General features: G+C 29.9%; 375 protein-coding genes, 2 tRNA genes, 1 rRNA gene and 2 pseudogenes (2 of these 380 only partly in view). 189 read left to right on the forward strand and 191 right to left on the reverse strand.

What is annotated here, in order from left to right; all coding sequences use genetic code 11:
- Positions 1 to 962, reverse strand: a 16S ribosomal RNA gene (locus tag H0I28_RS10670) (it extends 556 nt beyond the left edge of the window).
- Between the two features lie 1333 nt (positions 963 to 2295).
- Here H0I28_RS10670 and thrS point away from each other — a divergent pair.
- The 10 genes from thrS (at position 2296) to H0I28_RS10720 (ending at position 15615) form a co-directional block, all read left to right on the forward strand.
- Positions 2296 to 4236 carry a threonine--tRNA ligase gene (gene thrS, locus H0I28_RS10675; RefSeq protein WP_218731447.1) on the forward strand — a complete coding sequence of 647 codons (1941 nt, stop codon included), beginning with the start codon at positions 2296 to 2298 and terminating at the stop codon, positions 4234 to 4236.
- A gap of 115 nt (positions 4237 to 4351) precedes the next feature.
- Entirely contained in the window at positions 4352 to 4870 is a 519-nt protein-coding gene (gene infC, locus H0I28_RS10680) for a translation initiation factor IF-3 (protein ID WP_165733851.1), read from the forward strand.
- Positions 4871 to 4994: 124 nt separating this feature from the next.
- Positions 4995 to 5192 carry a 50S ribosomal protein L35 gene (rpmI, locus tag H0I28_RS10685; RefSeq protein WP_165733707.1) on the forward strand — a complete coding sequence of 66 codons (198 nt, stop codon included), beginning with the start codon at positions 4995 to 4997 and terminating at the stop codon, positions 5190 to 5192.
- A 112-nt stretch (positions 5193 to 5304) separates the two neighbouring features.
- On the forward strand, positions 5305 to 5649 hold the full coding sequence (gene rplT / locus H0I28_RS10690; protein ID WP_068450935.1) for a 50S ribosomal protein L20: 345 nt from the start codon (positions 5305 to 5307) through the stop codon (positions 5647 to 5649).
- An 84-nt stretch (positions 5650 to 5733) separates the two neighbouring features.
- Complete coding sequence (locus H0I28_RS10695) at positions 5734 to 6312, forward strand: hypothetical protein (RefSeq protein ID WP_218731448.1); 579 nt, start codon at positions 5734 to 5736, stop codon at positions 6310 to 6312.
- Between the two features lie 210 nt (positions 6313 to 6522).
- Positions 6523 to 7728: a glycogen synthase gene (gene glgA, locus H0I28_RS10700; RefSeq protein WP_218759083.1), complete on the forward strand. Its 1206-nt coding sequence runs from the start codon at positions 6523 to 6525 to the stop codon at positions 7726 to 7728.
- 4 nt (positions 7729 to 7732) lie between these two features.
- Positions 7733 to 8998, forward strand: a complete 1266-nt coding sequence (locus H0I28_RS10705) for a glucose-1-phosphate adenylyltransferase (RefSeq protein ID WP_218759084.1) — start codon at positions 7733 to 7735, stop codon at positions 8996 to 8998.
- 42 nt (positions 8999 to 9040) lie between these two features.
- The gene (locus H0I28_RS10710; RefSeq protein ID WP_218759085.1) at positions 9041 to 10978 is read left to right on the forward strand and encodes an alpha-1,4-glucan--maltose-1-phosphate maltosyltransferase; all 1938 of its coding nucleotides are present in this window, start codon (positions 9041 to 9043) and stop codon (positions 10976 to 10978) included.
- Positions 10979 to 11024: 46 nt separating this feature from the next.
- Positions 11025 to 12932: a 1,4-alpha-glucan branching protein GlgB gene (gene glgB, locus H0I28_RS10715; protein WP_218759086.1), complete on the forward strand. Its 1908-nt coding sequence runs from the start codon at positions 11025 to 11027 to the stop codon at positions 12930 to 12932.
- A gap of 277 nt (positions 12933 to 13209) precedes the next feature.
- Positions 13210 to 15615, forward strand: coding sequence for a glycoside hydrolase family 31 protein (locus tag H0I28_RS10720; protein WP_218759087.1), 2406 nt, complete (start codon positions 13210 to 13212; stop codon positions 15613 to 15615).
- A gap of 996 nt (positions 15616 to 16611) precedes the next feature.
- Here the strand turns inward: H0I28_RS10720 and prfA are convergent.
- Complete coding sequence (prfA, locus tag H0I28_RS10725) at positions 16612 to 17688, reverse strand: peptide chain release factor 1 (RefSeq protein ID WP_165733714.1); 1077 nt, start codon at positions 17686 to 17688, stop codon at positions 16612 to 16614.
- Positions 17689 to 17757: 69 nt separating this feature from the next.
- On the opposite strand from prfA, the gene H0I28_RS10730 reads away from it, so the two are divergent.
- A complete protein-coding gene (locus tag H0I28_RS10730; RefSeq protein WP_218759088.1) occupies positions 17758 to 18189 on the forward strand; it encodes a hypothetical protein in 432 nt (143 codons plus the stop codon).
- 421 nt (positions 18190 to 18610) lie between these two features.
- On the forward strand, positions 18611 to 20353 hold the full coding sequence (locus tag H0I28_RS10735) for an amidohydrolase family protein (protein ID WP_218759089.1): 1743 nt from the start codon (positions 18611 to 18613) through the stop codon (positions 20351 to 20353).
- A gap of 67 nt (positions 20354 to 20420) precedes the next feature.
- Here the strand turns inward: H0I28_RS10735 and H0I28_RS10740 are convergent, their stop codons facing one another.
- A complete protein-coding gene (locus tag H0I28_RS10740; RefSeq protein ID WP_218759090.1) occupies positions 20421 to 22340 on the reverse strand; it encodes an ABC-F family ATP-binding cassette domain-containing protein in 1920 nt (639 codons plus the stop codon).
- Positions 22341 to 22568: 228 nt separating this feature from the next.
- Between H0I28_RS10740 and H0I28_RS17730 the strand changes: the two genes are divergently transcribed.
- Positions 22569 to 22799: a hypothetical protein gene (locus tag H0I28_RS17730; RefSeq protein WP_368384474.1), complete on the forward strand. Its 231-nt coding sequence runs from the start codon at positions 22569 to 22571 to the stop codon at positions 22797 to 22799.
- Between the two features lie 205 nt (positions 22800 to 23004).
- Here H0I28_RS17730 and H0I28_RS10750 read toward each other — a convergent pair whose 3' ends face one another.
- The 8 genes from H0I28_RS10750 to topA all read right to left on the reverse strand — a co-directional run bounded on the left by H0I28_RS10750 (position 23005) and on the right by topA (position 33294).
- Positions 23005 to 23682, reverse strand: coding sequence for a hypothetical protein (locus H0I28_RS10750; RefSeq protein WP_218759091.1), 678 nt, complete (start codon positions 23680 to 23682; stop codon positions 23005 to 23007).
- 27 nt (positions 23683 to 23709) lie between these two features.
- Positions 23710 to 24768: an FAD-binding oxidoreductase gene (locus tag H0I28_RS10755; RefSeq protein ID WP_218759092.1), complete on the reverse strand. Its 1059-nt coding sequence runs from the start codon at positions 24766 to 24768 to the stop codon at positions 23710 to 23712.
- 206 nt (positions 24769 to 24974) lie between these two features.
- Positions 24975 to 25835 carry a gliding motility protein GldN gene (gldN, locus tag H0I28_RS10760; protein ID WP_218754461.1) on the reverse strand — a complete coding sequence of 287 codons (861 nt, stop codon included), beginning with the start codon at positions 25833 to 25835 and terminating at the stop codon, positions 24975 to 24977.
- Between the two features lie 17 nt (positions 25836 to 25852).
- On the reverse strand, positions 25853 to 27379 hold the full coding sequence (gene gldM, locus H0I28_RS10765) for a gliding motility protein GldM (protein ID WP_218759093.1): 1527 nt from the start codon (positions 27377 to 27379) through the stop codon (positions 25853 to 25855).
- Positions 27380 to 27423: 44 nt separating this feature from the next.
- Complete coding sequence (gene gldL / locus H0I28_RS10770) at positions 27424 to 28077, reverse strand: gliding motility protein GldL (RefSeq protein WP_218731470.1); 654 nt, start codon at positions 28075 to 28077, stop codon at positions 27424 to 27426.
- 24 nt (positions 28078 to 28101) lie between these two features.
- Positions 28102 to 29478: a gliding motility lipoprotein GldK gene (gene gldK / locus H0I28_RS10775; RefSeq protein ID WP_218754463.1), complete on the reverse strand. Its 1377-nt coding sequence runs from the start codon at positions 29476 to 29478 to the stop codon at positions 28102 to 28104.
- A 105-nt stretch (positions 29479 to 29583) separates the two neighbouring features.
- Complete coding sequence (locus tag H0I28_RS10780; protein ID WP_218759094.1) at positions 29584 to 30744, reverse strand: formimidoylglutamase; 1161 nt, start codon at positions 30742 to 30744, stop codon at positions 29584 to 29586.
- Between the two features lie 36 nt (positions 30745 to 30780).
- Complete coding sequence (gene topA, locus H0I28_RS10785) at positions 30781 to 33294, reverse strand: type I DNA topoisomerase (RefSeq protein WP_218731473.1); 2514 nt, start codon at positions 33292 to 33294, stop codon at positions 30781 to 30783.
- 199 nt (positions 33295 to 33493) lie between these two features.
- Here topA and miaB point away from each other — a divergent pair, with 199 nt between their 5' ends.
- The 7 genes from miaB (at position 33494) to groL (ending at position 40365) form a co-directional block, all read left to right on the forward strand.
- A complete protein-coding gene (gene miaB / locus H0I28_RS10790; RefSeq protein ID WP_218759095.1) occupies positions 33494 to 34948 on the forward strand; it encodes a tRNA (N6-isopentenyl adenosine(37)-C2)-methylthiotransferase MiaB in 1455 nt (484 codons plus the stop codon).
- Positions 34949 to 35172: 224 nt separating this feature from the next.
- Entirely contained in the window at positions 35173 to 36396 is a 1224-nt protein-coding gene (locus tag H0I28_RS10795) for a sigma 54-interacting transcriptional regulator (RefSeq protein WP_218754464.1), read from the forward strand.
- 114 nt (positions 36397 to 36510) lie between these two features.
- Positions 36511 to 37017 (forward strand): LptE family protein, encoded by a 507-nt coding sequence (locus tag H0I28_RS10800; protein ID WP_218731478.1) that lies wholly within the window; start codon positions 36511 to 36513, stop codon positions 37015 to 37017.
- 63 nt (positions 37018 to 37080) lie between these two features.
- Positions 37081 to 37869, forward strand: a complete 789-nt coding sequence (locus H0I28_RS10805; RefSeq protein WP_218759096.1) for a hypothetical protein — start codon at positions 37081 to 37083, stop codon at positions 37867 to 37869.
- A complete protein-coding gene (gene secG, locus H0I28_RS10810) occupies positions 37866 to 38198 on the forward strand; it encodes a preprotein translocase subunit SecG (RefSeq protein WP_218759097.1) in 333 nt (110 codons plus the stop codon). The genes H0I28_RS10805 and secG overlap by 4 nt, the downstream gene beginning before the upstream one ends.
- A gap of 176 nt (positions 38199 to 38374) precedes the next feature.
- Positions 38375 to 38650 carry a co-chaperone GroES gene (gene groES, locus H0I28_RS10815; protein WP_218759098.1) on the forward strand — a complete coding sequence of 92 codons (276 nt, stop codon included), beginning with the start codon at positions 38375 to 38377 and terminating at the stop codon, positions 38648 to 38650.
- 80 nt (positions 38651 to 38730) lie between these two features.
- A complete protein-coding gene (gene groL / locus H0I28_RS10820) occupies positions 38731 to 40365 on the forward strand; it encodes a chaperonin GroEL (protein WP_218759099.1) in 1635 nt (544 codons plus the stop codon).
- A 133-nt stretch (positions 40366 to 40498) separates the two neighbouring features.
- Here the strand turns inward: groL and H0I28_RS10825 are convergent, their stop codons facing one another.
- The 5 genes from H0I28_RS10825 to xrtF form a co-directional block, all read right to left on the reverse strand.
- Complete coding sequence (locus H0I28_RS10825) at positions 40499 to 40906, reverse strand: heavy-metal-associated domain-containing protein (protein WP_218754467.1); 408 nt, start codon at positions 40904 to 40906, stop codon at positions 40499 to 40501.
- A 43-nt stretch (positions 40907 to 40949) separates the two neighbouring features.
- Entirely contained in the window at positions 40950 to 43193 is a 2244-nt protein-coding gene (locus H0I28_RS10830; protein ID WP_218759100.1) for a TonB-dependent receptor, read from the reverse strand.
- 74 nt (positions 43194 to 43267) lie between these two features.
- The gene (locus H0I28_RS10835) at positions 43268 to 43666 is read right to left on the reverse strand and encodes a hypothetical protein (protein ID WP_218731487.1); all 399 of its coding nucleotides are present in this window, start codon (positions 43664 to 43666) and stop codon (positions 43268 to 43270) included.
- A 44-nt stretch (positions 43667 to 43710) separates the two neighbouring features.
- Complete coding sequence (locus H0I28_RS10840) at positions 43711 to 44142, reverse strand: exosortase F system-associated protein (protein ID WP_218759101.1); 432 nt, start codon at positions 44140 to 44142, stop codon at positions 43711 to 43713.
- Entirely contained in the window at positions 44139 to 44675 is a 537-nt protein-coding gene (gene xrtF / locus H0I28_RS10845) for an exosortase family protein XrtF (RefSeq protein ID WP_218731491.1), read from the reverse strand. Before xrtF ends, H0I28_RS10840 begins: the two co-directional genes overlap by 4 nt.
- A 48-nt stretch (positions 44676 to 44723) precedes the next feature.
- Here xrtF and H0I28_RS10850 point away from each other — a divergent pair, with 48 nt between their 5' ends.
- The 20 genes from H0I28_RS10850 to H0I28_RS10940 all read left to right on the forward strand — a co-directional run bounded on the left by H0I28_RS10850 (position 44724) and on the right by H0I28_RS10940 (position 67508).
- Positions 44724 to 45176, forward strand: a complete 453-nt coding sequence (locus H0I28_RS10850; RefSeq protein ID WP_218759102.1) for a GAF domain-containing protein — start codon at positions 44724 to 44726, stop codon at positions 45174 to 45176.
- 77 nt (positions 45177 to 45253) lie between these two features.
- Complete coding sequence (locus H0I28_RS17650) at positions 45254 to 45379, forward strand: hypothetical protein (protein WP_262887631.1); 126 nt, start codon at positions 45254 to 45256, stop codon at positions 45377 to 45379.
- 134 nt (positions 45380 to 45513) lie between these two features.
- Positions 45514 to 47040, forward strand: coding sequence for a bifunctional phosphoribosylaminoimidazolecarboxamide formyltransferase/IMP cyclohydrolase (gene purH, locus H0I28_RS10855; RefSeq protein ID WP_218759103.1), 1527 nt, complete (start codon positions 45514 to 45516; stop codon positions 47038 to 47040).
- Between the two features lie 78 nt (positions 47041 to 47118).
- Positions 47119 to 48147: a rod shape-determining protein gene (locus H0I28_RS10860; RefSeq protein ID WP_068449442.1), complete on the forward strand. Its 1029-nt coding sequence runs from the start codon at positions 47119 to 47121 to the stop codon at positions 48145 to 48147.
- A 19-nt stretch (positions 48148 to 48166) separates the two neighbouring features.
- Positions 48167 to 48997, forward strand: a complete 831-nt coding sequence (mreC, locus tag H0I28_RS10865; protein WP_218759104.1) for a rod shape-determining protein MreC — start codon at positions 48167 to 48169, stop codon at positions 48995 to 48997.
- Entirely contained in the window at positions 48990 to 49493 is a 504-nt protein-coding gene (mreD, locus tag H0I28_RS10870; RefSeq protein ID WP_218731498.1) for a rod shape-determining protein MreD, read from the forward strand. Before mreC ends, mreD begins: the two co-directional genes overlap by 8 nt.
- Positions 49493 to 51358, forward strand: a complete 1866-nt coding sequence (gene mrdA / locus H0I28_RS10875; protein WP_218759105.1) for a penicillin-binding protein 2 — start codon at positions 49493 to 49495, stop codon at positions 51356 to 51358. Before mreD ends, mrdA begins: the two co-directional genes overlap by 1 nt.
- A 1-nt stretch (position 51359) precedes the next feature.
- The gene (rodA, locus tag H0I28_RS10880; protein WP_218759106.1) at positions 51360 to 52640 is read left to right on the forward strand and encodes a rod shape-determining protein RodA; all 1281 of its coding nucleotides are present in this window, start codon (positions 51360 to 51362) and stop codon (positions 52638 to 52640) included.
- Positions 52641 to 53401: 761 nt separating this feature from the next.
- A complete protein-coding gene (locus H0I28_RS10885) occupies positions 53402 to 54322 on the forward strand; it encodes a GyrI-like domain-containing protein (RefSeq protein WP_254712766.1) in 921 nt (306 codons plus the stop codon).
- Between the two features lie 210 nt (positions 54323 to 54532).
- Positions 54533 to 55078 carry a hypothetical protein gene (locus H0I28_RS10890; protein ID WP_218758962.1) on the forward strand — a complete coding sequence of 182 codons (546 nt, stop codon included), beginning with the start codon at positions 54533 to 54535 and terminating at the stop codon, positions 55076 to 55078.
- A 160-nt stretch (positions 55079 to 55238) separates the two neighbouring features.
- Positions 55239 to 57659, forward strand: a complete 2421-nt coding sequence (locus H0I28_RS10895; RefSeq protein WP_218759107.1) for an ATP-binding protein — start codon at positions 55239 to 55241, stop codon at positions 57657 to 57659.
- 99 nt (positions 57660 to 57758) lie between these two features.
- Positions 57759 to 58280: a helix-turn-helix domain-containing protein gene (locus H0I28_RS10900; protein WP_136583671.1), complete on the forward strand. Its 522-nt coding sequence runs from the start codon at positions 57759 to 57761 to the stop codon at positions 58278 to 58280.
- Positions 58277 to 59113, forward strand: a complete 837-nt coding sequence (locus H0I28_RS10905) for an IS3 family transposase (protein WP_254712878.1) — start codon at positions 58277 to 58279, stop codon at positions 59111 to 59113. Before H0I28_RS10900 ends, H0I28_RS10905 begins: the two co-directional genes overlap by 4 nt.
- Before the next feature lie 319 nt (positions 59114 to 59432).
- Positions 59433 to 59630, forward strand: a complete 198-nt coding sequence (locus H0I28_RS10910) for a helix-turn-helix domain-containing protein (protein ID WP_218759108.1) — start codon at positions 59433 to 59435, stop codon at positions 59628 to 59630.
- A 4-nt stretch (positions 59631 to 59634) separates the two neighbouring features.
- Positions 59635 to 61491: a site-specific DNA-methyltransferase gene (locus tag H0I28_RS10915; RefSeq protein ID WP_218759109.1), complete on the forward strand. Its 1857-nt coding sequence runs from the start codon at positions 59635 to 59637 to the stop codon at positions 61489 to 61491.
- A 2-nt stretch (positions 61492 to 61493) separates the two neighbouring features.
- Positions 61494 to 62387, forward strand: coding sequence for a hypothetical protein (locus H0I28_RS10920; RefSeq protein WP_218759110.1), 894 nt, complete (start codon positions 61494 to 61496; stop codon positions 62385 to 62387).
- Entirely contained in the window at positions 62387 to 65041 is a 2655-nt protein-coding gene (locus H0I28_RS10925) for a DEAD/DEAH box helicase family protein (RefSeq protein ID WP_218759111.1), read from the forward strand. Before H0I28_RS10920 ends, H0I28_RS10925 begins: the two co-directional genes overlap by 1 nt.
- A gap of 407 nt (positions 65042 to 65448) precedes the next feature.
- Positions 65449 to 65907, forward strand: coding sequence for a helix-turn-helix domain-containing protein (locus H0I28_RS10930; protein WP_218761396.1), 459 nt, complete (start codon positions 65449 to 65451; stop codon positions 65905 to 65907).
- The gene (locus H0I28_RS10935) at positions 65853 to 66701 is read left to right on the forward strand and encodes an IS3 family transposase (protein ID WP_254712879.1); all 849 of its coding nucleotides are present in this window, start codon (positions 65853 to 65855) and stop codon (positions 66699 to 66701) included. Before H0I28_RS10930 ends, H0I28_RS10935 begins: the two co-directional genes overlap by 55 nt.
- A 183-nt stretch (positions 66702 to 66884) precedes the next feature.
- Entirely contained in the window at positions 66885 to 67508 is a 624-nt protein-coding gene (locus H0I28_RS10940) for a DUF4377 domain-containing protein (RefSeq protein WP_218759112.1), read from the forward strand.
- Positions 67509 to 67658: 150 nt separating this feature from the next.
- Here the strand turns inward: H0I28_RS10940 and H0I28_RS10945 are convergent, their stop codons facing one another.
- Positions 67659 to 69239 (reverse strand): IS1182 family transposase, encoded by a 1581-nt coding sequence (locus tag H0I28_RS10945; protein ID WP_218759113.1) that lies wholly within the window; start codon positions 69237 to 69239, stop codon positions 67659 to 67661.
- A gap of 246 nt (positions 69240 to 69485) precedes the next feature.
- Between H0I28_RS10945 and H0I28_RS10950 the strand changes: the two genes are divergently transcribed.
- The 14 genes from H0I28_RS10950 (at position 69486) to H0I28_RS11015 (ending at position 82193) form a co-directional block, all read left to right on the forward strand.
- Positions 69486 to 69944, forward strand: coding sequence for a helix-turn-helix domain-containing protein (locus H0I28_RS10950; protein ID WP_218761396.1), 459 nt, complete (start codon positions 69486 to 69488; stop codon positions 69942 to 69944).
- Positions 69890 to 70738: an IS3 family transposase gene (locus tag H0I28_RS10955; RefSeq protein ID WP_254712879.1), complete on the forward strand. Its 849-nt coding sequence runs from the start codon at positions 69890 to 69892 to the stop codon at positions 70736 to 70738. Before H0I28_RS10950 ends, H0I28_RS10955 begins: the two co-directional genes overlap by 55 nt.
- A 117-nt stretch (positions 70739 to 70855) precedes the next feature.
- Complete coding sequence (locus H0I28_RS10960; protein ID WP_179336299.1) at positions 70856 to 71617, forward strand: YafY family protein; 762 nt, start codon at positions 70856 to 70858, stop codon at positions 71615 to 71617.
- Positions 71618 to 71622: 5 nt separating this feature from the next.
- Entirely contained in the window at positions 71623 to 72084 is a 462-nt protein-coding gene (locus H0I28_RS10965) for a GyrI-like domain-containing protein (RefSeq protein WP_179336298.1), read from the forward strand.
- A gap of 7 nt (positions 72085 to 72091) precedes the next feature.
- Entirely contained in the window at positions 72092 to 72526 is a 435-nt protein-coding gene (locus H0I28_RS10970) for a DUF1801 domain-containing protein (RefSeq protein WP_217363330.1), read from the forward strand.
- Between the two features lie 259 nt (positions 72527 to 72785).
- Complete coding sequence (locus tag H0I28_RS10975; RefSeq protein ID WP_218731604.1) at positions 72786 to 73997, forward strand: ATP/GTP-binding protein; 1212 nt, start codon at positions 72786 to 72788, stop codon at positions 73995 to 73997.
- A gap of 79 nt (positions 73998 to 74076) precedes the next feature.
- Positions 74077 to 74439, forward strand: a complete 363-nt coding sequence (locus tag H0I28_RS10980; RefSeq protein WP_218731605.1) for a hypothetical protein — start codon at positions 74077 to 74079, stop codon at positions 74437 to 74439.
- Positions 74440 to 74637: 198 nt separating this feature from the next.
- Positions 74638 to 75768, forward strand: coding sequence for an AraC family transcriptional regulator (locus H0I28_RS10985; RefSeq protein ID WP_218759114.1), 1131 nt, complete (start codon positions 74638 to 74640; stop codon positions 75766 to 75768).
- Between the two features lie 366 nt (positions 75769 to 76134).
- Entirely contained in the window at positions 76135 to 76899 is a 765-nt protein-coding gene (locus H0I28_RS10990; protein WP_218759115.1) for a hypothetical protein, read from the forward strand.
- 215 nt (positions 76900 to 77114) lie between these two features.
- Positions 77115 to 78119, forward strand: a complete 1005-nt coding sequence (locus H0I28_RS10995; protein ID WP_218759116.1) for an IS30 family transposase — start codon at positions 77115 to 77117, stop codon at positions 78117 to 78119.
- A gap of 101 nt (positions 78120 to 78220) precedes the next feature.
- The gene (locus H0I28_RS11000; RefSeq protein ID WP_254712767.1) at positions 78221 to 78679 is read left to right on the forward strand and encodes a helix-turn-helix domain-containing protein; all 459 of its coding nucleotides are present in this window, start codon (positions 78221 to 78223) and stop codon (positions 78677 to 78679) included.
- The gene (locus tag H0I28_RS11005; RefSeq protein ID WP_254712880.1) at positions 78625 to 79473 is read left to right on the forward strand and encodes an IS3 family transposase; all 849 of its coding nucleotides are present in this window, start codon (positions 78625 to 78627) and stop codon (positions 79471 to 79473) included. The genes H0I28_RS11000 and H0I28_RS11005 overlap by 55 nt, the downstream gene beginning before the upstream one ends.
- 107 nt (positions 79474 to 79580) lie before the next feature.
- Positions 79581 to 80120, forward strand: a complete 540-nt coding sequence (locus H0I28_RS11010) for a YgcG family protein (RefSeq protein ID WP_218759117.1) — start codon at positions 79581 to 79583, stop codon at positions 80118 to 80120.
- A gap of 168 nt (positions 80121 to 80288) precedes the next feature.
- Positions 80289 to 82193 (forward strand): ATP-binding protein, encoded by a 1905-nt coding sequence (locus H0I28_RS11015; protein ID WP_218759118.1) that lies wholly within the window; start codon positions 80289 to 80291, stop codon positions 82191 to 82193.
- Between the two features lie 49 nt (positions 82194 to 82242).
- Here the strand turns inward: H0I28_RS11015 and H0I28_RS11020 are convergent, their stop codons facing one another.
- The gene (locus tag H0I28_RS11020) at positions 82243 to 83214 is read right to left on the reverse strand and encodes an IS110 family transposase (RefSeq protein WP_218759119.1); all 972 of its coding nucleotides are present in this window, start codon (positions 83212 to 83214) and stop codon (positions 82243 to 82245) included.
- A gap of 346 nt (positions 83215 to 83560) precedes the next feature.
- On the opposite strand from H0I28_RS11020, the gene H0I28_RS11025 reads away from it, so the two are divergent.
- Together H0I28_RS11025 and H0I28_RS17735 are read left to right on the forward strand one after the other, a co-directional pair.
- The gene (locus tag H0I28_RS11025; protein ID WP_218731526.1) at positions 83561 to 84763 is read left to right on the forward strand and encodes a hypothetical protein; all 1203 of its coding nucleotides are present in this window, start codon (positions 83561 to 83563) and stop codon (positions 84761 to 84763) included.
- A 1358-nt stretch (positions 84764 to 86121) separates the two neighbouring features.
- A pseudogene (locus H0I28_RS17735) lies at positions 86122 to 86358 on the forward strand (integrase core domain-containing protein); the annotation flags it as partial.
- Between the two features lie 41 nt (positions 86359 to 86399).
- Here H0I28_RS17735 and H0I28_RS11035 read toward each other — a convergent pair.
- The 17 genes from H0I28_RS11035 to H0I28_RS11115 all read right to left on the reverse strand — a co-directional run bounded on the left by H0I28_RS11035 (position 86400) and on the right by H0I28_RS11115 (position 125570).
- On the reverse strand, positions 86400 to 86591 hold the full coding sequence (locus tag H0I28_RS11035) for a hypothetical protein (protein WP_218731528.1): 192 nt from the start codon (positions 86589 to 86591) through the stop codon (positions 86400 to 86402).
- 60 nt (positions 86592 to 86651) lie between these two features.
- A complete protein-coding gene (locus H0I28_RS11040; protein ID WP_218731530.1) occupies positions 86652 to 86840 on the reverse strand; it encodes a hypothetical protein in 189 nt (62 codons plus the stop codon).
- A gap of 136 nt (positions 86841 to 86976) precedes the next feature.
- Positions 86977 to 88377, reverse strand: a complete 1401-nt coding sequence (locus H0I28_RS11045; protein ID WP_218759120.1) for a tyrosine-type recombinase/integrase — start codon at positions 88375 to 88377, stop codon at positions 86977 to 86979.
- Between the two features lie 1046 nt (positions 88378 to 89423).
- Complete coding sequence (locus H0I28_RS11050) at positions 89424 to 89795, reverse strand: SMI1/KNR4 family protein (protein ID WP_218759121.1); 372 nt, start codon at positions 89793 to 89795, stop codon at positions 89424 to 89426.
- 13 nt (positions 89796 to 89808) lie between these two features.
- On the reverse strand, positions 89809 to 90390 hold the full coding sequence (locus H0I28_RS11055; protein ID WP_218759122.1) for an HNH/ENDO VII family nuclease: 582 nt from the start codon (positions 90388 to 90390) through the stop codon (positions 89809 to 89811).
- Positions 90387 to 93443, reverse strand: a complete 3057-nt coding sequence (locus H0I28_RS11060; protein WP_218759123.1) for an ATP-binding protein — start codon at positions 93441 to 93443, stop codon at positions 90387 to 90389. Before H0I28_RS11060 ends, H0I28_RS11055 begins: the two co-directional genes overlap by 4 nt.
- A complete protein-coding gene (locus H0I28_RS11065) occupies positions 93440 to 94093 on the reverse strand; it encodes a hypothetical protein (protein WP_218759124.1) in 654 nt (217 codons plus the stop codon). Before H0I28_RS11065 ends, H0I28_RS11060 begins: the two co-directional genes overlap by 4 nt.
- Positions 94086 to 96092, reverse strand: a complete 2007-nt coding sequence (locus H0I28_RS11070) for a dynamin family protein (protein WP_218759125.1) — start codon at positions 96090 to 96092, stop codon at positions 94086 to 94088. Before H0I28_RS11070 ends, H0I28_RS11065 begins: the two co-directional genes overlap by 8 nt.
- 275 nt (positions 96093 to 96367) lie before the next feature.
- Complete coding sequence (locus H0I28_RS11075) at positions 96368 to 102352, reverse strand: DEAD/DEAH box helicase (RefSeq protein WP_218759126.1); 5985 nt, start codon at positions 102350 to 102352, stop codon at positions 96368 to 96370.
- Between the two features lie 15 nt (positions 102353 to 102367).
- Positions 102368 to 104143, reverse strand: coding sequence for an AAA domain-containing protein (locus H0I28_RS11080; protein WP_218759127.1), 1776 nt, complete (start codon positions 104141 to 104143; stop codon positions 102368 to 102370).
- Between the two features lie 4 nt (positions 104144 to 104147).
- A complete protein-coding gene (locus H0I28_RS11085) occupies positions 104148 to 109928 on the reverse strand; it encodes a sacsin N-terminal ATP-binding-like domain-containing protein (RefSeq protein ID WP_218759128.1) in 5781 nt (1926 codons plus the stop codon).
- Positions 109929 to 110100: 172 nt separating this feature from the next.
- Positions 110101 to 114690, reverse strand: a complete 4590-nt coding sequence (locus H0I28_RS11090) for a DUF3883 domain-containing protein (protein WP_218759129.1) — start codon at positions 114688 to 114690, stop codon at positions 110101 to 110103.
- Between the two features lie 39 nt (positions 114691 to 114729).
- A complete protein-coding gene (locus H0I28_RS11095; protein WP_218759130.1) occupies positions 114730 to 115077 on the reverse strand; it encodes a hypothetical protein in 348 nt (115 codons plus the stop codon).
- Between the two features lie 126 nt (positions 115078 to 115203).
- Positions 115204 to 120084, reverse strand: coding sequence for a hypothetical protein (locus tag H0I28_RS11100; RefSeq protein ID WP_218759131.1), 4881 nt, complete (start codon positions 120082 to 120084; stop codon positions 115204 to 115206).
- A 2-nt stretch (positions 120085 to 120086) separates the two neighbouring features.
- On the reverse strand, positions 120087 to 122936 hold the full coding sequence (locus H0I28_RS11105; protein ID WP_218759132.1) for a helicase-related protein: 2850 nt from the start codon (positions 122934 to 122936) through the stop codon (positions 120087 to 120089).
- 459 nt (positions 122937 to 123395) lie between these two features.
- Positions 123396 to 124046: a hypothetical protein gene (locus tag H0I28_RS11110; RefSeq protein WP_218759133.1), complete on the reverse strand. Its 651-nt coding sequence runs from the start codon at positions 124044 to 124046 to the stop codon at positions 123396 to 123398.
- Positions 124047 to 125570 carry a tyrosine-type recombinase/integrase gene (locus H0I28_RS11115; protein ID WP_218759134.1) on the reverse strand — a complete coding sequence of 508 codons (1524 nt, stop codon included), beginning with the start codon at positions 125568 to 125570 and terminating at the stop codon, positions 124047 to 124049.
- A gap of 586 nt (positions 125571 to 126156) precedes the next feature.
- Here H0I28_RS11115 and H0I28_RS11120 point away from each other — a divergent pair.
- The 10 genes from H0I28_RS11120 to H0I28_RS11165 all read left to right on the forward strand — a co-directional run bounded on the left by H0I28_RS11120 (position 126157) and on the right by H0I28_RS11165 (position 134129).
- Complete coding sequence (locus H0I28_RS11120) at positions 126157 to 126567, forward strand: hypothetical protein (protein WP_218759135.1); 411 nt, start codon at positions 126157 to 126159, stop codon at positions 126565 to 126567.
- A 151-nt stretch (positions 126568 to 126718) separates the two neighbouring features.
- Positions 126719 to 127171, forward strand: a complete 453-nt coding sequence (locus H0I28_RS11125; protein WP_218759136.1) for a hypothetical protein — start codon at positions 126719 to 126721, stop codon at positions 127169 to 127171.
- 173 nt (positions 127172 to 127344) lie between these two features.
- Entirely contained in the window at positions 127345 to 128349 is a 1005-nt protein-coding gene (locus tag H0I28_RS11130) for a DUF2971 domain-containing protein (RefSeq protein WP_218759137.1), read from the forward strand.
- 162 nt (positions 128350 to 128511) lie between these two features.
- Positions 128512 to 128970: a hypothetical protein gene (locus H0I28_RS11135; RefSeq protein ID WP_218731508.1), complete on the forward strand. Its 459-nt coding sequence runs from the start codon at positions 128512 to 128514 to the stop codon at positions 128968 to 128970.
- Positions 128971 to 129123: 153 nt separating this feature from the next.
- Positions 129124 to 129684: a hypothetical protein gene (locus H0I28_RS11140; RefSeq protein WP_218731510.1), complete on the forward strand. Its 561-nt coding sequence runs from the start codon at positions 129124 to 129126 to the stop codon at positions 129682 to 129684.
- Between the two features lie 189 nt (positions 129685 to 129873).
- Positions 129874 to 131022, forward strand: a complete 1149-nt coding sequence (locus tag H0I28_RS11145) for an AraC family transcriptional regulator (protein ID WP_218759138.1) — start codon at positions 129874 to 129876, stop codon at positions 131020 to 131022.
- 348 nt (positions 131023 to 131370) lie between these two features.
- Positions 131371 to 132135 (forward strand): hypothetical protein, encoded by a 765-nt coding sequence (locus H0I28_RS11150; protein ID WP_218759139.1) that lies wholly within the window; start codon positions 131371 to 131373, stop codon positions 132133 to 132135.
- Positions 132136 to 132358: 223 nt separating this feature from the next.
- Complete coding sequence (locus H0I28_RS11155; RefSeq protein WP_218759140.1) at positions 132359 to 132679, forward strand: type II toxin-antitoxin system RelE/ParE family toxin; 321 nt, start codon at positions 132359 to 132361, stop codon at positions 132677 to 132679.
- A 25-nt stretch (positions 132680 to 132704) separates the two neighbouring features.
- Positions 132705 to 133799, forward strand: coding sequence for a HigA family addiction module antitoxin (locus tag H0I28_RS11160; RefSeq protein WP_218759141.1), 1095 nt, complete (start codon positions 132705 to 132707; stop codon positions 133797 to 133799).
- Positions 133800 to 133817: 18 nt separating this feature from the next.
- Positions 133818 to 134129 carry a hypothetical protein gene (locus H0I28_RS11165; protein ID WP_218759142.1) on the forward strand — a complete coding sequence of 104 codons (312 nt, stop codon included), beginning with the start codon at positions 133818 to 133820 and terminating at the stop codon, positions 134127 to 134129.
- 83 nt (positions 134130 to 134212) lie between these two features.
- On the opposite strand, the gene H0I28_RS11170 is transcribed toward H0I28_RS11165, so the two are convergent.
- On the reverse strand, positions 134213 to 135793 hold the full coding sequence (locus tag H0I28_RS11170; RefSeq protein ID WP_218759143.1) for an IS1182 family transposase: 1581 nt from the start codon (positions 135791 to 135793) through the stop codon (positions 134213 to 134215).
- A gap of 243 nt (positions 135794 to 136036) precedes the next feature.
- Between H0I28_RS11170 and H0I28_RS11175 the strand changes: the two genes are divergently transcribed.
- From H0I28_RS11175 to H0I28_RS11265, 19 genes are all read left to right on the forward strand, one after another.
- On the forward strand, positions 136037 to 136495 hold the full coding sequence (locus tag H0I28_RS11175) for a helix-turn-helix domain-containing protein (protein ID WP_218761396.1): 459 nt from the start codon (positions 136037 to 136039) through the stop codon (positions 136493 to 136495).
- On the forward strand, positions 136441 to 137289 hold the full coding sequence (locus tag H0I28_RS11180; RefSeq protein ID WP_254712881.1) for an IS3 family transposase: 849 nt from the start codon (positions 136441 to 136443) through the stop codon (positions 137287 to 137289). The genes H0I28_RS11175 and H0I28_RS11180 overlap by 55 nt, the downstream gene beginning before the upstream one ends.
- 108 nt (positions 137290 to 137397) lie before the next feature.
- Positions 137398 to 138066: a hypothetical protein gene (locus tag H0I28_RS11185; protein ID WP_218759144.1), complete on the forward strand. Its 669-nt coding sequence runs from the start codon at positions 137398 to 137400 to the stop codon at positions 138064 to 138066.
- A 169-nt stretch (positions 138067 to 138235) separates the two neighbouring features.
- Complete coding sequence (locus tag H0I28_RS11190; RefSeq protein WP_218759145.1) at positions 138236 to 138850, forward strand: hypothetical protein; 615 nt, start codon at positions 138236 to 138238, stop codon at positions 138848 to 138850.
- Positions 138847 to 139869: a Kiwa anti-phage protein KwaB-like domain-containing protein gene (locus tag H0I28_RS11195; RefSeq protein ID WP_218759146.1), complete on the forward strand. Its 1023-nt coding sequence runs from the start codon at positions 138847 to 138849 to the stop codon at positions 139867 to 139869. Before H0I28_RS11190 ends, H0I28_RS11195 begins: the two co-directional genes overlap by 4 nt.
- A 110-nt stretch (positions 139870 to 139979) precedes the next feature.
- Positions 139980 to 140501, forward strand: a complete 522-nt coding sequence (locus H0I28_RS11200) for a helix-turn-helix domain-containing protein (RefSeq protein ID WP_218759147.1) — start codon at positions 139980 to 139982, stop codon at positions 140499 to 140501.
- Positions 140498 to 141334, forward strand: coding sequence for an IS3 family transposase (locus H0I28_RS11205; RefSeq protein WP_254712882.1), 837 nt, complete (start codon positions 140498 to 140500; stop codon positions 141332 to 141334). The genes H0I28_RS11200 and H0I28_RS11205 overlap by 4 nt, the downstream gene beginning before the upstream one ends.
- A gap of 116 nt (positions 141335 to 141450) precedes the next feature.
- Positions 141451 to 143622: a CHAT domain-containing protein gene (locus H0I28_RS11210; protein WP_218759148.1), complete on the forward strand. Its 2172-nt coding sequence runs from the start codon at positions 141451 to 141453 to the stop codon at positions 143620 to 143622.
- Between the two features lie 748 nt (positions 143623 to 144370).
- Entirely contained in the window at positions 144371 to 144934 is a 564-nt protein-coding gene (locus H0I28_RS11215) for a hypothetical protein (protein ID WP_218759149.1), read from the forward strand.
- A 158-nt stretch (positions 144935 to 145092) separates the two neighbouring features.
- A complete protein-coding gene (locus H0I28_RS11220) occupies positions 145093 to 146409 on the forward strand; it encodes an AAA family ATPase (RefSeq protein WP_218759150.1) in 1317 nt (438 codons plus the stop codon).
- A gap of 3 nt (positions 146410 to 146412) precedes the next feature.
- Complete coding sequence (locus H0I28_RS11225; RefSeq protein WP_218759151.1) at positions 146413 to 147288, forward strand: DUF4435 domain-containing protein; 876 nt, start codon at positions 146413 to 146415, stop codon at positions 147286 to 147288.
- A 193-nt stretch (positions 147289 to 147481) separates the two neighbouring features.
- Positions 147482 to 147940: a helix-turn-helix domain-containing protein gene (locus tag H0I28_RS11230; RefSeq protein ID WP_025566198.1), complete on the forward strand. Its 459-nt coding sequence runs from the start codon at positions 147482 to 147484 to the stop codon at positions 147938 to 147940.
- 49 nt (positions 147941 to 147989) lie between these two features.
- A complete protein-coding gene (locus H0I28_RS11235; RefSeq protein ID WP_218759152.1) occupies positions 147990 to 148385 on the forward strand; it encodes a DDE-type integrase/transposase/recombinase in 396 nt (131 codons plus the stop codon).
- A gap of 78 nt (positions 148386 to 148463) precedes the next feature.
- Positions 148464 to 148733, forward strand: a complete 270-nt coding sequence (locus H0I28_RS11240; protein ID WP_302850257.1) for an integrase core domain-containing protein — start codon at positions 148464 to 148466, stop codon at positions 148731 to 148733.
- Positions 148734 to 149891: 1158 nt separating this feature from the next.
- Positions 149892 to 151550: a hypothetical protein gene (locus H0I28_RS11245; protein WP_218759154.1), complete on the forward strand. Its 1659-nt coding sequence runs from the start codon at positions 149892 to 149894 to the stop codon at positions 151548 to 151550.
- A 302-nt stretch (positions 151551 to 151852) separates the two neighbouring features.
- The gene (locus tag H0I28_RS11250; RefSeq protein WP_218759155.1) at positions 151853 to 154042 is read left to right on the forward strand and encodes a DNA/RNA helicase domain-containing protein; all 2190 of its coding nucleotides are present in this window, start codon (positions 151853 to 151855) and stop codon (positions 154040 to 154042) included.
- The gene (locus tag H0I28_RS11255; protein ID WP_218759156.1) at positions 154043 to 154903 is read left to right on the forward strand and encodes an HNH endonuclease; all 861 of its coding nucleotides are present in this window, start codon (positions 154043 to 154045) and stop codon (positions 154901 to 154903) included.
- A gap of 117 nt (positions 154904 to 155020) precedes the next feature.
- Positions 155021 to 156046 carry an HNH endonuclease domain-containing protein gene (locus tag H0I28_RS11260; protein WP_218759157.1) on the forward strand — a complete coding sequence of 342 codons (1026 nt, stop codon included), beginning with the start codon at positions 155021 to 155023 and terminating at the stop codon, positions 156044 to 156046.
- Positions 156046 to 156411 (forward strand): HIT family protein, encoded by a 366-nt coding sequence (locus tag H0I28_RS11265; RefSeq protein ID WP_218759158.1) that lies wholly within the window; start codon positions 156046 to 156048, stop codon positions 156409 to 156411. The genes H0I28_RS11260 and H0I28_RS11265 overlap by 1 nt, the downstream gene beginning before the upstream one ends.
- Positions 156412 to 156824: 413 nt before the next feature.
- Here the strand turns inward: H0I28_RS11265 and H0I28_RS11270 are convergent, their stop codons facing one another.
- The 16 genes from H0I28_RS11270 to H0I28_RS11345 form a co-directional block, all read right to left on the reverse strand.
- Positions 156825 to 157232 carry a hypothetical protein gene (locus H0I28_RS11270; RefSeq protein WP_218759159.1) on the reverse strand — a complete coding sequence of 136 codons (408 nt, stop codon included), beginning with the start codon at positions 157230 to 157232 and terminating at the stop codon, positions 156825 to 156827.
- A gap of 60 nt (positions 157233 to 157292) precedes the next feature.
- Positions 157293 to 157481 carry a hypothetical protein gene (locus tag H0I28_RS11275; protein ID WP_218731530.1) on the reverse strand — a complete coding sequence of 63 codons (189 nt, stop codon included), beginning with the start codon at positions 157479 to 157481 and terminating at the stop codon, positions 157293 to 157295.
- A gap of 136 nt (positions 157482 to 157617) precedes the next feature.
- Positions 157618 to 159018 carry a tyrosine-type recombinase/integrase gene (locus H0I28_RS11280; protein ID WP_218759160.1) on the reverse strand — a complete coding sequence of 467 codons (1401 nt, stop codon included), beginning with the start codon at positions 159016 to 159018 and terminating at the stop codon, positions 157618 to 157620.
- Positions 159019 to 159407: 389 nt separating this feature from the next.
- Positions 159408 to 163253, reverse strand: a complete 3846-nt coding sequence (locus H0I28_RS11285) for a UvrD-helicase domain-containing protein (protein ID WP_218759161.1) — start codon at positions 163251 to 163253, stop codon at positions 159408 to 159410.
- Between the two features lie 53 nt (positions 163254 to 163306).
- Positions 163307 to 167974, reverse strand: coding sequence for a DEAD/DEAH box helicase (locus tag H0I28_RS11290; protein WP_218759162.1), 4668 nt, complete (start codon positions 167972 to 167974; stop codon positions 163307 to 163309).
- 46 nt (positions 167975 to 168020) lie between these two features.
- Complete coding sequence (locus tag H0I28_RS11295) at positions 168021 to 168602, reverse strand: hypothetical protein (protein ID WP_218759163.1); 582 nt, start codon at positions 168600 to 168602, stop codon at positions 168021 to 168023.
- A 2-nt stretch (positions 168603 to 168604) separates the two neighbouring features.
- Positions 168605 to 170881 (reverse strand): UvrD-helicase domain-containing protein, encoded by a 2277-nt coding sequence (locus tag H0I28_RS11300; protein WP_218759164.1) that lies wholly within the window; start codon positions 170879 to 170881, stop codon positions 168605 to 168607.
- 139 nt (positions 170882 to 171020) lie between these two features.
- Positions 171021 to 172262 (reverse strand): McrC family protein, encoded by a 1242-nt coding sequence (locus H0I28_RS11305; protein WP_218759165.1) that lies wholly within the window; start codon positions 172260 to 172262, stop codon positions 171021 to 171023.
- On the reverse strand, positions 172263 to 175043 hold the full coding sequence (locus H0I28_RS11310; protein WP_218759167.1) for an EVE domain-containing protein: 2781 nt from the start codon (positions 175041 to 175043) through the stop codon (positions 172263 to 172265).
- Positions 175044 to 175073: 30 nt separating this feature from the next.
- Positions 175074 to 175448, reverse strand: coding sequence for a hypothetical protein (locus tag H0I28_RS11315; protein ID WP_218759170.1), 375 nt, complete (start codon positions 175446 to 175448; stop codon positions 175074 to 175076).
- Between the two features lie 32 nt (positions 175449 to 175480).
- On the reverse strand, positions 175481 to 178540 hold the full coding sequence (locus H0I28_RS11320; RefSeq protein WP_218759172.1) for a type I restriction endonuclease subunit R: 3060 nt from the start codon (positions 178538 to 178540) through the stop codon (positions 175481 to 175483).
- 1 nt (position 178541) lies between these two features.
- A complete protein-coding gene (locus tag H0I28_RS11325) occupies positions 178542 to 181712 on the reverse strand; it encodes a sacsin N-terminal ATP-binding-like domain-containing protein (protein WP_218759173.1) in 3171 nt (1056 codons plus the stop codon).
- Positions 181713 to 181778: 66 nt separating this feature from the next.
- Positions 181779 to 182363 (reverse strand): hypothetical protein, encoded by a 585-nt coding sequence (locus H0I28_RS11330; protein ID WP_218759175.1) that lies wholly within the window; start codon positions 182361 to 182363, stop codon positions 181779 to 181781.
- A 4-nt stretch (positions 182364 to 182367) separates the two neighbouring features.
- Positions 182368 to 183027, reverse strand: coding sequence for a hypothetical protein (locus H0I28_RS11335; protein WP_218759176.1), 660 nt, complete (start codon positions 183025 to 183027; stop codon positions 182368 to 182370).
- Between the two features lie 4 nt (positions 183028 to 183031).
- The gene (locus H0I28_RS11340; protein ID WP_218759177.1) at positions 183032 to 184303 is read right to left on the reverse strand and encodes a restriction endonuclease subunit S; all 1272 of its coding nucleotides are present in this window, start codon (positions 184301 to 184303) and stop codon (positions 183032 to 183034) included.
- The gene (locus H0I28_RS11345; RefSeq protein ID WP_218759179.1) at positions 184303 to 186651 is read right to left on the reverse strand and encodes a class I SAM-dependent DNA methyltransferase; all 2349 of its coding nucleotides are present in this window, start codon (positions 186649 to 186651) and stop codon (positions 184303 to 184305) included. Before H0I28_RS11345 ends, H0I28_RS11340 begins: the two co-directional genes overlap by 1 nt.
- Before the next feature lie 767 nt (positions 186652 to 187418).
- Between H0I28_RS11345 and H0I28_RS11350 the strand changes: the two genes are divergently transcribed.
- Positions 187419 to 188150 (forward strand): phospholipase D family protein, encoded by a 732-nt coding sequence (locus H0I28_RS11350; RefSeq protein WP_218759181.1) that lies wholly within the window; start codon positions 187419 to 187421, stop codon positions 188148 to 188150.
- Positions 188151 to 188564: 414 nt separating this feature from the next.
- Here H0I28_RS11350 and H0I28_RS11355 read toward each other — a convergent pair whose 3' ends face one another.
- The 4 genes from H0I28_RS11355 to H0I28_RS11370 all read right to left on the reverse strand — a co-directional run bounded on the left by H0I28_RS11355 (position 188565) and on the right by H0I28_RS11370 (position 191158).
- Positions 188565 to 189215, reverse strand: coding sequence for a hypothetical protein (locus H0I28_RS11355; RefSeq protein ID WP_218759182.1), 651 nt, complete (start codon positions 189213 to 189215; stop codon positions 188565 to 188567).
- Entirely contained in the window at positions 189216 to 190739 is a 1524-nt protein-coding gene (locus H0I28_RS11360) for a tyrosine-type recombinase/integrase (protein ID WP_218759183.1), read from the reverse strand.
- A 51-nt stretch (positions 190740 to 190790) separates the two neighbouring features.
- Positions 190791 to 190863, reverse strand: a tRNA-Met gene (locus H0I28_RS11365).
- Positions 190864 to 191085: 222 nt separating this feature from the next.
- Positions 191086 to 191158 (reverse strand) — tRNA-Met (locus H0I28_RS11370).
- Positions 191159 to 191336: 178 nt separating this feature from the next.
- Here H0I28_RS11370 and era point away from each other — a divergent pair.
- Positions 191337 to 192221 (forward strand): GTPase Era, encoded by an 885-nt coding sequence (era, locus tag H0I28_RS11375; RefSeq protein WP_165731878.1) that lies wholly within the window; start codon positions 191337 to 191339, stop codon positions 192219 to 192221.
- Positions 192222 to 192296: 75 nt separating this feature from the next.
- Here era and H0I28_RS11380 read toward each other — a convergent pair whose 3' ends face one another.
- Entirely contained in the window at positions 192297 to 192806 is a 510-nt protein-coding gene (locus tag H0I28_RS11380) for a GTP-binding protein (protein ID WP_254712768.1), read from the reverse strand.
- Between the two features lie 176 nt (positions 192807 to 192982).
- On the opposite strand from H0I28_RS11380, the gene der reads away from it, so the two are divergent.
- Entirely contained in the window at positions 192983 to 194293 is a 1311-nt protein-coding gene (gene der, locus H0I28_RS11385) for a ribosome biogenesis GTPase Der (protein WP_218733930.1), read from the forward strand.
- A gap of 78 nt (positions 194294 to 194371) precedes the next feature.
- Positions 194372 to 196759, forward strand: a complete 2388-nt coding sequence (locus H0I28_RS11390) for a GAF domain-containing protein (RefSeq protein WP_218759184.1) — start codon at positions 194372 to 194374, stop codon at positions 196757 to 196759.
- Here the strand turns inward: H0I28_RS11390 and H0I28_RS11395 are convergent.
- Complete coding sequence (locus tag H0I28_RS11395) at positions 196756 to 197958, reverse strand: Pycsar system effector family protein (protein WP_218759185.1); 1203 nt, start codon at positions 197956 to 197958, stop codon at positions 196756 to 196758. The genes H0I28_RS11390 and H0I28_RS11395 overlap by 4 nt on opposite strands.
- 191 nt (positions 197959 to 198149) lie before the next feature.
- Between H0I28_RS11395 and msrB the strand changes: the two genes are divergently transcribed.
- The 14 genes from msrB to H0I28_RS11465 all read left to right on the forward strand — a co-directional run bounded on the left by msrB (position 198150) and on the right by H0I28_RS11465 (position 218566).
- The gene (gene msrB / locus H0I28_RS11400; protein ID WP_218731614.1) at positions 198150 to 198596 is read left to right on the forward strand and encodes a peptide-methionine (R)-S-oxide reductase MsrB; all 447 of its coding nucleotides are present in this window, start codon (positions 198150 to 198152) and stop codon (positions 198594 to 198596) included.
- A 111-nt stretch (positions 198597 to 198707) separates the two neighbouring features.
- On the forward strand, positions 198708 to 199244 hold the full coding sequence (gene msrA, locus H0I28_RS11405; protein WP_218759186.1) for a peptide-methionine (S)-S-oxide reductase MsrA: 537 nt from the start codon (positions 198708 to 198710) through the stop codon (positions 199242 to 199244).
- A gap of 55 nt (positions 199245 to 199299) precedes the next feature.
- Positions 199300 to 200706 (forward strand): FAD-dependent oxidoreductase, encoded by a 1407-nt coding sequence (locus H0I28_RS11410; protein ID WP_218759187.1) that lies wholly within the window; start codon positions 199300 to 199302, stop codon positions 200704 to 200706.
- Between the two features lies 1 nt (position 200707).
- Positions 200708 to 200944, forward strand: coding sequence for a glutaredoxin domain-containing protein (locus tag H0I28_RS11415; RefSeq protein ID WP_218731617.1), 237 nt, complete (start codon positions 200708 to 200710; stop codon positions 200942 to 200944).
- Positions 200944 to 202500, forward strand: a complete 1557-nt coding sequence (locus H0I28_RS11420; protein WP_218761736.1) for a YdiU family protein — start codon at positions 200944 to 200946, stop codon at positions 202498 to 202500. Before H0I28_RS11415 ends, H0I28_RS11420 begins: the two co-directional genes overlap by 1 nt.
- Positions 202501 to 202565: 65 nt before the next feature.
- On the forward strand, positions 202566 to 203510 hold the full coding sequence (locus H0I28_RS11425) for an aldo/keto reductase (protein ID WP_218759188.1): 945 nt from the start codon (positions 202566 to 202568) through the stop codon (positions 203508 to 203510).
- On the forward strand, positions 203501 to 204019 hold the full coding sequence (locus H0I28_RS11430) for a peptide-methionine (S)-S-oxide reductase (RefSeq protein ID WP_218759189.1): 519 nt from the start codon (positions 203501 to 203503) through the stop codon (positions 204017 to 204019). The genes H0I28_RS11425 and H0I28_RS11430 overlap by 10 nt, the downstream gene beginning before the upstream one ends.
- A 12-nt stretch (positions 204020 to 204031) precedes the next feature.
- Positions 204032 to 205249, forward strand: a complete 1218-nt coding sequence (locus H0I28_RS11435; protein WP_218759190.1) for a bifunctional alpha/beta hydrolase/OsmC family protein — start codon at positions 204032 to 204034, stop codon at positions 205247 to 205249.
- Between the two features lie 174 nt (positions 205250 to 205423).
- Entirely contained in the window at positions 205424 to 210451 is a 5028-nt protein-coding gene (locus H0I28_RS11440; protein WP_254712769.1) for a translocation/assembly module TamB, read from the forward strand.
- Positions 210452 to 210458: 7 nt separating this feature from the next.
- Positions 210459 to 212753 (forward strand): BamA/TamA family outer membrane protein, encoded by a 2295-nt coding sequence (locus H0I28_RS11445; protein WP_218759191.1) that lies wholly within the window; start codon positions 210459 to 210461, stop codon positions 212751 to 212753.
- A gap of 105 nt (positions 212754 to 212858) precedes the next feature.
- Positions 212859 to 213878 (forward strand): XdhC family protein, encoded by a 1020-nt coding sequence (locus H0I28_RS11450; protein ID WP_218759192.1) that lies wholly within the window; start codon positions 212859 to 212861, stop codon positions 213876 to 213878.
- A gap of 4 nt (positions 213879 to 213882) precedes the next feature.
- Entirely contained in the window at positions 213883 to 214482 is a 600-nt protein-coding gene (locus tag H0I28_RS11455) for an NTP transferase domain-containing protein (RefSeq protein WP_218759193.1), read from the forward strand.
- A gap of 14 nt (positions 214483 to 214496) precedes the next feature.
- Entirely contained in the window at positions 214497 to 218180 is a 3684-nt protein-coding gene (locus tag H0I28_RS11460) for a metallophosphoesterase (RefSeq protein ID WP_218759194.1), read from the forward strand.
- Between the two features lie 5 nt (positions 218181 to 218185).
- Entirely contained in the window at positions 218186 to 218566 is a 381-nt protein-coding gene (locus H0I28_RS11465; protein ID WP_218759195.1) for a DUF423 domain-containing protein, read from the forward strand.
- Positions 218567 to 218640: 74 nt separating this feature from the next.
- Here H0I28_RS11465 and H0I28_RS11470 read toward each other — a convergent pair whose 3' ends face one another.
- The 6 genes from H0I28_RS11470 to H0I28_RS11495 form a co-directional block, all read right to left on the reverse strand.
- Positions 218641 to 219486 (reverse strand): hypothetical protein, encoded by an 846-nt coding sequence (locus H0I28_RS11470; protein ID WP_254712696.1) that lies wholly within the window; start codon positions 219484 to 219486, stop codon positions 218641 to 218643.
- A 113-nt stretch (positions 219487 to 219599) separates the two neighbouring features.
- A complete protein-coding gene (locus tag H0I28_RS11475; protein WP_218731626.1) occupies positions 219600 to 220451 on the reverse strand; it encodes a YgcG family protein in 852 nt (283 codons plus the stop codon).
- Positions 220448 to 220885, reverse strand: coding sequence for a TPM domain-containing protein (locus H0I28_RS11480; protein ID WP_218731627.1), 438 nt, complete (start codon positions 220883 to 220885; stop codon positions 220448 to 220450). The genes H0I28_RS11475 and H0I28_RS11480 overlap by 4 nt, the downstream gene beginning before the upstream one ends.
- Before the next feature lies 1 nt (position 220886).
- On the reverse strand, positions 220887 to 221498 hold the full coding sequence (locus H0I28_RS11485) for a LemA family protein (RefSeq protein ID WP_218731628.1): 612 nt from the start codon (positions 221496 to 221498) through the stop codon (positions 220887 to 220889).
- A gap of 124 nt (positions 221499 to 221622) precedes the next feature.
- Positions 221623 to 221952, reverse strand: a complete 330-nt coding sequence (locus H0I28_RS11490) for a MerR family transcriptional regulator (RefSeq protein WP_165732026.1) — start codon at positions 221950 to 221952, stop codon at positions 221623 to 221625.
- A 104-nt stretch (positions 221953 to 222056) separates the two neighbouring features.
- The gene (locus tag H0I28_RS11495) at positions 222057 to 223025 is read right to left on the reverse strand and encodes a M23 family metallopeptidase (RefSeq protein WP_218759196.1); all 969 of its coding nucleotides are present in this window, start codon (positions 223023 to 223025) and stop codon (positions 222057 to 222059) included.
- A gap of 147 nt (positions 223026 to 223172) precedes the next feature.
- Here H0I28_RS11495 and alaS point away from each other — a divergent pair, with 147 nt between their 5' ends.
- Positions 223173 to 225791, forward strand: coding sequence for an alanine--tRNA ligase (alaS, locus tag H0I28_RS11500; protein WP_218759197.1), 2619 nt, complete (start codon positions 223173 to 223175; stop codon positions 225789 to 225791).
- Between the two features lie 149 nt (positions 225792 to 225940).
- Positions 225941 to 227500 (forward strand): hypothetical protein, encoded by a 1560-nt coding sequence (locus tag H0I28_RS11505; RefSeq protein ID WP_218759198.1) that lies wholly within the window; start codon positions 225941 to 225943, stop codon positions 227498 to 227500.
- A 27-nt stretch (positions 227501 to 227527) separates the two neighbouring features.
- On the opposite strand, the gene H0I28_RS11510 is transcribed toward H0I28_RS11505, so the two are convergent.
- Positions 227528 to 229564: an IPT/TIG domain-containing protein gene (locus H0I28_RS11510; RefSeq protein ID WP_218759199.1), complete on the reverse strand. Its 2037-nt coding sequence runs from the start codon at positions 229562 to 229564 to the stop codon at positions 227528 to 227530.
- A 155-nt stretch (positions 229565 to 229719) separates the two neighbouring features.
- On the opposite strand from H0I28_RS11510, the pseudogene H0I28_RS11515 reads away from it, so the two are divergent.
- The 3 genes and pseudogenes from H0I28_RS11515 to H0I28_RS11525 all read left to right on the forward strand — a co-directional run.
- Positions 229720 to 229959: pseudogene (locus H0I28_RS11515) on the forward strand (DHHA1 domain-containing protein); the annotation flags it as partial.
- 236 nt (positions 229960 to 230195) lie between these two features.
- A complete protein-coding gene (locus tag H0I28_RS11520; RefSeq protein WP_218759201.1) occupies positions 230196 to 231146 on the forward strand; it encodes a GSCFA domain-containing protein in 951 nt (316 codons plus the stop codon).
- Positions 231147 to 231220: 74 nt separating this feature from the next.
- Complete coding sequence (locus H0I28_RS11525; RefSeq protein WP_218731631.1) at positions 231221 to 231607, forward strand: hypothetical protein; 387 nt, start codon at positions 231221 to 231223, stop codon at positions 231605 to 231607.
- Between the two features lie 114 nt (positions 231608 to 231721).
- Here H0I28_RS11525 and H0I28_RS11530 read toward each other — a convergent pair whose 3' ends face one another.
- Together H0I28_RS11530 and H0I28_RS11535 are read right to left on the reverse strand one after the other, a co-directional pair.
- The gene (locus H0I28_RS11530) at positions 231722 to 232000 is read right to left on the reverse strand and encodes a rhodanese-like domain-containing protein (RefSeq protein ID WP_218731632.1); all 279 of its coding nucleotides are present in this window, start codon (positions 231998 to 232000) and stop codon (positions 231722 to 231724) included.
- Positions 232001 to 232051: 51 nt separating this feature from the next.
- Positions 232052 to 233797 carry an aromatic amino acid hydroxylase gene (locus tag H0I28_RS11535; protein ID WP_218759202.1) on the reverse strand — a complete coding sequence of 582 codons (1746 nt, stop codon included), beginning with the start codon at positions 233795 to 233797 and terminating at the stop codon, positions 232052 to 232054.
- Positions 233798 to 233964: 167 nt separating this feature from the next.
- On the opposite strand from H0I28_RS11535, the gene H0I28_RS11540 reads away from it, so the two are divergent.
- Positions 233965 to 234237 carry a hypothetical protein gene (locus H0I28_RS11540; RefSeq protein ID WP_218731634.1) on the forward strand — a complete coding sequence of 91 codons (273 nt, stop codon included), beginning with the start codon at positions 233965 to 233967 and terminating at the stop codon, positions 234235 to 234237.
- A 66-nt stretch (positions 234238 to 234303) separates the two neighbouring features.
- Here H0I28_RS11540 and H0I28_RS11545 read toward each other — a convergent pair whose 3' ends face one another.
- Positions 234304 to 234690: an ankyrin repeat domain-containing protein gene (locus H0I28_RS11545; RefSeq protein WP_218759203.1), complete on the reverse strand. Its 387-nt coding sequence runs from the start codon at positions 234688 to 234690 to the stop codon at positions 234304 to 234306.
- Between the two features lie 275 nt (positions 234691 to 234965).
- Between H0I28_RS11545 and gpmI the strand changes: the two genes are divergently transcribed.
- From gpmI to H0I28_RS11575, 6 genes are all read left to right on the forward strand, one after another.
- Entirely contained in the window at positions 234966 to 236483 is a 1518-nt protein-coding gene (gene gpmI, locus H0I28_RS11550) for a 2,3-bisphosphoglycerate-independent phosphoglycerate mutase (RefSeq protein WP_218754530.1), read from the forward strand.
- A 17-nt stretch (positions 236484 to 236500) separates the two neighbouring features.
- Complete coding sequence (locus H0I28_RS11555) at positions 236501 to 237043, forward strand: thioredoxin family protein (RefSeq protein WP_218731637.1); 543 nt, start codon at positions 236501 to 236503, stop codon at positions 237041 to 237043.
- Positions 237043 to 237444, forward strand: a complete 402-nt coding sequence (locus H0I28_RS11560) for a BT0820 family HAD-type phosphatase (RefSeq protein ID WP_218759204.1) — start codon at positions 237043 to 237045, stop codon at positions 237442 to 237444. The genes H0I28_RS11555 and H0I28_RS11560 overlap by 1 nt, the downstream gene beginning before the upstream one ends.
- A gap of 58 nt (positions 237445 to 237502) precedes the next feature.
- The gene (gene map, locus H0I28_RS11565; protein ID WP_165731842.1) at positions 237503 to 238306 is read left to right on the forward strand and encodes a type I methionyl aminopeptidase; all 804 of its coding nucleotides are present in this window, start codon (positions 237503 to 237505) and stop codon (positions 238304 to 238306) included.
- A gap of 96 nt (positions 238307 to 238402) precedes the next feature.
- Positions 238403 to 238777, forward strand: coding sequence for a GxxExxY protein (locus H0I28_RS11570; RefSeq protein WP_218759205.1), 375 nt, complete (start codon positions 238403 to 238405; stop codon positions 238775 to 238777).
- A gap of 50 nt (positions 238778 to 238827) precedes the next feature.
- Positions 238828 to 239598: a class I SAM-dependent methyltransferase gene (locus H0I28_RS11575; RefSeq protein ID WP_218759206.1), complete on the forward strand. Its 771-nt coding sequence runs from the start codon at positions 238828 to 238830 to the stop codon at positions 239596 to 239598.
- Here H0I28_RS11575 and H0I28_RS11580 read toward each other — a convergent pair.
- Complete coding sequence (locus H0I28_RS11580; RefSeq protein ID WP_218759207.1) at positions 239595 to 240914, reverse strand: hypothetical protein; 1320 nt, start codon at positions 240912 to 240914, stop codon at positions 239595 to 239597. The genes H0I28_RS11575 and H0I28_RS11580 overlap by 4 nt on opposite strands.
- 69 nt (positions 240915 to 240983) lie before the next feature.
- Entirely contained in the window at positions 240984 to 241973 is a 990-nt protein-coding gene (locus H0I28_RS11585) for an FAD:protein FMN transferase (RefSeq protein ID WP_218759208.1), read from the reverse strand.
- A gap of 115 nt (positions 241974 to 242088) precedes the next feature.
- On the opposite strand from H0I28_RS11585, the gene H0I28_RS11590 reads away from it, so the two are divergent.
- The 5 genes from H0I28_RS11590 to H0I28_RS11610 all read left to right on the forward strand — a co-directional run bounded on the left by H0I28_RS11590 (position 242089) and on the right by H0I28_RS11610 (position 248175).
- Positions 242089 to 242928 carry an OmpA family protein gene (locus H0I28_RS11590; protein ID WP_218731644.1) on the forward strand — a complete coding sequence of 280 codons (840 nt, stop codon included), beginning with the start codon at positions 242089 to 242091 and terminating at the stop codon, positions 242926 to 242928.
- 83 nt (positions 242929 to 243011) lie between these two features.
- Positions 243012 to 243731 carry a 3-ketoacyl-ACP reductase gene (locus H0I28_RS11595; RefSeq protein ID WP_218759209.1) on the forward strand — a complete coding sequence of 240 codons (720 nt, stop codon included), beginning with the start codon at positions 243012 to 243014 and terminating at the stop codon, positions 243729 to 243731.
- Positions 243732 to 243920: 189 nt separating this feature from the next.
- On the forward strand, positions 243921 to 245798 hold the full coding sequence (locus H0I28_RS11600) for a mucoidy inhibitor MuiA family protein (protein ID WP_218759210.1): 1878 nt from the start codon (positions 243921 to 243923) through the stop codon (positions 245796 to 245798).
- 106 nt (positions 245799 to 245904) lie between these two features.
- On the forward strand, positions 245905 to 247305 hold the full coding sequence (locus tag H0I28_RS11605; protein WP_218759211.1) for an ATP-binding protein: 1401 nt from the start codon (positions 245905 to 245907) through the stop codon (positions 247303 to 247305).
- Positions 247306 to 248175 (forward strand): DUF4435 domain-containing protein, encoded by an 870-nt coding sequence (locus H0I28_RS11610; RefSeq protein ID WP_218759212.1) that lies wholly within the window; start codon positions 247306 to 247308, stop codon positions 248173 to 248175.
- A 98-nt stretch (positions 248176 to 248273) separates the two neighbouring features.
- Here the strand turns inward: H0I28_RS11610 and H0I28_RS11615 are convergent, their stop codons facing one another.
- Both H0I28_RS11615 and H0I28_RS11620 read right to left on the reverse strand, forming a co-directional pair.
- On the reverse strand, positions 248274 to 248639 hold the full coding sequence (locus H0I28_RS11615) for a Na(+)-translocating NADH-quinone reductase subunit F (protein ID WP_166387593.1): 366 nt from the start codon (positions 248637 to 248639) through the stop codon (positions 248274 to 248276).
- Complete coding sequence (locus H0I28_RS11620) at positions 248639 to 249997, reverse strand: DEAD/DEAH box helicase (protein ID WP_218731647.1); 1359 nt, start codon at positions 249995 to 249997, stop codon at positions 248639 to 248641. The genes H0I28_RS11615 and H0I28_RS11620 overlap by 1 nt, the downstream gene beginning before the upstream one ends.
- 100 nt (positions 249998 to 250097) lie before the next feature.
- Here H0I28_RS11620 and H0I28_RS11625 point away from each other — a divergent pair, with 100 nt between their 5' ends.
- The 6 genes from H0I28_RS11625 to H0I28_RS11650 all read left to right on the forward strand — a co-directional run bounded on the left by H0I28_RS11625 (position 250098) and on the right by H0I28_RS11650 (position 256681).
- The gene (locus H0I28_RS11625) at positions 250098 to 250862 is read left to right on the forward strand and encodes a TatD family hydrolase (protein ID WP_218759213.1); all 765 of its coding nucleotides are present in this window, start codon (positions 250098 to 250100) and stop codon (positions 250860 to 250862) included.
- Positions 250863 to 251573: a hypothetical protein gene (locus H0I28_RS11630; protein ID WP_218731649.1), complete on the forward strand. Its 711-nt coding sequence runs from the start codon at positions 250863 to 250865 to the stop codon at positions 251571 to 251573. It abuts the gene before it with no gap.
- Complete coding sequence (locus tag H0I28_RS11635; protein WP_218759214.1) at positions 251570 to 252064, forward strand: methylated-DNA--[protein]-cysteine S-methyltransferase; 495 nt, start codon at positions 251570 to 251572, stop codon at positions 252062 to 252064. Before H0I28_RS11630 ends, H0I28_RS11635 begins: the two co-directional genes overlap by 4 nt.
- Before the next feature lie 56 nt (positions 252065 to 252120).
- Positions 252121 to 255498: a hypothetical protein gene (locus tag H0I28_RS11640; RefSeq protein ID WP_218759215.1), complete on the forward strand. Its 3378-nt coding sequence runs from the start codon at positions 252121 to 252123 to the stop codon at positions 255496 to 255498.
- A gap of 52 nt (positions 255499 to 255550) precedes the next feature.
- Positions 255551 to 256114: a DUF3575 domain-containing protein gene (locus tag H0I28_RS11645; protein ID WP_218759216.1), complete on the forward strand. Its 564-nt coding sequence runs from the start codon at positions 255551 to 255553 to the stop codon at positions 256112 to 256114.
- 63 nt (positions 256115 to 256177) lie between these two features.
- Positions 256178 to 256681, forward strand: a complete 504-nt coding sequence (locus H0I28_RS11650) for a DUF3575 domain-containing protein (RefSeq protein ID WP_165731828.1) — start codon at positions 256178 to 256180, stop codon at positions 256679 to 256681.
- A gap of 294 nt (positions 256682 to 256975) precedes the next feature.
- Here H0I28_RS11650 and H0I28_RS11655 read toward each other — a convergent pair whose 3' ends face one another.
- Complete coding sequence (locus H0I28_RS11655; protein ID WP_218731653.1) at positions 256976 to 258145, reverse strand: hypothetical protein; 1170 nt, start codon at positions 258143 to 258145, stop codon at positions 256976 to 256978.
- Positions 258146 to 258265: 120 nt separating this feature from the next.
- Complete coding sequence (locus H0I28_RS11660) at positions 258266 to 260971, reverse strand: TonB-dependent receptor (RefSeq protein WP_218759217.1); 2706 nt, start codon at positions 260969 to 260971, stop codon at positions 258266 to 258268.
- 337 nt (positions 260972 to 261308) lie between these two features.
- On the opposite strand from H0I28_RS11660, the gene H0I28_RS11665 reads away from it, so the two are divergent.
- A complete protein-coding gene (locus H0I28_RS11665) occupies positions 261309 to 262517 on the forward strand; it encodes a porin (RefSeq protein ID WP_218754546.1) in 1209 nt (402 codons plus the stop codon).
- Between the two features lie 82 nt (positions 262518 to 262599).
- Complete coding sequence (locus H0I28_RS11670; RefSeq protein ID WP_218754547.1) at positions 262600 to 264855, forward strand: inorganic phosphate transporter; 2256 nt, start codon at positions 262600 to 262602, stop codon at positions 264853 to 264855.
- A 367-nt stretch (positions 264856 to 265222) separates the two neighbouring features.
- On the opposite strand, the gene H0I28_RS11675 is transcribed toward H0I28_RS11670, so the two are convergent.
- Positions 265223 to 267424, reverse strand: a complete 2202-nt coding sequence (locus H0I28_RS11675) for a patatin-like phospholipase family protein (protein WP_218759218.1) — start codon at positions 267422 to 267424, stop codon at positions 265223 to 265225.
- Positions 267421 to 269217 carry an excinuclease ABC subunit UvrC gene (gene uvrC, locus H0I28_RS11680; RefSeq protein WP_218759219.1) on the reverse strand — a complete coding sequence of 599 codons (1797 nt, stop codon included), beginning with the start codon at positions 269215 to 269217 and terminating at the stop codon, positions 267421 to 267423. The genes H0I28_RS11675 and uvrC overlap by 4 nt, the downstream gene beginning before the upstream one ends.
- Positions 269218 to 269386: 169 nt before the next feature.
- Between uvrC and H0I28_RS11685 the strand changes: the two genes are divergently transcribed.
- From H0I28_RS11685 to H0I28_RS11695, 3 genes are all read left to right on the forward strand, one after another.
- The gene (locus H0I28_RS11685; protein WP_218759220.1) at positions 269387 to 269749 is read left to right on the forward strand and encodes a hypothetical protein; all 363 of its coding nucleotides are present in this window, start codon (positions 269387 to 269389) and stop codon (positions 269747 to 269749) included.
- Between the two features lie 775 nt (positions 269750 to 270524).
- Positions 270525 to 271316: a sensor histidine kinase gene (locus H0I28_RS11690; protein ID WP_218759221.1), complete on the forward strand. Its 792-nt coding sequence runs from the start codon at positions 270525 to 270527 to the stop codon at positions 271314 to 271316.
- A 10-nt stretch (positions 271317 to 271326) separates the two neighbouring features.
- Positions 271327 to 272007: a response regulator transcription factor gene (locus H0I28_RS11695; protein WP_218733938.1), complete on the forward strand. Its 681-nt coding sequence runs from the start codon at positions 271327 to 271329 to the stop codon at positions 272005 to 272007.
- A gap of 154 nt (positions 272008 to 272161) precedes the next feature.
- Here the strand turns inward: H0I28_RS11695 and H0I28_RS11700 are convergent, their stop codons facing one another.
- The 6 genes from H0I28_RS11700 to H0I28_RS11725 all read right to left on the reverse strand — a co-directional run bounded on the left by H0I28_RS11700 (position 272162) and on the right by H0I28_RS11725 (position 278919).
- The gene (locus H0I28_RS11700) at positions 272162 to 272761 is read right to left on the reverse strand and encodes a DUF4230 domain-containing protein (protein ID WP_218759222.1); all 600 of its coding nucleotides are present in this window, start codon (positions 272759 to 272761) and stop codon (positions 272162 to 272164) included.
- A 31-nt stretch (positions 272762 to 272792) separates the two neighbouring features.
- On the reverse strand, positions 272793 to 273413 hold the full coding sequence (locus tag H0I28_RS11705; RefSeq protein ID WP_218759223.1) for a lipoprotein signal peptidase: 621 nt from the start codon (positions 273411 to 273413) through the stop codon (positions 272793 to 272795).
- Between the two features lie 43 nt (positions 273414 to 273456).
- The gene (locus H0I28_RS11710; protein ID WP_218759224.1) at positions 273457 to 274113 is read right to left on the reverse strand and encodes a hypothetical protein; all 657 of its coding nucleotides are present in this window, start codon (positions 274111 to 274113) and stop codon (positions 273457 to 273459) included.
- Between the two features lie 67 nt (positions 274114 to 274180).
- Positions 274181 to 274558, reverse strand: a complete 378-nt coding sequence (locus tag H0I28_RS11715; RefSeq protein WP_165731815.1) for a TraR/DksA C4-type zinc finger protein — start codon at positions 274556 to 274558, stop codon at positions 274181 to 274183.
- Between the two features lie 5 nt (positions 274559 to 274563).
- Complete coding sequence (gene ileS / locus H0I28_RS11720; protein ID WP_218759225.1) at positions 274564 to 277971, reverse strand: isoleucine--tRNA ligase; 3408 nt, start codon at positions 277969 to 277971, stop codon at positions 274564 to 274566.
- Positions 277972 to 278154: 183 nt separating this feature from the next.
- Positions 278155 to 278919: a TerB family tellurite resistance protein gene (locus tag H0I28_RS11725; RefSeq protein WP_218731666.1), complete on the reverse strand. Its 765-nt coding sequence runs from the start codon at positions 278917 to 278919 to the stop codon at positions 278155 to 278157.
- Positions 278920 to 279273: 354 nt separating this feature from the next.
- On the opposite strand from H0I28_RS11725, the gene H0I28_RS11730 reads away from it, so the two are divergent.
- The 6 genes from H0I28_RS11730 (at position 279274) to H0I28_RS11755 (ending at position 283820) form a co-directional block, all read left to right on the forward strand.
- A complete protein-coding gene (locus tag H0I28_RS11730) occupies positions 279274 to 279684 on the forward strand; it encodes a BrxA/BrxB family bacilliredoxin (RefSeq protein ID WP_165731812.1) in 411 nt (136 codons plus the stop codon).
- Between the two features lie 77 nt (positions 279685 to 279761).
- The gene (locus H0I28_RS11735) at positions 279762 to 280001 is read left to right on the forward strand and encodes a hypothetical protein (protein ID WP_218731667.1); all 240 of its coding nucleotides are present in this window, start codon (positions 279762 to 279764) and stop codon (positions 279999 to 280001) included.
- A 102-nt stretch (positions 280002 to 280103) separates the two neighbouring features.
- On the forward strand, positions 280104 to 281060 hold the full coding sequence (locus H0I28_RS11740) for a hypothetical protein (protein ID WP_218731668.1): 957 nt from the start codon (positions 280104 to 280106) through the stop codon (positions 281058 to 281060).
- 85 nt (positions 281061 to 281145) lie between these two features.
- The gene (locus H0I28_RS11745) at positions 281146 to 282234 is read left to right on the forward strand and encodes a hypothetical protein (protein WP_218759226.1); all 1089 of its coding nucleotides are present in this window, start codon (positions 281146 to 281148) and stop codon (positions 282232 to 282234) included.
- Between the two features lie 11 nt (positions 282235 to 282245).
- Positions 282246 to 283088, forward strand: coding sequence for a universal stress protein (locus H0I28_RS11750; RefSeq protein WP_218731670.1), 843 nt, complete (start codon positions 282246 to 282248; stop codon positions 283086 to 283088).
- Positions 283089 to 283160: 72 nt separating this feature from the next.
- Positions 283161 to 283820 carry an HD domain-containing protein gene (locus tag H0I28_RS11755; protein WP_218759227.1) on the forward strand — a complete coding sequence of 220 codons (660 nt, stop codon included), beginning with the start codon at positions 283161 to 283163 and terminating at the stop codon, positions 283818 to 283820.
- A gap of 10 nt (positions 283821 to 283830) precedes the next feature.
- On the opposite strand, the gene H0I28_RS11760 is transcribed toward H0I28_RS11755, so the two are convergent.
- On the reverse strand, positions 283831 to 284703 hold the full coding sequence (locus tag H0I28_RS11760) for an AraC family transcriptional regulator (RefSeq protein WP_165731806.1): 873 nt from the start codon (positions 284701 to 284703) through the stop codon (positions 283831 to 283833).
- A gap of 208 nt (positions 284704 to 284911) precedes the next feature.
- Here H0I28_RS11760 and H0I28_RS11765 point away from each other — a divergent pair, with 208 nt between their 5' ends.
- From H0I28_RS11765 to H0I28_RS11790, 6 genes are all read left to right on the forward strand, one after another.
- Positions 284912 to 285478 (forward strand): hypothetical protein, encoded by a 567-nt coding sequence (locus tag H0I28_RS11765; RefSeq protein ID WP_218731672.1) that lies wholly within the window; start codon positions 284912 to 284914, stop codon positions 285476 to 285478.
- Positions 285479 to 285745: 267 nt separating this feature from the next.
- A complete protein-coding gene (locus H0I28_RS11770; protein WP_218759228.1) occupies positions 285746 to 286324 on the forward strand; it encodes a hypothetical protein in 579 nt (192 codons plus the stop codon).
- A gap of 269 nt (positions 286325 to 286593) precedes the next feature.
- Positions 286594 to 287172, forward strand: coding sequence for a hypothetical protein (locus H0I28_RS11775; RefSeq protein WP_218759229.1), 579 nt, complete (start codon positions 286594 to 286596; stop codon positions 287170 to 287172).
- Between the two features lie 254 nt (positions 287173 to 287426).
- Positions 287427 to 288011: a hypothetical protein gene (locus tag H0I28_RS11780; protein ID WP_218759230.1), complete on the forward strand. Its 585-nt coding sequence runs from the start codon at positions 287427 to 287429 to the stop codon at positions 288009 to 288011.
- A gap of 255 nt (positions 288012 to 288266) precedes the next feature.
- Entirely contained in the window at positions 288267 to 288851 is a 585-nt protein-coding gene (locus H0I28_RS11785) for a hypothetical protein (protein ID WP_218759231.1), read from the forward strand.
- Positions 288852 to 289106: 255 nt separating this feature from the next.
- Complete coding sequence (locus H0I28_RS11790; RefSeq protein ID WP_218759232.1) at positions 289107 to 289691, forward strand: hypothetical protein; 585 nt, start codon at positions 289107 to 289109, stop codon at positions 289689 to 289691.
- An 87-nt stretch (positions 289692 to 289778) separates the two neighbouring features.
- On the opposite strand, the gene H0I28_RS11795 is transcribed toward H0I28_RS11790, so the two are convergent.
- The 12 genes from H0I28_RS11795 to rplU form a co-directional block, all read right to left on the reverse strand.
- Positions 289779 to 290552 carry an enoyl-CoA hydratase/isomerase family protein gene (locus tag H0I28_RS11795; protein ID WP_218759233.1) on the reverse strand — a complete coding sequence of 258 codons (774 nt, stop codon included), beginning with the start codon at positions 290550 to 290552 and terminating at the stop codon, positions 289779 to 289781.
- A gap of 49 nt (positions 290553 to 290601) precedes the next feature.
- Positions 290602 to 292011: a PAS domain-containing sensor histidine kinase gene (locus tag H0I28_RS11800; protein WP_218759234.1), complete on the reverse strand. Its 1410-nt coding sequence runs from the start codon at positions 292009 to 292011 to the stop codon at positions 290602 to 290604.
- Between the two features lie 50 nt (positions 292012 to 292061).
- A complete protein-coding gene (locus H0I28_RS11805) occupies positions 292062 to 292526 on the reverse strand; it encodes a hypothetical protein (RefSeq protein WP_218759235.1) in 465 nt (154 codons plus the stop codon).
- A 43-nt stretch (positions 292527 to 292569) separates the two neighbouring features.
- Positions 292570 to 293673, reverse strand: coding sequence for an NTP transferase domain-containing protein (locus H0I28_RS11810; RefSeq protein WP_218759236.1), 1104 nt, complete (start codon positions 293671 to 293673; stop codon positions 292570 to 292572).
- Between the two features lie 135 nt (positions 293674 to 293808).
- A complete protein-coding gene (gene moaC / locus H0I28_RS11815; protein WP_218731687.1) occupies positions 293809 to 294285 on the reverse strand; it encodes a cyclic pyranopterin monophosphate synthase MoaC in 477 nt (158 codons plus the stop codon).
- Entirely contained in the window at positions 294285 to 295529 is a 1245-nt protein-coding gene (locus H0I28_RS11820; protein ID WP_218759237.1) for a molybdopterin molybdotransferase MoeA, read from the reverse strand. Before H0I28_RS11820 ends, moaC begins: the two co-directional genes overlap by 1 nt.
- A gap of 88 nt (positions 295530 to 295617) precedes the next feature.
- Positions 295618 to 296610 carry a GTP 3',8-cyclase MoaA gene (gene moaA, locus H0I28_RS11825; protein WP_218759238.1) on the reverse strand — a complete coding sequence of 331 codons (993 nt, stop codon included), beginning with the start codon at positions 296608 to 296610 and terminating at the stop codon, positions 295618 to 295620.
- Complete coding sequence (locus tag H0I28_RS11830; protein WP_165731796.1) at positions 296611 to 297024, reverse strand: DUF6691 family protein; 414 nt, start codon at positions 297022 to 297024, stop codon at positions 296611 to 296613.
- 87 nt (positions 297025 to 297111) lie between these two features.
- The gene (locus H0I28_RS11835; protein ID WP_218731691.1) at positions 297112 to 297669 is read right to left on the reverse strand and encodes a YeeE/YedE family protein; all 558 of its coding nucleotides are present in this window, start codon (positions 297667 to 297669) and stop codon (positions 297112 to 297114) included.
- Between the two features lie 2 nt (positions 297670 to 297671).
- The gene (locus H0I28_RS11840) at positions 297672 to 298904 is read right to left on the reverse strand and encodes a 3-deoxy-D-manno-octulosonic acid transferase (RefSeq protein WP_218759239.1); all 1233 of its coding nucleotides are present in this window, start codon (positions 298902 to 298904) and stop codon (positions 297672 to 297674) included.
- Positions 298905 to 299372: 468 nt separating this feature from the next.
- The gene (gene rpmA / locus H0I28_RS11845; RefSeq protein WP_036782547.1) at positions 299373 to 299633 is read right to left on the reverse strand and encodes a 50S ribosomal protein L27; all 261 of its coding nucleotides are present in this window, start codon (positions 299631 to 299633) and stop codon (positions 299373 to 299375) included.
- Positions 299634 to 299673: 40 nt separating this feature from the next.
- A complete protein-coding gene (rplU, locus tag H0I28_RS11850) occupies positions 299674 to 300297 on the reverse strand; it encodes a 50S ribosomal protein L21 (RefSeq protein WP_218731693.1) in 624 nt (207 codons plus the stop codon).
- A gap of 266 nt (positions 300298 to 300563) precedes the next feature.
- On the opposite strand from rplU, the gene H0I28_RS11855 reads away from it, so the two are divergent.
- From H0I28_RS11855 to H0I28_RS11865, 3 genes are all read left to right on the forward strand, one after another.
- Positions 300564 to 301874: a pitrilysin family protein gene (locus H0I28_RS11855; protein ID WP_218731694.1), complete on the forward strand. Its 1311-nt coding sequence runs from the start codon at positions 300564 to 300566 to the stop codon at positions 301872 to 301874.
- 19 nt (positions 301875 to 301893) lie between these two features.
- On the forward strand, positions 301894 to 303942 hold the full coding sequence (locus H0I28_RS11860) for a pitrilysin family protein (RefSeq protein WP_218759240.1): 2049 nt from the start codon (positions 301894 to 301896) through the stop codon (positions 303940 to 303942).
- Between the two features lie 140 nt (positions 303943 to 304082).
- Complete coding sequence (locus tag H0I28_RS11865; protein ID WP_218759241.1) at positions 304083 to 304571, forward strand: cation transporter; 489 nt, start codon at positions 304083 to 304085, stop codon at positions 304569 to 304571.
- Positions 304572 to 304644: 73 nt separating this feature from the next.
- Here the strand turns inward: H0I28_RS11865 and H0I28_RS11870 are convergent, their stop codons facing one another.
- Positions 304645 to 306186 carry a glycine--tRNA ligase gene (locus H0I28_RS11870; RefSeq protein ID WP_218759242.1) on the reverse strand — a complete coding sequence of 514 codons (1542 nt, stop codon included), beginning with the start codon at positions 306184 to 306186 and terminating at the stop codon, positions 304645 to 304647.
- 70 nt (positions 306187 to 306256) lie between these two features.
- Between H0I28_RS11870 and H0I28_RS11875 the strand changes: the two genes are divergently transcribed.
- Complete coding sequence (locus tag H0I28_RS11875; protein ID WP_218759243.1) at positions 306257 to 308773, forward strand: DUF2569 family protein; 2517 nt, start codon at positions 306257 to 306259, stop codon at positions 308771 to 308773.
- 4 nt (positions 308774 to 308777) lie between these two features.
- On the opposite strand, the gene H0I28_RS11880 is transcribed toward H0I28_RS11875, so the two are convergent.
- On the reverse strand, positions 308778 to 309341 hold the full coding sequence (locus H0I28_RS11880; RefSeq protein ID WP_218754580.1) for a class I SAM-dependent methyltransferase: 564 nt from the start codon (positions 309339 to 309341) through the stop codon (positions 308778 to 308780).
- A gap of 53 nt (positions 309342 to 309394) precedes the next feature.
- Between H0I28_RS11880 and H0I28_RS11885 the strand changes: the two genes are divergently transcribed.
- Both H0I28_RS11885 and H0I28_RS11890 read left to right on the forward strand, forming a co-directional pair.
- Positions 309395 to 310081 (forward strand): ComF family protein, encoded by a 687-nt coding sequence (locus H0I28_RS11885; protein ID WP_218759244.1) that lies wholly within the window; start codon positions 309395 to 309397, stop codon positions 310079 to 310081.
- 56 nt (positions 310082 to 310137) lie between these two features.
- Positions 310138 to 311760, forward strand: coding sequence for an Ig-like domain-containing protein (locus tag H0I28_RS11890; protein WP_218731701.1), 1623 nt, complete (start codon positions 310138 to 310140; stop codon positions 311758 to 311760).
- A 46-nt stretch (positions 311761 to 311806) separates the two neighbouring features.
- On the opposite strand, the gene H0I28_RS11895 is transcribed toward H0I28_RS11890, so the two are convergent.
- Positions 311807 to 312955, reverse strand: a complete 1149-nt coding sequence (locus H0I28_RS11895; RefSeq protein WP_218754583.1) for a cystathionine gamma-synthase — start codon at positions 312953 to 312955, stop codon at positions 311807 to 311809.
- Positions 312956 to 313157: 202 nt separating this feature from the next.
- Positions 313158 to 313613, reverse strand: coding sequence for a DinB family protein (locus H0I28_RS11900; RefSeq protein ID WP_218759245.1), 456 nt, complete (start codon positions 313611 to 313613; stop codon positions 313158 to 313160).
- Between the two features lie 41 nt (positions 313614 to 313654).
- On the opposite strand from H0I28_RS11900, the gene H0I28_RS11905 reads away from it, so the two are divergent.
- Positions 313655 to 314002, forward strand: coding sequence for an arsenate reductase family protein (locus H0I28_RS11905; protein ID WP_218759246.1), 348 nt, complete (start codon positions 313655 to 313657; stop codon positions 314000 to 314002).
- Positions 314003 to 314027: 25 nt separating this feature from the next.
- Here the strand turns inward: H0I28_RS11905 and H0I28_RS11910 are convergent, their stop codons facing one another.
- The 3 genes from H0I28_RS11910 to H0I28_RS11920 form a co-directional block, all read right to left on the reverse strand.
- Positions 314028 to 314504 carry a DUF4252 domain-containing protein gene (locus tag H0I28_RS11910; RefSeq protein WP_218759247.1) on the reverse strand — a complete coding sequence of 159 codons (477 nt, stop codon included), beginning with the start codon at positions 314502 to 314504 and terminating at the stop codon, positions 314028 to 314030.
- 84 nt (positions 314505 to 314588) lie between these two features.
- Positions 314589 to 315572 (reverse strand): glycosyltransferase family 4 protein, encoded by a 984-nt coding sequence (locus tag H0I28_RS11915; RefSeq protein WP_218731706.1) that lies wholly within the window; start codon positions 315570 to 315572, stop codon positions 314589 to 314591.
- 93 nt (positions 315573 to 315665) lie between these two features.
- Positions 315666 to 316550, reverse strand: coding sequence for a hypothetical protein (locus H0I28_RS11920; protein ID WP_218759248.1), 885 nt, complete (start codon positions 316548 to 316550; stop codon positions 315666 to 315668).
- 100 nt (positions 316551 to 316650) lie between these two features.
- Between H0I28_RS11920 and H0I28_RS11925 the strand changes: the two genes are divergently transcribed.
- From H0I28_RS11925 to mscL, 3 genes are read left to right on the forward strand one after another with little or no spacing between them, the layout of a single operon-like run.
- Positions 316651 to 317271, forward strand: coding sequence for a thymidine kinase (locus H0I28_RS11925; RefSeq protein ID WP_218754589.1), 621 nt, complete (start codon positions 316651 to 316653; stop codon positions 317269 to 317271).
- Complete coding sequence (gene alr / locus H0I28_RS11930; protein ID WP_218759249.1) at positions 317272 to 318369, forward strand: alanine racemase; 1098 nt, start codon at positions 317272 to 317274, stop codon at positions 318367 to 318369.
- 51 nt (positions 318370 to 318420) lie between these two features.
- A complete protein-coding gene (mscL, locus tag H0I28_RS11935; RefSeq protein WP_240915441.1) occupies positions 318421 to 318831 on the forward strand; it encodes a large conductance mechanosensitive channel protein MscL in 411 nt (136 codons plus the stop codon).
- 71 nt (positions 318832 to 318902) lie between these two features.
- Here the strand turns inward: mscL and truB are convergent, their stop codons facing one another.
- From truB to H0I28_RS11970, 7 genes are all read right to left on the reverse strand, one after another.
- Complete coding sequence (gene truB / locus H0I28_RS11940; RefSeq protein ID WP_218759250.1) at positions 318903 to 319613, reverse strand: tRNA pseudouridine(55) synthase TruB; 711 nt, start codon at positions 319611 to 319613, stop codon at positions 318903 to 318905.
- A 58-nt stretch (positions 319614 to 319671) separates the two neighbouring features.
- The gene (locus H0I28_RS11945; RefSeq protein WP_218731711.1) at positions 319672 to 320466 is read right to left on the reverse strand and encodes an undecaprenyl-diphosphate phosphatase; all 795 of its coding nucleotides are present in this window, start codon (positions 320464 to 320466) and stop codon (positions 319672 to 319674) included.
- 2 nt (positions 320467 to 320468) lie between these two features.
- On the reverse strand, positions 320469 to 320711 hold the full coding sequence (locus tag H0I28_RS11950) for a DUF3098 domain-containing protein (protein ID WP_218731712.1): 243 nt from the start codon (positions 320709 to 320711) through the stop codon (positions 320469 to 320471).
- A gap of 4 nt (positions 320712 to 320715) precedes the next feature.
- Complete coding sequence (locus H0I28_RS11955; RefSeq protein WP_218731713.1) at positions 320716 to 321594, reverse strand: ABC transporter permease; 879 nt, start codon at positions 321592 to 321594, stop codon at positions 320716 to 320718.
- Between the two features lie 72 nt (positions 321595 to 321666).
- The gene (gene mce / locus H0I28_RS11960) at positions 321667 to 322068 is read right to left on the reverse strand and encodes a methylmalonyl-CoA epimerase (RefSeq protein WP_218759251.1); all 402 of its coding nucleotides are present in this window, start codon (positions 322066 to 322068) and stop codon (positions 321667 to 321669) included.
- Positions 322069 to 322115: 47 nt separating this feature from the next.
- Positions 322116 to 323540 carry a DUF5689 domain-containing protein gene (locus tag H0I28_RS11965; RefSeq protein WP_218759252.1) on the reverse strand — a complete coding sequence of 475 codons (1425 nt, stop codon included), beginning with the start codon at positions 323538 to 323540 and terminating at the stop codon, positions 322116 to 322118.
- 19 nt (positions 323541 to 323559) lie between these two features.
- Positions 323560 to 326316, reverse strand: a complete 2757-nt coding sequence (locus H0I28_RS11970) for a carboxypeptidase-like regulatory domain-containing protein (protein WP_218759253.1) — start codon at positions 326314 to 326316, stop codon at positions 323560 to 323562.
- Between the two features lie 142 nt (positions 326317 to 326458).
- Here H0I28_RS11970 and H0I28_RS11975 point away from each other — a divergent pair, with 142 nt between their 5' ends.
- Positions 326459 to 327514 carry an endonuclease/exonuclease/phosphatase family protein gene (locus tag H0I28_RS11975; RefSeq protein ID WP_218759254.1) on the forward strand — a complete coding sequence of 352 codons (1056 nt, stop codon included), beginning with the start codon at positions 326459 to 326461 and terminating at the stop codon, positions 327512 to 327514.
- A 432-nt stretch (positions 327515 to 327946) separates the two neighbouring features.
- Here the strand turns inward: H0I28_RS11975 and H0I28_RS11980 are convergent, their stop codons facing one another.
- A complete protein-coding gene (locus H0I28_RS11980; RefSeq protein WP_218731718.1) occupies positions 327947 to 329470 on the reverse strand; it encodes a ribonuclease E/G in 1524 nt (507 codons plus the stop codon).
- Between the two features lie 293 nt (positions 329471 to 329763).
- Entirely contained in the window at positions 329764 to 330054 is a 291-nt protein-coding gene (locus H0I28_RS11985) for an HU family DNA-binding protein (RefSeq protein ID WP_036824254.1), read from the reverse strand.
- A gap of 141 nt (positions 330055 to 330195) precedes the next feature.
- Between H0I28_RS11985 and mutY the strand changes: the two genes are divergently transcribed.
- The 8 genes from mutY (at position 330196) to H0I28_RS12020 (ending at position 338587) form a co-directional block, all read left to right on the forward strand.
- A complete protein-coding gene (gene mutY / locus H0I28_RS11990) occupies positions 330196 to 331239 on the forward strand; it encodes an A/G-specific adenine glycosylase (protein ID WP_218754595.1) in 1044 nt (347 codons plus the stop codon).
- Positions 331240 to 331279: 40 nt separating this feature from the next.
- Complete coding sequence (locus H0I28_RS11995) at positions 331280 to 331723, forward strand: single-stranded DNA-binding protein (protein WP_218754596.1); 444 nt, start codon at positions 331280 to 331282, stop codon at positions 331721 to 331723.
- A 19-nt stretch (positions 331724 to 331742) separates the two neighbouring features.
- Complete coding sequence (locus H0I28_RS12000; protein ID WP_218731721.1) at positions 331743 to 333071, forward strand: gliding motility-associated protein GldE; 1329 nt, start codon at positions 331743 to 331745, stop codon at positions 333069 to 333071.
- Positions 333064 to 333615 carry a gliding motility lipoprotein GldD gene (gldD, locus tag H0I28_RS12005; RefSeq protein WP_218754597.1) on the forward strand — a complete coding sequence of 184 codons (552 nt, stop codon included), beginning with the start codon at positions 333064 to 333066 and terminating at the stop codon, positions 333613 to 333615. Before H0I28_RS12000 ends, gldD begins: the two co-directional genes overlap by 8 nt.
- Before the next feature lie 125 nt (positions 333616 to 333740).
- A complete protein-coding gene (locus H0I28_RS17600) occupies positions 333741 to 334007 on the forward strand; it encodes an EamA family transporter (protein WP_254712744.1) in 267 nt (88 codons plus the stop codon).
- Between the two features lie 49 nt (positions 334008 to 334056).
- A complete protein-coding gene (locus tag H0I28_RS17605) occupies positions 334057 to 334503 on the forward strand; it encodes a DMT family transporter (RefSeq protein WP_254712770.1) in 447 nt (148 codons plus the stop codon).
- Positions 334504 to 334799: 296 nt separating this feature from the next.
- Entirely contained in the window at positions 334800 to 337217 is a 2418-nt protein-coding gene (locus H0I28_RS12015; RefSeq protein ID WP_218759255.1) for a TonB-dependent receptor, read from the forward strand.
- Between the two features lie 11 nt (positions 337218 to 337228).
- On the forward strand, positions 337229 to 338587 hold the full coding sequence (locus H0I28_RS12020) for a hypothetical protein (protein ID WP_218759256.1): 1359 nt from the start codon (positions 337229 to 337231) through the stop codon (positions 338585 to 338587).
- Positions 338588 to 338823: 236 nt separating this feature from the next.
- On the opposite strand, the gene H0I28_RS12025 is transcribed toward H0I28_RS12020, so the two are convergent.
- Positions 338824 to 339891 carry a hypothetical protein gene (locus tag H0I28_RS12025; RefSeq protein WP_218754600.1) on the reverse strand — a complete coding sequence of 356 codons (1068 nt, stop codon included), beginning with the start codon at positions 339889 to 339891 and terminating at the stop codon, positions 338824 to 338826.
- 20 nt (positions 339892 to 339911) lie between these two features.
- On the reverse strand, positions 339912 to 341012 hold the full coding sequence (dprA, locus tag H0I28_RS12030; RefSeq protein ID WP_218733941.1) for a DNA-processing protein DprA: 1101 nt from the start codon (positions 341010 to 341012) through the stop codon (positions 339912 to 339914).
- Positions 341013 to 341108: 96 nt separating this feature from the next.
- Between dprA and H0I28_RS12035 the strand changes: the two genes are divergently transcribed.
- The 3 genes from H0I28_RS12035 (at position 341109) to H0I28_RS12045 (ending at position 343120) form a co-directional block, all read left to right on the forward strand.
- On the forward strand, positions 341109 to 342023 hold the full coding sequence (locus tag H0I28_RS12035) for an SPOR domain-containing protein (RefSeq protein ID WP_218759257.1): 915 nt from the start codon (positions 341109 to 341111) through the stop codon (positions 342021 to 342023).
- Positions 342024 to 342098: 75 nt separating this feature from the next.
- On the forward strand, positions 342099 to 342608 hold the full coding sequence (locus H0I28_RS12040; RefSeq protein ID WP_068447114.1) for an acyl-CoA thioesterase: 510 nt from the start codon (positions 342099 to 342101) through the stop codon (positions 342606 to 342608).
- Positions 342609 to 342619: 11 nt separating this feature from the next.
- Positions 342620 to 343120, forward strand: coding sequence for a mechanosensitive ion channel domain-containing protein (locus H0I28_RS12045; protein WP_165731756.1), 501 nt, complete (start codon positions 342620 to 342622; stop codon positions 343118 to 343120).
- Between the two features lie 124 nt (positions 343121 to 343244).
- Here the strand turns inward: H0I28_RS12045 and H0I28_RS12050 are convergent, their stop codons facing one another.
- The 5 genes from H0I28_RS12050 to H0I28_RS12070 form a co-directional block, all read right to left on the reverse strand.
- Entirely contained in the window at positions 343245 to 343805 is a 561-nt protein-coding gene (locus H0I28_RS12050) for a type 1 glutamine amidotransferase domain-containing protein (RefSeq protein WP_218731727.1), read from the reverse strand.
- A 119-nt stretch (positions 343806 to 343924) separates the two neighbouring features.
- Positions 343925 to 345175, reverse strand: a complete 1251-nt coding sequence (locus H0I28_RS12055) for a murein hydrolase activator EnvC (RefSeq protein WP_218759258.1) — start codon at positions 345173 to 345175, stop codon at positions 343925 to 343927.
- Positions 345175 to 345945, reverse strand: coding sequence for a DUF4292 domain-containing protein (locus tag H0I28_RS12060; protein WP_218759259.1), 771 nt, complete (start codon positions 345943 to 345945; stop codon positions 345175 to 345177). The genes H0I28_RS12055 and H0I28_RS12060 overlap by 1 nt, the downstream gene beginning before the upstream one ends.
- 2 nt (positions 345946 to 345947) lie before the next feature.
- On the reverse strand, positions 345948 to 346928 hold the full coding sequence (locus tag H0I28_RS12065) for a lipopolysaccharide assembly protein LapB (RefSeq protein WP_218759260.1): 981 nt from the start codon (positions 346926 to 346928) through the stop codon (positions 345948 to 345950).
- The gene (locus H0I28_RS12070) at positions 346929 to 347945 is read right to left on the reverse strand and encodes a sugar phosphate nucleotidyltransferase (protein ID WP_218759261.1); all 1017 of its coding nucleotides are present in this window, start codon (positions 347943 to 347945) and stop codon (positions 346929 to 346931) included.
- A gap of 223 nt (positions 347946 to 348168) precedes the next feature.
- Between H0I28_RS12070 and H0I28_RS12075 the strand changes: the two genes are divergently transcribed.
- Positions 348169 to 350040: an ABC-F family ATP-binding cassette domain-containing protein gene (locus H0I28_RS12075; protein WP_218731732.1), complete on the forward strand. Its 1872-nt coding sequence runs from the start codon at positions 348169 to 348171 to the stop codon at positions 350038 to 350040.
- 180 nt (positions 350041 to 350220) lie between these two features.
- On the opposite strand, the gene H0I28_RS12080 is transcribed toward H0I28_RS12075, so the two are convergent.
- Together H0I28_RS12080 and H0I28_RS12085 are read right to left on the reverse strand one after the other, a co-directional pair.
- Positions 350221 to 350937 (reverse strand): 3'-5' exonuclease, encoded by a 717-nt coding sequence (locus tag H0I28_RS12080; protein ID WP_218759262.1) that lies wholly within the window; start codon positions 350935 to 350937, stop codon positions 350221 to 350223.
- A 96-nt stretch (positions 350938 to 351033) separates the two neighbouring features.
- Entirely contained in the window at positions 351034 to 351834 is an 801-nt protein-coding gene (locus H0I28_RS12085) for a T9SS type A sorting domain-containing protein (protein ID WP_218759263.1), read from the reverse strand.
- Positions 351835 to 352072: 238 nt separating this feature from the next.
- Here H0I28_RS12085 and H0I28_RS12090 point away from each other — a divergent pair, with 238 nt between their 5' ends.
- On the forward strand, positions 352073 to 352771 hold the full coding sequence (locus tag H0I28_RS12090; RefSeq protein ID WP_218731735.1) for a response regulator transcription factor: 699 nt from the start codon (positions 352073 to 352075) through the stop codon (positions 352769 to 352771).
- A 10-nt stretch (positions 352772 to 352781) separates the two neighbouring features.
- Positions 352782 to 353822, forward strand: coding sequence for a cell wall metabolism sensor histidine kinase WalK (locus H0I28_RS12095; RefSeq protein WP_218759264.1), 1041 nt, complete (start codon positions 352782 to 352784; stop codon positions 353820 to 353822).
- On the opposite strand, the gene H0I28_RS12100 is transcribed toward H0I28_RS12095, so the two are convergent.
- The 17 genes from H0I28_RS12100 to rnpA all read right to left on the reverse strand — a co-directional run bounded on the left by H0I28_RS12100 (position 353787) and on the right by rnpA (position 372060).
- Positions 353787 to 354845: a glycosyltransferase gene (locus H0I28_RS12100; RefSeq protein WP_218759265.1), complete on the reverse strand. Its 1059-nt coding sequence runs from the start codon at positions 354843 to 354845 to the stop codon at positions 353787 to 353789. The genes H0I28_RS12095 and H0I28_RS12100 overlap by 36 nt on opposite strands.
- 141 nt (positions 354846 to 354986) lie before the next feature.
- Positions 354987 to 356261 (reverse strand): phosphoribosylamine--glycine ligase, encoded by a 1275-nt coding sequence (gene purD, locus H0I28_RS12105; protein WP_218759266.1) that lies wholly within the window; start codon positions 356259 to 356261, stop codon positions 354987 to 354989.
- A gap of 104 nt (positions 356262 to 356365) precedes the next feature.
- Positions 356366 to 357121, reverse strand: a complete 756-nt coding sequence (locus H0I28_RS12110) for a glycosyltransferase (RefSeq protein ID WP_218731739.1) — start codon at positions 357119 to 357121, stop codon at positions 356366 to 356368.
- A complete protein-coding gene (locus tag H0I28_RS12115) occupies positions 357122 to 358477 on the reverse strand; it encodes an exopolysaccharide biosynthesis polyprenyl glycosylphosphotransferase (RefSeq protein WP_218759267.1) in 1356 nt (451 codons plus the stop codon).
- Complete coding sequence (locus tag H0I28_RS12120; RefSeq protein ID WP_218731741.1) at positions 358478 to 359569, reverse strand: glycosyltransferase; 1092 nt, start codon at positions 359567 to 359569, stop codon at positions 358478 to 358480.
- Positions 359566 to 360756, reverse strand: a complete 1191-nt coding sequence (locus H0I28_RS12125) for an O-antigen ligase (RefSeq protein ID WP_218731742.1) — start codon at positions 360754 to 360756, stop codon at positions 359566 to 359568. Before H0I28_RS12125 ends, H0I28_RS12120 begins: the two co-directional genes overlap by 4 nt.
- The gene (locus H0I28_RS12130; protein WP_218731743.1) at positions 360753 to 361547 is read right to left on the reverse strand and encodes a glycosyltransferase; all 795 of its coding nucleotides are present in this window, start codon (positions 361545 to 361547) and stop codon (positions 360753 to 360755) included. Before H0I28_RS12130 ends, H0I28_RS12125 begins: the two co-directional genes overlap by 4 nt.
- The gene (locus tag H0I28_RS12135) at positions 361540 to 362931 is read right to left on the reverse strand and encodes an O-antigen ligase (RefSeq protein WP_218759268.1); all 1392 of its coding nucleotides are present in this window, start codon (positions 362929 to 362931) and stop codon (positions 361540 to 361542) included. Before H0I28_RS12135 ends, H0I28_RS12130 begins: the two co-directional genes overlap by 8 nt.
- Positions 362921 to 364105 (reverse strand): hypothetical protein, encoded by a 1185-nt coding sequence (locus H0I28_RS12140; RefSeq protein WP_218759269.1) that lies wholly within the window; start codon positions 364103 to 364105, stop codon positions 362921 to 362923. The genes H0I28_RS12135 and H0I28_RS12140 overlap by 11 nt, the downstream gene beginning before the upstream one ends.
- On the reverse strand, positions 364098 to 364790 hold the full coding sequence (locus H0I28_RS12145; protein WP_218731746.1) for a glycosyltransferase family 32 protein: 693 nt from the start codon (positions 364788 to 364790) through the stop codon (positions 364098 to 364100). Before H0I28_RS12145 ends, H0I28_RS12140 begins: the two co-directional genes overlap by 8 nt.
- Positions 364791 to 364849: 59 nt before the next feature.
- A complete protein-coding gene (gene rfbC, locus H0I28_RS12150) occupies positions 364850 to 365404 on the reverse strand; it encodes a dTDP-4-dehydrorhamnose 3,5-epimerase (protein WP_218759270.1) in 555 nt (184 codons plus the stop codon).
- Positions 365404 to 366258 carry a glucose-1-phosphate thymidylyltransferase RfbA gene (gene rfbA / locus H0I28_RS12155; RefSeq protein WP_218759271.1) on the reverse strand — a complete coding sequence of 285 codons (855 nt, stop codon included), beginning with the start codon at positions 366256 to 366258 and terminating at the stop codon, positions 365404 to 365406. The genes rfbC and rfbA overlap by 1 nt, the downstream gene beginning before the upstream one ends.
- Before the next feature lie 2 nt (positions 366259 to 366260).
- A complete protein-coding gene (gene rfbB / locus H0I28_RS12160) occupies positions 366261 to 367268 on the reverse strand; it encodes a dTDP-glucose 4,6-dehydratase (protein WP_218759272.1) in 1008 nt (335 codons plus the stop codon).
- A gap of 3 nt (positions 367269 to 367271) precedes the next feature.
- Entirely contained in the window at positions 367272 to 368309 is a 1038-nt protein-coding gene (locus H0I28_RS12165) for a hypothetical protein (RefSeq protein WP_218759273.1), read from the reverse strand.
- Between the two features lie 33 nt (positions 368310 to 368342).
- On the reverse strand, positions 368343 to 370022 hold the full coding sequence (locus H0I28_RS12170) for a hypothetical protein (RefSeq protein WP_218731751.1): 1680 nt from the start codon (positions 370020 to 370022) through the stop codon (positions 368343 to 368345).
- A gap of 27 nt (positions 370023 to 370049) precedes the next feature.
- Positions 370050 to 371681: a S41 family peptidase gene (locus tag H0I28_RS12175; protein WP_218759274.1), complete on the reverse strand. Its 1632-nt coding sequence runs from the start codon at positions 371679 to 371681 to the stop codon at positions 370050 to 370052.
- Positions 371668 to 372060, reverse strand: a complete 393-nt coding sequence (rnpA, locus tag H0I28_RS12180; protein ID WP_218731753.1) for a ribonuclease P protein component — start codon at positions 372058 to 372060, stop codon at positions 371668 to 371670. Before rnpA ends, H0I28_RS12175 begins: the two co-directional genes overlap by 14 nt.
- A gap of 196 nt (positions 372061 to 372256) precedes the next feature.
- Between rnpA and H0I28_RS12185 the strand changes: the two genes are divergently transcribed.
- The 4 genes from H0I28_RS12185 (at position 372257) to H0I28_RS12200 (ending at position 381257) form a co-directional block, all read left to right on the forward strand.
- Positions 372257 to 373435, forward strand: coding sequence for an acyl-CoA dehydrogenase family protein (locus tag H0I28_RS12185; protein WP_218731754.1), 1179 nt, complete (start codon positions 372257 to 372259; stop codon positions 373433 to 373435).
- 154 nt (positions 373436 to 373589) lie between these two features.
- Positions 373590 to 377039 (forward strand): hypothetical protein, encoded by a 3450-nt coding sequence (locus H0I28_RS12190; RefSeq protein WP_218759275.1) that lies wholly within the window; start codon positions 373590 to 373592, stop codon positions 377037 to 377039.
- Positions 377040 to 377507: 468 nt separating this feature from the next.
- Positions 377508 to 380249 (forward strand): outer membrane beta-barrel protein, encoded by a 2742-nt coding sequence (locus tag H0I28_RS12195; protein ID WP_218759276.1) that lies wholly within the window; start codon positions 377508 to 377510, stop codon positions 380247 to 380249.
- Between the two features lie 105 nt (positions 380250 to 380354).
- Positions 380355 to 381257, forward strand: coding sequence for a YihY/virulence factor BrkB family protein (locus H0I28_RS12200; RefSeq protein ID WP_218731757.1), 903 nt, complete (start codon positions 380355 to 380357; stop codon positions 381255 to 381257).
- A 21-nt stretch (positions 381258 to 381278) separates the two neighbouring features.
- On the opposite strand, the gene H0I28_RS12205 is transcribed toward H0I28_RS12200, so the two are convergent.
- The 5 genes from H0I28_RS12205 to H0I28_RS12225 form a co-directional block, all read right to left on the reverse strand.
- On the reverse strand, positions 381279 to 381464 hold the full coding sequence (locus tag H0I28_RS12205) for a DUF2892 domain-containing protein (RefSeq protein ID WP_218731758.1): 186 nt from the start codon (positions 381462 to 381464) through the stop codon (positions 381279 to 381281).
- An 18-nt stretch (positions 381465 to 381482) separates the two neighbouring features.
- On the reverse strand, positions 381483 to 381788 hold the full coding sequence (locus tag H0I28_RS12210; protein WP_218754619.1) for a hypothetical protein: 306 nt from the start codon (positions 381786 to 381788) through the stop codon (positions 381483 to 381485).
- Between the two features lie 100 nt (positions 381789 to 381888).
- Positions 381889 to 385083, reverse strand: coding sequence for an efflux RND transporter permease subunit (locus H0I28_RS12215; protein WP_218759277.1), 3195 nt, complete (start codon positions 385081 to 385083; stop codon positions 381889 to 381891).
- Positions 385084 to 385235: 152 nt separating this feature from the next.
- A complete protein-coding gene (locus tag H0I28_RS12220; protein ID WP_218759278.1) occupies positions 385236 to 386315 on the reverse strand; it encodes an efflux RND transporter periplasmic adaptor subunit in 1080 nt (359 codons plus the stop codon).
- 55 nt (positions 386316 to 386370) lie between these two features.
- The gene (locus H0I28_RS12225; RefSeq protein WP_218759279.1) at positions 386371 to 387681 is read right to left on the reverse strand and encodes a TolC family protein; all 1311 of its coding nucleotides are present in this window, start codon (positions 387679 to 387681) and stop codon (positions 386371 to 386373) included.
- A gap of 301 nt (positions 387682 to 387982) precedes the next feature.
- Between H0I28_RS12225 and H0I28_RS12230 the strand changes: the two genes are divergently transcribed.
- Positions 387983 to 389380, forward strand: coding sequence for a nicotinate phosphoribosyltransferase (locus tag H0I28_RS12230; protein WP_218759280.1), 1398 nt, complete (start codon positions 387983 to 387985; stop codon positions 389378 to 389380).
- Positions 389381 to 389447: 67 nt separating this feature from the next.
- Positions 389448 to 390053: a bifunctional nicotinamidase/pyrazinamidase gene (gene pncA / locus H0I28_RS12235; protein WP_218759281.1), complete on the forward strand. Its 606-nt coding sequence runs from the start codon at positions 389448 to 389450 to the stop codon at positions 390051 to 390053.
- A gap of 70 nt (positions 390054 to 390123) precedes the next feature.
- Here the strand turns inward: pncA and H0I28_RS12240 are convergent, their stop codons facing one another.
- The 4 genes from H0I28_RS12240 to H0I28_RS12255 all read right to left on the reverse strand — a co-directional run bounded on the left by H0I28_RS12240 (position 390124) and on the right by H0I28_RS12255 (position 395476).
- Positions 390124 to 391314, reverse strand: coding sequence for a PepSY-associated TM helix domain-containing protein (locus H0I28_RS12240; RefSeq protein ID WP_368384397.1), 1191 nt, complete (start codon positions 391312 to 391314; stop codon positions 390124 to 390126).
- A gap of 29 nt (positions 391315 to 391343) precedes the next feature.
- A complete protein-coding gene (locus H0I28_RS12245; RefSeq protein WP_218759283.1) occupies positions 391344 to 391940 on the reverse strand; it encodes a hypothetical protein in 597 nt (198 codons plus the stop codon).
- A 51-nt stretch (positions 391941 to 391991) separates the two neighbouring features.
- A complete protein-coding gene (locus H0I28_RS12250; RefSeq protein ID WP_218759284.1) occupies positions 391992 to 393038 on the reverse strand; it encodes an alpha/beta hydrolase in 1047 nt (348 codons plus the stop codon).
- 71 nt (positions 393039 to 393109) lie between these two features.
- Complete coding sequence (locus tag H0I28_RS12255; RefSeq protein WP_218759285.1) at positions 393110 to 395476, reverse strand: TonB-dependent receptor; 2367 nt, start codon at positions 395474 to 395476, stop codon at positions 393110 to 393112.
- A 192-nt stretch (positions 395477 to 395668) separates the two neighbouring features.
- Here H0I28_RS12255 and H0I28_RS12260 point away from each other — a divergent pair, with 192 nt between their 5' ends.
- Positions 395669 to 396697, forward strand: coding sequence for an AraC family transcriptional regulator (locus tag H0I28_RS12260; protein WP_218759286.1), 1029 nt, complete (start codon positions 395669 to 395671; stop codon positions 396695 to 396697).
- 39 nt (positions 396698 to 396736) lie between these two features.
- Here H0I28_RS12260 and H0I28_RS12265 read toward each other — a convergent pair whose 3' ends face one another.
- From H0I28_RS12265 to H0I28_RS12280, 4 genes are all read right to left on the reverse strand, one after another.
- The gene (locus H0I28_RS12265) at positions 396737 to 398917 is read right to left on the reverse strand and encodes an amino acid permease (RefSeq protein WP_218759287.1); all 2181 of its coding nucleotides are present in this window, start codon (positions 398915 to 398917) and stop codon (positions 396737 to 396739) included.
- Between the two features lie 239 nt (positions 398918 to 399156).
- On the reverse strand, positions 399157 to 399453 hold the full coding sequence (locus H0I28_RS12270) for a hypothetical protein (protein ID WP_218759288.1): 297 nt from the start codon (positions 399451 to 399453) through the stop codon (positions 399157 to 399159).
- Between the two features lie 15 nt (positions 399454 to 399468).
- Positions 399469 to 400542: a cytochrome d ubiquinol oxidase subunit II gene (cydB, locus tag H0I28_RS12275; RefSeq protein ID WP_218759289.1), complete on the reverse strand. Its 1074-nt coding sequence runs from the start codon at positions 400540 to 400542 to the stop codon at positions 399469 to 399471.
- 3 nt (positions 400543 to 400545) lie between these two features.
- Positions 400546 to 401877, reverse strand: a complete 1332-nt coding sequence (locus H0I28_RS12280; protein ID WP_218759290.1) for a cytochrome ubiquinol oxidase subunit I — start codon at positions 401875 to 401877, stop codon at positions 400546 to 400548.
- A gap of 280 nt (positions 401878 to 402157) precedes the next feature.
- On the opposite strand from H0I28_RS12280, the gene H0I28_RS12285 reads away from it, so the two are divergent.
- A complete protein-coding gene (locus tag H0I28_RS12285) occupies positions 402158 to 402763 on the forward strand; it encodes a TlpA disulfide reductase family protein (protein ID WP_218759291.1) in 606 nt (201 codons plus the stop codon).
- A gap of 41 nt (positions 402764 to 402804) precedes the next feature.
- Here H0I28_RS12285 and H0I28_RS12290 read toward each other — a convergent pair whose 3' ends face one another.
- Entirely contained in the window at positions 402805 to 403386 is a 582-nt protein-coding gene (locus H0I28_RS12290) for a methyltransferase domain-containing protein (protein ID WP_218759292.1), read from the reverse strand.
- Positions 403387 to 403490: 104 nt separating this feature from the next.
- Between H0I28_RS12290 and nadA the strand changes: the two genes are divergently transcribed.
- Positions 403491 to 404486: a quinolinate synthase NadA gene (gene nadA, locus H0I28_RS12295; RefSeq protein WP_165731697.1), complete on the forward strand. Its 996-nt coding sequence runs from the start codon at positions 403491 to 403493 to the stop codon at positions 404484 to 404486.
- Between the two features lie 9 nt (positions 404487 to 404495).
- Positions 404496 to 406085 (forward strand): L-aspartate oxidase, encoded by a 1590-nt coding sequence (nadB, locus tag H0I28_RS12300; protein WP_254712699.1) that lies wholly within the window; start codon positions 404496 to 404498, stop codon positions 406083 to 406085.
- A 150-nt stretch (positions 406086 to 406235) separates the two neighbouring features.
- Here nadB and trxA read toward each other — a convergent pair whose 3' ends face one another.
- From trxA to H0I28_RS12330, 7 genes are all read right to left on the reverse strand, one after another.
- The gene (gene trxA / locus H0I28_RS12305) at positions 406236 to 406535 is read right to left on the reverse strand and encodes a thioredoxin (RefSeq protein WP_218759293.1); all 300 of its coding nucleotides are present in this window, start codon (positions 406533 to 406535) and stop codon (positions 406236 to 406238) included.
- Between the two features lie 19 nt (positions 406536 to 406554).
- Complete coding sequence (locus H0I28_RS12310; RefSeq protein ID WP_218759294.1) at positions 406555 to 407544, reverse strand: DUF3365 domain-containing protein; 990 nt, start codon at positions 407542 to 407544, stop codon at positions 406555 to 406557.
- Positions 407545 to 407595: 51 nt separating this feature from the next.
- Positions 407596 to 408228 (reverse strand): Crp/Fnr family transcriptional regulator, encoded by a 633-nt coding sequence (locus tag H0I28_RS12315; protein WP_218759295.1) that lies wholly within the window; start codon positions 408226 to 408228, stop codon positions 407596 to 407598.
- Between the two features lie 127 nt (positions 408229 to 408355).
- Positions 408356 to 408487, reverse strand: coding sequence for a hypothetical protein (locus H0I28_RS17655; protein ID WP_261972279.1), 132 nt, complete (start codon positions 408485 to 408487; stop codon positions 408356 to 408358).
- A gap of 66 nt (positions 408488 to 408553) precedes the next feature.
- The gene (locus H0I28_RS12320) at positions 408554 to 409882 is read right to left on the reverse strand and encodes a TolC family protein (protein ID WP_218731777.1); all 1329 of its coding nucleotides are present in this window, start codon (positions 409880 to 409882) and stop codon (positions 408554 to 408556) included.
- The gene (locus H0I28_RS12325) at positions 409869 to 413069 is read right to left on the reverse strand and encodes an efflux RND transporter permease subunit (RefSeq protein WP_218759296.1); all 3201 of its coding nucleotides are present in this window, start codon (positions 413067 to 413069) and stop codon (positions 409869 to 409871) included. Before H0I28_RS12325 ends, H0I28_RS12320 begins: the two co-directional genes overlap by 14 nt.
- A 4-nt stretch (positions 413070 to 413073) precedes the next feature.
- The gene (locus H0I28_RS12330; protein ID WP_218731779.1) at positions 413074 to 414186 is read right to left on the reverse strand and encodes an efflux RND transporter periplasmic adaptor subunit; all 1113 of its coding nucleotides are present in this window, start codon (positions 414184 to 414186) and stop codon (positions 413074 to 413076) included.
- A 418-nt stretch (positions 414187 to 414604) separates the two neighbouring features.
- On the opposite strand from H0I28_RS12330, the gene H0I28_RS12335 reads away from it, so the two are divergent.
- From H0I28_RS12335 to H0I28_RS12345, 3 genes are read left to right on the forward strand one after another with little or no spacing between them, the layout of a single operon-like run.
- Positions 414605 to 415795 (forward strand): peptidogalycan biosysnthesis protein, encoded by a 1191-nt coding sequence (locus tag H0I28_RS12335; RefSeq protein ID WP_254712771.1) that lies wholly within the window; start codon positions 414605 to 414607, stop codon positions 415793 to 415795.
- Positions 415782 to 416648: an acyl-CoA thioesterase II gene (locus H0I28_RS12340; protein ID WP_218731780.1), complete on the forward strand. Its 867-nt coding sequence runs from the start codon at positions 415782 to 415784 to the stop codon at positions 416646 to 416648. Before H0I28_RS12335 ends, H0I28_RS12340 begins: the two co-directional genes overlap by 14 nt.
- A gap of 28 nt (positions 416649 to 416676) precedes the next feature.
- Positions 416677 to 417030, forward strand: a complete 354-nt coding sequence (locus H0I28_RS12345) for an SdpI family protein (RefSeq protein WP_218731781.1) — start codon at positions 416677 to 416679, stop codon at positions 417028 to 417030.
- A 215-nt stretch (positions 417031 to 417245) separates the two neighbouring features.
- Here H0I28_RS12345 and recO read toward each other — a convergent pair whose 3' ends face one another.
- Entirely contained in the window at positions 417246 to 417968 is a 723-nt protein-coding gene (gene recO, locus H0I28_RS12350; protein WP_218731782.1) for a DNA repair protein RecO, read from the reverse strand.
- A 1-nt stretch (position 417969) separates the two neighbouring features.
- A complete protein-coding gene (locus H0I28_RS12355; protein ID WP_218759297.1) occupies positions 417970 to 420330 on the reverse strand; it encodes a hypothetical protein in 2361 nt (786 codons plus the stop codon).
- A 193-nt stretch (positions 420331 to 420523) separates the two neighbouring features.
- Here H0I28_RS12355 and H0I28_RS12360 point away from each other — a divergent pair, with 193 nt between their 5' ends.
- Together H0I28_RS12360 and H0I28_RS12365 are read left to right on the forward strand one after the other, a co-directional pair.
- Positions 420524 to 421501 carry a class I SAM-dependent methyltransferase gene (locus tag H0I28_RS12360; protein WP_218759298.1) on the forward strand — a complete coding sequence of 326 codons (978 nt, stop codon included), beginning with the start codon at positions 420524 to 420526 and terminating at the stop codon, positions 421499 to 421501.
- A gap of 46 nt (positions 421502 to 421547) precedes the next feature.
- Complete coding sequence (locus H0I28_RS12365) at positions 421548 to 422021, forward strand: CYTH domain-containing protein (protein WP_218759299.1); 474 nt, start codon at positions 421548 to 421550, stop codon at positions 422019 to 422021.
- Between the two features lie 3 nt (positions 422022 to 422024).
- Here the strand turns inward: H0I28_RS12365 and H0I28_RS12370 are convergent, their stop codons facing one another.
- On the reverse strand, positions 422025 to 422663 hold the full coding sequence (locus H0I28_RS12370; protein WP_218731786.1) for a hemolysin III family protein: 639 nt from the start codon (positions 422661 to 422663) through the stop codon (positions 422025 to 422027).
- Entirely contained in the window at positions 422660 to 423424 is a 765-nt protein-coding gene (locus H0I28_RS12375; RefSeq protein WP_218759300.1) for a 1-acyl-sn-glycerol-3-phosphate acyltransferase, read from the reverse strand. The genes H0I28_RS12370 and H0I28_RS12375 overlap by 4 nt, the downstream gene beginning before the upstream one ends.
- A 195-nt stretch (positions 423425 to 423619) precedes the next feature.
- Between H0I28_RS12375 and trpS the strand changes: the two genes are divergently transcribed.
- Positions 423620 to 424588 (forward strand): tryptophan--tRNA ligase, encoded by a 969-nt coding sequence (trpS, locus tag H0I28_RS12380; protein WP_218731788.1) that lies wholly within the window; start codon positions 423620 to 423622, stop codon positions 424586 to 424588.
- A 64-nt stretch (positions 424589 to 424652) separates the two neighbouring features.
- On the opposite strand, the gene H0I28_RS12385 is transcribed toward trpS, so the two are convergent.
- The 13 genes from H0I28_RS12385 to H0I28_RS12445 all read right to left on the reverse strand — a co-directional run bounded on the left by H0I28_RS12385 (position 424653) and on the right by H0I28_RS12445 (position 437586).
- Positions 424653 to 425147 (reverse strand): DUF1761 domain-containing protein, encoded by a 495-nt coding sequence (locus H0I28_RS12385; protein WP_218759301.1) that lies wholly within the window; start codon positions 425145 to 425147, stop codon positions 424653 to 424655.
- Between the two features lie 115 nt (positions 425148 to 425262).
- On the reverse strand, positions 425263 to 426249 hold the full coding sequence (locus H0I28_RS12390; protein WP_218731790.1) for a DUF4837 family protein: 987 nt from the start codon (positions 426247 to 426249) through the stop codon (positions 425263 to 425265).
- 185 nt (positions 426250 to 426434) lie between these two features.
- Complete coding sequence (locus H0I28_RS12395) at positions 426435 to 427724, reverse strand: lytic transglycosylase domain-containing protein (protein WP_218759302.1); 1290 nt, start codon at positions 427722 to 427724, stop codon at positions 426435 to 426437.
- 8 nt (positions 427725 to 427732) lie between these two features.
- On the reverse strand, positions 427733 to 428494 hold the full coding sequence (locus H0I28_RS12400; protein WP_165731679.1) for an exodeoxyribonuclease III: 762 nt from the start codon (positions 428492 to 428494) through the stop codon (positions 427733 to 427735).
- 47 nt (positions 428495 to 428541) lie between these two features.
- Positions 428542 to 428772, reverse strand: a complete 231-nt coding sequence (locus H0I28_RS12405; protein ID WP_218759303.1) for a hypothetical protein — start codon at positions 428770 to 428772, stop codon at positions 428542 to 428544.
- Between the two features lies 1 nt (position 428773).
- The gene (locus H0I28_RS12410; RefSeq protein WP_218759304.1) at positions 428774 to 429427 is read right to left on the reverse strand and encodes a 3-oxoacid CoA-transferase subunit B; all 654 of its coding nucleotides are present in this window, start codon (positions 429425 to 429427) and stop codon (positions 428774 to 428776) included.
- 147 nt (positions 429428 to 429574) lie between these two features.
- Positions 429575 to 430276, reverse strand: coding sequence for a CoA transferase subunit A (locus tag H0I28_RS12415; protein ID WP_218759305.1), 702 nt, complete (start codon positions 430274 to 430276; stop codon positions 429575 to 429577).
- A gap of 135 nt (positions 430277 to 430411) precedes the next feature.
- Positions 430412 to 432676, reverse strand: a complete 2265-nt coding sequence (locus tag H0I28_RS12420; protein ID WP_218754656.1) for a penicillin-binding protein 1A — start codon at positions 432674 to 432676, stop codon at positions 430412 to 430414.
- Positions 432677 to 432683: 7 nt separating this feature from the next.
- A complete protein-coding gene (locus H0I28_RS12425) occupies positions 432684 to 433178 on the reverse strand; it encodes a gliding motility lipoprotein GldH (protein WP_218759306.1) in 495 nt (164 codons plus the stop codon).
- Complete coding sequence (ricT, locus tag H0I28_RS12430; RefSeq protein WP_218759307.1) at positions 433156 to 434700, reverse strand: regulatory iron-sulfur-containing complex subunit RicT; 1545 nt, start codon at positions 434698 to 434700, stop codon at positions 433156 to 433158. The genes H0I28_RS12425 and ricT overlap by 23 nt, the downstream gene beginning before the upstream one ends.
- Before the next feature lie 372 nt (positions 434701 to 435072).
- Positions 435073 to 435303 carry a ferredoxin gene (locus tag H0I28_RS12435; RefSeq protein WP_165731672.1) on the reverse strand — a complete coding sequence of 77 codons (231 nt, stop codon included), beginning with the start codon at positions 435301 to 435303 and terminating at the stop codon, positions 435073 to 435075.
- Positions 435303 to 436550 carry a peptidase U32 family protein gene (locus H0I28_RS12440; protein ID WP_218754659.1) on the reverse strand — a complete coding sequence of 416 codons (1248 nt, stop codon included), beginning with the start codon at positions 436548 to 436550 and terminating at the stop codon, positions 435303 to 435305. Before H0I28_RS12440 ends, H0I28_RS12435 begins: the two co-directional genes overlap by 1 nt.
- A gap of 4 nt (positions 436551 to 436554) precedes the next feature.
- Positions 436555 to 437586: a rhodanese-related sulfurtransferase gene (locus H0I28_RS12445; protein ID WP_218759308.1), complete on the reverse strand. Its 1032-nt coding sequence runs from the start codon at positions 437584 to 437586 to the stop codon at positions 436555 to 436557.
- Positions 437587 to 437982: 396 nt separating this feature from the next.
- On the opposite strand from H0I28_RS12445, the gene H0I28_RS12450 reads away from it, so the two are divergent.
- From H0I28_RS12450 to H0I28_RS12460, 3 genes are all read left to right on the forward strand, one after another.
- On the forward strand, positions 437983 to 438972 hold the full coding sequence (locus H0I28_RS12450) for an aspartate-semialdehyde dehydrogenase (protein WP_218754661.1): 990 nt from the start codon (positions 437983 to 437985) through the stop codon (positions 438970 to 438972).
- Positions 438973 to 438986: 14 nt separating this feature from the next.
- Positions 438987 to 440033 (forward strand): ferredoxin--NADP reductase, encoded by a 1047-nt coding sequence (locus tag H0I28_RS12455; RefSeq protein WP_218759309.1) that lies wholly within the window; start codon positions 438987 to 438989, stop codon positions 440031 to 440033.
- 363 nt (positions 440034 to 440396) lie between these two features.
- Complete coding sequence (locus tag H0I28_RS12460) at positions 440397 to 441062, forward strand: LysE family translocator (RefSeq protein WP_208890541.1); 666 nt, start codon at positions 440397 to 440399, stop codon at positions 441060 to 441062.
- Positions 441063 to 441529: 467 nt separating this feature from the next.
- Here the strand turns inward: H0I28_RS12460 and H0I28_RS12465 are convergent, their stop codons facing one another.
- The 8 genes from H0I28_RS12465 to H0I28_RS12500 all read right to left on the reverse strand — a co-directional run bounded on the left by H0I28_RS12465 (position 441530) and on the right by H0I28_RS12500 (position 452893).
- A complete protein-coding gene (locus tag H0I28_RS12465; RefSeq protein WP_218754663.1) occupies positions 441530 to 443311 on the reverse strand; it encodes a cbb3-type cytochrome c oxidase subunit I in 1782 nt (593 codons plus the stop codon).
- A 24-nt stretch (positions 443312 to 443335) separates the two neighbouring features.
- On the reverse strand, positions 443336 to 444352 hold the full coding sequence (locus H0I28_RS12470; protein ID WP_218731803.1) for a cytochrome c oxidase subunit II: 1017 nt from the start codon (positions 444350 to 444352) through the stop codon (positions 443336 to 443338).
- Between the two features lie 38 nt (positions 444353 to 444390).
- Entirely contained in the window at positions 444391 to 445797 is a 1407-nt protein-coding gene (locus H0I28_RS12475) for a quinol:cytochrome C oxidoreductase (protein WP_218759310.1), read from the reverse strand.
- Positions 445798 to 445825: 28 nt separating this feature from the next.
- Positions 445826 to 446368: a cytochrome c gene (locus H0I28_RS12480; RefSeq protein ID WP_218731805.1), complete on the reverse strand. Its 543-nt coding sequence runs from the start codon at positions 446366 to 446368 to the stop codon at positions 445826 to 445828.
- Between the two features lie 10 nt (positions 446369 to 446378).
- Complete coding sequence (locus H0I28_RS12485; protein ID WP_165731663.1) at positions 446379 to 446906, reverse strand: DUF3341 domain-containing protein; 528 nt, start codon at positions 446904 to 446906, stop codon at positions 446379 to 446381.
- Positions 446907 to 446908: 2 nt separating this feature from the next.
- On the reverse strand, positions 446909 to 448363 hold the full coding sequence (gene nrfD, locus H0I28_RS12490) for an NrfD/PsrC family molybdoenzyme membrane anchor subunit (protein ID WP_218731806.1): 1455 nt from the start codon (positions 448361 to 448363) through the stop codon (positions 446909 to 446911).
- A 77-nt stretch (positions 448364 to 448440) separates the two neighbouring features.
- Positions 448441 to 451503, reverse strand: a complete 3063-nt coding sequence (locus tag H0I28_RS12495) for a TAT-variant-translocated molybdopterin oxidoreductase (protein ID WP_218759311.1) — start codon at positions 451501 to 451503, stop codon at positions 448441 to 448443.
- 82 nt (positions 451504 to 451585) lie between these two features.
- On the reverse strand, positions 451586 to 452893 hold the full coding sequence (locus H0I28_RS12500; RefSeq protein WP_218759312.1) for a cytochrome c3 family protein: 1308 nt from the start codon (positions 452891 to 452893) through the stop codon (positions 451586 to 451588).
- A gap of 194 nt (positions 452894 to 453087) precedes the next feature.
- Here H0I28_RS12500 and H0I28_RS12505 point away from each other — a divergent pair, with 194 nt between their 5' ends.
- Complete coding sequence (locus H0I28_RS12505; protein ID WP_218731809.1) at positions 453088 to 453456, forward strand: SPOR domain-containing protein; 369 nt, start codon at positions 453088 to 453090, stop codon at positions 453454 to 453456.
- Positions 453457 to 453632: 176 nt separating this feature from the next.
- Here H0I28_RS12505 and H0I28_RS12510 read toward each other — a convergent pair whose 3' ends face one another.
- The 5 genes from H0I28_RS12510 to H0I28_RS12530 form a co-directional block, all read right to left on the reverse strand.
- On the reverse strand, positions 453633 to 454202 hold the full coding sequence (locus H0I28_RS12510) for a DUF2911 domain-containing protein (RefSeq protein WP_218759313.1): 570 nt from the start codon (positions 454200 to 454202) through the stop codon (positions 453633 to 453635).
- 189 nt (positions 454203 to 454391) lie between these two features.
- Positions 454392 to 454505, reverse strand: a complete 114-nt coding sequence (locus tag H0I28_RS12515; protein ID WP_218759314.1) for a FeoB-associated Cys-rich membrane protein — start codon at positions 454503 to 454505, stop codon at positions 454392 to 454394.
- Positions 454505 to 456616 (reverse strand): ferrous iron transport protein B, encoded by a 2112-nt coding sequence (gene feoB / locus H0I28_RS12520; RefSeq protein WP_218731811.1) that lies wholly within the window; start codon positions 456614 to 456616, stop codon positions 454505 to 454507. Before feoB ends, H0I28_RS12515 begins: the two co-directional genes overlap by 1 nt.
- The gene (locus H0I28_RS12525; RefSeq protein WP_165731655.1) at positions 456616 to 456846 is read right to left on the reverse strand and encodes a FeoA family protein; all 231 of its coding nucleotides are present in this window, start codon (positions 456844 to 456846) and stop codon (positions 456616 to 456618) included. The genes feoB and H0I28_RS12525 overlap by 1 nt, the downstream gene beginning before the upstream one ends.
- 51 nt (positions 456847 to 456897) lie before the next feature.
- A complete protein-coding gene (locus H0I28_RS12530) occupies positions 456898 to 457569 on the reverse strand; it encodes an SCO family protein (protein WP_218731812.1) in 672 nt (223 codons plus the stop codon).
- A 171-nt stretch (positions 457570 to 457740) separates the two neighbouring features.
- Between H0I28_RS12530 and rseP the strand changes: the two genes are divergently transcribed.
- The gene (gene rseP / locus H0I28_RS12535) at positions 457741 to 459087 is read left to right on the forward strand and encodes an RIP metalloprotease RseP (RefSeq protein ID WP_218731813.1); all 1347 of its coding nucleotides are present in this window, start codon (positions 457741 to 457743) and stop codon (positions 459085 to 459087) included.
- Between the two features lie 445 nt (positions 459088 to 459532).
- Here rseP and H0I28_RS12540 read toward each other — a convergent pair whose 3' ends face one another.
- The 3 genes from H0I28_RS12540 to H0I28_RS12550 form a co-directional block, all read right to left on the reverse strand.
- Positions 459533 to 459688: a hypothetical protein gene (locus H0I28_RS12540; protein WP_157603506.1), complete on the reverse strand. Its 156-nt coding sequence runs from the start codon at positions 459686 to 459688 to the stop codon at positions 459533 to 459535.
- Positions 459689 to 459865: 177 nt separating this feature from the next.
- Complete coding sequence (locus H0I28_RS12545) at positions 459866 to 461281, reverse strand: flotillin family protein (RefSeq protein ID WP_254712772.1); 1416 nt, start codon at positions 461279 to 461281, stop codon at positions 459866 to 459868.
- 10 nt (positions 461282 to 461291) lie between these two features.
- Positions 461292 to 461373: the 3' portion of a hypothetical protein gene (locus H0I28_RS12550; RefSeq protein ID WP_368384398.1), read on the reverse strand. Its footprint extends 488 nt past the window's final position; only the last 82 of its 570 coding nucleotides appear in the window; the start codon falls outside the window, past its right edge; the stop codon is at positions 461292 to 461294.

A 461373-nucleotide genomic window follows, 5' to 3' on the forward strand; every position in this document is an offset into this window, starting at 1 on the left:
CTCGCGTATCATCGAATTAAACCACATGCTCCACCGCTTGTGCGGGCCCCCGTCAATTCCTTTGAGTTTCAGTCTTGCGACCGTACTCCCCAGGTGGGATACTTATCACTTTCGCTTAGTCACTGAGCTAATGCCCAACAACTAGTATCCATCGTTTACGGCGTGGACTACCAGGGTATCTAATCCTGTTCGCTCCCCACGCTTTCGTCCCTCAGCGTCAGTACATACGTAGTAGACTGCCTTCGCAATCGGTATTCTGTGTAATATCTATGCATTTCACCGCTACACTACACATTCTATCTACTTCCATATGACTCAAGTCAACCAGTATCAAAGGCAGTTCCATAGTTGAGCTATGGGATTTCACCTCTGACTTAATCGACCGCCTGCGGACCCTTTAAACCCAATGATTCCGGATAACGCTCGGACCCTCCGTATTACCGCGGCTGCTGGCACGGAGTTAGCCGGTCCTTATTCTTACAGTACCGTCAAGCTGGTATACATACCAGTGTTTCTTCCTGTATAAAAGAAGTTTACAACCCATAGGGCAGTCATCCTTCACGCGGCATGGCTGGGTCAGAGTTGCCTCCATTGCCCAATATTCCTCACTGCTGCCTCCCGTAGGAGTCTGGTCCGTGTCTCAGTACCAGTGTGGGGGATCTCCCTCTCAGGACCCCTACCTATCAAAGTCATGGTAAGCCGTTACCTTACCATCTAACTAATAGGACGCATAGCCATCTTTTACCAATAAATCTTTAATTAAGTCTTGATGCCAAAACTCAATACCATGGAGCATTAATCTTCATTTCTAAAGGCTATTCTCCAGTAAAAGGTAGGTTCTATACGCGTTACGCACCCGTGCGCCGGTCGTCATCTGTGCAAGCACAATGTTACCCCTCGACTTGCATGTGTTAAGCCTGCCGCTAGCGTTCATCCTGAGCCAGGATCAAACTCTTCATTGTATATTTTAAATATTTTAATGAATAAGTTTCAAAAGAATTTGTTTAAATAAATCTAAACATGGTTATTCTACTCTTTAATTACGCTGTCAATTTCAATATTTTCAATGAACTTTGTTTTAATCTTAAAAAGCAACTTAAAAGCTACTCCCTAAATAAAACTTTGTAGAAATGTTAGACTCGAACTAACTGACTCTTTTAAGAGTCATTCCAAATTTTCTCTGATCGTTTTCGCTGTATTTCTTAGCGGCTGCAAACATACAAACTATTTCTAATCTGACAATAAAAAATTAAACTTTTTTTTATTTTTTTTTGTTTACTCTAAAACTAAAAAACTCTTGAACGTTTTTGCCGAAAATTTCGGACTGCAAACATACAACTCTTTTTAATTATAAACCTAAGGAAATTGTTATTTTATTTTTAATAAAATTTTGACATTTTATCTAATTAAAATACTAATAATCACCTTACTTACAACTCCTCAATGAACGTTGCTAACTGTGTGATATTACTGTTAGCGGGTGCAAACTTACAACTCATTTTTAATCTAACAACTATTTTTTTACCTTTATTTTAATTTAATTTTACAATGCGTTTTAAGACACTTGTTTTTAACTGTTTATGAAGAAAGTTTTTTTGAGGGTATTTTGAAGATTTTAGGTTCTGGGGTGGTTTTGGAAGTGGATGCTTGTTTTTAACACAGAGGAACAGAGAAAACATAATAGTGGTAATAGACATTATTATTGTTTGAGATTTGTTGAAATATGCGTTGTTCTATGAAATAGTGTGGTTAAAAGTATTTAGTTCGTTAAGAATTACATCATTTCTGGCGCAATAATAGTTCTTGCTATGGTTCTTTTTGTAAAAAAAGTACTTGGGCTGATAACTCTGGAGATATTTGAAATGAGAATCCCTACAAAGTAATACTTAAAATCGGAATAATATGAGCTCTTATATAAGTTAACATTTTACGGAAATATGCAATTATGGAAATATAAGTTCAAGATGAAATTGTTTAACGTCCTGCAATGACATTTCTATTGTAAGAAAGGAAATTAAAAACCACGCTTAGTGAAAGTGAAAAAAGCAGTTTCTTTATTAATGACAAAAGTTAAAACAGATTAAATAGATTCTCTATAAGTACAGAAGCCCGTGTTAGGGATTGAAGCAATTGTTTGAGCTCTTTTTTGTTTTAAAAAAAAGCGAGTGCGGAAAGCCCGACCGCACTTTTTTGTGCGGGAACACCCGAAAAAAAATAGTATTTAATAAGTAGTCATATATATTGTGTGAAATATTGTTTTCTAATATCTTTGTATCCTCAAATATTATACATTAAATGATTAAAATAACTTTACCTGACGGAACTATTAAGGAGTTTGCTAAAAATAGCACTCCGATGGATGTTGCAAAAAGCATTAGTGAAGGGTTTGCTAGAAACGTAATATCTGCAAACTTTAACGACGTAACTGTTGAAACCTCTACCCCACTAACCACGGATGGTTCTTTAACTTTATATACATTTAATGATGATGGCGGAAAGAAAGCTTTTTGGCATTCTTCTGCGCACGTATTAGCAGAAGCTATTTTAAGTTTTTATCCGAATGCTAAATTGACTATTGGACCAGCTATTGAAAATGGTTTCTATTATGATATTGATTTAGGAGAAGATGTTATTTCTGATAAAGACTTCCCTTCTATTGAAAAGAAATTTTTAGAGATTGCTCGAGGAAAACATGAGTTTTCTTTACGTTCTGTTTCTAAGGCAGATGCTTTATCATTATATAAAGCAGAAAATAACGAATATAAAGTTGAGTTGATTGAAAACTTAACAGACGGAGAAATCACTTTTTGTGATCATAGTAACTTTACAGATTTATGTAGAGGAGGTCACATACCAAATACAGGAATTATAAAAGCGATTAAAATAATGAGCGTTGCTGGTGCTTATTGGCGCGGTGATGAAAAGAATAATCAGTTAACTCGTGTTTATGGAATTAGTTTTCCGAAACAAAAATTGCTAACTGAATATTTAGAGCTATTAGAAGAAGCTAAAAAACGTGACCATAGAAAATTAGGTAAAGAATTAGAGTTGTTTACTTTTTCTCAGAAAGTTGGTGCTGGTTTGCCTTTATGGTTACCAAAAGGCGCTGCTTTACGTAATCGTTTACAAGATTTCTTAAAGGTAGCACAAAAGAAAGCTGGTTATGAAGAAGTAATGACACCTCATATTGGTCAGAAAGAATTATATGTTACTTCTGGTCATTATGAAAAATATGGTGAAGACAGTTTTCAGACAATAAAAACCCCTAAAATGGATGAGGAGTTTTTGTTAAAACCGATGAACTGCCCACACCACTGTGAAGTTTATAATTTTAAGCCTTATTCTTATAAAGATTTACCAAAACGTTTTGCTGAATTTGGAACCGTTTATAGATACGAACAAAGTGGAGAGTTACATGGTTTAACGCGTGTTAGAGGTTTTACACAAGATGATGCGCATATTTTTTGTACACCAGAACAATTAGATCAAGAATTTAAAGATGTTATCGACTTAGTTTTATATGTTTTTGGTTCTTTAGGTTTTGAAAATTTTACAGCACAGGTTTCTATTAGAGATAAAAGCAACCCTGATAAATATATTGGAGATACTGAAACTTGGGAAATTGCCGAAAATGCAATTATAAGTGCTGCAACTGATAAAGGTTTAAATTTTGTGATTGAAGAAGGTGAAGCTGCCTTTTATGGTCCTAAATTAGACTTTATGGTGAAGGACGCTTTAGGCAGAAGTTGGCAACTTGGAACGATACAAGTTGACTATAATTTACCAAAACGTTTTGATTTAACCTATAAAGGAGCAGATAATCAACTACACAGACCGGTGATGATTCACAGAGCACCATTTGGTTCTATGGAGCGCTTTATTGCCGTATTGCTAGAGCACACGGGCGGTAACTTCCCTCTTTGGTTAACTCCTGATCAGGTTATCTTATTGCCAATCAGTGATAAATATCAAAAATATTCAGAAAAAGTTTTAAAATCGTTAGAAAATTCCGAAATTCGCGCCCTGGTAGATAACCGAAGTGAGAAAACTGGTCGTAAGATTAGAGATGCAGAAGTAAGCAAAGTACCGTTTATGGTAATTGTTGGTGAAAAAGAAGAACAAGATGGCACAGTTTCTGTAAGAAGACACGGAGAAGGAGATCTTGGTACATTTACAATTGAAGAATTTATTTCTTTAATTAAAGCAGAAGAAAGTAAAACATTGAAGAAATTTTAATTAATTTTGAAATTCATCTAGAAAATAAAAAGGTTGGAAAACAACCATTAGTTAAATTTAAAATTTATAAGTCATAGCAATTCGTAGAAGCAGGTCAAGAAGACCGTTAAGAGTAATCAAAGAAGATCAACATAGAATTAATGAGAAAATAAGATATGTTGACGAAGTTCGTCTTGTGGGCGATAATATAGAAGTTGGTGTATATCCTTTAGATAAAGCTAAAGAGCTAGCCAGAGAGCAGGAATTAGATTTGGTTGAAATATCACCAAAAGCTAAACCACCTGTTTGTAAAATTATTGATTACAAGAAATTCTTGTATGAGCAAAAAAAACGTGAAAAGGTTTTAAAATCGAAAGCTACAAAAGTAACGATTAAAGAAATTCGTTTTGGACCTCAAACTGATGAGCATGATTATGAGTTTAAAAAGAAACATGCTCTTAAATTCTTACAAGAAGGTGCTAAGTTAAAAGCATTTGTATTCTTTAAAGGACGTTCTATTATATTTAAAGAACAAGGTCAAATTTTATTATTAAAATTAGCCCAAGAATTAGAGGAATATGGTAAAGTAGAACAGTTACCAAAATTAGAAGGTAAACGTATGATTATGTTTATAGCTCCTAAAAAACTAAAATAAAAAGAGTTTTTAAAGTTTAAAGCTTCTTATAGATTTTAAAGTTATGTATTATTTAACTTTAAAAAATTTATGGACTAATAACTTTAATACTAAAGATAATAAGCAAGTTAAAAACGAAGGAGAGATGCCTAAAATGAAAACCAAATCTAGCGCCAAAAAACGATTTAAAGTTACTGGTACTGGGAAAATCAAAAGAAAGCACGCGTTTAAAAGTCACATCTTAACAAAGAAGTCTAAAAAACGTAAGCTAGCCTTGACACATTCTGCATTAGTTCACAAAGCTGATGAATCGAATATCAAGCAACAATTAAACTTAAAGTAAATTTAAGTTTAAACAGGAAATTTAATTATTAACCATGTAATGTAGCAATTAAAAGTCATTTTTAATTAAAAGTACGTAAGTAGCGTCGCTCTTTACAAAACACATTGAAATTATGCCAAGATCAGTAAATTCAGTAGCCTCAAGAAAAAGAAGAAAAAAAATCTTGAAGGCTGCAAAAGGTTACTTCGGACGTAGAAAAAACGTTTACACAGTAGCAAAAAATGCAGTTGAAAAAGGTATGCTTTATGCATACAGAGACCGTAAAAACAATAAGAGAAACTTCCGTTCTTTATGGATTGTGCGTATTAACGCAGCAGCTCGTTTACACGGAATGTCTTACTCTCAGTTTATGGGGAAAGTTAAAGCTAACCAAATCGAATTAAACCGTAAGGTTTTAGCTGATTTAGCTGTAAACAACCCAGACGCTTTTAAGGCAGTTGTAGAAAAAATAAAATAAATAATAATACTTGCTTATAATAAAAACCCAAACAATTACGTTTGGGTTTTTTTTATAAATTTACAGATGTTAAAAAATCAACCAATGAAATCATTATTAATTACCTTACTATTATTTACTGCTACTTTTTCTTTTTCACAAGAACCTACAGAAGAAACAAACTCAATAGAAAATCAATTTGATAAAATTTATAGAGTATCTACTACTTATCAGTCGTATAAAGTAATTAGTAAAGATAGTTACCAGAGCTTAAAGTCGAATGTTTTAGATTCTCTTAAATCTTCAAAAATGATTATATCAAAAAAAGATATATTATTAAATGCAGAAAAAGAGAATATTGAAAAAAACAAAATTCTTCTATCTAAAACACAATTAGATTTAGAAGCTGCTTTAATAAAAGAAAATTCTATTTCGGTTGCAGGTTTACAGCTAAGTAAGGTAACGTATAACCTTATACTTTGGAGTATTGTAATTATCTTACTTTTAGCACTATCTTATTTTATATTTAAATTCACTAGAAGTAACGTGCTAACAAGAGAAGCTAAAGATAATTTAGCAGAGATAGAAGAAGAGTTTGAGAAACACAGAAAAAACACCTTAGACAAAGAGCAAAAACTTAGAAGACAATTGCAAGATGAAATAAATAAACAGAGAAATAGTTAATTTCACATGCAAAAAATTCATTAATTAAACATAAACTCTAAAATCAATGATAATTTTATATTAAGGCTCACAAATTACACCTTAATATTATCACTTTCGTAATATTTATGACTGAAATAAAAATACCCTCAATTATTTAGTCCATTAAATAGTATTTTGTTAACTTAGGATTTCTAAAAAAAACTAAACCAACTTAATTACTAAAATTTTATGAAAGCCCTTTTTTATACTAGAGAATATCCTCCTTATGTATATGGTGGCGCTGGTGTTCATGTAGAATATCTTGCTGCAGAATTAGCGAAGCTTATGTCTGTAGATGTTAGATGTTTTGGAGATCAGAATGACACTAACAATAACCCAACTGTAAAGGGTTTTCCCTATGAAAACCCTATTTTCGATAACTCAGACGATAAGCTTAAAGCCATCTTTAAAACTTTAAGTACGGGTCTTCATATGAATGCAGATCCCATAGATGCAGATGTTGTACACTGCCATACTTGGTACTCGCACTTTGCAGGGATTGTAGCTAAACTTTGCTACGGTATTCCTTTAGTAATTACTACACACTCTTTAGAACCATTAAGACCTTGGAAAAGGGAACAACTAGGTCGTGGTTACGATGCTTCTTCTTGGATAGAAAAAACAGCTATTGAAATGGCTGATGCCTTAATTGCTGTTTCTGAAGAAACAAAAGAAGATGTTTTAAAGCATTTTAATGTAGATGAATCTAAAATTAAGGTTATTTACAACGGTATTAACTTACAACAATACATTACAACTACTGAAACCTCTACTCTAGATGAATATGGTGTAGATAAAAACAAACCTTATGTACTTTTTGTTGGAAGAATAACAAGACAAAAAGGAATTATTCATTTGGTAAATGCCATAAAATACATTGACTCAGATACTCAAATAGTACTTTGTGCTGGTGCACCTGATACTCCTGAAATTGGTGCGGAAATGAAGGATGCTGTTAACGAGGTTAAAAAAACTCGTGAAAATGTAATCTGGATTGATAAGATGGTCTCCAAAGAAGAAATTATACAATTATATTCTCATGCGGATGTATTCTGCTGTCCATCTATTTACGAACCTTTTGGTATTATAAATATAGAAGCAATGGCTTGTAATACAGCTGTTGTAGCTAGTGCAGTTGGTGGTATCAAAGAAGTTGTTGTGCATGGAGAAACAGGTTTCCTAATCCCTGTAGAACAACAAGACGCAGCTCCATTTGAACCCATAAACCCAGATAAATTTGCTAGAGATTTAGCAGAAGGAGTTAATAAAGTTATTAGTGACCCTGAATTAAGGGAAACGATGGCTCAAAAAGGAAGAAAAAGAGTAGAAGAACATTTTGATTGGATATCAATCGCTAAGCAAGTAGAAGAATTATATAAATCACTAAAAAAATAACGCAATGATAAATGAAAAAGTATTAGGAATTATTTTAGGAGGTGGACAAGGCTCCAGGTTATACCCACTAACAAAGGATAGATCTAAACCTGCTGTACCAATTGCAGGTAAATATAGACTCGTAGATATCCCTATTTCTAATTGTATCAATTCTGATATTAAAAGAATGTATGTATTAACTCAATTTAATTCTGCTTCTTTAAATAGACATATAAAAAATACTTATCATTTTAGTTTCTTTAGTTCTGCTTTTGTAGATGTTTTGGCGGCCGAACAAACCATTAAAAGTGATAAATGGTTTCAAGGAACAGCTGATGCTGTAAGACAAAGTATGCAACATTTTTTAGCAAACGATTTTGAATACGCTTTAATTCTTTCTGGTGATCAATTATATCAGATGGATTTTAATGATATGATTAAAAAGCACGAAGATAGTGGCGCAGAAATATCTATCGCTACGTATCCTGTAGAAGCTAAAGATGCAACCTCATTTGGTTTACTAAAAACAAATGAAGAAAATATAATTACTTCATTTATAGAAAAACCCGCAGCAGAGTTATTACCTGATTGGACTTCTGATGTAGGTAATCAAATGAAAGCACAAGGAAGAGACTACTTAGCGTCTATGGGTATCTATATATTTAATAGAGATTTATTAATAGAGTTAATGAGTAATCCTGATACAAATGATTTTGGTAAGGAAATTATTCCTCAAGCAATTGATAAGCATAAAACATTTAGTTATCAATATGAAGGTTATTGGGAAGATATTGGTACTATAGAGTCTTTCTTTGAAGCAAATTTAGGTTTAACAGATGATGTACCTCAATTTAATTTATATGATGAAAAAGGAATTTATACAAGACCAAGAATATTACCTACTTCTAAGATTGCGGGTTCAATTTTAAATAAAGTAGTTATAGGAGACGGTTGTCTGATTCATGCAGAAAAAATAGAAAGATCTGTTATTGGTATTCGTTCGAGAATTGGAAAAAACTCTTTAATATCCAATACCTATATGATGGGTAACGATTCTTATGAAACTTTAGACGAAGTGTCAGAAAATAATATTGATATTATGATGGGAATTGGAGACAGATGTTACATACACAACTGTATTGTAGATAAAAACTGTAGAATTGGTGATGATGTTAGAATTAATGGAGGAAAGCACATAAAAGATGTAGAAACAGATACCTATATGGTTAAAGACGGTATTGTAGTTATTAAAAAAGATGCTATTATTCCTAAAGGAACAAACATAGGATAGCACATTTTTTTACTTTTTTATTATTTAAACTTAACAAAATTAATGCAAAATCAAAGTAGAATTGTAATAGAAAATATTGCTCCACAAATAAACCACGGAACAGTAAATATTAAACGTGTTGTAGATGAAATTGTAAATGTAACTGCAGATGTTTTAGTTGATGGTCATGATGTACTTCAGGCTAATTTATTATTCAAACATGAAAAAGATAATGAATGGTCAGAAATTAGAATGACACCAACATCTAATGACGAGTATTTAGCAAGCTTTCAAACATCAAAACAAGGTTATTATTCATATAAAATTGAAGGTTGGGTAGATTATGCCTTAAACTGGCAACATGGTTTAGGTAGAAAAATTGATGATTCTCAACATGTAAGTTCAGAGCTTTTAGAAGGAGCAGAACTTTTAGCTCCAATGCTAGAAAAGGTTTCTTCTGAGGATAAAAATTACTTACTGCACCTTATATTCATCTTTAAAAATAATGAAACTTATTCTGAAGCTGTAAAAGAAGCTGTCTCTAAAAGATTAACATCTATTTTTAAAAAACATCCAGAGAAAATTTTAATAGAAACTTCTACTGAATACAAAGTGTATGTAGATAGACTAAAAGCAAGATTTAGTACTTGGTATGAATTTTTCCCACGTTCTGCTTCTGAGCAAGAAGGAAGACATGGAACTTTTAATGATTGTCACAGATTATTACCCAGAGTTGCTAAGATGGGTTTTGATACTTTATACTTCCCTCCTGTTCACCCAATTGGTGAAGTAAATAGAAAAGGTAAAAACAATACTACTGTAGCACAAGATGGAGATGTTGGTTCTACTTGGGGAATTGGCTCTAAACATGGTGGTCATAAAGACTTACATCCAGAATTAGGTTCTTTAGAAGATTTTAAAAACTTAATTACCAAAGCCAAAGAATTAGGTATTGAAGTTGCTATGGATTACGCTTTGCAAGCAGCACCAGATCATCCTTGGGTAAAAGAGCATCCAGATTGGTTTAAATGGAGACCAGACGGAACTGTACAGTATGCAGAAAATCCACCTAAGAAATACCAAGATATTCTTCCAATTTATTGGGAAAGCAAAGATTTTAAAAACCTTTGGAAAGAATGCTTAGACACTTTATTATATTGGATTGATTGTGGTATTAACGTTTTTAGAGTTGATAACCCACATACAAAACCATACTTTTTTTGGGGTTGGATTATTGCTGAAGTAAAAAAACAGCATCCAGATGTATTATTTTTAGCAGAGGCATTTACACGTCCAAAAATAATGCAGCAACTAGCAAAACAAGGTTATACACAATCCTATACTTATTTTACTTGGAGAGATTCTAAACACGAATTAATCGAGTATATGAATGAATTAACTAAAACCGAACAGAAAGAATATATGAGACCTAATTTCTGGCCAAATACTCCAGATATTAATCCGTTTCATTTACAAGGAGCTCCAGAGAGCAAATACTTACAACGTTATGCTTTAGCTGCAACTTTAAGTTCTAATATTGGTATTTACGGACCTGTTTTTGAACAAATGATAAGTGATCCTATTCCTGGTAAGGAAGAGTATTACATGTCAGAAAAATTTCAACTTTGCAATTATGATTGGTTTAAAGAAAATAAAGTAACTACTTTAATATCTAAAATCAATCACATTAGAAAAGAGCATGAATCTTATCAACAAACAAATAATATTCAATTTTTAGAAACTGGTAATGATCAAATTATAGCTTTTTATAAATGGGATGATGATAGATCTAATGAAACCATAACAGTTATAAGTTTAGATGCTTATAACTCACAATCTGGTTCTATTCAATTACCATTACAAGCCTTAAAAATAAATCATGGTCAGAAAATTGAGGTAGAAGATTTGGTAACTAGAAATTGTTACAATTGGTATAACGAGTGGAATTATGTAGAATTACATGCAACCCTTCCGTTTCATATCTTTAAAATCAATAAATAACAAAAAGTACCTTTTTAAAAAGGTACTTTTTTGAACTCATAAAACTATGGCACAAACAAAAGTACACAGTCTTTTTACAGAATTTGATATTAGCCTTTTTCAAGCAGGTAAGCATTATCGATTATACGAAAAATTTGGATCGCACATTGTTACTGTAGATGGTGTAGAAGGAACCTATTTTGCCGTTTGGGCTCCAAGCGCAAAATCGGTCGCAGTAATTGGAGATTTTAATTTTTGGTTAGAAGGAGAGCATCACTTAAATGTTCGTTGGGACGGAAGTGGTATCTGGGAAGGTTTTATTCCTAATATTGGTAAAGGAACAATTTATAAATATAAAATTAGAAGTACTAATAACGATATAACTACAGAAAAAGCAGACCCTTTTGCCAGAAGATGTGAGCATCCACCAAAAACAGCTTCTGAAGTTTGGGAAGACGACTACGCTTGGAATGATAAAAAATGGATGAAAAATAGAAAGAAAAATAATGCATTAGATGCTCCTTTTTCTGTTTATGAAGTTCATTTAGGTTCATGGAAAAAGCAAATTGAAGAAGGGCGCTTTTTAAGTTATAATGAATTAGCAGAAGAATTGGTTAATTATGTTGCAGAAATGAATTTTACCCATGTAGAATTTATGCCAATTATGGAATTTCCGTATGACCCAAGTTGGGGATATCAATTAACCGGTTATTTTGCACCAACTTCTCGTTTTGGTTATCCAGACGAATTTAAATATTTAGTAGATAAATTTCACGAAAAAGGAATTGGAGTCTTATTAGATTGGGTTCCTTCTCACTTTCCATCAGATGACCACGGATTAGGTTTCTTTGATGGCTCTCACTTATATGAACACCCAGATAGAAGAAAAGGATATCACCAAGACTGGAAAAGTTTAATTTTTAACTACGGAAGAAACGAAATAAAATCATTTCTAATTAGTAATGCTATTTTCTGGCTAGACCAATACCATGCAGATGGATTAAGAGTAGATGCAGTTGCCTCTATGTTATTCTTAGATTACTCTAGAGAAGAAGGAGAATGGGAACCAAATGAATTTGGTGGAAGAGAAAATTTAGATGCCATTAATTTTATTAAAGAGATGAATGCAGCTGTCTATGAATCTTTTCCAGACGTACAAACTATTGCAGAAGAATCTACATCATTCCCAAAAGTATCTAAACCCATTTATGATGGAGGTTTAGGTTTTGGAATGAAATGGATGATGGGTTGGATGCATGATACGCTAGATTATTTTGCAAAAGAACCTATATACAGAAAGCATCATCAAAACGAATTAACATTCAGTTTAAATTATGCATTTACAGAAAACTTTATGTTACCTCTTTCTCATGATGAAGTAGTATATGGTAAAAAATCTTTAGTAGATAAAATGCCTGGTGATGAATGGCAAAAGTTCGCAAACTTAAGAATGTTATATAGTTTGATGTACACACACCCAGGAACAAAATTATTGTTTCAAGGTGCAGAATTTGGACAAACAAGCGAATGGAATTTTAACGGAAGTTTAGATTGGCATTTATTAGAATACGGTATACATAAAGGTGCACAAAATTTAGTAAAAGACTTAAATAAACTATACAAAAAAGAACCCGCTTTACATGAAAAACAATTTTCTCATGAAGGTTTTGAATGGATAGACCATGGAGATCATGAAAATTCTGTTATGTCTTATATTAGAAAAGGAGAAAATGAAAAAGATAATATAATTGTTATCTTAAACTTAACTCCTGTTCCAAGAGAAAACTATAGAATAGGTTTACCAAAATCGGGTACCTTAAAACCTATTTTTAATAGTGATGACACCAAGTATAATGGTACTGGAAACTATGCAAACAAAAAGTTAGCTTCCGAAGAAAAGGAGTGGAATAACAGAGAAAATTCTATAGAATTAAATTTACCTCCGTTAGGAATGATTGCTTACAAGTACAAATAAATTTAAAATGTAAATCCTCTTTTTTTATCATTCTATTATTCTGACAAAAAAAGAGGAATATTTTTTTTAACTTCACAATAAGAAAACCTCATTTTTAAGACATTAAGAAAAATACCGTCAATTTAAAAAAGAAAATGTAATCTATTTATATTTAAATAAATAAGCAATATTTTTACATCTTAATTAAACCAATCCATTATCGTAGATAAAAAAGTATTCCATAATACTCTTTTACAAATAATTACGATTTTTATAAGTACAACAAACAACCAAAATTATGATTGTTAATACAGAGTTAGAACAAAAGGGAAACTTATTTCCTTCAGAAATAGTGAGCTACAAGAAAGATGTAGACACATTATACTTTACTACAAAGAACAATGTAATTTTACAACTTACTGTAGTAAGAGACAGTGTAATAAGATTTAGATACTCTACAACAGGTAAATTTGAAAACGATTTTTCTTACGGAGTTACCATTCACGCATCTAGAGGGTATTACTTTTTAGACGTAACAGAAGATGAAACTCACTATGTTGTTACAACTTCCAAATTAATCTGTAAAATAGAAAAAAGTAGTTTACAAGTTAAGCTTTTTGATGCTGTAGACTTAAAGTTAATAAACGAAGATGAAATTGGATTTCACTGGGAAGAAAGTTATGAATATGGTGGAGACATCGTAAAAATGAGTAAAGCTTGCCAAAGAGCCGAAAGTTTTTATGGTTTAGGAGATAAACCTGTAGACGTTAACTTAAAAGGTAAACGTTTTGAAAACTACGCTACAGATTCATATGCATTTGGTAAAGATACAGACCCTATATATAAAGCAATTCCTTTTTATACGGCTATACAAGGTGATAAGTCTTATGGAATTTTCTTTGACAATACTTTTAAATCACATTTCGATTTTGCACATGAAAGAAGAAATGTAGCAAGTTTTTGGGCACAAGGTGGTGAAATGAATTATTATTTTATCTACGGACCTAAAATGGAAGATGTAGTTAAAAATTATACAGATTTAACCGGTAAACCTCACGCTTTACCTCCATTATGGGCTTTAGGATTTCATCAATGTAAATGGAGTTATTTTCCTGAAAGCAACGTAAAAGAAGTTACAAAAACTTTTAGAGATTTAAAAATACCGTGTGATGCTATTTATTTAGACATCGATTATATGGATGGTTTCCGTTGTTTTACTTGGGATAAAAACCATTTTCCAGATCCTAAAAGAATGGTTAGAGAATTGGAAGAAGACGGTTTTAAAACCGTAGTTATTATAGATCCGGGAATTAAAATAGATTTAGAATACGATGTTTTTAAAGAGGCATTAGATAAAGATTATTTCTGTAAACGTGCCGATGGTCCTTATATGAAAGGTAAAGTTTGGCCTGGTGAATGTTATTTTCCAGATTATACAAAACCAGAAGTAAGAGAATGGTGGTCTGGTTTATTTAAAGAACTAATTGAAGATTTTGGAGTAAAAGGTGTTTGGAATGATATGAACGAGCCAGCAGTAATGGACGTTCCTAACAAGTCTTTCCCAGATGATGTTCGTCATGATTATGATGGAAATCCTTGTTCTCATAGAAAAGCACATAATATTTATGGAACTCAAATGGCACGTGCAACATACCATGGTTTAAAAAAATATGCATATCCAAAAAGACCATTTGTAATTACAAGATCTGCTTATTCTGGTGCGCAAAGATATACTTCTACTTGGATGGGAGATAATGTTGCTACTTGGGAACACTTAGCAATTGCTAATAACCAAGCACAAAGAATGGCTATGTCTGGTTTCTCATTTGCAGGTTCTGATATTGGTGGATTTGCAGAACAACCACAAGGTGAACTATTTGCTCGTTGGGTGCAATTAGGTGTTTTTCATGCTTTTTGTAGAGTACATTCTTCTGGAGATCATGGAGATCAAGAACCTTGGGTATTCGGAGATGAAGTTACAAACATTGTAAGAAAGTTTGTGGAACTTAGATATCAATTATTACCATATCTATATACTTGTTTCTGGAATTATATTAACGACGGAACACCAATTTTAAAATCTTTAGTTTTATACGATCAAGAAGATACTGCTACACATCATAGAAGTGATGAGTTTGTGTATGGTGAACAAATTTTAGTTTGCCCAATACAAGAACCAAATGCTAGAGGAAGAAGAATGTATATTCCTAGAGGTAAATGGTATAATTTCTGGACAAATGAGCTTGTAGTTGGTGGAAAAGAAATGTGGGTAGATGCAGACATAGATAGCATGCCAATATTTATTAAAGAAGGTGCAGTAATACCAAAATATCCAGTACAACAATATGTTGATGAAAAAGAATTTGATGAAATTACTCTAGATCTTTATTATAAAGAAGGAAAAGAATCTTCACAATTATATGATGATGCCCATGATGGATATGATTATAAAAAAGGTAGATTTAGTTTACGTACTTTTAAAGTAACAGGAAAAAAAGAAGAATTAATTATACAACAACATAAACGTGGTGACTTTAACGCAGGTTACAACAAGTTTAATATTGTGTTCCATAATTTACCTTTTACTATTACTTCTATTCAAATAGATAATGTTGAAACTTCTATAGATAGAGTTATTTCTGGAAACACTCAATCTATACTTCTAGATAAAGGTTTTTCTGAATTACATCTAATAGGAAAATAAGTTTTTTCTCACCGTTTTCAGTGAACAGACTCACCAAAAACAGTGAGATAAAATACCCCATAAATGGGTATTGCAGGGGTTAGATTTCTACCGTATATTTGTATCATAAGGAATCTTTTCCCCAAGCAAGATATAATTTGCTTAAGGTTCTTAAATATTTAAATTACACAAAAGCGATTAATAGTTATCTAAACTATAATCGCTTTTTTTTGTTATAATATTACACAGATTTTAATTTTCACAAATACATAACCCTTTCAAACGAATATGTTAAACAACTAAATAAATATTGTATTTTATAAGAACACAAAATATTACAGAAAAAGAACTTTTCAACTATATATCTTTACAAATAAAATTCATATCACTGTTTTCAGTGAGATGACTACCTGAAAACAGTGAGATAAAAATACCCCATAAATGGGTATTGTAGCATCTAAATTACAAGTATATATTTGTACCATAAGTAATCTTCCCCCTAAACAAAATAAAAATTGTTTAAGATTTCTTAAGTAATTGAATGAAAAAGAAGCGGTCTATAGTTTTTCTAAACTATGATCGCTTTTTTTTGTTACCATAAAAATAATGCTCAAATTTAAAATTGCACAAATAAAATAATCTAATGGGCAATAAAAATAACTAAATCAATGCTAGTCTTATAAAAGTTATTACAAGTAGTAGAGCAAAATAGTTTTAACAGCTATATATCTTTACAAATAAAATTTATCATCACCATTTCTGGTGAACTGACTCACCGAAAACAGTGAGTTGAAATAACCCCATAAATGGGTATTGTGTAGTTTCAATTACCAGTATATATTTGTAGCGTAAGTAGTCTCCCCCCTAAACAGCATAAAAACTGTTTAAGATTTCTTAATTATTTGAATACAAAAAAAGCGATCTATAGTTTATTTAAACTATAATCGCTTTTCTTTTTTGAGCAAAAAAAAACCTTAAAACAATGTTTTAAGGTTTTTCTTATAATTATTAAGAGAACTATATTCCGTCACTTAATCCTTTTAATTTTTGAGTATTTTCAGCTAACATTAATTCATCAATAATTTTCTGAATATCTCCATTTACAATATTTGGAAGGTCGTACAAAGACAAACCAATTCTATGGTCTGTAACTCTACCTTGTGCATAGTTATAAGTTCTAATCTTAGCACTTCTATCACCAGAAGAAACCATAGAACCACGTTTTAAAGCGTCTTCTGCATTCTTCTTAGCCAATTCCATATCATACAAACGAGAACGTAACACTTTAAATGCTTTTTCTTTATTTTTATGTTGCGATTTTTGATCTTGACATTGTGCAACTAAACCAGTTGGAATATGTGTTAAACGCACTGCAGAATACGTAGTATTTACAGATTGACCACCAGGACCAGAAGAACAGAAAAAATCGATACGAACTTCTTTTGGATTAATTTCAACATCAAACTCTTCGGCTTCTGGAAAAACCATACAAGTAGCAGCAGAAGTATGCACACGTCCTTGTGTTTCTGTTTGTGGAACTCTTTGTACACGATGCACACCTGCTTCGAACTTTAAAATTCCATAAACATCATTACCAGTAACTTCGAACTGAATTTCTTTAAAACCACCATTGGTACCTTCAGAATAATCTACCGTAGAAACTTTCCATCCCCTACTTTCACAATATTTTGTGTACATTCTAAATAAATCTCCTGCAAAAATACTTGCTTCATCTCCACCTGCACCTGCACGTAATTCTACAACTGCATTCTTAGAATCTTCAGGATCTTTTGGTATTAATAAAACTTTTATTTCATCTTCTAATTGAGGAATTCTAATATTGGCTTCTTCGATTTCCATCTTCGCCATTTCATTCATTTCGGCATCAGAACCATCGGCAAGTATTTCTTTTGCCTCCTCTATATTGTTTGTTAAGGTTTGATATTCATCTCCCTTTTTAACAACATCACCTAAATCTTTATATTCTTTCATCAATTGCGCATAACGCTTTTGATCCATGATGATTTCTGGCTGAATAATTAAATCAGAAACTTCATCATAACGCTGCTTAACAATTCTTAATTTATCTAACATCTTCTGTCTTTTCTTGGATTGCGAATTTACAATTTTTATAATTATATTTGAACAAAGCAAACTATTTTTATGAAATTACTCTTTATGGTCTTTTCTTTTTTATTAATCACTTCTTGTCAGAAAGAAAAACCTAGTACGCTTATCCCCAATTTTCTAGTAGGAGATTGGATTCGTGTAAACGAAGAAGAGGGCAATACTACTTATGAATCTTGGAATACAAACCTTAAAGGCTTAGGTTATACTTTAAAAGAAAACGATACTATTTTTAAAGAAAAATTGAGCTTTATTACTGTAAAAGATATATTATTTTTAAAAGTGGAAGGCGTAAATGATACTGCTACTTTATTCAAATTAACACAACAAACGGACTCTTCTTTTGTTTGCGAAAATCCTATAAACGAATTTCCTAAAACAATAAAGTACTATTTAGAAAACGAGCAATTAAAAGCGATTGTATCTGCTAATAATTTTAAAATTGAATTTATTTTTGATAAGCTCTAATGCTGATAAAACCTTAGACTCTTTCACTCAACAATAAAACTAAAAATTAGAAACTTCTTCTACTTTTTAGTTTCTGCAATCTTATACTTTCTAAATTTATTACCAAAAGTAAAAAGATGAACTAAATATTCTCTTTTAATAAATAAGTCAACTTTTTCTCTTCTAAATCAAGAAGAAAAATTTGTTGGTTTTGATAATATTTTGGAGCTAAAATTCATTTAATCTTGTATATAAAATCAGAAATATATAATTGTATAAGCTAGCAAATTTAACATTGCTATATTAATCAAAATAAAAAGAGATAGATGTTCCATAATAAGCAATACTAACTCTCCATAAATTTTATTTTAGTAAATTAAAACCATAGATTCGCTAATATTTATAAAAAATCAATAAACAAACCTCCAATACCTTGCATAAAATGAAAAATAAATTTTTATTAACATTCACATTTCTAGTTTCTTCTTTTTCACTTTTTGCACAAACCTATATCACCAACGTAACAGTAGTTGATGTAGAAAAACAAAAACTAGTATCTAATCAAACTATAGAAATTACAAACAATTTAATTTCTAACATCAGAAAAAGTACTAAAATAAAACTACCTAAAAACGCAACTATTATTGACGGAACTGGTAAGTATATTGCTCCTGGTTTGGTAGATGCACACATTCATTTTTTTCAAAACGGAGGATTATATACACGACCTGATGCTATTGATTTAAGAAAATATGTTAGTTACACAGAAGAAATTGCTTTGGCAAAATCTGATATGGAAAACAAACTGAAAAGGTATTTAAAAAACGGAATTACAACTTTAATTGATGTTGGTGCTACCTACAATTTTCTAGAACAACGTAAAGATTTTGTAGATAAAGATTTTGCTCCGGAAATTTTTATAACAGGTCCTTTATTAACAACTTACGAATCTGAAGTTTATAAGAATTTAAAACATGATGAGCCCTTTACGTTAACAGAAAGTATTGAAGATGGTATTAATGGCGTTAAAGATCAATTAAAATACAAGCCAGACTTTATTAAAATATGGTATATAGCGGGTAGAGATGGATTAAGTATAGAAGAAAGTGCTCTTAAAAACTTACCTATCGTAAAAGCTGTTATTGATGAAGCTCATAAAAACAATCTAAAAGTTGCAGTACATGCAACACAAGAAATTACGGCAAAATTAGCTGTAGAAAATGGTGCAGATTTTTTAGTACATAGTGTAAAAGATAAAATTTTATCAAAAGACTTTATACAATTATTAAAGAAAAACAAAACGATTCTTTCTCCTACATTACAAGTCAGCGGAGGATACGGTAAAACATTTGGACAAAGATTACAGTTTAGTAATAATGAATTATTAACAGCAGATCCTTATCAATTGGGTTCTTTATTAGATTTAAAACACCTTTCTGATACTTTATTAGTAAATAATTATAAAACGCGTTTAAACAAACCCAATAGAATTGCCAACTTAAAAAAAGCAGATTCTATATGTAGTGTAAATCTTAAAACACTTTCTGATGCTGGTGTATTAATTGCAACAGGTACAGATGCAGGTAATATTATTACATTACATGTTTCTTCTTATATAAAAGAGCTAGAATTAATGCAAAAAAGCGGCATGAGTAATTGGCAAATCCTTGAAGCTTCTACAATAAATGGCGCTAAAATTTTTGATAAAGAGAATGAATTTGGAAGTGTTAGCATTGGTAAAAAAGCAAATCTTATTCTTTTAAATAAAAATCCTATAAAAGATATAAATAACCTAACTGATATACATACTATTATTAATAAAGGTGTTGTTTATAATCCGAATGATTTATTAAAAGATACTCCCAGAGACTTAGCACAAAGACAATTAAACGCTTACAATCTTAGAAATATAGAAGCTTTTTTAGAACCTTATGCAGATGATGTAGAAGTATATACTTTTCCGAATACTTTAAACTATAAAGGAAAAGAAAATATGAGAAAGAGGTATGCAAAAATGTTTGAGAATGTTACCAATTTACATTGTGAATTAACAGAAAGAATTGTAAAAGGTAATGTTGTTATAGATAAAGAAGTTGTACAATTTAATGATATAACAAAAGAAGCAATAGCTATTTATCGTATTGAAAATAATAAAATTAAAAAAGTTTACTTTGTAAGAGAATAATATCTATATAAAAACTCCTTTAGATTTTAAAACCTAAAGGAGTTTTTAAAAATTAATTAAAAGATCTTTAAGAAAAATTAGAAACTTCTGCTTCTATTTTTTCCCAGTTTTCCATTACTGTATCTAATTTAGCTTTTTTAGCTTTGTATTTTTCAAAGAAATTTGGTCTAGCAGAAACTTCATCATAATTCTGTGCTAACTCTAAATCTATTTTAGCAATTTCCTTTTCTAAATCTGCTATTTCAGTTTCAATATTAGAAAGTTTATTCTTTAATTTCTTTAGTTGCTTTTCTTCATCTCTAGATAATTGATGTGCTTCTTTTTTAGAAGTGTCCTTTTCAACTTTTACAACCGTTCTTTTTTCTGCTTCTCTAAGATTTTCAATTTTGTGTTGCTCTAAGAAATAATCAATATCACCTAGATATTCTTTAATTTCTTTGTCTTTAAATCCATAAACAGTTTCTGTTAAACCTTGTAAGAAATCTCTATCGTGAGATACTACAATTAAAGTACCATTAAAGTTTTTTAAAGCTTCTTTTAATACGGTTTTAGAGGCGATATCTAAGTGGTTGGTTGGCTCATCCATTATTAAAACATTAAATGGTTGTAATAATAATTTACACAATGCCAATCTATTTCTTTCTCCTCCAGAAAGTACTTTTGCTTTTTTATCTACAGCATCTCCACCAAATAAGAATGAACCTAACATATCTCTAACACGCATTCTGTTCGTATCTGTGGCAGCATCTTCCATAATTTCCAGCACAGTTTTTTCTCCTGGCAATTCTTCCGATTGGTTTTGAGCAAAATATCCAACTTCTACATTATGCCCAAGTTTTAAATACCCTTCAAAAGGAATTTCACCTACCATCATTTTTGCCAAAGTAGATTTCCCTTGTCCATTCTGACCTACAAAAGCAATTTTACTGTTTTTTTCTATTAATAAATCTACGTCCTCTAAAACATGTTTATCGCCATAACTTTTACATAAATCTTTTGCTTCAACAATAATCTTACCGGGCTCTTTAGAAATTGCAAACTTAACATTCATTGCTTGGTTATCATCTTGGTCAACCTCAATTAATTCAACTTTATCAAGTTGTTTCATTAAAGATTGCGCCATAGAAGCCTTACTAGCTTTTGCTTTAAACTTATTAATTAAGTGTTGCTTTTGTTTTATTTCTTTCTCTTGGTTTTTCTGCGCCTGTAATTGTTTTTCTTTAATTTCTGCTCTTAAAACCAAAAATTCAGAATACGGTTTTTTATAATCGTAAATCTGACCTAAAGAAATTTCAATAGTTCTATTCGTTACATTATCTAAAAACATTTTATCATGCGATACCAAAACAATAGCACCAGAATATCCTTTTAAGAAATTCTCTAACCAAATAATAGATTCAATATCTAAGTGATTTGTAGGCTCATCTAATAACAAAATATCATTATTTTGTAAAAGTAATTTTGCCAATTCAATACGCATTCTCCAACCTCCAGAAAAAGTATCTGTTTTTTTGTCAAAATCTTCTCTCTGAAAACCTAAACCTTGTAAAATCTTTTCAGTATCACCTTGGTAATTGTACCCACCAAGTAACTCATAACGCTCTGTATTATCCGTTAAATCATGAATTAATTCTGTATACCCTTCACTTTCATAATCGGTTCTAGTAGCAAGCTGCTCATTAATTTCATCAAGTTTTACCTCAATTTCTTTAATTTCCACAAATGCCTGATACGCTTCTTCTAAAATAGTTCTTCCTTCAACAAAATCTATATCTTGTCTTAAAAACCCCATTCTAATATCTTTATCAAAAGCCATGGTACCACCACTTGTTTCTATATCTTTAGAAAGCACTTTTAAAAGCGTAGATTTCCCTGCTCCATTTTTTCCGATAAGACCAATTCTATCTCCTTTATTTAACTTGAAAGTAATTCCTGAAAATAAATCAGTTCCCATAAAAGAAACCGATAAGTTGTGTACGTTTAGCATCTAATGTAATAATTGTTACTTAAAAAAAAGTTTAAAACTCTATATTTGCAAAAGTATACAAATTTAAGGTCTATTATGTTGAAAAAGGGTACCAAGTTATATAGTATTTTTAAAGCCAAATGTCCTAGATGTCACGAAGGCGAATTCTTTGCCCATAAATTTACTTTTAATCCAAGTAAAGTAACCAAATTACATGACAATTGTCCGAACTGTAATTTAAAATACATGATGGAACCTTCCTTCTTTTACGGAGCTATGTACGTTAATTATGGTTTAACAGTGGCGCTTTCTGTTGCTGTTTTTGTAATAAGTAGTTTAATTTTTGGCCTGAGTCTTTTACAATGTTTTGCGGCAATTGTAATAGCATTATTAATTTTAGCACCTTTTAATTTACGTTTATCTCGAATAATTTGGATAAATATGTTTGTCCATTTTGATAAAAAGTTCAAGAAAAAATAAGCATAAACTTTTTTTGGGCGCTTTAACAAGCTTTCGCTACTCGCTTTTTTTTGTGCCAGTTCTCGATACAAATTTGTTGAAAAACAATTCTCTCTAACTGACACTAAAAAAAAGCTCAAACATGCCGCTCTATCCTTAGCGCATATAGCCAACCGAGAAGAAAATTCATGAAAATCCACTAAAAACATACACCTAATAATCAATCTTATAAAGAATTAGCAATATTTTTTTTTAATAAATTATTTAATTTTTCAATATATTCTTTTCGCTCTAATAATTGACCTATGTCCGCCTCAAATGTTTTAGTTTTATTTAATTGTGGAAATGATAATTTATTTTTTGCTATTGAATTTGAAATTAAAATATTAAAGTAATTATAAGTTAGGATTATTTTTTGTAAAAAATCAGTTTCAATAATTTTAAAGCCAATTTTTTCAGCAGTTCTCCTATTTATAATATAGCTAGTACCACTAATTTTCATTATTTTATCCTTCTCATACTTTTTAAGTAGGTGTAAAAGTCCTTCTAAATATTGTTGGATTATAAAATCAGTTCTTTGTTTTCCATTCATTTGATTTTCAATTACGAAATAGTAATCAAATAAAGTTCCCCCGTGAATTTTGATTCGGTCATTTTTAGGTTTTTCGATTACAAATAAAGATGAATAATAAATTATTCTACCACTTTTTTTTAAGGATGGCATATCAAAGAATGGAGCAATTATGGATAAAGTAATAGAAAGTGTTAAAATTCCAATCACATATGTTCTTAAATATATTGATATAATAATTGACAACACAATAATCATAAGAGAACAAATTGCTATCGCAATTTGTATTCTTTTTTGCTCTTTTTCATTCTTATTATAAAAACGATGGTTCAACGTATCAGTATGTCTTTTTTATTATTACTATCTTTTATCCTTCAAATGCTTAAAACGAACAATATCTATTTCTTCATCTAAACTTTCATCATTATAAATATGATTAAATAGGTTTTTAGCTACTGTTGGGGCAATCATTACACCACGTGTCCCTAAACCGTTTAAAACAATTAAATTGTCATAATCTGGATGTATCCCAACCAAAGGTCTCCTGCCTGAAACCGTAGGTCTTATTCCTGCAAATTGACTAACGATTGTATAAGGAACATTAAGTACTTTCTTTAATTTTTCTACCAATTCTTCTTTTCCTTCCTCCGAAGGGTCGGATGTTTTGTCTGTCCAATTAAAAGTAGCTCCTACTTTATACATATTGTCTCCCAAAGGCATTACAAAAAGTGTAGATTTTAATAAAAAGTCGATATTTAATTCTGGAGCATGAATGGTTAATAATTCCCCTTTTGCTTCATTAATGGGTAAATAATTAAAATAAGGATTTTCTACCACACCAAAACCTTCACAAAAAACAATTTTGGAAGCTTCAATATCTTTATAGGTTAGAGCTTCTTCTTCAATATTTAATTCTTTATGTTTAAACTGTTCAAAACGAATAAAGTTTTCAGATTTTAAATACGCTCTATAGGCATTTATTAATTTCTCTGTATCTACTCTACCCGTTTCATTTACGTTTCCAAAACTAAAATCGGCTAAAACTCCGTGATAAGAATTGGTATCTAATTTAGGATCTAAATAATCTGTTAACTTAGGTTTGTCTAAAGCACCAAACCAATTATTTTGATCTTCTACAGATTTAAAAGATTTTTTAATTACAAATTTTTGGTCTATAATTATGTTTAGTTTTTCTTCTAACCGTTTATAAAAAGGAAGTGCAACTTCTAATTGTTCTTTCGCGTTCCAAACTGGTGTAAAACGTTTTAAAATTACGGGATTATAAACCCCTCCAGCAACTAAAGAAGAGGTTTGAGAATCGTCTTCAAAAACGACAAATGTTTTTTTTGCAGCAATTAATTCTTCTGCAAAAGCCAAACCTGCTAATCCTAAACCAACTATTATATAATCTACTTTCATGTGATAAAAATACGTGAATTTGCAATAATTATGATATTATTACTGAACTTTATTAAAATGAATAGCCCCGATAGAACGGTATGTTTGAGCTCTTTTTTATTCCTCTTTAGGATAAAAAAAGCGAGTAGTGATAGCGGGAGATAGCTACAAAAAAAAACGTCCCAAAGTATTGGAACGTTTTTATATTTTTAAAGAATAATAGAATTTTAGTAATTCCACATATCCATTTCTCTATTTCTAATACCTTCTTTAATTTTATTAGCTTCTAATAACTGGAATAAAGAATTTCCTCTAACGTAATCAGATATTGCTCTATCTCCGTAAATGTTTTCTTCTCTAACAATGGTACTGCTAAATCTTCTTGCATTTAACATGTGATCAAAAGAAATTGGTTGTGATGCATTTTTTGGATTGAATACTTTTGCATCGTGTAAAACATCTCTTGCAGATGGATAAAACACCCAAAATAACTCAAACAATTCTTCTTCATTTCCTCCATCAAGTCCCAATCCTAAAGTTTGTACATCTTTAGCCATTGGAGCAATTGCTAACAATCTGTATTTTAATTCTCCTTGACGTTTATCAAAATACCACATTCCTTTCATCATATAACCTTCTACATCCTGAGATTGAAGTCTAATAGTATCGCTATATCCATTTGATTCTCTTACACTAGACATTCTAGAATCTATTTCATTCTGAGTAATCTTAGACGTAAAGAAAGAGTCTGAATATACTTCTTCTATATTACCTTGTTTAATTCCTTTAATTAAAGTATCAAATAAAGATCTTCTGTTAGAAGATACATTTGAATTATCGATAGGAAAATAATACGGTAAATTTATTTTTTGATTTAGATCTACAAATTCCCAAACTACTTTAGACCATAATACATCTCTATCATCTACATATCCGTAGGCTAAAGGAGCATCGTTATCTGCAGCAATTTGTTGCTCGTTTTTCTTTCCTATTTGATCTACTGTTTTAGCATTTAATAAACCTATTTGTGCGTTTATTGAACTACTAATCATCAAACCGAAAAATAATACTAAACAATTTTTAAACATATTTTATTTTTTAACTTCTAGTTTGTTAATTCAATACTAACAGGTAATACTTGTTTAAGTTTTACTCCATTAGCAGTTGCCTTAATATCGAAAATGTTAATTTGATCTCCTCTTTTTGCTTTGGCTAATTTTTGTTTTGCTGCTGCACTTAAAGAAGAACCATTTACAATAATAGTTAATTCTCCTGGTACTTTTATTTTAAAACTCTGAACTCTAATACTTAAATCGAATTCAAAATCTGGTAATCCTGCCGCAATTGGAGCATTAGATAAACCTGATTTAGGCATCCTTACCGTTCCAAACTGTCCTCTTACAGATCCCATGGCTGCTGGTATGTCTTTAATTCTAAAGGTAGCTTTAGAGTTTACAGATTTTCCATTGCTTAATGTTGCGCTCACATTAATAACAGCTGTGTTACCTCCACCTGGTTTTAAAATATACTTACCTCTTCCACCAGATAAAGAACCTCCGGACGCAGAAACTCTTAAGTTGTTATCGCTAACACCTGGTAATGAAACAGAAATAGGATTGCTTAATCCTCTATAAACTACATTCATTTTATCTGCAGAAACAACAGCATCACCTGGTTGTGGTATTACAGAATAAGAACTTTCGAAATCTACATCTACCGGTTTACCATCTTGTGTAAAAGTTATTTTCCCTTTAATATCATGACTACCAACATTACCTGCAGGCATGTCTATAATTACTTGTCCGGATTGAATGTTTTTATAATCTTTACCATTTAAAGTTACATTATCAGGAATCATAGTAGCATCATAACGACCTAAAACAATTTTACCTGTTACTTTTTCACCAGCAAAATAAGCGTTCTTGTCTAAAGCAACAATACCTTTATAGTTGTTTAAAGACAATGCCTCTTCCATTTTTCCTCCTAACAAATCAGATACAATATCACTTTCTGTATTTTTGATATCTGCTTGCATTTGCGTTAAATTGGTTAAAGAAGCTACTAAAGGAAACCCTTTATATCTATAATCTAACCATTTAATGGTTTTACCATCTCTATTTTTTTCATCTTCCGTAGAAAATCTTTTTGCAAGAACTGGTACAAACTTGCTTTTTTCTCCTAAAACGTTAAGTACATCTGTTCTATAACCATTTATTTTAGCTAAAAACTCTTCACCTTCTGCTGTAAATTTTTCTCCTTTAAAGAAATACTCATCTAAAAAAGAGGTTTTATCCATTGCTTCATAGTCGCTTTTATCTTCAATATCTGCAGCCATTTTAGCTTTCAGCTCTTCTATGTATGTATAGAATTCAGACGAATATCCCTTTATTTTTATTGCATCTTTATTTAATTCTGCAAATTTTGCCGCTTGTTCTGATGCTTTTGTTGCTAAATTAGCATACGCCTCATTATTTTTTGCTGTAGTTGAAATATTATTTTCAATCAGCTTTTCATTCATAAAACCAAAAGCAGATAAAACTTCTTTACTCATATTCATTGCCAACATTGCAATAAACACAAGGTACATTAAGTTTATCATTTTCTGTCTTGCGGACACTTTTCCTCCTGCCATTCTAATTAGTTTTTTAAGTTAAAATTATTGTTTGCAACTAATTATTATTTAGACATTGCAGAAAGCATACCTCCATAAACTCCGTTTAAAGAAGATAAGTTTTTTGCTAAAGATTCCATTTGATCTTTTAATTTTTCTGTATTTTCTACAACAGCTCCATTTAAAGCAGACTGTTTGCTTACATTTTCTACCTGTACTTTATACAAATTGTTTAAAGACTCCATTTGAATAGCAGCCATAGACATTTGCTCATTGTATTTGTTAGTAGATGAAATAGATTCTGATGCAGCAGATAAACCTTCTGCAGCTCCTTGAAAGTTTTTCATACTATTTCCTAAACTAGTCATTAAACCTGCATCAATTTTTGCTTCTTTTAATAAGTTATCTAACTTTTCAGATAACATTCCTTGAGATCCAGCTTCTTCTTTTTCTTCTTTCACTGCTTTTACAGTAGTAAAACCATCTTCTCCTAATTCAGGATATACTTTAGACCAATCAAAATCATCTTCTGGTGTTTCAAAAGCAGACATTAAGAAAATAAGAGCTTCCGCAATTAATCCAACAGCTAAAACATTAGAACCATTAAACCAACCAAAACTAATATGATTTAATTTAAATAATGCTCCTAAAATTACAATTGAGGCTCCAATATTGTAAGCCATGTTAAATAATACTTTTTTTGTTTTTGACTGTGCCATAATTTCTTTTCTTATTTTTTTTGATTATTTGTTAGTTGTACCAATGTAATTCTGAACGGTTCTAAAACCAATGTAACTTCTAGCAGTATCTGCATATTCATAATCTCTAGAACTCACTTCTAAAAAGTATGCTACATCTTTCCAAGAACCTCCACGAATTATTTTTCTTTTGTTTTTTCTATCCTCTACATTTGGGTTCATTGTAGAAGCCATGTAGTAAGAAGATAAGTTATAAGCAGTGTTTGTCCATTCAGAAACATTACCAGCCATATTATACAGACCGTAATCATTTGCATTAAAAGATTTCGCTTCCATAGTATATAGCGCTCCATCTACAGCATAATCTCCCCTTACCGGTTTAAAGTTTGCTAAGAAACAACCTCTATCTGTAGTGGTATTACCAGTACCCCAAGGATACGTAGCAAATTCTAAACCTCCTCTTGCAGCATATTCCCATTCTGCTTCTGTTGGTAATCTAAAGTCTGGAACACCAATTGAGTTTTTTCTACTTTTTAAATAATTATTTTTCTTCTTAGTTCTCCAATTACAAAAAGCAGTTGCTTGCCCCCAGTTTACCCCAACAACAGGATAATCTCCATAAGATTGGTGGTAAAAATAATCTTGGTGCATTGGATCATTATAAGAATAACTAAAATCTTTTACCCAAACAGTAGTATCTGGATAAATGTTTAATTTTTCGTGTTTTACAAAATCTTTTCTATTACCACCTTGTCTTGCAGCATTATCTCTATCAAACCAAGTATATTTATATTTTAAGTATTTTACGTTAAAAGTTCTAACACCATCTACAGCTTCATCTCTAGCTACAAATAAGGTATCCATAACCTCTACATAATCTGCATCCGGAAAATCTTCTTTTTCCCAAATAATATCATTTTCCCAGTTTAATGGTCTTACAGAATCTGAATCTAACTCTAAACTTGTGTAGTTTTCATACATGTATTTTTCATAAGCATTAGCTCCAGTAGTATCTTTTAAGACAGCAAATGCATAATCATTAATACCTCCAGAAGGAAGTGCACCATTTGGATCTGGTGTTCCCATCATACTTGCAAATTCTTGTTGATAACCTAATCTAGTTCTTACAACAGAATCTCTAACCCACTGAACAAATTCTTTATATTCGTTATTGGTGATTTCTGTTTCGTCCATGTAATATGGTCTTAAAGTAACTGTTTTAGTAGGTGAATTCATTGTACCGATAAGGTCCTCGTCTTGTTTACCCATTGTAAAAGCACCTCCAGGAATCAACGCCATGCCAAATGGTTTTTCTGAAAACCACTTTTTATTCGATTTAACTCCAACCAATTCTCCTCTATCATTAGAGCCACAACTGTAAAAAACTACTATTAAAAGTGCAAATATTGCTGCTTTCTTCATATTTAAAAATGTCTTTACTATAAAGTCCGTAAACCTATTATTTTTTTTGTTAAAAAACAATAAGCAAATTGCTTTTTAACGTTCTAATTTCCTAATCTATATTTATTACACTAATTTTCGCATCGCTTTATACCACTTTTCAGGAATATTTTGCTTAGTGGCTTCTGTATAATCATTATATGTACATGGTATTAACGCATGTCTTTTATATTTATTATCTGATAAGATTTTTATCTCTATCCACCATCTTCCAGATTTATTACTTTTATAAAACGTTAAAGGATCATCATCATCTAATAAAACGGTAAATTTCTGATAATTTTCCTTTCCAGAGAACGGATAATCTTTTACTCTAAAGTTAACGCCCTCAATAAAATACCAAATCATTTGAGCAATTAAATGTGCTGTCTGATGGTTGTTATCTAACTTAGAATTGTACTCATAAACACCAAATGAAGTTACTTTATCACTAAGACCTGCATATCTAGAAATGGCACAAATTTCTTCTCCATAAAACCCATTTGGAGAAGCATTATTGTTTGCTGGTGCTTCACTTTGTCTTACAGAACCCAAATCTATAGAAACAATATCTGCATTTCTAAAAACAGGTTCAATATTTTTTAATTCTTTTGCATTCCCTAATCTATAAGCATCAAAAAATAAGTTATCTAACAACTGTATTTCATCTTGCGAATTAAAATACGTCTGATAACCTACATTACTATAATTAAACAAGTTATTAGGTTCTTGCATAATTATTTTACTTAAATAAGATTGAGAAGTTAATGGATCATCTAAATGACCTAAATCGAAACGACTGTCTACAGCAGCAATATTAACGGTTTGCTCTAAAGAATCATAAGCTCTATAATTTACGTAGGTAAGATCCTGACCTCCACCAATAATTACGGGTATTATATTTTTCTTAAGTAATTCCGTAATAATTTCTGAAACAGCATAATACGTATCTGTAACCGAATTTCCTTTTAAAACATTTCCTAAATCAGCTATCTGCGTGTTCCAATTACCAGGAAACAAATTGTATAATTTTTTTCTAATAAAATGTAAATTTTCTCCACAGCCAAAATTATTCTCTGAGTTTCTGTCTTCTTGAACTCCTAAAATAGCAATTTGCACATTCTCTAAATCAGGCAAACCTTTTTCTAGGGTATGTATCCTAAAGGTTTTTCCTAAGCACAAATTAGATTGTTCTTCTAAAGATTTTACAATCGATTCTTTTACAGGGGTTAAAAAGTCTTGGTTCATTAATTTTTTAAAATCAAATGTAATTTATGAAAAATATTATTTCTTTTTGGTTACTTTCTTCTTAACTACCTTTTTCTTGACAGCTTTTTTCTTTGCCACTTTTTTCTTTGGCGTTTTAGCTTCAATCATTTTAACAGCCTCTTCCTTAGATAGTTTTTCTATTTCTGTAGTTTTAGGTAACTCTATTTTAATCTTTCCTTTTATTACATTAAAACGTCCCCATCGTGCTTTTTCTACACGAATTTCTACATCTTCCCAATTATGGATTACCTTATCGATCTCTTTCTGTTTCTTTACCTCTATTAATTCAATAATATCGTCATCAGTAAGATTATCGAAATCATATTTTTTGTTAACATTGATAAATATATTATTCCATTTTAAGAAAGGTCCAAAACGACCAACACCTTTTTGAACAGGCAAGTCTTCATAATGGTAAATAGGCGCATCTGCTTTTTGTTTTGCAACTATTAACTCTATCGCTCTTGGCAAGTCTACTTCCATAGGATTTTCCCCTTTGTCTAAAGAAACAAACATGGTTCCAAAACGAATATAAGGACCAAAACGACCGTTAGAAACAATTACTTCTTCATCTTCATAACCACCTAATGTTTTTGGAAGCAAGAATAACTCTAAAGCTTCTTCCATAGTGATAGTTCCTAAATTCTGATCTTTATTTAAGCTAGCAAACACTTTTTCTTCGTCTTCTGGCGCTCCAATTTGTGCAATTGGTCCAAATTTACCTAAACGAACTAAAACTGTTTTACCTGTTTCTGGATGTTTTCCTAAAATACGTTCTCCACTTTCTCTTTCTGCATTCTCCTTTACATCTTCTACAGTGACATGAAACTTGCTATAGAAACCTTTAATCATTTCTATCCAATCTTCATTTCCTTCAGAGATATCATCAAAAGAAGATTCAACCTTAGCAGTAAAACCGAAATCTAAAACATTAGAAAAGTTAGCAACTAAAAAGTCGTTAACAATATTACCAATATCCGTAGGAATTAATTTATTTTTATTTGAACCCGTTTTTTCAGTCAAGGTTTCACTTTTTACAGTACCTGAAACTAAAATCATTTGTTCGTAATTTCTTTCTAAACCTTCATCCTCTCCTTTTTCTACATAACCTCTTCTTTGTACAGTAGAAATTGTTGGTGCGTATGTAGATGGTCTACCAATACCTAATTCTTCTAATTGTTTTACCAAAGAAGCTTCTGTAAAACGATAAGGCGGACTTGTAAAACGTTGTGTTGCATTTATAAAAGAATACTCTAATGCTTCACCAACTTTTAAATTTGGTAGCATTCCTGCTTGTTCTTCCTCATCATCATCTTTTCCTTCTAAATACACTTTTAAGAAACCATCAAACTTTATCATTTCACCATTTGCGGTGAATATTTTAGAGTTCTCAGAGTTCTCTATCTTAAAATTTGTTCTTTCTAACTGAGCATCACTCATTTGAGAAGCCAATGTTCTTTTCCAAATTAGATCGTACAATCTAGTTTGGTCGTATTCTGTATCAATAGAATGCATTTTCATGTTGGTCGGACGAATAGCCTCATGCGCCTCTTGAGCACCTTTTGCTTTCGTTTTAAAAACACGTTGTTTGCTATATTCTTTACCGTAGTAATTTGTAATTTCTTCTTCAGCAGCGTTTCTTGCATCAACAGATAAATTTAAACTATCTGTTCTCATATAGGTAATTAAACCGGCTTCATACAAACGTTGTGCAACTTGCATTGTTTTTGCTACCGGAAAACCTAATTTCCTAGATGCTTCTTGCTGTAACGTAGACGTTGTAAATGGTGCTGCTGGAGATTTCTTTGCGGGTTTTTTAGTTAACTCTGCGATAGAAAAATCTGCATTTGCACACGATTTTAAGAAATTTTCTGCTGTTTTTTTAGTATCAAAATTCTTTGGAATCGTTGCTTTAAACGTTTTTCCTTCAACATTAGCAAATTCTGCAACTACTTTATAATGTGTTTCTGCATTAAATTCTTGAATACTTCTTTCTTTTTCTACAATTAAACGAACCGCTACAGATTGTACTCTACCTGCAGACAAACCTCCTTTAACTTTTCGCCATAAAACAGGCGATAATTCATACCCAACAAGTCTGTCTAAAACTCTACGTGCTTGTTGTGCATTTACCATATTATAGTCTATATCTCTAGGATTTTCGACTGCTTTTAAAATGGCATTTTTTGTTATTTCATGAAAAACAATACGTTTTGTATTTTCATCCTTTAAACTTAATTGCTCTTTTAAATGCCATGCAATTGCCTCACCCTCTCGATCCTCATCACTTGCTAACCATACAGTATCTGCTTTCTTTGCTAAAGCTTTCAACTTTTTAACTACTGGTTTTTTATCATCAGAAATAATATATTTTGGACTAAAATCTCCTTCTACATCAATACCCAATTCTTTGGATGGTAAGTCTGCAATATGACCATAACTAGATTCTACTTGAAAATCTTTTCCAAGAAATTTTTCGATGGTTTTTGCTTTTGCTGGTGACTCTACAATTACTAAATTCTTTGCCATTTATCTCTCTTTTGTCGCTAGAACGCTTTAAAAACGTGCTATTTTTGATTGCAAAAGTAGTTAGTTTTTTGTAAAAAAAAATTATTTCATCAATTTTCAACAAAAAACATTAGAATTAGTCCATTAAATTTCTGCCAATTTGTCACAATAAATTAAATTTGGTTGTATCTTTGCTCACCTTTAAATGATAAATTGAGAGATGGAATACGTAGAAAAAATCATAGACGAGAAAATACAAGGGAAAGCTCTTGTTACCGAAAATAAAAAAAATAACACTAAAAAATTATTCATAGAAAGCTACGGCTGTCAAATGAATATGAATGATAGTGAAATAGTAGCCGCTATTTTAGATAAAGAAGGCTACAACACAACCCAAATTCTAGAAGAAGCAGATTTAGTTTTAGTAAATACCTGCTCTATTAGAGAGAAGGCAGAAACTACTGTTCGTAAAAGATTACAGAAATACAACGCTGTAAAACAAGTGAACAAAAACATGAAAGTGGGTGTTTTAGGCTGTATGGCAGAACGCTTAAAAGAAAAGTTTTTAGAAGAAGAAAAAATAGTTGACTTAGTTGTTGGTCCCGATGCTTATAAAGATTTACCTAACTTATTAGAGGAAGTAAACGCTGGTAGAGATGCCGTAAATGTAATTTTATCTAAAGAAGAAACCTACGGAGATATTTCTCCGGTGCGTTTAAATTCTAACGGAGTTACAGCATTTGTATCTATAACCAGAGGTTGTGACAATATGTGTACTTTCTGTGTGGTTCCTTTTACTCGTGGACGAGAAAGAAGTCGTGACCCAAAGAGTATTATTGAAGAAATTCAATCTATGGTAGATAGAAACTTTAGAGAAATTACACTTTTAGGTCAGAATGTAGATAGTTTCTTATGGTATGGTGGAGGATTGAAAAAAGACTTTGGCAAAGCATCTGAAATGGCACAGGCAACCGCTGTAAATTTTGCACAATTATTAGATATGTGTGCTACAGAATTCCCAAAAACACGTTTTCGTTTTGCGACTTCTAATCCGCAGGATATCAGCTTAGACGTAATTCACGCAATAGCAAAACACAAAAACATCTGTAAATACCTTCATTTACCTGTACAGAGCGGAAGCAACAACATGCTAAAAGCCATGAACAGACAACATACTCGTGAAGAATACATCGAATTAATTGATAATATTTTTAAGATTGTACCAGAAATGTCTTTAAGTCAAGATATGATTGTTGGTTTTTGTGGAGAAACAGAACAAGATCATCAAGACACTTTAGACTTAATGAAGTATGTAAAATACGACTTTGGTTTTATGTTTACCTATTCTGAAAGACCAGGAACTTTAGCAGCAAAGAAAATGGTAGATGATGTACCTTTTGCAACAAAAAAACGTCGTTTACAAGAAATTATAGATTTACAACAAGAACACGCTTTATACAGAACACAGCAACATTTAGGAAAAGTAGAAGAATTTTTAATTGAAGGTACTTCTAAAAAAAATCCGAATGAGTGGAAAGGTAGAAACACCCAAAACACCGTAGCTGTTTTTGATAAAGGAAATTATAAATTAGGAGATTTTGTAATGGTAAAAGTAGAAGATTGTACTTCTGCAACCTTAAAAGGAACTGTTGTTGGGTATTCTGATAATAATTAGAAGCTATCTCCTGCTTTTCACTACATCTTTTGTATGAAAAATAAAAAAGGATAGAGTCTGCCCTGAGTAAAGCTGAAAGGTTTCAATCAGGGTTAAGCATTTTAGAAAAGAAAGTACAGTAAAGATATAAATTGCTTATTTATTATTAATTGACAAAAAAGAATCATGACACAAGACCATCTTGGATCTTGAATCAAAAATAATCCTATTTCAAAAAAGAAAATATGGAAAACTTACAAGCTTTAAAACAGCGTTTTGGAATTATCGGTAACGATATTCACTTAAATAGAGCTTTAGAAAAAGCACTTAGAGTTGCACCTACAGATATTTCTGTTTTAGTTACAGGAGAAAGTGGTGTTGGTAAAGAAAATATTCCAAGAATTGTACATCAATTATCACATAGAAAACATGCAAAATACATTGCTGTAAACTGTGGTGCAATTCCAGAAGGAACTATAGATAGTGAATTATTTGGTCACGAAAAAGGATCATTTACAGGAGCAACACAAGATAGAAAAGGATATTTTGAAGTTGCCGATGGAGGAACTATTTTTTTAGATGAAGTTGGTGAATTACCATTAACAACACAAGTACGCTTACTACGTGTTTTAGAAAATGGAGAATTTATAAAAGTTGGTTCTTCTAAAGTTATAAAAACCAATGTTAGAATTGTTGCAGCAACAAATGTTAATATGCAATCTGCAATTCAGAAAGAAAAATTTAGAGAAGATTTATATTACAGATTAAGTACCGTAGAAATTCATTTACCTGCTTTAAGAGAGCGTGATGAAGATATACACTTATTGTTTAGAAAATTTGCTGCAGATTTTGCTCAAAAATATAGAATGCCTTCTATTCGTTTAGATGATAACGCGGTAAAAATGTTATTAAACTATCGTTTTCCGGGGAACATTCGTCAGTTAAAAAATTTAGCAGAACAAATTTCGGTTATTGAAGAAGAAAGAGTTATTTCTGCCCTTAAAATGCAACAGTATCTACCTAATAATAATGGTAATTTACCTGCTGTTATTGGTAGCAAAAAAGAAAATGATTTCTCTACTGAGCGCGATATTATGTATAAAATTTTATTTGATATGCGTAATGACATCAACGATTTAAAAAAGTTGACGCTCGACTTAATGAAAAGTGGTAATGTAGAAGAAGTGCAAGAAGAACATCATCAATTAATTGAAAAGATGTACGAAAACAAAGATGCTCATAAATCTAATGTAGAAGTGATGAATATCCCTCAAAACTCATCCACAGAAAAAGATTATGATTTTATTGAGACTATAGAAGAAGACGAGTCTTTATCTTTACAAGACAAAGAAGTAGAAATGATAAAAAAATCTTTAGAGAAAAACAGTAATAAACGTAAATTGGCCGCTAAAGAACTAGGGATATCTGAAAGAACTTTATACAGAAAAATTAAACAATACGATTTGTAAAAGATTGAGTAATTGTTTAAAATTTAATCACTAAAAACTATCCCTCGAGCGCCGTCGAGAGGTATTAATAAGTAACTATTTTAGGTCTCGACTGCGCTCGACCAGACAAAATCGATGAAAAAAACACTATACATAACACTATTTACACTAAGCACACTCTTTTTTATTGCTTGTGGTGCATATTCTTTTACAGGAGGAAGTACAGGTGATGCAAAAACATTACAAATAGATTTCTTCCCAAATCAAGCATCTTTAGTAGAGCCAACTCTAAGTCAGCGTTTTACCCAAGACATGCTAGATTTATTTACAAGACAAACCAATTTAACCACAGTAACCTCTAATGGAGATTTATATTTTAGCGGAGAAATTACAGGCTATAGAATTACTCCTATGAGTGCTACTGCAGACCAAACTGCTGCTCAAAATAGACTTACCATCACCGTTAATGTTCGTTTTGTGAATAAACTAGTTGAAAAAGACGATTTTGAAAAACAATTCTCTTTTTATTCAGATTTTGCTGCAGATGCACAACTTACAGGTAGTGTATTAGAGGCTGCCCTAGATGAAATTATGGAGAGATTAACACAAGATATTTTTAATGCTTCCGTTGCAAAATGGTAATATTAAAAGTTAAAAATATTCAGTTGTAGTATTCAGTAAAAAGTAGATAAAAATAACTAAGATTTGAAATCAAGTACTTTTATAGATTTAATAAAAAACAAAAGACAAATTCAGGAAGTGGAAACTGCTGAATTAAAAACTGTTGTTGAAGAATATCCGTATTTTCAAGCAGCACGTGTTTTATATTTAAAAGGATTAAAAAATCAGGATAGTTTTAAATACAATAACGAATTAAAAGTAACTGCTTCTTACACCACAGACAGAACTTTATTATTCAATTACATTACTACAAATAATTTTAATAATCAGAAAGAAGATATTCATCAACAAATATTTGAAAAAATATCAGCAGAAAAAACAGTAGCAACTCCTTCTGAAAAAATTGAAAGCCTAATAGAAAAAACTGAAGCAGTTTCAGAAAATATTTCTGAAATAGAAACGGCATTAGAAATTGGAAAACCTATATCTTTTTCTTCCGCAGAGAATCATTCTTTTGGCGAATGGTTACAACTTTCCTCCAGAAAGCCTATTGTTAGAGAAGAAAAAAAGCAAATAGAAAAAACTACTATAGAAAAACCTACAGCAAAAGAGGACTTAATAAACACATTTATTGAAAACAATCCTAAAATTAAGCCTTTAGCAAAAGATAAAATAGTAGCTGTTCCGGTTGCTAAAAACAGTCAAGATTCCTCTTTAATGACAGAAACATTGGCTAAAGTTTATTTAGAACAGAAAAAGTATGAAAACGCAATGCAAGCTTATAGAATTTTAAGTTTGAAATATCCAGAAAAAAGTGGTTTCTTTGCAGACCAAATTAAAAGAATACAAATTTTACAAAAAAATAAATCATGAGTTACACAGCATTTTTAATTCTAATTTTGATTGTAGCCGTTGCATTAATCTTAATCGTGATGGTTCAAAATCCTAAAGGTGGAGGATTAACTTCTTCTTTTGGAGGTAGTGGAGCACAATCTTTGGGGGGTGTACAAAACACTAACAATTTCTTAGACAGAACAACTTGGACTTTAGCAATTGCTATGTTTGCATTAATTTTATTAGCAAACTTTGCAATTCCTAGAGATGGAGAAAACAACTTTGAGTTAAATAATACTTTAGATGGTATTGAAACCTCTACTCCTGTTGAAAACACAACTCCTATAACTAACGATAGTTTAAATTAATTATCCGTTAGAGATAAATTAAAAATGCCAACGTAAATGACACGTTGGCATTTTTTTTATGCTTAAAATTTAACAATAAAATCAATCAAAGAAAAATTGTCAGTTTTAGTGTAATGGCACAATTTCTGACAATTTACAGTTAGTAACATATAAATTAATTAACTAAAAATATAATAATGGGATTAAACATTAAACCTTTAGCAGACAGAGTTCTTGTAGAACCTGCTCCAGCAGAAACAAAAACAGCATCAGGATTAATTATTCCTGATAACGCAAAAGAAAAGCCACAACAAGGAACTGTTGTAGCAGTAGGTAATGGTAAAGTTAATGAGCCTTTAACTGTAAAAATTGGAGACACTGTTTTATATAGTAAATATGGTGGAACTGATTTAAAATTAGAAGGTAAAGATTACCTAATGATGCGTGAGTCTGATATTTTAGCGATTATCTAAAAGTATTTAGTTTTCAGTTGCTGTTTACAGTAGCAACAATTAAACGAATAAATAGTTAAACAAATAAACATTTAAAGAAAATGGCAAAACATATAAAATTTGATATTGAAGCAAGAGACGGATTAAAACGTGGAGTTGATGCTTTAGCAAATGCAGTAAAAGTAACTTTAGGACCAAAAGGAAGAAACGTAATTATTTCTAAATCTTTTGGAGCACCAACAGTTACTAAAGATGGAGTTTCTGTAGCAAAAGAAATTGAGTTAGAAAATGAGCTTGAAAATATGGGAGCTCAAATGGTAAAAGAAGTTGCCTCTAAAACCAACGATTTAGCTGGTGATGGTACAACAACTGCTACCGTTCTTGCACAAGCAATTGTAAAAGAAGGTCTAAAAAACGTTGCTGCAGGTGCAAACCCAATGGACTTAAAACGCGGAATTGACAAAGCTGTTGCTGCAATTATTGCGGACTTAGAAAAACAAGCAAAAAAAGTTGGTAATTCTTCTGAAAAAATTCAACAAGTTGCAGCAATTTCTGCAAATAACGATGCTGTTATTGGAGACTTAATAGCTACTGCTTTTGCTAAGGTTGGTAAAGAAGGTGTTATTACTGTTGAAGAAGCAAAAGGAATGGAAACTTATGTTGACGTTGTAGAAGGTATGCAATTTGACAGAGGTTATTTATCTCCTTATTTTGTTACCGATGCAGATAAAATGATTGCAGATTTAGAAAATCCTTATGTTTTATTATTCGACAAAAAGATTTCTAACTTGCAAGAAATTCTTCCAATTTTAGAGCCAGTTTCTCAATCTGGACGTCCTTTATTAATTATTGCAGAAGATGTAGACGGACAAGCGTTAGCTACTTTAGTTGTAAATAAATTAAGAGGTGGTTTAAAAATTGCTGCTGTTAAAGCTCCAGGATTTGGAGACAGAAGAAAAGCAATGTTAGAAGACATCGCAATCTTAACAGGCGGAACTGTAATTTCTGAAGAAAGAGGTTTCTCTTTAGAAAACGCAACATTAGATCTTTTAGGTACTGCAGAAGGTATTACTATTGATAAAGACAATACAACTATTGTAAATGGTTCTGGTGATGCAGATGCTATTAAAGCAAGAGTTAGTCAAATTAAAGCTCAAATAGAGACTACAACTTCTGACTATGACAAAGAAAAACTTCAAGAACGTTTAGCTAAATTAGCTGGTGGTGTTGCTGTTTTATATGTTGGTGCTGCCTCTGAAGTAGAGATGAAAGAGAAGAAAGATAGAGTTGATGATGCTTTACACGCTACAAGAGCTGCAGTAGAAGAAGGTATTGTTGCTGGTGGTGGTGTTGCTTTAGTACGCGCTAAAAAAGTTTTAGAAAAAATCACTATAGAAAACTTAGACGAAACTACAGGTGTACAAATTGTAAACAAAGCAATTGAAGCACCTTTAAGAACCATCGTAGAAAATGCTGGTGGTGAAGGTTCTGTTGTTATTAATAAAGTTTTAGAAGGTAAAAAAGACTTTGGTTACGATGCTAAAAACGACATATATGTTGATATGTTAGAAGCTGGAATTATAGATCCTAAGAAAGTAACGCGTGTTGCATTAGAAAATGCTGCATCTGTTGCCGGAATGATCTTAACTACAGAATGTGCCTTAGTAGACATTAAAGAAGATGCTCCTGCTGGCGGAATGCCTCCAATGGGTGGCGGAATGCCAGGAATGATGTAATAGCGAATCGCTATAGATAGTTTATTTTACTCTTGGGTGAAATAGAGATATTAAAAAATCCGATAGATTAATTTCTATCGGATTTTTTGTTTGGTTTCGAAAAACAAAACTTTTAGATTTTATATGTAAAAACTTATTCCTTCTTCTGCTTTTTCAATTCTCCATTATGGTCTTTAATTATTTCTTCTTCCCTATACTTACAACAACCATGTACAGAACCATACGCTTCATCTGTTGCAATTAGTTTATTTTCTTCATCTAAAATAACATCATGCCCTACTGCTAAAACACTTTTCTGAACAGCCTCTGCATCGGTTTTACGTTCATCTAAAATTACATTTAATTGATGCGTCTCTACACTCCAAATTGCAAACTTTACCCCTTTTGTTTTTAAAGCAGCAGTTTCAATACGTTTTTTACACATACCACAAATTCCATCTACTTCTATAGATACTTTAGCACTTTTCTTCTTTTTTACTTCTTGTGATTGTGTTGTAAAACCAATCAAACATAAACTGAATACGAATAGTATTTTTTTCATCTTTTTTCTATTTTATATTATATTACTTAATCCCACTCTGTGGCTATTTTATTTTAAATCTTAACCCCATATAAAATGCTCTTCCAAAAATAGGAGAATACACAATTGTACTATCAAAATTAGATCCAAATGGATCATCACTTGCTAAAATAGGATTTTTCTGCTGAACATTTGTTAAGTTTTCGGCACCTACATAAACTTCAAATTTGTCTGAAAAAACCTTTGTAATTTGAGAGTTTAACAATTGATAAGAATCTGAATGTGATGGCAATTGATATTGCACAGGATTAGATACCGTATTTGGTAAACGCTGTTTTCCTATATTATTAAAAGTAACATCAAACTTCCATAGAGCTCCACTATCTTTAGCAGGGGTTTCATAGGAAAGGTTTGCAAAAAATCTATTTTTAGGTTGAATCGGTTTCTGCAAATTACCCGAAGTATAATCCGTAGAAATATCAAAATACTTATACGCTGTTCTAAAATTAAAATACGGTGCAATATTATAATTTACTTCAACTTGAAAACTATTTGCAATACTTTTTCCGTTTAAATTATAAAATGATATTTCTTGAGGGTTTTCCCAATCTACCACAACTTGATTTGTAAAATCTGTTTGATAAAAATCGAAAGTAACATCTCCCTTTTTATTGAATAAGTTAAATCTTTGCATATAAGAAATACCGTAATTCCATGCAACTTCCGGATTTAATCCGTAGATATTACCACCAACATCATCAATATTAATACTCCTTGAACTTGCAAATAATTGTTGATTTTCTGCAAAAATATTAGCACTTCGCTTTCCTCTTCCTGCAGAAGCTCTAAAAACACTGTTTTCCCAAGGCACATATCTTGCATGAATTCTAGGAGTAACAAAAGTTCCTAATAAATTATGAGTATCTATACGCAAACCTGCAGTTAAGCTAAAATCATTCAAATTATCGAATGCATATTCGAAAAAAGCTCCTACAGAAGTTTCTTTTCTATCGTAATCGGTAATATTTACCAATTCTTCATAATTATCATGCGTAAAACTAAGTCCGGTTTTAAACTTATTTCTAGTATCCCCTATTATAGAATTAAAAATAATATTAGAAAATATACTTTCATGCTCTATATTATAAATTTTTTGTCCAAAATAAGAATCTTGCTGATGATTACTATACGCAAACTGAAGACTTACACTCTGAAAAGGCAACTCTGGAAAAACGTACCCTAATTTAGCCGAAGTCTCAAAACGTCTTGTATCTATTTCACTTCCCCAAGCATTTGTGGTTCCTTTATCTAAAGATGGATTAAAATCAATCTCACCCGTTTGTTTTTCATCATTTAAAAAACGTACATTAATAAAACTTACCCAACCTTTTTCTGCATCAACATATTGCCAACGATTCATTATATTTATTTGATCTGCTAACGGACTGTCTAAAAAATTATCATTGTTTTTATCAAATTTCTCACCCCTATAATTACCGTGAACATAAATACCTGTAGACCATTTATCTGAAACTTTTTGGTTAAAATGTGTATTTAACTCGATCCTTCCATTTAAGGAAGAATAGGCATTAACAAAGAATTTATTATCAGAAAAAGGTTTTACCAATTCTGCATTTATTTGTCCAGATATACTTTCATACCCATTAACAACAGAACCAGCACCTTTTGTAATCTGTATACTTTCTACCCAAGTACCTGGTGTAAATGTGAGTCCGAAAACCTGAGCAGCACCTCTAACAGAAGGAATATTTTCTTGTGTAATTGACAAATATGGACTTGTTAAACCCAGCATTTGTATTTGTTTCGTTCCGGTTAAAGCATCAGAAAAACTAACATCTATAGATGGGTTGGTTTCAAAACTTTCTGCCAAATTACAACACGCAGCTTTTAACAATTCTTCAGAATTTACAGTAAACATATTTGCCGTAGACAAAAATGATTTCTGAATTGCATTTCGTTTACTTTTAATTATTACTTCATCTAAATCATCTTCTGGAGTAATATAATGATGAATAGGGTCTAAGTCCTCAATAGTTAAAGTATCGGTTTTGTACCCTAAATAATTAATTACTAATTTTTTATATCCTGGTTTATAATCTATAGTAAACCAACCTTTCTTATTTGTAATTGCACTTACGTTTGTATTTAACCAATGTACAGTTACATCGGCAACCCCTAAATTATCTTTAGGATTATTTTTGTCCATAATCATCCCTTTAAATGTAGTTTGAGAAAAGAGTATGACAGGAATAAATAGCAGAAAACTACTAATTATATATTTTTTCATTATGTGTATTAATTTTAATTTATAACGCTAAATTTCATCGCCTTTAGGCAATATTTATAGTTTAAAAATTAAAATCAAATTAAAAAAGACTGGTATATAACCTGATAATCTAATAGAATTTCAGGCGGAGAAATGTTGTTGTAGTTTGTTTCTTTAAAATCTTGTTCAAGAAATAGATCATTAAAAGAAATATAAAACGATGCTAGAAATTGTTGTTTAGAAAAATCAAAATCGTCAACTTGAGTTTGTCTTAATTGATCTTGACCTTTAATTTGATGAATTTCATCTTTACAACAGTTAGTCTTAGCTGCAATTTTTTGCATTTCTAAGCCGCAATCGTTTGTACTCCCTATAAAAGAAACATCCATTAGAGAATCTCCACAATAATGCTTTTCTACCGTAAAAGAAAACGTAGAAAACAACACTAAAAGTGCCAATAAAAAAGACGCTATTTTAGAAAAAAACTGTTTCATTGCTTCTGCAAATTTACAATAAGAAAATCAAATTCTATATAAAATTATCTATTACTCAATTTTTGATAATAGAAAGCTGGAAGCAATATTAGTAAAAACAGCGGATGGATTATAAATCTACGTATATAAAACGGTAACAAATAACCACTTTCAAAATTATTTTTAATTAAAATTACAAATACAGTAATAAGAATTACGAAAGCTATCATTAAAAAATAACTAGCAAATTTTAAATACTCTTTTCGCTCAAACAAAACCCCAATTACACCTAATGAAATAACAGAATTTATGAGGTACCTAAAGAGCATATTTATCACTAGCTTCCAAACAACTATATTCTGAATACCTGTGTACAAATAATCATTTTTAAAATATACGATTAAAGGGTCATAAAACAAATTCGTTTGAAAAGCTCTTACCGCGACCAACAGCACAAAAAGCAAGGATACTAATACTATTTTTAGATATTTACTCATTTCTTAAACTTAGAAAATTGATTAACCCAAATAACCCAAAGCATAAAAATGGTACCATAAATAATTGCCGGAAATACCAAACCATGTAAAAATTCTTGATTTTCTGGATATTTATAGATCATTACTGTCAGAAATGCAATTCTTAATACATTGATTGTATAAATGAGCAAACTACCAAACAGAGAATAAAAGAAAGTAGCTTTTAAAGACCCCGAAAAAGCAATAATAAATGATATAAATAGAACAATTAAACTAATAGAATTACACCCTTCTATAACCCTAGCGGTATACTTACCTTCTATGATTAGTTTTACAGAAACTTCTTTATCATGCTGAACAGCCTCTACGCTATAATCGAAAAAAGTAAGCACTTTTACGGTTTGGTCCGCCACAAGTGTTGTTATAGATGCTGTTTTATAAACCCCTTCTTTTTCTTGAGAACGCTGTAAGTAAGTGTTATAGATTGTAACTAATAAAAAATAGGTTACAAAAAACTTAATCAGAAAAATGATGATGCTTTTATGTTTCTTCACAATAAATTTTAATTAATTTTGCCACTTATTTACACAACGAATATACAAATGAATATAGATATTTTACAACAACAGATCGACAAAATTATTTCGTCTAACACTACAAGAGACGAAAAATTACAAGCGATATGCGATTATTTAGAAAAAGAAATCTCTTACTATGATTGGGTTGGTTTTTATTTTAAAAACGGAGATAAAAACGAGTTAAAATTAGCGCAATATACAGGAGAAGAAACAGAACACACTATTATTCCGTTTGGGAAAGGTATTTGCGGACAAGTAGCGGTTAGCAACGAAAACTTTGTAGTACAAGATGTTTCTGCTCAAGACAATTATATTTCTTGCGGTTGGAAAGTAAAATCTGAAATTGTAATCCCAATTTTTGTAGCAGGCGAGAATATTGGTCAAATTGATATAGACTCTCATACAGCAAATACATTTTCCGCAAAGGACGAGGCACTTTTAGAGTATATATGTAAAGAATTGTCAAGTATTCTTTAATTTTGTTGATTTATATTTATCTTTTAACTACTTTTGATGAAAATAATATAATTCACAAATCGACATATTCCTAAATAATGAGAAAATACGAATCCACTACCATAACATCTAAAAATTCAACATCTAATTATGCTTCAAAAAAAACATCTATTGTAGATAATTTTGTTGTTTGGTTTCGAGATTTTTTAGATAACGCCGAGTAGTGGATCTGTTTTTTTCTAATTAAAAAAACTTCATTAAAAGTTTGTTGTTAATTACTTACTTGTTTTGTTACTATCTTTTATTGCCTTAGAAGATTGCTTTACCTAAATTTGCACGCTTAACAACACAACACTAAATGAGCACTTCAAAAACAATTAAATCCGCATTAATTTCGGTATTTCACAAAGATGGTCTAGAACCAGTTGTAAAAAAATTAGATGCACTTAACGTAACTATCTATTCTACAGGCGGTACAGAAAAATTTATTAAAAATTTAGGAATTAATGTAATTCCGGTAGACGAGGTTACTTCTTACCCATCTATTCTTGGAGGAAGAGTTAAAACATTGCATCCAAAAGTTTTTGGAGGTATTCTTAACAGACAAGACAATGAAAGCGATGTTGCTGAATTGGCTGAATACAATATTCCACAAATAGACTTAGTAATTGTAGATTTATATCCGTTTGAAAAAACGGTAGCTTCTGGAGCACCAGAACAAGATATCGTAGAAAAAATTGATATTGGTGGTATTTCTTTAATTAGAGCTGCTGCAAAGAATTTTAAAGACACGGTTATTGTTTCATCTATGGATCAATACGAAGGTTTCTTAAACACACTTTCTGAAGGTAATGGAGAAACTACCATTTCTGAAAGAAAAAAATTAGCTGCAAAAGCATTTAATATTTCTTCTCATTACGATACTGCTATTTTTAACTATTTTAATGAAGATGAAATAGTTTACAAAGCAAGTGAACAAAATGCAAACGTTTTACGTTATGGAGAAAATCCTCATCAGAAAGGATATTTCTTTGGAGACTTAGAAGCAATGTTTGATAAACTTCATGGTAAAGAATTAAGCTACAACAATTTATTAGATGTTGATGCTGCTGTAAATTTAATTCAAGAATTTAAAGGAGAAGCACCAACTTTTGCTATTTTAAAACACAACAATGCTTGTGGTTTTGCACAAAGAGACACAATTAGTCAAGCGTATACAGATGCTTTAGCAGGAGATCCTGTTTCTGCTTTTGGTGGTGTATTAATTGCAAATACAGAAATAGACAAAGAAACTGCAGAGAAAATTCATACTTTATTTTGTGAGGTTGTAATTGCTCCTTCTTTTTCTGATGATGCATTAGCTATTCTAAAAGGTAAGAAAAACAGAATTATCTTAATTCAGAAAGATGTTGCATTACCAACATCAACTGTAAGAACTTGTTTAAACGGTTCTTTAGTGCAAGATAAAGATAGTATTACAGATCAATTATCAGATTTAAAGTACGTAACTAACAATAAACCAACTCAAAGTGAGTTAGATGATTTGTTATTTGCTTCTAAACTGTGTAAAAACACAAAATCGAACACCATAATACTAGTTAAGAACAAACAATTATTAGCTGGAGGAACAGGACAAACTAGTAGAGTTGATGCATTAAACCAAGCTATTGAAAAAGCAACTTCTTTTAAATTTGATTTAAATGGATGTGTAATGGCAAGTGATGCATTTTTCCCTTTCCCTGATTGTGTAGAAATTGCAGATAACGCAGGAATAAAAAGTGTTATTCAACCTGGAGGATCTATTAAAGACCAATTAAGTATAGACTATTGTAATGAACACAATATATCTATGGTAATGACAGGAACAAGACATTTTAAACATTAATAATAAATATGTATTTTACACACAGAATTTTAGTAATTTTGTAAGAATACATCAAGAATAAAACAACAAATATATTTTATGGGTTTTTTCGATTTTATGACGGAAGATATTGCGATTGATTTAGGTACCGCAAATACTTTAATAATCCACAACGGAAAAGTGGTTATTGATAGTCCTTCTATTGTTGCCAGGAACAGAATTACTGGAGAAATCATTGCAATTGGTAAAGAAGCCAACCTAATGCAAGGAAAAACCCATGAAAATATTAAAACTATTCGCCCTTTAAAAGACGGAGTTATAGCAGATTTTGAGGCATCTGAACAGATGATTAAAGAATTTGTAAAGCAAATTCCATCAATTAAGAAGCGTTTATTTCCACCCGCATTAAGAATGGTTATCTGTATCCCTTCTGGAATTACAGAAGTAGAAAAACGAGCTGTTCGTGATTCTGCAAAACACATGAATGCAAAAGAAATCTATTTAATTTATGAACCTATGGCTGCTGCAATTGGTGTTGGTATAGACATTATGGAGCCTAAAGGAAACATGATTATTGATATAGGTGGTGGTACTACAGAAATAGCTGTAATAGCATTAGGAGGTATTGTTTGTGATCAATCTGTAAAAGTTGCAGGAGATCTATTTACAAATGATATTATGTACTACATGCGTACCCAACACAATTTACATGTTGGTGAATCTACTGCAGAAAAAATAAAAATTACCATTGGTGCCGCAACGGAAGATTTAGAAACTCCACCAGACGAAATGTTGGTTCAAGGTAGAGATTTACTAAGCGGAAAACCAAAACAGGTACAAGTTTCTTATAGAGAAATTGCAAAAGCATTAGACAAATCTATTTTAAGAATTGAAGATGCTGTAATGGAAACTTTATCTAAGACTCCACCAGAATTGGCTGCAGATATTTATAATACAGGTATCTATTTAGCAGGTGGTGGTTCTATGTTAAGAGGTTTAGATAAGCGTTTATCTAGAAAAACAGACTTACCTGTTTATGTAGCCGAAGACCCTTTAAGAGCAGTTGTTCGTGGAACAGGAATTGCATTAAAAGAATTAAAAAAATACAAAAATGTATTAATGAAATAGTAGTTTTTAAGTTCTTACAATGCAACAGATTATCTATTTTTTTCAGAAGTTTAAGTATTTTCTGTTTTTTATATTGTTAGAGTTAATAGCGCTAACTTTTACTTTTAACAACCTCCGTTTTCATAAAAGCAAGTTTATAAACTCTGCTAATAGTGTTACTGGTGGTTTTCTTACAACCCTTTCTAATTCTACAGAATATTTAGGATTAAAGTCTGAAAATAAATTATTGTCAGAAGAAAACACACGTCTAAAAAATCTTTTAGAAAAAAATACATCTGTAAATTTTGATGTTGATTCTACAGTGATGGATTCTACAAAATATCATCAAAAATATACGTTCACAAACGCAAAAATCATCAACAATAATTATTCTAAACCATTTAATTTTATAACTATAAATAAAGGTAAAAATCAAAATATAGATAAAGAAATGGCTGTAATTAATAGCAAAGGAATTATTGGAATTACAGAAAACTCATCAAATAATTATACGAGAGTACAATCAATTTTAAATAAAAATAGTGGTATTAATGCACGTCTTAAAGGAAATGATTTTTATTACGGAACGTTAAAATGGAATAGTATAGATTACAATATTGTTCAGTTACACGATATGCCAAGACAAGCTCCATTAAAAATTGGAGACACTATTGAAACAGGAGGAAAATCTACTATTTTTCCTGAAGGAATACCTATTGGAACAATCTCTAAAATAAACAAAGGAAACACCGCTAATAACCAAGTAGATGTAACGTTATTTAATGATATGAGTAACCTTGGTTATGTATATATTGTTAAAAATTTAGATAAGGAAGAATTACAATTTTTAGAAAACACGAGCAATGAATAAAAGTATAAATCAAATTTTATCTTTTTTTTTCTTGCTATTCTTGCAAGTATTAGTGCTAAATAATATCAATTTTTTAGGACATATAAATCCATATCTTTATATTAGCTTTGTAATTCTATATCCTTTAAATGAAAAAAGATACTCCTTTCTTTTTATAAGTTTCCTTTTAGGACTATTTGTTGATTTCTTTTCAGATTCAGGAGGTATACATGCATTTGCTACTTTATTTATCGCTTATATTAGGTTGTTTTTTGTGAATGTTTATTTTAGAAAAATACCAGCAGATTACCCTTTCTTTAGCTTAAAATCTGAATCTTTTGGTAAAGTTTTTAACTATGTAGTAACTTTAACAGTAATTCATCACCTTATTTATTTTACTTTTGCTAATTTTAGTTTTGAAAATTTATCAATGGTTTTTTTAAACACATTATACTCTAGTGTTTTTACATTGATTTTATTTTTTTTAGGAACTTATATTTTTACTAAAAGCGAATAATGCAAAGAAGTTTTTTACTCTATTTTTTAATAACACTTATCGGTATTCTTTTTATTGGGAGACTTTTTCAATTACAAGTAATTAGAGGTGCCAGCTATGACCCTATTCATAATTCTGCCGTAAAAATAGAGTATGATTATCCAGAAAGAGGATACGTATATGACAGAAACGGAGAACTTTTAGTTGCAAACCAGCTTTCTTATGACGTTATGGTGCAACCCAACCAGGTAACACCATTAGACACATTAGAATTTTGTAATCTATTAAAAATAGATAAAGCAGACTTCTTAAAAAGATTAAAAAAAGCAGATAATTATGCCCCTTACCTACCTTCTGTATTTTTAAAACAATTGGCAAAAGAAGATTTTGCTTTTCTTCAGGAAAAATTACATAAATACACTGGTTTTTTTATTCAAAAAAGAATCATTAGAAAATACCCTATAAATGCTGCCGCAAATGTACTGGGCTATATTGGAGAAGTAAATGAAACTTTAGCAAAAGAAAATGCCTATTACCAACCTGGAGAATTAATTGGAAAAGATGGAATTGAAAGACAATATGAAGATTATTTAAGAGGAACTAAAGGTAAAAAATATCTACAAAGAAATAACCTAAATAAAGTTACAGGATCTTATTTAGACGGTTCGTACGACACCATACCAGAAAACGGAAAAGACTTAACATTAACCTTAGATATAGAACTACAAGTTTATGCTCAAAAACTAATGTCTGGTAAAAGAGGCGGAATTGTAGCGATAGAACCATCAACTGGAGAAATCTTAGCATTGGTTACTGCACCTTCCTACGATCCTAACATGTTGGTTGGTAGAAAACGATCTAGAAACTCAACCATTTTATTTAACGACACTGTAAGTAAACCTTCTTATGACAGAGGTTTATTGGCTACCTATGCTCCTGGTTCTCCTTTTAAAATGATGAATGCTTTAATTGGCCTTCAAGAAGGTGTTATTACAGAAGATACCGGTTTTAGATGTAATCATGGTTTTAGATACGGTAGTAGAGCAGGTGCTTTTATGGGATGCCATTGCGGAATTACAGGAAGGCCAGTACTACTAAAAGCTGCTATTGCTAGATCTTGTAATACTTACTTTTCTCAAACTTATAAAAAAATTATAGAAAAAAACAATAATCCTTCAGAAGGTTTAGACACCTGGCATAACCATATTGCCAGTTTTGGTTTAGGTAATTATTTAGGTTATGATTTACCTGCTGGAAGTCCAGGTTTAATACCTACCGGAAAATATTATGATGATATTTATAGATATTCTTGGAACGGTTCTACTACTATATCTAACGCAATTGGTCAAGGAGAAGTTTTAACAACACCTATTCAGTTAGCTAATTTTACAGCAGTAATTGCCAACAGAGGATATTTTTATACACCACACGTATTAAAAGAAGTAAATAAAAACCCTATTAAAGACTCTGTATATACAATTGCAAAAAAAACAACGATAGATAAAAAGTATTTTTCTCCAGTAGTTGAAGCTATGCACGAAGTATTTAAGACAGGAACAGGGAGGTTTAATCAAGTAAAAGACATTGAGATTTGTGGAAAAACCGGAACTGCAGAAAACTTTGCAAGAATAGACGGTCAAAAAATTCAACTACCAGATCATTCAATTTTAGTGGCATTTGCACCTAAAGAAAACCCTAAAATAGCGATAGCAATTTTTGTTGAAAATGGTGGATATGGATCTACAATAGCTGCTCCAATTACCAGTTTACTTATAGAAAAATATATAAATGGTAGCATCTCTAAAGAAAATAAATATAGAGAACAACGAATGTTAGACTTAAACTTAAAAGATATTTACGCTAAACTAAATCAAAAAACTCAATAAATTGCGCCAAGAACGAAATAACATTTTTGCTGAGATCGATTGGCTTTTAGTTTTCTTATTTGCTATTCTTGTTGGTTTTGGATGGATGAATATATATGCAGCATCCAAAACTGAAGATAATATACAGATATTAGATTTTTCTACTAATTATGGAAAACAAATTCTTTGGATTATTTTAAGTGTTCCATTAATTGTGATCATTCTTTTTTTTAATTCAAAATTTTACGAGAAATATTCAAGTATATTCTACATAATATCTTTGATTATGTTAATTCTTTTATTTCCACTTGGTAAAGAAATAAATGGAGCAAAATCTTGGTTTAGCTTTGGCGGTATGAGTTTACAGCCATCAGAATTTGTAAAAGCATTTACAGCACTTGCTGTTGCCAAGCTTTTAAGTGATAGACAATACAATTTAGGTTTAGTAAAAAACCAAATAAAGGCTTTTATAATCATTTTTACACCTGCCTTATTAATAACCTTACAACCAGATGCAGGTTCTGCCTTAATTTACTTAGCATTTTTCTTTGTTCTAAATAGAGAGGGATTAACCCTAAATTACATAATTTTGGGTACTTTGGCTATCGTTATTTTTATTTCAACTATTTTCTTCGGATTTACATCTGTATTATCTACCCTATTATTATTAATTACAGTCGCTGTTGGTTATGCAATTTATAGAGGAGGTAAAACATTTTTTCGTTTTAATTGGTATAAAGTATTAGCTCTATATATAATTACCGCACTTTTTGTATTCGGAACAAACCTAACTTATAACAATATTTTTAAACAACACCACAGAGATCGTTTTGAAGTGTTATTAGGTTTAAAAACTGATAAAAAAAATATTGGATACAACTCACACCAATCAGAATTAACAATTAGTTCTGGTGGTTGGACAGGTAAAGGTTTTTTAAAAGGAGATATTACTAAAGGAAATTTTGTACCAGAACAACACACCGATTACATTTTCAGTACTATTGGAGAAGAATGGGGTTTCCTAGGAAGTAGTATTGTTATTATTCTTTTTATGTTGATGATGTATAGAATAATATATCTATCGGAAACACATGCTAATAAATTTGGACGAATATATGGCTACAGTGTGGCTTCTATTCTCTTTTTTCATGTTATTGTAAACATAGGAATGGTTATAGGCTTACTACCAACTGTTGGTATACCTCTACCATTTTTCAGCTACGGAGGCTCTTCTCTCTGGGGTTTTACAATCTTACTCTTCATCTTTATTAGATTAGATGCTCATAAACACTACGATTGGTAAAATAGGATTAAGATTCCTGTTAGTAGTTTGTTTAATAAGTATTAAAAACCTATAATTCTTCCTTTTTAGACAGACTAATATTTATACAAAATTTTTAAATACGACAACTTTGGGACTTGATCCAAATAATGTTTGATCTGTAATTCAGTTTTTAAAACTAACTTATTCTGTACCCATCTCATTAAAATAAAAAAGGCTTCACATTTCTGTGAAGCCTTGCTATACTTAGTAGCGGGAACTGGACTCGAACCAGTGACCTTCGGGTTATGAGTTTGACAAAAACCCCATAAACCATCCTATTTTGATCTAATTTATATAAAATCGTGTACGTTTTCGTGTACGTTGATTAATAATTAATTTAAGTAAAAATAATAAACAAATTTGAGTGACACAAGAATAAAAACTAAAGACTTTTTAAAGTTGTAAACTCTCCTCTATTATATTAAAATAATACTACTCGTTTTAAAAAATAAAAAAATAAAAAAAAGAGCAACAAAAATGAAACAGTCTGTCAACAATAAAAAAAATCTAAGCCTTTAATTCCTAACATTTTTTTCATTAAATTTAAATTTTAAAATAAAGAATGAATATCTTACTTAAGAAAGTCCTGTTTTCTATAAAACTTCAGAATCATTTTTTTTAAATATTAATTCTAAACAAGCGTGATAATAAAAAGTAAAAACTTTTATTATCCGGAATATATAAACGGATAAACAATATATTTGTTTGCATATAACCAGTTGTACAGCATTTGAACACAGATGAAAATTTTAGATAAAGAAATAGAAACCGACTACAAAAATCGAATTAACCGAGTTTTTGAATTTATTGACCAAAACTTGGAATCGGATTTATCTTTGAACACTGTTTCAGAAGTTGCTTTTTTCTCACCATTTCATTTTCATAGAATTTTCAAATTTATTACTGAAGAAACGCTAAATGAATATGTGACAAGACGGAGAATTGAAAAATCAGCTTTGGATTTACTGCATAAAAACATCACGACAACAGAAATAGCGCACAAATACGGTTTTAGTGATAATTCATCATATTCAAGAGCTTTTAAAAAATATTTTGGAATAAGTCCAACCGGATTTATAAAAGAAAACCCAAATAGACATAGCAAGATTCGTCAACTAAAAAGCAAGAACGGACAAGAATATCCTGACTATGAAAAATACATTTGCATCATTGATAATCTAAAAAAATGGACAGAAATGAATGCAAAAATTGAAATTAAAGAAACACCTGAATTGAATTTAGCTGGAGTAACTCACGTTGGAATAAACGGAATTGAAAACGCTTTTGGAAAACTCACGAAATGGGCAATTCCCAAAGGTTTGCTTAATAATTCAGAAACAAAAATGGGTAGGATTTTCTACGATAGTTTCAAAGTTACTGAACCTAATAAGGTACGTATGAGTATATTTTTAGCAACTAACGAGCCTTTTGAAACAGAAGGTGAGATTAATAAATTGACTATTAAGAAAGGGAAATGTATTGTTGGTCGTTTTGAAATTACACCTAATGAATTCGAAAAATCTTGGACAAGTCTTTTCATTTGGATGAATGAAAACGGATATAAAAAGAGCATAGAAAATCCATTTGAAATTTATCACAATGATTATAGGGAACATCCCGAGAATAAATTCATAGTTGATTTAAATATACCAATCGAATAAAAACGCTGTACAACAGTGTATAAAAAACATAGGGCGTTTGTGTTAAACCGAAAGGTCTGTGAGTATTAACAAAATCCGCTAAATATAAAATTTGGCATTTAAAAAAGAAAAGATAAAAGCAAAATATTTATATTTAGCTAAGTAATAAACCGAAACGAAAGTGCTTATCAACTGCCCTACGATTTCTTATACTTAACGTTGTACATAATTATGAAAAAACCGAAAAACCTCTTAATTGTAATATCTTCAGTTATATTAATTGGAATTTTATATTGGAACTTCAATGTACAGATAAGAGGTTATTTATTATCAAAACACGCTATTTTTTGGAAAAAAAACGTTGAATTAAAACCTTCTGATTTTAAAGCTCAAATTGACCAAAATTCGAAATCTGAAATTTGGGTTTATTTCGGTCTTTATCTTAAATCAACAAACTTGAAAGATGCAGAAGTTAAAGCATATTTTGACAAAAATAAATCTTGGGTAAAAGATACTTTGAATTTTAAAGATGAAATTGAATTCCAAAAATTAAGGTTTGACCTTTATGAAAATTATGCCCGAAAATTTAATAAGGAAATTGACAAAATTAAATTTGATGAAGATAAATACTTTTCAGATTTAGAAAAAATTGGAGACAAAATATATTCAGAATTGAATATAATGGAAGATTCTCTATATAATACAGATTTAGAAAAAAATGAATTAATAAAATTTTGGAGATTGAAAATTGACAAAATGTTGAAAACAAAAAATTAACTATGTACAACACCGTATAAACTTTATTGCTGGTTTTAGCTCACTTGGGAAATTCCTCCGGAATTTCGCCGTTCGTGTTTTATTTATTAAATTCACTGCTTAAATCACGCAACAAACCATATACAACAACGTTAGGCACAAGTACAAAGAAACTATATAAATGACAGAAAAATTAAACTTAGTAAGTACTGAAACAATTCAAAAAATTAAACTACTTGATGTTAAATCTGAATGTACAGATTTAGACTATAAAGAAATTTTTACTGTTAAAGAAAAAAAAGCTAAAATTGAAATAGCAAAAGATATATCCTCTTTTGCTAATACTAAGGGAGGCTATATAATATATGGGGTCAATAATAGTTTTGATTGGATAGGTTTAGATGAAAGAAGTGATGAAAATGTAGATGATGCAATAATAGCAAATATCATTGATGAATATATTGATGCACCAATTGAATTTGTTTCTAATATTATTGAAATTGAAGATGCTTCATTTTTTATAATATACATTATGCCATATGAAGGAATAATTCCTTTTAAAAGAGATGGACAATACAACAAGAAAGCTTGGAAAAAAAACTCTAAAGCTACTAATGTTTGTGTTTTTAAAAAAGGAGATGTCTATTGTAGACGCAACAGTCGTTCAATAAAAGCTGATAATTTATTTTTCAAATTAAAAGAAAATAAATTTAGTGTAATAGAAAATATTAGTTCTCAATCTCAACTATACAATGAATTTATTGGTAGGAATGAATATTTAGATGAATTATCTAATAAATTAAATAATGATAACAACCGAATAATACAGATAGATGGTATTGGTGGTATTGGTAAAACTACTTTTGTTCATTATTTCACTTCTTTGCTTAGTAAAAATGAAAAATATTCGTCAAATTTTGAATTTATAGTATGGACAAGTTCTAAAAGAAATAAATATACTCCTCATGGTATAAAATTAATCAATGATTTTGTGTCTAATTATGCAGATTTGATTAATGATATTTATAAATTTATTGATAATAATGGACTTATTAATGACGAAAGTATTGATGAAGAAGACTCTGTTATAGAGTTCCTAACTAATAATAGAGTTCTATTAGTAGTTGATAACCTTGAAACCTTAAAAGATTCTGATTTAATTTCTTTTCTTGAAAATTTTCCAAAAAAATCTAAAGCCATTTTAACTACCCGTGAAACACTTGCTGATTTTTTTATGGCTAGAATTAATCTTACAGGATTCAAAAAAGAAATTGAATTTCCTAATTTTTTAAACTCTCAATTTAAGTTGTTTTCAGGTAAAACAGATTCATTTACAAGTTTATATGGTGAAAGTATAGACGAACTATATAATTATACTAAAGGAATGCCTTTAGCTGGTCAATTAATCACTCATCAACTTTCACAAGGAACCCCAATAACAATAGTTCTAGAAAACCTTAAAAGCGGAGAAGCTTATAAAGATATACTTAGTTTTTGTTTTAAAGGTTCAATCGATAAATTACCTTTAATAGAACAAACATTACTTTTTATATTTTCTTTATCTGAAAAAGAAGAACTTCTTACTTTAGAAGATTTGATGTATATCAGTGGGTTTTCAGCTGATGAAATTGGAATGGATGCGATTCCTCGACTTATAAAAATTTCCTTATGCTATTTTCAAAATAATGAAAAAGATGAAATCGGGTATTCAATACCTCATTTAGCTAAAATTTATACTAAACAATATTCAACACTCGAAAATGAAAAAACTGTTTTAGAAAAATATGAAACTTTTGTTCAAGAAAAGAAAAGTTTTAATGAAAGTGAATTAAATAGTTTACATCTTTTTTATCGCTCAAAAGCAAACAACCATAAAGAAAAGGTGATTGCTAACAAAGCGATAAAAGCTCTTACAATATCTAATTATGATTATGATTCGGGAATAGAAATCATAAATGAGTTAATCAAAGAAAACATCAGATATTCATTCCTATATTTAGTGAAAGGTAAAATTGAAGAAAATGGTTTTTACGAAGACTCATATACTAGGTCTAAAAAAGAATTTTTAACCGCTATTGAACTAGATACAGAATTTTTAGAAGCTCTTATCGAATTAGGTTTTCTAGAATTCAAAAATAGGCTTGGAAATAAAAAAGACCTTGGGAATATTATTAAAACAAGCATAGAATATTTCGAAAGAGCTTATAAACTAGATCCAGTCAACCAAAGAACTAATTTAGGTTTAGCGCAAACATATACTGCACAAGCTAAAAGAATAAGTAGATTTCACAATAAAGAAGGTAAAATTGCTAAAGCTGATTTAGCCAATAATCACTTTGATAAAGCTTTTTATGTTGGAGAAAATCTTACAAAAACTCAAAAACACTCTAATGCTATTACAGCATTCATTCAGGCATCAAATTATAAGACTAATTTAAAAGATTTCCCTAATGCACTAAGTTGTTGTGAAAAGGGTTTAAATTATGAACCAAACAACACTAAATTAGCTCAGCTTAAATCTGATATAAAATTCATTTTAGAACCAAATAAATTCACAGAAGAAAAATTTAAAGATAAAGGGTGGAAAATAACCAGTGCCTAACACCGTATATAATTTATTGCTAGTTCTAGCCTACTTACGAAAATCCTCGCGGATTTTGAACTGCTCCCAAAAAGTTAGACACTATTTGAGGGTATTATTATGGGAAGAAAAGTCAAGTATGATTACGCATTTAAACTTCGATGTGTAAAGCAAGTTTTAAAAAATCACCAAACAGTTGAAGATGTGTCTAAGTTATATGGTTGTCATCATACAACCCTTCATGATTGGATTCGATTTTATGAAAAATATGGTAAAAAAGCACTATTACCAAGAAAAACCAAAGTGTATAGCATTCCTTTTAAACTTAAAGTTTTAAAAGCTATTGACAAAGATTCATTATCTTTCAGTCAAGCTTGTTTAGAATTTAATATTCCTACTAAATCTGTAATTATGAAGTGGCAACGTAATTATAAAAAAGAGGGTATTGTAGGCTTAAACATTAAACCTAGAGGTAAACCAAAATCTATGCAATTTAAGAGGGCTAAAAAAAAGTCTAATAAACCTTTAACAAGAGAAGAGGAACTTTTATTAGAAAATGAATCATTACGTGCAGAACTGGACTTGCTAAAAAAGTTACAGGCCTTAATTCAACAAGAGCAAAACAAAAAGCAAAAGCCATAACAGAATTAAGGCATAAGTATGATTTAGATATTTTATTATATCATATGAACATGGCAAGAAGTAGTTATTATTATCATCATAAAAGAAGTCTTATAGTTGATAAATATAAAGAGATAAAACTATTGATTCATCAAATATATCATCGTCACAAAGGAAGATATGGTTATAGAAGAATCTCTTTAGAAATCAACAAAACAGGAACTCTAATAAATCATAAAACAGTACTCAAGTTAATGCGTGAATTAGGTTTAAAAAGTTTAGTCAGAGCTAAAAGATACAAGTCTTATAAAGGGCAAATAGGGGAAACAGCTCCTAATATATTACAACGAAATTTTAAAGCTATTAGGCCAAATAAAAAATGGGCTACCGATATTACAGAATTTAAAGTTTTAGGAAAAAAACTATATCTATCTCCAATAATTGATCTCTTTAATAGAGAAATAATAAATTATCAATTATCTGAAAAACCTGATTTTAAACAAGTAGCTATTATGCTGAAAAAGTCTTTTAAGAAAATACCAGATCAAACAAATTTAATATTACATTCAGATCAAGGATGGCAGTATCAAATGAAACAGTATCGAAGATTATTAACAGAAAAAGGAATTACTCAGAGTATGTCTCGTAAAGGAAATTGTTTAGATAACGCTGTGATAGAAAATTTCTTCGGTATTCTAAAATCTGAATTGTTTTATATAAATAAATACAAGTCGATATCTCAATTAAAAAAAGAGATTAAAGTGTATATAAAATATTATAATAATGAGAGAATTAAACAAAATTTAAAGGGAATGAGCCCGATTGAATATCGAGCTAATTATTATCAAAATTAATTATAAATTTGTCTAAACATTTGGGTGCACTTCACTTTCTTGGTCCGTAAATATTTACTAAATTAGGTGCTTAAAACACGCAACAAACCATATACAAAACCGTTGTAAGTAATGCGGAAAATCGAGCAAAACAGTAAAATTCCGTTCTGAAAAGCCAACCGCACAGTCAAGCACATTTCATTTTGCTCGTACCTCACAAAATAAAAAGAGCTTGCCTTTCCCCTACGCTCATTACTATTGAATGATAATTTTTATACTCATTTAGTGAGTATTTGAAAATTGTTGACTACATTAGTTGACTGAATTAAAAAAATTCGAAATGAACCGAATAAAAGAGGTTTTAGAACAGAAAGGGATAAAGCAAATCTGGTTGGCTGAACAACTTGGGAAGAGTTACAATATGGTTCACTCTTACGCTCAAAACAAAAGACAACCGAGTTTAGAGGATTTATATAAGATTGCCGAAATTCTGAATGTAGAAGCCAAGGAATTACTAACTGACCGAAAAGAACTATAAATATATGGACGGAATAAGTCTAACACCTGAACAAGAAAAACTAAACGCTTTAAAAAAAGTATTACCTGAAGTATTTGCTGAGGGAAAAGTAGATTGGGAAAAGTTAAAAGCTACTCTTGGAGAAGATATAAATTTCTCAAATGAACGCTACGTGTTGAATTGGGCTGGAAAAAGTGAAGCTTTTAAAGTTTTGCAAGCACCAACAACCAAAACACTTGTACCTGCAAAAGGTGAAAGTGTAAACTTTGACGAAACGAAAAATATTTTTATAGAAGGAGAAAACTTGGAAGTATTGAAAGTGCTTCAAAAAAGTTATTTCGGTAAAGTAAAAATGATTTACATAGACCCACCTTATAATACAGGAAATGATTCTTTTATTTATCCAGACAAGTTCTCTGAAACGAAGGAAGAATACAAAAAACGTGTTGGAGACAAGGACGAAGAAGGATATATGACCAAAGATGGTATGTTCAAAAAGAACAGTAAGGAAAATGGACAATATCATAGCAACTGGTTGAATATGATGATGCCACGTTTGTATTTAGCAAAAAATTTGTTAAAGCAAGATGGAACTATCTTTATTTCCATCGATGACAATGAAATTCATAATCTTAAAGCGGTTATGAATGAAATTTTTGGAGAGGATAATTTTGAGGGACATATCCATTGGAGAAGACGTCACAATCAACCAAATGATAAAACAAAATTAATAGGACTAGTTGCAGAACATATTTTATGCTACGCAAAGGATTCATCTTATCTAAAAATGAATGGCGTAGGTAAACTTCCAATAACTGGTAAATTTTCTAACCCTGATAATGACCCAAGAGGTGATTGGGCTTCAAAACCTTGGAAAGTAGGCTCAGACCAAAGTGGTAGTTCATACACAATTGAAACACCAACAGGTCAAACATTTACAGAAGATTGGATGGGTGAAGAAAAGACCTTCAAGGAACTATTAGATGATAAAAGGATAATTTTTACAAAAAACGGAAAAGGTCTTCCTAGAAAAAAATACTACAAGTTTGAAAGAGAACAAGAAGGTCAATGCGCAACAAATTGGTGGGCACACGATATTTTCGGCCATAATCAGAAAGGAAATGATGAACTCACGGAACTATTTGAAGGTGTTAAAAATGTTTTTTCAAATCCAAAACCAACACAATTATTAAAGTCATTAATTCAACTTGGAAATTTAAATAAAGATGATATTGTTTTAGATTTTTTCGCAGGTTCAGCCTCAACAGGTGATGCGCTATTCCAAGAAATTTCAGAAGGACTAAATGCTAAATTTATCCTTATTCAAATGGCTGAAAGAATTGAAGAAAATGACAAAAATCAAAAAGGAGCTATCAAAATATTAGAGAAACTAGGTAAACCATTGTCAATTTCTGAACTTTCAAAAGAACGCTTGTTACGTGCCCGAAAAAAAATATTAGAGGATTATCCTGAAAACAAAAAGGACTTGGGCTTTAAAGTCTTAAAACTAGCTGAAAGCAACTTTAAGAAATGGCAACAAATAAAAGACAATAACACAAAGGCACTTGAAGAACAAATTAAACTTTTTATAGACCCTATAAATGAAAACTCTACAACACAGAATATGGTTTATGAACTTTTACTAAAAAGCGGTAAAGACCTTAACAGTAAAATTGAGTTGAAAGATGGTTTTTATGTTATTAATGACAATGAATTAGTCTTACTATTAGAACAGGTCAATCAAAAAATAATTGATAGTGTAATTGCCGTTAAGGCAAAAAAAGTTATTGCATTAGATAAATTGTTTAAAGGAAATGACCAATTAAAAACAAATGCATCTTTACAAATGAAAGAGGCTTCAACTGAATTTAAGACAATATAATTATGGTAATATTCAAACCTAAACGTAGAGTATGTAAAGGTAAAGAGGTGCGTTTTGAAATAACTGAACTCGACCCATTTATTTGGCTTCAAGTAAATTCGGAATCACACGTCAGTTATAGTATTGATGGCTTTATTATAGATTCTCAAAAGAAAATTAACGGCATTTTCAATAAATATGAATATGAATTAGGTACTACTTTAGATGTATTATTTGAAACACTAACTCAAACATTTTCACAAGAAATATATGCTTGTGCCTCATTTGCTTCTATACTAAATACCGAATACCGCATATTTATATGGCCTAAAGATTTTCCAGAGAATTTTAACATTCAAGATAAATTAATAATTTCAATAAAACCAGTTATAAAAGACAAGTCAATTGATTTATCCTCTTATAAACTTGTAAATATGAGTGCTTTAGAAAGTGGCATTAAAAAATTAAGAGGTTATAGTTTTAGTAATGTAAAATCTCTTCTATCAGCAAATTCAAACGTTGAGTGCTTTTTAGCGAATAACACAGGTAATCCTTGGCCTGGTGATTTGGATGCTTTAATATATTTAAAAAGCGAAAACAAAACCATTGCTCTTATTGAGTTTAAAACCCATAACAAAAACACACCTATTTCTGATGAGTATATAGGTAAATATGGTAAACAAGATTGGAGAAGGTTTGAAGTTTTATATAACCTTCAAAATCAGCTAGAATTAGCACAAAATCATAAACCTAAAATATTCTATGTTGTTTGGGGCACGAAAGATTTTGACAATCACAAAATGATTAAAATCGATATTATCTCAAATAATAAAGTTGAGTCAACTAATTATTTAGATAGACCAGCTTTCGGAGAGTCTTCAATGGAGCTATTTAATCTTTTATTAAAACTCTGCTAATGAAACTAACTTTTGATTCAAATCTACAATATCAACAAGAAGCAATTAAATCTATAACAGATTTATTTGAAGGTCAACCTATGCAAGATTCCATTATGGAATTCAACCTAAAAGAAGAAGGCGTTTTAGACTTAATAAATGGAGTAAGTAATAATTTGATTATATCTGAAGAACAAATCTTATCAAATCTTCAATCTATTCAAAATACAAATGAAATTGAACAATCTACTAAATTAGACGGAATGAACTTTTCTGTTGAGATGGAGACAGGAACAGGAAAAACTTATGTGTATTTACGTAGTATTTATGAACTAAATAAGCTTTATAACTTCAAAAAATTTGTAATTGTTGTTCCCTCTGTGGCTATACGTGAAGGAGTTTTAAAAAATTTAGAAATTACTCACGAACATTTTCAAAATTTATATGACAATATTCCAATAAATTTTCAAGTGTATGATAGCTCAAAAATTTCAACATTAAGAAGTTTTTCAACAAATAATAATATTGAAATATTAGTAATAAACATTGATTCTTTTGCTAAAGACCAAAACATAATTAACCAACCTCATTATCGTGCAAATGGACGAAAACCTATAGAATTTTTACAATCTGTAAATCCAATAGTCATTGTGGATGAACCACAAAATATGGAAACAGAAAAACGTATTTCAGCAATAGAAAATCTAAATAGTCTTTGTACACTTCGTTATTCAGCAACTCATAGAAATCAATATAATTTAACTTACAGTCTAAATCCTGTAAAAGCATACGATTTAGGTTTAGTAAAACAAATTGAAGTAGATTCTATCGTAGAAGAAAATGCTTTTAATGATGCTTTTGTACAAGTAGATTCAATTAAAGCTACAAAAACAAAAATAACAGCAAAAGTTTCAATTAATATCAACGATAAAGGAGGCGTAAAAAAGAAATCAGTATCAGTAAAAGTTGGAGACGATCTATACAAATTATCCAACGAAAGAGAGATTTATTCAGATGGCTATATCATTGAAGAAATAGACGCTACAAACAACTGCATTTCTATTTCTAATGGGAATTTATTGTACAAAGGCGATAGCCAAGGAGGATTGAATGATGAAGTAATGAAATTTCAAATCCGCAAAACAATTGAGGAACATTTGAAAAAGGAAAAACGCCTGAATAAATTAGGTATTAAAGTACTATCCTTATTCTTCATTGATAAAGTTGCAAATTATCGTCATTATGATTCCACAGGAAATCAAAACAAGGGAAAATTCGCAGAATGGTTTGAAGAAATTTATAAAGAATATATTACAAAATCTGCATTCAAAGAATTAGACAAGTTTTCAGTTGAGGAAACTCATAATGGTTATTTTTCACAAGACAAGAAAGGTAAATTTAAAGACACTTCTGGCGAAACCAAAGCAGATGATGACACCTACAGTTTGATAATGAAGGACAAGGAGAAGTTATTGAACATCGATAATTCACTTCGTTTCATATTCTCACATTCAGCACTTCGAGAAGGTTGGGATAATCCAAATGTATTTCAGATTTGTACTTTAAACGAAACCAAATCAGAAGTTAAAAAACGTCAAGAAATTGGTAGAGGTTTGCGTTTAGCTGTTGACCAAACAGGTCAACGAACGTATGACCAAAATATTAATCGTCTAACAGTAATTGCGAATGAATCTTATGATGATTTTGCAAAGACATTGCAAAAAGAAATTGAAGACGATTGCGGAGTTGAATTTAAAGGTAGAATCAAAAATAAAAGAGAACGGACAGCTATCAAATACCGAAAAGGATTTGAAGCAGACCCAAAATTCTTGGAAATTTGGGAAAACCTCAAAAAGAAAACAACTTATAGAGTTGATTATAAAACAGACGAATTAATCACCTTAGCTTCAAAAGCTGTTAAGGATTTACCTGTTATTAAAGCACCTTCAATTCGTTCAACAAAAGTTTCAATTAAAATGTCTGGCGAAGGTATTGATACTGAATATAAAGGCGAAAAGGTCGATTCATATGATGATTATTCTTGGAAAATTCCAGATGTTTTAGGTTTCATTCAAAGTAAAACAGAATTAACTCGTTTTACAATTGAAGAAATTTTAAGCAAATCAGAAAGAATTGGAGATATATTGATAAATCCACAATTGTTTTTAGACTTAACAACTCAAGCTATTAAACGAACTTTATATAGTTTAATGATAGATGGTATTAAGTATCAAAAAATCGGAGGTTCAGATTATGAAATGTCTTTATTTGAAGCACAGGAATTAGAAGTGTATTTGAATGATTTTTCTTTTAAAGTTTCCGACTCTTCGAAAACAATTTATGAAGAGTTTGTGCCATTAGATTCTGGAGTTGAGAGCAAGTTTGCACAGGATTGTGAAACAAGCGACCAAATTAAGTTCTATTTCAAACTTCCGAATTGGTTTAAAATTCCAACACCAATTGGGAATTATAATCCAGATTGGGCTTTAGTTTTTGAAGATGATAAGAAAATATATTTTGTGGCAGAAACAAAGGACACAGGAACACCAGAAGTTGATTTAGGAAAACTAAGTGGAGACGAACAATTGAAAATCAAATGCGGAAAGGCACACTTTAACGAATTTGAGGAATTAGAATATAAAGTAGTAAATAAAGTAGGACAGTTAATTGAATAAGCCAACGCTCAATGCCATACACATTCGCAATTCGCTACAGCCAACGCTAAACCAAAAATTGCAAAAGAGTATGTCTTGCCAACGCTCACATTTGAATTAAATAAAAAACATCGGAAAACCAAGCAGAACGTAAAAAGCACTACTTACAACAACGTTTATAAAACATAGCTATTATAGGCTTTCCGAGAGGTTTTTGTATATTTACAAAGTACGCCAAATTTTTTATTTGGTAATATTTAGAAAAGAAAAATAAATATAAAAATAAAAAATTCGGCTTGTGCTAAATCCGAAAAGTTAGCGTTTATTTATACGCTACGTTTCATACACAAGACCGTTATATGCCATTTGAAAAATGTACTTTCCTGAAATAGGTTGACTAAAAATTAAACACTTAATTATAGTCACTTATGAAAGCTCAAAAACAACCCTGGCGAAAAAAAACGTACGAAAAAGCAACTTTAGAACTCAAATTATTCGTCGTTGACCAAATTCAGAATGGACAGATTTCCACAAACTTTGCTTCCAAAAAATATGATGTTCCTAGAACTACAATTGGGTATTGGATCAAAAAATATAGTACTTTAGTCCAACAAAATACAGGTATGAGTAAATTAGATGAGATTAAAAAACTAAAGGAACGTATTGAAGAATTGGAGTTTGTAAAGGAATTTCAACAAGATATTATTGCTGACATGGAAATCATTACTGGAGTCGATTTGTCAAAAAAGTCGTTGCCCAAAACATTAGCGAAAGAGATAGAACTAAAAAAGAAAAACCGTTTAAAAGAAAATGGTTCTATGAGTGTTTTGGGATTAGTAAACAAGCCTTCTACAAAAGACTCAAAACCCAAGAAAACAAACGACTAAACGATGAAAAAGTCATCGTAATGATACAAGAATATCGAAAATTAGTTGGTATGAGAACTGGCGGAATTAAGTTATATGATGAACTTAAACAAGACTTTATAAAACAAGGTATTAAAATCGGTAGAGACAAGTTGTACGATGTGTTAAGGCTTCATAATTTACTTGTTCCTAGGCTTAAAAACTATGTAACAACAACAAACTCTAATCATCAATTTAGAAAATATAAAAACCTAATTAAAGACCAAGTTCCTACTCGACCAGAACAACTATGGGTAAGCGATATAACATACATTAAAACAGACAATGGACACAATTACCTAGCAATCGTTACAGATGCATATTCTAAGCAAATTATGGGCTATAAATTAGATAACAACATGAAGACATCACTTTGTTCAGAAGCGCTAGAAATGGCTATTAAAAATAGAAAATACCCTGATAAAAAATTAATACATCATTCTGACAGAGGTTTTCAATACTGTAACCCCAAATACACAGCATTTGCAGAAGAAAATGGCATAATGATGAGCATGACAGAACAATATGATCCTTATGAAAACGCAATTGCAGAGCGAATTAATAGAACTTTAAAATATGAATATGGACTTAGAAATTGCATTAAAAACACTGCCATTGCTCAAGAAGTAACAAAACAAGCAGTATATATTTACAACAATTTAAGAACCCATTTTAGCTTAGAATTAAGAAAACCAGCTGAAGTACATTTAAACCCAAACATCAAATACAAATCATATCGAAGAAATAATGTAAATTTGACTGAACTAACAATTTGAAAACAAAACTAGTTCAAAATATTTTTTGCCTTCTAAACGGCTAAAAAAATCTTTTGAACGGTATAAATTAACCTAAAAAAAGGTCAACCTATATCAGTATAATACAAAAAAATCCGTAATTCAACGCAACCTTTTTACATAATGAACATCTTATTATTAAATAAATCACTAAAAATAATCAAAATGAGAAAATTAAATTTATTATCATGTTTCTTGATAATTACACTTCTTTCAAGTTGCTTAAAAGATGATGACGGAGATGTACAAAAAATAGTTGAAATGACTGTTTATTCAGAAACTGGATATGGCGGTTATGCCTTTTCAACAGACGTTTATGGCGAATTTTTGCTGTTTTCGGAGAGCGATAATCAAGAAAATAGAATATTAACGAACGGAGATAATTCTTTTTCTGATAATTTTAATTACGAAAAAGGTTACGAATATAAACTTGAAGCAAAAAAAACATTTTTAGAAAACCCACCACAAGACGGTTCTTCAATCATATTTGAGTATGTAAAAACAATTTCAAAGGAAAAAGTTATAACTCAAAACAGTGAACAGGAGATTGAAATGGATGTTAACCCAAATAAAGTTCAATTTATTCCACGTAATTCACAAAACGGGATTCAAGAAGCCTTATTTGTTAAGGAAAATGGAGAAAACAATATGAAACCATTATTAGAAATAGAAGGATTTAATTATGAAGAAGGTTATAGATATAAGTTGAACGTATTAAAAATAATTCAAGCAGAACCATATTCTCTGAAGTATGTTTTTGTTGATATTATATCACAAGAACAAGAATAAAAAAAACCTCAAATTTCCAAATAAATGCATAAATACTTATGTAATAATTTACATCTTTAAAAAGAAAAACGGCATATAACACCGGTAACCGTTGCACAACCCATTAAAAAAATAAAAAAACATCTTTTTCAAGCCCTTTTTAAGGGCTTTTTAATTTTTAAGAACTGCTATTTTTCTAAATTTAAATTGGCTTATAACTATTAATATGGACTTTACATCGAGCTTTTTGTTCAAAAATAGCATTGCCAAGGCTTTTGCCTTACTTTTTACATTTTTAGTAACGAATTTTAAATACTTTTTCAAGTTATAGGCCATCGCAGAAAGATGCATCACTTTATTGGCTTGTTCTATGCCTAGAGTATTAATTTTTCGCATCCCCATAAATTGGGTCAAGGTGCCAAAAACAGGCTCTACTGTACTTTGACGTTTCGACTTCATTACCCTGCCTTTTGGGGTAGATAATCTTGCAATGTTACGTTCATATTCTTCTCGATAATATGTCACACTAAACTTCTTCTCTTTGGCCGTTTTTCCCAAACAACTTTTGGCTAATGGACAGGCTTTACAGATTAAACTCGATATTCGGTATTCCTTCTTTTTTGTTTGCGTCCGATAGTCTAAAAATACTTTCTTAAAGGGAACAATCTCATCATTTGGGCAGATATAATGGTCTTCTGATTTTATGTACTCAAATCTTTCTGGACCGCCTTTGTAAGTACCATGAGGTGGTATATAACTCTTAATTCCTCTTTGTTCTAAAAAGGCATAGACTTCTCCACTACTGTAGCCCGTATCTGCTAATACATTTTCCATGCGAAATCCTTGTTTCCATAATCTAGCTTGCAAACGCTCTACAATATCTTCTAAATACTGACTGTCTTTTCCATCTGCATGATAAGCTTTTATATCCGTAATTACATGGTTTGCTGTATCTACACTCAACTGACTGCTATAATTCAGCTTTCTTGCTTTGCCCGGTTTTACACTGATCCGTGAATCTGGGTCTGTGGGACTGTAGTGCGTTTTATTGCTCGTATAACGACTCCCTTTATTATTTGCTCCTGGACGTCCATCTTGTGTTTCTCGCCAGTTCTTATTGCGTGAAGAGATACTCTTTAGCTCTTGGGCATTGGCTGTGATGCTTTGTTGCTCTTTACTCGCCTTGTTTTCTTTCGCTTTGCGATAAACGACTTTATCGCGTTCACTAATCAATCGTACTGAGGCCAAATGAGCTGTTAGCTCTTGGACTGGTACTTTTAGATCTAAACTATCCATACTTGCATTCGCTTTTACAGGCGCTGAATCAATAGCTTGTGTACTTCCTTTTACCATTCCTTTTTCAATACACATCGCCAAAACATGTGTGAATACTTTTTCAAAAACAGCTTCAGGAAATAATTGGCGTGTGCGACTAATTGTGGAATGCCAAGGTAGAGGCTCATCAATATCATAGCCTATAAAATAAAGAATGTCTAATCGCATAGCACTATGTGCCATCAGTTGACGGTCACTGATGATATTTTCTAAATAACCTACTAAACATAATTTGAAAAATACAATAGGATCTATACTGGATTGACCACTTGAACCATAATAGCTTTTTGTCTCTGAATACAGAAAATCTAAATGAAGTATTTCTTTTAAAAGTCTGTAAAAATTGTTCTTGGGAACACGATCACTCAACTGGAAATTATTGAACAGTTTTTCTTGATAGTTTTTCTTGCCTTGCATTACTAAATATACGAAATTTCTGTATCTTTAACAAGTAGTTGTGCAACAGGCACACCGTGTATAATTAATTGCTAGTTTTTGCTCACTTGGGAAATTCCTTCGGAATTTCGCCGTTCGTGCTTTATTTAGTAAATTACTTGCTTAAAACACGCAACTAATCATACACAACAACGTTAGCAAACATTAGAATCATGTACTTTCCTGAAATAGGTTGACTAAAAATTAAACACTTAATTATAGTCACTTATGAAAGCTCAAAAACAACCCTGGCGAAAAAAAACGTACGAAAAAGCAACTTTAGAACTCAAATTATTCGTCGTTGACCAAATTCAGAATGGACAGATTTCCACAAACTTTGCTTCCAAAAAATATGATGTTCCTAGAACTACAATTGGGTATTGGATCAAAAAATATAGTACTTTAGTCCAACAAAATACAGGTATGAGTAAATTAGATGAGATTAAAAAACTAAAGGAACGTATTGAAGAATTGGAGTTTGTAAAGGAATTTCAACAAGATATTATTGCTGACATGGAAATCATTACTGGAGTCGATTTGTCAAAAAAGTCGTTGCCCAAAACATTAGCGAAAGAGATAGAACTAAAAAAGAAAAACCGTTTAAAAGAAAATGGTTCTATGAGTGTTTTGGGATTAGTAAACAAGCCTTCTACAAAAGACTCAAAACCCAAGAAAACAAACGACTAAACGATGAAAAAGTCATCGTAATGATACAAGAATATCGAAAATTAGTTGGTATGAGAACTGGCGGAATTAAGTTATATGATGAACTTAAACAAGACTTTATAAAACAAGGTATTAAAATCGGTAGAGACAAGTTGTACGATGTGTTAAGGCTTCATAATTTACTTGTTCCTAGGCTTAAAAACTATGTAACAACAACAAACTCTAATCATCAATTTAGAAAATATAAAAACCTAATTAAAGACCAAGTTCCTACTCGACCAGAACAACTATGGGTAAGCGATATAACATACATTAAAACAGACAATGGACACAATTACCTAGCAATCGTTACAGATGCATATTCTAAGCAAATTATGGGCTATAAATTAGATAACAACATGAAGACATCACTTTGTTCAGAAGCGCTAGAAATGGCTATTAAAAATAGAAAATACCCTGATAAAAAATTAATACATCATTCTGACAGAGGTTTTCAATACTGTAACCCCAAATACACAGCATTTGCAGAAGAAAATGGCATAATGATGAGCATGACAGAACAATATGATCCTTATGAAAACGCAATTGCAGAGCGAATTAATAGAACTTTAAAATATGAATATGGACTTAGAAATTGCATTAAAAACACTGCCATTGCTCAAGAAGTAACAAAACAAGCAGTATATATTTACAACAATTTAAGAACCCATTTTAGCTTAGAATTAAGAAAACCAGCTGAAGTACATTTAAACCCAAACATCAAATACAAATCATATCGAAGAAATAATGTAAATTTGACTGAACTAACAATTTGAAAACAAAACTAGTTCAAAATATTTTTTGCCTTCTAAACGGCTAAAAAAATCTTTTGAACGGTATAAATTAACCTAAAAAAAGGTCAACCTATATCAGTATAATACAAACCAATCTGAATGGACAAAGAAAAACCGAGACTTGCAAGATTGACAGCAATTTTGACTCAATTACAATCGAAACGAATTGTAACTGCAAAAGACATTGCCGAAAAACATAATGTAAGTATCAGAACGGTTTATCGAGACATCCGAACACTTGAAAAATCGGGAATTCCAATTGTAACGGAAGAAGGAAAAGGCTATTCAGTAATGGAAGGTTATAAAATTCCACCTGTAATGTTTACTCAAGATGAGGCGAATGCTCTTATAACGGCTGAACAATTGATTAGCAAAAACAAAGACCAATCTTTGACCGAACAATATGAAAGTGCAATAAACAAAATCAAATCTGTTTTAAAATACAACCAAAAAGAAAAAACAGAATTATTGACAAACAGAATTCAAGTTCGCAACAATCGGGAAAATGAAAAAACAAGTAATTACCTCATAAAACTTCAATCTACTATTTCAAATTATCAAGTGGTAAAAATGGATTATCTGTCATTGGCAGATAATAAAAGTCAAAGAGAAATAGAACCATTTGCACTTTACACGACACAAGAAAATTGGGTGCTTATTGCTTTTTGCAAAGAAAAAAAGGACTTCAGAGCCTTTAGACTTGACTGCATCCAAAAATTAGAAATCTTGGAGAAGAATTTTAAACCTCATAAAATGACGTTGCAAGGATATCTTGAAAATTGTAGCTCAAAATATAAAAACACCCCTGACACACCTTTGTCACAAGGTCAATCTAAATTTGCATTAAATCAAAAAATATAAATAAGATGCAAATAGTAAAAATTGAACCTTTTAAAATTATCGGAATTTCGATAAGAACAACAAATGAAAACGGACAAGCCTCTCAAGAAATTGCCGATTTATGGCAACGATTTATGTCCGAAAACGTAATTTCTAAAATTCCGAACAAAATAGACAATTCCGTTTATTCATTATACACGGAATACGAAAGCGACCACACAAAACCTTACACAGCAATTCTTGGCTGTAAAGTTGAAAATTTAGATGGTGTGCCAAATGGAATGGTTGGAAAATCATTTAATGGAGGAACTTATTCCAAAACGACATCAAAAGGAGATTTAATGCAAGGTTTGGTCGTAAACCAATGGTCGAAAATATTTGAAATGGAATTGGACAGAACCTATGATGCCGACTTTGAAATTTTTGGAGAAAAGGCTCAAAATCCAACAGATGCAGAAGTCGAGTTTTATGTAGGCATTAAAGGCTAACAAAAATATGCGAATAAAAAAGTTTGAAATAAAAACAGACGAAAGAGTAAATGAGGTTTTTGCAAATTATCCCGACTTTGTTCGGGATAAAATGCAATTCCTACGTGAATTGGTAATTGAAACAGCGGAAGAAACCGAAGGAATTACCAGATTGGAAGAAACTCTAAAATGGGGAGAACCGAGTTTTGTAACTAAAAACGGTAGTACATTGCGAATGGATTGGAAAGAAAAATCACCAGACCAATACGCTATGTATTTTCAATGTACAAGCAGATTAGTAAATACGTTTAGATTGGTTTTTGACCACAAATTTGAATATGAGGGAAAACGAGCAATTGTGTTTAAATTAAACCAAAAAGTTCCAGAAATGGAATTAAAAGAATGTATAAAAGCTTCTTTGACTTATCACAACGTGAAGGAATTAATTACGTTAGGAATTTGAGAAATTAAAGACGAATGAACAAAAGCCAGTTGCCAACACCGTATATAATTTATTGCTGGCTTCTTGCCTACTTGCGAAAGTCCTCGCGGACTTTCTTTGTCCGTAATTATTTACTAAATTAGTTGCTTGAAACACGCAACAAACCATATACAACAACGTTGGCAATAATTTAAGAGAAAATTGATTAATGTTAATTAATGCAAAAAACATGCACGTTTTGTAAATAATACATATATTTGCTTAAAATAAAAAAGACAAAATGTTAATCGAATTTAAATGCAGAAATTTTCTTTCATTCAAAGATGAAATTTGTTTAAACTTATCTACAGTTGATACTTATACAGAACATAAAGATACTCATATATTAAAAACGAATAAATTAAATTTATTAAAATCAATTGCTCTTTACGGAAGTAATGGAGGAGGAAAATCTAATTTATCAAGAGCAATTACATTAATGGATAATTTAATTCATTATTCATTTAGAGACTCATTGAATAAAGATGAAGAACGAGGTGATTGGACTGGAGATTTTAAATTATGTAATGATACAATAGGAAAACCATCAATGTTTGAAGTTTCATTTTTTGTAGGTGAAGATATCTATCGCTATGGATTTGAAATGTATAATTGGGAAGTTATTAGTGAATGGTTATATAAAACAGAGAAACGAGAAACTCTACTTTTCAGTAGAAAGGGAAATGATTTTAAAATAAATGAAACAAGGTTTGAAGAAGGAAAAAGATATAAAGAAGTAAACCAAAATGTATTATTTATAAGTTTTTTAGCACAGTATAACTCAGGAGAATCAGGGAAAGTGTTTAATTTTTTCAAAAAATTAAACATAGTAAATGCTTTAAGTGATGATCACATTAGCCATGTAACCAGGAAGTTGTTAAAAGACGATGAGAAATTTAAGAAATGGTTATCAATAGCCCTTCAATTTTTAGAAATAAGCTCAGTTCATGTTAGTCCAGATGAAAAGGAATTACTTTCAAAACACCCTGTTTATGATGAAAATAATTTATTAACTGGATTTACCGATTTTAGTGTGGAACGAAATGAAAGTGACGGAACTAAAAAATTAATTTATCTTCTTGGAGCTATCTATCATACGTTAAAACATGGAAGCGTATTCGTTATTGATGAATTCAACTCTAAGTTACATCCAAATCTTTCACTAAAAATTATCGAATTATTTCATAAGTATAATAATAATGGTGCACAATTTATAATTACAGTTCATGACCCAACATTATTAGACAAAGATGTTTATAGACGAGATCAATTTTGGTTTGTAGATAGAAATCAATTCGGTTCATCCGAACTTTACCCAATGTCAAATTTTAAAGCAACTGATGGATTAAGAAGTATGTCGGATTTTAGAAAGAAATATTTAAATAGCGATTTTGGAGCTGCTGAAAGCATTGAGTTAACTCAAGAATTTATTAACATCTCTAAAGAAATTTAAATTGGCTATAAATAGATTTAAAAGAAAACAAGGATCCCAACCAGAAAAAGGTAAAAAAGTAGAATCCAAAAAAATTATTTTGAGCTATTTACATATGGATCGTGCACAAGGTCAAACATTAGAAATTTGGGACAAAAAAGAAGGTAGACTGTTAAGGTGGGGAAATATGATACAACATCTAAACACACTAACAGTTCAACAAGCCCTTTTATCAAGGGTAATCGTTAAATACGATGATAGAGATGTTTTAGATGTACATAATATGCCAAAAAAGTCTAATTGGAAATATCCAAAACATCTTGGTCATAAAGATATCATTTGGTGTAAAATTGTGGTAATGCAACTTGTTAGAGTAATTGGATTCATGGAGGAAAATATCTTTTATGTTGTTTTTTTTGATGAAAAACATGAATTTTATCCTACTGAACCGAAAAACACTTAAGTAAAAAACTATTGCCAACACCGTATATAATTTATTGCTGGCTTCTTACCTATTTGCGAAAGTCCTCGCGCACTTTCTTGGTCAGTAATTATTTATTAAATTAGTTGCTTAAAACACGCAACAAATCATATACAACAACGTTAGCAAACATTAGAATCAACATTATTCATTCCTAGAATTCTATTCATAATTACGTAAATGGAAATTAACTATAACATTGTCAGTTTAATCGATATACTCGGATTAGTTCAAGGTGTGTTTTTAGGCTTGGTATTAATAATTGAGGGCAGACGCATAAAACCCAAGCTTTTTTTAGGCTTATTTTTAATTGCGTATTGCGCAGAACTCTTAAACTCAATACTTCACGATTTAAACATTCTTGAATCTGAACCTTGGTTGCTGTTTTTACCATTTAACTTTTTTTATTTAATACTTCCTTTATTCTATATATATGTTAAAGAAATTTCTAATATTAATTTAACTAAAAAGAAAATTGTACTCATCCTTTTGCCTGGAATACTAGAATTTATAAGTTATACAGTACTTTTTATGCTAAGTGTGGGTACAAAAGCAAAATTGCATAATTCAGAAAGTTTTTCTAATGTATTGTCTCTGATTGAAATATTATCATTTGCTTATTCAATATATTATATCTTTCTAACTATTAAATTCATTAATAAGCAAAAAACAAAAGTTGAAGAATTTTACTCAAATACAGAAGGAAAATTACTCACTTGGGCAAAGGGTGTTCTTATGTTTCTGTTTACCTTTCTGATTATTATATTGTCTTCACTTTTTTTAGAAGGAATATTTTATGATGATTACATCTATCCAGCCATTTCAATAATTAATGTCGTTTTTATTTTCTGGATAGGGATTTCCGGTATAAAGCAGTCTAAGCTTTTTGTTACTAAAATCGCTAGTATTAAAAAGATAGACCATCAACAAAGTGATGTTAATGAAACCAATAATAGATTAAAAACTAATAATAAAGATCATTATGAAAAGTTAATTGCATTAATGGATGATGAAAAATTATTTTTAGAGCCCAATTTATCTTTAGCAGATGTGTCTTTAAAACTTAAAATAACGCAACGGAATTTATCGGAACTCATACGAGACGAGTCTGACAAAAACTTTAATCAATTTGTAAATCATTATCGAGTAGAAGAAGCAAAAAAGTTATTATTAGATACTTCAAACGATCATTTAAATATGTTAGGAATAGCTTTTGACTCAGGATTTAGCTCAAAAGCAACATTTTATAGTGTTTTTAAAAAACACACTTCCCTTACACCTACATCGTTTAAAAACAACACATTATCATAAAACTACACGAGTCTATAATTATGTAATAAGTCTAGAAAACGGTTTTCTAGACTCAACAAGCCTTTTTTAAGACTTAAAAAATAGTCCTTGGCCGTATCTTTGCACCAGCAAATCAAGAATTAGAATTATGAAGACTAATAAACTGACTTTGATGGTAATAATCTTTATCTGGATTCTTTTCATTTCTTGGGAATTACTTATAACAGAATGGAGTCTTATAAAAAACAAAGATGCATTTAGGGTAGACCTACTTATTATTTTTCCACTACTTCAGTTTATTACAATTTATACATTAATTAAAGTATTTAGTAAAACCAAAATAACAAAATAAATAATTGCGCAAAAGTGCGCTAAAAATTAAAAAAAATGAAAATTAAAAATTTATTTAAAACAGTAATTTGCTTATTAACTTTAAGCTTAACATTTAGTTGTTCTAGCGATGATGATTCTATGAATCCACCAACAGATAATAGTAGCTTTACAACTAATTCCAACACAGGTTTTTTTATAAATTTTGATGGGACTGTAAATCTAATAGTTTCGGGAACTTTTCAAGAAGATAGTGGTTTTGGGACAGTAACAGACAGAGGTTTTGTTTATGGTACTTCATCTAACCCTGAAGTTGGTGCTAATAATACTTCAGGTATATCTGGTAGTAATTCTGATGCAACAGGTTATATAGAAAATTTAACAAGTGGTCAAACTTATTTTATAAGAGGTTATTTTGAATACAATGATGGCACTCATTTCTATGGAAACGAGATACAAGCAAGTACTGATGTTGATGCGAGTACTAGTAGAAATGTTACTTTAGATATAGAATCAGACGCGTTTTTAATTCAGACAGACTTTATCACAGTAACATTAAATATTAATAATGTTGTTAAAGAAATGCCTATAGAATTTGGTGTTGAATATAGTGTAAATAGCGATTTCACTAGCAGTAGTATAAATGCAATTGAGAATTTTGATGGTATACATAACGAAGGTACTATTGTAATTACTAGTTATTCTGCTGTAGCAGAACCTCTAATGTCAGGAACTCAATACTATTTTAGGCCATACGTAAAATATGCTGACAATACAGTAACAAATGGCGGAACTAGTATAGCTAATTTCGCTACAAACTAAATAGAATAAAACGTTTGCTAACAACGTATATAAAAAATAGCTAATTAAGCGCAAATCATAATGGTTTGCGCTTTTTTAATATCTTTAGGCAAAGAGAAAAGTATTGAATACCTAAACGCTACTTTTCATATACAAGACCGTTAGGCACAAGTTAAAAATTGTACTCCTCCATTCAATAACTTAACGCAACAAATCTAAAATTATAGATTTGTAAAATGGAAGTAAAAAAACATAGACGATTAACTTTGAAAGAAAGAGTGATTATTCAGACTCTTTTAAATGAAGAAAAGTCTAAATCTTATATAGCAATTAAACTCAATAGATCTCGTTCAACTATCGGTAGAGAAGTGAATAAATGGGTGCAAAAAAAAGAACATAAATATGATGCTGAACTTGCTCATTGGTGTGCTAAAGAAGATTATTTAAACAAGAGAAATTTAGATAAAATAAGCACTTATTCTTTACTCAAATTTTTTGTTTACAAAGGACTTTTATCAAACTGGACTCCTGAACAAATTTCTGGAAGATTAAAAGAGTTGTATCCTAATAATCTAATAATGTCTATTTCACACGAAGCTATTTATAGACACATTTATACTAGACCACAAGCTCGTTTAAATAAAAAGTTAATCAAACTATTAGTACGTAAAAAAACAAGACGTAGAACTCCTAAAAAAAGACGTGGTGGTGGAAGTAAAATCATTAACCAAGTCAGTATTGACAACAGACCACAACATATTGAACTTAGAAATGAAGTGGGACATTGGGAAGGAGATTTAGTGATTGGAAAAAATCATAAAAGTGCTATTGGAACTATTGTAGAGCGCAAAACTAGATTTACTTTAATAGTAAAATTAGAGTCTAAAAAAGCAGGTGAAGTAGCTAATGAGTTTTCTAGAATATTAAACAAATTAAATCCTATTTATAAAAAATCAATGACATATGATAACGGAATTGAAATGGCGAGACACGAAATGATTACTAAAAAAACAGGTATGAAAATATACTTTGCACATCCATATTCTTCCTGGGAAAGAGGAACAAATGAAAATACAAATGGACTCATTAGAAGATATCTTCCAAAAGGAACAAACTTCAATGAAATTGACGTAAATAAACTCCAAAATATTCAAGAAAAATTGAACAACAGACCAAGAAAAATTATAGGATATAAAACTCCAAAAGAAATGATGGATTTAGAACTTAAATTTGTAGCTTAGTAACATCAATAAACAAAAACGGTTTGTTGCGTTACAACATTGAATCCAAGACTTTCCTGAAATAGGTTGACTAAAAATTAAACACTTAATTATAGTCACTTATGAAAACACAAAAACAACCCTGGCGAAAAAAAACGTACGAAAAAGCAACTTTAGAACTCAAATTATTCGTAGTTGACCAAATTCAGAATGGACAGATTTCCACAAACTTTGCTTCCAAAAAATATGATGTTCCTAGAACTACAATTGGGTATTGGATCAAAAAATATAGTACTTTAGTCCAACAAAATACAGGTATGAGTAAATTAGATGAGATTAAAAAACTAAAGGAACTTATTGAAGAATTGGAGTTTGTAAAGGAATTTCAACAAGATATTATTGCTGACATGGAAATCATTACTGGAGTCGATTTGTCAAAAAAGTCGTTGCCCAAAACATTAGCGAAAGAGATAGAACTAAAAAAGGAAAACCGTTTAAAAGAAAATGGTTCTATGAGTGTTTTGGGATTAGTAAACAAGCCTTCTACAAAAGACTCAAAACCCAAGAAAACAAACGACTAAACGATGAAAAAGTCATCGTAATGATACAAGAATATCGAAAATTAGTTGGTATGAGAACTGGCGGAATTAAGTTATATGATGAACTTAAACAAGACTTTATAAAACAAGGTATTAAAATCGGTAGAGATAAGTTGTACGATGTGTTAAGGCTTCATAATTTACTTGTTCCTAAGCTTAAAAACTATGTGACAACAACAAATTCTAATCATCAATTTAGAAAATATAAAAACCTAATTAAAGACCAAGTTCCTACTCGACCAGAACAACTATGGGTAAGCGATATAACATACATTAAAACAGACAATGGACACAATTACCTAGCAATCGTTACAGATGCATATTCTAAACAAATTATGGGCTATAAATTAGATAACAACATGAAGACATCACTTTGTTCAGAAGCGCTAGAAATGGCTATTAAAAATAGAAAATACCCTGATAAAAAATTAATACATCATTCTGACAGAGGTTTTCAATACTGTAACCCCAAATACACAGCATTTGCAGAAGAAAATGGCATAATGATGAGCATGACAGAACAATATGATCCTTATGAAAACGCAATTGCAGAGCGAATTAATAGAACTTTAAAATATGAATATGGACTTAGAAATTGCATTAAAAACACTGCCATTGCTCAAGAAGTAACAAAACAAGCAGTATATATTTACAACAATTTAAGACCCCATTTTAGCTTAGAATTAAGAAAACCAGCTGAAGTACATTTAAATCCAAACATCAAATACAAATCATATCGAAGAAATAATGTAAATTTGACTGAACTAACAATTTGAAAACAAAACTAGTTCAAATTATTTTTTGCCTTCTAAACGGCTAAAAAAATCTTTTGAACGGTATAAATTAACCTAAAAAAAGGTCAACCTATATCAGTATAATACAAATGAAAATAGGAACTAAAATATTAATACTATTATTGACTTTAAATTTGATTTCTTGTAAAGGAAATGCGCAAGAAAGAGAATCTAAAGAAAAAACAACTGAAATTGAATATCTGAGAATTGAAAAAGGAGTTTTTCCTAAACCAATTGGAATTATAAATGATTATGGAAAAATATTTACGGAGTCTCAACAATCTGAATTATCGAAAATACTTTATAATTACGAAGTTGAAACGACAAGGCAAATTGTAGTTGTAACAATTGACAGCATAAAACCTTATAATAATTTACAAAAATATGCAACGGACTTGGGACAAACTTGGGGAGTTGGAAGTGCTGAAAAAAACAACGGATTAACAATAGTTCTTTGTAATCCTTGTGGACAAATCGGAATTGCAAGCGGAACTGGAACAGAACTAATTTTAACAGACGAAATTTGTAAAAAAATAATTGACGAAAAAATAATACCTGAATTTAAAAACGGAAAATTTTATAACGGAATAAAAAAAGGAATTTTAGAATTAATAGAAAATTGGAAATAAGTACTATAGGCAACAAAGTGTATAAAAAATTGCTTATTTTTAGCTTAACCAAAGTTAATTGCATTTTTGTAAACTTCTATTTTCCTGCGGAAAATAGCCGTTCACTTTAAACGCAACTTTCAATACACAATCACGTTGTGTGTAATGCAAAAAACGAAATAAAACATAATGTATTTAAAGAAATTAAAACTTCTAAATTTCCGAAGTTACAAAACTATAGAAGTTGAATTTGACGAAAATTTAAATGTAATTATTGGTAAAAACGATATTGGAAAGTCAACTATTTTAGAGGCTTTAGATATTTTTTTCGGACAAGGAAGAACTAAAATGGAAATTTCGGATAAGAATGTATTCAATGGTTCTAAAATGGAAATTAGTTGCTCATTTATTATAGAAAAAGATAAAGAATACCTAATTGACACAGATGTCAAAACAAAGTTATCAAGTGAATACTTATTGAATTCAGAAGGACAATTAGAAATTAAAAAAACTTGGGATTGTAGTAAAGACAAATTAACTGCAGCAAGTTTAAAAACCTTTATAATTTGTAATTATCCTACAGTTCACTCAAAAAAACCATTACCTACTTTAAAAATTGAGGATTTAAGAAAAATACTTGAAAAAGAAGATATTGCTTTCGCAATTTCCGAAAAACAAAACAATAATCAATTAGAAAACCTTGATGAAGGATTAACGATTGGTCCTTATGACCCAGAAACAGATAAAGTAGTACCAATAACAATAGATAAGCGAAAACGTGCAGATATAAGAAAGGCAATTTATTCTGTAATAGATGATTTAGAATTAAAAACTATCGAATTGCCAATAGATAAAGAGGATAGTAAAAATATTTGGAATAGCATAAGTAACGATTTACCACTATTTTTTCTATTTCAATCTGACAGAGCCAATAAAGACACTGACAAAGAAGTTCAAGACCCTTTAAAAGTAATTACAAAAACAGCTATTGAAAATGTAATTGATAAATTAGAAGAAGTAAAAGACTTGATTAAAAAAAATGCTGAACTTATCGGAAAAGAAACTATTAAAAAGTTAGAGGAAATGAATCCCGAACTTGCTAAAGTTTTGAAACCAGAAGTAACAAACAAAGCTTGGGATACACTATTTTCTTTTTCTTTCATTGGAGATGATAACATACCTATGAACAAAAGAGGTAGTGGCGTTAGAAGATTAATATTATTAAACTACTTCAGAGCAGAAGCCGAGAGAAAAAACACTTCTAATAAAAATGTTATTTACGCTATTGAAGAACCTGAAACTTCTCAACATCCAAATCACCAAACGTTACTTATTAATGCATTAAATGAGATTGCACAAAAGGAAAAAAATCAAGTTATTTTAACTACGCATTCCCCAGAAATAGCAAAACAAACTAAAAGTGAACATTTAATCCTAATTGATAAAATAAATGGTGAAAATAAAATTATTCAAGACGAAAATAAACTAAAAGCAATTGCTGAAACTTTAGGAATTACAGCTTATTTAGGAAAATTAGTTATATGTCTTGAGGGAGAAAATGATATCAATTTTTTATTAAACTTAAATCAAAATATATCTGATTTTAAAGAAATTATCGACTTAAAAAAAGAAGATATTAAAATGATACCAATGAGAGGTTCTTCTTTAAAGAATTGGATAGATAGAAACTACCTTGAAGGTTCTAATATTACTGAATTTCATTTATACGATAAAGACTCAAATCAACAATATAAATCTTCAATAGAAAAAGTCAACAAAAGGCAAGATAACTCAAAAGGAGTATTAACTTCAAAAAGAGAAATGGAAAATTATATACATCCTAGTTTATATGAAAAAGAGTTTGAAATTGATTGTTCAAAAATAAAGGATTGGGATAATGCAGATATAGCTAAAATTGTTACTGAAAAAACAAAAAAAATAGACGTTGAAATTAAAGAGAAAGAAAGAATCGTTAAACAAATTACGAATTGTAAATTAACAAAGGAATTAACTAAAGAAAATTTAATCGAAATGAATTCTTTCGAAGAAATTAGTAATTGGTTTAAGGAAATTAAAGATTTGAATGAAAATTAAAAGCACTACACACAACAAAGTACTGTGGTAAAAAACAAGTAAAAACTCATTAATTTTTCACTAAAACACTTCTATAATTATTATCATAAGTTAGTCCGGATTTAGCAATAGCAAAAGCCTGTTTTAGTAGCTTATTACAAACCGCTATTAAGGTTAGTTTTTTGCTCTTTCCTTTAGCCACTATTCTATCATAAATTGCTTTGCAAGCATGGTTATATTTACAGGCATTAAAACTGCACATAAATAGTAAATTCCGAAGTTTTTGATTTCCTATTTTACTAATTCGAGGACGTCCTTTTACACTACTTCCACTTTGTCGTATTAAGGAAGTTAAACCTGCATAACTACAAAGTTCACTTCCACTTGTAAAGCGATCAAAACCATCCGTTAGAACAACTAGCATTAGAGAGGTTTTAGGACCTATTCCTGGAATGCTTTTTAAATCTGTTAAAAGTTTCTGGTGTACTTCTTTTACTAAAAACAACAATTTATCTTCTATCGTTTTCATATCTTTCTGGAGTTCTTTTAAAATTCGTTTTAAAGACCTCACAACAGATTTACTAGGAATCCCTAAAACAGTTTCTCCATGTATTTTATTCTTAAGCATAGTGCTTTGTTTTGTATACGTAGAAAGGAGTCTAATCATTTGAAGGCATTCTAATTGATGTTTTGAATTACCTTTCCATAACTTTAACTCAACTTGTTTAGCATACTCACAAATTAACTTCGAATCGCTTTTATCTGTCTTTATTTTAGACAGTTTCATCTGAATAAACCGCTTTACAGATAATGGATTTTCTACTGAAACTTTAACTCCTTGTTCTTGTAAATAATACGCTAACTGGTAGTGATAATAGCCCGTAGCTTCCATCACACAATGACTATTAATATCTAACAATTTTACGAACTTTTTAAAGCCTGAAATGCTATTTTTAAATTGGTAATAATTACCTAAAGAATCGGTAACATCAAAAACTAAATGACTGATGTCAAGTCCGAAATATTTTATATCTTTATTCATAAGAAAATGTTTTTTGAAAGGACATACTACGCGAGTTTCAACGACTTAAAATCGAGGTCTAAAAGCCTCATAGAACTGTACGAAATCTGTGTAGAAAAGAGAGGGGATTTTCAATGTTGACGAGATCTAAAGTCTCTCCGTATATAATAACCTTACTCCTCTCTTTTGTGCTTTCTGATTTATATGCTTAAATTTAGTCTTTTATTATAAAATGCTAACTTAAGCCGTGTATAATTAATTGCTAGGTTCTTCCCTACTTGCGAATATTCCTGCGGAATATTCACGGGTTCGTAAAAGTTTGCTAACTTAGTTGCTTAACCACACAACAACGTTGGCAAACATTAAAATGAAAAAACAATTATTAATATTCGTCCTTGTTTTGACAAATGCTTTTGCTTTTTGTCAAGACACAAATCCTGAATTAGCAAAATATGTTTCTTTTCTAGAAACACAAAACACAAGTGCAAAAGATTATATAATTAACTTGTGGAAAAAACATGACATCGTTATTTTATGTGAAAGAAATCATGGAGAAATGACTCAATATGAATTGATATATGACATTGTAAGTTCCGATTATTTCAAAAAAAATGTCGGAAATATTTTTACAGAAATAGGTTCAATAAGTAATCAAAAAGCTGTGTTAGATTTTACTAAAACTGATTTTACAGATTCTAAAGAAAAAGAAAAACAACTTCTAAATCTTTACAGAAAAATTCAATGGAATGGTTGGAGTGCTGCTAATTTCTATTATTTTATAGACAAAATAAATACACTTAATTTTTCATTACCAGCAGATCAAAAAATAAACTTATTTGTTTCAGACGTTAAAGACCCTTCCAAAGAAAACCTTTCCAGTAAAGAAAATTTTTTAACGTATTTTAATGGAATTTACAAACATCGAGATAGCGCAATGGCAGAAAACATTATTCATGTTTATGATAGTATAAAGCTAAACTCTTCACGAAAAAAAAGTTTAGTAATTATGAATTCAAGACATGCTTTTTCAAAAACTTTTTTTGAAAACGATGACAAAAATGTTGGACATAAATTAATTGAGACTTACAAAAATGATGTTTCAAATGTATATTTAAATGGGTTAGCTCCAACGTTAAAAGTCGTTGAATCAGATAAAAATGAGACATATAAAGACTATGTACAAAGGCCTATACAGAATGGAAAATGGGATGCATCATTTAAAATTATAAACAAAGAAAGTTTAGGTTTTGATTTTAAAAATAGTCCTTTTGGAAATGAATTATTTGACCTTTTTCCTTTTATCAAACATAATTATAAGTATAAAGATATATTTACAGGATTTGTATTTTATTTACCGTTAAAAAGACATTATGAAGCGTGGGGAATTCCTAATTATGTAGATGATGATTTCATAGATGAATTTTATAAACAACAAAAATTCTTTTCAGAAGCAATAGGAAACGGAGAAGTTCTAAAAGAAAACTTGAAAGAAGATTATGATTATAATGAATCAAAATATGATGATTATATAATAATAATTGAAGAAATTAATAAATGGTTGGAAAAATAAAAAACGTTTGCCAACACCTTGTATAAAAAATTGCTATATTTGGTTTAAACTAAAACTTGTTGCTTCTTTGCAAACTTCTGAATTTCCGCTGGAAATTCCTCGTTCACAAAATCGCAACTTTCCATACAAAACAACGTTGTACAATATTTAGGAAATGTACTTTCCTGAAATAGGTTGACTAAAAATTAAACACTTAATTATAGTCACTTATGAAAACTCAAAACAACCCTGGCAAAAAAAACGTACGAAAAAGCACCTTTAGAGCTCAAATTATTCGTCGTTGACCAAATTCAGAATGGACACAACTACTTAGCAATCGTTACTCATGCATATTCTAAGCAAATTACGGGATATAAACTCGACAATCAAATGAGGAACGGTATAAATTATCCTAAAAAAAGGTCAACCTATATCAGTATAATATAAAAGGATTGCAACTGTAATACAAAAGAATTGCTACTACCCTACACTGCAATGTTTATCATAAAGTAAAAACAATTGCTACAAATTCACAAAGACAATACAAATTCTCATCAAAATAAATAATTGCATTACAAAAACAAAAAGGATTGCAAATGTAATACAAAAGGATTGCCATTACTTTAGACTGCAATTTTATCACAAAGTAAAAACAATTGCTATAAATTCACAAAAACAACACAAAGCCATATCAAAATAAATTATTGTATTACAAAAACAAAAAAAATTGCAACTGTAATACAAAAGAATTGCTACTACCTTACACTGCAATGTTTATCATAAAGTAAAAACAATTGCTACAAATTCACAAAAACAACACAAAGCCATATCAAAATAAATTATTGTATTACAAAAACAAAAAAGATTGCAACTGTAATACAAAAGAATTGCTACTACCTTACACTGCAATGTTTATCATAAAGTAAAAACAATTGCTACAAATTCACAAAAACAACACAAAGCCATATCAAAATAAATTATTGTATTACAAAAACAAAAAAGATTGCAACTGTAATACAAAAGAATTGCTACTACCTTACACTGCAATGTTTATCATAAAGTAAAAACAATTGCTACAAATTCACAAAAACAACACAAAGCCATATCAAAATAAATTATTGTATTACAAACACAAAAAAGATTGCAACTGTAATACAAAAGAATTGCTACTACCTTACACTGCAATGTTTATCATAAAGTAAAAACAATTGCTACAAATTCACAAAGACGACACAAATTCTCATCAAAATAAATAATTGCATTACAAAAACGAAAAGGATTGCAAATGTAATACAAAAGGATTGCCATTACTTTACACAGCATTTGCAGAAGAAAATGGCATAATGATGAGCATGACAGAACAATAAGATCCTTATGAAAACGCAATTGCAGAGCGAATTAATAGAACTTTAAAATATGAATATGGACTTAGAAATTGCATTAAAAATACTGCCATTGCTCAAGAAGTAACAAAACAAGCTGTATATATTTACAACAATTTAAGAACCCATTTTAGCTTAGAATTAAGAAAACCAGCAGAAGTACATTTAAATCCAAACATCAAATACAAATCATATCGAAGAAATAATGTAAATTTGACTGAACTAGTTATATAGAATATAAATAATTTAAAAGGTATAAATTAGACCAAAAAAGGTCAACCTATATCAGTATAATACATTTCTGATTTTACTGTTTGTGGTGCAGGAACCAATCCTGTTTTTGATTTCTTTTTCTCTAGGTTATGAGAACCTACTCTACAACTATTACTACAAAACTTTTGCACACCTCTTCTTTTAGGTATATATTCCTTTCTACAATAATTACAGATATAGTTTCTTGATTCCATTTTGACTTAAGCTTACATACGATTTAAGGTAAATCGCGATTTTTATATATTTTTTTTGATTCATTGCTTCCTAGAAAACACATTCTTCAATAAATATTCTAAAGCATCTTCTGTACTTAAAAGTGGCTTATGTTTGTGTTTTTTAGGCTTAGATACAATCGCAAAATCTTTCTTTAATTTATCAAACAGCAATCTTTGCTCTTCTTTCGGAAGTGCTTTTGCTACTTGATAAACGATTTCTGCATTCATATTAGAACACAAAAATGAATCTTTATAAAATTAAGTTGTTCGGCTTTGAATGCCTTTGAATAGCTTTTATTGGCTTTGAACGGCTTTTGACACCTATTTTAAAAGAAAATCTGATTGTTTTTTTTAACAGCCAACACTAAGCTAAAAATTTAGAGTAATCTTCTGGTAATTCAGCATCAATATCACGTAAATATTTTTCCAATGCAACCATTGTTGCATGTCCAGAGATTGGCATCAAATTACTTTTCGCTTCATGTTGAGACATGTTTTCTCTAAATTTTCGATATAATTTAGTAATAAAAGTATGCTTAAAACCATACATTCCGTATTCTTCACCTAAATTAAAATGGTCTTTTATTTTTTTGAATCGAGCGGTAAACTCGTTTCTCTTATTCGTTTCTTGTGCATTCCATTCTGCTCCAATTTCATACCTACCAAATAAAAATGCTTTGGGATCTTTATTAGATAAATCAGGTAAATCGTTTAATAAAATTTCTGGAATTATTTTTATCTGTACAGGCTTATTCTTCGCTTTGATGTACAACTTTTTATCTTGTACGTCTACATCTTCAATTTTTAACCTACAAATTTCAATAGGTCTTAAAATACTATAAGATATAAACTTTACAAAAAGCAATAAATGGGCATCTACTTCTTGCAAATGCTTGTAGATTTCCTTTTCTTGTTGTGGTGTATATGTTTTATTTCTTTTGGGAACAGATTTTAGCACATGAATTTTCCTAACAAAATTATGAGCGACCATTTCATTGTCTTCTAAAATTTGAAACATAGAAGCAATGTCTGTTCTTGAATTATTACGATTTCTCGCACTAGTCCTTTTTAAAACTTCATTCAAATATTGAGTCACTACTTTTTTAGTAATAAACGTAATTGGGTTCTTATAATAGTCTCTCTCTTTCAACCATTTTTCAAAAAGCCCTATTCTACTTTTATATTGAACATATGAATTTTTATTCATCATATTCACTTTCAACTCTAAAGTTAACTTTAAACACTCCTCAATAGAAGTACCAGTCTCTTCAACTTTTTCAACTGCAATTACTGATTTTATAATTTCTGTTTCTAGTGTTGTTTTTGGAATTATTTGATTTTCTACCTTAGTAGAAATCGATACATTCTCCTTTTTATCGGTTACTACTTTTGTTTCTTGTCCCAAAAAAGTACTTTCTAAATCTGAATTATCTTCATAAGGATTAAAACCATAATCTAACAATTGCAACAGCCCTTTTTGCATCGTTCTTAAAAAAGCATACCGCTCTCTTTTAGTTTTCAACTTATTTACACCTGCCTTTATATTCGGCTGCCTTTTTAATTTATTTGTTTGAGGGTTTCTAAAGGAGAAATAAACATACCAAGGTTTATCCAAAGCAGCTTTTTTTTCTTTCAAATTAAGTTTAGACCAACTAGAAATATCAACTCCACCTGTGTAGATTTTTGGCTCAGAATAATTCAGTTTCATAGGTAAAACGTGTACGTTTTCGTGTACGGTACGTAAAAGTAAGAAATTTAAAGACATAAAAAAAACGATTCATGTAACACGAACCGTTGATTTTATTGGCTTTAAACCTTGTAGCGGGAACTGGACTCGAACCAGTGACCTTCGGGTTATGAGTTCAAGTAAATTTCTGATTTACTTAACTTTAACCTTTTTGTTATTTAAATCGTGTTCTAAAACGTGTTCAGTTTAGATCGGATTATTATAATATTTTCTTATTGCAATTTAGTAATTATTAAACAATAATGAAACTTTAAAATTATTCTTTTACAAATGAAATTAAGTATTATAATTTAACAACTATTAAGTAAAAAGTATGAACCATAAAAAGTACTCAATATAAATTAATACTTAAAGAATTTTAAGTTGAAAAAGCTTCTATTAATTTTGAGTATTTTTGAATAGTTTAATTATTATATAAAGTTACCATTTATGAAGCTGGAAGTGCCTATTTTACATAATGGCGTTATAGTGCTTAGAGTTTTTACGAAAGAACAGTATAACTGCGCATTATGTAACTTAGCTTTGGGGAGTTTTGTATTTTATGAAAACAATATAGAAGATTGCTTTTTATAGTTGTGTTTAAGTTTCCGAAAATACAAGCTGTAAAATGCAAGTACCCATAGAATCTTAAAACGCTAAACTTGTATGGTGTGCCTTTCGACTATTCTCAAAACAAAACTCTACAACACAATATTCAAAAGGGTTAATTCTTTTGCATTAAACTTAGTTTTGTAGTGCAGAGATTGTTCTATTTTTTTTTAGACTTTAAGGTATATCTTATTTAATAATCTCCACATTTTCTACAAATTAATCATACCAATCTGATTCTTAAATTACCCTTTACTTTTTAACCTCATCTAAAGTGTTTGATTATATTTCTTATTTATGGTAAAATGTTCCTTAATAAAGTATTCAAAAACAATAAAGAGGCAATTAACCTTCAGCATTTTATTTTACTCGATTTTATAAAATTTTACAAAATTGTATATTTAACCTCTTGTTATTTTTACCTCAAGGAAAAGCTATTATTACTCCCTATATCATAAAAAGAAATATGATTATAATTAAAAATCGTTTTCTATGAATTCTTTAAAAGATTTATATATTTTTTTTACTTCACCTGATGGGACCCATTCATAAACACAACCGTTAGAAGTATTTAAAACCAAATACATTACGTCTGTTCCAACACTTTCTAGAGCAACAAAGTTTTTTGTTAAATTAAAATTATCTTGTAATTCTTTAGTTTCTTTTAATACATTAAAAAACTTATCATTACCTAAGCCAAATAAATCTCGTCCTTGTAAAGAAACAAATCCATATTGTTTTAAGTATTCGATATAATCTTTCGGTAACTCACCTTCTATAACCTCTTCTAACTTTGAAATTTGTTGAATTGATACTCCAGGTATAGAATTATCTATATTTTTAAACATAATGTTTTTTTAATTAATTGTTTTGATATATTATTTCTGCTGCACGTTCTTTCCAATGTTCTGATCTTTGTCCATCGAACTCTTTCCTGTCAATATCTGAAGACAATTCTTTACTTTTAGTATGTAAAATATTATAATTGCCATTAGATCTATGTTCACATCTAGTAAGCTCAGCTAAAGGACCGTCATTTTTCTGGCCCAAGTGATGTAATTCGTATTGTTTTCCATTATCATCTAAGGGAGGGCAACCATTTTCCATTCTTTGTAAATTTGTTTCAGACTCATTTCCTGGTATACCTAATGGTGTATTATAATCTATATTAGGTTGAATTAACACTTCTCTACCATTAACTATTTTTTTCTCTAAACCAGCGTCATCATAAATTTTTTGCTCCTCAACACTGATATTCATATCCTCAATGCTTTTAAATCTTGTTTCAAAAAACTCATTCTCAACCTCCAAAGCCTCCAACGAACCATTTTCAACAATATCCATAGTCTCTAAGGGAATATCTTTTACGGATAACTCAGAAACCTCTTTTAAGGTTTTTATTACTGTTTCTTTGGCTGCCTCCCCTAATATAGCTTCAATCATACTGCTTTTTTATTTAAAAAATAACTATCCTTCACTTCATCAATGTTATGAACATTCGCTTTTAACATCATATTCTTAGCCAAAGTAGACACTATTCTATTTACAAAATCATCATCTTTCATCCCCCAATAAAGGGACAAATAACTTTTTAAAGCCAAAAAATCTTCTTCCTTATTATGAGTAAATAAATTATGAAGCACTTTTTTTAACCCTTCAGGAATTCTATTATTAGTTCTATAGAAGCCTTGTGTTAGAAAACTAAATATCTGCTTTATCGCATATTGAGAATACATAACTTTATCAAACTGACTACCCGAAAGTATTATTTCTTGTTCTAATGCTTTATTAAAAAGTTCTATTTTACTTTTCAATTTTGAATACTCAATTGTACAAAGAGAATTTAATAACCTTTGAACGACTACTTTTCCTTTTTGCCCTAAAACAGTAGATAATTCATAAACCTCAAAAGGATGCAGTGTTTCTATTTTGTTTTTCTGCATTAACTTATAAACTTTATTATCACTTGCAGCTGCAGAATTTATATTATTAATCATTGCACATTCCACAGGACGCTCCATCCCTTCTTTATGAACAAGTGCACGTCCTGTAACTAATCTACTCATATACAGTGCATCATCATCAGAAATACTCAGCGAACCTGCCAATAAGGACTGATCGTCTTTTGAAACAAGACGGTGTACAATTTTTGTATTCGTATTTTTTATAACATCTGGAGAAATCTTTGAAGGAATTTGTTCTACTACCGCTACTCCCTGACCAAGAGAACGCATTTCAGCTATAACATTTGTAAACAATTCTACTGCTTTTCCTTTAGGATTACCAATTGATTCTGAAGTTTTTTCTGTAGATACATTTTTTAATAAACGATGCGCTTCTTCTATTACCATAAAATGCTGTAATCCTTTTGCCCCCATTCCAGGGTTAACAGCAGGATTATCTTTCTGACGATATTGACTAATCATAACCAACATTAAGCCTACGAAAAATGCTTTATCATCATCGTCCGCTAAACTTTCCATTTCAAGAATTGTATTCTTTTTCAACAAATCTTCCATTGGATGAAAATCGTGCGTATCAAACATCATTCCTTTAGCTCCAACAGAAAGGCTTTCGATACGTACAACAATAGCAGTTCTTATATTATCCTGTAACTCTCCTTTATATGCTAATTCATTCTTTACATAATTTTCAACTTCACTTTTTAAATCACTTAGAGTTGGAAAAAAATAAAGATGCTCTTTGGTATCATACCCACTTTCATTATAATTACCGACGGAATCTGTAAAATATGGATGAAATCCTTTAGTAATATTCCAGCCTTTCTTAGCGTAAATATTATGAATGCACTTTTCTACAATGGCTGGCATTGGACCATACAAAGAAAAACTAGCATTAAAAATAGCTTTTAAATAATCAATATGTTCAGATAAATGTATTCCTTTTTGAACATAAAAAGGATTAAATCTTATAGGGCTAACTGAAGCATCTCCAACAGTATAAATGTTTAAATTATTTTTAAAAACATCATCTGCAAGCAATTGCCTATAATCTCTTTTAGCAGATTCTATCACCAAAAAAGGAATATTTTCTTTTAAGGTTAAATCTTTCAATATAGTTTTTACTGTTGTTGTTTTACCACTACCTGTTAATCCGCAAACAAATAAATGTTTGTTTAAATCATTTGTAGTAAGATTTATATAAGAGTTTGGTAAAGGATTTCCATAATCGGCAATATTACCAATTTTTAAACCATCGTTATCATTGATATCATTCAATGCAAGCGCTGGCATTTTCTTTATTTCAAAACCGGGTAAAGACTCAAATGGAGGAGATGATATAAAGGCCAATTCTTCACTTGTTATATAAGATGATAAACTTTTAGGAAAGATTGAATTTTCATTATTATTGACTGGTAAAAATAAACTTTGATTTTCCTTTAAATCACCTATAAACATTTGTGAAGGAGGTAATAACTTATCACTTGGTTTTGATAATTCTCCCAAAAAGCTACCTCCTAAAATTTCACAAGTAATTTCATCTTTTGCTGAAAAAGCAATAGATGTTTCCCACATACCCGTGTTAAAACCTTTAACAGTACGCTCTAATAAATGTTCTGTTAATTTTTCGAGCTCTAATGCAATTCCATTTTGCTGCTCATATGAAAGGGATTCCGATATATTAATGGTTTTTGATTTGTTAGTACCATATGATTTACTATTTGTGGTTGTTTTAGACCTGTTGTACGAGTATCCTGCTACAATTATACTTAAATTAAAATTATGACCACGAGTTTTAGACTCTCCAGTTGTATTTTGATCAGTAGTACCTGTTGTATTTGTTATACCTTCATCATTCCCTTTAGTTTGTTTTGCTAATGCATGGAATTTATCTCGTAAATTTAAAAGCTCACTATAGGTATATTGATGATCTTGTGGAGGAAGTGGCGTAGAAATTATGGCTAAAATATACTCTTTACCATATAAGCTTCTTATTACAGATGCTATATTAAATTCAACTTTTTCATCATTAACTTTAAGTGCTGGTATCCCTGTTATTATACCTCCTTTTGTATAACCATTAGATAGTGTTGAAAACTTTGTACTTCCATTATATTTTATTTTTTTTCCTGGAAGAATACCATTTATCAATGAACTAAATAAATCAACATCCTGATTTGTAGTATTTTCTCGTTTTAAACCTAAATAAATTGTATTTCTACCATTCTTACCTGAAACAATAGTAGCAACTGTAATACCTGATTTGCTAGCAGCAGACAAAATTGTACTATACCTTTCCTTAATGAATGAAGGAACATCTTCTTCTTTATTTTTGATAGAAACCTCTGTTAAAGGAAAAAGGTAAAATGTATCTAGCCAATTATTTGGAGCTTCCTTTACTCCATGAGAAATTGGATTTTCATTAGTAGCTATATCCAACCAAGGCATTAATTTTTGAATACCTGAAAACAATTCTTTAGAAATATCTTTCTGTTCAAAAGAAGGGTCTTGCACTTTATCTTTTTCTTCTATCATTTAGATATTTGATTTAAAGTTGAATTTTCATTCATAAAACTTTGTAGTTCTTTGTTAAAAGCAATAGTTACTTCATTCAACCAAAGATCTACTTCCTTCTCTGTTTTTTTAAGATAGCTTTTGGCATCCTCTCTTATATTAACTCTAGTTTTAATAGTTGCTTTATCATAAATTAATTTAAACGTAAAAGCAGAAATTATTAGAACAACAAGACCTGACACGACAAGACTTAATATAGAGATAGGTGCAATAGCATTAACACCAATAGCACCTGCTATAAAAGTTGCTCCACTGGCAATATAAGCGTTCCGTTTTCTTCTATCTTTCCGAAATTCTACAACGCTATTTATTAAGTTTTTATCTTCTTTTAAACTATAAGCAAGCTCAATAATTTTTTCGTTTAGTTTTGCATCATAAAATTTGTTCTTTGTTTTAACATCCAATTTTTCTATCGCTTTTTGCGCATCTATCATTAAATAAGATAATAATGTTTCTAGTAACATTTCAGAATTATAAATCACCTCTTTAGGGATGTAGTCAGATAAGTGTTTTATTGTTATTTCGATATCAAAATTTTTATCTAATTGTTTTTCAATATCTAATCTAACATTATCAAACAGTTCTTTTATATCTTGTTTAATTTTATTCATAGCTTACTTCTTCTAAAATTTCATTAACACGTTTTACTCCATTAGGGATGTTGCTTTGTTTGTTTTTTAAAACATCTATTTCTACTATTATTTCCTCATTCTGTTGACTTTTTTCTTTTTCATATTTCAAATCTACTTGTCTCTCATTGATCATATGATTTACTTTATTTGAGACATCTTCTAAATAATTTTTTACAATATTATTAGTTTGATTTACTGTATCAATTTTTGTTTTTTGGATGTATGATGTAACCTCAGTGATTATACTTGAATTATATTTCTCATCATTAACAACTTTTTCCGTGCCTACTTTAATTTGATTCTTTCTAAATAATCTTGCGATTCCTAATGTAAAAAAATCCCAATTATCAACTTCTCTTTCTTGATAAACATCTTGATCTTCATAGGATTGATTCTTAGCAAAATTTTCAATTGCTTTTATATCAATTTTAGGCACATTTACTTTATGAATTTCTTTAAATACCACCTCTATTTCATTTAGATTACTCATAAAATAGTCTGTTATAGAATGGGACAAAAGAGTAACAGCATCATTCATTTCATTTTGAAAATCGAGTGCTAATTTCTTTATAATTTGAATATCTTCTATTGAATTGATTTTCTCTAAATATTGCGTTGTAATTTGATTAATATTTTTTACAACTTCTGAGTTTCTGCTACCACCAAATCTAATGTTAGCCTCATCATTCATTTCATTAAGCTTTAATTTAAAAGCATCTAATATTCCTGAAATTCTTTCTATTTCTCTTGCAAAACTTTGTGGACTCTCTTTCTTTCGTTTTAACCTGTTTATTTTATCTACAATTAATTTATCTTGCTCAGCATAACCCCGCTTTATAGTTGCTAAAATTTCCTTTAGTTGTAATTGAGGAGCTTGCATGGAATACTCATCAATAGTCGTATAGATTTGTTCAAAGTTTGAAGCTTCATTAATTACATCCTTAAGTTCTCTTTCATCGTCTTCGGCTTGCTCTCTATATGACGATAGTAATTTCTTTTTGCTTTTATTTTCTCTAATCTTTTTTAAAGAAACTCCTGCTTTTAGTTCATTGTTTATTAGTTCTAAAACGCTATCTACCACTATAATTCTCTCTTCAGATATGATATTACCATACAAACGTTTTGCCTCATTTAACAACCTCTCTACTTCGTCTTCTTCATACAGGCCTTTATGCGTTAAAATTAAGAACAAGTTTTCTTTACTTTTATTAGAAATTGTTTTGTTTACAAAATCCTTGAACGACTCTGATTCAATTGGTTTTATAGGATGTACAAATAAAATAGCATTTGCTTTTTCTAAAAATTTTAACGAAATATCTTGTACACCACCTGTTGCGTTCACTCCAGGGCTATCAACAATTCTTAATTCTTCGAAACTCCAATTTAAAGGATATCCAAAATTTATCTCTACAGGTATTTTACTTTTTGGAGTATTTAAAATATAACTTTCAATAAGTTCTTTTTCATCTTGTAATTCCATTCCAGAAATTGCCTCAAGATTATTAATAAACTCTTCAGTCACCTTTACTTTATAATCTTTTATAATGTATTCGTTTATAGCTGTATGAGGAATATTTCTATACTGATTTTCTATGCTACATATTGCTCCTAAACGTTCTTTTGCTTCATCTATCTCTTTAGTAGATAAATCGTCAGATACTTCTTCAGTACTTCCATCTGCATACACTACTTTTAAATAAGAAGTTTCTGATTTAAATATTTCAACGATTGCACTAGTGGCTTGTAAAACATCTGAAGGTAGAATTTCTTTTCCGAGTAAAGCATTGATAAATGTCGATTTACCTGCTTTAACTTCACCTGCCACAGACAGCAAAAACTTACCTGTTTCTAAAGCTTTAACTCTCTGTTTTAGGAAATTTAAATCAACTCCATCATTAACATTACCTTTTTGTTCTATATAATTATTAGCAATATCAATTGTGTTATCTCTGGATACTTTATAACTATTTCCTATCATTTTCTTTTTCTTTTAAATAATTTTTTCTTTTGCAATTTAACATTTCTAAATAACTATGCTAGTAATGAAAACACTTTTACTATGTAGTATTTCTTTTAGTAAAACTTAATTCAGAAACTACCTCTTTAAAGAGTAATAGAAATTTAATAAATAAACTTTCCCCTGAATTATTAGATTCTGTTAGAATTATAAAAAAATTTGAATACTTATTTTTTTTATGCTCATTGCTTTTTTTATTTAAGTTGATACTTAATATGCTTAAAATTTATAATAATTTATTTTCCTATAATTTTCAAAATATTATATATTCTTAAATATTCTTCCCAAATTGTTTTATCTATTTCTTTTAGTTCAGAAGCAACGAGGTTTGACTTTACATCAAAATCTTTAAACCTCACAAAAACTCTTGATTTATATAACTCATTTGCCTCAGTTATATCAGATTTCATATAAACATTTGGTCCTGGATTAGTAGGACTAACATTTTGAACTATAGCATTTACATCTAACAATTTTTCAACTGAATTTTCAGCAAAAATATTTTTCATGAAATCATCTTGATGTGCTGCAAAAAAGTACCCTACTTCTGAATTTAAGTTTAGGCTACTGCTATTTGCTAAATACCACAACAATCGCTCTATTGAGTTATTTGCATTAATTAAACCTTTATTTAGTTTTTGTGACATCGGAAATACATTCAATCCTTTAAGTGAATTCCTGTAGCGCAACTGATCTACATATAAATTATCCGTTCTTAATTTATCTTCCTCATTTTCGAACAATATTACATCTGTCCAACTGAGTGACCATGAAACCATATTAGGCGTTTCTGAAATAGCATTTCTAATTGTAATATCTTCATAAAAACGCATGTGCTTTTCTGAAGCATGATATGTATACCCATCTAAATAAATAGCAACTTCCTTGAATGCTAATAATTGATCTATATCTGTAATTATTTCACCTCCTTTTTCAATTTGGATACATTTTATCAAAAAATCGGTTCTAGTACTTACCGAGACGCCATCTTTTTCTCCTAAATTTATTTGAGGTCTAATTACATAAGTTATGTTACCCCCATCAATAGGTAATGATAAACGATACGTTAGAATTCCATTTTCTTTCACTTCATTAAAAACTAAATTTTTATCAGTATATTTTTCAGTATATTTTCTTAGCGCATGAATGAATTTAGATTCCAACTCACTTTCCTCTATCATTCCTGTTTTCGTTAGAGATGAAATACCTTGATTTATAGGTTCCCAATCTTTAGATTGTTCTACAATACTCCTAAAAAGATCTTCAGCTCTCTCTCTACTTAAATCTTCTCTGTTATATTGATTTGCATACGTTAAAATACATCTGTAGCAACCATCTTTTCCTTGCTCTTTACAAGAACATTCTTTTATGGCTTTATAGGCTTCCTTTAAAAGTTTCGTAAACTCATTTGGGTCAAATATCTTTTGTAAATATCCAGTACCTCCAGGAATGGTATCATATAGCACAAGATATCTATCAAATCTTTGGGTTGCTTCATTGAATTCTGAATAAAAATCAAATGCAACATGATCAGGGTTCCCTTTATAATATTTTTTTAACCCTAATTGCAAGCCCGCTTTAAACATTTCCTGTGTCGCCTCATTTAAAAACTCTTGGACTGGTAGTAAAATTTTTATAGCTTCAGTGTTGATGCTCCTAAATAAAAATACTTCTTCAAAAATATCATTTGCAATATTGTTATACTCTTCTTCTCGATGTTTACAGAATCCATAATGAAATTTTTTATCTCCATTACCATTTAAAACAAAATTAGGTTTTGATGTTGATTTCCCACAATGTTTACAGGTTACAAAACCGTGACGTGCAATGTTTTCATTTTGATTTATTGTTAAGTGACTCGCATTGATTGTACCTGAACCTAGATTGACCTTTGTTAATTGAACATCTTTTACAAATTCGATACCAAACGGAATTTTCACCATACCCCAAGTACCTTCTATGGTCTTAGGATTGAATTTTAAATGTGTAGAAATTGTATAATGTGTTTGCTCTCTTTCGTCTTTAGCATCTTTAAGAGTCGATTTCGTTCTTGAGTTTACAGATTTTACAGTTTGCAATCTTGCAAACTTATGTTTGTTTGAAGCCGAGTTCCAAGACTCATGACCACATTTAGGGCACATTCCTTTTTCTGCTTTTAATTCATCTTCAATATGGTCACAATTCCCACAAAACCTCATCGTCACTAAACTAGATTTTTCCCCACTCCAATCGTACGTATTTAAACCTGAAATTTCTAATTTATTTCCTTGACTATAAAAATAATTATCGGGAGCAAACTCTTTCAACGCTGAAGCTGCAGACCGAACAATTTCAAAGGACTTGCTTTCAGGCTCCTGCTCTGCTCCTTCTGGTTTAAAGCCATATACATGTGCATTTAAAGTAACCCCTGTTTCAGGAAACGCATAATTAGGCAATACTCCTACATTTGTTAAATGCTCAATAACCTGTCTTTTTTCAATTGCTTTTTTCAACTGCCAAAGCGCCCTTTTTTCTCGTGTTAACTCTTTATGCTCCTCATCTGCTTCTCCTAAGTCTTTCTCATCAATATAGCTATCTATATCAGCTACTTTTTGAATGATAAAGAAAAATTCGTTTTTTAATTCCTCGAAAACTCTTAGTAACTTTTGTTGAAATACGCCTTGTTGAATCGTTTTTTTGATGTCCTCAATTATTACCATATCTATCTGACCATCATACGTTTCTGTAAAAGCAGCCAATAATTGTTTTTGATTGTCTAAAACAAACCCTAACAATTGATTGATAAAAAATGCATTGCTATTGATCTTATTCGCTTCAAGCAAGTTTAATTGTTTAATTAAACCAGGTATTTGATGCCTTTCTGGATCTTCCTTGGTCCAACTATCAAAACAATACGCTGTGAAATGTCTAAATAAAATATCTTTCGCATTTAAGAAACAACCTGGAGTATTGATATCCCCTTCCATCATTTCATTAGGCTCTTCGTAATAAAACAAATCATGTGCCTTGTTTTGGGCAAAATTGGTAATTAATGCCGTCCCTGATGAACGACCTGCACGACCAATACGTTGTAAAAAGTTAGAAGGTAAAGGAGGAATACTTGTATTTATTGCAGCATTTAATGACCCCACATCAATACCCATTTCTAAAGTAGAAGTGGCAACCAAGGCATTTAAAGAATTATAATTTGGTCTTTCTTTAAAATCATATTCTGTTTTTTCTCTTACTTTTCTATCCAAAACCCCCGTATGTTCTGATGCATAAATTCTAGGAGAAAGATCTCTGTTATAAATCAGATTGTAATAATTAAATTTATTGTTCTCTGATTTCACATACTTACCAGCACATCTATAATTTACACATGCTGTTCCTTCCATTAGGTTATCCTTATTCGTAACATTTAATGTGGATGTACATTCATTACAACTATACGTTGCAACTTTGTTGCTTATAGTAATTTCTTTAGGGTTGATTGCAAAATTATCTCCATCTTTTGCAGATTTTCCTGTTAAAACCCCTACCTGTAATAAATGCTCAAAAAGATGTGTGTAAAACTCATTAATTATAGCGGTATTATCCGGAACAAATTGAAAGGACTTTTTGAAATACGCATGAAACCAATTGGTTGTTTTTGCATATGTACTATCTATAACCCCTCTATTGTCAGAATAATTTACCACCAATTTAGGAATACGTGTTCTAGGATGATAACGTCTACTTAAATAATGTCTACCATCTCGCATCCAATTTAAGTCCCATATTTTTAGATCTTTTGTCCTAAATTTCGCTAAATAATCGTGATCTACGGCACCTCGAATACGCATCCGATGTAAACAACCATTTGTAAATCTTAAAAAATCATCCCTATCAATATTTTCTAACATGTTATCATTTAACCATGATTTCATTTTGAAAAATACCTTTTCAAATTTTTCACTATTAAAACTAGGTGCAGAAGAACTCGTTTTTTCTAATGTTCTACCAATACCCGCACTATATCCAAATTCTGAAATAATTTCCCAAAATACACGTGTATCAAATTCTTTCTCAAATGTTTTGGAAAACGAATTCGTTGTTAAATTTCTAAAATCTTCAACTCTGGCCTCTCCAATTCTATCTGAAGGAAAAAACCTATAGAAGTAAGCTTCTAAATGTTTTTTTTCTGTTGGATCTGCATGTGTTTTCCAATAAGAAATAAAAGTATCTTTTAATGATATTAAATCTGTAGGTTCATTTATTTCATTGATTACTTTTTGCAATGAAGCTCTGAATGTAAATCTATAATTTCTAGATTCAATAAACCCTGCTTGATGTGCTGCATCTTGAACACCATTAGTAAAAGCCAATACCTTACGATATTTCTCACCACGTTCATCTAAATTGGACGCTAATATTTGGCTCGTAGTAATTGAATTTAAAGTAGCGATACGTGTACCAATAATACTCATATCGTTATTCGCATTACATTCTGGACACGTATGTTGCCCTTTATTCTCTTTGACCTTACGATACGCTAATAAATTGATTCGTCTATTTGAAGGTGTATCTTGAAATTTTAAATCCGCTTCATGTGCGTAGGATGTTATTACTGCAGTAGGCTCATATTCTTCAATTTTATAATGGGCTGCCGTGTTGTAGTTTACAAAATAGATGTTTTTATGATTGTTAAAATATTGCTCATATACTTCTAATGGATCTAGCTCAAATTGATTTCTATTATCTTGTTTATTTGCTAACCAACCGCTTGCCCCACATTCTCTACAGAAATAAGGGGGTAAAGCTGCAGCTTCCCCTTTTCCTCCGATTTTATCTCTCCATGTAAATTTAGGTTCTTCAGCGAACACCCTTAATACACCACTTAGTTCACGAATCCAAATTTGAATTTGAAGGAATAAAAAGGGGAATCGTTCGTTTTCATCTGCTTTTGCTTCTGCAATTAAAGCCAAAACAGAAGTGATTACTTCTTCTTTTGGGTAATAATCATATTCAGCATCATATTCTACAATATTGTTGAAATTTGAATTTATATCATTTAACCTATGAATTACCTGTTTTATGTTGACCACCCCATCACTACAAATTGTACTTATATCTTTTACAATTTTCAACTTCTTTAATTCTGAAGCTAATTTATATGCTGAAATTGTTTCAGGAATTTGCCATAGCTTTTTCTGACGTTCTATATATTGATGATATTCTTCATTTATCCCTAATCTACTTTGTTGAAGGCCTACAAGTCTTGGTAAAAACTTGTCTAATTTATCCTCTGAAATTGTAAAGAATTCTTCCGAAGACAATCGATGTTCTACTATTACAGATTCTGATGAAAAGGTTTCACCAAAAACATCAGAGGCGTATTTCGTTAGCAACTTCACAGAATCTTCACCTTTACCAATTGTTGCAGAAGTACCTATAGGACATAAATGATTCTTTGGGGTATTTAACTTTAACTTTAATCTTCTAATTAGATTTGCAACATCTGTTCCTTGCGCTCCATCGTAGGTGTGTAATTCATCTAGTACTAAAAAACGTAGCAATTCTGGATTTTCAAAATTATGCGACCAAAGTTTGTTGTAATTATGACGCATTAACCCATAATCTAACATTTTAAAGTTGGTTAACAGTATGTCTGGCGGATTGCTTATAATTTCCTCTCTGTTTTCAATTACATGAGTTTCCCCCATTGTTGTTGGAAACTTATTTTTATTTTTTCCTTCCCCGATAAATAAACCTGCTGTTATATTTCCATTTAGTTTGTCATCTTCAAAAATGGCTTCTGCTAAACGTTTTGCTTGATCTGTTGCCAAAGCATTCATTGGGTATAAAATAATCACTTTTATACCTCTTTCTTTTCTCTGTTTATAACAATAATCTAATAATGGGAACAAAAAAGATTCTGTTTTCCCTGAACCTGTACCTGTTGTTAATAATGTTGGTTCTGGTTTATGACCTTCACTTGTGTGTAAGCGTCTGAAAGCTTCGAACTGATGTTTATATGGCGGGAATTTTGGCTTTATTTCTAAAGGCAATTCCTCTTCATCTGTATACGTAACAAAAGGTAATTTTAAAGAAACATAAGGGCCTTTAAAAATTCCTTCTTTAGGATGTTCAATAAAATTATAAAACGCATCAGATACTACTTTTTCTTTAAAGCTAAATGTTGCTTTTAAATATTCTATAATGGATTGCTTTACTTCGTACGCTTGCTGTAGTGGTAGCATTTAGTTTGTTATTTGTTATTTTTTTATCATAATTCCATTATCTTCAATGAAGCAGAAATCATTTAAAAGATTCGTTAAATATTTACCAGATTGATTTAATAATTCTGCTTTTTTATAAAAATTTTTAGAAGCAAGAATAAAAGTTGCTTTTTTAGACCTACTGGTTGCTACGTTAAATCTATTTAAATTAAATGAAAAGCTATAATTTTTATCAGGAATTATAAAAAAACAATAGTCAACATCAAGACCTTGAACCCTATCTATGGTATCGATGAGATAATTATTTGATTGTGTTTTGGTTTTTAGTGTTTTTTGTAAAAAAATAGCGGTTTCGACAAAAGGTGTTAGCACAGCAATAGTTCCTTTATTATTTAAAATAATATCATTAATAGCTTTTACTAAAAAGGGAACAATACAAATAACATTTTTAGAATTTTCAAAATCATTGAGAATTAAAGTTGGACCTCCTTTTGGATGAATATAAGTGCCTAAAAAGTTTAACATATTGATATCTGAACTTAAGTCATTAATGTTTGATTTTGATACTATAGTACCTTCATAGAACAAGTTAGTATATCTAGTTGCTCTATCTGTTAACCTTCTTGATTCAATTTTTCTAAAAAAAGGAATTCCTTCAAAATTACACATAGTTTGTAATCTATTAACTAAGAGATTTATATTAATTGATATTTTTTTATAATTTTTAAACTTTACTATTGGTTCAATTTGCATAGGATCTCCTACTACTATTACCTTTCTTCCAACTTTTAGAGCAGCAGCTATAGTTGTTAAAAAAGCCTGGGAAGACTCTTCTACTATTACATAATCAAATAAATTATCAGAGACTTGAGATTTATAAGATTTCTGCCAGTACTTTGAAAATTGATAGTAAGTAGCAAGCTGAACTTCACCTTTCGCTGGAGAGATTTCACTAGCGTATTTTAAGTTAGGATATCTCAAAATTTCATTAGAAGTCAAACTTGTTTTAGAAACTTTTTGTTGATTTAGTAAGTCTTTTAAAAAGGGTTTTTCACATGTTTCAATAGTAGCTTTATTAGTTAATGCAGTAACTAATACCGATTTATTTATTTTTGCTAATCGGCTAATCACATCTGCTATTTGATATGTTTTACCTGTCCCTGGAGGGCCTTGAAATACAATTAACCCAAATCTATTTACTTCTTTTATAATATAACCAGCAATATCAATACTTTCATCAATTAATTTTGGTTCTCTATTTAGTGAATAGTGGTAATCAAAATTTAATATTTTATCCCAAGGATTTACTTTATTTAAATCATTACTAAATTGCTTTAGATTTATAAGATATTCAAATGGAGGAATTGTAGGCCCAAAACCTAGAACATCATTAAGTTTTAACGTCTTAACAAATTTATAATCTACACCATTTAAAATCATTTTTATCCACCCCTCTCTTTCAGATTTTATATAACTAACCAGTTTTATCTGAGACATATCTAAATCGGAATTTAAAGGATTCAAAAGTTCTCGGTATGAAGAATTCCCCCATTGCTTTGGAAGCATCTTACTTAATTGAAGTTTAAAACAATTCATTTGTTGATCAACACGTGGTGTGTGATCTTCTTCTAGGTTTTTTATATCAAAAAAAACATTTCCTCTTTTTTCATCGAACCCTTTAAATTGAGCAATATAAAGTTTACCAGATTTAAATAAATTTATAGCAGGAGATTCAAAATTAGCTTTAACCTCTAATACTAATTCCTCTAATTCTTCTTTATAAAACTGAATTTGCTTTTCTTTCCCTAACATTCTTTTAATATTCTAAATTTCCACCTGGATTAGCGATATCATTAACTGGAGTGTTCCTTTTTTGTTTTATAAATTGATCATACAATTTTTCTCTCATTTTTTGACTTGTAACCATCATCATGTGAGATTTCTTTTTATTTAAATTTTCAAAAATTTTATCTATATCCTCCGGCGATTTTGTATTATCTACTCTGAAAAGTAAAAATTCGTTTAATTCTTCATTTAATAACTCCTGCCTTGTATTAAAAATTCTGGGTTCCCCTCCTGGGTAAATTGTTAGTAAAAAAGAATTATTCTTTTCCAATTCTTTCCAATGAAAATGTCCTAAATACAACATGCCACCAACAGCAGAGTGAATTAAACAATCTTTTTCAATACCATCAGGAGATAATATATTTTCAATTTTATAACCTAGATCTGTAGATTCTGATAAATCATATCCTTGTTCAATCAAATAATGAACAGCGGAAACTTTTGATTCATTGTTTTTTTCTTTCTGTTCTTCTTCATTTAAGCCAAATCGATCTCTCAAGATTTTCTCTACAGTTTCGTTATAACCATAATCTATATCATTGAGTAATGATTCATCTTCAAGAGTCCTATAATACCAGTCCCTTAAATCTTCTAAAGCACTTTCTGGGAATTCATCAGGTAAACTATTTAATACTTTATCCTTTAAATGTTTTGATATAAAGTAATTACCATCATATAAATACTTTTTTTCAGATAGAAAAGTTGTTACTTCTAAGTCATTATAAGTAAGGATTTTCGGCAATTTATTATCGTTATAAATATAGATTTTGTATTGGCTGTAATTTTTCCATTTTTTATAATAAAGTTCATCATAGAGTTCAGAATTGGAAAGCAAAAGATTACCATTAACCTCTGTTTTAGGAATAATGTTTTGTAAGTTAATTAGATCATGTACCTCTACTGGGCAATTATTGTCAATAATATATTTGCCGTTTTTTTGAAGTAAATTAAAAATCTCTATGGTCCATTCACCCCAATCATTGTTCATTAAATGAAATTCATTTCCATCAACTACTCTAATCAACTTATAAGTATTTACTTCTGTCAGATTATCAATTATTGGTACAAATACCTCTTTTTCATCTTCTCCTTCATCTTTTGATAGATCTACAAACGTCAATGTTTTTTTAATTGTTTCAATATTTTGAGTAACAATTTCTGAAGAATAATTAGACAACCAGATAATTGAGTTCCATAATAATGTTTCATTTAATTTTACTGAAGTATAATACTCATTGACTTTGTCTATTTCAAAAGGTTTTGCAATCATTGCTTTTCTATAATTCACAACAGAACTATCATCAATGTTTAATCCTAATTTTGACAGAAAAATTATTCTTTTTTCAGTTTCACCAACGTTCATCCAATTTGTAACCCATTCTGGAATTGCTTCAGATTCTATAGCGGTTTCATTATATACTAAATTTTTAAATTCAAGCTCTAAAAATACAAATCCATCAATATTTGGGAAATTTAATTCAAAAAGCAAGTCCAATAACTTGAGATAACTAGGGATAATTTGATCCTTTAAATCACCACTTACATAGTAGTCATCGAATAGATCTTTTGAGAAAGGTATAATTTTCCCTGTCTTTAACTTGATTAGGTGTCTGTATAAGAACATAAATACCAATTGATGAGTATTTAAATATAACTCATTACTATTGTTCTTTATTAAAGAATAAATCTTAACGTAAGACATCAATTCTGTATTAAATATCTTCTTTCCTAATTCAACTTTTGCATTAATATCTGTGAAAGAATCAATAATTTCTGATAGAATATCTGATTCTCCCTTGTATGAACTTACAACATCAGATAGTTTAAGTTTGTCATAAGTAACACCATCAATTGTGAAAGATATTTTATCAACTATATTTTGATTACTCAGTGAGTTATTATTAATATTTATTTTATTTCTAAATATATTTATTAATTCAAGTGTCTCATTTGTTTGTTGATTAATCTTTACAAATGACAATAATTTGTTAATGATTTTGTGTTCTGGACTACTTTTGTCATAATTGTTAGAAGTAAAAAGATTAAACTCAGAAAGATTCTCAATAAACAATTTAAATTTTTCATCTGAAAAGTCGTCATTAAAGTACTGAGCTAAACTTTGTTTATAAACATGGGAATCAATAATCTCATTAAGTAAAACATCACCTTCCAATAACCCTATTTTATATCTTGTATCGCTACAAAGTTCTGAAGGAAATGGAACTAAAATTTCTTTCAATTCATCATCATTTTGAATATATGAATGTGTGTTACGAGTTGAATTATAAAGTTTATTAGATTTTTTAATTAAATTAAACTTTCCATTTGTTTTTTTTGTAAAAGTCCAGTTCTTCAAGAAACTAGATTCTTCATTATCTTCTAACCAATCTAAGAAATCATTGGATTGAAATAGCGAAAGTTCTTCTACCCCCTCAAAATCATCATTAAATGCATTATCGTTAAGATTCAGTTTTAATTCTTTAACTAATGAACTAGATTGATAAATTGGAATGTACAATGATTGCTCTAAAACACCATAAACAGAATTGTATTTTTCTTCATCTAATGAATATAATGAATTAGGACAATAGACTTTATTATTGTCTTCAAACCTATATTCATCATCTGTATACAGCCAAGAAACATTGTCCAGATGGCTATAAACTATGTCTTTTTTGTTTTCTACTAGATTATACCAGTTTTTAACTTCGCTCACATGTATCTCTATATTGGATGAATTAAATTGTTTTATCCATTCATTATAATAAATCGCATTGAGCAAAAAATTTTCAAAGACCTGATTGTCATCTATTGTTTTTACTTTAAACCTATCTGGTAATTCATGAAATTCTTCAGGTAAAATAGCATAACCTTTTAAAGTACTATTTAAAATAGAGGTTGTTGGATTTAACATCTGACTTAACGGAGCCGAATTTCCATTGATACATTTAAATAACTGAAGTTTATCTATATATTCTGCGATCCCTTTTCCCCTCATGAAATCAGAGTTTTCAAAAAACACCAAAAGATTGGATTTATTTTTAGGACTTAAATCCTTTAATAAAGAACTAATTGCTATTCTTGAATATCCAAGATCTGTGTTGTTGGTATAATTTGTATTTTTTTTAATATAATAATCAATACTATCATTTTTTTCGAGATCTAAATTGATAATATCAAACCCCAAACTAATAAGAATTCCTTGAATTTCTAACGTATTTTCATTTAGAATCCAGGCATCCTCTAAACCTAATAAATCATTTATTGAATAGATTTTATTATTGTGTTTAATAAATGGAATATCTCCAAATTTTCCATTAGCGAAATTATCTAAAGCGGCAACTTTGTCAAGCCAAGTTAATAATTCTGAATACTTTTCATTTGGCAACTCAGAAACAAATACCCCAAATTCCTGATAATTAGATTCATTCATTAAAGAAATTAACTCTACTAAATTAATTTTTTCGATGTCTAAATACTCATATTTTAGATATTTAGAATGTAACTTTTTATGTGGAAGTCTTTTTTCTGTTGATTTAATTTTATAAAATAGATCATTACTGAATATTTCAGTAAGCCCAGAAAGGTCCAAAATAGTTTTAGAAACAGTAATAATTTGTTCGTTATCAGTTACAACTATATTTGTAATCCCTAGCTTATTAAGATAAACCTCATTGTACTTATCTATAATATCCTGAGCAGTATGATTGCTTACAATTGGTTCTTTTAATAATAGAGAAAGATATTTAAGATAAAAAGTATTGTTACTTAAATACTCCTTAGCAAAAGCCTCTAACATAAAAACATGACTCTCAGCTATTTTTGCCATTATATATATATTCCAAGGATTATCTCCTTGTATTTCTTCTCTATCAGAAGAAGGCACGAAATCAGCATTTACTAAAAAAGGTAGTTGAAATCTCTTTTCTTCCATTGGTAAAAAAGTAAATAAACTAGAATATAGCTTATCATTTATGTAATCACTTTCTGCACCAATCCGATTGTTAAATATGGGTATTGCAAATGTTATTTCTGTATCGTCTATAGAGGCAAGTTTAGGTGGAATATTTTTATACCTTTTCCCTTCTTTATTTGTAAAAAAGTATGAAATTTCACCATAATCATTTATTTCACTTGATTTAATTAAATTCACTTTAAGTTCCGAGAAAGCACCATCTGAAACAGGAATATTCTTAATACTTCTTTTCAGGTAATCTAATTTCTCAACAACAACTCCTTTACTTGATTTAGAAATATTTACGATGTCTTTTTTAGATATACTTTTTTTAACTAAAATGTCATTCGCTACAGAATTAAATACAGTTGTGTTTCGAAGAAAAAGCATAAACTGGGGTGATTTTGAAAAATTATTTATAGCTTCTAAGTAACTGGCTATATTTTCTTTTCCAAACTTAATTGCAAATTTTACATTGTTCGAATTTAAATTAAAGGATTCGGAATCACTAATTTCCTTTGGAATTTCATTTAACCAAAAAGGTACTATTTGCCAAGGAATATCTTGAGCTCCTTTAAATCCTCTCCTTTGTTTCTTGAATTTTTTTTTATCTTCTTCCATCAAATCAGGATGGTCTTGATGTCTCTTTTGGTTTAGATAAAAAGCATCAAAATCATTAAAAGAGGGATTATTTTGATCAAAAGAAAATAAGTACCCTCCTGAGTTAATAATAACCTCTTCACTATCAGTAAAAACAGATTTAAATCCAATTCCTTTATATCCTGTTTTCTTTTTGTCATTTCTCTTTGTGCTTTCTGCGGCACTAGTTATGGCTTCGACATCATCCATATTAAAAGGAATACCATCATGCATTATTAATAGATAGTCATCTAAGTAATCTACATAGAACCCGAGATGATCGTTAGAAGGAGCATCATCTGCATTTTGTAAAAGTTCAAAAATCATTCTTTGTTTAGATGAATACATCCCTTTTCCTATTTCCTCCATAAGATTTGCTATAATCTTATTAGCTTCTGGGTTATCCAAACGTTCTGATCTTAATCTAATAAAATCCTTGAAAGGATTAATTTTTAGTTGTACAGGAGGTTTACTTTTAACAATATTTAAAAATACTTTTCTATTCTCTAATATTGCAGATTCTATAGAAAACTCATAATAAGCTTCAACTTCTAGCTTAAGTTTATTTTGATTAATTATTGCATCTATTCTCTTTCCTTCATAAAGAAGCACGTTTCCTTCCTCTTTTGAAATTACATTTTTAAGAAAAAATAAATCGTTAATAGTTTCTTTTAATTGTCCATAAAAGAGGTTTTTATGAATATTATTATCTTCTAAAAGTGCATTTAGAATATCATTTTTAGGCTTATGATCAAAAACGTTTCTCTTCACTTTTCTGGGTCTCGTTTTTTTATTAAGTGAATTAAGATGTTTTTTTGTTTGTTCTTGGTCTATAGGAGTAACATTTAAAATAATTATGGAATATGGATATCTTTTTTTAGAATTAACCCCAAGTTCAATATAATAAAGATTTCCATCAATTAAACCGTCAACAAAATTTTGTCTGTACGAAATTTTTGAGTCAAAATTATCAAGATCATTAAGGTTCGGGTAAAAAACCTTCCTTCCTGTATAGTAATTCGTTAAATCATTAAAGAAACCAAAATCTCCTTGATACTGTCCATTTTCTTTCTTTGGCCTACAAAATGTAGCAACAAATTTCAATTCATCAATTCTCCATTGTTTTTTTAATTTTTCTATCGTTTCTTCTTTTTTCATAAGCTATTTCTTATCACTCTTAACATTTAATATTATTTAAAAAATACTAAACCTAAACAAAATGACTTCTTTTCTTTTTTCATATTTTAAAAACCAACCTTTTTATTAAGCTAATAAACTGTATTAAAACATACTATAATAAATTTTCTTAGTTTACTTAAAGTGTCAGTTATTAATTTCTTACTTTAAAGTAAACTTTATAGTTGTTATTTTTAACTGTATATTTTTTATTGTCATCAAAAGTTTCTCCTTCATTAAACTTAAAAAAATCTTTTATAAAATGAATCTTTTTTCCAATTACCAATGCCATTACATATTTTTCCTTGTACTTTAGTCCACACTTTTTTTCATTCTCTGAGATAAAAAAACTGTTATCTGTAGCTATTGCTTTTACTTCTAAAAACTTCTCTTCATTATTTTCATTTACATATCTTATATCATACCCTAAACTATCATCTCTTATTGGTTCATCAGAATTACCTGAAACCCATGCAACATCATTATAACCCAAAGCTTTCAATTTATCTCTGACTAATTTTTCTGCTGCCTTTCCTTTTATTCTTTTACTTTTTTCGTGACCTTGACTATGAGCTCCTCCACCATTCCCTTTATTAACTCCATCTGTATTTTCAATAAAATCAACAGAAGAAATATGTGATTCTAAAATTACCACATCATCTAACTCTTTTTTCTGAGGCTTACTAGCAGGAGCTTCTTCTTGTTCTGGAAAAAGGATATTTTTAAGTTCATCTATTGTATCCCATTCGAAATATAGTAAGCTTTTTAAATCATCTTCAATATCAGCAATTTTTGTATTTGATATCTTTGAAACATTCTTATTGTAAATATTCTGAATATCTATAAGAATATCAGTATGATAATTTGTTTTTATATGGTTTGAAAATAAATTTAAGTATTCTATCTCTAATTTATTTTTTGATTCTTCTTTGATAATTTCTTTCAATTCAGATTGAATCTGTTTCTTTAATTTTATAATTTTAATATTGAATTTTTTCTTCTCTTCTATAGAACTTTTATATAAGTTACTCCAAACAAATTTTGTTATTTTTTCTTGATTAGAGTTGAAGTTTATTAACTCCGAAATTTTTCTAAAGTGAAACGCTACTAATCCTTTGACAACACTTGTATTCTCTAGTAATTCTAAATAAGTAATCTTCTCATTATTTATTAATGTACTTATTAAATTATAAGCCTCTTTACTAGAAAAGTCCTCAAAAGAAATTCTAAAATAATCTTCTGGTAATTCAAACTCTAAAGTCCTTTTGACTATTTTTTTAAGTTGATTAAAATCGGCAACATATTCAGGTAATATTCTATTGTTCTGTTTGAATATAAACGCCCAAAATTCTAATTCAACACTAGAAACACCCAATAATAATTTGGCATTATTTAACAGTTCTTCACCTTCTTTGGTCTTAATAACATATTCAGTTTCTCTGACATTATCTTTAAATATAGCTCTAAACCTATCATGATGTTCTTTTACTTTATATTGTGTATTCAGAACCTCTGCAACCGTATCACAAAAAACTAAATCATTCATTAAACCTTCTACAGAATGACTTGTATTATTTCTAATATAAAAGGTATCCCCAATTTTAATAAAGAAATTTTCTTCTAGCGTAAACTTTTCACCTGCATTGAAGTGATACCTACATTTATTTACTAATTTAATATCAATGTTCTTGGTAAGGTTTATAGCTTCTTTTTTAGTAGCATCATCTTTGATAATCTCTAAACGATAGAACAAAAAATAAGGCTTTAATTTATTAATTCTTTCATTGAATGCTTTATCTAGATTTGATATCTCAAGAGCATTCTTATCAATCTCGATATTTTTAATAACATCTTGAATTAAATTAACACCAAAATATTTTTTTACATTTTGTTCTCCTAACCTTTTTGAAAGCGCAAGAATATCATAGTTATCTAAAATATCTTGAGGTACTAAATTATTATCTGAATAATAAATTTGAGAAACAGGTAAAAGTTCAAATTCACTTTCTTTCTTACCTCCTTTACGAGCAAAACATTTGAATCCAGAAAAATCAAAATTATTTTCAGATTTACTAATTTCATTATTTTTTGTACAATATTCTAAAAATCGTTTATAAAAAGTAGCACTTCCTCTACCTTGAGGAAACATATCTTCTTGATTTTCAAATAAAGCATAAAATTGATCGATTGAAATATCGTCTAAAGATTTTATTGCCCCTAATTTTTCTAATAAACCTTTGATTTCATTTAAAGAAATATCATAATTCTTGAAAATCTCATCTTTATAGTTTACTGTTTTAAAAAGTTGCTCGACTCCTATTTCATCTTCTACAATATACTTCGAAAAATCTACAGTTTTTTTTATTTGAAATTCTATAAATGAAGGAAATCCATATAGATCTTTAGGATATCCTGACCCATATTTATATTTATAACTATCTTCATGATGATCAGATAATTTCTTTTTTAAAACTTCTTCTTTTGTTATTAATACAAGTAACTTTTCAATAGTTAATTTTTCTAAAAGAGATTCTTTAACAATTCTAATACCTTTATAGAAGTGATACGTTTTTTTTAAATCTGGTCTGCTTTTAAATACTAGCTCTTGATATTCTATTGGAGGTGTAACTTCTTTAGCTTCTTTTTGAAGTTTTATATATTTATTTACACCTAACCATGTAAAAAAGGAATGAATTTCTAACTCACTTTCAAAATCTAAACCCCAATAATCATTACCAATTATATAATTATCGTTATTGTAAATACCTTTAAATATCAATTCAGTTAATTGACCTCCATAGTATTCATCACCAAAAAATAATTCATCACTATTTACAAGTTTTTTGTTTCTATTATAAAGAGGAATGCTAAATGGTAATTTACCTCTTCTATCAGAATTTTTAGTAAAAATTAAGTGTAACGAACTAACAAAATTTTTGATAATAACCTCAGTCTCCTCAACTTCGTTATTAATCTTTTTTCGTGCTTCATTAACCATATATCTTATTACATGGATAATATCGTTAGAACCAATGTTTACGACCTTATCAATGACTCTTTTTATAGGTCTGGAAACATCTTCATTTTCTTTTTCAACTAGCTTAATTTCTTCCTTTAATTCAATCTCTAATAAATCGAATATTTCTGGAAGTATAAATGAAATCCCTTCTACATTTTTTACAATATCTAAATATGATTCATCCTCTTCTTGCCTAATCGTAAACAACTGGTCTGTAGTTGGTAAGTTTGTTTTCCTATCTATTAACAACGGTAATCTTACATTGCTTTCATGTAAGTTTTTAAAATTGTCGTTTATTAAAAACTTAATAAACTTAACTCGCTCTTTTAAATCTGTTAATTTTGGATTTAAATTCTCAACTATCTCTAAAAGCTCTTCTGGAGTATATTTGTTATAATTATATAGATTAAAATCATCAATATTATCCTCATCAGTGATGGGTCTTATTAATTTTGGAAAAAAATCACCAAAGTTATTTTCTAAAACCCAGATTAATAGTTCATTATTATATTGATAAACCTCCTTTCTAGGGTAATACTTATTATCTAAACCTGGATAAATTGCAGCATTATATTTTGCTATATCTATGATTTCATAAAAATCTTCTAAAACCTCATTATCACTTTTTTGAGTTTTATCTAAAAACTGATACGATAACCAATCTGAAGGAAATGCAGTAAGTTTTGTAACTGCTAATTCCCCTAATTTTTCTGCAATTTCATGTAATACAAATTTGTTTTCTGCTGATGGATTTATTTCTTTTCTTGAGGCATTTAGATCGAATGTAGCATGAATTAAACATGGCAAATGTGTTTTAACATTTGTTGGAAAATAGGTATAGAAAACGCCATCTTTATCTTCTAAATTATCTTGCCAAGCAATTTGGTAACTGTACATTTTCGTTTCATCATATTTACACTCACCAGAATTGTAAATGTTCCAAATTTTATGATTAACCTGTATTTTATTTTCGCTTGGTCTACTTTTATTAAAAACCTTAGGTTCCTCTTTATTTTTAAGAATTGTAATATTCTTGGTATATTTTAGAAACAATAATGTTTCTTCTTGTATCGCATCTAACTGTTTTAGTATACTTTTTTCTTCATTCGTTTTATAATGTAGTTTTACCGTTGTTATCCAACCATCTTTTTCAGTAACCTCATCAATGTCAGGAATTGCCAATACAGCAAATGGTATTTCACCTTCCTCCAAATTTTTATCCTTTTGAACAAGATTTCTTAAATCTTCACTATTATTAAAAATAGTTCTGTATTTCTTATGCGCAAATGAATCAGAAAACTTTAAATTAACTTCTTCTGTAAGCACCTCTACTTCAGTTACCCAATTCAAGATAGAACGAAACCCTAAACCTTTATTTCCTATGTATTCTTTTTTGTTTTTAGGGCTCATATTTGCTAACATAAGCGACTTTACACCATCTAAAGAAAATGGAATTCCATTGTTAGAAAGCGTCAATATTTTTGTATCTGTGTTAATTTCTATATGAATTACATCTGTTTGGGCATCATCCGCATTTTGTAATAATTCTAAAATTTGTCTTCCATCATAATCGGCTGTATATTGTTTTTCTGAACGATAATCTGCAATTATCCTTGAAGCATCTGCATCGTAAACTGCAAATGTTTTGTCTACTAATTCGTTAACATTTTTGAGTGTTAACGTATCTGAGTCTGTAGTAAATATTATTATTTCTTTTTCTAGCATTTTTTAAAACCTCTTTTTTACTTTTTATAAATCTATTTTTTAATACCTCTCATTATCTTCTTTAATAACCGTATTTATTAAATAATGTCTTAACCCTTTAAAAAAACTAACTTCATCTGGTTTAGATAATCCATTTTTACCATCGGAATATCTATACGTTTTATAGTAAGCTTTAATTTCTTTACCATCATCTGACACCTCTATATCAAGGGTTGGAAGATTTTTAGGGTCTGGATTTATTTCATCTTCAAAAACAATTTCAACTTGTTCTGCTAATTGAAATTGATCTTCAAAACTGTTTAAGAAGTTAAAAATTTCAAAACTGTATTCTGCTCGACTTAAAAAATTATTTTGCCCTGCAATATCGTATGTTATTTTTGCTATCATAAGTATACTTTTTCTTTCTATTCTTTTAATATTTCCTTTTCTAATTTTATTCTCTTTACTCTGCACAAAATCATTGGTTCTCGATACAATTTTGCAAAAAAGCAAAATCACTCGAACTGACACTTACTACTCCATTTTGCTTTCTTTAAACACCTCCTCAAAATGCGCCCAAGCTACCTTATAATCTTCTACACGGTCGCATTTATCAAAAGGGGCGTGGTAGGTTACTTTTTTGCCTTTGTATAACTCACTTTTTTCTATGGTATGCTCGTAAGTTTCTCCTGCTTTTAAATCTTTAATTGTTTTCCAAACTGATCTTTCTACTCCTACGCTTACTAGCCCTAGGCTATTAGTAAAAACTACATTCGAATTTGTATCATACCAGGTATCATCTTCATATTGTTGCAGAACAGGGAATTGCACCTCATAAATTAAAATTAGTTCAGATAATGTTATACCCATTGCCATTGCTACCAAAACATCTATTTCAACAAGTGCGTATCTTCTTTCAAATAAATTTCTCAAAGGAGTGTCAATTGACCATTTTTTTTCTAGTTTAGATAAGGACTTTAATCTTTTATCTTTTATTGACCAAGAATCTTTAATTTTGAGTTTATTAAAACTATTTTCCCACAAATCTCTATACCCAGTATTTAAACAATTTAGAAGCAAGGTTCTTAGAATAATTTGAGATTTATATTTTTCATCAACCCTAATAGGCAGTTTTTTTAGACTTTCTTCATAAAGATTTGACTTTCCATTAACTTTAATAATAAAATCAAAAACTATAGAACTTGATAATCCAGATAACTCTAATAATGTTTCTTGATCTTTAAACCGTATGGATATTAATCCATTAACGTGACTTGTTTTAGGCGGAATAAGAGCTCCTGAAAGAGTTCTTTCAGTATTTATATCAACCATTTTTCTAAACACCATTTTATATGATTGAATCCAGTCCCAAATATCATTATCTGTGGCAGAGTGTTTACTTTGATTAAAAATATAATTAGTTCTTGGAAAGAAACTTTCTGTTACTTTTTCTAAGTTTACATTATCATAATCTCCTTTTAAATGACTCTCAAGTTTAGCGCTTTTATAAACTGGGTTTGAAACAAAGATATGTGGCCCTGAATATATCATTTCGAAATTATCTAAAACAGGGTTTTTAGTTTCTCTAATTATCTTTTTACTTTGTAAGTCATTTGTTTCGTGCCACCCTTCTGAAATTTTATACTCAGTATCTTCTATTTTAAATCTGTAATTTCCAATTTTTTTGAATACATTTACTATATCTACAGAATGTAGAGAAACTAATTTAGACCCTTCCCACATAGAAATATCACCTATAGTACTTGAAATTGCCTTAAGTACATCTATATCAATATTAATTAATCGAGATTTAGACCCCTTAATATTCCATTCATATTTATTAGTAACAAGGTTTTTAACTTTTATTCCTCCACCATAAGAAGTATCATTACTTGTAAATATTACATCTATAGTAGAGGCATCGTATAAATTATTGATATTATAAAAATTAACATCTCCTTTTTTTCCACAATAAACATTTACACTAAATAATCGTGTTCGCGCTACTTCAGTGAATAATTTTTTTTGATTTTGATTTTGAAATTGAAAATGAAATCTCAACCTTTGATAAACTTCTTTCCTCAAAATATATCCATTAGGATCATCATAAATCCCTTCTGGATGAATAAGTCCCAAAAAACCTTTCTTAGAAACCCAATGAAAACCATTTTCTAAAATACATTTGTACAAGTTGGTCTGTTGACCTTTTAATAAGGGGTAATTTTGATAAGCATTCATAAAAACTGCAGAAGCCTCAGTTTCTATATACTCGTTAAAATAAGCTTCTTTTTGATTCTCGAATTCTAAAAAACTTTTTTGCAATTTTCGTACTTCAGGTGCTTTTGTTTTACGTATATCTAATTCAGGAAAGACCTCACTCATTAAGCCTTTTTCTTCAAATTGTAATTTTAACCAAGGAGGATTTCCAACAGCTACATCAAAACCACCACGTTCTTTAAACACCTCTATAAACTCTAACTGGTAATGAAAAAAGTTATTGTTAGCTGCTAATTGGTTTACAATTTTGCTGCGTTCGTTTTTAAATAAGGAATCTGGGTTGCTTTGTAAGGCTTCACCTAACTTTTTAAGGGCTGCAGCTTTATCTTTTCGGTAACTTTTAAGTGTGTATTGGGTATTTGGTTCTTCAAATAAACTGGCTTGTTTTAAGGTTGGTTTTGGTAAAAGCTCTTCTTCTACTTCTGTTTCTACCTCTTCTAATAAACTTAAATCTATGTTTATAATTTTTTCAATGTCATCATACCATTGTTGGCGTGTTGGTAGCTCTTTGGCATCGCGCATGTCCCAAAACCATAAGGCACACCAATAGTCCATTATGAGTTTTAGCTTATAATATGGTGCGTTGGTATTGTTACGTTGTGCCGCGAGTTGTTCTTTTTCGTCGTAAGAGCGTAACCCTAATTGGCCTTGTTCCGCATCTTCATAAGCGCCAAAAAAACCACCTTTGGTTTTGGTTTGTGCGTTTATACTTGCTTGAAACTTGTAATGTTCTTCTAATAAAACATCTACCGCTTTTGAGAGTTTTTGTAAACGTTGGTATTCCTCACCATTTATAGGTGCACAAAAATCGCTCTTCCAAGCACTTACACGTTTCGCTTCTTCTTCAAACTCATTTTTTAAGAGTTTAATTTTTGCAGACGGCACCATGTTTTTATCAGGTAACAAGAAATGGTAGATTTCATCTTTTCTACGTTGTATGCCTCCATTGGGTTTAAAATGTAGGTGCTTTGGTGCTTTGTCCCACCATTCTTTTTTAATCGGTTTTTCACGTTGTTTTTTGGTACCGACTTTAGAAAACTCTACACTAAACGCTCTCTTATGATACACTTTTAACCATGCACCCACTACTGCGTTTCCCACTCCTAAACGATACCCAAAAAACGGGGTTTCCATATCTTTATGAATGACGTTTAGCCATAAAGATAGTTTCCCCAGCTCTATTGCTGTTGGGTTTAAATCGACACCATAGGTATTGTTAGTTGCGATGTAGGCTTTTACCTTTTGAAGTTCTTCACGAAACTTTTCAGGCGATATTTTTTGTTTGAGTTCTTTTTGGCGATAACTTAAATAGGCTTCTGCCAATTGGTTGATGAGTTCGTTGTGGAAAGCAGCTGCACCCATGGCAGGTTCTAGCAATTTGAGTTCTAATAACTCTAGTGCTTTCATTTCGCCATTTTCTACTTTTTCTAAAATAGATTTCAGTGTGTATTTTACTGTACATTGTGTTAATACTTCTGGCGTATAGTATGATGCTGATTTTTGACGATCTCTACCACTTAAACGGTATACAAATTGTCCTTTAGGGATGACAACTTCTTTGCCTTCTTTGTTTTTTAAAACCTCATCATCATCAAAATCATCACGACGCTTTCGTGGCACTAACAACGTACCTTCTTTTGGTTTGTTTTTTGGATGTACTTCTATATAATCTTGCTCTGCGTAAAACCCTCGAAATGCGAGTAAGCTTTCGTACACAGAACCTAATTGGTTAATTCCTAAATTAGCGTAGGAAATTCGACCTCTGCTTTTACCTCTCGCTTCTCTAGAAAGTGATAATTGACAAATAACATCTTGCCATACATAGTTTCTAAATTTTACGCCTTTTAGTTGGTTTAGTTTTTCATCATCAAATAATGGTGAATCAATATGACGTATTCTAAAACTTTTATTTTTTAAATTATTTACCTTATCACCATCCTTTAATTCAATTTCCTGGTTTTCATCTTCTCTATAACCATTACTCATTAACTGAAATAATTGATGCAAAGATTCATGAAAGAAATAGCCATTTAAACTATGATCGGTAATTAATTGCGCTTGTTCTAAATCACGTAACATTTCTAAGGAATATCCTTTTTGATAAGTGCTGTCGGAAATAGGTAAAATATCTAAATCTGCTCTAGATTCTGCATAAAACACAAATAACAAACGATAAACAATACTTAAACAATCGTCTTTAACTTGGGCTTCAAAATTATCATCAGTTTCATCAAACTCTTCAGAAAGTACTTTTTTACGATAGTGTATGGCTTCATTTGCTAAAGCTTCCACCGCGTGGATGATTCCTTCTTTTAAATCTTTAGTTACTTCATAGGCACTTTTGTGACTGTCTTCTTCTAGTTGGTCCATCAACACCATGTCGCTTTCTGGTGACAACATTTCTTTAGACAATAATAAATAGAATAAGGAATAATAAGAGCGAGTAACCGTAGCTTCCGAAAAGAATTCTTCAATATTAAAATACAAATAAGAACCTCTAAACCATTTTTCTACATCAATTAAAAACATCACATTTCCTGCTAGCAATAAAATATATTGCGGACGTTCTTTTTGATCTAACAAACACAATTGCGAAATTGCCTTATTGATAATAACAGGTGATATCTTTAAATCTTCAGAAACAGTAAAAATATCTTTCCATTGAGCTCTGTGATATTTTTGTTCTTTTGTCTGAATTTCTTCCTCTTCAATATTGTAACGTTGTTCAAACAAACCATCTGGCTCTTCATCACCTTCTTTTATTAATGGCTGCATTTCCATCACCATCATGTGCAACTTATCTCCACGATACAATTTATGGCGCACTGGCAACACTTCTGTTTCACTAAAATGAAAAGGATCGTTGTATTGATGATGATCACCATCGTATCCCAAAGCATTTAACAAATGTGTGTGAAACTGATGGGTTTTATTTATTTTATCTCTAGTTCTTAACCGACCTTCAATAATCTCTCGTTTGTACTTAAAATATTTATCTTTTAAGGGACTTATGCGTTTTTGAAGTTCTTTTTGATCTTCTGCACTATACCCAGATTTGGCATGTACTTTTTTTACAAAGTCTTCATCGAAATAATTTGTAGCGAAAAAATCGCCTATGTTGTCTATAAACTTAATCATATCTATGCGTTAAAAAATACTGCCATTACTTTTATATATGCTTCCTGGTCTGCTAATCTCATTACGTTGTTTAAATATTGACTTGATTCTGCCGTAATGGAGTTTATTTCTACTAGTTCTTTTTCTTTTTTATTTTTCATAAAATTTGTCTCTGCAGTATTTTCAAATTTTACTTCTAACTGTTCCAAAGAAGCAGCTTGCCATTTCATAACTCTCTCTTCATGCTTTACCATTTCTTCAAACATACTTGACGAAAGTTTTCCTTGTAAACTTTGCATATGTTTGTGCTGTGCATAATCTATGGCAACAGGTAAACTTTCTTGCAATGCATTTAACTCTTCTGTAGTTATTTGCTCATTAAATAATTCGTCTTGCAATTTGTAGGTCTCTAAAAACTCTAGAATTGACAAATTTTTAATTATTTTATTTTCTGAAACTCCTACCACAAAGAAATCTGCAATAACTGGTTGTCCCAAATTATTAGACACCTGACCTTGTAGAATATACCAAGCTGAATTTTGTGGCAGTTTTGTACTTAATTTTGCTGCCAACGCTTCATTTTTAGGAACACTCGCTTCTAACTTGGTCATGTAATATTTAATAGCAGGATGCAAATCATACAATATTTGAAACTCTGCCCATTCATCCGTTTTTTTACGTGCATTCTCAATAGACTCTTGTACTAAATCTCTATTGGTGGTTAGTTTAAAAAACTCTTTGACCTTTGGTTTGGACTCTGGTGGTAAATCGTATAAAATTTTATTAAGTTCTTTTGTATTGTTTAACTCTAAAAACTCGTCTTGTTCAAATATTGTAAAGTCCTTTGATTTTATTAAATTATCACCATTTAACTGATTGAAAAGTGCAGTATAATATGAAAAATCTTTATTAAAGATGGTTAACTGTTTTTCAAAAGGATTGTCTGTAATTGTTACTTTTGTAGTATCATCATCATTTATAAAAGCAGCACCATAATCGAAATTTTCTAATTCCTCTAAGAAATCTTCATCTTGCTTTTCAATGGCTTCTACTACTTTATTTGCTTCTTCATTGGCATTATACAATTGCATAATAGAACCAATATCCCCTAAAGTTTTATGCTTTTCTTCCTCTTTTTTAGTTAAGTTATTGATAATGTGTAAATCCGTTCTTAAAGCTTCATCATCTGTTTTACCTACTAAATAATAGATATAAGGTATATTTTTTTGACCATAACGATCTATACGTCCGTTTCTTTGCTCTAGCGTAATTAACGACCAAGGAATATCGTAATTAAACATTCGATTACAGTAATAATGTAAGTTTACACCTTGTGAACCCGCATCTGAACACAGTAAGATTCTTACCTTACTATCTTCTTTTCCAAAATCTTCAATGATACGCTGTTGATCTACATCAGAATTTGAACCACTGAAAGATTGAATAGCCTCTTCTTTTAATCCAAAATCACGAACTAAGTTTTCTTTTAAATACTCTAGCGTTCCAATTCGTTCTGCAAAAACGACATATCTATCGTCTTTCTTTTTACCAGACCACCCCAACTCCATTAAAGTTTTCTTGAACTTTTTATATTTACTGTCTTGTTTTGATTTTAAAATATCTTCTAAATAAACTCTTAACTCATTTAAAACATCCAAACTATCTTCAAAATTGGTTGACTGACCACCTATATCTTTTATTTTTTCAATTCTATTGTTGATAGACATTAAAGCTGCATAAGGAGAAGACATAAACGATTTGAATATCATTATAGAAAATAATAAATCATCTTTAGATTTCTTATTTTTTAAAGCCTTCAGTCCTTGAATTTTTAATGTTTGTTGATAACGTAAAAAAGCTAATTCTTCTGAAGACAGGTCTGTTTCTAACCTAATGATCTCACGATCTTGAAAATTTGCTCTTACAGCATCTTCTGTAATGTCATTTTTAAAACGTCTTACATAATATGGTTTTACATCTTCACTTGTATAATTACCGCTTTTAGGAATTGCAGTAGGCTCAATCATATTAATAAGATTCGCGAAACTTTCTTTTTTACCATTGTGAGGTGTCGCAGATGTTAAAATTAATGACTCACACTGTTTTGCTAAAAACTGAGCTAGATCTCCACGTTGACTTTGGTTGTTTGCCACTGTATGGCATTCATCAATCACAATAATATCCCATTGTGACTTTTCTATGTAATGTCTAAATTTTGCATTATTTTTAAGGGTATCGATTGAAACAATCGTCTTATCGTAATAATCAAAAGGGTTTTTATTAGCTGGTAATTGTGTTTTAATTTTGGCAATCCCGTCGCTATCTAGCCTTACCAATGGTACTGCAAAACGATCCCATAATTCTTGTTGAAATTGACCTAAGATTGATTTTAAAGCCAATACCATGATTCGCTTTCCTTTTCCTCTTTTCATCATTTCAGCGATGAAAATTCCAACTTCAATTGTTTTACCTAATCCAACTCCATCAGCAATTAATAATCGAGGTCTAGGTAATTGTAAAGCTGTTAATGTTGGTGTTAATTGATATTCAGAAACATTAAAAGCTGCTTTAGTAGCAATGGTAATTTTATCAGAATAGATTGTAGAATTTCTGATATGTGTTTCTATGTATAATTTAGATTTTCTGTAACCGCTTTCTGTATCTGCAATAAATCTTGTGTCATTCGGGTCGACTGGTTTTATTTCACTATCGATTTTTGTATCAAAAGCGAAACGCATCCCCTTCACTAACTCACTTATTCCTTCTACATCTAAAAGCTGACTTCCATCAGAATTATTTATAATATTGGTAATTAAGAAATCTTCTCCCCTTGTTGTAATTCTTTGTCCAATGGCAATTGGTTTTCCCTTCATATTTGTTGGGTTATAATCTTATTTAAATTTACTTATTCGCTTTTTAAGCTATTTATTATATATCTCTCAAACCTTGTTTTTCTTTAAAAAAAGTGCTTGTCGTAAATTAAATTCAGTGTCTTTTGAGCAATTTTAACTAGCAATACATAAAAACTAAAGATATATAATCTGCTTAAATACCACAATAAGAAACAAGCAAAATAACAAGAGAAAAACGTATCCTTTTTTGAAATTTAAAAATAATTAAATGATTTCGGAAAATATTACGGTTTCCCATAATGACATTAAAATACTTATTCTAAATTCTTTTAAAACACACAACAATACCATCCTACAAATGGAAATATAAATCACCACATTGGGTTTGGTGGTAAGTTTTTAATTAGACTCAATGATGCGTTAATTATACGTACAATTAACGCATAATAGCCTCTTTTTTATTTTTCCAAGGTGATTTAACTACAAATCAACTCCAAAAACTTTTTCCAATAAATAATTACGAGACTCCTCATCTGTAATTAAATATTTCTTTTTTGTAGATTCTTTTTCAATTGTATTGATTTCTTTTTTGATCATCGAAAAATTATCAACAACAAAAGAACGGATATTAACTTCTATTTTTATCTCACCATTTTCATCAGGAAAAGTTTCTGCAAGATCTTTTTGATGCTGTTCGTATAGATCTGCCTGCAATTTAAAATAGGTAATGTATTTTTTATAAAATTCATTCGTTCCATTTTCTACATCTTTAACCATCTCATCACACCAACACTTCATTCCAAGTAAATGGTTTAGATAATTATTGTATAAAAAATTAAACTGCGCCTCCTTTAATGTTGCATAATAATCTACTAAATCAAAAAGATTCGCTCTTAACTCACCACCTTTTCTCAACATCTCCATGGTATCATCCTGCACATCGACATAACTAACAACCTCTTTAGCTTTGGCAACAATTAACCGATCAAACAACCATTCTGTGTTTTTCTTTTGCTCGTCATCAACTTCGTCCTCTACTAAACTTTTAGAAACATACAATAAAAGAGGGTAAGAAGCCCTATCCCTTAACTCGTTATAAATTTCGTGTTGCTTTGGTTGTTTTTCTGACATTTATTCAAATAATTTAGAGTAATCTTCTGGTAATTCCGCATCAATATCTCGTAAATACTTTTCTAACGAAACCATAGAAGTATGCCCTGTAATTAACATCAAACTACTTTTCGCTTCAAAAGGAGTTGCTTTTTCTCTTAATTTTCGATACAATTTAGAAATAAATGTATGTCTAAAACTATAAATCCCATGATCTTCTGTCAAACCAAATTGCTCTTTTACAACACTTGAAAAGCGTTTAGAAAAATGATCTCTTCTATTAATCTCTTTCGCATCCCAAAAAGCACCTATTGTTTTAGGGGTAAACAAATATGATTCTTTATCTAATTCTGATAAATCTGGTAATACTTCCCATAAGATATCAGGAATTATTTTTGTTTTCTTAGCACTCGTTTTTGCTTTATACTGAATCCTTCTTTCATCAATATTAATGTCTTTTATTTTTATTCTACAAACTTCAATAGGTCTTATAAAACAATAAGAAACAAACTTTATAAATAACAATAAATGAGGATCTTCTTTTTCTAAATATTTAAATATCTTTTTTTGTTCTTCTAAAGAGTATGTTTTATGTCTTTTGGGTTTTGATGCTAAAATTGGTATGGATTGAATATAGTTTTCATCCACCAATTCATTGTCTTTTAATACCTGAAACAAACTCCCTAATTCTGTTCTATAATTATTTCTACTTCTTGCACTTGTTCTTAAAAGAATGGTATTTAAATACTCTATTATATCTTTTCTATCAATACTATTTACATGCTTCTTATCAGGATAATTCACCTCCATCCACGCAATAAACTTATTACTCTTTCTTCTATAGTCACTAATCGTCCTTTCACTTACTTCCTTTTCTTTTAATTCTAAGGCAAGATCAAAAGCTTTTGTAATAGAAATTACATCATTTTTAACTTTTGCAATTGTTTTATTATCATTTGCAATTGTTTTATCGTCATTTGCAATTGTTTTATTATCATCAGCAATACTTTTATCGTCATTTGTAATGCTTTTCTCTTCCTTAACAATGCTTTTCGTTTTACCGCCGCCACTTTCTACTCCTAAAACAATTGCATGTTCGTCTATAGCTTCTTTTACTGCAGACTTTATAGCATCATTTAAATAACTTGGAACTCCCTCTTCTTTTAAAACTTCTTCTTTAGCTTTTTTCTTCGGTGCTTCTTTCAAAAAAGGATCTTTCAATTTTTGATGTAAAATAGTATTATCTTCAAACGGATTAAATCCTTTCTTCAATAAAAAAAGTAAATTTTTTCTGTATGAAGTTAAAATAGTCAACCGTGCTTCTTTGGTTTTGTAATTGTTCACTTTTCCGTAAATATTCCCCATACGTTTCATTTTCCCTGTTTCTGGATCTTTAAATGAAAAATACACATACCAACGCTTGGAGAGGTTTCCATTTGCTGTATAAATTTTTGGGGGTGAAAAAAGTGGTAAAACTTTTGAATCGTGTTCCAAATCGTGTTCAATTTTGGAAGTAAAGGTAATGAATTCGAGAATTGATTGCATAAAAAAAACAGTTTAGCGAACTAAACTGTTGTTTTATACTGATTTAAAGTAGTAGCGGGAACTGGACTCGAACCAGTGACCTTCGGGTTATGAGTTTGACAAAAACCCCATAAACCATCCTATTTTGATCTAATTTATATAAAATCGTGTACGTTTTCGTGTACGTTGATTAATAATTAATTTAAGTAAAAATAATAAACAAATTTGAGTGACACAAGAATAAAAACTAAAGACTTTTTAAAGTTGTAAACTCTCCTCTATTATATTAAAATAATACTACTCGTTTTAAAAAATAAAAAAAAGAGCAACAAAAATGAAACAGTCTGTCAACAATAAAAAAAATCTAAGCCTTTAATTCCTAACATTTTTTTCATTAAATTTAAATTTTAAAATAAAGAATGAATATCTTACTTAAGAAAGTCCTGTTTTCTATAAAACTTCAGAATCATTTTTTTTAAATATTAATTCTAAACAAGCGTGATAATAAAAAGTAAAAACTTTTATTATCCGGAATATATAAACGGATAAACAATATATTTGTTTGCATATAACCAGTTGTAGCACATTACTGAAAAAACTATGAAAAATGAGTAAATTAATAATTACGAGAACTTCCGAATGGAATAATCGAGCAAGGAAATTTGGCATATATATCGATAACAAAAAAATAGGAACAATTTCAAACGGAGAAACTAAAGAATTTAATATTGATTCTGGAAAGCATAAAATTAATGGAAAAATTGATTGGTGTAGAAGTCCAATAATGGAATTTGAAATTACTGAAAACGAATCTAAAATAATAGAAATTGGAGGATTCAAGAATAGTAAAATAATTATGCCGTTAGGAATAGTAATAATGAGTTTATTTTTCTTGATTAAGTACTTGTTGAAAATTGAATCTAATTTTTTGATTCTTTTTGCAGGAATTGGATTTTTATTTCCGTTCTATTATATGACAATTGGTAAAAACAAATATTTAACGATACGAGAAAAATAAAAAACGTGCTACAACAACTGGTATATTTTATTGTTTGGTTCAAGCACACTTACGAAAATCCTCACGGATTTTCTTGGTCGGTAATTATTTACTAAATTTATAGCTAAAACACTCAACAAAACATACCAAAAACCGTTGCCATTAATTTAAAATGAACGTCATTAATTCAATATTTTCGATTTCTATAAGTTTGATTTTCCTAATCATTAATCTGAATAGCGGAATAAAAACGACTGAAATACAAAGCGGAATTTCGACTATAAATAAAGATTGCGGAATTGAAAACGTGACTCTGAAAACGGAACGAATTGAAAAGAAACGCAAGTTTTTATTTTGGACTTTAAGACATAAAAAAGTAATTGTGATTGACCGAATTATTGACCAAAATGGAAATAAGGTTTTTGAGAAAAAATCAGTTTTTATTTGCTCAATGGACGCCTGTGATACAAGAAAATTTAGTCGGATGAAAATAGTCGATAATGAAATCTGGATTTTTAGGCACGGCAAAAATGTGGAAAAAGTTAAACCTATTAATCGTTATAATTTTTGTGGAGATTATCTTGGGGAAAAAGATTGGAAAGACGGAGATTATTACGATGACTGAAATAAAAAAACTAATGGCAACAATGTATAAAAATAATTGCTAGATTAGTGCTTAACCAAAGGTCGTTGCAGTTTTGTTACGTCTGATTTTCCTGCGGAAAATCCTCGCACACAAAACCGCAACTATTCTTATACGTAAACGTTGTGTGCAATTACCGAAAACCTAAAAACTCAATGCTTGTATATAAATATCGAAGTGGAACAGAGAATGATATAAAAGCTCTTGAGAACAATCAATATTGGTCGTCTTCTATTGAACAATTAAACGACCCTTGTGAAGCAATTACTGACACAAAAAAGGTTAAAAAATTTCTGAACTATATTGGACAGAAAGTTGGAGCTAAAACTAAAGAGGACTACGATTTAATTAATGATAATACCGATGAAGTTTTATCGATGGATAATAAAATGGGGATTTATTCACTCTCTAAAACGCCATTAGATGAATTACTTTGGGCTCATTACGCAAATTCTCATAAAGGATACTGTATAGAATATGATTTAGACATTTTGCTAAAAACCGACGGAGGTAAACACGTTCATTCTTTTCCTGTTTTGTATTCAAATAAACCACCAAAAATTGGTTTTTGGGATATTATAAAAAACGAAAAAAATAGTATGATAAAAAAGTTCGCTTTTCATAAATCGAAAAGATGGGAATACGAACAAGAACATAGAATAGTAACAAGTAAAATAGGATTAAATTCCTATAATCCAAAAGCACTAAAATCAGTTTATTTCGGTCTAAAGATTAGCCAATCTGATAAAAATCAAATCATAAATTTATTACAATCAAGAGGAATTAGTTTTTATCAAATTGAATTAGAAAAAAACAGTTATTCATTTAAAACTGTAGAACTTGAGACAGATAAAGAACTAAAATCTAATTATTTAAAACAATTACCAACGTCAATTACAAATGGGAAAATTATAGAGTTTGAAATCTTAAAAGAGAAAATTTTCAACTTTTCAGGAATTGGAGAATTTAAAGTAATGTTGAAACAAGAGTTAAATAATTCAGAAATAGAAATTTTAATCAACTATCTGAAAAAGAACTTATTTTGTGACGGAAAAACATTATTTTTTGAGTTCTTTACTGACCTTAAACAAATTGAGAATTTACCTTGGGTTTCAGCAACATTGAAAGAAGAAAAAATAGAAATACAGTTTAACTATTAAAAATAACTGCACACAACAATGGCTATAAGTAATTGCTTGTTCTCGCCTACTTTGGAAATTCCTGCGGAATTTCTAACTTGGTGTGTACTTGTAAAGTTAAGTGTTAAACCACGCAACTACTCATAGCCGAGACCGTTGTGCAACATAAAACAAAATACGAAAATGAATAAAAAATTGACTTTATTATTTTCAATTTTTATACTATTGAGCTGTAATGGAATTAAAAAGGAAAGGAATATTGATGGAAACTGGTATTCGAGTAGTTTAATAAAACTTGAAAATGGAGAAATTGACTATGCTGAAATTTTTATAAAAAACGATACTGTTCATATTTGTTCAGAATATGTCTTAATGATGTTTCCTAGAAATATGATTTTGGAAAAAGATTCGCTATTCTTCTTTTCAAAAATGGACTCTAATTTCAAAGGAAATATCTTAACGCAAACAAAAAACAGTTTTGAATTAGGTATAGATAATGAACATAAAAGAATATATTATAAATTAGAAAACGTAAAGAATCTTGAAAGTTTAATCAAAGAAGAAATAACAGAGAAAGAATTCTATTTTGAATTTAATGAACGAAGAATTAACCGATACGAAAAGTTAGGAATTGAAAATTAAATAAAATTACGTTGCACAACAACGTGTAATAAAAATTGCTTAATTTTAGCTTAACCAAAAGTTGTTGCTTTTTTACTCACTTCTATTTTCCTGCGGAAAATAGAAGTGAGTAAAAATCGCAACTTTTAATACACAAAACCGTTACCTGTAATTATGAAAAACATCCTGCTTGCCATAATATTATTTCCGATTTTGACTTATTGCCAGTCATCTAAAACTTATTTGGAATTAGTTGACGACGCAAAAACGAAGAAAAGTTCGGAACAAATTGAAAAACTGTTTATTGGAACGTGGGAATTTCAAAAATTGACTGATAAAAACGGAAAAATTATTACCGAAATAAAACATTTTGTAAACGACACAATTACTGCCAATGAAGTTGTTTGGAGACCAAGTATGCGGATTGAAAAAAATGGAACTTATAAACTAATTGGTTGTGAAAATTCGGAAAATTGTGAAAGTGGAAAATGGGAATATGACTCAAAAGAAAAGGTCGTTATAATGACCTTTGACAAACCACAATACAACGTTCCGATTGACAAACTTGCGCCTGGTCTTTTGGAACAATTAAAAAAATCTGGTTCTTTAATTGAGTTTACGAAAAACGAAATAGAAATAGCGGAAATCACTCAAACGGAATTGAAAGTGTTTGAATTTTTGGAAAGTGACGGAACTGAATTTAAATATAATTTAAAAGTGTATCGGAAAAAATAACTACAGGTAACACCGTATAAACTTTATTGCTAGTTGTAGCTCACTTGGGAAATTCCTTCGGAATTTCGCCGTTCGTGTTTTATTTAGTAAATTCATTGCTTAAACAACGCAACAATGCTTATACAACAGCGTTAGCAAACATTAGAATCAACATTATTCATTCCTAGAATTCTATTCATAATTACGTAAATGGAAATTAACTATAACATTGTCAGTTTAATCGATATACTCGGGTTAGTTCAAGGTGTGTTTTTAGGCTTGGTATTAATAATCGAGGGCAGACGCATAAAACCCAAGCTTTTTTTAGGCTTATTTTTAATTGCGTATTGCGCAGAACTCTTAAACTCAATCCTTCACGATTTAAACATTCTTGAATCTGAACCTTGGTTGCTGTTTTTACCATTTAACTTTTTTTATTTAATACTTCCTTTATTCTATATATATGTTAAAGGAATTTCTAATATTAATTTAACTAAAAAGAAAATTGTACTCATCCTTTTGCCTGGAATACTAGAATTTATAAGTTATACAGTACTTTTTATGCTAAGTGTGGGTACAAAAGTAAAATTGCATAATTCAGAAAGTTTTTCTAATGTATTGTCTCTGATTGAAATATTATCATTTGCTTATTCAATATATTATATCTTTCTAACTATTAAATTCATTAATAAGCAAAAAACAAAAGTTGAAGAATTTTACTCAAATACAGAAGGAAAATTACTCACTTGGGCAAAGGGTGTTCTTATGTTTCTGTTTACCTTTCTGATTATTATATTGTCTTCACTTTTTTTAGAAGGAATATTTTATGATGATTACATCTATCCAGCCATTTCATTAATTAATGTCGTTTTTATTTTCTGGATAGGGATTTCCGGTATAAAGCAGTCTAAGCTTTTTGTTACTAAAATCGCTAGTATTAAAAAGATAGACCATCAACAAAGTGATGTTAATGAAACCAATAATAGATTAAAAACTAATAATAAAGATCATTATGAAAAGTTAATTGCATTAATGGATGATGAAAGATTATTTTTAGAGCCCAATTTATCTTTAGCAGATGTGTCTTTAAAACTTAAAATAACGCAACGGAATTTATCGGAACTCATACGAGACGAGTCTGACAAAAACTTTAATCAATTTGTAAATCATTATCGAGTAGAAGAAGCAAAAAAGTTATTATTAGATACTTCAAACAATCATTTAAATATGTTAGGAATAGCTTTTGACTCAGGATTTAGCTCAAAAGCAACATTTTATAGTGTTTTTAAAAAACACACTTCCCTTACACCTACATTGTTTAAAAACAACATATTACCACAAAACTACACGAGTCTATAATTATGTAATAAGTCTAGAAAACGGTTTTCTAGACTCAACAAGCCTTTTTTAAGACTTAAAAAATAGTCCTTGGCCGTATCTTTGCACCAGCAAATCAAGAATTAGAATTATGAAGACTAATAAACTGACTTTGATGGTAATAATCTTTATCTGGATTCTTTTCATTTCTTGGGAATTACTTGTAACAGAATGGAGTCTTATAAAAAACAAAGATGCATTTAGGGTAGACCTACTTATTATTTTTCCACTACTTCAGTTTATTACAATTTATACATTAATTAAAGTATTTAGTAAAACCAAAATAACAAAATAAATAATTGCGCAAAAGTGCGCTAAAAATTAAAAAAAATGAAAATTAAAAATTTATTTAAAACAGTAATTTGCTTATTAACTTTAAGCTTAACATTTAGTTGTTCTAGCGATGATGATTCTATGAAGCCACCAACAGATAATAGTAACTTTACAACTAATTCCAACACAGATTTTTTTATAAATTTTGATGGGACTGTAAATCTAATAGTTTCGGGAACTTTTCAAGAAGATAGTGGTTTTGGGACAGTAACAGACAGAGGTTTTGTTTATGGTACTTCATCTAACCCTGAAGTTGGTGCTAATAATACTTCAGGTATATCTGGTAATAATTCTGATGCAACAGGTTATATAGAAAATTTAACAAGTGGTCAAACTTATTTTATAAGAGGTTATTTTGAATACAGTGATGGCACTCATTTCTATGGAAACGAGATACAAGCAAGTACTGATGTTGATGCGAGTACTAGTAGAAATGTTACTTTAGATATAGAATCAGACGCGTTTTTAATTCAGACAGACTTTATCACAGTAACATTAAATATTAATAATGTTGTTAAAGAAATGCCTATAGAATTTGGTGTTGAATATAGTGTAAATAGCGATTTCACTAACAGTAGTACAAATGCAATTGAGAATTTTGATGGTATACATAACGAAGGTACTATTGTAATTACTAGTTATTCTGCTGTAGCAGAACCTCTAATGTCAGGAACTCAATACTATTTTAGGCCATACGTAAAATATGCTGACAATACAGTAACAAATGGCGGAACTAGTATAGCTAATTTCGCTACAAACTAAATAGAATAAAACGTTTGCTAACAACGTATATAAAAAATAGCTAATTAAGCGCAAATCATAATGGTTTGCGCTTTTTTAATATCTTTAGGCAAAGAGAAAAGTATTGAATACCTAAACGCTACTTTTCATATACAAGACCGTTGGTACAATTTAAAAAAAAGTTCACTAATATAGTGAACTTTTTATTTTTTTATGTATATTTGCAATATGATATAAGAAAACTATGGAAATAAATTTCGAGAAAGATTATTTAAAAGAATTATACGAAAACGGAAAGGCTCGAAGCAAAAAACATAGGTTTCAACCAAACGTTATTAAAAAATATATACAAACAATAGACAAATTAAGAGTTGCGAAAAATACAGAAGAATTATATCCTATTAGAAGTTTAAATTACGAAAAATTAATAGGAGATAAAAAAGGAATGGAATCTGTTCGAGTGGATGGCAAATATCGGATAGAATTTATAGCTTCTTTAGAAGGAGAAGAACCTAATTGTATTACAATATGCTCAATTATTGAATTGAGTAATCACTACAAGTAATCACTTAAAGAGAACACACGAAAAGATGGCAACAAACAAAGTATTAACACCAGCACAAGCGACACATCCAGGAGTCTTAATTAAAGATGAAATAGATGCAACCCCTAATTTAAACCAAAGAACATTGGCTAAAGAATTAGATGTAAAACCTTCGTTTTTAAATGAAATAATCAAAGGGAAAAGACCTGTAACAGCAGATATAGCTATTTTATTAGAAAAAATACTAGGTATTTCAGCAGATTATTGGATGAAATTTCAATCGCAATATGAGATTGATAAAGCTAGAGTAAAACAAAAGAACATTAAAAAATTAAAAAACATTGAATTATGGAACATAATAAAAGAATATGTTCCAGTTCGATATTTTAAAAAACAAAATTATTTAAATGATGATATCGAAAATGATATTAAAAAAATAAAGTGCATTTATCAAGTAGAAACTATAGATGGATTAATATCTGCTTTTTCTAAAGATAAATTTGCATATTATCGTAAATCAGAAAAATTAAAAATAGATGATAATAATATGTTTGCTTGGAATTCACTAGCTCAATATGAAGCGAAAAATCAAAAAACGAACACTTTTAATTTTGATAACTTAAATCAACTTTGTGTAAATTTAAACAATATATTCTATGACAACTATGATACAGCCGAAAGAGTAAAAACGGTTCTTAATCAGTTTGGAATTAAAATGTTACTTATTGACAAACTAGAAAAAACACCAATCGATGGATGTTCTTTTTGGTCAGGTAAAAACCCAGCTATTGCATTAACATTAAGACATAATCGAATTGACAATTTTGCTTTTACAATAATGCACGAAATTGGACATATTGACTTGCATTTAAGAAATGATAAAAACTTAAAATTTATGGATTTAACTAAAAAACAAAATCTAAATAAATATGAGAGTGAAGCTGATAATTATGCCCAAGAAAAATTAATTTCTAAAGAAGTATGGATAAATATATTAGAAAATCATCTACCCCTCAATGATCATAAAATCAAATACTTAGGAGATGAATATAAAATAAATCCTGCCATATTATTAGGACGAGTTTGCTACGAAATGGATTACTATGCAATGAAAACTACAATAGATAAAAAAATGAATTAATATATTTAAACAAAAAAAATGAAAAATAAAATACTTTTTATAGCTATACTATTAATTATTACTAGTTGTGCAAAACAACAAGATTTAACAAATTGTTTAACAGGAGAACCTGAAGGGTTTATTTCAGGAATTATTCACGGATTAATAAGCCCATTTGCTTTTATTTCAATGTTATTTAATGACGATGTGATTATTTATTCATCAAATAATGATGGAAAATGGTATGCATTAGGATTTATCATTGGAACTGGTGGATTCACAAAAATTATAAGCTTTGTTAAAGATTTTTTTAAAACCAATAAAAATAAAGAATCTAATCAAAATACATAAAACTGTTGCCAACACCGGTAACCGTTGCACAACCCATTAAAAAAATAAAAAAACATCTTTTTCAAGCCCTTTTTAAGGGCTTTTTAATTTTTAAGAACTGCTATTTTTCTAAATTTAAATTGGCTTATAACTATTAATATGGACTTTACATCGAGCTTTTTGTTCAAAAATAGCATTGCCAAGGCTTTTGCCTTACTTTTTACATTTTTAGTAACGAATTTTAAATACTTTTTCAAGTTATAGGCCATCGCAAAAAGATGCATCACTTTATTGGCTTGTTCTATGCCTAGAGTATTAATTTTTCGCATCCCCATAAATTGGGTCAAGGTGCCAAAAACAGGCTCTACTGTACTTTGACGTTTCGACTTCATTACCCTGCCTTTTGGGCTAGATAATCTTGCAATGTTACGTTCATATTCTTCTCGATAATATGTCACACTAAACTTCTTCTCTTTGGCCGTTTTTCCCAAACAACTTTTGGCTAATGGACAGGCTTTACAGATTAAACTCGATATTCGGTATTCCTTCTTTTTTGTTTGCGTCCGATAGTCTAAAAATACTTTCTTAAAGGGAACAATCTCATCATTTGGGCAGATATAATGGTCTTCTGATTTTATGTACTCAAATCTTTCTGGACCGCCTTTGTAAGTACCATGAGGTGGTATATAACTCTTAATTCCTCTTTGTTCTAAAAAGGCATAGACTTCTCCACTACTGTAGCCCGTATCTGCTAATACATTTTCCATGCGAAATCCTTGTTTCCATAATCTAGCTTGCAAACGCTCTACTATATCTTCTAAATACTGACTGTCTTTTCCATCTGCATGATAAGCTTTTATATCCGTAATTACATGGTTTGCTGTATCTACACTCAACTGACTGCTATAATTCAGCTTTCTTGCTTTGCCCGGTTTTACACTGATCCGTGAATCTGGGTCTGTGGGACTGTAGTGCGTTTTATTGCTCGTATAACGACTCCCTTTATTATTTGCTCCTGGACGTCCATCTTGTGTTTCTCGCCAGTTCTTATTGCGTGAAGAGATACTCTTTAGCTCTTGGGCATTGGCTGTGATGCTTTGTTGCTCTTTACTCGCCTTGTTTTCTTTCGCTTTGCGATAAACGACTTTATCGCGTTCACTAATCAATCGTACTGAGGCCAAATGAGCTGTTAGCTCTTGGACTGGTACTTTTAGCTCTAACCTATCCATACTTGCATTCGCTTTTACAGGCGCTGAATCAATAGCTTGTGTACTTCCTTTTACCATTCCTTTTTCAATACACATCGCCAAAACATGTGTGAATACTTTTTCATAAACAGCTTCAGGAAATAATTGGCGTGTGCGACTAATTGTGGAATGCCAAGGTAGAGGCTCATCAATATCATAGCCTATAAAATAAAGAATGTCTAATCGCATAGCACTATGTGCCATCAGTTGACGGTCACTGATGATATTTTCTAAATAACCTACTAAACATAATTTGAAAAATACAATAGGATCTATACTGGATTGACCACTTGAACCATAATAGCTTTTTGTCTCTGAATACAGAAAATCTAAATGAAGTATTTCTTTTAAAAGTCTGTAAAAATTGTTCTTGGGAACACGATCACTCAACTGGAAATTATTGAACAGTTTTTCTTGATAGTTTTTCTTGCCTTGCATTACTAAATATACGAAATTTCTGTATCTTTAACAAGTAGTTGTGCAACAAGCACACCGTATATAATTTATTGCTTGCAAAGTTTTTCTTACGAAAAACCTCGCGCACATAAAAGTCTGTTATTATTGGTTATTTTTAGCAAAATTTACGCAACAAATCATACACAACAACGTTGGCTATAATATAAAAAATGTACTTTCCTGAAATAGGTTGACTAAAAATTAAACACTTAATTATAGTCACTTATGAAAGCTCAAAAACAACCCTGGCGAAAAAAAACGTACGAAAAAGCAACTTTAGAACTCAAATTATTCGTCGTTGACCAAATTCAGAATGGACAGATTTCCACAAACTTTGCTTCCAAAAAATATGATGTTCCTAGAACTACAATTGGGTATTGGATCAAAAAATATAGTACTTTAGTCCAACAAAATACAGGTATGAGTAAATTAGATGAGATTAAAAAACTAAAGGAACGTATTGAAGAATTGGAGTTTGTAAAGGAATTTCAACAAGATATTATTGCTGACATGGAAATCATTACTGGAGTCGATTTGTCAAAAAAGTCGTTGCCCAAAACATTAGCGAAAGAGATAGAACTAAAAAAGAAAAACCGTTTAAAAGAAAATGGTTCTATGAGTGTTTTGGGATTAGTAAACAAGCCTTCTACAAAAGACTCAAAACCCAAGAAAACAAACGACTAAACGATGAAAAAGTCATCGCAATGATACAAGAATATCGAAAATTAGTTGGTATGAGAACTGGCGGAATTAAGTTATATGATGAACTTAAACAAGACTTTATAAAACAAGGTATTAAAATCGGTAGAGATAAGTTGTACGATGTGTTAAGGCTTCATAATTTACTTGTTCCTAAGCTTAAAAACTATGTGACAACAACAAATTCTAATCATCAATTTAGAAAATATAAAAACCTAATTAAAGACCAAGTTCCTACTCGACCAGAACAACTATGGGTAAGCGATATAACATACATTAAAACAGACAATGGACACAATTACCTAGCAATCGTTACAGATGCATATTCTAAACAAATTATGGGCTATAAATTAGATAACAACATGAAGACATCACTTTGTTCAGAAGCGCTAGAAATGGCTATTAAAAATAGAAAATACCCTGATAAAAAATTAATACATCATTCTGACAGAGGTTTTCAATACTGTAACCCCAAATACACAGCATTTGCAGAAGAAAATGGCATAATGATGAGCATGACAGAACAATATGATCCTTATGAAAACGCAATTGCAGAGCGAATTAATAGAACTTTAAAATATGAATATGGACTTAGAAATTGCATTAAAAACACTGCCATTGCTCAAGAAGTAACAAAACAAGCAGTATATATTTACAACAATTTAAGAACCCATTTTAGCTTAGAATTAAGAAAACCAGCTGAAGTACATTTAAACCCAAACATCAAATACAAATCATATCGAAGAAATAATGTAAATTTGACTGAACTAACAATTTGAAAACAAAACTAGTTCAAAATATTTTTTGCCTTCTAAACGGCTAAAAAAATCTTTTGAACGGTATAAATTAACCTAAAAAAAGGTCAACCTATATCAGTATAATACAAAATGAGATACAATAATCATCTTGAATTACATAAAACTGAATTTGAATTCAATGAATTTATTATGTTGAATCTTATTAATCCAGAGGTTGAAAGCTTGAATGGACTAAATGGAGAAATGCTAATAGAAGTAGATATTGAATTTGAAATTGATTCAAATAATATTCCTCAAAACATTAAAAAAGCAGAACAATTTAATGGAATACCACGAATGGTTTCTTTTAAAAAAGAGTTACTTAAAATTCAAGATGATTTATTTTTAAATGAGTGTATAAGAGTAATTACAGATTTTAAAAATTGGAAACAGCATAAAAAAGATAACCAATACATAAATATCAAATTCTTTAAAACAATTTATTTTGCTTATCATTCAGAATATTTTAGGAACAAAAATGATTTTGAATTAAACCCAGATATAAAACCTTATTTCAGAATTAAAAACGACAAATATGAAAGAATAATCAAATGCAAATATGGTTGTGATGGAGTTGCGAATTTATTATGTATTGTCGAAAAAAATGGAGAATTATCAAATATTGAACTAATTGGAATTAGCGGAAAGATATCAAGTGAGTTCGCAATAAAAGAATTGAAAACACTAGGGAATCTTGAACCTGCCATAAAAGATAGAAAAAAAGTAAGAACACAAATTGATTTATTAATTTATATATAAAAAATACTATTGCCAACACCGTGTATAAAAAATTGCTTATTTTTAGCTTAACCAAAGTTAGTTGCATTTTTGTAAACTCCTATTTTCCTGCGGAAAATAGCCGTTCACTTTAAACGCAACTTTCCATAACACAACAACGTTAGGCACAAGCTGAAAAAAACTTTAGTTAATGAATAAAAGAATAGCAAATAATTTAGAACGAAGAGCACAATTTGCTTTATTCGTGACTTCTTATTTACCTCTTTTCATTTTAATAATATTTAAACAGATTTATACTAATCTTTCCTTTCTGAATTATGGAGATTTTGATTTAGTTTCTATTAATCTATTTATTGAAAAATTTGGATTGTCAATAATATTATCATTTGTTAGCATCTATGGCTATTATGGAGCTATGAAAACTTTAAATAATATTCACAAATCTTCAGAAAATGGTTTTCCTGTAAAAATTACTGACATTAAAAATAAAAATAGTGAATCCATAGGATATATAGCTACTTATATCATACCATTTGCATTTCAAAACTTTGACAATTGGCTTGAATTAATTTCAGTTTGTTTTATAATCTATATAATTTACAGAGTCTATATTAATTCATCATTATTACTAATCAATCCAGTGTTAAATTTAAAATATTCAATTTTCGAGTTCGAATTTGAGGAAAATAAAAAATTAAAAAATGGAATATTAATTTCAAAAAATAATGAATTACAAGAAGATGATTTAGTTAAATTATATTCTATTGGAAATAAAATGTACTACTCGAAAAAAATTAAAAAATGATAGAAAAACTTTTAGAAAAAATTGAAAATGTTAACAATGAAAATCTTCATCTATATTTTATAACTCGTGTTTTAAAACCAAATGTTAAGAAAAGAACAAAAGTACTTGACAAATATGATTTTGAAATCTATCAAGTAGATATTGACCAAGAGATAACTAAACATCTTTATGAAATTTCTATAAATCAATTAAAATATGTTGTCAAAAAAAGATTAGAGATTACTGAATATGAAGCAATAACTGACGACACGAGGCAAGTTTTCACTTATGATGCTTCAAATAAAGCTATGTCTTTTTTAGATGTAGTAAAAAATAAATTGAAAAATAAATCCAAAATACCGAAAGTAAACAATCTAACTGAAATTGTTAATTCACAAGAATTATGGGCTTATAGTGTAGGTTTTTATGAAAGTGATAGTGATAAATGGATATACTCATTTCGAAAAATTTTAAAAGGTAAAGTAGCTGTTGATGAAGAGACTAATAAAAGTAAAAAATTATTTGGAACATTCAGAACTAAATTCAATACAGAAAGTAACAAATTAGAGATTTTAAAAGGAGAAACAATAAATTTAGACGAGAGAATCGATTGTATCTATTTTGAAGAAACATTTTATATTTTTCAAAAAACACAATTTGAACAAATTACAGGTTTAACAGAAGAATTTAAAGAACACGCTGAAACTATTGCTGACGAACTGATAGAAACAAATATGTTTGAAGGAATGGATTTGCTAAAAAAACAAATAAAAGAAAATCCTGCAATTCATAAAAAGTTAGTTAGATTAAAAAAAACAAATAATTATCAAAATTTAACTGAAAAATCATTGAATAAGATGATTAAAATAGCTAAAAGATATGGTGGAAAACTAAAGAAAAATAACGGAAAAATTGTTATTGAAAATGAGACAGATATTGATTTAACAATAAAAGTTCTTGTAGATTTTTACAAAACAGGAGAATTTTCAGGAAAACCCTATGGAACTTTTAGCGGAAAAGAATTAACAGCAGAAAAATAGCCTGTGCCTAACACCGTGTAAAAAAAATTGCTGGTTTTAGCATACTTACGAAAGTCCTCGCGGACTTTGAACTGCTCCCAAAAAGTTAGACACTATTTGAGGGTATTATTATGGGAAGAAAAGTCAAGTATGATTACGCATTTAAACTTCGATGTGTAAAGCAAGTTTTAAAAAATAACCAAACAGTTGAAGATGTGTCTAAGTTATATGGTTGTCATCATACAACCCTTCATGATTGGATTCGATTTTATGAAAAATATGGTAAAAAAGCACTATTACCAAGAAAAACAAAAGTGTATAGCATTCCTTTTAAACTTAAAGTTTTAAAAGCTATTGACAAAGATTCATTATCTTTCAGTCAAGCTTGTTTAGAATTTAATATTCCTACAAAATCTGTAATTATGAAGTGGCAACGTAATTATAAAAAAGAGGGTATTATAGGCTTAAACATTAAACCTAGAGATAAACCAAAATCTATGCAATTTAAGAGGGCTAAAAAAAAGTCTAATAAACCTTTAACAAGAGAAGAGGAACTTTTATTAGAAAATGAATCATTACGTGCAGAACTGGACTTGCTAAAAAAGTTACAGGCCTTAATTCAACAAGAGCAAAACAAAAAGCAAAAGCCATAACAGAATTAAGGCATAAGTATGATTTAGATATTTTATTATATCATATGAACATGGCAAGAAGTAGTTATTATTATCATCATAAAAGAAGTCTTATAGTTGATAAATATAAAGAGATAAAACTATTGATTCATCAAATATATCATCGTCACAAAGGAAGATATGGTTATAGAAGAATCTCTTTAGAAATCAACAAAATAGGAACTCTAATAAATCATAAAACAGTACTCAAGTTAATGCGTGAATTAGGTTTAAAAAGTTTAGTCAGAGCTAAAAGATACAAGTCTTATAAAGGGCAAATAGGGGAAACAGCTCCTAATATATTACAACGAAATTTTAAAGCTATTAGGCCAAATAAAAAATGGGCTACCGATATTACAGAATTTAAAGTTTTAGGAAAAAAACTATATCTATCTCCAATAATTGATCTCTTTAATAGAGAAATAATAAATTATCAATTATCTGAAAAACCTGATTTTAAACAAGTAGCTATTATGCTGAAAAAGTCTTTTAAGAAAATACCAGATCAAACAAATTTAATATTACATTCAGATCAAGGATGGCAGTATCAAATGAAACAGTATCGAAGATTATTAACAGAAAAAGAAATTACTCAGAGTATGTCTCGTAAAGGAAATTGTTTAGATAACGCTGTGATAGAAAATTTCTTCGGTATTCTAAAATCTGAATTGTTTTATATAAATAAATACAAGTCGATATCTCAATTAAAAAAAGAGATTAAAGTGTATATAAAATATTATAATAATGAGAGAATTAAACAAAATTTAAAGGGAATGAGCCCGATTGAATATCGAGCTAATTATTATCAAAATTAATTATAAATTTGTCTAAACATTTGGGTGCACTTCACTTTCTTGGTCGGTAATTATTTACTAAATTAGTTGTTTGAAACACGCAACAAACCATATACAAACACGTTAGCAAACATTAAATGAGAATCCGTCCAAAAAGTAAAACCAGTATTCAATATACACTAATAGCAAGTGGTTCTCCTATAATTTCAACATTTACTCCTCCAGAGGCATTTAAAAATGATGTCATTAGATTTATAAAAAGATGCCCTTTAGACTTAATCCAAATTAATAATTCCTTAAATTTTTATGAATTAACAAAAAGAACTATATGGAATGATGGTTATAACTTAAATGTTGTTAATATCCAAGACTTCGAAGAATTAAGTGATTTTATCCAATCTTCTGAGCATATTCAATTATTCTTTTTAGATGGAGAAAAAAACAGTCATATAAAACTCTTTAACAAGTTAATAGCTCTTAAAAATGACTTACACTATTTTTATTTCTACAAGAAAGAATACAAATCAATTAATAATAAGGTTGTTGAAACACCTCAAGAATTTATTTCAAGTATTATATTTAATCAAGATTCAATACTAAAAAGGTTAAATATTCCAAATCTCAAGTTGAATCCGAGTGTAACCGTTGAATATAAAGACTATAATGAATTTTATTACTTTATTCCAACACGAGGAAATTACAACATAATAAATAATCTAATTGGAAATTTTGGAGGAAAGAAATCTCAAGAATATGATGATGAAATTATCAAAAAACATTCTGAAGAATCAACAAAAGCAAATAAAAATAAATATTCTTTCGAAAGACAACAAAGCTATATTTCTCAAATTGAAAAAATAGATTTTTTTAATATTTTATGTTATAAAGAAAATCTAATTAAACAAGCTAGTGGAGTTGAACCAATATTATCACCTCTAATATTGATACTTCCTTTTCATAATCCTGACTTAAGAAAATTATATCAAAATACTGCAATAATTGATTTATTTCAAGTTGAGCAAACTCAAAACTATATAAATCTAATACAAAAAAAAGATGATGTTTCAATAAAAATGCAAATGGCAGGAATGGAAATCCAAAGAGAAAGAATTGCATATTTAGATGATGTTGCATTTTTACACTCTTCATTTTCTTTTAGTCCAATAATTAGGTTTCCTATGAAAGGAAAATCAATATATAGAGAATTATCTTTTTTTAAAACAGATTTTTTTCCAAATATAAGTGTAGCCAAAAATAGAAGAAAATTAAAAAAAACAATTTACAATTTTGGAAAAGCTTTAAAAACTCAAATTTTATCAAAAGAAATAGAAAAAGTTTTAAAAAACAGAAACGGTCAAATAGTTTGTATTTCCGATTTACCTATTGAGTGGTTATTACTAGATGGAATACCTTTGTCATTTACACACGATATCTGTAGACTTCCTGAAACTTCTCTACATGGTCTAATGTCTTTTTATACTAGCAACACAACATTAACATATTCCATTCCTGAAAATGTTTTAGAAAAAACATTAGTAATTATGGGAACGGATGAAAATGGTTTTAAGTTTTGGCAAGACCAAGTTTATGAACTTTCTAAAACTAAAAAATTCATTATAAGAGAATGCAAAACTCTTGAAGAAGTAAAAAAATGTATTAAAGAAATTAAGCCTGACATTTTAATTTTTGATTGTCATGGTGGATATGATAAAAGTACAAGAACAACATATTTATGTATTGGAAATGAAATACTAGACGGTAAATTTGTTATCGAAAATGAAATATTTGCGCCTATAATATTTTTATCTGCTTGCGGAACTGCTCCAACATATGGCACTATAAATTCAATTTCAAATGCCTTTTTTGAAGCTGGAGCAATATCAGTAACATCTACTTATTTACCCATAAGCATAACTTCTGGTTCTATTTTATACTTAAGACTACTTAATAAACTTGATTATGCTTCGAAAAATGTCATACATAAAAATTGGTTAGAATTCGTTTCACATTTAATAAGAACTTCTTCTATTAATGATGCATATTTATTAGCAATGGGTAAAAAAGAAAAAATAAATGAAATTGAATGGGTATCATCAAACACTAAATCTTTGACAGACTCATTAGTCTTTTATAAAAGGAGAAAATTATTTAATGAAATGAATAAAACAATTTCACAGTTAACAGATGATAAACGAAACTATTTTACCGAAACAATTCCTGAATATTTATTATATAGTAATCTAGGAAGAGGAGATTTAATCTTATTTGATAATTGGATAGAAAAACATAAAGAAAAAAACGTTTGCTAACAACGTGTATAATTAATTGCTTTGGTCGTTGCCTACTTGGAAAATTCCTTCGGAATTTTCTCGCGTTCGTTTTTGTTTACTAAATTAGTTGCTGAAACACGCAACTAACCATACACAAGACCGTTGCCAAAAATTGCCCAAAACCAAGCAAAACGTTGAAAAAAAAAACAATAAAACTTCTGAATTTAAAAATGTTAGACACTGTCACAATATTGAAAAATTCTGAAAAATTTAGTTTGTAATAAAGATTTAAAAAGTTTGAAAATTTTTAGATTCTTAAAATAAAGTTTGTGGAATATTCTCTCAAACTCAAAATTTGAAAAGGCGGAGAAATCTCGTTTTTTAAAAATAAAAGAAAACACTCAAATGTTGAGTTTCCAATTATTGCGGAATGAAAATCTTTGTGGAATTTTAACTCAAACGAAAATTTAAAATATGGAAAAATCTCGTAAATCAAAACGTGAAAAACCACTCAAATGTTGAATTCCAAATATTGCGGAATTAAAAATATTGGCGGAATTATCACTCCAACGCTAAATCTCGAAAATAATTACCAAACTCGGAAAAACAAAAAACAACTTTAGGCAACACCGTGTAAAAAAATTACTTATTTTTAGCTTTATCAAAGTTAGTTACATTTTTGTAAACTCCTATTTTCCTACGGAAAATAGCCGTTCACTTTAAACGTAACTTTCCTTAACACAAACACGTTGTAAGTAATTGGAGAGCAACCATCCAAAGTAAAATTATGAATTCAGTTTTTAGAGAAAAAATAACACGGGAAAACTACGAAGAGGAATCAAATTCGAAACCAAAATATGAAAAAACGAACGTTAATATAGTTACTCACGACAACGGAATTCCGCGCGCTCGAACTTATTCTTTACAATCTGAATTACATTTTACTGAATTTAAAGGATACTCAATAAAACACTTTATGGAAACTGATTTTAATTACTTCACTTGGCTTCCAAGAAATATTGAGAATTTTAGATATGATAAAAAAGTATTGGAATATGCTAAAACTTGTATCGACTTTTTAGAAAAAATTGAAAGTCATCCAATTAATAAAACGCATACTGATTTAGGAAAAGCAATTAGTCAAATTAATTATATGCTAAAATATGAGCATTGTCTTGATTATGAAAATGACAAAATTATGCTAAGAGTCTGGAAAAGCTATATCAACGTTGAATATTATAAAACGATATTAAATACACCACTTGAAAGGTTAATAAGACAATCAAGAAAAATTGAACAAGTAAGTTCTGAATACAGAAGAAAGTATTATAACGAAATAATAGAAAAATAAAACAACTACTTACAACACCGTGTATAATTAATTGCTTCATTGAGCCTACTTGCGAATATTCCTTCAGAATATTCACGGGTTCCTAAATGTTTGCTAACTTAGTCGCTTAACCACGCAACTAACCATACACAATCACGTTAGGCACAAACTAAGAGATAATGATAGAAATAGGAATTAAAGAAATAAAGGTTAATAAATTATTTGGACATTATACATATAACCTTCCAAAAGAACCAGAAACTAAAGAATTAAATAAACTTTTTATACTTTACGGTGACAATGGAGCTGGGAAAACTACAGTCCTTAATCTAGTTTTCTATCTTTTATCAACAAAAGATAAAAGTGGGTTTAAAACAAAGTTAGCCCAAACAAAATTTAAACTTTTTTCTATAAAATTAAGTAATGGAATAGAAATAGGAGCATCTAGAAAAGATTCAGTCCTTGGTTCTTACACTTATTATATAAAAAAAAACAATAGATATATTCATAGAGTCGAATTAGAAGTTTTATCCAACAATATAATTAGACTTGAATCAGGTACACCTGAAAATTTAGATTTCCTAAATCTATTAGAATATATAAAAAATCTAAATATCTCAATTTATTTCCTTTCTGAAGACAGAAAAATTTTAAGTAGTAAAAACTCTACGGATAATGATGATGATGATGATATTGATTTCAGGATTAACACCTCCAATATAGATTTTTCCCGAAATTATGAAAGAATAAGAACAAAAAAAATACTTAACGAAAACAGATTGTCACTTGAATTAACCGTGGAAAGATTCATAGATTGGATAAGAAAACAAGTTATACAAAGCTCAAAAATAGGAGAAACTAATACACTATATATTTACAGTGAATTAGTTAAAAACATTGACAAACCTAAAGAAAAAATACCACCTTTAACACAATTGTTAAAAAAATTAGACTCATTAGAAAAGAAGAGTGAAGAATTTACTAAAATTGGTCTTATTGACAAATTAGATTTTAAAGAATTTAAAAAATCAATAAATTCAATTAGTATTGAAAATAAAAAAGCTTTACCTAGTATTATACAACTTTTTGTAAATAGCACAAATGCAAGATTGAATGCTTTAGAAGGTTTATATGAAGTCTTGAATGATTTCATAATTGCAATTAATAAGTTTTATACTAATAAAAGTTTATCTTTTAATTTATCAAAAGGTTTTTCAATAAAACATACTTCGGGTGAATCTTTACATCTAGAAATGTTGTCTTCAGGAGAAAAACAACTATTATTACTTTTTATTAACACAATAACTGCTACTGACCAAGCGACAATTTTTATTATAGATGAACCTGAAATTTCATTAAATATTAAATGGCAAAGAATGCTACTTAAAACGTTATTAAAATTTAGTTCAAAAAACTTTGTTCAATTTATAATAGCAACACATTCTATAGAATTATTAGCTCCAAATTCTCATAACGTAGTCAAATTAGAAGAATAATTTATGGAAGCAAATTACAAGAGAAAAGTAAGTGAACATATTGCTTTATTAGAATTAGAACCTAACAGCAAAAATTTATTTATAGAAGGTCCAGAAGATGCGAATATATTTGATTTATATTTAGACAGTATTGACTCTTATGACGTCCAAATTTACCCAATTGATGTAATAGATTTTACTGAATTAAATGAAGACCTTATTTCAAATAGAGAAAAAGTCTTGTTTTTATCAAAAAAAATACATGAAAAATTTGATGATAAACTTGATTTTGTGACTTGCATAATTGACAAGGATTTTGAATCTCTAAAAGACAAACCAGACTCCAATCCTTATTTATTTTACACAGATTTTGCTAATTTAGAAATGTATTTATATAATAATACTAGTATAAATAAAATTCTAAAAATTGGTTTAAAAAATTTCCCAATATCTAGTAGTCAAATAATTAAAATTTTAACACCTATTCTTGTTGAAAATTACTGTTTACGATATGCACGTGAATCAATTAACAATAGCTACAAATTAATTCAAGCAGAAAAAATTTTCAAATATTCTACAGGTAAAATAATATATAATTCTGATGAATTATTAAATAAATTTTTAAACAAGAATAATTGTATAAACCTTAAAACAAAATTTGAAAACGAAATTTCTTTTGTAAAAGCAAAATATAAAGAATTAGATGAGTCTAGACTTTTTATTCATGGGAAAGATTTTTTAGAATTTTTCTTCCTTTTAATAAAGAAAATAAAAAATACTTATAGTTTTACTTTGAAGACATTTACAAGAGCTGTATTTCTTTCTTTAGAAAACGAAATATTAAAGTCAAACAATCTATTTTTAAATTTAGAATTGAAATATGGTAACGTCAGTGCCTAACACCTTATAAAATTAATTGCTGGTTTTAGCCTATTTACGAAAGTCCTAGCGGACTTTCTATCTGTTATTTATTTGCTAACTTTAGTGCTTAAAACACGCAACTAATCTTATACAACAACGTTACCTGTAATTTCGACTTTGTACTTTCCTGAAATAGGTTGACTAAAAATTAAACACTTAATTATAGTCACTTATGAAAACACAAAAACAACCCTGGCGAAAAAAAACGTACGAAAAAGCAACTTTAGAACTCAAATTATTCGTCGTTGACCAAATTCAGAATGGACAGATTTCCACAAACTTTGCTTCCAAAAAATATGATGTTCCTAGAACTACAATTGGGTATTGGATCAAAAAATATAGTACTTTAGTCCAACAAAATACAGGTATGAGTAAATTAGATGAGATTAAAAAACTAAAGGAACGTATTGAAGAATTGGAGTTTGTAAAAGAATTTCAACAAGATATTATTGCTGACATGGAAATCATTACTGGAGTCGATTTGTCAAAAAAGTCGTTGCCCAAAACATTAGCGAAAGAGATAGAACTAAAAAAGAAAAACCGTTTAAAAGAAAATGGTTCTATGAGTGTTTTGGGATTAGTAAACAAGCTTTCTACAAAAGACTCAAAACCCAAGAAAACAAACGACTAAACGATGAAAAAGTCATCGCAATAATACAAGAATATCAAAATTAGTTGGTATGAGAACTGGAGGAATTAAGTTATATGATGAACTTAAACAAGACTTTATAAAACAAGGTATTAAAATAGGTAGAGACAAGTTGTACGATGTGTTAAGGCTTCATAATTTACTTGTTCCTAAGCTTAAAAACTATGTAACAACAACAAACTCTAATCATCAATTTAGAAAATATAAAAACCTAATTAAAGACCAAGTTCCTACTCGACCAGAACAACTATGGGTAAGCGATATAACATACATTAAAACAGACAATGGACATAATTACCTAGCAATCGTTACAGATGCATATTCTAAGCAAATTATGGGCTATAAATTAGATAACAACATGAAGACATCACTTTGTTCAGAAGCGCTAGAAATGGCTATTAAAAATAGAAAATACCCTGATAAATAATTAATACATCATTCTGACAGAGGTTTTCAATATTGTAACCCCAAATACACAGCATTTGCAGAAGAAAATGGCATAATGATGAGCATGACAGAACAATATGATCCTTATGAAAACGCAATTGAAGAGCGAATTAATAGAACTTTAAAATATGAATATGGACTTAGAAATTGCATTAAAAATACTGCCATTGCTCAAGAAGTAACAAAACAAGCAGTATATATTTACAACAATTTAAGAACCCATTTTAGCTTAGAATTAAGAAAACCAGCTGAAGTACATTTAAATCCAAACATCAAATACAAATCATATCGAAGAAATAATGTAAATTTGACTGAACTAACAATTTGAAAACAAAAATAGTTCAAAATATTTTTTGCCTTCTAAACGGCTAAAAAAATCTTTTGAACGGTATAAATTAACCTAAAAAAAGGTCAACCTATATCAGTATAATACACACTGCAATGTTTATCATAAAGTAAAAACAATTGCTACAAATTCACAAAGACAATACAAATTCTCATCAAAATAAATAATTGCATTACAAAAACAAAAAGGATTGCAAATGTAATACAAAAGGATTGCCATTACTTTACACTGCAATTTTATCACAAAGTAAAAACAATTGCTATAAATTCACAAAAACAACACAAAGCCATATCAAAATAAATTATTGTATTACAAAAACAAAAAAGATTGCAACTGTAATACAAAAGAATTGCTACTACCTTACACTGCAATGTTTATCATAAAGTAAAAACAATTGCTACAAATTCACAAAAACAACACAAAGCCATATCAAAATAAATTATTGTATTACAAAAACAAAAAAGATTGCAACTGTAATACAAAAGAATTGCTACTACCTTACACTGCAATGTTTATCATAAAGTAAAAACAATTGCTACAAATTCACAAAGACGACACAAATTCTCATCAAAATAAATAATTGCATTACAAAAACGAAAAGGATTGCAAATGTAATACAAAAGGATTGCCATTACTTTACACAGAGCATTTGCAGAAGAAAATGGCATAATGATGAGCATGACAGAACAATATGATCCTTATGAAAACGCAATTGCAGAGTGAATTAATAGAACTTTAAAATATGAATATGGACTTAGAAATTGCATTAAAAACACTGCCATTGCTCAAAAAGTAACAAAACAAGCAGTTTATATTTACAACAATTTAAGAACCCACTTTAGCTTAGAATTAAGAAAACCAGCTGAAGTACATTTAAATCCAAACATCAAATACAAATCATATCTAAGAAATAATATAAATTTGACTGAACTAACAATTTAAAAACAAAACTAGTTCAAAATATTTTTTGCCTTCTAAACGGCTAAAAAAATCTTTTGAGCGGTATAAATTAACCTAAAATAAGGTCAACCTATATCAGTATAATACAACTCAAAATCGAGAATAGAAAAAAAATACCTAGAATTAGGTATTGCAATAAAAACAACTATAAATTAAATTTGGAAATTAAAACTTATTGAAATGAAAAGACTTCTATACATTCTGACAATTATAACTTTATTTAACGGCTGTAGTAAAGATGATCCAATTATTGAACTAGAAGAAAGTTTTATTGAAGGAGGAACTATAAAAATATTATCATTAGTTAAAATTTCTAATGATAATATTAATCAAGAACAGTATTCTGGAAAGATTGGAGACATTGACGTGCTCTTTTACCAAACAGACGAAAAAGAATTAACTTTTACAGTACCAAGTTCTTCTGAAATCGGAGAAAATATTTTAGAAATTCCAAACTTGAATAATTTAAAAATTAAGTATAAAATTATAGATACAGAATTACAGGGAACTCCAGAAGAAAATATTTCACCTTATTTTACAAATGCTGATAATTACTTGTTAACTGCTAACAATTCAAATAATGTTAAAAACTATTTTGAAAATTTGAATAACTATTTTCAAAATGCATCAGAAGATGAAAAGATTTTAATGGCTAAATTTTACAAAGCAAATCAAAATCAGTTTGACGCAATTTTGAACAGAGATTTTTTAAATAAAAGTTCAGGTAAAAGTTCTGTTGACGGAGAAGATGTAAAAATACTTTTAAAATATGTTTCAGCTGTATTAGCTTGTGGTGTTGGAACTGCTATAGCAATTTTAAACCCTGAACCAGTAACAAAAGCCATAGCTGCTGGTATAGCAATAGTTGCTTTTGATCTAGCAGAAGATTTGAAAAGGGATTTTGCTAATAGAAATTTTTTAAAACTAAATGTTATTATAGACGGAATAAATTCTGACCTAGCTTCAAAAGGTTTAAAGAAATCTGAATTAATTTTATACAATGAAATAGAAAAACCTTTTGCTTTGCAATCAAAATCTAGAGCATTAGTCAATTCAGATACTGATAGTAATAATAGTAACATTTCTAAATTTTTCTCAAACCAAAACATTTATAATTCAACTGTAGAAAAAATAAACACAGCAATAAGCTTTGTGAATGATAAATTATTTTTCTCAAATATTAGTTTGCTAGAAATTTCGAGTTTAGAAGATTATAAACCTGAATTAACAGAAAATGCAAATAGTTTATTTTTTAGTAATGCTGCTTTTTCAATTGATAGCGATAATGTTAATATTGATAATATTAGCTTTGATAATGAAAAGCTAAATATTAAAGTAAAAATTATTGATGATAGTTCTGTAAATGAATTTATTGAAACAAAATTGAATTATAGTTATGAAGATGATTTTAATGAAATTAATGGTAGTTTTCCTGTAAAGATATATAAAAATCCTGATTTTGAATTAACTGGAGTATGGCATTTGAAACATTACGATGACAGTAATAGGACTTCAACTTCATCAACTCAAATTACTGAAATTGACTTTCAAAACATAAGAGAAAACTTAAATATTTCTGCAAGTTATTCAGATTATGTTGGTTTAATAATTAGAAGCTATAATAATAATCAATGGACAACTATTAGTGACCCATACCAAGGCGGTCAATTTTGGAAACAAAAGTACGTAGCCAATGGAAACTACATATCTCTTACAAATACATTTTTTACAAATTTAGAATATCGTTTTTATGTAGATGAGAATAATCCTGACATACTAATAGGAGAATCAATAGGATTGAGTAACAATGGATTAAATAAAGAAATTATAAAACTATAAAAAACGTTTGCTAACACTGTGTAAAAAAAAATGCTAATAAAAGCCTACATATGAAAATCCTCGCGGACTTTTGAACTACTCCCAAAAAGTTAGACACTATTTGAGGGTATTATTATGGGAAGAAAAGTCAAGTATGATTACGCATTTAAACTTCGATGTGTAAAACAAGTTTTAAAAAATAACCAAACAGTTGAAGATGTGTACTATTTATTTACTGAATTTCGTACTAAAACTAAACAACTAATATTATATTTAACCTTTGGTATTTTTTATATTTAAAAAAGTATTTTACACTTAATTTAATGATAAACGTAACTGCAGGAATAATAGAATTTGACAACACAATACTGATTGCTCGCAGAAAATCCGGTAAACACCTTGCAGGCTTCTGGGAGTTTCCCGGTGGTAAAATAGAGAAAGGAGAATCCCCAGAATCCTGTCTTAAAAGAGAACTAATTGAAGAATTAAATATTGAAGTATCAATTGACTCTTTTTTTATGGATAGTATCTATAAATATGATGAAAAAACTATTCTTTTAAAATCATACAAATGTAAAGCGTCCTCCAAGGAAATTTCTCTAAATGATCACGACAAGACATTATGGATTAAAACTTCTGAACTATCAGACTACAAATTTGCTCCAGCGGATATTCCTTTCGTAAATGCCCTTTTAAATGAGGTGAAATTTAATAGAACTGTTTATGATATTAAGTCTTTTTTAGAGGTTGAAATATCAACTTGGGGAGAAAGGCTAAAGCAACATATAAATGCTTGTATGGGTGAAGTAGCCGGTTACTCTCAGCGAAAATCTTGGTTTGATTCTTTCAATATACTTAGGGACCAGTTAAAAGATATTCCTAATACCGATAATGTTAAAATTATTTTTGAATATGAACTTCCAAGAGAAAGAGGTCGAAGACCTGATGTTTTAATTTTAAGTGGGGACAACTTACTTGTTCTAGAATTTAAAGGATATTCAAATGAAAATACAGCACAAATAGATCAAGCCAAACATTACGCAAGAGATTTAGCTAATTATCACGAAAAATCTCAGAACCTCAACATTGTTCCGTTTCTAGTCTTAGCTTCTGCTTCAAGTATAAATAAGATAGTGGATAATGTACATATTGTATCTGGAGATGTTCTACATCAGGTATTATCCGGATTTATTAATAATGGATACCCAAATGTAAGGGAATGGTTTCATAGCGCCTACGCTCCATTACCGAACCTAATCCAATCTGCGCAACTTATATTTAAAGAAGGTAGATTTCCACAAATAAAGAAAGCTTCAAGTGCAGGAATTCCTGAAACACTAAAAGAACTTAACAATATTGTATTAAGAGCAAAAAACAGTAACTCTCATCATTTAGTTTTAATATCTGGAGTACCTGGTGCTGGAAAAACATTAGTAGGTATTCAATTTGTATTTGAATCATATATTCAAGATATTGAGCAGAAAGCTGTATTACTTTCCGGAAATGGTCCTTTAGTGAGTGTACTTCAAGCAAGTTTAGGTAATAGAAATTTTGTTCAGGGTGTTCACGGTTTCCTAAAAGAATATGCACACTCAACGCAAATCCCCTCAGAAGATGTATTTATATACGATGAAGCTCAACGTGCATGGGATTCTGAAAAAGTAGCACAATCAAGGCGAATAGGATCTAATTCGGAACCATCAGATTTTATCACTATCGCTAATAGGAAAGAACACTGCATGATTGTAGGACTTATTGGAGATGGACAAGAAATATATTTGGGAGAGGAAAGCGGATTATCTTTATGGTCGGAAGCAATAAAGAACTCAAATAAAAAATGGAATGTTCACTGTCCTACAAAGTTCAAATCATTTTTTGATAATTTAATTATTGAAGAGAATGAAAAGTTCAACTTAACAACCTCACTTAGAACACATCAAGCACTTGTCTTACAAGATTGGGTTGGAGCACTTCTTGATAACAACATAGAGGTATTACAAAAAAATACGAACGCTTTAAAAAAAGAAGAATACTCTATATACATAACAAGAGACCTAGAGAAAGCCAAAAACTACTTAGTTCAGAAATACAAAGGAGAAGAAGACAAAACTTACGGTATTATTGCAAGTTCTAAAAGTAAAATATTACCTAAACATGGTGTTAAAAATGATTTTAACTCCACAAAAAACTTTACACCGGCTGAATACTATGTAAAAAAAGAAAGTGCTGCATATTGTACTAAAATGAATACAGTTGTTACCGAATTTGCATGTCAGGGCCTAGAATTAGATATGCCCATTGTTGCATGGGATACTGATTTCACCTACAATACCAAATGGAATGATAATTACCCTAACAACAAAGCTAAAAACTCTTTCGAATTAAGGAAAAATAGTTACAGAGTGCTTTTAACAAGAGGAAGAGATGGCATGATCCTTTTTATACCTAATGAAAACAAATTAAATATGACTTTTGAATTATTAATTAATAATGGATGTAAAATATTAGAATAAATGTTTGAAAAAGGTAAGTTATATATTAGGAGTAAATTGCACGATACTTATGGTGGAAATAGACAAAGTGGTATCTGTAATTGTGTAAAGCATCCATTCATTTTTGTTTTTACAGGAAAAGCAGGTAAGTCTCACGGTTACGAAGACGGATGGTCTGATGATGGCTATTTTCTTTATACAGGTGAAGGCCAAAAAGGAGATATGTCTTTTACAAAAGGTAATAAGGCTCTCCTAAACCATAAAAGAAATGAAAAAAAACTATACCTATTCGAAAATCAATCTAAAGGTCAATGGAAATTTATTGATGAATTAGAACTTGTCGATTATAATATATTTGACACTCCAGATACAAATCACAAACAAAGAAAAGGTATCAAATTTAAATTCTTATCAATCTCGGGTAATCCTGCATCCATAACATACACCACAAAACAAGTTAAAAACAATAACATTCCAGAAGTTACAGAAAGAATAGGTTTAGTAACCTCTAGAGTTGGTCAAGGTTTCTTTAGAAAACAACTAATCGACAAATGGAATAGCAGATGTGCCGTTACTAATTGCTCTATTTTAAAAATACTAATTGCCTCACATATTGTTCCTTGGAAAGAGGCTTCAGATAATGAAAGATTAGATGTAGAAAATGGTATTCTTCTTTCACCTACCATTGATGCACTATTTGACAAGCATTTAATTAGTTTCAATGATGATGGATCCATAATCATTGGAACATCAATCCACAAAGAAGTTATCGATCTACTAGGAGTCTCAAATGATATGTGCATTGAAGTATCGAAAGGAATGAAAAAATATTTAGCAAGACATAGAGCAAAAATGATAAAACCTAAGCACAATGATATATAAACTACATTAGAATCCTGTTTAAACCAAACATGTATGAAATATTCAAAAACATAATTAAATAAAAACGTATTACAGCTTTGTACTATTTCATTTTATTAATTTTGGAAAAATAAACAAATGACACAATTTCAAATAAATGACCCTAGTTTAGAATCTCAATGGAGAGCTTTAATTCTGTTTGGAAAAAATAGTGCTACTTATAAATTTGCATTTGCTAAAAGTTTATTAGAACTTGTAAATAAGGAAACAACTAAAATTTCAATAGCTGAATTATCTCAACCATTTTCTAAAAACATCGTTGAGCACTTAAAAGTAAACGACAAACAAGGAAATTCAAAATCAAGTAGTTTTTTAAATATTTGTAGAAATCATATAAAAGGAGAAGTTTCAGATACCGAATTATGGTCTAAAACAGAAAAATTAGGTTTTGTAAACGTAGTAGATGCTTTTCAAAATCTAAACGGCGCTCAAATTCCTGATATTTTTTATGAAAAAAACTATAAATCAGGTAATAAAGAAATAATTATTAAAGACAATCTTTTAAAGCTTAAAGAATCTTTTCATTATCAAAACTTTAATCAAGAAGTTGAAGCTCGTTGGAATTTAGTTGAAACTGCCTGGAACCTTAATATAAACCCTAAACTTCTTGAAGTTAAATATGATGAAGATAAATCTTTATTCTTTTTAGAAAATGATTTTATGAGAAGAACCGACATAACCTCCGTTAAAGATTCTTTAAATGGATATCAGAAAGGTAAATGTTTTTATAGTTTTCAAGATATTTCAGTTGTAAGTGGTTCTTCTAACTTATGTGAAGTTGACCATTTTTTTCCACACGTAAATAAAACAATACATAATGAATTTGGAGCAAATATAAATGGTGTATGGAATCTTGTTTTAGCTAACAAAGAAATTAATAGAAATAAATCTGCTCGAATTCCAGACAAAAAATTTTTACACAGATTATTTAATAGAAATGAGTTTTACATTCAAAGTAAACACCCTTTAGCTGAAACAATTGTTAATCAAACGGGTAAGACAAAACAAAAAAGAATAGAATTTTTAAATAAACAATATCAATTAGCATTAAATTCTGCAATTATTACTTGGAAACCAGAATTTGAATTAAATGGAAATTTTTAATGAGCGTATTTAGTAACATTGAAGGAAATAGAATAATACATCAAGGAAAACATTTTTTCTTAATAAAAGATGGATATCCGGTTTCACCAGGACATATTTTAATTATATCTAATATTGAAAAAATAGATTATTTTGAATTAGATAAAAATGAACTTAAAGAGTTAACAGAACTTATTCATAAAGCAAAAGATATTATAGAAACAGAATCTAAACCAGATGGTTATAATATAGGAATGAATTGTGGAGAAGTTGCAGGACAATCAGTAATGCATTTTCATTGTCATATTATTCCAAGATTTAAAGGAGATATGCAAAATCCTAAAGGAGGAGTGAGACATTGTGTTGAAGGAAAAGGAAATTATTAAAAAAGACTAAAACATACAGTAACGATCTATAGAATGACTTATTCTATTTTGCGTTAATTATACGTACGATTAACGTATAAAGACCTCTTTTTCTCTATTTATATTGATTTTAAGCTAGAAAACACATTTTTTTTATTTAGACCCTCTAACCTTTACCAATAAATAAACATATTTTATTTTGGTGATTTTTTGAATTCATTTGTAATGACAAAATCTAATTTTAATCGACCAAACAGTAAACTTCCTGATCTTTAAATTATTTTTTTACTTGATAAACAATAGATAAATTCATCTCTAAAAAATAAATTTAGAAATTTTAAAAAAATAGGTTTCGGAAGGATTTGATAAGATTGTATTATAAATAATTAAGTTTCTCAATGTAGAAATAATTTAGGTAGTAATACTTTTAAAACCTATATGTAAACAATAATTTTCTGCTGATTATCATAATAAGCCTTTTGTCCATTGAAATTGGGATTCATATTCTTAATAATCTGAAATCTCTCTAATTTTGAAGATATTAATTTTAGATCTCCTTTTGTTGCAGGCTTATTTTCTTCTTTTGCAAAAATAGATTTCACCAATTCTGCAGCAAAAGTTCCAAATGTAGCATTCCCAACTCCAGCTAAACTCATTTTTTCAATTTTTGTGTTTTCTGATTTTACTGTTTGTGGTGCAGGAACCAATCCTGTTTTTGATTTCTTTTTCTCTAGGTTATGAGAACCTACCCTACAACTATTACTACAAAACTTTTGCACACCTCTTCTTTTAGGTATATATACCTTTCTACAATAATTACAGATATAGTTTCTTGATTCCATTTTGACTTAAGCTTACATACGATTTAAGGTAAATCGCGATTTTTATATATTTTTTTTGATTCATTGCTTCCTAGAAAACACATTCTTCAATAAATATTCTAAAGCATCTTCTGTACTTAAAAGTGGCTTATGTTTGTGTTTTTTAGGCTTAGATACAATCGCAAAATCTTTCTTTAATTTATCAAACAGCAATCTTTGCTCTTCTTTCGGAAGTGCTTTTGCTACTTGATAAACGATTTCTGCATTCATATTAGAACACAAAAATGAATCTTTATAAAATTAAGTTGTTCGGCTTTGAATGCCTTTGGATGGCTCTTATTGGCTTTGAACGGCTTTTGACACCTATTTTAAAAGAAAATCTGATTGTTTTTTTTAACAGCCAACACTAAGCTAAAAATTTAGAGTAATCTTCTGGTAATTCAGCATCAATATCACGTAAATATTTTTCCAATGCAACCATTGTTGCATGTCCAGAGATTGGCATCAAATTACTTTTCGCTTCATGTTGAGACATGTTTTCTCTAAATTTTCGATATAATTTAGTAATAAAAGTATGCTTAAAACCATACATTCCGTATTCTTCACCTAAATTAAAATGGTCTTTTATTTTTTTGAATCGAGCGGTAAACTCGTTTCTCTTATTCGTTTCTTGTGCATTCCATTCTGCTCCAATTTCATACCTACCAAATAAAAATGCTTTGGGATCTTTTTTAGATAAATCAGGTAAATCGTTTAATAAAATTTCTGGAATTATTTTTATCTGTACAGGCTTATTCTTCGCTTTGATGTACAACTTTTTATCTTGTACGTCTACATCTTCAATTTTTAACCTACAAATTTCAATAGGTCTTAAAATACTATAAGATATAAACTTTACAAAAAGCAATAAATGGGCATCTACTTCTTGTAAATGCTTGTAGATTTCCTTTTCTTGTTGTGGTGTATATGTTTTATTTCTTTTGGGAACAGATTTTAGCACATGAATCTTTCTAACAAAATTATGAGATACCATTTCATTGTCTTCTAAAATTTGAAACATAGAAGCAATGTCTGTTCTTGAATTATTACGATTTCTCGCACTCGTCCTTTTTAAAACTTCATTCAAATATTGAGTCACTACTTTTTTAGTAATAAACGTAATTGGGTTCTTATAATAGTCTCTCTCTTTCAACCATTTTTCAAAAAGCCCTATTCTACTTTTATATTGAACATATGAATTCTTATTCATCATATTCACTTTCAACTCTAAAGTTAACTTTAAACAGTCCGCAATAGAAGTACTAGTCTCTTCAACTTTTTCAACTGCAATTACTGATTTTATAATTTCTGTTTCTAGTGGTGTTTTTGGAATTATTTGATTTTCTACCTTAGTAGAAATCGATACATTCTCCTTTTTATCGGTTACTACTTTTGTTTCTTGCCCCAAAAAAGTACTTTCTAAATCAGAATTATCTTCATAAGGATTAAAACCATAATCTAACAATTGCAACAGCCCTTCTTGCATCGTTCTTAAAAAAGCATACCGCTCTCTTTTAGTTTTCAACTTATTTACACCTGCCTTTATATTCGGCTGCCTTTTTAATTTATTTGTTTGAGGGTTTCTAAAGGAGAAATAAACATACCAAGGTTTATCCAAAGCAGCTTTTTTTTCTTTCAAATTAAGTTTAGACCAACTAGAAATATCAACTCCACCTGTGTAGATTTTTGGCTCAGAATAATTCAGTTTCATAGGTAAAGCGTGTACGTTTTCGTGTACGGTACGTAAAAGTAAGAAATTTAAAGACATAAAAAAAACGGTTCGTGTAACACGAACCGTTGATTTTATTGGCTTTAAACCTTGTAGCGGGAACTGGACTCGAACCAGTGACCTTCGGGTTATGAGTTCAGGTAAATCACTGATTTATTGAATTTTAACCTTTTTATTATTTAAATCGTGTTCTAAAACGTGTTCAGTTTAGTTCAGATTATTATTGTATTATTCTTGTTGAAATTTAATAAATTTACTAGGATTAATCTAATTATATTTCATGAAATTTATTGACCTCTTAATTTACCCCATCATGACCATAAAGAAGTAAGAGAATATCTTTTATATAACATACATACAACGATTAAACTATACACGATGACCTAATATAATTGTAATTAAAACCTTACTTCATCTGAGTTCCCCTTCTACATACCAATACCATACCCTGAAAAATCGACTAAATAAATATACCCTCTTTCTTCGGAAATTGAAGACCAACTATCAGCAAAATTTGTACCATGTTTTTCGTCATATATTTTCACTTCATTATAGGTATATACTTCTACAGAAGAAACATTAAACCCTTTTATTTTAATAAATAGAGATAATTTATTTATCACTTTTTTGTCATTCATAGCAAATTGACCTATTTGAATTCCATCATGATAAACTTTAAATTTTGTTTTTCCTTTAATAAATTCTTTATTAATTTCTATTTTATCCCCAATTTTAACATTCTTATTTATGTAATGTATTCTATTTGCATTAGCATTTGTTGCCCCCCAAGAAATGTAATATTTATCGATTCCTTCGTCTAGTTTAACCCCTAAATGACTTTTAAAATTATCTGGTAACTTATACTCCGAATTATTTCTCAAAGCTTCTTCTCGATTCCATTCAATAATACATAATCGATATTTCGCCCTTGTAAATGCAACATAATACAATCTTCTTTCTTCATCTAAAATTTCATTTAATTTTTCTTCATCTAATTCCTCGTCATCTAACTCTTCTTCATTATTTTTAAATGGTAAATCTGTCAAAGACGGTGGTATCAATACTGCATCAAATTCAATTCCTTTTACCTTGTGTAAGGTTGTAAGAACTATTTCTTGTTTTTTTGTTTCTTTATAGAAACTATTAATATGATTCTTATAGATTTTACTTAAATGCCCGTCATCTTTATTGGCAATCTCTTCTACAAAACTAATAAGTTCGTTAAAATTATTAATGTCATTTTTTTCATTGTAAAATTCTAAGACGATACAATAAAATAAGTTTAAAAGATATACATCCCAATTAGGCAATTTTTTAATTAATATTTTTTGTTCTTCAAGTAAATTTTCTTTGAAATCAAATGGTAATATTTTATTAACACACTTATTAAAATTGTTTAAGAAATAGTGAAATTCTCGACTTCTACATGGAGAAGATTTTGTACCCTGAATTCTAATTCTAAACTTAGTAAATTCATTTACCTGTAAAGTATTATAAGCCCTAAAAACCTCAGAATTAGACCTAAACATAACCGCAACCTGATTATAACACTCACCATCCTCTTCTATTTTTTCGTCTAGAATTTCAAGTAATTTGTTTGGCCACTTAATCTTTGTTTCGTTAAAATTAATTTTTGTACAATAATTTAATTTTTTCTTAGGTACCCTTACAGCTTCCAAAATTGGCATATTTTCAAAAACATGAGAATTCAGTTTCAATAATTTTTCAGCTGAATTTAATATATCTGGGTAGGAACGATAGTTAATTTTTAAAGTAAGAGTTTTGGGTTTATAAATTTCTTCAAATTTTTGATAATATGATGAAGGATCCATACTACCTCCTTCTTTTAATCTATCATAACCATAAATACTTTGATTTGGATCTCCAATAACACATATTTTACAGTCATTTGGGTCCGCTACATAATTTAATAGTTGAAGCCTTTCATTTGTAATATCTTGGAATTCATCAACAAAAACATAATTAATATTTCCTAATATTTGATCTATTTTACCAGGTTGGATATTTGCTAATTCTAAAAATTTCGTTGTCCATTGATTAAAATCTAAGTTATCAAGTTCTTCTTTTAAAATAGACTTTACAAAGCCATGAAAAGTAAATATATTAAGCCTTTTTATTAATTTACCATAACCTAAGCTTTTAAACAACTTACCTAAGCGCTCTTTCAGTTCAACAACTACAGCACGATTGTATGCAAGTACTAGAATGTCTTCAGGAGCTATTTTTTCTTTTTGAATTAGTCTTGCTACTCTTAATGTTAATGTATGTGTTTTCCCACTACCGGGCCCTGCTATAACTTGAAGGTTTTCTCGTAAAGGAGAATTGTAAACAGCCATTTGCTCCGGATTCAACTTCCCTTCTTCCCTTTCAAGTGCCTCAGCCCTAAAAGCTTGTAAATTAGGATGATTCTCACCAAATTCTTCCTCGAGCAATAGAATTAAATCACTAGTAGACCCTGATTTAAAATATTTTTTTATGAATTGATCTTGACTTTCAGGTTTTAGTTGAGATAAACATTCTAGCGAATAAAGCCTCAACTCCTTCATTTTATTACTATCATCAAAATCTTGAGATACTTTATAATCTTCAGAAGATTTATCCTTAATATCAATTTCTACTGTATTTTTAATATAACATTCAACTCCCATTGTTGTTGTGTTACCTCCAAATCCTTTAAGATACCCTAGCCATTTAGAAATTGAAATATTTTTTTGAAGTTCTTTTTCTTCATTTATTCCTAATTTAATCATTAAATCTAAGATATTATAACTCTTTACTGCTGAATTATAATAACTATAAGAAATATGTTTAATAACTTCCGTAGTATCTTTTTCAAAAGTATCTAAATAATCTTTCCAATCTTGATGCTTCTCATATCCATTGTAGATAGAATATACTTTTTCGCCTAATTTATTTTCTTCAACAATTAAATCTGTTTTACATTTAATTTTAGGAATACTATTTATTATATACAAAGCGAACTTACTTCTTTTATCTACAAAATCGGTTGTTAATTCAACAAGTATTTCATCAATTGAATCTCCTTTTTGAATCATCTCTTTAATATCTTTTTTATTAAATACATTAGAAATAACTTCTTTGATTTGACTATCTAAATATTCATTATCTACTTGAATTTGATTTCCTAATTGAGATTGCTCTAATATAGCTCTAGCTAGTTCGAATACTGCTTTTAGAGAAAGCCCTTTAAATTCACCATTTTTAGGAAATTCAATTTTCTTGTTTTTTGTAGGAATTAAAGCAATTTTTCTTTTAAGAATAATAAAGCCCATCCTTTGAGCTTTAAGAAGATATAAAACAATCTCGGATGGTTGAATTTTAAACCATTTTTGGAGAGTTTGACTTTCAATAATAATTTCGTTTCTTTCAATTATATTATTGACTATATACTGTTCAAGTTGAATTAAAAAATGTTGAATTTTTTTTTCTTCCGTACTTTCAAAAGTAGTATTCCCGAAAGCTTTACCTGTTAATTCTAAGGGGTATTGAGCGGGAGAATACATCCCTAATTCAATCCTTTTAAACCTTTCCAACCAATACAAGCATAATCTAAAAAATGTAGCTTGATTTTCATTAGATTCTGTTGATTGGTTGTATAAATCTAAAGGTAGCGAAAAAGGAACTTTTTTAAATTCATTGATATTTTTAAATTTCGAAATATATTCTACTATTATTTCAAAAACATCCTGAATATCAGAAACTGTTATTTGATTTTTATGATTTCTATCCTTTATAGACTTGAAATCATCTTTTTTCATAAAGCAGCAAGTCGATATGGGGTTTTCTTCTGAGAACCCAGCATCTTTTAACAATTCTTTATTTCTTCCAGCTCGACCAATTTCTTGCAAAAAATCTTCAAATGAAGACGAAGGCCCTAGATGATATATGTAATGAATATTTTTAATATCCATTCCCATACCAAAAGCCTTAGTAGAGATTAATATAACCGTGTTTCCTTTTTGAAAATTTTCAAATTTTTCTTCTCTTTCAATTCCTGAAAGTCCAGCATGATAAAAATCTACTTTGTTACGGTAAGGAAGTTCTAAATTATTCAATTCTTCTTTGAGGAGTTCTACACTATTTTCAGTTTTCTTCCTAGAAAAGGCAAAAATAAGTACTCTACTTTTATCTGGATTAAATTTTTGTCTTTCTAGGTCCTTAACAATCTCAGAAATTAAAGGGAGGTCATTGCTATTTGATTCAGCTTCTTTATCAATAATTTCAAACCTCATCTTTATATGATCCCTAATTGGGTTATAAACCTCTTTATTTTTTAACCTTTCTATCATATAAATATTTCATTAAAGTCATTATATATTTTTTCAGAAACAGTTGCTGAAAATAGCAATATTGGGAAACCTTCAGTAATATGTTTTCGAAAAGTGCAGATACTTTTTGCGCTATTTAGGTAATCGGGTCTAAAATCATGGCCCCATTGAGACACACAGTGAGCCTCATCAAAAATCGCATATTCTAAAGAGCCATCAATCTTTATTCGGGTTTTTAGTGCATTTATAAACCCATTACTTCTAAACCTTTCAGGGGTTATGTAAAGTAACGATAATTCGCCCCCCGCAATAGATCTATATATCATTGCAGCATCCGATTTCCTATCTGAATTAATATACTCTACATTATTTATGAAACCTTTATTCCAAAGATCGTTTACCTGATCTTCCATTAGTGCTTTTAGAGGCGTGACAACAATTGACAGTTTATTAGTAAAAGAACTTTTAAATAAAGCTGGAGCTTGAAATAGTAATGACTTTCCTGCACCTGTTGGTAAGGAAACAAGTAAATCTTCACTACTTGGTAAAATTTTATCTAAATACTCATCCTGATAATCGTACCAAGAATTCCCATTTAAAAAACTATTAGATAAGGCTTCTTTCGTTTTTTCAAGAGATATTGGCAGTTCTTTTAGTGGTTCTGGACTGTGGATATGTATTGAAGCAAGTTTGATTTCGTCATCATATCTACTTTCATCCTTCCATACACTCAATTGTTTTGAGCTAGCATTCCACCATTTATGTAAATCAGGATAATCAGTTACTCTTGGGTCTAAAACCCAAACCGTATGGTTTGAATCGTATTGGTTTAAGATATTTCTAATGTAATCAATAAAAGGTTTTTGTAATTTAAGGTGAAAAAAGGTATCCTTTGCCAATCTATCTGACGGTATTTGTAATTCAACATTTTCTGCACTCTCCTTTTCTTCAATATCATCTTTTTCACTATTGTTGGGTTTTTCTAATGATTTATTGATTAAATCATTTAAATAACCACTTCCAAGAGCATTATGAAAATTACACTGAATTGAAAAACTATCAATTACGAAACTCAACGATTCTTTATGATTTTTTTGGGCAAAATACTTAAGTTCATTTATTCTAGCAATCAAAATTCTTTGTTTAAAGTTAGTTGAGAATAATTTTTCGATTTTTCTAGAAATTGAATTCTTATTGTTCGGAATATAATAACCTATCGATGCAAAATAATGTTCTAACGAACTTATTTCATCTTCTCTAGGAACCAATAAAATAATAGGTTTTCCATTTAAACTTATACTTTGTATTAATTCCTTTTGGTAAACCCAATATTGTTTTCTGAATATCGTTTCTGGGTTTAATCTGACGATTTTAGATTTATTTTTATTTGTATTGTTAACTTTAGGAAGAAACAGTTGATCTTTTCTCAAATTTTGAGTTGATTGCTCAATTACAATTTTATTCTTAATGTTTAAATCGCTCAGTTGTTCTTCCCAATTATGATGGCCATATAATCTATAATTTCCAAATTCAAACTTCTCTAACCAAATATTTGAGTAATTCGAATTCAAAGACACCCCTAATTTATGTCCCTGTTCTCTAGTAATTTCATAAAAACTTTGACCACCTGAAAAATGCATCCAAACTTCATTTGCAAAATCATTATTAAAAAGGTCCTTAATATTTAAAGTCGTAATTAATTCAGAATTAGAAGTTGATATTAAATCAGGTGCAATAATAATTAAGTTCTTGAATAAACTATTTTTCCAATGATCTAAATTGTTAGACAGTTCACTTACATTTATAAAAACACAAGAATAATTAAAATCAGATAGTTCATTTCCATCATCTAATACTCTTTTAAAGTCAATTTCATTTTTTATTCTATTTTGTACAAATGGAGCAATCCCCCCTTTTAAAGGTTTCAAGAAATTTGTTCTTGTATAATTTAAATACGATTTTAAGACTTGTTTAACCCATAATTTATCATTGGAAATGGATCTTAATTTTTCATCACTAAGTTTCTTATAATTTAATTGATTGTTTGAGTTATGAAACTCTAATTTTGCAACGTTAAACATTTCAGGCATTATAAGTTCTGGCCCGACTATTAATGTATTTTCTTCAACGAACTCTAGGACACCATCAAGTTCTTTTGCTAAATTATTTTGTTTTGGTTGAGGTAAAAAGAATGAATTTCGCTGCTCTAAAAGAAAACTTCTATCCAGCCAAGTTATAGGATACTTACTTTTTAATATTTTGATTGAATTCGCAATTAATTCCGGTAAATAATCTAAACAGAATTCAGTTTCCTCTTCAGAAAAAACAATACACCTACTTATTTGATTATAAAATAGTTGAAGTGCATTTCTACTATCTGTAATTGCATCGTGACTTGTATTTAATGATAAAGTTTGAAGTTCTGGACTTAGTACACTTTCGACCAACAAGGTATCCCATAATTTATTTTCACAAAAGCCAACTCCTTTATTTTCTAATATAGGGCAATCAAAATCAATTATATTATGTCCAATGAGAAGGTTTTTTTCATCCTTTGTAATTTCCTTAAAAATCTCAAAATAGGTTGTTAATTCTTCTTTTTTAGTACAATTTTCAGTATTAATTCCTGTCCAAGCTAATTCTGTAATTTCATCATCACGTAATTCTAAATCAAAAACAATTGGATATAACGTTTTATTAATTTCGCCATAAAGTACTTCTAATAATTTTTGAGTTGCTTCTCTTGTAATTTTCTTTTTTGATTTTTTTAGAAGCCTTGGCAATTCCTTCTCTGGCAATAGGTTAATTAATTCTGATTGTTTCTCTGCAATTAAATTATTGAATTTCTTAATAGCAATTTTAACTGGAATATGTTCGGACTTTCCTTCGGTCCATAAATGATATTGAAGTTCAGGAGCAGTTTTAAGAGGTAAATCGAGAATTTCACTCCGTGATAAACTTGAATCGAATAAGTTTAAAAATTCAACATAATAATGATACTCATTTAATTCATTTAATTTTAAATTATTACAAAATTCGTGGATATGAATGTCAACCTCATTTAATAGTTGACTTGCCAATAATGGAAATTCTTTATGATAAACATCTGACTCTTTTAAATAAGACTCATCTTTATTTTTAATAATACTAAATACAGCATCTAATACTTGGATTATGTTCTTCTTGAAAAAATTTGAAGCGATTTTTTGTAATCGCCAAATTTCAAATAAATAAGTGTCCGAAATATAGGGAGATAATTTATTATAACTTAAAGTTTCATTTCCTATTAATTTCCATTTCTCAACAAATTCAATCGTTTTAAATAGGTTTTTATTTGATAAAATTTCTCTATTATTTTTTAAATAATCTACTTGTTCCTCTTTTGAAAGTTCAAGATTATAACTAACACTATCATCTAAAAAAAGTTTGATTTGCACTTCTCTTTTCGCTAAAAAGAAGATTTCTTCTCCTTTGTTCCTTGAGTCATCTGTATTTATCCAAGTCAATAAGCTAAGTACTTTAAATAGAAAAGATTGATTAGGTATTGACTCTACTGTTAAAGAATTAACTATTAAATCTTTTTTATTAATTGAAAGACTTTTTATCAAACCTTGCAGATGCAAATATTTATCCTCAACTTCTATTATTGCAAATAATATCTCAATTACTCTACCTTCAAAAAAATCATAATTAATTTCACCATCTGCCCAAAGTGAAATAAACTCAAAAGCATTTTCTTGTGTGTAAACATCTTCAAAAGAAAGACTAGCAGGCTGTAATAAACTCCATTTAGATAATAAGTTTTTAATAGAAATATTAGTTTTGTTATTGATATCATTACCATAACTTTCATTAATAATTTCAATATTAGCTTCTATTAATTTAGGTCTAAACTCTTTACACCAGTTAATGATGGAAAGTTGATAATATGTTAATGAGGGTGAAGCTATAGCACTTCTTAAAATTTTATCAATATATTTAATATTAACCTCATTTATACTGCTAACGGTTCCAAATTGATACTCTAACTTTCTATTATAATTTAGAATCGGTTCTAATTGAATTTTATCTTCTAAATTTAAATTTGAAATATCGTCCTCTAAAGCTATTCCTTCATTATAACTTATTTTAAAATCCGTAAAAAAATTATATGATTTAAAAGTTGTAACAAAACCTTCAAGATAAACACTATCAAATTTAACTTTATATGATTTTGGATATGAGTGTCTGCAAATAATTATATCTCCTTTACGAATATTTTTAAATCCCCTTAAAAGCTGATGATCCCCTTTCTTTACGTTCCCATAAAAATTAGTTGCATCATTAATTTTATAGACAAAACCATGAGAAAGGTCATTCGCAATAAATTTAACATAAGCTAAAAAATAATGTGAATTCTTTTTATTAGATTTTTTAAATCTAAATGAGGTTACAGGTGATTTTATTTGTAAAGAATTATTATTTGCTAATTCATCCAGAGAATTTAAAACTTTTTTTTTATCTGTATTTTTAGAAACAATTGTATTAGATTCCTTGTTTGCTGAGGTTTCTTTTATAAACTCGTGCCATTCTAAAGGAACTTTATTAATAAATCTTAAATTTTCATTAATTCTGTTCTTTTTAAGAATACTTTTTAGCTCTTGAACAGATAAATTATTTTGTTTTAAAAACTTAGCTAATATCATTTTCTTTGCTCAATATTTTTATTGGATTTTCTACTATTTTATATTTTTAAAAAAGGAGTCTTAATCGATCTAAAACCTTCATTGTATTTAAAAGTTTTATTTTTTCATTTAAATCATAAGTCTCAAAAAACCAATTATTTGAATTTTCAAAGATATATCCGGGAATTAAAACCTCTTCATTTTCCAATTCCATATCTGTCAGGTTTTGGAAGTTAATTATCTTACTATCAAAGTTGTTTGGTTCTCCAGAATAAATTCTAAATTCCAAATGAGATAGATCTTTCCACTTAACCTTTGAATAATTATAGATTATTGGAATAAAAAAACAGTTTAGAGATAAGTGTTCTAAATTAATTATTGCATATTCATTATCTTTTCCATCATTACCATTTAAATCTCCATAATTATCATCTTTTTCAATTAAAATTCCATTATCTGAGACTCCATTTGATCTATTCATATTATTTACGACCTCCTTAATATTCAAGGTTTCTTTATCCACTATTAAAATATTAAGATCTAAATCTGCCATCATATACTCGATACTTCCAAACCATCCATTGGTTTTTGCTCCTCCCCAGTTAATTCCTATAATTAATTGTTCTTTTCTATTTAAAATATTTGCCATATTTAATTTAAGATATTATCTATTTGCCAAAAAATGCCATAATTTTCAGAAAAATCAACATACAGATTTTTCAATTGCATAAAAGGTATTACTTTATTATTATGAGCGACATCATTTCTTAAATGCCTAAAACGCTTTAATTTTTCATTCGTTTCTACAGATATTTCTTCTTCCAATCTCAGCTTATCAATTAATTCCTTAAACGTCAAATTAACAAGCCTTCCTTTTGCAATCCTTTTTTTTATTTCCCAATTATTAATTTTGAAAAAAACTTTAAATTCGCTTTCTAAAATTTGTGAGAAATTTAAGATCTCACTACCCCAATTAAGTTTTCCGGCTGCCTCACCTGAAATAATTTCTTTCGTTATTGAGTATTTTAACCTTGCCAAGGTACCAATAGATTGTTCGGAAAAATTAGGGTAGATTTCACGTAAATTTTCTTCAATTAAAGTATTATTTATAGGATTTATTAACCGTTTTCTTAAAACTCTTTGTTTATCATCAATAAATTTTCTCAACCCAACAATAATTTCATTCATTTCTTTAGAGATTAAACTATCCTTTTGCATAGAATTAGAAACTCCATTTATTTCTTCCTCAATATCTTTTAGTTTAAATTTAATTGATTCTATTGTATCACAAATAGACTCCCATTCCTTAGCCGTTTTGGGATTTGTGCTTTCAAATATTTTACTCTTTTCAAATAATCTTTCAATCTTTATAAATATATTTTTTATTATGATTCTCACAGTTGGATCACCTACAGGAGTAAAAGGAAGTATAGAATCATAATTTAGTAAAGAAACTTTATCATTATCAATTTCATTTATAAAAGGTGACATACTATCAGATGAAATGATATATAAATATTTAGTTGCTCTTGTCATGGCAACATATAGAAGCTTTCTATCTCTCGACTTACTAATCTCAGATGCATTAGGTTGAGGAATAGCATCTTCATTAATATCAATAAGTATTATTGCCTTGCATTCCAATCCTTTTGTAGCCTTTAAAGTCATTAGTCTAACTTTATTCAATCCAAAACTTTTATCTCTAGGACTAATGATAATATTAGCAATGTTTTCTAATTTTAATACTTGATTTATATACTTTAAAGATTCTATACTATTACTTGCAATAATTATATCCTTAAAATCTTCATATGAAGTAAGTGTTTTAAGAATATTTATTACCATTTTTGACTGTTCAAGCTTTCCAATGGTAGGTATAACGAATGGTTTCGCATTAGATTTATTTGTCAATTCCTTCCTAATGAATTCACTTTCATCATCTTTTAATACAGATATTGCTGCATCTTGTATTTCGTAAGTTGTACGGAAGTTTTTTGTTAGTTTTCTACTTTTACCTTTAACATCAATTCCTAAATCTTTAAAGGTATTACCATTTCCAAGCCAAGAGTTTGGGTGAATACTTTGCGATGGATCGTATAAAAAGGTAGCAGAAGCTTCCTCTTTTTCGCATGGAAATTGTTTTAAAAAATCAAACTGAACACGGTCTAGATCTTGAGCTTCATCAATAACCAAATGGGTAATATTCTTAGGTGGAAATTCAATTATTTGAATTAAAGCTAACCTTCGTTTAAAAGAACGATCAATTATTCCGCTATTTAATTGAAGTTGAACAAATTTATTTCTCAATTCAAATATTATTTTTCTTACTTCCGATTTTTTTTGAAGGTTTATATTCCTTAGTTTGAATCTATTTCTTCCTTTTCTAGTATATCCTTGATAATTTTGTTCAGTATCTATTCTATTGGAAATTAAATATTGAACCTCTTCTAGTAAGAAATCAATATTTGATAAATTTAAAAAAGAAAACTTTGGATATTTTAAGGAAATAATTTTAATCGTTTTATTAAATAAATCAGATATTTCTTTTAATTTAGAAACTTCAAGTGGAAGTTTTGGATATTTAACGATATTTTTTACTCTATACTTCTCGTAGTAATCATCCATTAAATCATCTATTGAGATAACTTTTATTTTTTTAGACCAATTGGATTGGTTAAAATTAAGCTTTCCTCTAAATTCAATTAATTGTTCCGAAACTAGATGTTCTAAATAATTTACTAAGGTTTTATGAAACGTAACAACTAAAATCTTATCATCATCATTTGTACATTTTTTTAATAAAAAGGGGATACGATTTATTCCAACAGTAGTTTTTCCACTACCTGCAATCCCTTTAATAGAGTATGCTTTAGGTTGATTATATTCTACTGCCTTTACCTGTTCTTCAGATAAAATAATTTCTACCATCTTATAATTTAAATATTTTGTTTGTAACTTTTCTTACTTACTGTAGACTCTATTTACCACAAATAAAAACACTAAACACACATTTCTCATACATGCATTGTAACTTGTTTAAATATAATCTTATTTTATTAAAAAATCATCATAAAACTAATAACCTCAACACCTTCTCTCCTAAAACCTCATCCAACTCCCCATTCTCTAAAACAGAAACAAAGCCCATTTTACATTGATGCTCTATTTGTGAATGATTCTCTTTTTGATCCAAGACATAATCATCTGTTAAGTACAATTTAAAACTATTTCCGCGAGGATCTCCTGGATACAATAACAATGCTTTTTCTGCATCCCAAAAACGACAATACGCATACATTTGACGTAAATCACTTACTGAAGCGGTATTGTTTTTTGGTCTTTTCCATTTTGTGTCGATTATAAATTTTTGAGAACCTTTACGCAACACAACATCGGGTCTTAAACTATTACCTCCCCAAAAGGATTTAGATTCTTGTCCTGACACTTTTATATCAGTTCCTAAGCAAGCTTTTTGTAATTGCTTTAATACATAGGTTTCCCATAATTCATTCATATCAAACAATAGAGACAACATCTTTTCTTTTCCACTTGAAATATCGGGTGAATAATTTAAAATAATTAACCTCGCTAACTCTAATGCATTCGCATATCCTACAGATTTTCTATTTAACCTAACTTCATTCAGTTGCTTTTCGGTAATAGTTTTTTGATCTACTTCTGGAAAATTTAACTGCACTCTGTTTGCTGAATCTTGTAATCTAGTTCCACTTGTAAACTGAGTAACAATAATTAATGCTTTTTGTAATACTTGATGTAAAAAGTGATTACTATCGTACACTTGATGCGTAGTATAAAAGCGTTCTTTATGGACGATATTTTTTCGAATATGTCCTGCAAATTCTAATTTACCTTTTAATGCTTTTGTGTTTTGTGTTTGCTTTCTATAGTTTTTAATCAAACCTTTTCTAACCAAACTTTCTACTTCTAATAAGTACAATTCAAAATAAACTTCTAGTAAATTAAGGTGCTGTCTTTTAACATGTGCTGCTCCAGAAGATTCCGCTTTAAGCTTTCCGCATGCCTGTAACATTTTTAATAAAACACCTTTCCATTTAGTATCTGAATCCTCTTTATCTGCTTTTGGGTGAATCTCAATAGTTAAACCATCTACCTGAATTACCCCAACATACTGATTAAATTTGATCCCTTTTGCAATAGGTTCAAAATAATTACCATCGTGATATTCGTTCAGTTTTAATAGCGCATCTAAATGTACTTGCTTAAAACCTTCCTCACCCACATACAAACGTTGGTGTTCAAAAACCGATATTGTCTTATTACTTATCAATTATTCCGCTTCCTTTTTTCCTATCAATGATAGAACTGCTTCTATTACATTATCTTCATTTACTTGTTTTAAAAGGTATGAAGGTGCTTTAAAATCATTTGAATTTTCATACGAGAAATCAGCAAAATTGATATCATCATTTTTTTTCTTTTCTACAAATCCTTTCCCTAACACCAATCCTATTTTACCATAATCACCATAAAAATACTCTTGCAATAAAGGCACTATTTTAGTATTAAAAGCTTTAGCTAGTTTTTCTTCTGAATTTACATTAAAAAAGTACGAATGACCAATGGCATGATCTCTATCTATTAATAATTCTATACGCTCGTTTATCTTTTCTAAAACTTCAGATAACTTAATATTATCTATTTCTTCATTTTCTATAACAGCATAATCTGGCATCATTTCTTTAAACTCAAAACGACGTCTTAAAGCTGTATCCAATGCTTCTACCGAACGATCTGCTGTATTCATGGTACCGTAAATATCTAAGTTAGAAGGTACACTGAAATTTGTTTTAGAATAAGGCAACTTTATGCTCATTTCATTTTTAGCGCCACTTCGTTTATCGGTTTCGATAAGCGTTATTAACTCCCCAAAAATGGCAGATACATTTCCTCTATTTATTTCATCAATAAAAATGGCATATCTATTTAAAGGGTCATTTTTTGCTTTTGTACACAATTTTTTAAAAACACCATCTTCAATCTTATACCCTAAATCTTTAGTTTCTTCTTCTGTTTCAGGAAAAACAGGTTTGATTCCTTCTATAAAATCTTCATAAGCGAAAGATTGGTGAAATGTTACGAAATCGTAATTTTTTATAACTGTTTCATTATTGCTTTTAAAATTGTTAACCTCATCTATTATATCATATATTTCAGGAATTTGCTCTTTTGTTTCTTCCTCAAGTAACTGCCACATTTTATCATTATTCTTATCAAAAATTAACGGATTTTGACGTTGTTTATATGCTACATTTTCTGAAGAAGTTATCGTGTGCATTTGCAACGTTCCCCATATTGTAGCTCTCACATTTTTAGATTCTGATAAGGATGCTTTCGTTTTCACCCATCTATTCTCCAAAATCTCATTTACTTTTGACGTTCCATTTTCAATAAGTGCAATTGCTATTACTTGCCACCAAGTTAAATTCGTTATTTTATCTTCAAAAAACTTTTCTTTGGTAATCGCATTTTCTTTAAGAGTATATCTATCAAACAATTGATCTTTTAAATAATACGTTTTTCCTGTTCCTGGAGGGCCATAAAGGATTTGGTTTGTTGCTGGTTTCATGTTTTTTTCTTCGTTAGCTTCTACTTGAAAGACGTAATTTTGAAATTCAATATCATTGGATCTAGAATAACCAGATTTAGTTGTTTTATCCAAAACTGATTTTACAGCCTCTAAAACGGTTTGCTTTTCTTTTTCACCAAGTACAAGGCTATTTAAATAATTGTAAAATGTTTGGGGAGACTTACCTGCAAATTTTTCATTATTATTTGATAATTTATCGGTAGAAATCAATCCAAAATTCTGTTTATTTTTAGAACTGTAAACGTTTACACAGTATTTTTGGCCAACAATAAAGTTTAATTTATAGCCTCTAACACTAAAAACAATCCTTGGATCGTTAGGATCTAAGTTAAATGTTTTAATTACTGATCTTACAAAAGAAATAAACTCCTCAAAAATCAATGGATCTAGTTTTGATTTTACTTTTACGAATGAATTTTTAGAATTAAACAAACTCTTTATTTCCTCATATTGTTCTTTTCTTGCACTAAAATTGGTGCCTTGATTACCTGCCTTAAAATCATAAAAACAGGGATTCCCTTTTATGTCTTCATCGGATATTGGACTATCTGCATAGTAATCTGTAATTTTAATTTTCACACGATCTTTTGCCGAACCATCCGATTTATCGGTATAATACCATTGTTCATGTGGTTCTTCTTCAAAAACACTTACTTCAGAAGTAACTTCTGCCAAAGCATAACACCCTGCGTTTTTTCCTGTTTGCCAAATAATAACTTTATCACCAATAGCTATTTTATCTTTATGTGCTGCTACTTTCCAACTTTTTAGGTGTGCTGCTTTCAGGGCATTTGTAATATTATAAATATCTGGATTGCCTTGAAAGATCCAGTAATTAGGTTCTTTATCCGTAAACTGATATTTTTCAAATCTAGTTTTAAGTTTTTCTTGCATACTTTCAAATTCCTCTAACGAAATTCTATGCGCTTCAAATTCAGGGTTTTTCTGTTTCTCTATTTCAATATGTTCGCTAACAAGAGGAATAAACTTTGCCAAATCTTCATCGATGTCTTGCAGCATATCATTAAGATCTGTATATCCTTTTTTCTGCGGAGTTGTTCTAATCTCAAAATTTTTGATTTCTAGATTGCCTTTGCTAGAAAGACCGATACTTTTGTCTAGTGGTTCTGCTAATGATTTTATCAAATTTAAGACAGATGTACTTTGTTTATCTCTTGGAGCATTAGAACTAATTAATTTAAAATCATAATCATATTTTAAATAATTAGCCGAATACTTAAAAACAACACCAATACAATTACCTGGAGAACTATTTAAAACAGATGGTATAGACCAAAGTCTAAAAGTAAAATAACGAGACTGTTCTCCTCCCATAAAATAAGAAAGTTCTGATCCTTCTTTTTCTTTATCTCTTATAGAAAAGGTGAAATTTGGATCTTGTTTCCTTTTACCAATTAACCAGTTATAAACTTCTTTTTCGTAATCTTTATAGTTTATCATTAATTTATCCTTTTACATCTAAATTATTTCTTACTTCACAATCAGCCCTTCATTCCAAAGTGCTAAAACAACATCCATTTGAGAATTAGATCTTTTGTCTCCTAAATTTAATTCTGCCCAAAGTTCTTTTGGAGTATAGGTTTTATTATCTGCCCATTTTAATATTTCAATAGCTTGCAAGGCATATTCTTTATTTTTAATAGATTTTGTATAGGTTCCTTTTGGAATTCCTTTTACCAAACCTGCTTCACACAAACCTAAAAAAGTACCTTTCGGACAACCTTTTTCTTGTGAACTTTTTGTCTCAAAAATCTCTTTTGCAGCTCTAATGTAAACTTCTGTTATAGAATAAGATCTTTTATAATTTTTTACAGCCTTTATAGCTGTTTGTCCGTATTTGTTCATAGTATTTTTTTAAACTCAATATTTTTTATTAACTACCTATCTACACTAGCCATTCGCTTCATAGTATCAAAAAGAGCTGTTCTAAAAGTATCATCTTTAGCGTACAATCTATATAAATCTAATTCTTGTTTACGTTGCTTGGACATCACATCATCCATTATCTTTTGAAATGCTATGTTCTTGTTTTGTTCATCGAAATTGTTTAAATATTTAGACTCAAAATCTGGATGTGCTTGTATCGATTTTGTTAAACTAATAAACTTTACACGTTGGTCATCGGGTGTTGCTTCCCAACCCTGAAACCAACGTTCATTAAAACTATTGATAATTAAATCTAAAGGATCTTGTTCTTCATCACTACCATAAGCACCTCTAGGTGTTGGGTTTTGTGGATCTACTGCTGTTTCCGAAGCATCTAATTCTATGGTTTCATTTAAACGTACTCGCTCTAAACCATACGTAGATAAGTCAATAGAACTTAACAATTCATCAAGGGCATCAATAGCTGGATCTACTATTGGTAATTTCGGAATTAAAAACTTTAAAAACCAATACAGTTTTTCCCAATTCAATATTTCGAAAGGTAAAATAGAAGCCATTTGACCATAGATTTTTACAAACTGTTTTGCTTTTATTTTAAAATCGGCTTTATCCTCGTCCTCTAACTCGAGTTCATGTACAAAACGCTCTGCTGCTCTTTCAATAATAGGACTTAATACTTGTGCGTCTGCTTTATTAAAAAATAACTCGTTAAAGTTTTCTACTTCGCTCCATTCATAAACACCTACATCATCCAATACATCTTTTAATTCATGTAATACGTTTACATCTGTTGCTTCACTTAATGAAGTTGCTGTGTAAAAAGGGTCGAAGGATGCTTTAATATCTGCAGAAGGATTAAAAAAGTCTAAGACAAAAACATCTTCTGTTTTCTTCCCTAATTTTGTGGCTGCTCTGTTTAAACGAGATAATGCTTGTACTGCTAAAACACCTTGTAGTTTTTTATCTACATACATGGCACATAACTTCGGTTGATCAAATCCTGTAAGGTATTTATTAGCTACTACTAAGATTCTATACTCGTCTTCATCAAATTTAATGCGTGTGTCTTTTTCTGCAAAACCATTCATTTCTGCTTCAGAATATTCAATACCATCTACTGTCTTTGTTCCAGAAAAGGCAATTGCAATTTTAAAAGGATGTCCTTTATCCTTTAAAACACTTTGTAAGGCTTTGTAATACCGAATCGCAGATTCGATACTCTGTGTTACTACCATTGCTTTCGCTTTTCCTTTTAGTTTTTTCTGATTGACTATTTTAGGAATAAAATGATCGAGTATTATTTCTGCTTTGGTATTAATGGTCTGTTGATGTTGCTCTACATACGCACGTAATTTCTTCTGTGCTTTTGCAGCATCAAACAAGGGATTATCTTCAATAGATTTTTCTATTTCGTAATAGCTTTTTAACGTAGTATAATTTGCTAAGACATCTAAAATAAAACCTTCCTCAATGGCTTGTTTCATGGAGTATAAATGAAAAGGTATAAAACTACCATCTTCTTGTTGTACTCCAAACTTTTCTAAAGTAATCGGTTTTGGTGTTGCTGTAAATGCTAAATAACTTGCGTTCCCTCGCATTTTACGAGATTGCATGGCTTGTACAATTTTATCTTGTGCATCAGCAGCATCCTCTTCATTAAATTGTTGTCCCATAGCTCTGTTCATGTTATCATGAGCCGAACCACTTTGACTAGAATGCGCTTCGTCAATAATAACCGCAAAACGCTTTTCGCTTAAATCTGCAATACCATCTATAATAAATGGGAATTTCTGAATGGTTGTAATAATTATTTTCTTGCCTTGTTCTAAACTGTCTCTTAGTTCTTTGGATGAATATGCGGGTGCAATAATATTTTTTACTTCAGAAAAACTGGCAATATTATCACGAATTTGCTTGTCTAACAAACGTCTGTCTGTAACTACAATTACAGAATCGAATAAAGGTCTTTCTACATCTTTTATTCCTGGTACATTACCATCTACTGGATAGGTTTCTATCAGTTGATAGGCTGCCCAAGTAATAGAATTCGATTTACCTGAACCTGCGGAATGCTGAATTAAATAGGTTTGTCCAACACCTTTTTTACTAGCGTCTTCTATTATTTTTCGTACCACATCCATTTGGTGATATCTTGGAAAGAACAATGTTTTTGTTTGGATGGCGTCTTTCTTTTTACCATCTAAACGCACAAAGTGCTGAATGATATTTGCTAAACTTTCTCTAGTAAAAACCTCATTCCATAAATAATTAGTTCTATGACCTGTAGCACCATCAGGCAATGTAGGATTTCCTTTACCGTGATTATTTCCTTTATTAAATGGTAAGAAAAACGTGTTTTTACCATCTAATTTCGTAGTCATATACGCTTCGTCTGTGTCTACAGCAAAATGAACTACAGAACGTGCAAATTGTAATAAAGGTTGTTTGTTGTCTCTTTGTGTTCTGTATTGATGCTGACCGTGTACGCGTGCGTTTTGTCCTGTCCAATGGTTTTTTAATTCCATAGTAACAATTGGCAACCCATTTATAAACAATACCATGTCTATTTCTTCTCTTGGGTTATCTACACTATAGCGTAATTGTCTGGTCTCGCTAAAGCGGTTTTGCTCAAAATTATCTTTTACTTTCTGACTGCTACTTGCCAAAGGAGATTCATAAAATAAAACAAAACGTGCATCGTCTATTTCCAAACCTTTTTTTAGTAAATGCAACACCCCGTATTTTTTAATCATACGATCAAAACGATTTAGAATTTTTAATTTCCAATCGTTTTGTTTTTGTAGCTTTTCTAACTCTTCTTTCTGAGTTGTTTCTAAAAAAGACCAAAAGAACTGCTCATCTATGGCAAATTGTGCATTAAAATTAGAAGGTTGCCCAATGTAATAGCCTTTGCCAGTTCTGTAGATTTCTGCATTTTCGTTGACTGCATTTATAGTTTCACCATCCTTTTTAATGGCTTCTATACAAGTACCTGTTAAGGTTCTTTCTATGGCTGATTCTAAGGCTTGTTCGTTGGTTTGGCTATGCATTTTAGATTCCTTTTTTCAATAATTCAATTAAATATGTTTCAAATTCAGTAAAGGAAACTCCAAACCCTTCAATTACTTTTTGAGGTATTAATGTTCTATAATCTCCATCAAGATGAATCTCATCTTGTTCATTTGTTTGTTTTAATACATTTATTAAATGTTCCACATGACTTCCAATATCATTAACAAATTTTATATTACCCAAAATTTTAGTGATATCTGTAATTTCATATCTATCCTCACCTTCATAATCAGTCATATCAATAGAACATAATGAATAAATATTTTTTTGTTCATTGGATCTTATTGTTTGATTCTTTGACATTTTAATAGAAGTTCTTTTATCCCATCTTGACTTAACTTCTATATAATATTTAATTTCACCCTTAATTTTGATAACAATATCCTGACCATCTTGTTCACCAATAACTTCACACTTAATATCTTCAGGTTGAAAAATTAATTTAAGATGTTCTTTTAATTTATCTTCCATATGTGTTCCAATTTGATGTTTAAATTGAAAATTAGCTTTATATTGTTTCTCGTTTTCTAAGTTAATAATTGCTTGGTTTAAAATTTCTTCAAAATTTTCATTTTTAACTAACAACCCAAGTTTTTTTAATTTATCCTCTTTTAGCATTACAATTGAAAAGATATCATCTTTTGTATTTTCATTTGTTACAATATCAAGCATAAGATTTGCTTTTTTATCATCTAAACGTGGAAATAACTCCTTATACAATTTAGTATTCAATTTTGATATTATATCTGCTATTTCATCTTTAAACTTATGTTCATTAATATTTCTAATATCTGTTTCGAAAAATATTTCTTCAACCTGAGTAGTTAGATACTTATTATTCCTAAAATCTTCTTCAGCTATAAATTGATTAAAGCCTTCTGCAGCTAAAACCTTCCTTATCTCTGTTCCATTTACAGTATTATATAAATTTTTTATCTCTTCTAATATATTATTATCTCTTTTTAATTCGGATGCCTTTTTTAACTCATGTATTTGATTAGGGTAAATTCTAGAATCAGAATAAACTTCTTTTAAACTATCTTCAAAGCAAAGAGCAATTTCCTTTAATAATTCTGAATTTTCTTGAATCCAATTATTATTATGATAAGACAATAGATTAAAAAATATTTTAACTAATATTTTTCGAGAAGATCTTACATCAATATTTTCTTCGGTATTAGCGACATTAGGTAGATGGATTAAATCTTGCTCTAAGTCGTAGTACTTACTTAGTAAACGCAAAAGTTTAGACGGTCTACTTTGAGATTCAATATTATTATTAAGCTTACAATAATCTACCATAGCTTTAAAAAAATTGAATTCTAATTTCTTTTCCTCTATAACTTCAATTGGATTGTAAATTGTTTCATCTAAATACTCAGGTAAACAAATTTGTGTTATTGCGTTAATCTCATCTAATTTGTTTTTAACCTTAACAGAAAAATCTTTTCTGGTAAAAGACTCCAAATGAAAATTGAATTTAAATGTGTTCAAAATTAAATCTGAAATCGTCTCTGGAATAAGAATATTACCAAGCTCAATTAATTTATCTGAAATATTAGAAGGAAGTGCTAATAAGTTAATAAAACAAAACTCCCCATTTATATTAGGAATTAGTTTATAATCTGAAAAAAAGGAAACCTTACCTTCTTCAATTAAACTTGTGTAGTAATTTATTAAATTAGTTGGATTAAATTTTTCTAATTTTTCCTCTGAAATATGTTTAACCAACTCTTTATGGTCTATATAATCAACTTCATCATGATCCCATCCTGTTAAATAAGTTGTCCATTGTTCACATTTTTCCTTTTTTGGAATTGGATCGTAAAACATTGAAGCCAACTCATAAATATCATCAAATACTGAAGGGTTAGAAAAAAGTTCTTCATCAAAAAACCAAACATCTTTTACATTTCTATAGTCATCAGTTGAGTCAACTAATGGTAGATAGAATAGTTCTTTATTCCATAAGGTTTGTAAATCTTCAAAATACTTATTTAATAATGGGCTATCTGAAGTCCTTTTAAAATTAATATCAGCATAATACATTGGGTTTTTAACAGCTAATACGTTACTTTTTATAAAATCTAAAATAAGAGTAGATGCTATTTTTAAGATTTTTCGATTAGCTTCTTCTTGGTCTTTAACTTGATCTTTATTACTATTTAAATGAACACCACTTCTTGGTTCATTAGGTAAAAATTTATTACAATTTATTATAAAATTTAAACCAAAATCTTCTGAACCAACTAAAGGATAATATAGAAACAAACGAGCTATACGCTTAGGGAACTGAAATAGCTCTAAATCTTTATTTATTGGGAGTATAACTTCAATTTCATTATCTGAATCCATCAAAGAATATAGTTCAATACTTACTCCATTTTTTAAAATTACTGTTTTATACAAATTAATTCCTTCTTCATTTACAACAGGTAATCTATTTTCACAGTAAAAAGTTGTATCTACTCCTTTTTTATCAATAATAGTTAAAGATTTTAACCTTTCATTAATTGTTAACACCAATGGAATATAATCTTCTAAGTCTAAACTAGATTCATTAACATATTGATTTTCTTGATTTGTTTCTTGTAAATAAGTGAAAGTAGTTTTAAATTCAATTGGTTTTTCTACTATTTTACCATTTTTTATAATTTCGTAAACATTTTTTTTCTGTATTCTAATCTTATCACTTAAGTCTTTCCATTCTTTTGGACTTCTATCAATTTTGAAATCTTTTAATTCAAAACATGCACCGTCAGCCTCCATTATAGAATTGATAAGAAACGTTCTACCGAAAGAATGTGTAGTTAAAAATCCTGTACCGTATTTACCTACCTCTGGAATATCTTCCTCTTCTCCATATTTACCACTTACCTGTTTAATTAAAGAATTTAGAGAATTTGTATTAAATGGTTTACCATTATGACTAAAAGAAAATCCTTCATTACTGTAATCTATTATTATTTTACTTTCGTTACTTAAATCACAAGCATTCTGGACTAACTCCCAAATTGCTCTATTTGATGAGAAGTCATTGAAGTTTTCAAACCCCCTAATCATTTTATCTGCATGTTGCTTAAGGTCTGATAGTTCAGATTCTCTTTCAGCTTTTAAGAGTATACTCTCTCTGTTTAAATATCCTTCCATTTTCTTTTTTAGCTTTTTATTTATTCTTTTCCTTTTATAACAATCCTTTACTTTACTCAATATCCCCTAACTCCTTTTCTCTAAATCTGCAATAATATCTCTTCTACCAATAATGGTGTTGTATTTTTCAACCACATCATCCATGGTTTTAAAATCTTCGGTTTCAATAAGAGAAAGTGCAGAATTCTCTTCATTAGTACTAAATGCACCATTAAAATGGACTCCTTTTATACAAGGTACGTAAGTTGGAAAAAATTTATCATTCAATTGTATTGCTGTTGTATACAAATCCATATAATAATCTAATTGATCATCTTTATCTTTACCCTTTAAAAAAGGTTCAATAGCCTCTTCTATAAAGCATTCATATAAATCTGTAGAGCCTTTAATAATTACCAAACGATACAAAAAATTCTCTGGAAATTTTAACAAGGCAAGCTGCGGATTGTCTCTAATCATCATTTGCAGTAATCCTGCCATGGCATCTGCTTTATAGGTAGTGAAATTTAAATAAATATATTCTGCAAAATCACGACTTGCGTCTTCTTCAGAAATTTCTTTTTGATATTCCTGTATATTTTCTAATAAGCCTTTTTTGTCAGCATAACTGAAACATTCATCTAAGTTTTTAAATAATTCTTCTTTTTTCATAGTTTTACTTTTTAAACTTTCTTTTTATAACTTCCATATCATTTTTATAATTTCTTTCTAAACGTTTATTTGATGTGTACTCAAATTCTGAATAATCAAAAACCATAAGTTTTATACCATTTTTAGGGATTTCAGTTTGCCTTAATAAATCGTACTTTTTTCTTTGTTCACCTCTTGTTATGCCTGATGAAGTAATCCGTATATCAAAAAAACTTACAGCTTCTGTATGCTGACGCTCGTGATATTCTATAACAAGATTTAAACTTGGGTAATAACAATCGACAGGTAATTTTACGCCTGTATCACCACGTAAAAAATCAAAACGATGTTGTCTTAATCCTTTTAAATTAAAAACGGTATCGCATAAATCTATAATATAAGATTCATCATTTTGTTTTGATTTTGTAGGGTTCGTTTTTTCTTTATTAAAACTGACTTCAGTTTTCTTTTTAACAGCATTTACTGTATCATTAGAAGATACAGCCATTCTAAAATCTAAAACAGTATAACCACCTCGTAAACCAAAGTCTGAAGCATAAAAACCCAATTTTCTTATTTTTGCTCTTATACTTTTTTGAGCTACCGTATCTGCTTTTAATTTTTGTGTTATTAAAAGTTCAATTTCTTTAACTACAGATTCTGAAAAATGATTTTTACCCTTCATCACCTTAACACACCTTTACCTTACCAGTTACCACCCCATTTATTAAACTACTCTTATACTCTTTTAACTTGGCTATTTCTTGCTGTTTTAAGCCAATAGCAGTTTCTATTTTTCGTGAAGCAGATTCTATATATGCTGAGATTTCTTTCTGTTCTGAAAGTGGCGGAATAGGAATTGAAAAGTTATTAAAACTATCTGAAGGAAATCTCCAGCGTCCTAAAAATGAAACACCTCTTCCATAGCGATAAAACAATCTAGCCTTGTATCCAAGTTGAAAAATGTTCAATAAATATTTATCATCTAAATCTTTATAAATATTTTGAAAGACTCGATAATCTGGACTTATAACTCCATCATATTTAGATATATCAACATAACCAGTTAGTAAATCCATATGATTCATTGCAAAATCACCTTTGTAAGCAAACTGATACTTACTGTAATTCATTGCTAATTGACCTTCTCCAGATTCTATATCTTTAACTTTAATACCTTTTTGAGTAATTGAAAGAACATCAAAACCTTCCCTTCCTGCAATTCGCTTAACAATTTCTACAACGTATTTAAGTCTTTTCATTTGCCAATGCAATGGTACTTTCTCTAACCACTCCACACCAGAATCTTTCAAGATCACACTATCATCTAAACCACGTGTTACAGCTTTGTGTATTAAAATTTGTTTGCGTTCCTTAAGTAGGTTTATCTGTTGCTCTTTAATAGCAATAGCATCGTCTATTTTAGTGGTTTTATCGTCTAAAAATTGTGCTATTTTGGTTTGTTCTGAAAGTGGTGGAATACCAACCATAATCGCTTTCATTTCATCATATCTCGTAGTCCATAAATCAGCAACGATACCGTGACCCATTCTGTAAAACTCTTCAATAAAATTGTAAGATTTTAATAAATAATTACAGTAAATAGGATGGATATTAAGAGGCTCCATTACAATATAAATTAATGATACAGAACCATCCTGATAAGCAATACCGCTTGACCCTTTTCTATCGGAACGACTATTAATTGCAAAATCTCCTTTTTTTACAAGCTTTCGATTGTCACCATCATTCGATTTCGCTGCATTTGCTAATTGAGGTACAGTACCATTTTTAGTTACAGATAATGGTGGGAAATCTTTATCAGAAACTTTAGTTTTCCTTTCTTTAAATCGAGTGCCTAATCTAGTTAAATCCCAATGCTCAGGAATTTCTCCCAACCATTCCACTCCAGAATCTTTGTAACGCTCGTAACGTTGTACTTTATTTTCAACTTCTACCATTACACCAAGTTTAAAATTTCAGAAATTAAACCATCGCTTTGTTTTTCTAAGTCTAGAATATCTTTAGTCACGTCTTCTATGTTACGCAAAGGTGTGTGCTTGTAAAAGTATTTGTTAAAGCTAATTTCGTAACCAATTTTGGTAGCGTCTAGGTTTATCCAAGCTTCTGGTACGTGTGGTTTTACTTCTCGGTTAAAGTAATTGTGTATATTATCTTTCAATGGCACATTTTCTGTGTCGCGTAAGTCACTTTCGGTTTCGTAAGTTGTATATTCTCCTTTTTTAGACATTTTATAATACCCAAAGTCTGATAAATCTTTTTCTTCGCAATCTAAATGTGCTAAAAGTTTGTTTAGTTTATCTCCAGATAGTTTTTCTACTTTTTTAATGACTTTTTCAGCATCTGCATCATACCAACTTACGGCATTTAAGATGGCTTTTTTATCGCTTGCGCTAATAGATAGTTTTTGCTTTTTAATCTCAGTATCAACTAGTTTTTTAAAATCGTTAAAATCGTTGTATTCTTCTGTACCAATAGCTTTTAATAAAATAGTTCCTGTTTTTACTAAGTTTAAATGCTTTTGCCAAGTTGCTGCTTTGGTTAACTTAGTTTTATTGGCAGACGATAAGTTTAATTCATTTTTTTCGCACCATTCTAAAATCTCTTTTTCATGTTGCTTGGTGTTCGTGTATATACTATCTCCAAAAGTTTCAAATGCATATTGCATTGGTTCTTGTAAAACTCTATCATAACGCAAAGTTTCTATACGTGCTGCTGTAAACTGTGCTTTTAAACGTTTTGGTCTTTCTATAGTGGCTTTGTAATAGCCAAAATCTGTATTATCAAATACCTGAGCAGAAATACCTTGCTCGCCTTCGCGTTCTGCAACGCTCATGTTGGTATAGGTATTTACAATTTTAGTAATGTGTTTTGGCGAAAATTCGCAGTTTTTGTTCCCTAAATTTTTACGCAGTTTACGGTACAGCTGTCCTGCATCAATCAATTGTACTTTGCCTTTACGGTTTGCCGCTTTATTGTTGCTTAAAATCCAGATATAAGTCGTAATTCCTGTATTGTAAAACAAATTATTTGGTAATTGCACAATAGCTTCTAGCCAATCGTTTTCTATAATGTGTCTGCGGATGTTGCTTTCTCCTCCTCCTGCATCTCCTGTAAATAAACTACTTCCGTTATGTACCGAAGCAATGCGTGTTCCTTTTGGGCTTTGGGATAAGGATTTCATCTTATCTACCATTTCCATTAAAAACAGTAATTGTCCGTCTGACGAACGTGGAATGGCATCTGCTTCCTCTTCTACATTCCAATAGTTTTTTAAACTGATTTTAAAACGCGGATCAATCACATCTTTACCATCCTTGATGTATTTTTGTTCACTAGACCATGATTTTCCGTATGGTGGATTGGATAGCATAAAATCGAAAGACTTGCCTGCAAATTCGTCTGTAGATAAGGTAGAACCTACTCTGATGTTTTCAGGATTGTTTCCTTTAATCATCATATCAGACTTACAAATAGCATAAGTTTCGTCGTTTATTTCTTTTCCGTAGAGATAGACATCTCCTGTAGCACGAATCTCGCCTGCTTCATCTTTGATAAAGTTTTGACTTTCGGTAAGCATTCCACCAGAACCACAAGCAGGATCGTAAATGGTCATTACTGGTGGTAAGTTGTCTTTTATGGGGTCGAAGATAATGTGCGTCATTAAATCTATCACTTCACGTGGTGTAAAGTGCTCTCCTGCTTCTTCGTTATTTTCTTCGTTAAATTTACGGATGAGTTCTTCAAAAACATACCCCATTCCTAGATTAGAAAGTGCTGGTAATTTCCTGCCTTCTGCATCTTCTTTTTCAAAAGGTGTTAAATTGATGTTTGACGATGTAAATTTTTCTAATACATCTAACAACACATCTTTATTAGCCATGTGAGCCACTTGACTGCGAAGCTTAAATTTTTGAATGATTTCTTTTACATTTGGACTAAATCCGCTTAAGTAATCTTCAAAATTTGCTTGTAGTATTTGCTGACTGTTAGTAGCGGTATCTTTTAATTTTTGAAGTGTCCAGGTACTTACATTGTAAAACACGTAACCAGAAGCTTCTCGTAAACCAGATTCATCCCATTCTGTAAAACCAGCTTCGTCACGCTGAAAGGCTAATTCTTCTAAAACCGCCTCTTTAGTTGGTTCTAAAAGTGCGTCTAATCTGCGTAATACAATCATTGGTAAAATAACGTCTCTATATTTACCGCGTACGTAAACATCTCTAAGACAATCGTCTGCAATAGACCAAATAAAGGATACTAATTTATTGTGTGATGATTTATTCATATATATGGATTTTTCCTTATCATGCTATAAACATTATAAGGAATACAATTTTTTTGAGAGCATCTAAAGTAGTAAAACGAACTGATATATAATTACGGAAAACCATAATTATATAAAACTAGAATTGTAGAAATATTTTATATCTTTTTACAGTAATTACATGTAGAGTGCCTTATTCTTATTTTGCGTTAATTATACGTACGATTAACGTATAAAGACCTCTTTTTCTGTATTTATATTGATTTTAAGCTAGAAAACACACTTTTTTTTATTTAAATCTTCTAACCTTTATCAATAAATAAATATATTTTATTTTGGTGATTTTTTGAATTCATTTTTGATGATAAAATCTAATTTCAATCTATCAAACAGCAATCCTCCCCATCTTTAAATTGTTTTTATTACTTGTTGTAAACAATTGCTCACGAATCTCAGAAGAGGGAACAAAACTTACATTGACGGAAAAGATTACAGAAGATTTATTGACAGTAATAAACTAATCCATAGTTGTGTAGCTGAAAAAAATAGAGTAAAAATTAAGAAAAGGAGAACTTGTTCTTCTTAAAGACAGAAACAAATTAAATAATTAAAGTTATAATCTTTGGATTTTTGCTAATCAAAAATATCACGATAAAATTCATAAAAATTGATGCTAAAAATCAAGGAAATAAATTATAAAGGGTTTGAAAACCACGAAAATTCCAGCTATTTAGTTTTATTTATTATAACAATTTCTTTATTTTCGATTTTCAAAATTATAATATAAAATGGCAAAATTTCTAAACACTACGGGTGTTTCATATCATTTAGAAGAACTAATAAAGAATACTACAGACAGATTAATTTTAATTAGTCCATATCTTCAATTTCATAAAAGAGTTAAAGATCATTTGGAAAATTTAAACATTCAAAAAAAAGACATTCGAATTATTTATCGAGAAAACAAATTACAAGTAGAAGAAAGTAATTGGTTGGAAAGTCAAATCGGAATTAGGACAAGCCTCTGCAATTCTCTTCACGCAAAATGTTATTTAAATGAAAACGAAGCGATTGTAACTTCTATGAATTTATATTCTTTTTCACAACAAAATAATGATGAAATGGGAATTCACGTTACCAAAGAAAAAGATGCTGATTTATATAATGATATTTACAATGAAGTTCAAAGGCTTTTAACGATTAGTGAGGAAATACGAATTTCTGTAAAAAAAGTGGATAAGGAAATTGAACAGAAAACTGAAGAAAAGATTAAAAAAGTTCAAGAAAATAAGGATTATACAAAATCTAAACTATTAACAACAAAAGAATTGTCAAAATTGACTGGTTTGAGTAGTCGAAAAGTTAACAGTTGGTTTACCGAAAATAAGCTAATGTATAAAAAAGATGACGATTGGATTACAACAAAACGAGGAAAAGAAACTGGCGGAATTGAAAAAAATGGACAATATGGACAGTTTGTTATTTGGCCAGAAAATATAGCCAAACACATAACTGAATAAAAAACGTTTTACAACAAAGAACTGAGCCAAAAAAACAACACTTATTCTTCATTAAGTTTACGCATTATTATTTTAGGCTCATAATTCTATTAATTAGCATTTTGAGCTTTTATTTTTTATGTAAACACTACTTATTTTGATAAAACGAAAACGTAAGTTTCATCATATGATAGTCCTGATTTTGCTATTGCAAAACATTGCATTAAAAATTTATTACTTACTGCAGAAAGGCTAGAATTCATTTCTAAATATTGAAACCTATTTATTGTTACATTTTACACAAACAGAGTTAAAGAAAATCCCTCTTGAACAATACAGTAACGACATATAGAATGACTTCTTCTTATTTTGCGTTAATCATACGTACAATTAACGCAAAATGGTCTCAATTTTTATTTTTTCAAGGTGATTTACTTACAAATCAATTCCAAAAACTTTCTCCAATAAATAATTACGAGACTCTTCATCTGTAATTAAATATTTCTTTTTTGTAGATTCTTTTTCAATGGTATTGATTTCTTTTTTGATCATCGAAAAATTATCAACAACAAAAGAACGGATATTCACTTCTATTTTTATCTCACCATTTTCATCAGGAAAAGTTTCTGAAAGATCTTTTTGATGCTGTACATACAGATCTGCCTGCAATTTAAAATAGGTAATGTATTTTTTATAAAATTCATTCGTTCCATTTTCTACATCTTTAACCATCTCATCACACCAACACTTCATTCCAAGTATATGGTTTAGATAATTATTGTACAAAAAATTAAACTGAGCCTCCTTTAAGGTTGCATAATAATCTACTAAATCAAAAAGATTCGCTCTTAACTCACCACCTTTTCTCAACATCTCCATGGTATCATCCTGCACATCGACATAACTAACAACCTCTTTAGCTTTGGCAACAATTAACCGATCAAACAACCATTCGGTGTTTTTCTTTTGCTCGTCATCAACTTCGTCCTCTACTAAACTTTTAGAAACATACAATAACAGAGGATAAGAAGCTCTATCCCTTAACTCGTTATAAATTTCGTGTTGCCTTGGTTGTTTTTCTGACATTTATTCAAATAATTTAGAGTAATCTTCTGGTAATTCCGCATCAATATCTCTTAAATACTTTTCTAACGAAACCATAGAAGTATGCCCTGTAATTAACATCAAACTACTTTTTGCTTCAAAAGGAGTTGCTTTTTCTCTTAATTTTCGATACAATTTAGAAATAAATGTATGTCTAAAACTATAAATCCCATGATCTTCTGTCAAACCAAATTGCTCTTTTACAACACTTGAAAAGCGTTTAGAAAAATGATCTCTTCTATTAATCTCTTTCGCATCCCAAAAAGCACCTATTGTTTTAGGGGTAAACAAATATGATTCTTTATCTAATTCTGATAAATCTGGTAATACTTCCCATAAAATATCAGGAATTATTTTTGTTTTCTTAGCACTCGTTTTTGCTTTATACTGAATCCTTCTTTCATCAATATTAATGTCTTTTATTTTTATTCTACAAACTTCAATTGGCCTTATAAAACAATAAGAAACAAACTTTATAAATAACAATAAATGAGGATCTTCTTTTTCTAAATATTTAAATATCTTTTTTTGCTCTTCTAAAGAGTATGTTTTATGTCTTTTAGGTTTTGATGCTAAAATTGGTATGGATTGAATATAGTTTTCATCCACCAATTCATTGTCTTTTAACACCTGAAACAAACTCCCTAATTCTGTTCTATAATTATTTCTACTTCTTGCACTCGTTCTTAAAAGAATGGTGTTTAAATACTCTATAACGTCTTTTCTATCAATATTTTTTACATGCTTCTTATCAGGATAATTTACCTCCATCCACGCAATAAACTTATTACTCTTTCTTCTATAGTCACTAATCGTCCTTTCACTTACTTCCTTTTCTTTTAATTCTAAGGCAAGATCAAAAGCTTTTGTAATAGAAATTACATCATATTTAACTTTTGCAATTGTTTTATTATCATTTGCAATTGTTTTATCATCATTTGCAATTGTTTTATTATCATCAGCAATACTTTTATCGTCATTTGTAATGCTTTTCTCTTCCTTAGCAATGCTTTTCGTTTTACCGCCGCCACTTTCTACTCCTAAAACAATTGCATGTTCGTCTATAGCTTCTTTTACTGCAGACTTTATAGCATCATTTAAATAACTTGGGACTCCCTCTTCTTTTAAAACTTCTTCTTTAACTTTTTTCTTCGGTGCTTCTTTCAAAAAAGGATCTTTCAATTTTTGATGTAAAATAGTATTATCTTCAAACGGATTAAATCCTTTCTTCAATAAAAAAAGTAAATTTTTTCTGTATGAAGTTAAAATAGTCAACCGTGCTTCTTTGGTTTTGTAATTGTTTACTTTTCCGTAAATATTCCCCATACGTTTCATTTTTCCTGTTTCTGGATCTTTAAATGAAAAATACACATACCAACGCTTAGAGAGGTCTCCATTTGCAGTATAAATTTTTGGGGGTGAAAAAAGTGGTAAAACTTTTGAATCGTGTTCCAAATCGTGTTCAATTTTGGAAGTAAAGGTAATGAATTCGAGAATTGATTGCATAAAAAAACAGTTTAGCGAACTAAACTGTTGTTTTATACTGACTTAAAGTAGTAGCGGGAACTGGACTCGAACCAGTGACCTTCGGGTTATGAGCCCGACGAGCTACCTACTGCTCTATCCCGCGATATTGTTTCAAAAATAACAACTTAGCTTTTAACTTTCGAATCATAAAATCGACCCGTTATTTCCGGCGGCAAACATACAACTTAATTAGAGAATTGCGCTCTTTTTAAATAAAAATTATAAATATATTTTTTATTGATCTATTATCAGCAAAAAATCAACTTTTAAAATAAAAATTAAAGTAAAAAAAAAGAGTAATCATTGCTGATTACTCTTTGCTTAGTAGCGGGAACTGGACTCGAACCAGTGACCTTCGGGTTATGAGCCCGACGAGCTACCTACTGCTCTATCCCGCGATATTAATTAAGAAACAACAACTTAGCTTTCAACTTTCGAATCATAAAATCGACTGTTATTTCCGACTGCAAATATACATCTTTATTAAATAACTGACCAACTTTTTTTTTATTTTTTTAAAAAATTTTTTAATACACTAAATTCTAATCAAATATAAAAAGGAATTATCTTTGCACTATGACGCATAAAGCAGGTTTTGTAAATATTATAGGAAATCCTAACGTAGGTAAATCAACATTAATGAATGCCCTAGTAGGTGAAAAGCTGTCTATCATAACAGCGAAGGCACAAACAACAAGGCATAGAATCTTAGGAATTGTAAATGAAGACGACTTTCAGATTGTCTTTTCCGACACTCCGGGTATTCTAAAACCTGCCTACGAGTTGCAGTCTTCTATGATGGATTTTGTAAAATCTGCCTTTGAAGATGCAGATGTTCTTATCTATATGGTAGAAGTTGGTGAAAAAGAATTAAAAAATGAAGCTTTCTTTAAAAGAATCATCCATAGCGAAATTCCTGTTATTCTATTATTGAATAAAATAGATAAGTCTTCTCAAGAAGAAGTGGAAGAAAAAATAGAATACTGGAAAAATAAAGTTCCAAATGCAGAAGTATTTGTAATTTCTGCCTTAGAGAAATTTAATGTTCCTGCAGTTTTCGATAAAATAAAAGAATTATTACCAGAAGGTCCTGCTTTTTATCCGAAGGATCAATTAACAGACAAACCAGAACGTTTTTTTGTAAATGAAAAAATTAGAGAGAAAATTCTAATGCATTACAAAAAAGAAATTCCGTATTCTGTAGAAGTAGAAACAGAGGAATTTATAGAGGAAGAAAATATTGTGAGAATTCGTTCTATTATTATGGTAGAAAGAGAGACCCAAAAAGGAATCATAATTGGTCATAAAGGCTCTGCCCTAAAACGTGTTGGTGCAGAAGCTAGAAAAGATTTAGAAAAATTCTTTGAGAAAAAAGTTTTTATAGAACTATATGTAAAAGTTAATAAAAACTGGCGTAGCGATAAAACACAACTTAAACGCTTTGGTTATAATCAAGGTTAATAAGAAAGAACTCTCATAAACCTATTTTTAAAATTTCATTCCCGTTAATAGATAAAACGGGAATAAAGTTAATATCTATTGCTCAATAATAGTGATTAACAGATTGTGTAATTCTTTCATCTGATTTTTTCCGGTCTCCTTACCTATACTTCCTAAAAAGTATAATAATAACCAAATTAAAGGCAACGCAACCAAAATAGCAATAGGAAACACCAAGCTTTCCCCTAAACGATATTGCACGTAAGCGAACACTCCTACACCTAAAAATAAGGTAGCTACAACAAAGTGGACAAACATAAAAAGTGTCCAAACTTGTGGTTTTGGTCCAAAAAGACCTTTTAAAATAGAAGAGTTCTCATCTACTTTTACAATTTCAAAATGTAATTGTGGCGACCAAAAATGACTTTTTTTTACAGGAATATCAATAAATACATGTTTATCTGCAACATTACTCCTATATATACAAGCATCACTTTTTAGATACGTTGTAATTCTTTCTAGCAATGATTCAGGATTCTCTTTTAGATCAATAGAAAACCTAGGTCTTAAAAAAAAATCGCTATTCCTTTTTTCTTGAATACTCATTAAATTGATATTATTTTTTAAATGTAATTAAAAATTCTATTTTGATTGCAATTCAAGCAAAAATCAGTAGAAAAACCACACAAACTTCCTTAGATTTTTTCAGTATTTTAAAGACTTTATTTTTTACATCTTTCTTACAAGCTTAAATTGTATCTTTGCAAAAATTTTCAATAGAGATGAACAGTATTGTTGCCATTGTAGGAAGACCAAATGTAGGAAAGTCAACGCTTTTTAATAGACTGGTACAAAGAAGAGAAGCCATTGTAGATTCTGTAAGCGGAGTTACAAGAGATAGACATTATGGAAAATCTGACTGGAATGGTAAAGAATTTTCAGTAATTGATACTGGTGGATACATTACTGGTTCTGATGATATCTTTGAAGGTGAAATTAGAAAACAAGTAAATCTTGCCATTGATGAAGCAGATTTAATTGTTTTTGTAGTAAACGTAGAAGACGGAATTACACCTATGGATGCGGAAGTTGCTAAACTTTTACGCAAGGTTAAAAAACCAATTTTTACGGTAGTTAACAAAGTAGATAACGCAATGCGTGAACCTGACGCTATAGAGTTTTACAACTTAGGCTTAGGAGAATACTTTACAATTGCTTCTATTAACGGAAGTGGAACTGGAGAATTATTAGATGCATTAGCAGAAAAAATGCCAGAACCAGAAGCAGTAGATTTAGAAGAAGAAGCATTACCAAGATTTGCTGTAGTTGGAAGACCAAATGCAGGTAAATCATCATTTATAAACGCTTTAATTGGGCAAGATAGAAATATTGTAACCAATATTGCGGGTACCACTAGAGATTCTATTGACACCAAATACAATCGTTTTGGTTTCGATTTTAACTTAGTAGATACTGCTGGGATTCGTAAAAAATCTCGTGTTAAAGAAGATTTAGAATTTTATTCTGTAATGCGCGCTGTACGTACTATTGAATATTCTGATGTTATTGTTTTAGTGGTAGATGCAACTCGTGGTTTTGAAGGTCAGGATCAAAATATATTTTGGTTGGCAGAAAAAAACAGAAAAGGTGTTGTAATCTTAATTAACAAATGGGATTTAATAGAGAAGGAAACCAATACCATGCGAGATTTTGAAGCAATGGTTAGAAAACAAATTGAACCTTTTACAGATGTGCCAATTGTATTTATTTCTGCTTTAACTAAACAACGTTTGTTTAAAGCCATTGAAACTGCAGTAGAAGTTTTTCAGAAGAGAAAAACCAAAATACAAACGAGTAAGTTTAATGAAACCATGTTAGATATCATTAAAACTTCTCCTCCTCCTGCAATAAAAGGAAAGTTTGTAAAAATAAAATACTGTATGCAATTGCCTACACAAACACCACAATTTGTATTTTTCTGTAACTTACCACAATACGTTAGAGATTCTTACAGACGTTTTCTTGAAAACAAATTAAGAGATATTTACGATTTTTCTGGAGTACCAATTACTATTTATTTTAGACAGAAATAAACCTATTCTGTAACTTTTGTTACTTTTATACGTCTAAGACAATAGTAATATTGTAATTATATATTCTATCTATAAGGCATGAAAATTATTGAATCGAAGTTAGTAGCTGAAACGGATTTACCATTACAACTAAACGTATCTTTTAACAAGGTTTTTAACTTGTTTAAAAAGTATGCGGATATGGAGTATGCAAAACATCCATACCATAGTTCTGCTAAAAAAATGGTACAATTAATTAACAAGCATCCAGAATTAAATGATGGTTTTTCTGATTATTCTTTATTAGATAAATATAAAGAACAGATAGATCTATTACTAAACCCCTTATTTCCAGAACCTTTATTATTAAACGAAATAAAAGCAGCAAGTATCCCTTTCTCTTTTACTTCTTTTAAATTTACAAATCGTTTTGAAAACATATTAAAAAATGCAGGTGAAAACTACGAATTAAATGTTCGTAATTTTGAAGAAGATAGTATGTACATTATGGCATGTACATTTATTTTAAGTTTTGTACATGGTTTTAATGTTGATTTAAAAAGACCCTTCTATTTTGATATTCCAGATAATACAACTGGAACAATGAAATATTATAGGACCACCTTTAATGGAGATTTTTCTGATATTACAGCTACAGAAAATGCACCTAAATTAACAGAAAAAGACTTTAAAGAATTATTGAACAACTTCGATAATATAGCCTTATGGAAAGAGAAATTCCCTCCAAATAGTTATATTTTTAAAGGATTCGGACTTATTAGTTTATTTGATGTTACTTCAGAAGAAATGTTGTCTTCTATTAAAGCAAACCTATTAAAAGGCGGACAAGATTTAATACCGAAGCTTCAAAGTAACTTAAGAGATTTTTACAGCATTAGAGATTTAAAATTAGGGTATTCTATTTTTGATAACGTAAATACCAAAATTTGTGAAACGCAGGTAAATAAATCCAATAGCCTAATTTTAAACCATGGAATAGAAATAAATTGCGACTCTAGCTACTTTTGCAACACCATTATGCAAAAAGTATTTAAAGATCATGAAACTTTTATTATTTCTGATGTAGCAGATTATGGAGTAAAAACAGGTAATAATCTTTTTTCTAAAAATCTTCAAGAAAATAACATTCAGAGTATCATATTAATTCCTATTAAAGCAACAAATAATGGAGATTTAGCTTTATTAGAAATTGCTTCACCAAGAGCCTATGATTTAAACTCTGTAAACATCAATAAATTAAAAGATATTATTCCTGTTTTTGAAGCCGCTGTTAAAAGAACTTCAGAAGAGCGTCAAAACATCTTAGAAGCTACCATTCAAGAAAATTACACATCCATACATAGTTCTGTAAAATGGCGTTTTTATGAAGCTGCAGAAAAATACCATACAACTCGTCAAACCAATACCAACGCAAAATTAGATGAAATTGTATTTAATGATGTATATCCATTGTTTGGACAAAGTGACATAAAAGGATCTTCTGTTGCTAGAAATAAGGCAATTCAAGAAGATTTAACCACACAATTAACCTTAGCAATTACAGTATTAAAAGATGCTTGTAAAACAGAAAAACTCCCTATTTATAATGAGTTAATGTTTAGGGTTACTTCTTATTTAAATGATGTAAAAGAAGGGTTAAATGCAGGTGATGAAATAAATATTTTAGACTTTTTAAATAGAGAAATTTATCCTGTTTTTAATCATATTAACAAAATTAGCACAGAACTTTCTCAGAAAGTGAGTGTTTATATGAAACGTTTAGATAAAAATCTAAATGTAGTGTATGAAAAAAGGAAAGAATACGAGAATAGTGTTACACTTTTAAATGATAAACTGGCACAGTTCTTAGACAACAAACAAAAGCAAGCGCAAGAAATGTTTCCTCATTATTTTGAGCGATACAAAACAGATGGTGTAGAATACAACATGTACATTGGACAGGCTATTACAAAAAAGAAAAAGTTTGATGACCTGTATTTGTACAACCTTCGTTTATGGCAACTGCAAACCACTTATGAAATGGAAAACTTAGCATTTTATGAGCGTAAAAATATGCAACATGATTTACAAGTTGCTTCCTTAATTCTAGTTCATAGCAATGCAATGGCTATTAAATTTAGAATGGATGAAAAGCAGTTTGATGTAGACGGTGCTTACAATATTAGGTACGAAATTATAAAAAAGAGAATTGACAAAGCAAACATAAAAGGAACTGATGAACGATTAACAGTTCCTAGTAAAATTGCCATTGTATACTCTCAAGACAAAGATGCTCTAGAATACATTAAATATATTAACTATTTACAATCTAAAAATCAATTAGGAAAAATTGAATTTTTAGAATTAGAAGATTTACAAGGCGCATCTGGTTTAAAAGCATTGCGTGTAGAAGTTATATATCAAACAAGTTTTGATGAAAACAAAACAATTACTTTTAATGATTTGATAAAAGAAATTGAAGCTTAAACAGCTATTTCTAAACTATAAAAAGAAATTGCAAAAGCCAATACACTTACAATAATACCAATCATAAAAACGGTATACGTAATTCTTAATATTTTATATTTTCTATTTAAAACCAAGCCTAAAAAATACAGATCTTTGGTTAAAGAGCCATACAAATAATCTCTATCTTGCATCATCTCTTGAATTCCCCATTCAAAATCTGGTAATTTCATTTGATGAAAATTCCCAAAAAATAATAAATTCACTTTTTTATTAGCAACATCTACCTTTGTAAATTTTCCTTCGGTAACATTTGGTCTTGTCGCTAAAATGGATAATATGATAGAAGCAACTGTAAAAACAACAAATATTACAGTAGGTATTATTAAGAAACTATTAGAAGGTTTGTCTAATTTTGGTATTAAATTAGACATTGCTAAAGAAACGATAATAGCATTCACAGAAAGTAAAATATTGGCTTTTGTATCTGCAATATTACTTAACGTCATGTGATTTTTTAAAGCAACCCTAAACATGGTTTCTACGCCTCTTTCTGGAACTTCACTTTTATTTTGTTTAATTTCTAGAGCTTCTTCTTTCTGCTTAAACTTTGCTAAATTTTCTTTTATTTTATGTTGATTTTTCAATAATTTAGAGATATTCTTGTCTTTTCCTTTGCTCCATTTTTTTAAAGCATAAGCGGTATAATAATTATGACCTTTAGTTAAAAACTCTATATTAATCTCAATCCATTCTGTATCAGAAAACTTTTTATTCTCTGTACTTTCCCATTCTTTTCTTAATAATTCTAACTTGTTTTCAAAGTTTTTACTTCCTAAATGCGCACAATCTGCATCCATTATAATCTGTTCTAATTCATTATCAGATTGATTTCCCATTTTAGTCGCTAAAATCAATTTAGAGATTACCGCTATTCTTCCAGCATCAACATTATTTTCATTTAAAAAATTGGTAGCTATTTTTACACTTTCAGATTCATGATTTTTTGCATCTTCTATAAATCCGGTGTCATGAAACAAGGCTGCGAGCTGTAAATTTTCTTTAGAAATTGCATCTATATTTAAGTTTTCTGCAAGTTCTGTAGTATAAGCAACCACATCTTGTGTATGTGTAATATTATGATATACATAAACAGCATCTAACTCCTTATTTAATAAATTAAAAACATATTTTTCTGCATCTAAAACTAATGTGTTCATTGTAAAATTATTTTATAAATAAATAGGAAGAAATGATCATTTGCTCTACCACTTTATTAATATTGGTCGTAAATTTATGTTTTGCTTTCAACAGCTTACAAATTAACAATTATTTGTAATGTAACAAGTGTTTTTACGTCTAAAAAAACTATTAACATTATAGTACTAATTTAAAAAGAAAAGAAACAAATATGCTTACTTGGAAAGAAATTATCAACTTTAGTGTAAAAGGAAATCCGACTCCAGATAAAAGAGTAGAGAAATCCGAAAAAGAATGGAGAGCTCAATTAACTGCAGAACAATTTAGAATTACAAGACAAAAAGGTACAGAAAGACCACATACAGGCGATTTGTGTAGTATTTATGATGAAGGCCAGTACAACTGTGTTTGTTGTAACACGCCGTTATTCGACTCTACCATAAAGTTCGACTCTAGTTCTGGATGGCCAAGTTTTACGCAACCTATTAAAGAAAATGCCATAAAATATCATAAAGATGTTTCTTTTGGTATGGTTCGGGTTGAAGTGATGTGCAATACTTGCGATGGACATTTAGGACACGTTTTTCCTGATGGACCAGAACCAAGCGGATTACGTTATTGTATAAACTCTGAATCGATGGTTATTGATAAAAAATAATTTAATTTAAAAAAAGTCAAATGTCATTCCGAACGAGGAACGAGGAGGAAATCTTATTATTTTTTAGAGATTACTTCTTCATTTTTCCTCTTAATGACAAAGAAAATATAAATGAATAAAAATTTACAAGTTGCTACTTTAGGAGGTGGCTGTTTTTGGTGTACAGAAGCTGTGTTTCAAGAAGTAAAAGGTGTAGAAAAGGTAGTTTCTGGTTATGCAGGTGGTAACGTTCCTGGAGAACCAACCTACAGAGAAATTTGCTCTGGCTTAACAGGACATGCAGAAGTAATTCAAATAACGTATGATGCAAATGTAATTTCGTATGAAGATATTTTAGTTATTTTTATGACAACGCACGATCCTACAACCTTAAATCAACAAGGAGCAGATAGAGGAACTCAATATAGATCTGTGGTTTTTTATCATGATGAAAATCAACAAAAAATAGCTTCGGAAGTTTTAAAACAGATTCAAGATTATTATAATGACAAGATAGTAACTGAGTTAAGTGCTTTACCTATTTTTTATAAAGCAACGGAAGAACATCAAAATTATTATAGAGAAAATACACAACAAGGGTATTGTAGTTTTGTTATTGAGCCAAAATTAGCTAAATTGAGAAAATTACATGCAGATAAATTAAACTAATAAAATAGGTTTTAGATAGTAGTTAATCTAAAGCCTATTTATAATCAATAAAAAAATGACTGAAATTTTACTATACGGCGCAGATTGGTGTCCAGATTGCAGAAGAGCAAAAACGTATTTAAAAGAAAACAACATAGATTTTACTTTTGTGGATGTAGATTTAGATAAGGAAGCAACTGCAAAAGTAGAAGCTATTAACAACGGTAAACGTATTATTCCTACACTTATAATTAGAGAAAAATCATACACAAACCCTAACAACGTAGAATTAGCTTCAGTTTTAGGAATCAACGAAGTTGGTAACGTTCAGTTATTTGGTGCAGATTGGTGTCCAGATTGTAGAAGAGCAAAAAGCTTTTTAACAGATAATGGTATCAATTTCGATTTTATTGATGTAGATCAATACGATTGGGCAACAAAAAAAGTAGAAGAAATTAACAACGGAAAACGTATTATTCCTACGGTTTTAATTGATGATGTACCATACACAAACCCAGATAATGTAAAATTAACAGAACTTCTTTCTATCAATGTAGAAAAAGAACATAAAGTTTTTGACACCATTATTATTGGTGGTGGTGCTGCTGGTTTAACAACATCTATTTATGCGCAAAGAGATCGTTTTGATACGTTAATTTTAGAAAAATCCACCATTGGTGGAAACGCCTTTTTAACAGAAAAAATTGAAAACTACCCTGGTTTTACCTCTATTTCTGGTCCAAAATTAATGGAAAAGATGGAAGATCAAGCCAAAACCTACGGAGCTATTATTAAAACGGGAGAAGAAGTTGTTGGTATTGAAAAAAAGGATAATTTATTTTCAATAGAAACAAAAGGAACTACCTATTTAGGAAAGTCTGTTGTTTTATCAACAGGTTCTACGTACAGAAAATTAGGCATCCCTAATGAAGAAGAATTAATTGGTTCTGGTATCCATTTTTGTGCAACCTGCGACGGTGCTTTTTATAGAGATAAAGATATTATTGTAATTGGTGGTGGAAATTCTGCCTTAGAAGAAGGTATCTTTTTAGCTGGTTTTTGTAAAAGTGTAAAAATAGTACATCGTTCAGAAAACTTTTCTGCATCAGAAACCTATGTAGAAAAACTAGCAAGTATCGATAATATTTCTACGTATATGAATAAAACATCTTTAGAATTTATTTCTGATGAAAAAGAATTATTTAAAGCATTAAAAGTAAAAGACAATGCTACAAACGAAGAGTCTTTATTAGAAGCAGATGGTGTCTTTATTTTTATCGGATTGATACCAAACACACAATCTTTTAAAGGAATTGTAGCTTTAGACAAAAGAGGATTTATACAAACTACAGCATTGGCTCAAACTTCTGTTGATGGAATTTTTGCTGCCGGAGATTGTAGAGAAGGCGCAATTGCACAAGTAGCAGCAGCAACTGGTGAGGGCGTTTTAGCTAGTTACGGAATTAGAAGTTTTTTAAAATAAGATGATTAAATTATTTGGCACAGAAAGATGCCATAAAACTCAATATTATAAAACATTTTTAGAAACGCGTAATTTAGATTACGCGTTTTTAGATATAGAAAAGTCTGCAGAAAATGCAGAGGAATTACGTAACTTGTATGAAAATAGAAAACTAAATTTTCCTACAATTACGATTAACAATAAAAAGTTAAGAAATCCTTCTGATAAAGACCTTCTAAAATGGATAGATACAATATGATGAACCTAAACATAAAAGACACTTTTACGGCAGAATTACCTTCGGATGTTAACTTGGAAAACTCAAGAAGACAAGTAGAAAATGCTGCTTTTTCTTATGCAAATCCAAAGAAAACTGCAAAACCAGAAGTATTACACGTTTCACAAGAAATGGTTACTGAATTAGGTATTTCTGAAGAAGATGTAAAATCAGAGTTTTTTAAAAACATTCTAACCGGTAACGAAATTTATCCGAATACAAGACCGTATGCTATGTGTTATGCAGGACATCAATTTGGTAATTGGGCAGGACAATTAGGCGACGGAAGAGCTATTAATTTGTTTGAAGTTGAACACCATACTAAAAACTGGAAAGTACAATTAAAAGGAGCTGGCGAAACGCCGTATTCTAGAACTGCAGATGGTTTAGCAGTTTTACGATCATCCGTTAGAGAATATTTGTGTGCCGAAGCAATGTTCCATTTAAACGTGCCAACCACAAGATCTTTGTCTTTAAGTTTGTCTGGCGATTCAGTAATGCGAGATGTTTTATATGATGGAAATCCGGCTTATGAAAAAGGTGCCATTGTTTCTAGAATTTCTCCTTCGTTTTTACGTTTTGGTAGTTTCGAAATTTTTGCCGCTAGAAAAGATCTTAAAAACTTAAAAGGTTTAATGGATTATACCATTAAACATCATTTTGCGCATCTAGGAAAACCATCCAAAGAAAATTATATTCAGTTTTTTAAGGAAGTTTCAGAACGTACTTTAGCCATGATTATTCATTGGCAACGTGTTGGTTTTGTTCACGGAGTCATGAACACAGATAACATGTCTATCCTTGGTTTAACCATAGATTTTGGACCTTATGGTTGGCTAGAAGGGTTCGATTTTGGCTGGACTCCGAACACAACCGACAGTCAGCATAAACGATATAGATACGGAAATCAACCAAATATTGGTTTGTGGAATTTGTATCAATTAGCCAATGCGTTGTATCCAATAATTGAAGAAGTAGATCCTTTAAATGCTATTTTAGAGCAATATAAAATCGATTTTGAAATACAATCTTTACAGATGATGAAATCGAAGTTAGGCTTGGTTTCTTCGGATGAAGACGATTTAAAATTGATACAAGAATTAGAAGATAATTTACAATTGGTAGAAACAGACATGACTATTTTCTTTAGAAATTTAAGTAATTTTACGGAGGAAAAATCAGGTTTCAAATTGGTAGAAAATGCTTTTTACGATTTAGAAAACATTTCTAAAGAAGTAGAGAACAGATGGAATACTTGGTTTAAAAAATATGCGGATAGACTTGCTATAGAACGAATTTCATCCGAAGAAAGAAAAGAACAAATGGATTTGGTAAATCCTAAATATGTGCTTAGAAATTATATGTCTCAACTAGCAATTGATGAAGCAGATAAAGGAAATTACGCTTTAATTGATGAATTATTTCAACTCTTGAAAAATCCATACGCAGAACAACCAGAGAACGAAAAATGGTTTGCAAAAAGACCAGAATGGGCAAGAAATAAAGTAGGTTGTTCTATGTTATCTTGTAGTTCATAAAAAAAGTATCTAATAAAAGACCTTTCAGGTTTCTAAAACCTGAAGGGTCTAAAAAAATTAAAAACATGCAATTAGGATTAGGAACAGCCGCTTTAGGAAGACCACAATATATTAATGTTCGTACAGAAAACTGTGACAACTCCAACTTAGCGGAATTTAGAAAACAAAGTTTTAACGTTTTAGAAAAAGCATATAATTTAGGAATTCGTTATTTTGATACGGCTCCAGGTTATGGTTTGGCAGAAGAATTAGTCTTAGAATGGGTTCAGACTAAAAACGACAACACTATTGAAATTGCCACAAAATGGGGATATACGTACACCGCAAATTTTGATGCGAATGCAACAGTTCACGAAGTAAAAGAACATAGTTTATCTAAATTAAAAGAACAATGGAATTTTTCTAAACAGCTTCTACCCTACTTAAAAGTATATCAAATTCATTCTGCAACTTTAGAAACCGGTGTTTTAGAAAATGTAGAAGTTTTAGAACAATTGGCTTTCTTAAAAAAGGAACACAACCTAAAAATAGGATTGACAACAACAGGAACCAACCAAGTTGAAATCATTAAAAAAGCTTTAAATGTTTTGGTTGATGGAGACCCCGTTTTTGATTTATTTCAGGTTACCTTTAATTTTTTAGATCAAAGTTTAATAGAAATTTCAGGGAAATTAGTTAGTCAAAATAAATCGATTGTAATTAAAGAAGCTTTGGCAAATGGAAGAGTTTTTAAGAATGAAAGCTATCCTCATTATGCTAAAATGTATACTACTTTAGAAAACTTAGCTAAAAAACACAACGTAGGTGTAGATGCTATTTCTCTAAAATATTGCGAGCAAACAATTCCAGGAAGTATTGTTTTAAGTGGGGCAAGTTCTATTGATCAATTGAAACAGAATTTAGAAATGAATTCTTTCACCTTATCTGCTGATGAAATTGAAACTTTAAATTCTTTAAAAGTTTCTCCTGATGCATACTGGACAGAAAGAAAGCAATTGGAATGGAATTAACCAAAGTTGCTTTTGGTGGTGGTTGTCATTGGTGTACAGAAGCAGTTTTTCAGACTTTAATTGGTGTAGAATTAGTAGAACAAGGTTGGGTTGCATCCATAGAAAAGAATAATACGTTTTCTGAAGCGGTTATTGTGTATTTTAATACTGATAAAATCAATTTAAAAACATTGATTGAAATTCATTTATTAACGCATAAAAGCACAAGTAATCATTCTATGAGAACGAAATATCGTTCTGCTATTTATTATTTTTCTAGTCAACAAAAAGAAGATAGCTTAAAAATAATTGAAGAATTACAAGTCAATTTTAAAGGTGAAATTATTACAAAAGCATTAACGTTTAAAGAGTTTAAACCGAATACAGAAGAATTTCAGAATTATTATCAATCAAACCCTGATAAACCTTTTTGTCAAAATTACATCAACCCTAAATTGATATTTTTATTACAACAATTCTCGGAAAAGATAGACAAACGTAAAGTTGCTCACCTTATTCCGACTACCTAAAAAACAAAAAAAATGAATACTGTTAGATTAGAAATTGAAAATAAAAAAGGCTTAAAATTACAAGCATATTTAGAATTACCTGCCAATGAAAAACCGAATCAATTTGCCATTTTTGCACATTGTTTTTCTTGCAACAGTAATTTTAACGCAGTAAAAAACATCAGTCGTTCTTTGTCTAATCATGGTTTTGGTGTTTTACGTTTCGATTTTACAGGACTAGGAAGAAGTGAAGGCGAATTTGCTGAAAGTCACTTTTCTGCCAACGTAGAAGATTTGTTAGCGGTTAATGCTTTTTTAGAAAAAAACTACAAAGCACCTTCATTATTAGTTGGTCATTCTTTGGGAGGAGCTGCAGTTATTGTTGCAGCATCAAAATTAGAAAACATAAAAGCGGTTGCCACTGTTGGCGCTCCTGCAACTGTTGGACATGTAACTCACTTATTTTCTCATGGAACAGCAGAAATTCCAGAAAAAGGAGATATAGAAGTAAAAATTGGAGGTCGTCCTTTTAAAATAAACCAAGATTTTGTAAACGATTTTAGTAAAACAGATTTACCTAAAATTATTAAAAATTTACGCAAACCAATCTTGGTAATGCACGCTCCTTTTGATACCGTGGTTGGTATAGAAAATGCTGAGAAAATTTATCACAATGCAATGCATCCAAAAAGTTTTGTAAGCTTAGATGGTGCAGATCATTTATTATCAAAATCAAAAGATAGCATTTATGTTGGTAATATGATTGGTACTTGGGTAGAACGTTATTTTGAGTCTGAAGAGAACAATATGATTTCTACCGAAGGTGAACAGTTGGTTGGACATTTAAACTTATTAGAAGACAATTTTACAACTTCTATTCAGACTAAAAAACATGCTTTTATTGCTGATGAACCTGCAAATGTTGGTGGTGATGATTTTGGTCCTTCTCCCTATGATTTTTTAAGTGCAGGTTTGGCTGCTTGTACTGTAATGACTTTAAAAATGTATGCAGAGCGTAAAAAGTGGGATTTACAAGAAGTCTTTGTATATATTACCTATTCTAAAAAACATAGTGACGATTTAGAGATTGCTGTAGATAAACCAACTCGTTTTGATCATTTAAAGAAGAAATTAAAGTTTGTTGGCAATCTAGACGAAAAACAAACGCAACGTTTAAAAGAAATTGCAGCAAAATGTCCTGTTCACAAAACGTTACAAAGTGACATTATTATAGAAACAGAAATCGTCTAATTTAAACGCTTAGAACATCAATCTTACTTAAATACAGAAAAAACTTTTTTTAAATCAGGTTTATTAAAACATGAAATCGTTCAGTTTTAGCAAAAGAGTCAAAAATTTATGATATTAGGACAATTTGAATAAAATTAGCAAGTTACATTTGCATAACTAAAATTGTCAGTTATAGTGTCTAAAAAAATAAAGAATAAAAAATATCGATTTTTAAGAAGATTCTTACGAGTTTTTTTAGGACTAATCATTCTTGTTAGTTTTTTAATACTTTTTATTAGAAGCCCTTGGGGACAAAGTGTTATTGTTGATAAGGCAGTAAACTATGTTACCGATAAAACAAACACTAAAATTACTGTAGACAAGCTATTTTTAACCTTTAAAGGTGGTTTGCAATTAGAAGGCTTGTATGTGGAAGACACCAAAGGAGACACGTTGGTATACTCTAAATCGTTAGAAGCAAACCTACCTCTTTGGGGAATGATTAAAGGAGGTGCCGTTGGTGTAGACAATTTAGAATGGAGTGGTTTACGTGCCAATATTATAAGAAAAGACAGTCTTTCTGGGTATAACTTTCAGTTTTTAATAGATGCATTTGCATCAGAAGAACAAACTCCTGTTGTTGAAGAAACAACCTCAGAGCCTGTAGATATTGTTCTTAGAAATATTGATTTATCAAATATTAATGTTGTTTTTAAAGATGATGTAATAGGAATTGACAGTCATTTTAAAGTTGGAAATCTAACTGCCAATATGGATAAAGTTGATTTGCAAAAAATGATTTTTAATGCTGATAAAATTTCTCTTTCTGATACAAATATTAAACTTATTCAAAAGCCTGTAATTTCAAATACGCCAACTACAGAAAGTGTTTTACCCACTTTATCTGTAAATAAGCTTTCTCTTAAAAAGGTTGAAGCTTATTTTGAAAACCCACAAGATCAATTAATTGCCGATGTAAGGGTTGCTGATTTTTATACAGAAATCCCTGAAATTAATTTATCTACAAACAAAATAAATCTTACCACACTTCAACTTAAAAGTTCTGATGTTCTCTTAAAAACAGTTTCAACAAATACTGCAACCGTTAAAGAAACATCAAACAGTGATATCGCATTTAACTGGCCAGATTTTGAAGTACAAGTAAATGATATCAATTTAGAAAACAATAAGATTCAGTATTTTGTAAATAATGAAAAAGTGGTTCAAAATGTGTTCAATCCGAATGCACTTGTTTTAGAAGATGTAACCTTAAAAGCATCTGATATTTTCTTAAAAGACCAAAAAGCAAATTTGAAATTAAGTGCTTTAAATTTTAAAGAAAAATCTGGATTTAGATTGAGGGAACTCGCACTAAATGCGGAAATAACAGATACAGAATTAAAAGTTTCAGACCTTAAAATCTCATTCAAAAAAAGTATGATTGCTGGTTTTGCAAATGCGAATTATAAATCACTTTCTCAATTCATTTCATCACCAGAAAACACAAAAATTAACATAGGCATTCCGTCATTCTCACTCTTTTTAGATGAACTTTTTACGTTTCAACCGAGTTTAAAACAAAATGAATATGTAACCAAATTAAGTAAAAAAGAACTTTTTGGTGAAGTAAATATAAATGGAGTTTTAGCTGATTTAAATATTGCCAACACCAACCTTAATTGGGGTAATTACACTAAAATATCTTTAGATGGAAACATAAAAAACAGTACAAACCTAGATAAGTTACAACTAAACATTCCTAATTTTGAAGCAAAGACAAAACGAAATGATCTTTTACAAATTGTAGACGAAAAAGCATTAGGCATTCATTTACCGGAAGATATTTTAATAACGAGTAATGCAAAAGGTACTTTAAGCAACATCGTTACAAATACTAAAATAAATACATCACAAGGTATTGCAACAATTAAAGGAAACTTTAAAAACGAAGCAAAAATTAGCTACAATACGGATATAAAAATTGAAAACTATAATGTTGGTACCCTTTTAATGAATCCTAATTTTGGTGAATTAAGTGTTCAATTAAAATCGGAAGGAAGCGGTAAAAGTATTCAGGATTTAGATGCCACGCTACAAACTACCATTTCTAAATTTCAGTTAGAAAAGTATGAAATAAGAGACTTACAAATAGAAGGAGATTTTAAAAATAGTATCGGAAAAATTACCTCAACATATAAAGATAAAAATGTAAACTTAGATTTATTAGCTAATGTAGCGTTAGACTCTATAAACACCAAAGCAACTGTTAATTTAAATCTAATTGGTGCAGATTTAGAAGCACTTGGTATTATGCAGCGTAAGGTAAAAACGGGTATGGAACTTTCTTTAGACTTTAAAGGAAACCCTAAAAAATACACTTTAAAAAGTAACATAAAAAATGGTGTAGCCGTCTATAATAACAGAACGTTTTTAGTAGGAGACTTTGCTGTTAATGCCTTTGTAGATAAAGATACAACGGCTGTTTCTATCAAAAATAAAATGATTGATTTAAATTTAGAATCAAACACAGATCCACAAACTTTTAGTAACGCTTTGCAACGTCATGTTGCTAGTTATTTTTATAGAGATGTTACGGTTTCCGACACCGTTAAAAGTCCAGTAAATTTAAAATTAAAAGCTAAAATTTCTCAAACGCCACTTTTAAGAGATGTCTTCTTGGTTAATTTAAAAGATTTAGACACTATAAATATTGATGTCGATTTTAAAGAGAAAAAACGAAAACTAACTGCCAATATTACGGCTCCTCACATTAATTTTAGCGATAATGAATTAGACAGTTTATCTTTTTCTATGCTTACAGATAATGAAGATTTCAATTTTAATTTAGGTTTTAAAGAAATTAAAGCAGGACCTTTAAATGTACCAAAAACTGTTATTACAGGAATTCAACAAAACAACGAATTGTCCCTTAATTTTTTAGGTTTCTATGACGGAGAGAAATTAATGAATGTAAACTCAAAAATTACTGGAAACAGCGATAAATTAAAGTTTACCATAGATCAAGATAGTTTGTTATTGAATAGTAATAAATGGAAAATTCCGAAAACAAATGCCGTTGTATTTGAAAATAATAAACTCACATTCTCTGATTTTAAAATCAGTAAAAACAATCAATCTATAGAAATTACAGATAAAATATCCCGTATAGCAGGAGATCACATCGGCTTAAATTATAAAAATTTTGAAATAAATGAAGTTTTTAATTATTTAAGTCCAGAAAAAGAGATTGCAGCAGGAACTTTAAATGGTGATTTTATTTTAGAGCAACCTTTTGGTGATACAGGTATTATTGCAAATTTAAGTATTAATGAATTACAAGTATTAAAAACAGCTTTTGGTACCTTAAGTTTAGATGCCAAATCTTTAGAAAATGGTAAATATGATTTTAATGCTAGCTTAAAAGAAGGGGCCATAGACTTAGATTTAAAAGGAGATTATTTTGTAGATAATAATGATGCTAACTTAAATTTAGATTTACTCATTAACAACTTTAAAATGCAAGCTTTAAACACACTGTCTTTGGGGGAAATTAAAGAAACTTCTGGTAGTCTCTCAGGAAATTTTAAAGTAACAGGCACAACATCAGATCCAAAATATAAAGGAAACTTAGATTTTACAAATGCAGCTTTTAAAGTGACCAAACTAAACGCAAAATTTAACTTACAGAACGAAACTTTAAGTGTAGATAACAGCGGTTTATCTCTCTCTAACTTCACCATTTTAGATGGCGAAAAAAATGCTTTAGTTGTTTCCGGAACCGTTAAAACCAAGAGCTTTGTAAACCCTACCTTTAATTTAGACATTAAAGCCAATAAATTTAGAGTGCTAAACGCCACCAAAGAAGACAATGAATCTTTGTACGGAAAAGTTTCTTTTAATGTTGATGCAAAATTAACGGGAGATTTACAGGTTCCTAAATTAAACGCCAAATTAGTGGTGGGTTCAGATACAGATGTTACCTATGTATTACCTTCTAGCTATGCAAATATAGAAGAAAGAGAAGGAGTTGTTGCTTTTGTTAATAGAGAAAATCCGGATGCAATTTTAACTCAAAACGAAGAACAAACTGCTATAATTACAGGCTTTGATTTAAAAGCGCTCTTAAAAATTGATAAAGAAGCTGCCGTAAAAGTTATCATAGATAAAGAAACTGGCGACAATTTTAAGATTTCTGGTGATGGTGATTTTGTTTTATTAATGGATCCTAATGGTCGTTTAACTTTAACAGGTGCTTATGAAGTTGCTAGCGGACATTACGAACTTAACTTATACAATGTTGTAGATAGAAAATTTGTTTTAGTTCCTGGAAGTAGAATTTCTTGGGCAGGAGACCCGTTAGATGCTAAATTAGACATCCGTACAAGTTACACCTTAAAAACCTCTGCCTCTACCTTAATGGCTTCTCAAATTTCAGGAGAAGATTCAGCAACCAAAAATAAATACAAACAAGTATTGCCATTTAATGTGTATTTAAATATTGATGGAGAATTGTTACAGCCAAAAATATCTTTTAATTTAGACATGCCAGAAGACCAACAAGGCGCCATTAGCGGTCAGGTTTATGAACGTGTGCAACAAGTAAACCAACAAGAAGACGAATTAAACAGGCAAGTTTTTTCTTTATTAGTTTTAAATAGGTTTTATCCAGATGCTGGTAGCGATGGTAGTTCTGGTGGTTTTGCAACAATTGCTAAAAACAATTTAAATGATGCTGTTTCTGGACAATTAAATTCTTTTTCTGATAAGATTCTTGGAGGTTCTGGTATTGAATTAGATTTTGGTTTAAATAGTTTTACAGATTACCAAGGAGACGCACCAACCGATAGAACACAATTGGATGTTGCTGCTCAGAAGAAATTATTTAACGATCGTTTAACCGTAAGAGTTGGTAGCGAAGTAGACATACAAGGTAGCAGTTCTACGGAAGAAAAATCGCCTTTAATTGGTAATGTGAGTTTAGAATATAAAATTACAGAAGATGGCAGATACCGTGTTAGAGGTTTTAGAAAAAGTGAATTTGAAAATGTCATAGACGGTCAAACCATTGTAAGTGGAATTGCATTAATTTTCACCAAAGAGTTTAATGAGTTTCATCAACTTTGGGATTCTATTTTGAGTGCTAATAAAGATAGTGAAACCACAAAGGAAACGGATGATCTAAAAACAACAAATAATACTGAAAATTCAGAAAATAAAAAGTAAATAAATTTTGAAAACACCCTATACAAAACAGCTTTTTTTAATAGTACTATTCGTTTTTATTTACGGTTGTGGTATAAAAAAACACATTCCAGAAGGCAAGCGTTTGTATACGGGCGCTAGCATTGTTATTAAAGCCGATTCTACCGTAGAAAAAGTAAAAGAACTACAAGACGATTTGGTTACTGTATTAAGTCCAAAACCCAATACAAGGCTACTAGGAATGCATCTAGGGCTGTATTATTACTATAAAAATCAGCAAGAAAACCCTGGTTTTTTAAGTAGGTGGTTGTATAAAAAAATCGGACAAAAACCAGTCTATCAATCAGACATAAACGTTTTAGAAAATGAAAACCTTTTACGAAACAAACTAGAAAATTATGGGTTTTTCTATAGCACCATTGCTCCTAATTTTAAAGAAAAGAAAAAAGAAGCAGCTATTGTCTATAATTTAAAAGTTCCTGCTCCTTATAAAATGGCTACCTACAAAATAGATAGTATGGTTTCGCCAATTTATAACGAGATAAAAAGATTGACCACAAAATCTCCATTTCAGAAAAATAAACGTTTCGATTTAGGGAGTTTAAAGTTAGAAAGGCTGCGTTTAGATACAGAATTAAAAAATAACGGATATTATAATTTTAATCCAGATTTTTTACTCTTTGAAGCAGATACCAATCAATATAAAAGCAATAGTAAAAAATTCGATTTGTTTTTAAAGTTGAAAGCAAAAGTTCCAAAAAAATCGACTGTTCCGTATCAAATCACGAACATCAATGTTTTTCCTAATTATAATTTAAATGATTCTACAGCTGTAAAAAGCATACGTTTCCAAGGCAAAAACTATCACCAAGATTCTGTTTATTTTAAACCTAAATATTTAGATGAATTTATCACTTTAAAAGAAGGAGAACGTTTTAACCCATCAACCTCTAAAAATACTGCTAGAAGACTTTCTTCTATTGGTGTCTATAAGTTTGTAAACATTCAATATAAAGAATTAAAAGACTCTACAACAGACACAATTGGTAGTTTAGAGGCCAATATTTTTTTATCACCATTAACAAAACGCGCCATACGTGCAGAACTGCAAGCCGTTACAAAATCTAATAATTTTGCGGGGCCAGAATTGTCTTTAACCTATAGCAATAGAAACTTATTTAAAGGAGGTGAAACATTAAACATTAGTACAAATATTGGGTACGAAACACAAATTACTAGTGGTACTTCTGGTTTAAGTAGTTTAGAATTAGGCCTAAAAAGTGAACTTATTTTCCCAAGAGTTATTACTCCCTTTAAGATTAATAAAGATTATTTTGACTACTCTACTCCTAAAACTAAAACCAGCCTAAGCGCCACCTATTTAAATAGAAGTCAGCTGTATACACTTTTATCGGGTACTGGTATTTTTGGGTACACATGGAATGCAAATAAATACATTACATATGAGTTTAACCCTATTTCTATAAATTATACACGTTTATCGAATACTACAGAAGAGTTTCAAGAAATTTTAGACGATAATTCATTTTTACAGAGCAGTTTTGATCAGCAATTTATAAGCGGACTTACTTTTTCATTTATTTATAATGAAATGTTAAACGCATCAAAAAAACATCAATTCTTCTTACAAACTACACTAGATGTTGCTGGTAATTCTATTAGTCTATTTGATAAAAAAACAGCTGAAACAAATACTTTTTTAGGCTTGGAATACGCACAATATGCAAAAGCAGATATTGATTTAAGGTATCATTATAATTTTGGTTCTAAAAAAGAGCAAACAATTGCCACACGATTCTTTGCTGGATATGGCTATGCTTACGGAAATTCTGATGTAATACCATTTGTAAAACAATATTATGCAGGTGGACCTTATAGTGTAAGAGCTTTTAATATTAGATCTTTAGGACCTGGAACTTATAATGATGAAACTTCAGAAAGTACAAGCTCTTTCTTTGATAAAACAGGAAATGTTCGTTTAGAAGCAAATTTAGAATATCGTTTTCCTATTTACTCTATTTTAAAAGGAGCGGTGTTTGCAGATGCAGGTAATGTTTGGAATACCGTTTCAAATTCAGATTTTAATGATACGGATGGTAATGTTAGAGATAAGTTTACGTCAAACTTTATAAATGAATTAGGTATGGGAGCAGGTTTTGGTTTGCGAGTAGATGTACAGGGTTTTGTAATCCGTTTTGATTTGGCAGCGCCTTTTCATGACCCTTCCTTAGAAGAAGGAAAACGTTGGGATTTTAGAGCAGACGAACCTGTATTTAACTTTGCTATTGGTTATTCTTTTTAAGTTAATATTGTTTTTTACAAAGACAAAAATGTTCCCTATTTTTAGTATACTTAAAAAAGAAGTAACAAAAGTTTTATATTTAAACCTAAATTATAGTATTTATTAATGAATCACGAACTTAAAGAAATTATAAATCAGGCGGTCATCAACCAACAAAAAGGGTTGAAAAATGTATTGGCAACCGTAGTACATTTAGAAGGTTCTTCTTATAGAAAACCAGGTGTACGCATGTTAATTTCTGAAGATTTAAGTTCTGTTGGAGCCGTGAGTGGTGGTTGTGTAGAAAAGGAAATTAAACACAGATCTAAAAGTGTTTTTTCTGATAACAAACCAAAAGTAATTACATACGATGGTAGGTACAAGTTAGGCTGCGAAGGTATTTTATATGTTTTAATAGAACCTTTTTTTATTTCGGATCTATTTCTTACTCATTTTTCGAAAGCAAATTCAGATAGAGAAACCATACATATTGCAAGTTTTTTTACTGATGAAAATGAAGCTTTTGGTAATTTTGGTTCTGTAATTACTTTTCATAATAAAAAACAATTTACATTTTCTGAAGGATTTAATCATCAGGATAAGAAAGACGTTATAATCTTCTCTCAAATAGTACAACCTAGTTTTAGGTTGATTATAATTGGAGGCGAACATGATGCTGTTAAACTTTGTAAAGTAGCCGCAACATTAGGTTGGGAAATTGATGTGATAACCTGTATTAAGGATTCTAAAGAATTAAAAGATTTTCCGGGAGCAAATTCGGTAAATGGTGATTCTGCAGAAACTATTCAATTTACAAATATTGAAGAAAATACGGCTATTGTAATTATGAATCATAGTTACGTACAAGATTTAAAATATGTTATAAAGCTGTCTGAATATACACCAAAATATATTGGTATTTTAGGCGCTCCAAACAGAAGGGAACGATTGTTTAACGAGCTTTTTGAATTTGTACCAGATATTTCTGATGAATTTTTAGAAACTATTTATACACCTGCAGGCTTACACATTGGTGCAGAAACCCCAGAAGAAATTGCCGTTTCTATTGTCGCGGAAATTCTATCTGTAATTAGAAAAAAAGAGCCTTTTTCTTTAAGAAAATTAACAGGGAAAATTAACACATAAATTTATGAAAAACATTGCTGTTTTAGTTTTGGCTGCAGGCAAATCATCTAGAATGAATAGCATAAAACAGTTAGAAAAAGTAAATCATAAAACACTTTTAGAACATACTTTAGAGAAAACACAACGTATTTATGCTTCCACTATATTTTGTGTTTTAGGTGCAAATGCTGATAAAATTAAATCAGAAGTAAGTACTAGAAACGTTCAATTTATTGAAAATACTAATTTCGAAGATGGATTAAGCTCTAGCATCGTTTCTGGTATTCAGCATTTTAAACAAAATAATTTCAATTTTGAAGCCATTTTTATCTTATTAGCAGATCAACCAGCTATTGATGTTGCTTATATTGAAGATATGCTTCATTTATTTGAACAACATAAAGATAAAATTATAGCATCTAACTATGGTGAAAAATTAGGTGTTCCTGTAATTTTTCCTAAAAAGTATTTTTCTGATATTTTTCTGATAAAAGGAGACAAAGGCGCAAAGGAATTCATCAACAAAAAGAAAAACGAAATTATTTGTTCTACAATACCAACAAACTTCTTAGACATAGATACCAGAGAAGATTTGCAACGATATAAAAACTCAATTTTAAAATAGTTATTTTAGCACTTATGAAACTACTCAGATATTCCATATTCTTTTTACTTTTTTTATGCATTTCTGCCTGCGCAACCATAAAAAAACAAATTGCAGACAACCAACCTAGCGTGATTAAAAAGGATAGTTCTAAAATTGAACATACTTTTTATTTAATTGGAGACGCAGGAAACTCAACATTAGAAGAAGATTCACCTGCTTTAAAATATTTAAAAAAGCACATTAAAAGTGCATCAGAAGAATCTACTTTACTTTTTTTAGGTGATAATGTCTATGAAACGGGTATACCCGATAAAGATTCTAAAAAATATCCTTTAGCAAAAAGAAGAATTGAAGCGCAAACAAATGTTGCGAAACAATTTAAAGGAAAATCTATATTTATTCCAGGAAATCACGATTGGTATCATGGTCTAGATGGCTTAAAAAGAGAAGAAAAACTAGTTGAAAAAGCATTAGGAAAATCAGCTTTTTTACCGAATAATGGTTGTCCGTTAGAAAAAGTTAAAATTTCTGAAGACATTGTTTTAATTATTGTTGATACACATTGGTATGTAACAAACTGGGACAATCACCCCACAATAAATGATGAATGTGAAATTAAAACAAGAGAAAAATTCTTTGATGAATTTGAAGGACTCATCAAAAAAGCAAGGGGAAAAACAACTATTGTGGCTTTACACCACCCAATGTTTACAAACGGTTCTCATGGCGGACAATATTCTTTTAAAAGCCACATGAGTCCACTACCTGTTTTAGGTTCTCTTAAAAATTTAATTAGAGAAACCTCTGGCCTTTCAAATACCGATATTCAGAATAAAAAATATAACGAACTAAGAAAGCGTATTATCACACTCTCTCAAGAAAATGATAAAACGATTTTTGTTTCTGGTCACGACCATAACCTACAATATATTGTAGAAGATAATTTACCTCAAATAATAAGTGGTTCTGGTTCTAAAACAATGGCGACCAAATTAACAGGAAATGCAAAATTTACTTATGGAGCGCAAGGTTTTGCCAAGTTAGATGTTTATGAAGATGGTTCGTCTAACGTTGCTTTTTATACCGTAAAAGATGATGAAATTGTATACGCCACAGAAGTTTTACCTGCCAATGAAAACACCAACTTTGCTCCGTTTACTAATACTAATATAACAGCAAAAAAAGCATCTATTTACACCAAGGAGGAAGTTGAAAAAAGTGGTATTTATCGTTTTTTATGGGGAGAACGTTATAGAAAATATTTTGGTACAGAAGTAAATGCACCAACCGTAGATTTAGACACTCTTTTTGGCGGATTAAAGCCTGTTAGAAAAGGTGGCGGACATCAATCTAAATCATTAAGACTTGAAGACTCAAAAGGTAGAGAATATGTAATGCGTGCCTTACGTAAAAATGCTGTTCAGTATTTACAGGCAGTTGCTTTTAAAGACCAATATATAGAAGGACAATTTAACAACACTGCTACAGAAGGCTTGTTAAATGATGTTTTTACAGGTTCTCATCCATATGCACCTTTTACTATTGGTAAATTAGCTGATGCAGTTGGTGTTTATCATACAAACCCTGTTTTATATTACATTCCTAAACAAAATAGTTTAGGGAATTTTAATGATGAATTTGGTGGTGAATTATACATGATTGAAGAAAGAGCTGCTTCTGGCCACGGAGACAAAGAAAGTTTTGGGTTTGCAGATGAAATAATTAGTACAGATGATTTATTAAAGAAATTAAGTAAAAATGAACATCATATTTTAGACGAAAAAGCATACATAAAAGCACGTTTATTCGACATGTTAATTGGAGATTGGGACAGACACCAAGACCAATGGAGATGGGCTATTTTTAAAGAAGGTGAACAGACAATTTACAGACCGGTTCCTAGAGATAGAGACCAAGCTTTTGCTGTCTTTGGTGACGGTTTTTTATTAAATATTACCACAAAATTAATACCTGCATTACGTGCAATGCAATCGTATAAAGAAGATATTGGTAGCCCAAAATGGTTTAATTTATCTCCGTATCCTTTAGACATGGCATTAATTACAACAGCAACTAAAAACGATTGGGATGCACAAGTAAAGTTAATAACCACCAACCTTACAGATGCAGTTATAGAAGATGCTTTTACTAATTTTCCTAACGAAGTAAGAGACCATACTGTTTTAGAAATAAAAACTAAATTACAAGGCAGAAGAAAGAATTTACAAAAAATTTCTGATGCTTATTTTCAACATCTAAATAAATTTCAGGTTATAAAAGGTACTCATAAAGATGATTGGTTTGATATTGAAAGAGTCCCTAATGGAGGTACAAAAATAACTGGATACCGAATTATAAAAGGCGAAAAAGGAACCATTTTTCATGAACGAACTTACAAGAAATCTGACACCAAAGAAATCTGGATTTATGGTTTAGATGATGATGACACTTTTGTAGTAAAAGGAGAAGCTAAAAACTTAATAAAAGTTAGAATTATTGGCGGACAAAACAATGATGTTTATAATGTTTTAAACGGTAAAAAAGTAAAAATTTATGATTTTAAATCTAAGAAAAACACTTTTATAACAAACAAAGGCAGTAAAAAGTTAACAGATAATTACGAAACGAACGTGTACGATTACACGAAGCTTAAAAACAATCAGTTTATTATATCTCCAACCATTGGTTTTAATGCAGACGACGGTGTAAAATTGGGTGTTTCTAATGTATATACTTCTTTTGGCTTTGAGAGAAACCCATTTACTTCTCAACATACCTTAAATGCTGCCTACTATTTTGCAACTAGTGGTTTTGAATTTGATTATTCTAGCGAGTTTGCAAATGTTATAAAAAATTGGAATCTAGGCGTAAAAGCACGTTTTACAAGTCCTAATTTTGCTATGAATTATTTTGGTTTAGGGAATAACTCTATAAACCTAAATGCTCCTCATGAAATTAAAGACGAAGAATACAACAGGCTTAAAATAAAAGAATTGAGTGCTGGTACTTTTATACAGTGGAAAGGAGATTTGGATGGAACAATAAAAGTAGGTGTAAATTTTCAAAACTTTAAAGTAGAACAAACACCTAACAGGTTTATAAGTGATACTTTCTCATCAAATAATGCCATTTTTAACAATCAACAATTTATAAATACAGAAGCTGGTTATCAGTTTGAAAATGCAGATAATACTGCTTTTCCAACAATGGGGATGAAAACATCCTTAAAAGTAGGATATACTTCTAACCTTAAAAACAGTAACAATTTTGGATATTTAATTCCTGCTATTTCTTTTGATTATAAATTGATTTCTAGCGGAAAACTAGTGCTTGCAACCAAAGTAAAAGGACATTATAATTTTGGAGATTCTTATGAGTTGTATCAAGCAGCAAGTATTGGTGGTAATGATGGTTTAAGAGCCTATAGAAACGAACGTTTTACAGGAAAGAATTCAGTGTATCAATCTACAGATCTTCGTTTACTTTTAAGTAAAGTTAAAACAAGTATTGTGCCTCTAAACATTGGTATTTATGGAGGTTTTGATTACGGAACTGTTTGGGGACAACAAAACACCACCTTTAACAATACTAAATTTAACACTTCTGCTGGAGGAGGTATTTTCTTTAACGCAGCAAATATGTTAGTTGCAAATGTGGCTGTATTTAATGGAGATGATGGCGTAAGAGCAACAGTTAATTTAGGATTCAATTTTTAATAACTATGGATAAAATAGCATTAATTTCGGGAGCATTTTTTGGAATGTCAGCCGTAATTTTTGGTGCTTTTGGTGCGCACCTTTTAAAGAAAAAACTAAACACAGACCAATTACAAAGTTTTGAAACGGGTGTTAAATACCAAATGTATCATGCCATTTTATTACTTGTTTTAGGTTTTCAGTTAAACCACAAAATTACCATTGACAATTACATTGTTTATTCATTTATTATCGGAATCATTTTATTTTCATTTTCTATTTATGGTTTAGTAATTTCTTCTGCCAATAATAAAAAACTAAAATTTTTAGGACCAATTACACCGTTAGGAGGACTATGTTTAGTGTTAGGTTGGGGGTTGTTAATTTATAAGTTTGCTATTCAATAAAAGACAGCTGGAGATAATTTATAATAACCTAGCTCTTTTTCATGAAAATAAATTAGTTTTAATGGGGCAACAAACTAAAACTTCAACTCATAAAAATTACCGCCAACACCATCGGCTTTTTCATCGGTAATATATAAAGTATTATTGTCTTTAAAAGTAATTCCTTCTTTTTGAGAATAAGAATTTAATGGAATTTTGGTTAATTTTCCTGATAAAAAATCATCGTTTTTATAATCCGTAAAAATTAAAACAGCAGCAGGTGACAACAATGCTACTTTGCTACCATCGTCAGAAATATCTGCAGAAGTAATCCAACATTCCTTGTCGTTACAATTATTAAATTCAGAAATAAATACTGCTTCATGTTTCCCTTCTTTAGCAGGAACCTTGTATAAAGAGGTTTTACCATACTTTTCTTCTACCCTACTTTTAGTAAACACATAAAATGAATTATTATAATAGAAAAAAGATTCTGCATCAAAAAACAGTTTTTTCTTTTTAGGTGGAAACTTCTTTTGTTCCGGATAAGAAAACTTAATTTTTTCTACTTTTATTTTTTTAGAACTTGTTAAATCACCATGCTTTACTTTTAAAATAACAAGGTTTTCCCTTTCACTATCATTATTTCCAAAATCACCAATATAAAGGTTTCCTTCTTCGTCGGATGCAAGGTCTTCCCAATCGTGGTTTTTTTCTTTTATGGTAAGCTCTTCAACAATATTTCCGGTAGCAGAAACACCGTAAATTTTAGGTTTATTTCCACTATCATTTAGCATCCAAATTAAATCTGAATTGGCAACTACTTCTGCTCCAGAAACCTCTTCTAAGTCTTTTGATAATTCTGATATAAGTTTTAAACTACCAAAATTCTGACAACTAACTAAAGACAAAAAACTAAAAATTACAGTTATTACTTTCATCAACAATTCAATTTATTTTAATATTAAAACCCTTCAGTTTTTTTATTCTGAAGGGTTTGTTATTTGTTTTTTATTATTAGGTTTTCTTCCGACAAGAAAGATTAAAATGGAATTTACCAGCCACCAGAAGCGCCACCTCCACCAAAACTACCTCCGCCGAAACCGCCTCCAAAGCCTCCTCCACCGAAGCTTCCGCCTCCAGATGAACTTCCAAAACCACCGCCAAAACTTCCGCTACCTCTACCGGCGTTACTTAAAATAATAGTTTCTAAAATAGCGCCTGCAATAGATCCGCTTCTAAAACCTCTACCACCACTACCATTATTTTTATTTCCTCTAGAAATTAAAATAAAAATGATGAATACTATAATGATAAAAATAATAATCCCAGGATCAAAACCTTCTGCATCTTTTTGCCTACTTCCTTTAAACTCTCCGTTTAAGGTTCTAAAAATATAATCAGACCCTTTGTCTAAACCGCTATAATAATCTCCTCTTTTAAACTCGGGAATAATAACTCTTTCAATAATTCTCTTTGCCTGAAAATCGGTTAAAAGATGTTCTGTACCTTTACCAGCTTGAATAGCAATTCTTCTGTCGTTTAATGCCAACAACATTAAAACACCATTGTCTTTTTTTGCATCACCTATTCCCCATTTCTCTCCCCAATTAGCTGCTAAATAATTAATATTTTCACCTTCGGTGGATGGAATAATAGCTACTACAATTTGAGTAGAAGTGGTATCTGAATAACGAACCAATTTACTTTCTAAACTTGTTTTTTGACTCTCAGTTAATAAACTAGTATAATCATATACACTGGTTTGAAACTCTGGAATTTCTGGGATTTGATACCCTTGAGAAAAAACACTTAACGTGAATAAAAACGCAATAAAAAAAGTAATTTTTCTAAAAAATACTGCTAACTGAATACTACTTACTGAATACTGTTTACTGTATATCATCCTTTAGAAATCTCATTAGAAAGTTCATCTACATCATCAATTTGCCAAGGAAAGTGTGATTGCAATTCTTTTCCTGCCTTTAAAATTCCGTCTACAATTCCTTGTTTAAAAGCACCTTGTTTAAAATGATTTTGCATTACATCTTTAGTAGTATCCCAAAAATCTTTTGGTACTACTTTGTTAATTCCTTTATCACCATAAATAACAAATTTCTTGTCTTTTACAGCAACGTAGATCAACACTGCATTATCATCTTTAGTGTTGTTCATTTTTAGCAAATGAAAAACTTCTAACGCTCGTTCATCATGATTCTTCTCTGTGGTAGCCTCAATATGTACTCGTATTTCGCCAGAAGTTTCTTTCTCTGCAACTCTTATAGCAGAAATAATTTCTTGTTCTTCTTCTGGAGACAGAAACGCTTCTACTTTAGACATATTATTCTTTTTTATTATTAAAATCAAAGTTTACATCTGGTGCATTTTCAGATCCTGCATCTGCTTTATAACGATCCATTTCATCAAAATTAAACATTCCTGCTAACACAGAATTTGGAAATACTTTGATGTGTTTGTTATAATTATTTACACCTTCATTAAAACGATCTCTAGCAACATTAATTCTGTTCTCTGTACCTTCTAATTGACTTTGTAATTCTAAAAAGTTTTGATTCGCTTTTAATTCTGGATAACGCTCTACTGAAACTAATAATTTAGATAACGCACCTGTTAAGCCAGATTGCGCTTGTTGAAATTGCGCCATATTATCTGCTGTTAAATCTCCTGCATTTATATTTACAGAGGTAGCTTTTGCTCTTGCTTCAATTACTTCTGTTAAAGTAGTTCTTTCAAAATCTGCTGCTCCTTGTACTGTTTTAATAAGATTACCAATTAAATCATTTCTACGTTGGTAAGAGCTCTCTACATTAGACCAAGTTGTTTTTGCATCTTCTTGTAAAACAACAGCTTCATTATTAAAGTTTTTACCCCAATTGTATACTCCGAAAACAACAACAAGGATTACTATTACTGGTATTAACCATTTTTTCATAATTTCTAATTTTTAATTTTTTGATTGATTGATTTTTATACTACAAAACTACTTAATATTCTTCGGGTTGTAAAAGAATATTAGCTTCTATCCTATTAAGTTAGACATCTAAACTAAAGAAATGTTACAATTGATTTTTAATTTTAATCAATTCTGCTTTCACCCCTTCTAATCTGGTAATAATTTCAAGGTTGTGAACTATTCCTTCTGGATTTTTCTTAAGTTTCTGTTTAGCTCCATCTAAGGTAAAACCTCGCTCTTTTACAAGGTTAAATATTAACTTAAAGTTTTTAATATCTTCTTGTGTAAATAAACGATTTCCTTTAGCATTTTTTTTGGGCTTAATAATATCAAACTCTTTTTCCCAAAAACGAACTAATGAAGTATTTACGTCAAACGCTTTGGCAACTTCACCTATTTTATAATATCTTTTCTCTGGTAAATCTACGTGCATCTTTTTCAGTATTAAGTATTTGAAGATTAAAAAAGTATTTTTAATATTCTTTTTTTGACTTATCTCATATATCAATAATCTTGTTCCTAAATTGAAACAAAAAATTAATCGTAAGACTGCCCTTCTTCTTCTGCAGCTTTTTGCATTGCGGCAAACTCTTCTGGAGTTAAATCTCCATAATAAAAATTAATAGGATTTACAGCTACATCGTTTTTATGAACTTCATAATGTAAATGTGCCGATACCGATCTACCAGTATTACCAACATATCCAATTAAGTCCCCACGTTTTACCTTGTCACCTTTTTTCGCTTTTATTTTACTCATATGGGCATAAATAGTTTTATATCCATATCCATGATCTATATAAACCACGTTTCCAAAAGTGGCACTTCTTTGTGCTCTAATTACATCTCCATTACCAGAAGCAAAAATAGGCGTTCCTACAGGGGCTGTAAAATCCATTCCTTTATGGAATTTTCTAATTTTTAATATTGGATGATATCTCCATTTATAGCCTGAAGCCATTCTTGTTAAATCTGCAAGCTTTACGGGCAAAATAGCAGGAATTGAAGCTAACATTTTCTCCTTTTCTTTTGCTAAATTTACAATTTCATCTAAAGATTTAGACTGCACAACCAATTGTTTAGAAAGTATATCTATATCTTTAGTTACTTTTGAAATCATCGTAGAATTATCGAAACCATCTAAATATTTGTATCTATTTACCCCTCCAAAACCAGCTTTTCTTTGCTCATCTGATATAGGATTTGCTTCAAAATACGTTCTATAAATATTGTTATCTCTTTCTTGTAATTGCGCCAAAATAGACGAACTTTCTTGCATTTTTTTAGAAAGCAACTCGTAATGTAACTTTAAATTTTCTAGTTCTCTTTTTTGAGCTCGCTCTCTTGGAGACATTATAAACTGGCTAAACACAATAAAACCAATAAATGCAGATAATACTAAAGCTAAAACTCCAATAACAGTTTTCTTATAATATTCACCCTTTTTTACAGCAATTTTCCTGTAAGAAAGTGTGTCCGCATCGTAATAATATTTTACTTTTGCCATATTGCTAAATAGACTATTTTTGTGCTTTTATATTGAGTTTCATTTTTAATAACTCACAAATTTACAAAATGTTTTACAACTGCTTTTTATTCGCAGTATTTTTTAAACTAATTTAACATAATCCAACTTGTTGGAAACTTCTTTTTTATGAAATCACAAGATATCCGCGCTACTTTTTTAAATTTTTTCAAAGAAAAAGCACACTTAATTGTTCCTTCTGCACCAATGGTAACTAAGGACGACCCTACATTAATGTTTGTAAATTCTGGAATGGCACCTTTTAAAGAGTATTTTTTAGGTAATGGAGTGCCAAAAAACAGCAGGATGTCAGATTCTCAAAAATGTTTACGTGTTTCTGGTAAACACAACGATTTAGAGGAAGTAGGATACGATACCTACCATCATACATTATTTGAAATGTTAGGAAACTGGTCTTTTGGCGATTACTTTAAAAAAGAAGCAATTGCTTGGGCTTGGGAGTTATTAACTGAAGTTTATAAAATTGATAAAGACATTTTATATGTTACTGTTTTTGAAGGTTCTGATGATGCAGATAATTTAAAAATGGATACCGAAGCTTTTGATATCTGGAAACAATTTATTGCTGAAGATAGAATCTTAAAAGGTAACAAAAAAGATAATTTCTGGGAAATGGGTGAGCAAGGACCTTGCGGACCGTGTTCTGAAGTTCATGTTGATATCCGCTCTGCGGAAGAAAAAGCAAAAGTAGATGGACGAACTTTAATTAATGAAGATCATCCACAAGTAGTAGAAATATGGAACTTAGTTTTTATGCAGTTCAACAGAAAAGCAAACGGAACTTTAGTTGATTTACCAAACAAACATATTGATACTGGTATGGGATTTGAACGTTTGTGTATGGTAATGCAAGACGTAAAATCTAATTACGATACAGATGTTTTTACACCAATTATTAGAGAAATTGAAACAATTACTGATGTAAAATATGGCAAAAACCTAGAGCAGGATATTGCTATTAGAGTTATTTCAGACCACGTAAGAGCCGTTGCTTTCTCTATTGCAGATGGGCAATTACCAAGTAACACAGGTGCTGGCTACGTTATTAGAAGAATTTTAAGACGTGCTGTTCGTTACGGTTTTACATTCTTAAACAAAAAAGAGCCTTTTATCTATAGATTAGTAGATGTTTTAAGCAATAAAATGGGAGAAGCTTTCCCTGAATTAAAAGCACAAAAACAATTAATAGAAAATGTGATTAAGGAAGAAGAAACTTCTTTTTTAAGAACATTAGATCAAGGCTTATTATTATTAGACAGAATTATAGAAAGTACTTCTGGTAAGGAAGTTTCTGGTGATAAAGCTTTTGAATTATATGACACTTACGGTTTTCCTATCGATTTAACTTCTTTAATTCTGTCTGAAAAAGGATTGACATTAGATGAAAAAGGATTTGAAGAAGAACTACAAAAACAAAAAAACAGATCTAGAGCTGCCAGTGAAATGTCTACCGAAGACTGGACTGTTTTAGTTGATGACCCTATAGAAGAGTTTATTGGTTACGATGCTTTAGAAGCAAACGTAAAAATTACACGATACAGAAAAGTAACCTCTAAAAAAGATGGTGAAATGTTTCAATTGGTTTTCAATTTAACTCCTTTTTACCCAGAAGGTGGTGGACAAGTTGGAGACAAAGGATATTTAGAAACCACACAAGGAGATGTTGTTTATATTTTAGACACTAAAAAAGAGAATAATGTTATTATTCACTTCACTAAGAATCTTCCAAAAAATATTAACGAAAATTTTAAAGCGGTTGTAGATCAAAAACAACGTTCTAAAACAGAGTGTAACCATACAGCTACGCATTTATTGCACCAAGCGTTAAGAGAAGTTTTAGGAACACATGTAGAGCAAAAAGGTTCTGCTGTGCATTCTAAATATTTACGTTTCGATTTTTCTCACTTTTCTAAATTAACTGTGGATGAATTACGTGAGGTAGAAAACTTTGTAAACAGAAGAATTGCAGGTAAACTTCCATTAGAAGAAAGCAGAAATATTACAATGGAAAAAGCAATTGCAGATGGTGCAATGGCTTTATTTGGTGAAAAATACGGTGATACTGTAAGAGCTATAAAATTTGGAAAATCTATAGAACTTTGCGGTGGAACACACGTAAAAAACACCAGTGATATTTGGCATTTCAAAATTAAATCTGAAGGAGCAGTAGCTTCTGGAATTAGAAGGATAGAAGCGATTACAAATGACGCTGTAAAAGATTTTTATTCTGAAAACAATAAGGCTTTATTCGAAATTAAAGATTTATTAAACAACACAAAAGAACCTGTAAAAGCAGTACAGAAGTTACAAGATGAAAATACTTCTTTACAGAAACAAATAGAACAATTATTAAAAGATAAAGCTCAGAATTTATCTGGTGAATTAAAAAACCAATTACAAGAAATTAATGGCGTTCAGTTTTTAGCTACAAAAGTAGATTTAGACCAAAACGGAATTAAAAATTTAGCTTTTTCTTTAGGAAAAGAACATCAGAATTTATTCTTATTATTTGCTTCTTCTGCTGCAAAAGACAAAGCGATGTTAACTTGTTATATTTCAAAAGAATTGGCAAATGAACGTGGTTACGATGCTGGAAAAGTAGTAAGAGAATTAGGAAAACTAATACACGGTGGTGGTGGTGGACAAAATTTCTTTGCAACTGCAGGTGGTAAAAACCCAGGAGGAATTCCGAAAGCTTTAGAGAAAGCAGTAGATTATTTGGTATAAAAATCTATGATTTTAGAAAACAGTAAAAAACAAATTAACATTCAGGATTAATCTTCTAATTATTTTAGTAATATTGATTATTTATAGTTAAGGAATTTAGTTCTTTTTTGTTAAGAAATAAAACCTTTAATTTTACTTATTAAAATAATATGAAACATTTATATAAATACTTAATATTACTTTCTATAACCCTATTTTCTTGTAACCAAAGCGAAGAAATGGTATTAACAGATATTAGTTCTTTAACTGTAAAGATAATATCACCTATTAACAAAAAAGCTTTTTCGCCAAATAGTCAAATAGAGTTTAAAGGAAAAATATCTTCACCTGATATAAAAGATTTTTCAGTTTTAAAAGCAATTTGGGTTAGTGATGTTTCTGGAAACCTTAATGAAAGTACTATTGATGAAAATGGAGAAACAAAATTTTCTATACCTAAATTATCAAAAAATATCCATTATATTAGATTGAATGTTTATAACGAAATAGACGAAATTGTATATGACGAAATAGTAGTATATAATTCTCTTTGGCTTTATCCAACTATAGATAAAAAAAATACTTCGAGTATATCTTGGAGCAAAGCAGAAGACCCTAATTTTGATAGCTATGATATATATAGGTCATTAAATAAAAATAAAATCACTAACAGAGAAGATGAATTAATCTATAGTACTTCTGACATTAATGACACTACCTTTATTGATGAAAAAGCTTATTTAGCATCAAAATATTATTACCGAGTTTTCTTGAAAAGGAATACAAAATCTCCTGTTTATGTAGGCACCAATATTGATTCTATAACTTTAGGCAATTTTAAAAAATTAGATTACCCAATTTCTAAAATTATAAGAGATCCAAATAGGAATTATGCTTACGGAATTATAAATATTGATAATATTTATAGTTCTAATGCTAGTGGATATGGATTAGTTTTTATAAACACTGATAACAAACAAGTTGAAAGAATATTAACCAATTATAGGTTTACAGATTTAGACATAGATACTTCTGGAAACTACTTATATTTATGTTCAAGAAGTAATGTAATAAGAAAAGTAAATCTAAATACCAGACAACTTGAGTCAAGTTTCTATTTATTAAGGTCTGCTCATAAAATAGAAGTAGGTAGTAACAATAAGCTTTATTATCATATTACACCTCCTTCAAGTGGTTCTACAGAATTTAGAATTTATGATTTAACAAATAATATCGATATTCCTTATAAAACAACAATCTCTGATGCTTACTCAAGTTTTTCTCATGGAGATTTTGAATTAGATAACAATCAAAACATTTATCATGGGGAAAGCAACACTTCTTCAGCTTTTTTAACTAAAATAGGAACAACTAACGACACTTTTTCTATAGTTAAGCAAATAAATAATGGTTCTTATCAAAGAGACCTAATTACACTTAATAATAATAAAATTTATTGGAACAATTACTTATTCGATAGTAATTTGAAGGGAATTGGTGTTTTTGAAGATGAGGCAAATGAAATTGATATAGAAACTGTTTCTCCTAATGGTAACTTAGCCTTGGGTTGGGCTCGTTTATTTGATACAAATAATTTTATTATTATAAAAAAAATAGCAGTTATATATGATATAGCTACATTTACAAAAGATAACCAAATTTTATTTGTGAATAATGAAGACAAAGACTCTAATGTAAATATATCAACTTTGTTTTTTTATGATTTTTGATGAATTATGTATATGAAAATTTAGTACTTATTTTAAATATTCAGAATTAAATTTATAGATAGCTCTATCGTATTTCATATAAATTTCATTATCTAAATAAAAATATCCAGCATTGTTATATCTTTCTCCATTAGTGATGTAATTTTTCCAAATATCATTATTTGAATCATATTCAAACATAGATTGAAAATGAAAATATGTCTTGTTTTCTACAAAAAGTGCAAGACCAGAGTTTATAGATAGATCTTTAAATGCAATAGGTAAATTTGCCTTTCTTGTTATTTTGTTATTACTAGTATCTAATTCCCAAAAATCCAATTGTTTATTCCCTTGTCCAGAGCCAATGTAAATTTTACTTTTTTCAGCAAAAACAAAAGGATCTAACTTAGATGTATCATAAGATGTAATTTCTGGAAATTTGTCGATAATCTTTTCCCAAGAATTATGGATGATTGAATACCTCCAAATATCTGTCATAGGTTTTTTAAAGTACTTCACTCCCAAGCCTGTATAAATATAATCTCCAACAACAATCATAAAACCATATTCTCTTATTTCTCCAGGAAAATCTGCTAGCACTTTTTTCTCATTTGTAAATATGTTATAACTTATAAATACATCTTCTTCAGAAGAAACATATTTTTTTGAATACATTTTATCTTTATAAAAAACATTTAACCTACCAGTGTTTGAAGAGTATTCTTTATGAAAATTTTCATCTGTTACTTTTTCAAAATTAAGATTAGACTTATTCAACTTAAAAACATCTTTTACAATATCCCAATTAGTATAAGTAGAACCTAAAGCGTAAATATCATCATTATAATCATACATTTTTAATACATTATGGCCCTCATAATCATAATTTACTTTTAACCAAGGTTCATCAATACATATTTTATCTTTAGCTGTAGTAACTTCATTTAAATAGTTTACTGTAAACTTATTATCTTTAAAATCTTTAAACCTATAACCATTACCAATTTTAAAGACTAAACTATCTCTGGTTTTTATGTATGGAGAAAGATAACTATCCTCTAATTTTATGATGTGCCTATCATTATTAAGAGGAAAATTGGCACCTTTTATTACTAAATCATCTTCAAAAGAAATACAATTTGTTGATATGGAAGTAATTTCTGGCATTAATACTTCCATTTGTTTTACTACACTAGATAATTGACTTCTAACAACTAAAGTAGGATTCTTTTTTCTTATTATTGATGGTTTTAAAACAATTTTATTTTTCGTAGATTCTAATATCGAATAACTATACTGTTGATTATCTGATATAGTAATAACCATATTTGACCTTTTAGCATCAAAATAATCTCCATATATTCTTAATGTATCAGAATCAGTAATTTTTCTAGGTATAATAGAATCTATTCTAGGAGTATTTAAAGAAAAATCATTAATTGTATTTTCTTGTTTATCTTGATTAATGATTTTTATTCGGGAATAAGGTGCCGTTGATAAATAATTATTTTTGGGAAATGGCACTATCACTTTAATTAGTGAATCTGAACTAACTAAAGGTGTAGACTCTACATCGGAAAAATAAATTTTTGGGTTTTTTGAAAAATAAGAACCTTTAATTATAAGTGTATCTAAAAGACTTAACTTATTTGATGATAATTCTTTAATAATTGGTATTGAACTACCATTAGATATAAAAACTCTTTCTTGACCAAATAAATATTCCCCATTTAAAAAAATAAAAACATTAAAATAATATTTCTGGCCAATCTTTAAACCTGTTCTAATCTCAGCAGAATAATTACCTTGGGGTACGTTTTCTATTAATTTAATTATTCCTCTTCTATTATAAGTTTCACCTTCAATAGTTGATAAAACAAAACCAAAGTCAACATGCTCGCTAACATTAATAAATGAACCATTTAAAACTACACCACCTTCATTAATATTTTTATTTGATAGGGTTTCTAACACTATTTCATTGTTGATTCCATTCTCAACTTCTTCTGAACAAGAAATAATAGTTATTAAAATTATAATAAGAATTATAAAAAAATTTCTAAAACGACCAATAGATAAATTCATAGCAAAAAAGCATTAGGTTTACAAACATAACAAAACATTAGATATTAAACTCTTATAAACTCAAAAGTGTTACTATTTGAAACCTATACCTCTAGTTTCAAGCAAATTAAGCTATGCCCTATTTATATACTTTTACTGGAAGTTGGACTGCAAAAAAACATCAGAATTTATTCTTATTATTTGCTTCTTCTGCCGCAAAAGACAAAGCGATGTTAACTTGTTATATTTCAAAAGAATTGGCAAATGAACGTGGTTACGATGCTGGAAAAGTTGTTAGAGAGTTAGGAAAACTAATACACGGTGGTGGTGGACAAAACTTTTTTGCAACTGCAAGTGGTAAAAACCCAGGAGGAATTCCGAAAGCTTTAGAGAAAGCAGTAGATTATTTGGTATAAAAGTTTCTCGCAAAGGCACAGAGATACAAAGGTGGTGTATTATTATGTTTATCATATAAATTAAACATACAACTAAGAACACACAACTTGTAAAAAAACTTTGCGTCTTAGCGTCTCTGCGAGAGAAAAAAACACCACACAACTTAAAAACTTTGCTCTTTTGTGAGAGAAGACACAACAACATATAAAACCTATAAGCTTTTCCGAGAAACAAAAAAAATCCACACCTTTGCAAGATGAAACTCCAAACTCAAATTCCTTTAAAGCAAGAAAGTAGAAACCCAATAAATTACAATTCTAAGGTGCTATTATTAGGCTCTTGTTTTTCAGAAAACATTGGAGATAAGCTCAATTATTTTAAGTTTCAATCTAACCAAAATCCATTCGGAATTCTTTTTCACCCAAAAGCAATTGAAAATTTAATTACAAATGCCATAAATGAAAAAGAATATACAGCAACAGATTTAATCTTCCAAAATGAACGTTGGCATTGTTTTGAAGCTCATTCTAATTTAAGTGCCACTGATAAAAAGAAATTATTAAACAATCTAAATTCAGCAATTTCATCAACAAATAAAAACTTAAAAGAAGCTTCTCACCTTATTATTACTTTAGGAACTTCTTGGGTGTATCGATTTATAGAAGACGATACAATTGTTGCGAATTGCCATAAAATTCCGCAGAAAAAATTCATAAAAGAATTACTTACTGTAGATGAGATTTCAGAAAGCTTAGAAGCCATAATTGTGCTTTTAAAATCTATCAATAAAGACATACACATACTTTTTACGGTTTCTCCGGTTCGTCATTTAAAAGATGGCTTTATAGAAAACACGCAAAGCAAATCTCATTTAATTGTTGCGGTTCATAATGTTGTAAACCATAGAGAAAAGACACATTATTTCCCTAGTTATGAAATTATGATGGATGAATTAAGGGATTATCGTTTTTATACAGAAGATATGGTGCATCCCAATAAAACTGCCATTAATTATATTTGGGAAAAATTTGTTGCCACTTGGTTTTCTGAAGAGACTACTTTAACAATGAAAGAAGTGGATGTAATTCAAAAGGGACTTTCTCATAGGCCTTTCAACGAAAACTCAGCACAACATCAGCAATTTTTAAAAAATTTAGAAGTAAAAAAAGACAAATTAAAGGTTCAGTTTCCTTTTATTAATTTTTAAAGCACAAAAAAATAAAATTAATTTACTTAAAAATTTTATGTAAATTCCCTTCTTATAACTTTTAACCTCCAAAAATGAGTAAGAAAATATTAATTGGTATAATTTCAGGACTGTTACTAGGCATGTTCATAACATCCATTTTTGTTTCAGATGAAATTAATGTATCAAAACTCATTTTAACAAAAATTACGGCAACCTCAATAATAACAGGATTTATTTGTGGTATTTACGCCCATATATCAAAATCTAAAATAAAAGTATTTATAGTTTCTATTTTTATAGGAATCATTATTTTCTATACCAAATACCTTATTACTGGTCATAATTTTGATCCATTAACTATGGGAGCTTTTGTAGGGGCAATGCTAGGTGGAATCTTTGCTTTCTTTAGAAAAGCGACACATTCTATAAAAAAATACAACAGATTACAAAGACACAAACAAAAAGGTTTTAAGAAATAAACTTTTTAATTTTAAACAAAAAAAAATAGAATTCTAACACGAAGTTAAAATTCTATCTTTTTTATCCTATCAATAAAACCCTTCATTAAAAACAGGTTTTACAAACGTTTATTTTTAAGAAACGTGTTGATCTACGTTTTGCCAAGGACCTCCATTGATAACATCTACTCCATGTTTTTCTAAAAACTGAGTTGCTTGTCCGCTTCTTGCTCCACTTCTACAAACAGCAATTACAGGTTTGTTCCAAGCTTTAATTTTTTCAACTTCTAAAGGAATAACCGTTAAAACTATGTGTTCTGCTCCTTCTGTATGTCCTTCATCCCACTCTTCTTGTGTTCTTACATCTAAAATTACAGCTCCTTTTTCTAAGTATTCTTTAATTTCTGCACTCATATCTTTTCTTTTAAACATGTCAAATAGACCCATGTTGTTTTTATTTTAATATTAAACTTGACACAAAATTAATCCATTTTCAATTAGCTTTGTGTAGCTTTTGTTACATTTTAAAACTTCTAATCTCTCTAAAATGGTCTTCTTAATAGAAAAATTACTTTGCAAAGCTAATTCATATAATTCTAAAAGCAACAACCAATCTCCTTGAAATTTGCTATTTAACTGATTAAATATTTCTGTTATTTTTTTATTAGTTGAAGACTCTTCTTCTCTTAGAACTCTAACTTCATCATACAAGGCATACAATTCTTGTTCACTTTCTGAGTATTTAATTTTATGTGTTTTAGTTTCAGATACTTTTCCTAAACCTAAAAAAGAATCTACATCTGCAGGACCTGCATAGCCAGAAACTACCTCTTTACCAACTGCCATATCATAAATTCCCCATTCTGGTTGAAACAAAACTTCCTCCTTATAAGTAACCGTGCAATCATCAAAAGAAATAATTAAAATTTTACCTCTTAAATCTCTAGTTCCTGTAATCGCTTTTCCTTTTACAATAATGCCACTCTCAAATTCTAAAGTCATAAATTCACCTTCGTAAATTCCGTACGCTTTTAAATCTCTCGGGCTCATATCTTCTATTGGTAAATTAATTCCTTTTAATTTACCAACCGGACTTCCAAAACCACTAGCATGACTAGTAATTCCATGCCCAATTAATTCTTTATCTCTATTAGACAACGCCGTAGCACCTGTAGTTTGAAAATAAGCTACTTTATTATTTTTAAACTGAATAACTTTGGTAAAAACACCAGAAATTTGAATTCCCGTTGTCAACTCTATGGTTCCTAAATTATCAGAATTTATTAATTTTTGAATACTTTTTAATCCGCCAGTTCTTATCGCCATTGTATTGGCAAATTCATCTAACACCAAGCTTAAATAAGCAAAATCTGGAGTTACAAATAATTGCGGTTGCGGTTTTGTAATATCAAAATTTATAGTTGCTGCATCAATAGAATACGCAACTTTTTTCACTTCATCTTGCATACACCAAGCACTCTCTCCAATAGAGGAAAGTAAACCTGCTCCATATATTTTAGGATTACCTAAAGTACCAATCAACCCGTACTCTACAGTCCACCAATGTAAATTTCTAATTTGTGCCATTTCAGACAATTCGTCCATGTTATTTTGTAGATAAGCTACTTTTTGTTCTGCATTATCTATTTCACTTTCTGTTGAATTTGGATTTTCTTTTAAGATGGATAAAAGCCTGATTGCTTCATACATTTCATAATCTTTAGCAGATGAAATTGCTTTACTACCAATCTCCCCAAACCTTCGTAAATATTCTGCATATTCAGGATTCGAAATAATAGGCGCATGACCTGCTGCTTCATGAATGATGTCTGGTGCTGGTGTATATTCGATATGATTTATGGTTCGCATATCGGATGCAATCACCAAGACATTATAAGCCTGAAATTCCATAAATGCATTGGGCGGAATAAAACCATCAACCGAGACCGCAGCCCAACCAATTTCTTTTAAAATCCTATTCATACCTTCCATATAAGGAATGTTTTCTACAGAAATACCCGTTTTCTCTAAACCTGTCATATAAGATTTATGCGCTACTTTACTTAAGTAATCTACATTCATTCTCATTACATAACGCCAAACAGCTTGGTTTTGCGCTGTATATTCTTCATACGGCTGTTGTACCACAAACTTGTGTAGATGCTTGGGTAATTTTTTAGTGACTTCGTTTAATTCGAAATGGAGGCTCATTAAAAAAGTATTGAATTATTCTTACAATAATACGCTTTAAAATAATGATTATTTATTTAAAACATGTTAAAATCATTTTTACACACACTAATCGCAAAGTAAGAATCTTTTAAGTGTAACATTTTACACTTTTTTACTACTTATAATTAAATACTAAATTATTAATTATGGCAGGAGGAGGTTTTATAGCACACATGATTGCAAGTCTAAGTACTAATAAACGATCTCATATTTCTACTTTTGATAAAATCAAAAGCCATAAAAAAAGCGAAAAGAGTGAACTTCATTTTGATAAAAAAGCAAGCCCATCTCAATTAAAAAAAATCAAAGAAGAAATTATCAAAGAAAATGAAATTGCTTTTAAAAGAAAAGTAGCTATCCTAATGCTATTAATTATTGTTATTTTAATCGCTTTAAATTATATAGGATATTCTTTATAACAAAAAAAACAGACTACCTTAAAAGATAGTCTGTTTGCTTTAGATTAATTAATTCAAATAATAATACTAAAGTGATTCTTTTATAATTTTAACGGCATCAAAAGCTTTAGATCTTTTTGCCATATCTAAGGCAGTCATATTTCCTCTGGTAGATTTTACTCTTAATTTAGCGCCATTATCAATTAAAAGTTTTACAATTTCAGCTTTATTATACCTTGCAGCATACATTAATGGTGTTAAACCATTTGATTTTTTGTTTATATTTTCTCCTCTTTCTATTAAAGCTTTTACGGCTTCATAATTCCCCATTCGTATCAACTTTAAAAAAGCACTAACATTATAATGCGGTTTAATCGTTACAACTTTCTTAAGGTTCAAGGTTTCTGGAGTCGTTGCATTTATAGATCCAAATGCAAAAAGACAAAGTAATAATGGTAATATTATTTTTTTCATGACTATAGGTTTTAAGTTAATTTTATAAGTGTTTGTTCTTTTTATATAGACTTATAATTATTTAAATTGTTTCAAAAAAACCTTCTATTAACAAGGTTTTAACAAATCATCTTTATTTTGATAAGAAAAAAAACTAATCAATCATTAAATAAATCTAGCTTCATTTATACAGTCCTTTTTACAATGTTACTTTACGTTATCGGTTTCGTAAAAATTTGATAAAATCAATATAAACGGTAAAATATTTCTTAATTTTACTGTTCAATTTTAAGACAATGGACAAGAAAGTTATACTAATGATTTTAGATGGTTGGGGAATTACACAAGACCCTAAGGTATCTGCTATTTACAATGCAAAAACTCCTTTTATAAACGGTTTATACGACAAATACCCTAATGCTCAATTAAGGACAGACGGAGAACATGTTGGTTTGCCAGAAGGACAAATGGGAAATTCTGAAGTTGGACACATGAATTTAGGTGCTGGTAGAATTGTATATCAGAATCTAGCTCGTATTAATAAAGCTGTTAAAGAAAATACTTTAGGGCAAGAAAAAGTATTATTAGATACTTTTAAATACGCAAAAGAGAATAACAAAGACGTTCATTTATTAGGACTAGTTTCTAATGGAGGAATTCATGCACACATTAATCACTTAAAAGGATTATTAGATGTTGCTAAAGAAAACAATGTAGATAATGTGTATTTACACGCATTTACAGACGGTAGAGATTGTGATCCAAAATCTGCTCCTTATTTCTTAAATGAGGTTCAAGAACACATGGATAAAAGTACTGGTGAAATAGCAACCGTAACAGGTCGTTATTATGCTATGGATAGAGATAACCGTTGGGAACGTGTAAAGGAAGCGTATGATGGTGTTGTTAATGGAGTTGGTACAAAAACAACTGATATTATTGATACTATAAAAACGAATTACGAAGCTGGTATTACCGATGAATTTCACAAACCAATCATTGTAACTAATGAAGATGGTTCTCCAAAGGCTCAAATTAAAGAAGGTGATGTTGTACTTTTCTTTAACTACAGAACAGATAGAGGTAGAGAATTGACAAATGCGTTGTCTCAAAATGATTTCCCTGAATTTGGAATGAAAAAATTAGACCTTTATTTTACAACCATCACTTTATATGATGCAAGTTTTAAAGGAATTAACGTGATCTATAATACTGATAACATTAAAAATACTTTAGGAGAAGTTTTATCTAAAGCGGGTAAAAAACAAATTAGAATTGCAGAGACAGAAAAGTATCCGCACGTTACATTTTTCTTTTCTGGAGGACAAGAAACTCCGTTTGAAGGGGAATCTAGAATTTTAAGAAACTCGCCAAAAGTGGCTACTTACGATTTAAAACCAGAAATGTCTGCATACGAGTTAAAAGATGCTTTGTGTGAAGATTTAAAGAAAGGTGAAGCTGATTTTGTTTGCTTAAACTTTGCAAATGGAGATATGGTTGGTCATACAGGAATGATGGATGCTGCTATTAAAGCTTGTGAGGCTGTAGATATTTGTGCTAAAGAAGTTATAGAAACTGGTTTAGATAATGGATATTCTATTTTATTAATTGCAGATCATGGTAACTGTGAAACAATGATGAATCCTGATGGATCTCCTCATACAGCACACACTACAAACCCTGTTCCTTTTATTCTAATTGATAAAGAAATTAAATCGATAAACAGTGGTGTTTTAGGTGATATTGCTCCTACAATTTTAGATTTAATGAATCTAGAACAACCAAAAGAAATGACACAACATTCTTTATTATAATTAAAACAACTCAACTTATGAAAAAAGTCTTTTTATTGGCTTGTATTATGGTATTTGCATCTTGCATTGGCCAACAAAAAGTAACTGAAACTCAAAAAGTAACTGCAGAAAAAAATCAAAGCGGGGATTTGATTGGAGTGGCTAACAAAGCCTCTTTTCAACAAATCCCCTATAGTTCTTGGTTTAATCAGAAATTAGAGAGTTATACTCCAGACCCAGCAACAATTACCGCTCTTAAAAAGGAGTTAAAAGGTATTACAATTAAAGGTTTTATGGGTACTTGGTGTGGAGATAGCAAAAGAGAAACTCCACATTTATACAAAATTTTAGAACAAACTGATTTTAACTTAAATAATTTTGAGCTTATTACTGTTGACGTCAGCAAAAAAACTCCTGATAATTTACAAGAAGGCTTTGACATAAAAAGAGTACCAACTTTTATCTTTTATAGAGATGGAAAAGAAATTGGTCGATATGTAGAATATGCCCGTGAATCTTTAGAGAAAGACATGCTGAAAATTGTTTCTGGAGAGGCTTATAAACATTCTTACGACAATTAATGATACCAGATAACCCACTAATTATTGCCGTAGATTTTGATGGTACCATTGTAGAAGATGCCTATCCAAAAATAGGTGAAGAAATAATTTTTGCTTTCGATACCTTAAAAAGATTACAATCTCAAGGGCATCGATTAATTCTGTGGACTTATAGACACGGAAAAAGACTAGATGAAGCAGTTGCTTTCTGTAAAGAAAACAACATTGAATTTTATGCAGTAAACAAAAATTTTCCTGAAGAGGAATTCGATAAAAAACACAGTCGTAAAATACATGCAGATTTATTTATAGACGACAGAAATGTAGGTGGCTTTTTAGGTTGGACAGAAATACACAAAGCCATTTTTAATTACGAGCCACCTAAAAAAAAGAAAAAAGGGTTTTTCTCTTTTTTCAAATAGACAAACCTTACTTCATTCTACCTAAATTATAGTAACTTTGCCATTCAATTTTTTTAACATGATTAAGATAAAAACAAGAGAAGAGATAGAGTTGATGAGAGAAAGCGCCCTAATCGTTTCTAAAACGTTAGGTATGCTTGCTAAAGAAGTAAAACCAGGAGTTTCTACTTTGTATTTAGATAAACTTGCCGAAGATTTTATTAGATCTGAAGGTGCTGTACCTGGTTTCTTAGGGTTATACGATTTCCCAAACTCACTTTGTATGAGTCCAAATAACCAAGTTGTACACGGTATTCCAAATAAAAACCCATTAGTAGAAGGCGATATTATTTCTATAGATTGTGGTGCATATAAAAATGGTTTTCACGGAGATCACGCCTACACTTTTGCTGTTGGAGAGATTGAACCAGCAACTAGAAAATTACTAGATGTAACTAGAGCTAGTTTATACGTTGGTATCAAAGAATTTAAGGCTGGAAATAGAGTTGGTGATGTTGGTTATGCTATTCAGAAATTTTCTGAAGACCATGGTTATGGTGTTGTAAGAGAATTGGTTGGTCATGGATTAGGAAGAGAAATGCACGAAGATCCAGAAATGCCAAACTACGGAAAAAGAGGTCGTGGTAAAAAGTTTGTAGAAGGTATGGTAGTTGCCATAGAACCAATGACAAACTTAGGAACTCACAAAATTAAACAACATTCTGACGGTTGGACAATTACTACTTTAGACAACAAACCTTCTGCCCATTTTGAGCATGATGTTGCTATTGTAAACGGTAAACCAGAATTACTTTCTACTTTTAAATATGTACATGATGCATTGGGGATTGTTACCGATGAGGAGGATGCATTTAGACAATAGTTTTTACACTGAGATTCACAGAGCTTATTTTATTGTGCTGTAAAAGAGTTTCACAAAGAAATTGTTTATATTATAAAACCATTTTATTTATAAACTATGGATACTAAAATAACAGAAATAATTATAGGTGCAGCCATTGAAGTCCATAAAACTCTTGGTCCTGGTTTGTTAGAATCTGCATATCAAGAGTGTTTATTCTTTGAATTAAAAAACCTAGATTTAAAAGTAAAAAAGGAAGTTTCATTACCTATTATTTATAAAGATATAAAATTAGATCACGGTTATAGAATTGATATATTAGTTGAAGATAAAATAGTTTTAGAACTAAAAACTGTGGAATCTTTTACAGATGTTCATTCTGCTCAAATTTTAACATATATGAAATTAGGTAATTACCCATTAGGGTTATTAATTAATTTCCATACAAAACTATTAAAAAACGGATTAAAACGTTTTATAAACACAATTTAAAATTCTGTGATTCTCTGTGAAAATTCTCTGCGAATCTCTGTGAAATAGCCATGAAAATTTTTAAATCCATTCTAAATACCATCCCAAGACCTTGGTTAATAAAAGCTAGTTATCTAGTAAGGCCAATTATTGCTTTTTCTTTAAAGGGCAATACATTTACAGATCCAATAGATGGCAAGAGTTTTAGAAAATTTTTACCTTACGGATATGGTAAACAAAGAGAAAATGCACTTTCTCCTTCTACCCTATCTTTAGAAAGACATCGTTTAATGTGGTTATTTTTAAGAGATGAAACTCCTTTTTTTACATCAACAGAAAAACTTAAAACTTTACACATTGCTCCAGAACAATGTTTTTTAGACATTTTTAGAAAGCAAAAAAACTTAGACTATATCACATCTGATCTAGAATCTCCAATTGCAGATGTAAAAGCCGATATCTGCGACTTGCCTTTTGATGACAACTCTTTTGATGTTGTTTTCTGTAATCATGTATTAGAACATATTACAGATGATATCAAAGCGATGCAAGAGCTATTTAGAGTGCTTAAAAAAGGAGGATTTGGTATTTTTCAAATTCCGCAAGATTTATCTAGAGAACATACATTTGAAGACGACACCATTATAGACAGAACAGAGCGTGCTAAAATTTTTGGACAATATGATCACGTAAGAGTGTACGGTAGAGATTATTTTGACAAACTGCGATCTATAGGTTTTAAGGTGGATGAAGTAGATTATACAAAAAAAATCGCTCCAGAAAAATTAGAACGATTTTGTTTAATGAAAAATGAAATTCTTCCGGTGTGTTATAAAAATTAATTCTTTTTGTGTTTTCTTAAAAAATCACTTAATTTTTCTAATTCTTTATCACCCAATACAATTACATTATTTCTTATAATTTGGTATTTACCCGACGCTAATTGAACTACTTTAGAGTCTCCTAAATATTTTTTTGCTCCATCTTTTGCATTACTTACCTTTGCTCCTTCTTGGTTGATCCAAATAACTTTACCTTTTTTAATTGCCTGAAAGGTTTCTTTATAATAAGCTCCTATATATTCAAATCCAGCATCTGCACTTAATATTTTTTTAGTCGTAGTACTTAAAAAAGAGTGTACTTTGTAACTATCCTCAAAATACAATGAATACATTCCTCCTCCTAGATCACCTTCAAACAAGTACCATTCTTTATTTATCTTAACCTCACCATCTTTATTATATCTATCAATTAGATCTTCCTTTTTTAGAGATTTCAATAATTCTGATTTATTGGTAATTCTAACCTGTTTTTTAAGATTTAAGTCATAAACCAATGGCTCAAAAGAATTATTTGGATATGTAACCAATCGTCCATTTCCTCTTGGTAACATTACCTGTCCATAATGTGTAGCTATAGAATTAAATCTATTAACACTTGGTAAAATAAATCCCTTTTTGTTATTTGAGTTAAAGCAATAAATTTGATTGGGTTGCTCTTTTTTATTTTTCAATAAAATAAAACCTTCGGAAGAGATGGCGTCTTTATAATCGGTGGCTTCTACTACAATTCTGCCTCTATCATCTATAACTCCAAAATTTCCATCCTTTTTAAAAAGTGCTACATTGTTCGTATTAAAATTATAAATACTATCTACCTTTATAGAAAGGGATTCAGATTTTTGATTCCAAAGACTTTTTAGAGAGTCTATTTTTTTTGACGCTTTCTCCCTTCTAAGACGCTGTTCTTCCTCTTTCTTTAATTTAGTTTCTAAAGATTCTATAGATTCCTGAATCAAAATAAGACTCTCTAAATTTTTGATATATCCTTCGGCAGTATTATCTTGTTCTAAAACAAAATACCGTCTACTATAAGTTTCTGAGTTTTTTAGAAATGCTATTTTTTCTTTATCAGTAGTTTGAAGTTGATGATTTTCAAAATAAATAGAAGAAGCCAAAGTAGCTAGATTTTTGTCTGAAATTGAATCGAAATACTTTAATGCTTTTTCAAATTGCACTAATGCTTCTTTGTAATTTACCTTGGTTTCTACTGCTTCTTTTGCTCTCCTTAAATACACATTAGCAATATCTGTGTTAGACTGCGCATTTGTGAATGTAAAAGAAATTATGCATAAAAGTGTTAGAAGTAATCTCATCATAGTAATACAAATTATTCAGTGTTATGTATCTACAATGCAAGATAACAAAAACACAGCATAAAAAGTGAACTACTTAAAGGCATTTGTAGTGTATTCTTCTAAATCTCCGTTCTCATTATTAAATAATAGAATGGCATCAATATTTTTATGAATATCTAAAAACTCTTTCGCTTTCTCTAATCCCATTGCCATAAAAGCAGTTGCATACGCATCTGTATCTGCACAATCTATACCCGCTATAACGGAAGCACTTAACAAATTACTTTCTACGGCATACCCCGTTTTAGGATTTACTGTATGCACGTATTTGTGTCCGTCTTCTGTAACTCTAAATTTTCTATAGTTACCTGAAGTAGCCATCGATTTATTAGACAAATTTATTTTTCGATATCCTTTAATACTGTCCTTTTTTATAGGATTTACTAATTTTATAACCCAAGGATGATTTTCTTTTTTTATCCCTTTAGCTCTAATTTCTCCGCCAATTTCAACCAAATAATTCGAGATATTTTTACTATCCAAAAAACGAGCTACTACATCAATTCCGAACCCTTTGGCAATAGAATTAAAATCTAAATAAATTTTAGGATCTTGTTTTTTTATTTTACCATCAGCAAAAGTTACTTTATCTAAACCAACATACTGCATTTCTTGTTTTACCTGATCTTCGTTTAAATTGATCTTTTCATTCTTTGGACCAAAACCCCAAGCATTAACTAGGTTTCCAACAGTTGGGTCAAAATAACCATTGGTTTCCGTATAAATTCTTTTCGATTTTTTAAAAACCTCTAAAAATAAATCATCAACAATAACAGTAGAATCTCCTTTATTAATTCTAGAAATATCTGAACTAGGAATATAGGTTGATAAGGATTTATTCATTAAAAAAAACAGACTATCTAAAGAGGTTTGATAGTCCTTAGCACCATCTAAATAAACAATCTTATAAGTGGTACCAAATACGCGCCCTGTTAAGGTATAGTCTTTTATTTTTTCTTTAGAACAAGAAAGAAACACTAGTAAAACGATAGTAACTATAACTTTATTTTTTAGAATCATAAAATTTAAAATCTTTTACAAAAATAGAGCATAAAGTTTTCATAAAATATCATTTATAGTATTTTTTGTAACAACAATTCGTTAAATTTGTTGACTTAATTAAATATTATTACCAATGAAAAAAATATCAATCTTATTATTGACTGCAGTTATAGTTAGTTCTTGTGTTTCTAAAAAGAAGTTTGTTACTTTACAGGACGAACATGATCAAACTACAACAGAATTAGTAGATGTAAAAGCAACTTTACAGAAGTGTTTAATTGAAAGCGAAAAAGATGTAGCAACACTTACAGAGCAAATTAACTCTTTAAAAGAGGATAAAAAAGGTGCTTTAAAGCAAGTTGAAAACTTAACGGTTTTAACACAATCTTCTTCAGATAATATTAAAAACGTTATTACACAGTTAAGTGAAAAAGATAAATTCATAAACGGTATTAGAGCAGCAATGACTCAAAAGGATTCATTAAACCTTGCAATTAAATACCACTTAACTAAAAACTTAACTGACGGAATTCAAGATGAAGACATACAGGTTAATGTAGAAAAGACTGTAGTATTTATCTCTATTTCAGACAAATTATTGTTTAAAAGCGGTAGTTATAATGTAACTGACAAAGCATACACTGTTTTAGAAAAAATATCTAAAGTAATTAAAGACCAACCAGAAATGGAAGTTATGATTGAAGGTCATACAGATTCTACACCAATTAAGAGAACTGTTATTCAAGACAACTGGGATTTATCTGCTTTAAGAGCAACTTCTATAACAAGAATTTTACAATATAAATTCGGAGTTAAACCAGGAAGATTAATTGCAGCTGGTAGAAGTCAATATGTTCCTTTAGTAGACAATAATACTGCTGCTAATAAAGCAATAAACAGAAGAACAAAAATTATCATCATGCCTAAATTAGATCAATTCTTTGATTTGTTAGAGCAAGATGCTAATAAATAATCTTTATTGAATAAAAATTTAAAACCATCTGAAATTCAGATGGTTTTTTGTTTAGAAAATAGTCATACTTTAAAAATTTAAAAATGGAAAATTTAAAAAACAAAAAAGCAATTATTACAGGTGGCGGAAGAGGTTTAGGAAAAGCAACCGCAATAGCCTTTGCAAAAGAAGGAATTGACGTTGCCATAACTGGTAGAACTGAAGCTGTTTTAAAAGAAACAGTTGCAGAATTAGAAGCATTTGGCGTTAAAGCCATTTACGAAGTTTTTGATGTTGGTGTTTACGAAGAAGTTAAAACAGGAATCAAGAACATTGTAAACTCTTTAGGTACGGTTGATATTCTAGTAAACAATGCCGGAATTGCAGCTTTTGGTTCTTTAAACGACATGGAGGTTAGCAAATGGACCCAAATTATACAAACCAATGTTATGGGTATGTATCATGTAACAAAAGAGGTTTTACCTTATTTAATTGATAAAAATGAGGGTGATATTTTTAATGTTGCTTCTACTGCAGGATTAAACGGAAATGCAACTACATCTGCCTATTCTGCTTCTAAATTTGCGGTTATTGGTATGTCGGAATCTTTAATGAAAGAAGTACGTAAAAACAACATTAGAGTTTGTACGTTAACACCAAGTACAATTGCATCTGATATGTCTGTAGAATTAGGTATTGCAAACAAAGATTCTGAAGATTCTGTTTTACAACCAGAAGATTTTGCTGAGTTAATTGTAGCTGGATTAAAATTACCAAGAAGAGCCATGCTTAAAGGAGCTTCTTTATGGTCTACAAATCCATAAATAGACTTTTATTACCCAAAGGGTATACTTTTAAATAGCATAAAAACCACCTCTAATGAGGTGGTTTTTATGTATAGGCAAATTTGAATTTGTTAAATAAATACGGTAACTTCGTTTAACTTCTGATATAAAATATTAAAACCCTCGATATCAATAGCATTAAACCTAACTACTCAACTAAACAATAAAATGACTAACATTAAAATTCCCTTACTAATTGCTTTTTGCTTATTCTTTTGCAACACATATTCACAAGAAATAATAGAAAAAAAGATAGCTACCAATGTTAATGAGGTTACTGTATTTCTAGAAGGAGCTCAAATTACAAGGAAAAAAAAGGTTGAAGTAAAACAAGGTAAAACTATTTTAAAATTCTCTAATTTGTCTCCTTTTATAGACGCTAAAAGTATTCAGGTAAAAGCGGAAGGAAACATCACCGTTTTAGGCGTAAATCATCAACAAAACTTTATAGAAAAATTAGACAAACAAAAGGAATTAGTTGATTTAGAAACCAAACTTAAAGAAGTTGACGATAAAATAATATTAGAACGTACCTATTTGCAAATCTTGAAAGAAGAATTAGCTTTTCTTAAGGAGAATAGAAATATTGGAGGTAAAAACCAAGAGGTAAGTGTTACTAATCTTAAAAATGCATCCATCTTTTTTGGTACTAAACTGAAAGAACTTAAAATTAAAGAGATTGAAAGAAACAATACGTTAAAAAATCTAAGTATAGAAAGTAGCGATTTAACCAATCAAATAAATACAATCTCAGGAAAAAAGGAATTTCCTAATGGAGAGATTTTGGTAAAAATAGCGGCTAAAAATAACGTTACAGCAAATTTTGAATTATCGTATGTAGTTGAGAATGCAGGTTGGTTTCCTACTTATGATATAAGAGCAAAAAATGTTAACGAACCAGTAGAACTAATTTACAAGGCAAGCATTAAGCAAGATACAAAGGTTAGTTGGGATAATGTAAAATTAAACTTGTCGTCTGCAAACCCTAATGTATCTGGAGTTGCACCTGAACTTAAAACCTATTTTTTAAATTACAACACGCGTCCACCAGTTTATAACAGAGCTAGTAATGAAGTTAGTGGAGTTGTATTAGATCAAGACAATAATCCACTACCAGGAGCTACGGTGTTAATAAAAGGAACCACAATAGGAACTTCTACAGATTTTGATGGTAAATACTCAATAACAATTCCTAATAATGAAAGCTCTTTGGTTTTTTCTTATTTGGGATATATCAGTCAGACCAAACCTATTCAAAGTGAAGTATTAAATATAATGTTAGAAGAAGATTCAGCAACATTAGATGAAGTAGTTGTAATTGGATACGGAACTACTCGTAAAAGAAAATCTGTAACCGAAGCGCTTCAAGGCACGGTAGCTGGAATTAATATTCGAGGTGCAAATAGTATACCTCTTCAAACAGTTCAAACAGAAAACCAAACAACAGTAGATTTTGAAATAAAAACACCTTATACTATAAAATCAGATAATAAAAGTTATTCTGTAGATATTGACACCTATAATTTACCTGCATTCTATCAGTATTACTCTGTACCTAAAATTGATAAAGATGCATTCTTAATTGCTAACATTTCTAATTGGGAGCAGTACAATTTACTAGAAGGAGAAGCAAACATCTTTTTTGAAGGCACATATATTGGTAAAACATTGTTAGATGTTAGGTATGCTACCGATACTTTGCAAATATCTCTTGGTAGAGATAAAAATGTAAGTGTAAAAAGAGAAAAAGTAAATGAATTTATCTCTAAGAACTTTATTGGAAGTAAAAAAGAAGAGTCTAGAGGATGGAATATTGATGTAAAAAATAATAAATCACAACAAATTAGTATGGTGATATATGATCAAATTCCGGTTTCTACCAATGAAGATATAAAAATTGAAGTTTCAGAAATTTCAGGAGCAAAAAGAAACAATCAATCAGGTGAAATAAAATGGGAATTTACAATTGCACCAAATGAAAGTAAAAACTTTATTTTAAAATACTTGGTTAAATATCCAAAAAATAAAACGATAATATTAGAGTAGAATCATACACATTTAAAGCAAAAAAAATAGCTAAATTAGTTTAACTTCTGATTTAAAACATTAAAACGTTCGATACCATTATAGTTAGGCAACAATTAAAAAAACTATGAATATAAAAAGAATAATAATAAAAAATCTTTACGGTTATTTAAATAAAGATATAGAATTCAATAAAAACATTAACCTTCTTGTTGGAATAAATGGTTCTGGAAAAACTAGTGTTCTTAATATAATAAATTGGTTGTTAGTTCCTTCTTTATCAAATTTATGCGCAAATGAATTTGATAAAATAGAATTACATTTTAATTATAAAAATGAAGACTACATTTTAATAAATAGACAAAATGAAAAAGAACTTACAATAGACTTAGATAATATTTCAAAAAATTATAGCTACCCACAAATTCAAGCTGATTTTAACGTACACCCTAAGAAGCTAACAAAAAACATAGTAATTAGAGAACAGCAAAACTTTGACTATAAACACTTAAGACCTGAACCACATGAAGTTGAAACTTGGGAGTTTTTATTTTCTCAGTTACCGAATCCTATTGTAATAGGACTTGATCGAAATTTGTTTACAGAAGAAGGAGAAGATATTTCATATATCGAAGATGATAATGGTAGATTCAGAAAAAGAGTAGTTAATCAGAAAAAAGTAGCAAGCCCTTTGGATAAAGTAATGAGCTTATCTGGAATGGAATATATGAGCTATAAAAATAAAATTCTAGACTTAAATAAGAGATTAAATGATAAAATTATGCTTTCGTCATTTGAAGAAACACTTACTTTAGAAAATTTACACGAATTACTTGAATCACCAAAAATACCTTTAAAACAAGTTGAGTTGCTTGAAATTAAAGTGAAAGATTATTTTGAGGAAAATGTCATTGACAAACGAACTAACAGCACTGTTAGAAAAAATCAACAAGCTGAAGCTCTAAGTAAAATTGAAAGGTATTTTTCAAATTTAAAATCAATTCTCAACCAGGTCAACAAAAAGGATAAAGAAAAATCTCTTGATATTTTATACATTACAAATGTTAATCAATTTCGCAAGATTAAGGAACTAATAAAGGAATTTGAAGATTTTGAAAATAAATCAAAACGTTTTTTTGTGTCATTAAAACAATATTTAGATACCGTTAATCTTTTTCTTAAAGATTCAGCAAAAGAAATATATTTTGATAAAAGAACCTCTAAATTAAAATTTAGAATATTAAATAAAAATTCCAAAATAATTCAGGATAATAGAGAGATTGAGAATTTATCATCTGGTGAAAAACAGATTTTGATTTTATTTACTTATATCAAGTTTAATAATAAACTTGGGAAATTGTTTATCATAGACGAACCTGAATTATCACTTCATCCTAAATGGCAAGAAAACTTTTTAGAAGGAATTAAAACCATAATGCCAAGTAATACTCAATTACTATTTGCCACGCATTCCCCTTCTATTGTGGCAAAAAACAAAGAATATTGTACAGTTTTATTACCATATTAAATGATAACAGTTGAAGAAAGCATGCCTGTAAAAAACGATAATTATAGAGCAGGAGAAGATATATTTTATGTTCAATTTAATGATATATCATTCTATATTGAAGATGAAGACCAAGAAAATTTTTTCTTTTGTATATTGAAAAATTTATTTCCGACCATACATATCGAAAAAATTTTCCCACTAAATGGCAAAGAAAATGTTGTTAGAGAATCTCTGTTAAATACAGACAACAAAGAAAAGGTGTATATAGTAGATAAAGATTTTGATGATATTTTGGATAAAATAGTTGAAAATCCAAATTTATTTTATTTAGAAAGGTATTCTATAGAAAATCATCTTTTAGAAAAAGACACTTTGGTCGAATATATTATAGGAGAAAAACCAAAGCTAAATAGAAATGAAATTGAAGCTTCTTTAGACATCGAAGCTACCTTATTTAATATTTCAAAATCACTTAAAAACTTAGTTCGTCTACATCTAATTGTACAAAACACTTGTAGTCATTTAAAAAACATCTCTTTAAATCACGAACGTTTTTTAAACTTTAATAATGGTCAATTTGACGAAAAAGAACCTCAAATAGCAAGTTATGAAAATGATATTGATAGAGAATTAAAGCTTATAGACGGAAGATATTCCATAAACTCTCAACGAAATAAATCTAAAAGATTAATAAGTTTAGAAACTTTAGATTTATGCATCAAACACATGCCTGGGAAATATTTATTGAAAATGTTAAAACAAATTATTGAATCTGATTATGGTTTAGTCTCGAGAAATATGGACTCCTTTTGTTACCGTATTGCCACAAATTGTAGTTTTAATAGTTTGGAAAATTTACGAACTGAAATTAATGATTTCGTTGAATAATAACTGTTGCCAACAGCATGTAAAAAAAATTGCAAGTATTTTGCCAATTTACGAAATTCACTACTTAAACAAAGCTTATAAATAACCGTCAACCAACCCTACTCCAAAATCTTGATAAAATCATCAAAAGCCTCGTAGTAAGGTTGGTCTTTAAAAACAGGACTTTCAACACTTTCTGCGTTGGCTATTCCTACGCCGGCAAACCAAACTTTGGCATTTTGTTTTTTGGCGTGATTTTTAAAAGTCTCCATCCAAATGGTATCATATTCATTCGGATTTTGAATATTATTACTCGCCTTTACTAAGACAAAAATAGTAGGTTCTCCTTTTTTAAATAACACAAATTGGGGATGTCTTTTTAACTGACTGTTTATAGCCTGAAACTCATACCCCATTTTTGTAAGCTTCTTACCAACAATGTTCATTGCTAAATTATGCAATTCTTGTGCTGTTAAAATCTGCATTATTTTTTCTTTTTCTTGTTATGTTTATTGTAGTTTTTATCTCCTCTTGTTTTAGGCTTCTTATATTTTGCAGCAATTTCTCGTCTGTAAGAACCACCTAAATTTACTTGGCTATTTTTCTCACTCTTTTCGTGAAACGCAGGTCCTGGAACATATTCTAAAGAAGTTCTGTTCTTAGAAATCCCTTGATCTTCTTTCGGACGTTCATCTTCTGTTAATAATTTAGAAATTTCAACGTGTTCTGGTAAGTCTAAAACCGGAATTTCATAATTCATTAATTCTTCAATACCTTTTTTTGTTTCTTGCTCGCTTGGAGTAGAAAAAAGAATCGTTTTCCCTGCTCTTTCTGCACGACCAGTTCTACCAATTCTGTGCATATAGTTTTCAGGAAATTCTGGTGTATCAAAATTGATAACATGAGAAACGTTGTCAAAATCTAAACCACGCGCCATTACATCGGTAGCTAGTAAAATTCGGTTTTTACCTTCATCAAACTGTTTTATAGAACGAATTCTATAATTCTGCGTTTTATTAGAGTGAATCACACACATTTCATCATTAAACGCTTCTTGTAAGTGCTTAAATAACAAATCTGCAGTTCTTTTAAAACCAACAAAAATCAATACTTTATTATACGTTTCTTTATCTGCTAAAAGCTCATGTAACAAATTAACTTTGGTAAAAAAGTTAGGAATGTTATAAGAAACTTGCTCTATATTATCTAAAGGTGTTCCACTTACTGCAACAGATATTTTCTCTGGATTTTTAAAGAAATCGTAAATTAACAAATCTACATCTTCCGTCATCGTAGCAGAAAATAATACGTTTTGTCTTCTTTCTGGAATCACGTCAAAGATATTCATCAACTGAAAACGAAACCCTAGATCTAACATTACATCTACCTCATCAATTACTAATTTCTGAATAGATTTTAGCTTTAAAGCATTGCTCAACGCCAAGTCATATAAACGACCAGGAGTTGCCACAATAATATCTTGTCCTTGTAAAATAGCTTGTTTTTGGGTATTAATGTTTGCACCACCATACACACCTAAAACACGCGTATTAATATATTTAGATAGTTGTTCTATCTGTTCAACCACTTGTAAAACAAGCTCACGCGTTGGTACTAAAACCAAAACTCGAGGATGTTTTTGCTTAGAAAACTTTAATTCTTGCAAAATAGGCATCATATACGCAAAGGTTTTTCCGGTACCTGTTTGCGCAATTCCCACTACATCTTTCCCCGATCTTACAACAGAAAATGCTTGTTCTTGTATTGGCGTTGGCGTTACATAACCCAAATCGTCAATAGCATATTGTAATTGATTAGAGATTCCTAAATCTTGAAAAGTCATTCTTAATATTTTTCTGCAAAGGTACGTTTTATAAAACGCTAAACAATAGCCCTTTTCACTAAGAATAATTTGTAGTTTTGCAGCTGAAATTTTACACAACATGATTACAGATACACACACCCATTTATATTCTAGTCAGTTTAAAGAAGATCAATCAGAAATGATGCAACGCGCTAAAGACGCTGGTGTTACTCGTTTTTTTATTCCTGCGATAGATTCTACATATACAGATAAAATGTTTCAATTAGAAAAAGACTATCCAAATGATGTTTTTTTAATGATGGGCTTACACCCTACTTCTGTTAAAGAAAACTATTTAGAAGAACTAGCGCATGTTAAAAAATGGATTGATGAAAAAAAATTTTACGCTATTGGCGAAATCGGAATGGATTTATATTGGGATAAAACCTTTTTAACAGAACAGCAAGATGCTTTTAGAACACAAATTCAGTGGGCAAAAGAGAAAAAAATGCCGATTAACATTCACTGTAGAAATGCTTTTGATGAAGTTTTTGAAGTATTAGAATCTGAAAAAAGTGATGATTTAAGAGGGATTTTTCACTGTTTTACTGGGACTTTAGAACAAGCAAAACAAGCTATTTCTTACAATATGAAATTAGGAATTGGTGGTGTAGCTACTTTTAAAAATGGTAAGATTGATAAATTTTTGAATGAAATTGATATAAAACACATTGTTTTAGAAACAGATGCGCCTTATTTAGCGCCAACTCCATACAGAGGAAAAAGAAATGAAAGTGCTTATTTAACCAACGTTGTTGATAAATTGGTAGATATTTACGGACTTTCTTTTGATGAAATTGCTGCCATTACAACTCAGAATTCTAAAGATGTTTTTGGTATATAAATGGTATTTGATACAATTACAACAGAAGAAAAATTCTTCAATTTTGAACACCCTAAAACATATACTTATTTAGGACTAACAATTGGAATGTTTGCTTGTGTAATTATTTCAATCAACAAAGTATATTTAGAATTTGATTTTATAGAAACTATTTTTTACCCAGTAGCTGTTATTTCTTTTATAACCTTTATTGCTTCTGTATTTTTTACAATGTTTTCTAAAGAAGATATTTTGATAAATTATACAGGGTACCTAAAAATAACTTCGGATGAATTTATTATTGATAAAGAAAAAATAAATTTTACTGATGTTATTTCTATTAAACTATCTGTTGATGACTATGAAGGGAAAGCAAAAAACACACATTCTAGCATTAAACCAATGTACAGCATAGGTGTTAATAATTTTGTAGAAATCTCTACGGATGATAAAAAAATAGAAAAACAAATTCAAATTTGTAGCTTAAGAGAGACGCATTTAATTTCTGACTTTTTATCTGCACAAATTGTAAAAAACAAGTTTACAAGAGCAAATCCGAAACAGTTAATTGCTATTTTTACTGATAAGTTTAAGAAAACAGCAGCAGCAAGAAATTATATTGCAGAACAAATTAAGAACAAAAAGATAAAAACTGTTGAAGGTTTACTAATGATGAATTATTCCTCTGATGAAGAAGTTAAAGAATTAAGAAAAAAATACAACTTTAATTGAGTTTACAAACCACATATTACAAAACACCATTGGGAACCGCAAAAATTGTAGGTGGTGAAAACGGAATTCAATCGGTTTCGGTTTTAGATGAAGATTTCTCTACTGCGATCGAAGAGACAAGTATGAAAACACCTGATTGTTTGCAAGAATGTGTCACTCAATTAGACCAATATTTTTCTGGAAAAAGAATTGATTTCGATTTAAAATTAAATCCACAAGGAACCGATTTTCAGAAAAAAGTTTGGAATGAATTACTGAATATTCCATTTAATAAAACGAGAACTTATTTAGAACAAAGCAAAGCTTTAGGAGATGTAAAAGCCATAAGAGCAGTTGCCTCTGCAAATGGTAAAAACCCAATTTGGATCATTATTCCGTGTCATAGAGTTATTGGTTCAGATGGTTCTTTAACAGGTTATGCTGGCGGAATTTGGCGTAAAAAATGGTTATTAGCACACGAAAATCCCGTAAAGCAACAATCATTATTTTAATTTTTATTTTCAAACATTAAAAAACATATTTTTACGTTTAGAACATATAGTTTTTTATGATTCAAAGAGTTCTCTTCTTCTTTTTACTTTTTATTGGATTCTCAATCCAATCTCAAACTGTATCTAAAGATTTTAGAGTGCAAAAATATTTGATTGTAAAAGATACCATTCAATTAGATTCTGTTGCTTTAAATCCGCAGAAATTTAAAGTAGTCAATGCTTTCTCAAAGGAGATTCCATTTTCTGAATACACAGTCGATTTTAGCAATGCCGTTTTAATTATTGATTCAACAAAACACACAGAAATTACGGTTGAATATTTTAGGCTTCCAGATTTTATTACCAAAGTTTACACACCTTTTGATGATAAATTTATCCTACCAAATGGCACAAATACGGGTAAATTATACAGTTTAACCACCAATAAAAAAGCATCGGACATAAAATTATTTGATGGTTTACAAACCAAAGGATTTATCACTAGAGGAATTACTTCTGGTAATAACCAAAATGCAGTTACAAACTCTGCTTTAGATTTAGAAATATCGGGTAAACTCTCTAAAGACGTTACCTTAAGAGCCAATATTTTTGACACCAATATTCCCATTCAAGAAAATGGATATTCACAAAATATTACTGATTTCGATCGTATTTTTATTGAAATGTTTACCGATAATTGGCGCGTAAAAGCAGGTGATATTTCATTACAAAACACCAAAAGTTACTTCTTACCTTTTACCAAACAAGTTTCTGGTTTATTGGTAGAAGCCCAGCTAAACGACAATTTTAAAGTTGCTGCTTCTGGTGCAGTTGTAAGAGGACGATTTAGCTCGTATAACATTACAAGTGTAGAAGGCAACCAAGGTCCTTATAAAATTTTAGGAGCCAATAATGAAACTGCTATTTTAATTATTGAAGGTAGCGAGAAGGTATTTATCAACGGAATTCAGATTAAACGTGGAGAAGAAAACGATTATACCATCGATTATAATCTTGGAGAAATAGAGTTCAACACTACTTATCCAATCACCAATGATATGAGAATTCAGATTGATTTTCAGTATTCAGAAAGAAACTATACGCGTTTTATAACATATGATGAAGCTTCCTATGAAGGTGAAAAATTTAGCATCGCTGGTTATTTTTATTCGGAGAATGATGCTAAAAACCAACCAATACAACAAAACTTAACAGATGTACAAAAGCAAATCTTAGAAAGTGCAGGTAACAATACAGATTTAATGATTGCAGAAAGTGCCTATGAAGATGCTTTTAATGATAATAAAATCTTGTATAAAAAGGTACTTAATGGAAGTGAAGAAATTTTTGAATATTCCAACAACGCTACAGATGAATTGTACACGGTAACTTTTTCTAATGTTGGTAACAATTTAGGAGATTATGTTTTAGATGAAACCACAGCAATCGGTAATATCTTTTTGTTTGTGGGCACAAATCAAGGGAGTTACAATCCTATCATCCGTTTAACTCCACCAACAAAATCTCAGTTGTTTATCGTACAATCTGCATACAATCCTTCAGAAAAAACGATTATTAATACAGAAGTTGCACTTAGTAATAATGATGCCAATTTGTTTTCTACCATAGATGATGCCCAAAATAAAGCCATTGCAACAAAGGTAAATTGGCAGCAAACTTTAATTGATAAAGAATGGAAACTACAAAGTAATGTAAGCCATGAATTTGTACAAAATAATTTTAAAACCGCTCAACGTTGGGAATCTGTCGAGTTTAATAGAGATTGGAATATTTTAACCAACGACGCTACTAAAAGTTATTTTCAATCGGAATTTAGTTTACAAAATAAAAAGGAAGATTTTATTTTATATCGATACAACAACTTAACATATAAAGATATTTTTTCTGGTAACAAACATGAACTACAATCTAAAATGAAGTTAAAAAACACTTCTTTTTATGTAAATGGTAGTTTTTTAAAAAATACCTCAACCACAGAAGATAACTCCTTTTTTACAGCAAAAGCGAAAGCAGAACACGATTTTAATAAAAAATGGTTGGGTGCGTTTATTAATTTTGAAACCAATAGTAGAAAAGATATTACTTCACAAGAATTTATCAATACAAGTCATAAATTTAAAGAATATGAAACTTATTTTGGTATTGGAGACTCTACCAATGTGTTTGCTAAAATGGGGTTTAATTACAGAAATAACGACAGTATAAAATCGAATAGTTTTACAGAAATCAACAATAGAAAAACGTTTTACATCAACAGTAAAATCATTCAGAACAAACAAACCAATTTAAGTGTTTTTGCCAATTACAGACTTACAGAAAACAAGTTTACAGACAATGAAAAATCGTTAAATTCTAAAGTTGTTTTTAATCAGGAATTATTTAATAGTTTTATCAATTTAGGAACCGTTTATGAAACCTCATCGGGTAACGTTGCCCAACAAGAATATATTTACGTAAAAACAGAACCTGGTTTAGGCTATTATACTTGGATAGATTATAACAGCGACGGCGTTAAGGATTTTGATGAATTTGAAATTGCAGAATTTCAAGACCAAGCAGAATATTTGCGTTTACCAAAACCAAACTTACAATTTATTGCTACGCAACGTGCAAAATTTACACAGTCTATAACATTAAATCCAAGAATTTGGAAAGCTAAAAATGGGATTAAAAAATTGCTTTCTAATTTTTACAATCAGAGTTTTTTAAGTGTAGAAAATGAACAGCAAAGAATAGGAAATTCTTTTAATTTTAATCCTTTTGATTTTGATGAAAGTAAACTGATTAGTTTAAATTTCAGTCTTAGAAATAGTCTTTATTTCAATAGAAATCTTCAAAAATATAGCACAACCTACACCTACGGAAAAAATAGAAATAAGCAACAATACTTTATAGGAAACCAAGAAAATAACATTGAGTTACATCAGCTAGATTTTGCACATAAATTTGCAACTTTTTGGTTGCTTGAGTTAATGGGTAAAACCGCTGAAAACGATTTAAAAACAGCCAATTTTAACAATAGAAACTATACAATTAATGCCATCGAATTTCAACCAAAAATTAGTTTTTTATACAATGACAGCAATCGTTTAACGGCTTTTTATCACTTTAAAAACAAAGAGAACCAACTGGGAGATTTTGAACATTTGAAGCAACAAAAATTCGGAATTGAATATTTCTACATCAACAGTAAAAAGAATCAAATTTCTGCCAACGCAAACGTGTTTTTGAATGACTTTACAGGAGATACGAACTCGCCCGTTGCCTACCAAATGTTAGAAGGTTTACAAGATGGAAAAAATTACACTTGGAATCTTTTATTCAATCAAAAATTAAATACTTTTTTAAATCTAAATTTATCTTATTTGGGTAGAAAGAGTGAAAGCACAAAAACAATCCATACCGGAAGTGTGCAATTAAGAGCTATTTTTTAGAAACTTGGGTCCTTTTTTAATACGTTTGTTACATCAACCAAAAAAATCTATTATGAAAAAAATTACATTATTTCTTTTATTGTTTACTTCAGCAATTTCTATTGCTCAAGAAAAAGAAGAACAACATCCACAAGACATCAATAAAAAACACGAAGTAAAATTAAATGTATTAGGTGCGCTAGCTTTTGAATGGATAGATGTTTCTTATGAGTATTTAATTAATGATGAATCTTCTTTTGGAGTTGGAGTTCTAGTTGGGTTTGACAAAAATGAAGATGTAGATGAGTATCGAAAATTTTCTTTAACGCCTTTTTATAGAAGATACTTCTCTAGCAAATTTGCCAGAGGTTTTTTTGTAGAAGGTTTTGGAATGTTGCATTCTTATAAAAACAATAATTACGACTATTATATTGATGGTTATGGAAATTATAATAGTTCTTATAATGGAGATACTAAAACGGAATTTGCTGTAGGTATATCTGTTGGAGGAAAATTTATTTCTAAAAAAGGCTTTACAACAGAAATATATTTAGGGTTAGGACGCAATTTAGGTGGAGATAACAGCTCTTTAGAGGCTGTAGGTAGAGGTGGAATCTCTTTAGGATATAGATTCTAAAACCAATCTTATTTATTAGATTTGCACTCTATAAAAATCATTAAATACAAAAAAACAAAAAACATGAAAAAATTACTTTTAGCTTTCGGACTTTTAGCGAGTACTTTAAGCTACGCACAACAAGAAATTAAATTAGACATTGGAGATGCATTGGTTATAAAAAGTTTAGAGTTTTCTTATGAAAACTACATCTCTGAAAGTTCTTCTTTTGGTATTTCTGCTTTATTTAACTTAGCCAATCAAGATGATAGTTTTAGATACAATGAAAACACTATGATTACACCTTATTACCGTAATTATTTTTCTACAAACGAAGAATGGAACTTTTTTGGTGAAGCTTTTTTAGGAATCAATTCTGGAAAAGAAGAATCTGATGAAGAAAATAACCCTGGAGTTTACGATAACAAATATACAGATGGTGCCTTAGGTGTTGCTGTTGGTACAAAGTATATTACAGGAAGTGGTTTAACTATTGATGTACACGCTGGTGTTGGTAGAAACTTATTTGGATCTGACTCACCCACTTTAGTACCTAGATTAGGTGTTAATATTGGTTGGAGATTCTAATTTAAACATCTCTTATAATTTATAAAACGCACTCTAGAGTGCGTTTTTTTTGTTACATATAGCATTGTACTCTATTTAAACGAACTATGCACTTAATTTTAGACCCTTAAAAGAGTCTTATATACTTTAACAATAATATATAATCATTACAAAAAATAGTTTACTCACTCTTTTAAGTAAAAACAAACTGTAAATAAAGCACTCACTATTTCTTCTTATATGTAACTATAAAACATAAAAAAAGCAGGCTTAAAAGCCTGCTTTTTATTAAAGTAAATTATTTATTATATCTTCTTAGAAGTTATAACCAGTCCAAGAAAATACAGAATTATCTGCTCCACCAGTTGTACCAGCTGTTAAAGTAATACTAGCTCCACCAACAGTAGTGTTTTTTACATCTGTAATATCTAAACCGTTTGCAGTGTTTGCAATACCAGTTATAGTAGTAGACTCTGTAGAATCAGATTTACTATCTTGTAAATCTACAACATCTCCAAATAATGCTCCAGCTCCTAAAGCTAAATATGCGTTTGTAATAGTTGCAGTAGCATCTCTTCTAATTTTAATACCATCAGACATTTCTACACCGTCTGCATTATTAATAATTGTAACACCATTGATAGTAAAATTAGATTCGTTAATATCAGAAGGAGAGTTTCCATCTAAGTTACCATCAGCTTCAATTCCTCTTGGATCAGAAGTTACAGCAGTATAACCATTTTCTCTAACTCCGTATAAGTTTGTACAAGTACCAACATAACCTTGAGAAAAATCGAACATATCATCTTTTGCGTTTACAACTAAAATGTTAGATACATTTACAGTACCTCCAAAAAATTCTATACCATCATCATCACCATTAAAAATAGCAATGTTAGAAATTGATGTACCAGCACCAACTCCGTTTAAAGTTAAACCATTATGTTCTGCTTCATCATCAATTCTTGCACCAGTATACTCCATGATTACATAATCTAAAACTCCTGAGTTATCATCAACATCAGAACCTCCAAATAAAATTGAATTTTTAACTTCTGTTGCAGCATTACTATCTGCCCCAGATTGTCTACTTAAAGGAGCATTACCGTTTAAGATAATTCCACCCCAATCTCCTGCATTTGGAATAATTGCACTAGATGTAAATTTAATAGGGTTCTCTGCAGTACCATCTGCTATTATTTTACCTCCTTTTTCTACCAAAATATAAACATCTGTACCACCTGCTAAAGCATTAACTGTTGTACCAGCTTCTATTGTTAAAGTTGCGCCAGATTTTACTAAAAGTGCTCCTGTTAAGTTATGAGCAACACCAGAACTTAAAGTTAAATCAGACGTTAAATTTCCTGCTAAGTTTTGTGCAGTTACTTCTCCCCCAACAATTACTGCAGCATCATCATCACTTAAAGAACAACTACTTAATACTAAAGATGCAATTGCAACGATTGATAAAATTGATTTTTTCATTTTTGTTTTTATTAATTTATTTAAATTGTTTAGTTTTATTAACTTCTGCAAAGTTGCACTTACAATGTCTATTTTGTTTTATCTAAATCTTAAAGAATTGTTATTAAAACAAGGGTTTCTTTAGAAATTGTAAGCAAATCCTAAACTTAGGTTAACACCTTTTTTATAATTTCTTAACACAATATTTTCACCTCCATCAAAACCAGCTCTAGTTAACTGATAATCTGGGTTTAATATATTTGTTGCTTTTAATTTTATACTATAATTGTTATTAAAGTTATAAGAAGAAACCAAATCTAAAGTTGGTATTCCTTTTTCTAAAACATTTTCAAAACCTCTTGTACCAATAGAGTATACTCTTTCACTAAAATAATTAAAGACTACAGAAGACATAAAAGTGTTGTCGTTATATTTTTTATTGATAGAAATATCTGCATTTAATAAAAACGGTGTTGCTCCTTCTAAATCACTCGTTGCATTTGTAAACTGAGCTATAGAGCTTTTATCTAAATCTACATTAGAAACTAAAATTGAAGTATTTAAACCACCTACAATTTTTAAATCTTTATCTTCTATTTCATATAAGTTTTTTCTTGCTTCTATTTCTAAACCATATACAGAAGCATTACCAACATTTAAATACGTTAATGTATTACCACCAGAAGGAATTTCTGTTCTTGCAATAGAGTTTTGTATGTTTTTATAAAAACCTGTTACCGTTACTAATTCTGATGATGAAAAGTAGTATTCGTATTTTGCATCAAAATTATAATCATCAGATGGTTTTAAATCTGGGTTACCTTGAGATGAAAAACTGATGTCTTGATATTTAAATGGTGCAGTTTCTTTAAACTGAGGAAATGTATAAGATTGACTACCTGCAATTCTAAAAATACTATTATCGTTAAAATTATATTTTATATTAAAACTTGGTAAAACGTACGTATTATCTAAATTTGATGCACCGTCTACACCAGATTGTGCAATGTTGGTATTATAAGTAACTCTTTGTTGAATTTTTTCGAATCTTGCTCCTGCAGAAGCTATTAAATTATCACCAAGTTGATATACTAAGTTACCAAATGCACCAAATATTTGTCTTTTACCTCTGTAAGTAAATGGTAAAAACGCAGAAGGATTACTAGAACCACCTCTACCTGTTTCTAAATCGAAAATATTATTATCTATAGAAGATTGATTAAAAATAGCATCTGGATCTTCTAAATCTATTTCTACTCTACTAGAAAAATCATGATTAAAAATTGTTGAAGAGAATAAACGTTCTGTATATCTGTAATCTCCACCAAATTCTAAAACACTAATATCTTCGTCATCTTCTTTTAATTTATAAGAAAATTTTCCTTTAGCAGCATAATCATTTTCTTCTAACTTTGCAAAGTAACGTTCATTTTCTCCGGCAGAACTTGTTTGAGGACTATAAAAATCATCTCTAAAAAGATACTTATTAGTTCTTCTATCTGGCTCACTACCTCTAATAAAATTTAAAGAACCTTTTGCCTCAAGATTTAATCTATCAGACAATTCTATGTTTCCAATAAGTTGGTTTACATACAACTCATTATTATTAGTTTGTTGTCTTCTTTGGTATTCTAAATCTCCGTCTTGTTCTGGGTTGTTAGACCCTAAATAATCTCCAATAGATTGTTTGTTGTTATGAATAAACAAGTGGTTGTATGCAATACTATGCCCTTCTTCAAACTTATACTTTAAGTTTGCCATTAAGATTTGCGACACATTATATTCATATTTTTGAAAATCTTGATCTTGAAAAACATCTCCAGAACTTGTTGTTTGTTTTATATTACCATCAACATAATTATAACTTCCATCAAAACCACCAACAATAAAAAAGCTAAAAGAATCTTCTCCAATATCAAATTTCTTTCCACCTGCAAAAGAAATACTATTATTTAACTGAAAATCTTGGTTTTGAGGTTTCCAAGAATTATTAAAAGAATACTTTGTTAAATCATTTACAGGAATCCCTGTACTCTGAGTTCCAAATCTATTTGTACCATCTATAGTTAAAAAATTTTTAGACACAGTTTGTGTATTTGCACCCAAAGAAGCGCTTACACTTAATAGACTCTTTTTAACCAATTCTTTAGAAACGATATCTATGTTTGCTCCACCAACATCTCCACTAAGATCTGCTGTAAAAACTTTATTTACACCAATATTTTTAATAATGCTAGTATCAAAAAAGTCTAAAGAAATGTTTTTGTATTCTGGGTCTTCAGAAGGCAAAGGCAATCCGTTTAAAGTTGTAGAATTATATCTATCTCCTAAACCTCTTACAATTACATTTTTAGAACCTTTAGAAACTCCTGCCGTTTTTGTTACCGCTCCTTCTGCATCAGAAACACCTTTGGTTGCTAATTCTTGTGCCCCAATTGTAGTCTTTATAGAAACTGCTTTCTTTTGATCTAAAATTAAAGCGCTTAGTTTTTCTTTACTAGTAGAAGACATAATAACCACCTCTTCTAAAGAAACGCCTTCTTCTGCAGATAGTATTTGATTAATTGTTACAGTCTCTCCTGCTGCAATTGTAATTGGCTTTTCAATTGTTTTATATCCTAAAAAACTAAAAACAACAGTATGACTCCCTGCTGGTACGTTTAAAGTATAATTTCCATCAAAATCGGTAGTTGTACCCATTGCGGTTCCTTTAATAAGAACGTTTGCAAAAGGCAATGGTTCGTTGTTTGTTTCCCCATCAGATAATATACCCTTTAATGTACCTGTACTTTGTGCTAATAATAATTGGCTAAAAGCTAAAAAAGTAATAAATAAAAATTTTTTCATTTTTTTCGTATAATTTACTGCCGCAAAAGTCCATCGCATTTGTAAATTCTATGTTAGCTTTAAATTATGCTTGCATCACAAAAACATTAACTAAATGTTAAGCGAGTATAAATCGTTAACATTTTTTTAATTTTGAAAAAACATTCATTTTAATTTTTGGTGAGATATTTGAACTATTCTTTAGAAATAAAGATTACCATAAATTAAATTAGTTTTTGTCGACTACAATTTATGATCTACTGCCTCTCACCAAGGCAGTTTTTTTGTTTACTTAATACTAAATTAACATTAATTTAACATTGTTAACAGTTCTTTGCATCGACAAAAACTAATAATTATGCAATCCCCAGCACTACGTAAAGTAGTAGTTCTCATTATTATGTGTACTTTTTTAAGTATACAAGCACAAGAAACAAACGCACCTAAATTTGGAAATGGCCTCTTTAACTTAGTTGGTAAAGACAGTACCTTTACAATGAAGGTTGGATTAAGATTTCAAACACTAGCAATTTCTAAATGGGATGCAAGTAGTGGGCTATCTAACCCAGAATCTTCTATGTTAATTAGAAGATCTCGCCTAAAGTTTGATGGTTTTGCTTTTTCTCCAAAACTAAAATATAAAGTAGAATTAGGTTTATCTAACAGAGATCAAGCTGGTGCTTCTGAGTTTACACACGATGCACCTAGATATATTTTAGACGCTGTTTTAAAATGGAATTTTTCTGGAAATTTTGTATTATGGTTTGGACAAACAAAGCTTCCTGGAAACAGAGAACGCTTAATCTCGTCTGCCAATATGCAAATGGTAAACAGATCTATATTAAATAGTAATTTTAATATAGACAGAGATATGGGAATTCAATTAAAACACCATTTTAACCTTACAGATCGCTTTCTGGTTAAAGAAACAGTTTCCATTGCACAAGGAGAAGGTAGAAATATTACAACAGGTAATATTGGAGGTCATCAATACACTACAAGAATAGAATTATTTCCATTTGGAGATTTTGCCAGTAAAGGAGATTATTTAGGTAGTGATTTAAAATTTGAAAAAGACCCTAGACTGTCTTTAGCTTTTGCTTACGACTTTAACAACAACGCTTCTAAAACAAGAAGTAACCAAGGTTCTTATATGTATAATGATACTGGTTTTTTCTCTACAAATATTTCTACACTTTATTTTGATGCGATGTATAAACATAATGGTTTTTCCTTTATGGCAGAATATGCAAATAGAAACGCAGACGATGCATTAGCTAAAAATTCTGATGGCAGTTTAACTGGTGATGCTGTTCAGGTTGGTAATGGTTTAAATTTACAAACAGGATATTTAGTATCTAAAACAATAGAAGTATCTGCACGATACACCAACGTAACTTTAGACAAAAAAATAACCGGTGAAGGAGCCGAAAATGAATATACCTTAGGAGTATCTAAATACATTGCAGGTCATAAATTAAAAGTACAAACAGACCTAAGCTATACTGATATTGGCTTTAACACAAACAAATTGCGTTTTAGGCTACAGGTAGATATTCATTTTTAATATCGATTAAGATAACATAAACATAACATTAGCAATTTTATATGTTTGTAAATTTGCACAACAAAAAAATTAAATAAACAAAATGGGAGATCCATATATTTTAATGTTAGTAGCTCTAGCTATTTTAGCTATAGTAGATTTAGTTATAGGAGTTAGTAATGACGCCGTTAACTTCTTAAATTCAGCCATAGGCTCAAAAGCAATATCTGTAAGAAATATTATGATAATTGCAAGTTTAGGGGTGTTTTTTGGAGCAGTTACCTCTAGTGGAATGATGGAAGTTGCACGTAAAGGAATTTTTAACCCTAACATGTTTATGTTCCAAGATATTATGTTCATTTTTATGGCCGTAATGATTACAGATATTTTATTACTAGATATCTTTAACACGCTCGGGATGCCTACATCTACAACCGTTTCTATTGTATTTGAACTTTTAGGAGCTGCCGTTTGTATTTCTTTAATAAAAATATCTGCTAACGAAGCACAATCTATTTCAGATATTTGGAGCTATATTAACCATGAAAAAGCTTTTGAAATTATTAATGGAATACTATTATCCGTTGTCGTCGCATTCTCTGTAGGTGCACTTGTACAGTTTGTATCGAGACTTATTTATACTTTTAACTTTAATAAGAGAGCTACTTATATTAGTGCGCTATTTGGTGGATTTGCAATTACTGCAATTACCTACTTTATCATTATAAAAGGAATGAAAGGAACTCCTTGGTATTCTGATATAGCACATTTAATTGAAGGAAACACATTAGCTATTATTTTAGGAAGTTTTGTTATCTGGGCTATAATTTCTCAAATTTTAATTCAGTTTTTTAAAGTTAATATTTTAAAATTGATTATTGGAGTTGGTACATTTTCTTTAGCAATGGCTTTCTCTGGAAATGACTTGGTAAACTTTGTAGGGGTACCAATTGCAGCATGGAACTCTTACCAGTCTTGGAGTATTTCTGGTATTGAAGCAGATGCATTTTCTATGGGTATTTTAGCAAAAAAAGTACCTTCTAACATTTGGTTATTATTAATTGCAGGAGCTATAATGGTGGTTACTTTATGGACTTCTAGTAAAGCACAAAATGTAATAAAAACAGGTATCGATTTATCTCGTCAGGGAGAAGGACATGAAAAATTTCAGCCAAACCCTTTATCTAGAGTTGTGGTAAGATTTGCAATGGGTCTTAATTTTGGAATTGCTAAAATTTTCCCGAAAAAGGCATTGAATTATGTAGATTCTAAGTTTCAAAAACCGGTAATAGAATTACCGAAAGATAAAACATACGAATTACCTGCTTTCGATTTAGTAAGAGCTTCTGTTAACTTAATTGTTGCTGGTATCTTAATATCTATTGCAACTTCTATGAAATTACCATTGTCTACTACTTATGTAACATTTATGGTTGCTATGGGTACTTCTTTGGCAGATAGAGCTTGGGGACGTGAAAGTGCAGTTTATAGAGTTGCCGGAGTAATAAATGTTGTTGGTGGATGGTTTTTAACCGCAATTACAGCCTTTTTAGCTGCAGCTTTAGTAGCATATTTAATTAGTTGGGATATGGTTATGATTCCTATTCTATTGGCGCTTGTTGCATTCTTAATTGGAAGAAACAGTCTAATTCACAGAAGAAAATCTAAAGAAGTAAAAAAACAAGTATATATAGAAAGAGCAGAATTAATTACTATTAATGGAGTAATTGAAGAAAGTGCAGATCATATTTCTGAAGTTATAAACCGTGTAAATAAATTATATACCAATGTGGTAAATGATTTAGCAAACCACGATTTAAATAAATTACGTAAAACAGACAAACACGTTGCCAAACTTAATGATGAAATAGATGGTTTAAAAGATGGCGTTTTCTATTTTATTAAATCTTTAGATGAAACGTCTGTAGAAGCAAGTAGATTTTATATTATGGTTTTAGGCTATTTACAAGATATAGCGCAATCTATTAGTTATATTTCTAGAGCAAGCTACAAACATGTAAATAACAATCATAAAAACTTAAAGAAAGGTCAAATAAAAGATTTAAAAACTATTGATGTTGCTTTATCTGCTTTATTAACTAAAGAAGCGGCTATTTTCGAAAATAGAGAATTAGACAATTTAAACAGCCTATTAATAGAAAAGAATGAGTTGTTACAAAGCGTAAGATCTTCTATTGAAAAACAAGTTGCAAGAATTAGAACAGATGAAACTAGTCCTAAAAACACAACTTTATACTTTAGTGTATTGTTAGAAACAAAAGATTTAATTAAAGCTTTAATGAGCTTATTAGAAACATATGAAGAGTTTCACTTAAGCACAAAACAAGTAAAATTATAATCTATTTATAAGTAACAAAAAAAACCATGAAGAGTGCTTCATGGTTTTTTTTTGCTATTTACTTTTTAGCTTTCTAAATACAATTGTTCTTAAGTATAGTGAATAGCAAGCAAACAGTAACAACGTGTAAGTTAAAGGTGTTTAAAAGCATAACTACACACAAATAACAGGCAAGCCTTATACTTCTTATTCCATAATGAAATTCTTTATTATGAGGTTTTAAAACCTAGACACGTTTAATATCCATGTCTATTTCGTTTAGTATACAATGGAGTAATTACAAAAGATAAATCTAGTATAAGAATAATATTAACAGGTAATAAAAGTTAATTTTAGAAGGGTATTACTAATATTTATAGCCTTATTTCTAAAACCAAAAACCTAAATTAAACAACCAATATTGTTCTTTGTTATCTGGAGACCAAGTATATTTTATTTCTAAAGGACCAACAAAAGAATTAAAACTATACCCAACAGCGTAACCAGATTTAACATCAGTAAAAAGGTCTATGTTTTTAAAAACATTTTTATCTAAACGTCCGTAATTGGCTATAAATATTGCATAATGTTTACTAGCAAAAGCATATCTTAAATTAAACTCGGTTTTTATATAAGTATTATCTGAAAGCTCCCCAAACTCATAGCCGTAGAAAGGCACAAAAGTGTTAATATAGTTCTGGTTATATCCTCCCAAATAAAAATCAAAAACATCAGAATCTACATCGTTTAATGTAAAACCAGCTTCACTTGTTACTTGTAGCGTAAGTTTATCTAAAAAAGTAGTAGCAAAACCTAGAGTTCCTTTTGTTTGGGCAAATTGCGAGAAATCATCATTATGATCTGATGAAACCATGTACCACTTAAAGTTTAAGTCTGCAAAATATCCTTTTGTAGGAAAGTATTTTTTATCATAAGAATCTAACTTTAAATAGCCAAAAGAATTAAAATAGTTACTATTATCAAAAACAGTAGCTTCATTAGCTTCAGAAGCAATTGTTTCTGTAGTTGCTTTTACATATTTATACTCTACACCTAAACCTAGAGCAAATCTTCTATTAAAAGTTGTTTGCAGAAAAAATTGATTGGTAATATCTGTATATTTTAAATTAATACTGCTAACAGTAGGAAACTGAGATATAATGGAATTAAACTTAGAGTTTGTTCTAAAATGATTGTACCTAGATCTAAAACCATAACTAACATAAAATCCATTATCTACAAAATAATCTAAATTATACCTTAAATTATCTCCTAAAACAAGGTTCAAAGAAAGCATATCATTATTCAATAGAAAGTGTTTCTTATTATAATTTGCCAAAAGACCAGACTTATATAAATAATCATAATGGACACCTAATTTTAGATTAGCACTCCCACTTGATTCGTTTAAATTCAATTTTAAGTTATACGTATTATCTTCTTTTTTAATTAAATTATACGTTATTCGTTCGTAATTTTTTGTAGCGGATAAGAGGTGAATTCTTTTTGTAATTTCCTTTCTTGTTAAACTATCTCCTTTTTTTATCTTTATTTTACCTAAAACAAAAGCTCTTGTATAGATATTACTACCAGACAAATTAATATCCGTAATTGAAAATTTCTCTTTATCAAAATTTAACTTTTTACGTTCTCTTTTATGTACTTGTTTTTCTGCTAATTTTTTAAAAACATTGCTAAATTTCTTTCCTTCTTTAATTCCTATTTCTAAAATATTTTCTTTGTCATCAAAACTAACCACATTATAATCATTGACAACGGGATGAATATAAACGTCTAATTTTTCTTTTTCTATGTCTGTAGTTTTATACATCTGATAACTAACTATCTGATTTAAGAGAGCCACAATAGAATTAAGATTCTCTTTTTCATATAAATTACCTTCCACATCAACTCCTATCACAACATCAACTCCTTTAGATTTCATGATACTAATAGGAAAATTATTAGCTATCCCGCCATCTACTAATAATTTATCATCTACAACAACCGGATTTAATAACGTAGGGAAAGAGCCACTAGCCCTTAAAGCCAAAGGCAAAGAACCCTTTTCTAATAAGACAGGACGCCCATTTTCTACATCTGTAGCAATACAAAAGAAAGGAATAGGAAATTTTTTAAAATCATTAATAAGTTCTACTGATGATAATAATTCTGTTAAAAAATTTAATACATTCTGACCTTTAGAAACTGCCACCGGAAAACCTATGGAGCCTTTGTTAACAGGCAAAGTAATTACTGTTTTTTCGCCAAATTCTTTTTCAAAAAAAGGTTCAGAATTTCGAGGCAACTTATCTTGTAAAAGTGTCATAAAATTGGTTTCTAAAACAATCTGCTCTATCTGGTCACCAGAATATCCTATTGAATATAAACCTCCAATAATTGCCCCCATACTGGTACCACCTATATAATCTATTTGTAAACCAGCTTTATCAATTTCTTTTAAAACCCCAATATGAGCAAAACCTTTTGCGCCTCCTCCACTTAGAACCAAACCTACTTTTGGTTGCTTTTCTTGACTATTTAGAGTTATAGAAAGCAACAATAAAAATGCTAATATTTGTTTTTTCATTTTTTCTTAGGTTGAAAATATTCATATACTTTTATAGCTCTTGCGTTTCCTATAACTTCTTTTAGTTCTTCTAAAGTAGCTTCTTTAACACGTTTTGCCGACTTAAATTTACGCAATAAGGTTGTAATAGTTTGCTCACCAACATCTGGTATTTGTTCTAACTCAGATTTTATAGCACTTTTACTTCGTTTATTTCTGTGAAAGGTAATTCCGAATCTGTGTGCCTCGTTTCTTAGATATTGCGTAATCTTTAGTGTTTCAGATTTTTTATCTAAATATAAAGGTATTGGATCTCCTGGATAATAAATTTCTTCTAATCTTTTTGCAATTCCTATAATGGCTATTTTGCCCCTTAAACCTAAACTTTCTAACGCTTTTAAACCAGATGATAATTGTCCTTTTCCACCATCCACAATAATTAATTGAGGCAAAGGTTGTTCTTCTTCTAACAAACGCTTGTATCTTCTGTAAACAACCTCTTCCATAGATGCAAAATCATCTGGTCCGTCAACTGTTTTAATATTGTAATGTCTGTAATCTTTTTTACTTGGTTTTCCGTCTTTAAAAACTACACAAGCTGCAACAGGATTTGTTCCCTGAATGTTAGAGTTATCGAAACACTCTATATGACGTGGCTCTACAGATAAACGCAAATCTTTTTTCATTTGCGACATAATTCTTTTTACATGTCTGTCTGGATCTACAATCTGTACCTGCTTAAATTGTTCTTGTCGATAATATTTTGCATTTCTTTCAGACAATTCTACAATACGCTTTTTATCGCCTAATTTTGGTACGGTAACTTTTAATGTTTCACCTAAATCTACTTTAAAAGGAACATAAATTTCTGGCGATTGAGAATCGAAACGTTGTCTAATTTCAACAATAAACAATTCTAATAACTCTTTATCCGTTTCATCTAACTTTTTCTTAATTTCTGTAGTGTGAGACTGAATAATAGATCCGTTAGAAATTTTTAAGAAATTAGCATATCCATGTGTTTCATCAGAAATAATAGAAAAAACATCTACATTATTTATAGACGGATTTATAATGGTACTTTTAGATTGATAATTGCTTAATAGATGAAGTTTCTCTTTAATTTTCTGTGCTTCTTCAAACTCCATTTTTTCTGCAAAATCTAACATCATTTCGTTAAACTTCTCTAAGCTTTCTTTAAAGTTACCTTTAATAATATTTCTAATTTCTACGATAGAATTATTGTAATGACTCTCGGTTTCTAAGCCTTCGCAAGCACCTTTACAATTTTTTAAATGATACTCTAAACATACTTTATACTTTCCTTCATTTATATTTTGATGGCTTAAATCGTATTTACAGGTTCTTAGCGGATACAACTCCTTAATTAAATCTAACAGAACCCTAACCGTTTTTATAGAAGTATACGGACCAAAATATTCCGAACCATCTTTTATAACTCTTCGGGTCATAAAAACTCTAGGAAAACGTTCTTTTTTAATGCAAAGCCAAGGATACGATTTATCATCCTTTAGTAAAACGTTGTAACGCGGTTTGTATTTTTTAATTAAATTGTTCTCTAACAATAAGGCATCTGTTTCTGTATTTACAACAATATGCTTTATACGAACAATCTTTTTTACTAAAACTCTCGTCTTGCCGTTCTCATGATTCTTATTAAAATAAGAAGCCACTCTTTTCTTTAAATTTTTAGCTTTACCAACATAAATAATAACGTCTTCTTTATCAAAATACTGATAAACTCCGGGTTCATTTGGTAACGTTTTAATTTGTAGTTCTAAGGGTGTAGGCATGGAACGAAATTACACATTTTTAAACATCCGGAATATAAAAAGAAGTTTAAAAAAAAGAGGAAAACTGTTTTTTATATTTAAAATTACGTATTAATAGGGCATCTTAGTTATTTTCTATACTTTTAAAACCTAACTAAAATTATTTATTAACTACCGATACAAACTAATCATGGCAAAAAAAAACACCATTTCATTAAAAACAGCTAAAAAATGGACCAAAAGATGGCGCAAAATGGAAGGCACCTATAATGCACACCGAGATTGCAGAGCTTTTAACATTCCTTTAGAAGATTTAAAAGGAGTAATTGCAGAGGGAGCCGTAACAGTAAGAGCCTATTTAGGGGTGCATAAACGCAAAATTGAAGGAGAAACTGTTTTTGAAGAAAAATTAATTATTGTGGGTGTAGATGCTGAAGGAAAAGATATGATTTCTTCTAAGGATGGTGAAAATCTAGATTCAGAAAGTGATTTTATTTATGATTTGACGACTCCTTGTCCGGATAAATGTGACACTGAAAGTCCTTTAAATTAAGCTACCTAATATGACTTTTGATGATTTTGTAATAAATGCTGGCTATACTGTATTAGCTTTAAATACACTAGTTTTTATTATAAGCTATAATAAAAAACACAAAGCACTAAAATACTTTATTATGTATTTATTGCTTTGTCTTTTTATTCAGTTTTTATCTAACATTTTAAATTCATTAAACAATTACAACCTTTTTTTAAGTCATTATTTTTTTATTGGTCAGTTTATTTTTTTAAGCCTATTCTTTTCCTCCCTTATTGATTTTAAAAAATATAAGCCCTTCATTTTTTTTTTAACGTTTATAACAGCAGCATCTTTTATTATATATCTTTATAATTTTCCTGAAAATCTAAATAGATGGAGTGTTTTAGAAATTGCAACTACATCAATACCGTTATTATTTTACAGCTTTTTCTTTTTTCTAAAAAAAATAGATGATAATAAAAATAGAAAATACATTTATTTTAACTCTGGTTTCTTTGTCTATACGTTGTGTAGTACACTAATCTTTACATTAGGAAATATAGGTTCTAGGGAGTTAAAGTTTTATGTTTGGCAGTTTAATTCTATTTTATACCTAATTTTTCAGATAATGATTTTTGTAGAATGGTATAAAAACTTTATAAAACCAATTCGCAAAGAACACAACCAACTATTTGCATCAAAAAATACAGATTAAATGTATAGATAGTTCTATTACAAAGTAATAAAACGACAATTTTGAAAATAAAATTATTTTTATGTAACTTCGTTTTCTTTGATTTAAACCCCCCAAATGAAAAAACTCCTTATTCAAGAAAACCAAGTGGTACTTATCGCTTTAATAGGAGTTTTATTACTTCTATTTATGGGAGTTGCGCTCTTACTATTTTTCTTCTCCTCAAGAAAAAAAATTGTAGACAAAGAACTAGAGAAAAAGAATTTAGAAGTAACACATCAAAAAGAAATTATACAATCTATCATCATAACTCAAGAAGAAGAGCGCAAACGTATTGCACAAGATTTACATGATGATATTAGTTCTAAACTAAATGTTATTAACTTAAATGCAAACCTTTTAAAAGACGGAGATCTGTCTCCAGAAGAATACCTTATAGTTAACAATGGTATTTTAGAAGCTACAGATAAAACCTTAGAAAGTGCTCGTAAAATTGCACATAATTTACTACCACCAATTTTAGAAGAATTTGGGCTTAAGGATGCCATAGAAGAACTTGCAGACTCTTTTAATAATAGTAGAAAAATTAATATAATTTACAATATAAAATACACTAGGCAACATTTAAACCCACAAAATGAATTACATCTCTTTAGAATTACTCAAGAATTAATTAATAATTCTATAAGACATGGTAAAGCAAAAAAGAGTATTTTAAATATTTCTAACAAAGACAACAACCTTATTTTCAGCTACATAGACAACGGTATTGGTTTTAATTCTGATAAAAAAGAAAATAAAAAAGGCCTTGGTATGAAAAATATAGAAAGTAGAATTTCTTTATTGAATGGACGATATAGTATTGGAAGTGAAGTAGGTAAAGGATTTAATATCTTAATTGTAATATAACCCCCAAATGATGAATAAAATTAATATCATAATTGCTGATGATGAAGAACTTTTTAGAAAAGGTATCCGATTTTTATTAGAAAGAGAAAATAACTTTAGCATTACTTATGAAGCAGAAAATGGTAAAGAATTAATTGATTTTCTATCTTATACAGAACATACTCCAGATATTATTTTAATGGATTTAAAAATGCCAGAAATAAATGGTGTAGAAGCTACTAAAAAAATTCATAAGACACACCCAAACATTAAGATAATTGCTTTAACTAGTTTTGATGGAAAATCCTTTATAACCAATATGATCGATGTTGGCGCCTCATCTTACCTACTTAAAAATACAAGTCCTAAAATGGTAATTCACACCATTAATGAAGTATTTAATAAAGGTTTTTATTATGATGAGAAAGTTTTAAAAATTATTCAAGAAAACATTAATTCATCTAGTGGAAAACGCATAAAAATCGATTTAGATAAAAAATTACTTTCTAAAAGAGAAATTGATGTTTTAGAATTAATTTGCGACCAATGTACTACTGCAGAAATTGCAGACAAACTTTTTATTAGTCCCAGAACCGTAGAAGGTCATAGAAACAACTTATTACTTAAAACGCATTCTAAAAACGTTGCAGGTTTAGTTATTTACGGTATTCAGAAGAAATTAATAGAAGTTACTCCAGATTTTAATATCTAAAAGAAGGTTAAGTTTATAATAAACTATGGTAAATATACAGCTTTAAAAGCTCAAACTTCAAGTCTCTAAAGAGCTAAGGATAGATTTTAATAAAAAAGGATTATAAACACAATGTAAAAGCTCTCAAATTTATTTTTGAGGGCTTTTTTTAAACTTAATTTTTAAAATTACTTAAAAATCCAGAATTGGTATTGTCTATAACTTGCCAATTATAAACTGCAGAAAGTTGATAGATTTTAGACAACTCCTCTAACAATCTTATTTTTGCTTTTTCTTTTAAATCTGTAACTTCAATAGTTTCTTTAATCTTTTCGATACTTGTTTTGTTAATTTTATTCAAATCGTACTTAGAAAAAGTATTAAACTGACTTTGTTGTAAATCGAAATATTTTATATCAGGAGAAATTACAACCTCTTCTTTCGGTATTTTATTGATGTAAATTTTCTTACCTACAGAATCTATCTGAATTTCTAATTTAGATAAATCATAACCAACCTCTACAGTTGCATTTACGGTTACAATGGCTTTTTTATCAAAAGAAAGATAATCGTAAAAGTATTTTTTAGAGTCTGAATAATTGTAAACTTCAGAAAAAGTTCCTTTAGAAACTACTAGTTTACTCAAATTCTTAATTGAGGTGAGCACTACTTGTATTTCTTCTTGTTTATGATTCCTCTCTTTTTTATCGTACCAAAATTTGGCGATAAAAAAACCAAAAAGAAAAACAGCCAGGTATTTTAGAAAGCTATTCATATTCTTAAACTTTCTTTAAAGATATAAAAGATTATTCTTTTAAAACAACTTCCTCCTCTTTAGGAAAAGCTTGTTTGCTAAAAATAAATAACAATGCCACACCAATACTTATAAAAGCATCTGCAGGATTAAATATATATTGAAAAAAAGTAAACATTTCTCCACCTATAAAAGGAATCCAATCTGGCAAAACACCTTGCCATAAAGGAAAATAAAACATATCTACTACTCTACCATGAAATAATTCGCCATAAGGTTTCTCTGCAAATAGTGTTGCTACTTTATGGTTAGATCCATCAAAAATAATTCCGTAAAAAACAGAATCGATGATATTACCAACTGCTCCAGAAAAGATTAAAGCAATCGCTATAATTACGGCATTGTGTACCTTCTTTTTAATGTTTTGTATTAACCAATAGATAATTCCAGATACTGCAATCAATCTAAATAAGGTTAAAAAGAGTTTTCCTCCTTTGCCTCCAAACTCAAACCCCATTGCCATACCATTGTTTTCTGTAAAATGGATTCTAAACCAATCGAAAACAACCACTTCTTCACCTAAAATAAAATGTGTTTTAACATAAATTTTAATTACTTGATCTAAAATAATTGCGATAAAAATAATTAGAATAGCAAGACTCTTTTTTGACATCTGTTTTTAATTTGTGTTCACAAAAATAACAATAATATTGCGTTTATTCGGCTGTTAAGAAAATATTAGCTTTTGCAGAGTTTATACGAATTTCTTTCATAGATTTTGCTACTCTTTTCTGATATGTTTTTTCAACTAAAACATCGTTAATTACTATTTTACCCATATTAGAAACAATATCAATACTAGTGTTATTTGAACTCGCATATAAATTTCCGGCATACATTTTTACTGCTAAATTCTCAATAATTGTATTCAATTTTAAAATTCCTTTTTCAATAAAAATATTTAAATCTCCTTTATAGCTTTTAGATTCAATATTTATTTCATCGCCAAAAACAGTAATCTTTTTATTGCCTGGAACTTTAAGAACTACACTTGCTCTTTGTAATCGTTCTGTTATAAATTTTCTAAACACCTTATCTTCTGGTAAACTTTCTGGTATTTCAAATTGAATCTTTAAGGTGTTAAACTCTTCCTTGTAAAGAATATGTTGTTTTGTTATATTTTCTGCAATTAAATAGACTTCTATAAAGTTAGAGTCAGAATTTTCTATTACAAAACTATCTAAACCATGTGTAGAAATTTCTATTTCTTTTAATTGAGTTTCAAACTTTTTCACCACTTTCTTTTGAGATAAAATGTGGGTAGAAATCAATAAAAAGAAAAACACTATTTTCAGATGCCTTCTATTAAACATAATCGTAAAGTTATAAAAACAAAAAAAGCTTCCCTAAAGAAGCTTTTTAATTATGATAAGTAATTTATTATTGTTTGCGTTTAGCTTCTATGCTTAAAGTAGCATGAGGTACTATTCTTAAACGTTCTTTCTGTATTAATTTACCTGTAACTCTACAAACACCATACGTCTTGTTTTCTATACGTAACAAAGCATTTTTTAAGTCTCTAATAAACTTTTCTTGTCTAATAGCTAGCTGAACATTTGCTTCTTTGTTCATAACTTCAGAACCTTCATCAAAAGACTTAAATGAATGTGAAGTATCATTTGTACCGTTATCTGAATCATTTTTATAAGCAGCTTTTAACAACGCTAAATCTTCATTTGCTCTTGCTATCTTCTTGTCTATAATTGCTTTAAACTCTTGTAAGTCTTCCGCTGAATATTTTTGTTTTACGTCTGACATAAATCTTACATTTTTTCTATTAATATTCTACTTTTTATGGTATCAAATTCAATTTCTGTACCATTATTTAACTCATCTACAAAAACCAATTCCTTAGTTAATGTTTCACTCATTATGTAGTCTTTATTATCCGTGATAGATTTTTGTAAGTTCTCGAAATTTAAAACCGTTAATTTTATTCTATCTGTTACTTCTAAACCTGTGTCTTTACGTGCATTTTGGATTCTATTTACCAATTCTCTGGCAACTCCTTCTTTACGCAAATCTTCTGTTATAGTAACATCTAAAGCAACTGTTAACGCCCCTTCATTTGCAACTAACCACCCTTCTATGTCTTTAGATGATATCTCTACGTCTGAGAGTTCTAAAATAATATTTTTTCCATTAACCTCAAGAGAAATGTTTTTATCTTTTTCTATTTTGTTAATATCTTCTTGGTTAAACTTTTGCACCTCAGCAGCTATAAAACGCATATCTTTTCCAAACTTAGGCCCTAATGTTTTAAAATTAGGTTTTATTTGTTTGATTAAAATATCTGAAGCATCATCTAAAATTTGAATCTCTTTAATGTTTACTTCATTTTTGATAAGATCTGCAACCGCTAAAATTTCTTCTTTCTGTTGTTCATTATCAACAGGAATCATAATTTTTTGTAATGGTTGACGCACTTTAATCTTTTCTTTTGCTCTAAGTGATAAAACTAAAGAAGATATAATTTGCGCATTTTCCATTTTACGCTCTAAACTCTTATCTACAAAACTTGCATCATATACAGGAAAATCTGATAAGTGAATACTTTCTGATGTTTCTTTACCCGTTACAGAATTTAAATCTTGATACAATCTGTCCATAAAGAACGGCGCAATTGGAGACGCTAATTTTGCAATTGTATTCATACAAGTGTACAACGTTTGATATGCAGAAATTTTATCTGTTTGATAATCTCCTTTCCAAAAACGTCTTCTACTTAAACGCACATACCAGTTACTTAAGTAATCTTGTGTAAAGTCACTTATTGCTCTAGCGGCTCTTGTTGGTTCGTATTCTTCATAGAACTTATCTACTTTAGCAATTAAAGTATGTAATTCTGATAAAACCCAACGGTCTATTTCTGGTCTTTTTTCTAAAGGAATATCTGCTTCTTCATAAGAAAAACCATCTAAATTTGTATATAAAGTAAAGAAAGAATAGGTATTATATAAAGTTCCGAAGAATTTACGTTTTACCTCTTCAATTCCGTCTAAATCGAATTTTAAATTGTCCCAAGGATTTGCATTTGCAATCATGTACCAACGTGTTGCATCTGCTCCATAGGTAGATAATGTTGTAAAAGGATCTGTTGCATTTCCTAAACGTTTAGACATTTTATGTCCGTTTTTATCTAAAACTAAACCGTTAGAAACAACGTTTTTATACGCTACAGAATCGAAAACCATCGTTGCAATTGCGTGTAAAGTATAAAACCAACCTCTGGTTTGATCTACTCCTTCTGCAATAAAATCTGCAGGAAAAGATTCATTTCCGTCAATTTTTTGTTTGTTTTCAAACGGATAATGCCATTGTGCATACGGCATAGAACCAGAATCGAACCACACATCAATTAAATCGCTTTCACGTTTCATTGGTTGTCCTGATGCTGAAACTAATACTATTTCATCCACAATGTTTTTATGTAAATCTATTTTTGCATAGTTTTCTTCTGAGTTGTTATCAACCTCAAAATCTTCAAAAATATCTTTTGCTAAAACGCCAGCTGATACAGCCTTTGCCATTTCTTCTTTTAATTCTTTAACAGAACCAATACAAATTTCTTCTTTACCATCTTCTGTTCTCCAGATTGGTAATGGAATTCCCCAGTAACGAGAACGAGATAAATTCCAATCGTTTGCATTTGCCAACCAGTTTCCAAAACGACCAGTTCCTGTAGATTCTGGTTTCCAGTTAATGGTTTTGTTTAAACCGTGCATTCTATCTTTAACATCAGTTACTTTAATAAACCAAGAATCTAATGGATAGTATAAAATTGGTTTATCGGTTCTCCAACAATTTGGATAACTGTGCTTGTATTTTTCTACCTTAAAGGCTTTATTTTCTGTCTTTAACTTAATAGCCAACTCAACATCTATAGATCTTTCTGGCGCTTCACCATCAGGATAATATTCATTCTTTACATATTTACCTGCAAATTCGCCCATTTCTGGTCTAAATTTACCTTGTAAATTTACTAGAGGAACTAAATTATCATTTTCATCTTTTACCAACATTGGCGGAATTGGTGGTACCGCTTGTTTTGCAACCAAAGCATCATCTTGACCGAAAGTTGGTGCTGTATGTACAATTCCTGTTCCGTCTTCTGTTGTTACAAAATCTCCTAAAATTACTCTAAAAGCATCCTCTGGATTGTCATTTGGCAAACAGTAATTTAAAACTGGTTCGTATTTTATATTTACTAAATCTTTACCAACAAATTCTTTTATAACGTGATAAGGTATTTTTTTATCACCAGAATTATATGTTAATAATTCTTCTGTAGTTCCTACTTCAACATTATTTTTACCTGCAAATTGTTTTCCAACTAATTTCTTAGCAAGAATTACTTTGATTGGTTCAAAGGTATATTGATTAAAGGTTTCTACTAAAACATATTCAATTTTAGGTCCAACTGTTAATGCAGTATTAGATGGTAATGTCCAAGGAGTTGTTGTCCAAGCGATAAAATAAACCGTTCCTTCATTCTGTAAAAAGTCTGGAAGCGTATTTTCTACAGCTTTAAATTGTGCAACAATTGTAGTATCAGTTACATCTTGATATGTTCCTGGTTGATTTAATTCGTGAGAACTTAAACCTGTACCCGCTTTTGGCGAATAAGGCTGAATTGTATATCCTTTGTAAATTAATTTTTTATTGTAAATTTCTTTTAGCAACCACCAAACAGACTCCATATATTTAGGTTCGTAGGTAATGTATGGATCTTCCATATCTACCCAATATCCCATTTTATTGGTTAAGTCATGCCAAACATCTGTATATTTCATTACCGCTTTTCTACAAGCTGCGTTATAATCTTCTACAGAAATGGTTTTTCCAATATCTTCTTTGGTAATTCCTAATTCTTTTTCTACACCCAATTCTATTGGTAAACCATGTGTATCCCAACCAGCTTTACGCTTTACTTGGTAACCTTTCATAGTTTTATAACGTGGAAAAATATCTTTAATAGCTCTTGCTAAAACATGGTGAACTCCTGGAAGTCCGTTTGCAGAAGGAGGGCCCTCAAAAAATACAAAAGGTTTTGCATTTTCTCTAGAAGATACACTCTTTTCGAAGATGTTATTTTCTTGCCAATAGCTTAAGATTTCTTCTGCTACTTTTGGTAAGTCAAGTCCTTTATACTCAGGAAATTTCGCTTTCATTTTCTGTCTTTTCTAATAAGATTGCGAATTTACTGAAATTCTTCTAATTTTTAAGTTTGTTTCTAAAGAAGTTACAAAGCATAAAAAAAGTTACAAAATTGAGAAGAAACGAAATGCCAAACTTCGTAAACGCTGCAACTTTGTAACTCTTTAATTTTGTTACTTTAAAACTTAAAATGATATCTACATACCTCTCTCGTTTTTTATCTTTTCATACGCAGCTTGTATGCTTTGAAATTTTTCATTTGCACCTTTTAAATGCTCTTCTCCTAAGCCTTGTAATTTATCTGGATGGTATTTTTTTACCATTTTTCTATAACCACTTTTTACTTCTGCATCTGTAGCTGTCTTTTCTAGATCTAAAATTTTGTAGGCGTTTTCTGAAGCATCATGAAACATTGCTTTTATAGACTCAAAATCGTTTTGGTTGATGTACAAATAACCAGCCATCTTTCTAATTTCTTCTATTTCAGACGCTGCTACAAAGCCGTCTGCTTTTGCAATACCGAATAAGAAATGTAATAATTGTAAACGAGATGCGTGAGACATGTTTTGTCTAATCTGTATACAAACTTGACGCGCAGAAACTTCCTTTTTTATAATTCCGCTAAAAAGCTTAAAGGCATTGTTAGCTCTTTCTTTACCGTACATCCCAACAAATTGAGAACGTACAAAGTCTAATTCTCGCTGATCTACTTTTCCGTCAGATTTTATAACTATGGATGCCAAAACAAGCAAACTCATTTCAAAATCTCCAGATTGCGTATCTGCAGCACTACTTCTACCACTAGATTGTCTGGTTCTTTCGTAATCTAGTTGTTCTTGTGTAAGGTCTTTTATAGAAAAACCATCTACAAAACTACCTACTGCAAAACCAATGGCTGCACCTATTGGACCTCCAAAAGTAAATCCTAATCCTGCTCCTAACCATTTTGTAAAACTTCCCATTATTTATTTTTTATTTGAAGCGACAAAGTTACAAAGATATTTAGTTGAAATTTAAAAGGTTTTAAATTTTATGTAATTGGCAAGTACTCCTTTGCATGAAGGATTGAAGCATTTGTTTGAGCTCTTTTTTGTTTTTCTCAAAAAAAGCGAGTGCTGAAAGCCTGACGATTTTTAAAAAAAGTGCAGTGTAAACGGAACTTTGTTTTAAAAATGGGCATGCCCAAAGAATAGACAATCATTTCTAATGATATAAAAAGGCATCAATTTTATTGATATTTCTATTGAGACAACTATTTTTATAAAGTTGACTTTTCTTTAACTTATACCTATCTTTGCATTTTAAAATTAGAAAATATGTATCCAGAAGAATTAGTAAAACCAATGCGCGATGAGTTAATTAACGCAGGTTTTGAAGCATTATATACAAGTGAAGACGTTGAAAACGCAATGTCTAAAAAAGGAACTACTTTGGTAGTGGTAAACTCTGTTTGTGGTTGTGCTGCAGGTACGGCAAGACCAGGTGCTATTGCTTCTTTAGGAGCAGATAAAACACCAACAAACTTAACAACTGTTTTTGCAGGTGTAGAAAAAGAATCTACACAAAAAGCACGTGAGTTTATGATTCCTTTTCCAGCATCATCTCCAGCAATGGCTTTGTTTAAAGATGGTAAATTGGTGCACATGTTAGAGCGTCATCATATTGAAGGAAGATCTGCACAAATGATTGCACAGAATTTAGCACAGGCTTACGAAGAGTTTTGCTAGGCTTCTAAAATTATATTATACAAAAAAAATCCACTTAATAATATAGGTGGATTTTTTTTTCAATAACATTACTTATTATGGCTTCAGAATTTTCTACATACACCAAAGAAGAACTTATAACGAAACTAAAAAAGCAAAAAAACTTTTTTATTATTAAAATAGTTGTCATTCTTTTAATGGTGGTATTTGCTGTTTTTTCTACCATTGAAAACGGTACTTCTTTTCATACCTTTTTACCTTTGTTTTTTATACCGATGTCTATTTATATGTATGTTGATATCAAAAACATAAAAAAGGAACTGGCTTTAAGAAAATAACTTCTACTACCCCAAACTTTATAGTATAATAATAATTACTTAACATTTACTGTTTTGTAATAGTATTCCTTTGAGTTAAATTATAACTAATTTAATTTACCTATGGAATTAACAGTAATGTATTTAGGGTTTTTCTTAGCAGCTTATTCTGTTGTAGGAAATGACACCATACAGACATTAGGAACCTTTTTAAGTTCTAACGAACGTAAAAAATGGTGGGTGCTATGGCTTTTTGCTGGTGGTATACTTGCTGTAACATTAATCTACGGTTACGTTACTCATAATGGGGATGTTTCTTACGGAAGGTTGGCAAAATATCCTTTACCACAACCATTTGCTTGGTACTACATTCTACCTCCTATTGTTTTAATGCTGTTAACACGTACTGGAATACCGGTAAGTACCTCTTTTTTAATTCTTACATTTTTTAATGCAAAGAATTTAGAAGATATGGTTACAAAATCTGTTTCTGGTTATTTACTTGCGCTAACAGCATCTATTGTCTTATACCTAATTATCTCTAAATCGGTTGAAAAGAAATTTATTGAAAACCCAATTACAGAAAAACAAAGAAATATTTGGACAGCCTTACAATGGTTATCTACAGGTTTTTTATGGTCGCAATGGCTAATTCAAGACTTTGCTAATATTTATGTGTACTTACCAAGACAATTAAGTGTTTGGGAGTTAATAGGTTCTTTAGTTATTATTTTAGGTCTTTTGGCTTACATTATAAAATCTAAAGGAGGTGCAATACAAAGCATCATTCGCTCTAAAACAAATACAGTAGATATAAGATCTGCTACATTAATAGACTTTACGTATGGTATTGTTTTATTCTACTTTAAAGAACTAAACAATGTACCAATGAGCACAACTTGGGTGTTTATAGGAATTTTAGCAGGTAGAGAAATTGCCTTAAACTTTGTATTGCGTAAAAACGAAGCTCGTAGAGATATGTTTAAAAGTTTAGGAGTAGATTTATTTAAGGTATTAATAGGCCTTATAGTAAGTATTGCACTTGTGTATGGTGTAAAATTTATAGCAACTTCAATTTAACAATCATTCTAAATTAAAACCAATGTATTTTAAATTTAAAACTTGCATTATATTAGTTTGTCTACTTTCTTTTACTAATTTAACAATGGCACAAAGCCAAAAAAACGGAATAGATACCGATGAAAAAGGAATCACTATTGCAGATTTTCTTCAAATGTCTGGTAATTGGTTTATCGCTTATAGAGATGGTATTTCTCAAACACAGGCAGATGACGAAATAGGTATTACAAACGATCATCAGAGTGCTTTTGTTTTAAAAAGGAGTTATTTCACCTTAAAAAAAGACCTAAACAAAACCTATTCGGTACGTTATACGATGGATTTAACTGTTGATAGAGACGGACCCGATGCCGGAAATATAGAAACGCGTTTAAAATATTTATATGTAAAAGCAAAACCAAATTTTAATAGTGATGTTTTTACAGGAAACTGGGTAGAAGTTGGTATGGTACATACACCTTGGTTAGATTTTGAACAAAAAATAAATACCTACAGAGTACAAGACAATATGTTTATTGAAAGAAATAGAATTTTTAATTCTGCTGATTTCGGTATCACCTACGGAGGAAATATTGGTCCTGCAATGGATAAGGAATTTCTAAAAGAAGTAAACGGTGCTATGCCTGGTAAATACGTAAGTTACGTAGTCGGTTTGTTTAATGGTGGAGGATATTCTGGTGAAGAAAACAACAATAATAAAGTGTTTTCGGGACGTTTATCTGTTAGACCGTTTGCCAAAAAATTACCAGAATTACATATAAGTGGTTATTTTAATGTTGGAAGAGGAAATAGTGAGTACAATCCTAAATTTAATCAGGTATTAGGGTTTATTGCCTATACAGGAAAACAATTAACTTTAACAGGACAAATGCACAGCGGTATAGGTGATTTTAGAGGAGAATATGTAGATGAAAACGATTTTAGTAAAGCAATTGAAAATGATGGATATAGTTTTTTTGGAGAATATAAAATTAAAAAATCACCTTTAGCTCTTTGGGCAAGATATGACTCCTTTCATTTAGAAACTTTAGACGATGCGAATACAAAACGTTTTATTGGAGGGCTTTCTTATACTGTAAACAAATATCTAAGATTGGTACTAAATGCAGAACATAACAACAAAACATCAAACGAAAATAATATTTACGAATTAAATCTCGAAGTATCTTTCTAAAACTAAAAATTATGAAAAACATATTATTTCCAACAGACTTTTCAGAAATTTCTTTAAACGCCTTTGCGTATGCAATGGAATACGCACAAAAGCTAGATGCCACCTTAATTATATATCATGCCTATCATGAAGACATATCGGTGGATGAAAAAACACAATCTATTTACGAAAAAATTGACATTGATAATTTTAGAAATAAAAAAGATAAATTTCCGCCTTTTCAAAAGCTGATAAAAGCAAGTAAAAAAGGAGACTTAAAAGTAAAATACATTGTTGATGAAGGTGTTTTTTCCGATTCTTTATTTAAATATGTTGCCAAACGTGATGACAAAATTGACATTATTATAATGGGAACTAGTAAAGGAAAAAATAGCAGCCTTTTTAATATTTTTATGGAAACCAATACCATTAAAATTTTAGAAGAAATAGACAAACCTGTAATCGCAGTTCCAGAAAACGCAAAATTTGATGGTTCTCTAGACAATATTATGTTCTTGGTAGATTATAGAGATGAAGAAATTGAACCTTTAGAGAAAATAACCAAAGTTGTTAAAGAGTTTAGTGCTCAATTACACGTTGTACATTTCGATTTAGCTCATGGTGAATCTATTTCTCCATTAATGGATAACTTTAGACAGAACTTAACTTTAAAACATAAAAAAACCAAATTTGTGTCTATTGATACTTTACATTTAAAAACATCTTTAACAGATTATTGTACCGAAAATAAAATAGACATGGTTTGCTTATTAAATCAAGAACGCAACTTATACCAACGTTTATTTACCTTTAGTTTAGCAGAAGATTTAATCAATCATATTGATATCCCTGTAATGGCTATTTATAAAAAGTAATAGATACAAGTATCTAGTTTAAAATTTAAAATCTCAGGTTCATGTTAATCTGAGATTTTTTACTTTTGTAACATGGATAAAGACAACATCATACTAAATACTATAAAATTTGTAAAAGAAACCTTAAAAGATGCCGAAGGCGGACATGATTGGTTTCACATAGAACGTGTCTATAAAAATGCAGTTTTAATTTCTAAGGATGAACATGTAAATGCTTTTATAGTTTCTTTAGGTGCGCTATTGCATGATATTGCAGATCCTAAATTTTATGACGGAGACGAATCTGTTGGTCCTAAAATAGCAACAAAATTTTTAGAAGAACAAAACGTTTCTAAAGACATAACAGCGCATGTTATAAATATAATAAAACACATATCTTTTAAAAACTCTTTAGAAACTAGTGGTAAAAAATTTACTTCTAAAGAATTAGAAGTTGTGCAAGATGCAGACAGATTAGATGCTATTGGAGCCATTGGTATTGCGCGTTGTTTTAATTATGGTGGATTTAAAAACAGGGCTTTGTATAACCCAGAAATTCCACCAAATCTAAATATGACTAAAGAAGAGTATAAAAACTCTTCCGCTCCAACAATCAATCATTTCTACGAAAAATTATTACTATTAAAAAATAAAATGAATACTGTTACTGGACAGCAAATTGCTGCAGAAAGACATTCTTTTATGGAATTATTTCTGAAGCAATTTGATGATGAATGGAATGGAGTGAAGTAATTAGAAAAGCTTAATTCTGAATTAAACTCATCATTTCACTTCTATATTTTGAAGCAGATTTACCTGTAAACTCTTTAAACAATTTATTAAAGTGAGAAAAGTTATTAAAACCACATTCAAAACAAATATCTGTAATACTCGTTTGGCTTTCAGATAATAATTTAGTTGCATGTACAACTCTATATTCATTTACCAATTTAGTAAATGTTCTACCTGTTGTTTTCTTAAAAAACCTACAAAACGCAGGAACCGTCATACTTACAAGATCAGAAATTTCATCTAAACTAATATGTTGGTTAAAGTTTTCGTTTATATGTTTAAAGATTACATCTATTTTACTACTGTCTTGTGGTTGCGTCTCAAAAGCATAACCATCTGCATTCAATAAAGTATAATCATCTGATTTAGAAAGTGTATGTAGAATTTCTAACAAAATCAACACTTGTTTAAAACCTTCTTTTTCAGATAATTTTTCAATTTTTGGACCTAATTTTTGTTTTGTTTTTACACCAAAAAGAATTCCTTTTTTGGCTTTTTCAAATAAAATACTAATAGGTTTCATTTCAGGAACTTCAAAAAACTCATTTCCTAAAAAGTCTGGTTTAAATTGTACCAAGGTTTCAGAACCATTGGTTGTTAGTCTATCTGTAAAACCATTATGCGGCAAATTAGATCCTATTAATAATAACTGACTATTATTAAAGTAAGACAAATGATTACCAATATGTCTTTTACCCTTTCCCTTATTCACATAAACTAATTCGATTTCTGGGTGAAAATGCCAGAATGCTTTTATTTGCTTCAAAAACTCTGTATGTTTTTTTACAAGTATTGAGCTTCCAAAATCGGGACTAATTTTCTCTAAAGTAGGTTTAACGTTCATAAATAGTACTATTTAACGGCAAATTTACGACACTTAACACTAAAAAGCTGTATAAAATTAACAAAATTATAGACTAAATTATCTTTACTTTCTTTTAACATAAAAATAACAGTTAATCTAGTACACAAACCCACCAATTTAGATGTTTTCTAAACAGAATTGCTGCCATAAATTTGCAGTGTTATTAATCATATAAATGACAAATAAAATGAAGAAAATTATATTAGTTGCTTTAATGTTCGGAACATTAATTAGTTATGCAAACGAAAACATCAATACTGAAGACGCAAAGAAAACTGTAAAGGTTGAATTTAATAATGTAAAAAAAGGTCAGACTTTAACCATTAAAAATAGTAACGGTTTAACTGTTTACAATAATGAAATTCAAAATTCTGGAGACTATTCTAAAACATTTGATTTTTCTGCTTTAGAAAATGGAATTTACTCTGCTGAGTTAAATAAAGACTTCGAAATTGTTATTAAACAATTTAATGTTGAAAATGGATTGGTAACATTTTTAAACAATAAAGATCAAAAAATATTTAAACCAATCATTAGAACTGAAGGTGAATTATTATTAATATCAAAAATTAATTTTAACAATGAACCTTTAAAAGTTTCTCTTTACTATAATGATGAAGCTGTACTTTCTGAAACCTTATCTGGGGACAAAATTTTAAAAAGAGTTTACAAATTGTCTCAAAAAGAAACTGGTGTTTATAAAGTAGTTATTAGTTCTGATGAAAGAACTTATTCAAAAGAATTTAAAATATAAAAATTTAGTTAATTGTTTCGTCAAATTACTGCTATAGTTTGATGGTAAAAGCGAGTCCAAAAGGACTCGCTTTTTATGTTTATAAAACATCTAGACAAAACCTTTATTGCATAAATTAACACAAACCTACACTATATTAACATATGTAAATCTACCAAACAAACACACTTGTTAATATAACATATAAAAACACCAATTATGATGTTTTCTAAACAAAACTTCTATCATAAATTTGCAGTGTTATTAATCATATAAATGATATATAAAATGAAAATAAAGAAAATTATATTAGTTGCTTTAATGTTCGGAACATTAATAACTAACGCAAACGAAAAAGACAATACCAATTATAAAGAAGCAAAAAAAACTGTTAAGGTTGAATTTAATAATGTAAAAAAAGGTCAGACTTTAACCATTAAAAATAGTAACGGTTTAACTGTTTACAATAATGAAATTCAAAATTCTGGAGACTATTCTAAAACATTTGATTTTTCTGCTTTAGAAAATGGAATTTACTCTGCTGAGTTAAATAAAGACTTCGAAATTGTTATTAAACAATTTAATGTTGAAAATGGATTGGTAACATTTTTAAACAATAAAGATCAAAAAATATTTAAACCAATCATTAGAACTGAAGGTGAATTATTATTAATATCAAAAATTAATTTTAACAATGAACCTTTAAAAGTTTCTCTTTACTATAATGATGAAGCTGTACTTTCTGAAACCATATCTGGAGACAAACTTTTAAAAAGAGTTTACAAATTATCTGAAAAGGAAGTTGGTGCTTATAAAGTAGTTATTAGTTCTGATCAAAGAACTTATACAAAAGAATTTAAAATATAAAAATTTAGTTAATTGTTTCGTCAAATTACTGCTATAGTTTGATGGTAAAAGCGAGTCCAATAGGACTCGCTTTTTATGTTTATAAACATATAGACTAAAAATCTTTATTGTATAAAATTAACACAAACATACACTATATTGACATACTTAAATCTAACAAATAAACACACTTGTTAATATAACATATAAAAACACCAATTATGATGTTTTCTAAACAAAGCTTCTGTCATAAATTTGCAGTGTTATCAATCATATAAATGATATATAAAATGAAAATAAAGAAAATTATATTAGTTGCTTTAATGTTAGGAACATTAATAACTAACGCAAACGAAAAAGACAATACCAATTATAAAGAAGCAAAGAAAACTGTTAAGGTTGAATTTAATAATGTAAAAAAAGGTCAGACTTTAACTATTAAAAATAGTAACGGTTTAACTGTTTACAATAATGAAATTCAAAATTCTGGAGACTACTCTAAAACATTTGATTTTTCTGCTTTAGAAAATGGAATTTACTCTGCTGAGTTAAATAAAGACTTCGAAATTGTTATTAAAAAATTTAATGTTGAAAATGGATTGGTTACATTTTTAAATAATAAAGATGAAAAAATATTTAAACCAATCATTAGAACTGAAGGTGAATTATTATTAATATCAAAAATTAATTTTAACAATGAACCTTTAAAAGTTACTCTTTATTATAATAATGAAGCTGTACTATCTGAAACCATATCTGGAGACAAACTTTTACAAAGAGTTTACCAATTATCTGAAAAGGAAGTTGGTGCTTATAAAGTAGTTGTTAGTTCTGATGAAAGAACTTATACAAAAGATTTTACAATATAAAAATTTAGTTAATTGTTTCGTCAAATTACTGCTATAATTTGATGGTAAAAGCGAGTCCAATAGGACTCGCTTTTTATTTGAAATACTTTTTACAGAAAATAAAATTAACACAAATATACTCTATATTAACTTAACAATTAGTTAACATAAATCAAAAATGATAAAATAACACATAAACATAGCAATTATGATGTTTTTAAAACTCAACTACCATTGTACATTTGTAGCGTTACTAACCTTTAAATAAGAAGATAATGAAAACAATAATTAAAACAATTTTAGTAGTAACATTAATGTTTGGAACATTAATTAGTTATGCAAACGACAACACGAAATCTACTAATTCAGTAGCCGTTAAAAAAGTTAAAGTAGAATTTAAAGATGTAAAAAAAGGGAATGCTTTAACTATTAAAAATGAATACGGAATAACAATATATAAACAAATACTACAAAGTTCTGGAAACTTTACAAAGAATTTCGATTTAACAAATTTAGAAGATGGTTTATATACTACCGAACTAGAAAAAGACTTCGAAATTATTATTAAGAAACTTGAAATTAAAGATGGTTTTGTAACTTTCTATAAAAAAGAAAAGGAAGTAATTTTTAAACCAGTAATTAGAACAGAAGGAAATTTAATTTTGATTTCTAAAATTGAATTTGACAACCAACCTTTAAATGTAACTTTATACTACAATAATGACATTATCTTTTCTGATAAAGTGACTGGAGAAAAAGTATTAAATAGAGTTTATAAATTATCTGAAACGGAAGAAGGAGCATACAAAGTTGTTATTAATTCAGACGACAGAACTTACATTAAAGATTTTACATTATAAAAATTTAGTTAATTGTTTCGTTAAATTACTGCTATAATTTGATGATAAAAGCGAGTCCAAAAGGGCTCGCTTTTTATTTTAAAACACTTTTTATAGAAAATAAAATTAACACAAATATACTCTATTTTAACCTTACTATTTATTAACACTAACTTAAATTGATAAAATAACACACAAATATACCAATTATGATGTTTTAAGAGCTTTACTTCCATCTTACCTTTGCAGTGTTACTAACCTTTAAATAAGAAAAAAATGAAAACAGTAATTAAAACAATTTTAGTAGTAACATTAATGTTTGGAACATTAATTAGTTACGCAAACGACAACACAAAACCTACAAATTCAGTAGCTGTTGAAAGAGTTAAAGTTGAGTACAAAGCCGTAAAGAAAGGCGATGCTTTAACGATAAAAAATGAATATGGAATAACAATATATAAACAGGTATTACAAAGTTCTGGAAACTATACTAAAACTTTCGATTTAACGAATTTAGAAGATGGCTTATACACAACAGAACTAGAAAAAGACTTCGAAATTCTTGTTAAGAAGCTTGAGGTAAAAGATGGTTTTGTTACTTTTCATAAGAATGAAAATGAAATAATCTTTAAACCAGTAATTAGAACAGAAGGAAATTTAGTTTTAATTTCTAAAATTGAATTTGATAACATTCCTTTAAATGTAACTTTATATTACAACAATAAAATTATCCTTTCTGATAAAGTGACTGGAGAAAAAGTATTAAATAGAGTTTATAAATTATCTGAAACGGAAGAAGGAGCATACAAAGTTGTTATTAATTCAGACGACAGAACTTACATTAAAGATTTTACATTATAAAAATTTAGTTAATTGTTTCGTTAAATTACTGCTATAATTTGATGATAAAAGCGAGTCCAAAAGGGCTCGCTTTTTATTTTAAAACACTTTTTATAGAAAATAAAATTAACACAAATATACTCTATTTTAACCTTACTATTTATTAACACTAACTTAAATTGATAAAATAACACACAAATATACCAATTATGATGTTTTAAGAGCTTTACTTCCATCTTACCTTTGCAGTGTTACTAACCTTTAAATAAGAAAAAAATGAAAACAGTAATTAAAACAATTTTAGTAGTAACATTAATGTTTGGAACATTAATTAGTTACGCAAACGACAACACAAAACCTACAAATTCAGGAGCTGTTGAAAGAGTTAAAGTTGAGTACAAAGCCGTAAAGAAAGGCGATGCTTTAACGATAAAAAATGAATATGGAATAACAATATATAAACAGGTATTACAAAGTTCTGGAAACTATACTAAAACTTTCGATTTAACGAATTTAGAAGATGGCTTATACACAACAGAACTAGAAAAAGACTTCGAAATTCTTGTTAAGAAGCTTGAGGTAAAAGATGGTTTTGTTACTTTTCATAAGAATGAAAATGAAATAATCTTTAAACCAGTAATTAGAACAGAAGGAAATTTAGTTTTAATTTCTAAAATTGAATTTGATAACATTCCTTTAAATGTAACTTTATATTACAACAATAAAATTATCCTTTCTGATAAAGTGACTGGAGAAAAAGTATTAAATAGAGTTTACAAATTGTCTGAAACTGAAAAAGGAGCTTATAAGGTGATTATTAATTGTAATAACAGAACTTACAAAAAAGATTTTACAATATAAAGAGCAATTAATTTCATCATCGATCTACTGCCATACTTTGATGCTTAAAGCGAGTCTAATTTAGACTCGCTTTTTTTATATCTATTTCTAAAAATTTGGTTTTCTTTTATTTAAAAATGCATCTGTACCTTCTATAAAATCATCTGTTCCAAAACATTCTCCAAATTCATCTACTTCAACATCAAAACCATTAACACCATCTTCAAAACCTGCATTAACTGCTCTAATAGCGGCGCTTATTGCTTCCGAAGAATTTCTTATAATCTTACTTGCTATTTTTTCGGCTAATGACAATAACTCCTCTTGAGGAGTAACGTGGTTTACCAAGCCATATTCTTTTGCCTCTTCAGCAGATATCATACCAGCGGTCATAATCATTTCCATCGCCTTTCCTTTACCAACCAATTGTGGCAAACGCTGAGTACCTCCATAACCTGGAATAACCCCTAAAGAAACTTCTGGTAAGCCCATTTTTGCATTATCAGATGCTATTCTAAAATGACAAGACATTGCCAACTCTAATCCACCGCCTAAAGCAAAACCATTTACGGCTGCAATAACAGGTGTAGACAAATTTTCTACATAATCGAATAAAGTATCGTGCCCTAATTTAGATAATCTGGTTCCTTCATCTACAGAAAAATCTGCAAATTCAGAGATATCTGCTCCTGCAACAAAAGCTTTCTCTCCGTTACCCGTTAAAATAATTACCCTAATATTAGCATCATCTTCTAATTCTTCAAAAGCTTCATTCAGTTCTATAATTGTAGCCTTATTAAGAGCATTTAATTTTTTGGGTCTGTTGATAGTAATTTTAGCCAAACTATCTTTTTTCTCAATTAAAATATTCTCAAATTTCATTTTTTATAAATTTAGTTACCTATCCTTCACATTCAAGGCAATGATTATATTAACTTTTTGGTAATACCACAGTAAACACAGTACCTAATCCTTCTTTAGAAGTAAAAGAAATGGTTCCTTTATAAGCTTCAATAATATTTCTTATCATACCTAAACCTAATCCCATTCCACTTGATTTTGTAGTAAATTTAGGTTCAAAAATTAAGTCTTTTAGGTCGTCAGAGATTCCCTTTCCATTATCAGAAACTGTAATTTTTATATTTAGATCTTCAGAAAAAACTTTCACTTCAATTAAAGGGTTTTCCTCAACATTTACCGCCTGAATTGCATTTTTAACTAAGTTTGTAATCACTCTAATTAATTGAGTTTTATCTAAATTAGCATGCAATTCTTTTTCTTGCGGATAGTATTTAATATAACGCTCCGAAAAAATATCTAAAGCAAACTTTACAACACTAATTACATCTAATTGTTCTTTCTTTTGAGTTGGCATTTTAGCAAAATCGGAAAAAGCAGATGCTATAGAACTCATAACATCTATCTGCTGAATTAAAGTCTGGCTAAATTCTTTTAACTTCTCTTTTGCTTTTTCATCTGTAGGATCAAACCTTCTCTCAAAACTTTGCACTGTTAAACGCATTGGAGTTAAAGGATTTTTAATTTCGTGCGCTACTTGTTTTGCCATTTCACGCCACGCCTGTTCTCGCTCACTTTTAGCTAATTTAGCAGCACTTTCTCCCAATTCATCAATCATATGATTGTATGCTTCCACCAAAATTTCTATTTCTGAACTAGCCTTATCTAAAATAATCTTTTCATTCCGTTTATTAAGACGTGTCTGCTGCATTTTATCAGAAATCGATTTAATAGACCTTGTAATATAACTTGATAAGAAATATGCAATTGCAATTGCAATTAGAAACATTAATATATAAACCACACCCAATCGCAACATAAACTCTCTCAATTCGTGTTCTATCTCAGAATTATCTTGTGTAAACTGTAGCTCAATAATACCTATTCTTTTAAATTTTGGATCATGTATAAACGAGTACGAAGATTGATAACCTGTTCCATTTTCTACACTTGTTTTTAATATTTTATGATTAGAGTTTTGCGATAATTCTTTTAAAACATTTATAGGAAGCGGTTTTATATCTACCTTTTCAAAAGCATTTGCCGTAGAAGATTTTAGTAAATTCCCCTTTAAGTCGTAAAACGAGATATTTAACTTATTAATAGATGATATTTCAAAAATACGTTCTTTAAATATTTTAGCTAAATTTTCAGTATTTACCGGGTAGGTTGTTTTGTTTTTAAGCTCTAATTCTATAATTTCTTTGGTAGTAGCTTCTTTACGTTCAAAACGCTGAATATTGTAGTCTTTTGTCTGTTCATCATATTGATAAATAGTAACCACCAAGATTAATACAGATGCCAATAACACCAATAAAATCATTGATAAAAAGATACGTATTCTTAAGGATATTTTTTTAAAACTCACCAAATCTAATCTAATTTAATTCTCTTTGTCTTCATGGTTAACAGGTCATCAAAGTTTCCATCCTCATCCCAATCATACTTACTTGTCCCTACAAAACCTTCTGTAGTTCTTTCAATAAAGTAGCTTACTTTCTTATCTTTTCCTCCATAGTTAAAAGCTACTTTTAAAGAATCTCCAACTACATCCCATTCTCCAATAGCTTTAGATATTTGCTCTCCTTTTGTGTTTTTAAACCAAGCAGAAAAGGTACCATCATTATTATATTGAGATTGTGCTACTAATTCTGGATTATCATCAAATTTGTCTTCGTAAACTTGCAAAGAATCTGTATTATTAACCGTATACATTTCTATTTTTAGGTAAGTGGTTTCCCAATTATCTACCATAAATTCTTTTGTAGAAAGTTCCGGTTTACAACTAGCAAAAAGTATTCCGAAAAGAAGAATAAAAAAATAAGATTTTGTTTTCATAATAAAAGTGAGATTACATAAATTTAAACATTCTAATTTACAACTAATTTAGCTCTTTTTTAGCTTCATTAAACTCTTCTGGAGTATTTATATTTCTAATATAATCATCATCAATTTCAACAATTTCTACATCAGAATTAATTAACATTTTACGCGGACAAGAATATCCTTGCGCTAAATATTGTAATAAAATAGCGTATGCTTTCGGCTCATAAATAGTAATTAAAGGTTCCGGAAAATCTTTACCTTTCCCCTTAATTGCCGTTGCTGCCTTACTCGGATTTCTGTATTTTAAAACTAACTGAATAATTTCTTCATTTACAAAAGGAACATCTGTTGCCAACACAAACCAAGCTGCATTTGGGTCTTTTTGAAACGCAGAACAAATCCCTCCAAAAGGACCTAAATTGATAAATTTATCTGAAATTTCATCTTTTTTTTCTGATGAATTCTGAACAGAATAAAAGGTTTCTAACTTATTATTTTCTAACAATTCTTTTACCACTTTTTTCTGTGGTTTTCCAAAATAATCGAGTTCAGATTTATCCGTTCCCATTCTTGTACTTTTACCACCAACCAAAACCAAACCTTTTACAGGAGCAATTTTTTCTAGAATTAAATTATGAATATGATTAGAAATCGCATCGATTTCATTAATAGTATAACAAGTGATATTTTTTATCTGCGGATATTTCTCTTCTAAAAAGTTAAAATATTCAGTTTCTGATCTCAACTTAACTATAAACTGAATACTATCTAACTGATCTAATCTTTTTAAAACAGAAGCTTCTTTTGCTTCATCTAAAATTAAAATTTGTTTTGCTCCTTGATAATGATTTCCGTTGATAAAAACATAATCGTATTGAGCAAACTGTAATCGTTGTTCAAACTTATTTACATTTCCAGAAGTGGTTATTTGCAAATTCCCTTCGTGATGAAACACATATTCTGACAAGTTATTTTTCACGACATCCTTAGCATGAGAAGCATCAAAATAAGCCAATTTATAATCTGATAAATTTTGAGAGACTTTATGAACTAAATCTGAAATAACCCCACAATTTGTGCCCAAAATTGCAATTTCATTCGGAGCAAAATTATCGTTATCTCTTCTTTCTAAATTGGTATGTTTACTGTGTTTTTTCATATTATTATTCTATTGTTTCTAAAACAATTGTCATTTCGAAATGAGCCTTTTTAAGCGATTGAGAAATCTCACCATGTAGAATTCCAAAATTTTGTAACTTTATGTGATTTCTCCTAAGATCGGAATGATAGAAAGTTATTTATTATTAATATCAGATTTTCCTCCGGTTTTTTTCAACAGCTTCACTTCTTTAATCACCATTTCTTGACTAATACTTTTACACATATCATAAATGGTTAAACAAGTAATATTTGCGCCTGTTAAAGCCTCCATTTCTACTCCTGTTTTCCCTGTAATAGTAACTTCACAAAAAACTTCTATATTTTCTGAATCTATAATATTGATATCAACATCCACACCGTTAATCAACAACGGATGACACATTGGTATTAATTCTGAGGTCTTTTTTACACCTTGAATTCCAGCAATAATTGCCGTTTGAAAAACTGGTCCTTTTTTAGTAAATAACTCATCATTTGTAAAATGAGCAATTACTTCTTCTCCTAAAAACATGGTTGCTTTTGCAATTGCCGTTCTTTTGGTAATTTTCTTATCAGAAACATTTACCATTTTAGGGTTATTTTTTTCGTTTAAATGACTAAAATCGCTCATTATCTATATCTTATTATCGGAAAAACCTCTCCTTTTTTAAATTCAGTTTTATCATTTGGTAACTGAATAAAAGCATCTGTTTTCACCAAACTAGCTAAATCTCCAGAACCATTTCCTGTAATTGGAGTTGCAATTAAATGTCCAAACCTTGAACTTAATTTTACTTGTAAAAAGTACGTTAAGTTAGGTTTAAATGAAACATCAGCATTTAAAATTGCCGTTTCTTCTTCCAATTTTATGCCTACAGATTTATAATACCAAGGGTAAAAATAGGCTAAGCAATTTACAAAAGTAGAAATTGGATTCCCAGGAAATCCGAACACAATTGTGTTCTTTTTGTATTTATCATTTGTATGATTATCAGAATTTAAATCATTTTCTTTAAGAAAAGATCTTCTTCCAAACCAGAATGGCTTCCCAGGTCTTTGTGTAACTTTATGAAACAATTTCTCTACCCCTAATTCATCAAAAACTTCTGGTAAAAAATCATACTTCCCTTTACTTACGGCGCCACTAAAAAGTAACACATCATATTCTTGCAAGTAGCTTTCTATTTTCGATTTTAAAATTGGCTTATCATCCGTAATATGTGCTGTTTCCGATGGAATACTTAAACGTTCTAACAAAGACACTAACGTAAATACGTTGCTCCTTCTAATTTGATGTTCTAACGGAATTTCAGCTACACCAACCAATTCATCACCTGTAGAAACAATCATTACTTTAGGTTGTTTTGCAACTTTTACTGTTGATTTACCAACCGTTGCTAAAACACCAATTTCTGCAGCAGAAATTATTTTATTTTCTTCAATTAATACATCTCCTTTTTGTCCATCTTTTCCTCTCGGATGAACATTTTGAGCATCGTTAATTACATCAATATTTATGGTTGCAATTTCATCTATTATCGTTACATCTTCATATCTAATAACTGTGTTTGCATTGTTAGGCAAAACAGCTCCAGTCATAACTTCAATACAGTTTTCAGGATTTTTAAGCGAGATCTGTTCACTTCCCGCAGCTTGAATTCCTTCTATTTTAAAATCTCTTTGTCCATTTTTAAATGCAGGATAATCAATTGCAATTCCATCCATAGAAACCCTATTAAAAGGAGGGAAATCTCTATCTGCAAGAATCTCTTCTTTTAGAATTCTACCTACAGATTTTATAAACGAAATTTCTTCAACTCCAAAATTTTGGTTTGAATTTAAAACGGTTTGCAAAGCTTCTTTTACTGAAATCATTTTTATAAATGTGTAATTGTTCTATGTTTAGTTGTGTAATTGTTGCGTGCTGTTTTAAACAATTAAACATTTACACGGTTACACTTTTTTATCCTCCAATAGTACTCATACTCTCTGAAGCACCACCATCTTTTCTATTTGCTTCTGCTATAAATCCATTTTCTGGCTTTTCTTTTACAAGACCTAAAAACAATTCTTTTAAATCGTCATTAGAAGCGCCTTTTCTAATAAAATCTCTTAAATTAAAAACACCTTCATCAAACAAACAGTTTTTAAATGTACCAGTACTTGTAATTCTAATTCTATTACAATCGTTACAAATAGTTCTTGTAAAGGCGGGAATAATTCCGAAAGTTCCTAAATGATTGTCTACTTTATAATTTCTAGAAGTTGATGATTTTTCTGACTGAACTTCGGTAACATCAAACTCCGTTTTTACTTCATTTAAAATCTTATTGAAAGTCCAATTTTCTTTCATATCACGCTGTCCTTTTCCGTTAAAAGGCATTTCTTCAATAAAACGAACCGCAACATTTTTATCTTTTGTCAATCGTACAAAGTCTACAATTTCATCGGTATTAAAACCAGATTGCACTACTACGTTTAGCTTTAAATCTAAACTACTTTTCTCTAGTAATTCAAAGGTTTTATAAACCTCAGGCAAAACATCTCTTCTTGTAATTTTCGCAAACTTTTCTCGATCTAAACTATCAATACTTAAATTGATTTTTTTTACTTTTTCTAATTGTTCAATCTTAGAAATATGATGAGAAATTAACGCACCATTTGTAGTAATATTAATTTCATCTAATAAATCATTAAAAGATAACATCTCTAAAAACCTAACAAAATCTTTACGCACAAAAGGTTCTCCACCGGTTAAACGGACTTTATTTACCCCTAATTCGGTTAATACACGAATTAAACGATACATTTCTTTAAAGGTAAGTAATTCTTGTCTCGGAACAATATCTATACCATGCGCAGGCATACAATATTGGCAACGCAAATTACAACGATCTGTAACTGCTAGTCGCACATATTCCATTTGTCTACCAAAACCGTCTACTAATTTGCTCATTTAATTTGGTAGTTTTTTACTTAAAACGCCATAAAGCAACGTTCCTAAAAGCGATCCGAACAATAAAATTAAAGCCGGAATTAATTCGAAACCAAGAATTACAAAAATTGGAGCTGCACAAGCACCAGAAATACCCCAACCTAAACCAAAAAAAGTTCCTCCTAAAAGTGTTCTTACAAAACCTTTTTCTTTCGGTTTTGGTATTATTTTATTTCCGTGAATGTCTTTTATTTTTCCACTTTTAAAAAGCTGCATAAAAATCATAGAAATTACAACTGCTCCTCCAATTATTCCAAACATATGAAAAGATTGAAACTTAAACATTTCGTAAAATCGATACCAACTAATTGCTTGCGTTTTGCTTAAAACGATTGCGAAAAAGATTCCTAATATTAAAAATTTGATGTTTTTCATTGAATTATATTTTTAAATTTCCAACGAACTTGTTGACTATATTCGAAGTGAAAATTTTTAATTATTTTTTTTTAATGCCAAACCTTGCTAAAATAAAATTGGAATTATAAACCACGTAGCAATAATACCACCAATAAAAAAACCAACTACCGCCAATAAAGAAGGCAACTCTAAATTACTTAAACCTGTAATTGCGTGACCAGAAGTACAACCACCAGCATAACGGGTTCCGAAACCAATTAAAACTCCAGAAATAATTAAAATTAAAAACCCTTTTAAAGAAAAGACAACATCTTCACTAAAAATTTCATCAGGAAAATATTCGCTTCCAACATTAGAAAAACCTAAATCTGTTAATTCTTGCACTGTCTTTGGGTTTAAATCTATTGCTTGATTTGGCGTTAGAAAATTTGCAGAAATAAAGCCACCAATTATTAAACCAACTACAAACATCAATGCAAAATCTCTGTCTTTCCAATCTTTCTTAAAATAATCCGACACTTTATCTGCACCTGCAATGGTACACAATGTTTCAAAATTTGTTGATGCTCCAAAATTTTTACCAAAGTAAAAATATAAGAGTAATGATATTGCTATTAAAGGGCCACCAACATACCAAGCCCAAGGTTGTAATATAAAATCCATTATTAAATCTTCTCTTTTAAATAATTCATAATTAATTTTGTTGCTCCAAGGTTATCTTCAATATACCTCTTATTAATAACTCCTGTTAACTTTCTAAAGTTTTCATCCTTTTTTAGACTGATAAGATTAGATGTAAATTCTTCTTGATTTGCAATTGAAATACAGCCACCAATTTTTACCAAATCTACGGCTTCTTTAAATTTGTCGTAATTATTACCAATCACAACAGGAATCCCAAAAGTTGCTGGTTCTAAAATATTATGTAACCCTGTTTTTAAACCTCCACCAACATAAGCCAAATCTGCTGCGGCATAAATCTTAGTTAAAATACCAATCGTATCAATAATAAAAACTTGGTATTCAGCGAGGTTTTTATCCGCTTTAGTGGAAAATAAAACTGTTTTTTTGTTGATGGAATTCTGTAATTCTAAAATTGCATCATGTTTAATATTATGTGGAGCAATAATAAACTTCTCATCTTCTGTAGCATTATTATTTATGTAATTTACCAACAACGCTTCATCTTCTTGCCAAGTACTTCCAGCAACAATTGTATAATTATTGTCTTTAAACTGATTGATAAAACTTAACAAATTATCTTGTTCTAATATTTTAGAAACTCTATCAAAACGAGTATCACCAGCAATGGTAACGTTTTTAAAGTTGATAGATTCTAGTAAATTTTTAGAATTTTCATCTTGTACAAAAAAGTGATGAAAAGCTTCTAAAGATTTTCTCATAAAACCTCCGTAACTCTTAAAGAACAATTGTTTTTCCCTTAAAATACCTGAAACTAAAATTGTAGGAATTTCTTTTGATTTTAATTCATTTAAAATATTTGGCCAAAATTCATATTTTACAAAAACGGCAAATTTAGGATTTACAGTTTCTACAAATTTTCTTGCTTTTGCTTTAGAATCTAAAGGTAAATAACAAATAACATCTGCTAAATTATAATCTTTTCTAATTTCATATCCCGAAGGAGAAAAAAATGTGACTAAAATTTTATATGATGGGTATTCTTTTTTAATTGCTTCTATAATTGGCCTTGCTTGTTCAAACTCGCCTAAAGAAGCTGCATGAAACCAAATAACTTCTGAATTCTTTAAGGCTAATATTTTAGAAAATGCTTGATTTCTACCAGATACAAAAAGTTTTATTTTTTTATTAAATAAAGCAATTATTGGCAGTAACAGAGCTGCTATAAAAACGACAAAGTTGTATAAAAATTTCATAGCCGTAAAAATACGAAATAGTAACAACTAAGCTTCTACATAATTAACTAGATAAAAAAAAAAGCTACCCTAAGAGTAGCTTATTTTTATTTATGAAAAATAACTATTATTAATAACATTCATATTCCCCCGAAAAAAATGTTACAAGTAAATTAAATTTCATGTTAAATATACAACTATAAAATGACTAGCAGTTGTAAATACCCAAAAAACAGCTATAATAATCTAAAAAACACGTATTTACACCCATCCCCTATTACAACAACTTGCTTTTATTCTTATTATGAAATTTATTTAATAAACTCGATCTATACTCATTTATCACCTGAATTACCTTTATTAAAACATAAAACGATTTATTTTAGTAATCTAAAAAGCAATTAATTTTCTCGTAATAATTTCTAAAAACAGAAACGCTCAAACATTTTCATGTTTGAGCGTTTCTAATAATTTTAAAACTTAAATAGACTAAGCTTCAAATGGAGTAATAGATACATAAGATCTGTTATCCTTTTTCTTACGGAATTCTACAACACCGTCAACTTTTGCATGTAAAGTATGATCTTTACCCATGTAAACGTTTTCTCCCGGATTGTGAGTTGTTCCTCTTTGACGAACAATAATATTTCCTGCAATTGCAGCTTGTCCTCCAAATATTTTTACTCCTAGTCGTTTCGATTCTGATTCTCTACCATTCTTCGAACTACCTACACCTTTTTTATGTGCCATGTTATTGAGTTTTTATAGGTTAAAGTTAAATTTTTAGGAATTATTTTTCAATACCTCCGTCTAATCTATCTTGTAATTCTTTTAATTCATCCCACTTACCTTCTGCAGCTAAACCAGCTTGTTTAGGCCAAGTAGTTGTTACTAAATGAGATAATCTAGAACTAGCTTCAGTTAAGATTTCACTCAATTTTGCTGGATCTGCTTTTGCTACTTTTGCAAAAGTATCTAGACCTGCATTTACTAAAGCTTCTGCAGCTTTAGGTCCAGCACCTTCAATTTTCTTTAAGTCGTCTGCTTTTGCAGATTTCTTTGGAGCAGCTTTAGTTGCCTTAGGAGCAGCTTTTGTGCTACCAGAAGCAGCAATAGATTCAATAAGAATCTCGCTTAAAAATTGTCTGTGTCCGTTTTTCTTAATGTAACCTTTTCTTCTTTTCTTCTTGAAAACGATTACTTTATCACCTTTTAAGTGACTTAAAATTTGAGCTGTTACTGAAGCTCCTTCTATAGCTGGGGCGCCAATAGTTACATTTCCTTTTTCATCAAGTAAAAGAACGTTATCAAAAGTAACTTTTGATCCTACTTCTCCTTGTAAACGGTGAACGTATACTTTTTGGTCTTTTGCAACTTTAAACTGCTGCCCTGCCATCTCTACGATTGCGTACATACTATTTGTTTTGCGTTTATTACTAATTATTTGTGCACAATCCTAATGAAAATGCGGGTGCAAATATACATCTTTTTTAATACTCTACAATATCTTTTAATAAAAAATAATCACATCAAAATCAAGTAAATAAAACCTTATTCACTAAGAATTCTATAATTAAATTTTTATTTTTGGTAGATCTATAAAATGTTTGAATAAATACTGTAACATATTTAAGGTGCCAGCGTCAAACAAATATCAATTAATAACTTAAAAATTAATACATGAAGAAAAGTATTTTATCTCTTACTTCTGCTTTTTTAATCGCATTTTCTATAAATGCACAACAAGTAGAATTTGAAGAGTATGACTTAAATAACGGAATGCACGTTATTTTACATCAAGACAAATCTGCACCCGTAGTTACAACTGCAGTAATGTACCATGTTGGTGCAAAAGACGAACAACCAGACAGAACTGGTATGGCTCACTTTTTTGAACATTTGTTATTTGAAGGAACAGAAAATATTGATAAAGGAGAATGGTTTAAAATAGTTGCGGCAAATGGTGGAAAAAATAATGCCAATACAACTGATGATAGAACTTATTATTATGAAATATTTCCTTCTAACAATCTAGAATTAGGTTTATGGATGGAATCTGAGCGTTTATTACATCCTATTATTGGTCAAGATGGTGTAGATACTCAAAACGAAGTTGTAAAAGAAGAAAAAAGATTAAGAGTAGATAACCAACCTTATTCTCGTTTTTTAGAATATGTAAAAAAAGAAATCTTTAAAAAACATCCATATAAAGGAACAACAATTGGAGAAATGCAACACTTAGATGATGCTACTTTAGAAGATTTTTTAGCATTTAATAAAAAATTCTATGTACCAAACAACGCTACTTTAGTTGTTGCAGGAGACATTGACGTTGCAAATGCAAAAAGTTTAATTGAAGCTTATTTTGGACCAATTCCTCGTGGAGCAGATATTGAAAGAACTGTAATAGAAGAAGAACCTATTACTGCACCAATAGCAGCAAAAGGTTACGACCCTAACATTCAAATTCCAGCGATTATGACAGCGTACAGAACGCCGTCTATGAAAACAAAAGATTCTAGAGTATTAGATATGATTTCTTCTTATTTAAGTACAGGAAAAAGTTCTGTGTTATATAAAAAGTTAGTAGATACTAAAAAAATGGCATTACAAGCTGGTGCTATTAACTTAAGTCAAGAAGATTACGGAACATATATTATTTTTGGCTTACCACAAGGTGATACTAAATTAGCAGACATAGTTACAGAAATTGATGAAGAAATTGTAACGTTACAAACAGAATTAATTTCAGAAAAAACATACCAAAAACTTCAAAATCAATTCGAAAATCAATTTGTAAACTCTAACTCTAGTGTAGAGGGAATTGCAAACTCTTTGGCACGATACAATGTATTATACGGAGATACAAATTTAATTAATACAGAAATTGAAATTTATCGTTCTATTACTCGTGAAGATATTAGAGAAGTTGCTAAAAAATATCTAAACCCAAATCAAAGAGTAACTTTAGAATATTTACCTAAAAAATAATTAACAAAAGACATATACAATGAAAAAACAGATAATATCACTTATCGCACTTATAGCAATGTCTTTTGCTACAACTGCACAAATAGATAGAAGCCAACAACCTAAACCAGGACCAGCACCAAAGGTTCAATTAGGTAAATCAGAAAAATTTACTTTATCAAATGGCTTACAAGTAATTATGGTAGAAAACCATAAATTACCAAGAGCATCTGCTAGTTTAACTATAGACAACAAACCTGTTGTAGAGGGAGACAAGGCAGGAGTTTCTAGCATAATGGGAAGTTTATTAGGAAGAGGAACAAAAAATATTACCAAAGATGAATTTAATGAGAAAGTAGATTTCTTAGGAGCTGGAGTTAATTTTTACAGTTCTGGTGCTTCTGCAAGGTCATTAACAAAATATTTCCCGGAGATATTAGAATTAATGGCAGACGGAGTTATAAACTCTCAATTTACGCAAGAAGAATTCGATAAAGAAATTAAAATTACTTTAGACGGATTAAAATCTGACGAAAAAAATGTTACTAGTACTGCAAGAAGAGTAGAAAGCGCTTTATTGTATGGTAAAAACCATCCTTATGGAGAGTTTATCTCTAAAGAAACTGTAAACAACATTACTTTAGATGATGTTAAAACTAACTACAATACTTATTATAAGCCAAACAATGCTTATTTAATTATTGTTGGAGACATCAATATAAAAGCTACTAAAAAATTAGTAAAAAGTTTATTCAAAAAATGGGAAAAAAGTGATATTCCAGAAGTTACTTTCAAAAAACCAGAAAATGTTTCTAAAACAGAAATCAATTTTATTAATATGCCAAACGCAGTGCAATCAGAAGTTGTAGTTGCTAACAATATCGATTTAAAATTAGGCGACAAAGATTATTATGCAGCTTTATTAGCAAGCAATATTCTTGGTGGTGGTGGAACTGCACGTTTATTTATGAATTTACGTGAAGACAAAGGATACACTTATGGTTCTTATTCTAGCCTTAGACAGAGTAAAGTAGCGGCAACTTTTAGAGCTTCTGCAAGTGTTCGTAACGTAGTTACAGACAGTTCTATAGTAGAAATTAAAAAGGAAACCGATAAAATTCGTACTGAAAAAGTTACCGAAGAAGAATTAAAAAATGCAAAAGCACAATATGTTGGTAACTTTGTTATGGATGTACAAAAACCTGCAACTGCGGCTAGTTTTGCTTTAAATATTGCTCGTTATAATTTACCAACAGATTTTTACGAAAACTATTTAACTAACATAAATGCTGTTACTGCAGAAGATGTTCAAAATGCAGCTTTAAAATACTTTAAAAGTGATGAAGCTCGTATAATTGTTACTGGTAAAGCAATTGATGTTTTAGATAATTTAGAAAAAACAGGGTACACCATCAACTACTTTGATAAAAATGGTAATGCTACTGAAAAGCCAGAGATGACTATAGCAATTCCAGAAGGCGTTACTGCAAGTTCTGTTATTGATTCTTACATTGATGCTATTGGAGGAGAAGATAAATTGATGGCAATTGAATCTGTTTCAATTACTTCTGCGGCAAAAGTACAAGGAATGGATATTTCTTTAGTAACAAAAACTGCTGCACCTAATAAAAGTGTTGTTATTGTTTCTGGAATGGGACAAGTTTTACAAAAAATGGTTTTTGATGGTGAAACAGGATACCAAGAAGCAAGAGGTAACAAAAAAGAAATGACAGCAGAAGAAATTACAAAATCAAAAGCTAAAAATACAATTATAGGAGAATTAGCATATAAAGAAGGAGAGCTTTTAAGAATTGAACCTTTAGAAGGCACCAAAGCTTACGTTATTAAATATGATGATAAAGAAATATTTTTTGATATAAAATCTGGATTAAAATTACAAGAAGTTCAAGTTGTAAAAACTCCAGATGGAAAAGAAGTAAGAGTACCTTCTACTTTTTCTAATTACAAAGAAGTAAAGGGTGTCAAATTTCCATTTTCAATGGGACAGAAAATGGGACCTATGGATATAAAATTTGAGGTTACAGAAATTAAAATTAACGAAGGTGTTACTGACGAAGATTTTAAATAAGCTACTTTAAAAAAGTATAAAAGGTTGAAGATTTCGGTTTTCAACCTTTTTTTATTTAAAATTAGTACAAAAATCTATAAAAATTTAAAAGTCAAGGCTTTTATTAATAAATTTGTAAAATAATTTTATAACTTATAATAATGAAAATTCAAAAAATATTATTTTCTTTCGCACTTGCTTGTTTCCTTTTAATAGGATGTAAAAGTGAAGTTAAAAAAGAAAAACTAACCGTACAAAAAGAGAACGTTTCTTTAGCTATCTCTGGTATGACTTGCGAAATTGGTTGTGCTAAAACGATTCAATCTAAATTATCTAAAAAAGAAGGTGTTATAGATGCTAAAGTTGTTTTTACAGATAGCATTGCAAACATTGCCTTTGATGCAAACACAACTTCTAAAGAAGATTTAGTTGCTTTTGTTAGCGGTATTGCTGGCGGAGAACTTTATAAAGCTTCTATTGCTCCTAAAAAAGTAGCACATACTTGTACAGAAGATTGTAAAGAAACTTGCCAAAACAAAACTACTACTACAGCAGCAGAGAAAGCTTGTTGCTCTGTTAATGAAGATGGAACAACCTTTTGTAAAGAAGACTGTAAAATGGCTTGTTGTGCAGACAAAATAGCAGCATAACACTTATTTTAAAAGCAAAAAAAAAAGCTGAATCTCAATTGAGATTCAGCTTTTTTTTATCCTTAAAATTTAATTACATTTTCTGTAACCAAGTTTTTACATCTACTTCTGCTTTAATAATTTCTTTTAAATCGGCTATTGCAACACGTTTTTGCTCCATAGTATCTCTATGTCTTATAGTAACACATTTATCTTCTAAAGTTTCATGATCTACAGTAATACAAAATGGTGTTCCTGCTGCATCCTGACGTCTATAACGTTTACCAACGGCATCTTTTTCATCGTAAAAAACGTTGAAATCCCATTTTAAATCGTCCATAATTTCACACGCTACTTCTGGCAAACCATCCTTTTTAACTAAAGGAAAGATAGCTGCTTTAAAAGGCGCTAAGACTGCAGGTAATTTTAAAACAGTTCTTGTAGTTCCGTTTTCTAACGCTTCCTCTTGTAAAGAGTTAGAAAAAACCGCCAAAAACATTCTATCTAAACCAATAGAAGTTTCTACTACATAAGGTGTGTAACTTTTATTTTCTTCATGATCGAAATACTGTAGTTTCTTACCAGAAAATTCTTCATGCGCTTTTAAATCGAAATCTGTACGAGAATGAATACCTTCTAATTCTTTAAATCCGAAAGGGAAGTTAAATTCAATATCTGCTGCTGCATCTGCATAGTGAGCTAATTTATCGTGGTCATGAAAACGGTAGTTCTCCGCTCCCATTCCTAAAGATAAATGCCATTTTAAACGTGTTTCTTTCCAAGCATCATACCATTCTTTTTGAGTTCCTGGTTTTACAAAAAATTGCATTTCCATTTGTTCAAACTCACGCATTCTAAAAATAAATTGTCTTGCAACAATCTCATTTCTAAAAGCCTTACCGGTTTGTGCAATTCCGAAAGGAATTTTCATTCTTCCCGTTTTTTGCACGTTTAAGAAATTTACAAAAATTCCTTGTGCTGTCTCAGGACGCAAATATAAATCCATTGCAGTTTCTGCAGAAGCACCTAATTTAGTACCAAACATTAAATTAAACTGTTTTACATCCGTCCAATTTCTAGAACCTGTTAAAGGATCTGCAATTTCTAACTCTTCAATTAATAACTTTACGTCAGCTAAATCTTCTTTTTCTAAAGAAGAACCCATTCTTGCTAAAATTGTATTTATTTTTTCTTGATACCCAACAACTCTTCCATTGGTCGCTAAAAATTCTTCTTTATTAAAAGCATCACCAAAACGTTTTTCTGCTTTAGCAACTTCTTTATTTATTTTACCTTCAATTTTAGCACAATATTCTTCAATTAAAACATCAGCTCTGTAACGTTTTTTAGAATCTTTGTTATCAATTAATGGATCGTTAAAAGCATCTACGTGTCCAGAAGCTTTCCAAGTTGTAGGATGCATTAATATAGAAGCATCTATACCTACAATGTTTTCGTGCATCTGCACCATTGCTTTCCACCAATAATCTCTAATATTTTTCTTTAGCTCAACTCCGTTTTGAGCATAATCGTAAACCGCACTTAATCCGTCATAAATTTCAGAAGACTGAAAAACATAACCATATTCTTTAGCGTGCGATAATACTTTCTTAAATTGATCTTCTTGTTTTGCCATAAAGCAAAAATAAATTATTTATATCAATTTTTTATATATTAAAAATTACTTTTGTTAAAACTTTTATAACATGTTAAAAAGCCTTTTTACGGTTGTTTTCTCCTTCTTATTTATCTCTTTAAATTTTGCTCAGATTAAAAAAACATCAACACCTAATTGGGTTGAAGTTCAAACCTATGCCAGCGAGCCAGATATTAATTTTGATGAAATAACACAGGGAACTTTAATTCTCTTATATGATCAACAAACACAAGTAGGTAGCGAAGAAAATTATTTTAAAGTTGTCACTAAAATTACGGAAAATGTAGGTATACAAGAAGCATCGAGTATTAATATTTCTTTTGACCCAAGTTATCAAAACCTTAGTTTTCATGAAATTGATATTATAAGAAATGGCCAAACCATCAGTAAACTCAACAATTCAGAATTTCAAACCATAAGACAAGAGTTAGATGCAGAAAATTATATCTATGACGGTAGTTTGTCTGCAGTAACTCATATTAGCGATGTAAGAGTTGGAGATATTATAGCTTATAGTTTTACACGAAAGGGGTACAACCCTATTCATAAAAATTATTTTGCAGAGTATTATAATTTAGACAATTCACATCCGATAGGTAAAATAAATGTAAGAATTAACTCTAAAAATAAACTTGAAGTAAAGTCATTTAAAAACCAACTAAAGTTTAACGAAACTTTTAATAACAACAAATACACGTATACTTTATTAGAAGAAAATATTAGTGCCACCCATTTTGAAGACAATACGCCTTCGTGGTTTTTAGATGCTAACTTTATAGAAATAGGTAATTACAAATCTTGGGAAAATTTAATTGATTGGGGTGTTCAACTTTTTAAAGTTAAAAACAATCTATCTAGCAGTTTATTAAAAAAAATTAAAGAAATTGATAAAGAAAACAATACTAAAGGTCTAAAAATAGAAGCTACATTAAGGTTTGTGCAAGATGAAGTAAGATATTTAGGGTTAGAAAACGGAATTAGCGCTTACAAACCTTCGTCTCCTAACAAGGTTTATAACCAACGATTTGGTGACTGTAAAGACAAAAGCCTATTATTAGTAACCATGCTTAATCAAATGAACATTGAAGCGTATCCTGTTTTAGTGAGTACTTATCTAAAGAAAACTGTTACCAATTTATTGCCAAATCCTGCTCATTTTAATCATTGTGTAGTTAAAGTTATCGATGGTAATGAAGGTGAGCGTTGGTATGACCCAACAATCACAAATCAAGGTGGTACTTTTAATAAAGTTGTTTTTCCTGATTATAGATTTGGATTAGTTCTTAAAAAAGGAAATAAAGATTTCGAAGAAATTTTTCCGTTTGCAGAAAACACCATCGATATAACAGATAATTATATTTTAGAGGAAGTTGGCAAAGGTGCAATCTTAAAAATAACTAGTATTTACAGTGAAGCAGAGGCTGATAATATTCGTTTTTATTTTAAAAACAATAGTATTATCAACATCCAAAAAGAGTTTGAAAAATTTTACTCAGACTATCATGCGAATATAAAAAGTTTAGGCAAACCAGAATATACAGACAATCTTAAAACAAACACATTTACAATAAACGAAACTTATAAGATTGATAGTATTTGGGAACCATCCTACAACGAAAACCAGATTGGTGTAGATTTTACACCGTACACAATAACAAATGTACTATCAATGCCTTCTAAAATTGAAAGAGAAACACCTTTCGAACTTAGTTATCCTATTACAAGAAGCCACACCATTAATGTAGAGTTACCAGAAGAATGGAATGTTGATGAAGACAATTTTAACTTGAACTCTCCAAATATTTTTTACGTTTTTGATGTATTATATAATAAATCTAAAAATATATTAACTTTAAAACATTTACTTAAAATACAAAAGGACTTTGTAAGTGTAGCCGAATTTCCAGCATTTTATAATGACTTAAAAAAACTAGATAGTGAGTTAAACTACAACATTTCCTATAATACAGGAGGTAGTTCTACCTCAACTGGTTCAGCATTAAAATACTTAGGCATTTTTATATTTATTTGTTTTTTAATATTTTTTACTTGGTTAGCTTTTAAACTTTATCACTACGATGTAACACCAAAAATTGAATCTTATTATCAAGAAAATAAACCTATTGGTGGTTGGTTAATTTTAATTGGTATTGGACTCTGTATCTCACCAATAAGGGTTTTTATGGATTTATTAAATACAGAAGTATATTTAAATGGAGATTGGTTAGTCTATTTTGGTGGCACAGACTTTAGTTTCTCTATAGGGCTATTATTAATTATTGAAACAATATTTAACGCAGCAGTTTTAGTCTTTTTACCACTAATTATTGTTTTATTTATAAAAAAGAGAAGTAGTTTTCCTAGAGTATATGCAATCTTTTTAATCGTTTATTTGGTATTTATAGTAGCGGATTCATTTTTAGCAACAGCCATAACAGGTGTTAATAGTTTAACAAGTGTAGAGGAAAATCAACTACTAAAAAGTTTTATTTCTACAGGAGTTATTGTTCCTTATTTATTATTATCAGAAAGAGTTAAAGAAACTTTTATAAAAATATATCAATAAAATTTTAACCTACCTTTTTACAATGATAAACAAAAGCTGGAGGGAAGTTTAAGGGCTCAAAACCTAAAGATATAGATTGATTAAACACATTTTTAAGTTTTTTAAAATATGTTAAACTATACTGAAACTGAATAAAGGTTCCATTATCTACTAAAGCACGAAAAGATTTTTCTAAAATTTCATCTGCAACTTCCTCCGGAATGATGGTTAAAGGCAAACTAGAAATAATGTGACACGTTTTATTTAAGTTGAGTTTTTTTAGTTCTTCTTCAATTTTTTCTGCGGATGATTTTACAACAATAAGTTGCTTGTTTTTTATTTCAGATAGTTCATTGTAAAAACAATCATTAATTTCAAAACAAATTAGAGTTGCATTAATGGGTAACTTCTCTAAAATAAGTTTGGTTATCGCTCCGTTTCCAGGACCAAATTCTACTAAAACTTCTACTTTAGAAAAATCTATTTTCTTTAACATTCTTTCTGCTAAAAATCGAGAACTCGGTGTAACAGTTCCTAAGGTCTTTAAGTTCTTTATTGACTCTTTAAAAAAATTTATTCTGTTGTTCAAATCTTATTCTTAAATTATAATCTTATCTTTCTAAAAAAAAAGGCTTTGTAAAAATGCGAATTTTAAAAGACTTATTCAATCTTTTTTACCCCAAATTATGTGCAAATTGCGATAATCAACTCACTAAGAATGAAAATGCAATATGTACATTTTGCAGGCACGACTTACCTTTAACTAATTTTACAAACTATTCTGAAAATAAAATAACTAAAACATTCTATGGAAGAATTACCATAGAAAAAGCATATTCTTTATTATTTTACAGAAAAATAGGGATTACCAAAAAATTAATTCATGAATTAAAATACAAAGGAAATGAAGAAGTAGGTGTGTTTTTCGGAAATTGGCTGGGAGAGATGTTAATAGAAAATAATGAATTTTCTGCTATTGATGTTATTGTTCCAGTTCCGTTGCATCCTAAAAAACGAAGGGAAAGAGGTTATAATCAAGTTTCAAAATTTGGAGAATCCTTAAGTAATCACCTAAATAAAACCTTTGTAGAACATATTTTATTAAGAACTTCCTCCTCAAAAACTCAAACTTTCAAAGCTCGTTTTGAGCGTTTTAATAATAACGATACAAAATTTCAGTTATCTAACATAACAGCCTTAAAAAATAAACACATTTTACTAATTGATGATGTTATTACAACTGGTGCAACCTTAGAAGCTTGTGCAAAAGAGCTGCAAAAAACCGAAGGTGTAAAAATTAGTATTTTAACAATGGCATACACCGAATAAACTTTATGATTTTTAAGTCAAAAATATATTGTTAATTTGTATAAAATTTACTTTTTGTGAGACACTTTTTTAGATTAATTTTTTTTAGCATTTCAATTGTAATTTTAACTAACTGCGCAAGAACAGGAAACCCAGAAGGTGGTCCTAAAGACGAAGACGCCCCTTTGTTCGTGACCTCTAAACCAGCGTATGAAACCATTAATTTTGATGCAAAAGAAATAGAATTAAACTTTAACGAGTATATAAAATTAAAGGACCTAAACAAACAACTAATTGTTTCTCCTCCTTTAAAAACACCTTTATTAGTTACACCACAAAGTACGGCTAGTAAATTTTTAAACATCAAAATACTTGATACTTTACAAGAAAACACTACCTATATTATAAACTTTGGTAATGCTATTGAAGATAATAATGAAGGAAACAAGTTAGAAAGTTTTAAATATGTTTTTTCTACTGGTAAATATATAGACTCACTTTCTACTTCTGGTAAAATTAAAGATGCTTATTTAGACGAAAGTCAAAAAAACATCAATGTTTTATTATATAAAATAGATAGTTCTTTTACAGATTCCATCGTTTTTAAAAAGAAACCAAATTATGTAACAAGTTCTTTAGACACTTCTCTTTTTAACCTTACAAACTTAAAAGAAGGTAAGTATTTAATGGTTGCTTTAAAAGAAACTGTCAACGATTACCTTTTTAATCCAAGGGAAGATAAAATAGGTTTTTTTACAGATACCATAACTTTACCTAGAGATAGTATTATAAAAAAACCAATAATATTATTTAAAGAAACTCAACCTTATTCATTTAAACGTGGTAAAGAAATTACAAGAGGTAAAATTGAATTTGGTTATGAAGGTGTCATAAAAGATCTAAAAGTTCAAATTATTTCTGATACTCCAGAAGACTTTAGAAGTGTTTCTAAGCTAGAAATAGATAAAGACACACTAAATTACTGGTACAAACCTTTTGAAGCGGATTCTTTAAATTTTATAGTTACAAACGATAGATTTATAGATACAGTTACTGTAAATCTTCGGAAGAAAAAAACAGACTCGTTAATTTTAAGTTCTTCTGTAAGTGGAACACTACAACTTAGGGATACTTTTTTTATAAAAGGAAACAACCCGCTTGTAAAAATTGATACGAGCAAGATTACCTTGGTAGATAAAGATACATTATCAGTTCCTTTTGTTAGTATAATTTCTAACATAGAAAATAAAATAGCCTTTATTTTTGATAAAGAACCACAACAGAAATATGCTTTTAAGATGATGCCAGACGCTATTTCTGATATCTTTGAACAAAAAAACGATACTTTAAACTTCAAATTTACTACAAAAGAAATTGAAGATTACGGAAGAATTACCATGGATATTGTAAACGAAACTTCTAATCATTTAATTATTGAACTTTTAGAAGGAAAAAACAAAGACAAACTTATAGAAAGACGCTTTATTACAGGTTCTGGGCAAATACGATACAATCTATTAGAACCAAAAACATATTTTATTAGAGCCATTATTGATGAAAATAAAAACAATAAATGGGACACTGGTAATTACTTGTTAAAACAACAACCGGAAAGCATTATTTATTATCCTCAGGAATTAAAATTACGTGCAAACTACTACTTAGACGGAAATGTCTTTACTGTTAAAAATCCGGAATAAGTTTTAAATTAAAAGCATAAAAAAAAGAGCCAATTGGCTCTTTTTTTTATGCTTTTAAGGCTTGTTCTAAATCAGCAAGTATATCTTCTATATCTTCAATACCTACACTTAAACGAATTAAGGAATTTGTAATTCCCATTCGCTCTTTTTCTGGAGCAGGAATAGAACCATGAGACATGCTAATTGGATGATTAGATAAACTTTCTACGCCGCCTAAAGATTCTGCAAGCGTAAATATTTTAGTGTTTTTTAAAAATGCATATGCTGCTTCTTGTGTCTCCTCTTTTAGTCGGAAAGAAACCATTCCTCCAAAACCATTCATTTGACTTTTTGCTAATTCGTAGTTTGGATGATTTTCTAAACCAGGATAATAAACTTGACTAACTTTTAGATGTTTCTCTAAAAATTTAGCCACTACAATTCCGTTTTCACAATGTCGTTGCATTCTTATATGTAACGTTTTTATACCTCTTAATGCTAAAAAAGAGTCCATTGGTCCAGAAATTGCGCCTGCTGCGTATTGAATAAAATGAATATCTTCTGCCAGCTTTTTATCTTTTACAACCAAAGCGCCCATAATTAAATCGCTATGACCTCCCAAGTATTTTGTGGCAGAATGCATCACAATGTCAGTTCCTAAATCTAAAGGTTGCTGTAAATAAGGTGTTGCAAACGTATTATCTACTCCTATTAAAATAGTAGCATTAATATCTTTTACAGCTGATGAAATTGCTTTTATATCTGCAATTTTCATCAACGGATTTGTTGGTGTTTCTATCCAAACTAGTTTTGTGTTTTCTGTAATTGCATCTGTAATGTTTTTAACATCGTCCATGTTTACAAAAGAAAACTCTAATCCGTATTTTTGAAATAACTTGGTAAACATTCTATAACTTCCACCATATAAATCGTCTCCTGCAATAATTTCATCTCCAGGATTTAATAAACGTAAAACAGCATCTATTGCTGCCAAACCCGATGCAAATGCAAATCCGTGAGTTCCATTTTCTAAAGATGCTAAACTATTTTCTAAGGCAGCCCTTGTTGGGTTTCCTCCTCTAGAATATTCGAATCCTTTGTGTTCCGTAGGACTCGTTTTAGCAAAAGTGGATGTTAAAAAAACTGGAGGCATTACTGCTCCGGTAGTTTCTTCTGGTTTTTGACCTCCGTGAATTGTTTTGGTATTGAATTTCATCTTTAAAAATGTATTGATAATTTTATATTACTATAAGTTAGCAAACTAGTTTAGCCCAGATTGAAGTGGCATCCTTTTTATAGCCTATAAAGAGGAGAATCTATTTTAAGCTATGAGATTGCGAATCTCAAAGAAAAAGTGTGATTCGCAATGACAGCTATAAAAAGATATAACGAAAAGCTGGAAACAGCTTCTAATAAACCTATAAAAATTTCTTGATAGATCTTATAATTCCGTAGTGAATTCCTTCGTGAAAATTGTTAAAAGAAATTGCTGATTCGATAGAATTAAGTACAAAACCGGTGCTTGTTGGGTATTCTGCAAAATTCTCAAAAATACCAGCTTCATAATCTTCTTGTAATGTGTCTGGCAAACCTAAAAGCAACTCTTTAACTTCTTCGAACTCCTCTTCTGTAAAAGTTTTTGTTGGCACCGTTCCTTTTTTATAGTCTTCGATTAACTCATCTGGACATAAACAGTTTAAACCCGCTAACTTGTAGTTTAAAAGTTGTTGTGTAACCACTAAATGTGCCACATTCCAAGCAATATTATTTTTAAAACCAGCTGGTGTAATATGTAGTTGCTCTAAAGTTAAGCCTTCTAATTCTTTTAAAACTAGTGTGCGAGATGTTCTTAAAAGATCGAATTGTATGTTCATTTTTTTGTGTAATTTTGGAGATGTAAATATAATCTATAAAAATGAAGAAAGTCTATTTTTTACAAACTTGTGATACTTGCCGAAGAATTTTAAAAGAGGTAAATACCGATGGTTTTGAACGACAGGAAATTAAAACAAACAACCTTACTGCAGCTCAATTAGAAGAAATGTATGCCATTTCTGGCAGTTATGAAGCACTTTTTAATAAACGTGCAAAGTTGTATAAATCTATAGATTTAAAAAACCAAACGTTGTCTGAGGCTGATTATAGACAGTTTCTTTTGGATGAATACACATTTTTAAAGCGTCCGGTTTTTATAGTTGATGAAGAAATTTTTATTGGAAATAGTAAGAAAGTTGTGGAGGCTTTGAAAGAGAAGATTGGTTAAAACCCTCTCTTTTTACTCTTGTTTTTTAATTTGATGAATACTTTACATCCGAAGAAGAAATCATTGCAGCTAATTCATCGTGTGTAATTTTAGTTTTTACCCCAAACAGCACCATTTTTTCTGAATTGCTGTTTGCTCTAATAATTATTTCTCTGATGTAGTTACCTTTCTCTATAAAAAATAATTCGGCTTTACTTCCGTTTTCTTTTACTCGAGCAAGCGTTTTTAGATTGTTTTTTCTGCCGAATTTTCTAAAATCCTTAGAGAGATTATTGTCTTTATTATCAAAAATCATTAATTTAAAATCGCTCGATTTTCTAATGATGTTCATTAAATCGTCATCGTCTTCATTATCTAAAAATGAACCTGCTAATGAAGCTGATAAATTGATAGAGAACGTAGATTTTTCTTTATTTGAATTGTAGAAATTTTGAAATGCCGCATCTTGTGCAGAAATAGCTGTTATAAAAAGTGTGAATAAAATTGTTGCTAAATGTTTCATGTTAGTAGGTTTTAAATTAAAGACGACCACGAACTACATTTGTTACAATTGCTATTCTTACAGCTTATTTTACAGCATCTAAACCTATGTTGTTTTATAAACTGCCATTAAGTTTTCTGCTTCTTTTTTTGCACTCCAGTTTTTTAGAATTTCTTCTCGTGCTTCTTTTCCTAAAAGAGGAATTTCATTCTTTAATGACTTAGATAAAAGTGTTTCTAATTCTGAGGTAGCCCCTGCTTCAAATAAATAACCATTCTTTTGATTATCTATTAATGAAGAATGGACTCCCACATTTTTAGTTGCAATTACAGAACATCCACAAGACATAGCTTCTGCAGTTACTAAAGAAAATCCTTCCGAAAAACTAGGCACAACAGCAATTTTTGAAGCTTGATAATAAGAAACAATATCTGATGTTTCACCTACAAAATATATTTGATCTGCAATATGATGCTTTTTTGCAATCTTTTTTAATTCCTCTAAAAAAGCAGGTTTATCTATTTTACCAACAATTACCAAAGCCCAATTTTTATGTTCTTTTAAAACCTTAGCTGCTTCTAATAAAACTACTTGCCCTTTTGCTTTACGAACTCTTCCTGCACATAAAATTACATTTTCTTGCTGAATATTTTCTAAAGCGACATCCTTTTTAGGAGAAAACAAATCAACATTTACTCCATGACCAACAATGGTATTTTTTATACCTAAGTTTTCACTCATACTTTCTATGAGTGTTACCACTTTATCGGCTTTTTTTAATAATTTTAAAGTTAATCCAGACGGAGTCGTTTCTGCGTGACGTGTTGCAATTAACTTAAACTTTGCTCCTAAAAAACGTAGAAATAACATTCTCATTATTTCATTATTTCTATGACAATGCACAACAACCTCTCGATCAGAAAAAAGAAGTTTCTTTAATTTTGAAGTCGTAATTTTATCTCCTTCAACATTATAACCATAAACATAAGTCTCATACTCCTTATTAAAAAAAGGTAGCACATTTTCTATACTTCTAGTAACTCCGGTTCTTCGTTTATGAAAATGCGTATGTATTAAAATTGGTTTCAAGAGTTATTCTATTTTCTAGGGTTAATAAAATATAAAGCAGTAAATAATTCTGTTATTCCATTAAATTATTTACTGCTCTAAATTTAAATAGTTTTATGCAAATTTACGCTCTACAATTTCTATAAAACGAGTCTCTAATTCTTGTTGAGAAGACCAGTCGTAATCTGGTTTTACCATTTTATTGATAAATTTTAAAGCTTCCTTTTCTGTTCCGTATGTATTTAATTGAGAAACTACTCTATTAAAATCTTCTTGACTTCCATCAAACAAATTCTTTACAAAGGCAATTCTATCATTTAAACCTATTTGAATATTAGCAGAAAACCTATCATTTAATGATTTTGGTGCAGCAGCAGGAATATCAAATAAAGTAGCCATTTGATCTACAGAAATAGTGTCTTGCAACTCTTCTTCTAAAGACAAAGTCTTACTTTCTTCAATTTTAACTTCTTCCTTTACTTCAACTGGGGCTGGTTCTGCAAATATAATATCTTCTATTTCATCAAAAGGTTGTTCTATAATTTCTTCAACTACAACCTTCACTTCTTCTTTCACATCCTCTTCAATCTCTTCTTCAATTTCCTCTTCGGCATCTTCTTCTGCTTCTTCTATCACTAACTCCTCTGCCAATTCTTCCTCAATTTGGTCTTCAACAGGTAAAGTTACTCCCTCTTCTTCTATTTCATAAAAGGTTACTGTTTCTTCTTCAATATCTTCTTTAACCGGCTCAATATCAACCGCAAAAACTTCTTGTTTTTCTTTTAATGCGATTCCTTTTTCTACATTTTCAATTAATTCCTCTTTTGTTACTTCTAAATTGGGTGTTGTATTTATATATTCTTCTACAAAAGCTAATAAAGATAATTTTTCATAAATTTCTTTCGATTTTTCTTTTAAAGCAAACACATCCTCTTTATTTTTTAATTGCAAAATGCTGTGTGCTAAACTCATTAAATCGGCTTCTAATTTTTTGTGCATAAGTTGTAAGTTGAAGTTATTTTTTACTCGTAAATATTCATAAATTTGTTGAAATTCAAAGTAACATCAAATTTAATATTCTAACGCCTAAAATTACAAAATGTTTCTCGAAAATACAGTAAATCATTCAGAACAATTTGGCTGGATTGAAGTAGTTTGTGGTTCTATGTTCTCTGGTAAAACAGAAGAATTGATTAGAAGATTAAAACGTGCTCAATTTGCAAAACAACGTGTAGAAATCTTCAAACCTGCGGTTGATACACGCTACGATGAAGAAGAAGTAGTTTCTCATAATGATAATAGAATTCGCTCTACACCTGTGCCTGTTGCCTCTAACATTCGCTTATTAGCAACTGATGTTGATGTTGTTGGTATTGATGAAGCTCAGTTTTTTGACGATGAAATTGTTGCCGTTTGTAACGACCTTGCCAACCGAGGTGTTCGAGTAATTGTTGCGGGGTTAGATATGGATTTTAAAGGAAAACCATTTGGTCCAATGCCTGCTTTAATGGCAACTGCAGAATACGTTACAAAAGTACATGCAGTATGCACACATACAGGAAACTTGGCAAATTACAGTTTTAGAAAAACCCAAAATGAGGATTTAGTACTATTAGGAGAAACCCAAGAATATGAGCCTTTAAGTAGAGCTGCATATTACAAGGCACTCCAAAAACAAAAAATGTTAACACAAAAAGATGTTGATTCAACTAAGGAATAAATGAATAACCATGTTACAGTTTTAGAAATTGATGGAGATGCACTATTGCATAACCTAAATTATTTTAAAGGCAAATTACAACCAGAAACAAAAGTTCTAGCGGTTGTTAAAGCTTTTGCCTATGGTAGTGATGCCGTACAAATTGCTAAATTTTTAGAAAATAAGGTAGATTATTTTGCCGTAGCTTATGTTCATGAAGGAATAGCTTTGCGTGAAGCTGGTGTAGAAAGTCCTATTTTAGTTTTACACCCACACATACAAAACTTACAATCTGTTGTAGATTATAGGTTAGAGCCTTGTTTATACAATTTTAAAATTTTTAATGCCTTTTTAAAACTGGCAGATGAAATTCCGTTAATGAATTACCCTGTTCATATAAAGTTTAATACAGGCTTAAATAGATTAGGGTTTTGGCATACAGATATTCCTAATATAATTGCCGAATTAAAGGAAGCAACACACGTAAAAGTAGCTTCTTTATTTTCTCACTTAGCTGCAAGTGAAGATCTAGAAGAACAAGACTTTACCATTAATCAAATAAATAACTTTGCATACATTGCTCAACAATTTTACAAACATTTAGGGTACGAACCAATGCTGCATATTTTAAATACTTCTGGCGTAATAAACTACCCAAAAGCACAATTTAATATGGTTAGAATTGGTATTGGCTTGTATGGTTTTGGTAACGATGAAAAAGAAACGGCTCAACTTAAAAATACACATAATTTAAAATCTATTATTTCTCAAATTCATATTATAGAACCAGGAGAAACAGTAGGATACAACAGGGCTTATACAGCCAAAAGACAAAGCAAAACGGCAACCATACCAATTGGTCATGCAGATGGTTTGTCTAGAAGGTTGGGGAACAAAAAGGGCTATGTTATTATCAAGAATCAAAAAGCACACATTATTGGTAATGTTTGTATGGACATGATTATGGTAGATATTACTAAAATTGATTGTACTGAAGGTGATGAAGTAATCATCTTTAATAATCAAGAAATGATACAACATATTGCTGATGTTTCTGAAACGATACCTTACGAAACTTTAACAGCAATCTCACAGCGTGTTAATAAAATGTTAAAGTGATGATTATTTTTATTACTTTTGTATTCTAACAAATAATAAAAATAATAAAAAATGGGAATGCTTAAAGAGTTTAAAGACTTTGCAATGAAGGGAAACCTTATTGATATTGCAGTAGGTTTTGTAATGGGTGCAGCTTTTAAACAAGTTGTAACTTCTTTTACAGGAGGAATTGTTTCTCCACTAATTGGATTAATATTTAATACTGATTTAAAAGATTTGAAATGGATCGCTAAAGAGGGTGTTGTAGATGACGCTGGAAAAGTTGTTGGTGAAGTAGCTGTTTTATACGGAGATTTCTTAACAAACGTTATAGATTTTATAATTGTTGCTTTTGTAATGTTTATGATTGTAAAAGGTATTAACTCAACTAAAAAGAAAGAAGAACCAGCTCCAGCAGCTCCTGCAGGACCAAGTCAAGAAGACTTATTAGCAGAAATTAGAGATTTATTAGCTAAAAAATAAGTTTCTACACTTCTATATAAAACAAAAACCCAAGCAAATGCTTGGGTTTTTTATATAAAATATTTTAACTATTAAGATTCTACAGTGTCATCTTGTATATCTTTAATAAATTGCTCTACAGAAACTCCATTCTCAACAGCAAAATCACCAATTTTAGTTCTTCTTAATGCTGATAAATGTGCGCCTGAATTTAAAGCCAATCCAAAATCGTACGCTAATGAACGAATGTAAGTACCTTTACTACAAACCACTCTAAATTCTACTTCTGGTAAATCTATTTTTGTGATTTCGAATTCTGTTATGCTTACAGTTCTTGCATTAATTTCTGTAGTTTCACCCTTTCGAGCTAACTCGTATAAACGTTTACCATCTTTCTTAATTGCAGAAAAAATAGGTGGTTTTTGTTGAATATCCCCAATAAATTGCTTGGTAGTTTCATGTAACAATTCTTCTGTTATATGATCTGTTGGATAGGTTTTATCAACCTCAGTTTCTAAATCGTAACTTGGTGTGGTTGCACCAACTGTAAATGTACCTGTATATTCTTTTTCTTGTCCTTGGTAAACATGTATTTCTTTTGTCTGCTTACCTGTACAAATAATTAATAAACCTGTAGCAAGCGGATCTAAAGTACCTGCATGACCAACTTTAATTTTCTTAATATTAAAGCGTTGTCTAATTTCCCAACGAAGTTTGTTAACTACTTGAAAAGAAGTCCAATTTAAAGGTTTGTCTATTAACAAGACTTGACCGTTTTTATACTCTTCTGCTGTTTTTATCATTTTGAAGAAAACTTATTATGATGAAGTCTCTGCTTTCACAGAAATAATCAGACTAAAATTAATTTAAAAGAGCGTAACCAATAGCAACAAAACCAACAATAGCACAGTATAATGAGAAGTAAGATAACTTACTTTTTTTAACCAAGGCAATCATCCATTTACAGGCTAATAAACCTGATAAAAAAGCAGCTACAAAACCAATTGAAATAGGCAACATTTCTGAAGATTGAAAACTTAAATCTCCACCTAATAAATCTTTACCTATTTTACCAAAAATTAATGGAACCACCATTAAGAAAGAAAAACGGGCTGCTTTTGTTCTATCAATACCTAATAAAACAGAGGTAGAAATTGTTGCTCCAGATCTAGAAATACCTGGCAACATTGCAATTGCTTGAGAAATTCCAATTATTAATGAATTAGAAAATGTTACTTCTTTATTCGTGTTTTTTGCTTTATCTGCTAATAATAAAAGTACAGCAGTTACTAACAACATAACCCCTACTAATAGAATTTTTCCTCCAAAAAAAGACTCTAATTGTTCTTCAAAAAGTAAACCAACAGCAACAGCTGGAATCATTGAAAGAATTATTTTTAAAGAAAACTTAGATTCATCATTCCATTTAAACTGAAACAACCCTTTAAAAATTTCTGCTACTTCTTTTCTAAAAATAACCAAAGTACTTAGTGCTGTAGCAAAGTGTAAAACCACTGTAAAAGTTAAACTTTCTTCCGGCACAGAAGTATCTCCTAAAATTACCTTAGCCAATTCTAAATGACCACTTGAAGAAACTGGTAAAAACTCTGTTAATCCTTGTATTACACCTAAGATTATTGCTTCTAATATATCCATTATTATTTTTTTGGATTTGCTAAAATAGCATAAATTTCAATTCCTAAACCAATAATTACTAAAGTTGGAGCTAAACGAATACGCTGCCAATTATAGATTTCTTCATTAAAAACCTCAGGATTATCACTTCCGCCACCTGACATAAATATAAAACCCATTGCAATAACGATGAGTCCAATAATCATGAAAGTATAATTTCTTTTACCAAATAAAAATACTGGTTGTTCTGTGTTTTCGTTTGCCATTATATTAATAATAAAGTTCGTCTGTTTGTAAGTTTAAAAAACGTTGTGTTGCAAAATAAGTACTAATCCACGTAATTAAAAAAGCTGATATTAAAACACCTCCAACTAAATATCCTAGCGTAACATAATCTTTAACCAAATGTAAACTAGGTGCTAGCTGATCTGCATAATAAATAATAACTCCTAAAGCAACTAGGGCTAGAAGGGCTCCAAAAATACCCAATTTAATACTTTGCCAAATAAAAGGTCTTCTTATAAAGCCTTTTGTTGCACCAACCATTTGCATGGTTTTAATATTAAATCGCTTAGAATATATAGATAACCTAATAGAACTATTAATTAATATCATTGCTATTAAACCAAAGAAACCACAAACAACCAATAGCCAAAAGCTAATTCGTTTTATGTTTTTGGTTAATAAGTTAATTAAAGGTTTATCATAAGAAACATCAGAAACAAAAGCATTTTTGAGAAAACGTGTTTCTAATTCTTGCATTTTTTCAGGTGTTACATAATCTGCTTTTAAGTAGATATCTATTCCGTTTTTTAACGGATTTTCACCTAAAAATTCTAGAAAGTCTTCACCAATTTCTTCGCTATAGATTTTTGCAGCTTTTTCTTTACTCGTATAAATAATTGTTCTTGTAAATTCTTCTTCTAATAAAGAATCTTTAAAACTGTTTCTATTTTTAGTAGAAACATTATCTTTTAAGAACAAAGTTATCGCTACTTTTTCTTTTACTTTATTGGCAACAAAGGTAGATTTTAACAAAACTAACCCTAAAATACCGACCATAAAAAGTACTAAGGCTATACTTACTACTACTGATAAGTAAGAAGATAGCAGTCGTCGTTTTTGATAAGCATCAAATTTAGAAGACATATTATAGAATTTTTTTAAGCCTGCAAGATAATAATTAGAATGCAGTTACCGTAACTGTTAGCAGTATTTTAACTAATCTATTTCTTGACACAACTCAATAAGAACCCCATTGGTAGATTTTGGATGCAAAAAAGCAACTAATTTATTGTCTGCTCCTTTTTTGGGCTCTTTATTTAAAACAATAAAACCTTCATTTTCGAGTCTTTTTATCTCTGCTTTAATATCTGAAACCGCAAAAGCAATATGGTGAATTCCTTCGCCTTTCTTTTCTATAAACTTAGCAATTGGACTTTCTGAATTTGTAGCTTCTAATAATTCTATTTTATTAGGTCCTGATTGAAAAAAAGAAGTTTTAACTCCTTCGGATTTTACTTCTTCTGTTTTATAATGTGGTTTTCCAAACAAAGAAGCATACAACGCATTCGATTTTTCTAAATCCTTTACAGCAATACCAATGTGTTCTATTTTATCCATAATGTAAAAATAAGAAAACTTCTTAATTTTCTAAATCAAAAAACACATCATTCTTTTGCATTTATTATTACATTATCCAACTCATAAGTTCCGTTAAAGTTTACATTTCCGTTACCTGTATATTTAAAAGCGATAAAGGCAGTACCCGAATAATTTGATAAATCGATATAAGTAGAATGCACCCAATTTTTATAATTCTCTCCATCAGAAACAATTTTCGCAGGTAAGACTGTCCAAGTTGCAGTATTTATATTGTTTTCGTTTCCATTAAAATCTGTAGAAATTAAAACTTGTAACTCACTTCCATTTCCGAAACTATTGGAAGTTTCAAAAGATAAAAACTCTTGAGATGTAGTGTCTAAGTTAATACTTGAGGTAATTAACCAAGTAATAGTACTTTCATCTCCAGAATTGATAGAATTAACTCTAGCTGCATTACTTTGCGCATAAGTATCTGTGTAAGACCTCCATGATTTCGTCCCTTCTTCTCTAAAGTTAATCCAATTTAAAACATCAATATCTCCAGACTCATTATCAAAATTTTCTGATAATAAAATTATCGAATACTCTTCTGCAGGTAACGGCGTACACCTTTCATCAATCATAGTAACATCGTTGGTATCATTTAAAACAAGTACCATTAAATCCCCTCCAAAATCTTTAGAAACGACCGCGTTTATAGTACCTGCTTTTTCAGGCAAAGTTTCGTTTGAAAAACGAGAAAAAGAACTCGTTTCTACTAATAATTCATCATACCCCAGCCCTAAGCAAGTTTGAATTTTACGTTGTGTATCAAAATCCTCTATGGAATCTACATAAGATTTCCCCGCTAATTTAGCATCAAAAAAAACGTTTTCTAGCGTGATAAAAGTTCCAATATGAGAAGCATTAATTCCTCCAAAATCAATCAATTTTGGCACAATTTCTTCTGTAATTTCCGTTCTATAAATATGATTAGGAATTTGATTTGATGTAACATTTTCAATTTCAGTAAGATCTGTGGTACTAATTTTTCCACCAATAGTAATATTACCATCTCCAGAATTTGTTTCGCCAACGTACAAACCCTTTAAACGGATGTAAACCTCTCTACCAATATTAAACTTATTATAACTATTACTTAAATTCAAGGCAACTTTTATACCAGCTATTGGATTTTCTGGAGCATCTTGCATGTAAAATTCTTTATAGAAATTACCTGACTTATCTGATGAAATAACATAGCCTTTAACTACTATATCGGAAACAATTTCTAAAGGATCATTACCAATTATATACAATTCCTTTAGTTGTTTTATGGTTTTTAATTGAAGAGCGCCAGAAGAAATACTGTCTATAATTTTATTAACAGCTTCATTTTCTTCATTCCCTAAACTTTCTGGTACTGTAAAATCTGCATCTTCTACACAACTCAATAACAAGACGTTTGTTACAAGTATCAATACAACTGTGATTATTTTATTCTTTTTCATCTTTACGTTTTTCTTTTTCTTAAAATGACACACTTACATTCATAAAATAAGTTGCACCTCTACCATACCAATATTTATTTCCAAAAACAGGTTTATCTAGAGACTTATCTTCTAATAATTGTCTGTAATTAGCATTTCTTCCTTGTTCAAATCCGCCAGATTTGTATGTTTTATTCAATAAATTATTTACCGTTGCAAAAACACTAATGTAATAACCGTTAATCAGAAAAGATTTACCACCGACTAAGTTTACGACAGAATAACTATCGAATTTCTCTTGCTTTAAAAGTCCTTGAGCTATTTCGGTATCATATTCTAAAAAGGGCAATCCATCATCATCTAAATAAAAATTTTGAGACCTATTTAAAGGCGAAATATCTATAAATGTGTTGCTAAAAAAGTTAAGTGTTGCTCCTCCCCACCAATAAGATGGATCTCTATATTCAAACCCCACGGAATATGCATTTTGAGGTCCGGCAGCTAATTTGTAATTCTTAAGATTTGTAGTCCCAAAATCTTTAAATCCGTTTACAAAACCAGCTACTAAAGACTCATTATCTGCTTCTGTTGTTAAGTATAAATTCGGATTATTATCATACGTAAACTGACCAATAGCAGCGGCTCCTTTTAAATTTAAGCTAGCTGTAACTTGAGCTTCCAACCCCAATTCTAAACCCATATGTTTTTTACTAATTCCGCTTAAAATTTCTTGTACAAAAGCAGTATTATCCCCTCCAACACCATCCGCAAAATAAAAAGAAATCTCTGTAGCATCTTTTACTGATGTATAATACGCGGTAAATTTTGATGTGATAATTGGACTTCTATATACGTAGCTAACATCTGTAGAAAGCGTTTTTTCACTTTGTAAATCTAAAACCACATTGTTATTTTCTCTAGAATTAGAAAAAGTGTTTCTAGTGGTAGGTGCAGTGGTTATATATGCCGCATTTATATCTACTAAATGACGACCGGTAATTTTATATGTTACTCCTGTTTTAAAACCATAATTCATGAATTTTTGTGCTTCAGACATTCCTAAAGAATTCTCAGAAAAACTACCATTTTTATACAACCCCTCTCGTTGATGTGTTGTATTAGAAACTTTTAAGGCTGCATAAAAATCCGTTTTATTGTATCTAAATTGAGTTTGTGTAAAAGCAGAAATAATAGTAGAATTTAAATTGAAATTATATTTAAAGTCATCTCCTTCTCTTACTATTCTATTCGGATTTAAAAGATCGTTTTGTTTCTCTTCTTCGGTTGCGCCAAAAGGATCGATATCTAAATATGCATCACCGCCCAACAAATCTATAACAGATGCAAAATTATGAGAATTCAAACGCCTATACTCTATTTTTCCGTTGATAGAAATATGATCATTTACTTCTGTATTTAGAATAGTATTTATAGTAAATTGTTTGTCATCATTTCTGTCTTCATACAAAACATAGGCATTTTCTAAACCTGAATTATTATTGGTTTTATTCGCGTCAAAAACCCGATTCCAATTTATCTGTCCGTCGTTTACAAAATTATTTTCAGCATCATACGCACCTTCAAAATCATCATATCTTAAAAAATAACTTGGTAAATTTTGATAATAAGCAGCACTTGGGTTAGCACCTCCATTGTAATCAATTCTACTATTACCAATCTTCCCAAATTGATACGACACATTAGTATTTATAGCAGTCTTTTCAGAAATATTCCAATAATGGTTTAACATTAAAATAGGCTCGCTAACTTCTTTAATTCTAGAATTTACCTTCTTCCCATTTAAAAAACCCCAATAATCATTATATTTTATGCCTTTTAAATCAAATACTTCTTGTGTGTTTGGTGATGCTTTCCCTCTTCTATTTGGCGTAAAAATCCCTGTAAAATTAATACTACTTTTATCATTTAACTTTTTTTCTATGGATGTAAAAAAAGCATATGCATTGTAAGAAGTAGCGTCATTATAACCTTCAGTTCCTATCCTTCTACTTCCAGAAAATGTAAAAGCCAAATTATTTTTTAACATTCCGGTAGAATACGTCGCCATGATTCTATGCTGATAACTTCGGTTAGAGGAAGAATAAGAAACACGTATTCCAGGTCTTTGTTCCGATGCTCTTGTATTCATATTTGTAGCCCCTAAAAGCCCTCCAAAAGTAACATCTGAAGGTGTTAATCCGTTTCTAAACTCCTGATTTCTTAACACATCATTCAACCCACCCCAATTTCCCCATTGTGCTCTACCATCATAGATTTTATTCATTTCAATGCCGTTAATAAGCACTTTACCATTTCCTGAATCCAATCCCTTAATCTTAAAAAAGGAAGAACTAAATTCATAAGCAGCGGTTCTAAGAAAAATATCTTTTGACGCTTTTAGTAGTCCAGAAATATTATCTGCAGAGCTAGCATCATCATTTAACTCATCATCTGTAAGTGTAATTAAACTTAAATCTTGATTTTCTATAACTATTTTAAATAAAAAGATACTTCCTAAGTCTAAAACATTTTCCGAGAGTTCGATGGGGATATTTTGAGTTTCATACCCAACCAATGTTAACTCTAAAATAGCTTTTCTCCTTTGAAAATTCTTAAATACAAAACTACCATTTAAGTCCGTAGTTTGATTTTTAGACGTATTTCTAATTTTAACTAAAACACCTTTAAGCGGTTTCTTAGAATTGTTCTCCAAAATAATTCCCTTCACTACACCCTGCCCATTAACCTCTAAAAACGAAGCTAACAGCAAGCATGTTACCATAACAATTTTTTTCATAAATCATAAGTTGAACTCTAAATTTTCTTTTTCCTTTGCTCTTAAAGTTAACGAAAAAAAAATAAAGCTTTGAATTTCAATCTATCTTAACTAATAAAATAACTTTAGTTTATTACTTTTACTACTTTATAAAAACACTAAAATGAATAAGAAAATATTTTTTATTTTTATTTTTTCGCTAACGATTACGGTATGTAATTCTCAGAAAAACGGAAAAAAATATAATATTAGAACCATTGCTTTTTACAATCTAGAAAACTTATTTGACACAATTAACGACGTAAATAAGAATGACGAAGCAAGCCCAATTATGGAGTTAAAATCGAATAGATCTAAGGTTTATTGGGATAAAATTGAAAAACTAAGTAGTACAATTGCTCAAATTGGAGAAGATAAAACAAAAACAAGTCCTGCTATTATTGGTGTTTCTGAAGTAGAGAATTTAAATGTACTAGAAGATTTAATTAAATCAAAGCACTTAGTAAAGAATGATTACGGAATTATACATTACGATTCTCCTGACAAAAGAGGAATAGACGTTGCCTTATTGTATCAGAAAAAATATTTTAACCCCATTCATCATGAAGTGTTTAACCCCAAAATATTTAAAGATAATTACCCTATTTACACGAGAGACCAATTATTAGTTTCTGGTTATTTAGATGATGAATTTATACATATTATTGTAAACCATTGGCCGTCTAGAAGAGGTGGAGAAGCTGCAAGTAGACCCAATAGAGAAAAAGCTGCCTACAAGAATACTAAGATTATAGAACAAGTTAGAGCACAAGATGCCAATGCTAAAATATTAATTATGGGAGATTTTAATGATGACCCTAATAATTCTAGTTTTAAAAATGTGCTAAAGACTAAAAGTAGAAAGAAAGAAGTAGCAGAAGGTGATTTATATAACCCTTATGAAGACATGTTTCGTAGAGGGTTTAACACCCTAAAATATAGAGATAAAATAAATTTATTTGATATGATTTTCTTTACGTCTCCTCTATTAGATAAAGGTGAAAAAGATTTTTCTTCTTACAAGATGTACAAAGCAATGATTTTTAACAAACGCTTTCTAACGACTAAAAAGGGAAAATATAAAGGGTATCCTTTTAGAAGTTTTTCTAGCGGAAACTATACTGGTGGTTATTCTGATCATTACCCAGTCTATTTGTATTTGATTAAAGAAGCTAAATAGTATTGAAAATCACAAAGTCTTCTTAGTGTTAAGTTTGTCATTTCGAAATGAGCTTTTTTTTGCGATTTAGAAATCTCATGAAGTTGATTAGTTTTGCTTTAGCTTCTTTATGAGATTTCTTCCTAGCGTAGAAATAACAAGTTTTGTGACTAAGTTTTGCGTTATCAATGTTATACAACTTCTCAATGATTAGAAGTAACTCTATGGTGTTTTTTTAAAAACTACTCTATCTAGTTCTCTATATGCGTTAAGGATAGAGCGATTGTTTAAGCTCTTTTTTGTTTTTTACAAAAAAAGCGAGTGCGAAAGCCTGCCCCTTGTGGTAACGCCCAAGGAATTAACAGAACCTTATAAAAACACAAAACCCCGAAACATAGAAGTTTCGGGGTTTTTTGATAAAAAATTATTGCCTTTATAATATAATCCTTAAAACTATTTAGTTTTAAATTTATAATATAAGTATGTGTAAGCGTCACGAGGTATAATTGTAATCCACTTTTTGTGTTTTAAATACCATTTAAAACGTATAGAATTCACTCCTTTTGTTAGATAAGATGCAATAAAAGGGTGTACATTTAACTGTACTTTTCCTGCTTTAGAGGTTGACATAAATTTCTCTAAATCTGCTTCTATTTTGTCTAACAAAACAATAGGTGCTTCTACTTCTCCATTTATATTTGGGTTGGCTTCGGTAGTTTTTATACTTAACTCTGGTCTTACCCTTTGTCTTGTAATTTGTACCAATCCAAACTTACTTGGAGGTAATATTTTGTGCTTTGTTCTATCTAAAGCCATTTGATCTTTCAAGTGCTGAAACAGTTTATTTCTGTTTTCTGCTTTGTGCATATCAATAAAATCTACAACTATAATACCTCCCATATCACGCAGTTGTAACTGTCGTGCTATTTCGGTAGCTGAAATTAAATTTACTTCTAGTGCAGTATCTTCTTGAGAACCAGCTTTATTAGAACGGTTTCCGCTATTTACATCAATAACGTGCAATGCTTCTGTGTGCTCTATAACTAAATAGGCACCTTTACTCATAGAAACTGTTTTTCCAAATGATGTTTTAATTTGTCTTTCTATTCCGTATTTTTCAAAAATAGGAGTTTCAGATCTGTGTAATTTTACAATTTTTTCCTTTTCGGGATAAATTTCATGTAAATACTCTTTTATTTCTTCTTTCAAAGTTTCATCATTTGTTACAATACTAGTAAAAGAATCATTCATAACATCTCTTAAAATAGACGATGCTCTGTTTAACTCGCTTAAGATTTTTGTTGGCGTGTTTGTATTTGGTATACTTTTACACATTTTTACCCAACGTTCTAATGAGTTTTGCAAATCTTTGTCTAGTTCTGCAACTTTTTTGCCCTCGGCAACAGTTCTTAAAATAACACCAAACCCTTTAGGCTTAATGCTTTTTGCTAATCTTTTTAAACGTTCTTTTTCTTTTGGGTCTGCTATTTTTTGAGAAACAGAAACTCGGTTAGAAAAAGGAACTAAAACCAAATATCTACCTGCTATAGACAACTCAGAACTTAATCTTGGTCCTTTTGTAGAAATTGGTTCTTTTACTATTTGTACTAATAGGTTTTGCCCTGTTTTTAGTACTTGGTTAATACTACCGTCTTTGTTAATGTCTTCCTCTTTTTGGAAGTTCTTTAAAGTGAATTCTTTATACTTACCTGTGCTTACTTTCTTAATGAACGAATTTAATGAGTTTACTTGCGCACCTAAATCATGATAATGTAAAAACCCATCTTTTGGGTATCCTACATTTACAAAGGCTGCATTTAAACCAGTTAAAACTTTTCCTATTTTGGCTAAAAATATATCGCCAACCGAGAATTTGTTATCACTAGTTTCATTATTTAATTCAATAAGTTTTCCATCTCTTAATAAGGCAAAATCAATATCAGATGAATTTGAACGAATTATTAATTCTGTTTTCATGCTGAAATGGTTTTAACTCTACACATAATTGTGCAGATGGGATTAATATTGTCAGGTATTTTGTAATACCGTGTGAGATTGTATAATCTCTTATGTCAATGAACTTTTTTGTTTTTCGCTTACAATAAACGAAAAAGTAAGCGGATGCTTACTTTTTCTTCTTGTGTCTATTTGCTCTTGCTCTTTTCTTTCTCTTGTGTGTAGAGATCTTAGCTCTTTTTCTTTTTTTACCGCTTGGCATAATGTTTAGAATTTTTAAACCCGTTAAGATTTAGATTAATATTGTGTGTTTGTTACTTTACTACTACTTTACTTTTCACTCCTTCAGTAAAAGTTTTTGCCGGTTTAAAGGCTGGAATATTGTGTGCTGGAATCTTAATTGTAGTATTCTTAGAAATATTTCTACCAGTCTTTTCTGCTCTTGTTTTGATAATAAAACTACCAAAACCTCTCAAATAAACGTTGTCGCCATTTTCTAATGCATCTTTCACTTCAGTCATGAATGCTTCTACAGTTGCTAATACATCTGTTTTTTCGATTCCTGATTTATCTGAAATTTTTGATACTATATCTGCTTTCGTCATGTCTCTATATTTACTATATTTTTATTAATTTACTTTCAAAAATGCGGATGCAAATATATGATAATTAATCAACTCCAAAAATAATAACACTTAAATTTATGTGAATTTTATAATGTAATATTGCAAACCTATTTTTAAGCAATGACATTTTCTAACACATTAATTTACTGGTACTTACAAAACAACCGAGATCTACCCTGGCGAAAAACCAAAAACCCATATTTTATTTGGTTGTCAGAAATCATGTTACAACAAACAAGAGTTGCCCAAGGTTTGTCCTATTATCAAAAATTTACCACAGATTTTCCAACTGTTTTTAACCTCGCAAAAGCGGATGAAAGTACCGTTTTAAAAATGTGGCAAGGTCTAGGGTATTATTCTAGAGCAAGGAACTTACATTTTTCTGCAAAACAAATTGCAAACGAACTTAATGGCGAATTCCCCACCACATATAAAGAGATTATAAAACTAAAAGGAATTGGAGATTATACTGCCTCTGCAATTGCCTCTATTTGCTTTAACGAACCAACTGCAGTTGTAGATGGTAACGTTTACAGAGTACTTTCTCGTTATTATGGTATAAATACACCTATTAACTCATCCGCAGGAATTAAAGAGTTTAAAACATTAGCGCAATCATTAATTGACGAAACGCAACCAGGAACCTATAACCAAGCCATTATGGATTTTGGCGCATTACACTGCAAGCCTCAAAACCCGCTATGCGAAACTTGTCCTTTTTCTGATAGTTGTGTGGCATTAGAAAAAAAGTTAACCAAAGAACTTCCTGTAAAAGAGAAGAAAATAAAGGTAAGAAAAAGATACTTTAATTTTCTTGTGATAAAAACAGATAACAACACAACTATTTTATCAGAAAGAAAAGGAAAAGGAATCTGGCAAGGTTTATACCAATTTCCATTAATAGAAAGTGATAAAATCATTAATAAGGAAGAATTAGTTTCATCAGAAGAATTTATCAATTTATTTCCTTTAGAAACCACTATTTCACTTTTTAACCCAAAAGAGGTTGTACATAAATTATCTCATCAACATTTATATACCCAATTCTGGATTGTAGAAACTGCAAATACTGCCGAAACAACGATAAAGTGGAATGAAATTGAAAAATATCCTGTCCCCATTTTAATTGCAAATTTTTTAGAAGCTTTTCAAGCTAAAAAGTAATTGATATTTTTAGTACTTTTGTATTTAAAACTTACAAGCTATGGCTGCAGGAACAATAAACAAAGTAATTTTAATTGGTAATTTAGGTGACGATGTTAAAATGCACTATTTTGATGATCAAAATTGTGTTGGTAGATTTCCAATAGCAACCAGTGAAAGCTACACAAACAAACAGAACGGAGAAAAAGTTACCTCTACCGATTGGCATAATCTTGTTGTAAGAAACGGACTGGCAAAAGTGTGTGAAAAGTATTTATCTAAAGGAGATAAAGTATATATAGAAGGAAAATTAAGAAATCGCCAATGGGAACAAGATGGAGTGAAACGTTACGCTACAGAAGTTCATGTAAATGAAATGACCATGCTTTCTACCAAGAAAAATGCTGATAATTCAACTCCTGTTGCACCACAACAAGAATCTAAAGCTTCTGCTCCAGCCCCAAAAACTGAAACCCCAGAAGAAGACGATGATTTACCATTTTAATTAATCTAACTTATAACAATTGGACCCAGATCCCGAAATATTACTTTCATTATTTGCCTCAATAGATTTTGCAACTACGTTTAATTCAGTTTTTCTAATTGTATTACTTGTTAGCTCTGCTTTAGTTTCTGGAGCAGAAGTTGCTTTTTTCTCACTTTCACAAACAGATTTAAACGAACTTTCTAACAACGGTAAAGATCAAAACATAGTAGTTAGTTTATTAGAAAAACCTCGAAAACTATTAGCCACAATTTTAATAACCAACAATTTTATAAATATCTTAATTGTATTATTATTTGCATCATTGGCAGAAACCTTATTTGGTGGTTTCGACTTTAAACTAGAACTATTTTCATTTTTAATTCCTACTCGTTTTTTATTAGAAATTGTTCTTGTAACTTTTTTAATTCTATTATTTGGCGAAGTTTTACCTAAGGTTTACGCTTCTAGAAATGCACTTAGCTTTTCTAAAACAATGTCTAAGTTTATACACACCATAAATATTCTACTAACCCCCTTTAGCTTACCTTTAATTACACTAACAAAGTGGATAGAAAAAAAATTAGGTAGTAAAAATTCTAATTTTTCTGTAGAAACACTATCACAAGCACTAGAGTTAACTTCTGAAGGCGCAACCACAAAAGATGAACAAAAAATTCTTGAAGGAATTGTAAACTTCGGAAATACAGAAACCGTACAAATTATGGTACCTCGTATAGATATTTTTGCACTTTCAGATACCGAATCCTACGAAGTAGTTTTAGAAAAAATACTAAAAAACGGCTACTCTAGAAACCCAGTTTATAAAGACAACATAGACAATATTGTTGGGGTTTTATACGCTAAAGACTTATTAGCTCATTTAAATAAAACAACTTTTAAATGGCAAGAATTACTGAGAGAAACTTTTTTTGTACCAGAAAACAAAAAGTTAGATGATTTATTAGCTGATTTTAGAGAAAAGAAAAATCACTTAGCAATTGTTGTTGATGAATATGGAGGAACAAGCGGCTTACTGACTTTAGAAGACGTAATAGAAGAGATTGTTGGCGATATAAATGATGAATTTGATGATGAAGATTTACATTATTCTAAAATAGACGCTAACAATTATATTTTTGAAGGTAAAACAAGCATTAAAGATTTCTGTAAGGTTTTAGATGACGAGGATGAAGATATATTTGAAGAAGAAAAAGGCGAAAGTGAAACCTTAGCTGGTTTTATTTTAGAGGTTTCTGGTAAGTTTCCTAAAAAAGGAGAGAAAATAAACTTTAAGAACTATACGTTTACCATAGAAGCGTTAGATAAAAAACGCATTAAACAAGTTAAAGCTACACGAAATGCGTAATATTTTTCTATTAATTTTCACAATCCTATTTCTATCTTGTAAAGAGGATGTATTGCCCAAACCAAAAGGATATTTAAGTTTAACATATCCTACAAAAGCATACAAAAAACTAGACCTAGCAAGACCTTATTCTTTTGATATTTTAGAAAACACAAAAATTTATGACGATCCTAACAATTGGCTCACCATAAAATACCCTAACCTAAAAGCTTCTATAGACATTACCTACAGACCGGTAGAAAACAACATTAAAGAACTACTAACAGATGCAGAAAAACTGGTTTTTAAACACACCATAAAAGCAGAACAAATTATTCCAAAGGATTTTGTAAATCCTAAAAAAAGAGTTTTTGGCAGCATGTATGAAATAACAGGTAATGCGGCCTCTCAAATTCAATTTCACATAACAGATAGCACCAAAAATTTTATAAAAGGATCCTTGTATTTTTACGCAAAACCAAATTACGACTCCATTTTACCCGCAGTAGATTATGTTAAAAAAGACATTTTACGCTTAGTAGAGACACTAGAATGGAAACAATAAACAAGGCTTAAAACTTCCTACCAAATCCCATAGTTTCTTTAATAGAAAACACTCATGTAAAAAATTTATCCTTTTTACTTTTAGCAACGCTTTCTATAAGTGCCTCTGCTATTTTAGGAAAATACATTGCTTTACCACCAGAAGTAATTATTTTATGTAGAGCTAGTTTTGCCGCCGTTCTAATCTATATTTTTTGTAAAATCAAGAAAATAGATTTAAAAATAAAATCGAAAAAAGATTATTCTTCTTTTGCTGTAAATGGTTTTTTCTTAGGCGCACATTGGGTTACCTATTTTTATGCTTTAAAACGATCTAACGTTGCTTTAGGAATGTTATCTCTATATACTTTTCCTGTAATGGCTGCTCTTTTAGAACCCTTTTTCTCTAAATAAAATTCATGTTTTATTAGGTATCCTTGCATTAATTAGAGTATATATTTTAGTGCCAGATTTTTCTTTAGAAAATGATAAATCTAAAGGAGTTTTACTAGGTATTCTTTCTGCTTTCTGTTATGCTTTAAGAAACTTAACCACCAAAAAGCACGTAACCAACTATAATGGGAGTACAATTATGTTGTACCAATTAATTATTGTGACTCTTTTATTAATTCTCATTTTATTTTTTAGTGATTTTTCTAACTTTGAAAGTCAATTACCTTTACTATTATTAATTGCCTTGTTATCAACAACCATTGGCCACACTATGATGATTCACTTTTTAAAACACTTCTCTGTTGCTACTGCTAGTATAATTAGCAGTGTTCAACCTATTTTTGGGATTATTATTGCCTATATTTTTGTAAATGAAATACCTAGTGTAAATACGATTATTGGTGGAAGCCTAATATTATTAACAGTGATTGTTGAAAGTGTAAGAAGTAGAAAGTAAAATTACAAACTACTATTCTCCACATCTAATTTTGCTAACGCCTTGTATTTATTCCCCTAAAAAAATGAAATAAAACTATTTTTACAAGATAATAGTGCCTGTAACACAACAAAAACCGAAACACGTTATATAGAATCATTAAAAATAACATCTCTTTTTTTAATTATTACCATTATCAATACCTAAGAATTAACACATTTACATCAAAAGTAGCCTTAAAAAAATAATTCATCAAATTCGTTAAGTTTATTTAGACTGATTACAAATAGCTTTATATTTGTCGAAAAATAAAACGAATGCCATCTTTTTTTAAAACACTTTTACTGCTACTTATATCATATACCGCTTTTGGTCAAGAAGGAGAATTTTACGGAAAAGTAACAGTTGATAACAATGAACCGGGTATAGATGTTTTTGTAGTTATAAAAGGAGATCACTTTTACAAAGAGACTGTTACAGATTTTAAAGGAGAATTCTATATAAAATCTATTCCTTATGGAACCCATAAAATTCAATTTCATTCTTTAAACTCAAAGTCTAAAACAATTACCACTCAACTCAATTCTAATAAGAAGGAAGTAAATGTTTTATTAGAAAGTATAAAGAATCAGTTAGATGAAGTACGTATAACAACAAAAACAGAAGAAACTAAAAAAGAAACCCAAGGTTTTGCAGTAAATGTTATAAAAACTGAAGAAGCCGGTCTTAGAAACGTTCAAACAAACGATTTATTAAACACTACTGTTGGCGTAAAAACTCGTCAGAATGGTGGTTTAGGATCAGAAGTTAGTTATAGTTTAAATGGATTATCGGGTAATGCTGTACGAATTTTTATTGACGGAATTCCTAGTTCTATGTACGGATCTTCTTACAATCTAAACAGTATCCCGCCTTCCATGATTAAAAATATTGAAGTGTATAAAGGAGTGGTTCCTGGACATTTGACAGATGATGCTTTAGGAGGCGCCATTAACATCGTACTTCGTAATGACACCAAAACAAATTTAAACGCATCTGTTTCATACGGATCATTCAATACCCTACAAGCTAACGTTAATGGCTTATATCGCTTTGAAGAAACTGGGTTTACTGTAAAATCTTCTATATTTCATAATTATTCTGATAATGACTACGAAGTATCTGGAAGAAGTGTTGTAGATACAGGCTTAGGAGGTGTACAAACTCCAATTACTGCAAAAAGATTTAATGATGCCTATAGATCTACAGGCGGAATGTTTCAAGCTGGTTTTACAGATGTAAAATGGGCAGACCAGTTTTTGGTTGGTTTTAATGCTTCTAAAGACTACAAAGAGGTGCAACATGGGGCTTTTATGACTATCACACCTTATAAAGATCGTTTTTTAGAATCGGATGCTTTGTTGGCAAACATAATTTATCAGAAGAAAAATCTTTTCACCAAAGGGCTAGATGTAAAAATAAACGGATTGTACGGAAAAAGAAACCGCGCTATTAACGATACCGTTGCTTGGGCTTATAGTTGGACTGGAGATAGAGCCATCGACTTTAGAGGTAACGAATACAAATATACTTGGGGATCCCAACAAGAAGGAGGACCAACATTGGCCAAAATTAAAAGAAAAGTAGCCTCTATTAGAACTGGTCTGTCTTATGATTTTAATGATCACCATAAAGTTTTAGTAAACCATGTTTACAGCGGAGTTGACAGAGAAGACAGCGATGTTTTAGTTTCTGTATTAGAAAACACCTTTAAAGGCACAAGAAATATTGACAAAAACATCTATTCTTTAACCTATGAATTTAAAGCTTTTGATAATAGACTAAGAACAAGCATATTCGGAAAACATTATCAACAAAAAACGACCAGTATAGATCCTGAAATCCAAACAGATAGAAACGGAAATAAAAGTATCGTTGATGAAATTATAAGCAGTAATAACAAAAAAGACGGATACGGTTTTGCAGCTTCATATGCTATTTCTCCAAAAGTTACATTATTAACTTCTGCGGAAAAAGCTGTTCGTTTACCAGATGAAACTGAAGTTTTTGGTAATGATGGTGATAATGTTGTAGCAAACTCAACTATTAAACCCGAACAAAGTAACAACTATAACTTAGGTTTTAGATTTGGTACATTTAACATAAAAGATCATGATTTCTCTATCTCTACAAATGTATTTACAAGAAACATTAAAGACAGAATTGGTTTACCAATAGAAACATCTTTTAATGTTGATGACGAATTAATTATATACGTAAACCAAGGAACTGCAACCTCTAAAGGGATAGACGCACAATTAAATTACACCTATGATAGAAATTTTGGAGTAAATTTTAATGTCTCTCGTTTCGATTTACAAATTATAGATAACAATATAGAAATAGATGTACCAAACACACCTTTTTTTACCATGAATGGTAGTTTACGCTACTCTTTTAAAGATTTGATACAGAAAAAATCTAGACTAAACCTATTTTACTCGATGTATTTTACAGATGAGTTTTCATACCTAGTTCCTCAAGGTTCTAATACAGTTGGTAATGATTTTTTTGAAGTACCAAAACAATTTTCTCAAGATTTTGGTCTGAGTTATTCTTTTCCAAACAAAAAACTTGTTGCTAGTTTCGATATTAAAAACATATTTGACAAACCTGTATTCGATAATTTATCTGTACAAAAACCAGGTAGAGCTTTTTACATAAAATTAAATTACACAATCAATAAATTTAACTAAATAAAATAAAAATGAAAAGATTTTTTTTAAACCACAAAGCATTAGCCCTTGTATTATCATTAGGCCTATTTACGGCATGTAGCGAAGATGCTAGCGATGACCCAATTGATACCCCAGAACCAGATGCTACTAGATGGATAACAATTGCTGGAGCTAAAATGGGAGACAATCCTGGAGACGGAAATGGCGGAACGCTAATTTACAGTGTATCTAGTGAAGATGCAAAAGACCCAACAGTGTCTATAGACCCTTTCGAAAATGGTTTTATTGCACCTTCAAACAGAACTGCTAGATTACAAGCTTCGGAAGACGGAGGTACAATTTTTAATATAAGCTACGCAGGAGATACAGGTGGTAACTACACTAAATATACTGTAGAAGGTGGTCAAAATTTTACACCAACAGGTACAGAAGTAAGTATTGCTCCTTATGTAGGAACTGCTCCAAGATGGATAAAATTATTTGATGGTGACAAAACAGGATCTGCAGTATACGTATCTACAGAACACCAAGTTGATGATAACGGAACACCAGATGATGTAACAGACGATGTTTATACAAATACAGAAGCTACCATAGGTGTAGTAACTTTAGATTTAGAAAACTCTTTAATAAAAGGGTTTGAAGAGCATGTTGTGCCTTTAAGCGCAGAAGAAGAAGCTGCTGGTTATTATTTCTCTAGAATTGATATGCCTACTTTAAACGCAGCTGGAGATAAATTATATATCGGTGGTCGTTTAAGTAAAGTAGACCCAAGTACCGTAGAAAGTGATAGCGACTATGAAATTTTAGGTTCTAAAACCATCGTTTTAGATTACCCATCATTAGACAACCCAACAGTAATCACTTCTACTGTAGGACACGGAAACACAAACGGATACAGAAGTATTAATGCTTTTGAATATAACGGAAGTGTTTACCAAGCAAACCAAAGTGATCCAGAAGGTTCTCATATTTTAAAAATTGGAGCTAATAATGAATATGACAATTCTTACGACTTTAATTTAGACGATGCTTTAGGCGTAACAGGAGCTTATGTTCTTGCTTGGAGACCTGCAGCAAACGGAAAAGCAGTATTAGCTTACCGTCATGAAGGTTCTGCCGATGGTTTAGCAGGAGCTCAAGGATTTTTTGCTTTGATTGATTTAAATGCTAAAACAGCTGTAAAAATTGAAGATATTCCTTATGATCCAGATTTTTACTTATTTCAATACCAAGGTTTTGCGGTTGATGGAAATGAAATCTATTTAACGCAAGCGCCTGTTGGACAAAACGGTAACATTTATGTTGTAGATACTGAAAGTGGTGCTGTAACTAAAGGTGCTGAGTTAGTAAACACAACAGGAAGTCACTTTATTGGGGCTTGGTAATCTAAAAATAATGCCAAATAAAAAGGACGTAAATTAATTTTTACGTCCTTTTTTTTATTTTAAAATAGATAATAATTAGACTTCTATTACAAAGTGCCAGCAAACAAGTTTAGCCCTGATTGAACGGTTTGTCTGAGCTCTTTTTTATTGTCCGTTCGAGTGAATTTTGAAGAATGAAAAATTTGTATCGAGAAAGAGCAATAAAAAAAGCGAGTAGTGAAAGCAGGAAACAGCCTCTAAAACAACTCTTTATTACTTATATCTAAATAATTACGCTTTACAAAAGATAAAATAGTGTCTAAAATTTCGCCCATATTAGTACATTCTTTAAACTTTACATCTCCCACATATTTCATTAATTGATTTTTTAATAACGCTACGTTTTTAGGATAAGAAATAGTATCATTTTTCATACAGTTAATAAGAAATTCTGTTCTTCTTGGTGCAGTAATCATCCGTTTTGCCATAAAGGAGCGTTCTTCTATTTTGTATTGTTCAATAGAGCTATTTTGTAATTTTTTACTCACCATTTCCACCATTTTAAAGTTCTCCTTCATAAATTGTAGGTTGTAAACTTTTAAATTCCCTTCAAAAGATTGTTGATCGAAATCTATGGCTCTAATTTTATAAATGATGCTAAAAAAATCGTGTGTTGGCGTAACCACATAATTGTAAGAGCGCATATCCCCTAACAAACGAACCAAACAACGTTCTTTAAACTTTACAAACTCTTTGGCTATTTGCGACTTTTCTGATTCTGTACATTTTGGCAAGAAGTTCTTGATAAAATCATCTCCCGGAATCCCTACAATATGTTCTTCTATTAGTGTGTCTTTATACACCAAAAAATTGATGTTGTGAGGAGATAATATATGCTCCAACTCTAAACCATAGACACGAGAAGCATCTGCTTTTTTTACATAGAAATACGTAAAATTATCATTTAAAATATTTCTTACTTTTATTCTAAACGGTTTAGAATTACCAAACGTACAGTAATCTATAGCATCAACATTTAAAAATGACAAGGTTGCATCACTTCCATCAGAAAGCAACATCATGTATATTTTTTTTAAGCTATTGTCTATCTCTATTCGGTCCCATTCAGAATAATAAGTACGTATCCAAAGTGTGTCTTCATCATTATTATCATACACAGTTACAGAGCCTTGAAAACGCAATAAATCATCATAAAAAATTGGAATTTTTACATTCCTTTTGTATTTTTTTAAGTAATCGCTCAACATATCATTAATAGGAAATGTTGGTTTCTTTTTAGACATTAACTTTCTTTCTACCTTCATAGTTTCAAAAATAGGAATTATTAAGCAAGTTCAAACATCTTTCCTGGTAAAGGTTTGGTAACACCTTTTAATTCTAACTGCAATAATATAGATGATAATTGATAAATTGGAATATTACATTCTAATGATATAACATCTAATAACTGTTGCCCTTTATCATGTAATAAATCATGAATTTTTTGCTCGTTCTCGTTTAATTCTACAAATAGTTGTTTTTGAATTGGTTTCGTTTTTTCTTGAACATCCCAATTCAACATTTTCACAATATCGGAAGCAGAACTCAATAAATGCGCCCTATTATTTTTTATTAAATTATTACATCCTTTACTATAAATATCTGTGGTTCTACCAGGAACCGCAAATACATCTTTGTTATAAGAATTTGCTATATCAGCTGTTACTAAAGAACCTCCTTTTGAGGCAGATTCTATAATAATGGTCGCTTTAGAAATACCCGCTACAATTCGGTTTCTTTTTAAGAAATTTTCTCTTAAAGGAGATTCTTCACTCCAAAATTCCGTTAAAAAACCTCCATTTTCATTTACTTGATTTATATATTTCTTATGTACCTTCGGATAAATTTGCTCGAAACCATGTGCTAAAACAGCAATGGTTTGCAACTTGTGTTCTATAGCTGCTTTATGTGCACAAATATCTACACCGTATGCAAAACCACTTACAATAATGGGATTATAAACGGCTATTTCTTTAATTAATTGATTACAAAAGTCACGACCATAAGAACTAATATTTCTGGTACCAACAATAGAAATAATTCTTTGATTAGAAAAATCGATATTGCCATCTTTAAACAATAAAATAGGGCTATCAATACAATGTTGAAGGTTTTTAGGATAATCATCATCTAAAAAATAAAAATGTTCAATATTATTATCTTGAATGTATTTTAATTCTTGTTGAGCTAATTCAATATTTTTTGCATCAAACAGATGTTTTAAAGCATGACTACCAATTCCGTTAATTTTTGAGAGTATCGCTGTCTTTTCTTTAAAGACCTGCTCTACATCTCCCACATTTACAATAAGTTTTTTGGCTAAAATATCGCCAATAGCTTTACACTTTTGTAATCTTAAGACCGCTAATAATTTTTCTTCTTTCAATTTGGTAACAATTTGAATACCAATATATAAAATATTTGTTGATAAAATTGTTAAGAAATTGTTTTTCAAAACGCCTTAATTTCTATATTTGTTCTAATGAAATTAGCAACTTACATAAACGATTTACTGTACAGATACGACTGCGTAATTGTACCTGACTTTGGAGGATTTGTAACCAATAAAATTGGTGCAAAAGCCAATAATTTTACACATACTTTTACACCACCTACTAAACAGGTTACTTTTAATAGTTTGTTAAAACACAATGATGGTTTATTAGCTAATTATATTGCTTCTGCAGAAAATATTTCTTTCGAAAAAGCTTCTACTGCTATTTCATTATCAGTTATTAAGTGGCAAAATGAATTACAGTCTAACACTGTACAAATTGATAGTTTAGGTGTTTTGTCTTTAAATGAAGAAAAACAAATTATTTTTGAACCTAATGCCGCTGTTAATTATTTAACAGAATCTTTTGGTTTAGACTCCGTAACATCTTCTGCTATTTCTAGATTTAAAGAACAAGTAAAACCTTTGAATCCTCTTCCTGTAAAAGAAGAGCGTAAAGGAGGAATACCTGCATTTATAAAATATGCTGCAACTGCTGCTATTTTACTAACTCTAAGTTATGCTGGCTATAATGGTTATGAAAATAATCTACAAAAAGAAAACTTAGCGAATCAAGAAAAAGCAATTCAGAAAAAAATACAAGCTGCTACTTTTGTTATTTCTAATCCTTTACCAACTATTAACTTAAATGTTGTTAAAGAAGTAGCGAAACCTTTTCATATTGTTGCCGGCGCTTTTCAATTTGCAGAAAATGCAGAAAAAAGAGTAGAAGAATTAAAAGCAAAAGGATTTGATGCTAAGATAATTGGCGTTAACAAATGGGGACTTACTCAAGTTACTTTTAACAGTTACGCTAGCCGAAATGAAGCTACTAACAACCTTTATAGAATTCAGAAAACAGTATCTAAAGATGCTTGGTTACTTGTTGAAAAGTTAGATTAATTCTACTTTTCTTTAACAATTTTAAACCTCATTTTTTAATAAGCGATTGCTATCTTTGCAAAAAAACATTTTTTGATGGAAGTAAAAACGCCGAAAGAATCTTTAACAATACTTACCGACTTAGTTTTACCTGGGGAAACCAATTATTTAGACAACCTTTTTGGTGGTGAATTACTTGCTAGAATGGATAGAGCTTGTAGCATTGCTGCTAGAAGACACTCTAGAAGAATTGTAGTTACAGCCTCTGTAAACCATGTTGCTTTTAGTAAAGCAATACCTGTTGGTAGTGTAGTTACAATAGAAGCTAAGGTATCTAGAGCGTTTAACTCTTCTATGGAAACCTATGTAGATGTTTGGACAGAAGACAGACAATCTGGATCTAGAACTAAAGTAAACGAAGGTATTTACACGTTTGTTGCCGTAGATGAAACAGGAAAACCTGTTGCTATTCCTCAAATTAGACCAGAAACAGATTTAGAACTAACACGCTTTGAAGGAGCTTTAAGACGTAAAGAGTTAAGTTTAGTTTTAGCAGGAAAACTAAAGCCTGGAGATGCGACTGCCTTAAAAGCAGTATTTAGTTAAATACTATAATTATGGAATTTTACAATTATAAAATCATATCATCAATAGCAATTATAGTTGTTGCTTTTTTAATTCGCTTTGTAATTACCAATTCTTTAAGGAAAATTCAAGTAAAATTTGGGTTTCAAAAAGCTAGAATTATTTTAACAAATAAAATAATTTCAGTGCTTATTTACATTACTATAATTGTATTTGTATCTTTTGTTTGGGGAGTAGACGAGAAACAATTATTAGTTTACGTTTCTTCCTTTTTAACCATTTTAGGTATTGCTTTTTTTGCACAATGGTCTATTCTTTCTAATATTACTGCTGGCTTAATTTTATTTATAAATTATCCTGTAAAAATTGGAGACACCATTACTATTCTAGAAAAAGATAATAATATTACAGGTGAAATTAGAGATATTGGTGCATTTTTTATCACTTTAAGAACATTAGAAAAAGAATTAATAACCATTCCTAATGCAGTTATTCTTCAGAAAAACATTAAGTACTCTCCTCAACCAGAATAGTCATCATTTAACCTTTCCAGTAAAGGTTCTTATTAAGATTAAATAGTTAAAGGTTATCACAAAAAAAGAAGCGCAAATCTAAATTTGCGCTTCTTTCTTTTTTACTAATAGCAATAAGATAAAATTAAGCCATTTGGCCTTTATGTTTACCTTCATATACTTCTTCTACTAACTTAGCATTAAATGCAGGTAAATCATCAGGATTCCTACTAGTAACTAATCCTTTATCTACAACTACTTCTTCATCAACCCAATTTGCTCCAGCATTTATAAGATCTGTTTTAATTGAGCTATATGAAGTTATATTTCTTCCTTTTAAGACGTCTGCTTCCGCCAATAACCAAGGTCCATGGCAAATAGCTCCAACAGGTTTATGATGCTCAAAAAAGGATTTCACAAAATGAACTGCATCTTCATTATTTCGTAATAAGTCTGGGTTTATAACTCCACCAGGCAACATCAATGCATTGTAGTTTTCTTGAGACACCTCTTTTAAAGTTTTATCTACTTTATACGTTTCTCCCCAATTACCTTCATTCCAAGATTTTATTTCTCCAGATTCTAAAGACACAATGTGCACCTCTGCACCTGCTTCCTCTAAAGCTTTCTTTGGTTCTCTTAATTCACTTTCTTCAAATCCATTAGTTGCTAATATTGCAACGGTCTTTCTGTTTAAGTTTTCCATTTTAATAAAATTTTAATTAATATAAAAAATTTGTAAATTCTTGTACAAACTTAATTATATACCAGCATTCTTATGTGTGGTATCAAATTCTATTTTAACGCAAATACTATCTTAAGTAATTATCTTCTTAGAATCCAAGAAGAAGGATTTAAACGTGTTGTATTTTTAAACAATACAAAAACTAATTTTGTTTTTTTAGAAACCTTATCCGTAAAAACCTGACCAATTGCTTGTCCTGTTATTACAACGTCTCCTTTTTTAACAGTTACTTTTTCTAAGTTGTTGTATGATGAAATATAATTACCATGTTGTATTAAAACATTTTTTCTTCCTTCTGCACTCACCAAAATATTTAAAACTCTACCATTAAAAATAGATTGCGCTTTTATACCTTGTTTAGTTACAATATGTAAACCGGTACCATTAACAGTAATTCCAGGAAATGAGGGATGCGGCTGTGTACCAAACCTTCTAACCACAATACCTTCGCTTACAGGCCAAGGTAATTTACCTTTATTTAATTCAAATTTTGCTGCTAAAGCCTTTGCTTCCGGACTTAAAATAAACTCATTTTTCTTAACAACAGTTGGTTTACTATTACTAGGTTTATCCTTTAGTTTCGCTCTTGCAATTCTATTTGCTCGCTCAATTTCTTCACGGATTTTTCTATCAATTTGTACAGTAACTCTTTTCTCTTCTTTAACCTTACTTTGAAGCTCTTTTTTATAACTACTTTCTTTCTTCTTAATAGCAGCTAATAATTTCTCTTGATTCCTTTTATCTTCTTCAATTTCCTTTTTTTGTTCATTTTCAGATGCAATTAACTTATCTTTTAAGGATTTTTGAACCAATAAAGAGTCATTTACAGATTGTACTTCATTTGCATGAATAACAATTTCTTCTCCTTGCTTTTTTCTATAAGCAGTATATTGTTTCATATACTCAAACCTTTTATAAGCTTGATGAAAGTTTTGTGAAGAAAGTAAAAACATCATTCTACTTTGTTGAGATTTACTTTTGTACGATTTTAAAATAATATCTGCATAGTCTGCTTTTAAATCTGCTAACTTCTTTTTTAATTTTTTTAACTCAGTTTCATTAGCACGAATCTCTTTTGATAATATTCTTGCTTCTGCGTTAATTATAGCAATCAATTTAGCCCTAACACTTATTTTTCTATTTAAATCGTTTAGGTCTTCTAACGCATTATCTACTTTTTTCTTTTCTTTAAAAAGCAACGAGTTTACTTGCTTAATTTCATAATTAAGTTTCTTTCGCTGTTCTTCTAGCTGTTTTCTTGTTTGTTCAAAAACAGAAAAAACACTTAGAAAAAAAATTAAAACGGGTATGTAAAAATTTCTACTTTTCACTATAATTTTATTTGCTTATAACTTCTAGGGATTGAAAAAGAAGTATCTATATCTGTATTAAATTCTACAGATCTTACTGTAAAATCTATATCTGTAAATTTACCAGGTTGCTTGGTTTTAATATTAATTTCTGATGGAAAAATTGCATCATCAACCACGTTATAAGATGGGTAAAAGACATCTAAACGTTGATTTTTTACTGAATTAACAATAGATTGTTTGTCTAATTTAAAATGCGAAGGATTTACTGAAAAGAAGATATCGAATAAGCTTGCCTGAATTTCTGGTGATAAAACATACGAGTTATCTACTATACTTACATTTTGCTTTTGATCTTTAACATTGGTTAAAGACTGCCCTAAAAACAAATTCTGAAGTTGATTAAAATTAATATCTGTACCCAACAACTTTTTTAGCATTGTAAAATCTCCTTCAAAATATTCTCTTTCTAAAGACGAATAGTAACTTACAGAAGTTGGTGTAATCTTTGCTTTAAAAAGGGTAATAAACTTAGTTCCTTTCAGCCAAATCACCTTATCTTTTTCCATTTTTAAACTAACAGAAATACTTTGGTTAATCTTACCATTATTAATGTTTGCCTTCAGTTTTGCATCTACCGTTTTTTTATCAAAATTAGCAGCAACATGTTTTCTTGCAACTTTTTTAGCAGACATCTCTTCAGCAATAACATTTGCATCAATCATACTTTTTTTTGCTTTACAGGAAGTAAATACAATTGTAAATACTATAAAATATTTTAAAAATCTCATTCTTAATTTTTTATTTTTTTTGATTTCTCTATAAAGTTTTTTTCCTCTTTAAAATTACCTAAACCATTATAAGAAACTGCCATTTCTTTGTAAAAATCTGCTTCCATAGTATCTTCAATTACAAAATCGATACCATTCTGTAAACTTATTAACGCATTTTTAAACTTTTTCTGATAATTTAAAGCCTTTCCTTTCATTAAATATACAAAAGGCTGCGCAGGAAACAGCAAAATGCCTTCATCAGAATATTTTAAAAGCACTTCAGGATTTTCTTTAACCGCTACTAAAATTTGATATAAAACAGCATATGATTTATTCGCTTTAAATTGCTCTTCAAGAGAGCCACCATCTGTTATTTTTTCTTCAACCACCGAATTATTACTCCTTTTAGCTAAGCCTTCTTTCAATCTTTTAAAAGAGGTAGAAAGTCCGTTATTCAGCTCCATTGTATTCATTAAAGAAATCGCTTTATCTTCTTCTTTATTATTTAAATACAACTTTACCAGTAACTCTTGCTCGCTTAAATTAAGAGTTACCAATTTTTCCTGAACTTCAATTGCATCAGAAAAATTTTTATCTTTTATATGGATTTTAACAAGATGCTGTAACATCCAAATATTATTGGGCTCATTATTAAGCGCTCTTTTTATGTACTCTTTTGCTAATAATGTTTTATTAAGCAGTAAATAATTTTTAGAAAACTCAAAATAAACAGCCATATTACCAGTTAAAATCTGGTTACTATTTTCTAAATTTTCAATCGCTTTTTGATAATTACCAATTGATTTTTCGGACAAAGCCTTAAAAAAAAATTGCTGAAAGTCTAACTCTTTTTCTTCTGTTAAATCCTTAGCAATTGGTATGCTGTCTTGTGAGAAAGAGTTGAAAGAAAAGAGAACAAAGAAGAAAGAAAAAAGAGCATAGGTATAAAAACCTATAATATTCTTTTCTCTAAACTCTTTGTTCTTTCCTATAAATATCATTTATGTCAATTCTGTATAATCACCAATACTTACAGAAGTATATTTACCATTGTATTTTGCATGGTTACCAATCATTGCGTTGTCTAAATCGGCATTAGAAATCGCTACATTAGATTGAATTAGCGAGTTAACAATCGTAGAATTTTCTACCACACTATTTGCTCCAATAGAAACATAAGGTCCTATTTTTGCATTTTTAAGCACCACATTCTTACCAATAAAACATGGTTGAATAATTTCTGAGTTTTCTAAAACTACATCTTTAGCAACTAAATTATTACCAGCTTCATGTTCAAAACCTAAAACTTGTTTATTGGTATCTACTGTTGGATCTTTTTTACCACAATCCATCCAAGCATCTACCCTTCCAGGAATAAATTTTGCCCCTTGTTGCTTTAAAGACTCTAAAACATTTGTAAGTTGATACTCTCCATTTTCTTTTAAATCGTTGTCGATTAAATATTGAATTTCTTCTAATAATTTATCACCACTTTTAAAGTAATAAATTCCAATAATTGCTAAATCTGAAACAAAATCTTTTGGCTTTTCTATAAAATCTGTAATAATATCATCTTGTAATTTTACAACACCAAAAGCACTTGGGTTTGCTACTTTACTTACCCAAATTGCACCATCAGCATTTACATCTAAAGTAAAATCTGCTTTAAATAAAGTATCTGCATAGGCAACAACACAAGGTCCAGTTAAAGATTCTTTTGCCATATAAATTGCATGTGCAGTTCCTAAAGCTTCTTCTTGCACATACACAGATCCTTTTGCACCTAATTCTGCAGCAATTTTTAATAATTGAGCTTCTGTGTCTGTAGGAAATCCTTTTGCTGTTGTACCGATAACAAAGGCAATTTCATCAATTTTTTCATCAATAACAGAAGCAATATCTTCTACTAAACGTTGTACAATTGGTTTTCCTGCAATTACGGTTAAAGGCTTAGGAACTGTTAATGTATGAGGTCTTAAACGAGACCCAATTCCGGCCATTGGCACTATTATTTTCATATCTTTTTTTTATCAATAAATATGGACGCAATATAGCACTAATTAAAATATTCTAAAATTAGATTTTGATGAAATATAATTACCTAAATCTCTTTAATTAACATAAAAACCGTAAAATTTAACATAAATATAGCTTAGAATTTGCTCAAACAAATTAAATGACATCAAAAAACCTACTTAACGCTTGGGTTTTTGTTTCTTTGCAAAAAATAAATTTATTTCTGTGAATTATTTATCTGTTGAAAATATCTCTAAGTCTTACGGAGAACGCGTTTTATTTGAAGACATCTCTTTTGGAATTAGTAAAGACCAAAAAGTGGCTTTTGTTGCTAAAAATGGAAGTGGTAAAACATCCATCCTAAATATTATTGCTGGCTTAGATGTTCCAGATTCTGGCCAAGTAGTTAGCAGAAAAGGAATTACCATTGCTTATTTAGCTCAAAAAGACGATATCGATCCAAAGCTAACCATAGAAGAAACTATTTTTGCAACGGATAATAAAATTCTTTCTATTGTTAATCAATATGAAAAAGCGTTATTAAATTTAGATGATACCGATGCGTATCAAGCTGCTTTTGAGCAAATGGAACATTACAATGCTTGGGATTTTGAAACGCAATACAGACAAATTTTATCGAAATTAAAATTAGACGATTTAACTTTAAAAGTAGGTGCACTTTCTGGAGGACAAAGAAAACGACTATCTTTAGCTATTGTTTTAATTAATAAACCCGATTTATTAATTCTAGATGAGCCTACAAATCATTTAGATTTAGAAATGATTGAATGGCTAGAAGCTTTCTTTGCCAAAGAAAAAATTACCTTATTTATGGTTACGCACGACCGTTATTTCTTAGAGCGTGTTTGTAACGAAATCTTAGAGTTAGATGAAGGTAAAATATATAAATACAAAGGGAATTACTCTTACTATTTACAAAATAAAGAAGAACGCTTAGCACTAGAAGCTACCAATTTAGGAAAAGCTAAAAGTTTATTTAAAAAAGAATTAGAATGGATGCGAAAGCAACCAAAAGCAAGAACTACAAAATCTAAATCTAGAACGGATGACTTTTATCAAATTAAAGAAAAAGCACATCAGCGTAGAAAAGATCATCAAGTTCAATTAGAAATTAACATGGAACGTTTAGGAAGTAAAATTCTTGAACTTCATAAAGTTTCTAAGTCTTTTGGAGAGAAAAAGATTCTAGACAATTTCGAATATATTTTTAAACGTGGAGAACGTGTAGGAATTATTGGTAAAAACGGAACAGGAAAATCTTCTTTTTTAAATATTATTACAGAAACTGCCCCCGTAGATTCAGGTAAAGTTATTTTGGGTGAAACTGTAAAATATGGTTATTACACGCAAGCAGGAATTGAAATAAAAGAAGGACAAAAAGTAATTGAGGTTGTTAAAGAATTCGGTGAATTTATCCCTTTATCTAAAGGAAGAAAAATTTCTGCATCACAATTATTAGAACGTTTTTTGTTTGATAAAAAGAAACAATATGATTTTGTTGAAAAACTATCTGGAGGAGAGCAAAAACGTTTGTACTTATGTGCTGTTTTAATTCAGAATCCGAATTTCTTAATTTTAGATGAGCCAACAAACGATTTAGATGTTGTAACATTAAATGTATTAGAAAGTTTCTTATTAGACTTTCCAGGAAACCTCTTAGTGGTTTCTCACGACCGTTATTTTATGGATAAAATTGTAGATGCATTATTTGTTTTTAGAGGTGAAGGTGTTGTTGAAAATTTCCCAGGAAATTACTCAGATTTTAGAGCATATGATGATGGTTCTGCATTAACAGAAGCTACTGCAAAACCTATAGAAGCAAAAGAAGAGAAAAAGACTGAAAAAAAATCAAATAAAAACACCTTAACTTTTGATGAAAAAAGAGAGTTTGGTGCTTTGGAAGGAGATATTGAAAGACTTCAAAGAAGAAAAGCAACTATAGAAAAAGAGTTCTTAAATGTTGAAATTGCTGCTGACGATATTGCTAAAAAATCTGAAGAACTACAAGAAACAATCACAAATTTAGAACAAAAAGAAGAGCGCTGGTTAGAGCTTTCTATGAAATTAGAAGACTAAAAGTTGTTGTACAGAGGTTCGCTGAGTTTTTTTTAAAAAAAATAGTTTTGAAAAGTTATTTTATTAGAGTATCACCAAGAAAAACTTAAAAATTCCCATAGAAAATAAACAAATTTTCTATGGGAATTTCATTTTTGGACCTCAGAGTTTCCCTGTGGATTTATATTATATGTAAAATAACTAAACACTCACAATATCTTCTGCTCTTAACAATTCTTGGTTATTAAAGCGCAATAAAATTTGGGCAACTGCAACGGTGTCTTTTTCACAATACGTTACAATTCTTTGTATATCTTTTTCTTGGTAATACAATTTTGCCACTTCACTCCCATCAATATCATCTTTTGGAGATGGTATTCCTAAAATAGACGTTAATAATTTTAAAGAAGTATAATGTTTATAGTCTCCAAACTTCCATAGTTCTAAAGTATCTAAATGCGGAACTTCCCACGGTTTTTTTCCGAACAAGTTTAATTTACTCGGCAATTCAATTTGATGTACAATCATTCTTCTAGCGATAAAAGGGAAATCAAATTCCTTACCATTATGCGCACATAAAACATTGTTTTTCTTATTAAAATGTAGATTTAACAATGCTTTAAACTCCGTTAAAAGTTGATGTTCATCATCACCATAAAAAGACGTTAAGCGCAATTGTTTTTTCTTTTCAACATCTACAAAGTAACCAACAGAAATACAAACAATTTTACCAAATTCTGCCCAAATACCAGCTCTTTCGTAAAATATTTCTGCAGAAACTTCTTCCTTACGTTGATATTGGGTTTTCTTATTGTAAAGTTCTTGTGTTTCTTCAGCTAGTTGTCCCCAATTTTCATATTCAGGAACCGTTTCAATATCCAAAAAAAGGACATCATTTAAGTTGATAGGTAAATTCATAGCAATACGTTTTTCTTTTTCATTACTAAAGATAGTGAAAATAAAAAAGCTCCGAAATAAATTCGGAGCTTAATAAAATAAAAACGCGTTTAGAAGTTATCTAATCACTAATTTTTTTGTGGCAGTTTTACCAGTTTCTGTAACTTTTAAAATGTAGACTCCAGAATTAATTGCAGAAACATCTAAATTTTTCTTTAAACCAGAAAAAGAAGTTGAAAATACTCTTTTACCAATTACGCTAAAAAGAGATACTTCTTTAGTGTCTGAGCTATTACTAGAAATTGTGAAATTTTTATTTGTAATAGGGTTCGGATACGTTGTAAAACCTTCTATTGAATTTTTAGATAAAGAAGCAGTAGCGTTTTTTACAAATGATAAGTCATCCCAATAAACCGTAGCACCTTTATATGTTCTTAGTTCAAAATAAAAATCCACAGCACCTACTGGAGCAGTTACAGTAGCTTCATATTTAGTCCAAGTACCAACGTTATTAGTAAAGTAACCATTCGAAGCATCTCCTCCTCTTATAATATCATTTGTTAAGTCATCTAAAACACTTTCGTTCTCAGCATCTTTCCAATAAGACCAAATACGAATATCCGTTCCATCTGTTTCAACAGATACTTTATACCAAAGTGTAATTGTATAAACAGCTCCTGCTGTAATCCCTGTAATTGTTTGTCCTAAATCTTTAGTTCCACCAACATGTTTGGCAGAAAAAGAACCTCCATGTATTTCTGTAGCTTCTTTGGTTATACTTTCCGCTTTTGTCCAACTTGTTGGCGAAGTATCATCATCCCAATTTTCAAAACCTCCGTTTAATAACATTTCTTGTCCAAAAGAAACTCCGGTTAAACAAAGTGTAAGTAATAAAGTAAAAATGTAATTTTTTTTCATGTGTTAATTATTTTAGATTTATATCCACAAAAATATAGATAATTAAGATAAAACAACCATAAACTCAATTAAGTTATCGTTAATTCAATAAAAAAGACGAAACACTGAATTTTTATTAATAATAAAATCAACGTTATATTAACGTTAATAGATTACATTGAGATTAAATGATTGTTAAGGAGCGGCCTTAATATTATTATTATTACTATTTTTGGTGTTGCATAGTTTAAATCTATTTATGAACAAAAGTGAGATTAAAATTTTATTGGTTGATGATGAGCCAGATATTATAGAAATTGTTGGCTATAATTTAAAAAATGAAGGCTATCAGATATTTACTGCAACAAATGGAATAGAAGCTGTTAAAGCTGCTAAAAAGAATATTCCACATCTAATTTTATTAGATATTATGATGCCAGAAATGGACGGAATAGAAGCTTGCGAAAAAATCAGAAAAGTAAAATCATTAGAAAACGTTGTTATTGCATTTTTAACAGCAAGAGGCGAAGACTACTCTCAATTAGCTGGTTTTGAAGCCGGTGCAGATGATTATATTACAAAACCTATTAAACCTAAAGTTTTAATAAGTAAAGTAAAATCTCTATTACGAAGACTAAAAACCAAAAAAGATAGCGAAGAAACTTTTAAAATAGGTGATATTGTCATTGATAGAGATGAATATGTAGTTTATAAAGCTGGTAAAAGAATATCTCTTCCTAGAAAAGAATTCGAATTATTTTCTTTGTTAACCTCTAAACCCGGTAAAGTTTTTAAAAGAGAAGTTATTTTAGATACTGTTTGGGGAAACGAAGTTGTTGTAGGCGGTAGAACTATTGACGTACACATTAGAAAACTACGTGAAAAAATTGGTGATGACCACTTTAAAACAGTAAAAGGAGTTGGCTATAAGTTTGTTTTAGAAGGCGCAGAGCATTAAAATTGCCCTAATGAAAATTAAAAAAACATATTCTTACGCACTTTGGTCTGCCTTATATTTAACACTGCTTACAGTTGTAATCGCAGCATTATCCTATTGTTTTTTTTCTAAGCATATTGGTATTGGTTCTGTCCTTTTTTCTATTGTAATTCTTTATGTAATTTCCTTTTTTATCATTCAGTATAGAACAGAGCACTTTATATACAGACGCCTTAAAAAAATATACGAAGATGTTTCTATCTTAGACGTAAACGATTTACGAAGAGATTCCGTAACTACAGATATTGATAAACTTTCTAAAAGAATGCAAAGATTCGTAGAAGGTAAAAGACTAGAGATAAAAAGTTTAACTGAGAGAGATTCTTTTAGAAGAGATTTTTTAGGAAACGTTGCTCACGAACTTAAAACACCTTTATTTACAGTACAAGGCTATATTTTAACCTTAATTGAAGGAGCCGTAAACGACAAAGAAATTAGAACAAAATATCTTGAGAGAGCTAATAAAGGAGTCGAAAGGTTGGTTGCCGTTATTAAAGATTTAGACATGATTGCTAAATTAGAGAATGACGGTATGAAATTAAATAAGGATGTCTTTAACATTTTAGAATTGGTTCAAAATGTTTTTGATATGTTTGAAATGAGAGCAAAAAAAAGAAACATTACATTAAAATTTGACAGAATTCATGAATTTCCTGTATTTGTAAAAGGAGATGCAGAAAAAATTGAACAAGTTTTAATCAACTTAATTGTAAACTCTATTAAATACGGTAAACCAAACGGAACTACTATAGTTGCTATAGAAAGTTATAATGAAGCTAAGTTTATTGTTAAAACAATAGATAATGGAGAAGGAATTAAACCACAACATCTTTCTAGACTTTTTGAAAGGTTCTACCGAGTAGACCAAAGTAGATCTAGAGAACAAGGCGGTTCTGGTTTAGGTTTGTCTATTGTAAAACACATTATAGAAGCACACAACGAAACCATTTTATTAAAAAGCACTTATGGTGAAGGGTCAGAGTTTTCTTTTACGCTCGAAAAGCCTAAATAAACCTGAATCTAAGATTGTTTCAGTAGTTTTTAAACCTTTATAATTTTCTATTTTAGAAATATCTTCTTTTACAAAATCTTTCATATTTGAAAAAGGAGCTAACTTTTTTCTTTCTAAAAATGAAGCTAAATACTCTTGTTCTGGTTGATTTTCTGTAGGAATAAAAAACACTTTTTTATCTAAAACAGCCAAATCCATTATAGAGGAATAACCAGATCTGCAAATAACAATTTTACTCGAATTGATTAATTTTTGAAGTTCTTCTGATAATAAATAATTGTAAAACGTACTATTTTTTAAAGTCCATTTTTTTTGAGTTGCTTCTACTTTACCCAAAACAAAAACAATATTTCTAGAGTCATTTTTAAAAGCTGATATCAATTTATTTTCTAAAAGGGTTCTATTGGGTTCTGGACCAGAAAAAATGATTAAAATATCAATATTTTGAGCTGATGCTTGCTTTTTAAAACGACTTAATACTCCAATAAATTTTAAGTTGATATTATTTTTGGTTGATGATAATTTTCCTGAAAACTGAGAGCCGTTATTATCAGGAATCCAACACTCATTAAACTTTTTGATTATTTTTTGATGAAAATAGGAAGTAAAAAAAGTAGTGCTGCCAGATAAAACATTTATTTGATGGGTAATATAAACAGAAGGAACTAATGAACTTCTTACTCCAAATCTGTTATCTGATATTACACCAACAACGTCTGTGTTTTTAAGTATAAAATCATTGATAATTTTATGCTCTTCTCTAACTGCTTTTAAAACCTGAGGTATTTGCAAAAGTAATCCCAACTTTAAATTTCTATGGTAAGAAATGTTATAAGCTGGGATTTCTATATATTCTAAACTAGGAAATTCTTTTCTTAAAAAGGTTAAAGCATTTCCGTCTGATGCAATTATTGGTGTAAAATTGTTTTCTAACAATGCATTTATAATTGGCACACAACGCGTTGCATGACCTAAGCCCCAATTTAAAGGAGCTACAATTATTTTATTTTGGGTAGCTTTCATTTGTTAATAATCACTAAAAAACTCGGATAAAACAGTTGATTTTAAACAAGTGCGTTAAGGATTGAAATGGCATCCTTTTTTTCTTTTTCTGAAAAAAAGATACAATGAAAAGCCTATTAAAACGCCCAAATAAAAATAGCGCTATACTAAATCGAAACCAATGTCTTTTCTGTAATTCATTTTATCGAAATGAATCTTATCGATACTTTTATAACTCTTTTCTAAAGCCTCTTCAATGGTGTCTCCAAAAGAGGTTACCGCGATAACTCTACCTCCACTTGTAACAACTTTGCCATCTTTAATGGTAGTTCCTGCATGAAAAACGAAAGAATCTTCTACAGTATCGTAACCTGTAATTTCTTTGTTTTTTTCATAAGCTTCTGGATATCCGCCAGAAACCAACATAACTGTAGTTGCCGTTTTATCGGTTACAGAAAACGATTTTTCGCTTAAGTTCTGATCTGCCACTCCTTCGAACAATTCAAATAAATCTGACTCAATTCTAGGCAAAACAACTTCCGTTTCCGGATCTCCCATTCTAACGTTATACTCAACCACAGAAGGGTTTCCGTTATCATTCATCAATCCAATAAAGATAAAACCTCTATAATCGATTCCGTCTTTCTGTAAACCTGCAATGGTAGGTTTTACAACCAACTCTTCTACTTTATCTAAAAATGCTTTATCTGCAAACGGTACGGGAGAAATTGCACCCATTCCACCAGTATTTAAACCTGCATCTCCTTCGCCAATTCTTTTATAATCTTTAGCTGAAGGTAAAATTTTATAACTTTTTCCGTCTGTTAACACAAAGACAGATAATTCTATTCCTTTTAAAAACTCTTCGATAACTACGGTTGTAGATGCATCTCCAAATTTCCCATTAGAAACCATTTCTTCTAATTCGGTTTTTGCTTCTTCTAAAGAGTTTAAAATTAACACTCCTTTTCCTGCAGCTAAACCATCTGCTTTTAAAACATAAGGCGGCTCTAAAGTTTCTAGAAAAGCAAAACCTTCTTGTAAATTATCTTTAGTAAAAGACTCGTAACGTGCTGTAGGAACACCATGTTTTTGCATGAATTGTTTAGAAAAATCTTTAGATCCTTCTAATAAAGCACCGTCTTTTTTAGGCCCGATTACTGGAATATTTTTTAACTCTTCGTCTGCCAAAAAGAAATCGTGAACTCCAGCTACCAAAGGTACTTCTGGACCAACAACAACCATTTTAATGTTGTTTTCTAATGTAACCTTTTTAACCGCTTCAAAATCTGTAGCATCGATATTAATATTAGTGGCTATTTTATCTGTTCCTGCATTTCCTGGAGCTACAAAAAGTTTATTGATTTTTTTACTTTCTAATAATTTTATAGCAAAAGCGTGTTCTCTACCTCCAGAACCTAAAATAAGTACATTCATTGTTTGTTGTGTTGTTGTTATTGCAAATATATTTTAAATTCTTTGGATTTCCACTTTCGTGGGAAAGACATTTTAGAAATATGAATTTTAATAATTGTTTAATTTTAACTAAAACTCCATTTTAAAAAATATTTAATTGCGGATGCTAGGTGATAAAAAAATAATTTAATATTTTTTGATGAACCTTTTTGATGTTGATGAGTAATTTCTATGTTTGGATAATATAGTTTCTTTTTTCCTGAATCATCTATTTTTCTACAAATATCAGCATCTTCCATATATAAGAAATAACGTTCATCGAACCCTTTTAGATTTTTAAAATCGGCTGCTTTAAAAAGCATAAAACAACCATGAATAAATTCTGGATAAAATGGTTTTGATAAATCTTTATTTCTATACTCGTTTTTTAAAATTTGATTTTTAGAGATCTTTAGTTTTCTATTTATCAAATCAAAAAAAGTTGGATGTTTTCTACAAACGTATTGTTTTTCTTTATTTGGATAAATAACTTTTGGTGTTATAAAAGAAACATCTTTTTCTTCTTCTAATTTACTAATTAGAATAGGAATAATTAGAGAATCAAACTCTACATCAGGATTTAAAACCAGATGAAATTGAGAGTTGACTTTATCTAAAACTAAATTATGAGCACGACCGAAACCTATATTTTTTCCAACAAAAATATATTCAATTTCAGAAGAAACAAAGTGTTTCTGTAACGTATTTGAAGGCGAATTATCAATTAAAAAAAGTTTCTTATCTAAATTTATTTTTAAAAAAGAGTCAATCGTTTTTTTTAATGATGATAGATTTTCATTGTAAAGAACAATTGTAGCTGTAAGTGTAACATTTCCTGTCATCTAATACGCCTTTTCTTCTCCTTTAAAAACATTAAGAATGGTCTGTAAAATAATTTTGATATCTAAAAAAAATGACCAATTTTCTATATAAAAAATATCTAACCTTACTCTATTTTTAATATCTGTTCTTCTTTTTATTTCTCCTCTATACCCACTTACTTGGGCTAAACCAGTAATTCCTGGTTTTACAATATGTCTTTTTAAATAATCATCTACATCTTTTTGATACTCTAAAGACAAACTTTCTAAATGTGGTCTGGGTCCAACTACACTCATATCACCAACTAATACATTAAAAAACTGAGGTAATTCATCCATACTTGTTTTGCGTAAAAACGCTCCAATCTTTGTTACTCTGGCATCATTTTTTGTAGCATGTATTTTATCTGATAAATCATTTATTTGCATAGATCTAAATTTGTAACATATAAATTCTTCTCCGTTTATACCTTCCCTTCCTTGTTTAAAAATTAAAGGTCCTTTAGATTCTAATTTGATTAAAAACCATAAAATAGGTAATAACCATGATAACAGAAAAATGATTACGAATAAAGAAAAGAAGACATCAAATACTCTTTTAATGTAAAAGTTTTCCGCAAACTCAAAGGGCAGTTTATTTACATTTAAAACCATTAATGCATCGTCATAATATTCTACACTCTGATTTTTACTATACAATTCACTTGAGTTTGGTATCAGTTTTAAAACAATGTCCTTATCAATTGCAAACTTGTTTATTTTTTTTATTTGATCTTCATTTAATGATGACAAAGAGCAGTAAATTTGATCTACAAAATTATCTGTTACATATTTAAACACACTTTCTAAATCTCCTAAACATTCACTATTCTTATACTTTTTATCCGAGAAAAAGCCTAAATATCTATATCCTAAGTTAGATTTACTTTTAAAAAGTTTAATAATATTTTTTGAAGAATCATCAAAACCAACTACAATCGTCGTTCTAAAGTTATTCCCAAGAGACCTGTATTTCTTTAACAATAGAAGCCACAAAAATTTTACTAAAGAAACACTTAAAATTATAGAAATTAAAATTAAAAACTGATTATTAACAACCTCTCCTTCTCTAAAGAAACCGAAATAAGCAAAATAACCTAGAATAAAAAGGAGAAATTGTTTTCCTAAAAGTGTAGAAACTCTTAGTAAACCTGTATACCTATATACATTATAGAACCCAAATAAATAAGTTGTAACAAGCCAAAAAACAGATATGTATGATAGAAAGTAAACATTTAAAAATGCTTTATCATATATTAAATAAACAATAACGTTGATAATAAGTAGGTCTACAAATATTTGAAGTGGTCTTATTAAATAGGAAAAGCGTTTTTTCATCTAATCTAATTCTAAGGTTTCAATTACTTTTTTATGAAATTTATTTTTAAAATTGTCTATTGAAAAACCTAACGAATGTTCTCTTATAGATTTGCAGTTAAACTTAATACTTTCAAATTTATTAATCGCATCGGTTAATGATGCTACAGTTTGTTCTCTAAAGAATATTCCCGTTTTATTTTCTAATACTGTATCTAAAGCCCCCCCAGATCCATAAGCAATTACTGGTGTACCACAAACCTGTGGTTCTAAAAGCGCTATTCCAAAATCTTCTTTACCACAAAAAACAAAAGCTTTTGCTTTTTTTAATAATTGCTTAGATTCTTCTGGGAATAAATATCCTTTAAACTCAATATTTTTATTTGCTTTATCTTTAAATTCTTTCATTAAGGAACCGTCTCCAATAATAACTAATTTTTTTCCATTCTTATTAAATGCATCTATTAATAAATCATATCTTTTGTAAGGCTCTAATCTACCTACAGATACATAAAAATCTTCTTTTTCTTCACAATACTCAAAATCATCCACATTTACTGGTGGATTAATAGTATATACTTTTCTTTTATACTTATCTATTGCCCAATTAGATACAAAATCGGAAACAGATATTATTACTGTAGGTTTTTTAGACATTCTTATATCAAACCTTCTCATTGAAGGTATAATAAAAGAACCTATTTTTTTTATGCCTTTAAAATACAATTCTTTTTCTTCCCAAACATATTTTAAATTTCTTGCTACTAAATAAGAAATATGTTTGCTACTTTTTTTATAACTTATTCCTTTTACAACAGAATGTGTAACACTTATAATAAGTGCATTTTCTTCTTTAACTTTTAATTGTTTTAAGAAAAAAGGAAAAAGAGGTAATGCTGCTCTAAACTTACTCCCAAATATTTTTAAAAAAGTCGTTTCTATAGGAATCACTTTATTACCAAATATTTTTTTTAAATTTTCTTTTGGCATTATATTTATTAAAACATAAACTTTATCAAAATTGTATTTTTGATGTAAATATTTTACAACCTGTTCTGACCCTGCATAGGCATCTAACCAATCCATCACTAATATTTTTTTTTCTATTTTCATTTTTTTTCTTTCGTAATTTTATGAAATAAAGGTATAAAAACACCAAATAAATATACACCCAATTGCCTATGAAATAAATTCTCTACCATTAAAAAAAGTACAAAGGAACATATAACAAATATCGAATTAAAACTATCTTTAAATGTATACAAAGAAAAAAATAAAATTGATAACATTAATGTTAAACCAACAATACCTCCTTCTAAGAAAATATCTAAAAATTGATTATGAGTATTAAACGCAGTTTTTAGATAATAATCTCTTTTAGAAATATTATCTATATTATCCTTATAACACTTATTTAAATTATCCTGAATAGTATTTCGATTATTATGACCAAAATAAAAATTAAATTTCGAATCATTAATTTGGTTAAAAACACAATCCCAAATAACAAACCTTGGCTCTTGGTTTTTTAATACTTTAATTGTCTGGCTATAAGAATTTTCTATATGTAATCTATCTTTCAAATTTTTATTCTTTGAAAAAAAAATCGTGATTAGAACTACAATGGTAATGAATCCTAAAACTGACTTAGTCCTTGAAAACTTAAGATAAGTTATACTTCTTATGACCAAATAAATGACCAATAAGAATAATGCCAATCTAGCAACAATAACATAAAGAAAAACAGCAATTAAAAAAGCTAGCACTAAATAAGTTATTTTTTCTGCTTTTAATTTAAGTTTAAGAAACAATATGTCTATTAAAACAATTGCAATTAAACACATAAAACCAAAATAAGGTCTATGAATTAAAATTAAATCTTGCACTTCTGCAGTGTTACCAAAAGGCAAGGCTTTAAAAGAAAGATAAAATTTTAAAATTTTAAAAAAAGAAAGTATAATCGCAAAAGAAACACCTAAAATGTATCCTTTTATAACTAAAGTTACATTTTTAACATTAAAAAATAAAAAACTTAAAGCAAGAATAACAAGCAACTGCTTATATATATTAAAATTTTCTAGGAAGGTATTAAAGAAGGTTGCCTTAAAAATAATATATAAAACATATATAACTACTAACTTACTATATGTATTAGACAATATAACTTTGTCTTTTTTGAATAAGAAAATTAAAAAAAGAACTCCTAATAATATGTTTGGGATTGCCACTGATATTGGCAATGATAATAATAATACTGAAAAAACAATATCAAATAAATTATCTATTTTTTTTACTATCAATTCTTAATAATACTTTTTAATTTAATTAAAAGAGATAATGGTAAAATGTAGAGCAGACAGCTTCTTAACAAACCATATATAGGATATAAACCTAAATAAAAGTTATTTAGTATCAAGACTACTCTATTTTTTGCTTGTTTCTTTCTTAAAAGTGTAGAAATTCCTTTTGGATTTATCTCACATTTTACTAAAACCTTATTAATATTAGCAACTTTAAAGTTATTTGTTACATTAAAAAAAAACGCATAATCTTCTGCTGCCTTATAGTTAACAGGATATAAACCAATAGTATCTAAAATACTATTTCTAAACATAATGGTTGGATGAATATGCATGGCGTTAATAAACATCTTTTTTCTAATAAGTTTATCTTTTTCTGGCACTTTTAAAGTATAGACCAAATTTCCCTTTAAATCTACAAATTCTACGTTACTGCCAACTAACACAATCTCTTTATTAAAATCTAAAAATGATTCTTGTATTTTAAACCTTTCTTCTATACAAACATCTCCACAATCTAATCTCGCTGTGAACTCGTATTCTTTCTTCAAAATAAACTCTAAGCCTTTATTTAAAGCAATTTCGATCCCTTTATTCTCTGGAAGGTATTCAAAATAAACTTCTCCATTAGCTAAATAAGAAGATCTAACCGTGTTTTCATCAAATTTAATGGCACTCCCATCATCTACAATAATGACATCTAAGAATTCCTCTTTGTTTATTGACTTTAAAGATTTATAAAGCCCAATTGGGTTGTTAAAATGGGGAATTAACAAAATAACTCTATTCATTTTCTATTTTTTTCTGTTGAATTTGCAATATTAATAACGCTAAACAAATCCAAAATCCATAAATTCTAAAACTATCAAATTGCAACCAATTTATTGAAAACCCAATAAATGAAATAAGTAATACAATAGGTACTATTTTTTCTATGTCATTTCTGCTTTTAATTAGCTTTTTACATTGTCGCATAATTAAAAAAATAAATGACACAAAAATTAAAACTCCTATGATTCCTGTTTCGGCTAACAATCTAGTATAAAGATTGAAGCCTGGAGGAAAGGATGTATCTTTATCATTTAAATAATATTCCTTAAACTCATAATTATTATGAGTAGCCCATTTAGGATATTTATCTTTTAAATGATAAGCTTGTTGGCCAAAACCAACACCAACAATGGGGTTCTCTTCAAATACTAATAATGATGTGTATTGAATACCAAACCTAGATCTATTAGAAATACTTTTTGTTAGGTTTTTTTTAAAATTAAGTGTACTTAATTTAGTTTCAACTGCCTCTGCTACTTTTTTGCCATTAAAAACAAACAACAAAATAATTAATGCACTAAATAAAAGCAAAAACCTCTGTATAACTTTCTGAAATTTAATATTAATTGAAAATACAACCCCTATAAAAAATATAAATTGAAATATCACAACAATTAACGCTGTTCTAGATCCTGAAAAAAAAGTTAATATAAAAACAACTATAGTTGGTATGTATTTTTTTACTCCTTTTGAAGTTAAAATATAACTAAACATCCACCCACCTACTGTAATCAAATAAATTGCTAAAAAAGGAGGTTCATAAGCAACAGAAGAAATTCTTTTAAAATTAAAATCTAAACTTGTTTCTGTAAAAGGGAAATAATCAAATAGTTGAAAAAAACTTTTTAAAAAAGATAGATTAAAAACTAAAATTAAAATTTCTATAAAGGAATAAAACGAAATAAAAACAAAGGAATACAAAAGTATTTTTCTTAATCGAAGAAATATTGTTTTCAATTTATAGTTACTAAAAATGTTATAGGCAGTAACAAATAAGATTAAAGCTATTGAGAGCGCTAAAAATTGTCTAAAAAACCGATTAAACCCAGATGTATGTTTTAAGTAATTCTCATAAATTGAAGTGAAATTTAATAACGTAGAAATAAATAACCAGCCTACAAAGAGGATTAAAAACTGAAAAAAAAGGTTTTTTACTGGTATTTTTAGATTCTTTTTAAAAAAAGAATCTAAAAAAAAGAACATCGATGCTAGTAGAAATAAAACAATTGCACCATCCTTTCTGTATTCTCCTAAAAAAGAAATACCCACATACGAATTAAAGGGAATAAAGAAAATCCCTAGAAAAAATAAAAATGTATATACTTCTTTTAAACTAATTCTCATTCTTTTTATTTAACAAAATATATGAAAGAATAGCCGATCCTAGGTTAATGATTAATTGAGATAAAAAGGTTGAAAAAGCAGCTATACGCATTCCGTATTTCTCAATAAAAAAATAATTGACAATAATATTAAATAAAATAGCTAATACACCTAAAGAAAATAAATACTTATACTTTCTGTAAGCAATTAAAAAAGAAAATGGCAATGTTACATACGTAATAAAGGCACCCAACATTAAAATGTTAGTATTCCAAAAAGAAATAATATATTCTTTGTAAATATAATGTGTAATGATAAAATTAAAAAGAATTGCAATTAAAAAAAGAGCAAAAGAAAATAACAAGACCTTTTTAAAACTTTTTTTAACAAATAGTATATAATCATCATTTTTGGCAATTTCTATTTGTTTGATGTTTAAAACCGTAAAAATTGGCACAACTAACATTAATGAAATATTATAAACTTTTAAAGAAAAAGAGTAAATACCTAAGCTTTTTTCAGACAAATATGCATCTACAAAATAAGAATCAATAAAAGAAATAAAAGGAATTAAAGCAGTGTAAAAAATTAAAAACTTAGACCTAAATAATAAAGTTTTTAATTTATCAAAAGTAATACTAAACTCTACCTCTCTTTTCTTTACAAAAAGAACACCTAAAAACACCATGGCTAAAAACGAAACTAAGTAGTTGATTTCTAGTAACTCTAAATAATTATTAGAGTCTAAAACATAAAAGAAAAGAATGGTTGTACCAAAAATACTTACTTGCCTAACTACATCAACAATACCATAATTATAATACCTTTCTTTAACATTTAAATATGATTTTAAAGATGTACCAATTATAAATGTTGTTATAAATAAAAAAAACAGATATAAATTTAACTTAGGATTTAAATGTGAAATTATATAAAAAAAAAGAGGCGCTAATAAAATGGATAAAAATAAAATTCCAAAATTAAACTTCTTATAACTATATGTTTTAAAATCAACTAAATAAGAAGATAAAAAAGGATCTATAATTATTGCTCCTAAATGCAATAGAAGGAGAGAATAACTATACTCACCAAAGTCTCTAATCGATAAAAAAATTAATACAACAGCTATATTGGCAAGTCCCAAAGACTTAACAATAATATGCGATGATAATATTTTGAAAATATTTTTAAACATTTTTATTAAGAATTCTTCTATAAAACTGTCCTAGTTTAATGGATATTTTTTTTGCAGGACTAATCCAAGACATATTAAAGTGATGAATTCCAAAAGTATTTCTACTGATTACAATTTTACCATTTGTAAAGCTTTTGGGACAGAAAAAATCACTTGGATAAATTCTTAAATTATCAAGAATTAATTGTTCTTTGTTATTTTTTATAAGTCCTTTTTTATTTAAAATACTTGATATTATTTCTACATTCGTAATTGTATTTAATCCGTCTTCTAAAATAAACGATTTATCATCATAATAACTTAATAACTCTTTTATTAAATCGTTATTTTTCACACTACCTATTATACTGCTTTGTACAGAAACATCATCCTCAAACCCAGTAAAACTTTTATTAACCAAGAAGTCATCAATATTTTTTAGTAGCTCCATATCAGAATCAAGGTAAACTCCTCCATAGTTATAAAGCACCCAAAGTCTTATATAATCCGAAACAAAAGCCCACTTTTTTTTTTGATAAGCTTCATTTACAAATAAAGGTGCTTTATTAAAATCAAAGTTATCCTCATTCCATTCGATAAATTCATAATTCCCACAATATTTTTCCCAAGACTTCTCACATTGTTTTACCAATTTAGGTTTTTCTTTACCACCAACCCAAATTGAATGTATAATTTTAGGAATCATAGATTTTAGTTTTAGAAATTATTTATAGTTAGCTTCTTATATTACAATTATAAACCTTTCTATTTTGTTACTTTTATAAACTCTTTAAACGTTTTTAACTTAGTATCCTTCTCAGACAATGTAATTTCACCTAAAGGTATACCCCAATCAATATCTAAATCTTTATCATTAAATAAAACACCATCTTCTGCTTCTGGTTGATAATAATTATCACATTTATAAGACACAATTGTATCATCTTCTAAAACAGAAAAGCCATGTAAAAAACCTCTTGGAACAAGTAATTGCTTATTATTTTCTTCCGATAATTCTACTGAAAATACCTTTCCAAGAGTTTCAGAACCTTTTCTAGCATCAACGGCAACATCTAAAATTTTACCTTTTACAACTCGTACTAATTTTGCTTGTGCAAATTCTCCTCTTTGTAAATGCAACCCCCTTACAACTCCATATTGAGATGTAGATTGATTTCCTAGAACAAAATCTCCTTTAAATCCCGTTTTTTCTTCAAACTCTTTTTTATTATATTCTAATAAAAAACAACCTCTATTATCTTTAAAAAAAAGAGGTTCTATAACATAACATCCTTTTAAACTTGTTTCTGTAACTTTCATTATATTTTTAATAAATTATTAGAATAACCGCTTTTTAACAAAGGCTTTGTTATTTCTATCATTTCTTTTTTTGTTATAAAACCAGCTCTGTAAGCAGCTTCTTCTATAGAACCAACTTTTAAGCCTTGTCTTTCTTCAATTACTTGTACAAATTGACCTGCTTGCATTAAAGAGTCAAAAGTACCTGTATCTAACCAAGCAGTTCCTCTATCTAAAATTTCTACAGATAGTTTCCCTTTTTTTAAATACACATTGTTAACTTCTGTTATTTCTAACTCTCCTCTTTTACTTGGCTTTATATTTTTAGCAATTTTTACAACCTCATTATCATAAAAATAAATACCAGGAACCGCATAATTAGACTTTGGTTTTTCTGGTTTTTCTTCTATTGAAATTGCTTTCTGATTGTCATCAAATTCTACCACACCATATCTTTCAGGATCATTTACATGGTATGCATACACAATACCTCCATCTGGATTATTATTTGCTTTTAACAAATTAGACAACCCTGAACCATAAAAGATATTATCTCCTAAAATTAAGGCAACTTTATCTTTGCCTATAAATTTTTCACCTATAATAAAGGCTTCTGCCAAACCATTTGGTTCTGCTTGCACTTCATACTCAAAACTACAACCAATTTGATTTCCATTTCCTAAAAGCTTTTTAAACAAGGGTAAATCTTGCGGTGTAGAAATAATTAAGATCTCTCTTATTCCTGCAGAAATTAAAGTGGAAAGAGGGTAGTAAATCATCGGTTTATCATACACTGGCATTAACTGTTTACTTACTGCCAATGTAAGTGGGTGTAATCTTGTACCAGAACCTCCTGCTAAAACTATTCCTTTCATATCTAACTATATTTTTCTAAATACCACTGAATGGTTTTTCTAATACCCGTCTCAAAATTTTCTTGAGCTTTCCAGTTTAATTTATTTTCTATTTTTGATGCATCAATTGCATATCTAAAATCATGACCCGCTCTGTCTTCTACAAAACTAATTTGTTCTTTGTACGATTTTTCTTTTGGTTTTTCTTCGTCTAAAATTTCACAAATAGCATTTGCTATATATAAATTATTTCGTTCATTTTTACCACCAATATTGTAGGTTTCCCCTAATTTACCTTCTTTAAAAGCAAGCGCTATTCCAGTACAATGGTCTAATACGTACAACCAGTCTCTTATATTTTTTCCATCACCATAAATGGGAATATTTTCCTCAGAAATTGCTTTTCTTATAATTGTAGGAATCAGTTTTTCGTCATGTTGTTTTGGCCCATAATTGTTAGAACAATTGGTGGTTACAACATTCATCCCAAACGTATGAAAGTAACTTCTCACCATAAAATCTGATGATGCTTTAGAAGCACTATAAGGGCTATTTGGTGCATAAGGAGTTTCTTCTGTAAACAAACCTGTTTCTCCTAAAGTACCATATACCTCATCTGTAGAAACATGTAAGAATCTTGAATTTTCAAAACCTTCTATAAATACATTCGGACTTTCCATCCAATATTTTTTAGCTACATCTAGTAAATTAAAAGTTCCAAAGACGTTTGTTCTAACAAATGCATCAGGGTTTTTAATAGAATTATCTACATGAGATTCTGCTGCAAAATGAATAACACCCGTAAATTTATATTGATTAAAAAGATTTTCTACCAAATCTCTATCACAAATATCTCCTTTTACAAAAGTATACCTTTCATTATCTTCTATTTCAGATAAGTTAGAAAGGTCTCCTGCATACGTAAGTAAATCTAAGTTTACTACTTTGTAATTTTTATGTTCGTTTAAAAAATAAGGTATAAAATTAGAGCCTATAAACCCCGCTCCACCTGTTATAAGAATTGTTTGCATTATTTATTTTTTGTAGTTATTTAGAAATGTATTTAATTGTTTTATCATTAAAAATAAAAACATAAGACCCGCACCTAAAATAGCTAATAAAAAGGCGTAATTTTGCGTAACACCACTTACTTTATATCCTACCGCCTGAAAATTAGAAATTACATTAATCACCTCATATTCTTCAGATCTATCATTAACAACATCCCTTAACTCTGCATTAATTCTTCTATTCGTTTCAAAAAGTTCTAACTCTTTTGTTGTGCTCTTAACACCTCCTAAGTCTATATTTGTTCCGTTACTTTGTTTTTTTGCCTCTTCAACCATTACCTGCATGTAAACCTTCCTTAAAGAATCTACCTGACCTAAATTTTGACGTAATAAAGAATCTGTTCTATTTAGGTTTTCATTACTTAACTCTTTTAATCTGTTAAAATATTTATTCTTTACTACGGAAGAAATAATAACATCTCCTAGATTATTAAAAACGTCGTTTTTTTCTGAAACTACGTGAATTTCATGAATTTTATAATCATAATTTGAGAAGGCTTTTTTAAACTGCTCATATTTATAACTCTTTACAGTAGTTGTATCTACTGCCAAAATAAATTTATTGTAAGAATCAATAATATCATTTTCAGTTTCAATGGAAGTGATTGTAAACTTCTTAAAACTTGCAGCTGTTGATTCGTCTAGATTAAATATTTCAGCTAAATCTGCCGTCTTTTTCTGTCTTACAAGGTCATTATAATAATTTATATTATTATATAATTGCCTTGTACTTTCAAAATTCGGTTTTACAAGTAAATCAGATCCATAAAGATCTTTCTTTTTCACCTCCAAAAAAACCCCTGCTACAACTCCTACCAATGCTGCAATTGCAATCTTAATAAAGTGTTGTTTAAAGAAGATTAAAATTATGATTAAAAAATTAAAAATTCCTTTAAAAATACTTCCAATAAAATTAAAAAACTTAGAAAAACCTTTACCGATAAGTACAAATAATGAACCTAAATCTATTTCTTCTTCGTTATTTTTTTGATTTGTTGACATTCTTTTTTGATATAATATTTTAGTCTTAGACTCTTAAAAAATTTGTTCTAATATTTTTTGTGTAATCGCATATGTTGGTGTAACACCTGTCATCCCTAAACCTCCAGAAGCTAATGTTGCTCCTGTTTCTAGCGGATTATCCGATGCATAATATGCATATCTTACTTTTACGTTTTTAGAAATATTTCCTCTAATTTTAGAGGCAGATTGTATTGCTTTTTGATAATGAGCACCTTCCATTTCTAAACCAATAACATTCCATGTAGAGTCATGGAAAAACTGTAACAAATCTTTATTCTGTAATGAAGTTCCTAAAACAGAAATCATAGAACCATCAAAAACTTCTACACCAAAACCTTCTAAATCTTCTTTAGACAACTCATTTTTAAATGGATAATTATCTGCAGTACCTTCAAAAATATGCGCAGTAGGAATCATAATATCTCCTTTACCACCTTCTAAAATACCTGCTTTACCCATTATAGAAACAGATTTTACATCTAAATGATTTTTCTTCTTCGTATTTTTATAAGGTTTTAAAAGCTCATCCATAGTTTCGTAAGCTTGCTCACCAAAAGCATAATCCATTACAATTATAACAGGCTTCTTATTTACAGAATTTACTTTTTCATACGGAGAATCTTCAAAATTAATTTTTTCTGTATCTATTACTTGAACGTTAATATTTGTACCAGAAGTATCTTTAATATAGATCAATCCATTTTCTGATGCATATTCTTTAACCGCTTTTTGCAAAGGCTTACTATCAGAATTACTTAATAACTGAAACAGCCCAAAACCTTCATGCTCTTCGGCTTCTTTTGGCAACGCACCTTTGGCATAAATAGAGTTTAATACACTGTGCATGTTGGCACTAATAATATGAATTGGTCTTTTAAGCAGACTATTTTCTTTTAGTACCTTTTTAATATTATTTGCCCAAATATCACCATAAATGTGATGTCCGATTTCTTCAATTAAAACAGAGCTAAAAGTAACTTTTCTCTTCTTATTCTCTAAAACTTCATTGATTGCTAATTTACCTAACCAATAAATTAAGTGAAAAAAACGATCTTTTTTTTCTGATGTTGCAAATGCTTTATGAATATCTATTACTTCCTCAAAAGTTCTTCCTAAAATATTACTTAAATGCGCAATAGCAACCTCTCTTTCTTGGTCGGTAATTTGTTTATTATAAATAACAATATCTTCTAAATATTTCCATTCTCTAATAAAATCTGTTCCTTCGTTTATTGTTACTCTTTTTTGAATTTTGTGAGATTCTATAAATAAAAAAGTTAAGTGTGTAAGAATATCATAAATTTCAGAACGACCACGTGTAATTTCTATATTCATTTGGTCTTTGTCTATTCTATAACAATTCCTTCTTCTTTTAGGCGGAATTATGCTTTCGAAATGAGAACTACTATAGCCTTCATCTGCAGTTAAGTTTATAAATTGGCATTCTTCAATTCCTCTCGGAAGCCTTTCTATTACATATATTAACCCGCTTAACTCAATTCTTTCTTCTGCAATTGAACCATAAATTTCTGGTCTTAATAAAAGTAAAGATTTACGTAAAGTTTCTCCAGAAATACCCATTGGTTTGTAAAAACCTCTACTAAATAAATGACGCATAGAAATATATAATTTTTCTATTGCATTTGTAGACTCGTGAGCTCTAGTTCTATCTGTTTTATTTATTTTTGTCATTTTCAATTTTAATTTTCAAATATAAAATTATTTAGCGGATAAAATTTGCTTATATTTTTCTTGGTTCTTTAATACGTTAACCGCTTCTCTTATAACCAAATCATTCTTTAATTTATGATTATATACACCCTCATCAAAATAGTATTTATTTAGAATTTCTTCTTCAAGAACTATTTTAAGAATATCCTTATTCTTAGTGATTTCATCTACTTTATTTTTAAATAATTTTTTTTTAATTTTCTCATATTCATTAGAAATATTATTTACTGTTATAGCTTTATATGCTTCTTTAAACAAAGCTTCTTGCCTGGTAACAAATGTGGTATCTAACTCTAAATAATTAGTAAACTTATTAAAATCAGCCTCTTTAAATTCAAAATTAAGAGCACTTTCTATTGATGGATGCTGATAATAATAGTTTACAGAAAAATTAAAAATAACTTTAGAGTTTAAGATCATCTCAGTTGCTTCCGTTTTTTCTGATGTTTTAATAACTACATCTGGTAAAACACCACCTCCATCATATACTTTTCTTCCGTTTGCCGTTTTAAACTCATTGATTCCTGAATCAGAAAATTTAGGAACTTTTCCGTTTTTATCTCTATTAGCATAATCTAACTCCTGAATACATCGACCACTTGGTGTATAATACTTAGAAATTGTTAATTTTAATTGGGTACCGTATGTCAATTTTCTATAACGCTGTACCAATCCTTTTCCAAAAGAACGCTGCCCCATAATTACCGCCCTATCATAATCTTGCAAAGAACCACTTACAATTTCTGATGCCGAAGCAGAACGTCCATTTACTAAAACTACAATCGGTATTTCTAAGTCTAAAGGATCATTAGTGCTTTTATACGTATTGCTCCATTTTTTAACTTTTGCTTTTGTAGAAACAATTACCTCTCCTTTTGGTAAAAAGAAATTAGCAATATTTATAGATTCTAACAAAGAACCTCCTGGATTTCCTCTTAAATCGAAAACCAGTTGCTTCATACCTGCCTTCTTTAATTTTCTAAATGCTTTTTTTACTTCGGATGACGCTTTTTCATTAAAGCGTGTTAATACAATATACCCCGTTTCTTCATCAATCATTTCAGAAAAAGGCACTGGATTTATAACCACTTTATCCCTAATTATTTCTTTCTGAATCCTTTTCCCTTGTCTTTCTATCTCTGCAGAAAAAGTACTATTTGGTGTTCCTTTTATCAACATAGAAAGTTGCTCACTTTCCATATCTTTTACAGATTGGCCATCAATAGAAACAATAATATCTCCAGGTTTTAAACCTGCTTTATCTGCCGAATATCCCTTAAAAATTTCTTTAATCTGAATTCCTTGTTTTATATAATAAACAGAAACTCCAATACCGCCATACTCTCCTTCTCTTAAGATTTTTGCATTTTCTACATCTTGCTCATTGTAAAAATTGGTATAAGGATCTAAATCTTTAAGCGTATTTTTAATAGCGCTATTTGTTAATTCTGCAGGGTTAATTTCATCTACATAATACATATTTAACTCTTTAAATAATGTATTGTAAATTTCAATTTGCTTTGCAACCTCAAAGAATTTCGATTTAAATGCAAACGATAAAAAGATTGTTCCTACTAAAAGAACAATAATTGTATTTTTTGAAAACTTAAACCTCTTCATTTTTTTTATTTTTTACTTCACTAACAAACCGAGTTAGTAATTTTTCCATTTTTAAGAATATCTCGTCATAAGTACATTTATCTTTCCCAATATACGAAATCATAAAAACATAAGGTTGCTCTAAATTATTGTAGACAATTTCTTTTTGCAAACGATAAGATTCTCGCATTAACCGCTTAATTCTATTTCTGTCTACAGCCAGTTTAAAATTACGTTTAGGAACAGAAACTCCCACTTGAGCTGGGAATTCTGAGGTATGATCTGTTTGTAAATAAATCATTCTAAGAGGATACGCCTTCACAGAATTTCTCTCTACATAAAGTTTTTCTATGAGCTTTTTACTTTTTAAACGCTCTTCTTTTCCTAAGGTATGCTTCATGCATACAAACTTAATAGAAATCATCTACTTTTTATAGATTTTGTATCTTTAACTTTCATATTTATTGCTTTATTAAAGTTTCATTTCTGATAAATGAAAACATAAATATTAAACAACAATCAATATATTTGTTTAAAAACACACATATTGTTCAAAAAATAAGATTAAATTCGAATCCATTTTTAGATGTAAACTTATGAAACAAGATCTTTTTCAAGCGCCAGATTATTATAATCTAGATGATTTATTATCCGAAGAACACAAACTAGTAAGAACTGCAGCTCGAGAATGGGTAAAACGAGACGTTTCTCCTATTATTGAAGAGTATGCTCAGAAAGCAGAATTTCCAACTCAAATTATTAGTGGTTTGGCAGAAATTGGTGCTTTTGGCCCTTACATTCCTTCAGCATATGGTGGTGCAGGATTAGATCAAATTTCTTACGGATTGATTATGCAAGAAATTGAACGTGGAGATTCTGGAGTTCGTTCTACTGCTTCTGTACAATCTTCATTAGTAATGTATCCTATTTATAAATATGGAAATGAAGCACAACGTAAAAAGTATTTACCAAAGTTAGCTTCTGGCGAGTGGATGGGCTGTTTTGGATTAACAGAACCAAACCATGGTTCTAACCCTAGCGGAATGGAAACCAAGTTTAAAGATATGGGAGATCATTATCTTTTAAATGGTGCAAAAATGTGGATTTCTAACGCTCCTTTTGCTCAAGTTGCAGTGGTTTGGGCAAAAAATGAAGAAGGTAGAATTCATGGTTTATTGGTAGAACGCGGAATGGAAGGTTTTACTACGCCTACCACACATAATAAATGGTCTTTGCGTGCATCTGCAACAGGAGAACTTATTTTTGATAATGTAAAAGTGCCTAAAGAAAATTTATTGCCTAATAAATCTGGATTAGGAGCACCTTTAGGTTGTTTAGATTCTGCAAGATTCGGAATTGCTTGGGGCGCAATTGGTGCTGCAATGGATTGTTACGATACCGCCTTACGTTATTGTAAAGAACGCGAACAGTTTGGCAAACCGATTGGTCAATTTCAACTACAACAAAAAAAATTAGCTGAAATGATTACTGAAATCACCAAAGCACAATTATTAGCATGGAGATTGGGTACTTTAAAAAATGAAGGAAAAGCAACTTCCGCTCAGATTTCTATGGCAAAAAGAAATAACGTAGACATGGCTATTCATATTGCAAGAGAAGCTAGACAAATGTTAGGCGGAATGGGCATTACTGGAGAATATTCTATAATGCGACACATGATGAATCTGGAAAGTGTAATTACCTATGAAGGTACTCATGACATACACTTATTAATTACAGGTTTAGACGTAACAGGTTTAAGTGCTTTTAAGTAGTTTTTTAACATTTAGTTAAACGTTTAACAAATGTTGAAATTAAGACAAAAATCAATAAAACGATTTATTTTTAACAAGAGTTAAATACTTAATGTATCAGTAACTTAGCAATGAAAAATTTATGGTATTTTTATAAGAGTTTAAAAATATCATTATGCAAGAAACTAGAAATGACATTATTCAGTTTATTAACCTACAATTAGCTTCATTAGGACAACCTACTTTTAAAGACAAACCAGAAAATTCTATTCAATTTTTAGATCCAAAATTTGAGGAATTAACTAGCAGTCTTATTAAAAGCATCAAACAAAGATCGAGATTATTATCGAACCATCTTTCTCCTGTAGATTCAAGAATACAAGCATTTATTAATGATTATTTAAAAGAAGTCTCTATTAATAAATCTCTTGTAATACCAAACAGCACATTGGTATTAACTAAAAAAGGACAAGCAAGAGAACTTAGTTTACCTCCAGATGGTGATTCTTTTAAAAGTAATTTAGTTACTACTAGCAGAATAAAACAAGGTATTTTAAACAACCCTTTAAACGATAAAAGAACAACTAAGGGAACTTTTCATATTGTAGAAGGTAGCTTACCTGTACCATTAGATAAAAAAGAAGTTCCGCAAGAAACTTTTGCGCATTTATTACATTCAGCTTTTAATCCTTCGGATAATTTAAAAACACTTCCATTTACTTCTAATCAAGAAAACCAAGCAAAAGTAATGGTTTCATCACTTTTAAGACCTGTGGTTTGTCCGGAAGTAAAAGGAGTAATCTCAGAAAAATCATTAGAAGTTCGCTTTTTTGTACCAGGAAACTTAGTAAGTAATTTAGATTTTGTAGAGTCTATTTTCGGCAATGCCGGAGACCATAATTTAGCACAAAATGATGCTGCTTTAGATACAGAACATTGGACAGGACATACTGGCTGTATTGTTCTAGCGCCACAATTAAAAGAATTAAAAAAGAAAGATGTTGGCTTACCTCATTTTAATGATGCTACAGAACGTCAGAAAAAAGACGGCATGTGTTGGGAAAATGAAGAGGAACTTTATAATGAAGGTGGTGCTTTTAAAATTACCTGTAGAGATGATAGAGGTGTTGTAGTTACCCTAATTGCAGATAATTATTACGGTTATTCTAAAAAAGAAATAAAAACTCAAATTAGTTATTCTGCCAACCTATTTGGTTTGGTAGAGGAAGAACATGCAGGTGGTGCCATTGCATTTGCTAGAAGAGTTATGGGCGATACCGTAGATGGTAAAGTGCAATCTGAGTTTTATAACTTTAAGCATACTTTTGAAGGTGTAAAACAACTTTTAGGAGATACCATAGAGGTAAAACCAGAAAACTATGCGGTAGATAAAAAATACCCAAATATTGTTTACATTCCAGAGTTTGCATACATAAACACTAATACCAACAGCATTACTTGGATGCATAAAAGTAAAGAGCAGAAATTAACATTGTCTCCTTACAAAACTTACATACACCCTACGGGAAGTAAATTAAAATTAGAAAAACATAAATCCATCGATTTATGGAGAATTATAGAAACATTTGCAGAAGGTGTTTTTTGCCATAAACCATGTACAGTTTCTGGTGGTGGTAAATCTGAGATATCTAAACCAATGCAAAATGCTATTACGTATAGTACTTTTAACATTCATAATATAGAAGAAGACTTTAAAAAAGCAGACGAAATTATAGAGTATGTTTATTCTAATCGATGGAAAGTAAAAGATCCAAACAGACCAATTTCTAGATCTTTTTTAAGTGAAAAAAGAACGTTAAGTTCTGCTGTTAAACTATTAATTCCGTCGAAACATAATTCAGATGAGTTCAATCAATTTTTAGAAGAAATTCCGGTACACATTCGTTCTTTAGTCCTTTTTGTAAAAAGGTTATACAGACAAGCACACGGAACTTTAAATTGGAAAGAGTATATGTCTGTTGAAATTATCAACGGAAAAAAAGGAACGAGTTTACTATACAATAACACACCTGTTGTTGGTAGTTATGTTCGTATTGGTTTTAATGAACAAGGAAATTGGATGTTAAACAAATTACGTTCAGATTTTTCTCCTTCAGAAAAAGTACAAACAGAAGACGATATAACAGCTTCTATTACCATACCTAGAAATCAATTAAAAAACTTAAACCCAGAATTCACTAATAAAAGTTTAAAGCTATTAACCAATTGCGAGGCACACCTTTTTCAGAGACCAGATGAAGCGGTAGTAAGAGGTTACGATAAAGCTGCCGAATTAGATTTAGTAACAAACGGCCGTTTTTTAACCAACTACGAATTATTAAAGAAAGAAGACGCTATTGCTTTATACGAAGACACTATCAACTTTGATAAATACACACAACCAGTTAAAGATTTTATTGAAAGTATTGTTAAAAGTGATAAAAAAGAACAGTTTTTTGCATTGCCTTCTCATACAAGAATTGTAAATGGTGAACCTACCAAAAACCCGCGTTATTTAGAGCCATGTAAAAATGTTGTAGAAACTGAAGAAACTTACTTAGCGGATATTGGTGTTCGTTTGGTTAGAAAAATAAACTTAAACGAACCTGTATATCATGTTGTTAATGCTGTTTTACCCGGTAGAAGAAATAATCCTGTTGATAAAGCAGCCGGAATAAGACCTTTAGCAGTGTACAACCCAATTCACTACCAAGAAACACCAGAATTATTTATGGACTTTATCTGTAGTTTAACAGGGAAATCTCCATCTACTACTGGAGCTGGTACAGAAGGAGCTTTAACAAAAGCACCATTTAACATGCTTACACCAACAACAGATCTAAACAATGCGTTGTTGTCTCATATCTTAACAGAATCTAACGGATTTAGCACCGCTGCAGGTTATGTAGGTGCAGAAAATAAAATAGATCATGATGTCAGTTTATTAATTCCTGAAATTTGGGCAAGATTAGAACCTAAAGACAGAGATCCTAAAGAATTAATTAAAAATGGTTCTTTAGAAAAAATTAATGATTTTGAATACGAAGGAGAAACTATTTTAGCGAGTAGATTAGGATACAGAATTACAAAAACTTTTTCTTACAGATGTCTAAATAGAATTTTTGATGAACCTACAGCTGTTTTTAGCGAAAGAATGCTAAAACCAGAATTACAAGGTTTAGAAGATTTTGTAGATGGAATTAAAAATATTACTGAAGCACAGCAAAAAGTAGCTTTAAACTATTTTGAAGATGGAAGCATAAGTGCTGCTATTCCACCATTAAAGGTATTATTACACATTATGGCATACGGTAATTATGAAGGTAAAGACATTAGTGATCCAGAATTACGTAAATTATTTGAAAGGGAGTACGTGATTAACAGCGATTGGTACAAAGAGAGATTACAATTAAAACAGCAAAAAGACATTGCTTTTTATGATAATCAAATAAAATATTCTGAAGACTTTATTGCAAACCCTTATAACAATTCTATTGCTTCAGAAATGGATATTAATACACGATTAGAAAACTTAAAACGACAATACAAACATGTAATTTCTAATGAATATTTAGAAGGTTTAATGGGGACAATTGGTACAGATCCTTTATATAGAAAAGGATAACAACAAAATTAAGCTAAGAAGCTTTTAGCAAAATATGAGGGCATCGCTTACAGTTGATGCCCTTTTTTTTATACTTATTACAACAGCTACTTTTTGGTTTTATGCAACTAGACGAACAAACACTATCACATACGGATGTATTTAACATAGAAACTACGGGCTTACTCTCAGTATAAAAAACAATCATCTTAAATAATTATGTGACAAATATAGTCTTTATTTAGAATAAATAAATATAACAAAACGATAAAATTACTAATTTCCCATACCTACCAAGTTTTTATCACATCATCTTCAACGTTTTACCCTTATAAATTAGGTTTACAATTTTTAAAAAAAGAGAAAAAAGAGCACACCACCCAAACCCTAAAGTTTTGTTAAAAACCCGTATTTATCAATTCTTTAATTAAACCTTTGCTTCTTTATTTAGTTTCACTTGTCCACACCTCATTTAATCAACCAATAATAATGAAGAAAGTTCTTTTACTCATCTGCTTAATTTTTACTTGTATCACCTATTCTCAAACTAAAGAATTTAAAATTACTGGTACAATAACATCACTAGAAGACAATGAATTGCTAGAATCTGCAACCGTACATGCAGAACGTTTAAAAGACAGCAGTATTATTTCTTATACAATAACCGACGCTAAAGGTTATTTTAATGTTGAAGGTAAAACAGCAGATAGCCAAATAAAATTAGTAGTTTCATATATTGGTTATAAACCGTACACAAAAATAATTAATACAAAAAACCAGCATGTTGGTAATTTAAACTTAGAACTAGCTAATGCATTAGATGCTGTTGTTATTAGATCAAGTGCTCCCATCACCATAAAAAAAGATACCGTAGAATTTAATGTAAAGTCTTTTAAAACAAAGAAAGATGCCAATGTAGAAGATTTATTAAAAAAACTACCTGGAGTAGAAGTCGATGATGAAGGAGCAATAACGGTAAACGGAAAATCTGTGAATAAAATACTTGTTAACGGAAAGCCTTTCTTTGGAAACGACCCAACCATTACAACCAGAAACCTTACCAAAGATATTATTGAAAAAATACAAATTTCAGATACAAAAACCAATGCACAAGCATTTGCAGGTGAAGATTCTGATGGAGAAAATAAAACGATAAACCTGACTATTAAAAAAGAAAATAATAAAGGGTATTTTGGTAAAACTGCTGCAGGAATTGGTACAGACGGAAGATATGAATATGCAGGTATGGCAACTCGTTTTAAAGGAAGCGAACGAATAGGACTTTTAGCCGGTGGTAATAATATAAACTCTCCTGGTTTTAGTTTTGGAAATCAAAGATTGCAATTTGGTGGAAATAACAGAAGCTTTGGAGGCGGACAAGGTATTGTTACTTCTAACAACTATGGTTTAAATTACATAAATGCTTTTGGTAAAATGTTTGAACTTTCTAGTGATTACTTCTATAAAAATAGTGAATCCGACAATAAAACAACAAGTAACAGAGAAACATTCTTAGCCGACGGAACAAGCTTTTCTACAAATTCTTACAACACTTCTTTTAATGAAAGTGACAGCCATGATGCAAGTGTAGATTTTGAAATTGAAATTGACAGTACTTTTAGAATTGACATAGAATCTGATTTTAATGCAGATATTAACAAAAACACATATACAAGTAATTCAGAAAGTTTTAATAACAGTAATGCGCTAACAAACGATTCTAACTCTAACTCAATTGCAGATTCTAATAGCAAAAATTTTAATAATGAAGTAAATTTAACCAAAATGTTTGGCAGTAGAGGTGCTTTTTTAAGAGTAGAATTGACAGCAAATATTGATAAATCTGAAACAGAAGATTTAGTAAAATCTGAAACTAATATTTATGGTGATACACCTAATCAAATACTTAGAGACCAATATTCCGATGGAAATACAGACAAAACGGAAATTGGAAGTGAGGTTACGTATCGTTTTCCAATAATATCAAGACTATTATTTTTTGATGTTGGTTATGAATATTCAAACACAAAAACAACAAAAATAAGAAGTACGTTTAACTTGGATCAAAACACCAACGATTACACAGATTTCAGTAGCTTATTAAGTACCGATTTCGAATATCAAGACAATGTTAAAAAACCACGTGCAAAATTATCTTTCCGAAATGAAAAATGGTCTACTTCTGCAGATATTGCTTACGTAAACAGAACTTTAAAAAACACAGATTTTTTAAGGCCAGAAACCAATTTAGAAAGGGAATTTAATAACTTAGAATACGGATTAGGGCTTCGTTTTAGAAAAAACAGAACCAGTAGCTATCGTCTTAGATATAACTTTAGAAACGGAACACCTTCTTTATCTCAATTACAACCATTTAGAGATGAATCTAATCCTTTAAATATTGTAACTGGTAATCCAGAATTAGATCCTACTAAAACACATAGTATTCGTTTTGGAGTATCCAATTTTAATTGGCAAGAAAGAACTGGTTTTTGGGCTTTTGGTAACGCTACTATAACAAATGATAGAGTCGTAGCAAACACTATAGTAGATCAAAACACACTTATTAGAGAAACTTCTTATACTAACGTAGATGGTTTTTATAGCCTACAAGGTGGTGGAAGTTATAGTGTAACCAAAAAATGGGAAGATTTTGGTAGTTTAAAATCAGAATTTACGGTTTTTGGAAACCTTAATAAAAACATTAACTTTAACAATGGTGTACAATACTCTAGTAAAGCAACGTCAATTTCTCCAAGAATTGGTTTTGATTTTATGTGGGATGATGTGTTTGAAATTAGACCATCTTATTCTGTTTCATTTAACAAAAACACTTACGATATAGATAGTTTTAGTGATAAAAACTTTACAAGTCATGATGTTTTAATAAGCACCTCAACATTTTTACCAAAAAAGTTAGAATGGAGAAACGATGTTAACTATAACTATAATCCAAATATTGCAGACGGATTTCAAAAAAGTGCTTGGTTTTGGAATACAACTTTACGTTATTCAATCTTAAAAGATCAAGGAGCAGTTGGTATTAAAGTATATGATATTTTAAATCAGAATACAAATGCAAGAAGAGTCGCTACAGAAGATTATATTCAAGATTCTTCTAGTACTGTTTTAAAACAATACGCAATGTTAACCTTTACCTGGAAATTTAATAGTTTAGGAGGAGCAGGTAAAAAGTTTGAACCATCAAGAGAAAGAAGATATAGAGGATAAAGTATAAATCTTAATACTTTTCTTTTACTAAGAACTTTAAAAGTAACAAAATACACATCTAAAAAATAATTATAGATCTATAATTATTCTGTAATTTTGCTATGTATGACAGATAAAAAAGAAAATACAGAAAGAAAAAAATTTAAACTAACACATTTACCTGAGTTATTGTTAACAAGTGCAAAAGCCTGGTTTAAAGATGACCCCTTTAATAAAGCTGCAATTATTGCTTATTACGCAATACTCTCTTTACCTGCACTACTAATTATTATATTTAACCTTGTTGGTTCTATTTGGGGGAAAGAAATAGTAGAAGGACAAATTTTAAACGAAATATCTAACGCTATTGGTGCCGAAACGGCAGAAACAATAAAAGGAATGATGGTTAATGATGGAAATAAAAAAACGTCATTATTTACTACCATCATTGGTATTGCAACTTTACTATATGGTTCTACAGGTGTATTTTTTCAAATACAAAATATTTTAGACACCATTTGGGATGCTAAACCTAGATTTAAAAATGGTGTTTTAGAAACTGTTTTTGTAAGATTAAAAAGTTTTGGTTTTATCTTAATTATTGTTTTCTTACTACTAATAAGTCTCGTTTTAACATCACTACTTAGTACTTTTGGAGAAAATTTAAAAAATATTATTTCTAATGAATTAGTAAATTCCATTTTCACGTTAGATATTTTTATCTCCTTAGCTTCTATTTATTTTGTTTTTGCAGCGATGTTTAAAATTCTACCAAATGCAAATGTACCATGGAGAGCTGTTAGAATTGGTGCTTTGTTAACCTCAATTCTTTTTGTTGTTGGTAAATATTTACTTGCAATATACTTTAGCGAAGTAGAACCAGGTTCTACCTATGGTGCCGCTGGCTCTATAATATTAGTAATGCTATGGGTTTCTTACACTAGTTTAATTCTCTTCTATGGAGCACACTTTACAAGAGCTTATTCAATAAAATATCTTTTAAAACAACCAGAAAAAATTATCGAATAAGTCTCTATTTTAAATCCAATTTTATTTTTTAACGCCTAATTTCACTAGAATGGTTTCTAATAAACACCATTTGGTAAAAGCAGACTGAATTAAGTTTACACCAATAAATACGGTAAACCACATCCAATTAGGACTTACATAAACAGAAAGCACCACACTTAATAAAACCATTACTCCTACTATAACTCTAAAATATTTATTTAACATTCTTTATCTTTCTTAAATTTATATAAACCTTTCTATTGGTAAAACAATTGCTTTTAAAGGATTATTTGTTTCTATATTTTTATTAAAATCTTCTATGAACACAAATAAACCATCTATTTTTTCTGCTTCTGTAAAAGAGAAAAACATAATAGATTCATTACCGTTCTTCTCTGAAGAAAACCAACTAGAAGCCTTTAATAATTGAGGTACATTTTTATGACCATCAATATCTGAACTACTAAAGTTTTCAATATTTGCTTTCTTGAAGATTTTTAAAACCTCCTTTTGAAATTCTTCTACAGCTGTAACAATTACTAATTTCATGAATTTTTTCTTTTTTACTTCCCGTAGATCTCACGGATAATCGCAGATTTTTATGGAACTCTTCTGCGAGAATCTGCGCAATCTGCGAGAGAATTAATTACTATTTATAATTCTTCTTTTCTATCATATTATAAACAAGTGGCACAACTAACAATGTTAATACCGTAGAAACAATCGTTCCTCCCATTAAAGATATTGCTAGTCCTTGAAAAATAGGGTCAAACAAAATTACAAATGCTCCAATAACAACGGTTCCTGCGGTTAATAAAATTGGAGTTGTTCTTACTGCTCCTGCTTCAATACAAGCTTGTTTTAAAGGAATTCCTTCATCTGTTCTTAAGTTGATAAAATCTATCAATAAAACAGAATTCCGAACCATAATTCCTGCTAGTGCAATCATTCCAATAAATGATGTTGCTGTAAAAAAGGCACCCATAATCCAGTGTCCTAAAATAATTCCTATTAATGATAACGGAATTGCAACCATCATTACAATTGGTGCTTTAAAGTTTTGAAACCATCCAACAATTAAAATATAAATTAAGATGATAGCTCCCAAAAATGCAATTCCTAAATCTCTAAAAACCTCTAAAGTAATTTGCCATTCTCCATCCCATTTCACAGTGTAATTATCTTCAAAATCTGGTTGTCCCAAATACATTTCATCCAACTTATACCCTACAGGAACTTTTATTTCTTTCAATTTTTCCTCCATTCCTAAAATAGCATATGCCGGACTTTCTAATTCTCCTGCCATATCTGCCAATACATAAACCACACGTTTTTGGTTTTTTCTATAAATACTTTTTGCAGCAATCGTCTCTTTAATTTCAACCAAATCTGCAATAGGAACCATATTCCCCTGTTTCGATTTTACTTTTAATTGAGAAATATCAGAAATTGTAGATTTTTCTTTTTCATCCAAAGTTAAAACTAAGCCAATTTGATTTACTGCATTTTCATCATACAAAGTAGTAATTGCACGGTTAGACAAAGCCATATTCATGGTGTACGCAATTTGCTGCGGAACAACGCCATACAACATTGCCTTTTCTTTATTAATTTCAAATTGATACTCTGTTTGGTCATCTTCTACCATCCAATCAATATCTACCACATCTTCTGTGTTCTTTAAAATATTCTGAACACTATTTGCTATCTTAATTTGCTCATTATAATCGGGTCCATAAACCTCAGCAACAATAGTAGATAATACTGGAGGTCCTGGTGGTACTTCTACCAACTTCACATTTGCATTGTATTTTGCTGCAATTCGTTGTATTTCTGTCCTTAACAACTTTGCAATTCCATGACTCTGAATTTCACGTTCGCCTTTATCAACCAAATTCACCTGAATATCTGCCATATTAGAACCTCCACGTAAATCGTAATGACGTACCAAACCATTAAAAGTAATCGGTGCAGAAGTACCAATATAATTCTGATAATTCACCACTTCTGGTCTTGTTGCTAAATACTGAGAAATTTCTTGAGCAACAACTCCTGTTCTTTCTAAAGTAGTTCCTTCTGGCATATCTATTACTACCTGAAACTCGTTTTTATTATCAAAAGGCAACATTTTTACAGCCACAGAATTGGTGAAAAATAATACCATTGTAGCCATTAAAACCACAAATGTTCCACCCAGAAACAACCAACGTTTCATTCCGTTTTCCAATAAAGGTCTTTCAAATTTGCTATAAATTCTATATATAAAAGTTTCTTCTAAAGGTTTTTCTACTTTCTCTACACCGCCTTTTTTATCTTTTTCTCTTAGAAAAATATATCCCAAATAAGGTGTAATTGTCAACGCAACAAATAATGATAAAATCATTGCAATTGATGCTCCAATTGGCATTGGCGCCATATAAGGCCCCATTAATCCAGACACAAAAGCCATTGGTAAAACAGAAGCAATTACTGTAAATGTTGCTAAAATGGTTGGATTTCCAACTTCATTAATTGCATATAAAGCAGCTTGTTTAAACGGCAGACGTTTCATCTTAAAATGCCTGTGCATATTTTCTGCAATAATTATGGAATCATCCACCACAATACCTGTTACAAAAACCAACGCAAACAACGTAATTCTGTTTAACGTATAATCCATCATATAATAACTCAACAACGTTAACGCAAACGTAATTGGCACGGATAAAAACACCACCAAACCACCACGCCAGCCCATTGCCAACATTACAACCAAAGTAACGGCAAAGATAGAACCAATAAGGTGCCACAACAATTCAGATACTTTATGAGAAGCGGTTTCTCCGTAATTTCTAGTAATTTCTACATGTACATCATCCGGAATTAAAGTTGTACGTAAATGATTTACTTTTGTTAAAATAACCTCAGCAATTTTCATAGCATCGGCTCCTTTTCTTTTAGCAACAGAAATAGTTACTGCCGGATATTCAGATTTATAAGTATTGGCTTTTTCACTCGCTTTTCCGAAACCTAAAGACACATAATTCTGTGGAATTTCTGGTCCATCAACAATATTAGCAATTTGTTTTAAGTAGATTGGTCTATTCTGTTGTACGCCAACCACTAAATTTTCAACATCTGCAGCAGAAGCTAAAAACTTACCCGTTTTTACTAAAAATTCTGTATCACTTTTATCAAAACTACCTGCACTTAATTGTGTATTATTGGCTTTTATCATTTCAGAAACTGATAAGAAATCCAATCCGCTTGCAGCCAATTTATCTTTGTCTAAAACCACACGTAACTGACGGTTTCTACCACCAATTTTATGCGTAATAGAAACATCATTTACCTTCTTAATTTCCGATTCTAACTCTTGCGCCATTTGGCTTAATTGATAATCGCTATAGTTTTCACTCCACAACGTTAAACCCAACATTGGCACATCATCAATAGCACGCGTTTTAACCAACGGAAACGTAACACCAGCAGGCATTTGATCCATGTGCTTGTTAATTTCATTGTATAACTTTACAAAAGAACGCTCAATATCTTCGCCCACATAAAACTGCACAATTACCATTGCTTTCTCGTTCATAGACGTAGAATACACATACTCTACACCCTTAATATTCGAGATTAATTTTTCTAAAGGTTTTACCACGCGCGATTCTACTTCTGTAGGACTCGCACCTGGATATCCCACAAAAATATCTGCCATAGGCACATCAATTTGCGGCTCTTCTTCTCTCGGAATCAAAAAAGATGCGTACACACCAACCACCATAAAAACGATCATTAGCAATACGGTTAATTTTGATCCAATAAAGACTTTTGCAATTTTTCCAGCTAAACCTTCTTTCATATTATTAATATTTTGGGCGTTTTAACAGGCTATCCGTTACAATCTTTTTTTGCCATATATGGCAGCAAAAAAAGGATTTTCATTTCTATCCTTAACGCGATAATTCTTGATTACTATTATAATTCAGACTTGTAATTGTGACTGAAAACTGTTTACTGAATACTTATCTTAGCTCCGTTGAATAATTTTCCTTCCGCAGAAACTATATAAGATTCATCAGCATTTAAACCAGATAAAACGGCAACATTGTTTCCATAAGTTCTTCCTAAACGCAACCAACGTAACATAGCAGTATTAGTTTCACTTACTGTATAAACGCCAGATAATTGACCATTGGTAACAATTGCATCCGTAGGAATTAAAACCAATTCTGATGCTGTTTTTCTCTCTACCGGAAACTGTACCGTAGCAAACATTCCAGATAAAATAGACACCTCTGTTTTATCTAAATTAATTTTCACTAAATACTGTCCTCCTGTATTTTTAGCAGAAGTACTTACTTCCGTAACTTTTCCTTTTAGTGTTTTATCCATAGATTTCACCAAAATATTTACAGTTGTTCCTTTTTTAATTTGTGAGATCTCTGTTTCAGGAACCATCGCAATTACTTCAAACTCATCAGGAGCTTCTAAACTAATTAAAGGCATCCCTGGATTTGCCATATCTCCTACTTCAATATTTTTACTAGTAATAACACCACTAAAAGGAGCCGTAATATTAGAATATGCAAACTGTGCATTAATTTCGTTTTTCATTTGATTGGCAGATTCTAAACCTGCTTTTGCCATTTGGTAATTAGCAGTCATGTCATCCATTTCTTTCTGAGTAACACTTTTACTTTCATACAAATTTTTAAAACGATTGTAATTTTTCTCTGCATTTGTAAAAGCCGTTTTAGCCTGTGTAATACCTGCGTTTACTTGTCCTTTTTTTGCTTGTAAATCTGTATTGTTAATAGAAACTAACAACTGACCTTTTCTAACTTTGTCGCCAACATTTACATGCACATTTTTAACGTACCCCATCATTCGAGTACTTAAATCTGCACTATTAGTTGCCTCAATTTTTCCGCTTACAGACAAAAACGGTGTGTTGCTATTTACAGCAACTTTACTAACTTTTACAGCAATTACTGGTGTAGTATCTACTGCTGCTTTTTTTTCTTCACTGCCACAACTCGTTATTAATAATGATGTTGTAAATATTGCTATTATGTATATGTATTTTTTCATTTGTATTGGTTTTATTTTTTTACTGAAAACGGCGACTAATTACTGCCAACTATTTCTATTGCTTGGTTAAAAACTCTAAATAAGTTTGTGTAAAATTATATTCGAAAATTGTCTGATAATATTCTAATTGTTTCTGTGCAAATTGAGTTTCCGCCATTAGTAAATCGGACGTTTTTTCTAAACCTTCTTTAAATCTGTTTTTTCTAATTCTTAAAGATTCTTCTGATTGTTGTACTGCTAAATCCGTTAACTCTAATCTGTTTTTTGCATCAACCAACTGGCGCTTTACTTTATTCAACTCTAAGTTACTTTTAGAAACGTATTGCGTATATTCTAACTTCGATTTTTCTAACTCAGCTTTACTTTTTTGAGCTTTCCCAAAACGTTTAGAACCCTGAAAAATATCCCAACTTAATTGTGCGCCAATTAAATATCCGTTTGCTTCACCCTGGAATACTTTGTTATCATACATTTCATAACTACCAAAGGCATTTAAACGCGGTAAAAAAGCCATTTTATCAGCTTTATTCATTGCTTCATAACCTTTAGACGCCAATTGCATGGCTTTGATATCTGCTCTATTTTCAGAAATTATTTTGTTACCAATGTTAAGACTAGAAACAGCTAAACTTTCTGTGGGTTGATACACCACATCGCTTTCATCATTCATTAAAAATGATAAATAATTAGAAGCATTTTGTACATTACTTTTTGCTGTTTGTAACTGGTTTTTAACTTCTGTAACTCTTATCTCTACATTTAAAACATCAGCTTGCTGTAAAAAACCTTGCTTAAAACTATTGTCTGCCATTTGTTTATTCGCCTTTGCTGCTTCTAATGCTTTTTCTAAAACAGCTACTGCTTTGTACGCTAATTGTAATTGCATGTATGCTTTTTCTACTTCGAAGGCTAAATAATCTTGCGTTCTTTCCGTTTTTAAAGACATCGCTTCCATTTTAGTTTTGGCAGCTTTACGTTGATAAAAGCCATCTAAATTAATTAATGGTTGCTGAATTTCTATCTTCGTTGCAAAATTTCTAGTAGTTGTTGGATCATTTAACAAAGTAGGATTAAAATCTGCAGAGGTTAATATTTCCTGATTTAACTTAGATCCAAAAGACATTAAAGGATTTGTTGTAGAAATACCCGTATGACTTGCTGTAATATTTGGTAAAAACACAGCATTGGTTTGTCTATAATCTGCTTTTGAAGCATTAAACTCTTCTTTAGAAATTTGAATGGTTCTATTATTTTCTACAACTTTGACTAAGATTTCTGCTTTTGAAATTGGTTTTATCTCTTGTGCATCTACAAGCAAAGTAACTGTAAATAAGCAAAATATGGTTATGTATATTGTATTTTTCATGTATTCTTTAATTATCTGAGGCAAATGTACACTGGATAATTTCTCAAGTCAGTAACATAAGTTACCTAGCAAAGAATGATAGTTCGCTATAGTTGCATACTTATTTCTACGAAACATACGGATCACTATTACAAATAGAATTATGAATGGTTATAGAATAAACTATTATAAAAACTTTATAGCTAAAAGCAATTATCGGAGTTTTGGAAATGTTTAAAATAAAGGAATACGTTTTTTTTCTGAAGGCTTAGGAATAATATATATTTTTTTAAATACCTTCACATTTTAAAACTAAATCGGCATGAATATTACAGCAGCTTATACAGACCTTTATCAACTTACTATGGCTCAAGTCTATTTTAAGACGAAACCAGATGGACAAGCAGTGTTTGATTATTATTATCGCCACAATCCTTTTAATGGTGGCTATTCTATTTTTGCAGGATTAGAAGATGTGTTAAATGTTTTGGAAACTTTTAAATTCTCTACTTCTGATATTGAATATTTAAAACAGCATGGATTTGAAAATGATTTTTTAGAATACTTAAAGAATTTTAGTTTTAAAGGAACTATTTTTTCAAGTAAGGAAGGTGATGTTGTTTTCCCTAATCGTCCTATTTTACAAGTAGAAGCTAATATTATTGAAGCACAGATTATAGAAACTTTTTTACTAAACATTCTTAATTTTCAGACCTTAATAGCAACAAAAGCAAGCAGAATTAGATATAGTGCAAAAGAGGAAGTTCTATTAGATATGGGTTTACGTCGTGCTCATGCTACTGGAGGATATTATGCCTCTAGAGCCGCTATAATTGGTGGTTTTGATAGTACAAGTAATGTAGTTGCTGCTAAAGATTATAATATTCCATCTACGGGTACAATGGCGCACTCATTCATTCAGAGTTATAAAGAAGAAATACAAGCATTTCGAGATTTTGCAAGAATACGACCTAAAGGATGTGTACTTTTAATAGATACCTACAATACTTTAAAAAGTGGATTACCAAAAGCAATTACGGTAGCCAAAGAAATGGAAGCTAGAGGAGAAAAACTACTTGGAGTCCGTTTAGATAGTGGTGATTTGGCATATTTATCTAAAAAAACGAGAGAAATTCTAGACGAAGCCAATTTAAGTTATGTAAAAATTGTAGCCTCTAATCAGTTGGATGAATATGTTATAAAAAGTCTTAAAGAGCAAGAAGCCCCTATCGATATTTTTGGTGTTGGAACTAATTTAGTTACAGGGAGCCCAGACGCTGCTCTAGATGGTGTTTATAAATTATCAGAGTATGATGGAGAACCAAGAATTAAACTTTCTGAAAATATTATAAAAGTATCGCTACCTTACAAAAAGCAGGTATATAGAATGTTAGATGATAAAAACATGTTTTATGGCGCTGATGCTGTAACTTTATATAAAGAAGGGGAAGTAGCAAAAATAGAACATCCTTTTGATGCTACAAAAGGATTAAATTTAGAAACTTTTAAGCAGGAAGCCTTACTTGAGAAAGTTATGGAGAATGGAAAAAAAATAGCTCCTTCTAGATCTGTTTCTGAAATTGCTGAATATTCTCAATCTCGTTTAGCACAACTTCCTAATGAATACAAACGTTTTCAAAATCCGCATATTTATAAAATAGGACTTAGTTTAAAATTAAAACAAGATCGCGATAAATTAGTTAATGAACATAAATTCTAAACAGAATCCTTTTAAGGTTATCATTTCTAGCATGATTATATATAAATTTCAACTAAAAAAATGACTTATGAAAACACTTCTTATAATAGATGTACAAAATGACTTTATGCCAACTGGATCGCTTCCTGTTCCTAATGGAGATAAAATAGTTTCAATTATCAATGAGATACAACCTAAATTTGATTTGGTGATTGCTACCCAAGATTGGCACCCAGAAGATCATATCAGTTTTGCTTCGAACCATAAAGGCTTATCTCCTTTTGATATAATTGAAATTAAAGGAATCTCGCAAACCTTATGGCCAAATCATTGTTTACAAGGATCTAAAGGAGCCGAATTACATCCTAAACTAAATACATTAAAATGTGAAACTATTTTTAGAAAAGGGACTAATAAGGAAATTGATAGCTATAGTGCCTTTTATGATAATGGACACCTAAAATCTACAGGATTAGCTGGCTATTTAAAAGAAAAAGGAACTACTGAGCTTTATATCTGTGGTTTAGCGGCAGATATTTGTGTTTATTATTCCATTCGTGATGCTGTTAAAGAAGGTTTTAACTGCTTTTTTATTGAAGATGCTTCCGAAGCACTAGACAATGAAGGTTTTAAGAAAATTAAAAAAGAAATGGTTGATATGGGAGTTAAAATTATTTCTTCCGAATTTATATAACGCCTTTTCTTAAAGAAATCACACTCTTTTAAACCCACCTGCAAGTGATTAAAACCTATGAAAAAGGACATTACACATTATTTTTGCTGATTTTTTTAAACCAAATAATAAAACCTGTTATTGGTAACGAGCATCCAACTAAACTAATCAGAAAATAAATAATAATGCTTGGCAAACCCATAATTTCGCCTGTATGTAATGGTTTTGCAATTAACTTAAATTGTTCGTGTAATGGTAAATTTGTAAATAGTTCTTGTTTTCTAACTTTACCATCAATTGAAAATTCTATTTTATCCGGAACATAAAAATGCAACAAGTTATCAGTATTCATTTTATTAATATTGATGCTTTTAGTATTTTCATTTGCTAGTTGAATTACTTTTGTTCCGTTATATTTTAAAACACTATCTGTTTTTATAAGCAACGTTTGTAAATCACTTTTTTGCTTTATAACCGTATTTTCTTTTGTTGATAAATCATCAAACAAAACATTAAAAGAACTTGATAAAGATGCTTTTAAAGCAATATTGGTATCTGATATTACAATAGAATCTCCGCCCAAACCGACAATTACAACATTTTTTACCCAATGAAAAGAAACATACAAACCGGTAACTGAAATAAAAAAAAGTAACAAAATAGAATAAAACCCTAAAACTCTATGCAAATCGTAATTTACACGATAAAACTTGGCATCAAGCTTTATTTTTAAACTTTTTTTAAGTTGATTTATCCTTTTTGGCAACCAGATTATAAAGCCAGAAAAGAGTAAGAAAATAAACATTAAAACAGCCACTCCGTTTATAAATTTACCAACATCACCAGCCAACAAAAACCTATGGACTTCTAAAATAAAATCAAAAAAGGCTATTGAATTTTGATTTTTAGTACCTAATAATTCACCAGAAATAGGATTGTAATATGCAGAAACTCCAATATTATTCCTACTAAATGATGAAACTAAAATACTTTTATTATTTTCCTTAAAAACAGTAATATTGGTTGCGCCACCAAACTGATTTTCGAAATTATTTAAAATAGTATCAATCGCTATTTTAGAACTATTATTTGATTTTATATAAACAACATCACTATCTATAAGGTTTTCTATTTGTGTTTTAAACGCATAAATACTTCCAGAAAGACAAACAATAAAAATTATCACAGACGATAAAAGTCCGAGCCACAAATGCAGCACGGACATGATATACTTAAATAAAGATTCTTTTTTTCTTCTTTTGCGAAGTAAATATTTGATCATATATTGTCTTTAAAAATTTCTAAAAACGATTATTCTTCGATTTTACCAACCTTATATTCGTCAACCAATTTTAAATATGTGTCAAACTGTTCTTCTGTCATCATCTTTTTAAAAGCAGCTCTTCTACTTACATCAATTTCTTTATGATACTGCATATAAACATCAAGTTTTCCATGATAATTATCGTGATTATCTCTTAAAACTGTAAAAAAAGTTTCATTTGCTGCATCGTATTTTACAGATTGCAAACTATCTAAATCCAATTCTTTCTTAATTAAAGACATATTGTATTTTTCTCTTCCGCCACGTTCTATGTTTACTTCTGTAAAATAAGTTGCGTATTGTTTGTCCTCTATAAACGCTTTTATTTTAGCATCTTGTTCTGCAAAAACTATTTTTTGTGCAGCCAAAGCAGCTTCTTTATTTCCGTTAGCATCTAACCAAGCTTGTTTTGCTTTTTCTGTATACTCCGTTGTAATTTTATCAAACTTTGTAGTTTGTTCTTCTGTCAATGCAATTTTAGATTTTATCATTGGATAATTAAACCTGCCTTTACTTTCTTTTTCACTACAACCAACAACAATTGTTAAGATTGCTATTATTAAAATTTTATTGATTAATTTCATCTTTATATTTTTTAATTGAACTCAACTATTTTTCTTTATTTATCTAGACTGTTAATCTAGTTTATCTTTTAAATAAACATTATCTGGATCTTGTTTTTGATGGATTGTATTTAAAATTATCGCATTCTCTTTTTCTTTTAATTTTATAGCTAAATCTACGACTCTGTCTATATAAGCTCCTTGAGGTTTTAGATTAAAACCTATATTTTTTGACAACAAATTATATTGTGTTTCTAATATTGAAGGATTTTTTACAAGCTCTTTTACATTTATTCTAAAACCATTAAATATCGTTCTTAATCCATCAATTAATGATGGCAATACAACACTTCCGTGATCTTCATCTTTATAAAATTTAACGTGATAATTTAAATTTTTAGGTGTAGTAATTTCCATTAATTCAAGTGCATTCTTTTTAGCTTCAAAATGAGCAAAATGTTGTTTGCTAGGTTCTTTTTGATTTCCTTTAGAATTTGCATTTGCAAAAAACAGAGAACTTCCTTTAAAATCTATTGTTTCTAAATTACTTTCCAACTTTTTTACAAGTACATTATCATCCCACCATAAACTTGGATCTATAATTAAATAAGCATTAAATTCTGAAGGATTTTTTAACAAGGTATTAAACGCAAACAAGCCACCAAATGAATGCCCTATAAGAATTTTATAATCTAATGTTCTATAAGTCTGATTAACTTTAGTAATTAATTCTTCTGTAATAAAAGACTCAAATTTCTTAGAACCTCCATTTTCATAAGATAAACTCGTAACTTTTGTAGGCGTTAAATCTCTAGATCTATTCGTGTTTTTTATTGCCACAATAATACATTCTGGCATTAATGGATAATATCCATCAGATAACTTTTGAACAATACCTGTGGTAACATTAAAAAATTTTTCTCCGTCTAAAAGATAAATAACGGGGTATTTTTGATTGGCAAAATTCTTATTTGAATAATTTTCTGGTAAAGACACCAAATATTCTCTTTCTTCATCTAATATTTTAGATTGTATGGTTTTTACCTCTCCAATCTCAATTTTTTGAGCTTGAGATAAAAAAGACATCAAACAAAAAGTAAAAACAATTATATTTCTCATATCTATGATATTTTAAAACAGAAAAGAGAACGCACAAACAACAACGCTCTCTTTTCAACATTTAATAATAATTAAAACAAACTATACGTAAGACCTAATCTAAAGTTAAAAGGTTTTTGGGGTATTCCGTAACCATTGTAATATTCTTTATCAAAAATATTATCTGCCTTAAAACTTACTTTATAATTGTCTTTTTTGTAAAATACAGTAGCATCTACCGTTGTATAAGCTTCTGAACCAAAGTTATTAGTTGTACTGTTATAAATTTCGCTCATATGATTAGCTCCTACTCCAAAGCCCAAACCTTTTGCACTTCCTTTTAAAGCTTGGTAACTTAACCAAAAGTCCCAAACTGTTTCTGGCGTATAACTTAAACTGTTTCCTAAAACAGCTTCATTACCAAAACTTACTTTTTCTAAAGTAGCATTGTTTTTAGTATACCCTGCAACAATATTTAAACCAGGTAATGGATTTGCAATTAAATCAATTTCAAAACCTTTACTCAATGTTTCTCCTGTTTGAGAGCTAATTCCGTTTTCATCTACAATAATATCGTTATCAATATTAATGTTGTAATAACTAATTGTACTTAATAATTTACCATTAAAGAAATCTAGTTTTGTACCAACTTCAAATTGTTTTGCTCTTTCTGGATCCCAAGTAATAATTTCTCCATTTCCGTTATCTGAAGGTGCATTATTGTTTAATCCGTCCATATAATTTACAAATAATGATGCTTTATCATCAAATGGATTATAAGCGATACCTAATTTTGTGCTTAATGCATTTTGATTGTATCCGTTAGTTCCTTCTACTCCATTAGATACTGTGTTACTAGACATAAAACGATCGAAACGTAACCCTCCTGTAAGCGTTAATTGTTTGTTTATGGTTATGGCATCAAAAGCATAAAACCCTAAAGTTTGAAATTTAGTAATTGTTTTATTTTTTGTTCCATCAGCTATATTTGTTTCAAATTGGTCGTTTGTTAAACCTGTAATTACAGGGTTTGTAGTATCTACAGCATCAATTGCATTCCAAACTCCGGTACGTTGTGTGTCATCTAAATTATTTAAATAACTAATACCTGTAACAAATTTATTATCAACTTTATTACCTTCTACAACATTTAAAAAGTCTTGTTGAATATGTGTATTTTGAGTTTCTCTTGGGTCTAATTGTAAGTAAAATCTATTAACAGTTGTTGCATCTCCCATTACTACTCTTAAATAATTAGCATCTGTAAATGAACTTGCTTTTGTAAAGTTAGTTTTTGATGTCCAAGTATCAGATAATTTATAATTCATGTTTATTTGAGATACTAAAGAAGAAAAATAACCAGCCATTTCATTGGTACCATAATTGGTATTAAAGTCCCAGTTTAAATCATCCCAAGAATTTACAGTATCAGAAATTAATGCTCCAGATACACCTCTTGCAAAATTTAAATTACGTTTACTTTGGTTGTATTCTAGATTTGCTTTAATTGTTAATTTGTCTGACAACTCAAAAGTTAAAGAAGGCGCCAACATAAACTCTTTTATAATTCCTTGGTCTTGAAAACTAGCTTCATTATTATAAGCTCCATTAAACCTAAAGAAAACACTTTCTTCTTTGTTTAAAACTGTGTTATAATCTATGGTTGCTCTATTTAAATCGAAACTTCCTGCGATGTAACCTAAATCTAATTTTTCGCCATTATAAGCTTGTTTTGTTACTTTATTTACAACACCACCAAAGTTGGCAATATTATTAACATTAGCTCCATAAAATAAAGAAGCAGGTCCTTTTATCAGTTCTATTCTTTCTATATTTTGAGGATCAATTGGAGCCTTTACCCAAGCAATTCCGCCATTTCTTAAATGTACGTCAGATCTAAAACCTCTTAAAAACACACTCACATTACCATCATTAGATTGTACATAACCTCCGCCAGTAATACTTTTAAAAGCAGAAGCTAAATCTGTATTTACTTGTTCTTTTAACAACGCATTTGTTACTACTGAATAAGATTGTGGATTGTTACTATTCTTTAACGGAACCTTTGCAACATATTCAGATTCCTTATGTGCAAATTGATTTAAACGTTCTGCAATAATTACAACTTCATTTAATTGCTCTTGATTTTCATCTAACTGAACATCATTTATTTTAGTTTCTAGAGAATTTACTTGAATTTGAATGCTTTTACTGTGCATTCCTATTAATGAAAACTCTAAAGTATAATCTCCGTAAGGAATATTTTTTAAAGAATATTTTCCATCAAAATTTGTAGTAGTACCAAATTTAGTCGACTTAATAATTACATTTATAAAAGATGCTGGGTTTCCATCTGATGTTATTACTTTACCTGAAACACTGCCTGTGCTTTGTTGAGCATAGGTTGAGCTTATTAAAAACAACGCAATAATTGTTTTTAGAATTTTTGATATTTGCATAATATTAATTGATTTTTATTTTTTAAGATTTAAAAATGAAAGTGTATTCTTAATATAAAATTAGATACCTTAATTTTTTACTGTTCTTATTTAGACTAATTATTAATAATGTTTTATTTTTGCGCAAATTTAGATAAGTAAAAATCTATTACTATAACGCAAAAGGTTTTTTAATCAACGAGAAAAGAAGAAATGAAAACAACACTAAAAAGTTCTATTTTTGATAAAAACATATTAGTAAAATCATTTCAAAAAAATTTTAAAACATCAAATTATACAGAAAAAACAACTGAAATAAATAACAATAGTATAAAAGGAACACAAACAGAAATTTGTATTAATGGTTTAAGAATTATAATAAGAGATCTTAAAACAAAAGAATATAATATAGAGGTACAGCATGATTTTCCTTTATATAAATTACAATTTGAAATAGAAGGTCATAGCCATTATGTACCTTTAAATTCATCGCAAACAGAAATTTTTATTCCAAATGCGCATTATAATTTATTTTACTTACCAGAAGTTAATGGTACTTTAAATTATAAAACAAAAAGGAGAAAAACCTTAGAAATACTTTTTACAGAACAATATCTAAAAGATATTATTGGTACTAATTTTAAACAAATACTACACAAAATAGGTACAGCCATCTCTAATAAAACAGCCTTTTTATTATGGGAAAAAAGTAAACCTATATCAATTGAATTAAAAAGCCACATTCATCAAATTGTTAATTGTAAGTATCCTGATGATTTAAAAAAAGCATATTTAGAAGCAAAAATCAACGAATTATTAATACAGTTATTAGCCAAAACTAATGAAAATAATTACGAAGAAGAAAATAGCCTTTTACCTATAGAAGATTATAAGAATATTCTAAAAATAAGTGAATACATACATATAAATCTAGAAAAATCTTTAACAATTACTGAATTAGCTGCAACAATAGGAGTAAATACATCTAAACTTAAACATGATTTTAAAGTAATATATGATACCACAATTTTTAAGTATATAACTAATATTAGAATGGAAAAAGCAAAAGAATTAATCCTAGAAAAAAATTACAATGTAACAGAAGCGGCGTATAAAGTAGGCTACAAACATGCACAACACTTTACAGTTGCATTTAAAAAGATTTATGGTTATTTACCTAGCAAACTAACAGATTTTAACACTTCTCAAGAAGGTAAATATAAGAACTTAAATAACTTTTAAAAAAAATAAAACTTACTAAAAAAACACCTAAACTAACTATTAATCCTCTACAAAATCTAAATCTAGCACATTAAAGTTATTGGCTGCTTTAACTAATAAAGTAGAGCCAATAGTCTCGAACAAGTCGTTTGTTTTAAGAATAAATTGAGTTTGTTTTTCAATTTTATAATTAGGAATTCCAATAATTGTTAAATCTGTAGATTTAGAGTATTGTTTTATTAAATCATAAAAAGAGGTTTGATCTATAACATTTTCTACAATTACAATTTCTACTAGCACTCTAAGGTCTTCTACTAATTCAGATATTTTTGCATGAATAGCAGCCGGATTCACATTATTATTATCTACAAATAAAACACGAATAGAAGTTTGATTCCATTTTGGAGCAGCAATAATAAAACGAGCAATATTTAGCATCATTTCAGCATTCTTACTATCGGTTTCTCGCCACCATAAATCTATTGTTTTATACCTTCCAAATTTCGACTTTCTATCAAAATCTAAATACAATAAGTTATAATCTAAATAAAGCAAAGTTTCCGTCATTTCTGCATATTCCGAAGAGCCTTCTAACCCTTTTGGCCATCCCATCATAATCGTATTCGGTTCTACCCCAGAAAAGCCAAAAGTAGTAGCAATATTGGTAATTCCTTTATATAAATTATCAACTTTTACTTGTCTAGCAAAAATACCTAACTCATTATAGATGTCTTCTCTAACAACCTGATCTCTTTTTTTTAAAGGAATTTTATTCTCTTTGTCTATAATCAACTTAAAGTTAGTAACCACGCCAGTTTTACCAGAAACGGCTTTACTTAATTCTAATAAATATCCTTGATGCTCACTGCTACCGCTAAAAAGAATAATATTTGGGTTCCAATTAGTATCAATATCATGTTTTGTATCAATCTTCATCAAGCCTTTATTCACCACATTTTCCCAAACGCTTTTCCAGATATCTGTAGAATTAATTTTTACTTCCTTTCGTTGCAACATAAAATACAATCCTCCAATTACAGCTAAAGCCCCAATCATAGCAATCATGTCTAATTTAAACATCACTCCAAAACAAGCCACAACACCCACTAACCCAATCCACCTTTTAATTTTAAAAGTGGGTTGAAAATCTGGATTTGCCCAACTTTCTAAAAAATAAGAAAGATTAATAAAACCATAAGCAGTTAAATAAAACATAGAAACCACACGAGCAATAACATCTAATTCACCTATTAAAATTCCGGCTTCAGCTATTAAAAACACCAATAATAATGCATTTACTGGCTCATTATTTTCACCTCTTCCCTTTGCAAAAAAGCGAGGTGTAACTTTATCTAAAGACATGGCTTGTAAAATTCTTGGACCACCTAAAATTCCGCCTAAAGCGGATGACAATGTTGCTCCCCAAACACCAGCAATTACGGCAGGAGCAAAAAAGGCTATTTTCATTAAAATATTATAATCTGATTTTAAAACATCAGAATCAATTGTGTACGCAATAAAAACAGCCAATACTAAATACACAATTAAACCAACTCCAATAGCAAGTAAAGTACCTTTAGGTATAGAGTTTTTAGGATCTTTTAAATCTCCACTCATTGCTATTCCGGCAGTAAAACCAGTAACTGCAGGGAAAAATATGGCAAAAACAACTTCTAAAGGAACCGATCCTTCCGTAGAAAACATAGATACCGTTTGTGGTGTAAAGTTGTGTGACCCAAAAAAGATGGAAACAATTGATAATACAATGGCTGCCAAAATAAAATACTGAGATTTTAAAGCTACAGAGGTGCTTATTAAAGCCAAAGCAGTAAGTAAAAATAAGGCAATAGTACCTGTAATTCTAAAATCATTTATCTCCATTCCGAAGCCTAAATAACTATTAAAGCTTTCTGCAAAACCTATTAAATATAATGCAATGGAAAAAGCAGTCCCCACATACAAGGCAATACCAATTGAACCACCAATTGGAACGCCCATACTTCTAGAAAGGACGTAGTAAATTCCGCCTGCTCCAATTTTTTTATCAGTGGCAACAGAAGACACACTAAGACCCGTTGAAATAGAAATAACATGTGCAATTACAATAATTAAAATGGCACCTAACAAACCTGCGTTTCCAACTACCCAACCCAAACGCATATACATAATTACACCTAAAATGGTAAGTAATGATGGTGTAAAAACACCTGCAAATGTGCCGAATTTTTTAGTTTTTGACATTTCTTAAATCCTGTTTATTAAAATAAAGTAATCTACATACGATTATTTGTATTCATCGATTTTCTCTAATTGCAAGATATTAATAATTACTCAGCCTAAAAACTAAGTTAACATTGCATATTCTAACCAAATTATTTAATGAGATTTAAAAAAATAAACTTTTAAAGTTTCTAAAGTCTAACTTCTCTTTTTTTATCATCACCAAGTGGTTGATAATTGTGTAAAAATATAATCTCTTATTATTTATTTAACCTATTTTTTATCAGCTTAAGAACAATTAACCCTAATATTCCTCCTAAAAGTGAGACGATACAATTTATGCTAAAAAGTACTCCATTAAATGCTTCGTTTTGCATTATCGATTGCGGATTAAAGCCTAATCTCCCAAATGATTTAATAAAAAAAACACTACCAAAAACGCCTGCTATTGTATTGCCTACAATACCAAATGAATATTTTTTAAACAGCATACCAAAACCTATCGCTCCAATTATTCCTAATAAAATACTCTGTAAAGAAATTAATGTTTCTGTCATAATATTAGATTTAGACTAATGGCCGTAATCCATTTTATCAACTTTACCACCCTTTAATCTTTTTTGGATAATTGCGTAAATTACAACCAAGATAATACCAATAATACCCCAAATAAATGCCACAGACAAACCATATTCTGGTGCCGCAGTATTGTATATAGTAAGTGGCTCGTGAACATCATTAATAGAAGGCAAAATAACAGGAAATAAAGAAGCCAAAGAAGAGGTGATTCCTCCTAATATTAATAAAGTTGATAGCCAAAAGGCATGTACATCTTTTTTAATTTTTTTGATAAAAAATAAACCAACTAATCCCGTAAAATACAGCATCGGGAATACTAATAAATAAGGTTTATCTACAAAATTATTTAAAGAGTCTGGATTTACAATTTGCCAAACTGCTACCGAAAAAATGGTAAGAATTGTTAAAACAATATTCAACTTAAAAATAACACCTTTCAATTTTAAATTGATAGACGAATTTGTTTTTAAAATTATCCAGTTAGCGCCGTGTATTGCCAAAGTAACTACAGAAATTAAACCTATAATAATAGTAAACCAATCGATAACTCCTGGATGTTCTGTTAGAGGACTAAAACTACTATCCCAAAGTGGTAAGAAAAAATAATGTCCTTCATACACAGAAACTCCGTTTTCTACGCCACCTAAATTTACACCTCTCACAATATTCCCTAGAGCAATCCCAAAAAATAAGGCCAGTAATAAACTAGAAACTCCAAAAGAAACATCCCAAATATCTTTCCACATCTGATATTTAAATTGACTTCTAAATTCAAGTCCAATTGCTCTAAAAATAATCAACCATAAAACGATGATTAAGGGCAAGTAGAATCCGCTAAATACAGAAGCATAAAACGTAGGAAAAGCCATAAAAAGCATTCCTCCTGCAGCTACTAACCAAACCTCATTAGAATCCCAAAATAAACCTGCAGATTTTGTAATTACTTCTTTATCCTTTTCTTTTTTAGCAAAAAATAAATGAATAATTCCTGTTCCGAAATCATATCCGTCTAAAACAAAAAAGATTCCTAAAACAGTTGCTATTATAATGTACCAAAATATTTCCATCGTTTAATGTTTTTGAAGTTTAGGACCTTCGTTAATCGTTTTACCTACTAAAACTAAAAATAATAGTCCTAATAGCATGTATAAAGCAACAAAACCTAATAAGGTAAATAAGGTGTTCCCAGAGGATACGGTTGGCGAAACACCATCGCTTGTTTTTAGCAATCCGTAGACTAAATAAGGTTGTCTCCCCAATTCTGCCGTGTACCAACCCGTAAGGTTAGCAATGTATGGAAACGGAACCAAAAACATAATAAACCAAAGCAATGGTTTAAAAGTATATAGTTTTTTTCGCCATAAAAAGAAAAGTGCCAAAGCCATAACCCCAATAAATATAGTACCTAAACCAACCATTATGTGATACGAATAATACAGCGCCGGAATATTATCTGGTAATTCTTCTTTTTTAAATTGATCCATTCCTGGAATTTGCTTGTTCCAATCTTGATGGGTTAAAAAACTTAAGATATTAGGAACTGCAATTTTATTGTCTAATTTTTTTTCGACCATATTTGGCTGTCCAATCAACACAATTTCTGCTCCAGCTTCTTCTGTTTCAAAAATCCCTTCCATGGCAGCAAAAGCCGCTGGTTGATATTTTGCAACATTTTTAGCATTCCAATCTCCAGTAGGGAAAGCCACTAAAAGGCTAGAAACTAATCCGAAAATTATACCGGTTTTTAAGAATAATTTTCCGTATTCAACTTGTTTTTTTCTTAAAATATAAAAAGCACCAATACTGGCTACCACAAAAGATGAGGTTACCACAGATGCCATTTGATTGTGTAAAAAAGCAGGTAACAACCAAGGATTGGTAAAAAGAGCAGAGAAATTTTCTAATACAAATTTTCCGTTTTCTAAAATCTCATAACCTACCGGATGCTGCATCCAAGCATTAGTAGCAAGAATAAACCAACCACTTGCCCAAGAACCTAAAAACACCAAAAAGCCTGTTAAGAAATGGAGTTTTTGTCCCATTAATTTTTCACCAAAAATAAAGAGTGCTAAAAAGGACGATTCTAAAAAGAAAGAAAACATCCCTTCCATGGCTAAAGTCTGACCAATAATTCCACCTGTAAGCTCAGAAAATTTTGCCCAATTGGTACCAAATTGAAATTCCATTGGAATCCCTGTAATAACACCCATTGTAAAGTTAATTGCAAAAATCTTCATCAAAAATTTTGCAGCATTGTTATATTGTTCATTGTTATTTCTTAGATATTTCCATTTATAATAGACTATCAATAATGAAAGTCCCATTGTTAATTGCGGAAATATATAGTGAAAGGTGATAGTAAATGCAAACTGCAACCTATCATAAAAGAGCATGTCTTCCATATTAAAAATACTTGTTATATTTATTAAGATCTACAAAAATATACATTACCATACGTTCCCTATGTAACATAAGTAGCTAAACCCATATTTTTACATTGGTAAATTTAAGAAAACAAGAACACATAGAAGCCTCTAATATTTAATATTACTTTAACATGATTGGCTACAAGAGGTACGTCTGTTAGGCCTTATTTTATTTATGTTTGTATGCCTTGTAAAGGTAAAATATTCAGTATAAATTATAGTGAGAAAGAAATAAGTTTTATTAAAAAATATTAAAATGAAAAAAAATAAAAACACCAAGAAAACGTGGATTCAGAACGGAGTTTTTGTATTAATACTTATTACGCTTTACGCTACAGGTTTGCATACAGAAGTAATTGGTTTTGCACAACGAGGCGTATTGGCTACTGGCATAATGAACCCTGATGTAAAGGAAATCACAAACAAAAAAAACTCTAAAACTATTTCTAAATACACAAAGGCTGATTTAAATATAAAGTTGATAGATAGACATGGTAAAATTATTTCTTTAGCAGACTTAAAAGATAAAGTAATATTTCTAAATTATTGGGCAACCTGGTGTCCTCCTTGTATTGCTGAAATGCCAAGTATCAGTAAATTACATAAAGAAATGGGTAATGATGTTGCTTTTATCCTCTTGTCTTTCGATAAAGATTTTGAAACTGCAAAGGCTTTTAATAAACGAAAAGATTATAATTTACCAATTTATACGCTTGCTAGTAATTTACCTACAATGTTACAATCATCTGCCTTACCAACAACTTATATCATTGATAGTGACGGAAATATTGTATTAACACATGAGGGAATGGCCAATTACAACACAGATGAATTTAGAGTATTTTTAGAAAATCTAAAATAAATTCATATTTCCCAAAATACACTTTTTAGATTGTTGTTTTATTATTTCTTTACAAACTTCACAAACAATTCCATTTTTTGTCTGTTTGGATAAGAATTATAACATGTTGTAAAAATATCTAGATTAAAATAGGAATCAAAGTACGTAATATACTCTTCTTTACTTCCACCAAAAGGTGGATGGTGATCATTTAATTTTGCATCAAAAAGCAATCCTACTAACTTCCCTTTTTCACCTAACAAATGGTTCATTTTTAACGCATACTTTTCTCTTAAATCAGGATGTATTGCACAGAAAAAAGTTTGTTCAATGATCAAATCAAAAGTTTGATCTAATTCAAAAAAATCACCCAATATTAATTGTGATTCCGGAAAGCCTGGAACCCTATTTTTAATATTTACCAAAGCACTTTTAGCTAAATCTATTACATAAACATTGGTAAAACCGTTGTTAAAAAGATATTCTGCTTCGTAAGAATTTCCACCGCCTGGAATTAAAATTTTTAAGTCTTTGTTCGTTAATTGATCAAAATATGTTTTTAAAGGAGGAGAAACAGCTCCTAAATCCCAACCAATTTTGTTTGTTTGATACTTGTTTTCCCAAAAATCTTCAGATAAGTTCATATTTTAGCTTATTATAATCATAATTTAACAGAATGATGACAATCATTTTCCTACCAACAAAATAGAGTTTATATTTGCAACGTAGTTAATAATAAACACTTTTTATGAAAACTTTAGTTAGTGCAAAAAAAAACCTCAACAAAAAAGGATTTTTAGATATTGAAACTCCTAATATTGATTATGTTGAGGAGATTTTGAAACTAAAAAAGGAGAAGAATGCAGTTATCTTAGCGCATTATTATCAAATAGATGAAATTCAAGAAATTGCAGACTTTGTTGGTGATAGTTTGGCTTTAGCACAACAAGCTGCTAAAACAGATGCAGACATTATTGTTTTTGCAGGAGTTCATTTTATGGCAGAAACCGCAAAAATATTAAACCCTACTAAAAAAGTTTTATTACCAGACTTATTAGCTGGTTGTTCTTTGGCAGATTCTTGTCCGCCAGAACAATTTTCAGAATTTAAAAAGAAACACCCAGATCACTTAGTTGTTACGTATATAAATTGCTCTGCAGAAATAAAAGCTTTAAGCGATTACGTTTGTACCTCTTCTAACGCTAGAAAGATTATTGATTCTATACCACAAGACCAACCTATTATTTTTGCTCCGGATAGAAATTTAGGAGCTTACTTAAATAAAGAAACAGGAAGAGATATGTTACTTTGGGATGGCGCTTGTATGGTTCATGAAGCTTTTTCTATGGAAAAACTGATTGACTTATATCAAGAACACCCAGATGCAGAATTAATTGCGCATCCAGAATCTGAAGCACACATGCTTAAAGTAGCCAAATATATTGGTTCTACTTCTGGTCTTTTAAACCATGTAAAAAATAGCGATAAAAAGAAATTTATTGTTGCTACAGAAGCCGGAATTTTGTTTCAGATGTTACAAGAAAATCCTGATAAGGAAATAATTCCTGCTCCAGCAAAAGAAGATAATACTTGTGCTTGTAGCGAATGTGCTTATATGAAAATGAATACAATGCAAAAATTGTATTTATGTTTAAAACACGAATTACCAAATATAGAAGTAGAAGCAGAATTATGCGAAAAAGCAATAATTCCTATCAACAGAATGCTAGAACTTTCTAAATAACGCCTTAAAATGTTACCTGATAAAAACATAATCTCTACCGATTTTTTAATAATCGGTTCTGGAGTTTCTGGATTAACTTTTGCTTTAAAAGTTGCTCTAGAACACAAAGACGCTAAAGTTGTTATTGTTACTAAAGACAAACAAAGCGAATCTAACACAAAATACGCCCAAGGTGGTATTGCTACCGTTTATAATAAAACTGTTGATACCTTTAAACAACATATAGAAGACACTTTAATTGCAGGTGATGGTTTATGTGACGAAGAGGTTGTTAAAATGGTTGTTAGAGATGCTCCAGAAAGATTACAAGAATTAATAGATTGGGGAACAAAGTTTGATAAAAACGAAAAAGGAAATTATGATTTAGGTAGAGAAGGCGGACATTCTCAAAACAGAATTTTACATCATACAGATATTACAGGTGCAGAAATTGAACGTGCTTTATTAGCACAAGTAAATGCACAACCAAATATAGAATTTCTTACCTATCATTACGCGATAGATTTAATTACAGAACATCAAACTAAAAAGACTAAAACAAAGCGAAATGGCAAAATTTCTTGTTATGGTGCTTATGTTTTAGATATTAAAGAAGATAAAGTAAAAACCTTTGTAAGCAAGTTTACACTTTTAGCATCTGGAGGAAATGGGCAAGTTTATGAAACTACTACAAACCCTACTGTAGCAACTGGAGATGGAATAGGAATTGCATACCGGGCAAAGGCAGAAATTTCTGAAATGGAATTTATACAGTTTCATCCAACAGCGTTGTACAACCCAGGCGAATATCCTGCCTTTTTAATATCCGAAGCTGTGCGAGGATTTGGTGCAAAACTAAGAAATTACAATGGTGATTTTTTTATGCATAAATATGATGAAAGAGAAGAATTAGCCTCTAGAGATATTGTTGCAAGAGCCATTGATAATGAATTAAAAAAGAGTGGAAAGCCTCATGTATATTTAGATTGCACTAATTTAGACATGGTAAAATTTAAAGAGCATTTTCCTAATATAACAGAAAAATGTGCATCTTTAAATATTGATGTAACCAAAGACTATATTCCTGTAGTGCCAGCGTCTCATTACATTTGTGGTGGTGTAAATGTGAACAAAAAAGCAAAAACATCTATCAAGAAATTATATGCTTGTGGAGAAGTTACAAGAACAGGTTTACATGGTGGAAATAGATTGGCTTCTAACTCTTTATTAGAAGGCTTGGTATATGCTCATAATGCCTTTTTAAGTGTTTCTAAAAAATACAATAAAGCCAAAACACCAAAAGACATACCTGTTTGGAATGATAATGGTGTTATTAAAAACATGGAAAAAGTATTAATTACACATGATAGAAATGAAGTAAAAACTATTATGACTAATTATGTAGGTATCGTACGTTCTAACGAGCGTTTGCTTCGGGCAGAAAAGCGTTTAAAAGTACTTTATGAAGACAACAAACGCCTTTATGACCATTCTGAACTTTCTATAGATTTATGCGAGCTAAGAAACTTAATTACAACAGCATATTTAATTACCCAATTCTCTAAAAAGAGAACCGAAAATTGTGGTGGTTTTTATAGTTTAGATTGTATTTCTAAATAAAAGAAGCTGTCTAAAAAAGGTTTAAAAAACTTAACTTTTTCAAAACATCAACTTAATTAAGTTCTACCTTTATAAGAACTTGAAATCAATTTAGATTGACAAAAACGTCCTTTTTGGAAAACTATTTCTAATCAACCTAGTATTAAATTACTACTTACCACTGTTATTTATAATAGTGATTAACTGGTTTTTAGGTACTGCACCAGATTGCCTCCAAACTTGTTTGCCAGACTTGTATAAAATTAAGGTTGGTACACCTCTAACTTCATATTTTGCAGCTAACGATTGGTTTTTATCAACATCTATTTTAACAATAGAAACTGCATCACCTAATACATCTTTTACTTCTTTTAAAATTGGACTCATGGTTTTACAAGGTCCACACCATTCTGCGAAAAAATCTACTAAAACAGGTTTATCTTGATTTATAATTTCTGAAAAATTGCTCATGCCTAAGAACTTTATATGATTATTTATTAAATGTAATACTCCAAATTCCTCTCACTTGATTTTCACTATATCCAATCGCCAAATCCTTTGGATAAAACTTGTCTATTTGGGCTAATGTAGTGCTTTTAATATCTGAAGTTGGTGTACCATGACATTGCAAACACATACTATTTGTTTTAATTGGGTAATAAAACTTAACATTTTCTGCAGATTCAACAACAATGGGTTCTGACTCTTTATTTGCTTTAGCCTCTTCTTTAAAAATATTAATATAACCTTTTTCTAAAGTGTTTGCAACATTTTTAATATTTCTTGGTTTGTCAGAGACTCTTTTTATGGTTGCTTTATATACAACAGACATACTATCTGTTAAAGGAAAAGCTTGCACATTACAAAAATTTAATGCTGCCAGAGTTCCTTTTTTTTGAATTGTCCCCATTAAGTTTTTACCCAAAACACTTTTGGTAGCTAATGCATACTTCAATCCTTTTTCACTGTAAGATAGTTTTTTTAAATTAGTACCTTGACCTTGCTGTTGCCTTTGCATTCGTTTTCCATTACCGCCTCCGTTTCCATGTTGTTGATTATAATGTTCGTCAAACCCTTCTGGTTTTTCAATATCAAACTCAAACATATAATCTGCAATTTCTTTGATCGTTTCTTCAGGAAAAACTTGTTTTGGCATTACTCCAAAACGTTTTACAGCCCCATACATTTTAGCATTTTCTTCCGTTGGATTTTTAACAAAATCTTGTATTGACTTAATAAATGCTTCTTTAGAGCTATTACTCATTAAGTAACGCTTTTTTATAGCAATCATTGGTGGTGCTATTCTATTATCTTCTATGGTTGTTGGGTTGTGGCAAACATAACAGTTTGTTTCTAGTAACTTTTTACCGGCATGTTCTTGAGTTTCTAAGACACCGTTTTTCTTAGAATAAGTGTTTTTTTTAGAATCTTTACAACCAAAAAACAAGACAATTACGACGATTGATATAAGAGATTTCATTATTTTTATTACAAAAATAAGACACCACTTTAAATTACACAGTAACTAATGTTACAGTTCTAAAACCTTAATACTATTTCTAAATAATTGAATTTTACTTTCATTTTCTAACTTTTTAAGTAATCTAGAAATTACAACTCTAGAAGTATGTAAATCTTCAGAAATTTGTTTATGGGTAACATTTAAAACATCATTATGGGTAACCATTGCCTTATCTTTAAGATATTTAAAAAGGCGTTCGTCCATTTTTAGAAAAGCAATAGTATCTAAAGCTTCTAAAAGCTCATCCATTCTGTTATGATATGTTTGTAAAATATAAGATTGCCAAGTTTTATATTTCCCTAACCATTCTGCCATTTTTTCTTTTGGCAACATAATTAATTCAACATTTGTTTCTGCTACCGCTCTAATCTTACTCTTTGTTTGCCCCATACAGCAAGAAAGTGTCATGGCACAAGTATCTCCTTTTTCTAAATAGTATAAAACAATCTCATCTCCTTTTTCATCTTCTCTAAGAATTTTAATGGCTCCAGAAATTAATAAAGGCATCGATTTAATATAATCTCCAACTTCTATAATAGTTGTATCTTCTTTAAAGCTTTTAGAAACGCCTAATTTTTCTATTTCTAAAATTAAATCTTCCTCAAAAAGGTAACCAAAATTAATCTCTAAATTACTTGTCATTATACTTTATTTTTCACCTATAAAAATAGTGAAACCTATTGTAAAAATAAAGTATATTCTAGTTTATTGCAACAACAAAAGCCCAAGATAAACTTAGGCTTTTATTAATATTAGGGGGGAAATAAAATTATTTGGCTTTTTTATCTGTGCTCATTAATAAGTAAACGGCTACAACTAGGCCAACAACAACCAATGCAAAAATGCCTATCATAATGGTACCATTTACCCAAGAAACTTGTGGTATATTTAAAAAGCTCATATTCATCTAATTTTAAACTCAAAAATAAAACATTAAGTTACTTTAAAATATGACCAAAATCAGTTTTTAAAAATTGACATTTAAAATATCTCCACTTAATTGTAAAAGTTGTAATTCAATTAATTTTGCATCAAATTTAGCATTGTTAAAAGCTGTTTTAGAATTTAGTAAATTAATTTGTGCTTGCCTAAATTCTATAGATGTTATTTGTCCCAATTTATAACGCTCTGTACTTCTATCAAAATTATTCTGTGTAGTTGATACATTTTTTTCTTGTGCTGATAAAATAAATAATTGGTTTTGATAATTCTCCCAAGTATTTTTCAGATTATTATTGATGGTTACTTTTTGTTGTTCTAATAATATTTGCTGATTTTCTAAAGCAATTTTAGCATTTGCAACATTAGTTTTTGTACTTCCACCATCAAACAAATTCCAAGACAAACTTAAACCTGCATTTAATCCGTTAGATGATGTAGATTTTGGCTGAAAGGCATTGGCAAGGTTTTCGTTATCATTCTGGTTCCAACCATAAGATGTATTTAAAGCTAAAGAAGGTAAATAATTAGCCTTATTTACTTTAATGTTAAACTCGCTAATAGCAATGTTTTTTTCATTTTGTTTAAGGGTAGAATTATTAGCAATTGTTTTTTGCTGGAGCTCTTCTAAATTCATCATTTTATTAAAACTAACCTCCGTTTCAACATTATAAGTTACTGCTTTTTCAATTCCTAAAATAATGTTTAAACCACGTTTGGCATTGCTTAATTGCTGTTTAGCACTTATTAATGTAATGCTATCATTATTTACATCTACCTCTGCATTTAACAACTCTAACTTAGTTGATTGCCCGTATTCGTATTGATATTTTGCACGCAGTAAACGTTGTTTAGAAATAGACAATGCCTCGTCTAAATTTGTCTTATTTTCTGATAACCTTGCAATTTGAAAGTATGAGGTAAACAATTGTAAATAGGTGTTTTCGATCGTTTCTCTAGCTTGTAATTCGGTTAAATTATAGGTTTCTTTTAATTGCTGATAATTGTATTTTCTTCCCAATCCATCAAAAAGAATATAATTTAAACCAATACTTGCGTTATAAGACTTAGTTACAGCACCTGTAGTAGATGTTGCTGCGCCCGTTTGTGGTGTGTTGGTTTGATTATTATTGCTATAATTTGCTCCCGAAGAAACCGTTGCCGTTGGCAAAAAACCAGTATTATAAATACTTTTATTGTTTTTTGCAACTTCTAAATTATTGTTCGCAATTTTAATTCCGAAGTTATTTTCTAAGGTAATTTCTAGTGCTTCTTTTTTGCTTAAAATCTCTTGCGAGATTCCTTGTAAAGTCGATAAAAACCCGACTATTAATATGGTATTTCTAATGATCTTCATGTTCGTCGAATTTAGATTCTATAACAGCTCTTTCTACCTCTTCTTTATTTACTTTATCTCCTGTTTTTAGCCATTTAAGTCCAACTTTTACAGAATTAGAAACAGACAATAATAATGGTAACATTACCAAGGTTAAAATGGTTGCAATTGCTATTCCGTAAGAAATAGAAATTGCCATCGGAATTAAAAATTGTGCCTGTCTACTTTTTTCTAACATTAAAGGGGCTAAACCAGCTACTGTGGTTAAAGAAGTTAAGAAAATTGCTCTAAAACGAGATTGACCAGCCAAAACTAAAGCGTCATCAAACAACATTCCTTCTTTTAAATAACTATTAAATTTCCCTATTAAAACTAAACCATCATTTACCATAATACCTACTAGTGCAATAATACCCAACCAAGATAAAATGTTGATTGGAAAATCGTGAATATAATGCCCTAAAACAACCCCAATCATACTAAAAGGAATCATTATAAGTAATAATAGTGGCTGACTGTAAGAACGAAATGTAAACGCTATTACAATATAAATTAAGCCTAAAATAATCCACTTTAACCATTCTAAAGAATCTATGGTTTTTTGGGCCTCTCTATTCTGACCTTCGTAAAGAGGAGATACAGAATGATATTTAGAAATTATTAACGGCATTACACGTGTTTTAATATCATCTAAAATTTCAGTTGCACTTTCTTTTGGATCTTTCAAATCTGCAGAAACTTGAATTTCTCTTTTTCCATTTAAATGATTTATAACAATATCTCCTCTTTTAATTTGATAATTTCCAATTTCTGAAAACGAAATTCTTGTTCCGTTTGGAGCTACAATTTGCATATCATCTAAGTTTTTAATAGAAGATCTATCTTTTCTATTATAACGCACCCAGACTTTAATTTCGTCTTGTCCTCTTTGAAAACGCTGTGCTTGAAATCCAAAGAAACCATTACGAATTTGCGCCATTACAGATTGTAAATTTAAGCCTAAAACATATGCATTGTCTTTTAAAGTAATGCTTACCTCTTTAATTCCAGCAGGATCATTATCGGAAATATCTTTTAATAAAGGATTATTTTCTAACTCTAGTTTTAATTCTGCTTTTGCGGCTTTTAACTCTTCAATATTATTTCCTAATAAAGAAACTGCAACTGGACTTCCTCCAAAATTACCACCAGAACCAAAAATTAAACTTTCTACACCGTACACTTTTCCTACTTTTTCTCTAATAGAATTTGTTATTTCTGGTGATGAAAACTCTCTACTTTCTCCTGCTAATAAATTGATATTTAAAGTAGCATTCGCACTACCGGGACCAACTCTTTTTATGATATTTTGTACAACTTGCTCGTTTCCGGATTGTTTTGCTGTATATTCTTTATTTATCAACCAAACTTTTTCTTCAATTTTAGAAATTATAGAATCCGTAATTTGTTCGTTTGTACCTTGGGGCATTTTTAAGGTTACTTGTATTTTATCACTTGCAATAGAAGGAAAAAAAGATGTTCTTACAATTCCGCCACCAATAGATGTTATACTAAAAATTAACAACGCAATAGGCATTGAAAAAGCAAACACCTTATTTTTTAAAGAAAACTTTAAAAAAGGTACGTATAGTTTTTCATTTATTTTTGTTAACCCTCCGTCTGCAAACCTGTTTATTTTATTAAAAAATGCATCAATTGCATTCTTCTTTTTTACCTCACCATTTTCTAGTCTTTTTCTGTCTAAAGCTTTAGAATGTGCAATATGTGCTGGTAAAATAATTAAGGCTTCAATTAAAGAAACTGTTAATGTTAAAAGTACAACAGTAGAAACTTCACTAAAGAAATTACCGATTCTTCCATCTACAAAAAACAAGGTTGAAAAAGCAATAATAGTGGTTAGTATTGCCGAAACAATTGGCGGAATTACTTCCATTGTACCATCTATGGCTGCTTGAATTTTAGATTTACCTAAATCATAGTAATGATGATAAATATTTTCTCCAATTACAATTCCATCATCCACCAAAATACCAATAACAATAATCATCCCAAACAGTGATAAGATATTTATAGTAACATCAAATTGTGCTGCTAAAATAAACATCCCGAAAAATGAAATAGGCAAACCAAAGGCCACCCAAATTGCCAAACGCAAATTTAAAAACAATGCTAAAAAGAAGAGCACAAGTAAAATACCTACCACTCCGTTTTCTATTAAAAGTCTGGTTCTACCTTGTAAAGTTACACTTCTATCATCTGTAATATCTAAATGAATATTTTGGTTTTGCTGATTAAATTTGTGAATGTATTCTTTAATTTTATCCGCAGAAGAAAGTAAATCTTCATTGTTTGTATTACTTATAGAAATATCAATTGCTAAATTACCATTGTAATATAATCTATCTGGAGTTTCTGACCAAGTATCTTTAACCTCTGCAATATCTTTTAGGCGAATTATATGTCCGTTTGTTTCCGTTCTAACTATAAGGTTTTGTAACTCTACACCATAATAAGAACGGTTACTTGCTCTAATTAAATAATCTTCTTGGGCAGTTTTAATATTACCTCCAGTTATTAAAAGATTAGAGTTTTGAATAGCCGTTGCTACATCTGTAAAAGACAAATTATACGCACGTAAATCATTTTCTTTTACAGCGATTTCAATTTCTTCGTCTGGAAATCCAGAGAGAGATACTTGAGAAATTCCTTCAATCCCTCTAATATCATTTTCTATATTTCTAGCATATTGCTTTAAAGAACCTAGCGAAATATCGTCTCCACTAATCGTAAAACTGATGGTTGGTCTAATATTTTCTACTTTTGCAATTACGGCAGGTTCCATACCAGAAGGAAAAGACGGAACTCTATCTACCGCATTTTTTACATCTGTTAAAACAACATCTATATCTTTCCCTTTTTCTACCTCTATATTTACCGTTGCAGAGTTTTCGCTAGAAACAGAAGTTACACGTTCTACGCCAACAATTCCTTTTAAATTATCTTCAATTTTAAGGACAACACCTTCTTCCATTTCTGCAGGAGAAGCTCCAGGGTATGCTAAAGATATGTTTATTAATTCAGAGTCTGTCAACGGAAAGAAAGACGATTTCATTGTAATAGCGCCCACTAAACCAAAAGCTACAAATGCAATAATAAAGACATTAACAGCAACAGGATATTTAATAAAATATGTAATTATTTTTTTCATCTAATTACTGTTTATTAATTTTTACAATCATACCGTCAAAAGCACCTGGCAATACTTGTGTTAATATTTTTTGATTATTCTCTAAACCTTTAATCACCACTTTTTCGCTACCAAAATAAACTGGTTGAATATTTGTTAACGTTAAAATACTATCGTTTTTAATTGTATAAACAGATTGGTTGTCTACTAGTAATTTTCTAGAAATTTCGATAGCATCAATTTCAGATTTTGCAACTAAGTCTGCTTCTAAAAACATACCTTCTTTTAAATCGGCATGTATTACATCTACATATGCTTTTATTGTTTGTGTTACTTGGTCTACTTTTCCATTAACACGAACCACTTTTCCTGTGTATTTTTTTGTTTTTTCTAAATTAGATAAGTCAACAGAATTACCAACTTTTAATAAGTCTGCATATTCTGAATTTACAGAAACTTCCATTTCATATATTTTAGGATCTATAAACTCGCCTAATTTCTGACCAACTCTAACTAAAGTTCCAGGGCTAACTAAAGCTTCTGTTAAAACACCAGAAAAAGGAGCTCTAATTTGATGTTTAGACAAACGTACTTCTAGGTTTTTAACATTATAATATGCTGTTAAAATTCCTCGTCCAGAAATAAAATACTTTTCTTTATCTGATGAGAATTCGGGTAATTTTGGCGTTGATTTGTTCATATCAAAACCTTGTAAATAATTTTCCCAATTCTTAAATTCAACTGGGTAATCTAAACGTAAATCTGGTAAAATAGCCGTAATTAAATTATACAAGTTACTTTTCTGAGACTGTAAGCTTGCGTAAAACTCATCGCTATTTATACCTAATAAAGTTTCACCACGGTTATATTTTGTACCTGCCTTAAATAACTTATTAGATACTTTTAAAACTCCAGAAACTTCAGAGTAAATTTCTATTTTATTTTTTGCAATTAAGTTTCCGCTTGCAGTTAAAACAATAGGAATATTTTTATTACTTACATTTTCTACAAAAACAGTTTTTATTTGTCTTTCAAATGTTGGTTTTGGTTTTTGGTTTTTATCAATAAGGTAATTGCCTAATAAGATAGCACCTACGATTGTTAAAATACCTAGGATTGCTAGAATAATTTTTCTCATAATTAGTTAGTTGTACTTTTAATTTATGCTTATAAAGTATTGTATTTTTGCAAATATACTTTTAAGACGTTCAGAACTTTAAATAGTTTACAAGTAAGAATGTTAAAGAAACGTTATAATTTTTAATTATTGAGTTAAAAATTAAATATTCTAGACCAATTAGTAAGCAGTTACCCTTGTATTACGACTTATTACTTACCGGTAAAAAAAATAAATTAGAGTGTAATTTTTAGGCACCATCCTTTTAGGAATTAAAAATCTTAAAATGGGCTGTTTTTTAATGCTGAAAATAATCCGATGACAGTTTTAAATTGTTAATACCTAAATTTACCTTAGAAAAAGGAATATTTTCACCAAAGAAAACGGAACTTTGCGCATTAACAAAGCTCTTTTAGAAAATTAAAACTATATAATTAATTTGATTTGTTGCGCCAATACAAATACTGCAAAATTTTTCTCTTCTATTGATGAAATTCCTTCCCAAATATGGGAGGCTTTAGACTGTACAAAAAACAGTTATTTTCATCCTTATTTTTTAAAGTATATCGAAAAAAATCATCCAGAAATTACCTTTTCATATATTGTTTTGGTAGATCAAAAAAATATACCAACGGCTTTTGCCAGTTTAACAATAATTAATTTTGAACTAAATTCTATAAAAAATGATTTCGAAATTTTAAAAACTATTGGAAAAAAACTTCATGTGTTTCCTGGTAAAAAACCGCTACAACTGCTTATCTGCGGGAGTCCTTTTGTGAGTGGAGAGCATGGTATTTTTATAAAGCAAAATCAAGATAAAAAAGCCATTATAAAAGAATTAGCAGAAAGTATAAATCACTTTGTAAATTCTGATAAAAAACTAAAGAAACAAATTGATGCATTTCTTATAAAAGATTTTACAAAGGAATCCTTACCCATAACAAACACTTTAAAAAAATTTAGTTATCATCCGTTTTCTGTAGAACCAAACATGAAACTTCAACTCCATGAAAATTGGCAAAATTTTGATGATTATTTGGCTGCTATGAAAACCAAATTTAGGGTAAAAGCTAAAAAAGCTTTTAAACAGAGCGTCGCAATTAAAATTAAAGATGTCACTTTAGAAAACATTGATAAAATGTTGCCAGAAATGACTATACTGTATGAAAAAGTTGCCTCGAATGCAGGTTTTAATTTAGGTGTTTTTAATTTAGAAACTTACAGGAATTTTAAAAAACTGTTTGGAGAAAATTACATTTTAAAATCTTATTGTTTAGATGATAAACTTGTTGGATTTGTATCTGGAATTATCAACCAAGAATCTTTAGATGCCCATTTTGTAGGTATAGATTATCAATTAAATAGAGAGCATGCTATTTACCAAAGAATGTTGTATGATTATATAGAAATTGCCATCGATAAAAAATTAAAAACCATTAATTTTGGAAGAACTGCTAGTGAAATAAAAAGTTCTGTTGGAGCAGTCCCTCAAGATTTAACCATGTATCTTCGTCATCAGAAAACTATTAAAAACAAAATTTTAAAGTTATTTTTGCAAAGAGTTCAACCAACTCCATTTCAACAAAAATTTCCATTTAAAACTTTAGAAACTAAGCATGAAAAACACTAAAGAATTAATTTCACTTTTAAATTTAGAAGATTTAGGTAACCATAATTTTAGCGGAAACAGCGTAACCATTGGTAGTCCAAATGTTTTTGGCGGACAAGTTATAGCACAAGCGGTAAATGCGGCTTATAAAACCATACCAGAAAATCGTTTTTTACATTCTTTACATTCTTATTTTTTAGAGGCTGGAGATTTAACAATTCCTATTAATTATCATGTACAAGAAGTAAGAAATGGAGGTAGTTTTTCTACAAGAAGAGTTACTGCAAGTCAAAATGAAAAAACTATTTTTATTCTAGCAGCTTCATTTCATAAAGAAGAAGATGGTTTTGAGCACCAGGCAACGTTTGATGCAACTATAAAACAACCAGAAAAATTATTGAGTTGGGATGATATGTTAAAAAAGTTTGGTGATTTTTTACCAAAATCCATGAAATACTTTTTAAGTATAGAAAGACCTATAGAATTTAAACCCGTAAGAATACCAAACCCATTACAACCAGAAAACTTACCACCAAACGAGCAAGTTTGGTTTCGCTTAAAAGGTGAAAAGCAAGAAATGGCTTTTAGAACAAAACAAGAAATTCTTTCCTATATTTCTGATTACAACATACTAAATGCCGCATTTAACCCAAATGCGAGTAATTACAATTTTGGAAACACTCAAACCGCAAGTTTAGATCATTCTATGTGGTTTTTTAGAGATTTCGATTTTGATGATTGGATGTTGTACTCTGTAGAATCTCCAAATGCTTTTGGTGCTAGAGGTTTATCTAAAGGAAATATTTTTACAAGAGATGGTAAATTAATTGCCTCTGTAGCGCAAGAAGGATTGTTAAGACCTATGAAAAAGTAGGCAATAGCAAAATTAAAAAATTAGAATTATGAGTGAAACTTTGATATATATATTTACCACAAACGGGTTATTATTTTTAATAAGTATTCTTTTTTGGAAATTCCCTCCAAAAAAAGTGAATGGAATTTATGGTTACAAAACACCAAAAGCAATGCTAAATCAAGAAATATGGGATTTTGCGAATGCTAATTTTAATAAAAGTTTTTTAATCTACTCTGGTATTTCTTTTTTAGGTGCCTTAGCTCTTGTAAACTTTGCTACTATAGAATTAACTTGGCAACCAATGGTTTTAGTGCTATTATCTATTTTAGTTAGTGTTATAAAAACAGAAAGAGCATTAAACGATAATTTTACTGAGGAAGGTAAAAAGAAGAAAAATTAGAAATTTTTCAATCTAAAAAACCTTTTTAAAGACCTATCAAAATTAACCTTCAATAAAAACACCTTATGCTTCAGTTAACTTTATAAAGTTCAATTTATTTAGACAGAAATTATAATTTAAAGAATTGAATTATTAAATTGGATATTGAAAAGTCTTGTTTCTTGCGTTTTTTAGCAAAGCGGTCTTAAGTCTTTTTTAGTCGGTATTTTGATGTATCAACTAAAAACTGTTTCTAAAATTTGGAGTGATTTTGGCTTCCTAAACCCATCTAAATGGAGTTCGAAGTACTGAATTATAATTTTTAAAACGATCTGTCTTTCTTGTTTACCAAAAGATACATTTTCTATTTCATCAAAAGTAATTCCTAATAGCTTTTTGAATTGGTAATAATAGTTACCAGAAATAAGGTTTTTTTGAGAGGTTAAATCAGAGAAGACCCCCTCACTTAAATCAAATCCCAATTTATCAGCATCAGACAAATCTGGATAAAAACCTAGAAAACGGGTTAAATTCAGTAAAAATAACAAGTGAAAATTTGCAATTTTATCATGTAAATCTAACCAAATAAGTCCCGATTCTAAATACTCGTAAAGCCCTTCATTCTTTTCCTCTTCTTTTATTGCATAAGACAATACTTCAGATAAAAACAACACCACAGATTGCTTAACAATATCTCTATAAATAGTTTGATAAGGGTATGAAACCTGAACTTCTTTAATAGAATTTAAAGTCCCTTTATTATTGTGGCTTGCAACAATTGTTAGCTGCGTTAATGGCTGAAAATAAGCTGCTTTTAATCCTCCTTTTTTAGCTTTTAAAATACCTCTAATTAAATAAGACTTTACCCCTTCTTCTTCTGTAAAACATTTTACAATTAGGCTTGAGTCTCCAAATTTTAAAGCACTTAAAACAATTGCTTTTGTAGTTACAACAGCCATTTTAGTTTACAATTGCAATTTTAGTAACAGCTGTTTCCGTTGCATCATCATTAGATAATAATACAATATAAATACCAGAAGCTACATTAGTACCTGCAAGATTTTTTTTATTCCAAACCACTTTTCCCCCTTGTAATTCCTGCCCTTCTACCACATTGGTTTCATATACTAAGTTACCGGCAACATCAATTATTTTTACATTAGTTCCTTTTGGTAAATGTGTACCGTTTCTACCATCAATAGTAACCGTTTCATGATTTTTTAATGCAGGGTTTGGGTATGCATAAATATCTGGAATAACATCACCGAAAGGTGCCACTTTACTATTATAAACTACAATACCTTTATTGGTTGCAAAATAAACTTTACCAGTACTATTATCTACAGCTATTTTTACAATTTTATTAGATGGTAATGGCGAATTGTCCATACTAAAATTGGCTAAGGTTGTTTGTCCGTTTGGATTGGTATAAATTACACCACCATTATCTGTACCAAACCACTTATTGTCTGCGCCATCTACCACAATGCTATTAACACGTTGATCCCCCAAAAGTCTTTCTCCAAAACCCTCCTCGTTTCCGTTGATAACTACCGCATTTGCATTTGGTGTAGCATCATCAAAAACACCTGATGCATTGTTATACATAACCAAACCAGATCTAGTACCAATCCAAACTCTATTGCTACCATCTACAACTACAGATTGTACATTTACATCCGGAAGATTCCCTAAATTAGGCGTTGCAATTAATGCCTTTTTTCTAGCTCCGCTCTCATTAAATACATATACACCGTTTCCTCTAGATCCATACCAAAGACTGTTATTTCTATCAATAGCAATTTCACTTATACCTGCTCTACTAGCATCTGTTTCTACAGATCGCATATCAAAACTAGTCCAATTGCCACTTGTAGAAAGTTTTTTTAACTCACTATCGACCAAAACATTTGTTACCCATAAGTTTCCTTCAGGGTCGAAAATAGTACCACTAACCCTTACCGTTACCCTGTTTGGGTCGGCTGCTTCAATATCTGCTAACGGACTATTTAAATGATTATAAAAGGTTTTAAGTTCATCGTTTTCTATCACTAATAAACCTCCTGTAGCATTTTTATTAGTATCTGATGTTACGTTTGTATCTCCAAAAGAACTAACATAAACTCTATTTTCTACATTTGGATCGATTGTAATGTGGTTTAAATCTGAAAAAGGAGCATCTGAATTTAAATTTATATTTTTCCATTTTACTCCATCAATTTCTTTACCGTTAAAATGGCTAATAACACCTATTCTATTTCCAATAGGTCCATAAACATCTGTATAACCACCATAAACAACCCAAACATTGTTATTGCTTGCCGCTATTGAAAACACATCATTTTCTAAAGGTCCTTCTGGATGGATTTCTACATAATCATCGTTATCTTTATGTCTTTGTAATAAACCAAACTCTGTGGTTACTAAAAAAATGGTATCATCTTCAAAAAAAGAATTGTTTAAAGTAAAATTGAAATTTCCTGTTGTGGTAAATTGAAAAACAGTGTTTAAAGAAGTATCTATAATTACAGAATTTTGACCTAAAGTAGCTGTCAAAAAGGAAGATGAACTTTTAATAGAAATAATTGGTTGAGAAAAATCTCTTATTTCATTTAAAACACTTCCATTTATTTCATATAATTTCGATCCAGAAATTGCAAATACATTATTATTAAACGTTACTAATTCCTTAAAATTATTGCCACTAAATTGCTGATTCCAATTATTAAAGTCTATTAAAGATGTATTATTTGTATCTGCCGTATAAATTCCGTCTTCAGTAGCTGCATAAATTACATCATTTAAAACAGTTGTTGTATTAATTCCTATAGCACTAGATTCTTTACCAATAAAATAGGTATCACCAAACTCTAACCTGTCAATATCATACACTACAATAGCAAATGGAGTAGACAAATACAATTTGCCATTATACTCTGTAATATCATTGATACTTTTTTCTCCAGATTGATTAAAACTAACAATATCTGAAGAAATGGTTATTAAACCATCTTCATCTACAACTTCTACCAATCCGTTTTCATAACCAATTACCAACCTTTTAAAACCACTATTATAATGAATAGAACTTGTAGTTTCTCCAGACAAGCCTTGTACAGAAGATAGTTTTTCAATCTCTTTAGTACCCACGTTGTACGTAAAAACAGCATTGTCTGATAAGGCATAAATTACATCATCTACCTTTACAAAATCTTTTACATTGTTGTAAGAGTAAAAGTCCTCCCAAGAAGTACTATAATCTGTCTGAGCGGAAAATGATACTGAGAAAAATAAGATAGAAAGTATAAAGAATTTTTTCATCATTTAAGTTTAATATCCCAAAGATATTTCTTTTTTATCATTAAACGTAAACATGCTAGTATTAGTACACTTTTTAACCCTATTTCTAAGATTTATTCTAATTTGTAATATATAATCTAACTAAAAAGAATACTTATTGAGGATGACAGTTTGTTTTAAAAAAGTATTTTTGTGACGATTGTTAAAACAGGATATGAAACTGATTACTTTAGATGATTTTATAGACACGTATTTTAAAGCAATACAACGAGGTAGCAAGTTTTTCTTTTCTAAATTTACGTTTAACAAAGAAGTTAGAACAAAAAGTGCTTTTGATAACTCTTCCTTTATTTCTTCTAATTTTTGGTCTATTCCTAAGGTTGTAGAACGATGGAATTTTTTAATTTCTGGTGATAAAAATGTAGATTATATTAGTTTTATTACGGATGATTTTTTGAAAGACAAAACCAACCTAAGGCTTCTTTCTTTAGGTTCTGGTATTTGCAATCCAGAAATTGAATTGGCCAAAAACAACACCATTTTTAAAGAAGTTGTTTGTTTAGATATTGCTGACAATTTACTTCAGATTGCAGCGAAAAAAGCAGCGAAAAATGGCGTAACAAACATTAAATTTATTGCTAAGAACATTGATGATTTTGAGTTTAATAAAAATGATTTTGATGTTATATTCTTTAAAGCTTCTTTACATCATTTTGATAAAATAGAATCTTTATTATCTGGCAGAGTACAAAAAGTATTAAAACCAGATGGATTACTTATAATTAATGAATTTGTAGGAACTACAAGGCATCAGTTTTCTAAAACACAAATAACAGCAATCAATGAAGCGTTAAAATCTATTCCTAAGAAATTTAGAACACAATTTAAAAGTAACCTTCATAAAAACAAATACAGAGGCGTTGGTGTGCTTAGAATGATCATGGCAGACCCTTCTGAATGTATTGATTCAGAAAGTATTATTCCGTCTATCCATAAACATTATACCACGCTTGTAGAAAGACCTTACGGAAATAATTTATTGATGAGCACGCTTAGAGATATTTCTCATCATTTCTATGAATTAGATACCGAAAAGGAGCAAGTTTTGGACAAGCTTTTTGCCCTAGAAGACAAATATCTAAAAGAAAATCAGTCTGATTTTGTATTTGGCATTTATCAGAATAAAAAATAACATTATTTATTACAATACCTAAGTTACGGTAAAAAACATCCATTTTATGAGTTTAGAAATAGAAAGAAAATTTTTAGTAAAAAACGACGATTTTAAACGTGAAAGTTTTGCTCAAAAAAGCATTAAACAAGGCTATTTAAATTCTGATAAAAACAGAACTGTAAGAGTTAGAATTGCAGATGAAAAAGCTTTTATGACTATTAAAGGAAAATCTAACGCAACAGGAACAACTCGTTTTGAATGGGAAAAAGAAATTGACAAATCGGAAGCCGAAAGTTTACTTTTATTATGTGAACCTAGTGTAATTGATAAAACAAGATATTTAATTAAAGTTGGTGATCACACTTTTGAAGTGGATGAATTTTATGGCGACAACCAAGGTTTAACAGTTGCAGAAGTAGAATTAAACTCAGAAACTGAAACTTTTACAAAACCAAATTGGCTAGACCAAGAAGTTACTGGAGATGTAAAATACTATAATTCTAGCATTAGTAAACATCCTTTTAAAGATTGGGTTTAAAAATTACAAGTAGTAAATTCCTATAAAATGACTGATACTGCCTAATAAAACAAATACGTGAAAAATGGCGTGGTTATAAGGTATCTTTTTGATGGAATATAAAATAGCCCCAATGGTGTAAAAAACTCCTCCGCCAATTAATAAGTTTAAATTAAAACTTGGTAAAGCAACCATTAAAGGTTTTATAAAAAATACCACTTGCCAGCCCATTAAAAGATACATTGCTGTAGAAATTTTATCGAACCTTCCTGTAAAAAATAGCTTTAAAATAATACCTGTTAAGGCAAAAATCCAAACCGCAATAAACATATACCAACCTAAGTCAGAATTTAAAGCGACCAAACAAAAAGGAGTATAACTCCCAGCAATTAAAGCATAAATAGCGGCATGATCAAAAATATTTAACCGTCTTCTTTTCTTCGGATTTTTAGCTGCATGATAAAATGTAGATGCTGCATATAAAACAATTAAACTCACCCCATAAATAACAAAACTAGCAATATCCCAAAAGTTAGCATAGTTGGTTGCTTTTACTATTAAAAAAGGAAAAACAATTACACTTGCAAGCAAACCTAAACCATGAGACAAAACGTTTAAGCGTTCTTCTGTTTCGGAATATCCTGGATTTAATTTTACACTCATTTTGTGCTATTTGTATCTTTCATATACTTTTTATCATTTGCCAAATCGTTGTAAATCACATCAAATGTCTTATCTTTTAATTGATCTCTATCTTTTAAAGACAACCCTTTAGTAGAAATAAATTTATGCTGGCGTACTCTAAAAACTCCCATACCTCCTTTAAAAATATCCCAAGAAAACAAACGTTTACAATCGTAATAAACTTGTGGTACAATTGGTATCTCAAACTCTATTGCTAAACTAAAAGCTCCTTTTTTAAATGGTGCCAAAATCACATCTTCTTCCGGTACTAATCCTTCTGGAAAAATAGCCATACTTACGCCGTTTTGCAATCTTTTTTTAGCCATGCTAAAAACTCTTCTTCTACTTTCGGGATTATTTCTATCTACCATAATCACCACTCGTTTATAGAAAAAACCAAAAACAGGTATTTTAACCAACTCTTGCTTACCAACAAATACAATAGGGTTTTTACTGATGGCAATCAAAACAAAAGGATCCATTAAAGAAGTATGGTTTGGGCAAAACATATAACTTTTATTCGGTTCTAATTCTTCATCAAATTGTACATTTAAACGAAAACCCATCCCGTAAATTAGAATTTTAGATAAAACTCTAGCAATTCTCCAAAAAATATGATAATGCGCTTCTTTAAAAGTGAATAACAACAAAAGTGGGGACATCACTAAAATAGTTATGATCATTAAAAGGTAAAACCACAAACGCCAAATTAAAAGAAAAGGAACCTTAAGGTACTTCATAGAATCAATAAAAGTTGCTAGATGATTTAAAATAGTAATCACTTAAAAAGAATAAAGTTACTCTCCTAAATTCTACTATCAAACAAAAATACTAATATTCTTTTGTTTGATAGGTTTTCTTAAACAAAACCTTATTTTTGTAATTGCAGAGAGTAATGAGAAGCTCTCCATCAAAAAAAAGATAAAAACAATATAATGTCTAGAATTTTAACAGGTGTACAAAGTACAGGAACTCCACATTTAGGAAATTTATTAGGGGCTATTTTACCAGCAATAAAAATGGCAAATAGTCCAGGAAATGAATCTTTTATATTTATTGCAGATATGCATTCTTTAACCCAAATTAAAGATGGAAAAGAATTAAGAGAAAACACGTACAGTGTTGCTGCTACTTGGCTTGCTTGTGGATTAGACATTAATAAAACCATATTTTACAGACAAAGCGACATACCACAAACTACAGAATTGACTTGGTATTTAAGCTGTTTTTTTCCATATCAAAGACTAACTTTAGCACACGGATTTAAAGATAAAGCTGATAGATTAGGTGATGTAAATGCAGGTTTATTTACCTACCCAATGTTAATGGCTGCAGATATTTTATTGTATGATGCAGAAGTTGTACCTGTTGGTAAAGATCAGTTACAACATTTAGAAATGACCCGTGATGTAGCCAATAGATTTAACAATATTGTCGGCGAAACATTGGTTCCGCCTCAAGCAGAAATTCAAAAAAACACAAAATTAGTTCCTGGAATTGATGGTGAAAAAATGAGTAAATCTAGAAATAACATTATCAATATTTTCTTACCAGACAAGAAGTTAAGAAAACAAATAATGTCTATTAAAACAGATAGTTTAGGGTTAGAAGATCCTAAAAACCCAGATACAGATAATGTTTTTGGACTCTATAAGTTATTAGCTTCTGATGAGCAGATTGCAACAATGAGAGCAAATTACGAAGGTGGTAATTATGGCTACGGACACGCAAAACAAGCTTTATATGAATTGATTCTTGAACAATTTTCACCAATAAGAGACCGCTACAATCATTATATGGAAAATAAGCATGAACTTGATGAGGCTTTAAAAATTGGAGCAGAAAAAGCAACTGTAGTTGCAAACGGAGTTCTAAAAAGAGTAAGGTCAAAAATTGGTTACTAAACCTATTTTACCAATATAAAAACCACGCTAAATGCGTGGTTTTATTTTTTAGATATGGTTTACTCTATGCCCATTCACATATAATACCTCCCATAAATGCCAAAGTTACTATCCAATAACCAGCATTAATAGCAACGTATTTTACAGATTTCCTTTCAAACATTGCTATAATTGATAAAATAGGTAATACAAAAAACAGTCCCGTTAAAATACCATGTAATAAACCGTGTTTAAAGGTTCTATAATTATTTCCATACTTAGTCATAAAATCTTCAAAATAAACAAGCGCTTCACCTTCTAGTTCTGTTGAACCAGATACTAACATTGTAGAGAAAACACCACCTTGATGAATTACAAGAGATTGTAAAATGAAAGCTATAAAAAAACTAAATATATAACAGAGTATAAACGTTAATACCATGTTCTTGTTAGCTAAAGATTCTTTGGTAAATCCCATTTCTTTCATCCAAGTATTTCCAAATAAGGGACCATACCAGATAAAACCGATAACTAAAGGAATTAAAGCAGCTATAAAAAAGATGTAAATATTCGTTTGCATGATTAAAAGTTTTTGGTTGAATACCAAATATAGCTAATCTGAAATTAGAAATTTATTCCATAAAAAAAGCCGAAAACAAATGCTTTCGGCTTCAATAAGACTTTATAAAGTCCTTTTATTTGATCTTCATAGATTTTGCAGTTGCTTCTAACTCAAACAAAAATGCTCTTTTGTTAACAGAAGGTGCATACGTGAAACCTTCAAAAATAATTAATCGGTTGTTCTTTTTATCCACCACCGTATAGTTTAAAAATGGACCTGCCATAAAATCATTTTTAACTTCCCACTTACCACGAGTTTCATAGGCTTTTTTACCATCTATAACAGCATCAAAAGTAAAAGGAGTATATGCTTTTTCTGTAATCATATGCATGGTTTCTGGGTCTGAACCTGGTATATATTTCTTACCAATTCTATTTCTAACGGCTACAATACTATCAGATACTTGTGTTTCATCTTCTAAAGGAACAGAATACACTAAAATATTATTACTTCCTGTTTTTGCAATTCCGCTTGATAAATGCTGACGCAACCATAAAAAATCTCCCGTATCATCTACGGTGTTAAATTTATTATTGATGGTTAATGAAATCCCTAAATTTTGAAGTGTTTTAAATTGAGAATCATCCAATTTGTTTTTTGCAAACAAATTTTGAAGCATTTTAACATCCGAAGCTATAAAGGTTTTAATAATTTCTTCATGATGTTTTTTAAACAAGTTTACAACACCTTCTTTGTCTTTAGCATACACATAAACAATAGTTTGTGGATCTGCATAAACATTGGTTCTAACAAAATATTTTTCTTCATCGGCAACACCTATAACCAGAATATTTCTACCAGCTTGCATCATCTTTCCAAAACCATTTGGAGCCACTTGAGAAACAGATAAAAGAGGCTCTGGTTGTGGCAAACCAACCATCAATTCTCCAAAAGAATTTCTTATTTCTTTACCAATATCACCAGCCCAATCACTAGCTTTAGTAACTACCATTACTTTGTTTACTTTACCAACAGATGATCGTAAAGTAATTTTATCGTTACCTCCACCACATGAGGTAAATAAAACTGTAAATGCAAGCAACGTAAATATTTTTTTCATGAGTTTAGTTATTTTTATGTTATAAAGTTGGTTCTTACTTCTAAAAGTTTAACACTCCAAATACTGTTCCACTTTTAAAGTATTTCTAAGAAAAACAAAAATGTTTATCAGAAATACTTTACAGCTAGTTAACAATGTATTTTTCCTGTTCGGTTTTACTACTTTATTATTTCTCTAAACAGAGACTATTTCCCTATTTTTTTAGGATAAACAGACAATCTTTGCCCTATTTTTAATCGGCTTGTTTTTAAACTATTCCAACGTTTTAAGTCACTTACCCGAACTCCAAATTTATTTGCTATTTTACCTAAAAAATCTCCATTAACTACTCTGTAACGTATACGTTGGTCCATTTCGAAATACTTAGGTAAAGGTTTTTCTCTCTGCGCATCATCTGTATCTGCCAAAGCATAAATTTCTTTTTCCTTATCTAAAAACTCAATAATCTTGTTACTTGGTAATATTAAAGCATAATTTTTATCTTCTACAAACGGAATAATATCCAATTTATAAGACGGGTTTAACTCAGACAACACCTCTTCATCAATAGCTATCTTCTCTGAAATTTGATCGAAACTAATGGTTCTTTTAACATGAATTGTATCTGTCTGAAAATTAAAAAATTGTGGAAGTTCAGAATAAATATTATGTTCATTTGCATATTCAAAAATATACATCGTTGCATAAAAAGCAGGTACATAACTTGCGGTTTCTCTTGGCAAATAAGGTCTTATATTCCAATAATTTGTATATCCTCCAGAACGCTTAATAGCTTTTCTTACATTTCCAGGCCCAGAATTGTAAGCTGCTAAAGCTAAATCCCAATCACCAAAAACAGTAAATAACTGACTTAAATATTTACAAGCAGCAATTGTTGCTTTTACGGGATCTTGGCGCTCATCTACATAAGAACTCACTTTTAAATCGAACTCCACTCCTGTGCCATACATAAATTGCCACAAACCTGTTGCTCCAGCTCCAGATTTAATTTTTGGTCTTAAAGCAGACTCTACAATAGCCAAATATTTCATTTCTAAAGGAATATCATATTGATCTAAATATTGCTCGAACATTGGAAAATAGTATTTTGCTTTTGCCATTAAAGCAGGATAGTATCTTTTACGATGCAATAAATAACTATTAATTACTTGTTCTAAAGAAGGATTAAATGCTAAATTAAAAGGCGTTTTATTATTTAAAGCAGTAAGACGTAATTTTAATAAATCTGTTGTTAAAACAGTGCTTGTGTTTCCAATAATATCTATATCATTTATTACATAACTTAACGAATCTACTAAAGCCGAATTAAATTTATCATCAACTAATAAGCTATCAATTGCATCTAAATCTGCATCAGAAAAAAAACTTTTTCTAACAGGCTCTTTTAAGGTGCCTTTGGTTATAAATAAAGTATCTTTTTTTATTTGTGAAAAAATAGTACTAGTAAATAGGAGGAATATAATTAGTTTATTCATGTTTTGTTTTAAATGTCAAGTTCTACTGCAATTGGGCAATGGTCTGAATGTTTTGCTTCTGGTAAAATATAGGCTCTAGAAATTTTTTCTTTTAAAGGTTCTGAAACCATCGCATAATCTAAACGCCAACCTTTATTATTTGCCCTAGAATTTGCTCTGTAACTCCACCAAGAATATTCTTGTTTTTCTTGATTTAAAAAACGAAAACTATCTATAAACCCGTTCTTAATAAATTCGCCAATCCAAGTTCTTTCTACGGGTAAAAAGCCAGAAACATTTTTCATTTTTGGGTTGTGAATATCAATTTCTTCATGACAAATATTATAATCTCCACAGATTACTAAATTCGGAATTTCTAGTTTTAAATTATTGATGTATTCTTGAAATTCATCCATGTATTTAAACTTAAAGTCTAACCTTTCAGAATTAGTACCAGAAGGTAAATACAAGCTCATTACAGAAACACCATCGAAGTCTACACGTAAATTTCTACCTTCAAAATCCATAGATTCAATTCCGGTTCCATACTCAATATGATTTGGTTTTTCTTTACAAAAAATAGCTACAGAAGAGTATCCTTTTTTCTGTGCAGAAAACCAATAATGATATGGGTAACCTGCATTTTCAAAATCGGTAAGATCTAATTGTTCTTTATGTGCCTTGGTTTCTTGTATGCAAATTACATCTGGATTTGCGGCTTCTAACCAATCTAAAAATCCTTTTTTTAATGCGGCTCTAATGCCGTTTACGTTGTATGATATTATCTTCATGTATGCTTTTTAATTTCCTGATAAAGGAAAACACTCTTATTTTTAATTTATTGCTCTAGCACTATTGGATCCTTTAAAAATACCCAAGTAATCTGCTTTTTCTTTCCTGCTTCAGTTAGAATTAATCTTTTTCTTGGCGATATTATAAATGCTAAAACGGCACAAATACCCCCTTTTAAAAGGAAGTTATCCATTGTATACAATTGATCAAAAATGAACATAAATACAACAATAAGAATTGGATAAATAATCCAATATGTTTTCTTAAATAAATTCATTTTAAAACTTCATTTCTGGTATTTCCCCATTAACTACCAATGTTCCTTCTGTTGCTTTCTGAATATCTTCTACAGAAACACCAGGAGCTCTTTCTAACAAGTGAAACACGTTATCTCTTACTTCTAGAAATGCTAAGTTTGTTACTATTTTTGTTACACAACCAACTCCCGTTAAAGGCAAAGAACATTTCTTTAAAATTTTAGACTCACCACGTTTATTGGTGTGCATCATGGCAACAATAATATTTTCTGCAGAAGCAACTAAATCCATTGCGCCTCCCATTCCTTTTACCATTTTTCCTGGAATTTTCCAGTTGGCAATATCACCATTTTCTGCAACTTCCATTGCTCCTAGAATAGTTAAATCTACATGCTTACCACGAATCATTGCAAAACTCATAGAAGAATCGAAAAAACTTGCTCCAGGCATCGTTGTTATCGTTTGTTTCCCTGCATTTATAATATCTGCATCTTCTTCACCTTCAAAAGGAAAAGGTCCCATTCCTAGAACACCATTTTCACTTTGAAACTCAACCTCTATACCTTCACGGACGTAATTTGCAACCAAGGTTGGAATACCAATACCCAAGTTCACATAAAATCCGTTTTGAACTTCTTGTGCGATTCGCTTTGCAATTCCTATTTTGTCTAACATATTATTAATTTGATGATTAATAGATTTGATAATTAGAAAAAGTATTAATTTAACCTCATGTCATTCCTGTAAAAACAGAAAACTATCATTAATTTTAAATTAATACAGTATCGATTCTTGTCTACGTCAAGAATAACAAACGAATAATTATTCGCGATTACGCACCGTTCTTTGTTCAATTCTTTTCTCATAATCTTTACCTTGAAAAATACGTTGTACAAATATTCCGGGAATATGAATATTGTTTGGGTCCAATTCTCCAACCTCTACCAATTCTTCTACTTCAGCCACAGTAATTGTTGCGGCACCGCACATATTCGGATTAAAATTTCTAGAAGTTCCTTTAAAAATTAAATTACCTGCTGCATCTCCTTTCCAAGCTTTTACAAAGGCAAAATCCGCTTTAAAAGCAGGCTCCAAAACATACATTTTACCATCAAACTCTCTGGTTTCTTTTCCTTCTGCAACTTCTGTTCCGTAACCTGCAGGCGTATAAAATGCAGGAAAACCAGCTTGTGCAGCTCTACATTTTTCAGCTAATGTTCCTTGTGGAGTTAATTCTACTTCTAACTCTCCAGATAACATTTGGCGTTCAAACTCATCATTTTCTCCTACATAAGAAGAAATCATTTTTTTGATTTGCTTATTTTGAAGCAATAAGCCTAAACCAAAATCATCTACACCTGCATTATTAGAAATACAAGTAACATTTCTAACATTTAGTTTTACAAGTTCTGAAATTGCATTTTCTGGGATTCCACATAAACCAAAACCACCCAACATAAAAGTCATTCCATTTTTAACGCCTTTTAAAGCATCTTCTACGTTTTTTACCTTTTTATTGATCATAATGTTCCTGTTTTAGAGCTTCCCGACTATGCGCGAAGTGACATTCTTGTAATTTACTAAAAAATAAATTTAGCACAAAATAAAGAATTTATTGAAATAAAGAATCCCCTAAAAACTTAGGAGACTCTTTCTATACTAAAAATCGGTATCTTCATCTATAGGAGTATCCTCATCACCAGATGTATCATTACAATCAATATTGATTGATAAGTTCTCTGGTTTTTCAAAATCTTTCTTACTCACATTTAACGTTTCATCTGCATATACTTTTTGCATATATAACGCCCAAGAAGGTAAAGCCATTGTAGCACCTTGTCCTTTTGCAATACCTGCAAAATGAGTTGCTCTATCTTCTCCACCTGTCCAAACACCTGTTGCTAAATTAGGTACAATCCCCATAAACCAACCATCTGATTGATTTTGAGTGGTACCTGTTTTACCTGCAATAGGATTTGTAAATTTATAAGGATGACCTGTAATATAATCGGCTTTTTTCCAAGGTAAACGTAAACGAACACCAGAACCAGATTGGGTAACTCCTTTTAATAAATCTAACACAACATAAGCAGATTCTTCGCTTAAAACCTCTTTCGTTTCTGGTGTAAATTCTTCTAAAACAGTTCCGTTTTTATCTTCAATTCTTGTTAAAATCATTGGTGCAACTCGTAAACCTTGATTTGCAAAAGTAGCATAGGCACTTACCATTTCTAATAATGATAAATCTACGGCTCCTAATGCAATAGAAGGATTTGCAGGAATATCACTTTCTATACCAGCAGATTTTGCTAAACGCACTACATTTTCTGGACCAACCATATCTATTAATCTCGCAGACATTGTATTTACAGAACCAGCTAAACCATCTTTTAGGCTTAACATTCCTCCATACTTTTTACTCGCATTTTCTGGTGTCCATGCTTTTGGTATTCCATATTTTCCTTTTGGAATTGTATATGGTATGTTTGGAAATTCATCGCAAGGAGATAATTTTAATTGATTAATTGCAGCAGCATATACAAATGGTTTAAAGGTAGAACCTACTTGCCTTTTTTGTTGTGCAACAGCATCATATTTAAAATGCTTGTTATTAACTCCTCCTACCCAAGCTTTAATATGACCAGATTGTGGCTCTATAGACAACAATCCAGCACGTAAAAAGTATTTATAATATCTTACAGAATCCATTGGAGACATAATAGTATCAATATCACCTTTCCAAGAAAAAACACTCATTTCCGTTTTTGTTTTGAAAACTTCATCAATATACTTATTAGATTTTCCTGCAATTTTTAACCGCTTATATCTATCCGAGTTTTTCTTAGCTCTTTCTAAAATTCTGTTAATTTCAGATTCTTTTATATCATAAAAAGGTGCTGTTTTGTTTCTTTTTTGTTCTGTAAAAAAGTAAGACTGTAAGTTAGACATATGTTCTTCAATAGCTTCTTCTGCATATTTTTGCATTCTAGAATCTATAGTTACATAAATCTTTAAACCGTCTCTAAAAATATTATATTCTTCTCCATTTGGTTTTGGGTTTTCCTCTACCCATTTTCTTAAATATTTCTGTAAATACGTTCTAAAATAAGTTGCAGAACCATCACTATGTCCTTCTTTATGAATATCTAAACCTAAATCTAATGCTTGTAAAGAGTCTTTTTCTTGTTCTGAAATAAATTCGCTACGGTTCATTTGTTTTAACACAACGTTCCTACGATTTTTTACACGTTCTGCTCTTCTTAAAGGATTAAATAATGATGCATTTTTTAACATACCAACCAACATTGCAGATTCTTGCACCTCTAATTCTTTTGGTTCTTTACCAAAATAAATACGAGCTGCAGAACGAATACCAACTGCCTGGTTTATAAAATCGTACTTATTTAAGTACATTGTAAGAATTTCGTTTTTGGTATATTGTCTTTCTAATTTTGTAGCAACCACCCATTCTTTTACTTTTTGGCCAACTCTTAAAAAGATATTTCTAGAAGCTCTACCAGTAAATAACATTTTTGCTAATTGCTGTGTAATTGTACTAGCACCTCCACTTCCTGGTTTTAAGATAGCTCTTGCAGTTCCTTTAAAATCAATACCAGAATGCTCAAAAAAACGTTCATCTTCCGTTGCTACTAATGCTTTTATTAAATTATCTGGTAAATCAGTAAACTTAATAGGTGTTCTATTTTCTGTAGCATATTTACCCAATGTTTTACCATCTGAAGAAATAATTTCTGTTGCTAAGTTATTTTCTGGATTTTCTAACTCTTCAAACGTTGGTAATTTTCCTAAACCACCCCAAGAAGCAATTAAAAACAATAATAATATTGATGCAAATCCACCTAGAACTAGCAACCAAAACCATTTAATATATTTTTTAAAATCTGTCGTTTTCTTCTGTGTCATTTCTATTTTAATTTTCTATGCTAAAGCCAACATCCTGAATTCCTTTTAAAAATTCAATTGCCTTTACTTCTCCATTTTTACGCATTGCATGGCGCACATTAAATGTATAATTTCCAGAAACTGGAAATGCCTTTTTTTCTTTATAAAATAATTTATTTTCTTTAATCTCTGTAAAACCAACACCTAAAAAACGCCCTGTTTTATCTGCCATTTCGTATTGTAAAGTATCTACAACCTTTGTTTCATTAGGAAAAACAAGCTCTGTAATAAGATACAAATTACTATAAGCATACTCATTATTATTTCTAATATTGATAAATAGATTTTTTGGAGAAATAGTGTCTTTTACATCAAACTCAAAAAATATTTTCTCATTCGCTTTCCAACCTTCATTGTCTATTGATTTATATAGATTAAAATCTGATTTATCATCACAAGAAAACAGCAATAAAAGAGATCCTAAAACAATTAAAAAAGGATTACTTTTCAGAATTGTTATCATTTTTAGGGTTATTATTTTTACGGTTTCTATTATTTCTCCTTGGCTTATTTACTTTTTTAACTTCACCTTCTGGCTTTTTTATATCCTTAGCTTCTCCTTCTGGTTTCTTTACATCACCTTGAGGTTTCGGTCTTGGTTTTCTTTGCGGCCTTGGTTTTGGCTGAGCATTTGGTTTAGCCTTTTGATTCGGATTCGCATTCGGATTCAGTTTGGCTTTAGGCTTCTGATTTGGGTTTGTATTTGGTTGTTTCTTAGCTTGTGGCTTTCTTTTCTGATTTGGGTTCGGCTTTTGACTGGTTGTTGCCTTTTGGTTAGGATTTGGTTTTTGATTTGGGTTAGACCTTGTCCTTGGCTTAGTATTATTATTAGCAACTGCAGCCGGTTTTTTCTTATTTCTTCTCTTACGATTGCTTGTTTTAGGAGTATCAAAACGCGTTAAACTATCTTGCCCTACAGCATCTTCGAAATCTACTTTAACAGGAATTTCTACATCTGCTTCATATTCTTCTAACGAAATAGATTTTTCATTATTTTTATTAAGCGCTATTATTTCTAAAACTTGTTCTAATGTAAGTCTAAACCATTTAAAACGCTCTTCTTTGTAGGTATACCAAAGATGATTTTTAAAAATATCCATCTTTACAAATACGGCATCTCCCTTTTCTGTTTTTAGTACTAAATCTTGTTTCGGAAATGATTTTAAAGCATCTAAATACGTGTCTAATTCAAAATTTAAACAACACTTTAGTTTACCACATTGTCCTGCTAACTTTAAAGGATTTAAAGATAATTGTTGATAACGTGCCGCAGATGTTGTTACTTTTCTAAAATCTGTTAACCAAGTAGAACAACATAACTCTCTACCACAAGAACCAACACCTCCTAAACGGGCAGCTTCTTGTCTTGCACCTACTTGCTTCATTTCTACACGAATAGAAAATGCACTTGCCAAATCTCTAATTAACTGTCTAAAATCTACTCTTGTATCTGCCGTATAATAGAACGTAGCTTTATTTCCATCACCTTGATATTCTACATCAGACAATTTCATTTGCAAACCTAAACGTCCTAGAATTTCCCTTCCTTTTCTTTGCGTTTCTTCTTCTTTGCCTCTTGCCTCTTGCCAAATATCTATATCTCTCTGACTCGCTTTTCTGTAAATTTTCTTTACATCTTCATGATCTGCGGTAATTTTGCGTTTTTTCATTTGCACTTTTACCAACTCTCCTGCCAAAGAAACTGTACCAATATCATGTCCTGGAGCACCTTCTACCGCCACAATATCTCCCATAGTGATGGGTAAATTATCTGGATTTGTATAAAAATGCTTTCTTCCGTTTTTAAAACGGACTTCAAAAATATTAAATCTTTCTTGTCCGCTTGGTAACGTCATATTAGACAACCAATCAAAAACGGCTAGTTTATTACTACCACTTCCGCAGGTTCCTGACCCACAATTACCATTACTCTTGCAACCTTTTGGTACTCCATTTTCTGTTGTACCACAACTTCCACATGCCATGTAAGTATATATATTTTTATAGTTGATAGTCTTTAAAGTTTATTATTAGCAGCAAATCCACTAAAAACATCGCTATAAAACCTAAAAACCTCTTGGTTCATAAATTGATTATCAGACAGATACTAACATACCGCCTCATCTTCACTAATTCGTAAATATACGCATTCTCAAAGAATGAAAAAATAGGTTTATGAAAGTTAACAAAACTACTTTTTAATTTATTGATACTTCAAATGTAGTCTGAAAAATTGTTTGCTCCCTCATCCGTTTAGTATTTGCATGGGTTTAATTAGTATTCGTATAAAAACCTCTTTTTTTAACAAAAAAAAGCCCTCAATAGATGAGGACTTTATTTTAAAACTTATGTAATTCTTAAACTTGCTTTACTTCAATAATTTTTACAGGACACGCTTTTTTTGCTTCTAAAGAAGGATAAAAAATAGATTCATCAAAAGATTTTATAGTGAAAAAACCTTTCTTTTCTATGGAATGTAACAATACCGATTTTCCGTCTTTTTTAGACATCTGAAACTGACTTGGAGCAACTTCTACACAATAATTACAACCAATACATTTGTTTCTTTGTAATGTAATTACCACCATTAGTTTTGTGCAAATTCAGTTTTTACAATCTTGTACAACTTGTCTGATCTTCTTATTTTGAAATCTAATTTCATGGTAACTTCGTCTCCTTTAGTTGCTTTTTCGGCTGCAACATCATTCACAAACATTTGCTTAACTTCCATTTCTTGTGCTCCGGTGGTTGGACCTGTAATTAAAATGGTATCTCCCAAAGCAACATCATACGCGTCAATTTTAAATTGACCAATTTTAGCTTTATCAAAATAATGTTCTCCTTTCCCTAAATAAACTTTCTTTTGTGTTGCATGAGAACCAGATTCTTTACTCCATTCTCCCAATTTCTGACCTAAATAATAGCCATTCCAAAAACCACGATTGTAGACTTTTTCTAGTTCTTGCATCCAAGAAATTACTTTTTCCTTGTCGTAGGTTCCGTTTGCCAAACTATCAATTGCATCTCTGTAACATTTAATTACTTTAGCTACATATTCTGGCGCTCTTCCTCTACCTTCAATCTTTAAAACTTTAATTCCGGCATCTGCAACTTGGTCTAAAAAGTCAATCGTACATAAATCTTTAGGAGACATTATATACTCATTATCTAACTCCATTTCAAAACCAGTTTCCTGATCGATAACCGTATATTTTTTTCTACAATTTTGTTTGCAAGCACCTCTATTTGCTGATGAATTATGCGAATGCAAACTCATATAACATTTACCTGAAACTGCCATACACAAAGCACCATGACCAAAAATTTCAACTTCAACCAATCTGCCTGAAGGTCCTTTTATTTGATCTTTCTCAATTGCTTCTGTAATCTTTTTTACTTGTCGTAAACTCAACTCTCTACTTAAGACAATTGTATCAGCAAAAAGTGCATAAAACTTTACAGTTTCTATATTTGTAATATTAATTTGCGTAGAAATATGGACTTCCATTTGTTGTTCTCTCGCCATAGAAATCACTGCTTGATCCATGGCAATTACCGCAGTAATATTTGCTTCTTTTGCACGTTTTATCAATGTTTTTACTATTGATAAATCATGGTCGTAAACTATAGTATTTAATGTAAGATAGGTTCTCACATTTTTTTCTGAACATCTTTTAGAAATCTCTTCTAAATCATCTAAAGTAAAATTAACAGAAGCTCTTGCTCGCATATTAAGCTGCTCTACTCCAAAATAAATAGAATCGCAACCATTATCTAAAGCAGCTTGCATAGATTCAAAATTACCGGCTGGCGCCATTAATTCGATTTTTTGCATGACTTTACTTTTTAAATTTTAAAGCTTCAGAACGACCTTTCTTAAAGATCTTATTGCTATTTCCTTTTCCTTTTCTTAATTCCTTTTGCTCCTCAAAAGACAACTGAATTATTTCTTGGCAATCTGCAGAACAGGTGTTTTCTGTTCTTTCTGCACATTCATCACATTGAATAAACAATAAATGACATGCTTCATTAGCACAATTTGTATGCTCATCACACGCTTTACCGCATTGGTGACAGTTAGAAACTACATCATCTGTAATACGTTCTGCTCTTCTATGATCGAACACAAAGTTTTTACCGATAAATTTATTCTCGATGCCCTCTTCTTTTACCTGACGTGTGTATTCTATAATTCCGCCTTCTAACTGAAAAACATTTTTAAATCCTTTGTGTTTGTAATACGCAGATGCTTTTTCACAACGAATTCCGCCAGTACAATACATCAACAAGTTTTTGTCTTCTTTATTGTCTTTTAAATCTTCTTCTATAATATCTAAAGAATCTCTAAAGGTATCTACATCTGGAGTTACAGCACCATCAAAATGACCAATTTCACTCTCGTAATGATTACGCATATCTACACAAACCGTATCTGGATTTGCTAACATTTCGTTGAATTCTGCTGCATTTAAATGCACTCCTTTTGCTGTTACATCAAAAGTTGCATCATTTAAACCATCAGCAACAATTTTGTTTCTAACTTTTACTTTTAGCTTTAAAAAAGATTTATTATCGTGCTCTATAGCAACATTTAAACGAATATCCTTTAAAAAAGAAATACTGTCTAATTGGTCTTTTAGGGCATAAAAGTTTTCTGATGGAACAGATAATTGAGCGTTGATACCTTCGTATGAAACATAGATTCGACCTAAAACATCGAGTTCATTCCATTCTAAAAATAATTTATCTCTAAATAATTGTGGGTTTTCTATCTTAAAATATTGATAAAAAGAAATTGTTAAGCGGTCTTTGCCAGCTTCGTCTATTAATGCAGCGCGTTCTATTGCGCTTAACTTATTGTACAGTTGCATGCTATACTAATTAGGTTAACGTTTTAAACTGAACTTGTTTCAGTTTTTTTTTTATAAGCTGCAAAGTTACTGATTTTAGAAAGAGATTTTATGATTTTTATCATGGATTTGAGAGACTTTGCTAGGTCTTAAAAAAGCTAGCAAACAAAATTAGCCCTGATTGAAGTGACATCCTTTTTTATTTTTCATAAAAAAGATATAACGGAAAGCAGGAAATAGCTTCAAAAAAATAAAGATCCTATTATTTAAAAATTACCACAAACTGTTTAAATTTAAACATTAGAAAAATTTGTGATTCAATTTTAAACTTTGGTTGATTTATAAGGGGTTAAGTGATTTATATAATTATTATTTTTAGGATATTTGCAACTCAATATAATATTAAATTTTTAGGCGATGAAAATAGCTGTAGTAGGTGCAACTGGAATGGTGGGCACAGTAATGTTAAAAGTTTTAGAAGAGCGTAACTTACCAATAACGGAATTAATTCCTGTAGCTTCTGCAAGATCTGCTGGAAAAAAATTATCATATAAAGGGAAAGAATATACCATAGTTACTTTAGAGGATGCTGTAAAATTGAAGCCAGATGTTGCTTTGTTTTCTGCAGGTGGAGACACTTCTCTAGAATGGGCGCCTAAATTTGCTGAAGTTGGTACAACAGTTATCGATAACTCTTCTGCTTGGAGAATGGACCCAACAAAAAAATTAGTGGTTCCAGAAATTAATGGAGACGTTTTAACAAAAGACGACAAAATTATTGCAAACCCTAACTGTTCTACAATTCAGTTAGTAGCAGTTTTATCTCCGTTACATTTAAAGTATAAAATGAAACGTGTGGTTATTTCTACATATCAATCTGTTTCTGGTTCTGGCGTTAAAGCGGTACAGCAATTAGATAATGAAGAGGCTGGTATAGATGGCGAAATGGCATATCCTCATAAAATTGGTAGAAATGCAATTCCACATTGTGATGTTTTCTTAGAAAACGGATACACAAAAGAGGAAATGAAATTGGTAAAAGAACCTAAGAAAATTTTGCGTGATGATTCTTTTTCTGTTACTGCAACTGCGGTTAGAATACCTACTGCGGGGGGACATTCTGAAGCTGTAAACGTTCAGTTTGAAAATGCCTTTGATTTAGCGGAAGTTAGAAAAATATTAAGTGAAACTCCTGGAGTAATTGTAGAGGATGACTTGGCTAACAACGTATATCCGATGGCAATAAATGCACATGATAAGGATGAAGTTTTTGTTGGACGAATTAGAAGGGATGAATCTCAAGAAAATACCTTAAATTTGTGGATCGTTGCAGACAACTTACGTAAAGGTGCAGCTACAAACACAATACAAATTGCCGAATATTTAATTGCAAATAATTTGGTATAAAATAAACATTTTTAATGGCAACATTTCATAAAATAAATATACACGAAGTGATTAGAGAAACCGCAGATGCGGTTTCTCTTGTATTTAAAATACCCGGTAATTTAAAGTCTAAGTTTGCTTTTCATGCAGGGCAATACTTAACACTTAAAAAAACGATTAACGGTAAAGAAGTTAGAAGAGCCTATTCTATTTGTTCTTCTCCTAGCGATTCTTATTTAAAAGTAGCTATTAAAGCAGTAGAAAATGGTACTTTTTCTACGTATGCAACTACAGAATTAAAAGAAGGTAATTTTATTGAAATTTCTGAACCTGAAGGTCTGTTTACCCTAGAAACAAAACCTAATAAAAACTACATCGCTTTTGCTGCAGGATCTGGTATAACACCAATTCTATCTATGGTTAAAGATGTATTAGAAAACGAAGTTTCGTCTACTTTTACATTAATTTATGGTAACAAAACAGTTGCAGATACTATTTTTAAAGAAGAATTAGATGTTTTAAAAGAAGCAAATCCAGATCGTTTTAACCTACACTACATTTGTAGTAGAGAACAGCTAGAAGGTTCTTTATTTGGTCGAATAGACAAAGCACACACTAATTTCTACATTAACAATAGTTATAAAAATACTTCTTTTGATGCTGCTTTTTTATGTGGACCAGAAAGTATGATTGATGAAGTTTCCGCAACACTTACAGAACGTGGTTTTGCTAAAGAGAATATTCATTTTGAATTATTTACAACTTCTATAGACGAAGAGGCTGTAGCGGAGATAAAAGAAGGTACTACAGAAGTTATTGTAATGCTAGATGATGAGGAAACAACCTTTACTATGAACCAAACTGACGATCTATTATCGGCCAGTTTACGTAACAATTTAGATGCTCCATATTCTTGCCAAGGAGGAGTTTGTAGCACCTGTATGTGTAAGGTTACAGAAGGAAATGCTATTATGGTTAAGAATTCCATTTTAACAGATAGCGAAATTGAAGAAGGATTGGTTTTAGCCTGTCAGGCATACCCTACAACTTCAAAAATTTCAATAGATTTTGATGATGTTTAAAAATATATAGTTGTCCTGCAAGGTTCCAAAAGCCTTGTAGGTATCAACCTCTATAAATACCACTTTTTTTTGGCGTTCGAGCGGGCTTTCCGCTATATCTTTTTACTAAAAAGCAAAAAGGATGTCACTGCAATCCCTAACGCAAGTGCAGTTATCTCTATTAAATATCGTAAGAACCAGGCTTTAAAGTATTAAAAAACCTCATAACAAATTCACAAACGTATTACAAGGAACGTAGAGAGGAATTTCATAATATTAAAACATAAAACTGACAATATTATTTCACTTAAACTTGATACATTACTAAGCCAATTATAAAAACTCATAATTGGTAAATCCTAATTAAACAATTACCTTTATCCAATGGATATTTACGACTTTAAAAATGCTTTTTTAATAGGTTTTTTCATGGCTTTTATGATAGGGCCTGTTTTTTTTATGCTTATTCAAACCAGTATTTTAAAAGGAGCTAGAGCAGCCATTGCGTTCGATCTTGGTGTTCTTTTAGGAGATGTTACTTTTATATGTATGGCATATTTTGGAAGTAGATCTTTTTTAGAAAAAATTAAAGATGACCCTAGACTCTTTTTTATTGGTGGCCTAGTACTTATTGTATACGGTTTAATAACTTATTTTGACAAACAAAACAAAAAAGAAGCTTTAGCATCTGCAGAAACCATAGTCGTACCTGTTAAAAACAACTATATAAAACTGTTTTTTAAAGGTTACTTTTTAAACTTTATAAATATTGGCGTGTTAGCATTTTGGTTGGGTACCGTATTGGTAATTGGACCTACTTTAAACATGAATTCTAACAGTATATTTTGGTATTTTGCTACCATAATTTTAGGGTATGCAATTACAGATCTTGGTAAAATACTTTTAGCAAAACAATTAAAAAGTAAAATGACTCCTTTAGTAATTTATAGACTAAAGAGAATAATGGGAATTATATTAATTATCTGTGGTGTTTTTTTAATCTTAAAAGGGTTTATACCTAATGATAAAATAGATAATTTTATCAGTTAAAACCGTCGTTTATTCAATTACAGCTATACCCCAAAGAATCATACTTTACAGTTATATCAATAGACTTACTTTAGTTTACTATCAATTACGAAAACTATTTTGTAACAAAGCAATAATTAAATCGGGTACTACAATTAATTTGTATGCAAAAAAATACTACTATTTAAAAGTCTTAAAACAGCTCTTTTAAAGACATATTATTCTGATCAATAAAGGAATTTATTATAAAGTAAAAACAGCGCATTAGTTAGCTTTCATAAGCTCTAAAACAGCTAATAATAACTTGTTCTACTAAAGTCGTTATGCATTTCTGCATATATACTTTCTCAATTAATTCACCAGAGCCCCCCAACAACAACACTTTATAACGAATACTATAAATACTAATAAAAACAAAAAACCAGTGAATAAATTCACTGGTTTTATATCTTAAATATCATTTAAAACAAAATGATGTATTTTATTTTCTAAGAAGGTTCTTCTCCTTCTAATAAAGGCACTGTTTGTAACACAAAGTCTTCTCCATGTAAATATGCACTATCATCATCTTCTGGATCTACACGCTTACTATAATCATACGCCCATCTATGAACTTCTGGTAATTTCCCTGGCCAGTTTCCGTGTACATGATCTACAGGAGTTGTCCATTCTAAAGTAGTTGCATTCCAAGGATTCATTGTTGCTTTTTGACCTCTATAAATAGAGATAAAGAAGTTTGCAATAAAAAATATTTGAGCAAAACCACCAACTAAGGCAAACAATGTAATTACTATATTAATATCAGATAAATCATCGAACATAGGAAATGCTGTGTTAGAATAATATCTTCTTGGTAAACCTGCTAAACCAATAAAGTGCATTGGCCAGAAAACTCCATAAGCACAAATGATGCTTAACCAGAAATGCCAATATCCTAATGTTTTATTCATCATTCTACCATACATTTTAGGAAACCAGTGATACACACCAGCAAACATTCCAAAAATAGCAGAAACACCCATAACTAAGTGGAAATGCGCTACAACAAAGTACGTATCATGAACATTAATATCTAAAGCTGAATCTCCTAAAACAATACCTGTTAAACCTCCTGTAACGAATGTAGAAACCAATCCGATAGAGAATAACATGGCAGGATTTAATTGAAGATTACCTTTCCATAATGTCGTTAACCAGTTAAATGATTTTACTGCAGATGGAATTGCAATTAGTAACGTTGTAAATGTAAATACAGACCCTAAGAAAGGATTCATACCTGATACAAACATATGGTGTCCCCAAACAATTGTAGATAAAAAAGCAATTGCTATAATAGAACCAATCATTGCACGGTAACCAAAAATAGGTTTACGTGAATTAATGGCTAAAATTTCTGAAACAATACCCATGGCAGGTAAGATTACAATATATACCTCAGGGTGACCTAAGAACCAAAATAAGTGCTCGAATAATACAGGAGACCCCCCTTGATAATGTAAAACTTCACCAGCAATAAAAATATCTGATAAATAGAAAGAAGTACCAAAACTTCTATCAAAGATCAATAATAAAGCAGCAGACAATAATACAGGGAAAGAAACTACACCAATAATGGCAGTTACAAAGAATGCCCAAATTGTTAAAGGCAATCTCGTCATTTTCATTCCCACAGTTCTTAAGTTAAAAACTGTTGCTATATAATTTAAAGATCCTATTAAAGAAGATGCAATAAAAATAGCCATAGAAACTAACCATAACGTCATACCCATTCCAGAACCTGGAATTGCTTGTGGTAAAGCACTTAATGGAGGATAGATTGTCCATCCTGCTGCTGCTGGACCAGCTTCAACAAACAAAGAGCAAACCATGATGATACATGAAACAAAGAACATCCAATAAGACACCATGTTTAAAAAACCAGAAGCCATATCTCTAGCTCCAATTTGCAATGGTATTAACAAGTTAGAAAATGTACCACTTAAACCAGCCGTTAATACAAAGAATACCATTATAGTACCGTGTATTGTTACCAAAGCTAAGTACATATCCGGATTCATTACACCGTCTGTTTGGTGATCTCCTAAAAATGCTTCAATTAAAGAAAATGATTTTTCTGGCCATGCAATTTGCATACGAAATAACATAGACATAAATACCCCAATAATTCCCATAAACATACCAGTTACTAAGAACTGCTTAGAAATCATTTTATGATCTTGGCTAAAAATATATTTTGTTACAAATGTTTCTTTATGATGATGTTCTGACATAATCTTATTTATTTGTAGTGTCTTTTAATTATTATTATTTAATACTGATGATAATGTTGGCTGCTCTGCAATCCATTTGTCATATTCTTCTTGCTCTACAACTGTAATTTTCATTTGCATGTTATAGTGAGAAGCTCCACAAATTTTATTACATAACAATAAATAATCAAACTCATAAGGATCTTCTCCGTTAGCTTTTCTTATTTTATTGATTCCTGCAGTTTTCTCTACAACCTCAGATTGTTGTCTCATCTCTGCAGTAGTATATTTTGGAGTAAAACCAAATTCAGTTACCATACCTGGTACACAGTTCATTTGCGCTCTAAAGTGAGGCATATAAGCTGAATGCAAAACATCTTGAGAACGAAACTTGAAATGAACTTTTCTACCTTTAGGTAAATACAATTCAGTTACTTGTTTATCATCTAAAGCATTTTTATCATCCATATCAACACCTATAGTGTTCATACCTTTAATATAGTTTACGTTTCCTAAACCTAACGTATTATCTTCACCTGCATAACGAGCATCCCATCTAAACTGCTGAGCATAAACCTCTATTACTACAGGATCTTCTAAGTCGGATAAATCCATGATGTTATTCCATTGCCATAATCCATAACCAATTAGAACAACTAAAACAACAGCTGGAGTAATGGTCCAAATAGCCTCTAATTTATGACTGTCTGAATAGAATTTTGCTTTCTTTCCTTTTTCACCTTTATACTTAAAAGTAAAATAGAAAATTAAGAATTGCATTAAAAATTGAACAATACCAATTAACCAAAATGTAATATCAAAAAGGTTATCATCATGTTCTCCTTCATAAGAAGCAGATTCTGGTAACATTACAACATTCATGAAGATTAAACAATAAATCATCATTGCATATAAAAAAACCATAAAGTAAATGGCATTTCTACCTTGGGTTGCGTTGTCTTTATCAGTAGCGATTACGCTTCTTAAGTTTAATATTCTGGTTATTTGCCAAAAACTTACACCGATTGCAACAGCTATAAAAATATAAAATAGAGCTAGCATATTTATCTCGTCTTAATTATTTTAATTCAAATTATTTATTAATGATGATCTCCTGAACCTTCACCTCTGTGTTCAATATTATAATAGTGGTAATGTTTACTTTCTCCTAAGAAAGGATTACCAGTTGGTATAGCACTTGCTTTTGCAAAAGAACTAAAAGTAGCATATATAAAGACTCCTATGAAGAACAATATTGCACCAATTTCAGGGATACCGAAAGACCATTGATCACCAACAGTACCTGGCATAACCATTACAAATATATCAATATAATGACCACAAAGAATTGCAACACCTCCAATAACGATAAACCAAGGAATACTTTTAAAGTCACTATTTAATAATAACAATACAGGAAAAGCAAAGTTCATTACTACCATTGCTAAGAAAGGAAAGTTATACTCATTAAATCTCATTGCAAAATAAGTAGTTTCCTCTGGAATATCTGCATACCAGATTAACATAAATTGAGAAAACCATAAGTATGTCCAAAAGATAGAAAAACCAAACATATATTTTGCTAAATCATGAATGTGACTATCGTTTACACCAGGTAAAGCTCCTTTAGAACGTAAATATATTGTAACTAAAGCAATTACCGTTAATGCACTTACTAATAAACTAGATAAAACATACCAACCGAATAATGTAGAGAACCAGTGTGGGTCTAATCCCATAATCCAATCCCAAGACATCATTGTTTCAGTGATCATAAATACGAAAATAAAACCTACAGAAGCATTATAACTCAATTTATACGTTTTTCCTCCATCATTTGCAGTATCTTCTTTTATAGAATTTCTACGGATAAACCATCTGTATGCATTCCATAAAGCTAAATAAACAATACTTCTAATAGCCCAACCAGGAACGTTTATCCACCAAGATTTACCATCTACAATAGGATCGTAATTAGGACTTGTAGGATCAAATACTCCTTCTGCCATCCACGGGAACATATGATTCCAATGCATTACAGCCGAAATTACTATAAGAACCATTACAATTGAAGTTGGTACTAAGTTAGCAGTAATTGCTTCCATTACCCTAAACAAAAGAATAGACCAACCCGCTTGCGCAACTCTTTGAATTGCATAAAAAGCTAATACCAATAAAGTAATTCCCAAAAAGAAAAACAATGCTACATATACTGCAGACCATGGTTTATTTTTTAACTGATGTAAAACATGTTCAGCATGTGCGTCATCATGAGATCCATCTACTGAACCATGGCTTTCACCATGTGCTTCACTTTTATGCCCATCAGCACTTACCTCTTCATGAGAAGTAGCATGACTATCACCATGTGAAGCCTGTTGTGCAATAACTTCTTTAGCTTCTTCAACTGTTTTAGGAGCTGAATAAAAACCATAACCAATTCCCACTAAACCAATAAGTATTAGTGCTAATGAGAATGTTTTTAATTTACCTGAGAATTGATACATATCTTTTTCGTATTCTTTCTTATTGAAATTATAATTCTGAACGTAATTTTTCTACGTACTGTACTATTTGCCAACGCTCTGTATACGTTGTTTGAGATGCATGTGAACCCATTAAGTTTTTACCGTGCATAATTACATGATAAATACTCCCTGTGTTAATATCTCTATCTTTATAATTAGGGATACCAGAAAATTTATCTCTTTGAGATAAAACTCCATTACCATCTCCTGCTTTTCCATGACAAGTTGCACAATAGATCTCGTACATTGCTTTTCCATTTGCCAAACTTTCTTCTGTAGTTTCTAAAGGATTAGTAACCGTAAGTTTAGACAATTCATATCCTTCATTTGTATTAGGGATATCATAAGTAGCATGTCCGCCTCTTGCAATTGTTCCTGCAACAGGTTTACTATTTACAGGTTCTCCATTAAGACCATTGGCTCCATTTACATCATAAGGCACAGATACATACATATCTGGCATAAATTGTAATTGGGGCTTAGTTTTATCATTACAAGAAATGATACTTGTAAGCGTAAATAAAGCGATAATTAATTTAAAATTCTTCATTTTCTATATATTAGTGCTTGTCTACTACATTAATTTCTACAGCTCCTGTACTAGCTAATAAATCAATAATTTTAGCTTCGTTGTTATTTACAGGGATTTCCATTAAAAAATGATCATCTGTAGTTCTTGGATCTGGATTCTCAGCTTCTTTAAATGGCCATAATCTACTTCTCATATAAAAAGTAATTACCATTAAGTGGGCTGCAAAAAACACTGTTAATTCAAACATAATTGGCACAAACGCAGGCATGTTTGCCCACCAAGAAAAATTTGGCTTACCACCAATATCTTGTGGCCAATCTTGAATCATCATGTAATTAGTCATCCAAATAGCAAATGCTAATCCTGTAATTCCATATAAAAATGCAGTAATTGCTAATCTTGTTGGTGCTAATCCCATTGCTTTGTCTAATCCATGAACAGGAAAAGGACAAAATACTTCCTCTATGTGAAGATGTTCTGCTTTAACAGCTTTCACTGCGTCCATTAGAACTTCGTCATCATTATAAAATGCGTGAATAACTTTTGATGATTCCATAATTATTCTTTATTAGATTTATCAGTTGTACCTGCTACGTTTGCTACATTAATAGCTGGTTTAGTTGGTATACCTTGTTCTCTTCTCTTCTTGTAAAACTCTCCAGAAGATTTTAAAATAGTTTTTACTTCCGCTTGTGCAATTACCGGGAATGTTCTTGCGTATAATAAGAATAATACACCAAAGAAACCTATAGTTCCCACAAAAATACCAACATCTACAAACGTAGGTTCAAAACGCCACCATGTAGATGGTAAATGACCTTTACTTAATACAATTGCAATAATATCGAAACGCTCAAACCACATACCAATGTTAATTGCAATAGAAATAATAAAAGTAATTACAAAACTTCTTCTAAATTTCTTAATCCATAATAACTGTGGTGTAATAATATTAAATATTATTAGTGACCAGAATGCCCAAGCATAAGGACCAGTTGCAGCACCTACAGATAAATATGTATAGTTCTCATAAGGTGAACCTGTATACCAAGCAATAAAGAACTCTGTTGCATACGCTACAGCTACAATACCACCTGTTAAGATAATTACAATATTCATATACTCAATGTGCATACGTGTAATGTAATCTTCTAAATTAGTAACCTTTCTCATAATTCCTAATAACGTTTGTACCATTGCAAATCCAGAAAAGATTGCTCCTGCTACGAAATAAGGAGGGAAAATAGTTGAGTGCCAACCTGGGTTAATAGAAGTAGCAAAATCCATAGATACAATTGTATGTACAGAAAGTACTAATGGTGTTGCTAAACCTGCAAGTACCAAAGATACTTCTTCAAAACGTTGCCAGTCTTTTGCTCTACCAGACCAACCGAATGATAATAAAGCATATATTTTCTTTTGGAAAGGCTTCACAGCTCTATCTCTAATCATTGCAAAATCTGGTAATAAACCTGTCCACCAAAAAACTAATGATACAGATAAATAAGTTGATATTGCAAAAACATCCCATAATAATGGTGAGTTAAAGTTTACCCATAACGAACCAAATTGATTTGGCATTGGCAATACCCAATACCCATTCCAAGGTCTACCCATGTGAATCAATGGAAACAATCCTGCTTGAAAAACGGCAAAAATTGTCATTGCTTCTGCAGAACGGTTAATAGCCATTCTCCATTTTTGACGGAATAATAAAAGTACTGCAGAAATTAGTGTTCCTGCGTGACCGATACCAACCCACCATACAAAGTTTGTAATATCCCAAGCCCAACCAATGTTCTTGTTCAATCCCCAAACTCCAATACCAGTACCTATGGTATAAAAAATACATCCAAATCCCCAAAGCGTTGCAGCCAAAGAGATATAAAATGCTATGTACCAATTTTTATTTGCAACTCCTTCAATAGGTTTTGCAATGTCTTCTGTAATATCGTGATAACTTTTATCACCTAGTACTAAAGGTTCCCTTATGGGTGCTTCGTAATGAGACATATTTTTATTACTTAGTTTAATTATAGTTTTTAAACTTTCAAAGTCCTTTAACTTTGAGTTTTCAATTTAAAATTTTCTTACGCTTCGTTTGTATTTCTAACTTTCACTTGATATACTACATTCGGTTTCGTTTGTAAGTAATCTAATACGTGATAAGCTCTCTTGTCTTCTGCTAATACTGCTACTTCGTCTTTTTCGTTATTAATGTCTCCAAAAACCATAGCACCTGTTGTACAAGCTGATGAACAAGCTGTTTCAAACTCATCTGTATTAACAGCTCTTCCTTCTTTTTTAGCTTTTAGAATTGTAGCTTGTGTCATTTGAATACACATAGAACATTTCTCCATAACCCCTCTAGAACGAACTACAACATCTGGGTTTAACACCATTTTACCGTAGTCATTATTCATATTGAAGTCAAACTCTTTGTTATTAGAATACTGGAACCAGTTAAAACGACGAACTCTATAAGGACAGTTGTTTGCACAATATCTTGTACCAACACATCTGTTATATGCCATTTGGTTTTGACCTTGGCGACCATGAGATGTTGCTGCAACTGGACAAACAGTCTCACAAGGAGCATGATTACAGTGCTGACACATCATTGGTTGAAAAGTAACCTCTGGATTTTCTGCTTCAGTTTCTATAGCTTTATACAAGTCTCCACCGCTTAAGCCCATTGCCTTCGCTTCTTCTCTTGTTGCAACTTCAGAAGAGTAATATCTATCGATACGCAACCAGTGCATATCTCTACCAACTCTAACCTCATTTTTACCTACAACTGGTACATTATTTTCTGCATGACATGCTATAACACACGCACCACAACCTGTACAAGATGATAAATCTATTGATAAGTTAAAGTGATGACCAACTTCTCTGTTGTGCTCTTCCCATAAATCTATAGATTTTGCTTCAACTTCTTGATGATCATAAGATACAAAAGCAGGCTTGTTCCAAGAATGTTTTGGATCTACACTACTTACTACCTCTTTTAAAGAAGCTACTTTTAAAATATCATGACGCCCTGCAATTGTTTTTTGTACTTGTGTACAAGCAAATTTATGGGTCCCAGATACTTTTTCTATTGTAACTCCGTACTGAATATTGTTTCCGTTAATGTATAATGGATATCCATTAACACCAACTTTCATTTCTTCTTTTAAGCCAAAAGTTTTACCGTAACCTAAAGCTAAACCAACAGAACCAATAGCCTGACCTGGTTGTACCATTACCGGAACAACAACATCAACACCATTAACAGATACTTTGGCATAATCACCATTAATAGCACCGTTATCTTTTACAGGATTAGAAAAACCTAATTCTCTGGCATCTGCCATAGACATCATTAAGTAATTATCCCAAGAAGCTCTTGTAATAGGGTCTGGAAATTCTTGTAACCAAGGATTGTTTGCTTGTTTACCGTCTCCTAAACCTGTTTTAGTATATAGGTTTAATTCAAAACCAGAAGCTTTCTTCGCTGAACTTGCTAATTTTGATGCAATATCAGAAATTACAACAGTAGATTCAAAAACTTCTCCCTCTTCTTCTAAAGAAAGGTCTTTTTTGAAAAAACCATTATGTAAAGCTTTGTTCCATGAAGCACCACCTAAAACATTGGTAACTGCATATGTTTTTAAATAATCGTAATATTTTGTAGTATCTCCAGACCATTTTAATAACGTATCTTGAACCTGACGTGTATTAAATAATGGTTGAATTGTTGGCTGCATTAAACCATACGTTACAGAATCGAACTGTGCATCTCCCCAAGACTCCAAAAAGTGTGGAGTTGGCAATGCATAATCCATTAAAGTAGTAGTACTGTTATGTTCTGTAGACAATGCTACTGAAATTTCTAGTTTACCTAATCCTTCAGAAAAATCTGATGCATTTGATAATGAATACACAGGATCTACATTGTATGCAATTAATCCTGATACTTTACCAGCTTTCATATCTGAAACTAATTGAGCAACTTCAGCATCATTTCCTTTACGGATGTTTAGCGTATTTTTTGTATCAATAATTTCACTATTTAATGCTTTATTAATTGCTAATGAAATTAATTGTGCATTTTTATCATTCAACCCTGTTAAGACAACACCTTTAGAACCAGCTTTCTTTAAATCTGAAGCTAATTTTTTAATAGTTGCATCTACAGAAGTTGCTTTAGAAGGAACATTTGCTCCTTTAATAGCGTTGTATAAGTTTAACAATGCAAATACCTGATCAGATGGTTTTACAACCACTCTTTTATCAGCATTAGCACCTGTTAAAGACATATTACTCTCTACCTGTACATGGTAAGACATATATCCTTTTTCTGGTTTTCTACCAGCAATGTATTTCTTCTCTAAACCTCCGTGGAAATCTCCAAGAAAATCAGCACCAAAAGAAACAATTGTTTTTGCATTTTCTAAATGATAATTTGGTAATACACGCTTACCGTACATTGCCATAAAAGCATCTGCCGCTCCAGATTCTGAAACTGCATCATAAACAACATGTTTTACATTTGGGTTTGCTGCAATAAAGCCTTCAATAACTTTATCCGTAGATGGACTTGCCATTGTACCTGTTAATAATACAACAGGTTTATTTGCTTCTTTTAATTCGTTTAATTTTGCACCAATTTTAGAATCAGCATCTGCCCAAGTTAAAAAAGCTTCTTTATCTTGAGGCTCTTTTAAACGTAATTTTTCATCATATAAAGATAAAACAGAAGCTTGTACTCTCGCACTTGTTGTTCCGTCCGCTTCTTTATTAGGCATAATTTGAATAGGGCGCCCTTCGCGTGTTTTTACCAACACATTTGCAAAATCATAACCATCTGCCATTGAAGTTGCGTACCAATCTGCAATACCAGCAATGATATCGTCTGGTTTTACAACATAAGGAATAGCCTTTCTAACGGGTCCCTGACAAGCTGCTAATGAAGCTGCAGCTGTAGTAAAACCAACATATTTTAAAAAGTCTCTACGTGAAGTAGAAGAATTCTCTAAAGTTTCTTTATCACCTAAAAACTCATCTGACGGAAGCTCTTCCACAAATTCGTTTTTACTTAACGTTTCAACAATAGAACTACCTTTAAGTTCCTCAACACTTTGCCAGTATTTTTTGTCTGAAGCCATTTATACTTTTTATTTAATGATTGAAAGATTCAAACTAGAAAACACCCAGTTTTGTAATCTTTTAATTTTTAATTCTTTTTAATTAGTAGTGACATTTACCACACTCTTTACCACCTAACTGTGAAATGGTAACTTGATCTACATTGTATTTCTTTGCCAAATCTTCATGAATTTTCTTGTAATAATCATTACCTTTTAAATCCACTTTAGTGTCTTTATGACAATCTATACACCAACCCATTGTTAATGGAGCGTGCTGATACAATTCATCCATTTCCTCTACAGGTCCATGACATTTTTGACAATCGATTCCTGCAACTGTTACGTGTTGTGAGTGATTATAATAAACAAAATCTGGTAAATTATGAACTCTCACCCATTTAATCGGAGCAGTTTCACCTGTATACTCTAAGTTATCTGCATCCCAACCAGCGGCTGTATAAACCTTTGCAATTTCAAGATCTAATTCTTCTTTTCCAAGAACACTTCCATCTCCTAATTCTACAACAGTATCATCTGCAACTTCAGAAATATTTAAGTGACAATTCATACAAACATTTACTGATGGAATACCAGATGTTTTACTATGTTTTGCCGAAGAGTGACAATATTGACAATCTATCTTATTATCTCCTGCATGTATTTTATGTGAAAATGCAATTGGCTGAATTGGTTGATACCCTTCATCTACCCCTACTTTAAATAAGAATCCAAATAACACATAAATACCAATTAACACTAAAAATATAGTAGTTAAAACTTTTAAGAAAGTATTTTTCATTATACCTGCCCAAAGCTCATGTAAATCTCTTTTAAGATTTGAATCTTCTCCCGGAACAGTATCACCTTTTAATTCACTTACCTGCTTTAACAAACTAGCAATCATTAAAAAAGCAACAATAATAGCAGCAGACAGCACATATATTAACCAACCTGGAGCACCTGCAGAAGAAACATTTGCAGAAGCATCACCTGCCGCCACTTCACCTACTTTTTTAAGCTCACCTACAGTGGTATAATATAAAATATCATCTACATTCTGATCAGTTAACTGAGGGAAAGCAGACATTGCAGCTCCATTGTACTCGTCAAAAATTGCATTCGCATCTGAATCTCCAGTTGCTCTTAATTCTGCATTATTTTTAATCCAAGAATGTAACCAATCATTTTCTCTTCTCTCCTCGACACCAGCCAAAGCTGGTCCAATTAATTTCTTATCTAACTTGTGACAAGAAGCACATAACGATTTAAATAATTTTTTCCCTTCTTTTTGGCGTACCTCATCTACCTCTTGTGAATAAGCAGATACACTGAATGCAAAAATTAGGAGAAAAGTAATACTTTTAAGAAGTAATGTGGTTAGTCTATTGTGCAGTTCTACACTTTTCATATTTAAACTTTGATTAAAAATATCTAATATAAAATGACAAAAGTCATTTTTTTCCGTTTGACAAAAGTAATACTTCTTCCTAAGGTTTGAAAAGCTAAAAGAATGTAAAACATAATTTATAATTATTCTAAATAAGCGTTTAATCTAATTTATTCCTAAACTAGTCGTTATTTTTGTACAAAATAAAATTAAGCATGAAAAGTAAATTAACAACACTCTCGTTTTTGATTGTTTTATTAGCAACTAGTTACAATTCTTTCTCACAAAATAGCACAAATGAATCTGCAGAAATAAAGGATATTGTTTCTAAAAAAAGAAGTTTCAATAGCACTTTTGGCTTTGGGTACAGAATTCAACTTTATAACGGAAGCGAGCAAAAAGCAAGACAGTTTATGGCTCGTTTTAAAGCAGAATTTCCCGGAAATTTCTCGAAACTAGTTTATTACGCCCCAGAATGGAAAGTACAAGTAGGTAATTACAAAACAAAATTAGAGGCTGATAAAGATCTAATAAAATTTCAAGAAAAATTCTCTGGAATTATTGTGATCCCAATGGGTAAGTAATTAATACAGAAAACACATTAGAAGCAATTAAAAAGCTTCATTATTTTGCCATCTGAAAAGAAAACAAAATAATGAAGCTTTTTAATATTACATTTTTAAGTAGGTTTTACACTAAAACAAACACCTCAACCTAAAGTAAGTAGTAAAACCTATACCAAGACTTTATCAAGAAAAACCTATTCTTCTAAGTCTACTTTCTCTTCCAAAGAAACGGAAACTACCGTATTACCCCAACCTAAATGCATGGTAACTGTGTTATCTTCAACTTCATTAAAGACAATTGAAAAAGCTTCAATACTTTTTTCTGACTCAGAAACTACACCAGAAACCCTAACAACATCATCTTTTTCATCGTAAGTATAATGCCCCCATACGTTTCTAACACTACTAAGAATCAGCGACCATTCTTTATTACCAGGAACCGAAAACAAAGTATATGTACCTGCTTTTACGCTTTCTCCTCCAAATAAAACATCCTTAAAAAAAGTAATTTCAGAAGCTTCATTAGCACCAGTTCTCCAAACACCTTTATCTGAAACCTCAGCCAAAGAAGACAATGCTCTTCCTTTTAATTGTGGTCTTCCGTAAATAACTCTTACTAACTTATCGGAATTTCTCCAATCACTTGGGTAGGCAGCAACATCTAAAGGACTCACATCTAATCTTGGAAATTTTTGAGAGAAAGTATCTGTCGATGAAAGAATTGAGAGTACAATAATGGCAAATAATAGAATTGTTTTTTTCATTTTTATAATTTATGAGGTGATATAAAGATCAGTCATCAAAAATAAAAAATCTTACAATGTTATTTTACTAATTTCATGTTAAACATAATGAAGAGGCAATAAAAGGAATTAAGCAGACACAAATTGACATCCCTCATTTCATGAAGATGTGCAGTAAAATAAATATCTTAAATGGTTATAAAAAGTAAATTAACAACCACAACCATCACTACAACCTTTCTTTTTTTTAGAAGGAAAAACATATTTTCTTAATAAAAAAGCTACGGCTAGAACAACTAATATATATGCTATAATTTCTTGCATTAACTTAAAATTTGATAGGTTATAAATGAAGCAACATATGCCATTAAGCCCATTCCGAACAATTGGATTAATGGCCATTTCCAAGTTTTCGTTTCACGCTTTACAATAGCTAACGTTGCCATACACTGCATTGCAAAGGCATAAAAAACCATTAAAGACATTCCCACAGGGAAATTAAATCTTTTACCACCGGTATCTGGGTTTATTTCTGACCTCATCTTTTCTTTAATCGTAGATGTATTTTCATCATCTGCTTCTACACTATAAATGGTTGCCAGCGTACCTACAAAAACTTCTCGTGCAGCAAAAGATGTAATTAAAGCAATTCCTATTTTCCAATCATACCCTAAAGGTCTAATAGAGGGCTCTATTGTTTTCCCAAGAATACCAATATAAGAATTCTCTAACTTTACAGATGCTATTTTTTGCTGTAATTCCTGATCTGATAAACTCTGGTTAGCAACATTTTCAATCGTATTTTTCTCTGCGTTCTCAAAAGAAGCTGGTCCGTTTGATGCTAAAAACCATAAAACGATAGACAAAGCTAAAATGATTTTTCCCGCTTCTAAAACAAACGATTTTGTCTTTTCAACCACCTCATAAAAAACATTTTTAACAGATGGTAATTTATAATTTGGCATTTCTACCACAAAAAACGACTTCGATTTTATCTTTAACGTCTTATGTAATATATAAGCTGCTATTACTGCTGTTGCAAACCCCAATCCGTATAACAATAACAAAACTACACCTTGTAAATTTAAGAATCCGAAGATTTTTGTATCAGGTATAATTAAAGAGATTAAAATAGCATATACGGGTAAACGCGCAGAACAGGTGGTAAACGGCACTACCAAAATAGTAATCAATCGCTCTTTCCAACTAGCAATTGTTCTAGTTGCCATAATTGCAGGAATTGCACAAGCAGTGCCAGAAATTAACGGAATTACACTTTTACCATTCATACCAAATCGACGCATAATTTTATCCATTAAAAACACCACACGACTCATATACCCCGTTTCTTCTAAAACCGAAATAAATAAAAATAGAATGGCAATTTGTGGAATAAATATAATAACACCTCCAATTCCGGGTATTATTCCCTCTGTTAACAGGTCTGTAAGCACCCCATTTGGCAGATTACTTTTTGCAAAATCTGCAATTTGAGCAAAACTAGTATCTATAAAATCCATAGGTACTGAAGCCCAATCGAAAACAGATTGAAAGATAATCAATAATAAAAACACAAAGAAAAAGTAACCAAAAACCTTATGTGTAAAAACCCTATCTAGCCTACCACGAAGGTCTTTGGCTTTGGTTTTATCTACTATATAGGTCTTTTTAAGTATTTTATTAATTTCTTGATAACGATAAATAGTTTCTTTATGTTGATATTTCTTTAACTTAGAAACGTCTTTTTTAAAGTTAAGGAGTTTTTGTTTTTCTTCTATTGATATGGAATCTGGATAGTTATTCTGCGTTACCATCAACCATAATTCATACAAAGAATATTTAGGGCTAATTTCTTTTAACTTATCAAAATAATCTGGATCAATTTGATGATTGATTCCACATAAAGGAGAAGCTTTTGCAGCAACGTGGCAACGAATAATTGCAGCTTTTACATCATCTATTCCTTCATTTTTTCTTGCACTAATTAAAACTACCTCTGTATTTAACTCTTTTTTTAATAAAGATAAATCGATAGTAATTCCCTTTCTATTCATTTGATCAACCATATTGATTGCCAAAACTGTTGGAATTTCTAAATCTTTAATCTGAGAAAAAAGCAGTAAGTTTCTTTTTAAATTCTCTACATCTGCAACCACCAAAATAACATCTGGAGATTCCTTAATATCCTTTTTTAACAAGGTTTTTAAAACAATACTCTCGTCTAAAGAAGTAGGATTTATACTATATGTACCTGGTAAATCTGTAATAATTGCATTCTGAGTAGCAGATAGTTTACTAACACCATTTTTTTTATCAACAGTAATTCCTGGGTAATTTCCAACTTTCTGATTTAAACCTGTAAGTTGATTGAATAGTGATGTTTTTCCGGTATTTGGGTTCCCTATTAAAGCAACCTTTATATCATTTTTAGACATTATAAATGCGCTTTAAGGATTCGAATTTTAGAAGCTGTTTCTATTCTTATTGCCAAGTGACTACCGTTTACGCAAATATACAAAGGGTCTTTTAAGGGCGCTATTTGAACTAACTGAACCTCAGCTCCTGGTAGACAGCCCATTTCTAACAATTTTAAAGGAATAAAATCTAAAGACTCTTCAGAAATATATCCTATCTCTCCCTTACGTAATGTAGCTATTGTGCTCAATGAATTTTATTTGGAAGGCAAATATAATCATTTAGAATGATTCTAAACAAGTTATTCAGAAGCATATTCTTCTTTTAACAAAACAATATCATTTTTAAGTTTCTCCATATCTTCTTTCTCCGTCCCATCATAATACCCCCGAATTCGTCTGTCTTTATCAACTAAAACAAATTGTTCTGTGTGTATAAAATCACTTTCATCACCATTCCCTTCATCTAAAACTGCAAAATAACTTTTTCGAGCCAACTCATAAATGTGCTTTTTAGAACCTGTAGTAACATTCCATTTTCCATCAATAACCCCTTTTCTATCCGCATATTCTTTTAAAACAGAAACGCTATCCATAACTGGCGTAACAGAATGCGATAAAAACATAATATCATCATCCTTTTTATAAAACTCTTGCAACTCTCCCATATTATAAGCCATGGCAATACAAATTGTTTGGCAACGAGTAAAAAAGAAATCTGCTATATAAATTTTATCTTTATAATTACTATTGGTTACCGTTTCCCCATTTTGATTGGTTAGTTTAAAATCGGCAATGGTATGGTTGTTTTGAATATGCACCATACTATCGTCTACCAATCTCGGGTTTACATCAATAGGATTGTATATTTTAAGGTGTTTATCTACTTTTAATAAATGATAATAAACTGTAAGTGAAATTGCAGAAAACACCGCAAAAAAGATAAGTAGAGGAATAGACTTTTTAAACTCCATAAGATAATTTTGTGACAACAAATTTACGACTTAATAAAACCTTAGAGAAAAAAACAAAAGGGAATAGTTTCCAAAATCTTTGTTAAATTAAAAAGGTACCTCAATTTGTTCTTTTGCAACTACCTTTAAAAACGTACATTTGCGACTATTTTAACTATGATTTAACGCTGAATGGAAATATTAATAAAAGCATCACAATTTATTTTAAGTTTATCTTTATTGATTGTATTGCACGAGTTAGGGCACTTTATCCCTGCAAAATTGTTTAAAACCAGAGTAGAAAAATTCTACTTATTCTTTGATTATAAATTCTCTATTTTTAAGAAAAAAATTGGTGATACTGTTTACGGTATTGGTTGGATTCCTCTAGGTGGATATGTAAAAATATCTGGAATGATAGATGAAAGTATGGATACTGAGCAAATGGCTTTACCACCGCAACCTTGGGAATTTCGTTCTAAACCGGCATGGCAACGTCTAATTATAATGTTGGGTGGAGTTTTTGTAAACTTTGTTTTAGGTATTTTTATCTACATTATGTTAATGTATGCTTATGGCGAAAACTTTTTACCAAACGAAAATGTAAAAGACGGTGTTTGGGTACAAGATTCTTTAGCGATGAACTTAGGTTTACAAACTGGAGATAAAGTTTTAACTATTGATGGAGAAAAAATTAAAAAATTTAACGAACTAACTTTAGGGTTTGTAAACGGTAATAATTTTCAAATTGAAAGAAAAGGACAAGTTATTGACAAAGTAATTCCAGAAGATTTTATCTCTCAATTAGTAGACAGAGGTAAAGATGCTGGTGTAATTTTACTACCTAGATATCCTTTTGCTATTACGAGTGTTTCTGAAGATTCACCAAATAAAAATGCTGATTTAAAAGCGAAAGATATTGTTGTTGCCATTAATGGAAATGCAATAAAGTATTTTGATGAAGCTCAGGTTGAATTAAATAAGTTTAAAAATCAGGATATTTCTGTTACTATAAAAAGAGAAAACGAAACAAAAGATATCGCTGTAAAAGTTACCAATGAAGGTAAATTAGGCGTTGGTTTTGGCTTATTACCTTCTAAAGACTTAGAAAGACTTGGCTACTACGATTTGGCAAATATCGAATACACTTTTGCAGAAGCAATTCCTGCAGGGTGGAACAAATCTGTAAAAACACTTACAGACTACATTAAACAATTAAAGAAGATCTTTAACCCAAGCACTGGAGCTTATAAAGGATTAGGTGGATTTATTTCTATAGGAAGCATTTTTCCATCGGAATGGAGCGCAGAATCTTTCTGGAACATAACCGCATTCTTATCTATTATGTTAGGATTTATGAACCTTTTACCAATACCTGCTTTAGACGGTGGTCACGTTGTTTTTACCCTTTGGGAAATGATAACTGGTAAAAAACCAGGAGATAAATTTTTAGAATATGCACAAGTAACAGGCTTTATTCTTTTAATAGCTTTATTACTTTTTGCAAACGGAAATGATATCTTTAGGTTGTTTAACTAAACAAAATAAAAGACATTAAAAAGCCTCACTTTTATAAAAGCGAGGCTTTTTTTATACCTTAAAAGAACGATTGATAAAAGAAAACCAAGTGTACTGTGTATTGCACCTATCGCAAGCATAAGCCTTAGTACCTGGTATTAATTTAACAAATGCACCCCTCCTCATTCTGTGGTTAGATGTAGATTTACATTTTGGGCAAGCTTTCATAATTAAATTGGTTTGGTTTACCTCTGAAATTTAGCAAGTTACAGTAAGATAATTCTATTCTAAATTAACTGATTTATATACTAAAATTAGGATACAAAAAGAAAGCTTAAATAAGAAGAAAGTTTTGGTAACCTAAATTGATATCCGATTCTTATAAACAGTGATTTTAAGCAAACAGAGACACAGAAATAAATTCTGTATAATAAGATTTTACACCTTTAGAATGGCTTTTTTTTTGCTACACCTTAAAAGTACGATTGATAAATGAAAACCAAGCATACTGTGTATTACAATTATCACAAGCATAACCTCTTGTTCCTGGGATAATCTTTACAATTCCTTTTCTCATCATTCTGTGTCTAGATTCAGATTTACATTTCGGACAAGATTTCATAAGCTAGGGGATATTTATTTTAAACCGCAATTTACTAAATACAAGCAATGTATTTACCCCGTATTAATACCTGTTTAAAAATCAACGTTTTAATTATTCTACCAAAAATTATATATCAAAAAAGCCATCATTTAAAAAATAAATGATGGCTTCCGTTAAAACTTGTATGTTTATAAACTAGTTACCTTTAGTATCAATAACCTCTGCAGGTAACCCAGTAGGGATATCTTTTCCTTTTAAATAACTTGGCAACTCCATACCTGCCATATTAAACATTTCCTGTAAAGGTGGTACCGCTTTATACATTCCAGAAATAAAGTTAGAGGTTGATGTTTTTCCATCTGCTCCTCCTCCGTTTTCCCAAACAGTAACTTTATCAATTTTTATATTTTTAATAGCTTCGGCTTGTATTTTCACTAATTCCGGCAACTTATCAGCAATTAATAATAAGGCTGCATTTTGAGAATCGTTTCCAGCAGCTTTCACTATTTGATCTAAACCTTGTGCTTGTTTTGTTAAAACCTCAAACAAACCTTGGGCTTCCGCTTGTGCTTTAAATAAAATTGCATCGGCTTCACCTCTTGCAATTCTTCTAATGTTTTCTGCTCTTGCTTCTGCGTCTATTTCTACTTTACGTTTGTCTATTTCTGCAGGTACAATAATATCTGCTAATTGAGAAGAACGCTCTCTTTCCGCTCTTGCAACCTCTGCTTCTTGCTCTGCAGCATAAGATTCTTTTAACGCGTTTGCTGTTTGTACTTTTTCTGATGCAATTGCAGTACGTTCTGCTTCGGCTTCTCTTTGTCTTCTTAAAGAGTCTGAATTTGCTACATTAATTTTTGCTGTATTTTCTCCAGCTACTGCTTGTGCATTTGCTGCTGCAACTTGTGTTCTTTCATCTTGTACCGCGTTTGCCTCACCAATAGAACCATCTCTATTTTTTTCTGCAACCGATTTACGTGCCGCGTTAATTGCATGTGCAGCTGCTTCTTTACCTAAAGCTTCTATATAACCAGATTCATCAACAATATCTGTAATATTTACGTTGATTAATTTTAAACCTACTTTCTTTAACTCTGTTTCTACAGATTGAGAAATATTAGTTAAAAATTTATCACGGTCGTTGTTAATTTCTTCAATATCCATCGATGCTACCACCAAACGTAGCTGACCAAAAATAATTTCTTGTGCTAAATCTTGAATGCTATCTTGGTCTAAACCTAACAATCTTTCTGCTGCATTTTGCATGATTCCTGGTTCTGTAGAAACCCCAATTGTAAATCTCGAAGGTACATTAACACGAATATTTTGCTTAGAAAGTGCATTTACCAAATTTACTTCTATAGAAATAGGTGTTAAATCTAAAAATTGATAATCTTGAATAACTGGAAATATAAATGCGGCTCCACCATGAATACATTTAGCAGATTCTCCTCCACCCACTTTTCCATAAACAACCAAAATACGGTCTGAAGGACATCTCTTATAACGTTTTACCATTGCTATTAGCAATATAAAAACGAAGAGAATTGCAATTCCGATTCCGATTAATCCAGCAAATTGACTGGCTTGTAATACCATAAAGTTTAACATAGCTTTTTTTTTAATTTTGAGGTTCTATTATTAATATTCCGTTATTTGTTACTTCTATTACTTTAATTATCTTTCCCTGTTTTAAATCTTCA

It is taken from the genome of Polaribacter sp. AHE13PA (assembly GCF_019278505.1).
Taxonomy (GTDB): Bacteria; Bacteroidota; Bacteroidia; order Flavobacteriales; family Flavobacteriaceae; genus Polaribacter.

Excerpts from the sequence above, each read along its gene's own strand:
- H0I28_RS12330 (WP_218731779.1), bottom strand. The coding sequence starts at position 414,186 with ATGAGAAAAATTATTCTAGCAATCCTAGGTATTTTAACAATCGTAGGT.
- H0I28_RS11535 (WP_218759202.1), bottom strand. The coding sequence starts at position 233,797 with ATGAGCCTCCATTTCGAATTAAACGAAGTCACTAAAAAATTACCCAAG.
- H0I28_RS10995 (WP_218759116.1), top strand. The coding sequence starts at position 77,115 with ATGGAAGTAAAAAAACATAGACGATTAACTTTGAAAGAAAGAGTGATT.
- feoB (WP_218731811.1), bottom strand. The coding sequence starts at position 456,616 with ATGTCTAAAAATGATATAAAGGTTGCTTTAATAGGGAACCCAAATACC.
- H0I28_RS10940 (WP_218759112.1), top strand. The coding sequence starts at position 66,885 with ATGAGAAAATTAAATTTATTATCATGTTTCTTGATAATTACACTTCTT.
- H0I28_RS12415 (WP_218759305.1), bottom strand. The coding sequence starts at position 430,276 with ATGATCAATAAAAAGGTAAAAAACGTAGAAGATGCTTTAAAAGGCGTT.
- H0I28_RS12325 (WP_218759296.1), bottom strand. The coding sequence starts at position 413,069 with ATGAAAAAAATAATTACATATTTTATTAAATATCCTGTTGCTGTTAAT.
- H0I28_RS11670 (WP_218754547.1), top strand. The coding sequence starts at position 262,600 with ATGGGAGATCCATATATTTTAATGTTAGTAGCTCTAGCTATTTTAGCT.
- H0I28_RS12230 (WP_218759280.1), top strand. The coding sequence starts at position 387,983 with ATGAATATTACAGCAGCTTATACAGACCTTTATCAACTTACTATGGCT.
- H0I28_RS12455 (WP_218759309.1), top strand. The coding sequence starts at position 438,987 with ATGGCAACATTTCATAAAATAAATATACACGAAGTGATTAGAGAAACC.
- H0I28_RS11820 (WP_218759237.1), bottom strand. The coding sequence starts at position 295,529 with ATGATTTCAGTAAAAGAAGCTTTGCAAACCGTTTTAAATTCAAACCAA.
- H0I28_RS11420 (WP_218761736.1), top strand. The coding sequence starts at position 200,944 with ATGAACCTAAACATAAAAGACACTTTTACGGCAGAATTACCTTCGGAT.
- H0I28_RS11835 (WP_218731691.1), bottom strand. The coding sequence starts at position 297,669 with ATGGATTTTATATTACAACCTTGGGCTTGGTATGTTGGTGGCCCTTTA.
- H0I28_RS11480 (WP_218731627.1), bottom strand. The coding sequence starts at position 220,885 with ATGTCTAAAGTAGAAGCGTTTCTGTCTCCAGAAGAAGAACAAGAAATT.
- H0I28_RS11215 (WP_218759149.1), top strand. The coding sequence starts at position 144,371 with ATGAATTCAGTTTTTAGAGAAAAAATAACACGGGAAAACTACGAAGAG.
- mreD (WP_218731498.1), top strand. The coding sequence starts at position 48,990 with ATGAATAAAAGTATAAATCAAATTTTATCTTTTTTTTTCTTGCTATTC.
- H0I28_RS12135 (WP_218759268.1), bottom strand. The coding sequence starts at position 362,931 with ATGAGAATTAGTTTAAAAGAAGTATATACATTTTTATTTTTTCTAGGG.
- H0I28_RS11745 (WP_218759226.1), top strand. The coding sequence starts at position 281,146 with ATGGCACAAAGCCAAAAAAACGGAATAGATACCGATGAAAAAGGAATC.
- H0I28_RS12060 (WP_218759259.1), bottom strand. The coding sequence starts at position 345,945 with ATGAGATTTTTAAAATATTTTATAGTATTTACAATTGTATTTACTTCC.
- H0I28_RS11040 (WP_218731530.1), bottom strand. The coding sequence starts at position 86,840 with ATGAATGCAGAAATCGTTTATCAAGTAGCAAAAGCACTTCCGAAAGAA.
- H0I28_RS12210 (WP_218754619.1), bottom strand. The coding sequence starts at position 381,788 with ATGAAATTAGTAATTGTTACAGCTGTAGAAGAATTTCAAAAGGAGGTT.
- rseP (WP_218731813.1), top strand. The coding sequence starts at position 457,741 with ATGGAAATATTAATAAAAGCATCACAATTTATTTTAAGTTTATCTTTA.
- truB (WP_218759250.1), bottom strand. The coding sequence starts at position 319,613 with ATGATAAAAACAGCAGAAGAGTATAAAAACGGTCAAGTCTTGTTAATA.
- H0I28_RS12095 (WP_218759264.1), top strand. The coding sequence starts at position 352,782 with ATGAAAATTAAAAAAACATATTCTTACGCACTTTGGTCTGCCTTATAT.
- H0I28_RS10850 (WP_218759102.1), top strand. The coding sequence starts at position 44,724 with ATGAATATAGATATTTTACAACAACAGATCGACAAAATTATTTCGTCT.
- H0I28_RS11275 (WP_218731530.1), bottom strand. The coding sequence starts at position 157,481 with ATGAATGCAGAAATCGTTTATCAAGTAGCAAAAGCACTTCCGAAAGAA.
- H0I28_RS11540 (WP_218731634.1), top strand. The coding sequence starts at position 233,965 with ATGGCAGGAGGAGGTTTTATAGCACACATGATTGCAAGTCTAAGTACT.
- H0I28_RS10915 (WP_218759109.1), top strand. The coding sequence starts at position 59,635 with ATGGACGGAATAAGTCTAACACCTGAACAAGAAAAACTAAACGCTTTA.
- H0I28_RS11300 (WP_218759164.1), bottom strand. The coding sequence starts at position 170,881 with ATGGTAGAAATTATTTTATCTGAAGAACAGGTAAAGGCAGTAGAATAT.
- H0I28_RS11965 (WP_218759252.1), bottom strand. The coding sequence starts at position 323,540 with ATGAAAAAGAATAAAATAATCACAGTTGTATTGATACTTGTAACAAAC.
- H0I28_RS12375 (WP_218759300.1), bottom strand. The coding sequence starts at position 423,424 with ATGAAGTACCTTAAGGTTCCTTTTCTTTTAATTTGGCGTTTGTGGTTT.
- H0I28_RS12440 (WP_218754659.1), bottom strand. The coding sequence starts at position 436,550 with ATGCAAAAAATCGAATTAATGGCGCCAGCCGGTAATTTTGAATCTATG.
- H0I28_RS11765 (WP_218731672.1), top strand. The coding sequence starts at position 284,912 with ATGAAGAAAATTATATTAGTTGCTTTAATGTTCGGAACATTAATTAGT.
- H0I28_RS12530 (WP_218731812.1), bottom strand. The coding sequence starts at position 457,569 with ATGGAGTTTAAAAAGTCTATTCCTCTACTTATCTTTTTTGCGGTGTTT.
- H0I28_RS11495 (WP_218759196.1), bottom strand. The coding sequence starts at position 223,025 with ATGGCAAAAGTAAAATATTATTACGATGCGGACACACTTTCTTACAGG.
- H0I28_RS11430 (WP_218759189.1), top strand. The coding sequence starts at position 203,501 with ATGGAATTAACCAAAGTTGCTTTTGGTGGTGGTTGTCATTGGTGTACA.
- H0I28_RS11840 (WP_218759239.1), bottom strand. The coding sequence starts at position 298,904 with ATGAAATTTTTATACAACTTTGTCGTTTTTATAGCAGCTCTGTTACTG.
- alr (WP_218759249.1), top strand. The coding sequence starts at position 317,272 with ATGAATAACCATGTTACAGTTTTAGAAATTGATGGAGATGCACTATTG.
- H0I28_RS12115 (WP_218759267.1), bottom strand. The coding sequence starts at position 358,477 with ATGAAAAAACGCTTTTCCTATTTAATAAGACCACTTCAAATATTTGTA.
- rplU (WP_218731693.1), bottom strand. The coding sequence starts at position 300,297 with ATGTACGCAATCGTAGAGATGGCAGGGCAGCAGTTTAAAGTTGCAAAA.
- H0I28_RS12495 (WP_218759311.1), bottom strand. The coding sequence starts at position 451,503 with ATGGCTTCAGACAAAAAATACTGGCAAAGTGTTGAGGAACTTAAAGGT.
- H0I28_RS11360 (WP_218759183.1), bottom strand. The coding sequence starts at position 190,739 with ATGCAATCAATTCTCGAATTCATTACCTTTACTTCCAAAATTGAACAC.
- H0I28_RS12025 (WP_218754600.1), bottom strand. The coding sequence starts at position 339,891 with ATGAAGGTAGAAAGAAAGTTAATGTCTAAAAAGAAACCAACATTTCCT.
- H0I28_RS10835 (WP_218731487.1), bottom strand. The coding sequence starts at position 43,666 with ATGAAACAGTTTTTTTCTAAAATAGCGTCTTTTTTATTGGCACTTTTA.
- H0I28_RS11885 (WP_218759244.1), top strand. The coding sequence starts at position 309,395 with ATGCGAATTTTAAAAGACTTATTCAATCTTTTTTACCCCAAATTATGT.
- H0I28_RS12450 (WP_218754661.1), top strand. The coding sequence starts at position 437,983 with ATGAAAATAGCTGTAGTAGGTGCAACTGGAATGGTGGGCACAGTAATG.
- H0I28_RS11320 (WP_218759172.1), bottom strand. The coding sequence starts at position 178,540 with ATGCATAGCCAAACCAACGAACAAGCCTTAGAATCAGCCATAGAAAGA.
- H0I28_RS10795 (WP_218754464.1), top strand. The coding sequence starts at position 35,173 with ATGGAAAACTTACAAGCTTTAAAACAGCGTTTTGGAATTATCGGTAAC.
- H0I28_RS17730 (WP_368384474.1), top strand. The coding sequence starts at position 22,569 with ATGGAACCTTCCTTCTTTTACGGAGCTATGTACGTTAATTATGGTTTA.
- H0I28_RS11800 (WP_218759234.1), bottom strand. The coding sequence starts at position 292,011 with ATGATTTTATTGGTGTTATTGGCATCTGTATTAATCTTGGTGGTTACT.
- H0I28_RS12145 (WP_218731746.1), bottom strand. The coding sequence starts at position 364,790 with ATGATTCCTAAAATTATACATTCAATTTGGGTTGGTGGTAAAGAAAAA.
- H0I28_RS12510 (WP_218759313.1), bottom strand. The coding sequence starts at position 454,202 with ATGAAAAAAACAATTCTATTATTTGCCATTATTGTACTCTCAATTCTT.
- H0I28_RS11015 (WP_218759118.1), top strand. The coding sequence starts at position 80,289 with ATGTATTTAAAGAAATTAAAACTTCTAAATTTCCGAAGTTACAAAACT.
- mreC (WP_218759104.1), top strand. The coding sequence starts at position 48,167 with ATGCAACAGATTATCTATTTTTTTCAGAAGTTTAAGTATTTTCTGTTT.
- H0I28_RS12285 (WP_218759291.1), top strand. The coding sequence starts at position 402,158 with ATGAAAAAAAATAAAAACACCAAGAAAACGTGGATTCAGAACGGAGTT.
- H0I28_RS11070 (WP_218759125.1), bottom strand. The coding sequence starts at position 96,092 with ATGATAGGAAATAGTTATAAAGTATCCAGAGATAACACAATTGATATT.
- H0I28_RS17655 (WP_261972279.1), bottom strand. The coding sequence starts at position 408,487 with ATGAGCTTTTTAAATATACCACAAGTTTCTTGGGTAAATGGTACCATT.
- H0I28_RS11585 (WP_218759208.1), bottom strand. The coding sequence starts at position 241,973 with ATGATTCTAAAAAATAAAGTTATAGTTACTATCGTTTTACTAGTGTTT.
- H0I28_RS11580 (WP_218759207.1), bottom strand. The coding sequence starts at position 240,914 with ATGATGAGATTACTTCTAACACTTTTATGCATAATTTCTTTTACATTC.
- H0I28_RS10965 (WP_179336298.1), top strand. The coding sequence starts at position 71,623 with ATGCAAATAGTAAAAATTGAACCTTTTAAAATTATCGGAATTTCGATA.
- ricT (WP_218759307.1), bottom strand. The coding sequence starts at position 434,700 with ATGGCATGTGGAAGTTGTGGTACAACAGAAAATGGAGTACCAAAAGGT.
- H0I28_RS11855 (WP_218731694.1), top strand. The coding sequence starts at position 300,564 with ATGAAGAAAAGTATTTTATCTCTTACTTCTGCTTTTTTAATCGCATTT.
- H0I28_RS11140 (WP_218731510.1), top strand. The coding sequence starts at position 129,124 with ATGAAAAACATCCTGCTTGCCATAATATTATTTCCGATTTTGACTTAT.
- glgA (WP_218759083.1), top strand. The coding sequence starts at position 6,523 with ATGAAAGCCCTTTTTTATACTAGAGAATATCCTCCTTATGTATATGGT.
- H0I28_RS11785 (WP_218759231.1), top strand. The coding sequence starts at position 288,267 with ATGAAAACAGTAATTAAAACAATTTTAGTAGTAACATTAATGTTTGGA.
- H0I28_RS12240 (WP_368384397.1), bottom strand. The coding sequence starts at position 391,314 with ATGATCAAATATTTACTTCGCAAAAGAAGAAAAAAAGAATCTTTATTT.
- H0I28_RS12485 (WP_165731663.1), bottom strand. The coding sequence starts at position 446,906 with ATGGAATCATCAAAAGTTATTCACGCATTTTATAATGATGACGAAGTT.
- H0I28_RS12425 (WP_218759306.1), bottom strand. The coding sequence starts at position 433,178 with ATGATAACAATTCTGAAAAGTAATCCTTTTTTAATTGTTTTAGGATCT.
- H0I28_RS11010 (WP_218759117.1), top strand. The coding sequence starts at position 79,581 with ATGAAAATAGGAACTAAAATATTAATACTATTATTGACTTTAAATTTG.
- uvrC (WP_218759219.1), bottom strand. The coding sequence starts at position 269,217 with ATGCCTACACCCTTAGAACTACAAATTAAAACGTTACCAAATGAACCC.
- H0I28_RS11985 (WP_036824254.1), bottom strand. The coding sequence starts at position 330,054 with ATGACGAAAGCAGATATAGTATCAAAAATTTCAGATAAATCAGGAATC.
- H0I28_RS11625 (WP_218759213.1), top strand. The coding sequence starts at position 250,098 with ATGATTACAGATACACACACCCATTTATATTCTAGTCAGTTTAAAGAA.
- H0I28_RS11665 (WP_218754546.1), top strand. The coding sequence starts at position 261,309 with ATGCAATCCCCAGCACTACGTAAAGTAGTAGTTCTCATTATTATGTGT.
- H0I28_RS10900 (WP_136583671.1), top strand. The coding sequence starts at position 57,759 with ATGGGAAGAAAAGTCAAGTATGATTACGCATTTAAACTTCGATGTGTA.
- H0I28_RS12170 (WP_218731751.1), bottom strand. The coding sequence starts at position 370,022 with ATGACAAAAATAAATAAAACAGATAGAACTAGAGCTCACGAGTCTACA.
- rpmA (WP_036782547.1), bottom strand. The coding sequence starts at position 299,633 with ATGGCACATAAAAAAGGTGTAGGTAGTTCGAAGAATGGTAGAGAATCA.
- H0I28_RS11315 (WP_218759170.1), bottom strand. The coding sequence starts at position 175,448 with ATGAACAAATACGGACAAACAGCTATAAAGGCTGTAAAAAATTATAAA.
- H0I28_RS12400 (WP_165731679.1), bottom strand. The coding sequence starts at position 428,494 with ATGAAGATAATATCATACAACGTAAACGGCATTAGAGCCGCATTAAAA.
- H0I28_RS11560 (WP_218759204.1), top strand. The coding sequence starts at position 237,043 with ATGATACCAGATAACCCACTAATTATTGCCGTAGATTTTGATGGTACC.
- H0I28_RS11520 (WP_218759201.1), top strand. The coding sequence starts at position 230,196 with ATGAAACTCCAAACTCAAATTCCTTTAAAGCAAGAAAGTAGAAACCCA.
- H0I28_RS12110 (WP_218731739.1), bottom strand. The coding sequence starts at position 357,121 with ATGACAGGAAATGTTACACTTACAGCTACAATTGTTCTTTACAATGAA.
- H0I28_RS11390 (WP_218759184.1), top strand. The coding sequence starts at position 194,372 with ATGAAAATTATTGAATCGAAGTTAGTAGCTGAAACGGATTTACCATTA.
- H0I28_RS11060 (WP_218759123.1), bottom strand. The coding sequence starts at position 93,443 with ATGATAGAAGAAAAAGATAAAGTGCAAGACCCTTCTTTTGAACAGAAA.
- H0I28_RS10985 (WP_218759114.1), top strand. The coding sequence starts at position 74,638 with ATGGAAATTAACTATAACATTGTCAGTTTAATCGATATACTCGGATTA.
- H0I28_RS12365 (WP_218759299.1), top strand. The coding sequence starts at position 421,548 with ATGAGTTTAGAAATAGAAAGAAAATTTTTAGTAAAAAACGACGATTTT.
- H0I28_RS11200 (WP_218759147.1), top strand. The coding sequence starts at position 139,980 with ATGGGAAGAAAAGTCAAGTATGATTACGCATTTAAACTTCGATGTGTA.
- H0I28_RS11780 (WP_218759230.1), top strand. The coding sequence starts at position 287,427 with ATGAAAACAATAATTAAAACAATTTTAGTAGTAACATTAATGTTTGGA.
- H0I28_RS12315 (WP_218759295.1), bottom strand. The coding sequence starts at position 408,228 with ATGACAAGTAATTTAGAGATTAATTTTGGTTACCTTTTTGAGGAAGAT.
- recO (WP_218731782.1), bottom strand. The coding sequence starts at position 417,968 with ATGGCTGTTGTAACTACAAAAGCAATTGTTTTAAGTGCTTTAAAATTT.
- H0I28_RS11270 (WP_218759159.1), bottom strand. The coding sequence starts at position 157,232 with ATGGAATCAAGAAACTATATCTGTAATTATTGTAGAAAGGTATATATA.
- H0I28_RS11805 (WP_218759235.1), bottom strand. The coding sequence starts at position 292,526 with ATGAAAACAAAATCTTATTTTTTTATTCTTCTTTTCGGAATACTTTTT.
- H0I28_RS11095 (WP_218759130.1), bottom strand. The coding sequence starts at position 115,077 with ATGATAGCAAAAATAACATACGATATTGCAGGGCAAAATAATTTTTTA.
- H0I28_RS11155 (WP_218759140.1), top strand. The coding sequence starts at position 132,359 with ATGGAAATAAATTTCGAGAAAGATTATTTAAAAGAATTATACGAAAAC.
- H0I28_RS11895 (WP_218754583.1), bottom strand. The coding sequence starts at position 312,955 with ATGAAATTCAATACCAAAACAATTCACGGAGGTCAAAAACCAGAAGAA.
- H0I28_RS10695 (WP_218731448.1), top strand. The coding sequence starts at position 5,734 with ATGAAATCATTATTAATTACCTTACTATTATTTACTGCTACTTTTTCT.
- H0I28_RS10730 (WP_218759088.1), top strand. The coding sequence starts at position 17,758 with ATGAAATTACTCTTTATGGTCTTTTCTTTTTTATTAATCACTTCTTGT.
- H0I28_RS10800 (WP_218731478.1), top strand. The coding sequence starts at position 36,511 with ATGAAAAAAACACTATACATAACACTATTTACACTAAGCACACTCTTT.
- H0I28_RS11875 (WP_218759243.1), top strand. The coding sequence starts at position 306,257 with ATGTTAAAAAGCCTTTTTACGGTTGTTTTCTCCTTCTTATTTATCTCT.
- H0I28_RS10930 (WP_218761396.1), top strand. The coding sequence starts at position 65,449 with ATGAAAGCTCAAAAACAACCCTGGCGAAAAAAAACGTACGAAAAAGCA.
- H0I28_RS11035 (WP_218731528.1), bottom strand. The coding sequence starts at position 86,591 with ATGGAATCAAGAAACTATATCTGTAATTATTGTAGAAAGGAATATATA.
- H0I28_RS11575 (WP_218759206.1), top strand. The coding sequence starts at position 238,828 with ATGAAAATTTTTAAATCCATTCTAAATACCATCCCAAGACCTTGGTTA.
- H0I28_RS12370 (WP_218731786.1), bottom strand. The coding sequence starts at position 422,663 with ATGAGTGTAAAATTAAATCCAGGATATTCCGAAACAGAAGAACGCTTA.
- H0I28_RS11725 (WP_218731666.1), bottom strand. The coding sequence starts at position 278,919 with ATGGGAAGTTTTACAAAATGGTTAGGAGCAGGATTAGGATTTACTTTT.
- era (WP_165731878.1), top strand. The coding sequence starts at position 191,337 with ATGACGCATAAAGCAGGTTTTGTAAATATTATAGGAAATCCTAACGTA.
- H0I28_RS10830 (WP_218759100.1), bottom strand. The coding sequence starts at position 43,193 with ATGAAAAAATATATAATTAGTAGTTTTCTGCTATTTATTCCTGTCATA.
- H0I28_RS11795 (WP_218759233.1), bottom strand. The coding sequence starts at position 290,552 with ATGAAATTTGAGAATATTTTAATTGAGAAAAAAGATAGTTTGGCTAAA.
- H0I28_RS12015 (WP_218759255.1), top strand. The coding sequence starts at position 334,800 with ATGCCATCTTTTTTTAAAACACTTTTACTGCTACTTATATCATATACC.
- H0I28_RS10970 (WP_217363330.1), top strand. The coding sequence starts at position 72,092 with ATGCGAATAAAAAAGTTTGAAATAAAAACAGACGAAAGAGTAAATGAG.
- nadA (WP_165731697.1), top strand. The coding sequence starts at position 403,491 with ATGAAAACTTTAGTTAGTGCAAAAAAAAACCTCAACAAAAAAGGATTT.
- H0I28_RS11250 (WP_218759155.1), top strand. The coding sequence starts at position 151,853 with ATGATAAACGTAACTGCAGGAATAATAGAATTTGACAACACAATACTG.
- topA (WP_218731473.1), bottom strand. The coding sequence starts at position 33,294 with ATGGCAAAGAATTTAGTAATTGTAGAGTCACCAGCAAAAGCAAAAACC.
- H0I28_RS11740 (WP_218731668.1), top strand. The coding sequence starts at position 280,104 with ATGGAATTAACAGTAATGTATTTAGGGTTTTTCTTAGCAGCTTATTCT.
- H0I28_RS11640 (WP_218759215.1), top strand. The coding sequence starts at position 252,121 with ATGATTCAAAGAGTTCTCTTCTTCTTTTTACTTTTTATTGGATTCTCA.
- H0I28_RS11425 (WP_218759188.1), top strand. The coding sequence starts at position 202,566 with ATGCAATTAGGATTAGGAACAGCCGCTTTAGGAAGACCACAATATATT.
- H0I28_RS12185 (WP_218731754.1), top strand. The coding sequence starts at position 372,257 with ATGAAACAAGATCTTTTTCAAGCGCCAGATTATTATAATCTAGATGAT.
- H0I28_RS11225 (WP_218759151.1), top strand. The coding sequence starts at position 146,413 with ATGGAAGCAAATTACAAGAGAAAAGTAAGTGAACATATTGCTTTATTA.
- H0I28_RS12165 (WP_218759273.1), bottom strand. The coding sequence starts at position 368,309 with ATGTCAACAAATCAAAAAAATAACGAAGAAGAAATAGATTTAGGTTCA.
- H0I28_RS11310 (WP_218759167.1), bottom strand. The coding sequence starts at position 175,043 with ATGATAAACTATAAAGATTACGAAAAAGAAGTTTATAACTGGTTAATT.
- H0I28_RS12420 (WP_218754656.1), bottom strand. The coding sequence starts at position 432,676 with ATGACACAGAAGAAAACGACAGATTTTAAAAAATATATTAAATGGTTT.
- thrS (WP_218731447.1), top strand. The coding sequence starts at position 2,296 with ATGATTAAAATAACTTTACCTGACGGAACTATTAAGGAGTTTGCTAAA.
- H0I28_RS11100 (WP_218759131.1), bottom strand. The coding sequence starts at position 120,084 with ATGATTAAGTTTATAGACAACATAGGCGATTTTTTCGCTACAAATTAT.
- H0I28_RS11645 (WP_218759216.1), top strand. The coding sequence starts at position 255,551 with ATGAAAAAAATTACATTATTTCTTTTATTGTTTACTTCAGCAATTTCT.
- H0I28_RS11125 (WP_218759136.1), top strand. The coding sequence starts at position 126,719 with ATGAACGTCATTAATTCAATATTTTCGATTTCTATAAGTTTGATTTTC.
- H0I28_RS11615 (WP_166387593.1), bottom strand. The coding sequence starts at position 248,639 with ATGCAGATTTTAACAGCACAAGAATTGCATAATTTAGCAATGAACATT.
- H0I28_RS12140 (WP_218759269.1), bottom strand. The coding sequence starts at position 364,105 with ATGTTTAAAAATATTTTCAAAATATTATCATCGCATATTATTGTTAAG.
- H0I28_RS11210 (WP_218759148.1), top strand. The coding sequence starts at position 141,451 with ATGAGAATCCGTCCAAAAAGTAAAACCAGTATTCAATATACACTAATA.
- H0I28_RS11910 (WP_218759247.1), bottom strand. The coding sequence starts at position 314,504 with ATGAAACATTTAGCAACAATTTTATTCACACTTTTTATAACAGCTATT.
- H0I28_RS11355 (WP_218759182.1), bottom strand. The coding sequence starts at position 189,215 with ATGTCAGAAAAACAACCAAGGCAACACGAAATTTATAACGAGTTAAGG.
- H0I28_RS12505 (WP_218731809.1), top strand. The coding sequence starts at position 453,088 with ATGAAAAGTAAATTAACAACACTCTCGTTTTTGATTGTTTTATTAGCA.
- H0I28_RS12225 (WP_218759279.1), bottom strand. The coding sequence starts at position 387,681 with ATGAAAAATACAATATACATAACCATATTTTGCTTATTTACAGTTACT.
- H0I28_RS12475 (WP_218759310.1), bottom strand. The coding sequence starts at position 445,797 with ATGTATCAATTCTCAGGTAAATTAAAAACATTCTCATTAGCACTAATA.
- H0I28_RS11110 (WP_218759133.1), bottom strand. The coding sequence starts at position 124,046 with ATGTCAGAAAAACAACCAAAGCAACACGAAATTTATAACGAGTTAAGG.
- purD (WP_218759266.1), bottom strand. The coding sequence starts at position 356,261 with ATGAATGTACTTATTTTAGGTTCTGGAGGTAGAGAACACGCTTTTGCT.
- H0I28_RS12465 (WP_218754663.1), bottom strand. The coding sequence starts at position 443,311 with ATGTCAGAACATCATCATAAAGAAACATTTGTAACAAAATATATTTTT.
- H0I28_RS11085 (WP_218759128.1), bottom strand. The coding sequence starts at position 109,928 with ATGAAAAAAGAAGAAACGATAGAAAAATTAAAAAAACAATGGAGAATT.
- H0I28_RS12390 (WP_218731790.1), bottom strand. The coding sequence starts at position 426,249 with ATGAAAAAAATATTTACGTTGCTTGCATTTACAGTTTTATTTACCTCA.
- H0I28_RS12500 (WP_218759312.1), bottom strand. The coding sequence starts at position 452,893 with ATGAAAAGTGTAGAACTGCACAATAGACTAACCACATTACTTCTTAAA.
- H0I28_RS10860 (WP_068449442.1), top strand. The coding sequence starts at position 47,119 with ATGGGTTTTTTCGATTTTATGACGGAAGATATTGCGATTGATTTAGGT.
- H0I28_RS11675 (WP_218759218.1), bottom strand. The coding sequence starts at position 267,424 with ATGAAAAAACAAATATTAGCATTTTTATTGTTGCTTTCTATAACTCTA.
- H0I28_RS11240 (WP_302850257.1), top strand. The coding sequence starts at position 148,464 with ATGAGCATGACAGAACAATATGATCCTTATGAAAACGCAATTGAAGAG.
- H0I28_RS11900 (WP_218759245.1), bottom strand. The coding sequence starts at position 313,613 with ATGAACATACAATTCGATCTTTTAAGAACATCTCGCACACTAGTTTTA.
- H0I28_RS12245 (WP_218759283.1), bottom strand. The coding sequence starts at position 391,940 with ATGAAATTAATCAATAAAATTTTAATAATAGCAATCTTAACAATTGTT.
- H0I28_RS12340 (WP_218731780.1), top strand. The coding sequence starts at position 415,782 with ATGAAAAACACTAAAGAATTAATTTCACTTTTAAATTTAGAAGATTTA.
- H0I28_RS10755 (WP_218759092.1), bottom strand. The coding sequence starts at position 24,768 with ATGAAAGTAGATTATATAATAGTTGGTTTAGGATTAGCAGGTTTGGCT.
- H0I28_RS12280 (WP_218759290.1), bottom strand. The coding sequence starts at position 401,877 with ATGGAAGACATGCTCTTTTATGATAGGTTGCAGTTTGCATTTACTATC.
- H0I28_RS11025 (WP_218731526.1), top strand. The coding sequence starts at position 83,561 with ATGAAAAAACAATTATTAATATTCGTCCTTGTTTTGACAAATGCTTTT.
- H0I28_RS11470 (WP_254712696.1), bottom strand. The coding sequence starts at position 219,486 with ATGAAAGTAATAACTGTAATTTTTAGTTTTTTGTCTTTAGTTAGTTGT.
- H0I28_RS11660 (WP_218759217.1), bottom strand. The coding sequence starts at position 260,971 with ATGAAAAAATTTTTATTTATTACTTTTTTAGCTTTTAGCCAATTATTA.
- groL (WP_218759099.1), top strand. The coding sequence starts at position 38,731 with ATGGCAAAACATATAAAATTTGATATTGAAGCAAGAGACGGATTAAAA.
- H0I28_RS11525 (WP_218731631.1), top strand. The coding sequence starts at position 231,221 with ATGAGTAAGAAAATATTAATTGGTATAATTTCAGGACTGTTACTAGGC.
- H0I28_RS11905 (WP_218759246.1), top strand. The coding sequence starts at position 313,655 with ATGAAGAAAGTCTATTTTTTACAAACTTGTGATACTTGCCGAAGAATT.
- H0I28_RS11590 (WP_218731644.1), top strand. The coding sequence starts at position 242,089 with ATGAAAAAAATATCAATCTTATTATTGACTGCAGTTATAGTTAGTTCT.
- H0I28_RS12065 (WP_218759260.1), bottom strand. The coding sequence starts at position 346,928 with ATGATATTTATAGGAAAGAACAAAGAGTTTAGAGAAAAGAATATTATA.
- H0I28_RS12515 (WP_218759314.1), bottom strand. The coding sequence starts at position 454,505 with ATGCAAGAAATTATAGCATATATATTAGTTGTTCTAGCCGTAGCTTTT.
- H0I28_RS11595 (WP_218759209.1), top strand. The coding sequence starts at position 243,012 with ATGGAAAATTTAAAAAACAAAAAAGCAATTATTACAGGTGGCGGAAGA.
- H0I28_RS12205 (WP_218731758.1), bottom strand. The coding sequence starts at position 381,464 with ATGTTAAATAAATATTTTAGAGTTATAGTAGGAGTAATGGTTTTATTA.
- H0I28_RS11350 (WP_218759181.1), top strand. The coding sequence starts at position 187,419 with ATGGCAAAATTTCTAAACACTACGGGTGTTTCATATCATTTAGAAGAA.
- H0I28_RS12395 (WP_218759302.1), bottom strand. The coding sequence starts at position 427,724 with ATGAATAAACTAATTATATTCCTCCTATTTACTAGTACTATTTTTTCA.
- prfA (WP_165733714.1), bottom strand. The coding sequence starts at position 17,688 with ATGTTAGATAAATTAAGAATTGTTAAGCAGCGTTATGATGAAGTTTCT.
- mce (WP_218759251.1), bottom strand. The coding sequence starts at position 322,068 with ATGGATAAAATAGAACACATTGGTATTGCTGTAAAGGATTTAGAAAAA.
- H0I28_RS11980 (WP_218731718.1), bottom strand. The coding sequence starts at position 329,470 with ATGAAAACAGAATTAATAATTCGTTCAAATTCATCTGATATTGATTTT.
- mutY (WP_218754595.1), top strand. The coding sequence starts at position 330,196 with ATGACATTTTCTAACACATTAATTTACTGGTACTTACAAAACAACCGA.
- H0I28_RS12310 (WP_218759294.1), bottom strand. The coding sequence starts at position 407,544 with ATGAAATCTCTTATATCAATCGTCGTAATTGTCTTGTTTTTTGGTTGT.
- H0I28_RS12050 (WP_218731727.1), bottom strand. The coding sequence starts at position 343,805 with ATGGAAAACTTAAACAGAAAGACCGTTGCAATATTAGCAACTAATGGA.
- H0I28_RS12470 (WP_218731803.1), bottom strand. The coding sequence starts at position 444,352 with ATGCTAGCTCTATTTTATATTTTTATAGCTGTTGCAATCGGTGTAAGT.
- H0I28_RS12255 (WP_218759285.1), bottom strand. The coding sequence starts at position 395,476 with ATGCAAATATCAAAAATTCTAAAAACAATTATTGCGTTGTTTTTAATA.
- H0I28_RS12360 (WP_218759298.1), top strand. The coding sequence starts at position 420,524 with ATGAAACTGATTACTTTAGATGATTTTATAGACACGTATTTTAAAGCA.
- H0I28_RS11790 (WP_218759232.1), top strand. The coding sequence starts at position 289,107 with ATGAAAACAGTAATTAAAACAATTTTAGTAGTAACATTAATGTTTGGA.
- H0I28_RS12120 (WP_218731741.1), bottom strand. The coding sequence starts at position 359,569 with ATGAAAATAGAAAAAAAAATATTAGTGATGGATTGGTTAGATGCCTAT.
- H0I28_RS11105 (WP_218759132.1), bottom strand. The coding sequence starts at position 122,936 with ATGAAGGGAAAACCAATTGCCATTGGACAAAGAATTACAACAAGGGGA.
- H0I28_RS11870 (WP_218759242.1), bottom strand. The coding sequence starts at position 306,186 with ATGGCAAAACAAGAAGATCAATTTAAGAAAGTATTATCGCACGCTAAA.
- H0I28_RS10705 (WP_218759084.1), top strand. The coding sequence starts at position 7,733 with ATGATAAATGAAAAAGTATTAGGAATTATTTTAGGAGGTGGACAAGGC.
- gldD (WP_218754597.1), top strand. The coding sequence starts at position 333,064 with ATGCGTAATATTTTTCTATTAATTTTCACAATCCTATTTCTATCTTGT.
- nadB (WP_254712699.1), top strand. The coding sequence starts at position 404,496 with ATGTTACCTGATAAAAACATAATCTCTACCGATTTTTTAATAATCGGT.
- H0I28_RS11195 (WP_218759146.1), top strand. The coding sequence starts at position 138,847 with ATGATAGAAAAACTTTTAGAAAAAATTGAAAATGTTAACAATGAAAAT.
- H0I28_RS11570 (WP_218759205.1), top strand. The coding sequence starts at position 238,403 with ATGGATACTAAAATAACAGAAATAATTATAGGTGCAGCCATTGAAGTC.
- H0I28_RS11695 (WP_218733938.1), top strand. The coding sequence starts at position 271,327 with ATGAATAAAATTAATATCATAATTGCTGATGATGAAGAACTTTTTAGA.
- gldN (WP_218754461.1), bottom strand. The coding sequence starts at position 25,835 with ATGTTTAAAAATTGTTTAGTATTATTTTTCGGTTTGATGATTAGTAGT.
- H0I28_RS11705 (WP_218759223.1), bottom strand. The coding sequence starts at position 273,413 with ATGTCAAAAAAGAGTCTTGCTATTCTAATTATTTTTATCGCAATTATT.
- H0I28_RS11150 (WP_218759139.1), top strand. The coding sequence starts at position 131,371 with ATGAAAATTAAAAATTTATTTAAAACAGTAATTTGCTTATTAACTTTA.
- H0I28_RS10890 (WP_218758962.1), top strand. The coding sequence starts at position 54,533 with ATGAAAAAACCGAAAAACCTCTTAATTGTAATATCTTCAGTTATATTA.
- H0I28_RS11610 (WP_218759212.1), top strand. The coding sequence starts at position 247,306 with ATGATAACAGTTGAAGAAAGCATGCCTGTAAAAAACGATAATTATAGA.
- H0I28_RS11220 (WP_218759150.1), top strand. The coding sequence starts at position 145,093 with ATGATAGAAATAGGAATTAAAGAAATAAAGGTTAATAAATTATTTGGA.
- H0I28_RS11335 (WP_218759176.1), bottom strand. The coding sequence starts at position 183,027 with ATGAAGGGTAAAAATCATTTTTCAGAATCTGTAGTTAAAGAAATTGAA.
- H0I28_RS11165 (WP_218759142.1), top strand. The coding sequence starts at position 133,818 with ATGAAAAATAAAATACTTTTTATAGCTATACTATTAATTATTACTAGT.
- H0I28_RS11080 (WP_218759127.1), bottom strand. The coding sequence starts at position 104,143 with ATGTTAGGGAAAGAAAAGCAAATTCAGTTTTATAAAGAAGAATTAGAG.
- H0I28_RS11860 (WP_218759240.1), top strand. The coding sequence starts at position 301,894 with ATGAAAAAACAGATAATATCACTTATCGCACTTATAGCAATGTCTTTT.
- gldM (WP_218759093.1), bottom strand. The coding sequence starts at position 27,379 with ATGGCAGGAGGAAAAGTGTCCGCAAGACAGAAAATGATAAACTTAATG.
- H0I28_RS11170 (WP_218759143.1), bottom strand. The coding sequence starts at position 135,793 with ATGCAAGGCAAGAAAAACTATCAAGAAAAACTGTTCAATAATTTCCAG.
- H0I28_RS12035 (WP_218759257.1), top strand. The coding sequence starts at position 341,109 with ATGAAATTAGCAACTTACATAAACGATTTACTGTACAGATACGACTGC.
- H0I28_RS12480 (WP_218731805.1), bottom strand. The coding sequence starts at position 446,368 with ATGAAGAATTTTAAATTAATTATCGCTTTATTTACGCTTACAAGTATC.
- H0I28_RS11330 (WP_218759175.1), bottom strand. The coding sequence starts at position 182,363 with ATGAAAAAAGAAGAATTATTTAAAAACTTAGATGAATGTTTCAGTTAT.
- H0I28_RS11955 (WP_218731713.1), bottom strand. The coding sequence starts at position 321,594 with ATGTCTTCTAAATTTGATGCTTATCAAAAACGACGACTGCTATCTTCT.
- H0I28_RS11555 (WP_218731637.1), top strand. The coding sequence starts at position 236,501 with ATGAAAAAAGTCTTTTTATTGGCTTGTATTATGGTATTTGCATCTTGC.
- H0I28_RS11465 (WP_218759195.1), top strand. The coding sequence starts at position 218,186 with ATGGATAAAATAGCATTAATTTCGGGAGCATTTTTTGGAATGTCAGCC.
- H0I28_RS12190 (WP_218759275.1), top strand. The coding sequence starts at position 373,590 with ATGCAAGAAACTAGAAATGACATTATTCAGTTTATTAACCTACAATTA.
- H0I28_RS11415 (WP_218731617.1), top strand. The coding sequence starts at position 200,708 with ATGATTAAATTATTTGGCACAGAAAGATGCCATAAAACTCAATATTAT.
- H0I28_RS10945 (WP_218759113.1), bottom strand. The coding sequence starts at position 69,239 with ATGCAAGGCAAGAAAAACTATCAAGAAAAACTGTTCAATAATTTCCAG.
- H0I28_RS11530 (WP_218731632.1), bottom strand. The coding sequence starts at position 232,000 with ATGAGTGCAGAAATTAAAGAATACTTAGAAAAAGGAGCTGTAATTTTA.
- H0I28_RS10825 (WP_218754467.1), bottom strand. The coding sequence starts at position 40,906 with ATGAAAAAAATACTATTCGTATTCAGTTTATGTTTGATTGGTTTTACA.
- H0I28_RS11145 (WP_218759138.1), top strand. The coding sequence starts at position 129,874 with ATGGAAATTAACTATAACATTGTCAGTTTAATCGATATACTCGGGTTA.
- H0I28_RS12045 (WP_165731756.1), top strand. The coding sequence starts at position 342,620 with ATGGAATTTTACAATTATAAAATCATATCATCAATAGCAATTATAGTT.
- trxA (WP_218759293.1), bottom strand. The coding sequence starts at position 406,535 with ATGAGCAATTTTTCAGAAATTATAAATCAAGATAAACCTGTTTTAGTA.
- trpS (WP_218731788.1), top strand. The coding sequence starts at position 423,620 with ATGTCTAGAATTTTAACAGGTGTACAAAGTACAGGAACTCCACATTTA.
- H0I28_RS12405 (WP_218759303.1), bottom strand. The coding sequence starts at position 428,772 with ATGAATTTATTTAAGAAAACATATTGGATTATTTATCCAATTCTTATT.
- H0I28_RS11160 (WP_218759141.1), top strand. The coding sequence starts at position 132,705 with ATGGCAACAAACAAAGTATTAACACCAGCACAAGCGACACATCCAGGA.
- H0I28_RS12250 (WP_218759284.1), bottom strand. The coding sequence starts at position 393,038 with ATGAGAAATATAATTGTTTTTACTTTTTGTTTGATGTCTTTTTTATCT.
- H0I28_RS11510 (WP_218759199.1), bottom strand. The coding sequence starts at position 229,564 with ATGAATTTATCTATTGGTCGTTTTAGAAATTTTTTTATAATTCTTATT.
- H0I28_RS11340 (WP_218759177.1), bottom strand. The coding sequence starts at position 184,303 with ATGGTAGAAGTTGAAAATAAAGTACAACGTTACGAGCGTTACAAAGAT.
- H0I28_RS11685 (WP_218759220.1), top strand. The coding sequence starts at position 269,387 with ATGGCAAAAAAAAACACCATTTCATTAAAAACAGCTAAAAAATGGACC.
- rplT (WP_068450935.1), top strand. The coding sequence starts at position 5,305 with ATGCCAAGATCAGTAAATTCAGTAGCCTCAAGAAAAAGAAGAAAAAAA.
- miaB (WP_218759095.1), top strand. The coding sequence starts at position 33,494 with ATGGAATACGTAGAAAAAATCATAGACGAGAAAATACAAGGGAAAGCT.
- ileS (WP_218759225.1), bottom strand. The coding sequence starts at position 277,971 with ATGAAAGCGAAATTTCCTGAGTATAAAGGACTTGACTTACCAAAAGTA.
- H0I28_RS11810 (WP_218759236.1), bottom strand. The coding sequence starts at position 293,673 with ATGAAAAAACACAGTAAACATACCAATTTAGAAAGAAGAGATAACGAT.
- H0I28_RS11230 (WP_025566198.1), top strand. The coding sequence starts at position 147,482 with ATGAAAACACAAAAACAACCCTGGCGAAAAAAAACGTACGAAAAAGCA.
- H0I28_RS12410 (WP_218759304.1), bottom strand. The coding sequence starts at position 429,427 with ATGTTAGACAAAATAGGAATTGCAAAGCGAATCGCACAAGAAGTTCAA.
- H0I28_RS11290 (WP_218759162.1), bottom strand. The coding sequence starts at position 167,974 with ATGATATTAGCTAAGTTTTTAAAACAAAATAATTTATCTGTTCAAGAG.
- rfbC (WP_218759270.1), bottom strand. The coding sequence starts at position 365,404 with ATGAAAGTTACAGAAACAAGTTTAAAAGGATGTTATGTTATAGAACCT.
- H0I28_RS11710 (WP_218759224.1), bottom strand. The coding sequence starts at position 274,113 with ATGTTTAATAGAAGGCATCTGAAAATAGTGTTTTTCTTTTTATTGATT.
- msrA (WP_218759186.1), top strand. The coding sequence starts at position 198,708 with ATGAATAAAAATTTACAAGTTGCTACTTTAGGAGGTGGCTGTTTTTGG.
- H0I28_RS10735 (WP_218759089.1), top strand. The coding sequence starts at position 18,611 with ATGAAAAATAAATTTTTATTAACATTCACATTTCTAGTTTCTTCTTTT.
- H0I28_RS12445 (WP_218759308.1), bottom strand. The coding sequence starts at position 437,586 with ATGCAACTGTACAATAAGTTAAGCGCAATAGAACGCGCTGCATTAATA.
- H0I28_RS11830 (WP_165731796.1), bottom strand. The coding sequence starts at position 297,024 with ATGAAAAACATCAAATTTTTAATATTAGGAATCTTTTTCGCAATCGTT.
- H0I28_RS11325 (WP_218759173.1), bottom strand. The coding sequence starts at position 181,712 with ATGGAAGGATATTTAAACAGAGAGAGTATACTCTTAAAAGCTGAAAGA.
- H0I28_RS11185 (WP_218759144.1), top strand. The coding sequence starts at position 137,398 with ATGAGATACAATAATCATCTTGAATTACATAAAACTGAATTTGAATTC.
- H0I28_RS12545 (WP_254712772.1), bottom strand. The coding sequence starts at position 461,281 with ATGTTAAACTTTATGGTATTACAAGCCAGTCAATTTGCTGGATTAATC.
- H0I28_RS11655 (WP_218731653.1), bottom strand. The coding sequence starts at position 258,145 with ATGAAAAAATCAATTTTATCAATCGTTGCAATTGCATCTTTAGTATTA.
- H0I28_RS11410 (WP_218759187.1), top strand. The coding sequence starts at position 199,300 with ATGACTGAAATTTTACTATACGGCGCAGATTGGTGTCCAGATTGCAGA.
- H0I28_RS11600 (WP_218759210.1), top strand. The coding sequence starts at position 243,921 with ATGACTAACATTAAAATTCCCTTACTAATTGCTTTTTGCTTATTCTTT.
- H0I28_RS12090 (WP_218731735.1), top strand. The coding sequence starts at position 352,073 with ATGAACAAAAGTGAGATTAAAATTTTATTGGTTGATGATGAGCCAGAT.
- H0I28_RS11245 (WP_218759154.1), top strand. The coding sequence starts at position 149,892 with ATGAAAAGACTTCTATACATTCTGACAATTATAACTTTATTTAACGGC.
- msrB (WP_218731614.1), top strand. The coding sequence starts at position 198,150 with ATGCTTACTTGGAAAGAAATTATCAACTTTAGTGTAAAAGGAAATCCG.
- gpmI (WP_218754530.1), top strand. The coding sequence starts at position 234,966 with ATGGACAAGAAAGTTATACTAATGATTTTAGATGGTTGGGGAATTACA.
- H0I28_RS11045 (WP_218759120.1), bottom strand. The coding sequence starts at position 88,377 with ATGTCTTTAAATTTCTTACTTTTACGTACCGTACACGAAAACGTACAC.
- nrfD (WP_218731806.1), bottom strand. The coding sequence starts at position 448,363 with ATGTCTCATTACGAAGCACCCATAAGGGAACCTTTAGTACTAGGTGAT.
- der (WP_218733930.1), top strand. The coding sequence starts at position 192,983 with ATGAACAGTATTGTTGCCATTGTAGGAAGACCAAATGTAGGAAAGTCA.
- H0I28_RS10895 (WP_218759107.1), top strand. The coding sequence starts at position 55,239 with ATGACAGAAAAATTAAACTTAGTAAGTACTGAAACAATTCAAAAAATT.
- H0I28_RS12130 (WP_218731743.1), bottom strand. The coding sequence starts at position 361,547 with ATGAATAGAGTTATTTTGTTAATTCCCCATTTTAACAACCCAATTGGG.
- rpmI (WP_165733707.1), top strand. The coding sequence starts at position 4,995 with ATGCCTAAAATGAAAACCAAATCTAGCGCCAAAAAACGATTTAAAGTT.
- map (WP_165731842.1), top strand. The coding sequence starts at position 237,503 with ATGATTAAGATAAAAACAAGAGAAGAGATAGAGTTGATGAGAGAAAGC.
- H0I28_RS10960 (WP_179336299.1), top strand. The coding sequence starts at position 70,856 with ATGGACAAAGAAAAACCGAGACTTGCAAGATTGACAGCAATTTTGACT.
- H0I28_RS10950 (WP_218761396.1), top strand. The coding sequence starts at position 69,486 with ATGAAAGCTCAAAAACAACCCTGGCGAAAAAAAACGTACGAAAAAGCA.
- H0I28_RS11475 (WP_218731626.1), bottom strand. The coding sequence starts at position 220,451 with ATGATATACAGTAAACAGTATTCAGTAAGTAGTATTCAGTTAGCAGTA.
- H0I28_RS11115 (WP_218759134.1), bottom strand. The coding sequence starts at position 125,570 with ATGCAATCAATTCTCGAATTCATTACCTTTACTTCCAAAATTGAACAC.
- H0I28_RS11925 (WP_218754589.1), top strand. The coding sequence starts at position 316,651 with ATGTTTCTCGAAAATACAGTAAATCATTCAGAACAATTTGGCTGGATT.
- H0I28_RS11265 (WP_218759158.1), top strand. The coding sequence starts at position 156,046 with ATGAGCGTATTTAGTAACATTGAAGGAAATAGAATAATACATCAAGGA.
- H0I28_RS11295 (WP_218759163.1), bottom strand. The coding sequence starts at position 168,602 with ATGGCAAATATTTTAAATAGAAAAGAACAATTAATTATAGGAATTAAC.
- H0I28_RS11605 (WP_218759211.1), top strand. The coding sequence starts at position 245,905 with ATGAATATAAAAAGAATAATAATAAAAAATCTTTACGGTTATTTAAAT.
- H0I28_RS10975 (WP_218731604.1), top strand. The coding sequence starts at position 72,786 with ATGTTAATCGAATTTAAATGCAGAAATTTTCTTTCATTCAAAGATGAA.
- H0I28_RS11255 (WP_218759156.1), top strand. The coding sequence starts at position 154,043 with ATGTTTGAAAAAGGTAAGTTATATATTAGGAGTAAATTGCACGATACT.
- H0I28_RS11285 (WP_218759161.1), bottom strand. The coding sequence starts at position 163,253 with ATGAGGTTTGAAATTATTGATAAAGAAGCTGAATCAAATAGCAATGAC.
- pncA (WP_218759281.1), top strand. The coding sequence starts at position 389,448 with ATGAAAACACTTCTTATAATAGATGTACAAAATGACTTTATGCCAACT.
- H0I28_RS11775 (WP_218759229.1), top strand. The coding sequence starts at position 286,594 with ATGAAAATAAAGAAAATTATATTAGTTGCTTTAATGTTAGGAACATTA.
- H0I28_RS12040 (WP_068447114.1), top strand. The coding sequence starts at position 342,099 with ATGGAAGTAAAAACGCCGAAAGAATCTTTAACAATACTTACCGACTTA.
- H0I28_RS11435 (WP_218759190.1), top strand. The coding sequence starts at position 204,032 with ATGAATACTGTTAGATTAGAAATTGAAAATAAAAAAGGCTTAAAATTA.
- H0I28_RS11055 (WP_218759122.1), bottom strand. The coding sequence starts at position 90,390 with ATGATTGAAGCTATATTAGGGGAGGCAGCCAAAGAAACAGTAATAAAA.
- H0I28_RS11755 (WP_218759227.1), top strand. The coding sequence starts at position 283,161 with ATGGATAAAGACAACATCATACTAAATACTATAAAATTTGTAAAAGAA.
- H0I28_RS12200 (WP_218731757.1), top strand. The coding sequence starts at position 380,355 with ATGACAGATAAAAAAGAAAATACAGAAAGAAAAAAATTTAAACTAACA.
- H0I28_RS11650 (WP_165731828.1), top strand. The coding sequence starts at position 256,178 with ATGAAAAAATTACTTTTAGCTTTCGGACTTTTAGCGAGTACTTTAAGC.
- gldK (WP_218754463.1), bottom strand. The coding sequence starts at position 29,478 with ATGAAGAAAGCAGCAATATTTGCACTTTTAATAGTAGTTTTTTACAGT.
- rnpA (WP_218731753.1), bottom strand. The coding sequence starts at position 372,060 with ATGAAGCATACCTTAGGAAAAGAAGAGCGTTTAAAAAGTAAAAAGCTC.
- H0I28_RS11345 (WP_218759179.1), bottom strand. The coding sequence starts at position 186,651 with ATGAATAAATCATCACACAATAAATTAGTATCCTTTATTTGGTCTATT.
- H0I28_RS10710 (WP_218759085.1), top strand. The coding sequence starts at position 9,041 with ATGCAAAATCAAAGTAGAATTGTAATAGAAAATATTGCTCCACAAATA.
- H0I28_RS11865 (WP_218759241.1), top strand. The coding sequence starts at position 304,083 with ATGAAAATTCAAAAAATATTATTTTCTTTCGCACTTGCTTGTTTCCTT.
- H0I28_RS12070 (WP_218759261.1), bottom strand. The coding sequence starts at position 347,945 with ATGAAAATAATAGTGCCAATGGCCGGAATTGGGTCTCGTTTAAGACCT.
- H0I28_RS12215 (WP_218759277.1), bottom strand. The coding sequence starts at position 385,083 with ATGAAAGAAGGTTTAGCTGGAAAAATTGCAAAAGTCTTTATTGGATCA.
- H0I28_RS12020 (WP_218759256.1), top strand. The coding sequence starts at position 337,229 with ATGAAAAGATTTTTTTTAAACCACAAAGCATTAGCCCTTGTATTATCA.
- H0I28_RS11545 (WP_218759203.1), bottom strand. The coding sequence starts at position 234,690 with ATGAAAAAAATAATATTACCATTATTACTTTGTCTTTTTGCATTTGGA.
- H0I28_RS12195 (WP_218759276.1), top strand. The coding sequence starts at position 377,508 with ATGAAGAAAGTTCTTTTACTCATCTGCTTAATTTTTACTTGTATCACC.
- H0I28_RS11280 (WP_218759160.1), bottom strand. The coding sequence starts at position 159,018 with ATGTCTTTAAATTTCTTACTTTTACGTACCGTACACGAAAACGTACAC.
- H0I28_RS12260 (WP_218759286.1), top strand. The coding sequence starts at position 395,669 with ATGAAAACAACACTAAAAAGTTCTATTTTTGATAAAAACATATTAGTA.
- secG (WP_218759097.1), top strand. The coding sequence starts at position 37,866 with ATGAGTTACACAGCATTTTTAATTCTAATTTTGATTGTAGCCGTTGCA.
- rfbA (WP_218759271.1), bottom strand. The coding sequence starts at position 366,258 with ATGAAAGGAATAGTTTTAGCAGGAGGTTCTGGTACAAGATTACACCCA.
- H0I28_RS10920 (WP_218759110.1), top strand. The coding sequence starts at position 61,494 with ATGGTAATATTCAAACCTAAACGTAGAGTATGTAAAGGTAAAGAGGTG.
- H0I28_RS11690 (WP_218759221.1), top strand. The coding sequence starts at position 270,525 with ATGAAAAAACTCCTTATTCAAGAAAACCAAGTGGTACTTATCGCTTTA.
- moaC (WP_218731687.1), bottom strand. The coding sequence starts at position 294,285 with ATGAGCGATTTTAGTCATTTAAACGAAAAAAATAACCCTAAAATGGTA.
- H0I28_RS11975 (WP_218759254.1), top strand. The coding sequence starts at position 326,459 with ATGAATAAGAAAATATTTTTTATTTTTATTTTTTCGCTAACGATTACG.
- H0I28_RS11020 (WP_218759119.1), bottom strand. The coding sequence starts at position 83,214 with ATGAATAAAGATATAAAATATTTCGGACTTGACATCAGTCATTTAGTT.
- H0I28_RS11920 (WP_218759248.1), bottom strand. The coding sequence starts at position 316,550 with ATGCACAAAAAATTAGAAGCCGATTTAATGAGTTTAGCACACAGCATT.
- H0I28_RS11455 (WP_218759193.1), top strand. The coding sequence starts at position 213,883 with ATGAAAAACATTGCTGTTTTAGTTTTGGCTGCAGGCAAATCATCTAGA.
- H0I28_RS11750 (WP_218731670.1), top strand. The coding sequence starts at position 282,246 with ATGAAAAACATATTATTTCCAACAGACTTTTCAGAAATTTCTTTAAAC.
- H0I28_RS12265 (WP_218759287.1), bottom strand. The coding sequence starts at position 398,917 with ATGTCAAAAACTAAAAAATTCGGCACATTTGCAGGTGTTTTTACACCA.
- H0I28_RS11050 (WP_218759121.1), bottom strand. The coding sequence starts at position 89,795 with ATGTTTAAAAATATAGATAATTCTATACCTGGAGTATCAATTCAACAA.
- H0I28_RS12175 (WP_218759274.1), bottom strand. The coding sequence starts at position 371,681 with ATGAAGAGGTTTAAGTTTTCAAAAAATACAATTATTGTTCTTTTAGTA.
- gldL (WP_218731470.1), bottom strand. The coding sequence starts at position 28,077 with ATGGCACAGTCAAAAACAAAAAAAGTATTATTTAACATGGCTTACAAT.
- H0I28_RS11995 (WP_218754596.1), top strand. The coding sequence starts at position 331,280 with ATGGCTGCAGGAACAATAAACAAAGTAATTTTAATTGGTAATTTAGGT.
- H0I28_RS11395 (WP_218759185.1), bottom strand. The coding sequence starts at position 197,958 with ATGAACACATTAGTTTTAGATGCAGAAAAATATGTTTTTAATTTATTA.
- H0I28_RS12100 (WP_218759265.1), bottom strand. The coding sequence starts at position 354,845 with ATGAAAGCTACCCAAAATAAAATAATTGTAGCTCCTTTAAATTGGGGC.
- H0I28_RS11760 (WP_165731806.1), bottom strand. The coding sequence starts at position 284,703 with ATGAACGTTAAACCTACTTTAGAGAAAATTAGTCCCGATTTTGGAAGC.
- H0I28_RS12540 (WP_157603506.1), bottom strand. The coding sequence starts at position 459,688 with ATGAAATCTTGTCCGAAATGTAAATCTGAATCTAGACACAGAATGATG.
- H0I28_RS11715 (WP_165731815.1), bottom strand. The coding sequence starts at position 274,558 with ATGTCAGACGTAAAACAAAAATATTCAGCGGAAGACTTACAAGAGTTT.
- H0I28_RS11000 (WP_254712767.1), top strand. The coding sequence starts at position 78,221 with ATGAAAACACAAAAACAACCCTGGCGAAAAAAAACGTACGAAAAAGCA.
- H0I28_RS11090 (WP_218759129.1), bottom strand. The coding sequence starts at position 114,690 with ATGCTAGAAAAAGAAATAATAATATTTACTACAGACTCAGATACGTTA.
- H0I28_RS10925 (WP_218759111.1), top strand. The coding sequence starts at position 62,387 with ATGAAACTAACTTTTGATTCAAATCTACAATATCAACAAGAAGCAATT.
- cydB (WP_218759289.1), bottom strand. The coding sequence starts at position 400,542 with ATGGAAATATTTTGGTACATTATAATAGCAACTGTTTTAGGAATCTTT.
- mscL (WP_240915441.1), top strand. The coding sequence starts at position 318,421 with ATGGGAATGCTTAAAGAGTTTAAAGACTTTGCAATGAAGGGAAACCTT.
- H0I28_RS11190 (WP_218759145.1), top strand. The coding sequence starts at position 138,236 with ATGAATAAAAGAATAGCAAATAATTTAGAACGAAGAGCACAATTTGCT.
- rfbB (WP_218759272.1), bottom strand. The coding sequence starts at position 367,268 with ATGCAAACAATTCTTATAACAGGTGGAGCGGGGTTTATAGGCTCTAAT.
- H0I28_RS10990 (WP_218759115.1), top strand. The coding sequence starts at position 76,135 with ATGAAAATTAAAAATTTATTTAAAACAGTAATTTGCTTATTAACTTTA.
- moaA (WP_218759238.1), bottom strand. The coding sequence starts at position 296,610 with ATGAGCAAATTAGTAGACGGTTTTGGTAGACAAATGGAATATGTGCGA.
- H0I28_RS11945 (WP_218731711.1), bottom strand. The coding sequence starts at position 320,466 with ATGGATATATTAGAAGCAATAATCTTAGGTGTAATACAAGGATTAACA.
- H0I28_RS11235 (WP_218759152.1), top strand. The coding sequence starts at position 147,990 with ATGAGAACTGGAGGAATTAAGTTATATGATGAACTTAAACAAGACTTT.
- H0I28_RS12290 (WP_218759292.1), bottom strand. The coding sequence starts at position 403,386 with ATGAACTTATCTGAAGATTTTTGGGAAAACAAGTATCAAACAAACAAA.
- H0I28_RS10780 (WP_218759094.1), bottom strand. The coding sequence starts at position 30,744 with ATGAACCAAGACTTTTTAACCCCTGTAAAAGAATCGATTGTAAAATCT.
- purH (WP_218759103.1), top strand. The coding sequence starts at position 45,514 with ATGAGCACTTCAAAAACAATTAAATCCGCATTAATTTCGGTATTTCAC.
- H0I28_RS10720 (WP_218759087.1), top strand. The coding sequence starts at position 13,210 with ATGATTGTTAATACAGAGTTAGAACAAAAGGGAAACTTATTTCCTTCA.
- H0I28_RS11700 (WP_218759222.1), bottom strand. The coding sequence starts at position 272,761 with ATGAATAGCTTTCTAAAATACCTGGCTGTTTTTCTTTTTGGTTTTTTT.
- H0I28_RS12345 (WP_218731781.1), top strand. The coding sequence starts at position 416,677 with ATGAGTGAAACTTTGATATATATATTTACCACAAACGGGTTATTATTT.
- H0I28_RS10910 (WP_218759108.1), top strand. The coding sequence starts at position 59,433 with ATGAACCGAATAAAAGAGGTTTTAGAACAGAAAGGGATAAAGCAAATC.
- H0I28_RS12385 (WP_218759301.1), bottom strand. The coding sequence starts at position 425,147 with ATGCAAACGAATATTTACATCTTTTTTATAGCTGCTTTAATTCCTTTA.
- H0I28_RS11380 (WP_254712768.1), bottom strand. The coding sequence starts at position 192,806 with ATGAGTATTCAAGAAAAAAGGAATAGCGATTTTTTTTTAAGACCTAGG.
- H0I28_RS11175 (WP_218761396.1), top strand. The coding sequence starts at position 136,037 with ATGAAAGCTCAAAAACAACCCTGGCGAAAAAAAACGTACGAAAAAGCA.
- H0I28_RS11075 (WP_218759126.1), bottom strand. The coding sequence starts at position 102,352 with ATGCTACCACTACAGCAAGCGTACGAAGTAAAGCAATCCATTATAGAA.
- H0I28_RS12085 (WP_218759263.1), bottom strand. The coding sequence starts at position 351,834 with ATGAAAAAAAATTACATTTTTACTTTATTACTTACACTTTGTTTAACC.
- H0I28_RS11620 (WP_218731647.1), bottom strand. The coding sequence starts at position 249,997 with ATGACTTTTCAAGATTTAGGAATCTCTAATCAATTACAATATGCTATT.
- H0I28_RS11505 (WP_218759198.1), top strand. The coding sequence starts at position 225,941 with ATGAAACATTTATATAAATACTTAATATTACTTTCTATAACCCTATTT.
- H0I28_RS12080 (WP_218759262.1), bottom strand. The coding sequence starts at position 350,937 with ATGAATTTACCTATCAACTTAAATGATGTCCTTTTTTTGGATATTGAA.
- alaS (WP_218759197.1), top strand. The coding sequence starts at position 223,173 with ATGAAATCACAAGATATCCGCGCTACTTTTTTAAATTTTTTCAAAGAA.
- H0I28_RS11120 (WP_218759135.1), top strand. The coding sequence starts at position 126,157 with ATGAGTAAATTAATAATTACGAGAACTTCCGAATGGAATAATCGAGCA.
- H0I28_RS12460 (WP_208890541.1), top strand. The coding sequence starts at position 440,397 with ATGGATATTTACGACTTTAAAAATGCTTTTTTAATAGGTTTTTTCATG.
- H0I28_RS12435 (WP_165731672.1), bottom strand. The coding sequence starts at position 435,303 with ATGGTGGTAATTACATTACAAAGAAACAAATGTATTGGTTGTAATTAT.
- H0I28_RS11135 (WP_218731508.1), top strand. The coding sequence starts at position 128,512 with ATGAATAAAAAATTGACTTTATTATTTTCAATTTTTATACTATTGAGC.
- mrdA (WP_218759105.1), top strand. The coding sequence starts at position 49,493 with ATGCAAAGAAGTTTTTTACTCTATTTTTTAATAACACTTATCGGTATT.
- H0I28_RS10885 (WP_254712766.1), top strand. The coding sequence starts at position 53,402 with ATGAAAATTTTAGATAAAGAAATAGAAACCGACTACAAAAATCGAATT.
- H0I28_RS11770 (WP_218759228.1), top strand. The coding sequence starts at position 285,746 with ATGAAAATAAAGAAAATTATATTAGTTGCTTTAATGTTCGGAACATTA.
- H0I28_RS11970 (WP_218759253.1), bottom strand. The coding sequence starts at position 326,316 with ATGAAAAAAATTGTTATGGTAACATGCTTGCTGTTAGCTTCGTTTTTA.
- H0I28_RS11450 (WP_218759192.1), top strand. The coding sequence starts at position 212,859 with ATGAATCACGAACTTAAAGAAATTATAAATCAGGCGGTCATCAACCAA.
- H0I28_RS11065 (WP_218759124.1), bottom strand. The coding sequence starts at position 94,093 with ATGAATAAAATTAAACAAGATATAAAAGAACTGTTTGATAATGTTAGA.
- H0I28_RS12220 (WP_218759278.1), bottom strand. The coding sequence starts at position 386,315 with ATGAAAAAATACATATACATAATAGCAATATTTACAACATCATTATTA.
- H0I28_RS11735 (WP_218731667.1), top strand. The coding sequence starts at position 279,762 with ATGGCTTCAGAATTTTCTACATACACCAAAGAAGAACTTATAACGAAA.
- H0I28_RS11630 (WP_218731649.1), top strand. The coding sequence starts at position 250,863 with ATGGTATTTGATACAATTACAACAGAAGAAAAATTCTTCAATTTTGAA.
- H0I28_RS11490 (WP_165732026.1), bottom strand. The coding sequence starts at position 221,952 with ATGCACGTAGATTTACCAGAGAAAAGATATTATAAAATAGGTGAAGTT.
- H0I28_RS12270 (WP_218759288.1), bottom strand. The coding sequence starts at position 399,453 with ATGACAGAAACATTAATTTCTTTACAGAGTATTTTATTAGGAATAATT.
- H0I28_RS11130 (WP_218759137.1), top strand. The coding sequence starts at position 127,345 with ATGCTTGTATATAAATATCGAAGTGGAACAGAGAATGATATAAAAGCT.
- H0I28_RS11950 (WP_218731712.1), bottom strand. The coding sequence starts at position 320,711 with ATGGCAAACGAAAACACAGAACAACCAGTATTTTTATTTGGTAAAAGA.
- H0I28_RS11485 (WP_218731628.1), bottom strand. The coding sequence starts at position 221,498 with ATGAAAAAATGGTTAATACCAGTAATAGTAATCCTTGTTGTTGTTTTC.
- H0I28_RS11260 (WP_218759157.1), top strand. The coding sequence starts at position 155,021 with ATGACACAATTTCAAATAAATGACCCTAGTTTAGAATCTCAATGGAGA.
- H0I28_RS10840 (WP_218759101.1), bottom strand. The coding sequence starts at position 44,142 with ATGAGTAAATATCTAAAAATAGTATTAGTATCCTTGCTTTTTGTGCTG.
- groES (WP_218759098.1), top strand. The coding sequence starts at position 38,375 with ATGGGATTAAACATTAAACCTTTAGCAGACAGAGTTCTTGTAGAACCT.
- H0I28_RS11460 (WP_218759194.1), top strand. The coding sequence starts at position 214,497 with ATGAAACTACTCAGATATTCCATATTCTTTTTACTTTTTTTATGCATT.
- H0I28_RS10740 (WP_218759090.1), bottom strand. The coding sequence starts at position 22,340 with ATGCTAAACGTACACAACTTATCGGTTTCTTTTATGGGAACTGATTTA.
- glgB (WP_218759086.1), top strand. The coding sequence starts at position 11,025 with ATGGCACAAACAAAAGTACACAGTCTTTTTACAGAATTTGATATTAGC.
- H0I28_RS11730 (WP_165731812.1), top strand. The coding sequence starts at position 279,274 with ATGTATCCAGAAGAATTAGTAAAACCAATGCGCGATGAGTTAATTAAC.
- H0I28_RS17650 (WP_262887631.1), top strand. The coding sequence starts at position 45,254 with ATGAGAAAATACGAATCCACTACCATAACATCTAAAAATTCAACATCT.
- H0I28_RS12355 (WP_218759297.1), bottom strand. The coding sequence starts at position 420,330 with ATGAAAAAATTCTTTATACTTTCTATCTTATTTTTCTCAGTATCATTT.
- H0I28_RS12320 (WP_218731777.1), bottom strand. The coding sequence starts at position 409,882 with ATGAAGATCATTAGAAATACCATATTAATAGTCGGGTTTTTATCGACT.